Annotated in this window: 435 protein-coding genes, 1 tRNA gene, 1 other RNA gene, 5 pseudogenes and 2 riboswitches (1 of these 444 cut by a window edge); of the genes and pseudogenes, 189 read left to right on the forward strand and 253 right to left on the reverse strand. The window is 39.8% G+C overall.

Annotation, left to right across the window (positions count from 1 at the left end; all coding sequences use genetic code 11):
* Positions 1–266: 266 nt before the first annotated feature.
* The 8 genes from IGI64_RS05605 (at position 267) to IGI64_RS05640 (ending at position 5884) form a co-directional block, all read left to right on the forward strand.
* Positions 267–1616 (forward strand): AAA family ATPase, encoded by a 1350-nt coding sequence (locus IGI64_RS05605; protein WP_429939804.1) that lies wholly within the window; start codon positions 267–269, stop codon positions 1614–1616.
* Positions 1613–2485 carry a DUF4435 domain-containing protein gene (locus IGI64_RS05610; protein ID WP_429939805.1) on the forward strand — a complete coding sequence of 291 codons (873 nt, stop codon included), beginning with the start codon at positions 1613–1615 and terminating at the stop codon, positions 2483–2485. Before IGI64_RS05605 ends, IGI64_RS05610 begins: the two co-directional genes overlap by 4 nt.
* Before the next feature lie 202 nt (positions 2486–2687).
* Entirely contained in the window at positions 2688–2963 is a 276-nt protein-coding gene (locus IGI64_RS05615) for a hypothetical protein (protein ID WP_429939806.1), read from the forward strand.
* Positions 2956–3255, forward strand: a complete 300-nt coding sequence (locus IGI64_RS05620) for a hypothetical protein (RefSeq protein ID WP_034862984.1) — start codon at positions 2956–2958, stop codon at positions 3253–3255. Before IGI64_RS05615 ends, IGI64_RS05620 begins: the two co-directional genes overlap by 8 nt.
* Positions 3242–3646: a hypothetical protein gene (locus IGI64_RS05625; RefSeq protein WP_429939807.1), complete on the forward strand. Its 405-nt coding sequence runs from the start codon at positions 3242–3244 to the stop codon at positions 3644–3646. The genes IGI64_RS05620 and IGI64_RS05625 overlap by 14 nt, the downstream gene beginning before the upstream one ends.
* Before the next feature lie 507 nt (positions 3647–4153).
* A complete protein-coding gene (locus tag IGI64_RS05630) occupies positions 4154–4513 on the forward strand; it encodes a DUF1304 domain-containing protein (protein ID WP_429939808.1) in 360 nt (119 codons plus the stop codon).
* A 187-nt stretch (positions 4514–4700) separates the two neighbouring features.
* The gene (locus IGI64_RS05635) at positions 4701–5201 is read left to right on the forward strand and encodes a hypothetical protein (RefSeq protein ID WP_429939809.1); all 501 of its coding nucleotides are present in this window, start codon (positions 4701–4703) and stop codon (positions 5199–5201) included.
* A gap of 53 nt (positions 5202–5254) precedes the next feature.
* Positions 5255–5884 carry an SdpI family protein gene (locus IGI64_RS05640; RefSeq protein ID WP_034862979.1) on the forward strand — a complete coding sequence of 210 codons (630 nt, stop codon included), beginning with the start codon at positions 5255–5257 and terminating at the stop codon, positions 5882–5884.
* A 60-nt stretch (positions 5885–5944) separates the two neighbouring features.
* On the opposite strand, the gene IGI64_RS05645 is transcribed toward IGI64_RS05640, so the two are convergent.
* On the reverse strand, positions 5945–6550 hold the full coding sequence (locus IGI64_RS05645) for a LysM peptidoglycan-binding domain-containing protein (protein ID WP_429939810.1): 606 nt from the start codon (positions 6548–6550) through the stop codon (positions 5945–5947).
* Positions 6551–6922: 372 nt separating this feature from the next.
* Here IGI64_RS05645 and IGI64_RS05650 point away from each other — a divergent pair, with 372 nt between their 5' ends.
* From IGI64_RS05650 to IGI64_RS05660, 3 genes are all read left to right on the forward strand, one after another.
* The gene (locus tag IGI64_RS05650; protein WP_429939811.1) at positions 6923–7354 is read left to right on the forward strand and encodes a universal stress protein; all 432 of its coding nucleotides are present in this window, start codon (positions 6923–6925) and stop codon (positions 7352–7354) included.
* Positions 7355–7366: 12 nt separating this feature from the next.
* Positions 7367–7663 (forward strand): hypothetical protein, encoded by a 297-nt coding sequence (locus tag IGI64_RS05655; RefSeq protein ID WP_429939812.1) that lies wholly within the window; start codon positions 7367–7369, stop codon positions 7661–7663.
* Between the two features lie 241 nt (positions 7664–7904).
* On the forward strand, positions 7905–8114 hold the full coding sequence (locus tag IGI64_RS05660) for a hypothetical protein (RefSeq protein ID WP_429939813.1): 210 nt from the start codon (positions 7905–7907) through the stop codon (positions 8112–8114).
* Positions 8115–8124: 10 nt separating this feature from the next.
* On the opposite strand, the gene IGI64_RS05665 is transcribed toward IGI64_RS05660, so the two are convergent.
* The gene (locus IGI64_RS05665) at positions 8125–8382 is read right to left on the reverse strand and encodes a glucose uptake protein (protein ID WP_429939814.1); all 258 of its coding nucleotides are present in this window, start codon (positions 8380–8382) and stop codon (positions 8125–8127) included.
* 162 nt (positions 8383–8544) lie between these two features.
* On the opposite strand from IGI64_RS05665, the gene IGI64_RS05670 reads away from it, so the two are divergent.
* Both IGI64_RS05670 and IGI64_RS05675 read left to right on the forward strand, forming a co-directional pair.
* Positions 8545–8808, forward strand: a complete 264-nt coding sequence (locus IGI64_RS05670) for a hypothetical protein (protein WP_034862971.1) — start codon at positions 8545–8547, stop codon at positions 8806–8808.
* A 50-nt stretch (positions 8809–8858) separates the two neighbouring features.
* A complete protein-coding gene (locus IGI64_RS05675) occupies positions 8859–9047 on the forward strand; it encodes a hypothetical protein (protein ID WP_016625260.1) in 189 nt (62 codons plus the stop codon).
* Between the two features lie 65 nt (positions 9048–9112).
* On the opposite strand, the gene IGI64_RS05680 is transcribed toward IGI64_RS05675, so the two are convergent.
* The gene (locus tag IGI64_RS05680; protein ID WP_429939815.1) at positions 9113–9298 is read right to left on the reverse strand and encodes a hypothetical protein; all 186 of its coding nucleotides are present in this window, start codon (positions 9296–9298) and stop codon (positions 9113–9115) included.
* Positions 9299–9493: 195 nt separating this feature from the next.
* Between IGI64_RS05680 and IGI64_RS05685 the strand changes: the two genes are divergently transcribed.
* Positions 9494–9865, forward strand: coding sequence for a YxeA family protein (locus IGI64_RS05685; RefSeq protein WP_016625258.1), 372 nt, complete (start codon positions 9494–9496; stop codon positions 9863–9865).
* 163 nt (positions 9866–10028) lie between these two features.
* Here the strand turns inward: IGI64_RS05685 and IGI64_RS05690 are convergent, their stop codons facing one another.
* Both IGI64_RS05690 and IGI64_RS05695 read right to left on the reverse strand, forming a co-directional pair.
* Positions 10029–10430 carry a hypothetical protein gene (locus tag IGI64_RS05690; protein WP_429939816.1) on the reverse strand — a complete coding sequence of 134 codons (402 nt, stop codon included), beginning with the start codon at positions 10428–10430 and terminating at the stop codon, positions 10029–10031.
* Between the two features lie 69 nt (positions 10431–10499).
* Entirely contained in the window at positions 10500–11258 is a 759-nt protein-coding gene (locus tag IGI64_RS05695; RefSeq protein WP_429939817.1) for a C39 family peptidase, read from the reverse strand.
* Between the two features lie 454 nt (positions 11259–11712).
* Between IGI64_RS05695 and IGI64_RS05700 the strand changes: the two genes are divergently transcribed.
* The gene (locus tag IGI64_RS05700) at positions 11713–11910 is read left to right on the forward strand and encodes a hypothetical protein (protein WP_016625254.1); all 198 of its coding nucleotides are present in this window, start codon (positions 11713–11715) and stop codon (positions 11908–11910) included.
* A gap of 157 nt (positions 11911–12067) precedes the next feature.
* A complete protein-coding gene (locus IGI64_RS05705; protein ID WP_034863126.1) occupies positions 12068–12550 on the forward strand; it encodes a hypothetical protein in 483 nt (160 codons plus the stop codon).
* An 82-nt stretch (positions 12551–12632) separates the two neighbouring features.
* On the opposite strand, the gene IGI64_RS05710 is transcribed toward IGI64_RS05705, so the two are convergent.
* A complete protein-coding gene (locus IGI64_RS05710; protein WP_034862963.1) occupies positions 12633–13229 on the reverse strand; it encodes a nitroreductase family protein in 597 nt (198 codons plus the stop codon).
* Between the two features lie 346 nt (positions 13230–13575).
* On the opposite strand from IGI64_RS05710, the gene IGI64_RS05715 reads away from it, so the two are divergent.
* The 6 genes from IGI64_RS05715 to pheT all read left to right on the forward strand — a co-directional run bounded on the left by IGI64_RS05715 (position 13576) and on the right by pheT (position 26661).
* On the forward strand, positions 13576–15042 hold the full coding sequence (locus tag IGI64_RS05715; RefSeq protein WP_016625251.1) for a peptide MFS transporter: 1467 nt from the start codon (positions 13576–13578) through the stop codon (positions 15040–15042).
* 197 nt (positions 15043–15239) lie between these two features.
* The gene (locus IGI64_RS05720; protein WP_429939818.1) at positions 15240–18770 is read left to right on the forward strand and encodes a PD-(D/E)XK nuclease family protein; all 3531 of its coding nucleotides are present in this window, start codon (positions 15240–15242) and stop codon (positions 18768–18770) included.
* Positions 18767–22486, forward strand: coding sequence for a helicase-exonuclease AddAB subunit AddA (gene addA, locus IGI64_RS05725; RefSeq protein ID WP_429939819.1), 3720 nt, complete (start codon positions 18767–18769; stop codon positions 22484–22486). Before IGI64_RS05720 ends, addA begins: the two co-directional genes overlap by 4 nt.
* Positions 22487–22551: 65 nt before the next feature.
* A complete protein-coding gene (locus IGI64_RS05730; RefSeq protein ID WP_016625248.1) occupies positions 22552–22893 on the forward strand; it encodes a winged helix-turn-helix transcriptional regulator in 342 nt (113 codons plus the stop codon).
* 302 nt (positions 22894–23195) lie between these two features.
* The gene (gene pheS / locus IGI64_RS05735; protein ID WP_429939820.1) at positions 23196–24239 is read left to right on the forward strand and encodes a phenylalanine--tRNA ligase subunit alpha; all 1044 of its coding nucleotides are present in this window, start codon (positions 23196–23198) and stop codon (positions 24237–24239) included.
* Positions 24240–24243: 4 nt separating this feature from the next.
* Positions 24244–26661: a phenylalanine--tRNA ligase subunit beta gene (gene pheT / locus IGI64_RS05740; RefSeq protein WP_429939821.1), complete on the forward strand. Its 2418-nt coding sequence runs from the start codon at positions 24244–24246 to the stop codon at positions 26659–26661.
* 136 nt (positions 26662–26797) lie between these two features.
* Here the strand turns inward: pheT and trpS are convergent, their stop codons facing one another.
* On the reverse strand, positions 26798–27808 hold the full coding sequence (gene trpS / locus IGI64_RS05745; protein WP_429939822.1) for a tryptophan--tRNA ligase: 1011 nt from the start codon (positions 27806–27808) through the stop codon (positions 26798–26800).
* Positions 27809–28067: 259 nt separating this feature from the next.
* On the opposite strand from trpS, the gene IGI64_RS05750 reads away from it, so the two are divergent.
* From IGI64_RS05750 to IGI64_RS05765, 4 genes are read left to right on the forward strand one after another with little or no spacing between them, the layout of a single operon-like run.
* A complete protein-coding gene (locus IGI64_RS05750; protein WP_429939823.1) occupies positions 28068–28805 on the forward strand; it encodes an amino acid ABC transporter ATP-binding protein in 738 nt (245 codons plus the stop codon).
* Positions 28806–28815: 10 nt separating this feature from the next.
* The gene (locus tag IGI64_RS05755) at positions 28816–29631 is read left to right on the forward strand and encodes a transporter substrate-binding domain-containing protein (protein ID WP_429939824.1); all 816 of its coding nucleotides are present in this window, start codon (positions 28816–28818) and stop codon (positions 29629–29631) included.
* A 12-nt stretch (positions 29632–29643) separates the two neighbouring features.
* On the forward strand, positions 29644–30291 hold the full coding sequence (locus tag IGI64_RS05760) for an amino acid ABC transporter permease (RefSeq protein ID WP_016625242.1): 648 nt from the start codon (positions 29644–29646) through the stop codon (positions 30289–30291).
* Between the two features lie 15 nt (positions 30292–30306).
* A complete protein-coding gene (locus IGI64_RS05765; protein ID WP_016625241.1) occupies positions 30307–30963 on the forward strand; it encodes an amino acid ABC transporter permease in 657 nt (218 codons plus the stop codon).
* A 71-nt stretch (positions 30964–31034) separates the two neighbouring features.
* On the opposite strand, the gene IGI64_RS05770 is transcribed toward IGI64_RS05765, so the two are convergent.
* Positions 31035–31256 carry a hypothetical protein gene (locus IGI64_RS05770; protein ID WP_034862954.1) on the reverse strand — a complete coding sequence of 74 codons (222 nt, stop codon included), beginning with the start codon at positions 31254–31256 and terminating at the stop codon, positions 31035–31037.
* Between the two features lie 151 nt (positions 31257–31407).
* On the opposite strand from IGI64_RS05770, the gene racE reads away from it, so the two are divergent.
* From racE to cbpB, 4 genes are all read left to right on the forward strand, one after another.
* Positions 31408–32232: a glutamate racemase gene (gene racE, locus IGI64_RS05775; protein ID WP_429939825.1), complete on the forward strand. Its 825-nt coding sequence runs from the start codon at positions 31408–31410 to the stop codon at positions 32230–32232.
* On the forward strand, positions 32232–33590 hold the full coding sequence (gene rph, locus IGI64_RS05780; protein WP_429940757.1) for a ribonuclease PH: 1359 nt from the start codon (positions 32232–32234) through the stop codon (positions 33588–33590). Before racE ends, rph begins: the two co-directional genes overlap by 1 nt.
* Positions 33587–34105 carry a metallophosphoesterase gene (locus IGI64_RS05785; RefSeq protein ID WP_429939826.1) on the forward strand — a complete coding sequence of 173 codons (519 nt, stop codon included), beginning with the start codon at positions 33587–33589 and terminating at the stop codon, positions 34103–34105. Before rph ends, IGI64_RS05785 begins: the two co-directional genes overlap by 4 nt.
* Positions 34106–34209: 104 nt before the next feature.
* Complete coding sequence (gene cbpB, locus IGI64_RS05790; protein WP_429939827.1) at positions 34210–34713, forward strand: cyclic-di-AMP-binding protein CbpB; 504 nt, start codon at positions 34210–34212, stop codon at positions 34711–34713.
* 50 nt (positions 34714–34763) lie between these two features.
* Here cbpB and IGI64_RS05795 read toward each other — a convergent pair whose 3' ends face one another.
* Positions 34764–35681, reverse strand: coding sequence for a mechanosensitive ion channel family protein (locus IGI64_RS05795; protein WP_429939828.1), 918 nt, complete (start codon positions 35679–35681; stop codon positions 34764–34766).
* A gap of 179 nt (positions 35682–35860) precedes the next feature.
* On the opposite strand from IGI64_RS05795, the gene IGI64_RS05800 reads away from it, so the two are divergent.
* A complete protein-coding gene (locus tag IGI64_RS05800) occupies positions 35861–36871 on the forward strand; it encodes a branched-chain amino acid aminotransferase (protein WP_016625234.1) in 1011 nt (336 codons plus the stop codon).
* A gap of 63 nt (positions 36872–36934) precedes the next feature.
* Here the strand turns inward: IGI64_RS05800 and fabI are convergent, their stop codons facing one another.
* Positions 36935–37690, reverse strand: a complete 756-nt coding sequence (gene fabI / locus IGI64_RS05805) for an enoyl-ACP reductase FabI (RefSeq protein ID WP_016625233.1) — start codon at positions 37688–37690, stop codon at positions 36935–36937.
* A 226-nt stretch (positions 37691–37916) separates the two neighbouring features.
* On the opposite strand from fabI, the gene fabZ reads away from it, so the two are divergent.
* The gene (gene fabZ / locus IGI64_RS05810) at positions 37917–38357 is read left to right on the forward strand and encodes a 3-hydroxyacyl-ACP dehydratase FabZ (protein ID WP_016625232.1); all 441 of its coding nucleotides are present in this window, start codon (positions 37917–37919) and stop codon (positions 38355–38357) included.
* 137 nt (positions 38358–38494) lie between these two features.
* Here the strand turns inward: fabZ and IGI64_RS05815 are convergent, their stop codons facing one another.
* Positions 38495–39238, reverse strand: coding sequence for a peptidylprolyl isomerase (locus tag IGI64_RS05815; RefSeq protein ID WP_429939829.1), 744 nt, complete (start codon positions 39236–39238; stop codon positions 38495–38497).
* A gap of 304 nt (positions 39239–39542) precedes the next feature.
* Between IGI64_RS05815 and IGI64_RS05820 the strand changes: the two genes are divergently transcribed.
* The 3 genes from IGI64_RS05820 (at position 39543) to IGI64_RS05830 (ending at position 42370) form a co-directional block, all read left to right on the forward strand.
* Positions 39543–40640 (forward strand): DUF871 domain-containing protein, encoded by a 1098-nt coding sequence (locus IGI64_RS05820; protein WP_429939830.1) that lies wholly within the window; start codon positions 39543–39545, stop codon positions 40638–40640.
* 95 nt (positions 40641–40735) lie between these two features.
* Positions 40736–41359 carry an NUDIX hydrolase gene (locus IGI64_RS05825; RefSeq protein WP_429939831.1) on the forward strand — a complete coding sequence of 208 codons (624 nt, stop codon included), beginning with the start codon at positions 40736–40738 and terminating at the stop codon, positions 41357–41359.
* A gap of 72 nt (positions 41360–41431) precedes the next feature.
* Positions 41432–42370: an alpha/beta hydrolase gene (locus IGI64_RS05830; RefSeq protein WP_429939832.1), complete on the forward strand. Its 939-nt coding sequence runs from the start codon at positions 41432–41434 to the stop codon at positions 42368–42370.
* 163 nt (positions 42371–42533) lie between these two features.
* On the opposite strand, the gene gap is transcribed toward IGI64_RS05830, so the two are convergent.
* Positions 42534–43544 (reverse strand): type I glyceraldehyde-3-phosphate dehydrogenase, encoded by a 1011-nt coding sequence (gene gap / locus IGI64_RS05835; RefSeq protein WP_429939833.1) that lies wholly within the window; start codon positions 43542–43544, stop codon positions 42534–42536.
* A 279-nt stretch (positions 43545–43823) separates the two neighbouring features.
* On the opposite strand from gap, the gene obgE reads away from it, so the two are divergent.
* The 7 genes from obgE to IGI64_RS05870 all read left to right on the forward strand — a co-directional run bounded on the left by obgE (position 43824) and on the right by IGI64_RS05870 (position 51161).
* A complete protein-coding gene (gene obgE / locus IGI64_RS05840) occupies positions 43824–45137 on the forward strand; it encodes a GTPase ObgE (RefSeq protein WP_429939834.1) in 1314 nt (437 codons plus the stop codon).
* A gap of 88 nt (positions 45138–45225) precedes the next feature.
* Entirely contained in the window at positions 45226–45774 is a 549-nt protein-coding gene (locus IGI64_RS05845; RefSeq protein ID WP_429939835.1) for a DUF1269 domain-containing protein, read from the forward strand.
* Between the two features lie 177 nt (positions 45775–45951).
* Positions 45952–46896 (forward strand): ribonuclease Z, encoded by a 945-nt coding sequence (rnz, locus tag IGI64_RS05850; RefSeq protein WP_429939836.1) that lies wholly within the window; start codon positions 45952–45954, stop codon positions 46894–46896.
* Positions 46893–47681 (forward strand): SDR family NAD(P)-dependent oxidoreductase, encoded by a 789-nt coding sequence (locus IGI64_RS05855; RefSeq protein WP_429939837.1) that lies wholly within the window; start codon positions 46893–46895, stop codon positions 47679–47681. The genes rnz and IGI64_RS05855 overlap by 4 nt, the downstream gene beginning before the upstream one ends.
* Positions 47682–47692: 11 nt before the next feature.
* Entirely contained in the window at positions 47693–48121 is a 429-nt protein-coding gene (locus tag IGI64_RS05860) for a LapA family protein (protein ID WP_016625221.1), read from the forward strand.
* 217 nt (positions 48122–48338) lie between these two features.
* Positions 48339–50636, forward strand: coding sequence for a single-stranded-DNA-specific exonuclease RecJ (gene recJ, locus IGI64_RS05865; RefSeq protein WP_429939838.1), 2298 nt, complete (start codon positions 48339–48341; stop codon positions 50634–50636).
* Positions 50637–50648: 12 nt separating this feature from the next.
* The gene (locus IGI64_RS05870; protein WP_016625218.1) at positions 50649–51161 is read left to right on the forward strand and encodes an adenine phosphoribosyltransferase; all 513 of its coding nucleotides are present in this window, start codon (positions 50649–50651) and stop codon (positions 51159–51161) included.
* Positions 51162–51439: 278 nt separating this feature from the next.
* Here the strand turns inward: IGI64_RS05870 and IGI64_RS05875 are convergent, their stop codons facing one another.
* Both IGI64_RS05875 and lexA read right to left on the reverse strand, forming a co-directional pair.
* The gene (locus IGI64_RS05875) at positions 51440–51658 is read right to left on the reverse strand and encodes a hypothetical protein (RefSeq protein ID WP_429939839.1); all 219 of its coding nucleotides are present in this window, start codon (positions 51656–51658) and stop codon (positions 51440–51442) included.
* Between the two features lie 146 nt (positions 51659–51804).
* Entirely contained in the window at positions 51805–52428 is a 624-nt protein-coding gene (gene lexA, locus IGI64_RS05880) for a transcriptional repressor LexA (protein ID WP_034862937.1), read from the reverse strand.
* Positions 52429–52574: 146 nt separating this feature from the next.
* Here lexA and IGI64_RS05885 point away from each other — a divergent pair, with 146 nt between their 5' ends.
* The 8 genes from IGI64_RS05885 (at position 52575) to nth (ending at position 61334) form a co-directional block, all read left to right on the forward strand.
* Positions 52575–52814, forward strand: coding sequence for a DUF896 family protein (locus IGI64_RS05885; protein ID WP_016625213.1), 240 nt, complete (start codon positions 52575–52577; stop codon positions 52812–52814).
* 109 nt (positions 52815–52923) lie between these two features.
* The gene (tkt, locus tag IGI64_RS05890) at positions 52924–54915 is read left to right on the forward strand and encodes a transketolase (RefSeq protein ID WP_016625212.1); all 1992 of its coding nucleotides are present in this window, start codon (positions 52924–52926) and stop codon (positions 54913–54915) included.
* Positions 54916–55281: 366 nt separating this feature from the next.
* Positions 55282–56169 carry a glucosaminidase domain-containing protein gene (locus IGI64_RS05895; protein ID WP_016625211.1) on the forward strand — a complete coding sequence of 296 codons (888 nt, stop codon included), beginning with the start codon at positions 55282–55284 and terminating at the stop codon, positions 56167–56169.
* Positions 56170–56333: 164 nt separating this feature from the next.
* Positions 56334–57269, forward strand: coding sequence for a cysteine synthase A (gene cysK, locus IGI64_RS05900; protein ID WP_429939841.1), 936 nt, complete (start codon positions 56334–56336; stop codon positions 57267–57269).
* Positions 57270–57517: 248 nt separating this feature from the next.
* Positions 57518–57961: a Fur family transcriptional regulator gene (locus IGI64_RS05905; protein ID WP_016625208.1), complete on the forward strand. Its 444-nt coding sequence runs from the start codon at positions 57518–57520 to the stop codon at positions 57959–57961.
* 527 nt (positions 57962–58488) lie between these two features.
* A complete protein-coding gene (locus tag IGI64_RS05910) occupies positions 58489–59841 on the forward strand; it encodes an NADH oxidase (protein WP_429939842.1) in 1353 nt (450 codons plus the stop codon).
* A 123-nt stretch (positions 59842–59964) separates the two neighbouring features.
* Entirely contained in the window at positions 59965–60663 is a 699-nt protein-coding gene (locus IGI64_RS05915; RefSeq protein WP_034862935.1) for a DnaD domain protein, read from the forward strand.
* A 14-nt stretch (positions 60664–60677) separates the two neighbouring features.
* Positions 60678–61334, forward strand: coding sequence for an endonuclease III (gene nth, locus IGI64_RS05920; RefSeq protein ID WP_429939843.1), 657 nt, complete (start codon positions 60678–60680; stop codon positions 61332–61334).
* A gap of 98 nt (positions 61335–61432) precedes the next feature.
* Here nth and IGI64_RS05925 read toward each other — a convergent pair whose 3' ends face one another.
* Positions 61433–63811: a PBP1A family penicillin-binding protein gene (locus tag IGI64_RS05925; protein WP_429939844.1), complete on the reverse strand. Its 2379-nt coding sequence runs from the start codon at positions 63809–63811 to the stop codon at positions 61433–61435.
* The gene (gene recU, locus IGI64_RS05930; RefSeq protein WP_429939845.1) at positions 63801–64439 is read right to left on the reverse strand and encodes a Holliday junction resolvase RecU; all 639 of its coding nucleotides are present in this window, start codon (positions 64437–64439) and stop codon (positions 63801–63803) included. Before recU ends, IGI64_RS05925 begins: the two co-directional genes overlap by 11 nt.
* A gap of 63 nt (positions 64440–64502) precedes the next feature.
* Here recU and IGI64_RS05935 point away from each other — a divergent pair, with 63 nt between their 5' ends.
* The 6 genes from IGI64_RS05935 to IGI64_RS05960 all read left to right on the forward strand — a co-directional run bounded on the left by IGI64_RS05935 (position 64503) and on the right by IGI64_RS05960 (position 69439).
* Positions 64503–65042, forward strand: coding sequence for a DUF1273 domain-containing protein (locus IGI64_RS05935; RefSeq protein WP_429939846.1), 540 nt, complete (start codon positions 64503–64505; stop codon positions 65040–65042).
* 85 nt (positions 65043–65127) lie between these two features.
* Positions 65128–65544, forward strand: a complete 417-nt coding sequence (gpsB, locus tag IGI64_RS05940; RefSeq protein WP_429939847.1) for a cell division regulator GpsB — start codon at positions 65128–65130, stop codon at positions 65542–65544.
* Between the two features lie 20 nt (positions 65545–65564).
* Positions 65565–65937, forward strand: an RNA gene (rnpB, locus tag IGI64_RS05945) — RNase P RNA component class B.
* A 69-nt stretch (positions 65938–66006) separates the two neighbouring features.
* The gene (locus IGI64_RS05950) at positions 66007–67170 is read left to right on the forward strand and encodes a THUMP domain-containing class I SAM-dependent RNA methyltransferase (protein ID WP_429939848.1); all 1164 of its coding nucleotides are present in this window, start codon (positions 66007–66009) and stop codon (positions 67168–67170) included.
* Positions 67171–67197: 27 nt separating this feature from the next.
* Positions 67198–68697, forward strand: a complete 1500-nt coding sequence (locus IGI64_RS05955) for a carboxypeptidase M32 (protein ID WP_429939849.1) — start codon at positions 67198–67200, stop codon at positions 68695–68697.
* 103 nt (positions 68698–68800) lie between these two features.
* A complete protein-coding gene (locus IGI64_RS05960; protein WP_429939850.1) occupies positions 68801–69439 on the forward strand; it encodes an HD domain-containing protein in 639 nt (212 codons plus the stop codon).
* 123 nt (positions 69440–69562) lie between these two features.
* On the opposite strand, the gene IGI64_RS05965 is transcribed toward IGI64_RS05960, so the two are convergent.
* Positions 69563–69883, reverse strand: coding sequence for a hypothetical protein (locus IGI64_RS05965; protein WP_429939851.1), 321 nt, complete (start codon positions 69881–69883; stop codon positions 69563–69565).
* Positions 69884–70012: 129 nt separating this feature from the next.
* Between IGI64_RS05965 and IGI64_RS05970 the strand changes: the two genes are divergently transcribed.
* Both IGI64_RS05970 and IGI64_RS05975 read left to right on the forward strand, forming a co-directional pair.
* Positions 70013–71155: a VanZ family protein gene (locus IGI64_RS05970; protein ID WP_429939852.1), complete on the forward strand. Its 1143-nt coding sequence runs from the start codon at positions 70013–70015 to the stop codon at positions 71153–71155.
* A gap of 74 nt (positions 71156–71229) precedes the next feature.
* A complete protein-coding gene (locus tag IGI64_RS05975) occupies positions 71230–72579 on the forward strand; it encodes a DEAD/DEAH box helicase (protein WP_016625195.1) in 1350 nt (449 codons plus the stop codon).
* 70 nt (positions 72580–72649) lie between these two features.
* Here the strand turns inward: IGI64_RS05975 and IGI64_RS05980 are convergent, their stop codons facing one another.
* Positions 72650–73078 carry a GNAT family N-acetyltransferase gene (locus tag IGI64_RS05980; RefSeq protein WP_429939853.1) on the reverse strand — a complete coding sequence of 143 codons (429 nt, stop codon included), beginning with the start codon at positions 73076–73078 and terminating at the stop codon, positions 72650–72652.
* A gap of 367 nt (positions 73079–73445) precedes the next feature.
* On the opposite strand from IGI64_RS05980, the gene alaS reads away from it, so the two are divergent.
* From alaS to IGI64_RS05995, 3 genes are all read left to right on the forward strand, one after another.
* Entirely contained in the window at positions 73446–76091 is a 2646-nt protein-coding gene (gene alaS, locus IGI64_RS05985; protein ID WP_016625188.1) for an alanine--tRNA ligase, read from the forward strand.
* 146 nt (positions 76092–76237) lie between these two features.
* Positions 76238–76834, forward strand: a complete 597-nt coding sequence (locus tag IGI64_RS05990) for an ECF transporter S component (protein WP_016625187.1) — start codon at positions 76238–76240, stop codon at positions 76832–76834.
* 82 nt (positions 76835–76916) lie between these two features.
* Positions 76917–78044 (forward strand): cation diffusion facilitator family transporter, encoded by a 1128-nt coding sequence (locus IGI64_RS05995; protein WP_429939854.1) that lies wholly within the window; start codon positions 76917–76919, stop codon positions 78042–78044.
* 23 nt (positions 78045–78067) lie between these two features.
* On the opposite strand, the gene IGI64_RS06000 is transcribed toward IGI64_RS05995, so the two are convergent.
* Complete coding sequence (locus tag IGI64_RS06000) at positions 78068–78475, reverse strand: ribonuclease HI family protein (protein ID WP_429939855.1); 408 nt, start codon at positions 78473–78475, stop codon at positions 78068–78070.
* A gap of 65 nt (positions 78476–78540) precedes the next feature.
* Here IGI64_RS06000 and IGI64_RS06005 point away from each other — a divergent pair, with 65 nt between their 5' ends.
* Positions 78541–78972, forward strand: a complete 432-nt coding sequence (locus IGI64_RS06005) for an EbsA family protein (RefSeq protein ID WP_016625184.1) — start codon at positions 78541–78543, stop codon at positions 78970–78972.
* A gap of 52 nt (positions 78973–79024) precedes the next feature.
* Here the strand turns inward: IGI64_RS06005 and IGI64_RS06010 are convergent, their stop codons facing one another.
* Entirely contained in the window at positions 79025–79225 is a 201-nt protein-coding gene (locus IGI64_RS06010) for a cold shock domain-containing protein (RefSeq protein WP_154213315.1), read from the reverse strand.
* Between the two features lie 181 nt (positions 79226–79406).
* On the opposite strand from IGI64_RS06010, the gene IGI64_RS06015 reads away from it, so the two are divergent.
* The 20 genes from IGI64_RS06015 to IGI64_RS06110 all read left to right on the forward strand — a co-directional run bounded on the left by IGI64_RS06015 (position 79407) and on the right by IGI64_RS06110 (position 99766).
* Positions 79407–81077 carry a formate--tetrahydrofolate ligase gene (locus IGI64_RS06015; RefSeq protein ID WP_429939856.1) on the forward strand — a complete coding sequence of 557 codons (1671 nt, stop codon included), beginning with the start codon at positions 79407–79409 and terminating at the stop codon, positions 81075–81077.
* Positions 81078–81268: 191 nt separating this feature from the next.
* Complete coding sequence (locus tag IGI64_RS06020; protein ID WP_430596481.1) at positions 81269–82021, forward strand: Cof-type HAD-IIB family hydrolase; 753 nt, start codon at positions 81269–81271, stop codon at positions 82019–82021.
* A 106-nt stretch (positions 82022–82127) separates the two neighbouring features.
* On the forward strand, positions 82128–82874 hold the full coding sequence (locus IGI64_RS06025; RefSeq protein ID WP_429939858.1) for a class I SAM-dependent methyltransferase: 747 nt from the start codon (positions 82128–82130) through the stop codon (positions 82872–82874).
* 166 nt (positions 82875–83040) lie between these two features.
* Complete coding sequence (locus tag IGI64_RS06030) at positions 83041–83421, forward strand: hypothetical protein (RefSeq protein ID WP_429939859.1); 381 nt, start codon at positions 83041–83043, stop codon at positions 83419–83421.
* A complete protein-coding gene (locus IGI64_RS06035; RefSeq protein WP_429939860.1) occupies positions 83408–84094 on the forward strand; it encodes a CBS domain-containing protein in 687 nt (228 codons plus the stop codon). Before IGI64_RS06030 ends, IGI64_RS06035 begins: the two co-directional genes overlap by 14 nt.
* A gap of 20 nt (positions 84095–84114) precedes the next feature.
* The gene (lspA, locus tag IGI64_RS06040) at positions 84115–84576 is read left to right on the forward strand and encodes a signal peptidase II (protein ID WP_429939861.1); all 462 of its coding nucleotides are present in this window, start codon (positions 84115–84117) and stop codon (positions 84574–84576) included.
* Positions 84573–85478 (forward strand): RluA family pseudouridine synthase, encoded by a 906-nt coding sequence (locus IGI64_RS06045; protein WP_429939862.1) that lies wholly within the window; start codon positions 84573–84575, stop codon positions 85476–85478. The genes lspA and IGI64_RS06045 overlap by 4 nt, the downstream gene beginning before the upstream one ends.
* A 242-nt stretch (positions 85479–85720) precedes the next feature.
* Positions 85721–86257, forward strand: coding sequence for a bifunctional pyr operon transcriptional regulator/uracil phosphoribosyltransferase PyrR (gene pyrR, locus IGI64_RS06050; protein ID WP_016625174.1), 537 nt, complete (start codon positions 85721–85723; stop codon positions 86255–86257).
* A 13-nt stretch (positions 86258–86270) separates the two neighbouring features.
* Entirely contained in the window at positions 86271–87551 is a 1281-nt protein-coding gene (locus IGI64_RS06055) for a solute carrier family 23 protein (protein WP_034862911.1), read from the forward strand.
* Positions 87552–87564: 13 nt separating this feature from the next.
* Positions 87565–88491, forward strand: a complete 927-nt coding sequence (locus IGI64_RS06060; protein ID WP_016625172.1) for an aspartate carbamoyltransferase catalytic subunit — start codon at positions 87565–87567, stop codon at positions 88489–88491.
* Between the two features lie 12 nt (positions 88492–88503).
* A complete protein-coding gene (locus IGI64_RS06065) occupies positions 88504–89790 on the forward strand; it encodes a dihydroorotase (RefSeq protein ID WP_429939863.1) in 1287 nt (428 codons plus the stop codon).
* A gap of 1 nt (position 89791) precedes the next feature.
* Positions 89792–90871: a carbamoyl phosphate synthase small subunit gene (locus tag IGI64_RS06070; protein ID WP_016625170.1), complete on the forward strand. Its 1080-nt coding sequence runs from the start codon at positions 89792–89794 to the stop codon at positions 90869–90871.
* Positions 90872–94057, forward strand: a complete 3186-nt coding sequence (gene carB, locus IGI64_RS06075; RefSeq protein WP_430596482.1) for a carbamoyl-phosphate synthase large subunit — start codon at positions 90872–90874, stop codon at positions 94055–94057.
* Between the two features lie 154 nt (positions 94058–94211).
* Complete coding sequence (locus tag IGI64_RS06080; RefSeq protein ID WP_429939865.1) at positions 94212–94988, forward strand: dihydroorotate dehydrogenase electron transfer subunit; 777 nt, start codon at positions 94212–94214, stop codon at positions 94986–94988.
* The gene (locus IGI64_RS06085) at positions 94985–95914 is read left to right on the forward strand and encodes a dihydroorotate dehydrogenase (protein WP_429939866.1); all 930 of its coding nucleotides are present in this window, start codon (positions 94985–94987) and stop codon (positions 95912–95914) included. Before IGI64_RS06080 ends, IGI64_RS06085 begins: the two co-directional genes overlap by 4 nt.
* Entirely contained in the window at positions 95911–96621 is a 711-nt protein-coding gene (gene pyrF, locus IGI64_RS06090) for an orotidine-5'-phosphate decarboxylase (RefSeq protein ID WP_016625166.1), read from the forward strand. Before IGI64_RS06085 ends, pyrF begins: the two co-directional genes overlap by 4 nt.
* A gap of 1 nt (position 96622) precedes the next feature.
* Entirely contained in the window at positions 96623–97255 is a 633-nt protein-coding gene (gene pyrE, locus IGI64_RS06095) for an orotate phosphoribosyltransferase (protein ID WP_429939867.1), read from the forward strand.
* 165 nt (positions 97256–97420) lie between these two features.
* On the forward strand, positions 97421–98062 hold the full coding sequence (locus IGI64_RS06100) for a YfbR-like 5'-deoxynucleotidase (protein ID WP_034862909.1): 642 nt from the start codon (positions 97421–97423) through the stop codon (positions 98060–98062).
* 97 nt (positions 98063–98159) lie between these two features.
* Positions 98160–98873, forward strand: a complete 714-nt coding sequence (locus IGI64_RS06105) for a carbonic anhydrase family protein (protein ID WP_429939868.1) — start codon at positions 98160–98162, stop codon at positions 98871–98873.
* A complete protein-coding gene (locus IGI64_RS06110) occupies positions 98870–99766 on the forward strand; it encodes a LysR family transcriptional regulator (RefSeq protein ID WP_429939869.1) in 897 nt (298 codons plus the stop codon). The genes IGI64_RS06105 and IGI64_RS06110 overlap by 4 nt, the downstream gene beginning before the upstream one ends.
* A 43-nt stretch (positions 99767–99809) precedes the next feature.
* Here IGI64_RS06110 and efbA read toward each other — a convergent pair whose 3' ends face one another.
* Both efbA and IGI64_RS06120 read right to left on the reverse strand, forming a co-directional pair.
* Entirely contained in the window at positions 99810–101519 is a 1710-nt protein-coding gene (efbA, locus tag IGI64_RS06115) for a fibronectin-binding protein EfbA (protein ID WP_429939870.1), read from the reverse strand.
* Between the two features lie 74 nt (positions 101520–101593).
* Positions 101594–101956: a DUF1622 domain-containing protein gene (locus IGI64_RS06120; protein WP_052526660.1), complete on the reverse strand. Its 363-nt coding sequence runs from the start codon at positions 101954–101956 to the stop codon at positions 101594–101596.
* A gap of 168 nt (positions 101957–102124) precedes the next feature.
* On the opposite strand from IGI64_RS06120, the gene IGI64_RS06125 reads away from it, so the two are divergent.
* The 5 genes from IGI64_RS06125 to IGI64_RS06145 all read left to right on the forward strand — a co-directional run bounded on the left by IGI64_RS06125 (position 102125) and on the right by IGI64_RS06145 (position 106343).
* On the forward strand, positions 102125–102757 hold the full coding sequence (locus tag IGI64_RS06125; RefSeq protein WP_429939871.1) for a hypothetical protein: 633 nt from the start codon (positions 102125–102127) through the stop codon (positions 102755–102757).
* Positions 102758–103069: 312 nt separating this feature from the next.
* The gene (gene trpX / locus IGI64_RS06130) at positions 103070–104080 is read left to right on the forward strand and encodes a tryptophan ABC transporter substrate-binding protein (protein ID WP_034862906.1); all 1011 of its coding nucleotides are present in this window, start codon (positions 103070–103072) and stop codon (positions 104078–104080) included.
* The gene (locus tag IGI64_RS06135; RefSeq protein ID WP_016625157.1) at positions 104077–104964 is read left to right on the forward strand and encodes an ABC transporter permease; all 888 of its coding nucleotides are present in this window, start codon (positions 104077–104079) and stop codon (positions 104962–104964) included. The genes trpX and IGI64_RS06135 overlap by 4 nt, the downstream gene beginning before the upstream one ends.
* Positions 104961–105728, forward strand: a complete 768-nt coding sequence (locus tag IGI64_RS06140) for an ABC transporter ATP-binding protein (protein ID WP_429939872.1) — start codon at positions 104961–104963, stop codon at positions 105726–105728. Before IGI64_RS06135 ends, IGI64_RS06140 begins: the two co-directional genes overlap by 4 nt.
* A gap of 279 nt (positions 105729–106007) precedes the next feature.
* Positions 106008–106343 carry an arsenic metallochaperone ArsD family protein gene (locus tag IGI64_RS06145; RefSeq protein ID WP_429939873.1) on the forward strand — a complete coding sequence of 112 codons (336 nt, stop codon included), beginning with the start codon at positions 106008–106010 and terminating at the stop codon, positions 106341–106343.
* 343 nt (positions 106344–106686) lie between these two features.
* Here the strand turns inward: IGI64_RS06145 and IGI64_RS06150 are convergent, their stop codons facing one another.
* Entirely contained in the window at positions 106687–107439 is a 753-nt protein-coding gene (locus tag IGI64_RS06150; protein ID WP_429939874.1) for a CPBP family intramembrane glutamic endopeptidase, read from the reverse strand.
* A gap of 390 nt (positions 107440–107829) precedes the next feature.
* On the reverse strand, positions 107830–108192 hold the full coding sequence (locus IGI64_RS06155; protein WP_429939875.1) for a PaaI family thioesterase: 363 nt from the start codon (positions 108190–108192) through the stop codon (positions 107830–107832).
* A 125-nt stretch (positions 108193–108317) separates the two neighbouring features.
* On the opposite strand from IGI64_RS06155, the gene menB reads away from it, so the two are divergent.
* From menB to IGI64_RS06220, 13 genes are all read left to right on the forward strand, one after another.
* On the forward strand, positions 108318–109133 hold the full coding sequence (menB, locus tag IGI64_RS06160; protein ID WP_034862901.1) for a 1,4-dihydroxy-2-naphthoyl-CoA synthase: 816 nt from the start codon (positions 108318–108320) through the stop codon (positions 109131–109133).
* On the forward strand, positions 109078–110598 hold the full coding sequence (menE, locus tag IGI64_RS06165; RefSeq protein ID WP_429939876.1) for an o-succinylbenzoate--CoA ligase: 1521 nt from the start codon (positions 109078–109080) through the stop codon (positions 110596–110598). Before menB ends, menE begins: the two co-directional genes overlap by 56 nt.
* Positions 110579–111922, forward strand: a complete 1344-nt coding sequence (locus IGI64_RS06170; RefSeq protein WP_429939877.1) for an isochorismate synthase — start codon at positions 110579–110581, stop codon at positions 111920–111922. The genes menE and IGI64_RS06170 overlap by 20 nt, the downstream gene beginning before the upstream one ends.
* Positions 111923–111936: 14 nt before the next feature.
* Complete coding sequence (menD, locus tag IGI64_RS06175) at positions 111937–113634, forward strand: 2-succinyl-5-enolpyruvyl-6-hydroxy-3-cyclohexene-1-carboxylic-acid synthase (RefSeq protein WP_430596486.1); 1698 nt, start codon at positions 111937–111939, stop codon at positions 113632–113634.
* Entirely contained in the window at positions 113627–114445 is an 819-nt protein-coding gene (gene menH, locus IGI64_RS06180) for a 2-succinyl-6-hydroxy-2,4-cyclohexadiene-1-carboxylate synthase (protein ID WP_429939879.1), read from the forward strand. The genes menD and menH overlap by 8 nt, the downstream gene beginning before the upstream one ends.
* The gene (gene menC, locus IGI64_RS06185; protein ID WP_429939880.1) at positions 114442–115581 is read left to right on the forward strand and encodes an o-succinylbenzoate synthase; all 1140 of its coding nucleotides are present in this window, start codon (positions 114442–114444) and stop codon (positions 115579–115581) included. Before menH ends, menC begins: the two co-directional genes overlap by 4 nt.
* A gap of 210 nt (positions 115582–115791) precedes the next feature.
* Positions 115792–116964 (forward strand): class I SAM-dependent methyltransferase, encoded by a 1173-nt coding sequence (locus tag IGI64_RS06190; protein WP_429939881.1) that lies wholly within the window; start codon positions 115792–115794, stop codon positions 116962–116964.
* Between the two features lie 150 nt (positions 116965–117114).
* Complete coding sequence (locus tag IGI64_RS06195; RefSeq protein ID WP_429939882.1) at positions 117115–117786, forward strand: PepSY domain-containing protein; 672 nt, start codon at positions 117115–117117, stop codon at positions 117784–117786.
* A 74-nt stretch (positions 117787–117860) separates the two neighbouring features.
* Complete coding sequence (locus IGI64_RS06200) at positions 117861–118799, forward strand: dihydroorotate oxidase (RefSeq protein ID WP_429939883.1); 939 nt, start codon at positions 117861–117863, stop codon at positions 118797–118799.
* 163 nt (positions 118800–118962) lie between these two features.
* The gene (locus IGI64_RS06205; RefSeq protein WP_429939884.1) at positions 118963–119649 is read left to right on the forward strand and encodes a hypothetical protein; all 687 of its coding nucleotides are present in this window, start codon (positions 118963–118965) and stop codon (positions 119647–119649) included.
* A 5-nt stretch (positions 119650–119654) separates the two neighbouring features.
* The gene (locus IGI64_RS06210; protein ID WP_429939885.1) at positions 119655–120611 is read left to right on the forward strand and encodes a sce7725 family protein; all 957 of its coding nucleotides are present in this window, start codon (positions 119655–119657) and stop codon (positions 120609–120611) included.
* Between the two features lie 318 nt (positions 120612–120929).
* A complete protein-coding gene (locus tag IGI64_RS06215; protein ID WP_429939886.1) occupies positions 120930–122816 on the forward strand; it encodes an endonuclease MutS2 in 1887 nt (628 codons plus the stop codon).
* Between the two features lie 32 nt (positions 122817–122848).
* Positions 122849–123358, forward strand: a complete 510-nt coding sequence (locus IGI64_RS06220) for a GNAT family N-acetyltransferase (protein ID WP_429940758.1) — start codon at positions 122849–122851, stop codon at positions 123356–123358.
* Positions 123359–123412: 54 nt separating this feature from the next.
* On the opposite strand, the gene IGI64_RS06225 is transcribed toward IGI64_RS06220, so the two are convergent.
* Both IGI64_RS06225 and IGI64_RS06230 read right to left on the reverse strand, forming a co-directional pair.
* Positions 123413–123967 (reverse strand): guanylate kinase, encoded by a 555-nt coding sequence (locus tag IGI64_RS06225; protein WP_429939887.1) that lies wholly within the window; start codon positions 123965–123967, stop codon positions 123413–123415.
* Positions 123968–124171: 204 nt separating this feature from the next.
* Positions 124172–125353 (reverse strand): NupC/NupG family nucleoside CNT transporter, encoded by a 1182-nt coding sequence (locus tag IGI64_RS06230; RefSeq protein WP_429939888.1) that lies wholly within the window; start codon positions 125351–125353, stop codon positions 124172–124174.
* A 208-nt stretch (positions 125354–125561) separates the two neighbouring features.
* Here IGI64_RS06230 and IGI64_RS06235 point away from each other — a divergent pair, with 208 nt between their 5' ends.
* From IGI64_RS06235 to IGI64_RS06290, 12 genes are all read left to right on the forward strand, one after another.
* Positions 125562–125753, forward strand: a complete 192-nt coding sequence (locus tag IGI64_RS06235) for a hypothetical protein (protein ID WP_016624895.1) — start codon at positions 125562–125564, stop codon at positions 125751–125753.
* A 218-nt stretch (positions 125754–125971) separates the two neighbouring features.
* Positions 125972–126925, forward strand: a complete 954-nt coding sequence (locus IGI64_RS06240) for a hypothetical protein (RefSeq protein WP_016624893.1) — start codon at positions 125972–125974, stop codon at positions 126923–126925.
* The gene (locus IGI64_RS06245) at positions 126861–127913 is read left to right on the forward strand and encodes a hypothetical protein (protein ID WP_429940759.1); all 1053 of its coding nucleotides are present in this window, start codon (positions 126861–126863) and stop codon (positions 127911–127913) included. Before IGI64_RS06240 ends, IGI64_RS06245 begins: the two co-directional genes overlap by 65 nt.
* Before the next feature lie 261 nt (positions 127914–128174).
* A complete protein-coding gene (locus IGI64_RS06250; RefSeq protein ID WP_429939889.1) occupies positions 128175–128678 on the forward strand; it encodes a hypothetical protein in 504 nt (167 codons plus the stop codon).
* Between the two features lie 137 nt (positions 128679–128815).
* Entirely contained in the window at positions 128816–129751 is a 936-nt protein-coding gene (locus IGI64_RS06255; RefSeq protein ID WP_429939890.1) for a cation diffusion facilitator family transporter, read from the forward strand.
* A 189-nt stretch (positions 129752–129940) separates the two neighbouring features.
* Positions 129941–130714: an AzlC family ABC transporter permease gene (locus IGI64_RS06260; RefSeq protein ID WP_034862648.1), complete on the forward strand. Its 774-nt coding sequence runs from the start codon at positions 129941–129943 to the stop codon at positions 130712–130714.
* A complete protein-coding gene (locus IGI64_RS06265; RefSeq protein WP_016624888.1) occupies positions 130707–131024 on the forward strand; it encodes an AzlD domain-containing protein in 318 nt (105 codons plus the stop codon). Before IGI64_RS06260 ends, IGI64_RS06265 begins: the two co-directional genes overlap by 8 nt.
* 502 nt (positions 131025–131526) lie before the next feature.
* Positions 131527–133146: a putative polysaccharide biosynthesis protein gene (locus tag IGI64_RS06270; protein ID WP_429939891.1), complete on the forward strand. Its 1620-nt coding sequence runs from the start codon at positions 131527–131529 to the stop codon at positions 133144–133146.
* A gap of 386 nt (positions 133147–133532) precedes the next feature.
* Entirely contained in the window at positions 133533–134381 is an 849-nt protein-coding gene (locus IGI64_RS06275) for a DegV family protein (protein ID WP_016624885.1), read from the forward strand.
* 298 nt (positions 134382–134679) lie between these two features.
* The gene (locus IGI64_RS06280; protein WP_016624884.1) at positions 134680–135159 is read left to right on the forward strand and encodes a DUF6530 family protein; all 480 of its coding nucleotides are present in this window, start codon (positions 134680–134682) and stop codon (positions 135157–135159) included.
* A gap of 17 nt (positions 135160–135176) precedes the next feature.
* Complete coding sequence (locus IGI64_RS06285; protein ID WP_429939892.1) at positions 135177–137417, forward strand: AAA family ATPase; 2241 nt, start codon at positions 135177–135179, stop codon at positions 137415–137417.
* 90 nt (positions 137418–137507) lie between these two features.
* Positions 137508–138014 carry a type 1 glutamine amidotransferase domain-containing protein gene (locus IGI64_RS06290; protein ID WP_429939893.1) on the forward strand — a complete coding sequence of 169 codons (507 nt, stop codon included), beginning with the start codon at positions 137508–137510 and terminating at the stop codon, positions 138012–138014.
* 140 nt (positions 138015–138154) lie between these two features.
* Here the strand turns inward: IGI64_RS06290 and IGI64_RS06295 are convergent, their stop codons facing one another.
* From IGI64_RS06295 to IGI64_RS06315, 5 genes are all read right to left on the reverse strand, one after another.
* Positions 138155–138706, reverse strand: coding sequence for a TIGR01440 family protein (locus IGI64_RS06295; RefSeq protein WP_429939894.1), 552 nt, complete (start codon positions 138704–138706; stop codon positions 138155–138157).
* 14 nt (positions 138707–138720) lie between these two features.
* Positions 138721–139206, reverse strand: a complete 486-nt coding sequence (locus IGI64_RS06300) for an ECF transporter S component (protein ID WP_429939895.1) — start codon at positions 139204–139206, stop codon at positions 138721–138723.
* Positions 139199–140002 carry a bifunctional hydroxymethylpyrimidine kinase/phosphomethylpyrimidine kinase gene (locus IGI64_RS06305; RefSeq protein WP_429939896.1) on the reverse strand — a complete coding sequence of 268 codons (804 nt, stop codon included), beginning with the start codon at positions 140000–140002 and terminating at the stop codon, positions 139199–139201. Before IGI64_RS06305 ends, IGI64_RS06300 begins: the two co-directional genes overlap by 8 nt.
* A gap of 222 nt (positions 140003–140224) precedes the next feature.
* Positions 140225–141772, reverse strand: coding sequence for a class I adenylate-forming enzyme family protein (locus IGI64_RS06310; RefSeq protein WP_429939897.1), 1548 nt, complete (start codon positions 141770–141772; stop codon positions 140225–140227).
* Positions 141773–141935: 163 nt separating this feature from the next.
* Positions 141936–142943 (reverse strand): tyrosine-type recombinase/integrase, encoded by a 1008-nt coding sequence (locus IGI64_RS06315; RefSeq protein WP_429939898.1) that lies wholly within the window; start codon positions 142941–142943, stop codon positions 141936–141938.
* A gap of 361 nt (positions 142944–143304) precedes the next feature.
* Between IGI64_RS06315 and IGI64_RS06320 the strand changes: the two genes are divergently transcribed.
* The 11 genes from IGI64_RS06320 to IGI64_RS06370 all read left to right on the forward strand — a co-directional run bounded on the left by IGI64_RS06320 (position 143305) and on the right by IGI64_RS06370 (position 154295).
* Positions 143305–144063, forward strand: a complete 759-nt coding sequence (locus IGI64_RS06320; RefSeq protein WP_430596483.1) for a DNA/RNA non-specific endonuclease — start codon at positions 143305–143307, stop codon at positions 144061–144063.
* A 180-nt stretch (positions 144064–144243) separates the two neighbouring features.
* Positions 144244–145704, forward strand: a complete 1461-nt coding sequence (locus IGI64_RS06325) for an amidase (protein ID WP_429939899.1) — start codon at positions 144244–144246, stop codon at positions 145702–145704.
* 15 nt (positions 145705–145719) lie between these two features.
* Positions 145720–146556, forward strand: a complete 837-nt coding sequence (locus IGI64_RS06330; RefSeq protein WP_016624872.1) for a transporter substrate-binding domain-containing protein — start codon at positions 145720–145722, stop codon at positions 146554–146556.
* Positions 146556–147227, forward strand: coding sequence for an amino acid ABC transporter permease (locus IGI64_RS06335; RefSeq protein WP_429939900.1), 672 nt, complete (start codon positions 146556–146558; stop codon positions 147225–147227). The genes IGI64_RS06330 and IGI64_RS06335 overlap by 1 nt, the downstream gene beginning before the upstream one ends.
* 647 nt (positions 147228–147874) lie before the next feature.
* Positions 147875–148492, forward strand: a complete 618-nt coding sequence (locus IGI64_RS06340; protein ID WP_034862642.1) for a DUF1541 domain-containing protein — start codon at positions 147875–147877, stop codon at positions 148490–148492.
* Positions 148493–148635: 143 nt separating this feature from the next.
* Positions 148636–149262: a response regulator gene (locus IGI64_RS06345; protein ID WP_429939901.1), complete on the forward strand. Its 627-nt coding sequence runs from the start codon at positions 148636–148638 to the stop codon at positions 149260–149262.
* Positions 149263–150408 carry a sensor histidine kinase gene (locus tag IGI64_RS06350; RefSeq protein ID WP_429939902.1) on the forward strand — a complete coding sequence of 382 codons (1146 nt, stop codon included), beginning with the start codon at positions 149263–149265 and terminating at the stop codon, positions 150406–150408. It begins immediately after the preceding gene.
* A gap of 71 nt (positions 150409–150479) precedes the next feature.
* Positions 150480–151421 (forward strand): ABC transporter ATP-binding protein, encoded by a 942-nt coding sequence (locus IGI64_RS06355; RefSeq protein WP_016624865.1) that lies wholly within the window; start codon positions 150480–150482, stop codon positions 151419–151421.
* A 9-nt stretch (positions 151422–151430) separates the two neighbouring features.
* Entirely contained in the window at positions 151431–152516 is a 1086-nt protein-coding gene (locus IGI64_RS06360) for an ABC transporter permease (RefSeq protein ID WP_429939903.1), read from the forward strand.
* A gap of 1 nt (position 152517) precedes the next feature.
* Positions 152518–153660, forward strand: a complete 1143-nt coding sequence (locus IGI64_RS06365; RefSeq protein WP_429939904.1) for an ABC transporter permease — start codon at positions 152518–152520, stop codon at positions 153658–153660.
* A 152-nt stretch (positions 153661–153812) separates the two neighbouring features.
* Entirely contained in the window at positions 153813–154295 is a 483-nt protein-coding gene (locus IGI64_RS06370; RefSeq protein ID WP_429939905.1) for a YbaK/EbsC family protein, read from the forward strand.
* A 121-nt stretch (positions 154296–154416) separates the two neighbouring features.
* On the opposite strand, the gene IGI64_RS06375 is transcribed toward IGI64_RS06370, so the two are convergent.
* Positions 154417–155235 (reverse strand): LysR substrate-binding domain-containing protein, encoded by an 819-nt coding sequence (locus IGI64_RS06375; protein ID WP_429939906.1) that lies wholly within the window; start codon positions 155233–155235, stop codon positions 154417–154419.
* A 39-nt stretch (positions 155236–155274) separates the two neighbouring features.
* On the reverse strand, positions 155275–156114 hold the full coding sequence (locus IGI64_RS06380) for a YitT family protein (RefSeq protein WP_429939907.1): 840 nt from the start codon (positions 156112–156114) through the stop codon (positions 155275–155277).
* Positions 156115–156627: 513 nt separating this feature from the next.
* On the opposite strand from IGI64_RS06380, the gene aroE reads away from it, so the two are divergent.
* From aroE to IGI64_RS06425, 9 genes and pseudogenes are all read left to right on the forward strand, one after another.
* Positions 156628–157524: a shikimate dehydrogenase gene (gene aroE, locus IGI64_RS06385; protein WP_429939908.1), complete on the forward strand. Its 897-nt coding sequence runs from the start codon at positions 156628–156630 to the stop codon at positions 157522–157524.
* Complete coding sequence (gene aroF, locus IGI64_RS06390) at positions 157496–158521, forward strand: 3-deoxy-7-phosphoheptulonate synthase (protein ID WP_429939909.1); 1026 nt, start codon at positions 157496–157498, stop codon at positions 158519–158521. Before aroE ends, aroF begins: the two co-directional genes overlap by 29 nt.
* A gap of 8 nt (positions 158522–158529) precedes the next feature.
* Positions 158530–159600, forward strand: a complete 1071-nt coding sequence (gene aroB / locus IGI64_RS06395) for a 3-dehydroquinate synthase (RefSeq protein ID WP_429939910.1) — start codon at positions 158530–158532, stop codon at positions 159598–159600.
* 4 nt (positions 159601–159604) lie between these two features.
* Positions 159605–160771, forward strand: coding sequence for a chorismate synthase (gene aroC / locus IGI64_RS06400; RefSeq protein ID WP_429939911.1), 1167 nt, complete (start codon positions 159605–159607; stop codon positions 160769–160771).
* Between the two features lie 24 nt (positions 160772–160795).
* Positions 160796–162091 carry a 3-phosphoshikimate 1-carboxyvinyltransferase gene (gene aroA, locus IGI64_RS06405; RefSeq protein WP_429939912.1) on the forward strand — a complete coding sequence of 432 codons (1296 nt, stop codon included), beginning with the start codon at positions 160796–160798 and terminating at the stop codon, positions 162089–162091.
* A complete protein-coding gene (locus tag IGI64_RS06410; RefSeq protein WP_429939913.1) occupies positions 162088–162612 on the forward strand; it encodes a shikimate kinase in 525 nt (174 codons plus the stop codon). Before aroA ends, IGI64_RS06410 begins: the two co-directional genes overlap by 4 nt.
* 346 nt (positions 162613–162958) lie before the next feature.
* A pseudogene (locus IGI64_RS06415) lies at positions 162959–163876 on the forward strand (LCP family protein); the annotation flags it as partial.
* Positions 163877–164005: 129 nt separating this feature from the next.
* On the forward strand, positions 164006–166180 hold the full coding sequence (locus tag IGI64_RS06420; RefSeq protein ID WP_429939914.1) for a DNA topoisomerase 3: 2175 nt from the start codon (positions 164006–164008) through the stop codon (positions 166178–166180).
* A 175-nt stretch (positions 166181–166355) separates the two neighbouring features.
* The gene (locus tag IGI64_RS06425; RefSeq protein WP_016624843.1) at positions 166356–166676 is read left to right on the forward strand and encodes a hypothetical protein; all 321 of its coding nucleotides are present in this window, start codon (positions 166356–166358) and stop codon (positions 166674–166676) included.
* A 423-nt stretch (positions 166677–167099) separates the two neighbouring features.
* On the opposite strand, the gene IGI64_RS06430 is transcribed toward IGI64_RS06425, so the two are convergent.
* From IGI64_RS06430 to IGI64_RS06440, 3 genes are all read right to left on the reverse strand, one after another.
* Complete coding sequence (locus IGI64_RS06430; RefSeq protein ID WP_429939915.1) at positions 167100–167783, reverse strand: hypothetical protein; 684 nt, start codon at positions 167781–167783, stop codon at positions 167100–167102.
* 137 nt (positions 167784–167920) lie between these two features.
* Complete coding sequence (locus IGI64_RS06435) at positions 167921–169576, reverse strand: FAD-dependent oxidoreductase (protein WP_429939916.1); 1656 nt, start codon at positions 169574–169576, stop codon at positions 167921–167923.
* A 1-nt stretch (position 169577) separates the two neighbouring features.
* Positions 169578–169898: a rhodanese-like domain-containing protein gene (locus tag IGI64_RS06440; RefSeq protein ID WP_429939917.1), complete on the reverse strand. Its 321-nt coding sequence runs from the start codon at positions 169896–169898 to the stop codon at positions 169578–169580.
* A gap of 135 nt (positions 169899–170033) precedes the next feature.
* Between IGI64_RS06440 and IGI64_RS06445 the strand changes: the two genes are divergently transcribed.
* The gene (locus tag IGI64_RS06445; RefSeq protein ID WP_429939918.1) at positions 170034–170291 is read left to right on the forward strand and encodes a metal-sensitive transcriptional regulator; all 258 of its coding nucleotides are present in this window, start codon (positions 170034–170036) and stop codon (positions 170289–170291) included.
* Between the two features lie 315 nt (positions 170292–170606).
* Here IGI64_RS06445 and IGI64_RS06450 read toward each other — a convergent pair whose 3' ends face one another.
* From IGI64_RS06450 to IGI64_RS06460, 3 genes are all read right to left on the reverse strand, one after another.
* Positions 170607–170894 carry a hypothetical protein gene (locus IGI64_RS06450; RefSeq protein WP_429939919.1) on the reverse strand — a complete coding sequence of 96 codons (288 nt, stop codon included), beginning with the start codon at positions 170892–170894 and terminating at the stop codon, positions 170607–170609.
* A gap of 313 nt (positions 170895–171207) precedes the next feature.
* Positions 171208–171489, reverse strand: coding sequence for a hypothetical protein (locus IGI64_RS06455; protein WP_016624835.1), 282 nt, complete (start codon positions 171487–171489; stop codon positions 171208–171210).
* 103 nt (positions 171490–171592) lie between these two features.
* Positions 171593–172612, reverse strand: a complete 1020-nt coding sequence (locus IGI64_RS06460) for a Gfo/Idh/MocA family oxidoreductase (protein WP_429939920.1) — start codon at positions 172610–172612, stop codon at positions 171593–171595.
* Positions 172613–172790: 178 nt separating this feature from the next.
* Here IGI64_RS06460 and IGI64_RS06465 point away from each other — a divergent pair, with 178 nt between their 5' ends.
* The 3 genes from IGI64_RS06465 to IGI64_RS06475 are packed head-to-tail and all read left to right on the forward strand — an operon-like array spanning position 172791 to position 175719.
* A complete protein-coding gene (locus IGI64_RS06465) occupies positions 172791–173678 on the forward strand; it encodes a MurR/RpiR family transcriptional regulator (RefSeq protein WP_429939921.1) in 888 nt (295 codons plus the stop codon).
* A gap of 48 nt (positions 173679–173726) precedes the next feature.
* Complete coding sequence (locus IGI64_RS06470) at positions 173727–174413, forward strand: response regulator transcription factor (RefSeq protein ID WP_016624832.1); 687 nt, start codon at positions 173727–173729, stop codon at positions 174411–174413.
* Positions 174406–175719 (forward strand): sensor histidine kinase, encoded by a 1314-nt coding sequence (locus IGI64_RS06475; RefSeq protein ID WP_429939922.1) that lies wholly within the window; start codon positions 174406–174408, stop codon positions 175717–175719. The genes IGI64_RS06470 and IGI64_RS06475 overlap by 8 nt, the downstream gene beginning before the upstream one ends.
* Before the next feature lie 58 nt (positions 175720–175777).
* Here IGI64_RS06475 and IGI64_RS06480 read toward each other — a convergent pair whose 3' ends face one another.
* The 5 genes from IGI64_RS06480 to IGI64_RS06500 all read right to left on the reverse strand — a co-directional run bounded on the left by IGI64_RS06480 (position 175778) and on the right by IGI64_RS06500 (position 182713).
* Positions 175778–176407, reverse strand: coding sequence for a YitT family protein (locus tag IGI64_RS06480; protein WP_429939923.1), 630 nt, complete (start codon positions 176405–176407; stop codon positions 175778–175780).
* A gap of 233 nt (positions 176408–176640) precedes the next feature.
* A complete protein-coding gene (mgtE, locus tag IGI64_RS06485) occupies positions 176641–177999 on the reverse strand; it encodes a magnesium transporter (protein ID WP_016624829.1) in 1359 nt (452 codons plus the stop codon).
* 64 nt (positions 178000–178063) lie between these two features.
* A complete protein-coding gene (locus IGI64_RS06490) occupies positions 178064–179557 on the reverse strand; it encodes a helix-turn-helix domain-containing protein (RefSeq protein ID WP_429939924.1) in 1494 nt (497 codons plus the stop codon).
* Positions 179558–179727: 170 nt separating this feature from the next.
* Positions 179728–181785: an LTA synthase family protein gene (locus tag IGI64_RS06495; protein WP_429939925.1), complete on the reverse strand. Its 2058-nt coding sequence runs from the start codon at positions 181783–181785 to the stop codon at positions 179728–179730.
* A gap of 325 nt (positions 181786–182110) precedes the next feature.
* Positions 182111–182713: a YczE/YyaS/YitT family protein gene (locus IGI64_RS06500; protein ID WP_430596440.1), complete on the reverse strand. Its 603-nt coding sequence runs from the start codon at positions 182711–182713 to the stop codon at positions 182111–182113.
* A 427-nt stretch (positions 182714–183140) separates the two neighbouring features.
* Here IGI64_RS06500 and IGI64_RS06505 point away from each other — a divergent pair, with 427 nt between their 5' ends.
* A complete protein-coding gene (locus tag IGI64_RS06505) occupies positions 183141–184487 on the forward strand; it encodes an amino acid permease (RefSeq protein WP_034862626.1) in 1347 nt (448 codons plus the stop codon).
* Between the two features lie 58 nt (positions 184488–184545).
* On the opposite strand, the gene ald is transcribed toward IGI64_RS06505, so the two are convergent.
* Positions 184546–185655, reverse strand: a complete 1110-nt coding sequence (gene ald / locus IGI64_RS06510; protein WP_429939927.1) for an alanine dehydrogenase — start codon at positions 185653–185655, stop codon at positions 184546–184548.
* Between the two features lie 447 nt (positions 185656–186102).
* Between ald and IGI64_RS06515 the strand changes: the two genes are divergently transcribed.
* The 4 genes from IGI64_RS06515 to IGI64_RS06530 all read left to right on the forward strand — a co-directional run bounded on the left by IGI64_RS06515 (position 186103) and on the right by IGI64_RS06530 (position 189284).
* The gene (locus tag IGI64_RS06515; protein WP_429939928.1) at positions 186103–187107 is read left to right on the forward strand and encodes a hypothetical protein; all 1005 of its coding nucleotides are present in this window, start codon (positions 186103–186105) and stop codon (positions 187105–187107) included.
* 64 nt (positions 187108–187171) lie between these two features.
* Positions 187172–187873 (forward strand): hypothetical protein, encoded by a 702-nt coding sequence (locus tag IGI64_RS06520; protein WP_429939929.1) that lies wholly within the window; start codon positions 187172–187174, stop codon positions 187871–187873.
* Between the two features lie 141 nt (positions 187874–188014).
* Positions 188015–188284, forward strand: a complete 270-nt coding sequence (locus IGI64_RS06525; RefSeq protein WP_429939930.1) for a hypothetical protein — start codon at positions 188015–188017, stop codon at positions 188282–188284.
* A gap of 265 nt (positions 188285–188549) precedes the next feature.
* The gene (locus IGI64_RS06530) at positions 188550–189284 is read left to right on the forward strand and encodes a hypothetical protein (RefSeq protein WP_429939931.1); all 735 of its coding nucleotides are present in this window, start codon (positions 188550–188552) and stop codon (positions 189282–189284) included.
* Positions 189285–189389: 105 nt separating this feature from the next.
* Here the strand turns inward: IGI64_RS06530 and IGI64_RS06535 are convergent, their stop codons facing one another.
* Positions 189390–190211, reverse strand: coding sequence for a glycerophosphodiester phosphodiesterase family protein (locus IGI64_RS06535; protein WP_429939932.1), 822 nt, complete (start codon positions 190209–190211; stop codon positions 189390–189392).
* A 2115-nt stretch (positions 190212–192326) separates the two neighbouring features.
* On the opposite strand from IGI64_RS06535, the gene IGI64_RS06540 reads away from it, so the two are divergent.
* Entirely contained in the window at positions 192327–192512 is a 186-nt protein-coding gene (locus IGI64_RS06540; RefSeq protein WP_429939934.1) for a hypothetical protein, read from the forward strand.
* A 24-nt stretch (positions 192513–192536) separates the two neighbouring features.
* On the opposite strand, the gene IGI64_RS06545 is transcribed toward IGI64_RS06540, so the two are convergent.
* From IGI64_RS06545 to IGI64_RS06570, 6 genes are all read right to left on the reverse strand, one after another.
* Positions 192537–193355, reverse strand: a complete 819-nt coding sequence (locus tag IGI64_RS06545) for a DUF3037 domain-containing protein (RefSeq protein ID WP_429939935.1) — start codon at positions 193353–193355, stop codon at positions 192537–192539.
* 2 nt (positions 193356–193357) lie between these two features.
* Positions 193358–194155, reverse strand: coding sequence for a HipA family kinase (locus tag IGI64_RS06550; protein ID WP_429939936.1), 798 nt, complete (start codon positions 194153–194155; stop codon positions 193358–193360).
* Positions 194156–194237: 82 nt separating this feature from the next.
* Positions 194238–194311 (reverse strand) — tRNA-Ile (locus IGI64_RS06555).
* A gap of 160 nt (positions 194312–194471) precedes the next feature.
* Positions 194472–195035: a DUF1351 domain-containing protein gene (locus IGI64_RS06560; RefSeq protein WP_429939937.1), complete on the reverse strand. Its 564-nt coding sequence runs from the start codon at positions 195033–195035 to the stop codon at positions 194472–194474.
* A gap of 68 nt (positions 195036–195103) precedes the next feature.
* Positions 195104–195361: a hypothetical protein gene (locus IGI64_RS06565; RefSeq protein ID WP_429939938.1), complete on the reverse strand. Its 258-nt coding sequence runs from the start codon at positions 195359–195361 to the stop codon at positions 195104–195106.
* Complete coding sequence (locus IGI64_RS06570; RefSeq protein ID WP_429939939.1) at positions 195358–195612, reverse strand: helix-turn-helix domain-containing protein; 255 nt, start codon at positions 195610–195612, stop codon at positions 195358–195360. Before IGI64_RS06570 ends, IGI64_RS06565 begins: the two co-directional genes overlap by 4 nt.
* A 139-nt stretch (positions 195613–195751) precedes the next feature.
* Here IGI64_RS06570 and IGI64_RS06575 point away from each other — a divergent pair, with 139 nt between their 5' ends.
* The 6 genes from IGI64_RS06575 (at position 195752) to IGI64_RS06600 (ending at position 200846) form a co-directional block, all read left to right on the forward strand.
* Positions 195752–196135: a helix-turn-helix domain-containing protein gene (locus IGI64_RS06575; RefSeq protein WP_429939940.1), complete on the forward strand. Its 384-nt coding sequence runs from the start codon at positions 195752–195754 to the stop codon at positions 196133–196135.
* Positions 196136–196141: 6 nt separating this feature from the next.
* Complete coding sequence (locus IGI64_RS06580; RefSeq protein WP_429939941.1) at positions 196142–196570, forward strand: ImmA/IrrE family metallo-endopeptidase; 429 nt, start codon at positions 196142–196144, stop codon at positions 196568–196570.
* Between the two features lie 16 nt (positions 196571–196586).
* Entirely contained in the window at positions 196587–197546 is a 960-nt protein-coding gene (locus IGI64_RS06585) for a TerB N-terminal domain-containing protein (RefSeq protein ID WP_429939942.1), read from the forward strand.
* Positions 197547–197617: 71 nt separating this feature from the next.
* The gene (locus IGI64_RS06590; protein WP_429939943.1) at positions 197618–198295 is read left to right on the forward strand and encodes a hypothetical protein; all 678 of its coding nucleotides are present in this window, start codon (positions 197618–197620) and stop codon (positions 198293–198295) included.
* A gap of 111 nt (positions 198296–198406) precedes the next feature.
* On the forward strand, positions 198407–199330 hold the full coding sequence (locus tag IGI64_RS06595) for a DUF6414 family protein (RefSeq protein ID WP_429939944.1): 924 nt from the start codon (positions 198407–198409) through the stop codon (positions 199328–199330).
* Between the two features lie 379 nt (positions 199331–199709).
* Positions 199710–200846 carry a tyrosine-type recombinase/integrase gene (locus IGI64_RS06600; protein ID WP_429939945.1) on the forward strand — a complete coding sequence of 379 codons (1137 nt, stop codon included), beginning with the start codon at positions 199710–199712 and terminating at the stop codon, positions 200844–200846.
* Between the two features lie 93 nt (positions 200847–200939).
* Here IGI64_RS06600 and lepA read toward each other — a convergent pair whose 3' ends face one another.
* Positions 200940–202775: a translation elongation factor 4 gene (lepA, locus tag IGI64_RS06605; RefSeq protein ID WP_429939946.1), complete on the reverse strand. Its 1836-nt coding sequence runs from the start codon at positions 202773–202775 to the stop codon at positions 200940–200942.
* Between the two features lie 173 nt (positions 202776–202948).
* Here lepA and IGI64_RS06610 point away from each other — a divergent pair, with 173 nt between their 5' ends.
* Together IGI64_RS06610 and IGI64_RS06615 are read left to right on the forward strand one after the other, a co-directional pair.
* Positions 202949–203440 carry a nucleoside 2-deoxyribosyltransferase gene (locus tag IGI64_RS06610; RefSeq protein WP_429939947.1) on the forward strand — a complete coding sequence of 164 codons (492 nt, stop codon included), beginning with the start codon at positions 202949–202951 and terminating at the stop codon, positions 203438–203440.
* Positions 203433–204122, forward strand: coding sequence for a hypothetical protein (locus IGI64_RS06615; protein WP_429939948.1), 690 nt, complete (start codon positions 203433–203435; stop codon positions 204120–204122). The genes IGI64_RS06610 and IGI64_RS06615 overlap by 8 nt, the downstream gene beginning before the upstream one ends.
* 150 nt (positions 204123–204272) lie before the next feature.
* Here the strand turns inward: IGI64_RS06615 and clpB are convergent, their stop codons facing one another.
* The 41 genes from clpB to pcrA all read right to left on the reverse strand — a co-directional run bounded on the left by clpB (position 204273) and on the right by pcrA (position 247050).
* A complete protein-coding gene (clpB, locus tag IGI64_RS06620; protein WP_429939949.1) occupies positions 204273–206882 on the reverse strand; it encodes an ATP-dependent chaperone ClpB in 2610 nt (869 codons plus the stop codon).
* Positions 206883–207073: 191 nt separating this feature from the next.
* Positions 207074–208108, reverse strand: coding sequence for a lysylphosphatidylglycerol synthase transmembrane domain-containing protein (locus tag IGI64_RS06625; protein ID WP_429939950.1), 1035 nt, complete (start codon positions 208106–208108; stop codon positions 207074–207076).
* Between the two features lie 10 nt (positions 208109–208118).
* Positions 208119–208391, reverse strand: a complete 273-nt coding sequence (locus tag IGI64_RS06630) for a DUF1294 domain-containing protein (RefSeq protein WP_429939951.1) — start codon at positions 208389–208391, stop codon at positions 208119–208121.
* A 76-nt stretch (positions 208392–208467) separates the two neighbouring features.
* A complete protein-coding gene (locus IGI64_RS06635; protein ID WP_429939952.1) occupies positions 208468–209355 on the reverse strand; it encodes a diacylglycerol/lipid kinase family protein in 888 nt (295 codons plus the stop codon).
* A gap of 71 nt (positions 209356–209426) precedes the next feature.
* Positions 209427–210662: a peptidase T gene (gene pepT, locus IGI64_RS06640; protein WP_429939953.1), complete on the reverse strand. Its 1236-nt coding sequence runs from the start codon at positions 210660–210662 to the stop codon at positions 209427–209429.
* Between the two features lie 14 nt (positions 210663–210676).
* The gene (locus IGI64_RS06645; protein WP_429939954.1) at positions 210677–211798 is read right to left on the reverse strand and encodes a Nif3-like dinuclear metal center hexameric protein; all 1122 of its coding nucleotides are present in this window, start codon (positions 211796–211798) and stop codon (positions 210677–210679) included.
* Positions 211782–212495, reverse strand: coding sequence for a tRNA (adenine(22)-N(1))-methyltransferase (locus IGI64_RS06650; protein ID WP_429939955.1), 714 nt, complete (start codon positions 212493–212495; stop codon positions 211782–211784). The genes IGI64_RS06645 and IGI64_RS06650 overlap by 17 nt, the downstream gene beginning before the upstream one ends.
* 180 nt (positions 212496–212675) lie before the next feature.
* Complete coding sequence (locus IGI64_RS06655) at positions 212676–213446, reverse strand: ABC transporter permease (protein ID WP_016624794.1); 771 nt, start codon at positions 213444–213446, stop codon at positions 212676–212678.
* Positions 213439–214374 carry an ABC transporter ATP-binding protein gene (locus IGI64_RS06660; protein ID WP_429939956.1) on the reverse strand — a complete coding sequence of 312 codons (936 nt, stop codon included), beginning with the start codon at positions 214372–214374 and terminating at the stop codon, positions 213439–213441. Before IGI64_RS06660 ends, IGI64_RS06655 begins: the two co-directional genes overlap by 8 nt.
* Positions 214375–214505: 131 nt before the next feature.
* Entirely contained in the window at positions 214506–214946 is a 441-nt protein-coding gene (locus IGI64_RS06665) for a hypothetical protein (RefSeq protein ID WP_429939957.1), read from the reverse strand.
* A gap of 52 nt (positions 214947–214998) precedes the next feature.
* The gene (locus IGI64_RS06670) at positions 214999–215421 is read right to left on the reverse strand and encodes a hypothetical protein (protein ID WP_429939958.1); all 423 of its coding nucleotides are present in this window, start codon (positions 215419–215421) and stop codon (positions 214999–215001) included.
* 55 nt (positions 215422–215476) lie between these two features.
* A complete protein-coding gene (locus tag IGI64_RS06675; RefSeq protein WP_429939959.1) occupies positions 215477–215881 on the reverse strand; it encodes a hypothetical protein in 405 nt (134 codons plus the stop codon).
* Positions 215882–215925: 44 nt separating this feature from the next.
* Positions 215926–216315, reverse strand: coding sequence for a hypothetical protein (locus IGI64_RS06680; RefSeq protein WP_429939960.1), 390 nt, complete (start codon positions 216313–216315; stop codon positions 215926–215928).
* Positions 216316–216337: 22 nt separating this feature from the next.
* On the reverse strand, positions 216338–217267 hold the full coding sequence (gene dnaI / locus IGI64_RS06685) for a primosomal protein DnaI (protein ID WP_429939961.1): 930 nt from the start codon (positions 217265–217267) through the stop codon (positions 216338–216340).
* Positions 217267–218613: a replication initiation and membrane attachment family protein gene (locus IGI64_RS06690; protein ID WP_429939962.1), complete on the reverse strand. Its 1347-nt coding sequence runs from the start codon at positions 218611–218613 to the stop codon at positions 217267–217269. Before IGI64_RS06690 ends, dnaI begins: the two co-directional genes overlap by 1 nt.
* Positions 218614–218625: 12 nt before the next feature.
* Positions 218626–219123 carry a transcriptional regulator NrdR gene (gene nrdR / locus IGI64_RS06695; RefSeq protein ID WP_016624787.1) on the reverse strand — a complete coding sequence of 166 codons (498 nt, stop codon included), beginning with the start codon at positions 219121–219123 and terminating at the stop codon, positions 218626–218628.
* Between the two features lie 235 nt (positions 219124–219358).
* On the reverse strand, positions 219359–219691 hold the full coding sequence (locus tag IGI64_RS06700) for a hypothetical protein (RefSeq protein ID WP_016624786.1): 333 nt from the start codon (positions 219689–219691) through the stop codon (positions 219359–219361).
* Positions 219692–219764: 73 nt separating this feature from the next.
* Positions 219765–220394 carry a dephospho-CoA kinase gene (coaE, locus tag IGI64_RS06705; RefSeq protein WP_429939963.1) on the reverse strand — a complete coding sequence of 210 codons (630 nt, stop codon included), beginning with the start codon at positions 220392–220394 and terminating at the stop codon, positions 219765–219767.
* Positions 220364–221194 (reverse strand): DNA-formamidopyrimidine glycosylase, encoded by an 831-nt coding sequence (gene mutM, locus IGI64_RS06710; protein WP_429939964.1) that lies wholly within the window; start codon positions 221192–221194, stop codon positions 220364–220366. Before mutM ends, coaE begins: the two co-directional genes overlap by 31 nt.
* A 31-nt stretch (positions 221195–221225) precedes the next feature.
* The gene (gene polA / locus IGI64_RS06715) at positions 221226–223871 is read right to left on the reverse strand and encodes a DNA polymerase I (RefSeq protein ID WP_429939965.1); all 2646 of its coding nucleotides are present in this window, start codon (positions 223869–223871) and stop codon (positions 221226–221228) included.
* 159 nt (positions 223872–224030) lie between these two features.
* Positions 224031–224711, reverse strand: a complete 681-nt coding sequence (locus tag IGI64_RS06720; protein ID WP_429939966.1) for a Bax inhibitor-1/YccA family protein — start codon at positions 224709–224711, stop codon at positions 224031–224033.
* On the reverse strand, positions 224704–225174 hold the full coding sequence (locus tag IGI64_RS06725; protein WP_034862608.1) for a MaoC/PaaZ C-terminal domain-containing protein: 471 nt from the start codon (positions 225172–225174) through the stop codon (positions 224704–224706). The genes IGI64_RS06720 and IGI64_RS06725 overlap by 8 nt, the downstream gene beginning before the upstream one ends.
* Positions 225175–225376: 202 nt before the next feature.
* Positions 225377–226711: a UDP-N-acetylmuramate--L-alanine ligase gene (gene murC / locus IGI64_RS06730; RefSeq protein WP_016624780.1), complete on the reverse strand. Its 1335-nt coding sequence runs from the start codon at positions 226709–226711 to the stop codon at positions 225377–225379.
* 362 nt (positions 226712–227073) lie between these two features.
* A complete protein-coding gene (locus IGI64_RS06735) occupies positions 227074–227529 on the reverse strand; it encodes a SprT family protein (RefSeq protein WP_429939967.1) in 456 nt (151 codons plus the stop codon).
* A 1-nt stretch (position 227530) separates the two neighbouring features.
* Entirely contained in the window at positions 227531–229717 is a 2187-nt protein-coding gene (locus IGI64_RS06740) for a Tex family protein (RefSeq protein WP_429939968.1), read from the reverse strand.
* A gap of 57 nt (positions 229718–229774) precedes the next feature.
* Entirely contained in the window at positions 229775–230509 is a 735-nt protein-coding gene (locus tag IGI64_RS06745) for a metallophosphoesterase family protein (RefSeq protein ID WP_429939969.1), read from the reverse strand.
* Positions 230510–230626: 117 nt separating this feature from the next.
* Positions 230627–231577, reverse strand: coding sequence for a rhodanese-related sulfurtransferase (locus IGI64_RS06750; protein ID WP_429939970.1), 951 nt, complete (start codon positions 231575–231577; stop codon positions 230627–230629).
* A gap of 203 nt (positions 231578–231780) precedes the next feature.
* Positions 231781–232152 carry a VOC family protein gene (locus IGI64_RS06755; RefSeq protein WP_016624774.1) on the reverse strand — a complete coding sequence of 124 codons (372 nt, stop codon included), beginning with the start codon at positions 232150–232152 and terminating at the stop codon, positions 231781–231783.
* A gap of 104 nt (positions 232153–232256) precedes the next feature.
* Positions 232257–233648, reverse strand: coding sequence for an L-cystine transporter (locus IGI64_RS06760; protein WP_016624773.1), 1392 nt, complete (start codon positions 233646–233648; stop codon positions 232257–232259).
* Between the two features lie 214 nt (positions 233649–233862).
* A complete protein-coding gene (locus IGI64_RS06765; RefSeq protein ID WP_016624772.1) occupies positions 233863–234246 on the reverse strand; it encodes a DUF1149 family protein in 384 nt (127 codons plus the stop codon).
* Between the two features lie 106 nt (positions 234247–234352).
* A complete protein-coding gene (locus tag IGI64_RS06770; RefSeq protein ID WP_429939971.1) occupies positions 234353–234979 on the reverse strand; it encodes an HAD-IA family hydrolase in 627 nt (208 codons plus the stop codon).
* Between the two features lies 1 nt (position 234980).
* Positions 234981–235430 carry a hypothetical protein gene (locus IGI64_RS06775; RefSeq protein ID WP_429939972.1) on the reverse strand — a complete coding sequence of 150 codons (450 nt, stop codon included), beginning with the start codon at positions 235428–235430 and terminating at the stop codon, positions 234981–234983.
* Positions 235431–235442: 12 nt separating this feature from the next.
* Positions 235443–236114: a hypothetical protein gene (locus tag IGI64_RS06780; protein ID WP_429939973.1), complete on the reverse strand. Its 672-nt coding sequence runs from the start codon at positions 236112–236114 to the stop codon at positions 235443–235445.
* Positions 236115–236425: 311 nt separating this feature from the next.
* Positions 236426–236554: a hypothetical protein gene (locus tag IGI64_RS06785; RefSeq protein WP_034862600.1), complete on the reverse strand. Its 129-nt coding sequence runs from the start codon at positions 236552–236554 to the stop codon at positions 236426–236428.
* 178 nt (positions 236555–236732) lie between these two features.
* A complete protein-coding gene (gene rlmD / locus IGI64_RS06790) occupies positions 236733–238094 on the reverse strand; it encodes a 23S rRNA (uracil(1939)-C(5))-methyltransferase RlmD (protein WP_429939974.1) in 1362 nt (453 codons plus the stop codon).
* 269 nt (positions 238095–238363) lie between these two features.
* Positions 238364–239404: a diacylglycerol kinase gene (locus IGI64_RS06795; protein ID WP_016624758.1), complete on the reverse strand. Its 1041-nt coding sequence runs from the start codon at positions 239402–239404 to the stop codon at positions 238364–238366.
* Positions 239405–239417: 13 nt separating this feature from the next.
* Positions 239418–240848 carry an Asp-tRNA(Asn)/Glu-tRNA(Gln) amidotransferase subunit GatB gene (gatB, locus tag IGI64_RS06800; RefSeq protein WP_016624757.1) on the reverse strand — a complete coding sequence of 477 codons (1431 nt, stop codon included), beginning with the start codon at positions 240846–240848 and terminating at the stop codon, positions 239418–239420.
* The gene (gene gatA, locus IGI64_RS06805; RefSeq protein WP_429939975.1) at positions 240848–242317 is read right to left on the reverse strand and encodes an Asp-tRNA(Asn)/Glu-tRNA(Gln) amidotransferase subunit GatA; all 1470 of its coding nucleotides are present in this window, start codon (positions 242315–242317) and stop codon (positions 240848–240850) included. Before gatA ends, gatB begins: the two co-directional genes overlap by 1 nt.
* On the reverse strand, positions 242317–242622 hold the full coding sequence (gene gatC, locus IGI64_RS06810) for an Asp-tRNA(Asn)/Glu-tRNA(Gln) amidotransferase subunit GatC (protein ID WP_429939976.1): 306 nt from the start codon (positions 242620–242622) through the stop codon (positions 242317–242319). Before gatC ends, gatA begins: the two co-directional genes overlap by 1 nt.
* 123 nt (positions 242623–242745) lie before the next feature.
* Entirely contained in the window at positions 242746–244785 is a 2040-nt protein-coding gene (gene ligA, locus IGI64_RS06815; RefSeq protein ID WP_429939977.1) for an NAD-dependent DNA ligase LigA, read from the reverse strand.
* Between the two features lie 18 nt (positions 244786–244803).
* A complete protein-coding gene (pcrA, locus tag IGI64_RS06820) occupies positions 244804–247050 on the reverse strand; it encodes a DNA helicase PcrA (RefSeq protein ID WP_429939978.1) in 2247 nt (748 codons plus the stop codon).
* 149 nt (positions 247051–247199) lie between these two features.
* Between pcrA and IGI64_RS06825 the strand changes: the two genes are divergently transcribed.
* The 4 genes from IGI64_RS06825 (at position 247200) to IGI64_RS06840 (ending at position 252513) form a co-directional block, all read left to right on the forward strand.
* Positions 247200–248768 carry a ClC family H(+)/Cl(-) exchange transporter gene (locus tag IGI64_RS06825; RefSeq protein WP_429939979.1) on the forward strand — a complete coding sequence of 523 codons (1569 nt, stop codon included), beginning with the start codon at positions 247200–247202 and terminating at the stop codon, positions 248766–248768.
* Positions 248769–248927: 159 nt separating this feature from the next.
* A complete protein-coding gene (locus IGI64_RS06830) occupies positions 248928–249677 on the forward strand; it encodes a DeoR/GlpR family DNA-binding transcription regulator (protein ID WP_034862594.1) in 750 nt (249 codons plus the stop codon).
* Positions 249678–250592, forward strand: a complete 915-nt coding sequence (gene pfkB, locus IGI64_RS06835; RefSeq protein ID WP_016624750.1) for a 1-phosphofructokinase — start codon at positions 249678–249680, stop codon at positions 250590–250592. It abuts the gene before it with no gap.
* Between the two features lie 19 nt (positions 250593–250611).
* The gene (locus IGI64_RS06840) at positions 250612–252513 is read left to right on the forward strand and encodes a PTS fructose transporter subunit IIABC (protein ID WP_429939980.1); all 1902 of its coding nucleotides are present in this window, start codon (positions 250612–250614) and stop codon (positions 252511–252513) included.
* Positions 252514–252575: 62 nt separating this feature from the next.
* Here the strand turns inward: IGI64_RS06840 and IGI64_RS06845 are convergent, their stop codons facing one another.
* Together IGI64_RS06845 and IGI64_RS06850 are read right to left on the reverse strand one after the other, a co-directional pair.
* Positions 252576–252779, reverse strand: a complete 204-nt coding sequence (locus tag IGI64_RS06845; protein WP_429939981.1) for a hypothetical protein — start codon at positions 252777–252779, stop codon at positions 252576–252578.
* A 10-nt stretch (positions 252780–252789) separates the two neighbouring features.
* Complete coding sequence (locus IGI64_RS06850; protein ID WP_429939982.1) at positions 252790–254115, reverse strand: hypothetical protein; 1326 nt, start codon at positions 254113–254115, stop codon at positions 252790–252792.
* Between the two features lie 133 nt (positions 254116–254248).
* On the opposite strand from IGI64_RS06850, the gene IGI64_RS06855 reads away from it, so the two are divergent.
* Positions 254249–254401, forward strand: a complete 153-nt coding sequence (locus tag IGI64_RS06855) for an SPJ_0845 family protein (protein ID WP_016624746.1) — start codon at positions 254249–254251, stop codon at positions 254399–254401.
* A 142-nt stretch (positions 254402–254543) separates the two neighbouring features.
* Here the strand turns inward: IGI64_RS06855 and yihA are convergent, their stop codons facing one another.
* From yihA to IGI64_RS06890, 7 genes are all read right to left on the reverse strand, one after another.
* Entirely contained in the window at positions 254544–255131 is a 588-nt protein-coding gene (gene yihA, locus IGI64_RS06860; RefSeq protein WP_034862588.1) for a ribosome biogenesis GTP-binding protein YihA/YsxC, read from the reverse strand.
* A 106-nt stretch (positions 255132–255237) separates the two neighbouring features.
* Positions 255238–256488: an ATP-dependent Clp protease ATP-binding subunit ClpX gene (clpX, locus tag IGI64_RS06865; RefSeq protein ID WP_016624744.1), complete on the reverse strand. Its 1251-nt coding sequence runs from the start codon at positions 256486–256488 to the stop codon at positions 255238–255240.
* 207 nt (positions 256489–256695) lie between these two features.
* Positions 256696–257979 carry a trigger factor gene (gene tig / locus IGI64_RS06870; protein WP_429939983.1) on the reverse strand — a complete coding sequence of 428 codons (1284 nt, stop codon included), beginning with the start codon at positions 257977–257979 and terminating at the stop codon, positions 256696–256698.
* Positions 257980–258123: 144 nt separating this feature from the next.
* Positions 258124–259056: a hypothetical protein gene (locus tag IGI64_RS06875; RefSeq protein ID WP_429939984.1), complete on the reverse strand. Its 933-nt coding sequence runs from the start codon at positions 259054–259056 to the stop codon at positions 258124–258126.
* Positions 259057–259170: 114 nt separating this feature from the next.
* Positions 259171–259821 (reverse strand): RDD family protein, encoded by a 651-nt coding sequence (locus IGI64_RS06880; protein ID WP_016624740.1) that lies wholly within the window; start codon positions 259819–259821, stop codon positions 259171–259173.
* A 2-nt stretch (positions 259822–259823) separates the two neighbouring features.
* Positions 259824–260855, reverse strand: coding sequence for a signal peptide peptidase SppA (gene sppA / locus IGI64_RS06885; RefSeq protein WP_016624739.1), 1032 nt, complete (start codon positions 260853–260855; stop codon positions 259824–259826).
* A 12-nt stretch (positions 260856–260867) separates the two neighbouring features.
* Positions 260868–261158: a hypothetical protein gene (locus tag IGI64_RS06890; protein WP_429939985.1), complete on the reverse strand. Its 291-nt coding sequence runs from the start codon at positions 261156–261158 to the stop codon at positions 260868–260870.
* A 521-nt stretch (positions 261159–261679) separates the two neighbouring features.
* Here IGI64_RS06890 and glmS point away from each other — a divergent pair.
* Positions 261680–263485 (forward strand): glutamine--fructose-6-phosphate transaminase (isomerizing), encoded by a 1806-nt coding sequence (gene glmS / locus IGI64_RS06895; RefSeq protein ID WP_429939986.1) that lies wholly within the window; start codon positions 261680–261682, stop codon positions 263483–263485.
* A gap of 110 nt (positions 263486–263595) precedes the next feature.
* On the opposite strand, the gene glmM is transcribed toward glmS, so the two are convergent.
* The 4 genes from glmM to nifJ form a co-directional block, all read right to left on the reverse strand.
* The gene (glmM, locus tag IGI64_RS06900) at positions 263596–264951 is read right to left on the reverse strand and encodes a phosphoglucosamine mutase (RefSeq protein ID WP_429939987.1); all 1356 of its coding nucleotides are present in this window, start codon (positions 264949–264951) and stop codon (positions 263596–263598) included.
* Positions 264952–264976: 25 nt separating this feature from the next.
* Positions 264977–266134 carry a CdaR family protein gene (locus tag IGI64_RS06905; RefSeq protein WP_429939988.1) on the reverse strand — a complete coding sequence of 386 codons (1158 nt, stop codon included), beginning with the start codon at positions 266132–266134 and terminating at the stop codon, positions 264977–264979.
* Complete coding sequence (cdaA, locus tag IGI64_RS06910) at positions 266131–267018, reverse strand: diadenylate cyclase CdaA (protein WP_016624733.1); 888 nt, start codon at positions 267016–267018, stop codon at positions 266131–266133. Before cdaA ends, IGI64_RS06905 begins: the two co-directional genes overlap by 4 nt.
* Positions 267019–267163: 145 nt before the next feature.
* Positions 267164–270844 carry a pyruvate:ferredoxin (flavodoxin) oxidoreductase gene (gene nifJ / locus IGI64_RS06915; protein ID WP_429939989.1) on the reverse strand — a complete coding sequence of 1227 codons (3681 nt, stop codon included), beginning with the start codon at positions 270842–270844 and terminating at the stop codon, positions 267164–267166.
* A gap of 208 nt (positions 270845–271052) precedes the next feature.
* On the opposite strand from nifJ, the gene IGI64_RS06920 reads away from it, so the two are divergent.
* Complete coding sequence (locus tag IGI64_RS06920) at positions 271053–271574, forward strand: thioredoxin domain-containing protein (protein ID WP_429939990.1); 522 nt, start codon at positions 271053–271055, stop codon at positions 271572–271574.
* A gap of 87 nt (positions 271575–271661) precedes the next feature.
* Here the strand turns inward: IGI64_RS06920 and IGI64_RS06925 are convergent, their stop codons facing one another.
* The 8 genes from IGI64_RS06925 to uvrB all read right to left on the reverse strand — a co-directional run bounded on the left by IGI64_RS06925 (position 271662) and on the right by uvrB (position 284209).
* The gene (locus IGI64_RS06925; RefSeq protein ID WP_429939991.1) at positions 271662–273893 is read right to left on the reverse strand and encodes an ATP-binding cassette domain-containing protein; all 2232 of its coding nucleotides are present in this window, start codon (positions 273891–273893) and stop codon (positions 271662–271664) included.
* Between the two features lie 233 nt (positions 273894–274126).
* Positions 274127–275065, reverse strand: coding sequence for a DNA-binding protein WhiA (gene whiA / locus IGI64_RS06930; protein WP_429939992.1), 939 nt, complete (start codon positions 275063–275065; stop codon positions 274127–274129).
* 24 nt (positions 275066–275089) lie between these two features.
* The gene (locus IGI64_RS06935) at positions 275090–276088 is read right to left on the reverse strand and encodes a gluconeogenesis factor YvcK family protein (RefSeq protein WP_429939993.1); all 999 of its coding nucleotides are present in this window, start codon (positions 276086–276088) and stop codon (positions 275090–275092) included.
* Entirely contained in the window at positions 276085–276969 is an 885-nt protein-coding gene (rapZ, locus tag IGI64_RS06940; protein WP_429939994.1) for an RNase adapter RapZ, read from the reverse strand. Before rapZ ends, IGI64_RS06935 begins: the two co-directional genes overlap by 4 nt.
* A 169-nt stretch (positions 276970–277138) precedes the next feature.
* On the reverse strand, positions 277139–277852 hold the full coding sequence (locus tag IGI64_RS06945; protein WP_429939995.1) for an amino acid racemase: 714 nt from the start codon (positions 277850–277852) through the stop codon (positions 277139–277141).
* 3 nt (positions 277853–277855) lie between these two features.
* On the reverse strand, positions 277856–279115 hold the full coding sequence (locus tag IGI64_RS06950; RefSeq protein ID WP_429939996.1) for a D-aspartate ligase: 1260 nt from the start codon (positions 279113–279115) through the stop codon (positions 277856–277858).
* A 269-nt stretch (positions 279116–279384) separates the two neighbouring features.
* Positions 279385–282204, reverse strand: a complete 2820-nt coding sequence (gene uvrA / locus IGI64_RS06955; RefSeq protein ID WP_429939997.1) for an excinuclease ABC subunit UvrA — start codon at positions 282202–282204, stop codon at positions 279385–279387.
* A gap of 10 nt (positions 282205–282214) precedes the next feature.
* Positions 282215–284209, reverse strand: a complete 1995-nt coding sequence (gene uvrB, locus IGI64_RS06960; RefSeq protein ID WP_016624723.1) for an excinuclease ABC subunit UvrB — start codon at positions 284207–284209, stop codon at positions 282215–282217.
* A gap of 367 nt (positions 284210–284576) precedes the next feature.
* Here uvrB and IGI64_RS06965 point away from each other — a divergent pair, with 367 nt between their 5' ends.
* Complete coding sequence (locus IGI64_RS06965) at positions 284577–286076, forward strand: amino acid ABC transporter substrate-binding protein/permease (protein WP_429939998.1); 1500 nt, start codon at positions 284577–284579, stop codon at positions 286074–286076.
* 1 nt (position 286077) lies between these two features.
* Entirely contained in the window at positions 286078–286815 is a 738-nt protein-coding gene (locus IGI64_RS06970) for an amino acid ABC transporter ATP-binding protein (protein ID WP_016624720.1), read from the forward strand.
* A 54-nt stretch (positions 286816–286869) separates the two neighbouring features.
* Here IGI64_RS06970 and dnaJ read toward each other — a convergent pair whose 3' ends face one another.
* From dnaJ to IGI64_RS07040, 14 genes and pseudogenes are all read right to left on the reverse strand, one after another.
* Entirely contained in the window at positions 286870–288036 is a 1167-nt protein-coding gene (gene dnaJ / locus IGI64_RS06975) for a molecular chaperone DnaJ (RefSeq protein ID WP_429939999.1), read from the reverse strand.
* A 341-nt stretch (positions 288037–288377) separates the two neighbouring features.
* The gene (gene dnaK / locus IGI64_RS06980) at positions 288378–290207 is read right to left on the reverse strand and encodes a molecular chaperone DnaK (protein WP_034862581.1); all 1830 of its coding nucleotides are present in this window, start codon (positions 290205–290207) and stop codon (positions 288378–288380) included.
* Positions 290208–290262: 55 nt separating this feature from the next.
* Positions 290263–290814, reverse strand: coding sequence for a nucleotide exchange factor GrpE (gene grpE, locus IGI64_RS06985; protein WP_429940000.1), 552 nt, complete (start codon positions 290812–290814; stop codon positions 290263–290265).
* A 78-nt stretch (positions 290815–290892) separates the two neighbouring features.
* Positions 290893–291936, reverse strand: a complete 1044-nt coding sequence (gene hrcA, locus IGI64_RS06990) for a heat-inducible transcriptional repressor HrcA (RefSeq protein ID WP_034862576.1) — start codon at positions 291934–291936, stop codon at positions 290893–290895.
* Between the two features lie 168 nt (positions 291937–292104).
* Positions 292105–293268, reverse strand: coding sequence for a radical SAM family heme chaperone HemW (hemW, locus tag IGI64_RS06995; RefSeq protein WP_429940001.1), 1164 nt, complete (start codon positions 293266–293268; stop codon positions 292105–292107).
* An 89-nt stretch (positions 293269–293357) separates the two neighbouring features.
* On the reverse strand, positions 293358–293786 hold the full coding sequence (locus tag IGI64_RS07000) for a tyrosine-type recombinase/integrase (protein WP_429940002.1): 429 nt from the start codon (positions 293784–293786) through the stop codon (positions 293358–293360).
* Positions 293787–293802: 16 nt separating this feature from the next.
* A complete protein-coding gene (locus IGI64_RS07005; RefSeq protein ID WP_429940003.1) occupies positions 293803–294087 on the reverse strand; it encodes a hypothetical protein in 285 nt (94 codons plus the stop codon).
* The gene (locus IGI64_RS07010) at positions 294068–294982 is read right to left on the reverse strand and encodes an ATP-binding protein (RefSeq protein ID WP_429940004.1); all 915 of its coding nucleotides are present in this window, start codon (positions 294980–294982) and stop codon (positions 294068–294070) included. Before IGI64_RS07010 ends, IGI64_RS07005 begins: the two co-directional genes overlap by 20 nt.
* A pseudogene (locus IGI64_RS07015) lies at positions 294904–295518 on the reverse strand (3-hydroxyacyl-CoA dehydrogenase NAD-binding domain-containing protein); the annotation flags it as partial. The pseudogene IGI64_RS07015 and the gene IGI64_RS07010, both read right to left, overlap by 79 nt.
* A gap of 13 nt (positions 295519–295531) precedes the next feature.
* Positions 295532–295969: a PTS sugar transporter subunit IIA gene (locus IGI64_RS07020; protein ID WP_034863299.1), complete on the reverse strand. Its 438-nt coding sequence runs from the start codon at positions 295967–295969 to the stop codon at positions 295532–295534.
* A gap of 5 nt (positions 295970–295974) precedes the next feature.
* Positions 295975–297756, reverse strand: a complete 1782-nt coding sequence (locus IGI64_RS07025; protein ID WP_429940005.1) for a PTS mannitol transporter subunit IICBA — start codon at positions 297754–297756, stop codon at positions 295975–295977.
* 174 nt (positions 297757–297930) lie between these two features.
* Entirely contained in the window at positions 297931–299952 is a 2022-nt protein-coding gene (locus IGI64_RS07030) for a BglG family transcription antiterminator (RefSeq protein WP_430596441.1), read from the reverse strand.
* A gap of 12 nt (positions 299953–299964) precedes the next feature.
* A complete protein-coding gene (locus IGI64_RS07035) occupies positions 299965–300246 on the reverse strand; it encodes a hypothetical protein (protein ID WP_429940007.1) in 282 nt (93 codons plus the stop codon).
* 124 nt (positions 300247–300370) lie between these two features.
* Positions 300371–301276 carry a diacylglycerol/lipid kinase family protein gene (locus tag IGI64_RS07040; protein ID WP_429940008.1) on the reverse strand — a complete coding sequence of 302 codons (906 nt, stop codon included), beginning with the start codon at positions 301274–301276 and terminating at the stop codon, positions 300371–300373.
* A gap of 155 nt (positions 301277–301431) precedes the next feature.
* Between IGI64_RS07040 and IGI64_RS07045 the strand changes: the two genes are divergently transcribed.
* Positions 301432–302562: a 5-methyltetrahydropteroyltriglutamate--homocysteine S-methyltransferase gene (locus IGI64_RS07045; RefSeq protein ID WP_429940009.1), complete on the forward strand. Its 1131-nt coding sequence runs from the start codon at positions 301432–301434 to the stop codon at positions 302560–302562.
* Positions 302563–302651: 89 nt separating this feature from the next.
* Here IGI64_RS07045 and IGI64_RS07050 read toward each other — a convergent pair whose 3' ends face one another.
* From IGI64_RS07050 to IGI64_RS07105, 12 genes are all read right to left on the reverse strand, one after another.
* Positions 302652–305876: a right-handed parallel beta-helix repeat-containing protein gene (locus tag IGI64_RS07050; RefSeq protein WP_429940010.1), complete on the reverse strand. Its 3225-nt coding sequence runs from the start codon at positions 305874–305876 to the stop codon at positions 302652–302654.
* A 166-nt stretch (positions 305877–306042) separates the two neighbouring features.
* Positions 306043–306681 (reverse strand): V-type ATP synthase subunit D, encoded by a 639-nt coding sequence (locus IGI64_RS07055; RefSeq protein WP_429940011.1) that lies wholly within the window; start codon positions 306679–306681, stop codon positions 306043–306045.
* On the reverse strand, positions 306669–308066 hold the full coding sequence (locus IGI64_RS07060; protein ID WP_016625652.1) for a V-type ATP synthase subunit B: 1398 nt from the start codon (positions 308064–308066) through the stop codon (positions 306669–306671). Before IGI64_RS07060 ends, IGI64_RS07055 begins: the two co-directional genes overlap by 13 nt.
* Positions 308066–309841 carry a V-type ATP synthase subunit A gene (locus tag IGI64_RS07065; protein WP_034863295.1) on the reverse strand — a complete coding sequence of 592 codons (1776 nt, stop codon included), beginning with the start codon at positions 309839–309841 and terminating at the stop codon, positions 308066–308068. The genes IGI64_RS07060 and IGI64_RS07065 overlap by 1 nt, the downstream gene beginning before the upstream one ends.
* A gap of 33 nt (positions 309842–309874) precedes the next feature.
* Complete coding sequence (locus IGI64_RS07070) at positions 309875–310189, reverse strand: V-type ATP synthase subunit F (RefSeq protein ID WP_429940012.1); 315 nt, start codon at positions 310187–310189, stop codon at positions 309875–309877.
* Entirely contained in the window at positions 310182–311183 is a 1002-nt protein-coding gene (locus IGI64_RS07075; protein WP_429940013.1) for a V-type ATP synthase subunit C, read from the reverse strand. The genes IGI64_RS07070 and IGI64_RS07075 overlap by 8 nt, the downstream gene beginning before the upstream one ends.
* Positions 311184–311194: 11 nt before the next feature.
* On the reverse strand, positions 311195–311791 hold the full coding sequence (locus tag IGI64_RS07080) for a V-type ATP synthase subunit E (RefSeq protein WP_429940014.1): 597 nt from the start codon (positions 311789–311791) through the stop codon (positions 311195–311197).
* Positions 311792–311801: 10 nt separating this feature from the next.
* Positions 311802–312275 carry a V-type ATP synthase subunit K gene (locus IGI64_RS07085; protein WP_016625647.1) on the reverse strand — a complete coding sequence of 158 codons (474 nt, stop codon included), beginning with the start codon at positions 312273–312275 and terminating at the stop codon, positions 311802–311804.
* Positions 312276–314252, reverse strand: a complete 1977-nt coding sequence (locus tag IGI64_RS07090; RefSeq protein WP_429940015.1) for a V-type ATP synthase subunit I — start codon at positions 314250–314252, stop codon at positions 312276–312278.
* A 1-nt stretch (position 314253) separates the two neighbouring features.
* On the reverse strand, positions 314254–314565 hold the full coding sequence (locus tag IGI64_RS07095) for a hypothetical protein (RefSeq protein ID WP_429940016.1): 312 nt from the start codon (positions 314563–314565) through the stop codon (positions 314254–314256).
* A gap of 93 nt (positions 314566–314658) precedes the next feature.
* Positions 314659–315084, reverse strand: coding sequence for an RrF2 family transcriptional regulator (locus IGI64_RS07100; RefSeq protein WP_034863292.1), 426 nt, complete (start codon positions 315082–315084; stop codon positions 314659–314661).
* Between the two features lie 225 nt (positions 315085–315309).
* Positions 315310–315594 (reverse strand): hypothetical protein, encoded by a 285-nt coding sequence (locus IGI64_RS07105; protein ID WP_034863288.1) that lies wholly within the window; start codon positions 315592–315594, stop codon positions 315310–315312.
* Between the two features lie 132 nt (positions 315595–315726).
* On the opposite strand from IGI64_RS07105, the gene IGI64_RS07110 reads away from it, so the two are divergent.
* Positions 315727–316404: a YitT family protein gene (locus IGI64_RS07110; protein WP_016625641.1), complete on the forward strand. Its 678-nt coding sequence runs from the start codon at positions 315727–315729 to the stop codon at positions 316402–316404.
* A 111-nt stretch (positions 316405–316515) separates the two neighbouring features.
* Here the strand turns inward: IGI64_RS07110 and IGI64_RS07115 are convergent, their stop codons facing one another.
* The 4 genes from IGI64_RS07115 to IGI64_RS07130 form a co-directional block, all read right to left on the reverse strand.
* Positions 316516–317544: a zinc-binding alcohol dehydrogenase family protein gene (locus IGI64_RS07115; protein WP_429940017.1), complete on the reverse strand. Its 1029-nt coding sequence runs from the start codon at positions 317542–317544 to the stop codon at positions 316516–316518.
* A gap of 45 nt (positions 317545–317589) precedes the next feature.
* Complete coding sequence (locus IGI64_RS07120) at positions 317590–318255, reverse strand: hypothetical protein (RefSeq protein WP_429940018.1); 666 nt, start codon at positions 318253–318255, stop codon at positions 317590–317592.
* Between the two features lie 96 nt (positions 318256–318351).
* Positions 318352–319107, reverse strand: a complete 756-nt coding sequence (locus IGI64_RS07125) for an alpha/beta fold hydrolase (protein ID WP_016625638.1) — start codon at positions 319105–319107, stop codon at positions 318352–318354.
* Position 319108: 1 nt separating this feature from the next.
* A complete protein-coding gene (locus tag IGI64_RS07130; protein WP_034863286.1) occupies positions 319109–319498 on the reverse strand; it encodes a hypothetical protein in 390 nt (129 codons plus the stop codon).
* A 136-nt stretch (positions 319499–319634) separates the two neighbouring features.
* On the opposite strand from IGI64_RS07130, the gene IGI64_RS07135 reads away from it, so the two are divergent.
* Positions 319635–320180, forward strand: coding sequence for a DUF2179 domain-containing protein (locus IGI64_RS07135; RefSeq protein WP_016625636.1), 546 nt, complete (start codon positions 319635–319637; stop codon positions 320178–320180).
* Positions 320181–320348: 168 nt separating this feature from the next.
* Positions 320349–320954 carry a hypothetical protein gene (locus IGI64_RS07140; protein WP_016625635.1) on the forward strand — a complete coding sequence of 202 codons (606 nt, stop codon included), beginning with the start codon at positions 320349–320351 and terminating at the stop codon, positions 320952–320954.
* 105 nt (positions 320955–321059) lie between these two features.
* Here the strand turns inward: IGI64_RS07140 and IGI64_RS07145 are convergent, their stop codons facing one another.
* From IGI64_RS07145 to IGI64_RS07180, 8 genes are all read right to left on the reverse strand, one after another.
* On the reverse strand, positions 321060–321500 hold the full coding sequence (locus IGI64_RS07145; protein ID WP_016625634.1) for a hypothetical protein: 441 nt from the start codon (positions 321498–321500) through the stop codon (positions 321060–321062).
* A gap of 140 nt (positions 321501–321640) precedes the next feature.
* On the reverse strand, positions 321641–322501 hold the full coding sequence (locus tag IGI64_RS07150) for a DUF1803 domain-containing protein (protein ID WP_429940019.1): 861 nt from the start codon (positions 322499–322501) through the stop codon (positions 321641–321643).
* Positions 322502–322668: 167 nt separating this feature from the next.
* Positions 322669–323595, reverse strand: a complete 927-nt coding sequence (locus IGI64_RS07155; RefSeq protein ID WP_429940020.1) for a manganese-dependent inorganic pyrophosphatase — start codon at positions 323593–323595, stop codon at positions 322669–322671.
* An 84-nt stretch (positions 323596–323679) separates the two neighbouring features.
* Positions 323680–324441, reverse strand: coding sequence for a pyruvate formate-lyase-activating protein (pflA, locus tag IGI64_RS07160; RefSeq protein ID WP_016625631.1), 762 nt, complete (start codon positions 324439–324441; stop codon positions 323680–323682).
* 204 nt (positions 324442–324645) lie between these two features.
* Positions 324646–326877 (reverse strand): formate C-acetyltransferase, encoded by a 2232-nt coding sequence (gene pflB / locus IGI64_RS07165; RefSeq protein WP_429940021.1) that lies wholly within the window; start codon positions 326875–326877, stop codon positions 324646–324648.
* Between the two features lie 268 nt (positions 326878–327145).
* Positions 327146–329596 (reverse strand): DNA topoisomerase IV subunit A, encoded by a 2451-nt coding sequence (parC, locus tag IGI64_RS07170; protein ID WP_429940022.1) that lies wholly within the window; start codon positions 329594–329596, stop codon positions 327146–327148.
* Between the two features lie 11 nt (positions 329597–329607).
* On the reverse strand, positions 329608–331617 hold the full coding sequence (parE, locus tag IGI64_RS07175; RefSeq protein ID WP_429940023.1) for a DNA topoisomerase IV subunit B: 2010 nt from the start codon (positions 331615–331617) through the stop codon (positions 329608–329610).
* A 136-nt stretch (positions 331618–331753) separates the two neighbouring features.
* On the reverse strand, positions 331754–332185 hold the full coding sequence (locus IGI64_RS07180; RefSeq protein WP_016625627.1) for a CoA-binding protein: 432 nt from the start codon (positions 332183–332185) through the stop codon (positions 331754–331756).
* A 96-nt stretch (positions 332186–332281) separates the two neighbouring features.
* Here IGI64_RS07180 and plsY point away from each other — a divergent pair, with 96 nt between their 5' ends.
* Positions 332282–332917 carry a glycerol-3-phosphate 1-O-acyltransferase PlsY gene (plsY, locus tag IGI64_RS07185; RefSeq protein WP_016625626.1) on the forward strand — a complete coding sequence of 212 codons (636 nt, stop codon included), beginning with the start codon at positions 332282–332284 and terminating at the stop codon, positions 332915–332917.
* Positions 332918–332987: 70 nt separating this feature from the next.
* On the opposite strand, the gene IGI64_RS07190 is transcribed toward plsY, so the two are convergent.
* The 21 genes from IGI64_RS07190 to IGI64_RS07290 all read right to left on the reverse strand — a co-directional run bounded on the left by IGI64_RS07190 (position 332988) and on the right by IGI64_RS07290 (position 355290).
* On the reverse strand, positions 332988–333863 hold the full coding sequence (locus IGI64_RS07190; RefSeq protein WP_016625625.1) for an aldose 1-epimerase family protein: 876 nt from the start codon (positions 333861–333863) through the stop codon (positions 332988–332990).
* A gap of 19 nt (positions 333864–333882) precedes the next feature.
* Positions 333883–334674 (reverse strand): GTP-sensing pleiotropic transcriptional regulator CodY, encoded by a 792-nt coding sequence (codY, locus tag IGI64_RS07195; RefSeq protein WP_016625624.1) that lies wholly within the window; start codon positions 334672–334674, stop codon positions 333883–333885.
* 15 nt (positions 334675–334689) lie between these two features.
* Positions 334690–336090 (reverse strand): ATP-dependent protease ATPase subunit HslU, encoded by a 1401-nt coding sequence (hslU, locus tag IGI64_RS07200; RefSeq protein WP_016625623.1) that lies wholly within the window; start codon positions 336088–336090, stop codon positions 334690–334692.
* 13 nt (positions 336091–336103) lie between these two features.
* Positions 336104–336649, reverse strand: coding sequence for an ATP-dependent protease subunit HslV (gene hslV, locus IGI64_RS07205; protein WP_034863273.1), 546 nt, complete (start codon positions 336647–336649; stop codon positions 336104–336106).
* 42 nt (positions 336650–336691) lie between these two features.
* Complete coding sequence (gene xerC, locus IGI64_RS07210; RefSeq protein WP_016625621.1) at positions 336692–337591, reverse strand: tyrosine recombinase XerC; 900 nt, start codon at positions 337589–337591, stop codon at positions 336692–336694.
* 343 nt (positions 337592–337934) lie between these two features.
* The gene (gene trmFO / locus IGI64_RS07215; RefSeq protein ID WP_429940024.1) at positions 337935–339305 is read right to left on the reverse strand and encodes an FADH(2)-oxidizing methylenetetrahydrofolate--tRNA-(uracil(54)-C(5))-methyltransferase TrmFO; all 1371 of its coding nucleotides are present in this window, start codon (positions 339303–339305) and stop codon (positions 337935–337937) included.
* Positions 339274–341352 (reverse strand): type I DNA topoisomerase, encoded by a 2079-nt coding sequence (topA, locus tag IGI64_RS07220; RefSeq protein ID WP_016625619.1) that lies wholly within the window; start codon positions 341350–341352, stop codon positions 339274–339276. Before topA ends, trmFO begins: the two co-directional genes overlap by 32 nt.
* Before the next feature lie 117 nt (positions 341353–341469).
* A complete protein-coding gene (gene dprA, locus IGI64_RS07225; protein ID WP_429940025.1) occupies positions 341470–342336 on the reverse strand; it encodes a DNA-processing protein DprA in 867 nt (288 codons plus the stop codon).
* 60 nt (positions 342337–342396) lie between these two features.
* Positions 342397–343161, reverse strand: a complete 765-nt coding sequence (locus IGI64_RS07230; protein ID WP_429940026.1) for a ribonuclease HII — start codon at positions 343159–343161, stop codon at positions 342397–342399.
* Positions 343158–344012: a ribosome biogenesis GTPase YlqF gene (gene ylqF, locus IGI64_RS07235; protein ID WP_429940027.1), complete on the reverse strand. Its 855-nt coding sequence runs from the start codon at positions 344010–344012 to the stop codon at positions 343158–343160. The genes IGI64_RS07230 and ylqF overlap by 4 nt, the downstream gene beginning before the upstream one ends.
* Before the next feature lie 162 nt (positions 344013–344174).
* On the reverse strand, positions 344175–345176 hold the full coding sequence (locus tag IGI64_RS07240) for an alpha/beta hydrolase (RefSeq protein WP_429940028.1): 1002 nt from the start codon (positions 345174–345176) through the stop codon (positions 344175–344177).
* Entirely contained in the window at positions 345173–347179 is a 2007-nt protein-coding gene (locus tag IGI64_RS07245) for an alpha/beta fold hydrolase (protein ID WP_429940029.1), read from the reverse strand. Before IGI64_RS07245 ends, IGI64_RS07240 begins: the two co-directional genes overlap by 4 nt.
* Positions 347180–347379: 200 nt before the next feature.
* Positions 347380–348066 (reverse strand): DUF1003 domain-containing protein, encoded by a 687-nt coding sequence (locus IGI64_RS07250; RefSeq protein WP_429940030.1) that lies wholly within the window; start codon positions 348064–348066, stop codon positions 347380–347382.
* Positions 348067–348206: 140 nt separating this feature from the next.
* Complete coding sequence (locus IGI64_RS07255; RefSeq protein WP_429940031.1) at positions 348207–349301, reverse strand: NADH-dependent flavin oxidoreductase; 1095 nt, start codon at positions 349299–349301, stop codon at positions 348207–348209.
* 404 nt (positions 349302–349705) lie between these two features.
* Positions 349706–351004, reverse strand: coding sequence for a GHKL domain-containing protein (locus IGI64_RS07260; RefSeq protein ID WP_429940033.1), 1299 nt, complete (start codon positions 351002–351004; stop codon positions 349706–349708).
* Between the two features lie 271 nt (positions 351005–351275).
* Positions 351276–351827 carry a signal peptidase I gene (lepB, locus tag IGI64_RS07265; protein WP_016625607.1) on the reverse strand — a complete coding sequence of 184 codons (552 nt, stop codon included), beginning with the start codon at positions 351825–351827 and terminating at the stop codon, positions 351276–351278.
* A gap of 99 nt (positions 351828–351926) precedes the next feature.
* On the reverse strand, positions 351927–352145 hold the full coding sequence (locus IGI64_RS07270) for a YozE family protein (RefSeq protein WP_034863262.1): 219 nt from the start codon (positions 352143–352145) through the stop codon (positions 351927–351929).
* On the reverse strand, positions 352142–352660 hold the full coding sequence (msrA, locus tag IGI64_RS07275) for a peptide-methionine (S)-S-oxide reductase MsrA (protein WP_429940034.1): 519 nt from the start codon (positions 352658–352660) through the stop codon (positions 352142–352144). The genes IGI64_RS07270 and msrA overlap by 4 nt, the downstream gene beginning before the upstream one ends.
* 15 nt (positions 352661–352675) lie before the next feature.
* The gene (locus IGI64_RS07280) at positions 352676–353302 is read right to left on the reverse strand and encodes a YpmS family protein (protein WP_429940761.1); all 627 of its coding nucleotides are present in this window, start codon (positions 353300–353302) and stop codon (positions 352676–352678) included.
* 74 nt (positions 353303–353376) lie between these two features.
* Positions 353377–354273, reverse strand: a complete 897-nt coding sequence (locus IGI64_RS07285) for an SGNH/GDSL hydrolase family protein (RefSeq protein ID WP_429940035.1) — start codon at positions 354271–354273, stop codon at positions 353377–353379.
* Between the two features lie 174 nt (positions 354274–354447).
* Positions 354448–355290, reverse strand: coding sequence for a DegV family protein (locus IGI64_RS07290; RefSeq protein ID WP_429940037.1), 843 nt, complete (start codon positions 355288–355290; stop codon positions 354448–354450).
* 129 nt (positions 355291–355419) lie between these two features.
* Here IGI64_RS07290 and trhA point away from each other — a divergent pair, with 129 nt between their 5' ends.
* On the forward strand, positions 355420–356073 hold the full coding sequence (trhA, locus tag IGI64_RS07295; RefSeq protein WP_016625596.1) for a PAQR family membrane homeostasis protein TrhA: 654 nt from the start codon (positions 355420–355422) through the stop codon (positions 356071–356073).
* A 79-nt stretch (positions 356074–356152) separates the two neighbouring features.
* On the opposite strand, the gene IGI64_RS07300 is transcribed toward trhA, so the two are convergent.
* From IGI64_RS07300 to IGI64_RS07350, 11 genes are all read right to left on the reverse strand, one after another.
* Positions 356153–356653, reverse strand: a complete 501-nt coding sequence (locus tag IGI64_RS07300) for a dihydrofolate reductase (RefSeq protein WP_016625595.1) — start codon at positions 356651–356653, stop codon at positions 356153–356155.
* Positions 356654–356674: 21 nt separating this feature from the next.
* Entirely contained in the window at positions 356675–357622 is a 948-nt protein-coding gene (locus tag IGI64_RS07305) for a thymidylate synthase (RefSeq protein ID WP_429940038.1), read from the reverse strand.
* A gap of 12 nt (positions 357623–357634) precedes the next feature.
* Positions 357635–359518: an ABC-F family ATP-binding cassette domain-containing protein gene (locus tag IGI64_RS07310; protein ID WP_429940039.1), complete on the reverse strand. Its 1884-nt coding sequence runs from the start codon at positions 359516–359518 to the stop codon at positions 357635–357637.
* 159 nt (positions 359519–359677) lie between these two features.
* Positions 359678–361765 (reverse strand): cation:proton antiporter, encoded by a 2088-nt coding sequence (locus IGI64_RS07315; RefSeq protein ID WP_016625591.1) that lies wholly within the window; start codon positions 361763–361765, stop codon positions 359678–359680.
* Positions 361766–361778: 13 nt separating this feature from the next.
* Positions 361779–362054 (reverse strand): hypothetical protein, encoded by a 276-nt coding sequence (locus tag IGI64_RS07320; protein ID WP_016625590.1) that lies wholly within the window; start codon positions 362052–362054, stop codon positions 361779–361781.
* Between the two features lie 239 nt (positions 362055–362293).
* Positions 362294–362749 (reverse strand): hypothetical protein, encoded by a 456-nt coding sequence (locus IGI64_RS07325; RefSeq protein WP_016625589.1) that lies wholly within the window; start codon positions 362747–362749, stop codon positions 362294–362296.
* A 135-nt stretch (positions 362750–362884) separates the two neighbouring features.
* Complete coding sequence (locus IGI64_RS07330; protein WP_429940041.1) at positions 362885–363739, reverse strand: hypothetical protein; 855 nt, start codon at positions 363737–363739, stop codon at positions 362885–362887.
* Positions 363736–364788, reverse strand: a complete 1053-nt coding sequence (locus IGI64_RS07335) for an oxidoreductase (protein WP_429940042.1) — start codon at positions 364786–364788, stop codon at positions 363736–363738. The genes IGI64_RS07330 and IGI64_RS07335 overlap by 4 nt, the downstream gene beginning before the upstream one ends.
* 36 nt (positions 364789–364824) lie before the next feature.
* Positions 364825–365142: a PTS sugar transporter subunit IIB gene (locus tag IGI64_RS07340; protein ID WP_429940043.1), complete on the reverse strand. Its 318-nt coding sequence runs from the start codon at positions 365140–365142 to the stop codon at positions 364825–364827.
* A 61-nt stretch (positions 365143–365203) separates the two neighbouring features.
* Positions 365204–366640: a PTS sugar transporter subunit IIC gene (locus IGI64_RS07345; RefSeq protein ID WP_429940045.1), complete on the reverse strand. Its 1437-nt coding sequence runs from the start codon at positions 366638–366640 to the stop codon at positions 365204–365206.
* A 4-nt stretch (positions 366641–366644) separates the two neighbouring features.
* Positions 366645–366977 (reverse strand): PTS lactose/cellobiose transporter subunit IIA, encoded by a 333-nt coding sequence (locus IGI64_RS07350; protein WP_429940046.1) that lies wholly within the window; start codon positions 366975–366977, stop codon positions 366645–366647.
* 200 nt (positions 366978–367177) lie between these two features.
* Here IGI64_RS07350 and IGI64_RS07355 point away from each other — a divergent pair, with 200 nt between their 5' ends.
* A complete protein-coding gene (locus IGI64_RS07355; protein ID WP_016625583.1) occupies positions 367178–367888 on the forward strand; it encodes a GntR family transcriptional regulator in 711 nt (236 codons plus the stop codon).
* A 56-nt stretch (positions 367889–367944) separates the two neighbouring features.
* On the opposite strand, the gene IGI64_RS07360 is transcribed toward IGI64_RS07355, so the two are convergent.
* From IGI64_RS07360 to IGI64_RS07415, 12 genes are all read right to left on the reverse strand, one after another.
* A complete protein-coding gene (locus tag IGI64_RS07360; protein WP_429940047.1) occupies positions 367945–369156 on the reverse strand; it encodes a CCA tRNA nucleotidyltransferase in 1212 nt (403 codons plus the stop codon).
* Between the two features lie 70 nt (positions 369157–369226).
* Complete coding sequence (locus IGI64_RS07365) at positions 369227–369568, reverse strand: nucleotide pyrophosphohydrolase (RefSeq protein ID WP_016625581.1); 342 nt, start codon at positions 369566–369568, stop codon at positions 369227–369229.
* A 370-nt stretch (positions 369569–369938) separates the two neighbouring features.
* Complete coding sequence (locus IGI64_RS07370) at positions 369939–370505, reverse strand: YpiB family protein (RefSeq protein WP_034863247.1); 567 nt, start codon at positions 370503–370505, stop codon at positions 369939–369941.
* Positions 370506–370510: 5 nt separating this feature from the next.
* Positions 370511–371770 carry a tetratricopeptide repeat protein gene (locus tag IGI64_RS07375; protein ID WP_429940048.1) on the reverse strand — a complete coding sequence of 420 codons (1260 nt, stop codon included), beginning with the start codon at positions 371768–371770 and terminating at the stop codon, positions 370511–370513.
* Positions 371757–372818, reverse strand: coding sequence for a hypothetical protein (locus IGI64_RS07380; RefSeq protein ID WP_429940049.1), 1062 nt, complete (start codon positions 372816–372818; stop codon positions 371757–371759). Before IGI64_RS07380 ends, IGI64_RS07375 begins: the two co-directional genes overlap by 14 nt.
* Before the next feature lie 209 nt (positions 372819–373027).
* Positions 373028–373303, reverse strand: coding sequence for an HU family DNA-binding protein (locus IGI64_RS07385; RefSeq protein WP_002290178.1), 276 nt, complete (start codon positions 373301–373303; stop codon positions 373028–373030).
* Positions 373304–373546: 243 nt separating this feature from the next.
* Positions 373547–374857, reverse strand: a complete 1311-nt coding sequence (gene der, locus IGI64_RS07390; RefSeq protein ID WP_016625576.1) for a ribosome biogenesis GTPase Der — start codon at positions 374855–374857, stop codon at positions 373547–373549.
* A 298-nt stretch (positions 374858–375155) separates the two neighbouring features.
* Complete coding sequence (rpsA, locus tag IGI64_RS07395) at positions 375156–376388, reverse strand: 30S ribosomal protein S1 (protein WP_429940050.1); 1233 nt, start codon at positions 376386–376388, stop codon at positions 375156–375158.
* 157 nt (positions 376389–376545) lie between these two features.
* Positions 376546–377223, reverse strand: a complete 678-nt coding sequence (cmk, locus tag IGI64_RS07400) for a (d)CMP kinase (protein ID WP_429940051.1) — start codon at positions 377221–377223, stop codon at positions 376546–376548.
* Between the two features lie 256 nt (positions 377224–377479).
* Positions 377480–378154, reverse strand: coding sequence for an SAG1386/EF1546 family surface-associated protein (locus IGI64_RS07405; protein WP_429940052.1), 675 nt, complete (start codon positions 378152–378154; stop codon positions 377480–377482).
* 65 nt (positions 378155–378219) lie between these two features.
* Entirely contained in the window at positions 378220–379626 is a 1407-nt protein-coding gene (locus tag IGI64_RS07410) for a RecQ family ATP-dependent DNA helicase (RefSeq protein WP_429940053.1), read from the reverse strand.
* Entirely contained in the window at positions 379614–380630 is a 1017-nt protein-coding gene (locus IGI64_RS07415; RefSeq protein ID WP_429940054.1) for a helix-turn-helix domain-containing protein, read from the reverse strand. Before IGI64_RS07415 ends, IGI64_RS07410 begins: the two co-directional genes overlap by 13 nt.
* A gap of 30 nt (positions 380631–380660) precedes the next feature.
* Here IGI64_RS07415 and IGI64_RS07420 point away from each other — a divergent pair, with 30 nt between their 5' ends.
* A complete protein-coding gene (locus IGI64_RS07420; protein WP_034863232.1) occupies positions 380661–380882 on the forward strand; it encodes a ferredoxin in 222 nt (73 codons plus the stop codon).
* Positions 380883–380968: 86 nt separating this feature from the next.
* Here IGI64_RS07420 and IGI64_RS07425 read toward each other — a convergent pair whose 3' ends face one another.
* The 18 genes from IGI64_RS07425 to IGI64_RS07510 all read right to left on the reverse strand — a co-directional run bounded on the left by IGI64_RS07425 (position 380969) and on the right by IGI64_RS07510 (position 402613).
* Positions 380969–382312: a M20 family metallopeptidase gene (locus IGI64_RS07425; protein WP_429940055.1), complete on the reverse strand. Its 1344-nt coding sequence runs from the start codon at positions 382310–382312 to the stop codon at positions 380969–380971.
* A gap of 190 nt (positions 382313–382502) precedes the next feature.
* Positions 382503–384023, reverse strand: coding sequence for a YfcC family protein (locus IGI64_RS07430; protein ID WP_016625566.1), 1521 nt, complete (start codon positions 384021–384023; stop codon positions 382503–382505).
* A 462-nt stretch (positions 384024–384485) separates the two neighbouring features.
* Positions 384486–385097 (reverse strand): ECF transporter S component, encoded by a 612-nt coding sequence (locus IGI64_RS07435; protein WP_016625565.1) that lies wholly within the window; start codon positions 385095–385097, stop codon positions 384486–384488.
* 129 nt (positions 385098–385226) lie between these two features.
* Positions 385227–385351, reverse strand: a riboswitch (FMN riboswitch).
* A gap of 81 nt (positions 385352–385432) precedes the next feature.
* A complete protein-coding gene (locus IGI64_RS07440) occupies positions 385433–386149 on the reverse strand; it encodes a pseudouridine synthase (protein WP_429940056.1) in 717 nt (238 codons plus the stop codon).
* Positions 386149–386721: an SMC-Scp complex subunit ScpB gene (gene scpB, locus IGI64_RS07445; RefSeq protein ID WP_429940057.1), complete on the reverse strand. Its 573-nt coding sequence runs from the start codon at positions 386719–386721 to the stop codon at positions 386149–386151. The genes IGI64_RS07440 and scpB overlap by 1 nt, the downstream gene beginning before the upstream one ends.
* Positions 386714–387475, reverse strand: a complete 762-nt coding sequence (locus IGI64_RS07450) for a segregation/condensation protein A (RefSeq protein ID WP_429940058.1) — start codon at positions 387473–387475, stop codon at positions 386714–386716. The genes scpB and IGI64_RS07450 overlap by 8 nt, the downstream gene beginning before the upstream one ends.
* The gene (locus IGI64_RS07455; protein WP_429940059.1) at positions 387472–387837 is read right to left on the reverse strand and encodes a GNAT family N-acetyltransferase; all 366 of its coding nucleotides are present in this window, start codon (positions 387835–387837) and stop codon (positions 387472–387474) included. Before IGI64_RS07455 ends, IGI64_RS07450 begins: the two co-directional genes overlap by 4 nt.
* 19 nt (positions 387838–387856) lie before the next feature.
* Positions 387857–388744 (reverse strand): site-specific tyrosine recombinase XerD, encoded by an 888-nt coding sequence (gene xerD / locus IGI64_RS07460; protein WP_016625560.1) that lies wholly within the window; start codon positions 388742–388744, stop codon positions 387857–387859.
* A gap of 529 nt (positions 388745–389273) precedes the next feature.
* Entirely contained in the window at positions 389274–389732 is a 459-nt protein-coding gene (locus IGI64_RS07465; RefSeq protein WP_034863226.1) for a Fur family transcriptional regulator, read from the reverse strand.
* A 110-nt stretch (positions 389733–389842) separates the two neighbouring features.
* Positions 389843–390706, reverse strand: coding sequence for a CvfB family protein (locus tag IGI64_RS07470; protein WP_429940061.1), 864 nt, complete (start codon positions 390704–390706; stop codon positions 389843–389845).
* A gap of 210 nt (positions 390707–390916) precedes the next feature.
* Entirely contained in the window at positions 390917–393049 is a 2133-nt protein-coding gene (locus IGI64_RS07475; protein WP_429940063.1) for a cell division site-positioning protein MapZ family protein, read from the reverse strand.
* Between the two features lie 204 nt (positions 393050–393253).
* Entirely contained in the window at positions 393254–394363 is a 1110-nt protein-coding gene (gene rpoD / locus IGI64_RS07480) for an RNA polymerase sigma factor RpoD (protein ID WP_016625555.1), read from the reverse strand.
* A 22-nt stretch (positions 394364–394385) separates the two neighbouring features.
* Positions 394386–396218: a DNA primase gene (gene dnaG, locus IGI64_RS07485; RefSeq protein WP_429940065.1), complete on the reverse strand. Its 1833-nt coding sequence runs from the start codon at positions 396216–396218 to the stop codon at positions 394386–394388.
* A gap of 177 nt (positions 396219–396395) precedes the next feature.
* The gene (locus IGI64_RS07490; RefSeq protein ID WP_429940067.1) at positions 396396–398726 is read right to left on the reverse strand and encodes a cation-translocating P-type ATPase; all 2331 of its coding nucleotides are present in this window, start codon (positions 398724–398726) and stop codon (positions 396396–396398) included.
* Positions 398727–398837: 111 nt separating this feature from the next.
* Positions 398838–399683: a DUF368 domain-containing protein gene (locus IGI64_RS07495; RefSeq protein ID WP_429940069.1), complete on the reverse strand. Its 846-nt coding sequence runs from the start codon at positions 399681–399683 to the stop codon at positions 398838–398840.
* A gap of 44 nt (positions 399684–399727) precedes the next feature.
* Positions 399728–400357: a lysozyme family protein gene (locus IGI64_RS07500; protein WP_429940070.1), complete on the reverse strand. Its 630-nt coding sequence runs from the start codon at positions 400355–400357 to the stop codon at positions 399728–399730.
* A gap of 397 nt (positions 400358–400754) precedes the next feature.
* Entirely contained in the window at positions 400755–401942 is a 1188-nt protein-coding gene (gene tuf, locus IGI64_RS07505) for an elongation factor Tu (RefSeq protein WP_016625549.1), read from the reverse strand.
* Between the two features lie 176 nt (positions 401943–402118).
* A complete protein-coding gene (locus tag IGI64_RS07510; RefSeq protein ID WP_429940072.1) occupies positions 402119–402613 on the reverse strand; it encodes a hypothetical protein in 495 nt (164 codons plus the stop codon).
* Positions 402614–402772: 159 nt separating this feature from the next.
* On the opposite strand from IGI64_RS07510, the gene IGI64_RS07515 reads away from it, so the two are divergent.
* Entirely contained in the window at positions 402773–403126 is a 354-nt protein-coding gene (locus IGI64_RS07515; protein ID WP_429940073.1) for a YxeA family protein, read from the forward strand.
* A 496-nt stretch (positions 403127–403622) separates the two neighbouring features.
* On the opposite strand, the gene IGI64_RS07520 is transcribed toward IGI64_RS07515, so the two are convergent.
* The gene (locus tag IGI64_RS07520; protein WP_034863214.1) at positions 403623–404627 is read right to left on the reverse strand and encodes a nucleoid-associated protein; all 1005 of its coding nucleotides are present in this window, start codon (positions 404625–404627) and stop codon (positions 403623–403625) included.
* 166 nt (positions 404628–404793) lie between these two features.
* Here IGI64_RS07520 and IGI64_RS07525 point away from each other — a divergent pair, with 166 nt between their 5' ends.
* Positions 404794–405645, forward strand: coding sequence for an aldo/keto reductase (locus IGI64_RS07525; protein WP_429940074.1), 852 nt, complete (start codon positions 404794–404796; stop codon positions 405643–405645).
* Positions 405646–405693: 48 nt separating this feature from the next.
* Positions 405694–405951: a hypothetical protein gene (locus IGI64_RS07530; RefSeq protein WP_429940075.1), complete on the forward strand. Its 258-nt coding sequence runs from the start codon at positions 405694–405696 to the stop codon at positions 405949–405951.
* A 96-nt stretch (positions 405952–406047) separates the two neighbouring features.
* Here IGI64_RS07530 and IGI64_RS07535 read toward each other — a convergent pair whose 3' ends face one another.
* From IGI64_RS07535 to IGI64_RS07545, 3 genes are all read right to left on the reverse strand, one after another.
* The gene (locus IGI64_RS07535) at positions 406048–406404 is read right to left on the reverse strand and encodes a type II toxin-antitoxin system HicB family antitoxin (protein ID WP_429940762.1); all 357 of its coding nucleotides are present in this window, start codon (positions 406402–406404) and stop codon (positions 406048–406050) included.
* 308 nt (positions 406405–406712) lie between these two features.
* The gene (locus IGI64_RS07540) at positions 406713–407441 is read right to left on the reverse strand and encodes a hypothetical protein (RefSeq protein WP_429940076.1); all 729 of its coding nucleotides are present in this window, start codon (positions 407439–407441) and stop codon (positions 406713–406715) included.
* Between the two features lie 200 nt (positions 407442–407641).
* Complete coding sequence (locus IGI64_RS07545; protein ID WP_429940077.1) at positions 407642–410077, reverse strand: hydroxymethylglutaryl-CoA reductase, degradative; 2436 nt, start codon at positions 410075–410077, stop codon at positions 407642–407644.
* 154 nt (positions 410078–410231) lie between these two features.
* On the opposite strand from IGI64_RS07545, the gene IGI64_RS07550 reads away from it, so the two are divergent.
* Both IGI64_RS07550 and mazE read left to right on the forward strand, forming a co-directional pair.
* On the forward strand, positions 410232–411392 hold the full coding sequence (locus IGI64_RS07550; protein ID WP_429940078.1) for a hydroxymethylglutaryl-CoA synthase: 1161 nt from the start codon (positions 410232–410234) through the stop codon (positions 411390–411392).
* A 103-nt stretch (positions 411393–411495) separates the two neighbouring features.
* On the forward strand, positions 411496–411699 hold the full coding sequence (gene mazE / locus IGI64_RS07555; protein WP_429940079.1) for a type II toxin-antitoxin system PemI/MazE family antitoxin: 204 nt from the start codon (positions 411496–411498) through the stop codon (positions 411697–411699).
* An 18-nt stretch (positions 411700–411717) separates the two neighbouring features.
* On the opposite strand, the gene IGI64_RS07560 is transcribed toward mazE, so the two are convergent.
* Positions 411718–412515, reverse strand: a complete 798-nt coding sequence (locus IGI64_RS07560) for a class I SAM-dependent methyltransferase (RefSeq protein WP_429940080.1) — start codon at positions 412513–412515, stop codon at positions 411718–411720.
* A 70-nt stretch (positions 412516–412585) separates the two neighbouring features.
* The gene (locus IGI64_RS07565; RefSeq protein WP_016625536.1) at positions 412586–415264 is read right to left on the reverse strand and encodes a cation-translocating P-type ATPase; all 2679 of its coding nucleotides are present in this window, start codon (positions 415262–415264) and stop codon (positions 412586–412588) included.
* 339 nt (positions 415265–415603) lie between these two features.
* Between IGI64_RS07565 and cls the strand changes: the two genes are divergently transcribed.
* Positions 415604–417055 carry a cardiolipin synthase gene (cls, locus tag IGI64_RS07570; protein ID WP_429940081.1) on the forward strand — a complete coding sequence of 484 codons (1452 nt, stop codon included), beginning with the start codon at positions 415604–415606 and terminating at the stop codon, positions 417053–417055.
* Between the two features lie 142 nt (positions 417056–417197).
* Positions 417198–417596, forward strand: coding sequence for a VOC family protein (locus IGI64_RS07575; protein ID WP_034863204.1), 399 nt, complete (start codon positions 417198–417200; stop codon positions 417594–417596).
* Between the two features lie 66 nt (positions 417597–417662).
* Here the strand turns inward: IGI64_RS07575 and IGI64_RS07580 are convergent, their stop codons facing one another.
* Together IGI64_RS07580 and IGI64_RS07585 are read right to left on the reverse strand one after the other, a co-directional pair.
* Positions 417663–418100: a universal stress protein gene (locus IGI64_RS07580; RefSeq protein WP_429940082.1), complete on the reverse strand. Its 438-nt coding sequence runs from the start codon at positions 418098–418100 to the stop codon at positions 417663–417665.
* A gap of 97 nt (positions 418101–418197) precedes the next feature.
* The gene (locus tag IGI64_RS07585; protein WP_429940084.1) at positions 418198–419595 is read right to left on the reverse strand and encodes a glycoside hydrolase family 1 protein; all 1398 of its coding nucleotides are present in this window, start codon (positions 419593–419595) and stop codon (positions 418198–418200) included.
* A 151-nt stretch (positions 419596–419746) separates the two neighbouring features.
* Here IGI64_RS07585 and celB point away from each other — a divergent pair, with 151 nt between their 5' ends.
* Positions 419747–421027, forward strand: coding sequence for a PTS cellobiose transporter subunit IIC (gene celB, locus IGI64_RS07590; protein WP_429940085.1), 1281 nt, complete (start codon positions 419747–419749; stop codon positions 421025–421027).
* A gap of 169 nt (positions 421028–421196) precedes the next feature.
* The gene (locus IGI64_RS07595; protein WP_429940086.1) at positions 421197–421916 is read left to right on the forward strand and encodes a GntR family transcriptional regulator; all 720 of its coding nucleotides are present in this window, start codon (positions 421197–421199) and stop codon (positions 421914–421916) included.
* An 80-nt stretch (positions 421917–421996) separates the two neighbouring features.
* Here IGI64_RS07595 and IGI64_RS07600 read toward each other — a convergent pair whose 3' ends face one another.
* The gene (locus IGI64_RS07600) at positions 421997–422521 is read right to left on the reverse strand and encodes a DUF1697 domain-containing protein (protein ID WP_429940087.1); all 525 of its coding nucleotides are present in this window, start codon (positions 422519–422521) and stop codon (positions 421997–421999) included.
* Between the two features lie 166 nt (positions 422522–422687).
* Positions 422688–422732: riboswitch (PreQ1 riboswitch) on the forward strand.
* A gap of 84 nt (positions 422733–422816) precedes the next feature.
* Between IGI64_RS07600 and IGI64_RS07605 the strand changes: the two genes are divergently transcribed.
* Both IGI64_RS07605 and IGI64_RS07610 read left to right on the forward strand, forming a co-directional pair.
* Complete coding sequence (locus tag IGI64_RS07605) at positions 422817–423791, forward strand: nucleoside hydrolase (RefSeq protein WP_429940088.1); 975 nt, start codon at positions 422817–422819, stop codon at positions 423789–423791.
* A gap of 5 nt (positions 423792–423796) precedes the next feature.
* Complete coding sequence (locus IGI64_RS07610; protein ID WP_195742421.1) at positions 423797–424351, forward strand: ECF transporter S component; 555 nt, start codon at positions 423797–423799, stop codon at positions 424349–424351.
* An 89-nt stretch (positions 424352–424440) separates the two neighbouring features.
* Here the strand turns inward: IGI64_RS07610 and IGI64_RS07615 are convergent, their stop codons facing one another.
* Positions 424441–424737, reverse strand: a complete 297-nt coding sequence (locus IGI64_RS07615) for a bacteriocin immunity protein (protein WP_429940089.1) — start codon at positions 424735–424737, stop codon at positions 424441–424443.
* A 155-nt stretch (positions 424738–424892) separates the two neighbouring features.
* Between IGI64_RS07615 and IGI64_RS07620 the strand changes: the two genes are divergently transcribed.
* The gene (locus IGI64_RS07620) at positions 424893–425765 is read left to right on the forward strand and encodes a CPBP family intramembrane glutamic endopeptidase (RefSeq protein WP_429940090.1); all 873 of its coding nucleotides are present in this window, start codon (positions 424893–424895) and stop codon (positions 425763–425765) included.
* Between the two features lie 113 nt (positions 425766–425878).
* On the opposite strand, the gene IGI64_RS07625 is transcribed toward IGI64_RS07620, so the two are convergent.
* The 3 genes from IGI64_RS07625 to IGI64_RS07635 are packed head-to-tail and all read right to left on the reverse strand — an operon-like array spanning position 425879 to position 428458.
* Positions 425879–426250, reverse strand: coding sequence for a DUF4180 domain-containing protein (locus IGI64_RS07625; RefSeq protein ID WP_429940091.1), 372 nt, complete (start codon positions 426248–426250; stop codon positions 425879–425881).
* A 52-nt stretch (positions 426251–426302) separates the two neighbouring features.
* The gene (locus IGI64_RS07630; protein ID WP_429940092.1) at positions 426303–427688 is read right to left on the reverse strand and encodes a M24 family metallopeptidase; all 1386 of its coding nucleotides are present in this window, start codon (positions 427686–427688) and stop codon (positions 426303–426305) included.
* A complete protein-coding gene (locus IGI64_RS07635) occupies positions 427685–428458 on the reverse strand; it encodes a DeoR/GlpR family DNA-binding transcription regulator (RefSeq protein ID WP_429940093.1) in 774 nt (257 codons plus the stop codon). Before IGI64_RS07635 ends, IGI64_RS07630 begins: the two co-directional genes overlap by 4 nt.
* A gap of 237 nt (positions 428459–428695) precedes the next feature.
* On the opposite strand from IGI64_RS07635, the gene IGI64_RS07640 reads away from it, so the two are divergent.
* A complete protein-coding gene (locus IGI64_RS07640) occupies positions 428696–429442 on the forward strand; it encodes a LytR/AlgR family response regulator transcription factor (protein WP_429940094.1) in 747 nt (248 codons plus the stop codon).
* A 67-nt stretch (positions 429443–429509) separates the two neighbouring features.
* On the opposite strand, the gene IGI64_RS07645 is transcribed toward IGI64_RS07640, so the two are convergent.
* The 9 genes from IGI64_RS07645 to IGI64_RS07685 form a co-directional block, all read right to left on the reverse strand.
* Entirely contained in the window at positions 429510–430784 is a 1275-nt protein-coding gene (locus IGI64_RS07645; RefSeq protein WP_429940095.1) for a GHKL domain-containing protein, read from the reverse strand.
* Between the two features lie 242 nt (positions 430785–431026).
* Complete coding sequence (locus tag IGI64_RS07650; protein WP_429940096.1) at positions 431027–431308, reverse strand: LPXTG cell wall anchor domain-containing protein; 282 nt, start codon at positions 431306–431308, stop codon at positions 431027–431029.
* On the reverse strand, positions 431295–433406 hold the full coding sequence (locus IGI64_RS07655; protein ID WP_429940097.1) for an InlB B-repeat-containing protein: 2112 nt from the start codon (positions 433404–433406) through the stop codon (positions 431295–431297). The genes IGI64_RS07650 and IGI64_RS07655 overlap by 14 nt, the downstream gene beginning before the upstream one ends.
* A gap of 281 nt (positions 433407–433687) precedes the next feature.
* Entirely contained in the window at positions 433688–434413 is a 726-nt protein-coding gene (locus IGI64_RS07660) for a WxL domain-containing protein (protein ID WP_429940098.1), read from the reverse strand.
* Between the two features lie 16 nt (positions 434414–434429).
* On the reverse strand, positions 434430–435437 hold the full coding sequence (locus IGI64_RS07665; RefSeq protein WP_429940099.1) for a DUF916 and DUF3324 domain-containing protein: 1008 nt from the start codon (positions 435435–435437) through the stop codon (positions 434430–434432).
* A 186-nt stretch (positions 435438–435623) separates the two neighbouring features.
* Complete coding sequence (locus IGI64_RS07670; RefSeq protein WP_429940100.1) at positions 435624–436679, reverse strand: hypothetical protein; 1056 nt, start codon at positions 436677–436679, stop codon at positions 435624–435626.
* A 216-nt stretch (positions 436680–436895) separates the two neighbouring features.
* Complete coding sequence (locus tag IGI64_RS07675) at positions 436896–439061, reverse strand: L-type lectin-domain containing protein (protein ID WP_429940101.1); 2166 nt, start codon at positions 439059–439061, stop codon at positions 436896–436898.
* Positions 439054–440103: a DUF916 and DUF3324 domain-containing protein gene (locus tag IGI64_RS07680; protein ID WP_429940102.1), complete on the reverse strand. Its 1050-nt coding sequence runs from the start codon at positions 440101–440103 to the stop codon at positions 439054–439056. Before IGI64_RS07680 ends, IGI64_RS07675 begins: the two co-directional genes overlap by 8 nt.
* 90 nt (positions 440104–440193) lie before the next feature.
* Positions 440194–440766, reverse strand: coding sequence for a WxL domain-containing protein (locus tag IGI64_RS07685; RefSeq protein ID WP_429940103.1), 573 nt, complete (start codon positions 440764–440766; stop codon positions 440194–440196).
* A 463-nt stretch (positions 440767–441229) separates the two neighbouring features.
* On the opposite strand from IGI64_RS07685, the gene IGI64_RS07690 reads away from it, so the two are divergent.
* Both IGI64_RS07690 and IGI64_RS07695 read left to right on the forward strand, forming a co-directional pair.
* A complete protein-coding gene (locus IGI64_RS07690; protein ID WP_429940104.1) occupies positions 441230–442093 on the forward strand; it encodes a helix-turn-helix domain-containing protein in 864 nt (287 codons plus the stop codon).
* A gap of 286 nt (positions 442094–442379) precedes the next feature.
* Positions 442380–443036, forward strand: coding sequence for a CPBP family intramembrane glutamic endopeptidase (locus IGI64_RS07695; RefSeq protein ID WP_429940105.1), 657 nt, complete (start codon positions 442380–442382; stop codon positions 443034–443036).
* Between the two features lie 182 nt (positions 443037–443218).
* Here the strand turns inward: IGI64_RS07695 and rplS are convergent, their stop codons facing one another.
* The 6 genes from rplS to rpsP form a co-directional block, all read right to left on the reverse strand.
* A complete protein-coding gene (gene rplS, locus IGI64_RS07700; protein ID WP_002286913.1) occupies positions 443219–443566 on the reverse strand; it encodes a 50S ribosomal protein L19 in 348 nt (115 codons plus the stop codon).
* 178 nt (positions 443567–443744) lie between these two features.
* Entirely contained in the window at positions 443745–444479 is a 735-nt protein-coding gene (gene trmD, locus IGI64_RS07705) for a tRNA (guanosine(37)-N1)-methyltransferase TrmD (protein WP_429940763.1), read from the reverse strand.
* Entirely contained in the window at positions 444469–444993 is a 525-nt protein-coding gene (gene rimM, locus IGI64_RS07710) for a ribosome maturation factor RimM (protein ID WP_429940106.1), read from the reverse strand. Before rimM ends, trmD begins: the two co-directional genes overlap by 11 nt.
* An 81-nt stretch (positions 444994–445074) precedes the next feature.
* Positions 445075–445869, reverse strand: a complete 795-nt coding sequence (locus IGI64_RS07715) for a hypothetical protein (RefSeq protein ID WP_429940107.1) — start codon at positions 445867–445869, stop codon at positions 445075–445077.
* A gap of 95 nt (positions 445870–445964) precedes the next feature.
* Positions 445965–446213: a KH domain-containing protein gene (locus tag IGI64_RS07720; protein WP_429940108.1), complete on the reverse strand. Its 249-nt coding sequence runs from the start codon at positions 446211–446213 to the stop codon at positions 445965–445967.
* An 11-nt stretch (positions 446214–446224) separates the two neighbouring features.
* Positions 446225–446500: a 30S ribosomal protein S16 gene (gene rpsP / locus IGI64_RS07725; protein WP_016625503.1), complete on the reverse strand. Its 276-nt coding sequence runs from the start codon at positions 446498–446500 to the stop codon at positions 446225–446227.
* A 174-nt stretch (positions 446501–446674) separates the two neighbouring features.
* Here rpsP and IGI64_RS07730 point away from each other — a divergent pair, with 174 nt between their 5' ends.
* Positions 446675–447229 (forward strand): NADPH-dependent FMN reductase, encoded by a 555-nt coding sequence (locus IGI64_RS07730; RefSeq protein ID WP_429940109.1) that lies wholly within the window; start codon positions 446675–446677, stop codon positions 447227–447229.
* A 48-nt stretch (positions 447230–447277) separates the two neighbouring features.
* Here the strand turns inward: IGI64_RS07730 and IGI64_RS07735 are convergent, their stop codons facing one another.
* From IGI64_RS07735 to IGI64_RS07755, 5 genes and pseudogenes are all read right to left on the reverse strand, one after another.
* Positions 447278–447814: a dihydrofolate reductase family protein gene (locus IGI64_RS07735; RefSeq protein ID WP_429940110.1), complete on the reverse strand. Its 537-nt coding sequence runs from the start codon at positions 447812–447814 to the stop codon at positions 447278–447280.
* Entirely contained in the window at positions 447807–448382 is a 576-nt protein-coding gene (locus tag IGI64_RS07740) for a DNA-3-methyladenine glycosylase I (protein ID WP_429940111.1), read from the reverse strand. Before IGI64_RS07740 ends, IGI64_RS07735 begins: the two co-directional genes overlap by 8 nt.
* 376 nt (positions 448383–448758) lie before the next feature.
* Positions 448759–450177 carry a signal recognition particle protein gene (gene ffh / locus IGI64_RS07745; RefSeq protein WP_016625498.1) on the reverse strand — a complete coding sequence of 473 codons (1419 nt, stop codon included), beginning with the start codon at positions 450175–450177 and terminating at the stop codon, positions 448759–448761.
* Positions 450178–450197: 20 nt separating this feature from the next.
* Entirely contained in the window at positions 450198–450536 is a 339-nt protein-coding gene (locus tag IGI64_RS07750) for a putative DNA-binding protein (protein WP_429940112.1), read from the reverse strand.
* Positions 450508–451000 (reverse strand): annotated as a pseudogene (locus tag IGI64_RS07755) (DUF523 domain-containing protein); the annotation flags it as partial. The gene IGI64_RS07750 and the pseudogene IGI64_RS07755, both read right to left, overlap by 29 nt.
* A gap of 127 nt (positions 451001–451127) precedes the next feature.
* Between IGI64_RS07755 and IGI64_RS07760 the strand changes: the two are divergent.
* Complete coding sequence (locus IGI64_RS07760) at positions 451128–451829, forward strand: response regulator transcription factor (protein ID WP_016625495.1); 702 nt, start codon at positions 451128–451130, stop codon at positions 451827–451829.
* The gene (locus IGI64_RS07765; RefSeq protein WP_429940113.1) at positions 451826–453571 is read left to right on the forward strand and encodes an ATP-binding protein; all 1746 of its coding nucleotides are present in this window, start codon (positions 451826–451828) and stop codon (positions 453569–453571) included. The genes IGI64_RS07760 and IGI64_RS07765 overlap by 4 nt, the downstream gene beginning before the upstream one ends.
* 71 nt (positions 453572–453642) lie before the next feature.
* Here IGI64_RS07765 and IGI64_RS07770 read toward each other — a convergent pair whose 3' ends face one another.
* Positions 453643–454530, reverse strand: a complete 888-nt coding sequence (locus IGI64_RS07770; protein WP_016625493.1) for a phosphate ABC transporter substrate-binding protein PstS family protein — start codon at positions 454528–454530, stop codon at positions 453643–453645.
* Positions 454531–454789: 259 nt separating this feature from the next.
* Here IGI64_RS07770 and ahpC point away from each other — a divergent pair, with 259 nt between their 5' ends.
* Together ahpC and ahpF are read left to right on the forward strand one after the other, a co-directional pair.
* A complete protein-coding gene (ahpC, locus tag IGI64_RS07775; RefSeq protein ID WP_016625492.1) occupies positions 454790–455353 on the forward strand; it encodes an alkyl hydroperoxide reductase subunit C in 564 nt (187 codons plus the stop codon).
* Positions 455354–455365: 12 nt separating this feature from the next.
* Positions 455366–456898 carry an alkyl hydroperoxide reductase subunit F gene (gene ahpF / locus IGI64_RS07780; RefSeq protein WP_429940114.1) on the forward strand — a complete coding sequence of 511 codons (1533 nt, stop codon included), beginning with the start codon at positions 455366–455368 and terminating at the stop codon, positions 456896–456898.
* Positions 456899–456950: 52 nt separating this feature from the next.
* Here the strand turns inward: ahpF and IGI64_RS07785 are convergent, their stop codons facing one another.
* From IGI64_RS07785 to IGI64_RS07800, 4 genes and pseudogenes are all read right to left on the reverse strand, one after another.
* Positions 456951–457430: a hypothetical protein gene (locus IGI64_RS07785; protein WP_429940115.1), complete on the reverse strand. Its 480-nt coding sequence runs from the start codon at positions 457428–457430 to the stop codon at positions 456951–456953.
* Between the two features lie 278 nt (positions 457431–457708).
* A pseudogene (locus IGI64_RS07790) lies at positions 457709–457990 on the reverse strand (type II toxin-antitoxin system Phd/YefM family antitoxin); the annotation flags it as partial.
* Positions 457991–458112: 122 nt separating this feature from the next.
* Positions 458113–458302, reverse strand: a pseudogene (locus tag IGI64_RS07795) (type II toxin-antitoxin system Phd/YefM family antitoxin); the annotation flags it as partial.
* A gap of 62 nt (positions 458303–458364) precedes the next feature.
* Complete coding sequence (locus tag IGI64_RS07800; protein WP_429940116.1) at positions 458365–459669, reverse strand: hypothetical protein; 1305 nt, start codon at positions 459667–459669, stop codon at positions 458365–458367.
* A 296-nt stretch (positions 459670–459965) separates the two neighbouring features.
* On the opposite strand from IGI64_RS07800, the gene IGI64_RS07805 reads away from it, so the two are divergent.
* Both IGI64_RS07805 and IGI64_RS07810 read left to right on the forward strand, forming a co-directional pair.
* Positions 459966–460913, forward strand: a complete 948-nt coding sequence (locus tag IGI64_RS07805; RefSeq protein WP_429940117.1) for an AAA family ATPase — start codon at positions 459966–459968, stop codon at positions 460911–460913.
* Positions 460914–460922: 9 nt separating this feature from the next.
* Positions 460923–461373, forward strand: the start of a protein-coding gene (locus IGI64_RS07810) for a DUF58 domain-containing protein (RefSeq protein ID WP_429940118.1). Its footprint extends 593 nt past the window's final position; 451 of the gene's 1044 nt are visible here — the first part of the coding sequence; it begins with the start codon at positions 460923–460925; the stop codon falls past the right edge of the window.

Here is a 461373-nt window from a genome sequence, read left to right on the forward strand (position 1 = left end):
TCAGAAAGAATTTTTATATTTTCTTGAAAGTATGATGTCTAAAATATGCAGTAGCAGGGGCTTAATGAACTGAGTGATGGGTGTTCGAGAAGTTATTTTACTAGATTTTTATTAAGCTATGGATATTATTTCATAATGATTTGTTTATAAAATTCATTGTTCAAAAAAATGAAATAAAAATAATTGTTTCAATATTAGTTTAAAATAACTATATAAAAGTTGTATACTTAAACTTAAGAAAAAACTAATAAAATAGAGGTGTATAAATGAAGATTAGAAGAATCACTATAGAAAATTTATATGGGTATGCATATGATATAAAGTTCAATAAAAATCTTACTATTCTTTATGGAGTAAATGGTAGCGGAAAAACTACAATTTTAGATATAATTTGTTCTATAACTTCTGGAAACATATCCTCAATTTTCAGATACAAATTTGATTCAATGAATATTGAATTTAGCAATTCTATTTTAAATATTATTTCAAAAAGCGACTGCTATGAAATTTTTTTTAATAATAGAAGTAGTAACAAAAAGATAATAATAGAAAAAATGGATAATGATATTATTATAAATAAGAATGAGTATATAAATATTCATTTTGAAAATGAGATAAAGTATGTAAATAATTTTGAACGTTTATCTTATTCAAAGGAATTAAAAGTTATAAATGAAAAAATTAGTCAGGAATTTGAATTAACTTATATTCCACTTAACAGAGAATTTAGAGGTTATAGTGAAAGTAACATAACGCAAAGTAATAAAATTCGTAAAAGAAAAGCTATGAAGTCTAAGTTTGATAATCAGATTAATTCTTTTTGGGGTGTACTAAATCAGGCAAACATTTATTACGAAGAATATGAACGAAGAATTCTAAGACAAGAACGACAAGTGAGAACACTTCTTGAACGACAAATAATTGAAAAAATGGCTGAGCCCATAGAAGATATTAATCTCTTAAATAATGTACGTGCATATGGAAATATTGATATTGAACAAATAGGTGAGGGATTAATAAATAACGTAGATGGAAGGGTTAAAGATAACATTCAAAAGCTTTTAAATATCTATTTAGAAAGTAAAGAGAATATTGTTAAATATAAAAAAGGAGAAAAAGTCGATAAATACATTAATGAAATTGTTAAACAGCAAGTCTCATATTTTCAAATAAAAAAAGTATATGAAGTTTTAGAATCGATTAATCCACATAGAAAAAGTATTGAGAAGAAAAAAGAAAATTTAAAAAGAACGCGAGATAATATAAATAAATTATTAAAAGACACAGGAAAAAAAGTCTTGTATGATGATGTAAAAGGATTATATGTTAAAAACTTCAAGACTGGAGAAAATTTAAGTTTGAATAGTTTGTCTTCTGGTGAAATACAATTAATAATTTTCATGGTTTTTTCTCTTGTAAAAAATCAAGAGCCTGGCGAAAATAAATTGATAATGATAGATGAACCAGAGTTATCTATGCATATTACGTGGCAAGAACAGTTGCTACCCTTAATGACTGAACATATAGCAGACAATAGTCAAATGATAATTGCAACACATTCTCCGGATGTAATAGGAGAGATGTATGATAAGTGTGTAGAGGTGAAACCAAATTGAACAGTTTGCCAATAAGAAATGATAAAAGTATTTTTGCAGATGCAACACTCAGAGGCTCTGCAGAACCGAGTGCCTTTTTTTTGTTTATTGAAGATGAAAATACGCCGTTTATTTATCAGAAAATTGTAAATAAAGTCGCACCAGAAATAAAATTAGATAAAATATATTCCTTAAAATCCAAAAAAAATGTTTTAGCACATTTTAATGAATGGAAAACAAAAGAAAATAATATTAAAAACTGTTTGTTTATAATCGATAAAGATTTTGATTATTGGAAAGAAGAAACAATACTAGAGGATATACACCTCTTAGAATTACCTTGTTATACGCTAGAAAATCTATTTTTCAATATAAATGCTGCTCAAATTATTATGAGCATCTATAACAATGGAGTTGATTTGAAAAATTATAACGACGATTACTGGAAAAATTGGATAGACCAAACATTTGAAGAATTAGAAAAACTATTTTTATTATTTGCGCTAGTTATAAAAAATGATCTACAACTACCAAATTGTAATACTAAACCACAATATTTCGTAGATTTTAAAGACGGAAACCCTAAACTGAAAATTGATGTTTTTTTGAGTTATAAAGAAAATATTAAGGGAAAATTGTTAGAAAAAAGTATTTCCATGGAAAATGAAATAAGAGCAATTAGGGATTTTTACGATGACGGAGGTAGAATAGATTACCACTCCTTGATAAAAGGAAAACATCTAATGTATGCTTTGATTGCTAACATTCGTATTTTACTTGATAAATCTATTCCTAATCCGGTAGATAACTCTCTTTTAACAACGTTAGTTCATGAACTCCCATCGGCAAATTTTAGTTGTTTTGAGGATAGGTTAAAGCAAATTATTTAACTTAAATATTCTAATAATTAATTATTAGTTATACATGAGTGAATAACTATCTCTAAAAGGAAAGCTTTCAAAATTAGTTTCTAAGGTTTACATAAATAGACCATCCCATCATTAGTTGATGGGTTGGTCTATTTTTTTTGCATAAATAACAGAAGACCTGCTTTCCAAAAATTGATATACTATAAAAAAGGAGGCGGAAGCCATGTTAAAAAAAGTTCTGAAATGGTCTGTGAAAAGAAAAGAAGAGAGAAAAAATGCATTGAGAAAAAAGAATTGGAAATTAAGACAAGAAGGTAAAGATCCCCACAAAGGATGGAACCCAATGATCAATACGGGATTGGGAGGCCTAAATAAAGTAAGCAGAGGCGAACGAGGAGAAATAGATAATAGAGCTTATTTCTTAGAAGAACAAAAACACGCCAGAAAAGATAAAGAAAAAAAAATCATCTATAAACATGAGGAGAACTGGTATGAATAACGGGTTAGAAATTGTGTTGATCATAGGCGTCATTGCGTTTCAAACGTTAGCTGGATATATTGGGAACAAGTATTTAGGCGCGATTTTGCCAATCATTTTCAGCGGAATCATTGTCTATCTAGCAGCAGTTGGACAATTGGATTTTTCGTTTAGAAGTATTTCAATCTCTCTTCTAGGGCTCAGCGCTTTGATTGGTGTCTATGAAGGCGGGAAGGAATCAAAGAAAAAAAGAGCAGCAAAAGCAGCAGGAATAGATCTTGTTGAGGAGAAAGTTGAAAATGGAAAAAGTTGAAAATTTCTTATACAAACTGCATGCAATCATGATTAATATATTTATGGTGCTATTTTTCTTGTTTTCGGTTTACGCAGTTATTGGACCGTTACATAATAAGTCGTGGAAACTTTTAATGATAACGTTCTTTATGTTTCTATTAGGCATTACAGGCATTTTGTTTTCTTATCATACATACTTACAAGCATTTAAAGGAAGAAAAAGTGTTCGGATCATAAAACTATTCGATATTTCTGCGATTGTTACGTTTGCATACATGACGGCTTTGGCGTCTTATTTGCATTTTATCGAACATTATCCTGATTCGTTTAAAATGATCATTTACGGTGGTGCAGCAACAGCTTTAGTGAGTTACCGTTTTTTGATACATCAAAAGAAAGAGCAAACTTAGCAACTATGCTTTTATGTGTAGTCGATTTTTTAGGGATATGATATACTTAAATAGAAAAGAGGAGTTGCGCTAACAACTCCTCTTGGGATAGCACCGTTTAAGTCGGCGGCACAGTTTCATATAGTTGCAAAAATAACCGTAAAACCGGCTAAAGTTTAGAATACGGTTATTTTTTGTCGTTTTTATTGCTGATTGAAAGTATCAATGTTGCGAAAGCTACCGCAAACATCAATGCTTCATATACAGACAAGCTTATTCCTTTCTAGGGATCAAGCCGAAAAACAACATAGGCATCACCCCATTTCTCTTGGGATTAGCCACCGCATAAACTTTACTATCTGTTGCTAGTGTACCATAATAGGCAGTCTGAATCCTTGACTTTCAAGTATTTGGACTGTTTTTTTATTCTTTTCATTTTGCTGCTTATTTTAATGCAATAAGGTTGGTCGGGATTTTAAAAGTGGAGTAAACTATAGTTGGAATTTCTATTAAAAAGGAGGAAAACAAATGTCCATGATTTCAACGATTTTGCTTATTTTTACTGCACTAGAATTCTTTTATATCATGTATCTGGAAACTTTTGCTACGACATCAGATACAACTGGACGGGTTTTCAATATGACCAAAGAAGAACGGAACAGACAATCAGTAAAAGTGTTATTCAAAAATCAAGGAATATACAATGGTTTGATTGGTATCGGCTTACTTTACAGTGTTTTTTTTGCCGCAGCATCTCTTGAGATTGCTCGTTTGCTGCTAATCTATATCATTTTAGTAGCACTTTATGGAAGCATCACCAGCGACAAAAAAATTATTTTGACCCAAGGAGGCTTAGCAATCCTCGCGTTAGTTTCAACATTTTTTTAAAGAGGCCTGTGTCATCTTTTTATCAATAAAGGCTTACGGAAAACGAAACGCTTAAGTCAACGAGAAAAAGATTATGTAAATATAAAAATTCTTTTCAAGGAATTTGTAAGAAAAAGATAAAACTTTCACTCTTCTATCCTCTAAGCTATAATTATTTTGTTAGTTCTATATTAAAGGAGGAAAAGAGATGAAAAAAGCAGTATTCAGCATGATTTTTGCCGCAGTCCTTTTAAGCGGTTGCGGAAGTACGGATCAATCAAGCAGCAATTCCAGCGAAAAGGCGACAGAAGCTTCTTCTACAACAGCTTCGTCGGTGGCGATCCTCGATAAATTTGAAAATCAAGAAGAGATTGGTGAAGGTATCTTGAACCTGACGAACGGCTCAGAAGATACAGCACATGGGGAAGAAGTAACGATCGAGTATGATCCAGCAAATGTACCGACGACTATCACGATTAACACAGAAGACATTGATGAAGACCATCTTTCTTATCTTTATGCAGATGGACAGCTTTTGACTTCAGATGAGTTGGGCCACACGCAATTGAACGTGGAATTGCAAGGTGTTCCTTCTTCAGTCGTCGAAGGGAAGCATGTGCTGCAGCTTGTTCAATATGATAATGACAAAGAAGACGGCAACATCATTACTTTTAAACAACAGCCTTATACAGTCAACGAGAAGAGTTAGAAACCGCAGAAAAGTATTGCAAAAAAATTTCTTAAAAGAAAGAAGTCTTTTTAATGAAATATAAAGTATCGATCATCTTGTCAAGTTTGCTCTTACTATTGCCAATGGCGGTAGGGATATTTTTGTGGGATAAGCTGCCGGAAAATATCCCTACTCACTTTGATGCCAACTTTTCGGCAAATGGTTGGAGTTCAAAGCCATTTGCTGTTTTTGGACTGCCTTTAGTATTGCTTGGGATCCATTTAATGGTTCTTTTTTTGATGTTGAATGATCCGAAAAACAAAGATAATCGTTTCATTATGAAAGGATTGCTGTTTTTGATGCCGATGCTCTCTATCTTTATGTACAGTTTTACTTTTGTGTATGTATTTGATATAGATTTAGGCGGATGGGAGAAAACGATTCCGAATCTTTTCATCGGATTTGTTTTTATTTTTTGCGGCGTGATCCTGAGAGTTGTCAAACAAAATTATACAGTTGGGATTCGTCTGCCTTGGACATTAAGCAGTCCCAAAAATTGGGAGTTAACACATCGCTTAGGCGCAAAAACATTTATCTGGGGCGGTGTACTGCTGTTAGTGACGAGTGCTATAAGGTGGAACGATCTTATTCTAGTCATTGTTTTGTTTGTCGTTGGTATCCCATCGATTTATTCTTTTTGGTTGTATAGAAAAGGGATATAGATAATTAAAAAAAACCTCGATATCCGCGGATACCGAGGTTTTATGTTTTATTTTAAAGGCTTAGTACCAGCCGTTTGCCATCCAGAAAGCTTGCGCTGCTTCCCAAGAGCCGTAACGAGAAGCTACATATTGTTCAGCAACACGTTCTTGGTTCGCTGCAGAGTAGTCGCCATTTAGGTAAGAAGAATCTAATTGGTAACGTCCAATGTAACGTCCGTTAGTTGCTGTGTAAGAACCGCTTGATTCTTTTTGTGCGATCCATTCTTTTGCTGCATTTGTGCTGCTTGGAGTAGATGCAGTTTCTGTTGCAGTTGTTTGTGTTTGTGCTGGTTGAGCCGCTTGTTCCGTTTGAACTGTTTCAGTTTGTTGTACAGGTGCTGCTTGTTGTGTTTGCGCTTGAGCTTGAGCAGGAGCTGCTTGAGCTGTGTCACCTGTAGGAATTGTCAATTGTTGACCTGCATAGATCACATTGATATCTTGAATTGAATTTTTATCTGCGATTTGTTGGATCAATTCGTTGCTTCCAGCAAATTTAGTTGAGATTTTAGATAATGTATCGCCTGATTGTACTGTATAAGTTGTATCAGCGAATGCAGAAGTTCCTAACATAAATGCCGCACCAGCAGCCAAAGTTGTTCCTAATAGTAAAGTTTTAAGTGATTTCATGAACGATCTCCTTTTAATCTTTTTGATTCGTTTGTTGTTTCTTACAACGATGACTACTTTACCATGTGAAAATATTTCATAGGTGAATGTCAGATGACACTTAATGACAAAAAACTATTTATTTGTAATAATTTTGTTGCAAAAGAACATGAATTTTTCTGAAAACAAAATAAAACCTATAATAACAACGTTTTTTGAAGAGATAAATTTTTCAAAAGCCAAGATAAATAACGATCTATTTTTGTCAAAAAAGGTAGATTTTTTTTAAATAAATTATTTTTCTGGAAAAAAACACGAAAATGACAGGAAACAGCGTATTTTTTTTTAAAATGTAACAGAAATGATACAATAGAAGAAAAGGAGGCGGGTCGAATGAGCAGATATCAAAATATCCTTGTCGCAGTGGACGGTTCAAAACAATCAGAGAAAGCTTTTGCTGAAGCGGTGGACCTTGCAAAAGATAATCAAGCGAATCTATTCATCGTTTCAATCATCAATAAAGTAGAATTGACACATAGTGCATTTGCTTTTTCAAAACTTTATGCAGAAGAAAAAGAAAAAATCGAAATAGAAATGCTGAAAAAAATCAACGATGCAAAAGAAGCAGGGGTGGAAACGATTCGAGCAATCGTAGAGACTGGTGAACCAAGAGAGTGGATCTCATCACTTATTCCGCAGCAAGAAACGATTGATTTGATTGTTATGGGAGCTACAGGAAAAGGAGCCATGCAGCAGGCATTTGTTGGTTCGACTGCGTCTTATGTCGTTAACCATGCGCCTTGCGCTGTGCTAGTCGTCAAATAAGGAGGGAATAAAGTGAAACCTCAAGATGTACGTGCACCTAAGGAAAAACTTGAAGTTCTCGCGATTATCGAAGATGGAACAAAAACGAAAAAAGGCTATTCAACAGCATTTGTCACATGGAATGGCAAGAAAGCTGTCGCGATTCGCTGGGATGGAGAACAAGAAACAGACAAAGGATTTCCAGTAACTGCAAACGGCTACCACGCTTCTTGGTTTATTTTGCCAAATGATTTATCAGAAGCATACAGCAAAGATTATTTAGAGAAAGAAAGCAGTCTGTCAAAATTAGAAAAATTTTTAAAAGACTAAATACAAAATGAGCTCTCATGCGATACTTTCGCCGAGAGCTCATTTTGATTAGGAGTGAAAAAATGAAAAGTTGTTTGGGATGTATATAGAATAGAGCGGGGAGCTTAAATGAAGCTTAAAAGTAAAAAAAAATGTTATTTATTCCGAAAAGCGAAAAGCTGTTTTTTACTTTTAAAAAACCAAAACAAGTTTTTAGCAAGTTCTTCTTATTTTTATTATGATAGAAAAAAGGAGTGATTCGATGGATGCTGGAATGGTTTTGAGAAAAGTGAAAGAATTATGTAAAGAAAAAGAGTATGAAGAAGCAAAACAATTGATTGAAAAGAATAAAGAAACACTTGAAGATAAATATACAGTTGCTTCTGAATATATCGATTTAAAACAAAGTTCGCTGGTAAAGAGATTAAAACACTTTATTGATTTTCAATCGAAAAAAGACGATCAGATTTAATGGATCAAAATTACTTTTGTTTTCGATAGAGAAAATAGAGCCAGAAAATCAAAAGTGTTATGGAAATCATGAGTCCCGTAATATGCTTCATTAATACAGAAGCGGGTTCCCAATGACGGAAGGTAAAAATACGAAAAGTAAAATAAGCCACTGGGAATGTTAAAAATAACACCGATACTTTTGCTTTTGTCCATTTGATAAAATAAAAAAGTATAGAAAGCATAATGAAAAACGGGATATAGAAAACAAGTTCACCAAATAAAATCACATAGATACCTCCTGTAAAATAAACTTCCGACCTACAAAGTAACATAGAGTGGAAAGAGAAGCAAGCGGTTTTTTGTGATTTTTAGACAGATAAATAAAAATGTATTTTGAATGTTTTTTTTGTAACTGTTATACTATTTTAGAAAAGAAAGGTGGTGTAATGATGGATCACATGATATTAGAAGTGGACTTGCATCTAGTCAATAATATCCGAGTCATCTATTATGTTGTCAGCAATAGTGTAGAAAGAAGGGTATTGATAAATAAAATCAATGGTCTGCTGGCGAAAAAAGATGTCCATCGTTTTAATGATGGAAAAGGCAGCTATTACAGCATACCGATTGAAAAAATCATTTATACGACAGTAAACATCCGTGAAGATCTCGATACCAAAACATTACATGAACCGATTTTTACGACATATTGACCGGTCGTTTAGAAAAGAAATAGTTCTGCCGGTTGAAGGGAAGTTGAAAAATGAATCCTTATGTGGAAACGATCCAAGAGTTAGTCGATGGAAAAATCGATCAAATCGAAGTAAAGAGAGAAAATGTGATCTTGTTCCGCGAAGCCTGGCTCCAACGCGAAGATCGAAAATTTGTGGTTGGAGAAGCACAATTAGGCGGTCATGTCATCTATCGATACGATCCGACTCGATTGTATTAGAAGTATTTCTCAAACAAAAAGCTCGAGACGATTTTCGTCTCGAGCTTTTTGTTCTACGCGAGTGTTTATTTGAAGAAATTTTTGAACTTATCTGTGATACCATTCAAATCAACGTTTTTTATTGCTTCTGTTGCTTTATCAAAATAACCGCCGAGTTCATCCTTGTGATCATTAGCAAACTGTTTTGCTTCGTCGACTTTTCCATTTTTCAGCAATTCTTTTACTTTTTCCATCAGTTCTTTTTGATCCATTTTTATCCCAGCTTTCTTTTGCTTTATTAATATGAAGTAATTGTAACAGGTGAGGAAAAAACACGCACGGATAACGCTGTGATACCTAACTGTGGACGGAGAATAAAATCCTGCTGCAGTCCGATTTCTTTTGTTTTGTGTCACGATATGATGGATATAAGAAGAACACAATAAAAAACAGGAGGAACAAATGATATGAAATTTTTAAAAGGGTTGTTAGCCATCGTAGTTGTAGGAGGTATCGCTCTGTTTGGCTTGAAGATGTACACAGAGTCGCAATCAGGAGAATTGGCTGCTACGATCGATCAAGTGAATCCGTTGGTACCAAAAGGAGAACGCTATGTGAAAACGAAAAAACCGGACGAAGTAAATGATTATGGAACAGCAACATATATCCAACAAGCAGCAGATGAAAATGGAAATGCCAGAGAAATCCGGTTTAATGGTATCTCTGTTTTGAAAGAAGAACGCTACCTGAAACTATATACTAAGGGTGGACATGTCGAAACGTACGAAGAAGTCGACAAAAGCGAAGTTCCTGAAAAAGCATTAGCAATTATTGGATAAAAAATTTAAAAAAATTTATTCGTATTCGCTGAATCTGCATAAAAAACAGCCAAGAACAAGTCAATAAAATAGGAACAAAAAACCTCAAACAGAATTTTTCTGTTTGAGGTTTTTTTGCAGCTGAGCCATTAGCAAGTCGTTGCATATAAAGACAAAAATCTTATTATAATCTGCTTTTTCGTTGTTCAAGTTTTTTGATCAGCGCCTGAGGAAGACCGACAAGTTCGGCGACAGCCAAAGCAGACTGAATGAGTTGCAGCTCTTTTTTTAAATCACCTTGGAAGTGGTAAAGATTTGCTAAACGTTCGATGTATTCATAACGTGTGTATTCTGTATGGATAATCAAAAAGTGCAGCAGATCAATCGCTTTTCCATAGTCTTTTTCTGCATAATAGGCAAGAGCTTGGCGATATAATTTGATCTCAAGTTCATTTAATGAGGCAGGGCGATAGCGTTTGTTCCATTCGTTGACAGAAACTTTTTTCTCTACATTGCCTTCGGAGTCGCGGACAATGATGATTGGCATTTCATTCGGATGAGGTTTCTTTTGAATAAATTTTTTCATCACGCTTCCCCCTTGGACCATCGAGTTTGTAACTAGAGTATAAAATATTCTAATAAATAAAGCTAGACATTATTCTAAAGTCAACATTTGACCACCCATCGCAGTAAAAATCGTTTCAAAGTCTTTGATTGGGACTGCACGATTTTTGGTACCATAAGGATCATTGACGTAAATCGTGTTTTTGTCATAGCCTGTGACGATGCAAGCGTGATTAAGCGGCGTCACTTTTACTTGACCATTTTGAGTCGTCCAAATCATAAAGTCGCTGTCATCGGGAACTTCAAATTGGATCGTTACGGATGCCCAAACAGGTTGTCCTTTATCTAATGCTTTTTTGACGTCTTTGAGAGAAGCGTCTTTTTTTGAGTTTACCTGATGATCGTCCTGCACGATTTTCTCTGCAAGTTCTGCGACAACAGGAACATAAGCACCCATTGCCCATTCGCCGTCGCTGATTTCACCAACAAAACCATCGTTAGGATCGCCATGTGTCCCGTCAGGATTTAGGACAGGCACATAAGTCAATTGCTCAGCCAGCTGATTTTTCGTTGTTTGATAACCATAAAAATTAAGCAGCATGGAAAGAGAAGTGACTTCACAGCCATTTCCTAATGCAGGTTCATCAAATTGGTTTTCTAATGGAACATCAAGGAGGACTTTTTTGTTTTCTTTTGTATCTTTTTCTGATTTTGTTTCTTCAGTGGAAGCAGGAGAAACGTGCGTTGGAGCTGATTTTTTTGTTTCGCGGGTAAAAGCAAGGATACCCAGAATAAGTAACAAACAGGTGGTGACAATGATGAAAAGCCTTTTTTTGGAATGCAGCTTCATAATATGTAAATCTCCATTTCATTTATAAATATTTGTTTATTATACATAAACCTAACGTAAAATGTAAGGGAATTACTCTGGGGCATTTTTAATGAAGCCCTCTTTTTTCTCATTTTAATGAGTATTTTAAAGTGTTCCAACTGTTAAAAAAGAACAAAATGTTTAGAAAAAATAGACATAAACAGCACTATTTTTAAATAATCACGAATTATTTTAAGGAATCTGACTATTTTGATTGTGTAACCGAAATCAGTACGATATAATGCCTATAAGGTTCTATTGATAGGGTTGTCGGTATAAAGAACAACGATCCTGATTTCGCAATGAAGCTTACATCGAAGCGTTTGATTTTCACAAACGAATTTTATGTTCCCCGTCAAAACAGAACAAGAGACGCTTTTTATCGGGTAAGTATTCATCAGAACAGGATTAGCAGTAGGCAGGAGGATTTCAGATGACGGAAGAAATGATTGTATTAGGAGAAAGATACTTATGTAAGCCAATTGGTTTTACAAAAAAAGTAACCGGTGAAGTAGTTTCTAAAATGACGAATTGCGCCGTGATCAAAGTTTCCCAATGTGCTGCGGAAGATCAAGAACTCTTAGAAGAAAAGGCGAGTATGGTCGTTGCAAAATATGAAACATTCGAATAATCGTCAATAATAAGTGGGCTCGCAGCAGGACCAATGTTGCGGGTCCATTTGGTGTCATCTCCAAGAAGCGTTGGAGACGAGAAAAAACGCGCCAGGAACTTTCCCTTTATAATAGGAAGTTTCTGACATGGCCGCGGAAAGGTTGGTTTTAGTTAAAATGGTCGATACATTTACACTTTTGTTGTTTTTATTTGTAGTTATTATGTTTTTGTTTCTCTGGATCGTGCGCAGAGAAATCATTTATAAAGCTGTCCGTAAGAAAGGGATCTATCTGATTGTTCCGCTGCTGGCGGTCTTTGCGGTAGGGTTCACTTTGATGAATCAGCCGACATTAGACGAGCTGCTTAAAGGGATTTTAGCTGCGATGATTTTTTTGAGTTTTTTACTAGATTCGCGTGGAATAACAGAGAACGGATTGGTATTGAACAGTTTTGATAAGAAAGGTGTTCCTTTTTCTGAGATAGAAAAAGTCGTGCTTTACCAGCCGGAAGGATCGACAGAAGTGAAAATGAATTTTTTCAGAAACGGCTGGAGAGGACCATTGCTTAAATTTGCTGTTCCTTTAGAAGAATTGGTCGCTTTTTTGTCTACGCATATGAGAGATGATGCAGAAATAGATATCATGGTCGACTCTGAATAAAAGACCTGTTCTTTTGTCCAAAAAATAAAAAAGAGCTGTTGAGGTTCCCCTCAACAGCTCTTTTGGTTTTTCTCATTTTTTCTTAGCGGAAAACTTTGAAACGATCTGCATCGTTCATGTATTCTTTTTCGCCAGCAGGAGCTTCAGTTGAACCGAAAACTAATTGTGAACGTAGTTTCCAGTTTGCTGGGATGTTGAATTCTTTTGCAACAGCTTCGTCGATTACTGGGTTGTAATGTTGCAAGTTAGCACCTAGACCTTGATCTTCTAAAGCAACCCATGTGTTTGCTGTAGCGATTCCGTTAGATTGTTCTGACCAATCTGGGAAGTTATCAGCATACAATTCAAATTGTTCTTGCAAGTTTTTGATGATGTCTGTGTCTTTGAAGAATAAAACAGTACCAAAACCGTTTTTGAATCCTGCTAATTTAGCTTGTGTATTTGGGAAAGCTTCAGCTGGTGTCAATGGTTTCAAAGCTTCTTCAGTCATTCCCCATAATTTTTCGTGAGCGTCACCGAAAAGGATAACGGCACGTGTTGATTGAGCGTTAAAAGCTGTTGGGCTTTCTTTTACAGCTGTTTTGATCAATTCTTCGATTTCTTGTTCGCTCATAGAAACGTTACGTCCTAAAGCGTAGATTGAGCGGCGGTTTTTCAATGTATCTGTAAATGTAGTCATAATGTAATTCTCCTTTAAAATGGTTGATTAGATTGTGTATCAGTTGTTGATTACAAAATGAAGTATAGCGCCTTACAAAAAGTAAGTAAACTATTTTGCTTCGCAATTTGTAAAAAAATCTAAAAAGGTGTTTTTTTCTGGTTATTTAGAGCTGTTTGCTGGGTTTTTATCGAAAATCAGAGTATATTGATTAGATATATGTATATTTATTCTTATCATTTTGTCATTATTTTTTTGGGATTTTTATAGAAAATAAGTTTATATTTCTTAAATAAGTTTTTTAGTTAAATTTTTCGGTAAATATGTGTATTATTTTCTGAAAATTTAAAGAATTGGGGTAAGGATTATGGAAAAACAACAAGACAAAGGATTTTTCGGACAGCCGCGAGGGCTATCCACGTTGTTCTTTACAGAAATGTGGGAACGATTCAGCTATTATGGTATGCGTGCGCTGCTTCTTTATTACATGTACGATGCAGTAACATCTGGCGGATTGGGACTTCCAAAACAAACCGCATTGTCGATCATGTCGCTATATGGTGCTTTAGTATATATGACAAGTATCATTGGAGGATGGGTCTCTGACCGAGTATTGGGTGCAAAACGTACAGTGTTTATTGGTGGAGTCTTCATCATGTTTGGGCACATCGTTTTAGCAACGCCGTTTGGAGTAGGTGCTCTATTTACTTCGATGGCATTGATCATCACAGGTACAGCGTTCTTGAAACCAAATGTATCTGGTATGGTTGGTCATTTATATTCTAAAGATGACTTGCGCCGTGATGCTGGCTTCTCGATCTTCTACATGGGCGTGAACTTGGGTGCGTTGTTGGCACCGCTGATCGTTGGTACATTAGGTCAAGAATACAACTATCATTTAGGTTTCTCTCTTGCTGCATTTGGTATGTTTTTCGGTTTGCTACAATATGTGATCCAAGGCCGCAAAACGTTAGACGGTATCGGTATGACACCGCCAAATCCATTAGAATCTGAAGAACGTAAAAAATTGATTCGCAATTTAGTGATTGCTGTCGTGATCATCGCGGCAATTTTCGGTATCGCTCAAGTTACTGGTTACTTGACTTTTGAATTCTTCTTGAATGTTACAACAGTATTGGGTATCGTATTACCGATTTTCTACTTTATCAAAATGCTGACTTCAAAAGATGTTGCACCAGAAGAAAAACCAAAAGTAATTGCTTATATCCCATTGTTCTTGGCTGCAAGTGTTTTCTGGTCTTTACAAGAACAAGGTTCATCCATTCTTGCATTGTTTGCAGATGAAAGAACAAACAATACATTGTTCGGTATGACGATCCAACCAAGCTGGTACCAATCATTGAATCCAATCTTTATTTTCATGTTGACACCGATTTTCGTTACAATGTGGACAAAACTTGGTAAAAGACAACCATCAACTGTTGTTAAATTCTCTCTAGGTTTATTGTTCGCAGGCTTGTCATTCTTATTATTGATGATGCCAGGTGTCTTGTTTGGAACAGATGGAAAAGTAAGCCCATTATGGTTATTAGGAAGCTTCTTCATCGTTGTTATCGCAGAGTTGTGCTTGTCTCCAGTTGGTTTATCTGTAACGACAAGACTTGCACCGCGCGCTTTTGAATCACAAACAGTAGCAATCTGGTTCTTAGCTGATGCATCATCACAAGTTATCAACGCGCAAATCGCTCGTTTTTACACACCAGCAACAGAATCTGCTTATTTCGGAATCGTAGGTATCGTAGCTATCATCGGCGGTGTCTTACTATTCTTGCTGAAAGAACCAATCAAAAAAATGATGGGTAACGTAAATTAAGCATAAGCTTTCGATAAAAAATAGTGATTGAACGTTAAGAAAAAACAAAAAGAAACTGGCTATTGGTCCAGTTTCTTTTTTTGTCGTTTTACCCGTAAATTTACAGATAAAGAACAAATGTTCCAGTTGTTTTGTTATAATAGGAAGAAAGAAATTTGATATAACTGTTGAACACAACAAATAAAGGAGGAGGAAAAATGTCTTTACAATTTATTTTAGGAACCGGAAGAAAAGACCATCAGACAGCTTTAGTTGATGAAACACTTGCTTGGATGGATGAAGACCCAAAGCATGAGGTATTTTTCCTTGTCCCTAACTACAGCAAATTTGAACAGGAGCAGGAATTTTTAGCTGCAGTTCGAGCAAAGGAACAAAAAAAGACATTAAGTACAACCAAGATCCAAGTATTCAGTTTCTATCGTTTGGCTTGGTATTTTTTGCAGCAAACAACACTTTTAAGCGGCAGTGAATTATCCGAAGCAGGTTCTGCGATGCTTTTGCGTCAAGTATTGGCAAAGAGACAAGAGGAACTGACTGTTTTTCGCGGCGAAATCAATAAAAAAGGATTTATCAAACAGCTGCAGGATCTTTACAATGAACTGCAAACAGGAAATATCACACCAGATGATCTGATTGTTCAAGGAATCGAAACACCAAAACAAGAAGATCAGCGCCTGAAAATGCAAGATCTGCAGCTGATTTTCAATACATTTGAAGAAGAGATGTTGATTCATGGCGTCCAATCAGAAAATCAAATGACCTTGTTGGCAAACTACTTGAGTCAGCAAGATCTTTCTCATATCAAATTTATCGTCAGCGGTTTTTCACAATTGAACGCACAAGAGTATCAACTGCTGCGTGTGCTGATGGAAAGAGGGCATTTGACGATCGATCTATTGCTGGATAAAGCTTATCCGGCAACGCCGCCGGAACCACTAGATCTTTTTTATTCGACGGGACAGATTTATTTTCGCTTAAAACAAGCAGCTGCAGAAGCAAGGATACCTGTTTATTTAGACAAACACGCACCAGATAAACCACTTGCACAAGCGATAACGAGTCTTCAAGAAGTCTGGGAAGAAACATCTAGTCAAAAAAGAAGACAGGAACATTCTTTAGGCAAACAACAGGATCTTCGTTTGTGGGAAGCAGAAACGCCTACCGAAGAAATCCGTCAAGCAGCAGTTGAAATTCGCCGTTTAGTCAGTGAAGAAGGCTATCGCTATAGAGATATCCAGATCTTGACCAAAAGTATGGACTTATACAGCGATTTGATCCAGCCTATTTTTGAAGAGATGGCGATTCCTTATTACGTCGATGAGGATCAGCTGATGGAAAGCCATCCGCTGGTAGAATTCATCAATAGTTTGTTTGCGATGGACCGTTCGTATTATCGTTTGCGAGATATCATGCGTTTTTTCAAAACAGAACTGTTTTTGCCGCCAGCAGAAAATCCGCAGTCTTTGGAAGAATGGCTGGAACAGCGGGACCTTTTCCGTCAGCGGCTGGATTTAGCAGAAAATGCCGCGCTTGCTTATAACTACCAAGGAAATCAGTGGCTGCAAGACAAAGAATGGCGTTTTATTGCGTATGATTTTGAAGAAGACAAACTAGAAGATGTTCGCATGCTTGAACAGCAAGCGAATTTGATTCGCCGTCAATTTCAAGAGACAGTTCCTGCTTTTTTTGAAAAAATCAAAAAGAGCAAAACAGGTCAAGAAGCAGCGAGTGTGTTTTATCGATTTTTAGTGACAAGCGGTGTACAAGAACAGCTGATTTTTTGGCGCAACCAAGAAATCGAACGCGGTGATCTTGCGGCGGCTAGAAACCACGAGCAAACATGGGGCGCATTGATCGACCTGTTGGATGAATATGCTGTCATCTATGAAGAAGAACCGTTTGACTGGGCATCTTTCCAGGAAATCATTACCAGTGGTCTTGAAAATCTCAGCTACGGGAAAATCCCTACAGCAATTGACCAGGTGCGTATCAACCGTTTGGAACTTGTCCGCGCAAATCAAGCAAAAGTAACGATTGCTGTTGGTTTAAATGACCAAGTTTTTCCTGACAGGACTGAGACGAAAGGCCTGCTTTCCAGTGAAGAAAGACAACTGTTGAATGATACATTGGAAGAAGGAAAATATCTGTTTGATCCTGCGAAAGAGACGATGAGTATGGAACCTTTCCGTGCCTATCTTGTCTTCAATTCTGCTTCTCAGCATTTGTATTTGAGTTATGCGCAAAGTTACGACACAGATCGTTCATTAAAAATGTCGCCGTATTTGCGCAGGATCAGTGAGTATTTATCTGTTCCGGTAGAGAAAAAAGAACATCTGACATTGAAAAGCAAACCAGAAGCACATGTAGGGACATATAAGAATCTGATTGACGAATTGAATCGTGTTTACCGCATAGCGGCAGACGAAAAGCAAGCTATCCCAACCGTTTGGCAGCAGCTGAAAGATCTGGTACTGCATTCCCAATGGCGAGAATTTGCTTTGAGGATTTTTGAGAGCCAGACACATTTAAATGTTCCGGTTGCTTTGCCGACGGAGCTTGCCGAAGAATTATATGGAAAAGATATCTATACATCGATTTCACGTATGGAAAGTTTTTATCACTGTGAATACAAATATTTTGTTCAATTTGGTTTGAAATTAAAAGAACGTTCAATTTATGGGCTGACACCAGCAGCAACGGGGGACTTTTATCATGAATCGCTGGATCGGTTCTTCAAGCTTCTTTTCTCAAATCAAGTCTCATTAGTGGAAATGACGGATAAACAGCGGGAAGCTTTCACCGAAAAAGTACTAGAAGATGTCTTTGGCGAATTGAAATTTGAGATCCTAGCCAGCTCTGCCCGTATGAACTATATCCGCTACCAATTAGGTCAAACGATCCAAAAAGTCGTCTGGGCATTGCAAAGACAAAGCAAGAATACTGGTCTGCATCCGTTGCAAACGGAAATCTTATTTGGACAAATCGCAGGTGCAAAAGGGATCACTGGCTTAGAATTGCCATTGTCAAATGGCGGGAAACTCCATGTGCGAGGGAAAATCGACCGGGTAGATGTCGCCAATGACCAAGACGAAACATGGTTAAGTGTCGTCGACTACAAGTCAAGCGGCCGTTCATTTGATGTCACAGAAGCTTATTATGGTATGGCGATGCAGCTGCTGACATATTTAGATGTTGCTTTGATGGATGCTGTACATCTGACAGGGCAAGCAGCGGTCAAGCCTGCGGGATCTTATTATCTTCATGTCCATAATCCTGTGCTGAGCGAAGCAGAGAATGTCGATAAAGAAACATTGAAAAAATTCAGTTATGACGGCTTGTTCGTTGATGATCCAGGCTTATTGGAAGTACTTGACCATTCACTTGAAGCAAAAGAAAATTCGCTGATTTATCCAGTGAAGAAAAATGCAAAAGAACAATACCAAAAAGGCAGCTACAGCAAAGAAAAATTCTTTACAGAAGAAGAATTGCAGATGTTTATGGCGCACAACCGCAAAAAAATGCGCTTAGCCGGTGATGCAATCACTTCTGGAGAAATCAAACTGAATCCGTCTTATAAAGACAAACAGCGAATCGCGTGTCAAACATGCCCATTTAGAAGTGTCTGCACATTCGATGTGATGTTGAAAGAAAATAATTATCAACGGCTGGAAAAGCTGAATAAAGAAGAAGCTTTGCGAAGAATGATGGAAGGAAGTGACGAGGAATGAGCAACATTCCTTTAAAACCTCAAAATGAGCGTTTTACAGATGATCAATGGCAAGCGATTTTCGATCAAGGGGATAATCTGCTTGTCTCAGCTTCTGCTGGTTCCGGGAAAACAACTGTTTTGGTTCGCAGAGTGATCGAAAAATTGAAAATGGGTGAAAATATTGACGAATTGCTGATCGTAACTTTTACAGAAGCTGCGGCACGAGAAATGAAGGAGCGTATTCAGGAAGCTCTGCAAGAAGCGGTGAACAGTGAAAGCGATCCAGATAAACTGCAGCATTTCACTAAGCAGCTTTTATTATTGCCGACAGCGAATATCTCTACACTCCATGCGTTTTGTTTAACGGTGATCCGCCGTTTTTATTACCTGATCGATATTGATCCGGTTTTTCGTATGCTGACAGATGAAACAGAAACGATTTTGATGAAAGAAGACGTTTGGGAAGAGCTGCGGGAAACACTTTATGAAAAAAATGATCCACTGTTTTTCCAGCTGACCAGCAATTTTTCAAATGACCGTTCCGATGAAGGGCTGACAAACTTGATTTTTGCACTCTATGAATTTGCACGAGCAAATCCTTCACCAGAAGCGTGGCTGGAACGTTTGGACCAATCCTATCAATTAACAGGAGATCTTGGCAGCTCACCACTTTATCAAGAACAGATCCGACCATTGCTTTTAGCAGATTTACAACAGTGTGTCGCACTTTATGAAGAAATGATCCGCTATGCCCAGCAAGACGAAGGGTTAGTGAAAATATATGATCAAGTTTCTGAAGAATCAGCAATCGTCAATAATGTTTACGGCTTTTTTGTTCAAGATCAGCTGGAGGAAGCTTATGATGCGTTAGGGCAGCTTCGTTTCTCTACATTTAAGAGCAGTCGCAAAGCAGAGTTGAAAGAACTTTCGAACGCCATCAAAGCATTACGAGATCAGGCAAAGAAAATCATCCAAGGCTTGAGTAAGACGTATTTTCCGCTTTCGCCAGATAAAATGAAAGAGATCATGGCAAAAGCTGCTCCATTAGTTACTGAAATGATCCAAGTGGCTAAAGGATTCATGGAAGGTTTTACTGAAAAGAAACGGGAAAAAGGAGTCTTGGATTTCAATGACTTGGAGCATCTGACATTAAAAATACTGACGGATCAATCAGAGGAAGAATGGCAGCCGACTGAAGCTTCTCTTTACTATCGGAAAAAATTCAAAGAAGTAATGGTAGATGAATACCAAGATATCAATCAGCTGCAAGAAGCCATTCTTTATTGGGTAAGAGAACCTGATCCTAAAAAAGGAAACATGTTCATGGTTGGAGACGTGAAACAATCGATTTATTCTTTCCGTTTGGCAGATCCAAGTTTGTTCATTAAAAAATATCAGGATTTTGCGGAAAAAGACGGCGGACGCCGAATTGTTTTGGCCGAAAATTTCCGTTCCAGAGAAGAAGTTCTTTCCTTTACAAATCTGATTTTTGAACAAATCATGGACCCGGCTGTCGGGCAAATCGAGTATGATGAAGCCGCGAAACTGATTACTGGATTCCCAGAATTTCCAGAAAAGGAAGGCTTTGCACCAGAAATCTTGATCTATGAAAAAGAGCAGGAAACGCCAGAAGCGGAATTGCCGGAAGATCTTTGGGTAGAAGATAAAACAGAAGGCGAACTCTTTATGACTGGGTTGAAAATCAGACAATTAGTAGATGAAAAATTCTTGATTTATGATAAGAAAGAAAAACAAGAACGACCTGTTGAATTTCGCGATATCGTTTTATTGACACCTACCAAGAAAAACAACTTGTCGATCTTGGATGTCTTCAAGACGATGGACATCCCATTAGAAATGAACGATGCCCAAAATTATTTTCAAGCAACTGAGATCCGGACAATGATTTCTTTGCTTCAATTGATCGACAATCCGTATCAAGATATTCCATTAGCCGCTGTGTTGCGATCACCGATTGCCGGGTTCAAAGAAGTAGAGATGGCGAAAATACGATTAGCAGATAAAAGCCATACATTCTATGAAGCGTTCTTGACTTATAAAGCAGCAAAAAAAGATGCACTGAGCGAACGGATGGAATCCTTCCATCAATTACTAGACCGCTGGCGGGAAATGGCTCGCAGAAAATCGATCACAGAATTGTTATGGGACATCTACGAAACGACAGGTTATCTGAAATATGTGGCCGGTTTACCCGCAGGACAGCAAAGACAAGCAAATCTCTATGCTTTAGCAGACCGAGCAAAATCTTATGAAAAAAGTTCATTCAGAGGGCTGTATCAATTCGTCCGCTTCATTGAAAAAATGCAGGAAAAAGACAAAGACTTGGCGGAACCAGTGATCGCAACAGCAGATAATGCTGTTCGCGTCATGACGATCCACGCCAGCAAGGGATTGGAATTCCCAGTGGTCTTTTTACTGGATATGACAAAAGAATTCAATTTGCAAGATTTGAGAAGCCGGTATATTTTCGAAGAACGATTAGGAGCCGGTATCCGCTATCTTGACCCCGAAACACGAGTGTTATATGATACATTACCCTACCAAGCAATCAAAACAGCAAAACAAAACAAGCTGTTATCCGAAGAGATGCGGAAGCTTTATGTCGGACTGACTCGAGCAGAGCAAAAATTGTTTATCGTTGGGTCTTATAAAAGCCGTGAACAAACACTGGATACGTGGTCAGAGGCAGGAAACCAAACAAATCTTGTTTTAGACCCAATGCTTCGTTTGAAAAGCCGCAGCAGTTTGATGAATTGGATCGGCTACAGTCTATTCCGCCATCAAAAAATGAAAGAATATTTGACCGAACATGAATCTGCCGCTTTAGAAAGAACCAAGGGGGATTTTTCCATCACTTGGATGAACCAGCAAGAGTTATTAGAAAAACGGCAAGCTTTGGCAACGCAAGAAATCGTGGAAGAAGAAGTTTCAGACGGTACTTCTTTATCGAAAGAATTGAAAAGCAGACTAGAATATGTGTATCCTTACCAAGCGGCGTCGCAAACGACCAGCTATCAATCTGTCTCGGAAATCAAACGGTTATTTGAAGATCCGGATGAAACGCAGACGACAAAACTTGTTTGGGAAAGCAGCCAGAAAAAAGCAATCAACCAAAGATTCCGTTATACACAGGACAAATTAGCTGAACCAAGATTTTTGAATAAAGGCAAACAAGTATCTGCCGCAGCAGTGGGGACAGCAACGCATTATCTCTTACAGCTGCTGCCTTTGGAAACACCAACAGAAGAGTCGATCAAAGAACTGATTGCTGAACTAGTGAAAAAACGATTGATTGATGCCTCCGCAGCGAAAAAAATCCCGATTGCTTCTATAATATGGTTCTTTGGAACAGAGCTCGGACAGCAATTGATCGACCATAAACTTTCCGTAAAAAGAGAACAACCTTTTTCAACATTGGTGTCAGCTGCTTCTGTTTTTGCTGATTATCCAGCAGAAGAAGATGATCTTTTGATCCATGGAATCATTGACGGATATCTTGAATTAGAAAACGAAGTCTGGTTCTATGATTTCAAGACAGATTTCATTTTGCATCCAGAAAATCCAGAAGAAGTAGAGCAGACAGTTGATAAATATCTTGGCCAATTACGTCTTTACCGCCAAGCATTGGCAGATTCCTTAGATAAACCAGTGGCAAAAGGCTATCTTGTTTTATTGAGTGCAAGAAAAATCATCGATATTACTAAGAAATTATAAACAAAAACAAAGTCTCTTACATTTTGTAAGCAACGTGGTATACTTAGAAAAAAAGAGGTGAGAGAATGGAACAAGTAACGACGGAGTTTGCTCTTTGTCCTAAATTTGAAAAGACGTTCTCGATTTTAGGCAAAAAGTGGAACGGATTGATTATCGACGTATTGTTGGAAAATGGTCCGCAGCGCTTTGTTGATCTAGCTGCGAAAATCCCGATGGTCAGTGATCGCGTATTGGCAGAACGTTTGAAAGAATTGGAAAAAGAAAAAATCGTCACAAGAAATATTGCTTGCGGCGAATCCAATCGTTCAGAATATCTATTGACAGAAAAAGGAGCCGATTTGCAAAGTTCGATGCGTCAGCTGCAGATTTGGGGCGAGAAATGGGTCAGAGATGAAGAATGCAGTTGATTTCATCAAAGAAATCTTGTAAACTAAAAGGCAATTGGATATATGAAAGAACGATGACGAAAAAGAGTAGTTTGGTTGAACCTGTCCAGGGAGATCTGCCGGTGACTGAAAGCAGATCCTGTGTTCGAAAAATGAAGTTCACTTTCCGAGTTCGCCTGGGATTTCATCAGGCCGGCAGATAGCCGTTATGTAAGTAAGAGTGCGGGCCCGCAATAGGTTCGCAAATTAGGATGGTACCGCGAAGACCTCGTTCCTTTACAGGAAACGAGGTCTTTTTTTATTCGAAAAGGAGGAAATCAGCAATGTCGTTACAGACACAATTAGAAAACTTAAAAGATGAAACGATCGTAAAAATCTCTGCTGCACAAGATCTGCAGACGCTGAATCAGATTCGTGTAGAAACATTAGGGAAAAAAGGACCAATTACAGAAGTTCTTCGAGGAATGAAAGATTTATCTCCAGAAGAACGTCCAAAAGTGGGTAGTTTCGCTAATGAGATCCGTGATCTTTTATCGCAAGAAATCGACCGAAAAAAACAACTGCTGGAAGAAGCAGCTTTGAATGAAGCGTTAGAAAAAGAAACAATTGATGTGACTTTACCAGGACAAGAAGTACGTCAAGGCACACGTCATATCTTGACTCAAATCATGGAAGAAATCGAGGATATCTTTATTGGAATGGGGTATCAAGTCGTTGAAGGCTATGAAGTCGAATCTGATCATTACAACTTTGAACGAATGAATTTGCCAAAAGATCACCCTGCAAGAGATATGCAAGATACTTTTTATATTTCTGACGATATTTTGATCCGAACACATACATCTCCTGTTCAAGCACGCACAATGGAAAAACATGATTTTTCTAAAGGTGCGCTTCGTATGATTTCTCCAGGAAAAGTGTTCCGCCGCGATACTGATGATGCCACACATAGCCACCAATTCCATCAAATCGAAGGATTAGTCGTTGATAAAAATATCACGATGGGCGATTTGAAAGGGACATTAGAAGTCGTTATGAAAAAAATGTTTGGGGAAGACCGCAGCATTCGTTTGCGTCCAAGCTATTTCCCATTTACTGAACCTTCTGTAGAAGTAGATGTCAGCTGCTTCAAATGCGGCGGCAAAGGCTGTAATGTCTGCAAATACACTGGTTGGATCGAGATTTTAGGAGCCGGCATGGTTCATCCTCACGTCTTAGAAATGTCTGGGATCGATCCAAAAGAATACTCAGGTTTTGCTTTCGGGATCGGACCTGACCGCGTAGCTATGCTGCGTTATGGTGTCAATGATATTCGTCATTTCTATCAAAATGATCTACGTTTCTTAAGTCAATTCAAAGGGGAGTAAAAAAATGTTAGTTTCATACAAATGGTTGAATCAGTATGTTGATTTATCAGGAATCACCGCAAAAGAACTTGCGGATAAAATGTCTGTTACTGGGATAGAAGTAGAAGGGATCACTGTTCCAGAAGAAGGATTGAAAAAGATCGTTGTCGGCGAAGTCAAAGAATGTATTCCGCATCCTGACTCTGATCATCTATCGATCTGCCAAGTAGACATCGGCGAAGACGAACTGTCACAAATCGTTTGCGGTGCACCAAATGTCAAAGCAGGCATCAAAGTAATCGTAGCATTGCCAAACTCTCGCATCGCCGGCAATGTCAAAATCAAAAAAGGGAAAATGCGCGGCCAAGTTTCTAACGGTATGATCTGTGCGTTGCAAGAAATCGGTTATCCTGACAGCGTTGTGCCGAAAGAATATGCAGAAGGCATTTACTACATGCCGCAAGATGCAGTAAACGGCGAACCAGTCTTTTCATATTTAGACATGGATGACAGTATTATTGAACTTTCTATCACACCAAACCGAGCAGATGCACTATCTATGCGCGGCGTTGCCTATGAAGTAGGAGCAATTTATCGTAAAAAACCTGTTTTCAACGATGAACCGCTTGTTGAAACAGATCGTCCTGCTGCTGAAAAAATCAAAGTTACAGTAGAAGATAAAACGGCAGCACCTGCTTATCAAATCCGAATCATTGAAAATGTCAAGATCGCACCAAGTCCGCAGTGGATCCAAAATATTTTAATGAATGCAGGTATCCGTCCAATCAACAATGTGGTTGACGTAACCAATTATATTTTATTACTATTTGGACAACCGCTTCATGCATTCGATTATGACAAACTTCAATCAGAAGAAATCGTTGTACGTTATGCAAAAGAACAAGAAACATTAACTACACTGGATGGCGAAGAACGAAACTTAACAGAAGAAAATCTAGTGATCACCAACGGAAAAGAACCGGTAGCACTTGCTGGGGTAATGGGCGGTTTGGATTCTGAGATAACAGAAACAACAGTCACTGTTGCGCTAGAAGCTGCATTGTTCGATCCGCTATCGATTCGCAAAACATCAAAACAATTCAATTTGAGAAGTGAATCTTCTTCTCGCTTTGAAAAAGGGATCAATCAAGGGACAGTAGATGAAGCAGCGGAAGTTGCAGCAGCAATGATTGCTTCATTAGCAGGCGGAGAAGTGCTGAAAGGTGCAGTCAAAGGAACAGAAGTCGCAGTAGAAAACGCGGAAGTATCCATTACATTAGACCGCATCAACCGTTATTTGGGAACAGAACTGTCCTCAGAAGAAGTAGAAGAAATCTTTGATACATTAGGGTTTGCCAGCCGTAAAGAAAACGATATTTATACAGTCAGTGTACCGTCAAGACGTTGGGATATCCATATCGAAGCGGATATTATCGAAGAAGTTGCTCGAATCTACGGCTATGACCGTTTGCCGTCAACACTTCCAAAAGGCGAAACAGTCGCTGGAAGCTTGACAACAGAACAAGCAGCAACACGTAAAATCCGTACAGTTTTAGAAGGCAGCGGCTTAACTGAAACAATCAATTATGCATTGATTACAGAAGAAAAATCTCGTCAGTTCACGACAAAAGACAGCAATATCACACGTTTGAGCTGGCCGATGAGCGAGGATCGTTCTGTATTGCGCATGAACTTGATCAGCGGACTTCTTGATAGTGTAGCTTACAATACAGCACGCAAGAACAACCAAGTAGCGTTATATGAGATTGGTCGTGTTTTCTACCAAGAAAATGATCCATTGACACATTTGCCGCAAGAAATGAAGCATTTGGGACTAGCTGTTTCTGGTATCTGGCAAGAAAAAGATTGGCAAACAAAAGGCGAAACAGTCGACTTTTTCACTGTTAAAGGTCTTTTAGAAAACTTGTTTGCACAATTCTCTCTAACAGAAAAAATCAGCTATCAAGCAGTATCGATGCCGGAAATGCATCCAGGACGTACAGCGGAGATCTATGTTGGTGAGAAAAAACTTGGATTCGTAGGACAGATTCATCCAACCATTGCGAAAGAATATGAAATCCCAGAAACATATGCAGCTGAAATCGATCTTCAGGTATTGTTCGAAGAAGCACAAGAAGGGATCCATTATCAAGCAGTGACAAAATTCCCAACTGTCAGCCGCGACATGGCGATGTTAGTTTCTGAGTCTGTAACAAATCAGCAAATTGCAGATGTCATCAAAACTTCTGCTGGTAAATTCTTTACAGGAAGCCGCTTATTCGATGTTTATCAAGGTGAAAATATCGAAACAGGGAAGAAATCAATGGCTTACAGCCTAACATTCATGAACCCTGAAGCAACATTGACGGATGAAGAAATCAACAAAGCAATCGAAAAAACAACTGCTGCCTTGTCTGAACATCTCGGCGCAGTAATCCGATAATCAGTGAACTATTGTCAGAAAATCAAGACAGAAGTGTTTGCGGAGACAAGTTTTGACACAAACATATCTGATGTAAAACAAAAAAACCGTACTTGTTCGATCGAAATCGAGCAAGTACGGTTTTGATTTGTGTTGATTAGCTGAAGTAGCTGATACCCATTGCTTTTTTCACTTCGGCTAATGTAGCCGCCGCAGTTTTTTGCGCTTCTTGGCTGCCTTTTTGCAACATTTCCATGACAGCTCCTGGATCTTTTGCCAATTCTTCGCGACGTGCACGGATCGGACCAAATTCTGCTTCCAGTACATCGATCAAATAACGTTTGATCTTGACATCACCAAGTCCGCCGCGGCGATAGTGATCTTTCATCTCTTCAATTGCTTCTTTGTCTGTGCCGAAGACATCTAAGTAAGTGAAAACCATATTTCCTTCCACTTGTCCTGGGTCAGCAACATGGATGTGATTCGGGTCTGTATACATGCTCATGACTTTCTTCTGTAAGACATCAGCAGGATCTGAGATGTAAATGCCGTTATTTAATGATTTGCTCATCTTGCCGTTTCCGTCGATACCAGGAAGACGACCCATACCTTTTGGAGGGAAAACGCCTTTTGGTTCAACTAACACATCGCCGTAAGTATGATTGAAACTTTGGACGATCTCTTGTGTTTGTTCCAGCATTGGTTTTTGATCTTCGCCAACTGGGACAAGGTTTGCTTTAAAGGCTGTAATATCGGCTGCTTGCGAAACAGGGTAGATGAAGAAGCCTGCTGGGACACTTTCGCCGAATTTCTTTTGTTCGATCTCTGTTTTGACTGTTGGGTTTCTTCTAACGCGGCCTACGCTGACCAAGTTCAGATAATACATCGTCAATTCTGCTAGTTCAGGGATTTGCGATTGGATGAACAAAGTAGATTTCGCAGGATCTAATCCTACAGAAAGATAGTCCAAAGCTACTTCTAATACATTAGAAGAAACTTTTTCGGGATTTTTTGCGTTGTCTGTTAACGCCTGCATGTCAGCTATCATTACGAACAAACGATTCGTTTCGTCTGCTTGCATTTCTACACGTTTTTTTAGTGATCCGACATAGTGGCCCAAGTGAAGTTTGCCAGTTGGGCGATCGCCGGTCAAGATAATATTTTTCAAAAAAACACCTCTTTGGTTACAATTTTTCAATTCTTGGCATCTACCATCTTACCGTTTTTTTTTTAAAGAAACAACTGTTCAAACAGAAAACTGCGTCTTTATTTGAAAATACTGAAAAATGTCCCAGAAATAAAAAATGTTATGTTATAACTTTTTTTAAACTTTACAACTGATAACTTTTTCCTATATAATGTGTTTCATTACAAATTTATAAACAGATTAAAGATGTTCTTACTAAATAATAATGGGAGTGTAATATATGGCAATGATAGAATTCAAGAACGTAGAAAAGTACTATGGCAAATTTCACGCGTTGAAAAATATCAACCTTGAATTTGAAAAGGGGGAAGTTGTCGTTGTCATCGGACCATCCGGCTCAGGTAAAAGTACGATGCTTCGCTGTATCAATGGTTTAGAAACAACCTCTTCTGGAGAATTGCTAATCAACGGCAAGAATCTTCATGATAAAAATACCAAATTGACAGAGATCCGAAAAAATATTGGGATGGTATTCCAGCATTTCAATCTTTATCCAAATAAAACTGTTTTAGAAAATATCACATTAGCACCAATCAAAGTCTTGAAACAAGACCAAGGAAGTGCAGTGAAGAACGCTGAGAAATTCTTGAAGACAGTAAATATGTACGATAAAAAAGATTCATATCCATCTATGCTTTCAGGCGGACAGCAGCAACGGGTAGCAATCGCACGCGGTTTAGCGATGAATCCGGAGATGCTGTTATTTGATGAGCCGACTTCTGCATTGGACCCAGAAATGATCGGGGATGTATTAGATGTTATGAAAAAATTAGCACATGACGGTATGTCGATGATCGTCGTGACCCACGAAATGGGCTTTGCAAAAGAAGTAGCAGACCGTGTCATCTTTATGGCGGATGGTGAAGTTCTAGAAGACAGCCGTAATGTGAAAGAATTCTTTGAACAGCCAAAAGAGGAACGAGCAAAACAATTCATCAGCAAAGTAATCAACCACTAGGAGGAACAGAATGAAAACACTTAAAAACTTTCGTCTTTTTTTTCTTTTGGGCATCGTGTTGGCAGCTTTAGCAGGATGTGGAGCAAAAAGCGCTGCGAACCAAGATGTATTGGAGCAGGCGAAAAAGAATGATGTCATCACTTGGGGTGTAAAATACGATACCCGTCTATTTGGAATGATGGATATCAAATCAAGAGAAGTCAAAGGTTTTGATATCGATATTGCGAAAGCGGTAACTGAAAAAATCCTTGGCAGAGATGGCCATGCTGAATTTGTCGAAGTAACGTCTAAGACAAGAATTCCTTTATTAAAAAACGGAAATATCGATGCTATCATCGCGACAATGACGATTACCGACGAACGAAAGAAACAAGTCGATTTTTCAGACGTCTATTTTGATGCAGGACAGTCGCTGCTTGTGAAAAAAGGCAGCCCAATCAAAAGTGTAGAAGATCTAGATTCTTCTACCACAGTATTAGCGGTCAAAGGCTCAACTTCTGCTGCAAACATCCGCGAACATGCACCAGATGCAAGAATCCTTGAACTTGAGAACTATGCTGAAGCGTTCACGGCATTGCAGTCTGGCCAAGGACAAGCAATGACGACCGACAATGCGATCCTTTTAGGAATGGCAGATGAAAATCCTGACTACACATTAGTTGGCGGAACATTTACCAATGAACCTTATGGCATCGCGATCAATAAGGGGCAAGAGCCGTTTCTGAAAGCTGTCAACAAAGCGCTTGAAGAAATGCTGACAGACGGGACATACGATAAAATCTATCAAAAATGGTTCCCAGAAACAGAAGACGGCAAGGTCGAGTAGGGAGGAAATAGGATGAGCGGATTAATACAAACATACGGATCGGCCTTTTTGGAAGGTTTTAAGTATACGATTTTATCTAGTCTTTTAGCGCTTTTTTTCAGTTTGGTCATCGGAACATTGATGGCGATTTTCCAACTGTCAACAAACAAAGTGATCAAAGGATTAGCAAAAGCGTATGTTGAATTTTTCAGAAACATACCGCTTTTGATCATCGTTATGTTTTTCTATGTAGTCGTACCGATTTATTGGATCAGTTTTGACGGCTTCCAAGCAGGGACGATCGGCTTGACGATCTACACTTCTGCGTTTATTGCAGAAACAGTGCGTTCTGGTATCCAAACAGTGCCAAAAGGGCAGATGGAAGCAGGGCTTTCAGCAGGATTTACGTATTCTGAGACAATGCGTTATATCATTTTGCCGCAAGCATTTAAAATCGTGATCCCGCCGCTAGGAAACCAATTCATCAACTTGATCAAGAATTCATCGATCTTGGCGATGGTAGCGGGTTTGGATCTGATGTATCAAGGAGACTTGATCGCAAGCGAAACATTCAATACATTTGATACGTATATCGTTGTTGGATTATTTTATTTGATACTGACATTGCCATTATCTTATTTGATGGTCTATCTTGAAAAAAAATGGGCAGTACGTTCTTAGAAAGGAGGAAAATAGATGGATTTTGCTGGTGCTTTTTCATGGATGAATATCCGCTTTTTACTAGACGGGTTAAGAGTAACTGTTGAAGTTTCTGCTATTTCAATGATTTTGAGTCTCTTTTTTGGCGGTCTGACAGGGGTGCTTCGTTTTGCGGATATCCCAGTGCTTTCTAAGGTAATTGGGGTCATTATTGATATTATTCGGAATCTTCCGCTGCTGCTGATTATTTTCTTCACTTATTTCGCTTTACCGCAAATCGGGATAAAATTAGATATTTTCTGGTCAGCAATTGCAGCTTTGGCGATTTTTGAATCTGCAATGCTTTCAGAGATTTTCCGTGCAGGATTGAATGCCGTACCAAAAGGGCAGATGGAGGCCGGACTTTCAACAGGATTGTCTTATGTAGACACGATGAGGATCATCATTTTTCCTCAAGCTTTCAAGTCGATGATCCCAGCGATCGTCAGCCAATTGATCTCATTGATCAAAGATACGTCATTGGCAGTCATTATTTCTTTACCGGAATTGACCCATCATGCGCGAATCGTTTATGGACAAAATACGAATTATGTTTTGCCGATGTTCGTAGCAATGACATTGATGTACTTTGTGATTTGTTATATCTTGTCTGTCTTTTCACGCTTTTTGGAAAAAAGAAATTACAGCTATTAATAATAATCTTGCAGAAGAAAAAGGAGTCTGGCTTTGTCCAGCTCCTTTTTTGTTTTTGATCAGCTGCTTTTTTAAACAGAATGGTTGCGGTCGCTTGGAAATCTTGGCGGCAGATCTTTTGTCAGGTCGTCTAGTTTTTTTTCGATATCGGTTACTGTGTTCTCAGGCCCGTCAGAATCCTCTTTTTTCGGCATGTCTAGCCCTTCTTTTTCTGCTAATTCATCGATTTTTTTGAAGTCTTCTCCTAAATCTTTTTCCTTTGCTAATTTGTCTAAAAAGTCATCTTTTGGCATATCGGCACCTCCTTTGTGTATAATAGATAATCCAAGCATAACGAAACAAATGTAAATAATAAAATAAAACGCTTTCCGAAACGGTAGAAACGCTTGAAAAAATCGGCTAAAAAGTACACAATAAGGGAAGCGAAAACTATTAGAAAAAAGGATGATCACATTGTCAGATAATCGGCCAATTGGCTTTATCGATTCGGGCGTCGGCGGTTTGACTGTCGTAAAAGAAGCATTAAAACAACTACCGAACGAAAATATTTTATACCTCGGAGACACAGCGCGCTGCCCATACGGTCCAAGACCTGCAGAACAAGTGATCCAATACACATGGGAAATGACGAATTTTTTGATTGAAAAAGGAATCAAGATGCTGGTGATCGCATGTAATACGGCCACCTCTGTTGCCTTAGAAGAAATCAAAAAAAATGTCAATATCCCTGTAGTCGGCGTAATCATGCCGGGTACAAGAGCAGCTGTGAAAGCAACCAAAAATAATCGAGTGGGCGTGATCGGCACAGCAGGAACAGTCAAAAGCGGAGCATACGAAAACTTCTTAAAAGAAAAAGCACCAGAATTAGTTGTAGACAGCCTTGCTTGTCCAAAATTTGCGCCTCTTGTAGAAAGCAATCAGGCCCATTCATCGGTAGCGAAAAAAGTCGTTGCTGAAACGCTTGCGCCTTTATTGAAACAAAACTTGGATACATTGATTTTGGGCTGTACCCATTATCCATTGCTGCGGCCAATTATCAAAAATGTGATGGGAGAAAATGTCACATTGATTGATTCTGGCGCAGAAACAGTGGGGGAAGTATCGATGCTGCTGGATTATTTTGAAATTGCCAATACACCAAAAAATTCGACAAAATCACGTATGTTTTATACGACTGGTTCCCCAAAAATGTTCCAAGAAATTGCAGAAGAATGGCTGGAGTTGAATGAGATGGATGTCCAGCATATCGAATTAGGAGGAAAAAATTGATGCGCCATGATGGAAGAGCACCGCAAGATCTGCGGGCAATCGAGATTCGTACGAATGTATTCAAATATCCGGAAGGTTCGGTTGTGATCCGATTCGGCGATACAGAAGTCATCTGTTCTGCCACGGTGGAAGAATCGGTTCCGCCTTTTTTACGCGACTCTGGTACAGGATGGGTCACAGCAGAATATAGCATGCTGCCTAGAGCAACAGCTTCAAGAAACCGCCGAGAAAGCAGCAAAGGGAAACTTACTGGCAGAACGATGGAAATCCAGCGGCTGATCGGGCGTTCTTTGCGAGCAGTCATTGATTTGGAAAAACTAGGCGAACGCAGCATCATCGTCGATTGCGATGTTGTGCAAGCAGATGGGGGCACAAGAACAGCAAGTATTACGGGTGCATTTATTGCTTTGAGACTTGCTGTGGAAAAATTGCTGCGGGAACAACAATTATCAGAAGATCCGATCAAAGAACATCTAGCAGCTGTCAGCGTTGGTATCTTGCCTGATAATACCTGTGTGACGGATTTGGATTATGCAGAAGATTCTGCTGCATTAGTAGATATGAACCTCGTTATGACGGAGTCTGGAAAGTTTGTGGAGATCCAAGGAACTGGAGAAGAAGCTACTTTTGACGGTGAACAATTAAATGAACTGCTGATGTACGGAAAAAACGGAATCGAAGCCTTGATTGCTGAACAAAAAACAGCGCTGCTTGCTGAATACACAGAAGGATCAACAGTTATTCCTGAGAACAAAACAGTGGTCATCGCGACTCGCAATCCAGGAAAAGCACGTGAATTTGCAGAAATATTTGGCAAGAATGGTTACCAAGTCAAAACATTGTTAGATTATCCTGAATTGCCAGATGTAGAAGAAACGGGTACGACTTTTGAAGAAAATGCGCGTTTGAAAGCAGAAACGATTGCAGGGATCTTGAAACAGCCTGTCTTAGCAGATGACTCAGGATTGAAAGTAGATGCGTTAGGCGGCATGCCAGGAGTCTATTCTGCACGTTTTGCCGGCGAGCATAAAAGTGATGCTGCAAACAATGCGAAGCTTCTGCATGAATTGACTGGGGTCCCAGACGAAAAACGAACAGCACAATTCCACTGTACACTTGTGTTTGCTGAACCAGGAAAAGACAGTTTGGTCGTAGAAGCGGAATGGCCTGGAAAAATCGCCAGAATACCGCAAGGAGAAAACGGCTTTGGATATGATCCGCTCTTTATCCCTGAAAACAGCAGCCAGTCCGCAGCAGAACTTTCAAATGAGGAAAAAAATGAGCAAAGCCACCGCGGCCAAGCATTGAAAAAATTAGCCGAAGTTTGGGAAACATGGCTGGAAGGAGAAGGAAAATGAGATATCTAGTCGTAAGCGATAACCACGGAGACCGTCAGATTTTAGAGGATCTTTCCGAAAAGTATAAAGAACAGGTCGATTACTTTTTTCATTGCGGCGATTCTGAATTAGAAGCGACAGATGAATTATGGTCTGTGTTCCAAGTCGTTAAAGGCAATTGCGATTTTGGTCCGGGATTTGAAAAAAATCGGTTGATCGATACAGGCCAAGATAAAATCTATCTTTCTCACGGACATCTTTCCAACGTCCGCTTTGGTTTGACACAGTTGTCCCTAGAAGCAGAAGAAAAAGGCGCCAATATGATTTTCTTTGGTCACACGCATCAAATCAGTTGCGAGATGGAACAAAATCGGCTATTCTTGAACCCGGGAAGTATCTCTCAGCCAAGAGGACCGATCCGTATCCCATCCTATGCGCTGATTGACAGCGGAGAAGAAGAAATCCATGTCCAATATTATAATCGGGCACATCAGCCTGTAGAAGAGCTGGAATTTACTTTTTCACGCAACAAGTAAAAAAAGAATCTAAATTTTGCTAAAAGCAATAATTTTTTTCTGTAAACTTCTTTGTATTTCGGTACAATAGAACCAGCGAACAAAACAGAAATGGAGGCAATCAAATGATTGGACCTGCAATTAGTGAATTATTACTGGAGAATCAGGAAACATTCCTGGTACCAGCGGAAAACGTGGCGAATGTCATGCACCAGCATCCTTTGTCCCACGGCTTGCTTGTCTTGTCGAAAGTCGGCTATACAAAGATCCCAGTCTTGGATAAACAAGATCATTTTGTTGGTCTGGTGGGTTTATCAGGAATCGTCAATAAAATGATGGATCTAAATGAGATCAGCATGGAACCTCTTGAAGGATTGACTGTAGCTGATGTGATGGAAACAGAAGTACCAACCATCAACGAGAGCTGGGAATTAGAAGATGTGCTTCATTTGCTGGTCGATGCATCGTTCTTGCCAGTAGTAGATGATAATCAAGTTTTTAAAGGGATCATCACAAGAAAAGAATTGCTGAAAGCAGTGAATTTCATGGTCCATGAATTGGAACGGCGCAACATATTGACACCGCGCAACGTCGAAGAAATGAAAAGTAAAGTCGAATTATTAGGCTGATTTGAATAAAAGAGAAGGCAGGATTCCTGCCTTCTCTTTTGTATTTTATATCAGACGCGTGCAATCGGTGTATTTGGAATAGAAAAACCAGCTTTCGTCAATTCTTTGACATATCTGCTTAAAAATTCTTCCTTTAATGCGTATTGTTTGCCATTCAGTGCATAACACACCGTACGGATCGCAAAATTGCTGTTCCCTAAATCTACGATACCGAAAATAGACGGCTCTGTTTGTAATTCTTCTTGGTATTTTTCGCCAAGCTCTTGATTGACTGAATCGATGATTTGATAAATTTGGTCGTATCCTTCTTCAGGGATGATTCGAATATCAAGTAAGATTTGCATATTTGCTCGGGAAAGATTACTGATCGTTGTGATATTTCTGTTAGGTATAAAATGGATCGTTCCGTCGGTTGCTTTCAGCTGCAGCGTGCGAATCCCGACAGAAACTACTGTGCCTTCGATCGATAGCGCCGTTAATTTGACATAGTCGCCTACATCCATCTGTTGTTCCATGATAATGAAAAAGCCAGTGATCACATCGCTCATGAATCCTTGTGCCCCTAAACCAATGGCTACCCCAGCAATTCCAGCTCCGGCCAGCAGAGAGCCGATTGGTACACCGATCACAGAAAGAATGGAATAAATGAAGAAAAAGCCTAATGTATAATTGAAGATGGTATTCAATAAGCTGTGCAAGGTTTTTGATCGTGTACCGTGCAGTGCTGATTTTTTTGAATATTGCTTAAAGGATTTTTCCATCAGATATTTTCCTACACGATTCAAAATACTGAACAGGAGGATCAGGAATACAAGATAAAGTGCTTTTTCAATAGCAGAAGCAAGCAGATCATCCCAGTTGATGTTATTCCAAAAACGTTGGAACGCGTTGACTTTGTGAACCGCTTGATCAGTTAATGATTCATCTGTAGAAGTCGTTGTTTGTGCCGTTAAAATCATAAAAAACATATAATTCCCTTCTTTAAAAAAATGATAGTCCTATTGTAACAAGAACTGGCAAAAAATGAAAATAGAGAAATGAATGAAGAATTGGTATATTTTCTAGATAAATACGAAAATTGTCATGACAAATATTTTTCGAAGTGATAAAATATGCAGAAAGTACTTAATGAAGAGGGAGTAACGTTATGCAAATCGATTGGAATAATCTTGGTTTTTCATATATCAAAACACCTTTCCGCTATATTGCACGCTGGAAAGATGGACAATGGGAAGAAGGACAGTTGACAGAAGACAACTATTTGACGATCCACGAAGGCTCTCCAGCCCTTCATTACGGACAGCAATGTTTTGAAGGCTTGAAAGCTTACCGAAGAAAAGACGGAGAAATCAATTTGTTCCGTCCAGATCAAAACAGCCGCCGTTTGAATCAAAGTGCGCGCAGACTATTGATGCCGATGGTCCCAGAGCCAATGTTTATCGATGCAGTCAAACAAGTTGTAAAAGCAAATGAAGCGTTTGTACCGCCTTATGGAACTGGGGCAACATTGTATTTAAGACCTCTATTGATCGGGGTAGGAGAAAACATCGGGGTGCATCCAGCCTCTGAATATTTATTTGTTGTCTTTTGTACGCCAGTTGGTGCATATTTCAAAGGCGGTTTGAAACCAACGAACTTTATCGTTTCGGATTACGATCGTGCTGCGCCAAAAGGGACAGGAGCTGCGAAAGTCGGCGGAAACTACGCTGCAAGTTTGATGCCCGGAAATGAAGCAAAAGAACTTGATTATTCTGATTGTGTTTATCTTGACCCGGCAACACATACAAAAATCGAAGAAGTGGGCGCAGCGAACTTTTTCGGAATCACCAAAGATGGAAAATTCATTACACCGCAGTCGCCATCGATCTTGCCAAGTATCACAAAATATTCTTTACTGCAATTAGCAGAAGAACGTTTAGGATTGGAAACTATCGAAGGGGATATCTATATCGATAAAATGGATGAATTCGCTGAAGCAGGCGCATGTGGTACGGCAGCTGTTATTTCTCCAATCGGCGGCATCTATTATAAAAATGATCTTCATGTCTTTTACAGCGAAACAGAAGTGGGACCAATGACAAAACGTTTGTATGACGAATTGACAGGTATCCAGTTCGGTGATGTAGAAGCGCCAGAAGGTTGGATCGAAGTCGTTTAAAAGTTTTTTAAGATACTAAAAAGGACCTCAGCGATTCGCTGCGGTCCTTTTTGTTTTTTCTGATTAAGAAAGATGAACACCTTTATCAACATAGATGATATCCCCGATGATCCCGCTTGAAAGAGGGCTCACTAAGAAAGCACAAGTATTGCCGACTTCTTCGATCGTTACACCTTGGTGATCTGGTGTACGGTCTTCAGATAATTGGATCAATTTTTGATAATCTTTAACGCCAGTTACAGCAAGTGTTTTGATTGCTCCAGCAGAAATACCATTGACACGGATTCCTTTTGGTGAAAATTCAGCAGCCAAGTAGCGGATTGCTGCTTCAAGCGCTGCTTTAGCGATTCCCATCATGTTGTAGTTAGGGATCGCACGTTCAGAACCAAGGTAAGACATGCTGACGATCCCGCTGTTTGGTGCCATGATTTCTTGGGCATATTTTGCAACAGCGATCAATGAGTAGCTGCTGATATCTTGTGCTAATTGGTAGCCGTCTCTTGAGATATCAGACACGTTGCCAGATAATTCTTCTTTGTTGGCATAAGCGATCGCATGGACCAAACCATGGATTTCTCCTGCATATTCTTTGATTGCTGAAAAAGCTTTTTCGATACTTTCATCGCTGGCTACATCACATTCTACAGTGAATGCATCTTCGCCGACTAATCTCGTTAATGACTTTTTCATGCGTTCGTTTTGATAAGTGTAGATGATTTCAGCGCCTTGTTTTTGCATCGCTTCCGCACATCCCCAGGCAATGCTCTTTTTATTGGCAACACCCATGATGACGATTTTTTTTCCGTCTAAAAATGACATATTGACACTCCTTTAGTCCTAAAAGTAACTTTATTGAATTGGAAAACTAATAAATAATTGCTTAAAGAAAATACTTCTTTGACTTCATATTATTAGCTAAAATTGTTTGATTGTCAAACTATTTTTTTCGGTATAAAAAAAAGATTGCCAAATAAAAAAGAATATGATACTTTGATAATCAAACAATAAATGAATGATGGCAATTGCCTGAAAGAAGGAGCAAATTATGTCGTACGTCTTATCAGCAACAGAAGTAATGGAATTGATCCCTAATCGCTATCCGATTTGTTATATTGATTATGTAGATTCTTTAGAGCCAGGGAAAAAAATCATCGCTACAAAAAATGTAACGATCAATGAAGATTTTTTCCAAGGCCATTTTCCCGATAACCCAGTAATGCCAGGCGCGTTGATTTTAGAAACATTGGCACAAGCGGGTTCGATCTTGATTTTGAAATCAGAAGAATTTTTAGGAAAACGCGCATACATCGGCGGCATCAACAAAGCAAAATTCCGTCGAAAAGTCGTACCAGGCGACGTGATGAAATGTCACTTTGAAATCACAAAAATGAAGGGTGCGGTAGGAACTGCGCTTTCTGAAGCATACGTAGGAGACGAAAAAGTCTGCGAATGCGAATTTACGTTTATCGTCAACCAAGACGCATAGAAGAAACGCTTTGGAAGAAGCAGAGAGATAGCGGCTGCTTTTTCTAAAAAACTATTTTTTCCTGGTTTGGAAAAAGATTATAACAGCATGTCAAAAAACCTTCCGCAGCTGCGGAAGGTTTTTTGCTTAAGGAAATCTTATTTTTTTGCTTCTTGAAGGACAGTTATTTTTTCGATCTTCACATCTTCTTTTGGTTTGTCATTGTCGTCTGTTTCAACATCAGCGATTTTATCCACGACATCCATTCCTTCGACAACTTGGCCAAATACAGTATAGTCGCCATCTAAGCTTGGATAGCCGCCGTCTTTGTAAGCGTCGATTATCTTTTGCGGATAAACAGTGTTCAAAAGTCCATCGTGCATATCATCGCTGTTTTGGACGATAAAGAATTGGCTGCCGTTGCTGTTTGGATCTTGAGCACGCGCCATCGAAAGCGCACCGCGGATGTTGTAAAGCTGATTGGAAGCTTCTGTTTCGAAACCTTCGCCCCAAATGCTTTCGCCACCAGTTCCGTCACCATTTGGATCGCCGCCCTGGATCATAAAGTCTTTGATCACTCGGTGGAAAGTCAAGCCGTTATAATAGCCGTCTTTTGCATGCGTCATAAAATTTTCGACAGCTTTCGGAGCGATTTCAGGGAAAAGTTTTATTTTGATTGCGCCTTTATCGGTCGTCATTTCTACCAGCGCTTCGTTATCTGCCACTTCTTTGTCCAACTGGGGAAGTTCTAAAGCATTCAAATCGACAGAATCAGAAGTTGCTGTCTCTGCTGTTGCAGAATCGGAAGTAGAAGATGACGTTTGGTCAGATGCGGAACAGCCTGCCGCGAATAATAACGCAGACGCAAGCCCTAAACTTAAAATCAATTTATTTTTTTTCATAGTTGTTTCCTTTCTTTTTAAATGGGATTTTCTTTTCTTCAAGGCAGAATGTTTTTTTTTATACCTCTAGTAAATGGTAGTTGCAACCTCTGCTAAACGGTGTCCACTCAGCTTAATACTCAAGTCAAAACGCTAAGTTCACAACCTCTATTTTATCATAGCAAATCTTAAACTAAATACCTATAGAAACTTTGGAATTCACATGTTATTTTTTAGAAAGAACGAAAAGGTGTAGACCACTTTTTCTCTTTTTGTTATAATGTAAGTGGATACAAAATGTAGGAATGTAGGAGGAATTTGGATCATGGGAAAATTAGGCATATCGATTTATCCAGAACGTTCAACGTTTGAGAAGGACAAAGAGTATCTTGATTTGGCACATAAATACGGCTTTAAAAGAGTGTTTACCAGCTTGCTTCAAATCAATGATGATAAAGAAAAAGTATTAGCTGAATTCAAACAAGTCGTTGATTATGCGAACAGTTTGGGCATGGAAGTAATGGTAGATATCAATCCAGCGTTATTTGAACAACTTGAGATCTCTTACGATGACTTGTCGTTCTTTGACAAAATGGGTGCTTACGGTATTCGTTTGGATATCGGATTTACTGGAGCAGAAGAAGCGAAAATGACACGAAACCCTTACGGCATCAAAATCGAGATCAACATGAGCTCAGGCACGAATTATGTCGACAACATCATGAGTTATTCACCAAATACCAACAATCTGCTTGGTTCACACAATTTTTATCCACACCGTTATTCTGGACTAAGCTATGATCATTTTATCTATTGTTCTGAAAAGTTCAGAAAATATAACTTGAATACGATGGCTTTTGTCAATTCGCAAACCGCTGACTTTGGTCCATGGCCAACACAAGACGGCTTATGTACTTTGGAAGATCATCGGACATTAGAGATTGCCACACAAGTCAAACATTTTATGCTGACAGGCTTGATTGATGATATCTCTATTGGAAACGCTTATGCCAGCGAAGAAGAATTGAAAGCAATGGCTGAAGCTTTCAATGCGGACTTCCCAACGTTGAAAGTGGATGTAGAGCCGGATATCACGGAGGATGAGCGCATTTGTCTGTTTGACAAACTGCACAGCTACCGAGGCGATCGTTCAGAGTATATTTTACGTTCAACAATGACCCGCATTTATTATAAAGACAAAGAATTTCCTCCGCATAATACACGTGATATGACACATGGAGATGTTTTGATCGATAATGCCGGATATGGCCAATACAAAGGCGAAACACAGATTGCATTGAAAGAAATGAAAAATGACGGCCGAGTAAACGTGGTAGGAAGAATCAGTGATGACGAACTTTTCTTGCTGGACTTCATCAAGCCTTGGTCAAATTTCAAATTGATTGAAAACAAATCTAAATAAACCTCAATAGACGAATCATTTGTTTGTCTGTTGTTTGTAAAAGAGGCTGGAGGTTCTAATCCCAGCCTCTCAGTTTTTTTAAAAGGAGAGATTTCATGGAAAAGGAATTAATGGAACAGATTGCACGAATCCAAGGAATTGCTCAAACGGGTTTGACGTATGGAAAAGATGTTTATGATAAGGAAAGATATCAAGAACTTCAAGAAATCGCAAAGGATCTTTTAAAAATAACAACGAATCTGCCTGATGAAAAGATAAAAATCCTGACCGAAAAAGATGAAGGATATGCGACACCGAAAGTCGATATCCGTGCAGTGGTTTTTGATGAACAAGATCGATTGCTTCTTGTTCAGGAGAAAAAAGACCATTTATGGAGTCTTCCAGGCGGTTGGGCTGATATTGGTTTTTCACCGTTTGAGATTGCGGAAAAAGAAACGGAAGAAGAGGCAGGGATCGTTGTCAAAGCAGCTCGCTTATTGGCGGTCAAAGATAAGTCGAAGCATCCTTATCCGCCAAGCGCAGTCTATGTGTATAAATTTTTTATCGCCTGTCGATGGTTAGAAGGGGAACTTCAATCGGGGGTCGAAACAGAGACAGCTGCTTTTTTCACGCAAAAAGAGATCAATGAATTAAAGCTTTCTTTACCAAGAAATACAAAAGAAGACATCCAAATGATCTTTGATGATCACAAAAATCCGCAAGCTGTTTGGTGTGATTGAGATTCGCCTTGTTGCGAAACTGCTGTATTTTTATTATACTGCTAGTTAAATCAAGAAAAACAGGTGAAATATGTGAAAATTTGGATGAAAATTGTTATTGGTTTAGTCATTATTCTAAGTATAGGGCTGATTTGGGCAGGGAATTATTTTTATAATTATGCCGTCGTTCCTTCCAAAAAAGACTTTCTCGAAAACGATACACCAGGCACACATCAAGAGGCAAATTCCTCTGAAGAAAAGCAATGGTTTACCAATGAAAAAAATCGGAGTTACTGGACGCAGACTTCCGATGATCAATTAAAACTTTCTGCTATTTATCTTCCTGCAGAAAAAGAGACACATCAAACAGCAATCGTCGCTCATGGTTATATGGGAAATGCTGAGACGATGAGTTCATATGCCAAGATGTTCCATGACATGGGTTACAATGTTTTAGTACCGGATGCACGGGGACATGGGAAAAGCGAAGGAGACTATATTGGCTTCGGCTGGCATGAACGAAAAGATTATGTTCGCTGGATCGATCAAGTATTGGCAAAAAACGGCTCCTCAGAAAAAATCGTGTTATATGGTGTCAGCATGGGAGCTGCAACAGTGATGATGACCAGCGGCGAAAAATTGCCGACAAATGTGAAAGCCATCATTGAAGATTGCGGCTACAGCTCTGTCACAGATGAACTGACGTATCAATTAGGAGATATGTTCAATCTACCTGCCTTTCCATTGATTCCTATGACAAGTCTGATTACCAAACTCAAAGCTGGTTATTTCTTTGGTGAAGCAGATGCGGTGAAACAATTACACAAAAATAAAACGCCAATGCTTTTTATCCATGGTGATGCAGATACTTTTGTTCCTTTTTCGATGCTGGAAAAAGTCTATAATGCGACAGATGCACCTAAAGAGAAATATGTCGTACATGGCGCAGAACATGCAAAAGCCTTTCGTGCGGATGAAAAAAAATACAAGGAAACCGTCCAAAACTTCTTGGAAAAATATGTCAAAAATTAGTGAAACAAGCACGCCGCAGTTTAAATCTGCGGCGTTTTTTGCGTACTTATCATAGAAACTTCCACGCAAAAAACGCGCATCAGCAAACGAATGCTCGCTGCTGATGCGCGTCAAACCAGATATCCAAGAGTGAATCGTTATGGAATCAAGTTTAAGTGTTTTTTTATAAGTTAGCAAATTTTTCCAACAAACGAATCATTTGGCAAGTGAAGCCATATTCGTTGTCGTACCAAGCGACAGTTTTTACTAATTGATAGTCGCCGGCAGAAGTGATTTCTGTTTGAGTAGGGTCAAAAATCGAGCCTTGTGTTGTACCGATCACATCGCTAGAAACGATTTCGCGATCATCATAACCGAATGATGGGTTATCCACTGTATATTTTTTGATTGCTTCGTTGACTTGTTCTGCGGTTACTTTTGTTTTCAAGATAGAAACAAGCTCTGTCAATGAACCATCAACAACTGGTACACGTTGCGCATGGCCTTGAAGTTTTCCGTTCAATTCAGGGATAACTAAACCAATTGCTTTTGCAGCCCCTGTTGAGTGAGGGATCGTATTGTCCGCAGCAGAACGCGCAGCACGAAGATTTCCGCCTCTAACTGGACCATCTAATAACATTTGTGTTGAAGTGTACGCATGGATCGTTGTCATTGTTCCAACTTCGATACCAAATTCTTTATTCAAGAAGTAAGCCATTGGTGCTAAACAGTTGGTTGTACAAGAACCAGCGGAGATGATTTGGTCATTTGAATCTAAAGTATCATCATTTACATTGTAAACGATTGTTTTCATAGCGCCGGCTGGAGCAGAGATAACGACACGTTTTACACCAGCATCCAAATGAGCTTTCGCTTTTTCTTCGGAAGTGTAAAAACCTGTACATTCTAAGACGATATCTACGCCATTTTCTTTAGCCCAGGGGATTTTGCTTGCGTCTGGTTCGGCGTAAACACGTGTTTCTTCGCCATCTACAACAATTGAGTTTTCAGTTGCAGTGACGTTTCCTGGATACGTACCGTGTGTGGAGTCGAATTGCAATAATTGTGCCAGCATTGTTGGACTTGTCAAATCATTGATTGCTACCACTTCGATATCGTCTGAAACTTCTTTGATGCGTCGGAATGCTAAACGTCCGATACGTCCAAAACCATTAATACCTACTTTAACTGTCATAATGAAAAATCCTCCTTTTATTAGCTGTAAAACAACTTGGATCCAGCATCACGCTGTATTGTCATTTTGCAACGGTAAGCGTTTTTTGTCAAAGCATAAACATCGTAATTGATTTGTCGCTAAAATTTTTATAAAAGGTAAAAAAAGAAGAATTCCTGTGTTCTTTTCCGTCAAAAGATAGACAAAATGCTCTTTCATAGATAAAATAGGGAGGACTTTTGTTTATTGTGGAAATTCATGTAGTCAAGAGATAAAAGAGAAAAAGAGGAGGACGATAGAATGTCCATGTTTTTAGATCAAGTAACGATCGACGTTAAAGCTGGAAAAGGCGGAGACGGAATGGTTGCTTTTCGAAGAGAGAAATATGTACCAGACGGCGGTCCTGCTGGTGGAGACGGCGGTCACGGCGGAGATGTGATCCTAGTAGTAGATGAAGGACTCCGTACATTGATGGATTTCCGTTTTAATCGTCATTTCAAAGCGCAGCCTGGAGAAAACGGTATGAGCAAAGGAATGCACGGACGCGGTTCTGAAAACACCTATATAAAAGTACCGCAGGGAACGACTGTTCGCGATGCAGATACAGGCGCTTTGCTTGGGGATTTGGTTGAACAAGGCCAAACACTTGTGATTGCAAAAGGCGGACGCGGCGGACGCGGGAATACCCGTTTTGCTTCACCAAGAAATCCAGCACCAGAAATTGCTGAAAACGGTGAACCAGGACAAGAAAGAAAAATCGAGTTGGAATTGAAAGTGTTAGCAGATGTTGGACTTGTCGGTTTTCCTTCTGTTGGGAAATCAACATTGTTATCCGTGATTTCTTCTGCTCGTCCTAAAATCGGTGCTTACCACTTTACGACATTGGTTCCTAACTTGGGTATGGTTACTACAAGTGATGGCCGCAGTTTTGCTGCAGCCGATCTGCCTGGATTGATTGAAGGAGCTTCCCAAGGTGTTGGTCTTGGGACTCAATTCTTGCGCCACATCGAACGTACACGTGTTATTTTGCATGTGATCGATATGAGCGGGATGGAAGGGCGAGATCCTTATGAAGACTATCAAGCAATCAATAAAGAGTTAGCTTCTCATAATCTTCGTTTGTTAGAACGTCCGCAAATCATTGTAGCCAATAAAATGGATATGCCGGAAGCGGAAGAAAATCTAGTCAAATTCAAAGAACAATTGAAAAAAGACAAAGAAGATGAATTTGCTGATGATATCCCTGTCTTCCCAATTTCAGGTGTTACACGTCAAGGACTTGATCCTTTATTGAATGCAACAGCTGATTTATTGGAAGTGACACCAGAATTCCCATTATATGATGAGGAAATCGAAGAAGAAACAGTACGTTACGGCTTCAAATCTGTAGGACCAGAATTCAAGATCGATCGTGAACCAGATGCTACATGGGTCTTGTCAGGCGAGAAGATCGAGAAATTATTCCAAATGACGAACTTCGATCATGATGAAACAGTGATGCGTTTTGCGCGTCAACTTCGAGGCATGGGTGTCGATGAAGCGCTTCGTGCAAGAGGAGCAAAAGACGGCGATCTTGTCCGCATCGGCGAATTCGAATTTGAATTTGTAGAATAAATCCACGAAAACAGCGAAACTATCGTATTCCTTTACCATTTATATGTTTCAGCGGTACAATAACAATAAAAGAGAGGGAGTGGATAGATTGAGCAAACGAGTGATTATTTTGACTTTTGATATCGAAAGCCAAGCGTATCAAGCATTTTCTGAAATCAAAAAGATGCACGCAACACGCCAGATCAAAGGAGAACAAATGGCGGTGGTCACGCATCTAAACGACAGCACGCAGTTCAAGATCGAAGACTTTTTGGATTTCACAGGAAATAACAAGACGTCGACTGGCGGGATCATCGGCATGCTTGTTGGTTTGCTAGGCGGTCCTTTAGGTGTTCTTCTAGGCTGGTTTGCCGGCGGAGTGATCGGCGCGTCACAAGATGCCAAAGAAATCCGAACAGCGCAGACGGTTTTTGACCATGTAGCAAGCAAAATCGGTGAAGGTGATACTGGTTTGATCTTGATTGCAGAGGAAGAAGACAACCGTCCATTGAATCAACTCGTAATGAATGAACTTGGCGGGGAAATCACCCGTTTAGATTATGAAGATGTTGAAAATGATCTTGCCACAGCAAAAGAAGTGGAAGAGCAGACAAAAGAATCCGCACAGAAAAATTGGGAAGAACGAAACAAATCTTGATTTGTCCAACTCGATGCTGATGCGGTTAGACAAAGGAACCGCGGCTGAGGTCGTGGTTCCTTTTTGCTTTTCCAGCAAATAAAGGATATTTTTCCTGAAAATTTCCTTACTTTTATTTGCTAAACGCTTCTTTTTCACATAAAATTAGAACTGAAGTTAAAGAAAGTCAGGTAGATTATGGAATTACAATTTTTAGGTACAGGAGCAGGCGTTCCTGCAAAACATCGAAACGTTACAAGCATCGCGTTAAAGCTGCTTGATGAAAGAAATGCAGTTTGGCTGTTCGACTGCGGAGAAGGCACACAGATGCAGATCCTTCACACGAATATCCGCCCTAGAAAAATCGAAAAAATATTCATTACTCATTTACACGGCGACCACATTTTCGGCCTGCCAGGACTGATCAGCAGCCGTTCCTTCCAAGGCGGCGAAACGCCTTTAGAGATTTATGGACCAAAAGGGATCGAACAATTCGTGAAGACTTCTTTGACCATTTCTCAAACAAGATTGAGTTATCCGTTGAGATTTATCGAAGTGACAGAAAGCGAACAGCCGATTTTTAAAGACCAGCAATTCTCTGTTTATGCGAGATTATTGGATCATGGTATTGCCAGCTATGGATTCCGAGTAGTCGAACATGACCACAAAGGCGAGCTGCAAGTTGAAAAATTGAAAGAACTTGGCATTCCTTCTGGTCCGGTTTATGGACGTTTGAAGCGAGGAGAGTCCGTCCAATTGGAAGACGGAACGATCATTGATGGAAAAAAATTCGTCGGCCCCGATAAAAAAGGGCGGATCGTAACGATTTTAGGCGATACGAGAAAAACAAAGAATTCCATCGAACTAGCGAAGAACAGCGATGTGCTTGTCCACGAAAGTACATTTAATAAAACAGAAGCAAAAATGGCGCATACGTACCATCATTCCACGACACAGCAAGCTGCGGAAGTAGCAAAAGCAGCAGGGACGAAACAATTGCTGCTGACGCATATCAGTGCCCGTTACTTAGGAAAAGCAGCTCAGGAGCTGGAAGCAGAAGCAAAAGAAGTTTTCCCAGCAACGAAGCTCATGAAAGATTTTGATACAGTAGAGATTTTATTTGAAGAGGAGGCAGAAGAGTGAATATAAAAAACAAAGTCGTTTTAGTTACCGGCGGATCTGGCGGACTAGGCGAACAAATCTGCTACGAAGCTGCAAAACAAGGCGCTATCGTCGTCACTTGTGCACGCCGGCTGCCAGAAATCGAAAAAGTCAAAGAAGAATGTCAGCGTCTCAGCAAAAGAGCTGCCTATGCATTTTCATTGGATGTCAGTGATCCTGACAGCGTGGAACAGCTTTATGAAAAAGTCATCGCTGAAGTTGGAAAAGTCGATATCTTGGTCAACAATGCAGGATTTGGCATCTTTGAAGATTTCTTAGATTTCGATATGAAAAAAGCCTATCAAATGTTTGAAGTCAATGTATTAGGGATGATGGTGCTGACACAGAAATTTGCTATCGATATGGCAGAAAGAAAAAGCGGCCATATCATCAATATTGCATCAATGGCTGGAAAAATGGCCACAGCCAAATCTACTGTTTATTCTGCGACGAAATTTGCTGTTTTAGGGTTCTCAAATGCACTGCGTTTAGAATTAAAACCTTTTGGCATTCCTGTCACAACTGTAAATCCTGGACCAATCAAAACCGATTTCTTCGGCAAAGCAGATCCTAGCGGCGACTATTTAGAAAAAGTCGATTTTATTGTTCTTGATGCAGAGCGTCTGGCCCGTACGATCGTTCGAGCAATGCGCTTTCCTAAACGCGAAATCAATCAGCCGATGATCTTGGAAGCTGCAGCAAGATTTTATGTGCTGTTTCCAAGAATCGGCGACTATTTAGCCAGCGGGGTATTTAATAAAAAATAGGTGGAATCGACATGAAAAATCAAGGCAGAGTAATTATAGGGTTTATTTTAGTATTGATCATTGTTCTATTTGCTGTTATGAACAATAAAAGTGTTCCTGTCAGCTTAGGATTTACTTCTTTTTCAGCACCTTTGATCTTGGTGATCATTGGTTCAGCTTTGTTAGGCGCGCTGATCATCTTTTTGACCGCTTCAGCAAGTTTATGGCAGCAGAAAAAAGAAATCAAAGAACTGACGAAAGAACTTGGGGAATATAAAGAGAATCTTGATAAAAAAGTCAGCGAAGCAAAAGAAGCACAACAACGGGAATTCCGCAATCAGCGGGCGGAACTGGAAGCTGCTTACCAAGCAGAACTGCAAGAAAAAAACAAACAAATCAAAGAATTAGAAAAACCAGAACCAGGAACACCGCAAAAACAGCAGTTTGATTATTTTGATTAAAAATCAGCGATTTTCTGCATGAATCACATTAGTTTTGAAAGACTGAGGCGAGTGTCTCAGTCTTTTTTTGCAGAAAAAGAAGGATGTATTTGCTGCATGAAACAAAAATTTTTATTTAAAAATAAAGAATGGAGCCGATATTTGCTGTTTTTTAAAGGGAGCGCTTCTTTTTTTTAACGAAAACCTCTGATATAATAAATGAGTTGGGGGTGAAAAAGTGAAACAAGCAAACTTTGATTGGAAAGTAGTGGAAGAAAGTCCAGATGATGCTTTCTTTCAATTAGCACAAGAACAAAACCTTTCCCCGCTGATAGCGAAACTTTTATGGCAAAGAGGCTATCAGACACAAGAATCAATTCAAGGATTTTTACATCCAAGTGCGGAACAGTTCCATGATCCTTACTTGATGCACGATATGGAAAAAGGTGTTAAACGTATCCAGCAAGCAGTGATCAATGGCGAGAGAATCTTGATCTATGGTGATTACGATGCAGATGGAATCACCAGTACGACAGTCATGAAAGAAACGCTGGAACTGTTAGGCGCAGAAGTGGAGACTTTTTTACCAAATCGATTTGAACATGGATACGGACCGAATCCAGCTGTTTATCAGGAGAAAATCAACGAAGGTATCCAGCTGATCCTTACAGTAGATAACGGTGTTTCTGGTCATGAGGCTGTCACACTTGCACAAACGTCAGGTGTAGATGTCATCATCACCGACCACCACGAGCTGCCGGCAGAACTTCCGAATGCATATGCCGTGATCCATCCGCGGCATCCAGAAGGAAACTATCCTTTTGGCGATTTGGCAGGCGTTGGTGTCGCATTTAAAGTAGCAACAGCACTTCTAGAAGAACCGCCAGCTGAGTTTTTAGATTTAGCGGCAATCGGTACGATCGCAGATTTGGTTTCATTGACCGGTGAAAACAGAGCACTCGTTTCTTTAGGATTAAAAGCAATCCAGCAATCAGAAAGACTTGGGCTGCAAATGCTGTTTGAAGCGAGCGGCAGCAAAATGAAAGATGCGGATGAGACAATGATCGGTTTTTCCATCGCTCCGCGGCTGAACGCCATTGGACGAATGGGTGATCCGAATCCAGCGGTGGACCTACTGGCGACTTTTGACGAGGAAGAAGCATCTTCGCTTGCTGAAAAATTGAATACGATCAATGAACAAAGAAAAGGGATCGTTGAATCGATCACAAATGAAGCATTGCAGATGATTGACCCAGAAAATGAGATCCATTTGCTCGCAAACGAAGATTGGCACGAAGGCGTATTAGGGATCGTAGCAGGGAAAATCTTGCAAGAGACGGGTAAACCTGCGATTGTTTTGAGTAAAAAGCCAGATGGTTCAGCAAAAGGGTCTGGCCGGAGTGTCGAAGCATTGAATATTTATGAGATGCTTGATGGGATGCGGGATCTGTTTACTCACTTTGGCGGTCATCATGCAGCGGTGGGCTTAACGATGCCTCAAGAAAATCTATCGGTTCTGCAAGAGCAGATGAACAGTTATGTTCTTTCGCAGCAGATCGATTTGTCTAAAGGACCCCAGATCACTATTGATGAGAAACTGAAGCCGAAAGATGTCTCTGTTCCTTTTATTGAAGAACTGCGGGTCATGGCGCCATTTGGAACGGACAATCCGCTGCCTAACTTTCTATTTGAAGATGTAGGCACGAGCAATGTCAAACAAATCGGCGCAAACCAAAAACATTTGAAGTTGTCGCTGACCGATGGTGAAGATCAGCTGGATGCTGTGGCATTTGGTTTTGGCAACCAGCTTTCTGAGCTTTCCAGTGATACTGTGAGTGTGGTCGGTCAACTTTCGATCAACGAATGGAATGGCCGAAAAAAACCGCAGTTAATGGTAACGGATTATGCAGTTGCAGGAATCCAATTATTTGATTGGCGGCCAAAGCGATTCTGGAAACAAAAAAAACTGGCAGAAACTGCTTTGTATTTGGTGTTTGATTCTCGCAGCAAAAAACAACTAGATGAAACTGTCCAACAGCAGAGCATTCTTTTTGAGAATTTAGAACAGATCAAACAGCAAATCGATGAGCAGCAGCCGGAATCATTAGTTGTAGCGGATTGTCCAGCTGATTTGGCAGATCTAAAAGAGGTTGCTGATTACGGTGATTTCAGCCGTATCTATTTTTTAGGTATTACTGAAGATGAAGCCTATTTGAACGGAGTCGGCTCTAGAGAACAATACGCACGTTTATTCAAATTTATCCAAGCTCAGGACAAAGTCGATGTTCGACATAAAACAGGTGCGGTCGCACAATATTTGAAAATACCGCAAAAATTATTAGTTTTTATGATCCAAGTATTTGCTGAACTTGGGTTTGTCACGATTCAAGACGGCATCATGCAAAAAGTTGCTGACCCGGTAAACCATCCGTTGACGGACAGTGAGAACTATCAGCAACGTTTGAAAAAAATAAAAATAGAGGAATTTCTGCTTTTAAGCGATGTTCCAGCCATTAAAGAATGGCTGACAAAATAGGAGGAACCAACTGTGGATTTAAAAAATTATATTGCAAGTATTCCTGATTACCCATCAGAAGGCATCACATTCCGAGACATCTCGCCTTTGATGGCTGATGGAGAAGCGTATCGTGAAGCAACCAAGCAAATCGTCAATTATGCCCAAGAAAAACGTATCGACATGGTAGTAGGGCCGGAAGCACGCGGATTTATCGTCGGCTGCCCTGTAGCGTATGAACTAGGGGTCGGCTTTGCTCCAGTACGTAAAAAAGGAAAATTGCCTCGCGAAACCATTGAAGTGACGTATGATCTGGAATATGGTACAGATACATTGACTCTTCATAAAGATGCAATCACGCCTGGTCAACGCGTTTTGATCTGCGATGATTTATTGGCAACAGGCGGTACGATCAAAGCAACTATCGAATTGATCGAAAAATTAGGCGGTATCGTCGTAGGTTGTGCTTTCTTGATTGAATTAAATGATTTACACGGTCGCGATAAAATCGACGGTTATGACATCATCGCATTGATGGATTACTAGAAATCAGAAGATAGTGTTTAGAAGATAGAAAAAGAACCTGGAACATTATTACGTTTCAGGTTCTTTTTGTGATGAACAGATTCTTTCATCACAGGTAAAAGATCAGCGTTGCTCATTAGGGGGGAACAAGCTGGATCTTGGTACAAAAAATCAATAGGCGGGAAACATCCACATGGTTGAAATGAGAACAGTATCATCCGTTGCTTCTTTCTGGGGAGTTGGTATCCAGCAAAGAAGAGGACAGCAGATCTCCCTGATGAAAAAACTATGCTTTTTTATCAGGATTGCCTGGATCTGTAGTAAGGTTCGTTGTAAAAAGATTCTTCATTGTTCTTTCGCCGTTCGATTTGGCGATATTTCTTTTCATCCCATAACATAAACCATAAAGTGAACAAAGGCGCGAAAACTAAAAGTGCTGTTTGAATACCAAAATTACCAATCAAAATACCTAAGAATAAAACCAACAATATAAATCCAAAACGTCTCATTGCTTTCATCGATAATCACCTCATTCATTTATACGAACAAACGTTTGTATAAACAGTATACGAATGTTTGTTCGGTTTGTAAAGAGGAAATACGAAAAAAGATTTGAACAATCATCGATCGTCCAAATCTCTCAAGGGTTTCACCGTATTTTTTTTTAAAAAATATGACTTCTATATAAACCTACAACAAGCCCCAAAATAGACACTTCATCTAAAATAATAGGGTCCAGCAAATCATTTTCGGGTTGTAAACGGAAGTGATCTTCTTCTTTGTAGAATCTCTTACATGTTGCTTCGTCTTCTGCTGTCATAGCAATCACGATGTCGCCATTATTGGCACTTTCTTGTTTGCGGACGATCACATGGTCCCCATCCAAAATACCGGCATTGATCATACTTTCCCCGCGGATCGTCAACATGAATAATGTACCATCTTCAGAAGAAAGATTCGGCGGGATAGGGAAGAAGTCTGACGCTTCTTCAACGGCTAAGATCGGTTCGCCAGCAGTAACGACTCCTAACATAGGGATCGTTGTTGGTTGGATACCGATTTTGTCAAGACCAGCAGTGGTCAATTCGATTGCTCTTGGTTTCGTTGGGTCGCGTTGGATCAACCCTTTTTTTTCTAATCTGGCCAAATGACCATGGACGGTCGAAGTAGAAGAAAGGTGAACTGCCTCACCAATTTCTCTGACTGTAGGCGGATACCCTTTTTGTGCTACCTGTTCGTGGATATATTTCAGCACTTCGATTTGTCTTGTTTCTGTTTGTCGGGCCACATGGTACACCTTCTTTCGCTTGATATCCCAAGTTTACCATAGAAAAGTAGCAGTTTCAAACAAATGTTCGCATTTTATTGAACAGAACTAGTTGTTTTTTTTGTCATTTTTATATAATATGTAGAGGAACAAAAGGAGGGGTTGTAATGTTATCACCCGAAAAATTAGCACGTATCAGCGTACTTGGCCGCAAAAAGAAAGCTGGCAAGCTGACAAGTGAAGAAGAAGAAGAGCAAAAAGAATTACGAGAAGAATACCTTAAGGCTTTTCGTGCAGGGATGCGTCATCATATCGAAGGAATAAAAGTTGTTGATCCTGAAGGTACAGATGTCACACCAGAAAAATTGAAGCAAATCCAAAAAGAAAAAGGGCTGCATGGCAGATAGTTTCTTTTTAGGTAAAAAATACTAAAAAAGATTGATTTCCATTCCTATATCCGTTAGAATAAGAATGAGGTTAATAAAAGTAAAAAAAACCTAAAATGGAGGGGTTATTTTGTTCGACAAGATTGATCAACTAGGTGTGAACACGCTTCGTACATTGAGTATCGAGGCAGTACAAAAAGCAAACTCTGGACATCCAGGATTGCCAATGGGCGCAGCTCCGATGGCTTATGCTTTATGGACGAAACATCTAAAAGTAAATCCAAAAACTTCAAGAAACTGGGCTGACCGCGATCGTTTCGTATTATCTGCCGGCCATGGATCAGCATTGCTTTACAGCTTGCTGCATTTGTCAGGCTACCAAGTAGGGATCGAAGACTTGAAGCAGTTCCGTCAATGGGGATCTAAAACGCCAGGACATCCTGAAGTCCATCATACAGACGGTGTTGAAGCAACGACTGGACCATTAGGACAAGGAATCGCGATGGCTGTTGGTATGGCGATGGCAGAAGCACACTTGAGCGCAACTTATAATAAAGAAAACTTCGATATCGTCGATCATCACACTTACGCTTTATGCGGAGACGGCGACTTGATGGAAGGTGTTTCTCAAGAGGCAGCTTCAATGGCTGGACACATGAAATTAGGCAAATTGGTCGTATTATACGATTCAAATGATATTTCATTAGACGGTCCAACTTCAAAAGCTTTCACTGAAAATGTCGGTGCACGTTTTGAAGCATACGGATGGCAACATATCTTAGTCAAAGACGGCAACGATCTTGAAGCCATTTCAAAAGCAATCGAAGAAGCTAAAGCTGAAACAGAAAAACCAACATTGATCGAAGTGAAAACAGTCATCGGATACGGTGCACCAAAAGAAGGAACTTCTTCTGTCCATGGCGCACCAATCGGCGAAGACGGTATCCGTTCAGCAAAAGAAGTTTACGGTTGGGAATATCCTGATTTTACCGTTCCTGAAGAAGTAGCAGAACGTTTCCGTCAAACAATGATCGAAGACGGTGAAAAAGCAGAAACAGCATGGCAGGAAAAATTCGAAAATTACCGCAATGCGCATCCTGAATTAGCACAGCAATTCGAAGATGCATTTGCAGGAAAACTGCCTGAAAACTGGGATGCTGAATTACCATCGTATGAAATCGGCAGCAGTCAAGCAAGCCGTGTTTCAAGCAAAGAAATGATCCAAGCAATCTCAAAAGCAGTACCAAGCTTCTGGGGCGGTTCAGCCGATCTTTCTGCTTCTAACAACACGATGGTAGCCGCAGAAAACGATTTTGAGCCAGGACAATACGAAGGACGCAATATTTGGTTTGGCGTACGCGAGTTTGCCATGGCAGCTGCGATGAACGGTATCCAATTGCATGGCGGTACACGGATCTATGGCGGTACATTCTTTGTGTTTACTGACTACTTGCGTCCTGCTGTTCGTTTAGCAGCGATTCAAAAAGCACCAGTAACTTATGTGTTGACACATGATTCTGTAGCTGTAGGCGAAGATGGTCCAACGCATGAGCCAATCGAACAATTAGCTTCTGTTCGCTGCATCCCAGGTGTCCAAGTGATTCGTCCCGCTGACGGAAATGAAACTCGTGCAGCATGGAAAATCGCAATGAACTCAACAGACACACCAACATTGCTTGTATTAAGTCGACAAAACCTTCCAGTATTGCCGAAAACAGCAGAAGAAGCAGATGAAAAAGTTGCACGAGGCGGATACGTGATTTCCCCTGCAAAAGGAGAAGCAGAAGGTATCTTGATCGCAACTGGTTCAGAAGTACACTTAGCTGTTGAAGCGCAAAAAGCATTAGCGGATCAAGGAAAAGACGTTTCAGTTGTTTCATTACCAAGTTTTGAGATTTTTGAGAAACAATCTGCTGAATACAAAGAAACTGTACTTCCAAAAGCAGTAACAAAACGTGTGGCGATCGAAGCAGCTTCACCATTTGGCTGGGAACGTTACGTAGGAACAGAAGGAACAACAATTACAATCGATCATTTCGGTGCTTCTGCTCCAGGAAACAAAATCTTAGAAGAGTTTGGTTTCACAGTAGAAAACGTAGTAAATACATTTAATCAACTGTAAGAATCCTTAATTACTCCTCTTGCTTCATGAAATAACAATACGCAAGACCTGCGCAAAACAACTTTTTTATGGGTTGCGCAGGTTTTGTCTGTTTTTACCAAAGCAATCTTTATTTGAAAGAAAAGCAGACGTTTTCATAGGTTGCTTACAGTTTATAAACGTTGCTGCTGCAATCTTTTAACCAAAGTGTTTTTTTATTTCAGATAGAATAACCAAGAATCACAATATTACATTACGGTTACAAAAGACAAAAATAGTTAAAATAGATTTGAGATTTTGGACGATTAAACGTATAATTTAATTAATTAATTTTGTTTTAAGAACTAAATGTTTATTTAAGTTTTTTTATTTTGAGGAGGAATTTGAATGCAAGAGCTGAAGACCCGAAGCGCCCGTCATTATCGGCCAAAGAAGAAGCTGGTAATGAATAAAAAAGCGATTGCTCCTTTAGTAGGGACAAGCCTTTTAGTAGGGCCTATGGTGATAACAGCAGCGCCTGGGAATATCTATGCAGATGAACAAAGTCAAACAACTGCGGATCCTCAAGCCTTTATCAATGAGATCGGCTGGTCTGCGTCAGAAGTTGCTGCCAGCAATGACTTGTATGCGTCTGTGATGATTGCTCAAGCTTTACTAGAAAGCGGCTATGGAACATCTGGTTTAGCTAGTGCGCCGAATTATAATCTTTTCGGTGTCAAAGGTTCTTATAATGGCCAAGTCGTTTATATGGATACAAAAGAATATGTCAATGGACAATGGGTCACGATGAATGAACCTTTCCGTAAATATTCTTCTTATTGGGAATCTTTCCAAGACCATGCAAATGTCTTGCGTTCTACAAGCTTTGCTACCGGCGATTACCATTACTCAGGTGTATGGAAAAGCAATACAACAAGTTATTACGAAGCAACAGCTTATTTAACAGGACGTTATGCGACGGATCCTGGCTATGCAGGGAAATTGAATTATTTGATCAGCCTGTATGATTTAACTCGTTTTGATACACCTTCTACTAATTCATCAGCAAGTGCATCAACGAGTACGACAGTTACAACTACGACCACAACTTCTACAACGACTTCTTCTTCATCAACAAGCAGAAGCAGCAGTACAAGCGGTCAAACATACACAGTCGCTTCAGGGGATACGCTATGGGATATCGCACAGCGTTTCGGTACAGATATCGACGATTTGATGGCGAAAAATGGTTTATCTGATTATTCTTTATTAGTTGGACAGGAATTATCTGTTTAGCACTTATTTGTAAAGTGAATAAAATCATAAAAGACGAGGTCGCGGGCAAATGTCCGGCCTCTTTTTTATTTCTGCTATTAAATGGTTTTATAAAAGTGAAATTTCTCGCCAAATCCTCTTGTTTTGTATTATCATAAGTATAGACAAAACTAGGAGGCGTTCATATGACAGAGATTTATCATTCTATCAGCGAATTGATCGGAAAAACACCAATCGTCAAATTAAATAAACTTGTACCTGAAGACGCAGCAGAAGTATATGTGAAACTTGAATTTTTTAATCCAGGCGGAAGTGTCAAAGACAGAATTGCGTTGAGTATGATTGAGAAAGCCGAACGAGAAGGCAAATTATCTCCTGGGGATACGATCATCGAGCCGACTTCTGGGAATACTGGGATCGGATTAGCGATGGTTGGTGCTGTCAAAGGCTATCGTGTCATCATCGTCATGCCTGAAACTATGAGTATCGAACGCCGAAAATTGATGCAAGCATATGGTGCTGAGTTGATTCTTACGCCAGGATCAGATGGTATCAAGGGCGCCATCACAAAAGCAAGTCAATTAGTTGAAGAAAAAGGATATTTCATGCCGCTGCAATTCGAAAATCCAGCAAACCCTGAAGTCCACAAGAAAACAACAGGTCCTGAGATCCAAGCAGCATTTGGTGTGAACGGACTAGATGCCTTTGTTTCAGGAATCGGAACAGGCGGAACGATTACCGGGGCTGGTCACGAATTAAAGCGTGTCTATCCTAAAATAAAGATTTACGGTGTAGAACCAGCAGAATCTGCCGTTTTAGAAGGCAAAGAACCTGGACCACACAAAATCCAAGGAATTGGGACGGGCTTTATCCCCGATACGCTGGATACTGCAGTCTACGATAAAGTCATTGCAATCACAGGAGATAAAGCAATGGAGACAGCACGTTTGATGGGGCAAAAAGAAGGCATCTTAGTAGGGATTTCTTCAGGAGCTGCCATCGCTGCTGCGTTAGAAGTTGCGAAAGAATTAGGCAAAGGAAAGAAAGTACTTGCTGTTGTTCCAGATAACGGAGAGCGTTATTTGTCTACAGAATTGTATACATTTGGAGATAAAAACTAAATAATTAGAAAACGGCGGCGAACGTTCCGTTCTGACAATAAACACTGAATATATCTTAATTTTTTTCACAGATCGTCATGGCTGACAAATGACGGTTTTGGCGCAAAAAAAAGAGAAAATCGTTGAAAGTGTTATTTTATCTGAATGGTACTTGCCGCAGTTTTTTTGGGTTAATTTTAAAAGAAAAGTAGATTTTGAATAGCAAAAATAGTATGATAAAACAAGAATAACCATTGAGAGGGAAGTATATGAAAAAAAAGGTAGTCGAAGAAGCAATTGAAAAATTGAAAGAAGAAAACATACGTATCACGCCGCAACGTTATGCAATTTTAGAATATTTGATCGAGCATCGTTCACATCCGACTGCTGACGAAATCTACAGAGACTTAGAGCATCGCTTTCCTAATATGAGTGTTGCGACTGTGTATAACAATCTTCGTCTTTTTACATCCATTGGTTTTGTTCAAGAAATGAGCTATGGGGATGCCTCAAGCCGTTTTGATTTCAGTTCGAAACGCCACTATCATGTGATTTGCCAAAAATGTAAAAAAATCGTGGACTTTCACTATCCTGATTTAGAAGATGTAGAAATGGCTGCCAAACAATTGACAGGCTTTGAAATCGATGATCATCGCTTAGAACTTTATGGCGTATGTCCAGACTGTCAAACATTAGAAAAAGCAGCAGACTAACTGTACATAACAGTCAGCCTGATCAACCAAAAAAACTGTTTTATCTGCTGCTGTTTATCACTAAAGAAAAAATATTTATGAAATACTGCACATTTAAAAAAATAAATGATCTGCAGCTTTCGATTACCAACTGGAATAAAGCTCGTTTGCACGCTTGAAAAAGCAATGCGGACGGGCTTTTTGCGTTGATACGTATTTCAAGAGGGGAAATAGTTGAGACAGTCTGCTTTTCTTTAGAATCGTCGATATTGTGAAAAATCTGCTCACAAGTGTTCTTTATATTTTTGTCATAAAAAAAGAAAATAATCCTTATTAATTGAGAATTAGAATAAAAGTATTGGTATTAAAGGGTTTTCTATTAGAGCTTTAGAAAAAATTTTCTGTATTGCCAACGAAATCATGTGCAGTTTTTCATTAAAAATCATACTTTGTGAATTCACAAGCATTAGACTGTTGTATCCGTTTTATTTTTGCTATAGTAGAATTGTCGAAAGACGTATTGCACACATAGAAAGAGGGATTTATGTATGAAAGTCGTAGTAATCGGATGTACACATGCTGGAACCTCAGCTGTCAAAAGTATTTTAAAAAATCACCCAGATGCAGAAGTAACTGTTTATGAACGAAATGACAATGTTTCATTTCTATCTTGCGGGATTGCTTTGTATGTCGGCGGTGTTGTGAAAGATCCAGCTGGTTTATTCTATTCAAATCCTGAAGAATTAGCTTCTCTAGGTGCCACAGTCAAAATGGAACATGATGTAGAAAACGTAGATACAGAGAATAAACAAGTTTCTGCGAAAAACTTGAAAACAGGTGAAGTAGAAACTGTTTCTTATGATAAATTAGTTATGACAACTGGTTCTTGGCCAATTATTCCGCCAATCAAAGGAATCGAGTCAAAAAATATCTTGCTATGCAAAAACTATAACCAAGCAAACGAAATCATTCGCCAAGCAAAAGATGCAAAACGTGTGGTGATCGTCGGCGGCGGTTATATTGGGATCGAATTAGTTGAAGCATTTGCTGAATCAGGCAAAGAAGTAACATTGATCGACGGATTAGATCGTATTTTGAACAAATATTTGGATAAACCATTTACAGACATTTTGGAACAAGAATTAAGAGATCAAGGTGTAACGCTTGAATTAGGCGAAAATGTATCGGAATTTGTCGCTGATGAATCTGGTGCGGTAGCAAAAGTTGTCACACCAAGCAATTCATTTGATGCAGACATGGTCATCTTATGCGTAGGTTTCCGTCCAAATACAACACTTGTCAAAGATAAAGTGGAAACTTTACCAAATGGCGCAATCAAAGTAAATGAATACATGCAAACCTCTGACCCAGATATTTTTGCAGCTGGAGACTCTGCAGTCGTTCATTACAACCCAAGCGAAACATTGAATTATATCCCATTAGCAACAAATGCTGTACGTCAAGGCTTGCTTATCGGTTATAACTTAACAGAACCAACAATGAAATACCGAGGCACACAAGGAACTTCTGGTTTGTATCTTTTCGGTTGGTCGATTGGATCAACAGGCGTTACTTCTGAAAGTGCACCATTAAATAATCTAGAGGTCCAAGCCACTGTTTTCGAAGACAACTATCGTCCAGAATTCATGCCGACAACAGAAAAAGTATTGATGCAATTAGTGTATGAAAAAGGAACAAACCGAATCGTTGGTGCGCAATTGATGTCGAAATACGACGTAACACAATCAGCGAACACGATGTCCTTAGCGATCCAAAACAAAATGACTGTGGAAGACCTTGCATTGTCTGATTTCTTCTTCCAACCACATTTTGATCGTCCTTGGAACTACTTGAACCTGTTAGCACAAGCAGCGCTAGCAGATTTAGACAACGCTAAATAAGCCAGATACAAACAAACATTTCTAATGTTTGAAAGATATACGACGCAAAAAAATCTATCGTCGACTTTGACCGATAGATTTTTTTTGCGTATACTTGGTTTGTCGAAATAGGAGGAACCAAGTATGTTATCTTTAGAAAGTTATCTGGCATCAGGGCAAACAGTCATCTCAAATCTTTTTTTGAAACATTACCGCCATATCGGGTTAGATTCAGACAGCTGCTTATTTATTTTACAGCTGAATATGGCACAGCAGCAAGGAGACGATTTCCCTGATTTGCAAATGATCGCAATGAATATGGGCTTACGTGCAGATCAAATCTATCAATTGCTGAACCAATTAGTCTCTAACGGCTTTTTGTTTATTGAAACAACAACAGTCTCAGGAAAAAAGGCTGACAAATACGATTTGTCGCCTATCTATGAACGTTTAGCGCAATACTTGAAGAACCAGACACAAAAAATAGAAGAACAATCCCAAGAGCAGGCAATCCAATCTGTCTATCAATTATTTGAGCAGGAATTCGGCCGTCCGTTATCCGCTATCGAATTTCAACGAATCGGGCAATGGCTGGAAGAAGATCACTATCATCCTGATCTATTGAAATTGGCTTTAAGAGAAGCTGTATTGAATCAAGCGTATAGTTTCAACTATGTCGATCGGATCTTGTTATCCTGGGAACGTAAAAACATTACGACGAAACAGCAAGTAGAAGAAGAACAAAAACGAAGAAAGAACCAATTACTCCAAAAAGAAGCAGAAACAGCTGCTGAACCAGAACTGCCTAATATCTCATTGAAAAATTGGCTGGAAGACCAGTAAAAACAGGAGAAGATATGTTAAGCAAAGAAAAAACGATGTATGCAATGGAAAAGATGTATGAAATGTTCCCAGAAGCTCACGGAGAACTTGTCCATAAAAAACCGTTTGAACTTCTGATCGCTGTGATCCTCAGTGCACAAGCAACAGATGTATCCGTCAATAAAGCAACCCCTGAATTGTTTCGAGCTTTCCCAACGCCGGAAGCATTGGCAGAAGCACCAATCGAAGAAATCATTGCCAAAATAAAAACGATTGGGTTATACCGGAATAAAGCAAAAAATATCAAAGCTTGTGCACAGCAGCTCTTGCTCCAGTTCCATGGAGAAGTACCAAAAACAAGAGAAGAACTGATATCGCTGCCTGGCGTAGGACGTAAAACTGCGAATGTCGTTTTAGGTGATGCGTTTGATATTCCGGCAATTGCTGTGGATACACACGTGGAAAGAGTATCTAAGCGTCTGCGTATTTGCAAATTGAGCGCTAATGTCTTGGAAGTAGAAGAGACGCTGATGCGAAAGGTGCCCGAATCACTTTGGGTAAAAACCCATCATACGCTGATTTTTTTCGGCAGGTATCACTGCACCGCACGGAATCCAAAATGTGAAGTTTGTCCGCTGCTGGATATTTGCCAAGAAGGTAAAACGAGGATGAAAAACAAACTGAAGGCATAGTTTTTAACAGAAAAGCGTATGGACAAGTAATCGAGAAATAAACAAAAAGCCTGGATAGGAAGCGGAAAACATTGTTTTCCTTCCTATCCAGGCTTTTTTCAGCGGCTGCTGCTGGAGCTGGTATTGGTATTTCCAGCTGCGGCAGCCTCATCATTTGCAGGTTGTTCCGCATTGCCGGTATTCGTCGTGTTTCCTGTATTCTGATTATTCTCAGAAGTATTGTTTTCTGAGGATTCAGGCGGATCTGAACTAGCAGGAGGCTCGCTTGATTCAGTTGTGCTGGATTCACTTGACGCTTCAGTTGTGCTTTGTGTAGTTGTCGTTGTTTCAGTTGTTGATTGTGTAGTCGTCGTACTCGTCGAACTTTGAGTTGTTGAAGATTGTTCGTTCGTGCTTGGCGTTATCGGTACAGTGGAGCGCGTTGTTGAAGTAGCCGGAACACTGTATTGATCTCTATAATAGAGCTCATTACCTACTCGCAGCAAATCACTTGGCATGGTCCAATCTTCATTGGTCACATTTTGAGAAACGTACTGCATCAATTCGCGGTAGACAGATGAGGCGATTTGATTGCTTGCGGTAGTGATTGGCGTCATCTTATCGTTGTATCCCGTCCAAACAGATAAAGAATAGTTTGGTGTATAACCAACAAATAAAATATCAGGATAAACGCCTGTTGATGTTCCTAATTTAGCATATTCATCATCTGTATAGTTTGATGTCCCGGTCTTTCCGGCTTGGAACAGACCAGGAATCGATGCGTTTGTCCCTGTTCCAGATGAGATCGTATCTTTCAAGATATCCGTTACCATATAAGCTGTTTCTTCGCTCATCGCTTTCGAGCCTTCTGACTCAAAGGTTTGTTCTGTTCCGTCTTGGAAAACGATGCGATTGACATATTGCGGTTTATAATACGTACCTCCGTTGGCAAAAGCCGCATAAGCCGCAGCCATCTTCAAGGAAGAAGCCCCATATTTCGTACCATCTTGTGTTTCTGTATTACTTGAGATCGCATTGGCTTGGTGGATTGTTTCATAATTGATTCCTAATCCAGATAAGAATTCCGCTGCTTTGTCGGAGCCTACTTCATTAAATAATTTAACTGCTGGAACATTTCTTGAAAGGGCAAGGGCTTTTCTCAGCGTCATCGTTCCCATATATTGATTGTCCCAGTTTGTAACAGGCGTAGATGTTCCTTCATAATTATAAGGTTGATCCACGATTTGTTTCCCAGTTGAATATTTTAGATTTTCGAAAGCTGGACCATACACAGTGACTGGTTTCATCGTTGAACCAAAATCACGTGAGGTATTGACAGCTAAGTTGTTTCCTAAAGCAACATCAGAAGGGATCTTTCGTCCGCCAATCTGCGCTTTTACTTCTCCGGTATTGACATCGATCAATGTAGAGGCCACTTGGAAATCATCGTCTGGATAAGCGATATATTGATCGGTATTCACGATGTCGTAAAGTTTCTTTTGGGCATCTAAGTCAAGATTTGTATAGATTTCCAAACCATCAGTGAAGACATTTTTGTTTGTTTTTTCTTGGACTTCATTGATAACTTCTTTGACATAGTTATCAACGATTTTTGTATTGTCATCTTTTGTCGTCAATTCTTGCAGACCATCTGTTACTGGTGTAGCAACGGCTTGGTCGTATTCTGATTGCGTGATTTTGTCATTTTGCAGCATCGTATACAGAACGGTGTCGCGGCGTTTCTTCGCTTGGTCTGGGTTGACATAAGGATCATAAGTCGACGGTGCTTGCGGCATACCAGCAATCAAAGCTGTTTGCGGAAGCGAAAGCTCAGACAGGGTTTTTCCGAAGTAAACTTCAGAAGCTGTTTCCATACCGTATAAGCCATTGGACATATACACTTTGTTGATATAGTAAGTCAAGATCTCTTGTTTTGATTTCTTCTGTTCCAAACGCACAGCCATCCAAGCTTCCTGTGCTTTTCGGCGTAATGTTTGGTCTTCAGCTTTGGTCGAGAAGAAGGAAAGTTTGATCAATTGCTGCGTCAGTGTACTTCCTCCTTGCAGACCGCCAGAAGTGATGTTCGAGAAAAAGGAACCAGCTATCCGTACCGGGTCAACGCCGACATGTTTGTAAAAACGACGGTCTTCTACAGATACGACTGCATCTACCAGCTGTTGCGGCAGCTCGTTTGGTGCGATTTTCTCACGTGTTTCAGCGCCCAAATCTTCAAATAATTCGCCGTCTGCGGTAAATAATTTGGAAGAGACAGTTGCATCTAATCTGCTTTCATCAAGAGCAGGGGCGTCTTTTGCGTAAAACCAGAACAATCCTACACCTGCTAAAAATAAAACACAGGCTAGGAAGATCAAGCCAAGAAAAATCTTCAATAGAAGAGATTTTGTTTTTCCTGGTGCTTTTTTAGGGGAACTTTTCTTTGGTGTCTTTTTAGTCGACTGATAATTGCGACGAGAGACCCGCGATTGTTCATTTGCCATGTTTGTTTTCTCCTTCAATAGATAATAAATAGCGATCGACAGCCTCTAAATAAGGAATACGCGGGGAGATTCCCGGTTTTATCTCGATCCCTAATTCTTCGATCTGCGAAAGAGGAAGGGATTTTCTGCTGTCTTTTTGCTGATACCAATAGTGGATCAAATCCTCACTGCTCAAAAAAAAGCAGCGTTTCAAATTGGAAAACCATAATAACACAAAACAAATACCGTTTTGCTCTAAACAGGCTTCCATGTGCTGGATCTGGTGTTCATGAAAATTTTTGAACGGGAAAGATGTTTTGTTTTTGGTCTCTTTTGCTTCAAAATCCAAATAATATCCTCGATAGACACCGTTGTAATCTGTCGTAGAAGCTTGCGAGAAATAAGCTTCCTTGATAACTGCGGCACTTCTTCGAGGATAATCGACTTTTACGATCTGGACAGGCGTCGGTTTCTTATGGACGACGGCATGTTTTCGAGCAAGGTAATATTGGTTGCTCTCATTGATTGCTTCTTCAAAACGCATACCGCGGTTCCCAAACTCGACAACTGGTTTGGTTTTTCCTTGAATTTTTTTAGCAGAAGAGGCATTATTTGTATAAGGCTGGCCATTGGGATAGCGCAGTACCATTTTAATCACACTCCTAGGCCACATTATAACAAAAAAGCATATAGAAAGAAAAGGAAACTCAGTATGGAGACATTGAAAGTCGTGTATGTTTCAGGGTACCGCAGTTCCGAGTTGGGAATCTTCAAAGAAAAGGACCCTAAAATAAAAGTTATTAAAAATGTTTTAAAAAATGAACTTCGTCTGCTGGCAGAGGCAGGACTGGAATGGGTGCTGGTCAGCGGGAATCTGGGAACAGAGTTATGGGCAGCAGAAGTGGCGGCAGAATTGAAGGTCGATTACCCAGAATTGCGGTTAGGAATCGTTTATCCTTTTCTGGAATTCGGCAGTAATTGGAATGAAGCAAACCAAACGAAAAAAATGCTCGCGGAACAAACGGCGGATTACGTTGAAGCTGTGAGCCACCAGCCGTATCGTTCACCTGCTCAGCTGAAAAGCCATACCCAGTTTTTATTGGCGCATACAGATGGATGTTTACTGATTTATGACAAAGAATTCCCTGGGAAAACCAGCTACTTTTTGCAAGATGCAGAACGGTATGCGGAGAATAATCCCTATGATATCCGTTTGATCACGATGGACGATCTGCAAAATTCTATCCAATAAAGCAGAATGTGTTTGATTTATCAAGTGGTTTCCGATACAATAAGAAAAGTAGAAAGTATTGTAAATGAGAACTAGAGGTGTAGATATGGCGAATTTGATTTATAGTCCAAAAGACATTTTGCAACAAGAATTTAAAACCAAGATGCGTGGTTATGATCCTGTAGAAGTCGACGAGTTTTTAGATAACATTATCAAAGACTACGAAACTTACAGCAAAGAACTTCTTGCGTTACAAGAAGAAAACGACAAATTAAGTGCGAAAATCGCACAATTGTCAAAAACGCAAGGAACGCAAACACGTGTCCAACCACAAGCTGAAGCACCAAAAAGCGCAGCTGTTACAAACTTTGACATTTTGAAACGTTTGTCAAACTTGGAAAGAGGAGTTTTTGGGAAAAAATTGGATCAGCAAGCATCTAATCCAATCCCTCCAGCACAACCAAACAGAAGCAATTACACAAATGTCGACAGTGACGACAACGAAGCAACACGTCAATTTTAATTAAAAATGAAATAATTGCGGTTTTCGGGTGATCGCGGTCTGACTTGATCAGGCTGAGGAAAGTCCATGCTCGCACAGACTGTGATGTCTGTAGTGTTCGTGCTTAGCGAAACAATAAGCTAAGGTACTTCATTTATGGAGTAACGGCAGGAAAACAAGCTAAGGCTTCGGCTATGCTTCAGTATCCTTGAAAGTGCCACAGTGACGAAGCGTATCGAGAAATCTATACGGTGGAACGCGGTAAACCCCTCGAGCGAGCAACCCAAACAATGGTAGGGGCGCTTTTTGTTCGGAACTAGAACGAGACAAAGAGGCAGTTTCGGCTGCAGATAGATGGTTACCGCTTGGCTTTTTCTCCCTGGAAAAGTCGAGTACAAAACATGGCTTACAGAAAATCGCAAGTATTCAGGGAATCCTTCCAACAATGTTGTGAAGGTTTTTTTTATAAATAAGGAGAATAAGATGGATAATACACAAACCTTTAATTTAGTAGCAACAGCTGCCAGCGGACTAGAGGCGCTGGTTGGGAAAGAATTAAGAGATCTAGGTATCGAATGTCAAGTAGAAAACGGCCGCGCGCGTTTTAAAGGAACGATGGAGACGATTGCGACCGCAAACTTGTGGCTGCGAACAGCTGACCGAATAAAGATCGTTGTCGGCGAATTTGATGCCTTTACCTTTGATGAATTATTTGAAAAAGTCAAAGCATTGCCTTGGGAAGATTTTCTTCCGTTAGATGCAGAATTTCCAGTAGCTGGAAAATCGATCAAATCAAAACTTTACAGCGTTCCCGACTGCCAAGCAATCACCAAAAAAGCAATCGTTGAACGTTTGAGAAACTACTATCATCGACCAGCATCCGTGCCGTTGACAGAAACAGGCGCTTTATTCAAATTAGAAGTCGCTTTACTTAAAGATCACGTAATGGTCACTTTGGATACAACGGGACCAAGTTTGTTCAAACGCGGCTATCGGTTGGAAAAAGGCGGCGCACCGCTGAAAGAAAATATGGCTGCGGCTCTTGTAATGTTGACGAATTGGCGCAAAGATCGTCCTTTTTATGATCCAGTTTGCGGTTCAGGGACGTTATGTATCGAAGCTGCACTGATCGGCCACAATATCGCACCAGGGTTCAACAGAGAATTCGCCTTTGAAAATTGGGATTGGTTTGATCCGGCCATCACTGAAAAAGTTCGGACAGAAGCAGATGAAAAAGCCGACTATGACATTGAATTAGATATTTCAGGTTCAGATATCAATGGACAAATGATCGAGATCGCCAGAAAGAATGCAGAAGAAATCGGTCTTGGCGATTCTATCGACTTCAAACAGCGAGCCGTCAAAGACTTCAAGACAGACAAAGAATATGGTGTGATTGTTGCAAATCCGCCATATGGTGAGCGTTTAGGTGAAGAAGAAAGCGTTCGTCGATTGTATCGTGAAATGGGGAATGTTTTCCGTCCATTGAAAACGTGGAGCAAGTATATTTTAACAAGTGATTTGACATTTGAAGAAAGCTACGGCGCAAAAGCCACGAAAAAAAGAAAACTGTACAATGGTGCATTGCGTACAGATCTTTTCCAATACTGGGGAACTCGCCCGCCAAGAGTCAAAAAAGAAGACTAAATCAAAATTTTCTGGAGGACAGCCACGATGAAAGAAAAAGATTTTTTACAGGAATTGAAAGAAATCAATCTTTTGCAGCAAGCAATGGGAATCCTTGAATGGGACACACAAACAGGAATGCCGGAAAAAGCTGCTGAGTACAAGAGTGTTGTAGATAGTTATTTGTATGGCCTTTATTTTGAGAAAAAAGTTGGACCTAAGATCAAAGAAGCAATCGATTATTTTTCAGAACACCCAGAAGAACTTTCAGAAGTTGGCCAAAAAGCCTTAGAAAAAGTAAAAGAAGATTATGAGTTGGAGCACAAGGTCCCCAAAGAATTGATGACGGAATACAGTGAAACTGTTTCTTTGGCACATGGACAATGGCAGCACGCCAGAAAAACCAAAGATTTTGCTGATTTCAAAGAAGCTTTGGCAAAAAACATCGCATTGACGAAACAGCTGATCCCATATTGGCGAAAAGACGAAAAAACACCTTATGATGTTTTGCTTAATCTTTATGAACCAACAATGACAGTCGAAATCTTAGATGCAGTTTTTGATCAGCTGAAAACTGGGATCATGGAAATCAGAAAAACATTGCAGGAAAAAGGGCAGGAGCCTAGAACAGATTTCTTGCAGCGAAAAGTGACAAAAGAACAGCAGAAACATTTTGTCGTTGAAGTAATCAAGCAGCTGGGCTTTGATTTCTCAAGAGGACGTTTAGATGATACGATCCATCCATTTATGACGGGCATCAATCCAGATGACACACGAATCACGACAAGATGGGATGAAAATAATTTTCAAACAGCTGTTTTCGGGATCATCCACGAAGCCGGTCACGGAATGTATGAACAAGATATCGATAAACGCTATGCGTATACACCTGTTTATCAAGGCGTATCGATGGGAATCCATGAATCACAATCTTTATTTAATGAGATCATTATCGGCGGCAGCCGCAGTTTTTGGGAGAGACAGTATCCGTTTTTCCAAGAATGTACAGCAGGAACCTTTGATGATATCTCATTTGAAGACTTTTACCGTTCGTTGAATCATACGAAATCAACTCTTATCCGCATTGATGCAGACAGTTTGACGTATCCTTTACACATCATCATTCGGTATGAGATCGAGAAAATGATTTTTAATGAAGATTTAGCTGTGGAAGACCTGCCTGCTGTTTGGAACCAAAAATATGAAGAATATTTAGGGATCAAACCACAGGATGACTTGGAGGGGATTTTGCAAGATATCCATTGGTCAGGCGCAGATTTTGGGTATTTTCCTTCTTACGCGCTAGGATTTATGTATGCGGCACAGCTTAAACATGCGATGGAAAAAGAGTTCTCTCTTGATGAAGTGTTATTATCTGCTGATTATTCACCGATTAAAGATTGGTTGAAGGAGCACATCCATCACTTCGGCGCATCAAAGAAACCAGCGGAACTAATCAAAGAAGCAACAGGAGAAGCCTTGAATCCTGAATATTTGATCGAACACATGAAAAATGTGTACTATCAAGTATATGAAGTAACTGAATAAAAATGGAAATAACCACTATGCCGTCTTTCAAGAAAACTCTTTAAGATTTTCTTGAAAAGCGGCTTGCTGGTTTCTATCGGATGTTTTGATAAAAGGAGAAATGATGAAAGAACAATTAACTGAAATCAAAAATTATGGTTTATCTGCATTAGCTTCAGATCAGACAGGACATGGCGCAGACCATATCCAACGAGTCGCTGCGATAGCAGAAGAAATTTTGAAAACCGAGCCCAAAGCGGATTCGTTTATTGCACTTTCGGCAGCCTATCTGCATGATACGATCGATGACAAAGTAACAGCAGATCCGCAAGCAGCAGCAGACCAGTTGGCAACTTTTTTGACGGAGCTGGATGTTCCGCAAGAAAAGATCCAAGCAATTTTTGCAATCATTGACAACATGTCTTATTCCAAAGAGCTGAGCGGAAAGATGGAGCTTTCATTGGAAGGTAAAATCGTGCAAGATGCAGATCGGATCGATGCGTTAGGCGCAATCGGGATCTTGCGGACCTCTTATTTTGGCGGAGGACACGGACATCCGATCCATGATCCGAATATGTTGCCTAAAACATTCAAGGATAAAGAAGATTATCGAAAAGGAACAACTGTTATCAACCATTTTTATGAAAAACTGTTCTTGCTTTCTGAAACAATGAACACAGAGTATGGAAAAAAAGAAGCAAAACGTCGTGAAGCCTTCATGAAAGAATTTTTAGATGAGTTTTACCGTGAGTGGGGAGAGTAGTACGTGCAGATGAGTTTTCGATAACTTTATTATGTAAACTCGACCCTATCTTTCCCCTGAAAAACAAAAAAGAGACTGTGACAGATAAATGTCAGCAACCTCTCTAAACAAGCAGTGCATCAGTTATTTTTTTCTCATGGCAAGTACCCTTCGGACGCCACGGTAAAGATTAAGCAGCACCAGACAAGCAGCAATCAAAATCGGCACCCAAATCAAATAAATCGGATAACCAACTTGCTGCGAGACTTCTTGGGCAGTTAAATGATCCATTTCGGTCACGGCTTGCTGCCAAGTTTGCAAGTTGAAAACCAGCATGAATCCAGCAATGATCAATAGAATAAATCCTAAATAGTGGATATTTTTTTTCTTGCGCAGATAAGCAAAAAACAGGTAGAGTATCAGCAAAAAAATCGGGACACCAAAAACAAAATAGATATTGAGCAATTTTGCCACCTCCTTATTCTTCATGATACTTCAAGAAACCTGAAATGAAAAATAAAAGCGTTGGATTTTTTATAACGTGGACATTCTAAGTGCCGAAACGACAATATAGATTAGAAAGAGTGAGGATGTATGGCAAGTTATATCGAACCGATCCGATTTGCTTTGATGGTTTTTCCATTTTTAGCACTCGCGATCTCTGCAATCTTTTTTATTTACCAATACCGGAAGTACGGAACATTTATTTTAAGCCGCGGTATTATTTTATATTCATTTATCTTTTATTTATTATGTACTTATTTTTTAGTGATTCTACCGCTGCCGTCAAAAGAAGCTGTTGCGCAAATGACCGGACCAAAGATGGAACTTGGGTTATTTGCTTCATGGCACCATTTTCTTGATCAGACAGTCCTGGATATCACTAATCCCCATACCTATGTATCAGCAATGAAGCAAAGTGTTTTTCTGGAACCAGCATTCAACATTTTACTGACTATTCCATTTGGGATCTACTTGCGTTATTATTTCCGTTTTTCATTTTTTAAGACGATTGCAGCAAGTTTTTGCTTATCGCTGTTTTTCGAATTGACACAATTGAGCGGCTTATACTTTATTTATCCAAGACCCTATCGTTTATTTGATGTAAACGATCTGCTCCATAATACGCTGGGAGGGATTATTGGTTTTGCTGTAGCACCAATCTTTACCTTTATGCTGCCGACCCGTACGCAACTTGACGAACGTTCCTATGAGAAAGGCAAGACTGTCTCTTTGACCAGACGTTTAGCAGCATGGGCGATCGATTGGACGTTTTTATGGTTCGTACGAGTAATCATAGCGGTTTTGGCAAATCTTTCTTTCCATTGGCAAAGTTTGACTTCACAGCCTTGGTGGACGTTATTGGAAGTTGCTGTTTACTTCATGCTGGTTCCATATTTGACGAATGGCAGAACACTTGGAAAAAAAGCCGTACGTATCCAGCTAGTAGAAGATGGACGTCAAAAAATCTCGCTGCGTGCGTTGATCGTACGTTACAGTTATCTTTACTTCCTTTTTTATGGGTTGAGCTGGCTTACACAGTTCATGCAGCAAATCGCCGATCATACCAGCGGATTCTTGCAAGCAAGTGCGAATTTCATTTTCTTGGGTCTTTTTCTTGCACTGCTGATTTTTATTCTGAATATCGGAATCTCATTTATTTTAAGAAAAAGAGTCTTGTTTTATGAAAAGGCAAGTCATACCCATACGATCAGTACAGTAAAAAAACAATCATGATGCGTCAAGCAAAATGAACCAGACTATGGTATAATGCCAAAGTCATAAGAAACTTGAAGAGAAGAGGTGCTTGAATGCATACATTTGAACAATTCAACTTTAAATCATTTATCAATGAAGCAATTGCTGATAAAGGATTCAAACAACCAACAGAAGTCCAAGAACGACTGATACCCTTAGTTGCAAAAGGAAAAAATATCATCGGGCAGTCACAAACAGGTTCAGGAAAAACACATACATTCTTACTTCCGTTATTTGATAAAATCAATGCAGAAAAAGAAGAAGTACAAGTAGTGATTACTGCACCAAGTAGAGAGCTTGCTGCTCAAATCTACCAAGCGGCAATCCAAATCGCAAAATTTTCCGACCCTGAGATCCGTGTAACGAATTTTGTTGGAGGCACAGACAAGAAACGCCAACTTGACCGTCTAGCACATCAGCAGCCCCATGTAGTCATTGGAACACCAGGGCGTATCTTGGATATGATGAACGAACAAGCATTGAAGATCCATACAGCATTTGCTTTTGTCGTGGATGAAGCAGATATGACGTTAGATATGGGATTCTTGAGTGAAGTAGACCAAATCGCTGCCAGATTACCAGAAAAAGTCCAATTTCTTGTGTTCTCAGCAACGATCCCAGAAAAATTGCGTCCATTTATGCGTAAATATCTGGAAAATCCAATCATGGAAGAAATCAAACCAAAAGCAGTGATTTCAGAAGATATCGAAAATTGGCTGATTTCTACTAAAGGAAAAGATAAGAACAAGCTGATCCATCAATTGCTGACTGTTGGACATCCTTACTTAGCAATCGTTTTTGCCAACACAAAACAACGAGTGGATGAAATTGCTGAATATTTAAAAAAACAAGGCTTGAAAGTTGCTAAGATCCATGGCGACATCACACCGCGTGAAAGAAAGAGAGTCATGCGCCAAGTCCAAAACCTTGAATATCAATATGTCGTTGCGACAGATTTAGCTGCACGCGGAATCGATATCGAAGGCGTATCACACGTAATCAATGCAGAGATCCCAGAAGACTTGGATTTCTTTGTCCACCGTGTCGGAAGAACTGGACGTAACGGATTGAAAGGAACAGCGATCACTTTATACGAACCAAAAGATGAGCAGGCAATCGATGCGATCGAAAAAATGGGCGTGACTTTTGAACCAAAAGAAATCAAAAAAGAAGAAATCGTTGATACGTACGACCGAAATCGCCGTGCAAAACGTGAGAAATCCAAAGATGTGTTAGATCCTACATTGATTGGGTTAGTGAAGAAGAAAAAGAAAAAAATCAAACCAGGCTACAAAAAGAAAATCGACCGTGCCATTGCAGATACCAACAAGCAAAAGCGTAAAGTCGAACGCAGACAGCAAACAAGAACAGCACGGAAAAACAAAAAGAATTCAAATTCTTAAAATACCGAGTTATCAAAAAAAGCGGGGACGATGGATGTCCCTGCTTTTTTTGTTGATGTTAAGGTGGCTTTTACAATCTTTTTTCCATACTGACACACCAAATACTGTCTTCTAAATAAGGTTCTGAAATCACTTGGTAGCCGTTTTTTTCATAAAAGACTTGTGCGCTAACTTCTGCAATGACAAAGGAACGGCTGTGGTCATCTTTTAAACCTTGTTTTTCTGCTGCAGCTAGCAATCGGCTTCCAACACCTTTTTTGCGGTAGGTTTTTGAGACACAAAAGCGGTCAGGTTGGATGCTGACTTCATCTTTATGCAGATAACGCATTGCAGCAATAGGTTGATTTTTTTCCATCAAAACAAAGTAAGGGACATCTGATTCATCTAAATCGTCAAACTCCAACGAGGGAGCTATTTTTTGTTCAAGAACGAAGACCTCATAACGGAGATAAAAACACGCGCCTTTAATCAACGGTGTATGACCAAATAATAAGTCCATTCCAACCATCCTGCTTTCATTTATTTTGGCTATTCTTACTCAGCCTACCACATCTTCCAAAAATGAGAAACAACTTCAGAACAGATATTGACACCGGAAACCAGAATGCGTATACTAATGAAGTACAAAAGGCCATGGTTTGATCCCCATGTTTTACAGAAAGTTCTTTCGAGGCTGAAAAAAGAACACTCATCGGTCAAATCGCTCCCTATTTGTTTTTTGGTAGAAATGCCAACGCATCTCAGCGTTATCGAGTTGAAGAGGTAATGATCGAACATCATTGCAACCAAGGTGGTACCGCGAGTTTTCGTCCTTGGCTGCAAGGGTGTTTTTTTTATTTTAGAAGGAAAAGAAAGAGGGTAAACAAATGAAAGAATTATCAAGTGCACAAGTCCGCCAGATGTTTCTAGATTTTTTCAAATCAAAAGGACATTCTGTGGAACCCAGTGCTTCATTAGTACCTGTAAATGACCCAACATTGTTATGGATCAATTCAGGTGTGGCAACATTGAAAAAATATTTTGACGGATCAGTTGTTCCAGAAAATCCGCGTATCACAAACGCCCAAAAATCGATCCGTACAAACGATATTGAAAATGTCGGCAAAACAGCACGACACCATACAATGTTTGAAATGCTTGGAAACTTCTCAATCGGTGATTACTTCAAAAAAGAAGCAATCCACTGGGCATGGGAATTTTTGACATCTCCAGAATGGATGGCTTTTGACCCAGAAAAATTATATGTGACAGTTTATCCAAAAGATACTGAAGCAAAACGTATCTGGCGTGAGGAAGTTGGACTGCCAGAAGACCATATCGTCGAAATCGAAGACAACTTTTGGGATATTGGTGCTGGACCAAGCGGACCGGATACAGAGATTTTTTACGACCGCGGCGAAGCGTATAATGATTTAGCAGAGGATGATCCTGAAAATTATCCTGGTGGTGAAAATGAACGTTATCTAGAAATCTGGAACCTTGTTTTCTCTGAATTCAACCACAAACCAGATGATACATTTGAACCATTACCGCATAAAAACATTGATACGGGCATGGGCTTAGAACGAATGGTTTCTATCGTCCAAGATGCACCAACAAACTTCGAGACAGACTTATTCTTACCAATTATTCGCGAAGTAGAAAAAATGAGCGGACAAGTCAAATATGGCGAAACACCATTGACAGATATCTCTTATAAGGTAATTGCCGATCATATTCGCGCATTGGCATTTGCTATCGGAGACGACGCATTACCTTCAAATGAAGGACGCGGCTATGTCTTGCGCCGTTTGCTTCGTCGTGCAGTAATGCATGGTAAAAAGTTAGGCATCAATCAAGCATTCTTATACAAATTAGTACCAGTAGTCGGCAACATCATGGTCAGCTACTATCCAGAAGTCTTGCAACAAAAAGAATTTATCGAAAAAGTCGTACGTACAGAAGAAGAGCGTTTCCATGAAACAATCAACGAAGGTCTTGATATCTTGACACAAGTGATTGCAGACGTGAAAGAAAAAAATGAAACCACACTTGCTGGAAAAGACATTTTCAAACTTTATGATACGTACGGATTCCCAGTTGAATTGACAGAAGAAGTCGCTGAAGATGAAGGATTGACAGTGGACCACGAAGGATTCGAAAAAGAAATGGAAGCACAACGAACACGTGCCCGTTCCGCTCGAAGCACGGAGAAATCTATGGGTGTCCAATCTGCTTTACTTACAGATATCAAAGTTGAAAGCACATTTGTCGGCTATGAAAAAGAAGAATGTGACAGCGAATTACTTGTAATCGTCCAAAACGATAACGTATTGAGCGAGGTAACAGAAGGACAAGCACAACTATTCTTCAAAGAAACACCTTTCTATGCAGAAATGGGTGGGCAAGTAGCTGATCAAGGATGGATTCTGGACGAAAACCAAGAAATCATTGCAGAAATCAACAATGTCCAAAAAGCACCAAATGGACAATTCATGCATTTTGCTGAAATTCGTCAAGAAATGAAAGAAGGCGCAGTATACCATCTTGTGATCGACAAACGTATGCGTAATCGAATCATCAAAAACCATACAGCGACTCACTTGCTGCACAAAGCACTGAAAGAAGTACTAGGCGAACATGCAAACCAAGCGGGATCATTAGTTGCTCCTGGACACTTGCGTTTCGACTTCACTCATTTTGGTCAAATCACAGCAGATGAATTGGCACAAATGGAACGTATTGTGAATGAAAAAATCTGGGAAGCTATCCCAGTCGTAACAGTTGAAACAGACATCGACACAGCGAAAAACATGGGTGCGATGGCATTGTTCGGTGAAAAATACGGCAAAGAAGTCCGTGTGGTAAACATTGGCGACTGGTCAATCGAACTTTGCGGTGGGACACATGTTGCAAATACAGAAAACATCGGTATCTTCAAAATCGTTTCTGAATCAGGAATCGGTGCTGGTGTAAGACGTATCGAAGCTGTAACAAGCAAAGAAGCTTACGAATTACTGGAACAAGAAGAAAAACAATTAAAAGAAGTAGCTGCAATCGTGAAATCACCTCAATTGAAAGAAGTTGCAGCCAAAACAGAACAAGTGCAGCAGCAATTAAGAGAAGCACTGAAAGAAAATGAACGCTTGGCAAGCAAATTAGCGAACCAGCAAGCGGGCGATATCTTCAAAGATCCTGAAACAATCAACGGAAAAACAATCGTTGCTGCCCAAGTACGCGTAAAAGATATGAATCAATTACGTCAACTAGCAGATCAATGGAAACAAAAAGCTGTTTCGGATATTCTTGTTCTTGCAAATGAACAAGAAGGTAAAGTAAGCTTGTTAGCAGCTATGACAGCATCCGCGAACGAAGCAGGATTAAAAGCGGGCGACTTGATCAAAGCAATCGCACCAAAAGTAGGCGGAGGCGGAGGCGGACGTCCAGATATGGCGCAAGCCGGGGGTAAAAACCCAGCTGGAATCCCAGACGCATTAGCTGAAGCGAAAAAATGGGTCGAAGCAAACAGCTAACCCACGCTTATTCGTAAAATAAGATAAAAGGTAGAGAAGGCTGGTCATCTCATGCACCAGCCTCTTTCCTATCTATTTGCGATAAAAACGAATCAATTGACAAATTTTTTCAATTATTATCTGATAAGGATAGGAGGTGGAGGAAAATGAACAGCAGAAACAAAACATTTCGTTTAGTTCTTCGAGCAGTCTTATTGGCAATCATCATCGTTCAGACAATGGTCCCTTGGCTAGGATTTATTCCTCTTGGTTTTATTAGTTTGACGATCATCCATATCACAGTTATTGTAGCTGCAGTTGTTTTGGGTGTAAAAGATGGGATGCTGATTGGGTTGTTTTGGGGGATCGCTACCATGATCCGCGCGTACGCTATGCCGACGACACCGTTTGATACATTGGTTTTTACCAATCCAATCATTTCGGTCGTTCCTCGAGTACTGGTTGGCTTAGTAGCTGGTGCGGTTTTTTATTGGCTTTATAAAAAAAATCATTCAATCGTTATTAGTTCAGTTGTGGCAGCAGTTTTAGGTTCCTTAACAAATACGATTCTTGTTTTAGGTTTTATGGGGATTTTTTATACGAATGCAACTGCCGCAGCTTATGGTGTAGATGCTTCTCTGTTAATGAAAACATTAGCAGGTATCGCAGCAATCAACGGTATTCCAGAAGCAATCGGCGCAGCAATCATTACTCCTTTGTTGGCAAAAGCACTGTTTGCGGCGACACCATTGAAACCAGAATGAAAAGATTTTTAAAAGACTGCTGGTGCTGCAGGCAACTGTACGCCAGCAGGTTTTCCATGAAAAATAAACACAGAGGTGAAGCATGCAGCACGAGAAAAAAGATTCACGAGATCGGGCAAAGAAGGGGATTTTAGCTGGGATTTTAGGATTGATCTCAAATGCGGTCTTATTTGCGGCAAAACTGATGATTGGTCTGCTTTCAGGAAGTGTCTCCATCATGGCTGATGCTATCAATAGTTTGTCAGATACGGCTTCTTCAGCTTTGACATTAGTTGGATTCAAGATTGCGGCAAAACCAGCAGATCAGGAGCATCCGTATGGTCATGAACGTTTTGAATATATCAGCGGCCTGTTTGTTTCAATCATTATTTCGTATGTCGGTTTTCAATTTTTAGAAAAATCTTTTTTAAAAATCTTGAATCCAGAAAATATCCGTCTCTCACCAGTGGTATTTTTTGTTTTGGTCTTTTCGATCGTTTTAAAAGCTTTTCAAGGAAGAATGTATCAAAGGATCGCCAAATCGATTGGTTCTGAAACGTTGAAAGCAACGGCACAAGATAGTTATAATGATGTGTTTACAACGCTGACTGTTTTGATTTCAGCTGGGATCGAACGTTTATGGGGCTGGCGGATCGATGGTTATATCGGTTTTGTCTTGGCGATTTATATTTTATACAGCGGTTTGATGATGCTGAAGGATTTTGTTTATGAATTATTAGGAAGCCGACCAACTGTGCAAGAGATTAAAGCAATGGAGCACCATTTAGATGTTTCTAAGGATATCTTAGGGTATCATGATCTGCTGGTACACAATTATGGGCCTAGTAAGACATTTGCTTCTGTGCACATCGAAGTCGATGATCGTTTGGATTTGAATCACGCACACAAAATCATTGACCAAATAGAGAAAGACTTTTTAAAGTCTTTGGATGTCGACTTGGTTTGCCATATCGATCCAGTAGCAGTAAACAATGAAGAGTATCGAAAGGTGTACAGCAAGCTTAAAGAAATCGTTGCAGCGACAGCAGAAGGACTGACGATTCATGATCTTAGAATCATTCACCATGATTTGCTGCAATTCGATGTCGTTGTTCCAGAAAAATGTGCCTTCAACGATCAAGAATTATTGCGGATTTTGCGGGCGCAAATCGAGGCTAAAATCGGAGCATATCAGTTAGATGTCACATTCGACCATAATTACTTGCTTTAAAAAGCGATTATGGCCGAATGTCTTTATTTTTTCTCTGCTTGGCGTTTGGCTAATGCTTGGCGAGCGAGATTGTCTGCACCTTTGTTCTTGCTTTCTGGTATCCACTGCAAAATCAGCATCGAAAAATCAGGGAGTAAAGCAGTGATTTTTTCGAAATAAGGCAAAAAGAGTTCATTTGCTGTGTAGTTTTTATCAATCGCAGACACTAAGACTTTACTGTCTGAGTAGCAGAGAATCGTTTCTTTTTCTAACTTTTTTTCTTTTAATAATTCTAAAGTTTTTAAAAAGACTTCGAACTCGGCTTGATGGTTGCTTCCGTCAGAAAGAGGGATGGCAATCTGTTCGTGCCGATCCTGACCTAAAAGAACGATTCCGCCGCCGCTAGGTCCAGGGTTGCCTTTTGTGGAAGCATCAATGTATACTCGTATCATAAGTTCTCCTTTTTCAATAGTTGTGCTATGATTATATCATTAGAATTCAATATGAGGTTAAATGGATGAAAAAAACGATTCGCTGGCAGCCAGAACCGGCGCAACTTATTATTTATTGGTCTTTTACATTTATCATCTTGTTCGCTAGTTTGATTATGGCGTTAGAAAATACCAGACCTTATTGGGGAAGCAATTTGGTATTGGGGGCGTTCTTTTTTCTATTTTTGATTGGGTCGAGAAGAGGCGGGCGTTTTACAGCAGAAGGATTGAAAATCTACCGGCTCTTTTTTTGGAAAGACCGCTTTTTTCCTTTTGAAACAATTGAAAAACTTGTATTCAGCAACAAACAGCTGAAGATCTTTGTTGCAGGTGAAACGACACCCCAAGTCTATGTCCCAATCTGGCGAAAGAAAACAAAAGAAAAAATGATTGGTGAACTGCGAGCATCTGCATATGCGGACAAAATCAAATGTCTTTCTGAAAAAACAGATGCTTAAGGGCAAAACAAAAACAGATTGAAAAGGAGGGTCTCCTTCGCAATCTGTTTTTTTATAGTTTTTTTACATGAGCCGCTTGTGTTCCACGATTTCCCTCGATGACGTCGAATTCAACGGATTGGTTTTCTTCCAATGTTTTAAAGCCTTCTTCTTCTATTGCAGTAAAGTGAACGAAGATTTCTTCTGTGTCGTCATAATTGATGAAACCATATCCTTTTTTATTATCGAACCATTTCACTGTTCCTTGCGCCAAAACACTCACGACCTTTCTAAAGTCTGATGATAGCCTTTATTATAAAGAGTATTGTTCCCAACGTCAAATAAATAAAAAACAAGTAAATTCTTCTTTTCTTCATCGGAAAAAAATGTATAATGGATATATCTTAACAAAAAACGAAATAGATCTTAAAAAGTTCGTATAAAGGGGCGTTTTGATGAAAAGCGATCTGCAAATCTCACAAGAAACAAAATTAAAACCGATTATTGATATCGCAGAAAAAATCGGGCTAAAAGAAGAAGACTTAGAGCTTTACGGAAAGTATAAAGCAAAAATCAATTTTTCTGCAATCAAAGAACTTGAAAACCATCCGAGAGGCAAACTGATTTTAGTAACATCGATCAATCCAACACCCGCAGGAGAAGGCAAATCCACTGTAACAGTTGGTTTAGGAGATGCTTTAAATAAATTGTCTAAAAAAGCCAGTATCGCTTTAAGAGAACCTTCGATGGGACCTGTAATGGGGATCAAAGGCGGAGCAGCTGGCGGAGGTTATGCGCAAGTACTGCCGATGGAAGACATCAACTTGCATTTTACAGGTGATATGCACGCTATCACAACGGCAAATAATGCATTATCGGCTTTTTTAGATAACCATATCCATCAAGGAAACGAGCTTGGGATCGACAGCCGCAGAGTGATTTGGAAACGTGTGGTTGACTTGAATGACCGTGAATTGCGCCAAGTGATCGTGGGTCTAGGCGGACCAATCCAAGGTGTACCGCGTGAAGACGGCTTCGATATCACAGTAGCAAGCGAAATTATGGCGATTTTATGTCTGGCTTCTGATATCGATGATTTGAAGCAGCGTTTGGCAAGAATCGTCATAGGATATACGTACGATAGAGAACCTGTGACAGCAGGAGATCTGAAAGTCGAAGGTGCCTTGGCAATGTTGTTGAAAGATGCACTTAAGCCAAACTTGGTCCAAACGATCTTCGAAACACCAGCGTTTATCCACGGCGGTCCTTTTGCAAATATCGCTCATGGCTGCAACAGTATCTTAGCGACGAAAACAGCACTGAAATTAAGTGAATATGTCGTCACGGAAGCAGGATTTGGCGCTGACTTAGGCGGAGAAAAATTCTTAGACATCAAAGTGCCTAATTTGGAACAAGCACCCGATGCTATCGTCATCGTTGCGACGATCCGTGCATTAAAAATGCACGGCGGTTTAGACAAGACACAACTAGATACTGAAAATGTCAAAGCGTTGGAAGACGGCTTTGTGAACTTGAAAAAACACATTGAAAATATGCAAAGATATCAAATTCCTGTAGCTGTGGCAATCAATGAATTCGTGACGGACACAGAAAATGAAATGATGCTTCTTGAAGAGCTTTGTGATGCTTTAGGTGTTCCTGCAAGAAGAACAAGTGTCTGGCAAAATGGACCAGAAGGCGGGATTGATCTGGCAAAAGCAGTGATCGACTTGGTAGACAACCAAACAGCTGATTATCAGCCGCTTTATTCATCGGAACAAACAATCAAAGAAAAAGCTGCAGCAATCGTTCAAACGATCTATGGGGGAAAAGAAGTGATTTTCAGCAAAAAAGCAGAGACACAAATCCGCCAATTCGAGAAATACGGCTGGGACAAATTGCCGATTTGTATGGCGAAAACCCAATATTCATTTTCAGATGATCCTTCATTATTAGGCGCTCCAAGCGGTTTTTCTGTAACGATTCGTGAGTTTGTGCCAAAACTTGGTGCTGGCTTCCTTGTTGCACTGACAGGTGATGTGATGACAATGCCTGGTTTGCCGAAAAAACCGGCTGCATTGAACATGGATGTAACAAATGATGGAGAAGTATCCGGTTTGTTCTAAAAAATAACTGCTCTTTCTATAATCTCGGCAAGAAGACATGCGCAGCTGTCTTTTTGCCGGGATTTTTTTGTTCTTCATCTGGAAAAATTATTGATTTAAAAAAATACTGTTTAATTTGTATATACATGTTATACTGAATTGGAAAGCGTTTTCTGATGTGTTTTAAATAATAATGAACTGGAGTGTCTAACATGGAGAAAAACCCGTATAACATCAAGCTAGTAGCAGTAGATATGGATGGCACATTTGCACGAACGGATTACACGTATGACCGTCCAAGATTTAAGGTAGCTTTATCTCGAATGAATGAGGCAGGCTGTCGATTTGTTGTAGCTAGTGGGAATCAATATTATCAACTGCGTTCGCTTTTCCCTGGCTATCATCATGAATTGAGTTTTGTGGCAGAGAATGGGGCCTTGGTAAAAGACAAAGAAGACGTTCTTTTTTCAGCAGATATTTCTCAAGAGGCAATCACAGCAACGCTTGAGCTTCTGAAAGAACATCCTGAAGTGAAAAATGTCATGTGCGGATTAGAAAGTGCCTATTGCGAACGAGGAACGGTAAGCGATGCGTTTTTCGAATTGACGAACAAATATTATCATAAATTGAAATGGGTTGATGATTTTTCGCAGGTAGAAGATAAGATTTTAAAGTTTGCGCCAACTGTTCCAGTAGAAAAAACAGAAATGTATTGCGATTTATTTCGTGAAAAACTAAATGGTTTCCTTGTACCAACAGGAAGCGGTCATGGTTCAGTCGATTTGATCGTTCCAAATTGTCATAAAGCATCTGGATTAGAACGATTAGTCCAGCGTTGGGGAATCACGCCTGAACAGTGTGTGTCTTTTGGTGACGGCGGAAATGACCTTGAGATGTTAGCTTATTGCGGCAGAGGTTATGCAATGGAGAATGCGCCAGATAATGTAAAAGAAGCAGCAGATTAAGTTTGTCCATCAAATGATGAAGATGGCGTACTAGTTACGCTGGATCAGCTGTTTCCAATAAATTGACAAAAAATCAATAGAAACAAAAGAAAGCAGGGAAGCAAGGATGAATATGGATTATATCATCGATTTTCATATAGAGGCAGATCGTCAAAGTCCGGGGAGTAATCAAGAGACATTGAACGCATTAAAAAGCGTCCCTAATTGGCGTGAAAAGAAAAGTATACTTGATGTTGGCAGCGGAACGGGTGCTCAAACGCTGGTATTGGCTGAAAATACTGCAGCAAAAGTTACAGCAGTTGATTTGCTGCAGCCATTTTTAGATAAGCTGCTCTCTCGGGCTGCGGATGCAGGAGTAGGAGAACGTGTATCAGTACGTAATTTGTCAATGGATGCCTTGGATTTTCCGCCTGAAAGTTTTGATCTTATTTGGTCAGAAGGAAGTATCTATACGATTGGTTTTGAAAAAGGGCTGAAGTATTGGAAACATTTTTTATCAGAAGAGGGGCATTTAGTTGTTTCAGATCTTTGTTGGCTGACAGAGGCGCGCCCAAAAGAGATCGAACATTATTGGAAGGAAAATTATCCTGACATAACAACGATCAACCAGCGTTTGGAAACCAGCGAATTAGGCGGTTATAAGGTTTTAGATCATTTCATCATGTCCGAATCTTCTTGGAAAGAGAACTACTATGATGAGATTCGAAAACGCTCACTTTTATTTGCACAAAAATACCCAGATAATCTCGAAGTCCAGGAAATGTTGAAAATGGGCATTGCTGAAGCAGATACTTACGACACGTACGGTTCGTACTATAGTTATGTTTTCTTTATCCTTGAACCAATCCATTGATGGAAACGTCTTTCTGAAACCAGTGAATACCATATGATATGATCCCAGCAAGAAGTCTGCTTTTGCGGCCTGTCTTTTTGTCGGGATTTTTTCAGCTGCTTTGGTTAGAATCTCTTTTTATTGGTTGTGTTTTATTCTATACTAAAGGATAATAGGAGGGGCAAATATGAAGATTCGATTTACGAGACAAACGGGTTTTTATGGGATGGGAAGTCCGATTCAACTGCTGATCAATGGCAAACCAGCTTTTTGGTTGAATAATGACCAGTCGAAAGAAGTTGAGGTAGAGGCGCATTTTACCGTCCAAGCAAAATTTTATCTTTTAAAAAGTCCGGTTTATCACATAGAAGAACCAAAAACAGCGTATCTAATAACGATGAACCCAAAAGTGCTCCGAATCTATCTGCTGTTTTTTCTGATGTTTTTGCCTATATTTATAAGAAATATTGTGATAAGTTTGCTTTTGCTGATCCTTTTTTTCTTTTTTCTGTTTCGCGGACTCAAACAAGCTTATTTGATCAAGGAGGACCCCAATGAAAAATTCTGAGATTTTTTTAAGCAGCTTCAATCGTATCGAAAAATGGATGCGGGAAGAAATGGGCAACACCCGCAATATGGGCTTTACAGAACTTGTTCGGCGATTAGCAAGAAAAAAACAGCTGATGGTCGCACAAAATGAAGAAGACTTGCTGCAGATGGCTCAGCTCCGCAATGCAATCGTCCACGAAAGGATCTCAGAAGATTTTGTGATTGCTGAACCAAATGATTGGGCAGTCCAGCGTATCCAGCAAATCGAAACAGACTTGATCCGACCAGAGAAAGTGCTGCCGCGTTTTGCGAAACATGTCACAGGATTTGAGAAAAATATACCATTGCTGACTTTCTTGGATATCGTGGCGGATAAACGCTATTCGCAATTTCCTTTATATGACAAAGGCAGATTTGAAGCGCTGATCACGTTGCGCGCCATTGGTTTTTGGCTGGCGAAAGAAAGCCAAAAAGGAAAAATCAGTTTAGAAAATCGGACAGCAAAAGAATTGATCATCAAGGACGGCAAAGAAACGAATTATCATTTTGTATCGGCAAGTACATATGTATTTGAAGTCGAAAGAATGTTCCATGAGCAAGCAACATTGGAGGCAGTCCTGATCACAGATGACGGCAATCCAAACGGCAACCTGAGAGGAATCATTCGTCCAAGAGATATCTATACTAAATAAAGAAAAGAGATGAAGAGAGTTTGTTGATTTATTTGATAATAAGTGCAGTGATCGTTGGTCTTGACCAATGGGTGAAATGGGAGATCGTTGAACAGTTCGCACTAGGTGAAACAAAAGAAGTCATCCCGAATATCCTGTCGCTGACCCATATTCGAAATACGGGTGCAGCTTGGAGTATTTTAGAAGGCAAGATGTGGTTTTTTATCCCTATCACGATTATTGCAGCAGCAGTCATTTTGTATATGATGTATAAATACCGCAAAGATGGAAGCAAATGGCTGATGGTTGGTCTTAGTTTGATTTTAGCAGGCGCCATCGGGAATTTTATCGACCGAGTACGTTTTGGCCATGTCGTGGATATGTTTCAGACGGACTTTATCAACTTTCCTATTTTCAATGTCGCTGATACTTCTTTGGTGATCGGTGTCATTTGTGCCATGATTTATATTATTTTAGATGAAAAGGAATCAAAGAAAAAATGAATGAATTAACTACAGTGATCCAAGAAGAAACAGGACGGATCGACAAAGTCTTGACGGAGATTTTTTCTGAACACAGCCGCTCTCAAATCCAGCAATGGATCAAAGAAGAAGCCGTTTTTGTTAATGGAAATGTTGTGAAATCAAACTATAAAGTCAAAAAGGGCGACCAAATAAGAATCGAGATCCCTGAAGCAGAAACGCTAGACGTAGTTGCAGAAGATCTGCCATTAGAAATCGTCTATGAAGATCAAGATGTCGCTGTTATCAACAAGCCCCAAGGTATGGTCGTTCATCCTTCTGCTGGGCATGCCCACGGTACACTTGTCAATGCATTGATGTACCATATCAAAGATCTTTCTACGATCAATGGGGTGATTCGACCAGGAATCGTTCATCGTATCGATAAAGACACATCAGGACTTTTGATGGTTGCGAAAAATGATCATGCCCATGAAGCATTAGCCAAACAGTTGAAAGACAAAACTTCTTTAAGACGATATGTTGCATTAGTCCATGGCGAGATTTCACACGAAAAAGGTGAGATCAATGCACCAATCGGCCGTTCAAAAGTCAATCGTAAAATGCAGTCTGTCAGAGAAGATGGGAAACCCGCCGTGACACATTTTACTGTTTTAGAACGATTTGAAGGCTTTACATTGGTGGAATTACAGCTGGAAACAGGAAGAACCCATCAAATCAGAGTCCATATGCAGTATATTGGTTATCCGCTGGCGTGCGATCCTGTCTACGGTCCAAAGAAAACATTGAAGGGGCATGGACAATTCCTGCATGCAAAAATGTTAGGTTTTACCCATCCAACCACGCAACAGCAAATGGTCTTTGAAGCACCGCTGCCAGAGATCTTCGAAAAAACTTTGGATAAATTGCGAAAAAGTCATTGATTTTTAAAACAGAGAGCGGTATAGTTATATCAATGAAAACTTAATATGTTCCTTTAAGTTTAGTCCCGTGAGGCTAAGAAGGTCGCGAGTAAGTAGTTGTATGGTGCGCTGTACAAAGATTTACTCTTCAGAAGCATAGCTGTAAGCATAAGTATAAGCACAGCTATATCCAATTACTGAATCCAACCTCTTGTCCTCGATAGGGCAAGAGGTTTTTTTGTGTAGAAAATGGAGGGAAAACAATGAGTACAAAAGAAGTGGTGGATCAAATGACAATGAAACGAGCATTGACACGTATCACCTATGAAATCATCGAAAGAAACCATGGAATCAAAGATATCGTTTTAGTAGGGATCAAACGCAGAGGGATCTATATCGCTGCTCGAATCGCTGAACGTTTGAAACAATTAGAAGATGTTGAAGTACCGGTTGGCGAGTTAGACATCACACTTTACCGAGACGACATGAAAAAAAATAATGAAGAACCAGAGCTTCACTCTTCTGATATTCCAACAGATTTAGAAGGAAAAGAAGTTATTTTGATCGACGACGTTCTCTTCACGGGACGAACGATCCGCGCCGCAATGGACGCAGTGATGGACTTTGGCCGACCAAGAAAAATCTCGCTGGCTGTACTCGTCGACAGAGGACACAGAGAACTGCCGATCCGTGCTGATTATGTCGGAAAGAACATTCCTACAGCGAAAGCAGAAGAAATCATCGTAGAAGTCGAAGAATTAGACGGACAAGATCGTATTTTGATCAAAAATGAAGGATAGAGGAAGAGAAGATATGTCAGAGAAAAAATTTCGCAATAACGATGTCGTATTAGACATTCATGACCGCCCGTCTGTAGGGCAATGGATTGGATTAAGCATCCAGCATTTGTTTACCATGTTTGGTGCAACAGTTCTTGTACCGATCTTAGTAGGAATCAACCCAGGAATCGCATTAGTCAGTTCAGGATTAGGAACATTAGTTTACCTGATGACGACAAAAGGAAAAATCCCTGCTTATCTGGGAAGCAGTTTTGCTTTCATCGCAGCCATGCAGCTTTTGATGAAAACAGACGGTTACCCGGCAATCGCGCAAGGAGCCATGACAACAGGACTTGTCTACTTGATCGTTGCCTTGATAATCAAAAAAATCGGATCTGCTTGGCTCGATAAAATCTTGCCGCCAATCGTTGTTGGACCAGTTATCATGGTTATCGGATTGGGCTTAGCAGCAAACGCCGCTTCAAACGCAATGTATAACAATAATGTTTATGATTTCAAATATATCGCAGTTGCACTTATTACGTTAGGATTAACGATTTTCTTCAACATGTGGCTTAAAGGATTTTTAGGACTGCTTCCGATTTTGCTGGGAATCATCTGCGGGTACATTGTCGCATTACTGTTCGGCATTGTCGACACACAGCCGATTGCTGACGCCGCTTGGTTTGCAGTACCAAATTTCGAAGTACCTTTCATCCAATATCAGCCAAAACTTTACATCGGAGCAATCGCAACGATGGCACCGATCGCATTCGTAACAATGACAGAACACATCGGCCATCTAATGGTCTTGAACAAATTGACAAAACGCAACTTTTTCGAAGATCCTGGTTTGCATAAAACATTGACAGGTGACGGACTGGCTCAAATCGTTGCTGGTTTTGTCGGCGGCCCTCCAGTAACAAGTTATGGAGAAAACATTGGTGTTTTGGCTATCACGAGAGTCCACAGCGTCTTCGTTATCGGCGGTGCAGCAGTTTTCGCAGTCGTCCTAGGCTTTGTCGGTAAATTGAGCGCATTGATCTTAAGTATCCCTGGACCAGTTATCTCAGGTATCAGCTTTATCTTGTTCGGTGTGATTGCAGCAAGCGGGATGAAGATCTTGATCGAGAACAAAGTCGACTTCGACAAAAAGAAAAATCTGCTGATTGCTTCAGTGATCTTAGTCATCGGTATCGGCGGACTTGTATTTGAAGTAGGAACATTCACATTATCAGCAATGGCATTAGCCACAGTTTTAGGAATCATTTTGAATCTCATCTTACCAGAAACTTCAAGAAGCGAAGAAAACTAGGAGGAACCGAATTATGATCATCCAATCAGAACGCATTAGTTTAAAACACTTATTAACAGTTGAAGCATTGACGGACCAAGAAGTAATGGGGCTGATCCGCCGCGGACAAGAATTCAAAAACGGTGCAAAATGGACGCCGCAAAAAAGCCAATACTTCGCAACAAACTTGTTCTTTGAAAACAGTACACGAACACATAAAAGTTTCGATGTTGCTGAGAAAAAATTAGGCTTAGACGTTATTGAGTTTGAAGCAAGCACAAGTTCTGTCCAAAAAGGCGAAACGTTATATGACACAGTGTTGACGATGTCCGCTTTAGGGGTTGATGTGGCAGTGATCCGTCATGGAGACGAAAATTATTATGACGAATTGATCCAAAGCAAAACGATCCAATGCTCTATCATCAACGGCGGAGACGGAAGCGGCCAGCATCCAACGCAATGTTTGCTGGATCTGATGACGATCTATGAAGAATTCGGTTATTTTGAAGGCTTGAAAGTAGCCATCGTTGGAGATATCACACACTCCCGCGTAGCAAAATCAAATATGCAGATGCTGAAACGTTTAGGCGCTAAAGTATTCTTTTCTGGTCCAAGCGAATGGTATGACAAAGAATTTGAAGTTTATGGACACTATCAACCGCTTGATGAATTAGTGGATCAAGTGGATGTAATGATGATGCTTCGTGTACAGCACGAAAGACATGACGGAAAAGAAAGTTTTTCAAAAGAAAGCTATCACCAAGAACACGGATTGACGGTCGAACGTGCGAAAAAATTACAAAAACATGCCATCATCATGCACCCAGCACCAGTCAACAGAGATGTTGAATTAGCAGATTCGCTGGTTGAAAGTCTTCAATCACGTATCGTACAGCAAATGACAAACGGCGTATATGTAAGAATGGCTATTTTAGAAGCCGTATTAAGCGGAAAAGCGTAGGAGGGAACAGCAATGAAAACACTCATTAAAAACGGTCGTATAGTAACAAAAGGAAACGAAACAACACAAGCGGAGATTTGGATCGAAAACGGGAAAATCAAAGCAATCGGAACAGGATTTACATCAGCTGATTTTGATGAAGTGTTTGATGCAAAAGGACAACTGATTACACCAGGACTTGTAGATGTCCATGTCCATCTGCGCGAACCAGGCTTCACCTACAAAGAAACGATCAAAGATGGAACGAATGCAGCAGCACACGGAGGATTCACTACTGTGTGTGCCATGCCAAACTTAGACCCAGTTCCTGATACACCAGAAAAACTGCGTCAAGTTTATGACATTATCGAAAAAGATGCGGTAGTAAAAGTACTGCAATATGCACCAATCACCGAAAAATTACGCAGTGAAGTATTAGTGGATCAAGAAGGATTGATCGAAGCTGGCGCATTTGCTTTCACAAATGACGGTGTCGGCGTCCAAACAGCAGGAACAATGTATCTGGCAATGAAAGAAGCAGCAAAAAACAACAAAGCACTCGTTGCTCATACAGAAGACGAATCACTGCTTTTCGGCGGAGTGATGCACGCAGGGGAGCAAGCAGAAAAATTAGGCTTGCCTGGTATCTTAAGTGCGACAGAATCTTCCCAAATTGCTAGAGACTTGATCTTAGCCGAAGAAACTGGAGTCCATTACCATGTTTGTCATGTTTCAACAAAAGAAAGTGTCCGAGTGATCAGAGAAGCGAAAAAAGCAGGTGTTCATGTTACTGCAGAAGTTTCACCGCACCATTTGATTCTAGCAGACACAGATATTCCTGAAGACTTCGGTTTTTGGAAAATGAACCCGCCATTAAGAGGAGAAGATGATCGAGCAGCGTTGATCGAAGGCTTGTTAGACGGAACGATCGACTGCATCGCCACAGACCATGCCCCTCATGGATTAGAAGAAAAAAGCCAAAGTTTCTTAAAAGCACCATTTGGGATCGTCGGCAGCGAAACAGCCTTCCAACTTGTTTACACACACTTTGTTGAAAAAGGGATCTTTACTTTAGAACAAGTGATTCAATGGCTTGCAGTAAAACCAGCGGAAATCTTCCAATTAAATGCTGGAACATTAACGATCGGAGCACCAGCAGATATTGCTGTGTTCGATGTGGAAAACAGTTATGAAATAGACAAAAAAGATTTCTTGTCAAAAGGCGAAAACACACCATTTGTCGGCTGGAAAGTCAAAGGAGAAACACTGCTTACTTTTGTCGATGGCAAAGTTGTCTGGCAGAAGGAGGAAGAGAAATAAGATGGATCGACTGCTGATTTTAGAAGATGGCACTGTTTTTGAAGGAAAAGCGTTTGGCGCAGAAATCAATGTTTTCGGAGAATTGGTTTTTACAACAAGTATGACTGGCTATCAAGAAACCATTACAGACCAAAGTTTTAACGGACAAATCATCACCTTTACTTATCCAATGGTTGGAAACTACGGCGTCAATCGTGACGATTATGAATCGATTACGCCGACCTGCAAAGGTGTCGTCGTCAGAGAACATGCACGAGTGGCCTCAAACTGGCGGAACCAAATGACATTAGATACATTTTTGAAACAAAAAGGGATTCCTGGTATTTCAGGGATCGACACACGAGCATTAACCAGAAAAATCCGTGAATTCGGAACAATGAAAGCAAGTATCGTCGACGCTGGCGACAGTTTTGAACATGCGTATGATCAATTGAAAGCAACAGTGCTGGCAACAAATCAGGTACAGCAAGTTTCGACAAACAAACCATATCCAAGTCCAGGAACAGGAAGAAATGTAGCAGTGATCGACTTTGGATTGAAACATAGTATTTTGCGGGAACTGTCAAAACGGAATTGCAATCTAACCGTTTTGCCTTACGATACAGATGCTGAAACGATCCTTGCATTATCACCAGATGGCGTCATGTTGACGAATGGACCTGGCGATCCGAAAGATGTGCCGGAAGCAATCGAAATGATCAAAAAAATCCAAGGAAAAGTGCCAATCTTTGGTATTTGTTTGGGACATCAGCTGTTTGCTCTTGCGAACGATGCAAATACGTACAAAATGAAATTCGGACATCGAGGATTGAATCATCCAGTCAGAGAAATCGCTACTGGAAGAATCGATTTTACTTCCCAAAACCACGGCTATGCAGTGGATGAGGACAGTATCGATCCTGAAAAATTATTCGTGACACATAAGGAGGTCAATGACGGCACAGTTGAAGGTATCCGTCATCGCGACTATCCTGCTTTTAGTGTGCAATTCCATCCGGACGCAGCACCTGGTCCGCACGATGCACTGCACTTATTTGATGAATTTATGGAAATGATGGATGCATGGAAGGAGCAGCAGTAAATGCCAAAACGCACAGATATCAAAAAAATCATGGTGATCGGTTCTGGACCGATCATTATCGGGCAAGCAGCCGAATTCGATTACGCAGGTACACAAGCATGCCTTGCTTTGAAAGAAGAAGGCTATGAGGTCGTGCTTGTCAACTCGAATCCAGCAACGATCATGACTGACAAAGAAATTGCAGATAAAGTTTATATCGAACCAATCACACTGGAATTCGTCTCACGTATTTTGCGCAAAGAACGTCCAGATGCACTGCTTCCAACATTAGGCGGACAAACAGGATTGAATATGGCAATGGAATTAGCTGATTCTGGCATCTTAGACGAACTTGGTATCGAGCTCCTTGGAACAAAACTATCAGCAATCGACCAAGCAGAAGACCGCGACTTATTCAAAAAATTGATGGAAGAATTAGACCAGCCGATTCCAGAATCAGAAATCGTAACAACGGTTGAAGAAGCGGTGGCATTTGCGAATACGATCGGCTACCCAGTCATCGTTCGTCCAGCCTTCACATTAGGCGGAACCGGCGGCGGTATGTGCGACACTGAAGAAGAATTGCGAGCAATCGCTGAGAATGGTCTGAGTTTATCTCCAGTTACGCAATGTCTGATTGAAAGAAGTATTGCTGGCTTCAAAGAAATCGAATATGAAGTGATGCGGGATTCCGCAGATAACGCAATCGTTGTCTGCAACATGGAAAACTTTGACCCAGTCGGCATCCATACTGGTGATTCCATCGTCTTTGCCCCAAGCCAAACATTAGCGGACCATGAATATCAAACATTAAGAGATGCGTCATTATCGATCATCCGTGCATTGAAAATCGAGGGCGGCTGCAACGTTCAATTAGCTCTTGATCCCCACAGTTTCAACTATTATGTAATCGAAGTAAATCCTCGTGTTTCCCGTTCCTCTGCTTTAGCAAGTAAAGCAACAGGTTATCCAATTGCTAAACTAGCGGCCAAAATCGCACTTGGACTAACACTGGATGAAATGAAAAATCCCGTGACTGGAACGACTTACGCTGAATTTGAGCCGGCATTAGACTATGTCGTTGCAAAAATCCCGCGCTGGCCCTTTGATAAATTTGAAGATGGCGAACGCTTGCTAGGTACGCAAATGAAAGCAACCGGTGAAGTCATGGCGATTGGTCGAACAATCGAAGAATCGCTTTTGAAAGCAGTTCGTTCATTAGAAATCGGTACCCATCATTTAGAAATCCAAGAACTGACAACCGTTGACGATGAAGAATTGATGAACAAAGTTGTCCATGCCCAAGATGACCGTTTATTCTATCTCGCAGAAGCAATCCGAAGAGGCTACACGATCCAAGAATTAGCAGAACGAACAAAAATCGACTTGTTTTTCTTAGATAAATTACTTCATATCATCGAATTAGAAGAAGCATTGAAAAAAGAACCTGGAAATCTTCGTTTGCTGAAAGAAGCCAAACAAAATGGTTTTACGGATAAGAAAATCGCCCAGTTATGGCAAATGTCACAAAACGAACTAAGAACTTTGCGCAAAGAAAACAATATCGTTCCTGTCTACAAAATGGTTGATACCTGTGCCGCAGAGTTCGAATCAAACACACCTTACTTCTATAGTTCTTATGAATGGGAAAATGAAAGTCAGCCTTCAGAAAAACCTTCCGTTCTGGTTTTAGGCTCTGGTCCGATCCGCATCGGTCAAGGGGTGGAATTTGATTATGCAACGGTCCATTCGGTAAAAGCAATCCAGCAAGCCGGCTATGAAGCCATTATCATGAACAGCAATCCGGAAACAGTCTCAACAGACTTTTCAATCTCGGATAAATTGTACTTTGAACCGCTGACATTAGAAGATGTGCTGAATGTCGTAGAGCTGGAAAAACCAATTGGCGTCATCGTGCAATTTGGTGGACAAACTGCTATCAATCTAGCAGAACCATTAACTAAAGCAGGCGTAAAAATCTTAGGAACAACAATCGAAGACTTGGATCGTGCAGAAAATCGAGATCTTTTCGAGCAAGCATTAAAAGAACTAAACATTCCTCAGCCACTAGGAAGTACAGCAACAAGCAAAGAAGAAGCAGTGGTCATCGCTGAAAAAATCGGTTATCCCGTTCTTGTCAGACCAAGTTATGTATTAGGCGGCCGCGCAATGGAAATCGTCGAAAATCAAAACAATCTGGAAGATTACATGCAACATGCTGTCAAAGCTTCACCAGAACACCCAGTACTGATCGACCGCTATTTAATCGGAAGCGAATGTGAAGTGGATGCGATTTGCGATGGTGAGACAGTATTGATTCCTGGTATCATGGAACATATCGAACGTGCCGGTGTCCATTCTGGCGATTCGATGGCCGTTTATCCGCCGCAAGCTTTGTCAGAAGAAATCAAGACGACGATTGCTGATTACACCCAACGCTTAGCAATTGGGTTGAACTGTATTGGCATGATGAATATCCAATTCGTTATCCATGAAGAAAAAGTTTATGTCATTGAAGTAAACCCAAGAGCCAGCCGGACAGTACCATTTTTGAGTAAAGTTACCGGTATCCCAATGGCGCAAATCGCAACCAAAGCGATCTTGGGCGAAAAATTGAAAGATTTAGGCTATGAATCAGGGCTTTACCCAGAAAGTGAGCAAGTCCATGTCAAAGCGCCCGTCTTTTCTTTCACAAAACTGCAAAAAGTCGATACGTATTTGAGTCCGGAAATGAAATCGACAGGTGAAGTAATGGGCTCTGACCAGAACTTGGAAAAAGCGTTATACAAAGCGTTTGAAGCAGCTGGCTTACGTTTGCCTGAGTATGGAGCGGTACTCTTTACTATCGCAGATGAAACTAAACAAGAAGCGTTAGAGCTGGCAAAACGATTCTCAGAAATCGGCTACAGTTTATTAGGAACAAAAAATACAGCTGAATTCTTCCGTCAAAATGGGTTAGTGGCAGAAACAGTTGCCAAAATCTCTGAAACGACAGACCAAAAAAATGTCGTAGAGTTGATTCGTGAAGGAAAAGCACAAGTAGTTGTAAACACTATCGACAAAGATCGCGGCAGAGCATCAAAAGATGGATTCATCATCCGCCGCGAAGCCGTGGAACATGGCACACCGCTGTTTACCTCTCTAGACACAGCAGAGGCAATCATAAGAGTGATGGAATCACGTGCCTTTTCAACACAAGCGATTTAGGGACAAAGAAATCTGAGTTTGTCCGCTGCGCCGCTGTCTCCAATCTTTTAAGAGAACGAGTCAGCGGCGTTCTTTAAAAAAAACGACGATTGAATCGTTTGCAGCAAATCGAAAGCTGCTTGTCAGCTGCAGCAATGACTAAGGAGGAACCCGTGTGAAACAAGAAGTAATGGAAATCAAACAGCAAATCCAGTTAGCACCGCGGATTTTCGAGATGACGCTCAAAGGGGAATTGGTACAGGAAATGAAAAAGCCTGGACAGTTTATCCATATCCGAGTACCAAGACAAGATTTGCTTTTGCGCAGACCAATCAGCTTGAATCATATTGATCACCAAGCAGGAACGTGCCGGATCATCTACCGAGTAGAAGGAGACGGGACAAAAATGTTCGCCTCTTTAAAAGCTGGAGACACATTGGATGTATTAGGTCCGTTGGGAAATGGCTTTGATCTTACTGGCTTGAAAGCAGGGGATGAAGTATTTGTCGTCGGCGGAGGAATCGGTATCCCGCCTCTTTATGAATTGTCAAAGCAGCTGAATAAAAAAGGAATCAAAGTGATCCATTTTCTAGGATTTGCGACACAAGAAGTCATGTATTACACAGAAAAATTCCAAGAACTGGGCGAAACACGTATTGCAACAGATGATGGTACATACGGTGTCTATGGAAATGTTGGGAATCTTCTTTTAGGAACAGAAGAAAAACCGAAAGCCGTTTTTGCCTGCGGAGCCAATGGAATGCTGCGGATGGTAGAACAGCTTTATCCAGAACACGCGAACGTCCAATTATCCCTAGAATCAAGAATGGCTTGCGGAATTGGTGCTTGTTATGCGTGTGTTTGCCACAAAGCAGACGATGAAACAGGAACAAAAAGTGTGAAAGTTTGTGATGAAGGACCGATTTTCAAAGCAGGAGAGGTGGTTTTATGAGTAATCCATTAAGAGTCCAGTTACCAGGGTTAGATTTGAAAAATCCAATCATGCCGGCAAGCGGCTGCTTCGGTTTTGGAAAAGAATATGGCGCCTATTACGATTTGAACAAATTAGGTTCGATCATGGTCAAAGCAACGACGCCCAAAGCTCGGTTCGGTAATCCGACTCCTCGCGTTGCTGAAACACCTTCTGGCATGCTAAATGCCATCGGTCTGCAAAACCCAGGATTAGACGTTGTCATGGGCGAATTGCTGCCTGAATTAGAGCAATACCCAGACCTGCCGATCATTGCAAATGTGGCCGGCGCTTGCGAAGAAGACTACGTAGAAGTTTGCGGGAAAATCGGTTCGGCACCAAATGTCAAAGCTATCGAGTTAAATATTTCTTGTCCAAATGTCAAGCACGGCGGTATTGCTTTTGGTACCGATCCTGATGTTGCTTATCAACTGACAAAAGCGGTCAAAGAAGTCTCAGAAGTACCGGTCTATGTAAAATTATCCCCCAATGTCACCGATATCGTTCCGATTGCCAAAGCCATTGAAGCAGGCGGAGCAGATGGATTTACGATGATCAATACATTATTGGGCATGCGGATCGACTTGAAAACCCGGCGTCCGATTTTAGCAAACCAAACAGGCGGTCTTTCTGGTCCAGCAATCAAACCAGTAGCGATTCGATTGATCCATCAAGTGGCTTCGGTCTCAAATCTGCCAATCATTGGAATGGGCGGTGTCCAGACCGTTGATGATGTATTGGAGATGTTTATGGCAGGAGCAAGTGCTGTGGCGGTAGGGACAGCGAATTTTACAGATCCATATATTTGTCCCAAACTGATTGACGAGCTGCCGGTACGTATGAAAGAATTAAATATCAGCTCTTTGGAACAATTGATCAAAGAGGTAAGAGAGGAACGGATAAAATGAATGAACGCCCGATTATTGCCTTAGACTTTTCTAGTCGGCAGGAAGTAGAAGAATTTTTACAGCTTTTCCCAGAAGAAAAATTATTTGTCAAAATTGGTATGGAATTATTTTATCAAGAAGGCCCATCGATCGTCCATTGGCTGAAAGAATCTGGTCATGACGTGTTTTTAGATTTGAAACTACACGATATCCCCAATACAGTTGAAAAAGCCATGCGTGGTTTGGCACGATTAGGTGTAGACTTGACTTGTGTCCATGCAGCGGGCGGTGTACGTATGATGAAAGCAGCAATCAGAGGGCTGGAAGAAGGCACCCCAGAAGGCAAAAAGCGTCCACGTTTATTAGCCATTACTCAACTTACTTCAACAAGTGAAGAAGAGATGCACCGAGATCAATTGATTGAAGTGCCACTAGATGAAAGTGTTATCCACTATGCCAGCTGTGCCAAAGAAGCTGGGCTAGACGGCGTCGTTTCCTCCGCATGGGAAGTAGCAGCAATCAAAGAAAAAGCAGGCGAAGGATTTGTATGCTTAACACCAGGTATTCGTCCAGAAGGTACTGCAGCAGGAGACCAGACAAGAGTCGTGACACCAAAACGGGCACGAGAAATCGGTTCGGGTTTTATCGTTGTTGGACGCCCAATCACACAAGCAGAAGATCCTTACCAAGCGTATCAAACAATCAAAGCAGAATGGAGCGGGAAATAGTATGACACTTGAACAAAACATTGCAAAAGACTTATTAGAAATCAAAGCGGTATTTTTGAGTCCAAATGATCCGTTTACATGGGCAAGCGGCATCAAAAGTCCGATTTATTGTGATAACCGAATCACAATGAGCTATCCGAACGTACGCAGAGAAATCGCAAAAGGTCTCGCTGAAAAAATCAAAGGAGCATACCCAGAAGTCGAAGTAATCGCCGGAACAGCAACGGCTGGGATCCCCCATGCTGCTTGGGTCGCTGAAATCTTAGACTTGCCAATGGTTTATATCCGCAGCAAAGCCAAAGACCACGGCAAAGGAAACCAAATCGAAGGAAGAATCACTGAGGGGCAAAAAATGGTCGTGATCGAAGATTTGATCTCAACAGGCGGCAGCGTTTTGGAAGCAGCAGAAGCGGCAAAAAGAGAAGGTGCAGATGTTTTAGGTGTAGCAGCTATCTTTACCTATGAACTGCCAAAAGGAAAACAAAATTTTGAACAAGCACAACTGCCTTTGCTGACATTGACCAACTATTCAACATTGATCGAAACAGCTTTGGAAGCAGAATATATCGATGAAAAAGAGCTGGATTTGCTGAAAGAATGGAAAAAAGACCCAGAAAACTGGTCTGCCAGCTAAAAATACCAATGATTGGAAGAGGGGCTGGCGGTTTTAAGCCGCAGCCTCTTTTTTCAGTTTTTATGCAGCTTTTTTTCTGTATTTTTTATTTTGGGGTAAAATAATTGCACTTTATGAATATTCAATGCTATGATTACTAGAAAAATATCTTGGAGGCGAAATGGAATGGGATTGAATGAGTACATTCTTGGATTAAACAATTTGGAAAAAATCACACGAGCACCTGGCTTCTTTAAATTCACAGAACATACAGTGGCTGCTCATTCCTATCGTGTTGCATCTATTGCACAAGTATTAGGGGATATCGAAGAACTAAATGGGCAGACGATCGATTGGAAAGTCCTTTACGAAAAAGCGTTGAACCATGATTATACAGAGCGTTTTATCGGGGATATCAAAACACCTGTCAAATATGCCAGCAAAGAACTGCGCGGCATGCTGCAGACAGTGGAAGAAAAAATGACAGATGAATTCATCCATCAAGAAATCCCTGCTGAATTTCAAGAAGTATATCGTCGGAGACTCTTTGAAGGAAAAGATGATACGGTAGAAGGTGAGCTCTTGGCGATTTCGGACAAAGTCGATTTGCTTTATGAGTCTTTTGAAGAGATAATCAAAAACAATCCAGAAAAAGTCTATCGGGAAATGTTTATTGAAGCAGTTATGACGATCAAGAGTTTTGAACATCGTCCTTCTGTCCAATATTTCTTTGACAATATTTTCCCGGAATTGCTGAATCAGGAATTTTATGGAAAAACGGACTTTTTAGATATCATTGAAGAAATCATCAAAGAACACACAAAATAAAATCATGGTTTAAAAAATCAGAGATAAAATTGGAAAACAGAGTTGAAAAAGACGAAAATAGCGATCGTCCAGCTGCTTTATTGGGAGGAAATTAGTTGTGAAGAAGAACATGGATGTAAAATGGGGATACACAGGAGAAACAGGACCGGAACATTGGGCAGACTTATGCGATTGGTTCAAAAAAGGAGCTGAATTTCCGCTGCAGTCGCCAATCCCACTGACCACTGCGACTGCTGATTCTCCGCTGACAGAGGGAAAAGAAGCACCAATTACTTTCCATTATCAGCGCCAGCGTTTTACAGACAAGGAATTTAAAAATACGATCCATTTAGTGCCTTATGATCAATTGAGCTATCTTGTTTATCAAGGCGAGCGGTTTTATTTGAATGATATCCATTTCCACATGCCGTCTGAACATATCATCGACGGCGAACATGAAGATATCGAATTCCACTTCGTTCACATGAGCAAAAAAGGGGAGAACTTGGTTGTTGGTGTCCTGGCGCATTTTGAACAAGGCGGCTGGTGTTTTGACCGGAAAAACAATGAGAACTGGAACTTAGCTTCTCATGAACACTGGTTTGATCCAATTATTTTCTTGCCAGAAGTCAAAAGCCATTTCCATTATGTCGGTTCACTGACGACACCACCAACAAGCGGCCCTATCCAATGGTTTGTGATGGATCGTATCGGGAAAGTTGACGCACGTTTCTTAGAACCTTTCAAAGGACAATATGCGCAGCCAAATAATCGTCCGCTGCAGCCATTGAAAGAACGTTCGATCGAGCATTTTAAAGGAGTCGATGAATGAATATCCAACAAATGAAATATGTGGTAGCTGTGGCAAATAACGGCAGTTTTCGCGAAGCAGCCAAAAAATTATTTATCACTCAGCCCAGCTTATCAAACGGGATCAAAGAACTGGAAGCAGAATTAGGGATCATATTATTTAAACGAACGAACAGAGGCGCCTATTTGACAGAAGCAGGTCAAGAATTTTTACAGCGTGCTGAAAAGATTTTGATACAGCTTGACGCTCTTGAAACTCATTATCACACGCAGGAAAAAAGAGAGATTTTTTCGATTGCTTCGCAGCATTATGATTTTTTAGGACCATTGACCGCCAAGCTGATGGTCGAGTTCCAAAAAGAATTCAAACAGTTCCGAATTAATGAAACCACGACAGCGAAAGTGATCGAAGAGGTCAGAGAACAATACAGCGAAATCGGCATCTTGTATTTTAATGAAAGAAATCAAGCAGGGATCACACGTTATTTGCAGCAAGGAGACTTGACGTCAAAAGTGATTGGCAAGTTTAAAACACATATTTTTTTGCGGCAAGGACATCCATTAGCAGATAAAGACGAAATCACCAAAGAAGAACTTTCGGCTTTTCCGCAAGTCCGATTTACGCAAGATGGCAGTAATTTTCCTTATTTTTACGAAGATCTGATTGAGATACCTGAACAAGAGTCGGTCATTTACACGAGTGATCGCGGAACGCTGATGAATGTGGTTATTGAGACCGATGCATATGCTTCTGGATCAGGTATCGTCATTGGCGGCATCAGAGATCATCTGAAGCTGATTCCTTTAGCCGGCAGCGAAGAAAACAAATTATGTGTTATCTGTTCACAAAAACAACCATTAAGTCCAATTGCAAAGGCATTTATCAATAAACTGCACTTATTATTCAACAAATAGAAAAAACGAGGGTACGCAGCAACTAGCGTATCCTCGTTTTTTGTTATTCTTCTTTTTTCATTGCGGCGATTCGTTCTTCTTCTGGTGTGACATATACCGTTTTTTGGTTCTCGTAGATAACAAAGCCTGGTTTTGCTCCATTTGGTTTGCGGATATGTCTCACTTGCACGATATCCACGGGGACCTGAGCAGATTGCCGATATTTAGAGAAATAGGCGGCTAATTCTGCGGCTTGCGTAATGGTTTCATCGGAAGGATCATCACTTTTGATGATAACATGCGAGCCTGGGATATTTTTCGCATGCAGCCAATAATCCGATTTTTTCGCAGTCTTCAACGTCAATTGATCATTTTGCAGATTGTTTCTGCCGACTAAGAGGATCGTTCCGTCAGCAGCGATATAACGATCCGGTTGAGATGGTTTTGCTTTTTTCTGTTTTTTGCCTGTTTTTCTTTTCAAATAACCTTCGGAAATCAATTCTTCTTTGATTGTTTCGATGTCCATTGGTCCGGCGATTTCCAATTGCGACAATACAGATTCCAAATAATCGATCTCATCTTTTGCTTCTTTGATTTGCTGATGGATCAGTTTCACTGCATTTTTCAGCTTTTGATATTTGTGGAAGTATTTCTGCGCATTTTGGTTTGGCGTCAAAGCAGGGTCAAGCTTGATGCGGATCGGTTCGTTTTCTTCATAATAGTTCTGAAGTGTAACTTCTTTTGCGCCTTTAGGAACTTGTGCCATGAAAGTAGTCAGTAATTCGCCATCGCGTCGATAATTTTCGGCACTTTCTGAGTCTTTCAATGTTTGTTCTCTTTTTTTCAATTTGGTTTGATTTCGTTTCAGCTCATTTTCGATTTTCCGGATCAATTCGCCGCCTTGCTGTTTGGCACGGTCTTTTTCTGCTTTATCATGATAAAAAGCATCTAAAAGCGCACTTAGATCCGGGAAACTCGTTTGTTCCTCTGCATGGTTCGCTAAATAATGATAGCTGATTGGTGTAAAGAAATCTTTTCCATTTACCTGATAAAAAGAAGGTACAAGTTGGTTTTCCAAAGCTTCAAAAAAATTTTTCCAGATGGTCATTTTTTCATTCGGCTGCTCATTGAATCGGTAAACTAATTCCTGAGCTGTGTCGAAACCAAGCCCTTGAAACTGCTGCTGCAAGTATTTTGCGGTCAGTTCCGGTGTTTGAGAAATCCGATGGAAAACTTTTTCGGTATCTGCTGTAAATGGATTGATCTGATCTTGAGCAGGAGGTGCAATATATTCTGCACCAGGAAGCAGAGAGCGGTAAGTATTTTGCGAACTGCCGATGTGTTTGATCGCATCTAAAATCTTGCCAGTTTCTTGGTTGACAAGGACGATCGTACTATGACGACCCATCAACTCTACGATCAAAATGATGTTTTGAAGATCACCTAATTCATTTCGTTTAATAAATTGAAAATGGATCACTCGATCATTGTCGATTTGTTCGATGGATTCTAAAATCGCACCTTCGAGATATTTTCGCAGCATCATAACGAAATTAGGCGGATTATCAGGATTTTTGTAATCGATTTGTGTAATTTGGACACGCGCATAACTTGGATGTGCAGATAGGAGCAGGCGATGATTTTTTCCGCGGGCACGGATCACCAGGATGATTTCATTTTCATAAGGCTGGTGGATTTTTGAGATACGCCCGGAAGTCAAAGTTTGTTGAAGTTCTTTGACCATAGTATGGGTAAAGACGCCATCAAAGGACATTGAGATCCCTCTTTTCTTTTCATAATATTTCCATTATAGCGAAAAACATCGGAAAGACCAATCGGCCGCTTGGATCATTTCTTCGCGTCTTCGATTTCTTGATGCAGAAAATAAGAAATCACTGTTCGGATAACGACGACTGCGGACAAACGCAAGATATCGACCCAGGTTGGATTGATGATCGATTCGATAATGTCGGCCGCAATCAGTACTTCTAAACTTAGCAGCACATAACTTCCTAGAAAATTTTTAATAAGGTTGTTCTGCGCCGCAAGTTCAATTCTGGAAAGATGAGCACGTTCGGTCGTTAAAAAGTCTTTGACCGCCAAAATAACGCCCCAGATCAAAATGATGATCGACAGTACATTCAAGATAAAAACGATTAAGTCAAAATAAGGAACAAATGATTCCGTAAGATTTTTTGAAAAATCAGCCACTGTTGAAACCTCCTTATCATTGCTTGCAGCTATCTGTATTCTACTAAATAACAACACGTTTGGAAAGAAAGACCTGTTTCTTGCTGAAATCAGAAATTCTTGGCATAAGTATCGTCATAAGCGAAAAGAACAGGTATAATAAAAAAGAAGAGAGTAGGAGGGTGAACGATGGATGGAAAAAAGCTGATGGATCCTATCCAAAAAAACTGGTCGATATTTCTTGATGACTTTTCTGAACGGCCAAAGAAATATTTTGTACGTCTTTTTTTGTTTTTGATCGTTGTACTGCTTTTTACAAGTACAATGTTTATTATCCCAGCGCGAATCAAAAACCAGCAATTGCACAGCTTGGTTTATTCCAGAATCGATTCCGAAAAACTCAATCCTATTGATTACGGAGCAGTGGACCGACAAATCAACGATCGAAAAGCGATTTCTGTGATGTTCAGCGTCCCTCATGGTGAGTTGTATCAAGAAGTCCAGCAGCTGCTGAGTGATCCAGAAAAGTCCAGAGAAATGAACCGTCAAATCTATTTTTATCCACTTGTTTATGATTCGGAAAATTTAGAAAGCAAATACAAGATTGCAAAAAATCAAGTAACCTTTCTCTTTTTTGATGACGGAAAAGAAAAAAATCGCGTAGAGATCTCTAAAGAAGATATCCCGAATCTTGAGAAAGAACTGATTCCTGAACTGAATCGGCTGCCGATGTGGAATTTGAGACAACTTGAGCAAGAATTGAATCAGCAAAACGAAACAGAAGAGAACGCAGCAGCTCAAGCGGAAACAACGCCCCAATAAAATGTTGTTGACGGATAAACGCTTTTCCGTTAAACTCATAAGTAATCACAGAACGAAAGGATGATCCACGATGAACAACTTATCACACTTACTAGCAGAGAAAACACAAGCATGGCGCAGCTGGCACAGATAAGTTGTATTGATGGATGATTTTTTCCATAGATACAGCTTTTTAGAGTATGATCTAAAAAATTGTGTCTATGCTGGCTAAACGAGACGATCGACCGCATAGATTAAGACTATGCGGTTTTTGTGTGAAGACAATTGCCGTTTCCGGCAGTTGTCTTTTTTTTGATGAAAAGGGGAGAAAAGATGAAAAATAAACGATTAATAGCAGTGATAGCAATAATTTTTCTTTACTTAGCAGGTACTTTTGTATTTGAGAAAAACAAAGATATACAAACAAATCCACGTCAAGAAGAAATAAAAACAGTCGGCGTGCTGCAATACGTCAGCCACCCCGCTCTTGATGAAATCTATCGCGGGATCAAAGATGGATTGAAAGAATCTGGCTTGCGCGAAGGAGAAAATTTGAAAATCGAGTTCCAAAATGGCCAAGCAGATCAAAGCAAGCTTTCAACGATGAGCCAGCAGCTCGTTCAAAAAGACCCAGATGTTTTGATCGGGATCGCGACACCGGCAGCTCAATCACTTGTAAATGCAACGACGACAATTCCTGTAGTCTTGGGCGCAGTGACTGATCCAGTGGGCGCTGGACTTGTCCAATCGATGGATAAACCAGGCGGAAATGTGACCGGTGTGTCTGACCAGCCGCCAATCGCCGCACAAATCAGTTTGTTGAAACAGCTGCTTCCAGAAGCAAAAACGGTCGGTATCTTGTATTCTTCCGCAGAAGACAATTCAAAATACCAAGTGGAACAAGCTGAAAAAGCAGCCCAAAAAGAAGGATTGACAGCTTCGAAATATGCAGTCCCTTCAACCAATGAGATTGCACAAACAGTTCAAGTGATGAGCCAAAGCGTAGATGCGATCTATATTCCTTTAGATAACACGATTGCGAATGCGATGCAGACGGTTGTCAAAGAAGCCGATAAAGCAGGTATCCCTGTGATTCCATCGGTTGATACGATGGTTGAACAAGGTGGTTTAGCGACAATCGGGATCAATCAGTATGAATTAGGGAAGCAAAGCGGAAAAATGGCCGCAGACATCGCTTTGAATCATAAAGACCCAGCAAAAACACCAGTCTACACATTTGACAAAGGCGATGTAGTGATCAATGAAAAGCAAGCAGAGAAATTAGGGATCACGATTCCTGAATCACTGAAAGAACAAGCGCAAAACAAGGAGGAAGGAAAATGATCGTATCAGCAATTGCACAAGGAATGTTATGGTCGATACTTGGTTTAGGTATTTTCATGACGTATCGAATCTTGAATTTCCCAGATATGACAGCGGAAGGTTCATTTCCACTAGGAGGAGCCGTCTGTGTTACAGCAATCACGCACGGAGTTTCACCAGTTATTGCTACACTCTTGGGGATTTTAGCTGGAATGGCAGCGGGACTTGTTACTGGTCTGCTTTATACAAAAGGGAAAATCCCAGTGATCTTAGCAGGTATTCTTGTAATGTCTGGGTTAAATTCTGTTATCTTGTTTGTTATGAAAACTCCAAACCTTTCCTTATTGAACCAGCCAGCGCTGCAACAAGTATTCCAGGGGTTAGGACTGCCAAATTACTTTGATATCGTTCTATTAGGGATTCTTACACTGGTATTGTTGATTGCCTTGCTTTTATTTTTCTTCAATACAGATCTTGGTCAAGGCTATATCGCGACAGGTGATAACGAGGTAATGGCTCGTTCGTTGGGTATCAAAACAGATCGAATGAAAATCTTAGGTTTGACATTGTCCAATGGTGTCATCGCATTATCCGGTGCGTTGATTGCACAAAACGATGGGTATGCAGATGTCAATAAAGGAATCGGTGTAATCGTGATTGGATTAGCTTCTATCATTATCGGAGAAGTCGTGTTCCATGAACTGACTTTAGCAGAACGGTTATTAGCTATCGTAGTGGGAAGTATCATCTATCAGCTGCTGATATTAGCCGTAATCAAGTTAGGTTTCGATACAACATACTTGAAATTATTCTCTGCAGTCATCTTAGCTGTTTGTCTAATGATTCCGCAAATCAAACAAGCACTGCGTTTAACGACTGGCTTTGAGAAAGGGGAAGACAAATGAAAGAGATCTTAACTATCAAAAATGGCCGAAAAGTTGTTAACAACGGTATCAATGAGCAAAAAGTCTTATTGGATACGATTGATTTAACAATCAATGAAGGAGACTTCATTACTGTATTAGGCGGAAATGGTGCTGGAAAAAGTACATTGTTCAACACGATTGCTGGTACGCTTCAGCTTACACAAGGAACTGTTTCTTTTAAAAATCAAAACATCACAAAAATGTCGGAAGAAAAACGTGCTTCTTTCCTTTCTCGTGTCTTCCAAGATCCAAAAATGGGAACAGCACCTAGAATGACCGTTGCTGAAAATCTTCTGCTGGCACAAAAAAGAGGTCAAAAACGTCCCTTGAGATTGCGTAACTTGAAAAATCAGCGTGATTTCTTTTACTCACTCTGCCAAGAAGTTGGAAACGGCCTCGAGCAGCATTTAGATACTCCTGCTGGTGAACTTTCTGGCGGGCAGCGGCAAGCATTAAGTCTGCTGATGGCCACGATTCAAGCACCAGAACTACTGCTTTTGGATGAGCATACCGCAGCTCTTGACCCTAAAACGGCAAAAATGCTGATGAAATTGACAAATCAGCGTATCCAAGAACAAAAATTGACTTGCTTGATGATTACCCATCGGATGGAAGATGCACTGACATACGGCAACCGATTGATTGTTTTGCAAAAAGGAAAAATCGTCCAAGACTTGGATCAAGAAGAAAAAGAAAAATTGACAATGGCAGATTTGCTGCTGTTTTTTGAAGAAGTGATTTAAAGGACATCTGATAAAACAAATCGTTTTGATTTGTTCTCTTTTTCTTATACTATCCATTTATCCGAGTGATGGATGACCAGTATTTGCGAGAAGAAGTAGAGGCAGAGGAACAAGAAGAAGAGGAAATCGATTTTGATACTTTCGATTTTGATAACTTATAATCAATTTTACGTTTACTGGAAAGAGACAATATTACAGTGTAAGATTAGTTATGCAAGTCTATAATACATTTGGTGTAGGAACAGTTTCTTGTAGTGCGGGAGGATTGACGATAGGAAGATGATAATTTCTTACTATGTTTTAAATAGAAATAATGATGAAAATCTTTTCGTTTTTCAATCATTACACGAGGATACGATGTTAAAGGAATTTTATAATCGAACAAAAAATAAACAGATAGAAACGAATTTATATTTTTTAAATGACTCTATCTTGCCTTTTATTAATAATCCTAAAATTCTTTATTTGTTGGAAACGAAAGATCTGGAAAGTTTACCGATTGTTGTCGTTGATGGTGAAATTGTAAAAACTGGTGCTTATTTGACCGTAGAAGAATTAGAAAAATTAACGGATATTGGAATGAGTGTTCAGAAGGATAATGGACAGGTAAATTAACCTTAAAATATTAGCAGCAATTGATATAACTCCCTCGATTCTGCATAAGAATGTAAGCAAAGATAAGCATTTAAGTTGGAGCGTTTATGCAGTTTCCTGATTTTTACTAACATATGAACCAGTCTAAATCCTTGATACTAAGGCATTTGGGCTGGTCTTCTGATTTCACTATTTTTTCTGAGAAATAGACATTGATCATTCACAGGAATAGTAATGTCTCTAAACCTCAAGTTTACGAACCCCCTAGAGCATATTCCTTCTCTAGGGGGGCGCGTAAATAAGTTGTTTTAAATGATTTTTTACGTTGAATAAATTTACATTTCATAAATCGGACAAATTTTGTCTATGCTGCAAGGAAAGCAACGGTGAAAACAATAAAATCATAAAGATAATGAGCAAAATAACTGACCCAAATATTTTTTGTTTTGACAAAAGTTAGTGTCAAAATGATACGACCAACAAAAGTAGCCTCAATGCCTGCTAGAACCCCTCCATAAGCCCAAGTATGAGCCATTCCAAAAAGAATCGAAGACAAGATAATAGCTAAGACAGTTACAAGTGTCTGATTCCATTTTAGGTATTTTCCTAAACTAATTAAGGCTAAAAAAGGAACGATTGCCAAAATCTCCTCACCCATGAGTTGGAAAATGCTTTCAAACTGATTTGTTACATATTCTAGAAGGGTGTGTGTATTTGTAGCGATAGGGTTGGCATGGCCTGAAGTACCAAAGATTTTTACTAAAATTTCTGCGAAAATAATCGAAAGAACTACGGCTGCAATTGAATAACCAATCGCCATCCAGACATTTTTCCAAGTCACTTTTCTAAATAAAAGTTTCCAATTATCTTTTGATGCCCATTCAAGACCCGCAATATTCAGCAATAAATAAATGATCCCAAAGAAAACAGTGAATTCTATCAGATATTTGTTGTATAAGTGAGGAAAAACACTATCCATAAAGTCCTTAGAAAACACAGTTAGGAAAAATAAAGCAAAAGTAGTAATAGAGAGTACCTTAAACCAAGCAAATATATCAAGAGAAGAGGTCTCGCCATACGTATATGGATAATGCAAATCATATTTTTTCTTAAACATGTGAATCACTCCAATTCGTTTTGTGAACGCTGCTAGCAAAACGTTAGATGAATCTTATATTGAATCCAAAATACTGTCAAGACATTACAACTTTTGTTTTTTTATAGACTATTTCAGATGGGAAATATTTTTTTGTACCTTGATGTCTAACTGTTTATTCGTGCAAAAAAACCTAGAGAGGACTAATTCTCTAGGTTTTTTCCTTAAATGTATGAGCTCTTCTTTTTTGCTGACCAATACTATTAGTTCATAAGAGGTGTTTTAACTTGAGTAGTCAGTTATGTTATCGTACTATTGTTTCTTGTTAAAAATAATGGAGAATAACAATAATTAGTAGATTCGTTTTCATTCGACAGATTGCGGTAGATAGTTTGCTTATATTCCAAACACCTAAATACTCACACTCAGCGTACAACGCCCGACAGCGATTTTTGTTTCGTCATTTAAATAAATCGACGCTTGCCATACTTGGATTCGTTTGCCGATACGGTCTGGTACAGCAATCACTTTTAAGAGACCGCTTTTCGCTGGGGCTAAATGGTTGACTTGCATATCGACACCGACAGCAAAATGAGGCGGTTCCAGCTGCATATTTGCGCCGATGCTGCAGGCTGTTTCAATCAGGACGCCATTCATTCCACCGTGAAGATAGCCATAGGGTTGTTTGTGTTCATCCTTGATCGTTAATTCTAGAATGACTTCATTTTTATCAGCGCGAGTTGTCTTGATATTGAGATATTTTAAAAGATCCATGTTATTTTCCTCCGATTTTTCTCTTTTTTAGTATAACAAAGCAAATTATTTTGGCAAATCGTCTAACCGCTTCTTTTGTTCTTGTGTATAATAAGGGAGTGTTAAAGTTAAAGGGGGAACTATCTATGAGAGAATGGCAAACGTTAAAAGAATATGACGAGATTTTATTTGAGCAAAACGGAAAGGTAGCAAAGATCACGATCAACCGTCCAGAAGTACATAACGCGTTCACACCTAAAACAGTGTTCGAAATGATGGATGCGTTTACGATTAGCCGAGAACGTCAAGATATAGGTGTTATTATATTAACAGGCGCTGGCGATAACGCATTCTGTTCCGGTGGTGACCAAAAAGTCCGCGGAAACGGCGGATATATCGGTGAAGATCAAGTGCCTCGTTTGAATGTCCTTGATTTGCAGCGATTAATTCGTGTGATTCCTAAACCAGTTATTGCGATGGTCAAAGGATGGTCGATCGGCGGGGGAAATGTCTTGCAGCTCGTTTGTGATATCACGATTGCCGCAGATAATGCAAAATTTGGACAAACAGGACCTAATGTGGGCAGTTTTGACGGCGGATATGGCGCTGGCTATTTAGCAAGAGTTGTCGGTCACAAGAAAGCAAAAGAAGTTTGGTTTATGACGAAACAATACACCGCAGAAGAAGCCTTAGCAATGAATTGGATCAATACCGTCGTTCCATTGGCAGAAGTAGAAGACGTGACGATGGAATGGGCAGAGGAAATGCTGAAAAAAAGTCCGCTTGCATTACGTATGATTAAAGCAGCACTCAATGCAGACACAGATGGTTTAGCAGGAATCCAGCAGCTGGCAGGAGATTCTACCTTACTTTATTATACGATGGATGAAGCAAAAGAAGGCCGTGATGCCTTTAAAGAAAAACGAGAACCAGACTTTGATCAATTCCCTAAATTCCCATAAAAAAGAAAAAAACAGTTGGCTTCAGCAGCAAGCAGCGCTTCATCCAGAACGTCCCGCTTTTTATTGGCAAAACCAATGCTGGACTTTCGCTGAACTGAACCAAACTGTTCAAAATTACGCCGTATATTACCAAAGAAGACTACCAGAAACCAAAAGAATCGCTATTTACAGTGGAAACAATGAACGGTTTTACTTTACGATTTTGGCGCTTTGGGAGTTAGGGATCGAGATCCAATTCTTGAATCGGCGTCTGAAAGAAAAGGAGATTCTCTTTCAATTATCTGATGCTGGAACTATGTGTTTAATCAAAGAAGAACCGGGAAAGTTAGCCGATCAAATTCAAACGCTTGTTTTTCCAAAGCTGCAAGAACTTGTACAAGTAAAAGAAGCTGATTTTTTTGATAAAGGATACAATGAAGAAAGTATTGCTTCAATCATGTATACTTCTGGAACGACTGGTGCGCCAAAGGGAGTGCCGCAATCGTTTGTTCATCATCGAGCAAGCAGTTTGGCGACCCAAAAAAATATGTCGATCTGTGTTAATGAAACTGTTGAGGAGACATGGCTTTGTTGTGTGCCGCTTTATCATATCAGCGGGTTATCGATTTTATTCCGTTCGTTGGTATTAGGAATCAGTGTTCGGCTTTATCCCTCATTTTTACCTGCTGTGATTCATCAAGATTTAATCGAAGGAAAAGGGACCTATCTTTCCGTTGTAACAAAAATGTTGAAAGATTTACTGCCTTTGCTTTCTGAGAAAGGCTATCCGGATAACTTCCGCTATGTATTATTAGGCGGCGGACCAATCGATAAAGAGACGCTGTATCTGTGCCAGCAAAAAAATCTAGCCGTGATCCAATCTTATGGTATGACGGAGACTTGTTCGCAAATCGTAGCACTTCCGCCAAGAAAAGCTGCACAAAAAGTCGGCTCATCTGGTCGTCCCTTATCTGGTATCCAGTTAAAGATCGAAACCGAAAACAAGAAGGTGATTGGCGAGATTTTGGTAAAGGGTCCTTCAATTATTTCTAATTACCTCAATGATCGAGGCAAGGATTCGTTTACCGCAGACGGCTGGTTTCGCACAGGAGATTTAGGTTATCTAGATACAGAGGGCTATTTATATGTCGTCAGCAGGTTAAGTGAACTGATTATTTCAGGCGGGGAGAATATCTACCCTGCAGAAGTTGAATCGGCTTTATTAAAATATGATGCTGTCGCTGAAGCAGCAGTCGTAGGAGAAAGAGATCAAAAATGGGGCGCCCGTCCTGTTGCTTATTTGAAATTAATAGAACCAATCAACGAAGAAAATCTGGAAAAAAGCTTGTCTGGTTTAGCGGATTATAAACGGCCAACAAAGTTATTTGCGGTAAAAGAAATCCCTAAGATTGCAAGCGGAAAACCGTTAAAAAGAGTATTTCTCACTGAAGAAAGAGGGAAGTATATTGATTATCGAATTAAATGAGTATGTAAGTAAAAATTGGACAGAAGAAACCAATTATTTATCTTTCAGCTATTCTGTCCCATCAAAAAAACTAATAACTATTTTTCAACAAAGCCAAAATTACAAAGGCACACGCTTTTTTTGGGAAATCCCTGACAGAAATCATGGATTTGTTGGTATCGGTCATGTCGAAAAATATAGAGCAAAAACAGCAGAAGAATTATCTAAAGTGAAGGAAAAGTTTTTTAAAAAACTTTTGGTTTGTCCCTCAGAAAAAAGCAATCCAATCCTTTTTGGTGGTCTTCCTTTCGATTTTTCAGGACCGAAAGAACCATTTTGGGGCGAAATGGAAGCTGGATTCTTTGTGCTGCCAGAGATTTTATTTACTATGGATGCCTCAAAATTACATGTAACACTTACTGTCAAAGCTTCAAAGAGAGAAGAAGCCATCCAAAAAATGATGAAACTGAAAGAAAAAGTGTCCATGATTCTTGAAGAAGAAATTCCACCTGTAAAAACTGCTGAAATTCGCATGGAAGAGCAAGACCTAGAGCATTTTCTGTCTTTAGTCGCAGAAACCACAGCCAAAATAAAAGCGGAGAAAGACTTAAAAAAAGTCGTATTAGCACGTCAAATGATGTTGGAAGCTTCATCTTTTGATCCAGCATCTATTCTTAGTCATTTGCTGAAGCAACAGCCAAATACGTATATTTTTGCTTTAGAATCAGAAAAACGAACCTTCATTGGAGCAACACCTGAAAGACTGCTGAAGGCATCAAGAGACGACTTTGAAACAGCAAGTATTGCCGGTTCAGCACCCCGGGGAAAAGACGAAGGAGAAGATAGAGAAATCGGTGAAAGTCTTTTAAAAGATTCTAAAAACAGCTATGAACACCAAGTGGTTGTAGAAAGAATCCAAAAACAACTTGCACCTTTTACGGAAGAAGTGCGTACAGATAGAAAAAGACTTTTAAAAAACCGAGATATTCAACATCTGTTTGTTCCTTTTAAAGGACAGCGCAAGACAGATACTTCTTTTCTGGAAGTAATCAATGCTTTGCATCCTACCCCAGCGTTAGGAGGCGAACCAAAAAAAGAAGCTTTAGCGTGGATTTCCCAAAAAGAAAAAAAGGGTCGTGGTCTTTATGGTGCGCCAATTGGCTGGGTCAGTTTGACAGAAGATATTGGCGAACTTGCTGTTGGGATTCGTTCGGGTATTTTTGGTAAAGAGAAAGCACTTCTTTACGCCGGTTGCGGAATCGTTGAAGAATCTACCCCAGAAGAAGAACGAAACGAAACACAATTGAAGTTTCAACCGATGATTAGAGGAGTGAGAGGAAAGTGACGTATCAAAAAGGAATGACGCATTATCTAGCTGCGTTTATCCATGGATTGAAAATGAGCGGAATCAAAAAAGTTGTGATCAGTCCAGGTTCAAGATCAACGCCACTTGCTTTATTGCTGCATCGAGAAAAGAACATTGATTGTTATATTGATGTGGATGAGCGCTCAGCAGGATTCTTTGCTTTAGGGCTGGCAAAAGAAACAAAACAACCAGTCGGATTACTGTGTACATCAGGTACTGCGGCGGCAAATTATTATCCTGCGGTCGCGGAGGCTAAAGCTTCAGAAGTTCCGTTAGTTGTTTTAACGGCAGATCGACCACCAGAACTGCAGGACGTAGGTGCACCTCAAACCATGGATCAGCACCAGATGTACCATACACAAGTAAAAAAATTCGTTGAACTAGCCGTACCTGAAGGAACAGAGCAAATGCTTCGCTATAGTTACTGGCAAGGGATGCGCATGACACTTGAAGCGCAAAAAGCACCTAAAGGACCTGTCCATATCAATATTCCATTGCGTGAACCTTTACTGCCAGACTTAGAAACATCCTTTGATTTTGCGTACTATACGCATCAAGGAACGAAACCATCTTTACCAGATATGACACCAGAATTGCACTTATTATTAAAGAAACACGGACTGTTGATCATTGGCGGTGAATGTACGATTGAAGAAGCCCAAATGCTCCTTCAACTTGCCGAAAAGCTGAATTGGCCGATTCTTGGTGATCCGTTGACGAATCTAGGGAGTTGCGGAAAAGAAAGCAAAAACCATCTAAAACAAGCAGATCTTATTTTCAGTAAACAATTACCAGAACAACCAGAAGTTATTATACGTTTCGGCAAACTTCCAGTCACGAAAACGATACTGTTATATCTCCAATACCTTCCCTTAACAGAAACAACAATAGTTTTAGTGGATAAAGGAGAGCAGTGGCAGGATCAGCTCTATTCGGCTAACCTTCTGCTTCCATGGTCGATCTGTTCTTTTTGCGAAGCTGTTCGAGGTATTGACTTTCAGCCTGTATCCGCTGACTGGCTAAATAAATGGCAGAAAAAGCAGCGTACTGCACAAAAAACGATCCAAAAATGCCTTGATTCAGAGCCGCTGAGCGAAAGCAAGGCAAGTGTTCTTTTAACACAAGAAATTAGAGAAAATGAAGTGTTATTTCTATCCAACAGCAATGCGATTCGTTTCATTGATCGTTTATCCTTGCCCGTGAAAACAACCTATGAAATTTATGGGAACAGGGGTGTCAACGGTATTGATGGGATTTTATCAACAGCAGCAGGGATTGCGGCAGCTTCTGAAAAACGTGTATATGTATTAATCGGAGATCTGGCATTTTTCCATGATATGAATGGACTGCAAATGATCCGGCAGTTGAACTTGCCTGTAACAATCATTTTATTGAATAACAACGGCGGCGGTATTTTTTCTTTCTTGTCTCAGCGACAGCTAGACGAAACTGACTTTGAGCCCTTATTTTCTACACCTTTAAATTTAGAAATGAAAAAAGCCGCAGCGCTGTATGATGGACAATATGCAAATCCAAAAACAGCAGCAGAATTCAAAAAATCGATTCAAGAAAGCCGGAAAACCCGCTCATGGACATTGATCGAAGTCAATGGTAAACAGGAAGAACCTGTCCGTTTGTGGCAAGAAATCTTAACAACCTATCATCAAAAACAAGGAGAAGGCAATGTTTAACACAATCAATGGGACAGTTTATTATTCAAAATGGCTCAATGGTTATGATAAAGAAAAAGAAACAGTTATCTGTTTACATGGTTTTACAGGAACTACTGGAAGTTTCGATTTTTTGGCTAATGCAAGAGCTTATAATTACTTAGCTGTCGATTTGATTGGACACGGAAAAACAGTCTGCTTTGTTCCCCCTTCTCGCTACCAGATGTCTTCTGTGGTGCAGGATTTGCGCCAGTTAGTCAAACAACTGGGGCTGTCAAACTTTTATATATTCGGCTACTCAATGGGCGCGAGGACCGCTTTGAGTCTTGCTTTACAGGAACCCGCAGGACTCAAAGGGCTGATACTGGAAAGTGGCACGCCAGGGATTGAGAACAAAAAAGCGCGGAGGGAAAGAGAGAAGGCAGATCAGCTTCTCGCTGGAAAAATCCTTAAAAATCCTTTGAAAGATTTTGTCGATTATTGGGAAAACTTGCCGTTATTTGCGACTCAAAAGAAGCTATCTACAGAAGTGAGAGAAAAAATCAGAAATGAACGTTTGAGTCAAAATAGCTTTGGCTTAGCGATGAGTCTTGCTTATATGGGGACCGGTGCGCAAAAAAATTACTGGCCGTATTTATCCAAATTGCCGCCCACATTGTATATAGCAGGAGAGTTGGATGGAAAATTTGCACAAATCGGTCAAAAAATGCAGACAGAAATGCCGCAGCTGGATTTGCAGATCGTCAAAGATGCTGGACACTGTGTCCATGCAGAAAAACCAGAAATAGTGGCAGCAATCATAGAAACCTGGCTGAAAGGAAGAAATACATGAAAATATCTGCCATTGACCATTATCAGATGAAACTTCCGCTAAAAACTCCTTTTAAGACAAGCTATGGCGAATTAACGGAAAAAGCATTCGATCTGCTCGTTTTGTATGACGAAAAAGGCAATTACGGCATTGGCGAGCTTGTATCCTTTGAAGCACCGGAATATATCGAAGAAACGCTTCAGAATTCCCGTGAAATCATCAATACGCATCTTTTGCCGCTTCTATTTGGAACAGAAATTGCGCACCCAAAGGAAATCAGAGAAATATTTCAAACAATCCAAGGCAATTTTATGGCAAAATCCGCTTTGGAAACAGCTGTCTGGGATCTTTTTGCCCGTCGTAATGGAAAAAGTCTAAGAGAGTATTTTTATCCTTCTGCTGAAGAGATAGCAGTAGGCGTCAGTGTAGGAATCCAGCCTTCGCATGAAAAACTGCTTTCTTTGGTTGCGGATTATCAAAGCCAAGGGTACCGCAGAATCAAACTAAAAATAAAACCAGGATATGATATCCAGCCGCTGCATTTGATTCGCAAAAAATTTCCAGAATTATTAGTGATGGCTGACGCGAACTCTGCTTATTCTGCAGCTGATATTCCTTTGTTCAAAAAAATCGATCAATTAGGGCTTGCAATGATCGAACAGCCTTTTAGCCAGAGAGACTTTGTTGAACATGCCAGACTGCAGGCACAGATAAAAACACCGATTTGTTTAGATGAAAATATCCGAACCTTGGATGATGTCAAAACGGCCTATGCATTAAAGAGCTGCTGTGCCGTCAATTTAAAGATCCCTCGTGTCGGGGGGATTTCAGAAGCGATGGACATTGCTTCATTTTGCCAAAAAAATGACTTGATTGTTTGGTTAGGGGGGATGTTTGAATCGGGTGTCGGGCGTGCATTGAATTTGCAGTTCGCAAGCCAGCCGATGTTTCATTTTCCGGGAGATATTTCTGGGGCAGATCGCTATTATCCAGAAGATATCGTCCAGCAGCCTGCTTTGATCCAGCAAGGAAAGATCAAGGTACCAACAGGAAAAGGGATCGGAGCAGAACTAGCAATGGATAAAATCGAGAAATACACCTATAAAAAAAGCAGAAGCAGTGCGAATGACTTTTTCGAAAAGCAAGGAAATACGTAATCACGTATTTCCTTTTTTGTTATTTTAATAAAAACAACTTTTTTATAAAGTTAAAAATTTATTTGTTTTACTAAATAAATGCAAGAAACCATCTTTTATTAAATAGCGTTTTCAACTTGCCTTTTTCTTATTACAGAACTATGCACATGATTTGCAAGAATCGAAAAATAGGTATAAGGTAAATGTGAATGTTATTTAAGGAGGCACATCATGTTAGAAAAAACGTTGTACAATCAATTATTCTCTCATTCTTTTTCACTTCCTGTCGAAGTCGAATATTGGGATGGCACGATTAAACAATACGGGGATACAAATAACCCTCCGCAAATAAAAATAACCATGCACGAAGAGATACCAATGAAAGATATCACGAACAATGCATCACTTGCTTTAGGCGAAGCCTATATGTCTAAAAAAATCGAGATCGACGGCAGCATCCAAGCATTGATCAATGATGCGTATCGTCAAACTGACAGTTTTTTACGAGGCAAAAACTATTTAAAATGGCTGCCAAAAAAAGAAAAGCATACGAAAAAAAGAAATAAAGAAGATATCCATTCCCATTACGATTTAGGAAATGACTTTTATGAAATGTGGCTGGATCCAACATTGACTTATTCTTGTGCTTATTTCAAAACACCAGAAGACACACTGGAACAAGCACAAATCAATAAAGTCCACCATATCTTGGATAAATTGTTTATCAAAGAAGGCGACAGCTTGCTTGATATAGGTTGCGGCTGGGGGACATTGATGTTTACAGCTATCAAAGAATATGGCGCAAAAGCAACAGGCATCACACTTAGTCAAGAACAGTTTGACTATATCAATCAAAAAATCAAAGAAGAACATTTGGAAGACCGCTGCAATGTACTTTTGATGGATTATCGTGAACTAAAAGGAGAAACCTTCGATCACATCACAAGTGTTGGGATGTTTGAACATGTAGGTTCCGAAAATCTGGAAGAATATTTTGGCGTTGTCCAAAAAGCACTGAAACCAAAAGGAACGGCTTTGATCCATGGTATCAGCCGTCAACAAGGGGGCGCGTCAAACGCTTGGATCGATAAATATATTTTTCCAGGCGGCTATATCCCTGGTGTGACAGAATTAGTCGGACATATCACAGAAAATCAGTTACAGCTGATCGATATGGAAAGTTTAAGAAGAGACTATCAAATGACATTAGAAAAATGGACAGAAAACTTTCACAAGGTAAAAGAGCAAGTCATCGACAGCAAAGGCGAAGAATTCTATCGGATGTGGGATCTTTACTTGCAAGCATGTGCTGCTTCTTTTGAATCAAGCAATATCGACGTTGTACAATATTTATTGGTCCAACCAGCAAATAACGATATTCCTATGCATCGCCCAGCTTTATAAAAAAAGAGGAAACCGTAGAATTAAGCAGATTCTGCGGTTTTTTGCTTTGTAGAATTCTTCGTCTCTTTAAATAACAATGTTTCAATACAAGTAAAGCGCTAGCAATGCGTTCTGTTGTTCGGTATACTTTTTATGAGAGGAGGAATAGAAATGAAAAAAATTATTTTTTATTCAAGTATGCTTGTCATGTTAGGGGTTGTTGCTGGCTGTCAAAACAATCAGCAAAATGAAGGCAGCGGAAACAACTCTGGTTCCGCGTCCAGCCAGACATCAGAAAAGCAAACAAGCGCTCAATCAAGCAGCCAGAGCGAAACACAAAATCAGAACAGTACATCAGAAACAACATCGTCTAATGCATCAAATGCGTTGCCAGATGGTATTTCTGTTTCTGCGGGTGAAGCAATCGATACGTTCAAACAAGCCCATCCAGACACAGAGATAACAAAATTAGAATTGGACAAAAAACTGAACGGCTACTTCTACCAAATCGAAGGTGTTGATGATCAGAAAGAGTATGAAGCAACCATCAATGCAAAAACAGGTGAGATGCAGAAAACAGGGTCAGAAACGTTGGATAATGATGAACAAAATGGTGTGAAAAAGAATGAAGACGGCATTGATACATCTGGTTTGATCTCAATTGAACGAGCGGGCGAAATCGCCGTTGAAGAAGCTGGATTCGGCAATGCAGAAGAGTGGGATTTGGACAGAGATCTTGGCATTACTTACTGGGAAGTAAAAGTAAGAGAAGGACAGCGGGAATTTCAGGTGAAAATCAATGCTGAGACAGGTAAAGTCCTCTCTTCAGAACAGGATGATTAAAAGACAAAAAAGGTTTTGCTTTTTATTGGCGGCATGATATACTAGTAAAAATACCTTTGCAAGGAGAGATAGTATTGAGTTTAGAAACTGTATTTTCAAATCACGTATTCCAAAATCCATTGATGAATGCTTCCGGCGTCCATTGTATGACCACAACAGAGCTGGATGAACTTGCGGCATCTGATGCTGGGACATTTATTACAAAAAGTGCTACACAAGCCGAAAGAGCAGGGAATCCAGAGCCAAGATATCAAGATGTTCCTCTTGGCAGTATCAATTCGATGGGACTGCCTAACCTAGGTATCCAATATTATCTGGATTATGCGATCCAATACGAAAAGAAAGATGCAGAGCGACCTCCTTTATTCTTCTCCATTGCAGGAATGAGCAGCGACGAAAATGTCAACATGCTGAAACAAATCCAAGAAAGCGAATTTCAAGGAATCACAGAATTGAACTTATCTTGCCCAAATGTTCCAGGAAAACCACAGATGGCTTATGATTTCGAAGCAACAGAAGCTATTTTGGAACGCGCCTTTGAGGTTTTCCAAAAACCGCTTGGGGTCAAGCTTCCGCCATATTTTGATTTGGCGCACTTTGACCAAATGGCAGAAATCTTGAACAAATTCCCATTGACATATGTCAACTCGATCAATAGTATCGGCAACGGTCTTTATATCGATGTGGAAAAAGAAGCGGTAGTCATCAAACCGAAAGAAGGATTTGGCGGAATCGGCGGCGAATATGTGAAACCGACAGCGTTAGCGAATGTTCGCGCATTCTATACACGATTGAATCCAGAAATCCAAATCATCGGAACAGGCGGAATCCGTAATGGTCAAGATGCTTTTGAACATCTGCTTTGCGGTGCTTCACTTTTACAGATCGGAACTGAATTGCACAAAGAAGGTCCAAGTATCTTTACGAGAGTGGCCAAAGAATTATCAGAGATCATGGAACAAAAAGGATACACATCCATTGACCAATTCAAAGGGAAATTGCATACGATGTGATTTTTAAAATAAATACTGTTTTAACGGCTGGTCATTCAACGACCAGCCGTTTTTTGTGTATCTGGAACTCAAGCTCCGTCGTCTTCCAGATACACCTCTTTTTTTCTGAACAGAAATATGATAAAGTAATATCGAAAATATGTTCGCATGTGAGGGAATAAAATTGAAAACACAATTAACGATTGAGATAGAAAACTCGTTATATCAGTACTGCATTGAACAAGGAGCTGTAGTAGTGGAAGAGGTGACGATGCCCGAAGAACAAGGAATCGTCGATACTTTAAGCTGTACAATGAAGCCAGATGGAACCCGTGAGTGGCGCTGCTATGAATTGAAAGTCACCAAAGCAGATTTTCGTTCGACAGCGAAACTCTCTTTTATCGGCCATTATAATTATTTTGTCCTGCCCCAAGATCTTTATGAAAATGTAAAGGATGAAATACTGCCAGAAATTGGTGTACTGGTTTACCGTCCCTATGCGGTAGAAGAGGAGGCACCGGTTTCTGGTACATTCACGATCATTAAAAAAGCAGCTAAAAAAGAATTAGCCGTGCCAGAAGAAGCATTGACGAATCGTTTTATGGCCTCTTTGTTCCGGGAAGTGCGGAAAGCAAAACGGATGGAACATGGGGTAAAATACTTTCCTACAGAACAACTGTACAAAGAATTGAAGCGCCGTTCAGAAGAGCAGCAGCCATTTTCTTCCGAACGCTTTTATGATCGATTTATGGAAGAAGCGGCGGATGAAACAATCACTGAACTACGCGAATCTCTAGAGATCTTGCAAAAAGAATATGATTATCTCAAAAAACAGCGGATTTATCGTCTGCCGACTGAGCCTTTGGAGTGAGTGCTATGTATTATCCTTATCTAAGAGGAAAACAATTTGATCTGCTTGCATTAAAAGAATCATTGAACCGAGGTCTGTTATCATCTTCGGTACATCCAGTGATCGAACCAGTACGGGATTCTGCAACTTTAAAAAACGTAGTAGAACTTTTTCAAAAAAAAGAACATTCTTTGTACATGATCGAGAATCCGCAAGTCGGTCAGTTCAAGCAATTCGAAGAACGTCTCCATCAGTGGGAAGTCCACGCAAACACCACATTATTAAATGCTTGGATCATCAAAGAAGAGAATTTGCCGCAGCTTTTCAGCGCTCCGCCTGCATTAGCAGTATTTGATGGTCAGTTTGTTCCGCGAGAAGCGATTTGGAAAGAATTGACGCAGAAGAAAATCAAGTTTTTAGTGCCTGACAGTTCCCGTTTTCGTCTCGCGTTCCCTCAAAATAAAATTATTTTGGACGAAGCGTTTGAAGCGCGGCGGCACGTGGAAGATTATGAAGAAAAAAACGATGATTTTTTTAGTGATGCGTATCTTTTCTATCAAAAAGAAGGCTATATCGGTTTTTCTGATTTTACGATCGAAAGCAGCCGTTATTTCGACAAAGGATTTCCTAGCCGTGCATTAGCGCTCCATATCACCTATATTGATGCGTATGGCAATTTGAGAGTGAAGCATTTTGTCTCAGATAATAACGAATCTGCCAAAGATCAAGCCGGGAAATTTTTTGAAGCGGCAGAAAAGCTGAAGCGTTGGGTCTTTCGAAACAAGGATCAGTTGATGATCACAGAAGGGTTGTTGGAACTATTGATGCTTTACGAAAATAAAAAGTTCCCAGGACTTGGTGTATTGAAGAAATGGACACTGATGCATCATCTTGAATTAGTTAGTATCTTATTGGATCATCCAACTGATTGGTTGAGAAATCATTCGAGAATTGACGCCCTTGAAACAATTTGTTATAGTTAAAATATAAAGTAACCAAAAACGACTAAAGCGAGGTATTTTTGTGAGTGTAGTGAGCAACTAATCCGTTAGTTGAATAGACCAGTAAATCTTAGGGTTTATTTGGTGTACACTCAGTGATACCTGTTGAACAGATAAATTTATTCCTTCGTAAACGGTGGGAAGGATCGCTCCAGCGCTTATTTTGTGCTGAAGATCCTTGTATTTATCAGACGTCAAAAGAAGGAAACAGGACTGAGACATGGAAGAATGTCGCAGTCCTTATTTTTTTGGTTGCTTTATTTTTGTGAACAGGTGTCCTATATAATTTAGGAGGAACCAATGAATACACAAACTTTTAAACAATTACAATTTGATGAAATCAGAGAACAAACAGCACGTTATGCTCGCAGCGATTATGCAAAACAAACATTACAAACGATTCAGCCCGCGACAGGTTTGGAAACAGTAAAAACTTGGCAGCAGGAAACAGCAGAAGCACGAGTGATTTTAGAAAGCCAGCAGCATGTACCTTTTATGGGGTTAGACCGTATCGAACGTTTGACGAGCCAAATCAGCAAAGGACAGATTCTCATGCCGAGCGAATTGATCGATTATGCTGATTTTTTACGAAGCAGCCGGCTGATCCGCCGCTTTTTTGAGAAAAATCAGTTTCAAACACCTTTGTTATACAAATATACACAAATCTTGCCATCACTTGATTCGATCGAAGACGCGATCTATGAAACGATCCAGCATCAAAAAGTAGCCGATACAGCTTCTCGTACGCTGAAAAAAGCACGCCGCAGCATTGCAGAAAAAGAAAAAGAGATCCAAGAAAAACTGCGGAAGTTCTTAAGACATCCGGAAAACAAAACAAAGATCCAAGAAAATATGGTCGTGAAAAAAGGCGAACATTACACCGTTCCTATTAAAGCTGCCTACAAAAACCAGATCAAAGGCACGATCATTGAACAATCTAGTCGAGGAACGACAGTGTTTGTCGAACCTGCTTCGGCGGCAAAATTAAATGAAGAAATCCTGTATTTACATCAGGAAGAGCTGGCAGAAGAATATCAGATCTTAGCCGAATTAACGGGAAGAATCGCTGAACAAGACACAGCAGTGAAACAAATGATCGATACGATCACTGCATTGGATTTGATTTTCGCAAGAGGAAAATACAGCCGCGAAATCGGCGGACATTCGCCAAACGTAAATAAAGAAGAGCGATTAGTGATTCGAAACGGCAAGCATCCTTTACTTGGTTCTGACGCTAAGCCGCTGAATTTAAGTATGGGCAGCACGTACCGAGGAATCATCATTACTGGAGCAAATGCTGGTGGGAAAACAGTTGTTTTGAAAACAGCTGGATTGTTTTGTTTGATGGTCATGTTCGGTCTTCAGATCCCAGCTGAACCGGACTCCGATATCCCGGTATTTGAACAGATTTTTGCAGACATCGGCGATCAGCAAAGTATGGCAAACTCGTTAAGTACATTTTCAGGACACGTCCACAACCTAGCAGGTATCTTGAATAAAACAAAACGGCACACGCTTGTTTTGTTAGATGAAATCGGCAGCGGGACGGAACCAAATGAAGGAGCAGCCTTGGCTATTGCAGTGATGGAAGAGCTCTATCAAAAAGGCGCGTTGATCATTGCTACAACCCACTATGGGGAAATCAAGCGCTTTGCCAAAGAGCATGAGGACTTTTCTCCTGCAGCGATGCGTTTCGACAAAGAAAAATTGCAGCCTTTATATCAGCTTTTGATTGGTGAAACTGGGGAAAGTCAAGCACTTTGGATTGCTCAAAAAATGAATATCGACAATCGAATCATCAAGAAAAGTCAAGAGTACTTGCAGCACAAGACCTTTTCAACCAAACGGAAAGAATTTGCCCAACAAGCAGCTGTTCAGGAGAAGGAAGCAGTCAAATTGCTGCATACAGGAGATCGTGTCTTATTGACGGATGACCAAAGTTACGGGATTCTTTACAGAGATGAGGGCAAAGATCAGGTCCTTGTATATCAAAATAACGAGATGAAAGAAGTCTTCAGAAAAAGAGTCCAATTAAGTGTGCCTTGGGAAGAGTTGTATCCGGCAGATTACGATTTAGAAAGCTTATTCGTCTCATTCGAGGAAAGAAAAAAAGCGCGCGATTTAAAACGTGGATCAAAAAAAGCACGTAAAATGCTTGATAAAGAAGCCAAAAAACGGCAAAATTGATTCATCGAAAAAAATGAGGTGAGCAAGTGGGAATCTATCTTCGCAGAACAAAAACAGAAGAACTAGACAAAGTTATGGCAATCATTGAAGATGCTAAAAAATATTTGGCACAGCAGCAGTCGCCCCAGTGGCAGAACGGCTATGGACCAACCAAAGAAATGATCATGGCTGATATTGAACGCAAAGAAAGCTACGTCTTGATACTTGATGATAGGATTGTTGGTACAGCAGCGCTAGTCAGCGGCACAGATCCTGTCTATGAAAATATCGATGGAGCATGGAAAGAATGTGAGACCAGATATCTTTCCATTCATCGTGTAGCATTGGATCAAACGATTCGAGGAAAAAAACTAGCCAAGCAATTACTTGAACATTTGCAAACAATTACCGCTTATCAAGGGATAAAAGATCTTCGAATCGATACCTTTCCAGAAAATAAACCGATGGAAGGGGCCATATTTACTGCGGGATTTGCTTATCAAGGAATGGTTCATTTTCCCATTCCTCACGGAGAAAGAAAAGCTTATCAAAAAATAGTGTGAGAACAAACAAAAAAGCCAGCACCGAGAAAATTCTCGGTGCTGGCTTTTTTCTTTTCACTTTTTCTTTTGCAGCGCTGCTTTAAATGCAGCGACGCTTTCTTCAAATTCTCCATTATTATCTAATAGGATAAGTTCGGGGATTTTCCGCAATTTTTCCAGCTGTTTTTGATCATTTTGAAAAAGTGCGACACGTTTGGTGATTGTCGCTGCCGTTTCACCGCGGGCTTCCAGGCGTTTTTCCAATGTTTCTTCTGAGATTTGGATGAATACTGGAACAATGGCTGCGCCGTATTGTTTACGGAAATGCCAAAAACCAGAAGCGGTCAAAGCAGCGTAGCAGTCATTTTCTGCTAGTTTTTCTGTCAATTCTGCCTTACTTGTACCGTAATAATTATCTGCATAACAATCCCACTCAACCAGTTGATCTTTCTGGATCATTTCTTGGAATGTTTCTTTCGAAACGAAAAAATAATCAATGCCTTCCTGCTCATTTTTTCGAGGAGAACGGCTAGTATGTGTGATGATTTTTTGTTCAGGCAGAAATGCTTTGGCAGCAATCGTCGTTTTTCCTGAACCAGATGGACCTATAAATACATAACAATTGTGCATAGGGCAGTCCTCCTTGATAAGTAGTGGTGAAGGTGAAGCAAGTCATGTTGTATTAACTCAAAATCCGCTAAAACATGAAAAGGTGTTTTAGCGGATTTTTTTATGGTTGAGGCTGATCAACTTTTCGCAAAAGTCTGAGAGCGACTTTCGAAAAATCTTCCTTACTGCTCAAAGCAGAGCGCTGAGTTCACAACCTCTTTTTTATTATACTAACAATCCGGTGATGATTGCACTTAAAAAACTTACCAGAGTAGCAGAAAGCAGGATTTTCAACCCATGTTTTGCCACTAAGTTTCCTTTTTCTTCATTCAATCCTTTCATTGCACCAGAAATGATCCCGATTGATGAGAAATTGGCAAAAGAAACAAGGAATACAGAGATGATTGCTGTTGTTCTTTCAGTGAAATGATAGCTTCCTTTAGCTAATTCTGTCATTGCAACGAATTCGTTGGTTACTAATTTGGTTGCCATCAAGCTGCCGGCATCAACTGCTTCTTTCCAAGGAATTCCTGTAATGAACGCAAACGGTGCAAAGATATAGCCTAAAATCTCTTGGAATGTCACACCGAAAATACCGTCAAAGATCGCATTGATCATGGCAATCAGCGCCACAAACCCGATCAGCATAGCGGCAACAGTAATTGCTACATGGAAACCGTCTAAGATATATTCACCCAGCATTTGGAAGAAAGTCTGTTCTTTTGCATCTTCAATAACTAATTCATCTTCTGTTTCTTCCAAAACATAAGGATTAATGATCGAAGCAATGATAAAGCCGCCGAAAAGATTCAAAACAAGCGCTGTAATAACATACGTTGAATTGATCAAAGCCATATAAGATCCGACGATGGACATTGAAACAGTCGACATCGCAGAAACGCTCATCGTAAACAGGCGTTTTTCTGATAAAAGCGGCAGTTCTTTTTTCACAGAGATAAATACTTCCGATTGTCCCAAGATAGCAGAAGCAATCCCATTATAAGATTCCAGTTTTCCCATGCCGTTGATTTTGCTCAAACCTAAACCAACCAGTTTCATGAATAATGGCAAGATTTTGATATAACGCAAGATTCCGATGATTGCAGAAATGAACACGATCGGCATTAAAACTGTTAAGAAAAATGGGGCAGTTCCTTCGTTTGCCACGCCGGAAAAGACAAAATCAACACCAGCGCCAGCAAAAGATAAAAGATGTTCAAACACTTTAGCCAGCATTTTGACAAGTGACGTTCCAAATGTCGTACGAAGCAAAATAAAACCAAGTACTAGCTGAAGTAAAAACATAATTATCAGCGGCTTCAACCGAACAGCTTTCCGATTGCTGCTCAATAAAAATGAGAGACCTAAAACAACAAATAAACCAATGATTCCTAAAATATAATTCAAATTATCACTCCTTACAAAATTCCGTTTTATTTTACATGTATTAGAAGAGAAATACAAAGGGAACAAACGAATTTTCATTGGTTTTTAAGAGTAAAACGCTATCAAATAAAAGAAGGCGTTTTCTATTATTTTCGGAAAAACTTCACAGAATTCACCTTGTGTCATCAGGGATTCATTGGTATCATAGTCTTGATAAGGAAGGTGTCCCATGAACAAAAGACAAAAAAAGAAAAATGCATATAAACAATATATCAAGGATATCTTTTCAGGATATGAAAAAATGTTAGAAGATCCTGAAGTAGGAGAATTGAGATTTTCTTATTTGCAAGAGGAAACAGTGTTGAATCGCGATGATCAGCAGCGTATCCATTTCACATCACGAGATTTGCCAAAAAAATAATTCGTCTGTACATGACGATCGACAGGGGTGAAGCTTTTAAGGAAGTCTCACTCCTGTTTCAGGTTACAGGACCATCTGTTTAAAGTAAAAAAGAGAACGGATGGTTAACTTTTTATTGAATTTTTGGACTGAATGGTCTATAAATGGTATTTCGATAACAAATTTCATTATAAAATGATACTATATATTTATAAGCAAAAGCAGGGAGGGGTATCACCATGGATGAATCGAAAACAAACGAAGAGCAGTATGATGAGACAACAGAAACTGCATCAGAAGAAATGACTGAAGAACAAACAGATGTCTTCTTATCCTCTGAAAATGAGAATGTTGATTCTTTTGATCATATCAAACAAAAAGCGAGTACGAATCTTTCTCAGCTTCTGGGAGATCTGCAAGCATTCGAAAAAGCAGTTCGCGATGAAAATATCCCAGAAATCTATCAATTATATAATGGTCATCTGAATGATGAATTAAAAAGAAGTTCCAATGAGAACCACGAGATTGATCAGCTTCTGATGCGCAAGATCCATGATCGCTTCTTGCAGGAGTTTCCATTTATGGAATTAGCCGAAGATGTCACACCGACAATGAATTATTACCAGATCGGCACGTATTATCATGAACGGCCCACAATCGGGATCGATGCAAGTTTACCGGAGATTTTTGTTTTACCTTCGATTGACGAAGAATGGCAGAAATATTCAGAAGAACAACCTAGAGATTACGACCACCAAATCAATGAATTAGAAGCAAAAGTCATCACTGCCCAAACAGAGATCGACCGAATCGATGCTGAAATTGAGGGATTATCTCAACAGATCACCGAATTAGCTGATAATCGCGGATTTCTCAATCGTAAAAAAATGGATGAAGAAATCGAAGCACTCGAAAAACAAAAACAAGTATTAGAAAATGAAAAACTCGGCTGGCAGCCTTATTTGGAAGAGCCGGAAAAAATCCAAGAACAAAAATCAGCACTGATGGCAGAAGCAAAAGCGGAACAGCTGCGTGCAGCAATCGTTGAAAAAGAAAAGCGGCAAATCAACCGTTATTTTGGCAGCATGGAAGGCTTCAGCCAATCGATCCATCGATTTTTGATGGATTATCTTGGAAATGAACAACCAGAATTTGTTGAAGAAGGAGGCACAGAAGATGAGTCGAATCGATGAGTTAGAAACTGCAGATGCACAAACTTCCGAAGACGTTTCAACGGATGAGACAAAAATCCATGAAAAAGAAGTGATCGTGCCTCAAAATACGGACACGCCGAAGCAGGAACAAAAGCAGGAGCTCTCTGAAAACAAAGTTTATCTGGAAACAAAAGAACAAGACCGTCAAGACGTTGTTAATCTGATCCAATCTGCGGAAGAAGAATTGGCAGATTTGAAATTACGAAAATACTTGATGGAATCAGACTTTCCGGCGTTGTTGGAATCGTACCAACAATATTTGCTCCATCAAGAACCGATTTCGACGATTGGACGTTCCAGCTTGATTGAATATTTTACGTATGAATTGTTGAAACCATTGAATCGAATCGGGTTAAGTTTATCGGACACAACCTACGATACTTGGAAAACAAGATATTTTGATGTGACTTATTTATTAGATGATCAAAATGATCTGTTCTTTTCTTTTATCGTACCAACGATCGATCAAAGGTATCAAACAACGCCGATGCCGCTGATCAAAGTTTCGCCACAAGAAATGAAGGTGGAAGTGCAAGATGACCAAGTATTAGCATTGATTCGTTATTGGTCGGTAGATAAACTTTTCTCTGCCAGTCAGCTGACGATCTTCAACCATGAGCTTAATCAATTGCTGCAACATGCACGCCAATTAGGTTTTTCAATGGACGAAACATTATTGGACAATACAAAACCAATTGATCTGCGTTTAGAAAGCGAATTTGAATTGGATGAATCTATTTTGGATGAGATCTTTATTGTCACGATGAATGAACGTGCTTACGATATGGAAAAATTAGGCGAAAACCGATTTGAGATCCTTCTAGATAAAGGGCAATCTTTGACAGTCTCTGAAAATGGTCAAGATCAAACTGTTTTGGAAATTTCTTCTGGCGAATACAATCGATCGGTCATCGATTTCTTTGTCAACTATGAGTTTTTAGTGCCATTGATGGTAAGGGAAGAATAGAGGTTGTGAACGAGCTGTTCAGCTCCAAGCGGTAAGAAACATTTTTCGTAAATTATTTCGAAAATCATATGGTAGAAACACGGAACAGAAATACCCAAAATTGATTTCTGCTCCAATACTCGAGCTTTGAAAACACAGTGAGAGGTTGTATCTGAAACTTTTTATTACAGCGAGAAAACTTCAGCTGATAGAAAAAGTCCAGTACAGCCTCCTTTAGCTGTGTATGTGTTATTAATTTGTAAAGGGAGCTTATAATTTATTATGTCGACAAGAAAAATTGCACGGTTAGGATTGCTGATTGCTGCATGTGTCATTGGTCGGATCTTGTTTCAGTTTATTCCTAATGTCCAGCCGATGACTGCAATTTTCCTCTTTACTGTTTATTATTTAGGAATCGCAGATGGACTGCTTGTCATGAGTTTATCTGTTCTTTTAAGCAATTTTTATTTTGGTATGGGGCCTTGGCTGTTCGGTCAGCTGATCAGTTATAGTTTGGTCCTGATTTTATTCAGCGTTTGCAGCCTAAAGCTGAAAGCAGGAAAGAACCAATGGCTGATGGCGGGTCTATTCTTTTTTGCAGGGATGTTTTATGGTGGTTTTACTGCTTGTTATGATACGGTCGTCTATCAGCTGCCGCACTTGTGGGTTTATTATTTGCAAGGGGTAAGTTTTGATTTGATGCACAGTGTAGGAAATGTGGCCTTTTTTATTGTTTTCGCGCCGGTGATTCATCGTATGTCAAAAGAATTTAGTGAAAAAGTATAGCGAGAGATACAGCTTTCTTTGACATAGAAATATCAGATGTTCGGTATGTTTAAGAAGTTGACTTGATAAAAAGAAAAAAGCCGATATAATAAGTTGTGCTTTAGTTGGAAGCAAACAATGAAGGGATTTGCATAAAAATGGAAAATCTAAAACAAAGCGGAATGTTTTCCGTTATCGCAGCTTTAGGCGCGAATATATTAGTTGCAATCAGTAAATTTGTCGGTTTTGCAATCAGCGGCAGTGCGGCGATGCTGAATGAAAGTATCCACAGTGTCGTTGACTGCAGCAACCAGATACTTTTATTATTTGGAAACAAAAGAGCCGCTAGAGGGCAAAGCGAACTTCATCAATTTGGTGAAGGCCGCGCGAAATACTTTTTCAGTACGATTGTTGCTATGATGCTGTTTTTCGGCGGGGGCGCACTAGGAGTGATGGAATCATTTGAAAAATTGACGCATCCGGCCCACGAAGTTGAAAATACAACGATCGTAATCTTGATTCTGATTTTTGGACTGTTAGTAGAAGGAAGCTCTTTACGCGTTGCATTTAAAGAAATCCATGAATTGAATACAGAAAAATTATCATTGATGAAATTTTTACGTGAAAGCCGTCATAGCGAAATCTTGATTATTTTTACAGAAGATTTTTGTGCTGTTATTGGTCTGTTATTGGCCTTAGCGGGAACGCTGTTGACGAAATTCACAGGAATCGCTGCTTTTGATGCGATCAGCGGACTGTTGATCGGGATTTTATTGATGGGTGCTGCGATTTTCTTAGCCAAAGAATTCTATAGTTTGATTATTGGAGAAAGTGTGACAACCAGTGATTTACTAAAAATCAAACAAGCCTTTGAACGACCAGATGTCGAACGATTGATCGATGTCAAAACAGTTCATTTAGGCCCGACAGAAATCTTAGTTGCTGCAAAAATCGATGTGCTGGATACGAAAGAAGACCTTGCGTACGACATTGTCAATGACATTGAGCGGACGATCCGCAAGTCGCTTTCAGATAAAAAAATCTATATCTACATCGAAACAGATAAATATGATCCAAACTATCAACGGCAATAACCGAATGAATTTGGGCAGATATCGTTTGTTCTTTCGTTTTTAAAAGTTTTCTCAAATGAGCGGTCTTTTATAGTAGAAAAGTGATTCTAAGAAAAAATAAATTGTTTTTTTATAAAACGTCTACAATTGAGAAAATTTATGTTACAATGGTTGCGCTGTTTATTTGTTGTAATCGAAGGAGACATTTTAATGAGTAAAAAGAAAAGTGCACCCTGGCTTCAAGCACTCCATGCAGCAATGCCGTTATGCTTGAGTTATATGCCTGTTGGACTAGCTTGTGGTGTATTATTGCAGAAGGTCGGCTTTGATCCAATATTGACTGGGCTTTTATCGATTTTGGTATTTTCCGGCGGCGCGCAGTTTTTGGTTGCCTCGATGCTAGCTACACAAGCGCCTTTTGCAACAACGATTTTGATGGTGTTTTTCTTGGAACTTCGCTACACACTGTTAGGATCAAGTTTGTCGATTTTTATGAAAAAAGAAAAACGGTCATTTTTAGCAGTATTTTCTCAATCGTTGAATGATGAGAATTATGCTGTCAATTACTTGAAGTACTCAACCGATCCATCTTGGAACAAAATCAAGGCGTTATATGTCAACTGGTTTTCAATGGCTGCATGGGCTGGCAGCAATATTGTCGGCAATCTATTTGGTTCAGTGATCCGGGTAGATGCAGATCTTGTCCACTTTGCTTTGACTGCGATGTTTATTTTTATGTTCATCATGCAGATGAAGAGCAAATTGCTGATTTTGACCGGATTGTTTTCAGGCGTTATGGCAGTTGCTTTCATGATGATCTTCCAAAATACTTTTGCATTGATCGTTGCGACAGTGTTAGCTTCTTTTGCTGGTTATTCTTTGGAAAAAGTATTCCAAAAAGATTCTCAAAGAAAATCCCGCAGCGAAGAAATCAACGAACCGCTATTCAATTTCCCGGAGCAGGAGGTTGAGAATAATGACTAAAGAATATTTGATTGTGTTAGTGTTCTGCTTATTTTTAGCAGCGTATCTTCCTAGACTAGTACCGATGCTTTACTTTACTCATCGAAAAGTCCCTCATTGGTTCAGCGAATGGATGAAATATGTGCCGGTAGCATTGTTTGCTGCGTTAGCTTTTAAAGATGTATTCATCACGCATGAGCATTTGGATCTTGGATGGAATATCAAGATCTTAGCGATGCTCTTGGTGGCTGGAGTGGCGTACAAGACACATTCGATGGCGTTGTCCGTTATTACTGGTTTAGCGTCCGTATTTTTATTATCAATGATTTGACAAAAAAGGTTGTGTTGAACTGCGTGAGTGGTCTGACCGGCCTTTTTTAAATAAGAGGTTGTTTTTCCAGTGCCCTGATTCGAGAATTAAGATTCTTTTCAAATGGAAAACAGCTTTTCATGTTTTTCATTTGAAAAGCTTAATTCCGAGAATCAACTGGGAAAACACCGTTTGATAAGAGGATGTAAAAGAACCGTTCAGCTCCGAGCATTAAAGAAGAATTTTGTAAAATAGCTTCTTATATTTTTGCAGAGATTGACTTAATACCGAAGTTTAGTTTTTTGAATACCGTTTTGATAAGAGGTCGTTTTCCCAGTGGCCTGATCCGAGCGGTAAGACTCTTTTTTATTGGGAAATAGCTTTCTATATTTTCCAGTAAAAAAGCTTACCGCCGCAAGAGCTAGCTCGAAAATACCATTTACAGAGCTCGCAAATAAGCTGTTCAGCTTAAAGAACACAATCTGAACGTAAGAAAATAAAGAATAGTCGAGGAAAAAGACGAATGAATAAAAAATTGATGCAGGGGACTTTTTGGCTGACTTTTGCCAATTTATTATGTAAAGTCCTTGGAGTAGTTTACCTGATTCCGTGGTTAAGCATGATGGGGAGTAATCAAGACGGGATGCTGGCGACTACATTATACAATGTCGGTTATCTGCCATATGGGTTGTTTTTGATGTTGGGAACAGTTGGTTTTCCAAATGCAATCGCCAAAAAAGTCGCAGTGGCTTCTAAGAACAATGACGCAGCGGCTTGCCGGTCGATTTTTAGAAGTACGATCAACATCATGTTTATGATCGGGATTTTCTCTGCGCTGTTTATGTATTTATTTGCGCCGTTTTTAGCAAGAATCAGTCCGATCGCAAATGTAGAGAATGGAATCGCTGCTATCCGCAGTTTATGTCCATCATTGATCGCGATTCCGGTATTAAGTGCGATGAGAGGGTATTTCCAAGGAAAGAATGATTTACGTCCTTACGGTACTTCTTTGATTTTGGAACAAGCAGTCCGCGTCTTAGTTATCTTGGGTGGTACGTATTATCTTCGGGTCTTGACCAACGGAACGATTGTAGAAGCTGTTTTAGTAAGTACGATTGCTTCATTTTTTGGTGGTTTAGCTGCGATTTTTCATATGTATGTTATTGGTTTACGTAAGGAATATTTTGGCGGAAAAGACTTTTTGATCTCTCCGCGGTATTTCGCGCGTGACAATCGTTCTGCTTCAGCTTCGATCATTCGAGAAACATTGCCATTTATCTTTGTGGGTTCAGTGATTACAATCGTTCAAATGATCGATCAAGTAACGATGAAACCTTTATTACATCTTTTTCATCCGGATATTGCCAACCAGCAGCTGGAATTTCTTTTCAGTCGTGCGTCCGTTAATCCAAATAAATTGACATTGATTTTGATCTCAATGGTCGGAACGGTTGCTATCAGCAGTTTGCCGTTGTTGAGTACATTGAAAAAATCAGAGCGAGGAAAAATCGAAAAAACAGTAGGGGATAGTTTCTCGATTGCTATCTTGATCCTGCTTCCTTCGTTGGCAGGAATGTCGATCTTGGCTTCGCCTTTATACACCTTGTTTTTCGGTTATGACCCAGAAAGCACGGGGTATTTCCAATTAGCCTTGTTAGCATCCTTGTTCTTTGCTTTATTCACGATTTTAGCGACAATGCTTCAATCTTTGAATCACCATCGTTTTGCTGTCCGTTTAACAGTGGAGAGTATTATTTTGAAGGTGATTTTCCAGGTGGTCTTTTTAGGATTATTTGGCGGATATGGAATGAGCTTGTCGAATGGTTTAGCGTTCGGTATCGTGTTCGTCCGCGGCTATTCTTATCTATGTAAAGAATATCGTATTGCTCCATTGGTTAAAATCGAGCATTTTGTCTTGAAAACCTTCCGTTCAACGATGATCATGCTTGTAGCATGTTTTGTGGTCTTTTTCGGATTGAATCAATTCTTGTCGCTTGCATCAAAAGGACATGCAGTCATTTATTGCGCCGTCATCGCGGCAGTAGGAGGCGTCGTTTTCTTAGCGGCACAATTCGGTCGCTCAGGTCTTGCGCAAGTAATGCAGATGAAAAATCGACTATTGAGAAGATCAAAGGAAGTTTAACTTGAAATATAAAAACAGGAACTTAGCGAATGTGCTAAGTTCCTGTTTTTTATTTTTTTCGAAAATTTTGGAGCAGGAATACGAATAAAAAGAAAAAAGCAGATTCCCATAAAGTCGTTGTCCAACTGAAAGTTCGAGTGACACCAAAAAATAGATTCCCCATATTTGAGACAAACAGATAAAGAATCGTTACGAAAAAAGAGGAGAGAAGACGTTTTTTCATTATATCACTTCCTGACAAAAAATATTTTTGTACTTATTGTACCACGTTCGGAAAGCGGATTCACTCGGATATTTTTTTCAAAAAAATGCTTTTGTTTCTGAAAGATACTTATGATATAGTAATATTGTCTGGAAAAATTCTTTGAAACGAGGAAATTAAGTAAATGAAACTTGCAGTAGTTACCGATAGTACGGCGTATCTGCCGGAACGAATCAAGAATCATCCTGACTTGTACGTGATTCCTATTCCGGTCATCCTGGATGGGAAAATTTATAATGAAGGCATCGATATCGAAGCAGATGAGTATTATGCACTTTTAAAAAACAGTAAAGAGTTCCCTACGACCTCACAGCCTGCTGTGGGAGAAGTGATCGCTTTATATGAAGAGTTGAAAGCAAAGGGCTATGATACGATTTTGAGTATCCATTTATCTTCAGGTATCTCCGGTTTTGTCAATACATTGTTTGCAATGAAGGACGATATCGAAGGTGTTCAAGTCATTCCTTATGATTCTAAAATTACAAGTATGCCAATGGGTCACATGGTCGAAGCCGCGTTGGATCTAAATGATCAGCAAGCTTCTTTAGAAGAGATTCTTTCACGTGTTGATCGCATCCGCGACAATACATATGCGTACTTGATCGTTGATGATTTGAACAATTTAGTCAGAGGCGGCCGGTTGACAAATGGCGCGGCGCTAATCGGCGGATTGTTGAAAATAAAACCGATTTTAACATTTGTTGAAGGTAAGATCGTTTTATTTGAGAAAATCCGTTCAAGTAAAAAAGCATTTGCTCGAGCAGAAAAAATAATTGGCCAGCGCAACCAAGAAATCGCACCGCCAGTAAAACTTTATGTGATCCATGCGAATAACCTGGAAGCTGCAGAAGAAGAGAAAGCAAAACTTCAAGCAAAATATCCGCAAGCAGAGATCGAAATCGGCAGTTTTGGTCCGGTCATCGGTACGCATCTAGGTGAAAAAGCGATCGGATTGGCGATATCGGCGCAGTAATGAACAGCCGTATTTGTTTGGCCAAAAAAGAAAGAGTAGAAGGTTTTCGCAAACCAGTTTCAACATGTTTGTAGTTTTTAATAAAAGCAATTATTCGGATACCGTTTATTCAATCTTTCGAAAGACGCATTGAGTTTCTCAACGCGTCTTTTTTTGTGGTTCAAAATGGGATATTCAAACAAAATAGTTGTTTCTAAAACATAATTGTACTATAATTTATCAAAATCAATCTTTAGTAAATTACTAAACTACTAAATTAGTACGCTACTAATTTACTAAAAATAAAGGAGTGTTTTGGATGGAAATCCCAACAAATTTAAAACATAAACCTGTATTAGTGGTAGAAGACTATGATAAAGTCGATGGACGAAGAGCACTAGATACAGATGCAAAAGGGCTTTCGTTAGGTTTAGCGCAATGGAACGACCGAGGAAAAGTCGATATTTCTGGAAAAGTATGGCGTCATACCGGCGAAAAATGGTCACGCCAATCAGAAGAATTACCAATCACACGTATTTTGGATTTAGCAATCCTTGTTGCACAAGGTAATCTTTACTTTCAAGATGCGTACCGCCATGAAAAATTTTACGATCCTGAAAATCCAGTGGTAGATATCATTGGTTTACAAGGAAACCGTATGACAGTGGAAGTCGATACCAATAATCCTAAAATAGATGAAGATATCTTGCTTTATTACGATACATTACAAAAAGATGGCGAATTGATAGGTGAACGATTCCGAATCTTGAAACGTTTGTTAGATGATTTAGGGTATTAAGAAAGAAGGCGTTAAATATGGAGAAATTTTCGTTGACTAGCGGACGGAACTTTTCCAAACTGGAGCAAGCGATGATTTGGAAAAAACCAACCAGTCATCAAACAAGTACAGAAGAACTAAGAATTGCTTCTGAAATCAAAAGCAACTGGACAGATCCAGAAATGAAGATCATGAACGTTCTGCTGGAAGGGGATGCGGGTTCAGGAAAGACACAATTAGCTAAAGCATTGTCCGCAGATTTGCAGTTGCCGTATACAAAAGTCACTTGTTTTGCCGATATGGACAAATCAGATGTGTTAGGTGCACTGCTGCCTGTGATAGCAACGGATGATGAAGATGATCAAGAATTGCTGGATGCCATCTATCAAACCGAGAGTTTAGAGGCTGTTTTGCAATTGATCCAAAGTCATTACAGTGTCGGGCCTGAAGCAGCAAAAGAACGCTTGGTGTCATTTATCCAGCGAATCGAAAAAAGAGAAACTGAACCAATCCAATACAAATATTATCCCTCTGAGATCGTGCGAGCCATGGAAAAAGGGTATCTGCTGGAAATACAGGAGCCAACTGTTATCCGAGATGCTTCTGTTTTGGTTGCGCTCAATTCAGCACTAGAGCCAAATGGTATGCTCAATTTGCCTGCTGGAATCGTTAGAAGACATCCAGATTGCGTCGTTGTCATTACAACGAACCGGAATTATCAAGGAAACCGTCCGCTGAATGAATCGTTGCGAGATCGTATGCAACATGCAGAAAAAATGGATCTGCCTTCACTTGAAGTAATGGTGGAGCGTGCAGTCGGGAAAACAGCCGTTCAAAATAAGGCGCTATTGATGAAAATGGCAAAAATCATCCGTTTATTAGACGAAACAGCAAAAGCAAATGCAATCAAAGGTGTCGCTGGGATGCGTTCTTATTTTTATTGGGTCAATACGTTCAAAAATGGTCAAGATCTCTTGCAATCAATTTATCCGAAAGTACTGTATAAATTGACCACTGACCCTGATGAACTGACTTTATTGACACAAGCGCTAGATGATTCAGGACTGCTTGTTCAGCTAAGAGAACTGTTAGTGAATGAAAAAGCAAATCGGCGCGCGCAAAAGGCACAGGCCAGACGCATCAGCAGCGATGAAGCAGCGCAACGGGGGATAGAAGATGAATCCGAACATTCGAACCTGATTGCTTCAGAATCTGAGCAAAAAGCAGAAGAAGAAACGATCGAAGAAGCGCAAGAGAAACAAGAAAAAACGGCTGAATCCGATACGATCGATACTTTAGAAACAGAACGAAGCAGTGACGTAGAAGGGCAAAGCAAACAAGAGCTAGCACAAGAAGAGCCGGCTGATGAAGAAAGCCAAGAAATGTCGGTTTCAGATATGGAAGCTTATGACCAAAAAATCAAAAGAGAACTGAATAAAGAAGCGCGGCAAGCCTTGAAAGAGACGATTCACCAAAAAGAAGGCTTGATCGTCCATCGTCCAAAAATCGTTTTGAATGATCCTGAATTAAAGGAAATCAAAGCGAAAGTCATGCCTGTCGTCGATACGTTGAGTCGGCAGATCTTAGATTTACTGGAAAATGAACGTTCAAGTGAATATTCTAAAGGCAAATATGAAGGTCAGAGATTTGATGCAAGCCGTGTCGCTTATGGCGATCTTCGGACATTTGATAAAAAGAATCCGCCTCACGAGCAGCCGTCACTAGCTTTGGCTGTGCGAATCGATGAATCAGGTTCAATGATTCGCGAGGGCAGGATCGATGCGGCAAAACAAGCCGTATTAGCGATCAAAGCTTTTGCAGAACGTGTATCGATCCCGTTGATGATTTATGGCGATACTGCCGATGCATCTGCACGAGAAAAAACGTCTCTTTATTCATATAAAGAATTCCAAGATTCTTTTGACTTTGTTGATGAAAAACTCATCACCATGAAACCGCGCCAAAACAATCGGGACGGCGCTGCGTTGAAAGTCATCGCCGAAAAATTGAGCCAGCAAACAGCAACAGCAAAATTATTGCTGAATATCAGTGATGGACAGCCCAAAGCTTTGCCGGACTATACAGGTGAAAAAGCAAAACAAGACATTCAAGAAGTCCTTCAGCAATATGAACGTCAAGGAGTGCTTGTTTTAGCAGCAGCTATTGGGCAGGACAAAGAAGAGATCAAAGAAATCTATGGAGATAGCCGTTTTATCGATATTACCGATCTGAATGAATTTCCACGGCAGATGATCCAGCTGATTGCCAGATATCTTTAATCAATTGTTACGGAGTGCGGATTAGTTGAAAAGTTATGTACTTTCTTTTAACCTGAAATAAGAGGATATATTAGAAAGGAATGTGAGAACATGGCAAAAATCGCAGCAATCGTAACAGATAACGTAGAAGATGTGGAACTTTCTTCACCCAAAGAAGCATTAGAAGCAGCGAGGCATGAAGTCGTTCTGATCGAAAAAGAAGCCGGAAAGACGATCAAAGGAAAAAAAGGAGCAGAATTCACGATCGACGAATCGATTGATGATGTTTCTCCTGAAGACTTTGATGCTTTATTGATTCCAGGCGGATTCTCACCGGATCAATTACGAGCAGATGAGCGCTTTGTCGCGTTTACTAAATACTTTTTAGAAAACGATCAGCCGCTGTTTGCTATTTGTCACGGTCCGCAATTGTTTATCCAAACGGGTTTGACAAAAGGACGTACATTGACTTCTTATGTGACTGTACAACCTGATTTGAGCTACGCTGGTGCAACTGTCAAAGATGAGCCAGTAGTGATCGACAAACAGTTGATTACGAGCCGAAACCCTGATGATTTGGAAGCATTTGACCAAGCAATCGTCGAGGCGCTGAAATAAACATTGAAAGATAACCGCGTTTATTTTTGATAAAAGAAAAGAGACCTGTTTGAAGAAGAAAGACCAAAAACTTTTTGATCTGACTTTTCTCAAACGGGTCTTTTTTTGTTTAAAAATTTTTCGCTGTTGTTTTGCGTATTTTATTCTGCGTAGGCAGCACGAGGACCGCCGATATATTTAGGGCGTGAGCGAAGCGCAGTGACATGAGCACCGCCTAATGTAGTAGAAGAAGGGCGTACAGGAACTTGAACAAACTTAACGTGCATCCCAATCGATGTATCGCCAATATCGATACCTGCTTGCGCGGTGATATGTTCCACTTCTACAGGTTGTTCGAATTGTTCGAAAGCTGCTACAGAGCAAGCGCCGCCAGCGTGTAATGCTGGAATGACGGAGACAATCTCCAAGTTTTGTTGTTTCGCCAATTTTTTCTCGACAACTAATGCACGGTTAATGTGTTCACAACCTTGGACCGCCAAATAAATATCTAAAGAATCTAAGACGTTCTTCATTGTCTGGATCACCCATCGACCAATCTCTGCACTGGAATTCTTGCCGATACGGCCGCCAGCGATTTCGCTGGTACTGCAACCTAGAACGAAGATATCTCCGGCTTCCAGATTGGCTTGTTCTAAAATTTCGTGCATCGTTTTTGTTAGTTCTGCTTTTAATTGTTCTTCTGTTATTTCCACAAAAAGACTTCCTTTCACTTTTGAAGCTTCGGTAATGCTCGTTTCAGCCCAGAGACAAGAGGGAGCGTTACGATGATACCAAATAGATTTTGAATCGTATTTCCTGGAACAGACGCGATACCAGCGGGCCAATCATAGAGGAGCCAGCCAGCAAGTGCGTAACCGATGATCATGATCAAGCTCCCAATGATCATCGCGGCAAATTTGTTCCAGTTTTTTTGAATCAGATAACCGACGATCCATCCTTGGATACCGTGGATAACCAAAGAGAAAATCGCCCACTGCGGATAGCCGGAAAGAAGATCGATCAGCAGACCGCTAAGACCGCCCACCGCCAAGCCGCCAATTGGACCAAACAAGAGGGCTGTGGTATAAATGCCGGCTTCACATAACGTGACAAACCCGTTAGTTGCAGGTACTGGAAAAATCACTAGTAAAGAAATTGCGACTGTCAAAGCAGTCAAAACTGCATAAATCGTTAAATGCCGGATATTAGCCAATCGTTTTTCCCTCCTTGTTCCCAAACCAAACGCTGCCGCTGCCATCTGACATCGGAACACCGTTAAGAATAGATTGATAGACATAATCCTTGCTGTTTTTAAGTGCTTCTTCTAATTCTTGCCCATTGACAAGATTTGACGCGATTGCAGAGGAGAAGGCACATCCTGCACCATTTACCGTCACAGCATCTAACTTTGCTTTCTGATAGTACGTTGTTTGACTGCCGTTATAAAAAAGTTCGATTGCTTCTTGACCAGGGAAACCGGCACCACCTTTGATGACCACTGATTCTGCTCCAAGCGCGTAGATTCGTTCAGCTGCTTGCTGCATTTGTTCTTGTGTATGGATCTCTAGACCGGATAACAAGGCAGCTTCTCTTAAATTAGGTGTAATGATTGTCGCATAAGGAAACACGTGCTGGATCATTGCCTCTATGTACTCCTGATTACCTGTAGATCGGGTTTCTTTAAACGCAAGTACTGGATCTAAAACGATGGGCATATTCATTTTGCTTTTTAGAAACTCACCGACGATTTTCACATTTTCGACAGAATGAAGCAGGCCGATTTTGATACCATCCAATGAAGACATCTGCTGGATCGATGCGAGTTGTCTTTCTAGTAATTCAGGTGCAACTCCTTGAAGAATGAACTCACCGGAAGCGTCTAAGATTCCGATACTGGTTAATGCGCTCAAGCCAAATAACTGATGATTTTCAAATGTTTTAAGATCTGTTTGGATTCCCCCTCCTGCAAAAGGATCAGAACCGCCAATTGTCAAAATTCTCTTAACCATGCCATCCCTCCAATGATAAAAGTATACAAAAGACCGTAAAAAATAAAAAGAGCCAATTGGATTATAAAAAAACCATCCAATTTTTGCAAAAATCCCGCCTGGAAAAGAAAGAACAATTGTCTGAAAACAACAAAAAAACTCGGAAAAGAAACTGTTGTCTTTTCCGAGTTGCGAGAGAAGAAGGCCAAAAACCGAGCCTTCTATATCTGATAATTGTAATTTTTAAACCAGTCCTGTTTCAGCAGTGTGTGCTAAAAATAATTCTTGCTCGATTTTCAATCGTTGGACTTTCATTGTCGCTGTGCGAGGAATTTCTTCAAATGGGCGAATGATTGGTTCATTCAATCGCGGAAGTTCATGAACTTGCTGCCACCAAGCTTCCCAATCCATTTCTTGGTCAGGAGCTAAAGCAATAATGGGTTGCGGTGCACCCTGAGGATCTCTGACGATCACGACTTCAGCTAAAAAGTGAAGAGAATCAAGCAGAAAATCTTCAATCGCTAGTGTACTGTTGATCGTTTCAATCAAATCGACTTGCCGATCTTTCAAAAAAAGATGCCCATCTTCGTCCATGCTGCCGTAATCTCCGCTGTCCCACCAGTCGCCATAGACATTCTCTTGGAAGCGTTGGTCTTCTTTGTAATAGGTAAGCGCGCGACCTTTTGACAAGAAATGGATATGGCCATCTGTATTTGGCGGTAAAGGTTCACCATTTTCATCCGCGATTCGTGCCCGTGTCAAGTCGCCTAAACCAACACCCATATCTCGCGCATCATTGGATTCTATACTTTCTTTCGTATGCGCTTTAAGAATCATCGGTCCGCATTCGCTTTGTCCATAAACTTGCAGGAAGATCGGCTGCTGTTTTTCAGACGCTTGTAAAAAAGTTGCCATTGTTTGATTGTTGATGGCATCAAACGTTGAGTGATAGTACTTGATGCTTGAGAAAGCTTCAGGCTGTTTTTTCGCCATAAAAGTCCATTGCACAAAATTGTTTGGATGAGTTTCCAAAGCAATCGGCTGATGTTTCGCCAGCATTTTTGCTACATGTTCACTTTGACCATTCGCTAGAGGCATCATAGGGAATCCCATAGCCATCAATGAAGAGACACCAATATTAAAACGAGAGTGAACAGGGGAGATATGGAAAGCTGCTAATTTGCGTTCAATGATTTTTGTAAAGACCGTTTTCTGCCATTTCGTCCGCCAGCCCATAGAATTCGCAGAGTGGCAAATCAATTTTGGGATACCCGTCGTACCGGAAGTATGTGTCATATAAGCGATTTCATCTTTAGGTAATTCATGCTGTTCGACAGGTTCAGCTGCTTGCTGCAGAAGATGTGCAACAGAAAGCTGTTTCTCTTTTGGTGTATTTGCAAGTTTCGCCACACGTTCAGCTGTCACTTCATCAAATAAAATGTAAGGATCTTCTAAACGACTGACGAAAACGTCGATCGTCGTTGCAGGTAAATGGTAAGAAGCCATGACTGGCACAGCACCAAGATAAGAAGCAGCAACAGCTAAAAGATACGTATCGAATGTTGAACTCTTGTAAAGAATGATTTTGTCCCCAGAAGAGACACCTAATCGTGCTAATTGATAGGCACGTGTCAAAATCGCTTGATAACTAGAAGAATAAGTGCTTTCATAACCAAGTTCTGGAAAAGCAGGAAGAACTTCATCATGAATGATTGCTACATCTGGGTAAGCCAAAGCAGCATCACGATAATTGTTAAAAAGATTCAGCGGGGTATACAATAATTCGTCCATAAGTCACACTCCAATAGGAAAGTTTACCATTTGTTCAAATACAAACAAATGCTGTTCCTATGTTAGCACAAAGTCGAAAAGAAGGGTATATGATTTTGTGAAAAAATATTCAATAATAACATTCTATTTATTCCGAAAAGTGAAAATATATTCCCCTATAAACTCAATCAAAAGAAGTATAGGAGAATTCTGTCATTTTAAGCGAAAGTTTGTGAAAATCATGCTTTTGTAAATACCGATTACCGCATAAATAGTCAACAGCATCTGCGTTATCTAAATATAAACCAACATAGTAGCGATACGTTTTTCGGCACAGCTCAGGTGAAAGACCTTTGTATACTTCGATTTTGCCTAAGATTTGGCGAATCGTACGCGGTGATATCTGCTGGTTATGTGAAGATTGGAAAAGCAGTTCTGATGGAGCACCTTTATAATCTGCAAGATATTCTTTTAAGTAAGGCAATGCTTCATTAGGAATCGGGACTTGATTCAAACGGCTGTTTTTTCTTTGCAAATGGAGTTGCTGTTTCTTCAAGTCAAGATCATTATAAGTCAGTTCCACTAATTCATGGACTTTGATTCCACAGTAGAAGAGCAGGGCTAAAATAGCCAGATTCCGCGGTCGGTTTTTTTGCTCAAAGCTTGATTCTCGTTCGTTTTTAAATCCTTGTTTTGGGATAAACCATTGTCGCATATCCGCGAAATATTCTGCAGAAAGGTATCTAGGAGCTGGTGCAGTAGTTTCCGGCAAGACATTTTTCCCAAGAAGAGAAAGTTCTTCTTTTGTATAACCATGTGCATGTAAAAAGCGTAAAAAATGGTTCAGTGCATATTGCTTTCTTGAAATCCCATAATAACTGTTGGAGAAGACTTGACTCGTGTCTTGTGCAGCTGTGGTCTGGAATGTCCGAGTATGCTGATGGACAGCTTGCAAAAAGTTCAGATAAACTTGTTTTTCCAGACTGATAATCAATGAATCGTTAATCATTTCTTTTTGATAATGTTTTTTTAGATAATCAGTAAATAAAACAAAATCTTTTGCGTATTCGTAACGACTGCTCAACGAAAGATGTTCCTGGTTTTCTTCTAAAAATCGTTGGAAAATATCTGGCAGCAGATGCATACGCTGCTTCAATTTTTCTTGCATTTGTTTTCTTGTTTTCGTATCCATCTGTTTCTCCTTTTCTTATTTCTTCCATTTGGCGGCAGAATGAGTCCTTTTCCGTATTTTAGCGCATTTTAGGGCATTCGAAAAGAGCAAGCCGCTCTAAGCTTTGTCGAAGGGGACCAGAAAGTGCGTTCCCCTGATTTATTTCCTGTAAAATTTCTTTCTTTTCTTCCAAAACATGGATATCCATATTATAATAACTTTCGTAATGTTGGGAGGGTCAGCAAAAAAAGAATTCACTGATCAGAAAATAGCGCAGCAAAAGCGACGTACTGATCTATTCCAGAAAAGAAAGAGAGAATCACAGCACATGCCAAGTATAAAAAAAATATCCGCTTCTATCGCTACGATAGCGGTCGTCCTCATGGGGGCTTATAAATTTATTACCACTGAAATTTTAGACAATCATTCTTCTTCCCCAGAAATAACTTCTACATTAAATGGACAAAGCCAGTTAACAGGCAATAAGATCGACCAAAGCGTGTATGATCAATTAGCAGCACTAGATTTCAAAAGTGGAGAGTTAGCTGTAATCGATGTGAACAATGGCAAGAGTACGCTAGACACTTCATTATGGAAAGAAAATAGGGTTTATTACGGCGATTTGGATGAACTGAATCGCACAACTTCTGTTACAGCTTATATCGACAAAAACAATTTAGGAAAATCAGAAGGAAGATCCAGTCAAGTTTGGCAGCCAACTGGTTGGAATCAAAAAAAAGTGGATGGAGAAATGATCTATAATCGCGGACACCTTTTGGCTTATACCTCTAGTTTCAATTTTGATGTAGACGGCAATTATAAAAAAGGTGAAGAAGGCAGTGAAGACAATCCTAAAAATTTAGCGACACAATCTGCTTATTCCAATCAGAGAATCCAAACCAAATATGAAGCTTTGGTAAGGGAAGCACAAAAAATCACAGGCAATAAAGTCGTTTACCAAATCGTTACAGTCTTTAGAGGGGATGAAAAAATGCCTCGCGGTTACTGGCTTCAAGCCAAAGATACAAAAGGCACATTGGACTTCAATGTCTATGAATACAATGTCCAACCAAATGTTAAATTTGACTATAAAACAGGCAAAGCAGTAATCGACCGCTCTGTAAAAATAGGAACAGAATAAAACAGCGACGAAGCATTTCAAATGCTTCGTCTTTTTTTGTTGTTATATAAAAGGTTGTTTTATTACAGAGAATCTTGTTATAACAACTGTTTTTCATGCAAATAAAACGAAGTCGGATAGGCATAAAAGTATAAATAGCTGTTTTTTTATGATATAAATAGTAAAAAGGAGTGGATAACGATGAAAGATGGTACATATTGGGCAGAAAAACTCAGAAAAAAAGAAATCAGTTTTCCTGAACTCTTGGCAGATATCCAAAAGCGTATCGAAGTGAAGAATCCTTCATTGAACAGTATCATCACAGTGGAAGAAGCTGCGGCTTTAGCGGACTACAAGCAACGAACACAACTAAATGAAAGCCCTTTTTGCGGATTGCCGATTCCATTGAAGATGCTGGGACAAGAAAAGGAAGGCTGGCTGTCAACTTCTGGTTCTCGTTTGCTGAAAGACCACCGTTCAAGTTACACAAGCAATTTTGTCAAAAAAGCAGAACAGGCGGGCTTGATTCCATTTGCGCAAACGAATTCGCCGGAGTTTGGCTTTAAGAATATTACCGATCCGCAGCTTTATGGGGAAACCAGCAATCCCTGGAATACCGCGCATACACCTGGCGGATCAAGCGGGGGTGCCGCAGCTGCTGTAGCGTCGGGTATCGTTCCGATTGCAGGAGCCAGTGATGGTGGAGGATCAATTCGCATTCCTGCTTCATTTTGCGGCCTAGTAGGACTGAAACCAAGTAGAGGCGCTATGCCTGATGGACCCGCTTATTGGCGTGGTTGGCAAGGAGCTGCTGTTCATTTCTTTCTGACTACTTCCATGAGAGATACAGAGGCCTTGTTTTACGCGATGCGCGGAATGGACCCTGCTGGACCGTATCAAGTTTCTAGAAATGAGTGGGCACACAATCAGGCAGCAACAAAAGAAAAACTAAAAATTGCTTTAGTAATGGATTCGCCTGTTGGGACACCTGTTTCTCCAGAAGCAGAACGAGCAGTCAAAGAAGCTGCTGCTTTTTTAGAAACATTAGGACATGAAGTAGAAGAATTGTCTTATCCATTAAACGGAGAGCAGCTGATCCAAAGTTATTATGATATGAATGGTGCCGAAACCGCAGCGATGTTTCATGGGATTGAGCAAGGAATTGGCAGAAAAGTCATGAAAAACGACATGGAACCTATGACTTGGGCGATTTATCGTTACGGCTTAGATATCAAAGCGAGTGATTATATCCAAACACTGGAACTTTGGGATCATGCAGCAAATAAAATGGAAAGAATCTTTGATACGTATGATTTGTTTTTGAGTCCTACAACGGCACAGACAGCACCTGAAAGAGCGGCTGATCTGCAAAGCCCGCTGATTAGAGAACAGCTTGCACACGCAGAAGATTTCTCACATGAGGAGCTTTCTGATTTGATCCAGCGCATGTTTGCGAAAAGTTTGGCTATCACACCGCATACGCAATTAGCAAACTTGACTGGATTGCCGGCAATCAGTTTACCAACAGCTGTTTCGGAAAAAGGTCTGCCATTAGGAATCCAATTTATGGCAGGAAAAGGCCGTGAAGATTTACTTTTACAAATAGGCAAGATATTTGAAGAACACCAAAAATTCGAATTACCTGAGTATTATCGTTCGTAGGAGGAAGAAGAAAAAATGAAAAAGTGGACAATGTTGTTGATGACAGTAATAACAGGAGGTTTGTTGACGGCTTGCGCAAGCGGAAGTGCGGCATCCGATAACAGCTGGGAAACTGTACAGGAAAAAGAGAAATTGACAGTAGCAACTTCTGGTACGCTTTTCCCTGCCTCATATTATAATGACGACAATGAATTGATTGGTTACGATGTCGACGTAATCAAAGAAGCAGCAAAACGATTAGGACTTTCTGTTGAATTCAAAGAATATAATGTAGATGGGCAAATCAGTTCTGTTACGCGTGGTGAATCAGATTTAGCTGCAAATGATTACACATTAACGAAAGCACGAGAAAAGAACTTTATTCTTTCAGAACCAATCAAATATTCTTTTGACAGTTTGATTGTCCGCAAAAAAGATGATTCCGGCATTTCTTCTTTAGAAGATCTGAAAGGAAAAAAAGCAGCAGGGGAGCCAAACACCAGTTATATGAAAATCGCCGAAAAATATGGTGCAAAACCTGTAACTTATGATAACGCAACAAATGATCAGTATTTGACAGATGTAGCGAATGGAAGAACAGACGTGATCCTAAATGACTACTATTTGCAGAAAATGTCTGTTGAAGCTCTTCCGGATATCCCAGTGAAAATTTTAGATGACGTGTATTTCAATGCCAATCATTCTGGATTTTTATTTAGCAAGAAAAATGAACAGCTGAAAGAAAAAGTTGATGAGAAACTGCAAGAAATGAAAGAAGACGGTACAATGAAAGAACTCGCCGAAAAATATTTTGGTGAAAATGTTTCTGTCAAACCCAAGCAAAAAGTAGAAGAAACGGTTTCTGCAGAATAATGTATATTCCGATTTTAGATTTTTCACTGATGCTGCAGTCGATCCCGTTTATTTTAAGCGGACTATCTTATACATTAGGAATCAGCATTCTTTCCTTTATGTTTGGTAATCTGATTGGTATTTTATTGACTATTTTAAGTTACTCATCTTTACGGATCATTAAACTGTTTGTTCGATTTTATATTTCCTTTTTGCGTGGGGTTCCCGCATTGGTTTTATTGTTTCTGCTCTATTTTGGATTACCTTATCAATTAAACGCACTTTCGGCTTCAATCATTTGTTTCAGTTTGACCAGCAGTGCATTTATCGGGGAAATCTATCGCGGATCAATCAGCGGCGTGGAATCAGGACAGTGGGACGCTGCATATGCTTTAGGACACGGCTTTTTTAAAACGATGCAATACATCATTTTGCCGCAAGCATTTCGGATCTCAATCCCTGCGTTAAGCAATGTAGCCATGGATTTAGTAAAAGGTTCTTCATTAGCCGCGATGATCACGATTCCGGATATTTTTCAAAAAGCCAAAATCGTGGGTGGAAGAACATTCGATTATATGTCGATGTATGTACTGGTAGCAATCATTTATTGGCTTTTGTGTATTTTCATCGGTTACCTTCAAAAGAAACTGGAACTTTATTTCCAAAAAAGATATTTGGTTCCTCAAAAATAAAACAAAAGCTGAGACGATCGTATCTGGTATTCCAGAAAACGCAAGCGTCTCAGCTTTTTACAATTATTTTTTTACTAAATGGATCAACGCACCTAGAAACAGCAAGATGGATATACTTAATCCGATAAGCTTCCATACAAAACTTTGCGGTGAGCTGTGAGGAGGATGGATAAATATCTGAAAGATGAAAAATAAACTTGGAAGTGAACAAAAAGCTAACAACACCTTTTCTCTCGTCCATTTCAAAAATACACAAAGGATGACCAGAAGAATACTAACTGGTATCCAAAATATCAAATTACTCAAAAGCAGCAAACTTCTCAATCCTTTCTCGTGCATTTTATTGTAGCACCAGCTGTACCAGACATTAGGCAAACAAAGATTAATTTTATTAATACAAGCGTTATTTAAATAATTTACTCATAGATTACTAATCCAATCTATTGGGATCATTGCATTTTTTATTGCAGAAAAAGCAGTAGAATAACAAAATGCTTTAGTAATAATCATTCTAATCAAAAACTGTTTTTTTCATTTGAATCTGTGAGCGTTTGGTTTTTAAATTACAAATAGTTTCGTTATGATGGAAATAAGGAAAGTGTTTTATCATTTGAGTATTTAATGAAAAGAACAGTTTAAGGAGGAGCATGATGAAAAAAAGTCTATTATTTGGTATTAGTATAGGAGCAGCTTTGCTTTTAAGTGCTTGCGGACAATCATCTGATAACCAAGAATCATCTTCAGAATCATCAGAAAAAACCGTTGTCACTTCAAATAACATGGAGAGCATGGAAGATGAAGCTGGCTCAAGCGATGTAATGGGTAGTATGGATATGGACGGCACATCTGACACAAGCGACATCAACAGAATGGTCGAAAACAAAGATCCGGAATTCCCGGTCGGTACAAAAGTCATCTTGAAAACCGATCATATGGAAGGGATGGATGGCGCAGAAGCCACTGTAACGGGAGCATTCGACACAACGCTGTATGAAGTATCCTACAAGCCAACGAATGGCGGCGAAGAGGTCAAAAACCACAAATGGGTCGTTCAGGAAGAATTGGATACAGACAAAACGGATTTGAAAAAAGGCGACAAAGTAACATTGAAAGCTGATCACATGGAAGGCATGGATGGAGCGGAAGCAACTATCGAAAAGGCTGTTCCAGGAACTGCTTATATGGTTGACTATCAACCAACTACGGGCGGCGAAGAAGTGAAAAATCATAAATGGCTGACAGATGATGAATTAGAAAAAGCGTAAGCTGTCTAGTAAATCGAACTTCTTCAACTAAAGCTGAGAGAATGGCATGCGCCTTTTTCTCGGCTTTTTGTCTTTCTGAAAAAACACATTGCTTCTGCCGCATCTGCAAGCTAGAATAAAGTATCAAGCGAAAGGAGCGCGATATGACAAAACTCGTGATCGTTGACGATAATGAATTGATTACAGAAGGTTTGAAAGTTATTTTGAACATGGAAGAATCCTTCGAAGAAATCCATTGTTTTTCCAACGCCCAAGACGGCATCACTTTTTGCAGAAATCATCCAATAGATCTTGTATTGATGGACGTACGGATGCCAGAAATGAATGGAGTAGAAGCAGCAAAAATCATCACAGATGAACAACTGGCTAAAGTTTTGATCCTGTCTACTTTTGATGAAGATGAATATATTGCCCAAGCAATCGAAAACGGAGCTAGCGGTTATTTGCTGAAAAATACGGAACCTAAGATACTGATCCATTCGATTCATTCTGTTTTAGCCGATCAGCAAGTTCTTTCGGGGGATGTTTGGGAAAAAGCAAAGCGGTCTTTCGTCCACACTGATGCGCCAAATCTAAGCGGATTGACACCTCGGGAAATGGAAATCACAGAATTAGTGGCAAAAGGGTTGACGAATAAGCAAATCGCCCAGCAGTTGTTTCTATCGGAAGGAACCGTCAACAATAATCTTTCCGTTATTTTGAATAAATTAGGTTTAGAACACCGCACACAATTAGCTATTTTTTACCTTACTGGGAAAGTAGGGATGTAGTTGAAAGATTTTCAGTTAAGTTACAGCGTAGTTTCAGCAGGTGGATTGATTGCCTTTTTTCTTTTAAATGATACAAACAAAGTACATACAAATCTCAGTATCCTGTGTTTGCTGCTATGGCTTTCTTGCCAGTTCATCTGGGTCTCGCTGCCGCATTTCAAATGGGGGAGCGCCGTTGGTATGCTTGCAGCGGTCATTTTTGGTCTGACACAGAGCGCTTTTTTCTTTTATCTAATTGTTTTGAGTTTACTGAATATATCTACGGTCTTTAACTATAAAAAACATTATTTAGTGATGGGGCTTATCTCTCTTCTTTTTTTGTCGGGAGCATTCGTGATTTTCCGCACGGCAACAGATAGTATTATTTTTAGTTTGTTTTCCATTTTGAGTCTGCTGAGTTATGGTTTTATGAATAACCTCCACTACGAAGCTGAAAAGTCGCGGAATGATTCGGATCAGTTTCGCAGTGAAAAAGATCGATTGAGCCAATCATATCATCAACGCTTTACGAACCAGCAAATTCGCGAAGAAGCATTGATTTTATCAGAGAAACAAAGGCTGACAAATTTGATCCACGATCACTTGGGCCACCAGCTGACAGGCGGATTGATCCAAATGGAAGCTGCCAAGACTCTATACACAAAAGATCCGGAGAAAGCAGAACAGCTTCTTCAAAAAGCCATCGACATCAACCGTCAGGGAATCGAAGAAATCCGAAATATGCTGCGAAGTGAAGCTGCACCAAAAGAAACCTTGAATATAAAAAAACTTCAAAAAGAATTGGCGGAGTTCAAAGAAAGTTATGGGATCGATACAATCTTTTTATATGGAGGTGATCTCCAACGTCTGGACCTGACGCATTGGCAAGTGATAGCAGGAAATCTGAAAGAGACGTTGACGAATACGCTGAAATACGCTGAAGCGACAAAAGTAGATATCGAGTTGAAGGTCTATCATAAAATCATTCGCTTTACTATCCATAACAATGGCAAAAGCGATCCATACTTCCATCCAGGATTGGGCATGCTGGGAATGGAAGAGCGTGTAGCCGAACTTGGCGGAAACGTCTTGTTTGACGGAACAGATGGTTTTAAAGTCACCACGATCCTGCCGTTGGATAAAAAACATGAGAAATCTCATGTGTAAGAAGTGAGAAAGTCCACTATTGGCCTTTCTCGCTTTTTTATATACTAGAAGCATGAAAGGAGTTGCGAACAATGAACAATATAGTTGAAATCACGAATGTATCGAAAAAATTCGATCAGAAATTCGTTGTGGATGATGTGGACTTTTCTGTAAAAGAAGGAGAGATTTTAGGCCTTTTAGGTCCAAATGGTGCTGGAAAATCAACATTGATCAATATGATCACAGGTTTATTGCGTATTTCTAAAGGGACAATCAAGGTTTTTGGGGAAACAGTTAGCGAACAAAACAGAAAAATGCGAAAACATATTGGGGTGGTCCCTCAAGAACTCGCGTTGTATTTTGATTTAACAGCTCGTGAAAATGTGGCTTTCTTCGGCGGATTATACGGTCTAAGAGGAAAGGAATTGAATCAAGCTGTTGACCGAGCGCTTGAAGCAGTTGGTTTGAAAGACCGTGAAAAAGATAAACCAGATACATTTTCTGGCGGGATGCAGCGGCGGTTGAATATCGCTATGGCCATCGTCCATTCTCCAGAGCTGGTTATCATGGATGAGCCAACTGTTGGTATTGATCCGCAATCTAGAAATTACATTTTGGAAACGATCGAACAAATGAGAGAAAACGGCACTACAGTCATTTATACAAGCCATTACATGGAAGAAGTCGAGCGTTTAGCTGATACCATCGTTATTATCGATCATGGAAAAGTGATTGCACAAGGGTCTGAAAATGAATTAGTCAGCTTGATTACTGATCAAAAAAATATCTTGATCCAACTTGTAAACCCTGATGCATTAAGGCCAGAACATCTTCGGACGATCATCGGCGTGAAACAAATCGTCCTAGACGAAAACCAGCTGATGATCACAGCCAACGTGGAAAACAACGTACTGAACCAAGTATTAGAAGTATTGTTAGCACAAAAAGTGATTGTCGAAAGTATCGAACAGCAGCAAATCAATCTGGAAACAGTATTCTTGAATCTGACTGGCCGCACGCTCAGAGATAAGTAGGTGGACATGATGAAAGTGATTATCTTACGTATATTGAAACAAAGTTTGCGGGAACGCTCGAATTATCTATATTTCTTGGCATTTCCTGTATTGATGATGATGATTTTAGGGACAATCTTACAAAACCAGGAGTCCTTTCAGACAGAAGCAGCCGACAAGATCGAACCGATCCATGCGTACTTTATGCATTCGGATTCTGATTTAGGGAAAAATTTTGCTGAGACTTTTGGCACGATAAAGGACGATTATATCCAATTTGAAGAAACAAAAGAAAAGAAAACAGAACTTGATGACAACAGTGTCATGATAGATATCGATAAAAAAGTCGATGTCACAGTGAACCAGCTGGATTCTATCCAAATGACGATCCTGCGCACCTATCTTGAAGCTTTTTCCGATCATTATCAGCTTTATCAAAGCGCTTTAACTCACGATGCGCTGCAACAATTGCAAGTACCTTTACCTGACTTGTCAGAAGAGCTAACGATCAGTACAGCACAAGTGCGCCAATTACCGACATCTTTCCAATATTTTGCCATCGCGATGATGGGGCTGTTTATTTTGTATGTTGGCGAGATAGGCTTAGATATGTTCGGGCGGAGCCGAAATGCGCGTACAGGTACAGTGGCAAGAGAACTGCAATCACCCATCAGCAGACAGATGCTGATCAACGGGACATTTTTAGGACATTTGATTGTTGGATTGGTAATCGTCACCGTATTGATGCTGATTACGGGCGTGTTATTCAATGCACCTTGGGGAAATGAACTGCCGTTTTCTTTCTTGATGCTGTCGTCATTGATGGCCTTGTTTTTGACACTTGGTTTCTTCTTTGACAGTGTAGGAAATGGAGCGCTGGGCTCTGGTTTGATGCAGATCTTGATTCAGATATTCGCATTTTTCGGAGGTGCCTATTTTCCAGTACCAAATTGGATGACCAATTTTTCGCCTCTTGGTTGGGTGATTACAGCTCTGCAAAATGCTTTATGGACGACAAACGAGCTGACGTGGTGGCCGATTGCAGCAAATCTTGCATTAGTTGTCATCTTGTTTTCTGCAGCTTCATTGATATTGAACAAAAGGGAGGTATTCTAAAATGAAAGACTTTTTTTGGATCATCAAACATCGATTTCGATTATGGATCAGTAAACCTATCCAAGTCTTGTTTCTTTTAGGTATTCCTTTCTTGAGTATTTTTCTGTACTTGTTTGCTTATAATGATGCAGGAACAGCAAACTCCTTGCGAATCGGGCTTCTGGATCAAGACGATTCAGCTTACAGCAAAGTGTTTACGGAATATTTAGGACATCGTGTCACGGTGGTTCCTTTAGAAACAGAAGAAGAGGTCTCAAGTTCTTTGGCAAACCAATCAATGAGCGGTGTGATTACGCTAGATAAAGGTTTTGGCGAAACAATCGAAGAACAAGCTTCAGAACATATCCAAGTCCAGTCGATTCAAGGAGAGGAGGTCAGTCAGCAACTTCTTCAACTGATCGAACAGTCTCTAGGGAACAGTATCCAAGTCCGACGAATCTATGGCGAGACATTTACAAAAGCAGACCATGAACAACTATCAGAAAATCGGATCGAAACGGAATATAAAACAAATAATCAAAAAGATGCTTCAAAAATGTTGACGGTCCAAATCGTCGGTTTCTTGATGATGATGCTGTTATATCAAGCGGGGAATTTTGGCTCGAAAAATCTGCAGCAAGAACGCAGCGATCGAATTTTCTATCGATTGATGAGCACCCCTCTTTCAAAAACAGCTTATTTCAGCGGTACAGCAACATTTGCGATGTTTGCGATGATTTTTGAGATTTTGCTGACTACAGCAGCTTTGACTTGGATCTTCAACATCGATACGGGTGTTTCGGCATTTGAACTGATAACTATCCTGTTTTTCTTCTCCTTAGTTGCGGTCATGTGGTCGATTGCTATCGGGGTTAGTGCCAGAAACAGAGGGGTTGCGTCAGCGCTTGAAGCGATTCTATTCACGGTGACCAGCCTTGTTTCAGGCGGATTTATCCCGCTAGCGATCATGCCTGATTTTATGCAGCAGATTGCCAAAGTGACGCCGCAATACTGGGCCATTGATGCTTTAGCCAAATTACAGAATAATCAAGGCTTTTCATCGATTGGTTTGAACATTGTTTTACTATTAGGGTTTGTCCTATTATTTTTCGGTATCTCAGCCTATGGATTCTCTAAGAACAAGCAATTGAATGTTTTTCAATAAAAAGCAGCCAGCACTATCAAAAATAGTGCTGGCTTTTTCTGTGTGCTTAAACTTCAAAAAAATGGTTGCTTAAAATCGTTCTGCTTTTCCCTTTCGTTATAGTTGAATTTGCCTAAAGGTTGCTATAAAGTGAAAATAAGGATGTGATGAAAATGGTCGATTTGGCTAAACTAGAACAAACATTAAAAGCAGCTGGAATCACTTATGAGCTTTATACGCATCGTGCGATTTTCACAAATGAAGACGCATTAGTTATCAAAGAAGAACAAGGTTTTTCAGGAACAGAAACAAAAAGCCTGTTTTTGAAAGGCAAAACAGGACAGTACTTTATTTTTGTGACATTTACAACTAAGCGGACCAACTTCAAACAAATCAGCAAATTAGTCGGACAGCGTGTTTCAGTCGTCGATACAGAAGAAATGAAAGACTTGACTGGGCAGGAAAAAGGGGCGGTTTCTCCCTTTGGTTATGAAAGAGAAATCCCGCTCGTTATCGATGAAGAATTATTCCAATCAGAAAAAATCGTTTTTGCTCCTGGCAGACCAGATCGTACAATGGTTCTTCAAGTCGAAGATCTGCCGCTTCTTTTTTCCGCGTTGAAAAATCCGGTCTATTTTTATACGGAAAAATTTTAAAAAAGTTGTTTTCTCAGTCGACTTTTGAGACAAAATAACGCCCATCAAATACAAGAGAAACTTGTTTTCGATGGGCGTTGTTTCGTCGTCTCAAAGTTCAACTCACTAAGAAAACAACCTTTTATTGATTTTGAAAAAAATGCTGAATAGCAGCTGCTATCTTTAGAAAAAGCGGATGTTCCAGATTTTTTCGCTGGAACAGGTAAAATTCGCGTTTATTTGGCTCGTCGATTTGGTGATAGGGGATGCCAGGCAATAATGAAAGTTTCGAGATGATCGTTTGTCCTACTTTTGCACTGAGCAATTGCGCAATCACATCATTGTTGTTGACAGAGATGATTCTGGGCGAGAGATCGTTCTTTTTCAGATAAAGCATATTAAAATAATGCAGGCCTGAATGTTCTTCCCGCAGCAACCAAAACTCCGATTCTGGATCACCAGCTAGTACTAGTTCGTCTTCTAATAAAAAGTTACGTTCCAACGCTGGATTCGTCTCGCGATTTTCAGTGATACCAATTTGTGCTTTATGTTGTTCCAATGATTGGATCACTTCATGAGAATTCATCATCTCCAAACGAAAATCGCATTGGGGGAATCGTGTCAAAAGCTCTTGCATGACTTGAGGCATCAAATGGGTTGCGCTTGTGTTGGAACAAGCAATCGTACATGTTTCTCTGAAATTTTCTTGATTGGCGATTTTATTGGCCGCATCCCGCCATTCTTCTTTGATATGCAGAAGTTTCGGGTAAAGATAATCCGCACTTTTTGTAGGAGATAGCGCATTATTCCCGCGACGGACGAATAACTGGCTGCCCAGCTCATGCTCCAATTTCTTGATCTGCATGGAAACAGTAGGCTGTGAGACAAACAGCAGCTCTGCAGATTTTGTAAAGCTTCGGGTCTCATAAACAGATAAAAAAGTCAGGATCCATTGAAACATTTATTTTCTTCCTTTCCCAATATTTTCGGTTTCATTGTATTATTCGATAGGGTGGTAAGTAAAGCCGCTTCCCATTACTTCTGCTACGTTGCTGACGACAACGAATGCTTCCGGATCGATTTCCTCAACAATAGCTTTGATTTTTAAAAATTCCTGATCCGTAGTAATGATCATCAGGACTTCTTTGGCTTTTTTATTGAAGCCGCCTTTTGCATCAAGCAATGTTAAGCCTCGGTCGATTTCTTGATTCAAGCGTTCGCGGATTTCTTCTAGATGATCCTCGCTCATCAGCATGATTGATTTTTTACGATTCATCCCTGTTTCGATATAGGTCATGACCATCGAAGTGATAACGATAGACAAGATTGCGTAAAGAAATTCTTCAAAACCAAAGATAAATAGGTTCAAAGAAACAACTACTGCATCGGTTGCTAAAAGCCTAATCGATGTATTCAGCCCAAAATACTTTTTGAAAATCAGCGGCGGAATCGTTGTACCTCCGCTAGAAGAGTTGTTTTTGTAAAGAATAGCGACACCTAGCGCAAAAATCGCACTGCCGAAAATAACCGAAAGCAGTCGATCGCTCGTGACCATTGTTTCAGGGACAACAGCAATCACCAGTGGAAAAATGATACTGCCAAAGAGAACTTTGAAAAACAGATTCTTCCCTAAAAAAAGAAGGGCAAGGACAAGCATAACAGCATTTAAAACGAAAATAACCAACGCTCGATTGAAACCTAAAGCAGATTCTAACAAAATCCCTAATCCGCTAACACCACCAGCGGCAATATGATGAGGCCCGAGGAACATATTGATACTCACACCTAATATAACTAAAGCAAATAATATTTTTGCATAACTCCAAACCAATTTCTTCATCTATCCACATCCCAAGTATAAGATTTATTATTAAAAAATAATGTTATTTTTATTATAACCTAATAATAGGAAATTTTCTAAAGCAATTTATACAAGCTAAAATCTTTGTCTAATACGAATGCAGAAAAAACAGCGTAGAAAGACGAATACCTATCTATAAATAGAATAGCGACTTTCAAAAAACAATCTGTGGCATTTTTTCTTTTTTCTTCATTCCGCTGCGTTATTTGTGAATCGTGAAAAGCATTGACAATTTCCGCTGATTCAGCCTATACTATGTACGATCGTCAAAATGCTGCCAAAGAAACAGAGGAATCATGAATGTTCTTCTTCTGCTTCATACAAGCAGAACTGGCAAGGAGCTGTCAGGCTATTGCAGCTGTACGTTTATTTATAACGATTGCGCCCGAAGCTCAACTTTTTGACTTGATGCCGAAGACGACTATCCAGAAAAGGGGTTATGACATCAACTTATGTCACAGCCCCTTTTTATCTTAGAGAGGAGAACGATCCTTGATTACAGGAAGTACGAAACTTGCTGGACTTTTTGCCTCGCCAGCAGCACATAGTTTATCGCCATTCATCCATAACAAAGCTTTTGAAGTAAATGAGATCAACGCAGTCTATCTTGCTTTCGATGTGGATAATCAAAGACTGCCGCAAGCTGTTGAAAGCATCCGAACATTTGATATGCTCGGCGCAAATCTTTCGATGCCCAATAAAAAAGCTGTTTTCCCTTTATTAGATGCCATCAGTGAAGAAGCGCAGCTGATTGGAGCGATCAACACGATCGTCCATAAAAACGGCAAACTGATTGGCTATAACACAGACGGACGCGGATTTTGGCAAAGTGCAGATGAAGCAGGTATCCAGTGGAAAAATGAAAAAGCCGTGATTTTAGGTGCTGGCGGAGCAGCAAAAGCGATTGCTGTCCAAGCGGCATTAGATGGTATTGGCGAAATCGCTATTTACAAGCGGAAAAACGCGACCTTTGCTCAGACAGTCTGCTTTTTTGAAGACATCGCAAAACAAACCAGTTGCCCGATCCGTGTTATTGATTTTTCGGATGAAAAACAGCTGGCAAAAGATTTAGCTGAAAGCCGCTTGCTAATCAACGCAACAGATATCGGTATGGGTTCAAAAAAAGATGAAACACCTTTAACACATCCTGAAATGTTTTCTGCCAAATTAGCTGTTGCGGATTTGATCTATGCACCTAGCGAAACACGTTTGCTGAAAGAAGCGAAACATGCGGGAGCTGTGACATTAAATGGATTAGGCATGCTGCTTCATCAAGGAGCAGCAGCATTTGAATTATGGACAGGTAAAAAAATGCCTATTGAAACAATTAGAAAAGAACTTGAACAAAAGGAGCAAAACAATGATCATCATAATGAAAACAGAAGCTGAAAAAGAACAAGTCGATCAAGTGATCGAACGCATCAAATCAGAGGGAATGGATGTCCAAATCAATCATGGAAATGACCAGCTTGTTTTAGGCGTTGTCGGCGATACGAGAAATGTCCAAGATGTAGCTTTCCAACGATACGAAGGTGTAGAAGAAGTCGTGCGAATCACCAATACATACAAATTGACTTCCCGGGAATTCCATCCGCAAGATACGATCGTTGATGTCAATGGTGTGAAAATAGGCGACGGCAGTTTTGTCACAATGGCTGGTCCTTGTTCCATCGAAGGATTAGACCAAATCAGAGAAACGGCACGAATGGCCAAAGCTGGCGGAGCCAAAATCTTGCGCGGCGGTGCCTTCAAACCTCGTACATCACCTTATGCTTTCCAAGGATTAGAAGAAGAAGGCTTGAAATATATCCGTCAAGCAGCAGACGAATTTGGGATGCAGGTCATTACAGAAGTCATGGATGAAGCACATATCGATATGGTGGCTCATTATAGTGATATTTTACAAATCGGTGCGCGAAATATGCAGAATTTCCGTTTATTAGAAGCCGTTGGTAAAACCCAGAAACCAATCGGACTGAAAAGAGGAATCTCTGGAACAATCAATGAATGGCTGAATGCTGCTGAGTACATCGCCGTCCAAAACAACAACAACATCATTTTTATCGAGCGCGGGATCCGCACGTATGAAACCGCAACAAGAAATACGTTCGATCTTAGTGCTGTTCCTTTGATCAAAAAATTGAGTCATTTCCCAATCATCGTTGATCCAAGTCACGGAACAGGCGTCTGGGATCTTGTGCCGCCAATGGCTAGAGCTGGAGTTGCTTCTGGCGCAGACGGAATGATCGTGGAAATCCACCCCGATCCTGCAAATGCTTGGTCTGACGGTCCGCAATCATTAAATGAAAAAACATATTTGAAGATGATGGAAGAAGTCCATATCTTAGAAAAAGCCATGCGGGAAATCAACGCGTTGCATAAGTAGGTGAAACAATGGAGTTAGACATTCAATTACCAAATCATTCGTACACGATCACGATCCAAAAAAACGGATTTTCGGAAGCAGGAAGCTGGGTAAGTAAGCTTTGGAACAAACAAAAAATCTGTCTAATCACTGATGAGACAGTTGATGCACTTTACGGAGACCAACTTGTGAATCAGTTAACCATTCACGGGTTTGAAGTAATCAAAGCTGTTCTTCCACCAGGCGAAGAAAGCAAATCACTGCGGCAAACAGAAAAACTTTATCAGCTGCTGATCCAACACAATTTCACCCGCAGTGACGGGATCATCGCTTTAGGCGGTGGCGTAATCGGAGATCTTGCGGGTTTTACAGCAGCAACATTTATGCGAGGCATCCACTATTTGCAGATTCCTACAACGCTTTTAGCGCAAGTAGACAGCAGTATTGGCGGAAAAACAGCAGTAAATATGAAAGAAGCTAAAAATATCATTGGAGCATTTTGGCAGCCGGAAGGGGTTTTGATCGATCCAAATACATTGCTGTCTTTAGAAAAAAGAAGAATCAGTGAAGGAATCGCAGAAATCATTAAATATGCGGCAATTGCAGACTGTAATCTTTGGGTTAAGTTAACGCTTTTGGAAAATCGGGAACAACTTATAGAAGATGCAGAAGCAATTATCCTTTCTTGCTTAAAAATCAAAAAATCGGTAGTCGAAACAGATGAATTTGATAACGGCCAGCGCCTGATACTCAACTTTGGACATACAATTGGACATGCGGTCGAAAAAACAGCCGGTTACGGAACGATCACTCATGGTGAAGCTGTAGCAATCGGTATGATCCAAATCAATCGAATTGCCGAGCAAAAGCATTTGTCGCCGATCGGAACTACAAATGAATTAATAAAAATGGTGGAAAAATTTCAGCTTCCAGCTACTACAGAACCTTGGGATGAAGAGTTGTTATACCAAGCGCTGATCCATGACAAAAAAGCGCGCGGAGAATCCATCAAGATTATTCTTTTGAAAGAAATCGGCGAAGCTTATATCCATACGATCCATTTAACGGAAATGAAAGAATTTTTACAGAGAGGAGAATAAAAATATGCGTTTTTTGACTGCAGGTGAATCTCATGGTCCCGAATTGACTGCTATTATCGAAGGATTACCAGCTGGATTACCTTTGAGACAAGAAGATATCAATAAAGAACTTGCGCGCCGTCAAGCTGGTTATGGCCGCGGCGGCCGAATGAAGATCGAAAAAGACCAGGTCCGTATTACTTCTGGTGTGCGCCATGGCTATACGCTGGGTTCTCCTGTGACAATGGTTGTTGCGAACAAAGACTGGAAAAATTGGCAAACGGTCATGTCAGTCGAACCGGTAGAAGAAAAAGACCGCACATTACGTCGTGTCAGCAAACCGAGACCGGGGCATGCGGATTTAGTCGGAGGAATGAAATACGGACATCATGATTTGCGTAATGTACTAGAGCGTTCATCTGCGAGAGAAACAACGATTCGAGTAGCAATTGGGGCTGTATGCAAACTGCTTTTAGCTGAATTAGACGTTGATATCGCAGGGCATGTCTTAAAAATCGGCGGACTTGAAGCGCAGCTAGCTGAAGGATTGACTGTGTCGGACATCAAAGAACGCTCTGAAGCTTCAGAAGTTCGTATGGTTGATCCATCTTTGGAAGAAAAAGCCAAGAAGCTGATCGATGAAACAAAAAAAGCTGGAGATACGATCGGCGGCATTGTCGAAGTACTTGTAGCCAATGTGCCGGCAGGGTTAGGCAGTTATGTTCAATGGGACAAAAAACTGGATGCAAAAATCGCCCAAGCCGTAACTAGCATCAATGCGTTCAAAGGTGTCCAATTTGGTCTCGGATTCAAGATGGCAGATTTGCCTGGTTCCAAAGTAATGGATGAGATACTTTGGGACAAAGACCGCGGATTCACCCGCCGCTCAAATAATCTCGGTGGTTTTGAAGGTGGAATCACCAACGGAGAAACGATTCTTGTCCAAGGTGTTATGAAGCCGATCCCTACACTGTATAAACCATTACAAAGTGTAGATATCGATACCAAAGAACCGTATAAAGCCAGTGTCGAACGTTCAGACAGCACGGCAGTTCCTGCAGCTAGTGTGATTTGTGAAAGTGTCGTTGCGGCAGAGATCGCAAAAGCGTTTTTAGATAAATTCCCTGCCGATACGTTAGAAGAATTACAGCAAGCGGTACAAGATTATCGTGCGCGCATTCTTAATTACTAAATGACAAACAAAGGAGACATTTCTATGAAATTGCTGACAAATCAAACGGCTTTGCACGGTTCTTTACGTGTGCCAGCAGATAAATCGATTTCGCATCGAAGTATTATGTTTGGTGCAATCAGTACGGGTCAGACAACGATCCATCATTTTCTTCGTTCAGAAGATTGTTTGTCTACGTTGCATCTGTTTAAAGAATTAGGTGTTTTGATTGATGAAGAGGAAGATGGCCGTATTGTTATCCATGGAAAAGGTTCCCAAGCATTAAAAGAGCCGATAAAACCGTTAAATGCCGGAAACTCTGGTACAACGATCCGGTTGGTTTCTGGGATTTTAGCGAACTGTCCATTTCCAACTACTTTGATCGGGGATGCTTCTTTAAGTAAACGTCCGATGAAACGTATTATTGATCCGTTAAGTCAGATGGGCGCAGTGATTCACGGAGAAGAGGCAAATGGGTATCCGCCATTACACATCCATCCTACAGAACAGCTGGCAGCAATCACCTATGAGATGCCGATTGCGAGTGCGCAAGTCAAATCTGCTATTTTATTTGCGGCATTATCTGCGAAAGGAACGACAACGATCATTGAGAAAGAACCTTCTCGGAATCACACAGAACAAATGATCCAGCAATTTGGCGGAAAAATAATAATTGATGGTAAGCAAATCACAGTTCCTGGTGAACAACAACTCTATGGTCAGGAAATCACAATTCCCGGCGATATCTCTTCTGCTGCCTTTTTCATTGCTGCAGCTCTGCTTTGCGAACAAAGCGAGATCCTATTAGAAAATGTCGGAATCAATCCAACACGGACAGGTATCTTAGATGTAATAGCTGCGATGGGCGGTAAAATCCAGCAATCTGCTGTCGACTCAGCAAATCAATCAGCTAATCTGCTGGTTTCATCAGCGAGACTGCAAGGAACAACGATTAGCGGGGCAATTATCCCGCGTTTGATTGATGAATTGCCGATCATCGCTTTATTGGCCACGCAAGCTGAAGGTCGAACCGTTATCAAAGATGCCGAAGAACTAAAAGTAAAAGAGACGAACCGGATCGACGCAGTAGCAGCAGAATTGACAAAATTAGGCGCGGATATCATGCCAACGGAAGATGGGATGATCATCAACGGTCCGACACCGCTTCACGGCGGAGTGGTTTCAAGTCATGGCGACCATCGGATAGGGATGATGCTGCAAATTGCTGCGTTGTTAGTTAAAGATGGAGAAGTATCACTGACTGGTGCTGAAGCAGTCAATATCTCTTATCCGAATTTTTTTGCTGATTTGAAACAATTGACGGGAGTTATAGATAGATGACGATTATTTTGATTGGTTTCATGGGTTCCGGGAAAACGACAATCGGCAGACGTTTAGCCAGAAAACTTGATTATACACATCGAGATCTTGATCGATTATTTGAACGTCAGCATCAAATGGCGATCCCAACTTTTTTCGAACGTTTCGGCGAGGAAGCCTTCCGTCAAAAAGAAACGGAATTATTGAAAAAGAATGTCTATAAAAAGAATCAAGTTTTATCAACTGGCGGTGGGATTATTTTAAATGCGAAAAATCGTGAAATCTTGCGGAAGATGCCTCATGTCTTTTTTCTGGAAGCCCCAGTAGAAGAAAGTTTTTATCGATTAAAGCACTCACATGAAGTCCGTCCGCTATTTTTAGGCAAAACCATCGATGAATTCACTGAACTTTACCGACAACGCTATCCATTTTACAAAGAATCAGCGAATCATATAATTTTAACCAAAGGAAAGTCTCCTCAAGCTGTTGCTGAAGAAATCGCAACTGTTTATCGCCAGAAGAAAGTCCACAAGAATTTTTAGTTATTTTATTAAATTACTGAAAAAAACGAGATTTTTCTTCTAAGATAACGTATGCTGAATTCGTTAAAGCAAACACAAGGAGGAGCAGAATATGAGTCGGATGGATCGTTACAAGGACATCCATAAGAAAGCGAAACCTCTAAAAGAGAATTCTGGCAGTATTTTTGCCAGACGCGCACGTAAACAAAAGAATACACAAAAGAATACATCTTCCTCCCAAGAAGATCATTGGGAAGAAGAGTACCAAAGCAATCAGCGGAATCACGTCAATCGAGAATATTCTCAGACGCCGTATCAAGAATACCAAGAACGGCCCACTGGTTCAGGCAAAAAATTTTCACCGTTAAAAGGAACGAAACCTCCTAAAAAGCGAAAAAAACGTTCTTGGAAGCGAATCTTGCTTACGATTCTGCTTGTACTGATCGTCTATTCCATCGGTGCTTTCTTTGCTGGAAAATTCATGGCTGAACATGATACGAGCTTGCCAAGTGCAGGGTCAGAAACATTTAATGGTGCTGCTTCAACGGATGGTTCCCGCAATATCTTGATTTTAGGAAGTGACACACGAGGGGAAGATTCAGGACGAGCAGACACGATCATGGTCCTTCAACTAGATGGTCCTAGTCATAAACCAAAACTTATTTCTTTCATGAGAGACAGTTTTGTGACGATTCCTGGTGTCGGACAAAACAAGATCAACTCCGCTTATGCCTATGGGGGTGCTGATTTGGTCCGTCAGACGCTGTTAGAGAACTTTGGGATCAATTGCCAGTATTATGCCAAAGTTGATTTCAAATCGTTTGAGAAAGTCGTTGATGCGCTATTTATGAATGGTGTGAAGATCGATGCTGAAAAAGATTTGAATCTAGATGGTGTCGATATCAAAAAAGGAGAACAAAGAATGGACGGACATGTACTTTTACAGTATGCGCGTTTCCGAATGGATGAAGAAGGAGACTTCGGTCGTGTCAGAAGGCAGCAGCAAGTCATGCATGCTGTTTTCAGCCAGTTGAAAAACCCATTGAATCTGATTCGAGCACCTTATGCAGCTGGGAAAGCTCTGGGTTACACTTCCACATCGATCACCAGTACGTTTATTCTTAAAAATCTCTTTTCTATCGCACGCGGCGCGGCAGGAATCGATTCTTTGAGCGTTCCTGTAGAAGGTTCTTGGAGTTACGGTCAAAGTGATTATGCAGGAAGCATCTTAGTTATTGACAACCAGATGAACCAAACAGCGATCAATGAGTTTTTAAGTAAATAATCATTTAGGAGACTGACGGAATAGACTGTCAGTCTTCTTTTTGTTTTTATATCCTTAGAAGGAAGAATACAAAAGCTCTTTATTGTTTTCAGCGGATTATTTTATATAATAGAAGGATGAGGTGAGAAAATGAAGACAGTGATTTTAGCTGAAAAGCCCTCACAGGCCAAAGCTTACGCAGAGACGTTCCGCCAAGCGAAAAAACAAAACGGTTATTATGAGATCCAAGATCCGTTATTCAATGGTCAAGTGACAATTACTTATGGATTTGGTCATTTAGTGGAGATGGCACCGCCCGGAGACTATGAAGAGCGGTGGGGGAAATGGTCTTTAGAAAACTTGCCGATCTTTCCAGAACAATTCCGCTATCAAGTACCAAAAGAGAAAAGAAAACAATTCAATATCGTCAAAAAAGAATTAAAAGACGCTGACACGATCATTATCGCTACCGACAGTGATCGAGAAGGCGAATTGATTGCGTGGTCGATCATTCGGCAGGCCAAAGCCTACACAAAAGAAAAGAATTACCAGCGTTTATGGATCAATTCACTGGAAAAAGAAGCTATTTATAATGGCTTCAAACAGCTGAAGTCAGGACAAGAATACTTTCCTAAATTCAAAGAAGCTCAAGCGCGTCAACACGCAGATTGGCTAATTGGCATGAACGGAAGTCCGTTATATAGTTTGCTGCTTCAAAAAAAGGGGATCAGAGGCAGTTTTTCCCTTGGAAGAGTGCAAACACCGACTTTATACATGATTTATCAGCTGCAAGAAGAGATTCGACTGTTTAAAAAAGAACCATACGCTGAAGCAGAAGCGATGATCAAAAATAAAAATGGGCAATTCAAAGGAAAAATGGTACCAAACAAGAAGTTCAAAACAACCGAAGAGCTGGATGCCCATATCAAAAAGCTCGGCGCAGTTATCGGAAAGCAAGAAGGGGTCATTACAAAAATAGAGACCAAAGAAAAACAACTAAAAAGTCCGTTACTGTTTTCTTTATCCAGTTTGCAGTCAAAAATGAATCAGTTGATGAAAGCAAGTGCCAAATCTACTTTGGAAGCTGTCCAAAAATTGTACGAAAGCAAACTGCTTAGCTATCCAAGAACCGACACTGTGCATATTACAGAAAATGAGCATACGTATCTGAGGGAACATTTAGAAGAATACAAACGATTTCTAGGCATTGAAGCTGTTCCAACACCAGAAACAAGACCGAAAAAACGCTATGTAGATGCTTCAAAGGTTCAAGAACATCACGCGATCATTCCGACAAAGTCCGTACCAACGAGTGCAAGATTCGCGAAATTGTCCAAATTGCAGCAAGCTGTCTATCTCCAGGTGATGAAGACCACCGTAGCAATGTTTGCCGAAAATTATAAATATGATGAGACGACTATCTATACAGCGGTTGAACAATTAAAACTAAAAAGTGTAGGAAAGACACCGAAACAACTTGGCTGGCAAGCTGTTTTGCAGATGAAAGAAAAGAGCAAGGACAAAGAACCTACCTTGCCGCAAGCAGAAAAAGGGGAGCAAGTACTAGTAGCGTTGAAAGCTGTCCAAAAAGAAACACAGCCGCCAAAACCTTATACAGAAGGTACGTTGATCACTGCTATGAAAACAGCTGGTAAAACAGTCGATGACGAGGAGGCGCAACGTATATTGAAAGAAGTAGAGGGGATAGGGACAGAAGCTACTAGAGCCTCTATCATCGAAACCCTGAAGCAAAAACAGTATATCGAAACGGTAAACCATGCGCTTTCAGTTACCCCTAAAGGCATTACTTTATGCAAAGCAGTAGCAGAAGAACCCTTATTATCTAGTGCAGAAATGACAGCACAATGGGAATCTTATTTGAAAAAAATCGGGAACAGCCAAGGAACGCCTGAAGTCTTTTTGCAAAATATCAAAAAATTCATTTTGCACCTTTTAGAAGACACACCGCAAAAAGTAGCAAAAACAGATTTAAGTGAAGAAATAGTTGCTAATAAAGAAATGACTGACAGCCGACATACCAGCAGCAAGCTTGGCAAGTGTCCCAAATGTAAAAAAGGCGACATCTATCTTTATCCAAAAGTCGCTGCTTGTTCGAACAAAGAATGCGACTTTAAATTATGGCCGACGATCGCCAAGAAAAAATTGACAAAAACAGCCATGAAAGAACTTTTAACGAAAGGAAAAACCACGAAAGTCGTTAAAGGATTTACGGGTAAAAAAGGAAAATTTGACGCTTTTCTTGTTATGAAAGACGATTTTGCGATTGGTTTTGACTTTCCGTGCGCAGACACCCAAAAAAAGTGAACATATATTCGAATTCTAATGAAAGTCTTCTTGTTCCCCGCAGCAGAACCAAGTATACTTTTAAGCAGAGAAATGATTGATTTTCTGGTATTTTCTTGATAACTATCAGCATTTTATTGGGATTCCTGGCACTTTATTGATCGTTTCTCAATTGATCGAACAGGAGTTTTACACAATGAAAAAGATCCACTCGCTACTTAATTATCTAATGGGCGCCTTCGTTTTGATTGCTGCTTACCAAGCATTCTTCAAATATCCTGAATATGGGACAAAATTATTATCATTAACTGGCAATCATCAGACTTCTTATTCACCAACTGTCATTTTGTCTACTTTGACAGCATTAACAAAAAGCGGTATGTATTTCTACCACAAGACTTTAAGCATGGTCAAACGTAAAAAACAGCGTAAACAACTGTTATTCGTTATTGCAGCAGCTTTAGTTATTTACTTTTTACCAGTAATCACACAAACATACCATCAATATTTCGGATAACTATAAAGAACCACTGTAAAATCAATCGTATGCGCGAAGATTCTTACAGTGGTTTCGTCATTCGCTAGATAAACACAATAGAATTGTGCGAAAGAAAAAACTTTTTTTTAAAAAATGCGTAAATACGCAGCAAATCAACAATATACTAGACAAAATCAGCAAAAGAGAGGTGCTGGATTAAAGAAGGGATAAAATTTTATATTTTAGTTTACATAATATATATTATACAAAGTAGATTCAAAGTAAGAATGAACCTCTCTTGATCCTAATTTATCCAAAATCACCATTTTTGACCTCATGCAAAATTATAAAAAAATTTTGCGTTGAAAATTTAGGTTTTTATTTTATTTTTTCGATTCATGCATCTGTATATATCAGAAATTAAAATGAACAGTCCATTTTTGAATGGTGATATTCTTTTTACTATCGGCATTTTTCTGCTGACGATATTTTGATATTTTTAAACATTTGAACGGTTTCCAGTTTTTTAAACGCTTCGTTATAAACAGCTGTTTCATTTATAACGATATCTTTAAAGCGTTTTTTCGTTTTAGGAGAATCCAATCCCTTGTTTTTTTGCTGAATATCTTTTGGCATCGTTTGTTCATTTTTAGTTATAGAACTTACAGGATTATCAATATACTGATTTATTTGTCTTTTTTCCAAACTCAATTGTTTATTTATCAAGTTTATATGTTGAGTTATAGATTCAGAAACGCCGCTCAAGTACTTGCTTATATTTTTCTTTTTAGTATCATTTAACGGCGAAAGCGAATTCCAGTTATTTAGTGTCTTGAATTCCCAATCCAAGCTTCTCAAGATATCTTGCTGAGTCGTTAATTTCTTTTGTTGTTTACTGGAAATATGAGTCTTCGTTTCGTTCCATTTATTCGAAAGAACATCGATTTTCTTATCTAAGATTTCTAATTGTAATTTTGTTGAATATCTAAACGTAGGGTCAGTCAAAAATTTTTTCGAATTGGTTGTTTCCAAAAGTTTGAATTTCTCCTTACACACTTCTTGTTGCTTCGCATAATAATAATGACTGGGATTCCATAGCTTCGTTAATTGGTTACTTATTTGTTTGAATGTAGTTCGAATTATCATTGCTTCATCCCCCTGAAAAATTTATAGTAAAAAAACAATCAATCTCTCCCCCTTTCTTTCTTTATATCTTACCAAAAAGAAAAGAGAAAAATTGATTGCTTTGAAACGCTTTTTCCATGAATATTAAATTTCAGACATTATTGATATAACAGCTTTTCTGGTAAAACGGTTTGGTAAAGCGCAAATGCGCCATCCAGATTTTTCACTTTGAATCCATTTTGTTTCAAGATTCTTTCCGCTATATAACTGCGTAATCCGCTGTAGCAGCTAACAATATATTCTTGTTGCGGATCTAGTTCGTTTAAACGCTCCCGCAAACTATTTAACGGGATATAGACGGCCTTTTCAAAACGGCCTTCTTTTAATTCTTCTTCCGTTCGTACATCCAGCACAACAGATCCTTGTGATAAAGCCTCTTCTACTTCATACCATTGCACATTTTCGCTAATGCCTTCCGCAAGATTGACTGCAGCATAACCAAGCATATTTACAGGGTCTTTCGCTGAACCAAACGGCGGTGCGTAGGTGAATTCTAACTCAGGCAAGTCGAAAATCGTTAAATCACCTTTGATTGCTGTTGCTAAGATGTCGATTCGTTTATCGACCCCTTTTCCACCGATTCCTTGTGCACCATAGATTTTTCCAGTCGTTGGATCAAAAACTAATTTTAAAAGGATTGAAGAAGCACCAGGATAGTAACTTGCGTGGCTCTTTCCAGAAACATGGACAACTTGGACATCCAATCCCTTTTGACGTATTTCTTTTTCGCTCAATCCTGTAGCAGCGGCAGCTAAATCAAAGACTCGAACGATAGCTGTTCCGATGCTTCCTTTGTTTTTGCGAGATAGCCCAGATAAAACATCAGCCACCTGTCTTCCTTGGCGATTGGCAGGCGAAGCTAAAGAAATCAACGCTTCTTCTCCTGTGATTTGCTGTTTGACCACTATGGCATCACCAACTGCATAGATATCTTCAAGATTTGTTTGGTAATTTTCATCCACCAAAATACCACCGCGAATCCCTGTCTTGATCCCTGCTTCTGCAGCTAATGTGTTTTCTGGCTGAATACCCACAGATAAAATCGTCAAGTCAGAAAGAAGTACGGTTCCGTCTTCTAAAACCACTTTCTGCCCTTCTTCTTCAAAAGTTGTGACAGCTTGTGATAAATGAACAGCTACTCCCTGTTTTTCTAATTCTTTTTCAACATAAGCAGCCATTTCTTTATCTAAAGTTGGCAATACATGGTCTGCTTTCTCGACAATCGTCACTTTTAACCCGCGTTTATGAAGGTTTTCAGCCATTTCTAGACCAATAAATCCTGCACCGACAACTACTGCATTTTTCGGATCAATCGTGTTTATTTTAGACAAGATTGCATCTACGTCAGGTACGTTTCGCAAGCTGTACACATTTTTAGCGGCTTCTAGCCCATGGATAGCTGGAACAAACGGTTTAGCTCCGGGCGCTAAAATCAACGAATCATAGGTCTCTTCTATTTCCTCGCCATTTGTTTTGATCACTACTTGTTTCTTTTCAGGAAAGATCTTGATAACTTCGTGATTTGGACGAACATCTAATTCAAAACGTGCGTGCAATGCTTCTGGTGTTTGTACCAACAGCTGTTCTCTTTCGGCAATCTCACCGGAAATAAAATAGGGTAGTCCGCAATTCGCAAACGAAACATACGGTCCTTTTTCTAAAACAATGATTTCTGCATCTTCCTGCAATCGGCGCAAACGTGTAGCTGCGGACATACCGGCCGCTACACCGCCGACAATAATGAATTTTGCCATACTATCTCCCCCTTTTGACTGATCCATTCCAGGCGTTCATTCCATCTTTTACATTTATTATATCATAACCTCTGCGCTGTAAAATTTTTGCACCTTGTTTGCTTCGCATGCCAGACTGGCAAATAACATATATTTTTTTATTTTCAGCAGGCTGATACTCTGTTAATTTATCCAATGGTACATTTTTTGCTTTTTTTATATGCCCCATGTAGTATTCTTCCGGACTTCTTACATCAATCAATAAATCTTGCTCTTTCATTACTACTGATAATTCCGCGGCTGAAACACTTGATAAATCAGATTTTTTAAATAAATTAAACATTCTATCCTTCTCCTTTTTATACCTATAGGGGTATCATACGATTCTTTTTGAAGTTTGTCAATTTATTATTAATCACGGGATATTTGAAAAAAATACCCTTATAGAGTATAATATCAAAAAAAGGAGCGTGGCGAGTTGGTAGAAAAGAAAAAAGTCATTAATCGGTTAAAGCGTGCAGAGGGTCAGCTTCGCGGCATCCAGGCCATGATCGACGATGAGAAAGAATGTATCGATATCGTGACACAATTAAGTGCAGTGCGTTCAAGTATTGACCGTGTCATGGGTATCATTGTTGCGGAAAACTTGAAACATTGTTTAGAACAACCGCAAAGCAACACGAAAGAACAACAAGAAAAAATTGAACAAGCCATCAATATGATCATAAAAAAATAAGAACCTGGTGTTAGGTTCTTATTTTTTTATGTTTAAAATCGAAAGACAGCTACCTGATAAACGAGCACACCGATATATCCTCCTAGAACAACCAAAATAATCAAAGCAATGATCAGCGGCGGGATACTCGCGCCCTTCCGCTTCTCAAAACTGTAGGTCTTCTTTGGTTTGTACCATATAGAAAAAATGATTAGAGAAAAGACAGCAAATCAAAGCAAGAAAGCAATGATGCCTGTTGCAGCAATTGTTTCGTTTACTACGCTAATACCCATATATCCCCCTTCTCCAAATAAATAGATCACCTAAATAACACGTTTATTTGTTTTTCAGATACATGTCTCTTTTGTTTGCTGTATTAGAGAACTCTTTATTTGAACTGGTTTGAGCTTGCGGCTTTTTCGGCAGCCCACTTTTTTGTTTATAACTGCCTTTTGAACGAATACGCCAATAACTGCCTAGTCGCCCTATACAGAAAAGCATAATATACAGGAAAAAAAAGAACCCAACTGCCGAGACTGCTGCTATTAATAAAGAAGTAAAAAAGAGTTCTAGATTTTGAAACTGTGTCAGTCCTTCATAGACACCTAAATAATAATCAACCATTTCCAACTAACCTGCCTTTTATTTTTTTGAAACACAGATGATAAGGTATTCCAATTCTTTTTAAGTATTTCTTCCCTCCTCTACCTGTAAAAAAACGTTCAGAACCGCTATATATGTCTTTTGAAAAAAAGCGCCAAACATATTACAACGTTAAACGCTGTCATTTTCTCCTTACTAAAATGATGGGTTCTATAGGTTATGATAGTATAGCTTTGTCTTATAAAAATAACAGTTTTTTCTTGATGTAGAAAAAATAGATATCCGAAAATAAAAAAAGCCTAGTGCTCTGTTTTATCAGAACACCAAGCTTCGCTTATTCTTTGTCTTTGTGGTGGAATTTCTCTTTGATTTCTTCCACAAACTCTTCTGCTTCTTCTTCAAGTTTGTTTTTATGCTTTTCTGGGGCATCTTCCTCTACGGCGTTTGAACCAGACAAAGCAGCTTCTTTTTCTTCACCAGAGTTTGTTCCAGCTAACGATTCTTCTTTTTCTTCTGTTTCGCCGGAATTTGTACCTGCTAAAGCCACATCCTTATCTGTTTTAGGTGCCATCGATCCTCTTAAACGTTCGTGCTTTTCACCGTCATAATTTGTCATAATGGTTCCTCCTATAAAGTTATCTTTACTTTATAGTAACGAATACAGACCAAACTATACAAGTAGAAAGCCTTGTTATATAAAAGTAAACGCTTTTTACTTTTTATTCTTTGATCTGGCTGATTCCTTTTTCTAAAATCTCGATTTGCAGAATTGTTTCTTCATCTTTGACGATTTTTTCTGCGCCGTTGATTAGTGTTTCATAGATTCCTTCATAGACACGGCTGTAATCTCCTACTTCAGAAATGACTTTTTCTTCATGATAAACGCCATCATTATCCATATAAGTCAGTAAACCGTATTGTTCGGGTGTATCGACGCCAAAATCTGCATGATCGGGCATATAGAACATTTTCAAGTGTTCTTCTTGGCGGTCTTTTGTCTGTTTTAGGAACATTCCTTTTTTGCCATAAACGACAAAGCTTGGTCGTTCCTTGATACGGAAATAACTCGATTTTACAGAGATTTTCATTGCGTCATAGAAAAAATCAAGATCAAAATAATCATTCATGCGTCCTTTACCCAAAAGCTGACGTACTTCGTAATGGATATCATCTGGTTTGCCAAAATAAGATAATACTTGGTCCACTGTATGACAAGCATGGCCATACAAATAACTATTCGGTACAGAAAATTCATGGGTGTTTTCTGGTACTTCAGGTCTAAAGTAATCAAAGTGCATCTCTACTTCCAGGATATCGCCCAAACGACCACTTTCGATGACCTTCTGAACCGTCAAGAAATCCGAGTCAAAGCGGCGGTTTTGATAACATTGGATGAATAGATTTTTTTCTTTTGCTAAAGCAAATAGTTCTTTGGCTTCTTCTGAGGTTTCGGCAAAAGGTTTTTCCATCAATACATTTTTCCCTTTTTCTAAAGCCATTTTTCCATATTGATAATGGAATTTAGGCGGCGTTGTAATAACAACCAATTGAATCTCGGGATCTTCCCATAAGTCTTCTAAACGAGTCGTATAATTGACTCCTTCGATTTTTTCCCAAGATGTGTCTTCTACTGGAGAAAAGATGGTTTTGATTCTGATTTTGTCCTTTAATTTACCAGAAAATGGCAAATGATAACGGTTCGTACTTTTTCCGTTTCCGAGATAAGCAATAGTTAACATATAAAAATTCCTCCTAAAATGTTGATAACCTAAGTATATCTGTGACAACGTCTTTTGTCTTATCTTTGCCAGTTATTGGTAAAAATGTTCATTTTTCTTATACAGCTCCCAGCTTTTTTGTTCATTATGTTCAATCAGTCTCTTTTTTTGTTATGATAGAGGACATGGAGATGATGCTATGTTGATTGGAGACCAGCTGAAACAGCAGGAGAATTTTACGCAGACAGAAAAACGGATTGCTGATTATTTGGAGAAAAATTTCCAGACAGCAGTAAATATGACGATTGAAGAACTCGCTAAAAAAACCTATACTTCGCATTCGGCAATTATTCGTATGTGCAAAAAACTAGGTTATTCTGGATTCAAGACATTTAGACATGAATTAAGTCGGGAAGTTTATCGTCTGCAGCAGCAGTTGAATGAGTCAATTGATCCTAATTTCCCTTTTTCGCAAGAAGATGACCCGAAAATCATTGCTGAAAAAATCGCAGAATTAACGACGCGAACGATCAAACGCACGCAAATCCAGATTGAAACGCAGGATCTAGGGTTATTTGCAGATTACTTATATAAAGCTGAACGGGTTTTTATTTTTGCGAAAGGCGATTCGCAAGTCACTGCTCGAAGCTTTCAAAGCAAGTTAGTCAAATTGAATAAATTCTTTATTTTAGCCGAAGAATACAGTAATTCTTCTTGGAATGCCGCACATCTGACACAAAGAGACTGTGCCTTATTTGTCAGTTACAGCGGACGTGTCCATCATTACGAAAAATTGATGGCTTATTTCAACCAAAAAGGGATTCCGGCTCTTCTTTTGACAGGTAATCCTAGTTCTACATTGGCCAAGCAAGCAAAACACAAAATCATTACAGCACAAGAGGAATATGATTTCGCAAAAGTGGCGACATTTTCTTCCCAAATCAGCTTTGATTACATACTGAACACGCTCTTTTCGATTTTGTATGCAAAAGATTTCCAAAAAAACATCCTGGATCTCAAAGAAAAACAAGAAGTCATGCAAAAAGGATTATTGACAGAATATCGTCCTGAATTGCCGCCTCTTTAAGGTTGGTTTATGCTTCTTATGTGATACTAAAAAAAGAGGTGGTAAAAAATGATTAAGTTATTGATAGTAGAAGACGATAAATTACTCTCCAGAAATATCAAAGAGATTTTAAATGATTTTGGCGAGATTACACAAGTTTACGACGGCAGTGAAGGATTATATGAGATTGAGACCGGTGTTTATGATCTTGTGATTTTGGACTTGATGATGCCGGAGATGAACGGCTACGAAGTTTTAGCAGAAATCCGGAAACAAAAAAATCGCGTACCTGTTCTTATTTTGACTGCGAAAGATGCGTTGGACGATAAGATCGAAGGATTTGAAAAAGGGGCCGACGATTATTTGACCAAACCCTTCTATCGTGAAGAATTAACAATGCGGGTAAAAGCGTTATTGAAGCGTTCCCTTGGTTTATTCAGCGAAAACCAGATTGAATACAAAGGTTTGGTTTGTGATTTAAATAAAAATGAAGTTCTTTACCAAGGAGAAATCTTACCCATCCAAGGCAAAGAATTCGAATTACTGACGTACTTTTTGCAAAACAGAGGAATCATTTTGACCAAAGAACAGATTTTTGACCGCATTTGGGGGTTCGACTCGGACACGACGATCACGGTAGTCGAAGTTTATATGAGCAATCTTAGAAAACATCTGCGCCAAACATCGATTGATAAAGAAATTAAGACGTTGCGAAATGTCGGCTATTTGATGCAAGGAGAAAAACAAGATGGATGAAATCACTCGTAAACAAAGAGGACGCTTTTTTGCTGCCAATGTCACAGCTTTTGCGATTATCTTTTTCTTGCTCAGTTTGATCATCCTACAACTGTTGGATCAAACAGCTTATCAGCAGACCGATCTTTCGTTAAACCGGATCAGTTCGGATTCTCGTACTGTCCAGCTGGAAATCAACCGTTACAAGCAAGGTGATCCTTTTTTACGCTTAGACCCTAATACAGAGAATAACCGTCCTTTAGCAGAACCGGAAAACGATCGTTTCAATACACAAGTGATTCTTTGGTCTTCTTCGGGCGAAATATTAAACAAAGAAGCGCTAGGCGGGCGTTTTGATCAGCTGGAAGAATTGACTTTAGACAAAGACAACTTAGATACTATCCAAATGATCAATTTGAACAGCCAAGAAGATACTACCCCGCTTTCCTTTCGTTCGATTACCGCTAAAGCACCTGAAAATGACCAAGAGATCGCTTATGTCCAAGTTGTTGCGAACGTTAATCAAGTAAAAGCGTCAATGGAGACCTTCCAATCGATTTTGATTGGCTGTATGATCGTGTTTTGGTTGATTTCGATTGGTATCAGTTATTATCTATCGAATTTAAATATGCGTCCTATAATCGTTTCTTGGCGCAAACAGAAAGAATTCGTAGAGAATGCTTCCCACGAGCTTCGAACGCCTCTGACGATCATTCAGAACAGTTTAGAGCATCTTTTTACTAAACCAGACCACACGATCATCGAAGAGTCCGAAAGTATCGCACAGGCGCTGACAGAGACACGAAGATTGACCGGACTCACTTCGGATCTGCTGACACTCGCTCGGGATTCTGCGCAGCAAGTATTAACAAAAACAGAGATCGAACCGCAGATTTTTATCAAACAGCTTGCTCGTCCCTTCCAAGAAATGGCAGAACTAGACGGCAAGACATTCATACTTTCATTAGAAGGAAACGCAAAAGTCGTTATTGATGAAAAAAGAATCCATCAAGTATTAGTCATCCTGCTCGATAATGCGTTGAAATATACCCAAACAGGTGACTCGATCCAACTCTCTTCTCATGTAACGCCAAAAGAATGGCAAATCAACGTAAGCAATTCAGGACCATCGATTTCAGATGAAGAAAAGCCAAAGATTTTTGACCGCTTTTATCGAGAAGATCAATCGAGATCAAAAGAGACTGGCGGCTATGGATTAGGGCTGGCCATCGCAAAACAACTCATTGAACAACATAAAGGACAAATCACAGTGAAGGATCACCTGCCAAAAGGGGTAGATTTCCAGATTCGTTTACCGCTTAAATAGAAAAAACGAGGCTTCCATAACAGGAGGAGCCTCGTTTTTTATTTGTTTATAGAGAAAATCAAACCGCTTTTTTGATGATTTTTTTCTCAACATTTTCTGGAATTTCTTTGTTTCTCCGCTGCGCATACATCACCATCACTTTCATAAACAATGAAATCAGACCGATCGATAACGCAGCGATAACTGCTTTTCTCATTCCTAACGCGACAAAATTCAGGACAATAATGATCAAATTCGTCACAAAGATCCCGATTGCTTTGTCCATTCGAAAATATTTTTCAAATAAGAGCGGCGGTACTGTCACTCCGCCATTCGATGCGCCTACGCGGTAAAGAGAATAAATACCAAAACTGAATAAACAGCTGCCGACAAGTAATGACAACGTATAGGAAGAAAGCAGCTGATATTCCGGCAGAAACCGCAAGTATACCGGAAAAAGCAGGCTTCCCAGCAACGTTTTGGCAAATGTTTGTCTTCCCAAAAAGAGAAAGGCTAACGCAAGCATCGTAAAGTTGACAACCGTCACGATCAAATGCCGGTCAACTGAGAAAATCATTTCTACTAGAAACCCAATTGCCCCTACGCCGCCTGAAGCAATATTATGCGGCAGCAAAAAGAAGTTCAGCGATAAGCTGATCCATAATAATCCAATCAAAACAGCAGGTACTTTTTTCACATATATCTCCACCTTCACTTAGCTTTTAGAACTGATAGGCGTTCTTTCTGTTTGAACAGTTAAAGAGAATTTTGATGATAAAACCCTTTATTTATTTTAAAAATAAAGCCATTTTTATCAGCTAAATTTAATCATACCGTATTTTTTCCGCTTTGGATACCCGATTCTTCAATAACTAATGTGATATAAAAAAACAAAGAAACAAAAAGCTGTTATGCCTTTGCCTCTTTGTTTTCGCACTCTTTTTATAATAAATGCCCCAGCAAGAGATTCACAGAAATAAAATAAATCAATAAACCTGCAATATCTTTAATAGATGTAATGATTGGAGCTGCCCCTGCTGCTTGGTCGATATTCAGTTTGATCAACAAAAATGGGATCAGAAAACCTAACGCTGCTGCTAATGTCATAGCAAAAACTAAAGAAATCGCAACAGCGACACCTAGCAAAGGAATTCCTTGCCATACCGCCGCTATGATCCCTGAACAAATCCCAACAATGATCCCTAGACTGAAACCAACCCCTGTTTCTTTCAAAAAGTACTTCATGAAGGAAGAAAGATCAATGTGGCCTAATGACATGCCTCGAACAAAAACAGTGGAAGATTGTGTTCCTATATTGCCGCCCATATCCATGATCAAAGGAATGAAAATCGCTACCGCTGCTACAGCTTCTAACGTTTGCTCAAACTCATCGATCACAGCTCCTGCAAACATCCCTGCAACTAGTGTGATCACTAGAAATGGCAAACGTACTTTCCATATTTCTTTAAAACTGCCGTTGATCAGCACATTGCTTCGGTCAGATTCAGTCGAGGCAACATCCACTAATCCAGCTTCGTTGAACATGTCTTCAGTCGTTTCCTGCTCCAAGATATCCAATGCATCATCGACTGTTACGATTCCTACCAGTCGATTTTCTTTATCAACGACTGGCAAAGCAATAAGATCAAGCTCTTTTAACAAATTAGCTGTTTCTTCTTGGTCAGTATCTGTTGACACACTGATTGCCCGCCGCAGCATGATGTCTTCAATACGCGCATCACCCTCCGCAATCAGCAGCTCTTTCAGAGAAAGAACACCCTGCAGGACTTTTTGCTGATCCGTCACGTAAAGAATATAAATCGTTTCTTTGAATTTTGCCTGGCGTCTGATTTTATCCAGCGCTTCTGATACGGTCATTTCTTTTTTTAGCGAAATAAATTCCGTTGTCATGATTCTTCCAGAAGTTTCAGATTCATAGCCCATCAGCAGATTGGTTGATTGCCTTTCTTCAGGGGATAAAGATTCTAAAAGTTTTTTTGCTACACCAGCAGGAAGCTCATCTAGCAAACGTACACGATCATCTGGTGCCAGCTCATTGACGAAATCTTTTGCCCGTTCATCTGTAAATGAACGCAGCAGATTGTATTGTGATGTCGTATCCAGCTGTTCAAAGATATTCAAGGCTTTTTCTTTGGAAAGCAAGCGGAAAAGAATCACTTGTTCATCCGGCGAAACCATACTCAGCAGCTGGATGATCTCTAAGTCTTCAGCAGCCAAAAGAAGAGCTTTCAGTTTGCTTGTCTGTTTCTCTCTCAAATAATGTAAAGCTTTTTCGTTCATCTTAGTGTACCTCCGTTCATTCCCCGCTAAAAGCGGTTGTTTGAAAAATTTCTGTTTTCATTTATTATTCAGGTCCTACACCAAAAGAGCGCCAGCTGCCTGCATCGATTTTTTCCAGCAGACTTTCCCAATCCGCGTGATTCGGTACGGATTTGATCAACAATGTATCGATATCTGTTTGCCATTCTGTGCGTTCATTTTGATGATTGGTCACGACAAGATCTAATTTATTTTTCTTTACGTAATCAGGAACAAATTCGTCAGAGGTCGGGAAAAACAATTGATGGAATTTACTTAAACGACGAATAGCAAATGACTGGATATACTGACAGATCTGATGATTCCCCTCCAAAATAAAACAGATATTTTTTGATTTTCTCCAATACAGTTCTTTGATCGTTTGGATAAAGATCGTCAAACTAGCACTTAAGTCAGTGAATAGATCCTGTTCTTTGTACTCTTTGAAAAAAGGCTGTTTTTGTAAAAAAGCAAGTGTTTTTTCAAAGTCTTTCGGAAAGTTGTTTTGGGCAAAATAATTGATGTCTTCAATGTTTTGATTGGCATTGATCGACAATAGTTCTTTTAACTTGACCGTTGTAAGAAAAGACGTTAAAAAAACTTTTTCCTTTTCTTTGGCTCCTTCTGTGTCGAAAAGAACCTCGGAGAAGTAATCATCTGCAAGCTGTTCGATCTCTGGCCAAAAAGTGTACGATTCGCAAAAAGCCGCTTCTTTTTCCCGGCTTTTGATATTTCTGTCCGTGATGATATTCAGATAGATATAAAGCAATTCGTCCTTGTTCAATGAAAGAGCAGCGTATTTTTCCACCAATCGATCAAATTGGCAAAACGCTAAAAAACCTTCATCTTTTTCAAACTTTTCCAAAATCGCTTTTTCCATTCGGATACCTTTATTTCGTGTATACCGTTCAATGGAAATATGTAAAATATAACTGAAATCTCCGAATGAAGTAAACTCGAATTTTTTGAGCTTGGCATCATTTGACAAGCCGCGAATCATCTCCTGTACTTGTACTGAAGGATGGACCGTGTGCGGAGTGATTTCTGATTCATAATAAAAATCATGGAAAAATTTGCGAATGTTGACTTCTTTCCCTATAAGATCCACTGGAGAAGACCCAAGTGTCAGATCATATCTTCCCAGTATACTATCTAATCGATTGAGAAAACGTCTTAAAGAAATGGCTGCGAGATATAATTTATCTGCCCACTCATTAAGCGTATACAATTCATTATGGAAAATAGCTTCCAAAATAATAAATACAGGCTCTTCTTTTACTAAAGCTGTTTTTGCCTCATGATATTTAACTGGGTCTAGTTCGATGAAATGATAACCGATATTAGAAATCGTCAAGTTGATGCTTTCACCAAAATGCTCACGAATATCTTGGATGTCATTCACGATCGTTCGTTTCGTACTGTCGACAGATGCTGCCAGGACACTCCCAGACAAAATCGGCTGGCGTTCAAATTCATTTAATATTTTCAACCATCGCGTCGTTTTTTTATCCGTAATGAACTCTAGCTGAAATCTTTTCATGTGTTTTCCTCCTCAATCATGTGACGTCCACTTATAAGCATAGCTTGTATTATTTAAAATGTAAAATGCATTTTTTCACAAAGTGCTAAAAACAGCAAAAAAACTGGTCTGCAATAAGAGGAGCATGCGTGACCAGTTTTTAATGATTTGAAGTTTTTGAGAATGTTCTGTTATTCTTTGCCAAACATATCTACAGTGGTTTGATTTTGATTCAAGGAGAATAAACTCGTAGATTCATCCCCTAGATATTCTTCGATCTGCTGCATTTTTTCCATAGCATTATTGTAATTGATCGAACTAGGATCAAGTGTCTCCAACTCGGGAATCGCTGCAAAACGGAGCAGATCGCCATGGTGGATCGCATCCGATAGTGTTAAAGCTGTATTTGCCCATTCCCTAGTTTCATCCATTTTCTCTGTCGGTTCTTCGATTACTTCGCCAGTTGCGGTATCAAATACTGTACCACTTGTTCCTGCATACGTTGGCGTAATGAAATTACCATTACGGAAAGTAACGATATTCGGATGGTCCTCTGAGAATAAGTCATGACCGATAAACGGCAGCTCCTCTATTGGTACACCCAACAAATTCAGCACAGTAGGCAAAATATCGATTTGCGCACCGTAAGTGGGTAAGATCTCCCCTTTTCCGCTGCCAGGAAGATGGATCATGAACGGCACCCGTTGAAGATTCATATTATCCAACGCACCCCAATCGCCGTCGTTGATTTCTAATAATTCTCCTAATACAGGATTTCTGGAATTAGAGATCCCATAATGATCCCCGTATAAAACGAACATCGTATTTTCATAAAGTCCTGCTTCTTTTAAATAATCAAAGAATTTCTCAATCGAGCGGTCGGCATAATTTGCTGTTTCGAAATAACCATTGATCGTATTGTCAGAAGTTTCTGCTTGAGGAAAACGGTCCATCTCTCCTTCTGGCAGCTGATTGTATGGAAAATGGTGCGTAACGGTAATAAATTTAGTATAGAAAGGCTGCTGCAGTCGTTCCAGATATTGAACCGATTGTTGGAAGAATGCTTCGTCATGCAAGCCGTATTGATAAGAATTTTCTCTAGTCAGATCGTAATACGAAGCATCAAAGAAATATTCATACCCCATACGTCTATATACTTCATTCCTATTCCAGAAATTCCCGGCATTTCCGTGAAAACTAGCTGTTGTGTACCCTAAATGATGTTGGACCAAGTGCGGAGCTGCTGCAAGTGTATTAGTACCGCCAAGCTGACTGAAAAACGACCCTTGATGCAAACCAAACATCGAAGTATCCAGCAACATCTCTGCATCGCTTGTTTTTCCGCCAGCAACTTGATGGAAGAAATTCTCAAAGCTGATCGTATCCTCATGATGGAATAATGCATTCAAGAACGGCAATACCTCGTGCGCCTCGCCGTCTGCATCAATCAACTCATAGTCGATCAAAAACTGCTGGATACTTTCTAAGTGGATATAAATGACATTTTTATCTTTTGCTAAACCAAAGTGCTCTTCACTTGGCGCGATTCGCCGCTCATCCAGCTTCTCATGCACGTAAGACCAATCATTTTCATCGGCTTGGGCTTGGATCTGATTCGCTTGATACGTTACTGCTCCGTCATATACAGTATAAGAAGCCAGACCTAAATACTTGACCAAGTAATTTCTGGAAAACGTACGTGTCAGAAGCTGCGGCCGATCGATCTGCGCCAAAGAAAGATTGATAAAGAATAAAAGTATGGAGAAAACAGTAACAGCAAATGCGAACTTTTTCTTCATTACCTGTTTATCTGGTCTTGCTGTCTTGATATAAAGCAAAACAAACAAAGGAAGATCCAGCGCATAAAATATATCCCCGATATCCATCAATTTCAATGAACTGTCCCCTAGCCCATTAAACACACTGCCGAAACCTAAAATCGAGTTGACCGTCAAAAAATCCGAAAATTCTCTATAATAAAGTACATTTGAATACGTCAGCAATAAAAGCGCAGTATAAATTGCCATCATCACTAAAACTGAAAGCTTTGTACGCTTGATATATAATCCCAATGACAGCAAAAACATCGTGCTTGCAAATGGATTAAGCAGTAATAAAAACACTTGGAATACACTATCGATCCCTAGTTGAAAATCTGTTGCATAGGCGAACATACTCTTCACCCAAATGGAAAGTGTCAATCCGAGAAAAAAGAAGATCCTGGGATTCCGTTTTATTTTATCTATCATAAATTGAGCCCTCATTTCTGTACTTACTTGCATCTTTGCTGCCTTCAAACATCTTTTTCAATGGTTGCTGAACAAATTGCATCGTTATAATTAATTATAAATACTCTGTTTCTAATCATAAAATACTAGCCGCTGCTTTTCGTATCTCTTTTTTCCTGTGCCTGTGAAATCACGCGCAAGCGCACAAACAAAAAACGGGCTGCAGGACATCCAATTTTGCTGGATCTCCCGTAGCCCGCTATCAAAACAAGATTTTTCGGCGATTCAAAAGTAGATTCGAGACCAGCAGTGCCTTTTTCTCAGATATCCCACTCTTAATATTTTTTTAATTAGTTTTCAGTTTTTTTAAAGTAAACTCAAAAATAGGACCGATACAGATAACACATAACAGTGTACCGATACCAATACTTGCCCCTAGTAAAAGTCCAACTAAGACAAACAATGCGTCTAAAGCGATCCGAATCATCTTCAGTTTAAAACCAGTTTTCTCATAAATCACACTCGTCAACGCTTCAAGCGCTGCGGCTCCTTGATCAGCTGCAACGTATACAGCCGCTCCGACCCCAAATAACAGTGGTGCTAAGATAAGAGCAAAAATATGATAAATATCGCTTCTGATTGAGATCTCTATAAATATCGGTTCTAAAAAGCCGATCATAAGTGCTAATCCAATTCCATTAATGATGCTGCCCATCCCTAGTATACTTTTATTGATCAAAAAGACAATAATCAGCACAATGACATTAAAACTAAGACTCGCTACCCAAAACGGTATCGGCCAAATATTTAAAATCCCTAGTAAAAATGTACTGATTGTATCGTATCCTTCATGTGCAGTTATTAACAAACTGATTGACAACGCAATCATAAATGTTCCTAAAATAACTTGAGCTAACTTCTTTGTGATCCCCAATCCAAATTCCTCCATACGAATAAAATCAACTACTGTTCCTTTTATGAAGAAACAGTTTGTCTCCTATTAATTATACTGGTTTATCGCTTTCTTTTTTAACTATTATTTCACCGCCCTAAGAAAAAATAACTCTTGAATTATTTCGGTTTTTCGGATTTTAAAATAACTTTTCTGGCAAATTTTAAATAACAAATGTCACCCCGATTGGAACAAACCTTCTTTTGCAACGTTGAGCATAAGCATAAAACGTAAAAAATCAAAAAACATATGCACTAACTTTTTTATCACACAGCGACGAAAATTCTGAAAAACATAACGATGTTTTAGCTGGTATAATTATAATATTTCCAACTCTAATTTCGGCGGTGTGGAAAATAGCCGCGTGCTATTTGCAGGAACTCGTTTTGGAAAGCAACTATACAAGGATAAAGGATGTGTGTTTATGGTCGAAAAGAAATTTGATTTGCTTACTACTATCTCAATGATCGTAGGGATCTGTATCGGATCTGGTATCTTCTTTAAAGCGGATAACGTACTAAGGGATGCACAAGGGAACGTGCTTATTGGTATCCTGCTTTTTTTCATCGGGGCGTTCAGTATCATCTTCGGAAGTTTGACACTTTCGCAGCTGTCGACACGTGCGAAAAAATCGGGTGGTCTTGTTGGGTATTTTGAAGAATTTTATTCAGGAAAAATGGGCACGGCTTTTGCTTGGTTCCAATTCTTTCTATATCTTCCAACGATCAATGTCATTGTATCTTGGGTAGCTGGCATCTATACTTTGCAGCTTTTAGGTTATGAAGGGACATTAGAGCTTCAAATCATTATTGCTATTTTTTATTTAACTTTTTTCCATGTCATGAATCACCTTTCAATGATCCTTGGTGCAAGATTTCAAAAATTCAGTACATTCGTAAAGCTGATCCCTCTTATTTTCGTTGCAGTCTTAGGAATCGTAACAATGAATGTTGATACTGAAGCAGTGGTACATACAACGCCGGAATTTGCGAATGTTGGGCGTTTCGGCTGGCTGGCCGCTTTAGGTTCTGTCGCTTTTTCTTACGATGGCTGGACAGTTATCTTGAATATCTCTTCAGATGTCGATAAGCCGAAGAAAAACATTCCGAAAGCGCTGATTATCGGTCCATTGATCGTCTTCTTCGTTTATATCCTTTACTTTATTGGCCTGACAGAATTTCTGGGCGTAAATGCCGTTCTTGAATATGGTCAAAATTCGATTTTCGCTATTGGAGAAAGAATCTTCGGGAATTTAGGCGGACAAATCATCTTGATCTTTGTTTTGATCTCTATCTTGGGCGTCTGCAACGGCATGACGATCGGTGCATTAAAAATGCCTGAAGTATTGAGAATGAAAAACATGCTCCCTAAAACAAAGAAACAAGCATCTAAAACAAGCAATGTTATGCTTTCTTACGGCATCTGCTTATTCTGGATGGCAATCCATTATCTTGCTGTGAGATTCGATTTCTTCCAGGGTGGAGATATCAGTGAACTTGCTATTACGTTCAGCTATGCTTGTTATGTATTGCTTTACGCTCGTGTGATCACTTTATATAAAAACAAAACGATTACGAGTAAATTCTATGGTTTGGTTTCACCGATTTTCGGGATGATGGGCAGCTCGATCATTCTTTTCGGTTCATTTATTACTTCACCATGGTTCAGTCTATTATTTTTCGCCTTCTGTCTTGGCGTCAGCTTACTAGGTTATTTCTTTTACAAGAAACCTGCTGTTGATAGTCAAATCAGTGATGAATTTTCTGCATAACAAAAAACCTGGAACGGCCGTAGCTGTTTCAGGTTTTTTGTTCGCTCTGGAAAAACAATCAGTTGATTTCTTCCAGTGTTTTGTATTCCATTTCCAAATCTTCTGCAGCTTCTTTCAACGTCAAATAACCCTTGTAAGTATTGACTCCTTTTGCCAATGCTTGGTTTTCTATCAAAGCCGATAATTGCTGGTCTGCCAGTTGTTTGATATATGGAAGAGTTGCATTGCTTAGCGCAACGGTTGCTGTTTGCGGAACAGCTCCCGGCATATTCGGTACTGCGTAGTGAAGGATTTCCTCTTCAACATAGACTGGATCATCGTGTGAGGTTGTCCGTTCTCCTGTTTCGAAGATCCCACCTTGATCGATAGCAATATCAATGATTACTCCTCCTGCCGGCATCGTTTGGACCATGTTGCGATCGACTAAACGAGGGGCTTTTTTCCCTGGCATCAATACAGCACCAATCAAAAGATCGGCATACTTGATCGTTTCCTGCAAATTGTATCGATTTGAAAATAACGTCTGTATTTTTCCATCAAATTGGTCTTCTAATTCTTGTAAACGCGGTATCGATACATCCAGTAATGTAACATTTGCTCCCAGGCCAAAAGCGGCTTTTGCAGCATTGGTTCCAGCAATTCCTCCTCCGATGATCACAACGTTCCCTTTTTTGACACCTGGAACACCTGACAATAAAATCCCTTTTCCGCCATTTATTTTTTCCAAGTAGTGCGCGCCAAGCTGTGCGGCCATTCTTCCAGCAATCTCACTCATTGGTGTTAACAATGGCAGCTTTCCATCGGCCAATTGAACATTTTCATAGGCGATTGCTGTCACTTTTTCCCTTGTCAAAGCTTCAGCTAACGGTTTATTGGCTGCAATATGCAGATAAGTGAACAAAATCAACCCTTCATAAAAGTAATGATATTCTTCTGGCAAGGGTTCTTTCACCTTGATTACCAGTTCACTTTGCCATACTTTCGCTGGATTTTCTGTAAGAGCGGCTCCTGCGTCTTCATAAGCTTTATCAGAAAACATTGCCCCAGCTCCGGCCCCTTTTTCAACCAACACTTCATGACCGTTTTTTATTAAATCAAGGACACCTGCAGGCGGTAACGCCACCCGATTTTCATTACTCTTGATTTCTTTTGGAATACCGATTTTCATAGCCATCTTCCTTCCTGTTTGAATAAAAACATCAACACAGCTCTTCAATCATTCCTTGCATATAAAAAACAGAAAGCATCTTCTTGCTACTTTAAGTATACTTTATAGATAGCGATTACAAAAGCTAAACCATAAACCATTTTTATTCTTTAAATTCTGGAGAAAAAATAATAAACAAATATTTTTCTAACAAACGTTATTTTTAATCTGGCGAAAAAAAACTATTCTATGTATACGCTTTATGCTAGAATATTCAACAGAATCACTAACACATAACAAAAATAATAAATCAATTAGTAATTTATTGAAACACTGTTTTTTATTTTAAAAAATCATGATTACTTGATTTTTGTATCCTTTTCTCTCCCTAACTCATAACTCCAAAAAACTGGCAACTATCACTACCTGCCATTAAGTGGGAGTAAATATTTTTTTGCGGAGGAAAAAATGAAAAAGATTTTAGGGTTAGGAGTTATTTTAGTTTCAGTTTTACTTTTCGCTGCTTGCGGCAATAAGGTCACACAGGACGACCTGAAAAAGAATTATTGGGATATCAAAATGGATGAAGACGGAATGAAAATGACGTTGAATACTCATTTTACAGATGATCAAATGCTTATGCAGCCTGAGATTGAAGAAACTGGAACAACAGCATCCGATGAGTGGGAACAATTGGGAGAAGAGCTTGGTAAACAATTTGTTGAGGCAATGACGTTTACAGCAGATTATACATTAAAAGACGACACGATCCACTTGAAAAGTGAAGATCTGGATTTAGATGATTCGTTTACAGTCAAAAAAGATGGTGATAATATCATTTTTGAGGCAAAAGATGATGCTAGCCATTCACTAACATTGACACCGGCTGAAGAACGTCCAAAACAAGCAGAGAGCAGCGAGGAAAGCAGCTCCTCTGTTCTAGCGGAAGATATCGACTCAAGTGAAGAAAGCAGCCTAGAAACAACAGAATCTTCAAGTGAAGAACTTACAATTGGCAAGCGATCAAATCCAGTACCACTAGGAACAACCGTTACTTTTGATACAGAATATTATGGTGATTCTGACACTATCCCAGCGAATGTTTCTATGACGATTTCTAATGTTATGCGTGGAGCAGATGCTTATAATTATCTGCTGAATGCGAATCAGTTCAATGAAGCTGCTCCAGAAGGAAAAGAATGGGTCGTATTCGATGTTACTTTAAAACTTAACAAAGGAAGCCAAGACGAACCTTATTATATAAGCAACAGCTTTACACCAATCAGTTCATCCGGTGAAGAAGTTTCCCAAGAGGATTACGGTACGTTAGGTGATGGCGAAGAATTTGGCTATAAAGACATCTATGAAGGCGGCGAACAAACAGGAAAAGTCGCTTTACTTGTGCCAACTGGTGATGATACGTTGGTTGAATTTACCGATTTGGACCCAGGTGTCTTCTTCAAACTTCAATAATATACACAATGAACCAAAGAGCGGGTACTCTTTGGTTCTGCTTATTTATAAAACGGAGGAAATTATGAAAAAGGCAGCAATTTTTTTAACACTTGGGATGATTATGCTCCTTTCTGCGTGTTCATCAAATCAGCAAACGGAGAATGATTCATCATCAAATAATAAAAATGTTATTCTCACAAAAATCAAAAAGCAAGTGGTTCCAACCTACACAGACATAAAAGAAAAAACAGCAGCGGCTGATACTGCATTAAGTCACGCAGAAGAAACACCTACTGAAGAAAACTATCTATCTGCTGAAAAAGCGTTGGATGTTGTTCCTTATAAAGTCATCGAGTTAACCAGCAGATTGAAGGCAATTCGGACGAAGTTAGACGACCTGAAAAATACACAAACGCAAGAAACGGCTGATTCTTCCACATCCTCTGCCGACCCTCAACCGGGTAACGCAGAAAACGAGCAAGCAGCTCAAGATCGTTATTGGGAAGCAATCAATAATGGCGCTAGTCAAGAAGCAGCTCTTGCTTATGCAGATGGCCGATCAGATTCTTATCAAGAGGCGTCATCTTCGGAAGAACAGACAGCTGAAACTTCAGAACCAGCAACGTTAACAGAATTCATCAATCAGTATGGGATGACACCTGTTGCTTATAAAATACAAATGGAAGGAATGTCCGCGGAAGAAGCACTACGCAGTACGCCCAGAGAGATGAAAACGTCTGGTGAATTACAAACGGGATATACAAAATATGGAATCAACGATTGATTTCTGAGAATTCTGCTGAAAATGGTTAACTATTTTCAGCAGTTTTTTGCGGTCTCCTCTTCTATCCAAATAAAAACTTTACAAACTGTTCGCTTTACAAAACCGAACATACATTCGTATAATGGTTATGAGGTGATGATCATGGAAAGAAAATATGGAACAGTCAGCAAGATCCGATTACTGCAGCTTGGCGTACGTCCTTTGCTTCGTTTTAGCTTAGATGGTATAAATTGTTTGATTGCTGGCCATAGTTTGAATTTTTTAGCAGAAGTCGACGAAGGTATGAAGATAACTGTTCTGGGCAACTATAATGACCGTAAACAATTTGTTGTCCGTGATTATCACGTGACAGGGAAGACAAAAATCATCGTAGAATTTGAAAAAAGTATGTATCCGAAAAAGAAAATATAGAGGAAACAGCTGGCGTAAAAACAAGTAACAACGGGTTTTTATGTCAGCTGTTTTGTGTTGATTTTCCATTTTTCATCAGTAATTGCCGTTTTATGGCTTTCACTTCCCTTTTCAATTGTAAAGAGGTAAAATTATTTTAAAAGAAAACTTAGTTATTTATACTCTTTTGTATTTGTTATTTGTTTTTCAATATGAATATTCACACAGTTTTTGTGGTAAGGTCCTTTAACTAAAAATAATATAAAAATGAAAAGAGGTCGATTTCATGAAAAAATTAATACTCCTTTTACTCCCTGTTGCATTTTTTATCGCTGGCTGCAATCAGGAAAATACTAGTCAATCAACAGCTGAATCAACGGTTGCTCAAAGCAGTTCTTCCAGTAAAAAAGCAACAGACAGCACGTCTACGAATAAATCAAGCGAAACTACCCAAAGCAGCAAAACAGAGGCGCAAACCACTTCCTCTTCTGCTGTTCAATCATCTGCACAGACAACAAGCAGTAGTGAGACTTCAGCTCCTACAAGCGAAACATCAAGTACACAATCAATGCAACCAGCAGATAGCTCAACGGATTTATTAAGTAATTATTCTGATCTGCAAATCGAATATGCGAGAGTTTGGTTAGCTGTAATGGGCACGCAATACAAACAATGGCTTACTGATCCAGATACTGGTTTCGAGCTCCATGTCACAAAATCTCCAGCGGGCACACCAGTTGATCCTTATGATGCAGGTAGTGCAGCTTTTCCTACTGAAACTGTGACACTTAGCGGAGCCATTAGTTTTCAAGGTTTAGTTGTCTACTCCAGCAATCATAACGGCACAATTACTCAATACAATGTCCCTTCACACTGGCAGCACGATGAAACATCTGATCATCCTGAACTCGTTCAAGAAAAGACTCAAAAAATAATCGACGAAGCTACGGTAATCAGTATCCCTACTGGAAATCCAGAAGATGTCAAGCAGCTCATCGATGTGATGAAAATCGATAATTGATTCTTAAACCAGCGTAAAGCTGGTTTTTTTAGTTGCTGAGGATGTCTCTTGCAATTAGGAGTGATTTTATTCCCCAAAAATAAAAAACCGCTGAGTCAGCGGTTTTTAAGGAGTGATTGTATCTGTTTCAATCATTTTTGCATGCCAAGATTTTAATTCATCATATCTGTCTTGGTTGTTGACAGAGTAGACTTGATAATAGACTTTGGATTTATTCAACTTTTCTATCACTTCTTTTGTCGCAAAATCATTCGAAACAGAAAGCATAGCGTGTTTATAAGCCTTTGCCTTTTCAATTTCTTTCTCAATCGTACTGCTTGAATCAAACAACCACGAAACACAGGCTTCTGGATATAGCTTATTGAAAAATTCGCGTTCTTTCTCATCACTTAATACAAAAAATGTTTGTTCAAACATATCATGCGACTTCACTGTATTAACGATATTATCCACAAATTCTTCATCTGTCCAGTCTCCTTTTGACCCGTCCACGTTCAAGATAAGATCACTTTTAGAAGTAACCTTCACTGCTTCGTCGAAAGTGGGAACTTTTACTGTTTTATTTGAAAACTTAGGATAATCTGTGGGTTCGATTTTAAGATTCTCGATTTGTTTCGATGGCATTTTCTCTAAGGGGCCTGTCCCATCAGTTGTTCGATCTACTGTATCATCATGCATAAGATAAATTTTTCCATCGCTGCTCATGCGCGGATCGATTTCGACAGCTCCATAATTCATATCAATCGCCGCTTCCATCGCCTCCAGTGTATTTTCAGGCGCTGCGGTATGGGCTCCTCGGTGTGCGGATAAAATAGTTTCTTCGTTTTTTAGCCAGTTGAATCCTTGAACTTGCTCTTGTTTGCCCGTGCAGGCGGAAAATAAAAAAACAATTGCCGTTAAACCAACTAACTCTACAATCTTCTTCACAAGCTTCCTCCATTCAATTTGCTAGTTAAATTATAACAAAGGGAAAAGAAACAAAAAAGATAAATTTGTCTTCCATAAGAAACTCAAAATGTATAGGGAGTTATCTTCGTTTCGTAAATAACGATTGTTTTAATATTTTTAGTCAAATTTTCGTTCTTAATTTTAAAAAATTACATGATTTTTTTCAGAAAAATTGGTAAAATAACCTCGAAAAAATAAACGAATAATTACTGTGGGGGATTTACGTGTTTATTCTCAGTTTGATTATTTTTTGGATTCCGGTTTTTGCAGGTACACTCTATTTTCTTTTACATACGAATTGGAACAAAGAGCGTTTGACGATTGCCGCAGCTTCTGTTCCTACGATTTTTTTCGCCGTCAAGACGTGTAATTATACATACACTAATCCACTTCACTTATTTGTTTTATATTTACTGGGACTTTTTATCTCGTTGATAATTTTGATTACCTGTTTGCGGTATTTTAGCCGTACAAAGAAGAAAAAAGATAAGTTTCCTTGAATAAGTGAGCTGGTTCTCATTTGTTTTGCTTCAAAATTCTCTTTGCTATGCATATATAACATGTTATCATTTTCACAAAAGAGGAATCAGGAGGTAATACGGTGATTACATTTAGCATTCTTTTATTTTGGATACCAGTGTGTTTTGGCATTCTTTCTTTTTTTTACTTTGTCAAACGTTCCAGAAAGACAATCATTTTATTCCTTTCTTTCTGTCCAACAGCATTTTTTATAGCAAAAATAATCGGACACACACTTTTTCAACCTCTATTGATGTTGGGCTACTATATTTTAGGCTTATTTTTATCGATTATCTTTTTCATTTTCGTTCTGCGGTATTTTTCTAAGAAATAACACTTCAAAAGATCAAAATCAATTCAATTTCTCTTAGCATTCTGATTTTCTCCTATGTTATAATAGAAATTACCTTGGCAGGGGCAAATCTATTTTGTCACGAACAGCAAGTCAGAGATGGCTTGCTGTTTTTTATTTAATCTATATTTGCATAGATACTACAAATTTTTTTATTTGCGTTATAATTATTGTATGTGTTAAGTATGCAAAAATTGCTTAGAATAACAATTGAAAGGAGCAATAATGTATGATCATCAAAAATATTACCTCTAGGACTTTTCTTTACCTGGGCGTAATTATTATTGTAGCAAATGCACTATTTTTTGATTTCAATTTCTTTTTAACTATTCTTGGGCTCTTATTTGTTTTATTCTCAACCACTATTTCAAATTTAGTAAATAAATATCTTAAGGATAAGTGATAAGTACTAGTTAGTACCTGTTTTTTTATTTTTAGTTATTTATTCCATAAGTATTTAAAAATGGATGTTTATATTCAAAAAAATAAAAAGTCCCTGTTAATATCTATCCAAAGACGTTAACAGAGACTTTTTATTTTTTTGTGGGAAAAATGTGGGAAAATAGTTTTATATTGGTCTAGTCCAAACTCTAGAACCCTTCCTATTTCTTAGGTTCATCCTCGTCCATTTTCAGAACGGCCATGAAGGCTTCTTGTATAATTTTGTTATTCACAAAGTCTTATGAGGTTTAATATGTATCTATAAATACTTTCATATAAATGTTTTCATACGATTGTTCTTTATTAATTGAAACTATCGGATGCTTAGAAAGACTTATTAATATTTTTTATTAAGGCGGAAATATGGCGAACGCAACATAAATATTTTAACTTTTTTTGATTTATTCTTAGCAAAAGCATTGACTTTTTATACTATGCATAGTATGATATAAATATAGTTAAGGAGGAGGTGAAATGTGTGAGACTTGATGAAATAGGAAAAGCCGTCGCTATCGTTTTAGGAATTCTTCAATCTGCTAAGATACTCAAAGAATTACTAAAAGATGATAACGACGACTGACGAGAGAGCCGAAAGGCTTCTCTCCCTTTCCATCAGTTTATCACGTCAATTATGAAAAGAAAAGCATATCTTATCGTTTTGATGCTAGTTGTTTTTATCGGGCTAGGATTGATGATATTCAACATTATCAACTGGCTGACCTACTTTATTATTCTGCTAGTCGTCGGTGCTTTGACACAAGTTGAAAAAAGGAGAAATCAAAATGTCCGAAAAAAATAAGCAAACTGAAGCCAACAAGAAATGGCAAGAAAAAAATAAGGAACATGCTAAATATCTTAGCAATCGTTCACGCTCTCGATCGTTCATTAGGAATCAGGCAACTATTGATGATTTAGAGGAGCTGGAACAATTGATTGCAGAACGTAAAAAAGACCTCGCCCAGGATTAATGAGCGAGGTTTTATTAAGACGACCTAAGTTAAACCTTCAAAAATCAATTTATTAGTATATTCGCCAATAGGAACGACTTCAATATTTGAGTTGAGTTGGTACAGTTTGTTTAAAACTGATTCCATAAATTTTTGATCATAAAACTCAGAGTTTCCCATCACTATCTTTAATTTTTTTGAATAAAAATATTCTTGATGATCTATCATATCAATTTGGAGCTTATTAATCTGATCAATAATATCTGTTTTCCTTTTATAGTCAAAACTCAGTATTTTAATTAAAGTATCATTATATTCAAAATCAGCTATTTCTCTTTCTGCTAAATCTTGAATTTCTGGCTTTTTAACATATTTTTTTAGCTTTAAATGTGTAAGTTCTTTACTTAACAACCTTTTAACTTCTGGTGTTGTAATCCTTTCTGCTTTAGGTCTATCATAATATAAATACGTACGAATCAAATCTTCGAGATCGTTTCTTAAATTTTCTCGCGAAGACATAAGTTCTCTTACTTCTGAAAATTTAAATTCATTAACATAGTATTTTGTTATCTCAGAAATAAAATTATCATTTTTAATATCGTCAAATCTATTAATATCATAGTCTTCTTCGTCTAACGAAGGATAGTTAAAATAATAAGAAAAAGTTTCGCTCATTAAATCCATATAATCTTTGTCATATTCATCGTCAAAAGACTTAATTCTATTAATATTTTTTGTTCTGTGAAACTGAGAATATTCTTCTGAAGGGCAGTGAACAACTATGCCAAAAATTACAGATTCTTGACGAATTACGCTCGGAACATAATTACATATGGAATAATTAATTTTTATTATATCGTTCATTTTTACCCTCCTTTTCTTTTTGAATAAGCGTTTTGAAGTTTAATAAAAATTCCTTCTGCTTGATTCAATTGTTCCCAAATTAATTCAAAAGAAGCCTTTATCTCCTCTTTTGTCATTTCCCAATCTTCAGGGATTTCTTGAAATATTTGTTGAACATCTTTTTTTGTTAATTGCCCAAGTCTTTCTTTTGTTACATTATAACAACTATGCCCCCTAAGATGTGAAGAAAATGCTCGGTAATTTCTTCCCAATAAATTTGCTACTACAATCGGACTCCGCCCTTTCAAATTTTCAAGTTCTTCTGTAGTCCAAATTTCTCCATTTATAAATATATGGGAATGATCGATTGCCAGAACTTTTCGTTCTTTTCTATCATAGAATAAATTCCCATCATTTTTAGCTCTGTCATTATTTAATATAATCTGATCAAAAAATAAAATTTTAGAAATATCTTGCCCGTTAACAGTATTACGGGCCATCATAGGAGAAATTTTCACAGAACCTACTTTGTATTCACTTAAAAAACATGTACCAGCGACAGCTTTCATGTCAACTAATTGAGGCACCTTAGATATTACCGACTCGGAAAGTTCTCCTAAACTGCAACTAGGCATCGGCACGTCAAGTAACTTGCCAAGTCGATATGCTATTAACTCATTATATAAAATTTTAGGACTACAAAAATTATGTATGAACTTCATTATATATATTTTTCCGTCATCGGCCTGTACCTTGACAGGTTGAGTTATCCCATTCGGAATTCTTCCCAAGTAATTCGCAACTTTTCGTATTTTACTCACCTGATTTCATTTTGTCAATAATATATAAAAAATTATAGTATTGTTTATATATATTAACAATACGGAACGTACATTCTGTTTATGTACCCTGTAGGACTCGAACCTACGACCGGACGGTTATGAGCCGTCTGCTCTGACCAACTGAGCTAAGGGTACGAATGACACCTAGCGGACTAGATGTCATAAAAATTATCTCATACTGTTTGAAACGTGTCTATAGCTTATCGCTTTGGAATTGTTAACGCTAAATCTTTGAAATGAAAATCTACTGCACCACCTGCTGTGTTTCCTGCTTTATCGTTCGTGCGACGGAACATTATTTTTTATCTACCTCAATGCGAGAAGGTTCAATATCATTTTCTGTTACTATTTTTTCGATAGCAGAAAGGACAATCTGTTCCCTTTCTTTTTTCTGATTAGTTTCAAATTCTTTAACTTGTACATCTATTTTTTGAGATACATCTTCAATGTCTTTTCGATATGCATTGATTGTAGATTCGAAGGCTTTCAGTGGTTCATTGTATTTAGCTTTCACATTTTTTCTTTTTCCATCGATCAGTTTGACAATATTATTGAGTTCTGCCCGAGCTTTTTTGGCATCTGCTAAATCTGATTCCTTAAATACAAGGTTGCCGTCTATTGACTTAAATAATCCGAAAAATTCATGAACTATTTGTAAGGTAAAATCCGAATCCCTAAAATAATCAGTTAGGGTTTGCGCATTTTCTAATGTGACGGGCATCGGTTTGCTTTCTGATGTCCAGTCACTCAAAGTCTGCTGTGATACGTGAATACTTTTCGCGATTTCTTTTTTTGTTTTTCCATACTTGCTAATAGTTCTTTTTAGTGTTTCGCGAATAACAATTGATTGTTTTAACACTTCTTATTGCTCCTTTTCTTATTCTGGTCAGTTTATATACGACTCAAAGCTGTATATAATAACTTTAGTTAGACAAATACTGGCGTTTCCAAAAATTCCCATTTTTCAGTAATATAGTTGAGGATATTTGAAGCGTCTGTATCATTTGCTAGAAAACGAATCATGATTTCTGATGTTCCACCTTTTTCTTTAGTGAAAAGATCGTCTTCGATCCCAATGGAAATATTGAATTTTCTCTGAATAGCTTTAGTTAAATGACTGAGATAAATTTTAAAAAATTCTGAATGAATCACTACTTTTATTGTCTGTGGTTTGTCCTTAATCATTCGGCTGTCTCCTTTTTGTTGCTTTTTGGCAATGTTTCACTAAAAATAAAAAGCTTATCAAAATCCTTTTCAGATAATTCAAAAGCTTTAAGTAATTTCGGGATAAGTTCACCACCGATTCCTCGGTCTCCATTTAAAATTCTGTATACTGTTGATGGAGCAACATTCATTCTTTTAGCAAGTGAATATGGATCATCCCCTTTTGCTTGCATTAAAGAGCTAAGCTCATTCTGTTTAAGCAATGTCTTCATAACCTTCACCTCCGTTGCCTTATGACAATAATATAATACATATTTTGTCTTTTGGCAACACTTTTTATTGCCTTTTTGCAATTTTTTTTGCAATTATTGCCAATAGGCTATAACATATAATTAAGAAAGGGGTTTTTGTATGGAATTTGGAGAAAAATTAAAGAAGCTAAGAACCTCTAAGGGGCTAGGTGTAAACCAATTAGCAATAAAATCAGGAGTAAGTGCTTCACAAATTTCAAGATTTGAAAAAGGAGAGCGCAAAGACCCTACTTTAGAAACTCTAAAAAAATTAGCGTCTGCGCTTGGTGTATCTATTTCTTATTTTGAAGAAAAAAAATCATCTACTATTCCAGAATGGGCAGATGAAGATGACTTAGTTGAACTCGATAAAATGTTAGAATCAAATGTTAATATGGCTTATGGTGGAGAAACATTAACAGATGAAGAAAAACAAAGAGTTAAAGATGTACTCACTGGTTTATTCTGGGAATTTAGAAAAGAAGATAGAAGTAAAGAGAAGTGATTTATTATGGAGATAGATACAATCATTCTAGTTGGGGAATTAAAGCGGAAATATAATTCCGCTGATCCTTTTGTCATTTGTGAAAAGATGGGCATACAAGTTAAGTACGTACCTTTTTTAGATAATCCGAAAGGACAGTTCCAAGAGTTGCTAGGTCGTTCAATTATTCTTTTAAACCACGACTTAAAGGATTCTGTTGAACGTTTTTATATATGTGCTCATGAGCTTGGCCATGCGATTTTTCATAAAGGCTTATCTAGTTATTATGTATCAACAAGAACGTCTCGCAGTAAATCAGAAAGCGAAGCAAACTGTTTTGCTGCAAACCTTATCATCTCTCTTTATAAAGAAGATACTAATCAACGTCCTAAACACATTGAAGAACTCAAAAATCTTTATGGACTTCCTGAAAGCACATATAGATTTTTAATTTAAATTTCAGGAGGTTAATATGGGAATTTTCGATATTTTCAAAAAGAAAAATACTACTACAGCATCAGAAAAAATAACGCAACGTACTCGAACATTGCCTGTAGAAATAAATGGAATTCCATCAGATATCATTGATTTATTATGGTTTTTTGATGGACCTTTAGAGAATATTTCTAGTGATTCAGATGAACCATCTGGTATCTCCTTCTCTTTACCTGTAAAAGAAGGAGCCGCCGATAAATTAAATTATTGGCCAAGCTACTCGCAAATGACTCCTGCTCAAAGATATAATTATTTAAATTGGCTCAAGGATATAACTCAACCAACAGATATGGGAAATGTTTTTACATTTTTTTACGGCTTGGAAAGATATCTTATGACTGACAAATATGATGAAGCTGTCAAAAAAATTATTATTTTACAGAAAGCTCACAAAAATAATTCGTTTAATTACTATTCAAATGCCGCTCTTATATATTTAGCTTTAACATTAAAAGATAGCAATTACCTCAAAATGATGGATTTAGATACAAAAAATGCTTCTCTATTTGTCCTTGCTAAAGCTTCGCTAGATAGAAAGCTCATGAGTCAAGATATCATAAAAATGTCTCGTAGCTTCCTATGGGACAATCAGCGGTATATTAAACAAGCATACTCAAAATTCAAAGATAATATGGAATATATCATGGAAATAAATTGGGAGACAAAATACTATAGAATTCCTGACAATTTAGGAAAAGTCCCTACAACCCAATTAATACTTTCAAATATTTCTCTAGATCCAGAAATAACCAAAGTAAACATTAATTCCGAACTTGCCATGTCAATAAAAATCAATATGCCTAAAAAAATATTGATACCAGATATTTCAGAATCAACTGTAGTTCGCTCTGAAATATATGCCCTTTTAAAAAATACACATGAAATGACAAAAAAACAATTAGCTGAAGAACGCAAGCAAAAGAGAGCTTTACAATAGTTTATCGGCGACTATCACTACCTGCCGTTAAGTGGGAGTAAATATTTTTTTGTTGGAGGAACATGTAGAAGATGTCAAATGTATTTTTGGTAGGAATTTTTGCTAGTCTCATATGTTTTCTGGTTGGCTTAGCTTGGTTTTTAATAAATTTATTCCAAAAGAAAAATAAAAAAACAAGCATTATGATTGTCATTATTTCCGTCATTATTTTCGTACTTAGCGTAATTGGATTTGAAAAAACTTATAATACTGGGACAGATGATTCTGAATCTAGTTATAAATCCACATATGATTCTACAAATAAAAATTATTCAGAAGATACATCTTTAGAAGCGAGTAGCACAGAGAATTCAGAGAATCCAGGTACTTCTGATTTTGAAGCATTTATAAACTCAAAACCAGATTTCTCAGCTTTTACAGATAAGTATTATACGTATGAGGCTGAAGGAAAAGCTAGTGAAGTAAGAGATTCTCTAACAGATGCTCAAGTAACTTGGACAGGAACAGTTATCGAACCAATGAGTACTCGAATCGCTATTATAGCTGACGATAAATATAATCAAACAACATGGTCAAACCTTTCAGATGATTTACGCCCTTATGTATTTTTCGCTAAAAATATTGATAAAAAACAAACTTCTCTATTTGAGATGGGTGATCGCGTTACAGTTTCTGGAAAAATTATTTCTGGTGGTTCAAAACTTGCTAATGCGCAATGGGACATTGATACAGAAAGCATTTCGAAATAATTGCAGAATGGATTTTAGTCTTTTCTTTTTGTTTTCAAAAAATTGTTTAATTTATGAAACAGAAGTTATTAACTAATTGCACTAAAAATTTTCGGAAAGGATACGAATATAATGATGAAGGAATATGTATATTTAGACATGGATTTGGTCAACTCTTACTTGGCTCAATTAGATGAAGGTGTTTTAACAAAAATGGTAACAGGACAAAATACAACCGATTCTAACCAGGAAGAAGGTGGAGAAACTATAACAAATGCCACAAAGGGATCTGGCGGTATTGGCTTTTTAAATGGTAGTCATGAATATTCAACAACAGAAATAGATAAGTATAATACTGTTTATTCTGTAGCTAATAGTGAGCTTGTTGAAACTGCCTTAGCAGATTATTCATTAGACATTTTGTTTGATAAATTAAAAGAAAAAGAAATGCTAAAAGAAGATACAGTTGATTGGAATGATGGAAACTTTATTTTTACGCAAGATAATTTCAATGTTTTCAACTTTGAACAATTAAAAAAAAGCGTTGATAAGAAAAATTTGGATAATGTACTCGAACCTGAAGAAGAATTAGATGAAGCTTTTGTAGAACTTGAAAAAATCACAAAAACACCTCAACTTAGAATAAAACATAAAGGAAGAATCAAGGAAATAAAAGAATGGTTAGAAAACAATGATCCTTATGCATCTTTCAGAGATATTCTTCGTTTCGCTAGTTATTCTGAAGTATTATTTCCAGAAACTATACTATTTAAAATTGGCAATACATTATCTATGTGTGCAAAAAATAATATTAGGATTAATACCCCAATTCTTACATTTTTATCTCAAACAAAAAGAAAAGTTAAACTTATTGGGATTGTAATTGCAAAAAGAAATAAAAAATTGGTGCCAGAACCAGGAGTACAGTTACCAACAGATATTATAGCTTCTCAAGCACCAGCTATTTTTACAGACATAATTTTAGATAGTTTCCATTTAATTGAGATGGGAGATTATTACATTCGCCCAATAGCTATTTATTTCGATCAGGACTAAAACGTTTCAATCTATCTTCTACTCTATTTGTCTGTTCCTCAACCTTTATTTTTGATTGTTGGAATTGATTTTTAAAATGAAGAGATTTAAGTTTATTTTTATTTTTTTTTATTTCAAAATTTCTTTTGTTTTTTATGTATTCATTTCTCATAGACAATTCAGTCACCTCAATTGAAGTATATCATATTGAACATAGAAAGTTTAAAACAAGTATTAATTTAAAAGGATGGCCTTCGGGCTTTTCTTTTCAGCAACAAAAGAACATGCGTTCGTATTTTTGCGTGATATATACGAAACCCTTCTCCTTCACAAGGTGTATATCATAAAAGTTTAAATATTTTCGTATTAATTACTTAGTAATAAGAAAGGTTGATGTAACATGCGTGGCGGAGTTAGAAAACGTGGAAAACGCTGGTATTATTATTTTGAAGATATCAATGAAGACGGCTCAAGAAAGAAAGTAGAAAAAGTTGGCGGAGACACTCGAGAAGAAGCTGAAACTGCTTTACGTAAAGTTTTATCTGATATTGATGAAACTGGACAATACTTTTTAGGTACAAATATTCGAGTAAAACAATATCTTGATTTTTGGATGGAAGAATATGTCAAATTAAACTTGAAATTCAACACATACGAAAATTATCGTTATACTATAAAAAATCATATCAATGGTTATTTAGGCAAGAAGAAACTAACTAGCCTCTCTCCTGCCCTACTTCAAAATTTTATTAATGATGAATTTAAAAAAGGATATTCAAAAAAGACAATGACTATTACTCACTCTGTCCTAAAAAATGCTTTGAATATGGCTGTTTATCCTTGGGGCTTGTTGAAACAAAATCCAATGTTATACGTTAAGATACCTAAGTATGAAGATATACCAACGACAAAAAAAGATTTAAAAATTATTACTATTGATGATTTCGAACGGATTCTCTCCATTACTCCTGAAGGCCATCCTTTTTATATTCCACTTAATATAGGATTTTACACCGGTATGCGTGTAGGAGAAGTTTGTGGATTGACTTGGGATAATGTAGACTTTTCGAACGGAACAATTACTGTAGAAAAGCAAATGGTTCAAAAAGAACAAGAATGGGTATATGGTACACCAAAAACGAAAAGTTCAAATAGAACGATCTTTATCGGACAGACTCTTCTATCAATTCTAAAGAAACATAAGAAGCAACAATTAGAAAATCGAATGAAATACGGGAAATTCTATACTGATTCAAATGCAGTGTGCACAAAGGAAAACGGGCAACTAGTTACACCAAATGTTGTAAAGTGGAATACAAGACGTGTCTCAAATGCCTTGTCCATCTCTTTCAATTTCCATTCTTTAAGACATACTCATGCTACCCTTCTTCTAGAAAATGGAGCAAAGATGAAAGAAATCTCTGATCGATTAGGACATAGTAGAATTTCCATTACGATGGATACTTATTCTCATGTCACAAATAAGATGAGAAATGAAACAGTCGATATCATGGAGAATCTGAGAAAGAATTCTTAAGTTTTGCCACCGAAAAAAACCACCGGTGGCAATCCGGTGGCAAATCCATGTAAACATGGTATATTTTTTTCAGTATTTTCAAACAAACCCTTGCTACTTCTTAGGTTCGTCCTCGTCCATTTTCAAGACTGCCATGAAGGCTTCTTGCGGTACTTCAACGCTTCCGATTTGTTTCATGCGCTTCTTACCTTCTTTTTGTTTTTCAAGAAGTTTGCGTTTACGGGAGACGTCTCCGCCGTAACATTTAGCCAATACGTTTTTACGCAATGCTTTGATGTCTGAACGTGCAACGATTTTTTGACCGATGGCTGCTTGGATCGGCACTTCAAATTGTTGTCTTGGGATTAGTTTTTTCAGTTTTTCAACGATGGCTTTCCCGCGTTCATACGCAAAGTCTCGGTGAACGATAAAACTTAGTGCATCGACTTTCTCTGCATTCAGCAAGATATCCATTTTCACTAGCTTGCTCTTTTGGTAATCAGACATTTCGTAGTCCAAAGAGGCATAGCCTTTTGTGCTGGATTTCAATTTATCGAAGAAGTCAAAGACAATTTCAGATAAAGGAATATTGTACACAACATTTACTCGGTATTCATCCAAATAATCCATGGTGATGAAGTCTCCGCGTTTTCTTTGGGCAAGTTCCATTACAGCACCGACAAAGTCATTTGGTACCATGATCTGTGCTTTTACATACGGTTCTTCCACGTCTTGGATCGTTACTGGTTCTGGGAAGTCTGCTGGGTTGTCCACAACGACCATTGTTCCATCTGTTTTATTCACATGATAAATAACGGACGGCGCTGTTGTGATCAATTCAAGATTGAATTCGCGTTCCAAGCGTTCTTGTACAACGTCCATGTGTAATAATCCTAAGAATCCGCATCGGAAACCAAATCCTAAAGCTTGGGATGTTTCTGGTTCAAATTGCAGTGCTGCATCATTCAGCTGCAGTTTTTCCAAGGCTTCACGCAAGTCATTATAACGAGAAGTATCAATTGGATAAAGACCGCAATAAACCATTGGATTCATTTTTCGGTAACCTGGCAAAGCTTCTTCTGCCGGATTGTTTGCAAGTGTTACTGTGTCCCCTACTTGCGTGTCTTGTACTGTTTTAATACTTGCTGTTATATAACCTACATCACCAACCATCAAGAAGTCTCTGGCAATCGCTTTTGGCGAAAAGACACCGACTTCTGTCACGTCAAATGTTTTTCCGTTACTCATCAGTTTGATCTTATCGCCAGGCTTCACGATGCCGTCTGTGATACGGACATTCAATACGACCCCACGATAGCTGTCATAGACAGAGTCAAAGATCAAGGCTTTCAATGGTGCATCAAGATCTCCTGTTGGGGCAGGTACATATTCAACGATTTGTTCTAAAATGTCCTCGATCCCGATACCAGATTTTGCACTAGCTAAAACGGCTTCCTCGGCATCGATCCCGATCACGTCTTCGATTTCTTGACGGACGCGTTCTGGATCAGCAGCAGGCAAATCGATTTTATTGATAACAGGTAAAATCTCAAGGTCGTTATCTAAAGCCAAATAAACATTGGCAAGTGTTTGTGCTTCGATTCCTTGGGCAGCATCCACGACAAGAACAGCACCTTCACAGGCAGCAAGACTTCTTGACACTTCATACGTAAAATCGACGTGCCCCGGTGTATCGATCAAATGGAAGATATAAGTTTCTCCATCTTTTGCAGTATAGTTCAATTCAACAGCATTCAACTTGATCGTAATGCCGCGTTCACGTTCTAAATCCATTGAGTCTAAAAGCTGATCTTGCATTTCACGAGACGTCACAGTGTGCGTCATTTCCAAAATACGATCGGCCAAAGTTGATTTTCCGTGGTCGATATGAGCGATGATCGAAAAATTTCGAATCTTCTCTTGGCGTTGTTTCATTTCATTTATATCCATAGCGTCTCCTCTTTTCAGTTAATCAGCACTTTCCATTATACCAACCAAAAGCATGAAATTAAAGCATTTTAAAGTATCCAGCAGAAGTTTTTTTAGGAAAGTTTTGTTATACTTGATTTGTCTCTCTATGTTTTTTATAGTTTCATAATCGATTTAGAAAAGGATGGTTGTAAATGAATATCTATTTTGCTGGTCCAATGTTTGCGAAAAGTGATCTTTTATATAATGAGATGCTTGTAAAAAAAATCAGAGAACTTTCACCAAAAATAACGGTTTATCTTCCACAAGAAAACGAATCGATCAACGATAAAACTGCCTATGCAGATAGTCAGATGATTGCTTTGGCAGATACGGAAAAAGTGCTGGAGAGCGATTTGATGATCGCCCTTTTGGATGGACCGACGATCGATGCTGGCGTCGCTTCGGAAATCGGGGTCGCTTATGCAAAAAATATCCCAGTTCTTGGTTTGTATACGGATACCCGTCAGCAAGGCGGTACGCATCCTAAAAAGCTTGCTGCGCTTCAAGATTTAGCAGAAAATCAGTTCCATTATTTAAATCTTTATACTGTCGGATTGATCAAATTAAACGGTAATATCTTTGACTCAGAAGAATCGTTGTTCGAAGAAATCAATCAACGTCTATTGGAGGAATCACATGTTTAAAGAAACAAAAAAAGTTCAGTTTGCTTTACTTCTTTTCGGTATTTTTGTTGTTGGTTATAATATTTTTGAATTTGTTACAGGTAAATATTCTACCACTCAAGGTGTAACATTTATTGTCGAATCACTTCTAGGAATCGTTTTGATTTTCTTGCCTCAGATCATCTGGCGTGTTTTTCGGATCGAGATTCCCAGCGCAATTATTTTATTTTATTGGTTTTTCTTATTTATCTCTGTTTTCTTGGGAACAGGACTTCATTTGATTAGCCTGATTTCCTTCTGGGACAAAATCTTGCACGCGGTTAGTCCAATGGTATTGACTGCACTAGGTTATGGTTTGATTGGCTATCTATTAAAGGATGCTGACCTAGAAAAAACAAGTCCTTGGTTATTCTTACTCTTCGGGTTTGCCTTTGCTGGTCTTTGCGGTGTTTTCTGGGAGTTCTGGGAATTCTTGTGCGACCAATTCTTAGGTATGAATCTACAACGTTTTGCAAGTTCATCTGGTGAGTTATTTGTTGGTCGTGCTGCCTTGATGGATACAATGGGCGATTTGCTGACAAATACGATCGGCGCATTGATTATGGGAATATTTGCTTGGTCGCAAAGTCGTAAAAAAGCTGTTTACTTTGAAAGCTATCGTTTGAAAAAAGGGAAAAAGAATCGTACGATCAAATACCAATAAAGAGTACCAAAAAATGGAGCCCGGCATGTAAAATATGCCAGGCTCTTTTAATTTTAACAATACAAAAACCTTTCCTTTGACATCACTTGGACACTCAAAGGAAAGGTTTATTTGATTATTTGAGTAAAATCGTCTTACGGTGAAATAAGCTTATTCTGGTTCTGTCCATTCGCTTGTTTCAAATTTTAATTGATTATCAAATAACTCAATTTTAACTTTGGATTTTGGCAAGATATGTCCTGCAACGATTTCTTTTGCTAAAGGCGTTTCTACTTCTTTAGTGATAAATCGTTTCAATGGTCGCGCACCATAAGCTGGTTCATACGCATTCTCTGCAATCCATGTTTCAGCTTCATCGCTGATTTCTAGCTGGATATCTTGATGTTCTAAACGTTTTGCCAATTGTTGTATCATTTTTTCGACGATACCTTTGACATTTTCCAGACTTAGTGGAGTAAATAGGATCGTATCATCGATTCGGTTCAAGAATTCTGGTTTGAAGTTGCCTCTCAAAATCGTCCGAACTTGTTCTTCCACTTCTTCTGGAATCGTTCCTTCTGCTGTGACACCTTCTAACAACAATTGAGAGCCAATATTGCTTGTCATGATCAAAACAGTATTTTTAAAATCAACTAGACGACCTTTTGAGTCTGTTAGACGTCCATCATCCAACACTTGTAATAAAATGTTAAAGACATCTGGATGGGCTTTTTCGATTTCATCGAGCAAAACGATTGTATAAGGATTGCGTCGGACAGCTTCTGTCAATTGGCCGCCTTCTTCATAACCGACATAGCCTGGAGGAGCTCCAACAAGACGTGATACGGCATGTTTTTCCATATACTCACTCATGTCGATACGGACCATGTGATCTTCAGAATCAAAGAGATTTTCTGCCAAAGCTTTTGCCAATTCTGTTTTCCCTACCCCTGTTGGACCAAGGAACAAGAAGGAACCGAGTGGGCGATTTGGATCTTGCAGTCCCGCACGGGAACGAATCACTGCATCGCTTACTGCATCCACTGCTTCATCTTGACCAATCACACGTTTATGCAATGTTTCGTTTAATTTAATCAGTTTTTCGCGTTCGCCTTCAACAAGTTTGGTTACTGGGATCCCTGTCAAACGACCGACGACTTGTGCGATTTCGTTTTCAGTAACTGATTCTTGAACCATTTTAACGTCGCTGTCTTTGGCTTTTGCTTCTAATTCTTGCAGTTCTTTTTCCAGTTTAGGGATTGTTCCATGACGCAGAACAGCTGCTCTTTCAAGATCATAGTTGTTTTCTGCGTCTTCTAATTCGTGTTTTGCTTTGTCGATCTCGCTCCGTTTTTCAGATACTGTGTTGACTTCTTCTTTTTCAGTTTCCCACTGCATCTTCATGGCATTTGCTTCTTCACGAAGTTCAGCTAGTTCGGATTGCAGGTTTTTCAGACGTTTTTTACTTGCGTCATCGGATTCTTTTTTCAGAGCCGCTTCTTCGATCTCTAACTGCATCAAACGACGTGTGACTTGGTCTAATTCTGTCGGCATCGAATTCATTTCGACACGAATCGTTGCACTGGCTTCATCGACAAGGTCAATTGCTTTATCTGGTAAAAAACGGTCCGTGATATAACGATCCGATAATGTCGCAGCTGCGACTAGCGCGTTATCATGGATATTTACGCCGTGATGGATCTCAAAGCGTTCTTTTAGTCCACGAAGAATACTAATGGTATCTTCAACTGTTGGTTCTTTGACTAATACTTTTTGGAATCGGCGTTCTAATGCTTTGTCTTTTTCCATATATTGACGGTATTCGTCTAATGTCGTTGCACCGATCAGATGCAATTCACCACGAGCAAGCATTGGTTTCAATAAGTTTCCGGCATCCATACTGCCTTCTGTTTTGCCAGCGCCTACGATGTTATGGATTTCATCAATAAATAAGATAATGCGGCCATCGCTTTTCTTGACTTCTTTTAAAACGGCTTTTAGGCGTTCTTCAAATTCGCCGCGGAATTTCGCGCCGGCAATCAACGCACCCATGTCTAAAGAGAAAATCGTTTTATCTTTCAAGTTTTCCGGTACATCTTTGCGAACGATCCGTTGTGCTAACCCTTCGATGATTGCTGTCTTCCCTACACCAGGTTCACCGATCAGCACAGGATTATTTTTTGTTTTACGTGAAAGAATACGGATCACGTCGCGGATTTCTTCATCTCTTCCGATAATCGGATCTTGTTTGCCGCTGCGGACTTGTTGAACAAGATCAACGCCGTATTTTTCTAATGCTTTGTATTGTTCTTCTTGGTTTTGTGATGTCACTTTTTCACCTCCGCGCATTGTTTCGATGGATTGACGGAGTTCTTTTTCGTTCAATCCTTGTTGGTTCAAATATTTTGTCAAACGATAATTTTTCAATTTCATCAAAGCCAGCAAAACAACTTCTGTTGAAAGAAATTCATCGCCAAAGCTTTGTCTGATTTGGTCTGCTTCATTTAATAAACTAAACAGATTTTGACTTAGATTCTGCCCATATTGCACATTGCTCCCAGCTACTGTTGGATATTCATCCAGCATGCGGTCAACTTCATGTTCAAAATCTTCGACATTTAATCCTGCATCAGTGTAAAAGTTGCGGCCAAAGTGGTTCGGCTGCAAAAAGATTTTCCAAAGATGAGCAATGTCGATTTCTTGGTGTTTTCGAGTCACGGCAATTTGCTGTGCTTCGGCAATCGCTTCTTGAAGCGTGGTTGTCATTTTTTCAATATTCATAGAAAGTCTCCTCCTGTAAAAAAGAGTCAAACAATAGTCAAGACGGGTTATTTCTCCTTGTACTATCGTTCCTTGATTCTTATTATACTCTTTTGGTCAGTAATGGTCAAAAAATATACACTGTTTCTTTCCTTTATTTTTCCAAAAAAAGAAGAACAAAACATCAGTCTTTCGTCTGATGTTTTGTTCTTTTAGGCTTTTTCTTTTTTTGCTTCGCTGATATTCAACTGGATTTCTTTTCGTTTTTCCCCTAATACGTAGAAAAAACCATAAATAAACGGTAAAACAAAGGTACTGAAACGATAAAGCAGTAAGGATGAAGCACTGTCTACTGTTCCCACGATTGGGCGAAATAACAGCATATAAACAAACTCGAACGATCCGATTCCTGAAGGTGTTGGCAGAACACCTGAAAGAACGACAGCAAAACTGATATAAGAAAATGTCAGCAAGAAATCGATATTCGGGTGGTTCTCAATCAACGTGATATAAGGAATGATATACCAGATTGCCAATTTCAATAAATTCCATAGATAGATCTGCCAAAAAGTCGTCTTGTTTTTGATAACAGCAGCCATAGCTTCCCGCAGCGAATAGATATGGAGATTCCAATTATCGATTTTTTCTCGAATAGCCGGCTGCTTGATGAATTTATCTGTTAGAAAAACAAACAGGACTTGCAGATTTAAACTCATGGATAACATCAGCAAAAAAGCGATGATGATCATCGTCAGAACAATCCCCGCCAAGATAAATAGAAACAGCTTGGACGGTCGGTCAGGAAATAAAAGAAATTGGAGAATTATTCCTACAACAGCGTAAGTAATTACCGCAATCTTGTAAATGATCATGTGCAGCGTCGTCACGCCGATCCCTTTTGAAAAAGGCATTCCTTTTTTATTATAAAAATAAATTTCTGAGATCAAGGTTCCTGTACCAAAAGAAACGATTCGGTAAAATGCGATATAGCATGAAGTCCAAAAACCATCTTTGACAGAAAAATCAGGCGTAAAAATCTCAGCAAGCGATTCGATGACCTTTCCTTCTGTGATCTGATAAACCGTTCCTAACACCACGACAGCAATCAGGACCCACCAGCTGGTTGAAAGAAGTTCGGCAAAAATCGCTCCTAAAGAATGTTCCACTAAATAAAAAATAACAAATAGAATAATAGCAGATAATAAAATATTCAAAAATAATTTTGTTTTTGTATTTTTGTTTTTCATCTCGATCCCCTCAATGAAAAAAATAAACGAGAACTGCGGCCACTGCGATTCCTGCTAGAAAGCCAACTGCGAATTTTTTCTTTTGGGTCTTATGTCTAAAAAACTGACGACCCGCCATTCCGCCTAGTCCTCCTCCGATAAGTCCGACAAAAAGCAGATTTTTTTCTGGGACTCTCCAGCCGCCTGTTTTGGCCCGATGTTTGTCGTACCCCATCAAAACGAATAGATACAAATTAACAATAATCAAATAGACCCACAATGGATGATGAATGAACACGTTCATTTTCTTCTGTTTCCCCCTCTAAAAAGCGTACCTTTCTAGAGTACCTTAAAATGTTATGAGATGCAAAGTGTATTTTCTATGGGACAAAAATCGTCAAACCTTTAGGAACCATCGTCATCTTGATAGGAAGATTACCTGTATCATCCCCGTCCGTTCGTGTGCCGACTTTTGATTCTTTTGATTCGATCTCTAATTCGCTGGATGTTAAATAATTGATTCCCGGAATCTCGTAAAATTTTCCGCGTACGATTTTGTGCAAGTAAAAAACATAACGTAAAAAATTTAATTTGGGAACGATCGTCACATGGAATTTTCCGTCATCTGGTTTTGCAGAATCATCAAAATTCGTGAATCCGCCGACAGAGTTAGACATCGTAACTGCTAAAAGCTGTGTTTTTCCTTCCCAGATCCCGTCCTCTGTTTTGATGCTGAGATGATATTTTTTCTGTTTAGACAGCAATTCGATAAAGCGGTGGATAAAGATCATTGGGCCAAATTTCTGTTTCTCCTGTTGGCTGATTTTTACTGCTGTATCCGCTAAAATCCCGACTGTCAACGTTGAAATGATGACTTCATCATTGACTTTACCGTAATCGATCAACCGTTTTTTTCCTTCTAGGATCGTATCAAATGCTTTTTCTTCTTCTAGAGGAATTTCTAAAACTTTTGCTAAATTGTTTACCGTACCGCCAGGGATCAATCCAATCGAATATTTCGTGATATTCTCTTCGAAGTCTTTAACTGTATGGTGGATCGTTCCATCTCCGCCAATAATAATCAGTGTGTCTACGTTTTCTTCTTTTGCTTTTTTCACGTAGTCTTTGCTGATGGAAGGTCCAGTTGGCTGAAGTTTGATCATCAATTCAGGTTTCTTGTCTTTTGCATAGTCAAGAAAATGTTGTGCGATCTTTTCGCCTTCGTCTTTTCCAGATGATTCATTGTATAACACTAGTACTCTTTTCACTACTTTCCACTCCATTCAAAAAACAGGCAATGCCATTTCTCGACTTTACCTGTTTTTTTCTTGTTTGTCGCTTATTTTGCTTTTGTATTCGATTCAGCGATTTTCACGATTACATCTGTTGCTTTTTCCATCACTTGTAACGAAACAAATTCAAAACGGCCATGCATGTTTTCGCCGCCTGCGAAAATGTTTGGTGTTGGGATACCCATGTAAGAGATTTTTGATCCATCGGTACCGCCGCGAACAGGTTCAATGATTGGATCGATCGATAAATCAAGCATCGCTTGTTTTGCTAATTCTACGATACTCATGTCTTTTTCGATGATTTCTTTCATGTTGTAATATTGATCGTACATCTCGACTTTGATTCTTTCTTGATCAAAACGTGCATTTAATTTTTCTTGGATCTCTGTGATTTTTGCTTTTCGAGCTTCAAATTTTTCACGATCATGATCGCGAATGATATAGCTCATTTCTGCCGCTTCCGGATTGCCGTCTAATGCCATCAAATGGAAGAAACCTTCGTAGCCATCTGTTTTTTCTGGTACTTCATCTGCTGGAAGTTCATTATGGAAATCAATAGCCAGCTGCAATGCGTTGATCATCGTATCTTTGGCCGTTCCGGGATGAACATTTTTCCCTTGGATCGTGATGTTTGCTTGTGCCGCACTAAATGTTTCATACTGCAATTCCCCTAATGGACCGCCGTCGATCGTATAGGCAAAGTCTACATCAAAGCCTTCTACATCAAATTTATCAGCGCCGACACCGATTTCTTCATCAGGACCAAAAGCAATTTTGATCGTACCATGAGGGATCTCAGGATTTTTGATTAGGATCTCCATCGCTGTCATGATCTCAGCAATCCCAGCTTTGTCGTCAGCACCCAATAAAGTTGAACCATCTGTAGTGATCAATGTATGGCCTGGATAGTTTTTCAAATTAGGAAAATCTTTGACATTTAGCGTATACGCGCCTTCTTTGTCTAAGATGATCGTTGATTCGCCGTCATAGTTTTCAATGATTTGAGGATTGACGCCTTCTGCATTGAAATCGGCTGTATCCATATGCGCAATGAAACCAATCGAACGTACTTCGTGGTCCTCGTTGCTAGGCAAAACAGCTGTGACGAAACCATTTGATTCATTGTAAGAAACGTCAGACATGCCAAGTTCTTCTAATTCTTTTTGCAAGACTTTTGCAAAAGCGATTTGACTAACCGTTGAAGGGGTCGTTTCGCTTTTCGGATTGGATCGTGTTTCTATTTTTACATAACGTAAAAAACGAGGTAAAAGATTTTCGTACATGTTGTTCGCTCCTTTTATTTAAATTGAAATGGGTTTGTATTTGTTTCAGAAGGCAAAAATTCGACTTCCCAACCCAGTTCCTGTTTCCAATTTTCAAATTTCTCGATAAATTTTGGTACACATAACGCTTCGATATGATGACCTGGATCAATCACTGTCAGTCCATTACTTTGCATATCATGCGCTGCGTGATAGTAGACATCTCCGGTGATATAAACATCTGCATCCTGTTTGATTGCATCTGGGTAGAATTTTTCACCGCTGCCGCCGCAAATAGCCACACGACGAATGGTTTCTAAAGGTTGTTGCGGTTGGACGATTCGAAGACCGTCTAATTGGAAGACTTCTTTGATTTTTTTGGCAAAAGCATCGACTGTCATGGGCTGTTTCAGATTGCCAACACGTCCAAGACCGTATTTTTTTGTGGGATGTTCGATGAAAAACAAGTCATACGCAGGCTCTTCATAAGGATGTGCAGCCTTCATTGCTGAAAGCACTTGGTTTTCCATCGTTTCAGGAAAAATCACTTCGACTTTTGCTTCTTGTACTTTTTCTGGCGTGCCGATCGAACCGATGGCTGGATTTGCACCGGCAGTCGGTGTAAAACGACCTTGACCAGTTGAAGTATAGCTTGCCGCTTGATAGTCACCTTGCTCCCCTGCTCCCGCATCTGCTAAAGCCTGCCGCATTTTGCCAGCTGCATCAATAGGAACATAAACCGCTAGTTTTTTATAGCGAATTTCGTGCGTTTCAGTCAAATAATTCTCTACTTCGATATCCAACAGCTCGCAAAACCAGTCATTCAAACCATCCCAGATAATATCCATATTCGTATGGGCAGCGTAGACCGCAATGTCATGCTTCAATAAATCAGCATACATCTTTTCTTGCGGTGTGTCAGTTGTCAGACGTTTGACTGGGCGAAAAATCGGCGGATGTTTGGCAATCAGCAGATCAACGTTTTTTTCGATCGCTTCGGCAACAACTTCTGGACGAACATCCAGCGTCATCATGACATTCTTGATTGGCTTATCTAATGTACCGATGTGAAGCCCTACCGGATCACCTTCTTCAGCGAGCCATTGAGGACAGTATTCTTCAAATCTTTGAATAAATTCTTTACCGGTGATTCTCATCGCTAAGCACCTCTTCGATTCGTGAGATTTCTTCTTTGATTTCTTGTAGTCGTTCATTTGGTTTTTTGCTTGCTTGTTCCATTTGAGCTACGACTGCTTTGCGCTGTTGAAGTTCACGCTGCCATTTTTGAGCAAATACGGATGATTTCTCTTTTAAAAGAATAGGTCCAAACATCAATTCTTCCTCCGTATAGTCAATCGGCACATCTGTTTTCTCTGCTGTAATGATTTCATAGATTTTTTTGTTTTCTTCCAAAATCACTTCATCAATGATTTGATAGCTGTTTTCTTGCAACCAGATTCGTAAGGTTCTTTCGCCGATATTCGGCTGCAAAATCAACCGTTCTTTTCCAGAAAGCCGGTCTTTTTTTCCTGCTTCTAAAATATCTTTGATCAACGAACCGCCCATTCCAGCAATCGTGACTGCATTGATTTGATCTTCGGGTTTGATTGCTGCCAAACCGTCTGCTAGACGAACGATGATTTTTTCTTCAAGTCCATTTTTCCGTACTTGTTTTTGTGCAGAATCAAATGGTCCTTGTACAACTTCTCCAGCCACAGCAAATGTTATTTTCCCTTTTAACATCAATGCAACAGGCAAGTAAGCATGGTCTGAGCCAATATCTGCTAAACGTGCTGCCTCGGGAACGAATTCGCCCACTTTTTCCAGCCGTTTAGATAATTCAAGATGGTTCATAACTTCACTCCTTCGACAATCATTATAGCATTTCCACAACGAAATAAGCGAGCGCAAAAGAGAAACTCTTTTAAAATCCTGTTAAAATCCCAGGTAATAAAAAAAGCATAGAAATCTGCTTAGTATAAGCAAAATTCTATGCTTCATGTTACAATAACTATCTTTTTTTAGTAAAAGAAATCAGCTTCTTAATCCGCGGCCTTTATTGATCAAATACCAGCATACGCTGTAAAGAACAACAATAAATAAAACCAAGATCGAAATCGATAAACCAATCGGCACATCTGTCGTCCCTAAGAACCCATAGCGGAACCCAGAAATCATGTAAACGATTGGATTGACTTTAGAAATTGCTTGCCAAATCGGAGGCAGCATAGAGATTGAATAAAATACTCCGCCTAGATAAGTCAATGGCTGTAAGACGAAAGTCGGCACGATGGACACATCATCATAAGATTGGGCAAAAATCCCGTTGATCAATCCGGCTAATGAGAACAAGATAGCTGTCATCAATAATGTGATTACTACGATAAACCAGGAAGAAACATGCAACGGCACAAAAAATAACGAAATGATCGTTACTAAAGAACCCACTAAAACACTTCTTCCAAGGCCGCCAAGTACAAAGCCCCAAATAATGACATGTGTCGGTACAGGTGCTACAAGCAATTCTTCAATGTTCTTCTGGAACTTTTGCGAGAAAAAGGACGAGGAGACGTTCGAGTAAGAGCTAGTGATGGCAGACATCATGATCAAACCGGGAACGATAAATTCCATATAAGAAAAACCACCCATTTCTCCGATTCGCCCGCCAATCATTTTCCCAAAAATAACAAAATATAACGATGTTGTGATAACTGGCGGCACCAGTGTTTGGACCCAAATACGCAAATAACGATTAGTTTCTTTGAATGCTAAACTTTTTAAAGCAGTTAGATACAGATTAAACATTTTTTTCCTCCAATTGATGACTGTCTTCGGTGATTTTCAGGAACAGCTCTTCCAAACGATTGTTTTTATTACGCATAGAAAGTACTTTTATTCCCTGATCCGTCAATTGTTCGAAAATCGCATTAACACCTTGATCTCGTGCGACTTCTACTGCTAGAGTCGTTTCGTCTTCAAGAATGCTTGTATATCCTGTGATCTCTGGTGCGTTTTCATAAGGTGCTAAGTCGAAGATGAACGTTTCAAATTGTAATTTTGAAAGAAGTTTTTTCATACTTGTATTGACGATCAATTCACCGGACTGGATGATTCCGATATTACGGCAAAGCATCTCTGCTTCTTCTAGGTAATGAGTTGTTAAAATAATCGTCGTCCCGCTTTCGTTCAATTCTCTTAGAAACGTCCACATCTCACGGCGCAACTCGATATCAACACCAGCAGTTGGTTCATCTAAAATCAACAATTTTGGTTCATGCATCAGTGCGCGGGCAATCATCAAGCGGCGTTTCATCCCGCCAGAAAGCATGCGAGCACGTACATGACGTTTTTCCCATAAATTGGATTGTTTCAAATATTTTTCGCTGCGTTTCAACGCTTCTTTGCGTGAAACACCATAATACCCCGCTTGATTTACGACGATTTGTTGGACTGTTTCAAAAGGATTGAAGTTGAATTCTTGCGGAACAAGCCCGATTTGCTGTTTAGCACGGACCAAATCTTTATCCAAATCATAACCAAACACTTTGACGCTTCCAGAGGTTTTGTTGACCAGTGAAGTGATGATCCCGATTGTGGTAGATTTCCCTGCGCCATTTGGTCCTAGAAGCGCGTAAAAATCACCTTCTTCTACGGTTAAATCAATACCGCGTAATGCCTCGACACCTGTTCCATATATTTTTTTCAACGCGTGTAATTCCAGTGCGTTTGTCATTTATTTCCCATCTCCTTATTGTTACGACGCTTTATTGTATCACTATTCAGACACATGAAAAAGAGCCGGTTAAAAGAAAGACCCGCTCTTTTGACTGATTCAATACAAAGTTGATTTAAATGTTCTTATTTTTAGTCCGCTATTTTGATCGCTAAAACAGAACTGCCAGGAATTTGCGGCGGAATCGAGAAAGTCATGACCGCATTTCCTGCCAAAGTAAATTCGATTTTCGTTCCTTTTTGGAGTGAATCTTGGATTTCGCTCACTTGAGTATCTTCCAAATTCAAAATCAAATCTTCTTGAAGTCCTGCTTCGTCTTCAGAAGAAACATCGGTTAAAGAAAGAGAAACTGTATCCTGCTCGACTCTCGCATCTTCTGCCAATACAGCAGTATAAGTGATATCTGACATCTCTGGTACTCCTTCCGGTTCTTGCTCTGAAGAACTCGTTCCTGTTTTAGCCACACTTTCTTGTGTTGGTTGCGTAGACGAATCCTCAGCATCCGCGCGGTTTCCACAGCCAGCGACAACTAAAAGCAAACTTGCAGCAACAGCAATAAATCCATATTTCATACAAAAATCCTCCATGATCGTGGGTTTATAGTAAAAGCTTCTTTAAACTTTGCTAATCTAAAATAGTGAATTCTTTGAGACTGTTCCCGACTAATTGAGGGGGAAAAGATCGTGTTGTTGGCGGAAGTAATCCCGTAACTAAGCGGATTTTTGTTCCTTCCTTCAAAGCGGTATGATCTCCATTAATTTGATGAAAATCTAGATTCGGTATAAAAAGAGCGCCTGGATCAAATTCACCTTGTAATTTGACCATGTCTTTCAGGATCACCCTGGCATAGTCTCTGCCTGATGATTCATTCTTTATTATCTCAGCATCTTCTGCAAGAACCGCAATTAAGATACTGACATTTTTGTCCATCTTGTCTTGCAAAATCGTATCCGATCCTGATAGGACCTTTTCTTCCGCTTTACTAGACGTTCCGCAACCAGCAGCAACAAACAGCAGACTTCCGACAACAACAAATCCATACTTCATCCAAAAATCCTCCATGATCGTGAGTTTATAGTAAGGTCTTTTATTTCAAACTTTGCTAATCCAAAATAGTGAATTCTCTGACGTTATCTTTGAATCTGGGATCGAACGATAGTAATTGAGGGGGTTCAGATCTTGTTGTAGGCGGTGATAACTCTGTAACCAAGCGGATTTTTGTTCCTTCCGTCAACTTTGGGAAATCACCCTCGATTTTTTCTATATTTAAAGCTGGTATTCGTAAGGTGCGCGGATTAAATTCTCCTTGCAGTTTCACCATATCTTTCAAGGTTATGTCTGCATACACTTCTCCTGATGATAGTCGCCATGTTATTATGGGATCTTCTACAAGAACAGCAGTTAAAATACTGACTTCTTCTGTTTTTTCTTCCGCTTCACTAGACGTTCCGCATCCGGCAGCAACAAACAGCAGACTTCCGACAACAGCAATAAATCCATATTTCATACAAAAATCCTCCATGATTGCTGGTTTATAGTAAGGTCTTTTTGCTAATCCAAAATAGTGAATTCTTTGACACTGTTGCCGCCCATTTGTCCAGGATAAGATCTTGTTGTTATCGGACGTAATTCTGTAACTAAGCGGATTTTTGTTCCTTCCGTCAACTCGGTGAAGTCACCATTGATTTGTTCTAGCTTTAAATTTGGTATACGTAAGACACGCGGATTAAATTCTCCTTTTAGTTTCACCGTATCTTTCAAGGTTATGTCTGCATACACTTCTCCTGATGATAGTCGCCATGTTATTACGGGATCTTCTGCAAGAACCGCAGTCAAAATACTGACTTCTTCTGTTTTTTCTTCTGCTTCACTAGACGTTCCGCAACCAGCAGCAACAAACACCAGACTTCCGACAACAGCAAACTTCCATAAGTGTTTCATCAAAAAATGTCCTCCGTTGGCATCAATTCGTATTGCGGCGGTTTTGTCCAGTCATTTTTATTTCTTTGGTCAAATAACGGATACGTTCCATGATCCGTTTTGCTTTCAACGGTTCTTCATCTCCGCGCTGCGTCACAGATAAATGCTGTTCCAATTCTTCCATAGTAAAATTTGAAGAAAAGAACGTCGGCAATTGTTCCTGCATTCGGTATTGAAGGATAACACCAAAAATCTCATCCCTGATCCAGCTGCTCATGGCATCTGCACCAATATCGTCCATCATCAAAATAGGCGAACGTTTGACTGCATCCAATTTTTCGGCTACTTGATCTTTTCCGATGGCTTGTTTCATCTCTACAGCAAATGTTGGGAAATGCACGAGCGTCGTTGTGTATCCTGCTACTGCTAAATCACGAGCAATTGCGCCAAGCAAGTAGGTTTTGCCGATACCAAAACTGCCGACAAGATATAATCCTTTGTGGTAGCCTTTTGGATCAGAAGCATATTCCTGCACAAAACTAAAGGATTCTAAAAATGCTTCGCTTCGTCCGCTAGTTTGTTCAAATTTCTCAAATGAAGCAGATTGGATATCTTTCGGCATATCGACTGCACGAATCCGACTGCGGATCTCTTCTTGTTTTTGTCTTGCAAGAAGGGCTTCAGTAGGAACGTAAGTCACATCTACATAATGGAAATTCAATGTCAGTTTCGGTTCATATCCAGGTGCGATCATTGTCGGATCATTTTTCTGATATTTTCTCTTTTCTTGAACGAATTCATAGAGTTTCGCATAGCTTTTTTCAATATCTTCCTGTGACAATTGCTCACGATGCGCAGCTAGGAAAGATTGGACATCGGTGTCTTCTAGGACAGCAGCAATCATTTCTGCGTATTTTTCCTGGTAATTTTTCCGGCTGATGATTTTTTTCAATTCTTTTCCTACGTCTTCCATTAGTTATCTCCCTCCTTTTTAGCAAGATATTCTTTGAATCGGCGATCGATTTCTGCTTGCTTTTCGCTGCTGATTTGTTTTTCTTCTTCTGGTTTATTCACCCAGTCAGGCAGCTTTTCGCGGCGTACGTTTCTTTTCGCCGTTCCATAGGTTGTTTTGGCTGTTTTCGGCTTGGGCTCACTCAGTTCCCGAACATGCTCAACGGCTTCTTCTGGGGTACGGATATTTGCCTGCTGCCATTCGTTGGCAATCGTATTGACATAGTTGCTTTTTAATGATGCTTGGTTTTTGATGACCAGCACATAATTGATCAAAACATTGATAACGCTGTTAGGCAACTTGGATTGTTTGACCAAGTCTTGCATCAGCCACTTTTCTTCTTTGGAGACAAACCCGCCTTTTGCATTCTTCACAGCTTCAAGATATTGCATTGGCGGATTGTTTTTGCTGTCAGCGATCAACGCACTGGCTGCATCATTTTTTGCTGGGAGCTGCTGTGCAGCAGCTGTTTCAGGTACTTCTTCTTTTTTTACTGTTTTTTGGCGGTAGATGATTTGCTTTTGCAGATCTTTCAATGACACCGTCTGCTGGGTAAAATCATACGCTGAAGCAATAAGTTCCCCAAGCGTCAATTCATCAAAGCCATACAATCGATGGTAGAGTTCAATTTGCTCTATCACTGGTTTTTCCAGTGAAGTGATATGTTTTTTCTGCAGCAAGTCGCTTAAAAACGGCCAATCGACCTGAATCGCATCGTCAATCAAAGTTGGTGTTTTTTCTTTTTCAAACGCGGATTGGCTTTGTTCGATTTTTTCCTTGTCTGCTTCAAAAGATGCTTCGTTGAAACGAAAAACATCTAAAAACTTTTTAGTAACTTTTTGGTAGCCTTCTGAAGAAAATCTTTTGAATTGAAATTTCTCATTCAGCTGGTTCCAACGGCGTTCGCCGGTTTTTTCCAACAGCATAAAACTTAAGACAGCATCTTTAAAAAACGCATCGGGCGCTAAAGGTTCAAGCAATTCATAGAGGAAACAAGGTCCTAAACTTGGATCTTCTTTGAAGTAGACATCCAGCAGACCGATTCCTTCTAATTTTTTTCTTGCTTCATAAAACTGCGGCAAACCGCAATCCAATCCACTTAGCAAATCTGCGTGCAGCGCTTCTGATCCGATGCCTGTTTCTTTCGAAATCTCTGACAAAAGCGTGAAATAGAGACTAAGTGCTTCTCCTCCGATCAGCGGCTGATAAAGATAAAGCAGCGCTTGCTGTCCTTCTTCTGTTAATGGAAATGTTTTTCTGCCTTGATAAATATTTTTAGGCTGAAGTTCTTTCCAAGCATTTTCCAACGAAATGCCTCCTTATTCCTTCTCTTCTGATTTGTCGTCTTCAGATTTGTTTTCTTTGGCTTTATCAACGATGTCTTGCAATTCTTTTAAGAAAACAGACATATCTTTGAATTGACGGTAGACACTGGCAAAACGGATATAAGCGATCTCATCTAAGTTGACAAGGTCTTCCATCACGTATTCACCAATCAAGTTTGTTGATACTTCATTCTCGCCTAAACTGCGGACACGATTCTCCACATGGTTGACGATTTGTTCCATTTGTTCCATTGCAACAGGACGTTTTTCCGCTGAACGGATCAATCCTCTTAATATCTTATCACGGTTGAATTCTTCGCGTTCGCCATTTTTCTTGATGACTAGCAGCGGCGCAGCTTCGATTCGTTCAAATGTTGTAAAACGAAAGCCGCAATTCTCACATTCACGGCGGCGGCGGATTGCGCGTCCGTCATCTGCTTGTCGGCTGTCTATAACACGCGAATTATTATGGTGGCATCTTGGGCATCGCATAACTATCACCTCTTCATTTCTGATTTATCAAATCATTGCTATGATTAGTTGTATTATAACATGAAACCTTGTAGAAGCGCGATGTTCCGGTACAAAAAATGCCGAAACACTCGCGTTTTTTAACATAATCTGCTGTTTTTTAAGAAAACAGCAGGCTCTTTTTGCTGTACTACTTTTTCAGTTGTGAGAAAAAACTGGAACCAATCGTTAGGATAGGCTCCAGTTTTTCTTTAAACTATAGTTTTTCTTCGATTCCTGTATAGTGCTTCATTCGTTCTTCTTCGATTCTCTGCTCGCCAGAAATATGTTCTTGTTCTGGCAATGGTTCTTTCCTGCGTTTTGGCTCCGCCGTTTTTCGTTCTTGTGTCAGATCTTGCTGACGTGCTTCTTTTTCCGCTTGCTGGTCTTCAAGCTCTTCAATACGTTCTTTGTACTTTGCATCATGTGCTTCTGCGATTTCTGTTTGGTCGCGTCCTTCTTGCTTTAAGTTTTCATTATCTAAAAGTTCGCCGATTTTTTCTTTTGCGTTTCCGACAATTTTATCTTTTTGGTTTTTGATCGTTCCCATAACATGTCCCTCGCTCTCTGCTTTCTACTTTCAGCATAGCAGAATCCTGCTGCTTAGACAAAGAAAGTACTTTCTAAGAAATAAACTTGTTTTCTTGGAGCCATGAGATGATTTGTTCTGCTAACTTGTCTTTTGTTTGCTGATTATCAAAAAGGATATCCGCTTTTCTTTTTTTCTCTTCGATAGGCATCTGACTTTCGACCCGCTGCATTGCTTCTTCTCTCGTAAAACCATCGCGTGCCATCAGACGTTGCAGCTGTTTTTCTTCCGGAAGATAAACAACAGCTGTCTGATCCATATATTTGTCATAGTGACCTTCATATAGCAAAGGAATATCTACAATAACTAATGGGCTGGCTTGTTTCGCTTTTTGGATATTGTCTTTGATGCTCGTTCTTATATAGCTATTCAATATGCGATTGAGCTGTTCGCGTTTCTCAGGATCGCTGAAGACGATTTTCCCTAATTTTTTTCGGTCGAGTGTGCCGTCTTCATTTAAGATATCTTTACCAAAATGCTGAACCACAGCTGCCAATCCCGGCGTTCCAGGTTCTACGACTTCTCGGGCGATTTTGTCGCCGTCAACGATAGGAAATCCATACTTTTCAAATACGTGGACGGCGGTTGTTTTTCCTGTTGCGATTCCGCCTGTCAGACCCAAAACAAAAGAACTCATCGTTTCAGCTGTTGACAATTTGGACAATAGTGCGTCCCCCTTTGCGCCACTTTTGTTTTAACAATGGGTGTCCCGCAACGTACACACGGATTGCCGGTTTGTCCATAAACATGGAGCATCAATTGAAAGGTTCCAGCTTCTCCTAAGGCGTTCAAATAACTGCGGATCGTTGTACCGCCAGCTTCCACCGCTTTTCCTAAAACAGCGATGATTGCTTCTCTAAGCCGTGCGATTTCTTTTGGTTTCAGTGTGTTGGCTGGCTGTTCTGGATGGATTTTTGCTTCCCATAACGCTTCATCTACATAGATGTTTCCTAGCCCTGTCACAAGTCGTTGATCTAGCAAGAGAGGTTTGATCGCTTTTTTCGAACGTTTGAGTCCTTGTTCAAACGCAGCCAATTCAAAGGTATCGTTTACCGGTTCAGGCCCCAGAAGCATGATTCCTTTATACTGGTTGCTGCTGCCCTTTTCAACCAATGTCATACGGCCAAATTTTCGTACGTCATTGTAACGAAGCTGGCTGCGATCATCAAAAGAAAAAATGACATGCGTATGCTTGCTTAGCGGCGCTTCCTCTGTAAAAAATTCATACTTCCCTTCCATGCGCAAATGAGAGATCAAATCAAAATGTGTCAAATGAAAAATCAAATATTTCCCTCTTCTACTGATGGATTCGATCGTTTCTCCTGCTAATTGCGCTTCAAAAATCGCTGATTCTGGCTGTTCGATGATTCGAGGCCACAAGACTTGGACATGGTGGATCGTTTTTCCTGAGACTAATTGCTCTAAACCTTTTCTGACTGTTTCTACTTCTGGTAATTCTGGCATTTTTTCACCTTCAAAACTGTGATTTATTTGGTTATTTTGCTTCGTACCACGTTTTGCCCCAACTGCTTTCGGTAATCAATGGTACGTGCAGCTGTACTGTTTGTTCCATGACTTCGCTAACAAGTTTGTCCAGACGTTCCAATTCTTTTTCAGGGACTTCAAAGACAAGTTCATCGTGTACTTGAAGCAGCATGGTTGCTTCTAAATCTTCCTCTTTCAAGCGTTGCGCCAACTCGATCATTGCGATTTTCAAGATGTCTGCGGCACTTCCTTGAATAGGTGTATTGATCGCTGTACGCTCTGCAAACGAACGCAGATTGTAATTTCTGGAGTTAATATCTGGTAAGTAACGGCGACGATGATATAACGTTTCAACATATCCAAGATCTTTTGCTTCGCGAACAATACGCTCCATGTATTCTTTTACTCCAGGATATTTTTCGAAATACGTATCGATATATTGTTGGGCTGCTTTTCGGCTGATCCCAAGATTTTGTGATAGTCCATAATCCGAGATACCATAGACGATCCCGAAATTGACTGCTTTTGCTTGGCGTCGCATATTTGGTGTCACATCTTCTGGTTTTTCGATACCGAAGACGCGCATTGCTGTACTAGCATGGATATCTTGACCTTCTAAGAATGCTTCTTTCAAATGTTCGTCATTCGAGATATGTGCAAGGACACGCAATTCGATTTGTGAATAGTCGGAAGAATAAATCAACCAATCTTTCGCTCTTGGTACAAAGGCTTGTCTGATTTTTCGGCCTTCTTCTAAACGAATCGGGATATTTTGCAAGTTCGGATCGACAGAACTTAATCTTCCTGTTTGCGTCAATGTTTGGACATAACGGGTATGGACTTTTCCGTCAGATTGGATGACTTTCAAGAGTCCTTCCACATAAGTTGATTGGATTTTTGCGATTTGGCGATAGGTCAAGATATCATCAACAATTGGTGCTTGTTCCCGTAACTGCTCCAAAACATCAACAGCTGTGGAATAGCCTGTTTTTGTTTTTTTTATGACTGGAAGCCCCATTTTTTCAAACAAGATAACGCCTAATTGTTTTGGAGAATTCAAGTTGAATTCCTCACCTGCTTCTTCATGGATCTTGTGCTCGATTTCTTGTAGACGTTTTGAGAATTCGCCTTTCATTTCTTGCAAACGAGACGCGTCGACTTTGATTCCAGTGATTTCCATTTCAGCAAGTATTTGAGACAGAGGCAATTCCATTTTGTAAAACAGATCTGCTTGGTTTTTTTCTTCTAATTCTTTATTTAAGATTGGTGTCAAAGCGTCAATCGCCGCTACTTTCCGTGCAAGATGCGCAAAGAAATCTTCTTCATCTGCCGGCAGACCTTTTTTAGCCCCTTTTCCGTAAACTGATTCATCGGAACGAATATCACTATAACCGTAATGGGCAGCAATTCCTTCAATATCACTGCTTTTCTCATTCGTATCAAGGAGATAGGCACCTAATAAAATATCAAAATCGATTCCCTGTGTTTTTCCAACATAACGATTCAATGCTGCATAGGTTCTTTTTGCGTCATAAACGAATTTCCGTTGCGTTTCATCTGTCAGCCAGTTTCGGAACGCGTCATTTTCAAAAAGAGCCAAATCATTGGTCACGTAGATTTTTTTATTTGTTCCCCAAGCTACGCCTACGATATCTTCTTGATGGTAATTGTCTCCCAGCATTTCGACATACAAAGCCATATTTGAGTCGAACATTGATTCGTCATATTCTGACACTACATCAAATAAGATATCTTCCATATCCGGGATTTCTTCTACAACATCTAATTTAGCAAGAAACTGTTTAAACTCCATTTCTTTGTAAAAAGGAATCAGTTTATCCAGATCTTTTCCGTCATATTTCAATGAATCAATGGAAACATCTACAGGAGCTGACGTATCGATAGTCGCTAGTCGTTTGGATAAGAAAGCTTGTTCTTTGTCATTGATCAAATTTTCTTTCATTTTGCTTTGTTTCATCTCATCGATATGGTCATAGATGCCTTCAACTGAACCATATTGTTTCAAGAGCTTGATAGCTGTTTTCTCACCGATTTTCGTTACACCAGGGATATTATCAGATGCATCTCCTGCCAAACCTTTCATATCGATGATTTGTTTTGGTGAAAGACCGTCATATTTTTCAGCTACATGCTCTGGTGTATACGATTCAATATCGCTGACACCTTTTACCGTGATATCGACTTTGATTTCTGGACTAGCCAACTGTGTTAAATCCCGATCTCCAGATAACACAACGACATCAAATTGTTCTTTATCCACATTTTCTGCTAATGTGCCGATGATGTCATCAGCTTCGTAATTTTCTAATTCATAATACTTTACACCAAGTCCAGTTAATAAATCGCGGATATAAGGCATTTGTTCTTTGAATTCGCCTGGCGTTTTTGATCTTCCCGCTTTGTAATCTTGGTACATCTCTGTACGGAACGTTGTTTTACCAGCATCAAAAGCAACCAATACATGTGTTGGTTCTTCTTTTTGCATCACATTTTCGAACATCGTATTAAAAGCGTAGATCGCATTTGTATGAAGTCCGCTACTTGTTTTAAAACGTTCTAACGAATTGTGGAGTGCGAAAAACGCACGGAATGCCACGCTATTTCCATCCACTAATAATAATTTATTTTTTGCCATTCTCATAACCCCTCACTGTAAAGTTCTTCTCTATTTTAACAAACAATCACAGGGAAAGCGAAAAGAAGTTCCTTTTTTAACAGCAAAACGAGTGAAAAATACTCGAAAGTTTTTTCACTCGTTTCTGGTTTTATTTAAAAAATATGCTTTGTTTTGAAATCAATCCCGTCCAAAGATACGTAAGAACGCTAAGAACAAGTTGATAAAGTCTAAATAAAGTTTCAATGCCATAAATACTGCGACACCGCTGTTGGCTGTGCCATTCGATTGGTTGTAGATTGTACGGATACTTTGGTTATCGTAAGCTGTGATTCCAGCAAAGATAATGACCATCAAAATCGAGATAAAGAAATCTACTGGTCCGCTATGCAAGATAAACATATTCAAAAACATTGCAATGATCACGCCGATCACTGCCGCTGTACTTGCACGACCGATACCGCTTAAGTCTTTTTTCGTCACCATTCCGACAACTGACATCCCAATAAACATTCCTGTAGCTGTTACGAATGCTTGAGTGATCGTTCCGATGTCATAAAAAGATAAAGTTATGGCAAGTGTCAATCCGTTAAGCAAGGAGTAAACGATGAAACCGCCGACTGCCAAGCTTGGATTCTTTTGTGCTTTGACACCTAAAACAACAACTAAGATCAATTCAATGATCCACAATCCCATGAATCCTAGCGGGAAGTTATTGATAAAAGCGCCCACTTGCACGGGAAATACTTCCAGTGTCAAATACGACACGATAGCACTTAGCGCTAATCCAAGACCCAAATATCCATATATTTTAGAATAAAAACGATTTAATCCTTGAGATACTGCTTGTTGATTATTCATTTAGAGCACCTTCGCTTTCTATCGCATGTTTAGGCGGTTGTACCATAACTACCGCATCTAATACGCGATTTTTTTCATTATTTTCTGCTTCCACAGAAATTGTTACCACATCTTTCATTTTATCAACTTTCATCACTTCAAACTGAAAAGTCAGTGTTTCATAATGAAAAACCGGTTCGATGAAATTAACTGAAAAGTTGACGACGTGTGAACCTGGACCAGGCAAGTGTTTTGAGATTGCGCTGGTGATGATCCCCATCAGCATAACAGATGGTACGATCGGTGCGTTATAGTCAGTTTGTTGTGCAAAATCGTGCTGGATATACAGCGGATTCGCATCATTTGTCAAACCAAGATACAGCAGCAGCTGATTGTCTTCGATCGATTCCGTTAAAGATAACGAGTCGCCTTCTTCTAGTTCGTTGATTGTTTTTCCTAATTTCCGCGGTTTACCTATGTTCAAGATAGAAACCCTCCAGTTATTCTTTATAAAAGTAATTTTACCAAAAAGGCGCAAAAAGGCAAGCGTACTTACTTTTTCTCTGTAAAACCTAAAAAATAAATAATAAATCCCCTTAAACACAGAAAGCTGTTTAAGGGGATTTGTTATAACTTCTGATTCTTCTTTAATGCTTAAGCCTGAACAGCTTTTTCACAACCTCTGATTACAAAACATTTTTTGTTGTGCTGCTCAACAATTTTTCATAGGCTTGTTCAAATTTTTGGACGTCTCCGGCTCCCATGAAGATCATTACAGCATCATGGTAATCCAATAGTGGCGAAACATTCGTCTCAGTAATCACTTCGCCGCCCTTTTTGATTTTATTGCCTAAGTCTTCGATTTTCACATTTCCTTGTTCTTCACGCGCAGAACCGAAAATATCACATAAGTAAACTTTATCTGCTAGATCCAAGGCTTCCGCAAACTCATCCATCAATGCGATTGTACGAGTGAATGTGTGTGGTTGGAACACAGCAATGATTTCTTTATCAGGATATTTTTGACGTGCGCCGTCGATTGTTGCTCTGATTTCTGCAGGGTGATGTGCGTAATCATCGACAACGGTCATATCGGCAACGATTTTTTCGCTGAAGCGGCGTTTTACACCAGGGAAAGTCAGCATTTCATCTGCTACTTCTTTCATGTCTAATTCTTCAAAGTAAGCCACAGCAATAACACCTAGCGCATTCATGATGTTATGTTTGCCGTATGCTGGTAAAACAAAACGGCCAATGAATTCTTCGCCATGATACACATCAAAAGCTGAACCTTCTGTTGTACGCTCGATATTTTTTGCTTGGATATCATCATCTTCTGAAATACCATAATAGTAAATCGGCACATCTGCTTCTAGTTTTCTTAGATATGGATCATCCCCGTACGCAAAAATCCCTTTTTTCACTTGGCTTGCCATTTTTTGGAAAGCAGTAAACACATCTTCAATACTTGTATAGTAATCTGGATGGTCAAAGTCGATATTTGTCATAATTGCATAATCAGGTGCATATGCTAAGAAATGTCTGCGGTACTCACAAGCTTCAAAAGCAAAAAATTCTGCTTGAGGATCGCCATGTCCAGTACCATCGCCAATCAAGTAACTTGTTGGGCGAACGCCAGAAAGTACGTGTGATAATAAACCAGTTGTACTTGTTTTTCCGTGAGAACCTGTTACAGCGATACTTGTATATGATTGAATGAACTGACCGATAAAATCATGGTAACGGATAATTTCTAGGCCTAATTCTTTCGCACGTTGGATCTCTTCGTGGGTGTCAGGGAAAGCATTCCCTTGGATAACGATCATTCCGGGTTTGATATTCTCCGAACTGAACGGTAAAATTGTTATTTTTTCTTTTTCTAAATCTCTTTGTGTAAAGAAATATTTTTCGATATCTGAACCTTGGACTTTAAAGCCTTTTTCATGCAGGACAAGCGCAAGAGAGCTCATACCTGAACCTTTGATACCGACAAAATGATATAATTTTTCTTGATTTTCCATTCGAATCCTCTTCTCTTATCTATCAACCACATCGGTTTTTATTCAACACGTTGACCATTATCTTATATATCAATAAAAATTTCAACTATTTTATAGAGAGGTTGTGAACTCAGCGTTTTGTTTTGAGCAGTAAGAAAGATTTTTCGGAAGTCGCTTCTCAGACTTTTGCAAAAATTTGACTTACTGCCGAAAAACAGCTGAGTGAGCACCGTTTACAGAGAGGTTGTGAGCGAGCTGTTTAGCTCCAAGTGCCAAGCAGGTACTATTCGACATCGAATCATTTGATTCTTCGTGTCTCACAGCAATAAGACTCTTTTCTACAAATAGAAAAATCCATCTATTATTGCAAACTTCTTTGCTCCCTACCCCGCTCTTCGCTGCGTTTCACGCCAAACGAGGGAACCCCGGCATTTTCCGCAGAAATATTTTTTAGTATTTAGTTTATTTCTTCGCTGGATGAGCGTCCCGCAATCTTGACATTGATAACACTCTATTTTTGTTGGACCTAAAGACGGTGCATAGCGGAGCCCGCCTGTTTTAGCCAATAACCTCTTGAAATCTTGGTCTTTGTGCCGGTAGCCTTTTCCAGCAAGGTGCAAATGATAATGGCAAAGCTCATGTTTAATAATACCAGCAACGGTTTCTCTGGACGATTCTGCAAACAAATGCGGATTAAAATCCAGATGATGGTCTTTCAAATGGTAGCGGCCGCCAGTGGTTTTTAAACGCTTATTGAATGCTGCTTGGTGCATGAAAGGCTGCCCAAAATAGCGCAAAGAAATTTCTTCGACTAATTCCTGCAACTGTTTCTGATCCATGTTATTTCTTATCCTCAAATGGTGATAGCATCGTTAAGCTGATTCGTCCTTTTTTCTCATCCGCATTTTCAATCCAAACGGTAACGACATCACCGACAGAAACAACATCTGTTGGATGCTTCACGAATTTTTTGCTTAATTTTGACAAATGGACTAATCCGTCTTGTTTTACACCGATATCAACAAACGCACCAAAATCGATTACATTTCGAACAGTACCTTTTAATTCCATTCCAGGTTTCAAGTCACCGATCGACAAGACATCTTGACGTAAAAGCGGTGCAGGCATCTCTTCACGCATGTCACGTCCAGGCTGTGTCAATCCTGCTAGGATATCTGTCAACGTTTCTTCCCCAACGTTCATCGTTTCAGCTAATTCTGCTGGTTTCAATGCTGTTAATTTCGCAGCGGTTTCCGGTGTTCCTAATGTTTTTTCAGAAATGCCGTTTGCAGCTAAGATTTCTTTTGCGTAAACATAGCTTTCTGGATGGATACCGGTATTATCCAAAACGTTTTTACCGTTTGGGATACGTAAAAAGCCAATTGCTTGTTCGTAGGCTTTGGGCCCTAAGCGTGGTACTTTTTTCAACTGCGCTCTTGAAGTAAATGCACCATTTTCATCTCTGTATGTCACGATATTTTGAGCAGTTGTTTTATTTAAACCAGAGATATGCTGCAAGAGTTGCGGACTTGCTGTGTTCACATCTACTCCCACTTGGTTCACAGCTGTTTCAACCACAAAGGCTAACTGTTCTGCTAGACGTTTTTGGGATACATCATGCTGATATTGCCCTACGCCTACAGCTTTTGGATCGATTTTCACTAATTCTGCCAAGGGATCTTGTAATCGGCGTGCGATAGAGACTGCACTTCTTTCTTCAACTTGCAGCTCAGGAAATTCTTTTCGCGCGATATCACTGGCGGAATAAACAGAAGCACCTGCTTCGTTGACGATTACGTAATATGCCTCATGATCTGCGTTTTTCAATTGTTCTGCTACAAAAACTTCTGATTCTCGGCTGGCTGTCCCGTTTCCGATAGCCACCATTTCCACTTGGTAACGATTAATCAACTCAGAAAAAGCCGGCCCAGCAGCTGCTCGTTTTGCTTGAGGTGCTGGTTTGTGGGGATAAATCACTTCGATAGCCAAAACTTTTCCCGTAGGATCAACGACAGCCAATTTGCAGCCTGTACGGTAAGCCGGGTCAAATCCAAGCACTACTTTGCCTTTCAAAGGCGGCTGCAGCAGCAAATTCCGCAGGTTTTCGCCAAAAATAGCAATGGCTTGTTCATCTGCTTTCTCTGTCAATTCATTACGGATTTCCCGTTCAATCGATGGACGAATAAACCGTTTGTAGCTGTCTTGGTAAGCTTCACGAATCATCGGCGCTGCGGGTGATTGCGGGTTTCGGACAAGCTGTCTTTCAAAGTAATCCATGATTTTAGAATCATCAGCTGTCAATTCAACTTTTAGAATCCCTTCTTTTTCCCCGCGGTTGGTTGCTAGCACACGGTGAGAAACGACTTTATGGATGGGTTCTGAAAAATCGTAATACATTTCATAAACGCCTTTTTCGTCTTTTTCTTTGTCTTTGGCTTCGCTAGTATAACTGCCTTTGTTATAGACAAAAGAACGGATCCAGGTTCTGAATTTAGCGTTGTCGCTGAATTGTTCTGCTAAAATCTCATGTGCACCGTCCAATGCAGCTTGGGCATCTGAAATTTCGTTTTCTTCACTGATATATTTGGCTGCTTCTGCAGTAATGTCAGTGTTAGGCAGTGTTAAAAGCAGTTCTGCAAGTGGTTCTAATCCTTTTTCTTTCGCAATCGTTGCTTTTGTTCTGCGTTTTTGTTTATAAGGGCGGTAAAGATCTTCTACCTGCTGCATTTTTGCTGCTTGTTTGATTTCAGCCGCTAATTCTGGGGTCAATTTTTCTTGTTCGTCGATCAGGCGAAGCACTTCTGTTTTGCGCTTTTCCAAATTTTCAAGATACGCGTATCTTTCTTCGATTTCTCTAATTTGGACTTCATCCAGACTGCCTGTCATTTCTTTTCGATAACGTGCGATAAAAGGAACAGTATTCCCTTCACCTAATAAAGTCAGTACGGTTTTCAATTGCTTTGGTGAGTAATCATTTGTTTCTTTTTGGATCAATTGGAGAATCTCTGAGTTTAATTTTTCCGACATGCAAAAGCCTCGTTTCTTAAAAAATAGTCTACCTATTCTACCATATTTTCTGATTGGTTAAAAATCAGGCTGCCAAGGTCCTTCGTTATTTTGATATTCGATATCTTGGACGATTCCTTTGTTATCGAAAATAACACCATGAAGCGAACCGCCGAAAACTGCGCCGCCGTCGATCCCTATTTTATGGTCGCTGATCCACAAATCTGTCGTTTGCATATCTCCATGAAGCATTGGCGTAATCGTATGACCAAAGACAATTGTTTTTCCTGTATGATTCTTTCCTTCATGAAAGGGCTCGCGGATCCAGATGAAATCTCTTGGTTCAGTATCATGCCAATCTTTTTTCTCTAAATCCACCCCAGCATGGACAAATAAATAGTCCTGCCATTCATAATAAAGCGGCCGCTGTGTCAAAAAGTCAACTAATTCCGGATAATGCGAACGGATCATCATTGCGATTTCCGTAGGCGAATATTCTTCTGTTGCCCCTGGATGAAGCAAACTGGCAAATGTTTCGCCTCCGCCATTGCGAACGTAGGGCTCATACCAGTCTTCTGGCGCTTGCAAAAATTGCAGCAGATATTCTTCGTGATTGCCCCGCAGATAGATGGCATCTGACTCTTTGGCCAATTTCATTCCCATCAGTAAACATTCTTTAGAACGCGTGCCGCGGTCATTTAAATCTCCCAACAAAACTAGTTGATGAAGCTGAGGATCATAATCGTTCAATAATTTTTGAAACAATTCGTATTTTCCGTGAACATCTCCGATAGCATAAACCATTGATTTCATCATCCACACTCCTTTTTATCCATTATATCGTAAGTAAGAAAACAGCTGAACCTGTATACTCACTACAATATAAAAAAAGATGTGCAAACCGTTTAACGGCAAACACATCCCTTTTCATTAATTATTGACTAATTCTAAAGCAGCTAGACGTTTTTGTACTTCTTCTTGAGAAATGCCATGTTCTTTTACATAACGATTTCTTGGGTGATGCGCACATTCGACGGAGCAAGCACCTAGATGTTTTTCTTCATTTTCGACAGAAGACAAGATTTGGCGATTGCATTCTGGATTGCTGCAATTGATGTAGCGTTCACAAGGTGTACCGTCAAACCAATCTTTCCCAATCACTTGTTTATCTACATGGTTGATTTCAACAGCAATACGTTCGTCAAAAACATACATTTTGCCATCCCATAGCTCGCCTTGCACCTCAGGATCTTTTCCATAAGTAGCGATTCCGCCATGCAACTGACCTACATCTTTAAATCCTTCTTTGACTAACCAGCCAGAGAATTTTTCACAGCGAATACCGCCTGTGCAATAAGTAACTACACGTTTATCCATAAATTCTTCTTTGTGGTCTTGGATCCATTGAGGCAATTCGCGGAAACTGCGGATTTCTGGACGAACGGCTCCTCTGAAATGACCTAGATCATATTCATAATCGTTTCTTGCGTCAATGACAACAGTGTTTTCGTCTAATAAAGCTTCTTTGAATTCTTTTGGTTCCAAATATTGTCCTGTCAATTCTGTAGGATCAATATCTTCTTCTAATTTCAACGAAACGATTTCTTCACGAGGTCGAACGAACATTTTTTTGAACGCATGTCCTTCGCTTGGATCGATTTTAAAAGTCGTATCAGCGAAACGAGGATCAGCTTTCATTGCTTCCATGTATTGTTCTGTTTCAGCAATCGTTCCAGAAAGTGTACCGTTGATTCCTTCTTTTGCAACTAAGATCCGTCCTTTAAGATTTAACGAGTTGCAAAATGCAAGGTGCTCTTTGGCAAACTCTTCCGGTTCATCGATTGGTGTGTAATTATAATAAAGTAATACTTGATAGTTCATCTTACTCTTCCTTTCCAGCATAGTGCTACTTAAGCATTATATGAAAAAAGAAGCAAAAAAGACGACTGTTCTGCTTGTGTTTTCCCGCACAAGTCTTTTCCTGCATTATTTTTTTGATTAATAAAAAAACACCAACTCAGCAAGAAAGCACCAATGATTTTTGGCACTCTATCTGTCAAGCAAGTGTTTTTTGATAAACGTATCTATTTTCCTGTCACTGCAAAATAATTTCCATCTGGGTCAGAGAAATTGAACACATATTCTTCTCCAAGCTGAACCATTTCACCAACAGTCACATTATTTTCTTTCATTGTTTTGTAAAGATCAAAAATCGCTTCACTATGGAACATCAATGATGGTGAATTTGACGCAACTTCTGGTGAATGCTGCTCAATAAATTCGCGATCATACAGCACCAATTTTGCTTGAGCGTTTTCTGAGGCGCCTATTTCGATGATCAGCGTTCCTTCCATCTCAACACGTTCAAGCTCTGTAAAACCGATAGATTGCCAAAAATTACTGTTTGCTTCGACATCATCGACATATAACATGATTTTTACTTCATTTGTAAACATACAACCACTCCTTTTTTGAAAGTGTAGCAGATTTTTCCCAAAACAGCTATAAAAAAAGAAAGCAGAACGTTCGAATCGTCCTGCTTTTCTTACTATAAATTAAATTACGCATTCACATCGATAACTTTTGAGTCATCAGAGATAGCTGATCGATCAAGCTCTTTGATTCTAGCGCTTGTTACAACACCAGCGACCATGCTTCCGCTAACGTTTGTTGCTGTACGTGCCATATCGATCAATGGTTCAACCGAGATAACTAAACCAACGATTGCTACAGGCAAGTTCATCGCACCTAGAACGATCAATGAAGCAAATGTAGCACCACCGCCGACTCCTGCGACACCAAACGAACTAATCGTTACGATGGCTACAAGCATCAAGATGAATTCTAAACTGAAAACATTGATTCCAGCAGCTGGGGCAACAATCGTAGCTAACATTGCTGGATAAACACCCGCACATCCGTTTTGACCAATCGATAATCCAAAGCTGGCAGAGAAGTTTGCTGTGGCTTCATCTACGCCCAATGCTTGTGTTTGCGTTTCAATGTTCAATGGCAAAGCGCCCGCACTTGAACGTGAAGTAAAGGCAAAACTTAGAACTGGAAATGCTTTTTTGAAGTATTGGATTGGGTTTACTTTCACTGAAATCAAGATCAATGAATGAACGACCAATACAAGCAATAACGCAACATAAGAAGCAATAACAAATTTTCCTAAGTTTACAATAGCAGCAAAATCACTTGTTGCCATAACGTTGATCATCAATGCAAACACGCCATATGGAGTCAAGCGCAACACAAGTGTCACGATTCGCATAACGATTTTATATAAACTGTCGATCAAGTTTGCAAAAAATTCTGCTTCTTTCGGTGCTTTACGTTTCACACCTAGATAAGCAACACCGACAAACGCTGCAAAAACGACAACGCCGATCGTACTTGTTGCACGTGAACCAGATAAATCAGCAAAGAAATTTGTTGGGATGAAAGACAAAATCTGTTGAGGAATCGATAAGTTCTCTACAGTCTCTTGACGTGTCGCTAATTCAGCGATACGTGCTGTTTCTGCGGCTCCTTCAGCAAATTTTGCACCTTGTAAACCAAACAACATTGTTGAACCAATACCAATAAGAGCTGCGATTGCGGTTGTTCCAAGCAAACTGGCTAGAACAGTCGAACTGATTTTTCCTAGTTTTTCGGAAACTTTCATTTTTGTAAAAGCGCCCACGATAGAAACAAAAACTAAAGGCATGATCAGCATTTGAAGGAACGATACATAACCTGAACCAACGATCCCGATCCATTCTAAAGATTGTGTCACTACCTTGCTGTCAAGACCGAAGATCAATTGGAGCAGTCCTCCAAAGATCACCCCGACACCTAGTGCACTAAATACGCGTGTTGAGAATTTTATATGGCGCTTTTGCAAACGATAAAATACATATAAGATGGCTGCAAAAACTAGAACCACTAAAACTGTGATGAGTGTTGTCATTTTTCTCCTCCTTAATTTTTATGACAAGTCCATCAAAGGAAGTAAAGGTTCCTGGCAGCTGCTCTTCAGCAGCTCCCCTGAAAAAGATCATTTTTTTCAGTGACTAGTTCATTTTAGCCTATTTGCTGATAATTTACATTAGTTTTGCTTACATTTAGTAATAAAAAAAAGCATTTGCGATAACTCCAGGCTATCACAAACGCTTACTATGGTTTTAAGGTTTCTCTGATTGGAAGTTCAATTTCACACCAGGTTCATCCAAAGCGATTTCGGTTACTTCATATGCTAAGCGCTGAACCAATTCAAACAATGGTGCAACAAGCTGATCGACTTCTTCTTGTGTCACATCATCTTTTCCCGCGATTTGGCGGTTCAGCACGTGATTGATTTGGCTGACTTTCCCAGATAAGATATATGTATCAAAAACCATTTGGAATTCTAGGCGTGCGCCAATGATGCTATGCTCTTTGGGATAGTTTTCATCATTTGCCTTCAAAGGGGCAAAGCCGACACTTAGTTCTGATTCGATTTTTTGATCTGCTGCTTTTTGATCATAATGGAAGGCTTCCACTACTTCTTTCTGTCTTCTGATCTCCATTTTATCACTCCTTTACCCCAAATTATACCATACACAAATTGAAAAAAAACACTAAATATTTCTCTCAATCAGCAAAAAAAGGTCTTCTCATACGTCATTTGAAATATTATTCAAAGCCTTGTATTGTCAAAATCTCACGAAGATCAGCCACTGTCCAGTCAGCACCTGCGGAACCTAAAAAATGATCTCTATCATATAGACAAGTTTTGATACCTGCTCTTTTTCCTGCCTCGATATCCAACGAACGATCACCAATCATGATTGTTTGTTCTTTTGTCATTTTATGTGCTTTGATCAAATAATTCAATGAAGCAGGATCAGGCTTACGCGGAAATGCTTTATCCAAACCCACTACTTCTTCAAACAAATCCGCCATCTGATAATGTGCAAGAAGATCCCACGTTGACTGAGTGAGACGATGAGTTAAAACATAGTGTTTCTTCCCTTCTTGTTTCAATTGTCCCAGTACAGTCTTTGCTTCTGGAAAAGGCTTCGCGATTTTCCCGATTTCTTTTTCATATTGATGGAACAGCGGTGTAAAAGCTTCATCGGACAAACCAAATTTTTCTCTTAGGCTTTTGGTCGATTCTTTTTTCATAATAAAGGTGATTTCTTTTAGCGATGGATAATACCCATGATCAGCCAGAGCTTTTTGAGCAGCTTCCACCATCCCTGGATAAGTATCGAATAATGTTCCATCGAAATCCCAAATATAGTTTGTTACGTTTTCCATGTTAGACACTCTTTTCAAACGTTTGCTTGCAGCTGTTGCAAGTTACACGTATTCTTCCTTTTCCTCGAGGTGCGCGCAATTTTTGACGACAATTAGGACAAGCAAAGTAAATATATGTTTGATTTTTTACTTTTTCTGCAGATTGCGGTTCTTTTTTCGAAAAACTTTTAAAAAATTTTTTAAAGTTCGCTGATTTTTGCAAATATTTTTGATTCTCGTTCAAGCGCGGATAGATTTTTTTAGAGAAAAAACGATAACCGAGAAGAACGATCAATACACCGCTGATGATTTCTCCTAAATGCCAAGGAATCCACGGTCCAAATAAATTGAACAGTAACGCTGCAATCAGAAAAAAACGGTTTAATTCATCGAATCGAGCATAGCGCCCGTTCATGATTTGTTGGTATTTTTTTTGCCATTTGATAACTCGTTCAAGCCAGATTTGTGCCATGTTTTTCTCCTTTTAGCCTAAGTTTCCAGAGGCGATTTGATGGATCGTATTTCTGTTTTTAGTAAAATCAACAACAATAACTTTCTTTTCATTTGGCCGTTCAACCACACGAAAAGTCTCTTCTAAAGGCAGCGCATATTTCTTTGAAGGCAATTGCCGTGTTTGAAAATAGCGACGGAACAAACGCGCCATTTGCGAAAACGGAATCGTTGTGCTGACTAAAGCTGGATATTTTTTCAAGATAGCTAGCAATTTCAAGAAATCTCTTTTTCTTTCAAAGTTTTTAAAAAAACTCTTTAAAGCTTTTTGCTGACGCTGAAAGACAGAGAAACCATTTGTATCATCTACTTGATAACGGGTATACTGCTGAAGTTCAGTTCCTGCTAGTTGAATCTGCCCTTCTGCTGTTTCAATCAGTAAACCTTGCGCAAATTCTTCATTGATGACTTTATGCCATTCTGCTAAAGAAAGTTCCACATAGCCATCCACTGCTAAATCGAGATCTCTTTCAAAGAAGTGTTCTAGCGAGGCCTTCCCTCCTGAACGATAGATCTCCCCCAGTGTCAGTCCTTCTAAATGGAACTCTGGTGAAAAATGCAGCAGTGTTTTAAAGTCAGTCAGCTGTAAATAGATAAACGTCGAACGTTCAAGAATCTCATCTTTTAAAACAATTAAATAATTCATTTTTCTCCTCCTATTCATCCCATTTTAAAATAACATATTTTGTAAGGGCTGTCTGGCACAAACAAAGATTTTGGTAAAAATTTTAATTTTGTGTACCAAAAAAGCGCTCATTTAATGAACGCTTTTTGACGTGCAAAACATTAGTGTTAAATAATTTTATTATGTAAACTTTATGGAATCACATAAAAAGAATGTTTTTGATTCAAAAATCTTTTCTTCAATAAACAATACGACAAAAACCCATTCAACACAGAAAAATCATTTCTGTGTTGAATGGGCTTTTGAGATTGCTCAATCATAGCAAGTTTCCATTATTTATTGAAGATTTTCGGACCTTTGCGCATGTTTTTACGGTCATTTTTTGGTGTAGCAAAGTCTTTTGCTTTGCCGCCGCTTTGTTTCTTTTTGATTAGTTCCAACATTTTTTCTTTTGAATCCATTTTTGCACCACCTTTTTTCTTGCACACTGCTCAACTATTATTCCAGTTTTAGAAACAAATTGCAAACAAACTCAGAGATTTCTCATCATTTATTAGCGAAGCCATATTTAAAAGCAGCTCTCCTCTGCAAGACCAGATGATTCCATCTGGTCTTGCAGGGGATTTATTTTGTTTGGTTTTAGCGTTTTGTCAATAAAGCCACTGTTTCGATATGGTTCGTTTGTGGGAATAGATCGACTGGTTGGATTTTTTCGACTTGGTATTGGTCAGAGAACAATTTCACATCTCGGGCAAAAGTCGCTGGATTGCATGAGATATAAATGATGCGTTCTGGTGCCATTTCTTTTGCTGACTCGATAAAGCTTTCGTCTAGGCCTTTTCTAGGCGGGTCAACTAAGATAACTGTTGGCTGGATGCCTTTTTTCTGCCATTTCTGCATCACTTTTTCTGCTTTGCCTACTTCATAAGTTGCATTTTCAATGTGATTATTGAAGGCATTTAATTTTGCATCTTCTACCGCTTGCGGGATGATTTCCATTCCATAAACGTGTTTTACTTTGTCTGCAAGGGATAAACCGATTGTTCCGATTCCAGAATAGGCATCGATCACGACGTCTTCTTCTGTTAGGTTAGCAAAGTCGATTGCTGTTTCATACAAACGCTCTGTCTGTTCTGTGTTTACTTGGTAGAAGGACTTCGCTGAGATTTGATATGTTTTTCCTAGCAATTGGTCTTTGATTGCTGAAGTGCCGTAAAGTACAACTTCTTTATCACCTAAAATAACATTTGTTTTCTCGTCATTGATGTTTTGGATCACGGAAACAACTTCTGGCAATGTTTCATGGATGACGCGCGCGATTTCTTTGCCTTTGAAGAATTTCTCTTTTCTTGTGACAAGCACGACCATCATCTCATGTGAATAATGTCCTCTGCGAATCACGATGTGTCTTATTTGGCCTTCGTGTTTTTCTTCGTTATATGCACGTACCTCAAAACGTTCCAAAATCTCTCTGACAGCCACGATTGCTTTGTCGATTGCAGGGTCTTGGATATAGAAGTCTTCGATTGGGATCAATTGGTGGCTGTTTTTGCGGTAAAAACCAGTCATCAATTTTCCGTCAACGCGGCGAACAGGAATCTGTGCTTTGTTCCGATAACCGACTGGATTTTCCATCCCGATTGTTGGAAGTACAGGCACTTCTGTTTCTTTTGCGATTTTAGTCATTACGTTTTCTACTTGTTTTTGTTTGAACGCTAATTGTTTTTCATAGCTTAAATGGGCAAGCGGTGCGATGCCTGTTCTGATCAATGAAAGATTGTCGACAGGTTTTCGGTCAGGTGATGCAGTCAGCAACGTTTCTACTTTCGCAAAACCGAATTTGTTGCCTGCTTTCACGACTAATACTTCTGCTTTTTCGCCTGGAAGGGCATTTTCGATGAATAACGGATAGCCGTCGATTTTCGCAACACCTAGTCCTTCATAACTCAAGTCGATGATATCGACGGTGTATCGTTCATTTTTCTTTACTGGTTCGTTCATAAATTGCTCCTCATAGATTAGTTTGTCTTAATGACTTTACTACATTTTTGCACGAAAATAAAGGAGCTGTGTTCCTTTCCTTCAGATTCGTCCAAATTTACAGATTCCTTTACCAATAAAAAAGCCGGAATATCACAAAAATTTGAAAAGCAAATTTCGGATATTCCGGCTTTTTATCAAAAACGCATGAGAAAATACTCGATTTCTCAAAACATTTTCACTAAAAGATCAGTTATCTGCTGAAACTGGGCAGATGCCGCAGTTCTTGTCTATTTTTTCTCTTCGTCGCCGATTTTACCATCGCCGTCGATGTCTTCATCTGTCAGTTTTTCAACTTCCTTGACGAATTCTTTGCTGACTTCTTCTAATTCTTCTGGACCGGTGATTGCATCATCGGGGATTTGATCCGTATTGGCAAAAAATTCGATATGCTGGTGCAGATTCTTGAAGTGCATTGGGGCATTGCCGCCATACTCTCCGTCTAAGTTGATCATGACTGGTCGATTGATATCATCGTCCGTCTCAACGTAAAGTTCGCTTGTCTTTGTATAGATCACTCGAGGATCTTCTGTATGCCGTCCACCGTTGATCATCAATGCAGCAATGTGCAGCAATTCAAAAATATTGGCTGTTTTAACGATGATCAAGGAGAATTTTCCGTCATCTAATTTTGCATCAGGAGCGATTTGTTCGAACCCGCCCACAGAATTAGTCAAACCTAAGAAAAACATCGAAGCATTGCCGACATATTCGCCTTCATCGTATTTCAGATGCATCTTGATCGGCTTCACACGCGGAAGCATTTCAGCTCCCTTAGCTAAATAAGCCAAGTAGCCGAAAATACTTTTCAATTCTGATGGTACTTCATAGGTCAGTTCGGTAAGGTAGCCGCCTGCAGCGATATTGATAAAATATTGGTCATCGGTTTGACCGATATCCATTTTCACTGTCTGATTTTTTTTGATGACTTCTGCAGCCTTCTTGATGTTGTCTCGAGGAATCTTTAACGCTCTAGCGTAATCGTTGGTGGTACCAGCAGGGATAATCGCCATTTTAGGACGTTTTTCCAATGGTGCGATCCCATTTACTACTTCGTTGATCGTTCCGTCTCCCCCAGCTGCTACCACCAGATCAAAACCTAGCTTACCTACTCGTTCTGCTTCGTTTCTAGCAGAGTTTTCCTCTGGAGTAGTAGCATAGGCGCTCGCCTCATACCCTGAATCTTCTAATACTTGTAGAATATCTGCCAAATTTTTCTTCAGCAATTCTTTTCCAGAAGTTGGATTATAAATGACACGTGCTTTTTTCATGATTGTATCCCTCTTAGCGTTTTGCCAATTCTTCTGTAAGCAGTTTATTCACGATTCCCGGATTTGCTTGTCCTTTGGTTGCTTTCATGATTTGTCCTACTAAGAAGCCGACAGCACGGTCTTTACCGTTTTTGAAATCATCGACAGATTGTTGATTGTTATCTAGAATCTCATTGATGATCGGCAATAATTTAGATGGATCAGATAATTGTACCCAGCCGTTTTCTTCAACAACTGTTTTTGCATCTCCGCCTTTTGTGATCAACTCACGGAAGACTTTTTTCGCAATTTTAGAACTGATTGTTCCGTCTGCGATCAAGGTCATCATACCAGCTAAGTTTTCAGGTGTTAATTTTGTTTCAGCTAATTCAAGTTTTTCACTATTCAAGTAAGCAGAAACTTCACCCATCAGCCAGTTCGATGCTTGTTTTGCATCCGCACCGTTTTTCAATGTTTCTTCAAAGAAATCAGACATTTCTTTTGTCAAAGTCAGAACCATTGCATCGTATTCAGGCAATCCTAATTCTTGGATATAACGCGCACGTCTTGAAGCTGGCATTTCAGGTAATGAAGCTTTGACTTTTTGGATCCACTCGTCGTCAATGACGAATTTTGGAATATCTGGTTCTGGGAAGTAACGGTAATCACTTGAACCTTCTTTGACACGCATCAAGACTGTTTTGTTTGTTGTTTCGTCAAATCTTCTTGTTTCTTGTTGGATTTCTCCACCTGAAAGCAAGACTTTTGCTTGACGTTTTTCTTCAAAAGCAAGTCCTTTTTTAACAAATGTCATTGAGTTCAAGTTTTTAAGTTCTGCTTTGGTACCAAATTCTTCTTGTCCGTATGGGCGTAAAGAAATATTCGCATCACAACGCATAGAACCTTCTTCCATCTTCACATCGCTGACTTCTGTAAATTGGATGATTGAACGTAATGCTTCAAGGTATGCGTAAGCTTCTTCAGGTGAACGCATATCTGCTTCTGAAACGATCTCGATCAAAGGTGTTCCTTGACGGTTCAAGTCAACATAAGAATAACCGCCGATACCGTGCATGTTTTTCCCAGCATCTTCTTCTAAGTGAACACGCTCGATACGGATTTTTTTCTTTTTGCCTTCTACTTCGATCTCGATCCAGCCGTCATGTCCGATTGGCTGGTCGAATTGAGAGATTTGGTATGCTTTTGGATTATCTGGGTAAAAATAGTTTTTACGGTCAAAATGTGTATCTTTTGAGATTTCACAGTTTAAAGCTAGTGCTGCTTTCATCCCAAATTCCAAAGCTGTTTTGTTCATTACTGGCAAAACACCTGGGTAACCCCAGTCAATAACGTTTGTATTGCTGTTTGGCTCCGCCCCGAAATGTGCAGGCGCTGGAGAGAAGATTTTTGAGTTGGTTTTTAATTCAACATGGACTTCAAGCCCAATGACAGTTTCAAAGTTCATTAGTCTTTCCCTCCTAAAATCACTGGTAATTGTTTATGGAACTCTGTCGCTTGTTCAAATGCATAAGCTGCTTGATACATTGTTTTTTCGTCGAAGTGTTTACCGATGATCTGCAATCCGATTGGTAGTCCTTCTGAGAATCCAGCTGGTACTGACATACCTGGAAGACCCGCTAAGTTCACTGGGATCGTCAAGATATCACTCATGTACATCGTGATTGGATCATTGATGTTTTCGCCAATACCAAATGCAACGGTTGGAGAAGAAGGACCAATGATCAAGTCGTATTCTGCAAAAACTTTATCGAAATCTTGTTTGATCAATGTACGAACTTGTCCAGCTTTCTTAAAGTGTGCGTCGTAATGTCCAGCGCTCAATGAGAATGTTCCCAACATGATTCGGCGTTTTACTTCATCACCAAATCCTTCTGAACGTGAGTTGACATAGACATCTTCTAAGTTGCTGACATTTTCAGAACGATGGCCGTAACGAATGCCGTCAAAACGCTGCAGATTTGAACTTGCTTCTGAAGACGCAATGATGTAGTACACAGCAACACCGTATTTTGAATATGGCAGGCTGACTTCTTCAACGACAGCACCTAAAGAACGGAAAGTTTCTGCTGCTTTAAGCACAGCTTCTTTGACATCTGGATTTACCCCTTCACCAAGATATTCTTTTGGCAAAGCGATTTTCATTCCTTTGATTTCTCCTGTTAGTCCTTCTGCAAAATCTGGCACAGAAACACCTGAAGAAGTACCATCTTTTTCGTCGTATCCGCTGATTGCTGTAAGAGCCAAAGCGTTATCTTTGACTGTACGTGTCATTGGTCCGATTTGGTCAAGTGAAGATGCAAAGGCGATTAAACCAAAACGTGAAACACGTCCGTATGTTGGTTTCATCCCTACGATTCCGTTGAATGATGCTGGTTGACGGATACTTCCACCTGTGTCGCTTCCTAGAGAAACTGGCACTTGTCCAGCTGCAACTGCTGCTGCAGAACCGCCAGAAGAACCGCCGGGAACTTTTGAATGATCCCAAGCATTTTTTGTTTTCTTGAAGTAAGAAGTTTCTGTACTTCCGCCCATCGCAAATTCATCCATGTTCAATTTGCCGACAGGGATCATATCTGCTTGATAGACTTTATCCATAACAGTTGCGTCATAGATTGGTGTAAAGTTTGAAAGGATTTTTGAAGCAGCTGTTGTCAAGATATCTTTTGTGACGATGTTGTCTTTGATACCGATTGGGATACCTGCTAAGACATTGCTTTCTGTGATTCCTTTCAAGTCGATTGCTTTTGCTTGTGCTAAAGCTTGTTCTTCACTGACTGTGATGAACGCTTCAACTTCTGGTTCTGTTTCTTTGATGCGGTCGATCGTCGCTCTTGTCAGATCTTGCGCTGTTATTTCTTTTGATACTAGCAGACTATGCAGTTCTTCTAGTGAACGGTTATATAACTCTGGCATTATGCACCAGCCTCCCCATTATCGATAATTGCCGGCACTTTGATAAATCCGTCTTCAGATTCTGGTACGTTTTTCATCAATTCGTCACGGTCCCATCCGGCTTGCGCACGGTCTTGACGCATCACATTGATTGTTTCTACGACATTCGATGTGAATGGTACTCCTTCTGTATCTACCTCTTCAAGCATCTCTACCATATCGATGATATTTCCAAGCTGCGCTGTAAAACTTGCGAGTTCCTGGTCATCGAATTTAAGTTTTGCTAATCTGGCAACGTGTTTTGCTTGCTCTTCGCTAATCGCCATAATACCCCTTCTTTCCTAACGAGCTAAAAACTTTGCTCCCTATTTTAACATAAGACTTCTTTGTCTGAAATTATTTTGTGAAATTATTTAGTGAAATTTCTCTGAAAAAGAATCAAGAAATGCTTACTCAGCAGGATGACTCTCTGCTAATGCTTCATTCATTTCTTCTTCCGTCCAAACATCGACACCTAAATCTTGTGCTTTTGTCAGCTTGCTGCCTGCTTCTTCACCAGCAACGACGATGTCTGTTTTTTTAGAGACACTGCCTGTGACTTTTCCGCCTAGATTTTCGATCATCGCTTTTGCTTCTTCTCTTGTATAACGAGTTAATTTTCCAGTCAAGACGACTGTTTTGTCTTTAAAGGGCGATTCAACTTTTTCCAACTGAGAAGCACGAATTCCTTTGTACTCGAAATTGACACCAGCTTTTTTCAGTTCTTCCATCAATTCATGGACTTCTTCATTATCAAAGTACGCAACCACACTGTCTGCAATCGTATCGCCGATGGTATCTAGTGACACGATTTCCTCAAAGCCGCCTTTGCTCAATGTGTCAAGATTACCGAAATGTTCTGCTAAGATTTTTGCAGCTTTTGCACCGACATGTCGGATGCCGAGGCCGAAAATCAACCGTTCGACTGAATTATCCTTGCTGTTATCAATAGCATTCAAGATATTTGAAGCAGATTTTTCTTTTATTTTCTCCAATGTCAATAACTCTTCTTCTTTGAGGAAGTAAAGGTCTGCGACATCTTTGACTAATTTTTTCTCATACATCTGTTCCAACACTCTTGGTCCTAATCCATCGATATTCATGGCATTCCGCGAAACAAAGTGATTCAAACCTTCTTTGATCTGTGCAGGACATTTCGGGTTGATACAGCGCAGCGCAACTTCTTCATCAAGATGGACAAGCTCACTGTCGCAAATCGGACAATGGGTTGGTATTTCGTAAGGTGAGCTATCTTTTGGACGCTCATCTAGGATGACCTGTGCTACTTCAGGGATAATGTCGCCTGCTTTATAAATACGAACCGTATCATTTAGTCGGATATCTTTCATTCGAATATAATCAGCATTATGCAGGCTTGCTCTGCTGACTGTTGAACCTGCGACTCTGACAGGAACCATTACAGCTGTGGGTGTAACGACTCCCGTACGACCGATCGTCCATTCGATATCTTGGATTTTCGTCTCTGCTTCTTCAGGCGGAAATTTGTAAGCTGTCGCCCATCTCGGTGCTTTGACGGTAAAGCCTAATTGGTCCTGGAGATCAAAGTCATTGACTTTGATGACGATTCCGTCGATTTCATAAGGCAAGTCGATTCTTTTCTCATGGAATTCTTCGATGTATGACCAAACTTCGTCGATCGAATGACAAAGCCGTTTTTCCGGATTGATCCTAAAGCCGATACGAGAAAGCTCATCTAAAGCTTCATCTTGTGTTTGAGCTGTCAAAGGACCAAAATCTGCTACAGTATATAAAAATGTATCCAGGTTACGTTTAGCCGTTATCTTTGGATTCAATTGTCTTAATGAACCTGCGGCCGCATTTCGCGGATTGGCAAAGATATCTTGTCCCGCAGTTTCTCGTTCTTCATTTAATTTAACAAAAGATTTTTTCGGCATATAGCATTCGCCGCGGACTTCGATTGAGATCGGTTCTTCTAAACGAAGCGGGATCGAGCGAACGGTTTTCAAGTTTTCAGTGATATTCTCACCAACTGTGCCGTCTCCTCGTGTTGCTCCGCGAACAAATAGCCCATTTTCATAACGTAATGAGATTGATAAACCGTCGATTTTCAATTCACAACAATAAGAGACGGTTTTCCCAACTGCTTTTTGCACTCTCTGGTCAAAAGCAATCAATTCTTCTTTACTGAAAATATCATTCAGACTATATAAAGGAATATCATGGGTTGCTTTTTCAAAACCAGAAAGGATCTCGCCCCCTACACGCTGCGTCGGAGAATCAGACATGATCAATTCTGGATAAGCTTCTTCGATTGCTGTTAATTCTGCATATAACTTGTCATAAACATAATCTTCGACTGTTGGCTGATCTTTTACATAATATTCGTAAGACCAGCGATTCAATTTTTCTCGTAATTCTTCGGCACGCTTCGCAGCGTCATCAATCGTCAATTCGTATTCTTTATCCATATTCAGTCACCTCGCATCTTATACTTTCTCAATTGGCGCAAATGCAGCTAGCAGACGCTTCACACCTTGATTTGGAAACGCGACGTCTAATTCTAGATCTTTCGCTGTCCCATTGACACGGACGACAGTACCAACGCCCCATTTTTTATGCTGCACTCGATCGCCGGCTTTCCAGCCTTCTTTTTCTCCGCCAGTCGCTGCTTTGGATGACACAGACGCATTCGCCGGCTGCTTGTATTGGTTATAAGAACCTGCTGAGCTTTGAGAAGAAAATGGATTTGCTTTCTTCGGTGTAGGACGCATACCTTGGATATCTAATAATTCTTGATCGATTTCTTCAAGAAAACGTGAAGGTCGATTGTATTGTGTTCTTCCGTATAGTGTGCGGGAAAACGCATTGGTCAAATAAAGACTTTCTTCTGCACGTGTGATTCCCACATAAGCTAAGCGTCGTTCTTCTTCTAGTTCTTTTTCTTCCATCAATGCACGAGAAAGCGGGAAAACCCCTTCTTCTAGCCCAATCAGGAAAACAACTGGAAACTCCAGCCCTTTTGCTGCATGGAGGGTCATCAATGTCACTTGAGAACCATCTTCTTCCAGATTATCGATATCTGAAACAAGTGCTAAATCATTTAGAAAGACCGTTAGTTTTTCTTCCGGTGCATCTTGTTCTTCTTCGTCTCGTTCAGCAAAACGCTTGTCGAATTCCTGTGTTACTGTCAAGAATTCTTCCAAGTTTTCTAATCGCGCTTGAGCTTCTAAGGTGTTCTGGTTTTTAAGATCTTCTTGATACCCGCTGCGGTCTAAAAGTTCTTTCGTCAATTCCGTAACTGTCAAATAAGGGATCATTTGAGTGATTTCATCAATCATTTGGCCAAACTTTTCTAATTCTCGGCCCGCTTTGCCGCCGATGTTAGCTAAATCGACATTTTGGGCTGCTTCAAGCAAGGACCATTCATGCATTGTCGCAAATTGACGAAGCTTATCGACAGAACCTGGACCGATTCCGCGTTTGGGCGAATTGACCACTCGCTCAAAGCTGATTGAATCTTGCGGATTAGCGATCACATTTAAATACGCAAGAATGTCTCTGATTTCTTTTCGATCGTAGAATTTATGTCCGCCGACCATTTTATATGGAATATTTGCTTTTAAGAGTGTTTCTTCCATGACACGTGATTGCGCATTTGTACGGTAAAGAACAGAAAAATCCCCATAATTGCGATGATTCATGCGGATCTCTTCTTGCATGCGGTCGACAATAAAACGCGTTTCATCACGTTCATTATCTGCACGGTAATAAGTGATTTTTTCTCCGTCGTTGTTTTCTGTCCATAGTTTTTTAGGTTTTCGATTCGAATTATTTTCAATCACTTGATTGGCTGCATCAAGAATCGTTTTCGTTGATCGATAGTTTTGTTCAAGTAAGATGACTTGTGCATCTGGATAATCTTTTTCGAAATCCAAGATATTCTGCATATCGGCACCGCGCCAGCCATAAATACTTTGGTCAGCATCTCCAACGACACAAAGATTGCGGAATCGTCCTGCCAGCAAGTTGACTAGTGTATATTGCGCATGGTTCGTATCTTGGTATTCATCAACATGGATGTATTGGAATTTATTTTGATAGTAAACTAAAGACTCTTCGTGCTCTTGGAACAATCGGATCGTATTCATGATCAAATCGTCAAAATCCATACATTGGTTGTAACGCAATTCTTTTTGATACGCGTCATAGCATTTTGCTGCGACTTCTTCAAAGTAACTGCCTTGCATCTTGCTGTAGTCTTCTGGTGTCAGCAAACTATTTTTTGCTTGAGAGATCGTTCCCAAGATTGAACGAGGATCATATTTTTTCGGATCGATATTTAATTCTTTCAAGATTCGTTTCATTAATGTTAATTGTTCTGAAGAATCAAGAATCGTGAAGTTGCGGTTATAACCGATAAAATCGACATCTCGCCGCAAGATACGGACACACATCGAGTGGAATGTAGAGACCCAAACATCGTCGCCTCCAGCACCTAGTATTCCGTTGACCCGTTCTTTCATTTCTCTTGCTGCTTTATTCGTAAAAGTGATTGCTAGGATATTCCAAGGATTCACTTCTTTTTCTTCTATTAAGTAGGCAATTCGATGCGTCAGTACACGCGTTTTTCCACTTCCGGCTCCAGCCATCAGCAATAACGGTCCGTCTGTATAAAGTACGGCTTCTTTCTGACGTGGATTCATCCCTTTTAGTAAATCTGCTTTGGATGGCATCAACAACATCCTTTCTATTATCAATCTTTTTAATTATAGCATTATCCTTCTTCTCATTAAACTAGCAAACTTAAAATCCTTCGATAATTTGAAAAAGACCCTTGCAAGCTCGCCAAATTAGCGCTACCCTATCATAGGAGTGTGAGAATGTGAATAAAAGTAGAAGAAAAAAATCGTACAAATATTTAGACGATACCCGGATCTATTTTATATTTAAAGGGATACTTGTAGGATTGATCGTTGGAGTTGTCGTCAGCTTGTTTCGGCTGGCCATCGAAAAAACAGGCGAAGGCATTCAATGGATGTATGCACAAAGCCATGCGCATCCGATTTTGCTTGTCTGGCTGCTTGCGTTGTCACTAGCTGCAACCTTTTTTGTCGGCTGGCTGATACACAATGAACCAGACATCAAAGGGAGCGGTATTCCGCAAGTGGAAGGCCAATTGAACGGCGAGCTGCATATGAACTGGTTTTCTGTACTTTGGAAAAAGTTTGCAGGCGGTATCGCTTCTGTTGGTTTAGGACTTTTTCTTGGCAGAGAAGGTCCCTCGATCCAGTTAGGGGCTGCGATTGGTCAAGGAACCAGCCACTATTTGAAAAGTCCGAAATCAGAAGAAAAAATCTTGATTTCCAGCGGCGCCAGTGCTGGTTTAGCCGCAGCATTCAATGCACCGATTGCTGGACTTCTTTTTGTTTTAGAAGAGATCCATCATTCGTTTTCTCCTTTAGTATGGCTGACTTCTTTTGCTTCAGCTATTACCGCTAATTTTATTTCATTAAACTTTTTTGGGTTGCGGCCCGTCCTTTATCTAGGTGAACTTCCTTCATTGCCGTTGAAATACTACGGCTCCTTACTTATTCTTGGTATTATTTTAGGTATTTTAGGTTATATTTATCAAATCGTGCTGCTTGCTTTGCCGAAATGGTACAGCAAATTGCCGATTCCCAGCCGTTTTTACGGATTCGTGCCCTTCATGTTGATTTTGCCAATTGGGTATTTTGCTCCTACGATTTTAGGCGGCGGCAACCAAATCGTAATTGCGCTAGGAAATACTTCGCCAGCACTTTCGTTATTGATTGGACTGTTTTTATTACGTTTTGTCTTTTCAATGGTCTCTTATGGCGCAAGTCTGCCTGGTGGTATCTTTTTACCGATTTTGACTTTAGGTGCACTGATCGGCAGTATTTATGGAAAGATCCTGGTTGTTTACTTTGGAATGGACCCTGTATTGGTAAAAGATTTTGTAATCATCTCGATGGCTGGTTATTTTACCGCAATCGGAAAAGCACCGCTCACTGCGATCATTCTTGTAACTGAAATGGTCGGCTCGCTGAATCACTTGATGCCCCTTGGTTTAGCTGCGCTAGTGGCTTATGTTGTGAATGATCTGCTTGGCGGAAATCCAATCTACGAATCCTTACTAGAACGTCTTGTCGGTACAAAAACATCCGATATCAGTGGTAAAAAAGTCGTTGTCGACTACCCTGTAACAGCTGAAAGTACACTGGATGGGGCAATGATCCGCGACTTTAATTGGCCAAAAAATATGCTTTTGATCTCGATTCGACGCGGAAACAAAGAAATCTTGACCCATGGCGACACCGTGATGAATGTTGGCGATATCCTTGTGATTCTGACAGATGAAAACAGTGTTTCCCATATCAAACGAGAAATCACTGATCGTTCTTCTGTAAATTCATTTAAGCAAGCCTTTTAATGAAAAAGCTGATCGGCAGCAATTGCTGTTAGATCAGCTTTTTTTGCTTTCATGAAAGTTTTTGACTGTTTACAAAAACGAAATCGAACGTTTTTGACTGTTTTTTATTGATTATCGTTTTTTCTTGTGTTATTATTACCAACGAAGGAGGTTGTGGAAATGCTTACAGAAGAACGCAGACAACAAATATTGCACTTATTGAATCAACAGAATATCGTCAAGTCCCAAGAATTAATGATACTTCTTCATGCTTCTGAATCCACTATACGACGTGATCTCCAAGAATTGGAGAACGAAGGATTTCTTGAACGTATCCATGGCGGAGCTAAAAAAGTCCAGCATTTAGGATTCGAACCGTCCATGAATGAAAAAACGCTCAAAAACATTCAAGAGAAACAAACAATCGCTCGTTTAGCTGTAGATGAAATCGATGATGATGATGTCATTTATCTGGATGCTGGTTCTACTACTTTAGAAATGATTCCGCTATTAAAAGGAAAACCAATCACTGTTGTTACTAATTCAGTGAAACATGCAGCTAATTTAGTGGAATTAGCCGTACCGACTATCATTCTTGGCGGTACAGTCAAACTGTCAACGAACGCAGTTTTAGGTTCCAGCAGTTTTGAACAGTTGGAAATGCTTCATTTCAATAAAGCATTTATGGGCATGAATGGTGTTCACTATGAACAAGGATTCACTACCCCAGATCCTGAAGAAGCAGCATTGAAACGTTTAGCGATGAAGAACACCGAAGAAGCATTCGTCTTGGCAGATCAGACAAAATTCAACAAGTTGACTTTTACCACTGTCGCTTCCATAAGCAGTGCCACAATCTTAACCGAGCGTTGCCCAGCTGAATATCTTGAACGATACCGCGAAGCAACGACCATCAAGGAGGCAATTTAGATGATTTACACAGTAACACTTAATCCGTCGATTGATTATATCGTCCGTGTTGATGGATTAAAAGTCGGTGATCTTAACCGAATGACCGAAGATTTGAAACTACCTGGCGGAAAAGGAATCAACGTTTCGCGAATTTTGGAACGCACAGGAACAACTTCGACAGCTTTAGGATTTTTAGGCGGCTTTACCGGTACGTTTATTTCTGACTGGTTAGAAAAAGAACAAATCAAGACCGCTTTTACTGAAATCGCTGAGGATACTCGAATCAATATCAAACTGAAATCAGATTCTGAAACAGAAATCAACGGCTTAGGCCCTGCCCTTTCAGATGCAGAAATCGAACAATTGAAACAATCATTAAGTACTGTCACAAAAGGCGATATCGTTGTTCTAGCTGGAAGTACACCTGCAAGTTTGCGTAAAGGCTTCTACCAAGAATTGATCGAGATCATTCGTGAAAAAGAAGCAGATTTCGTGATCGATACTACGGGCGAAGACCTAAAAAATGCTTTGCCAAAACAACCTTTGCTGATCAAACCAAATAATCATGAATTAGCAGAGCTTTACGATACTTCATTCAATTCTATTGAAGATATCTTGCCATATGGTAAAAAATTATTGGCAGAAGGCGCACAAAATGTATTGATCTCCATGGCTGGCGACGGCGCATTATTGTTTACCAAAGATGGCGCATATCAATCAAACGTTTTAAAAAGACCTTTAAAAAACTCTGTAGGAGCAGGCGATTCTATGATTGCTGGTTTCATTGGTTCTTTCAGCAAAAATCAAGATCCTGTAGAAGCCTTCAAATGGGGCGTCGCTTGCGGCAGTGCTACTGCCTTTTCAGATGACTTAGCATCAAAAGAATTGATCGACACACTGCTTCCAGAAGTAAAAATCACAAAATTAAATTAATTTATCAGGAGGATTCGTAATGAATATCAAAGACCTTATGATCAAAGATGCAATGATCATGGACCTTCAAGCGACAGATAAAGCGAGCGCAATTGATGAGATGGTCCAAAAAATGTACGATGCTGGAAGAATTTCAGACATCGACACTTATAAACAAGGAATTTTAGCTCGTGAAGCACAAACTTCAACTGGTTTAGGCGATGGTATCGCAATGCCTCACGCAAAAAATGCTGCGGTAAAAGAAGCAACAGTTCTTTTTGCAAAAAGTAAAAACGGTGTAGATTATGAAGCATTAGATGGACAACCAACTTACCTATTCTTCATGATTGCTGCTCCAGAAGGCGCAAATGATACACATTTACAAGCTTTAGCTGCTCTTTCACGCCTATTGATCGATCCTGATTTCGTAGGCAAATTAAAACAAGCAGAAACACCTGATGAAGTACAAGGACTTTTCCAAGCGGCTGAAGATGAAAAAGCCAAAGAAGAAGCCGCTGAAGAAACAGCAGCTCCCTCTTCTTCAAACCGTTTTGTCGTTGCTGTAACGGCTTGTCCAACTGGGATCGCTCATACGTATATGGCTGAGGATGCTTTGAAGAAAAAAGCCAAAGAAATGGGCGTTGATATCAAAGTCGAAACAAACGGTTCAGAAGGAATCAAAAACCGATTGACAGCCGAAGATATTGCCAGAGCAGACGGGATTATTGTCGCAGCAGACAAAAAAGTCGAAATGAATCGTTTTGACGGCAAACATTTAGTCAATCGTCCAGTCAGTGACGGTATCCGAAAATCAGAAGAATTGATCGACTTGGCTTTAAGCGGCAGCGCTCCTGTCTTCCATGGTGAAGGAAACACAGAAGATGCTTCTGATAACGATGCTTCAGGATCTGTTGGTCAAAAAATCTATAAAGATCTGATGAATGGTGTTTCTCATATGCTGCCATTTGTTATCGGCGGCGGTATTGCTATTGCGTTATCATTCATGATCGACCAATTTATGGGTGTTCCTCAAGATCAATTAGCAAATCTAGGGAATTATAACCAAGCTGCAAGCTGGTTCAACCAAATCGGACAAGCTGCTTTTGGTTTCATGCTTCCTGTTTTAGCTGGGTTTATCGCTTCAAGTATTGGTGATCGTCCTGGTTTGATCGTTGGTTTTGCTGCTGGTGCGTTAGCAAATACAGGCGGTGCTGGTTTCTTGGGCGCTTTAGTCGGCGGTTTCTTAGCTGGTTACGTTATCGTCTTTTTACGTAAGTTATTCAAAGGTTTACCAAAATCATTAGATGGAATCAAAACAATTCTCTTCTACCCTGTTTTTGGACTATTGATCACCGGATTCTTGATGCTGTTAGTAAACGTTCCAATGAAAGCTATCAATGATGCACTAAATAGCTTCTTAACTGGTATGAGCGGATCAAATGCTGCATTACTTGGCGCTCTTTTAGCAGGTATGATGGCTGCTGACTTAGGCGGACCAATCAACAAAGCAGCTTATGTATTCGGTACAGCAACTTTAGCTACAACAGTTGCAAGCGGCGGTAGTGTCGTGATGGCTTCTGTTATGGCTGGTGGTATGGTACCTCCTCTAGCAGTCTTTGTTGCAACTCGACTTTTCAAAAACAAATTCAGCAAAGCAGATCAAGATGCTGGTTTGACAAACATCGTTATGGGTCTTTCATTCGTTACAGAAGGTTCGATCCCATTTGCAGCTGCTGACCCAATTCGTACAATTCCTAGCTTTATCGTAGGTTCTGCGATTACTGGTGGTTTAGTTGGTGCATTCGGTATCAAACTTCTTGCTCCTCATGGCGGAATCTTCGTGGTCTTCTTATTGAGCCACCCAGTCTTATATCTTTTATTCATTGCTGTAGGTGCACTGATTTCTGGTGTGGTTTACGGACTATTGAAAAAACGTGTCTAATAATTAGGCAAAAAAGCTGCAGTTTCTCTTTTTGAGAACTGCAGCTTTTTTTATTCGTCTTCTTAATTTTTTTCTTGCTCATTTTTGATATACACAGGCTGTACAGCTATTTCTTGTTTTTTTGAAAGTCGATAGTATAAAAAGAAGCCAGAGAAAATCACGAGAAAACCAATAGGCACACCAACTGGAAATCGCGGAACCAACAAGAGGACAATAGCTAAAAGCGAAGCTGGGATCATGATACGATAATATAATTTTTTATCCATTTCTTTCACCTCATATTTTTTGACTTGTTAATTGCTCCAATTTTTTAAAGTCCATAAAGATGACCCTTAAATGATTCTCTCCTTTTTTCAGATCAACTCTAATGGTGTTGTTCTTCTTTTTCAAACGTTTGATCGTTATGTCTTTCCATCTTTCTTTCAGCTGTTCGATTGGAAATGTTTCAAACGCTTCTTCAGGTACATATATCCTTAGAATCGTTAAGTAATCTTGATAATGAGGATCTTCGACATTTATTTCCAGATATTCTCTTATATAATAATTATAGGCCTCCACACCATTATCTAAAGACGCTGTCGGATCGATTACTTTATAATTCATCATCTGGGAACGTGTTTCATCTACCCAAGGAAAATACGCTTGTGCATTCAATGTGCCTCGAATGCGCCGTTCATTCGAGCGTTCATTTTCTACATTGTAGCTTCTGGTAATAAAAAAAGAAGCATCTTTTTTCTGGATAGGCTGCATCTTCTCATTTTGATATTGGACCGATTGGATCGTATTTTCCGCATAGGCATATTCTACAAAAGGTTCTTTTAAAAGTCCGATTCCGTTGTCCCATGCAATATGGTCGAATCCTAATTGATCGCGATAATATTGCTGAAATAATACATTACTGCGTTCTTTCCAGTTAAAAGGATCACGATATAAGCGGACACGAATAACATGGTCATTGATTTGTTGGATTTCTTCCACTTGTTGCACTTCTAGAAATATCGGTTTGGGAATGATCCGGTAATATTCTGCGCTGTAATACATTTCCCAGCAAGACGTGAGACACAATCCACGATAATATAGATCATAGCCCGGGAATTGATTGCAATCTACCACGATCTCATCTTCCATACTTTTGATTTTCGGGTATTTTTCAATAGCTTCCGCAGATTCAAACAATTGGCGCTGTTCGATATGTTCCGTATTATTGAAAATATATTCGTCGTAGGCTCTCAAGTATGCAAAAACCCCGTTTTGAGACATTTTCAATTGAATATAGTCCTCGATCAGCTCTCTTTTCTTTTCAAACAAATCACGATCTAAGATATTTTTGATCACAAGCTGCTGATTAGCATAGCGAAAACTGAACTCACTCAGCGAATCACCTACTACATACCAGCTGTCTTCCTTTTTCAAAGAATCTGCTACTTGCTGCTTGAAAACAGAAAGATCAAACTGCTGCGGTTCCTGTTCAAAAGGTTGAAAAAAAGTTGGCTCTATCAGCAAACGAGCCAAAACCAGCCAATCTTGGATTTGAAGTTCTTGTTCCGTTTCGTTTAGTGGGCCAAGCTGCATCGACATCAATAATTTATCTTCGCCAATCATTTTCTCACCTCTTTTAAATCTTTTTATAATTTAATTATAACTAAAATAAAGAAAAAGCTAAAATTATATGACTTTCGTCGTTTCGACTAGTTTTTTTCAAAAATCATGATAAACTAAAATCGAGGTGATAATAATGGGCTTAAAATTCGAAAGAACAGATAATCTAGACAAACTATTTGAATCATTTGCAGTAGATCCTGAGAAAAAAGTAGCACCCAAAGAAGATATCGATCGCTTCTTGAATCCAAAACCAAAAGACAAGAAAAAACAGTCAGAAAAGAAATGATTTTCTGGCTGTTTTATTTTCACTCCCCTATTATTTTTTGATTTTTTAATTAAGTTTATATAGATTTTCACTTTTCGGAATAAATGGTAGTTTAAATAAAAAAGAGACTGGATGATTGGCCAATCTCTTCAAATGGCGCCGCTTAAGCTTGAATTGCTTTTTCGATGGCTTGCCATGCTTCTTCTTTACCTTGTTTTGTCACAGATGAAAATAAAATGAACTGATCATTTTTATCAAAGTCCAACGCTTTTTTGATTTCACTTTCATGTTTATTCCACTTTCCTCTTGGGATCTTGTCCGCTTTTGTTGCGACTACGATTGTTGGAATTTCGTAGTATTTCAAGAAATGATACATTTGGATATCCTCTTGTGATGGTTTGTGGCGCACATCGACAAGTGAAACGACTGCTTTCAGCTGTTCTCGAGTTGTCAGATACGTTTCGATCATTTGTCCCCACTTCGCACGTTCTGTCTTAGAGACTTTTGCATACCCATATCCAGGAACGTCCACGAAATGCAGTGCATTTTCAATCAGATAAAAATTCAATGTTTGGGTTTTCCCTGGTTTTCCAGAGGTACGTGCTAGATTTTTTCGGTTGATCAGTGTATTGATAAACGAAGATTTCCCCACGTTTGATCGGCCAGCTAAAGCAATCTCAGGGAGCGAAGTCTCTGGGTATTGTTTTGGTGCTACCGCGCTGATCACGATTTCCGCTTGATTGACTTTCATTGTTTCCTCCTTCATCAAAAAAAGTCTGGAACAGCCGTAAACTCGGACTGTCCCAGACCGTAAAATCGAATGTTCCTCGATACGATTTAGGGTCGTATCTTAAAGATTATCCGGCTTTCTTTTCTTTATCTTTATAGACAAGTTTTGGTTCGCCAGTTAATTCGGCTGCATCTTTTGTGATGATCACTTTTTCGATTGCTTCGTCTGATGGGATATCAAACATCACATCCATCATGATTTCTTCGATGATCGAACGCAATCCGCGAGCCCCTGTATTTCTTTCAATCGCTTTGTTGGCGATTGCTTCTAATGCGTCTGGTTCAAATTCCAACTCTGTATCATCTAGAGATAACAGTTTTTGGTATTGTTTCACTAACGCATTTTTTGGTTCTGTTAAAATACGTACCAAATCCGCAGTTGTCAATCGTTCCAACGCAGCCATCACAGGTAAACGTCCGATGAATTCAGGGATCAAACCAAATTTCAGCAGATCTTCCGGAATGATTTGTTGCATCACACTTTCATTCTCTGCTAATTTTTTGTTATTTGTGCCAAATCCGATCGTTTTTTCGCCCATACGGTTTTTAACGATTGTTTCGATGCCGTCAAAAGCACCGCCGACAATAAATAGGACATTTGTCGTATCGATTTGGATAAACTCTTGATGCGGATGTTTTCTTCCTCCTTGAGGCGGCACACTAGCTACTGTGCCTTCAAGGATCTTAAGCAATGCTTGTTGGACACCTTCACCAGAAACATCACGCGTGATTGAAACATTTTCGCTTTTACGAGCGATTTTGTCGATTTCGTCGATATAGATGATCCCTTTTTCTGCACGTTCTACATTGTAGTCAGCAGATTGAAGAAGTTTCAATAGGATATTCTCTACATCTTCACCGACATACCCTGCTTCAGTCAAACTTGTAGCATCAGCGATCGCAAATGGAACATTCAATGTTTTCGCTAATGTTTGTGCAAGGAATGTTTTACCGGAACCTGTAGGACCAATCAAGCAGATATTGCTTTTTTGTAATTCTACTTCGCCGTCATTTGCTTGTGTTTGCTGATTCACGCGTTTGTAGTGGTTATACACCGCTACTGCCAATGAGCGTTTCGCACGATCTTGGCCAATCACGTAATCATTTAATACATCAAGAATCTCTTGTGGTTTAGGTACCTCAGTAAATTCTCGTACAGCTTCTTCGTAAAATTCTTCGTCGATGATCTCTTTACATAGATCGATACATTCATTACAGATGTAGACTCCTGGACCTGCAACGATTTTTTTTACTTCTTCTTGTGTTTTTCCGCAAAAAGAACAACGTACAGTCTCGTTTCCTTCTGGATTATCATACATGGTCTTCACCCCTTGACTTGCATAAAAAAATCAGTGCAAGTAAATATCTTTGACTTTATAGTCTTCTACTATCATATCATATTTCAGCAAAAAGCAAAAGCATCATGAAATTTTTCCATCATTGCTTTACAAAACAAAAAACAAGGGTGGGACAACTGTTTGTCCCGCCCTCTTATTTTTTGTGAAAAGTTTTATCGAATCCGCTGATTAAGCTTCTTTCGCTGTACCAGTGATCAATTCGATTGCTTTTTTCATTGTTACATCATGTTGCAGCATGTCTTCTGTCAACACACGTTTGATTTGTTCGATAGGCATGTTGTATGATTCTGACAATTCGTTGATTTCAGCTTGGATTTCTTCTTCTGTCGCTGTCAAGTTTTCTTCTTTAGCGATTGCTTCGATAACAAGGTTTGTTCTTGTACGCAATTCTGCTTCGCCTTCGAATTGTTCATGCAAGTCTTCTTCTGTTGAACCAGTTAATTGATAGTACATTTCTGGTGAGATTCCTTGACGTTGCATGTTGTTCAAGAATTCTTCCATTGAACGGTGAACTTCTTCATGGACCATTGCATATGGCAAGTCAACGATTTCAGCGTTGTCTACAGCCATACGGATTGCAGCTTCGTCTTTTGCATCGTCAGCAGCTTTTGCTTTTGTTTCAGTTAATTCTTTACGGTATTTTTCTTTAAGTTCTGCTAATGTTTCAACTTCGTCATCCACGTCTTTTGCGAATTCGTCGTCTAATTCAGGAACTTCTTTTGCTTTTACTTCATGAACAGTTACTTTGAAGACTGCTTCTTTACCTGCTAGGTCTTCTGCTTGGTAGTCTTCTGGGAATGTTACAGTTACATCCAAGTTTTCGCCAGCTTTATGGCCAACTAGTTGTTCTTCAAATCCAGGGATGAATGAACCTGAACCTAATTCTAGTGAGTAGTTTTCGCCTTTGCCGCCTTCAAATGCTTCGTCACCAACGAAACCTTCGAAGTCGATAACTACTGTGTCGCCGTTTTCTGCTGCTGCATCTTCTTTGATCACTAATTCAGCTTGAGCGTCTTGTTCACGTTTCAAACGTGCTTCTACGTCTTCTTCTGTTACTTCGCGTTCTTGTTTTTCAACAACTAAGTCTTTGTATTGACCTAATTTCACTTCAGGTTTTACTGTTACTTCAGCAGTGATAACCCAATCTTGTCCTTTTTCCATGCTTTCAACATCGATTTTTGGTTGAGAAACTGGATCGATTCCTGCTTCTTTTACAGCTGCTTCGTAGTTTTCAGGTAAAACTGCGTTCAATGCATCTTCGTACAATGCTTCTTCGCCGTACATACGGTTGAAGACTTGACGAGAAACTTTTCCTTTACGGAATCCAGGAACGTTCAAAGTTCCTTTTACTTTATTAAATGCAGTTGTCAAACCTTTTTCGATTTGGTCTTGTGAGATTGTAAATGTTAATACACCATCATTGGTGCCTTTTTTTTCCCATGTTGCAGTCATTGATTTCCCTCCGAATTATCAAAAATAATTTTATACATCAAAAATGTTTTATGCATACCTTTAAATAGTACACTAACCCTAACGAATTGTAAACATTTTAAGAGCCTTAAACCCTTTATTTTCATGACTTTTTTATCTTTTATTCTAGAAAAAGCCTAGTGTTTGCCGAAGAAGTTCTTCTCTTTTTTTCGAGAAACCTTGATCTAGGCCTGCCGATTCTTTTCCTGCAATCAGTTCTTTATAATAACTAACCGTCTTTTGAAACCACCATTCAGGCTCTTCGATAAATCGATCGAAAAAAGGATAGACTAACGCGGATTGCATCGCAAACTCCTCTTTTAAACTCATAGCCAGCAAAGAATCTTCTTGTTCATAGTCTTCTGCAAGCCTGAGCAGTTCAAGATAACCTGGCTGATATTCAGGCAGGAGCAGATTTTTGGGTATCAGGGACACTTTCTCATTTTCTATTGTCAAAAAAGAAACAGGTTCATCTGTTTTCAACTGGACAAGCAATTCTAACAGCTTTGCGCGAACCATCGGATGGACAGAAGCAGTTGTCATGTATTGCCTCGCACGATGCAGCAGGTCTTCATAGGTCAGCTGCTGGATCACTTGAAGCAAACGCAGCTGTTCTGCTGGAGATTCTTCTGTAAAATGTTCCAGCTGCTGCTGAGCATCTGTGTGTTTTTGCCTTTCCATTTGTTCAGAAAAATATTCCATATGCTTGATTTTCTCCAACAATTCCTGCTCAAAAGTCTCAGGAAAATCATTCATTGCAATCAACTTTCGTGCATATAAATAGTTTTGGGTCTGCAGCAGCAAATCAAAATAGAAGGAAGCAAATGCTTCTTGCTGCAAATAATCGGATTCATAATCCATCGCCCGCTGCAAGGCTTCTTTTTTCTCATCAAGCTCAAACAAACAAAAGACCAGCAGACTGTTGCATTCAAAACCGGGAGACAATGTAAACGCCCGTTTGAAAAGCGTTTCTGCTTTTCGGTAGTCTTGTTCTGCTAATGCTTGCTGGGCAAGGCGCATGACATTTTCATATTTCTCTGGAAACTCGATTGGCCCCATCCTTTTACCTCACTTTATCGAAATAAAAAGAACCAACCGCGTCAAATCATGTTATAGGTGAAGTGACAGCTGGTTCTTTTTTGATTGATGTATTGATTTGTTACGTTATGATAATCAACGGTTGACTTCTTGATTGAAGGCTTTGATCAAATTGATCGTCACGACGCTGGTATTCGTGAAGAAATCACCGATATGCTGTTTTTTTCTGCTGAAAATCACAGGCAGATAACCGACCAGCAGCAGCGGGAATTTCAAGATAAAGCGACAAGCACCTTCACGAACAAGGACGGTCGGCCAGCTAAGTTCTTTTTCGTCAAAGCTGATCACTCGAATCCCGAAAATCATTTTACCAAGGGTTTGACCATGATTCAACTTTGTTAAGAAAATAAAATAGCTTAGGTAAATCAATAGACTGACTCCGCCGTAAATACTCCAATAAGCACTTGTACGCTCCATTCCAGCGATGTTGTAAACTGAGCCTATGGTGATATTGGTGATTGCGCTGATACAAACTAAGTCGATAACAAATGCGAATAAACGAATCCAAAAACCTGCATAAAAGTATTCCGGAAAGTCGTTTGCTCGAGGTTTTTTTTCCTCAAAAGGATCTGTGGTGTATTTTTTCCAGTCCGATTGCTTTGCTTTTATTTCTTCTTCCGTTAACGGCTGTTCTTGAAACCCGTGAAGAACTTTTTGAGCAAATTCTTTATTCGGTCCTACAGCCGGACGCTTTGCTTCTTGCGGCTGTTCTGGTGTTTCTTTCATCGCTATTCACCTCCGTAAAAGTACATCGCTTTTGGCGCTGAATCTGTACCGAAGTTTTCGAGGATCGACAGGATCTGATTTGTTTCCGAAGCTTTTCCGCCTGTGAAGCTGGCTAATTTCGACCCTAGCCATGTGCTGGCAAAACCAGTGCTGGCAGTCGAGTATTCAACAAGCTGTGCGTTTTCCAGCCCTTGTTCTTTTCTCATTGCAGCTAAAGCGTCTTTGGGAAATCCAATCGCATCGACAAGTCCGCTTTCTTTTGCCTGAACACCGTCGAAAATCCGCCCATCAGCGACTTTTTTGACTTCTTCTTTCGGCATGTTCCGTCCGTTGCTGACAACATCGACAAAGCGTCCATATGCACTATCGATATATGCTTGCAGCACTTCTTTATCTTGTTCTGTTTGCGGGCGCGAGCTTGAACCGATGTCTTTCAGCGCACCACTTTTGACTGTTGTGTCTTCTACACCGATTTTTTCCAGTAAGCCTGAATAGTTCAATCCTGACATGATGACACCGATAGAACCTGTCACTGTTTCATTCGTCGCAAAGATTTTGTCTGCTCCTGCCGAGATGTAGTATCCTCCGCTGGCTGCCATTCCTTTCATACTTACATACAGCGGGATATTTCTTTCTTCTTGGATTTTTTGAAGTTCATGTGCGATTTCTGCACTTTCATATACGCCGCCGCCTGGAGAATTCACTTCTAGAAAAAGTCCCTTGACTGTCGGATCTTCTTCTGCTGCTTTTAACTGCTCCATGAACCCTTCATGATCGTACCCTGAAGAAAACAAACCAGACGAACCACCGCTGATGATCGAGCCATCTACAGACAAACGAACGATTTTCTGGTCCGCATCTCCTTCTTCGATCACTTGAGGCGTCATTTCATCCTCTCCATACAAAAAGCGGTCAAAACTGCTCATTTGATCTTGGCTGTCTTCTCTCCCAATAGAAGACAATCCTGAAGATACAAGCGAAACCACTAATAACCCTGCTGCAATCGCAACAGCAACCCAACGTTTTTTATTCATTTATACGCTCCCTTAATATAGATTTTGCAGAATAATGACTGTTTCTTCTTCACCTGAAGCATTCATTTTTTCTGCTTTTTCACTTAAGCTGTAGCCTGAAAAAGTTTCGTTTGTCAAAACATCCTCAACTGTGAACGTTTGTGCTTTTTGGACACTCAGCGCATCTGGTGCGATTTCTTGGATACTATCCCAGCCGGTATCTAAGAATAATTTTGTCTCATCTGTCACATCTGTATTTTTTTCTAATTCAAGAATCTGTTTTTTCAATTCTCCTAAAGTCAAGATTTCAACTTTTGATTCCATTTTGTTCCCTCCTTACTTCCTCTTGCCCTCTATTGTACCGAAATCGCGAAAAAGAAGATAGTCAAAAATGGGATTCTATTTTGGAACCTGTTCTTTCATACACAGATCTTTGTAACTATAACCTAAGCAATGGATACACTGTTCAAAGCATGTCGTTTTAGTTACTTATGTTCCACTTTTGAAACACCACCCTACTTCCTTTTTTTAAATAAAAAACCGCCGTTACATATAGACCAATTTTATTTTCATTTGTTTTGTATTGACAAAAAACTACGAAAAAGGTTATCATTTTAATTGTTTCCAGGAAAAATAAAAAAAGGAGGATAGTTATACCATTGGATAGCGCCTGATCTGTGTTCAGCAGATGACGAGGAAAGAGCTCATCGAAATATTCGGCGGATGGCTCTAGGGACTGCACTCTACAAAGTATTTTAAAAACTATCTGCAAAGATAGAACAAAGAAATACTTGCGCAGCTGGAAGCACATTAAAACAAATCACGGAAGAAGGCAGGTTATTTTTATGTGCGGAATTGTAGGAATCATCGGAACGGAAAATGCGGTACCAGTATTGATCAGCGGCTTGGAGAAATTAGAATATCGAGGATACGATTCTGCAGGGATCTTTACGGCGGATCATCAAACAGACTATTTGATCAAAGCTTCTGGAAGAATCCAGAATTTAAAAGATAAATTGACACCAGAAATCAGGGGACACATCGGGATTGGCCATACACGTTGGGCGACTCACGGGAAGCCTTCAGAAACAAATGCACATCCCCATGTTTCTCAAAGCGGACGTTTTGTTCTTGTCCATAACGGCGTGATTGAAAACTTTGAGGAACTTCGCCAAATGTATCTAACAGGACATACGTTTGCAGGCGAAACAGATACAGAGATCATCGCTCATCTGATCGAAGTCTTTATGACGGAACAAGAAACCGTTGCGGATGCATTTGCTCAAACCCTTCAAGTCATCAAAGGCTCTTATGCATTTGGATTGATCGATAGACTAGATCCTGATACATTGTATGCTGCAAAAAACAAAAGCCCTCTACTGATTGGATTGGGTGATGGATTCAATGTCGTGACGAGCGATGCGATGGCTATGCTGAATCTGACGAAAGAATTCGTGGAAATCGAAGACCAAGAAATGGTTTGTTTGACAAAAGAAAATGTAGTCATCCAAAAATTAGACGGCAGTTTCGTCACACGCCCTTCTTATGAAGCACAGATCGATGCAGAAGATATCGAAAAAGGAACTTACCCTTATTACATGCTGAAAGAAATCGATGAACAACCTGCTGTCATGCGTCGAATCGCAGCACGCTATTTCAAAGAAGACGGCATCGATGTAGACCACAAACTGCTCGATCGCCTTGTGGAAAGCGACCGTTTGTATATCGTTGCTTGCGGTACGAGCTATCATGCTGGATTAGCAAGCAAAATCACCTTAGAACAATTAACGAATATCCCTGTCGAAGTACATTTGGCCAGCGAATTCGGCTATCATACACCACTGTTATCTGAGCGTCCATTCTTTATCTTTTTGAGCCAAAGCGGCGAAACAGCAGACAGTCGGCAAGTATTAGTCAAAACACGAGAGCTCGGCTATCCTTCTTTGACGATCACAAATGTTCCTGGATCTACTTTATCCAGAGAAGCAGACTTTACTTTGCTTCTTCATGCAGGACCGGAAATCGCCGTCGCTTCAACAAAAGCCTATACTGCACAATTAGCTGTTCTCGCTGTGTTGGCAAAAGCTGCAGGAGATGTAAAAATGAACCCGCAAGCAGCTGCCTTTGATCTTTCCCACGAACTGGGATTAGCTGCTGCTGCAATGGAAGCAGTTATTTCTCAAAAAGAAGAGCTGGAACAATTGGCTTCCGATTATTTCCAAGGCAGCCGCAATGCTTTCTTTATTGGACGCGGTAATGATTATTTTGTTTCGCTGGAAGCTGCCTTGAAATTGAAAGAAATCAGTTATATCCAAGCAGAAGGATTTGCTGCAGGCGAGCTGAAACATGGTACGATTGCATTAATTGAAGAAGGCGTTCCAGTGGTGGGTATCATCAGTGACCAGATTTCTGGTTCTCACACTAGAGGAAACCTTAAAGAAGTTGAAAGCCGCGGTGCAAAAACATTAGTGATTGCTACGGAGGAAATGGCAAAAGAAGGCGATCAGCTCATCTTACCTTCTGTCCATCCATTGCTCACTACATTGACGACTGTTGTTCCAACACAGTTATTCGCTTATTACGCAACACTTTCACGAGGATTTGATGTCGACAAGCCAAGAAATCTGGCAAAATCTGTCACAGTCGAATAGACACCAAATACCTTTTTATCAAAAACAGGAAGCCGCAAAACAATGTTGTTTTGCGGTCTTTTATTCAACAAAAAAACAGTCAGAGAAAATTCTCTGACTGTTTTTTTGTTTTAGTCGATTCCGATTTCTTCTTTGACTACTGCTGCGATCTTATCAACATAGTAGTTTACTTTTTCATCGGTTGGCGCTTCTGCCATGACACGAAGCAATGGTTCTGTTCCTGAAGGGCGAACCAAGATTCTTCCTTCACCGTTCATTTCGTGCTCTGTTTCTTCGATCACTTTTTTGATTGCAGGTACATCCATGGCACCATATTTATCTGATACACGGATATTCACTAATTTTTGCGGGTAGATTGTTACTTCTGAAGCAAGTTCAGACAATTTTTTTCCTGTTTGTTTCATTACGTTCAAGAGTTGGATACCTGAAAGCATACCGTCACCTGTTGTATTGAAGTCCAAGAAAATCATGTGCCCTGATTGTTCGCCGCCGAAATTATAATCATTTTTACGCATTTCTTCCACTACATAACGGTCACCAACTTGTGTGATCACGTCTTTCAAGCCAATGCCTTCTACAGCTTTACGGAAGCCAAGGTTACTCATGACTGTTGTAACGATCGTATCTTTTTTCAGACGATTTTTTTCTGCTAAGTATTTCGCGCAAATATACATGATTTTGTCACCGTCGATAATATTACCTAACTCATCAACAGCAATCACTCGGTCACCGTCGCCATCGAAAGCAAGACCTGCATCCGCCCCTTTTTCGACAACCATTTCAGCTAATTTTTCTGGATGAGTTGATCCCACACCATCATTGATGTTCAACCCGTTTGGACTTGTGCCCATTGTATAGAAATCTGTTTCCAGATCCGCGAACAAACGATTGACAGATGTCGCTGTTGCTCCGTTTGCTGCATCGACACAGACGGATAAACCAGATAAGTCGCCATTGATTGTTTGAACTAAAAATTGAGAATATTTCAAAAGACCTTCTGGAAATTCTTCAACCGTTCCTAATCCTTCTGCGGAAGGACGTGGCAGTTCATCTGTTTCTTTATCTAAAAGTGCTTCGATTTCTAATTCTTGGTCATCTACCAATTTAAAACCGTCTGCACCAAAGAATTTGATACCGTTGTCTTGTGCTGGATTATGAGAAGCAGAGATCATAACGCCTGCACTCGCTTTTTGCAATCGTGTCAAATAAGCAACACCTGGTGTAGAGATCACTCCTAGTTGGAAAACTTCGATCCCTACTGAAACTAATCCGGCAATCAATGCACTTTCCAGCATTTGACCGGAGATGCGTGTATCGCGCCCTACTAATACGCGAGGTCGTTTGCCTTCTTCTTCATGTTGGCTTAAAACATAACCGCCGTAACGGCCTAATTTGAATGCTAATTCTGGTGTTAATTCTTTATTTGCTTCTCCGCGGACGCCATCCGTCCCAAAATATTTACCCATAGTTATAAAATGACTCCTTTATCCATTAGTTTGTTGCAGAGGTTCCTTCGCTCGTTGTGTCTGTAGTATCTGTTGCATCCTCCGAGCTTGTTGTTTGGCTAGTTTCTTCTGTTGATCCTGTTTGATTACCAGAAGAAAGTTCGCTTGAAGCGGGCGTTTGCTCTGTTTGTGTAGTTGTGCCGTTCGTCGTCTGGTCGGTTGAACCAGAACGAGTAGTTGTCGTCCCGGAAGTCGTTTCCATGACTGGCGTGATTTCCACATCTACTTTTTGAGGTGAGACGCTCATTCCTTCCTCTACAGGTATTTCAATCGTTCGTGTCGTTGGCCGAGTGATACCTGAAATGTCTACCGGCACCGAAATACTTTCGAGATTTGCCAACTGTTCATTTGTTCCGGTAACAACCGCTTGGATATCCGAGAAACGGAAATCATAGCTTTTGACTCTGTTTCCTGGTGTTCCTTGCTGTACACCGTATAGACGAACTGTTTTAGACGGTCTCTCTACTTGCGCTTGAACATTCACTGTCACCGGATCAGCTACGATACTTAATGATTCGCCCGCGTCATTCAGTGCTTGAACGGGTACTTCTGTATTAAGATCATCATCTGTGATTGCCTTTGCTTCGACTTTCGCGACTACTTTGTCGATTTCACTCAACGTTTTGTCCCCCGTAGTGATTTCCACTTTTTTCGGTGAGACAGTCGGCGAAGTGATTTCGAATCCAGAAGGGGTTGTTTGTGAAGTAAGGATCGGTTCGACGTCAAAGACTTTTGTTACTTTCTTTTCGATCGTCACTGTGATCGTTGAAGGTTCGACCTTCGCAGTGACTGCACTGCTTAGATTTTGGACTTTCAACGCTACTTCATGTGTCCCTTCTGAAAGATCTTTCAAATCTGCCGTTACTCGAAACGTCCGTGTATCTGCATTTGCTTCTGCGTTCAATTGTACTCGGTTCGCACTTGTAAGTTTGACAGTCGCTGCATTTTCAAAGCCGTGGATATAGTATTTATCCGTATCATACAAAGGCTGGATCACTACGTTCGTCACTGTCTGCTCATAAGATTCAGAACCTGACAGTGTATTTCGGACTGTTTGTCCATTGGCATTGAAATAAAGAACTAAACTAAAAAGAAATGCGACAAATCCATAAAAAATGTTTGATTTCTTTTCTTTTGAGATCATTTTTGATCCCCTCCCTTGGTCATACCGTCCAGGAAGGATTGGAGCAGATTTTTTTTGCTTTTTGGTTTTTCTTCAACGATCAGTTCTCTTTTTAAGATCGTTAAATATTCTTCTTGGGATAATCCTGGTATCAAATCATTATTTAATGTGATACTTACATCTCCCGTTTCTTCAGAGACAACGATCGTGATCGCGTCACTGACTTCGCTGACACCCACAGCCGCACGATGACGTGTACCGAATTCTTTAGGGATCAGCATACTTTCAGATAAGGGCAAATATGCGCTAGCCACAGCGATTTTCCCATTTTTGACGATTACCGCTCCATCATGCAGCGGCGTATTGGGAATGAAAATATTGATCAGAAGCTCACCGGTGATATCTGCGTCTAACGCAATCCCAGTCTCAATATATTCATCTAAACCTGTAGTGCGTTCGATCGTGATCAATGCACCGATTTTCCGCTTAGACATATATTGAATGGCTTTATCAAAAGATAGGATCATTTTTTCATCTTCTCGGCGTTCATTTTTCGATTGTTTAAAGAATGAACTTCTGCCAAGATGCTCCAAGCCTCGACGGATCTCAGGTTGAAAAATAACAATCGCTGCGATTACTCCATACGTGATGACTTGGTTCATCAACCAAGACAACGTATGCAGACCAATCAGCTCAGCAGCGATTCGGATGACAATGAAAATCGCTACACCTCTCAACAGCTGGATCGCCTTTGTCCCTCTTAGCAGCTGGATCAGTTTGTAGACTAGATACCAGACGACTAAAATATCAAGTATGTTGACCAAAGAACTCAGAGAGAACAAGTCACCGGAAAACATTTGCTGCCAATAGTCTAAATTGAACAATTCTCCGATTTGAAATGACATAAAAAGCCTCTCTTTTCTTTTGAGATTTCTCTTTTAGTATATCATATGTTGAGAGTTTAAAGGTCTGCCAGACCACTTTTTATGAGAAAAAGTACGTAATTTTCAAGAAAATAACATTTATTTCCAACTCGAAGTTTTACTGGGTTTATTCTTCTGCTGCATTTTTCTCTTTTCGTTTTTTTGCTCTTTCTGCTCTACGGGCTGCTCTGCGGGCTTCTGCTTCAGGGTCCGCTGTTTTTTCTCTTGGTTTTCTTTCAGCTTTTGCCGCAGGAGCTGCTTCTGGTTCTAATTTTGCGCGAATCTTTTCTGCTTCTCCTGCAAGTGCTGCATAGTTATAAAAACGCGTTTTGGCGTCAGAGACTGTTTTCTCAAATAATTGTTTTGCTGCTTCTGGTTGGGTATTTTCCAAAGAAGAGAAACGAACTTGTTTTCTCATGAAATCTGCCATCTCTGAAAAAGCAGGTTTTTTAAAGTCCAGAGACATTGGGGTTTTCCCTTTTTCCCGCAACAATGGATTGTAGCGGTATAAGGACCAATAACCAGAAGATACTGCTTCTTGTGCTTCTTTGATCGATTCGCGCATCCCGCCAAATAATCCGTGTGTGATACATGGTGTATACGCAATGATCAATGATGGTCCAGGGAATTTTTCTGCTTCTTCAAACGCTTTGATCGTCTGCATTTGATTTGCTCCTGAAGCAATCTGGGCAACATAGACATTTCCGTACGTCATAGCCATCATCCCAAGATCTTTTTTCGACGCATATTTTCCGCTGGCAGAGAATTTTGCGATTGCTGATGCCGGGGTTGCTTTCGATGTCTGTCCGCCTGTATTTGAATAAACTTCATTATCCAGGACAAGGATATTCACATCTGCTCCGCTGGCAAGGACATGATCGATACCGCCAAATCCGATATCATATGCCCAGCCATCGCCGCCGATCATCCATTGACTGTTTTTCACAAAAATATCATTTTCTTGATAAATCAGCTGCAGCTCTGGTACATCTGCCATTTCTTGCGCAATCGCTGCTTTTAATTTTGCTGCACGCTGTTGTGTTCCTTCGCTGTCAAAAAGATGTTCTTGCCAATCTTCCATCAATGCACGCAACTCTAAAGAAACTTTTGGTAATACTTGCTGCATTTTTTCTGCTAAAGCTTCTCTTCTTGTTTGGGCAGCTAAAAGCATGCCATAACCGAATTCTGCATTATCTTCTAATAGTGAATTCGACCACGCAGGCCCTTGTCCGCATTCATTCGTCGTATACGGCGATGCCGGCGAAGCACCTCCCCAAATCGAAGAACACCCTGTAGCATTGGCAATCATCATTCGATCTCCAAACATTTGCGTCAATAATTTTACATAAGGCGTTTCGCCGCATCCGGAACAAGCACCAGAAAATTCTAATAGTGGTTGATTGAATTGGGTCGATAAAACAGTATTTTTGCCTTTTACCGGATTTTCTTTTTGTTTCAATGTCATAGCAAAAGCCCAGTTGACTGCTTGTTCTTTTTGTTCCTCGTATGGTTTCATGACCAATGCTTTACCTTTTGCCGGACAAGCTTCGACACATAAACCACAGCCAGTACAATCTTCAATGGAAACTTGGATACGATAGTCTAAACCATCCGCGCCACGCATTTTACGTACGATAAATCCTTCTGGCGCTTCTTCCATTTCTTCTTCATCTGCCAAGAACGGGCGAATAGCTGCATGCGGACAGACAAATGCACATTCATTACACATCGTACAGCGGTCGCTGATCCATTCAGGTACTTCTAAAGCAACCCCGCGTTTTTCAACAGATGCTGTTCCCAGGGGCATTTCACCCGTTGTCATATGGTTTGCTGCCAAAGTGCCAACTGTCAGCTGGTCCCCTTCTTGTGCGTTGATTGGTTCTAAGATCTCTTGGATATATTTATTTGAACGGCGATTGTTTTTCACCGGCATTTCCAATTCTTTCCAATGTTCTGGCACAGAAACTTTATGCAGCAATTCTACTGTTCGGTCGATTGCCTGGATATTTTTCTCTACGATTTTCATTGATTTATGCCCGTAACTTTTCAAGGCTTCTTCTTTTAGAATCGGCAATACTTCTTCAAATGGGATAATGCCTGCAAGTTTGAAAAAGGCCGTTTCCATCGCGGTATTGATCCGTCTTCCTAAACCAACTTCTTGCGCAAGTTTCATGGCGTTGATCGTGTAAAATTGGATATCATTTTCTGCTAAAAAGCGTTTTAACTTGATTGGAAGATGTGTTTCTAGCTGCTGATCGCTCCAAAGCGTATTAAGCAAAAACGTTCCGCCTGGCTTCAACCCTTTTGTCAAATCATAACTATGAAGATACGCCGGCGTATGACAAGCAATAAAATCAGCATGTTCCACCAAATACGGCGATTGAATCGGCGAATCCCCAAAACGCAAATGAGAAACAGTCAATCCGCCAGATTTTTTGGAATCATAATAGAAATAACCTTGTGCATACTTATTTGTATGGTCGCCAATGATTTTGATTGCTGATTTGTTGGCCCCTACTGTTCCATCTGAACCAAATCCCCAAAATTTCGCTTGGTACGTATCTGGATGTGTCAGATCCAACTTTCCTTTTGTTTCTAAAGAAGTATAGGTCACATCGTCAACGATCCCTAAAGTAAATCGTTTTTTCATTGCCGCTTTTTCTTTTCTCAATTCATCATAAACAGCGACGATTTGATCAGGTGTCAGATCTTTTGAGCCCAGCCCATAGCGTCCGCCAATGATCGTCGGACGAACCTCTGCATCATAGATTGCACTTTGCACATCTAATAATAAAGGTTCACCACCCGCTCCAGGTTCTTTGCTGCGATCCAATACCGCAATCGAGCGTACCGTTTGCGGCAATTTTTCCAGTAATGTTTCGATTGGGAATGGCCGATACAAATGAATATTCAAGAACCCCGTTTTTCGACCAGAACGATTGAGATGATCTACTGTCTGCTCGATCGTTTGGGCTGCTGAACCCATTGAGATAATGATTTCTTCTGCATCTTCTGCACCATGATAGGTTACTAAGTCATAATCTGTTCCTCGCAGCTGGTTGATTTCGTCCATATATTTTTTCACGATTTCTGGTACGTTTTGGTAATATGGATTGATTGTTTCTCTTTGCTGGAAATGGATATCTGGATTTTGATTTGTTCCGCTAACTGTCGGGTGGTTAGGATTCATCCCTCTGCGGCGGAATTTTGCTAGTTTTTCCTGATTGATCAATGGTGCTAATTCTGCGTATTCCAGCACTTCGATTTTTTGGATCTCATGACTAGTACGGAACCCGTCAAAAAAGTTCAAAAAAGGCAATTCTGCCTCAATGGATGCAAGATGTGCTACGGGAGCCAAATCCATTACTTCTTGAACACTGCTTTCTGCCAACATGACAAAGCCTGTTTGTCTGGCAGCCATCACGTCACCATGATCGCCAAAGATATTCAACGCATTTGTTGTTACAGCTCGGCTGGCTACATGAAAAACGCTTGGCAGCAGTTCTCCCGCGATTTTGTACATATTTGGAATCATCAAAAGCAGTCCTTGCGACGCTGTATAAGTTGTAGTCAATGCACCTGTTTTCAACGAACCGTGGACGACTCCTGCCGCTCCTGCTTCTGATTGCATCTCAACGACTTTGACAGGCTGGCCAAAAAGATTTTCTTTTCCGGCAGCTGACCATTGATCTACTAGTTCCGCCATCGTTGAACTGGGCGTAATTGGATAGATTGCTGCTAATTCTGTAAATGCGTAAGAGATATACGCTGCAGCAGTATTGCCATCCATTGTCTTCATTTTTCGCATTTTTCATCATCCTTGTTCAGATTTTCTCATTCATTATACCTTAAAAGAACCGTAATTAGTATGTTATTTTACATCAATAAATCCAAAGCAAATTCGATTATTCACTTGTCTTGTTCAAAGGGCAGACTTTATTTATTGCAAACAAAAAACTACCTTTTTCGTCAAAAAATGAGTACAATGAGTACCGAAGAACAAAGGAGGAAACAAAATGGATATTTCAATTATCGATGCTTCAAAAACCAATACAGAATTTGGGATCAAATACGGCGCAGAAGATGCACCGAAAAAAGTGATCGAATTCGTGAACTTGGCATGCCCTTATTCTCGCCAATGGTTTGAAGAATCTTATGAACTGCTTGAACAAGCTGTTGCAGAGGGAAAAGCCCAAAGAGTATTCAAACTCTTCGACAAAGAAAAAGAAAGCTTGCAGCGAGGGAACGTTATGCACCGTTATGTGACAAAAAACGACGGCGCACAAGCAATCAAAGACATCAAAAAAATCTACCAAACACAACCTGATTGGAAACAACTTAGCCTTGCTGAAGTTGCTGAATACGCAGAAAAAATCCTTGGTTTGAAAAAACAAGAACAGTCAGATGCTCAAGAAATCATCGACGAAGCTGCCGCTGCAACGATCCGCTTCGTGCCAACAGTGATTATCGGCGAATCGATTTTCGATGAGTCAATCACTTACGAAGAATTACATCAGCTTGTATTTGATGGCGAATAGCCAGAAATTTTATCTCTAAATAGAAAAAGCAGCAAATCAAGGATTGATCTGCTGCTTTTTTATTATACTTTTATCTGGATCTGACTCTTATATATAACGGCCTGTAATCGTTTCTGATTTTTTCAAACCTTCTGGCGTCCCTTCGAAAAGAATCTGACCGCCTCCTGAACCGCCTTCTGGTCCAAGGTCAACAATCCAGTCTGCGCTTCTGATGACATCTACATTGTGTTCAATCACTACTACAGTATTTCCTTTGTCTACCAGATTATTGATGATCCGGATCACATTTTCGACATCCGACATATGAAGACCCGTCGTCGGCTCATCCAAAATATAAAGATTGCCGTTAGTCTTCAGCTCATTTGCCAGTTTCAAACGTTGTGCTTCCCCACCTGATAAAGTATCCATTGGTTGACCAAGTGTTAAGTAATCAATACCAACCTCTTGCAGATTTCCTAATTTGCGCTGGATATCTTTTTCTTCAAAAAATGCCAGTGCTTCTTCGATCGTCATGTCCATGACTTCCACGATATTCTTGCCGCGGTACAGGTGATGCAGCACATTTGGGTCATATCGCTTACCATTACAGTTGGTGCAAACGACTTCTGACTTGTCCATAAACGAAAGGTTCAACTCGATTACACCAGATCCTCCGCATTCTGGACAGGCGCCTTTGGAATTGTAGCTGAAATACCCAGCATCCATATCATTAGCTTTGCCGAATGCTTTTCGAATACTGTTCATGATCCCAGTATAGGTTGCTGGATTCGATCGTTTATTGGTATGGATCGGATTTTGGTCGATTCGGATCGCTTCTGGAAAATCTTTTGCAAACACCTGATTGACCAAGGTGCTTTTACCGGAACCAGCAACACCGGAAATCACAGTGAACACACCTTTAGGAATTTCCAGAGAGACATTTTTCAGGTTATGCAAGGAACTTTTGCTGCTGCTGAAGGTTTCGTCAAAGGAACGTACTTCTTTTTTCACCGGCAGTTCATGTTTCAAATAATTTCCTGTCAGCGTACCTGAAGTCAATAACCCTTCATAATCACCAGTGTACATGATCTCGCCTCCGCGGCTCCCGGCATGCGGACCTACATCAACGATATAATTTGCTGCTTTGATAACATCTGGATCATGTTCCACCACCAAAACGGTATTTCCTTCATCACGGATTTTCCGCAGCAAATCATTCAGCAAATGGACATCTCTTGGGTGCAGACCAGTACTAGGCTCATCAAAGATATACATCAGATTGGTCAAACTGCTGGCTAACTGTTTGACCATCTTCACCCGCTGCGACTCTCCTCCAGATAAACTGCCTGTTTCCCGTGTCAAAGTCACATAACCTAATCCAATATCGATTAGATCCTGCACTCGTTTTTTGATATTTGCAATAATCGAGTGATTTGAAGGTTCGTCGATCTTTTCTAATACGTCGATCAACAGCGTTAGTTCCATAGCCGTCAAATCATAAATATTGTATCCTTCTATCCGTGAATCTAACACTTCTGCAGCGAACCGCTTCCCTTCACATTCTGGACAAACGCCCATCACTGTGAAATCTTCGAGGATTTTCGCTGATTTTTTCGTTGTTTCTTTTTCTGTGTGTACATGGGTCCGCATAAAGCGTGTCGCAATTCCTTCATACGTCACATTCATGTCACCAGTATCTGCAAGCGTGATTTTTTCTGCTTTCCCATAAACCAAACGCTGATATTCTTCGGGACTGTAATCTTTTATTTTTTTATCAGGGTCAAACATTCCTGTTTCTGCGTACATCTTCCAATACCAAGTACCTGTAGAGAAATTTGGTAGTAAAATAGCGCCTTCGTTCAATGAACGCTCTGCATCGATTGCTGCTTCAAGATTCAATGTCACTGTTTTCCCGATTCCTTGGCATGTTGGACACATTCCTTGCGGGTCGTTAAATGAATAGGCATTGGCATAGCCTAGACTTGGAGTAGCGAAACGAGAGAATAAAATCCGAAATAATGCTTGTATATCGGTAACTGTTCCTAATGTTGAACGTGCATTCCCGCCAAGTTTTTTCTGATTGATCATGATAGCAGTGGATAAATGATTGATTTCATCGATATCCGGTCTGCCGTATTTTGGTAAAAACATTCGGGCAAAACTGCTGAATGTTTCGTTCAACTGTCGTCCTGCTTCTTGTGCAATCGTGTCAAACACGATTGATGATTTTCCGGAACCAGAGACTCCTGTAAAAATCGTGATTTTGTTTTTGGGGATACGCAAATCAATGTTTTTCAGATTATTTTCCCTTGCATGGATCAATTCAATGTATTCTTTCATCGCTTTCTCCTTTTGAAATAGATTAGTAGAATCTTCGGCAAAAGACCCTTGCCGTTAGCAGCCGGAAATTATAGTTTGCCAAAACTCAAAAGAAAAAGCAAGCGTTTTTTCATAAGAACTAAAGTTATTTTATGTATGAAAAAAGGCTGAGGCAAAAGCTGCTCAGCCAATCACAACGCATTTCTGCATTTACGAGACACAGTGATTTTATGTTGAATAATTTTTACTTATTTTTACAACACTGCTTCTTCTCTCAATTTTTCAGCAAATTCATTGATTTTACGGATGCGATGATTGATTCCCGATTTTGAGATCGCACCAGATGGGATCATCTCACCTAATTCCTTCAAACTTACTTCTGGATGCTGCAAGCGCAATTCAGCGATTTCCTGTAATTTTTCAGGCAAGGATTGCAAACCGACTTTCGCTTCGATCAACTCGATATTCTCGATTTGTTTTGAGGCAGCATCAATTGTTTTATTCAAATTCGCCGTTTCGCAATTCACTAAACGATTTACCGAATTTCTCATATCTCTGACGATCCGCACATCTTCAAAACGCAGCATTGAGTTTGTTGCACCGATCAATGTCAGAAAATCAGCAATTTTTTCGGCACCTTTCAGATAAGAGATATATCCGTTCCGGCGCTCCAATGTCCGCGCATGCAGTCCGTAATAATTGAGCATGTCGCAGATATCTTGGTTATGCTGTTCATAGATGGAATAGATTTCTAAATGATAACGGCTGGTCTCTGGATTATTGACTGATCCGGAAGCCATGAACGCACCGCGAAGATAAGAACGCATTTTTTGGGCGTTCCCCATGATTTCTTTTGAAACATGACCATTGAACATCATTCCATCCATGATATCCAAATCAATAAGGACTTTTTTCGTTCCTTGTTTCAACCGAACGATATATACATTGTTCTTTTTCAATTTCATTTTTTTCCTGACGAGAAGCTCGCTTCTGACGTCATAATGATCTTTCAAAAGAGAATAGATACGTCTTGCGATTGCCGCATTTTCTGTTTGGACGTTCAAGATGAACTGCTGATTGACAATTCCTAACGAACCATTCATTCGTAATAAAGCCGCTAGTTCTGCTTTTGCGTGTTCACGATGAACTTCCAAACTTGTTAGTTCTTTTTTGACATCTGCCGCAAATGACATGGTCTATCCTCCCCCTTCCTGCTTTCAATATTTCGCGCCGAATACGAGTTGGAACAATTCAGCTACGACTTTTTCTCCATCGTGGAAAACACCGCCGTCTCTCAGCTGTAAAAAGTCTGTTGAGATGACACGGCAGCCTGCCTCGCGCAAACCAGCAAAATCATGGCCTACCTGAACAAGATATTCATCGTAGATCTCAGGGTCCATATATCCGTCTGGTACTTTTTCTGTATTGACTAGTACAGTATCGATAAAAGGTTTATTCAGATGTTCATTTAACACACGCACATGGTCTGCATCTGTAAAATGTTCTGTCTCGCCTTTTTGCGTCATGATATTGCAGATATAGACAACTTCTGCTTTTGTTTTAACTAATGCTTCACCTACTTCTCGGATAACAAGATTAGGTAAAATACTTGTAAATAGACTTCCTGGTCCTAAAACAACCATATCCGCATCCATGATAGCAGAAACTACTTTTCGGGCTGCTTTCGCTTCCCCTTGATCTGTCGTATTCCGCACGAATACATGGTCGATCGTTTTTCTATCTAAAGCGATTTTGGACTCGCCGATTGCTGTTGTGCCGTCTTTGAAAACAGCATGCAGTGTCAACGGTGTTTCAGAAGAAGGATAAACATGGCCGTCTACGTGCATCATTTTTGACAGCAGCTGGATCGCTTCATACGTACTGCCCCGCATTTCTGAAATGGCCGCAATGATCAGATTTCCGATCGAATGATTGGCAAGAAACTGGTCTTCTTTTTTAAAGCGATATTGAAAGATATCTTCATAAAATTGAGGCATATCTGACAAGGCTACCAAGACATTACGCAAATCTCCTGGTGGCGCCATTTGGATCGATTCACGGATCGTTCCGCTGCTGCCGCCGTCATCTGCAACGGTTACCACAGCTGTGATGTCCGCGCCTTGGTTACGCAGCCCTTTAAGAATGACTGGCAAACCAGTACCGCCGCCCACGACAACGATTTTAGGCTTGCGGATACGGTAAGTTTTCATTTTCACGAACGATTCACCGTCTCTTTCCGCTTATCTTTGTCGCGATGGGTAACATTTGTTTTATATTCTTCCCCAAGCGCTTTAGCTAAACGTTCAGAAAGTGCTACTGACCGGTGTTGTCCGCCCGTACAGCCGATTGCTACTGTCAAGCTGCTTTTTCCTTCTTTTACATACCCGGGAAGGATCGTTTTCAGCAAGTCCAGGAATTTGTCATAAAACAGTCCTGTTTCATCAAATGACATCACATAGTCATAAACGGGTTTATCTAAACCTGTTAATGGACGCAATTCAGGCACATAGTGGGGATTTGGTAAAAAGCGGACATCCATCACGATATCTGCATCGATCGGCAAACCATATTTGAATCCGAAAGAAACAAATTCGATCCGAAAACCTCTGTCTTCTTTTGTTTTGAATATATGATTGATCTTTTCTCTCAATTGGCGAGGAGTCAATTTCGTGGTATCGATCACGACAGAAGCACGCACTTTCAAATCATTTAAGATCGCACGTTCTTTACGGATCCCTTCTGTTACCAATCCATCCATTGCCATTGGGTGTGTACGGCGTGTTTCTTTGTAGCGGGCAACTAATTCTTCATCTGATGCATCGAGGAACAATACCGATGTGTCGATGAAGTCTGTATTTTCGATTTCCACCAGCATATTTTGGATTTCTTCAAAAAATGAACGTGAACGCAAGTCGACGCCTAACGCCATTTTGGTGATTTTTCCTGATTCTTTGATCAATTCCCAGAATTTAGGGATCAATGTAGGGGGCATGTTATCGATACAAAAATAGCCCATATCCTCAAAACTTTGGATGGCTACTGTTTTTCCAGCACCGCTCATCCCTGTGATAATTACTAATTGTAAATTTTCAGCCATTTTATCAAAACTCCTCTCTTGCTCATCACTATTATATCATCCCGGGCGTATCATTGCCAGACTTTTTAGCTCCTTAGCTCATCACTCTGCCCTTTAACGATAACGAAAGGAAAAGGGACTGCGACATATGTCAAACAGCCCCTTTGCTGAACCTTTTCGTTTGTTTTGTTTATTTCACTGCTTTGCGCATCGCTTCTGCCTTTTCAATCGTCCGATCAGCCAAAATCGATTGCGCATCGATGACTGGATAAGGATTTTCTCCAGCAAATTCTTGGATCAACGATAGTTCTGTACAGCCAAGAACGATTTTTTCGCAATCAAGCCGCTCCATTGCTTCTTCCAGGATCTCATAATATAACTCTTTGTTTAAATAGTCATTTTCTTTGATATCATGATAAATCAAATGGTTTACTTTATCTTGCAGAGCTCGATCAGGTTTCACGACTTCAAAATCAAGATTTTTGATCTCTTTTTCGTAAATACCTGCTTTCATGCTTCCTTCTGTTCCTAAAATCGCTACTTTTCCAGTCGTCTTTTGGTAAACCAACTCATTGGCAGCTTCTCTAGGCATATGCAGGATCGGGATCTCTGTTGCTGCTTGAAGCTCATCAAAAAAGTAATGCGCTGTATTGCAAGTCAACACGATGAATTCCGGCTGCAGCAAGTTTTGTTTTTCGATGTCATCCAATAAATAAGGCATTGGATTTTCTTTTTCTGGATCAAGGATATATGCTGTACGGTCAGGAACCGTCGCATGATTGAACAATACGTAGTTCAAATAATCCTGATCTTTCGAAGCCTCTACCCGATGATTGACCAATCGAATAAAACTTTCAGTAGCCATCGTTCCCATGCCGCCTAGGATACTAAAAAAATTCTCCATCTGCTATCCCTCTTTCGTAGAAAAGTATTTTTTAAAGCGAGGAATATAATTGTGGAACATATATTTCATCAATAACCAGCGTTTCATCGACTTGTCATTTTCATAGAAAACAGTTGTTCCAAAACGTCCTTCTTTGATCAAACGTTCCGCAGCTGCTTTGTCTTCGTTGTCACGAGCATATTTTAAAAAGACTTTTTTAGGCACACCCAGCCATAACTTAGCTTTGTCTGTTTGACCTTGACCATATTGCGTTTCTGTAAACGGCTTGCCAAATACACGGTCTTCCGTCACAAAGCGCGCCAAGTTCATCCCATTCAACGTAACGAAGAAACTGCTTCTTCCTTGACGAAGATTGATTTCAAATAATTTATATTCGCCGTCACGCGGATCGTATTTCATATCGAAGTTTGCAAAACCTGTATATTCGATTTTTTCTAAAAAGGCTTTGATTGTTTGATAGATTTTTTCATTATATTCAGGAATGATCACTACGTAGTTCCCGATCGAAGCAGGAGAAGGATCTTCCAATAATGGATGACCTAAGCACATCATTCGTACTTGATGATCCGCATCTACATAGGCATTAAGCACACGCATATTGCTGTCATCACCTGGGATAAAATCTTGCACGATCATTTCGCTTGTATACCCAGCTTCGTAGATTCGACCTAAAATCGTGTCAAACTCTTCTTGGTTGTCGATGATGAAGGCTTTTTTCCGTCCTTCAAAATGAATAGATAAATATTCTACACTGTTCGCTGGTTTCAACGCTACAGGAAAATCGAACGGCAATGCTTGGTCCAGTTTTCCTTCATTCAGCATTTCTTGTCTGACGATCAGTGTTTTTGGATAAGGGAGCCCATATTCTTCACAAATTTCATAAAAGCTTACTTTGTTGATCATTTTTTCGAATAACGTGTAGTCGATGTACGGACAGATAAAGTACTCAGACAGTTCCTCTTTATGCTGAGAAATCAATTCTGCATAGCCGTCTCCGCAAGCAATCAACAAATATTTCTTGCTTTTGTCTGAATATCGTTCTTTTGCCAGACGCAGCATTTCTTGGATAAATACAGGATCTTTGTCAAACCCTGGGATCACTTCTACATTAACGATCTTGCTGTAGCGTGTAGGTGCCAGCTGATCAGAAGCATAAGCTTGGGCTACTTTCCCATAAGCTTCGTTGAATGACCGAGCCATTCCATAAACATTCATATCGCTTCCTAATAAAATAGGAACAAATTCTTCATTACTATTCATCACAATCTCTCACTTATTCATAATCTTCTAGTTACTTAACTATACAAAGAACATCATACCATAAAGAAAAAAGCAATCAAAGGGGACTCCTCCGATTGCTCAATTCTTTTTTGAACGGATTGAACTTATAGGAAGTCTCTATCTATACCAAAGGAGTAAAAATAGAACTGCCATGTCCATATTCTAGAAGATACCTTTTAAAAAAACAAGCAAATTACGTCTCTTTAACTAATTTTAAACAAATAGCGACATTTATCTGCGTTCACGCAACATTACTTCATTATTTTCTTTAAGTATTTTCCTGTATAGCTTTCAGGGACTTTGATAATCTCTTCCGGCGTTCCTTCAGCAATGATCATGCCGCCGCCTTCTCCGCCTTCAGGACCTAAATCAATGATATGATCCGCTGTTTTGATAACATCCAAATTGTGTTCAATAACAAGGACAGTGTTCCCAGCATCGACTAAACGCTGCAAGACTTCCAACAAACGAGCAATATCATCTGTATGCAGACCAGTCGTTGGTTCATCTAAGATATAGAAGTTTTTCCCATTCGACAATTTATGCAGTTCGCTCGCTAATTTCATCCGCTGCGCTTCACCGCCGGATAAAGTCGTTGCCGGCTGCCCCATTGTGATATAGCCTAAACCAACATCAACGATCGTTTGCAATTTGCGGCGGATCTTAGGGATTGGTTCAAAGAATACCACAGCGTCTTCGACAGTCATTTCTAAAATGTCTGCGATGCTCTTTCCTTTATAATGGACTTCTAACGTTTCTGAATTATAGCGTTTGCCATGACAAACTTCACAAGGAACATAGACATCTGGAAGAAAATGCATCTCGATTTTGATGATTCCATCTCCGCGGCAAGCTTCACAGCGTCCGCCTTTGACGTTGAAACTGAAACGTCCTTTTTTGTATCCTCTCATCTTCGCTTCATTTGTTTGCGCAAAGAGGTCGCGAATATCATCGAACACACTTGTATAGGTAGCAGGGTTGCTTCGCGGTGTTCTTCCGATCGGACTTTGGTCGATGTCGATGATTTTTTCAATCGAATCATACCCCGATATTTTTTTGAATTTCCCTGGTTTTGCTGAATTGTGGTTCAGTTTTTGCGCCAAAGCTTTTTTCAAGATTTGGTTCACTAATGTACTTTTTCCTGAACCAGAAACGCCTGTGACTGCTACGAATTCACCCAAAGGAATCGAAACAGAAACATTTTTCAGGTTATTTTCGGCTGCACCAGTGATTTTGATTGCTTCCCCGTTTCCTTGACGGCGCGTTTCAGGTACTGGGATCACTTTTTTACCAGATAAATATTGTCCAGTCAATGAGTTTTCGTCTGCTGCTACTTCTTCTGGTGTACCAGCTGCAACGATTTGTCCCCCTTGATGACCTGCACCAGGACCCACATCGATCAAATAATCCGCTGCACGCATCGTATCTTCATCATGCTCTACAACAATCAACGTGTTGCCAAGGTCGCGCATTTTTTTCAACGAGCCAATCAAACGATCATTGTCACGCTGATGAAGGCCAATTGACGGTTCATCTAAGATATAAAGAACACCAGAAAGATTTGAACCGATTTGCGTAGCCAAACGAATCCGCTGTGCTTCACCACCAGACAATGTACCAGAAGCACGGCTCAATGTCAGATAGTCCAACCCAACGTTTTCTAAGAAGTTCAAACGATCGTTGACTTCTTTCAAAATCGGACGGGCAATCACTTTTTCTTGTTCGGATAATTCTACTTCAGAGAAGAAACGAACAGCTTTTTGGATCGGTAATTCGCTCACTTCGCCAATATTCGTGCCATTGATTTTCACAGAAAGTGCTTGCGGATTCAAACGGAACCCATGACACGTTTGACACGTCAATTCCGTCATATAAAGACGCATTTGGTCTCTGGTAAAATCACTGTTTGTTTCACGGTAGCGTCTTGCGATATTCGTCAAAACACCTTCAAAAGGCACTTCCACGTCACGGACACCGCCAAAATCATTTTCATAATGGAAATGGAAGCTTTCACCATTTGAGCCATTCAAAACGATTTCCTGATGTTCTTCTGGCAATGCATCAAAAGGTGTATCCATATCGATCCCGAAACTTTCGCAAGCTTGTGCAAGCATTTGCGGATAATATTGCGAGCTGATTGGATTCCAAGGAACGATTGCTCCCTCGCGTAATGTTTTTTCTTTGTCAGGAATTACTAAATCCGGATCGACTTCCAATTTCAAACCTAATCCATCACAATCTGGACAAGCTCCAAATGGCGCATTGAATGAAAAAAGCCGCGGTTCTAATTCACCGACTGTAAACCCGCAATAAGGGCATGCATAATGTTCGCTGAACAGCATTTCTTCTTCACCAATGACATCCACGATCGCATAGCCTTCAGCTAAACGCAACGCAGCTTCGAAAGAATCGAACAAACGTGAACGAACGCCATCTTTTACAATGATTCGGTCAACAACGATTGCAATATCATGTTTCTTATTTTTCTCTAATTCTGGCACTTCGCTTAAATCATAGACCTCGCCGTCAACACGAACCCGAACATATCCTTCACGTTGGATACGTTCGAATACTTTTTTGTGCTGCCCTTTTTTCTTTGAAACGATTGGTGCTAAAATTTGGATTTTTGTCCGCTCCGGCAATTCCAATACTTTATCGACCATTTGTTCCACAGACTGGCTTGTGATTTCGATATGATCATTTGGACAAATTGGATGTCCCACTCGTGCAAACAACAAGCGAAGGTAATCATTGATCTCTGTTACCGTACCGACTGTTGAACGGGGATTTTTGCTGGTCGTTTTTTGATCAATGGAAATCGCAGGGCTTAATCCGTCGATACTGTCGACATCTGGTTTATCCATTTGACCTAAAAATTGGCGTGCATACGCAGAAAGACTTTCGACATAACGTCTTTGTCCTTCTGCATATAGCGTATCAAATGCCAATGAACTTTTTCCTGAACCAGAAAGACCAGTGACGACCACAAACTGATCGCGGGGAATCGTCACGTCTACATTTTTCAAATTATGCGCGCGAGCGCCATGAATCGTAATTTTATCGTTAGCCATTCCTAACCTCCTATTTTGCTGCTTTTAATTCTAAAATGGTATCACGCAGCGTTGCCGCTGTTTCGAAATCCAATGCTTTGGCAGCTTCTCGCATTTCTTTTTCCATATTCATCAGCAGCAATTCTTTCTCTTCTTTAGACATATCTTCATAAGACTCTTGAAGAGAGGTATCTGTTTCTTTATCCGCCTCTTTGGTGATCGAGATCAAATCACGGATTTCTTTGATAATCGTTTTCGGAACGATTCCATGTTCTTCATTGTATTTTTCTTGGATGGCACGACGTCTTGAAGTTTCTTCCATCGCCAAGCGCATTGAATCAGTCATTCTGTCGGCATACATGATTACTTTACCTTCTGAATTTCGGGCAGCCCGGCCAATTGTTTGGACTAAGGAACGCTCACTTCGCAAAAATCCTTCTTTGTCGGCATCTAAAATCGCAACTAACGATACCTCAGGAACATCCAATCCTTCACGAAGCAAGTTGATCCCTACTAAAACGTCGAATTCTCCTAAACGCAGATCACGAATGATCTCTGTCCGTTCTAACGTTTTGATATCACTGTGGAGATATTTGACTTTGATTCCTAATTCTTTGAAGTAATCAGTCAAGTCTTCAGACATTTTTTTCGTCAAAGTCGTGACAAATACACGCTGATTTTTTTCGATACGGTCGTTGATTTCACCTACCAAGTCATCGATTTGTCCCATGATCGGACGTACCTCGATGATTGGATCTAACAATCCTGTTGGTCGAATGATTTGTTGGATCACTGTATCTGTTTGAGTGTTCTCATAATCACCCGGTGTCGCTGAGACATAAATGATTTGATTGACATGCTGTTCAAACTCTTCCAAACGCAGCGGACGGTTATCTAGTGCAGACGGCAAACGGAACCCGTAATCGACAAGCATTTGTTTTCGTGCGCGGTCGCCATTGTACATTCCGCGGATCTGCGGCATCGTCACATGGGATTCATCCACGACAAGCAGATAATCTTCCGGGAAGAAGTCCAGCAATGTATACGGCGGCTCTCCTTCTTTTCGACCATCCATATGACGAGAATAGTTTTCGATCCCAGAGGTATAACCCATTTCCAACATCATTTCTATATCATAATTGGTCCGTTGTTCTAAACGCTGTGCTTCCAATAATTTCTCTTCGCTGCGCAAAATCTTCAAACGCATCTCCAGCTCTGCTTTGATATTAGCTACAGCATGTTCCATGTTGTTCTCATCTGTAACAAAGTGAGTTGCCGGGAAAATCGCTACATGTTCTGTTTCACCTAACACTTCCCCTGTTAACGCATCTACTTCACGGATACGTTCCACTTCATCGCCAAAAAATTCAACACGCAACGCACGCTCATCGCGAGAAGCAGGGAAAATCTCCACCACATCTCCTCGTACACGGAAACGTCCTCGTTGGAAATCGATGTCATTTCGTTCAAATTGGATATTGACTAGATCGCGGATCAATTGGCTTCGATCAAGTTCTGCTCCTTTTCGAATGGAAACAACTTTCTTTTGATATTCCATCGGCGAGCCCAAACCAAAGATACACGAAACAGAGGCAACAACAATCACATCATTTCGTTCTAGTAATGAACTTGTAGCTGAATGTCGCAGTTTATCGATTTCATCATTGATACTTGAATCTTTTTCGATATACGTATCGCTAGAAGGCACATACGCTTCTGGCTGATAATAATCATAATAAGAAACAAAGTATTCGACGGCATTATTAGGAAAGAATTCTTTAAATTCTCCATATAATTGTCCTGCGAGTGTCTTATTATGAGCAATAATCAATGTCGGTTTATTTACTTCTTTGATAACATTTGAAATCGTGTACGTTTTCCCCGTACCGGTCGCACCTAACAAAATCTGCGCTTTCTTTTTCTCTTCGATGCCTTCGACCAATTGCGCAATGGCTTGCGGCTGATCGCCAGATGGCTGGTACTTCGAAACTAATTCAAATTGTCGGGAGGTATCTCTCTCGATCATCCTGCATCCTCCTTATCGTTTATCAAGCTTTGAGCAGACAAGTCTATGTCGCAAAGACCACGGACGAAAAAACGAAAAATGATCATTTCTTCCATCTTCCGTTCTTCTCCCCGCAAAAACTGCGCACTTTTCTACTATTATAGAAGCCAGCTGAACAAGTAGTTTTCAGTCATGGCATTTATATCAAATTATACCACACCGAACATACTTTCGCCAGTTCTTTGTACTCTTATATACTTATGTTATGTTTTGTGACATCAAATGTAACATTCTGAGAACTTTTTTCTTTTTTCGTTTAAAGAAACTTGTCTATTCAACAGAGTATCCCCTATAATAATAAAATATTGGAAATATTAGGAGGTTAATTATGAAAAGGAACCATTTGTTTTACTCATTGATTTTCATAATGACAGGACTTGTGACATTTGCTTTCAGCAGCCCGGCACAAGCGGAAAATACAACGGCAAGTTCAGCCGCAGGCGAGACGATGAAACAAATCGAGCCTAAAAAAGATAAATATGTCATCGCCAGCGACTCTGCTTTCGCACCTTTCGAATTTCAGAATGCGCAAGGCGAATATGTAGGAATCGATGTTGACTTGATGGAAGAAATCGCAAAACTCCAAGGATTCAATATCCAAATGGACTTCCGCGGTTTCTCAGCAGCGCTCCAAGCGTTAGAATCTGGTCAAGCAGACGGAATGATCGCCGGAATGACGGTCACTGACGAAAGAAAGAAAAGCTATGATTTCTCTGACCCTTACTTCGACAGCGGGATTCAAATCGGTGTCAAAAAAGACGATACTTCCGTTAAGTCTTATGAAGATCTCGATGGAAAAACAGTCGGTGCAAAAGTTGGTACAGAAAGTGCAGATTTCTTAACAGCAAATGCAGATAAATACGGCTTCAACGTCAAATTCTTCGATGCAGCTGATCAGCTTTACGATAGCTTGCGAGTGGGCGCTATCGACGCATTGATGGATGATTATCCCGTGATCGGTTACGCAATCAAACAAGGGCAAGAAATTGCTACCCCTATCGCAAAAGAATCTGGCGGACAATATGCGTTCGCTGTCAAAAAAGGTCAAAATCCTGAACTGCTTCAAATGTTCAATGAAGGTTTGAAAGAATTAAAACGCACAGGCGCTTATGATGAAATCATCAACCGCTACATCAGCACGGACGACAGCCCAGCTCAAAACGAAGATCAGCCAGATGAGTCGTCGATTATCGGCTTGATCAAAAATAACTATCGCGCGCTATTAAATGGTTTATGGCAAACAATCGTCCTTTCGATCGTTTCCTTTGCTTTAGCAATCGTGATCGGTGTGATTTTCGGTTTATTCAGCGTATCACCTGTCCGTGCATTGCGTACATTAGCTACTATTTACGTTGACGTGATTCGTGGTATCCCGATGATGGTACTTGCTTTCTTTATTTTCTTCGGATTGCCAGGAATCGTCGGTTTTACTATTCCAGACTTTACTGCCGGAATCATCACATTGACACTAAATGCCAGCGCCTATATCGCTGAAATCGTCCGAGGCGGTATCAAAGCCGTGCCAGTCGGACAAATGGAAGCTTCCAGAAGTTTAGGACTTTCTTATAATCGGACGATGCAAAAAATCATTTTACCGCAAGCAACAAAAATCATGCTTCCTTCATTTGTTAACCAATTCGTTATCTCATTGAAAGATACAACGATCATCTCAGCAATCGGTGTGGTCGAATTGCTTCAAGCAGGAAGAATCATCGTCGCAAGAACAACACAAAGTACGTATGTTTACTTGATCATCGCAGTGATGTATTTGATTTTGATCACAGCATTGACGAAATTAGCAAAAGTTTTAGAAAAGAAGGTGAAATAACATGGCTGAAAAAATCTTAGTCGAACATCTTGTAAAAAAATACGGAGAGAACACTGTATTAAACGACATCAATACTTCAATCAACGAAGGCGATGTTATTTGCGTCATCGGTCCTTCTGGTTCTGGAAAAAGTACCTTTTTACGCTGCTTGAACCGCTTGGAAGAACCTTCTTCCGGCGATATCATCATCGACGGCGCCCACTTGATGGACAAAAACACAGACATCAACTTAACAAGACAGCATATCGGAATGGTGTTCCAACACTTCAATCTCTTCCCTCACCTGTCTGTTTTAGAAAACATCATCTTAGCACCTATGGATCTTAAAAAGACACCACGTGCTGAAGCAGAACAAATGGCTGTCAAATTACTGGAAACAGTTGGCTTAGCCGATAAAAAAGACATGTATCCTGATAACTTGTCTGGGGGACAAAAACAGCGTGTCGCTATCGCTCGCGCACTTGCGATGAACCCTGATATCATGTTGTTCGATGAACCAACTTCTGCGCTTGATCCAGAAATGGTCGGCGACGTATTGAACGTTATGAAAAAGTTAGCAAAACAAGGAATGACGATGATCATCGTTACCCACGAAATGGGCTTCGCGAAAGAAGTTGCAAACCGTGTCATGTTTATCGATGGCGGAAACTTCCTTGAAGACGGAACACCTGAAGAAGTCTTCAACAATCCGCAAAACGATCGTACAAAAGACTTCTTAGATAAAGTATTAAATATCTGAGAGCTTACAAAAACCCAGCCATCCAATCTAAGTGATTGGATGGCTGGGTTTCTTTTATTTACGTTTTTTTCCGCCGCTGAAAGCATCTTTGACTTTATCAAAAAAACCTTCTTCTTGCTGTTCGCTGACTGTTTGTCCGCCAGCTTCTGCAAATTTACGCAACGCTTCTCTTTGTTCATCATTTAAGTTTTTCGGTGTGATCAATTTCACTTTGACATGCTGATCCCCTGTTGATCCGCCTCTTAAGCGTGGGGCACCTTTTCCGCGTAATCGGAAGTTCGTACCTGTTTGTGTACCAGCAGGAATCTTCAATTTCACATCACCATGCACAGTAGGCACTTGGACTTCATCGCCAAGAGCTGCTTGAACAAAGCTTAACGGCAATTCATAATAGATCTCTGAACCGTCTCTGTCGAAGATATCGCTATCTTCTACACGGAAGACAACATATAGATCGCCATAAGGTCCGCCGTTCGTGCCGGCTTCTCCTTGGTTTGCCAAACGCATTTGTTGGCCTTCTTCCACACCTGCAGGAACATTTACTTTCACTGTATGTGCTTTTTTCTCATGGCCAGAACCATGACAAGTTGGACAAGGGTCTTTGATTTCTTTCCCTGTTCCATGACAAACATCACATGTTTGACGACTCATCATACGACCAAGCGGTGTTTGTCTTTCAACATTTATTGATCCTGATCCATGACATTTATGACATGTCACTGGTTCTGTACCAGATTTCGCGCCGTTCCCGCCGCAAGTATGACAAACTTCTTCACGATTGTATTTGATTTCTTTTTCGACACCAAAAATCGCTTCTTCAAAGCTCAAATCGATTGTATACTGCAAGTCCGCACCTTGTCTTGGGGCATTTGGATCAACAGAACGACCGCCGCCGCCAAAGAAAGAATCGAAAATATCTTCGAAACCGCCAAAGCCGCCGCCAGAAAAACCGCCGTTGAAGCCGCCAAAACCGCCTGCTCCGCCGCCATAATTTGGATCTGTCCCTGCATGACCATATTGATCATACGCAGCACGCTTTTGCGCGTCACTTAAAATTTCATAAGCTTCTGATACTTCTTTGAACTTTTCTTCAGCATCAGGTTCTTGGTTGATATCAGGATGGTATTTTTTTGAAAGTTTGCGATAAGCTTTTTTTATCTCATCGTCTGAAGCCCCTTTTGAGATTCCTAAGACTTCATAATAATCACGTTTCGTTGCCATAGGCGTTCCTCCTATTGGTTCATGTGCGTTCGCCGCATCGTTTGTAATCATATCACATTTTCACAGCCGTGACAAAAACAGATTTACTAAAACAGCCGCACGTCTATTCGTTTTTAAGAAAAAATAAACCTCTTCTTTCTTTGCGGAAAATCTTCTTTGATTTACCACATCAATAAGAGCCATGAACCAGAAAACATAAGATGCTGTTTTCAGTTCATGGCTCTTACTGTTTAAAAACAGCAGAAAGAGATGCTTGCCGCATATGCGTCATCTGTTACTCATTTGAGAAGATTCGCGTGATACGCACATCTCTTTCACTGTTTTTCCATTAAAAGAATGGATTATTTATCGTCGCCATCGACTTCTTCGAAATCTGCATCTACGACATCATCCGCTCCGCCTTGAGCCGCTTCAGGATTTTCTTGTGCTTGTTGTTGTGCTGCTTGTTCGTACAATTTCACTGTAAGATTTTGTACGATTTCATTTAATTCATCGCGTTTTTGTTTCATTTCTTCGATGTTGTTTGCTTCGACAGCAGCTTTCAATTCGTCACGAGCAGCTTCTGCTTTTTTCACTTCTTCTGCGTCGACTTTGCCTTCTAATTCTTTCAATGTTTTGTCAACAGTGAATAGTAAAGCATCCACGTCATTACGCAAGTCTACTTCTTCTTTGCGTGCTTTATCTGCTTCAGCGTTTGCTTCTGCATCTTTCACCATACGTTCGATTTCGTCATCTGACAAACCTGAAGAAGATTTGATTGTGATTTTTTGTTCTTTTTGTGTACCTAGATCTTTGGCAGATACATTAACGATCCCGTTTTTATCGATATCGAAGGATACTTCGATTTGAGGGATTCCACGTGGTGCTGGCGGAATATCCGTTAATTGGAATCTTCCTAATGTTTTGTTGTCTGCAGCCATTGGACGTTCTCCTTGAAGAACATGGATGTCAACAGCTGGTTGGTTGTCCGCAGCAGTTGAAAAGACTTGTGATTTGCTTGTTGGGATCGTTGTGTTGCGGTCGATCAATTTAGTGAACACGCCGCCCATTGTTTCAATACCTAATGATAATGGTGTTACGTCAAGCAAGACAACATCTTTCACATCACCAGTGATAACGCCGCCTTGGATAGCAGCACCCATCGCTACAACTTCATCTGGGTTAACTGATTTATTTGGTTCTTTACCAGTTTCTTTACGTACTGCTTCAACAACAGCAGGAATACGTGTAGAACCGCCGACTAAGATCACTTCATCGATTTCAGATTGTGACAAGCCTGCATCTTTCAATGCTTGACGAACTGGGATTTTTGTACGTTCTACTAAATCAGCAGTCAATTCATCGAATTTCGCACGAGTCAATGTCATTTCCAAATGCAATGGTCCAGCTTCACCAGCAGTGATAAACGGCAAGCTGATTTGTGTGCTTGATACGCCTGATAGATCTTTTTTCGCTTTTTCAGCAGCATCTTTCAAACGTTGTAATGCCATTTTGTCTTGGCCAAGGTCAATGCCGTTTTCTTTTTTGAATTCAGCAACCATGTGATCAATGATTTTGTTGTCAAAGTCATCCCCACCTAGATGGTTATCTCCAGCTGTAGACAATACATCAAATACGCCGTCACCTAATTCAAGGATCGATACGTCAAAAGTACCTCCGCCCAAGTCAAAAACAAGGATTTTTTCGTCTTTGTCTGTTTTGTCTAAACCATAAGCTAACGCAGCTGCTGTTGGTTCGTTTACGATACGTTCAACTTCTAAGCCAGCGATTTTACCAGCATCTTTTGTTGCTTGGCGTTGTGCGTCGTTGAAGTAAGCAGGAACAGTAATAACTGCTTTTTCTACTTTTTCACCTAGATAATCTTCGGCAAAACCTTTGATGTATTGTAAGATCATTGCTGAGACTTCTTGTGGTGTATAGTTTTTGCCTTCTACTTCTACTTTGTAACCAGCTTCGCCGATATGGCGTTTGATAGATGAGATCGTGTTAGGATTTGTTACAGCTTGGCGTTTTGCCACTTCCCCAACTTGGATTTCGCCATTTTTGAATGATACAACAGAAGGTGTTGTACGGTTGCCTTCTGGATTTGCGATGATTTTTGCTTCGCCGCCTTCTAATACAGCAACAGCAGAGTTTGTTGTTCCTAAGTCAATACCAATAATTTTACTCATATGAACTATCTCCTTCACTTATCATTTGTTTCTATTATATTAAATATCTTAATGACTATTGTGCGACGATGACCATCGTCGGACGTAATACGCGATCGTGTAATTTATATCCTTCTTGCAATACTTCAACGATCGTTTCTGGTTGGATCTCGTCAGAAGCTGGGATCGTTTGGACTGCTTGGTGAAGATTTGGATCAAAGACTTCGCCTTTTGCAGCGATTTTCTCGATGCCTTCTTCTTTCAATGCTTGATTCAAACTTTCCAAGACCATTTCGACACCTTTTTTCAAGCTGCCGCCTTGTTCGTCTGAAACATCCGCTGCTAGTGCTCTTTCTAGATTATCGATCGCTGGCAGCAGTTTTTTCGCTAAATCTTGGGAACGGTATTTTTGAAGCTGTTCCCGTTCGTTTTTGCCGCGATTTGCCATATTAGCGATTTCCGCACGAGCGCGCAGGAATTTGTCTTCCATTTCATCTAATTCCATTTTCAACGTTTGGATCTCTGTCGCTTCTGCTTCAACTTCGGATACGCCAGAATCTTCTGCCGCTTCAGCATCGAAATCTGCTTCATCAACGATTTCTTTTTCTAATTCTTCTTTTTCCTTCACGATCTCGCCTTCCTTTCGTTTGTTTCAACCCGTCTTTAGTCAAATTTACTTGAACATACGGTTTTCATAGCTTCTCTCTTAAGAACCAGGCATGTCAAGCGAACGATAATATTCCTCCAGCTTGTTTGCTAGTTCTTTCCGATAAACATCAATCAGTCCAAACATTCGTGAATATGACATATTCGTCGGACCCAACAATGCAATTGTACCTCTTCCGTGGCCATCAATCTCGTAACTTGCTTGAATGATACTCATATCTTGCAAAAGATCATTTCCGATTTCCGAACCGATTTTGATATGGATATCGCTATCCATCGGTACGATGATCTGAGTCAATTCCGACCTGTCTTTCATGAAAGAATACATAGACTTGAATTGGTGCAGATCTTGGTAAGGCTCATAATCCAAAAGATTCATTTGCCCGCTCACATAGATTTTATCTTCAAATACCTGACCCAATATCGCATCAAATAATGAAGACATGCCATCTGTGGTTTGGAAATACTTATGCAGGATCATCGGGATCTCTGTCCTCAACTTATGGTACACGTTGACAAGCAGATCACCAACTAAACGATCATTGACGATACGAACGATTTTTTCTAAATCCTGACTGCCGAGAGCAGCAGGCAAAGTGTACACTTGGCTTTCTACATTTCCTCTGTCTGTAACGATCACCGCAATGATTTGTCGGTCATTTAAAGGAATGATGCGAAACCCTGTCAATCGCCGGTCTTTGATTTCCGGACCGGATGAAAAAGCAGTGTAACTTGTTAAATTTGATAAAATCTCTGCAGATTGTTTGATAATCTCATTGATTTCATGAAAATCTTTGCTTAAAGACTGTCGAATCGTTTGCAGATCATCTTTATTTACTCGAGCGGGCTCTAGTAAATTGTCCACATAGTAACGATAGCCTGCCGCAGAAGGAATCCTGCCTGAAGAAGAATGAGTTTTCAAAAGAAGCCCTTCTTCTTCCAGCGCCTTCATGTCATTCCGGATCGTTGCAGAACTTGCTTCGACTCCTTCAGCCATCAGCGCTTTAGAGCCAACAGGTACGCCGTTACTTGTATAGTTCTGGATGATCAGACGCAAGATATCTTTTTGTCGTTGCGTTAACATCTTCATCACCTCTCGTTAGCACTCCTGCCTTCTAAGTGCTAACCCATGTATAAATATAACAATACCTGTCATTATTGTCAAGAAAAAAACCACGCATTTTAGCACTCTATATAAAAGAGTGCTAATCCGTTTATTCTGCGTTTGATCCAAACTTATCCAAAGGTTCTTTTATAGTAAAAAACGCTCAAAAACATTGTTTCCTAAAAAGATTCCTTTTGGTGTCAGCAAGACATTTTCTTTGTCATTAATCAAAAGTTCTTCTTTTTCCAACTCTGCCAAAACATCGCCATATAATTCTTCTAACTCTGTCTGATATTTTTCGTAAAATCGCTGTTTTGAGACGCCTTCTTTTTTCCGCAGACCTAAAAACATTTCTTCTTCGATCTGATTTTTTCGAGATAATTCTTCAACTTCCAGTACAGGTAATTGGTTTTCCCGTAAAGGCTGCAAATAATGCTGGATCGGCCCCTTATTCCGGTATCTTCTATCTCCCAAATAACCGCTCGCTCCTGCACCAAATCCAAAATAATGTTCATTGTTCCAATACATCAGATTGTGTCTTGATTCATGGCCTTCTAAAGCAAAGTTGCTGATTTCATATTGATGGTGTCCGCTTTTTTCCATTGCTGCAATTGTTTCTTCAAACATCCTTGTTTCTGTTTCCTGGTCTGGAAGCTCCAAGCGTCCTTGTCTCACCCAGTTCATGAACATCGTCTTATTTTCAAGGATCAGCGAATACAGTGAATAATGAGGCAAATCAAGTTCAAGGGCTCTTGTTAACGTGTCCCGATAGCCTTCTAATGTTTGCCCTGGCAATGCATAGATCAAATCGATACTTACATTCGAAAAGTTTTCTGCTTCTAGAAAGGACATTGTTTGGTAGACATCTTCTGCAGTATGTTTCCGTCCAATTTTCTTTAACAACTTGTTGTCAAATGTCTGTACTCCCATCGACAAACGATTAACACCATAGTTTTTCATTACTTGCAATTTTTCTCTCGTCAAATCACCTGGGTTTGCTTCTACAGTAAATTCTTTTACCGCTGGATTAAAAGGCAAGCGTTCGCGAACCCCCGCTAACAATTTATCTAGTTGTGCCGCTGACAAAGAAGTTGGCGTACCGCCGCCCACATACAATGTTTCTAAAGCATCGACTGCCATATTTTCTTTTGATAATTCGATTTCCTTCAATAACATTTCGATATATTCATCTATCGGCTGACCTTCCAAAAATACTTTATTGAAGTCACAGTAATAGCAAATATGCTCACAAAACGGGATATGGATATACGCAGAAAGCTTGCTTCCTGTGTATTTGGTTGAATCTTTCATTTGTTTTCGTTCTCCTTACGTCGAAAAGTCGTACCGATTTTCGACCACTCTTATATACGCATACTAAACGTATTTGGCAAACAAATCCACTAAAAAATCCAAGAATCGACTTCTTGGATCACTTTTTCTTTTGTTGCACTGGACACCTGATTGTAAATTTCCAGGGTTGTTTTCATATTAGAATGGCCGACACGATCCATGATGGCTTTGATGGGGACGCCAGCTTCAGCCAGGAGAGAAATATGTGTGTAGCGAAAAGTATGCGTAGTAACATGCTTATTAAACGCAGGATATTTTTCTCTTAAGATATCTTTCACACATTTCACAGGTTTTTTATTGCTACCACGTCCATTCATAAACTCATTAAACGAATGATAAACGACTGGCGTACCATTTTGTGTTTGGAAAATCGTAGTTGAGAAAAGAAATTGTTCAGAAGCCCTCACTTTTTTGTGATAAGAAGTCTGGTTCTTTCGCTGATACGTCTTTATAAAAGTTCCTTTTTCTCTTTGTTTCATCTCTTTTTGTCTCGCTTCATTTATTGTTTAACTTAACTTTTTTCCATATAGAAGATGCATCTTCAAAAATACCGCTATCAAGCAGCCTATAATCAAGAATTATACCTTGATATTCATTCTCCATCAGGCGCTCCCAAAAAATATCTTGCGTTTTTTCATCTTTAAGTTGAAAAAACGAAATTTCAATATTATAAGATTCATTCTGCAAATTATCTACGTACTCTTCCAAATCAAAAAATGGTCCATACCGTGCATCAGATTCATCATCAATATATACGATATTAATTGTTTTTAAGTTCATCAATAATTCCCCCTAGTAAAGTAACTTCTATTTCAAAACCAGGATTCCCTACATCAGATACTATTTGTTTTTTTCCGTTTAAACTTTCTACAATAGAGCTTAGAATCCACATACCCATACCGGTGCCTTGATTTCCTCCCCCATATGATTTATAAGGTTCAAAAATATCTTTTTTATTCTTTATTTTTTCATCTAGTCCTATTCCGTTATCTTTATAAATAATTTTTATCTTATCAGCAGTTTCCAACGATAGGTTTACATCAATTTTACGTTTGTTAATTTTACCTTTTTCGAAACTTTTATGAGTATTGGAAAGAAGATTCAAAAATATGCAGTCTAATTGTTGTTCATCGCCATAAACAAAAAACTTATTTAGTTCTGGCGATAGCTTACTAAAGTCCGTTTCATTATTAATTACATACGTATATTCGTTGTAGTTGTCTCTTATAGAATTAGACCACCATTCAAATATTTGTATAATATAAGGAACAATTTGTATACTTTTCTTTTTGGCTTTCTTAGGTTTCTTAATGGCACTTTCAATAAAACTAAGCACACTATTGTTTTTTCTTTCAACAGATTCGGAAAAATCAAAAATATTCAAGTCACTTTTAATTTTATCAAAATCTACTCCAAAATCGTCCCTGTAGAAATTCCCCATTTTTTTCAATATTTTTGAAGAATTTCTAAAAAATAATCTATCGTTTTTTATTTGATGAGCGAAAGTAGACATAATAATTCCTTGTGTAGCAAGTATTCTTAACATATCTGTTTCACTTATTAAAGAATCATTTTTTTCTAAGGTGGTGTCAGACAATATGGTTCCAAATCTTTGACATATTTCACGCCATTCAACCGAATACTGGATTTTACCATTTCTTCTTGGATGACCCATTCGCAAAATGGTTCTACTTGGACAAATAATGGATCTTCATGTTTCTGCAAAGGAACGATTCGGTCAACTGCTGCGTCAGGAAAACCAATCATTGCTGATAAGTAATCAGGATAACGGCAGTATTTTTCTACTTCTTTTTTTAAGAATGTTGACCCGCCAATCATGTTCTCACAAGCAATCACATCTAGTTTCTGAGTATTGTTTGCTTCTTGGCGCTGATCGATTCCTTTGGCGATAAGTTCCGCAATATGCGGGAGGATGACTGGCCCAATCGCTGTTGTGACAAGGTCTGCTTCCTTGATTGCTTTAATCACTTTTTCGGGTTCTGATTGATTATTCACACCAGAAACATGCTGGATTTGAAGTTGTTTTTTGGTTTCATCTGCTCGTTCGATCATATAAGATTTTCGTTGTTTCAATGCATTGATTACTTTGGGATCGATATCGACAAAGAGAATCTCAAAGCCGTTTGCAGCTAAAATCTCCCCAATAAATCCTCTGCCAATATTTCCTGCGCCAAAATGGACTGCTTTCATGTTTTCTGCCTCCTTACGCCGCTGTTAGCGAGCGAGTGATTTCTTCTTTGCTCAACGCATCTGCTAATTCCACCACGTTATCGATATCGCTGCAAAAAAGAGCGATTTGTTGGACTAGCTGCAAATGTTCTTCCCCTAAGCCAGCGATCCCAAACAAAACAGTAACGATTTTTTCTTCGCCCTCTTTCCCGAAATCGATACCGTCTGGAACTTGAACCATACATATACCCGATTTTTTGACATATTTTTTTGCTTCTTCTGTCCCGTGAGGAATTGCGATGAAGTTTCCCATGTATACAGATAATGCATTGTCTCTTTCGATCATTGCTTCGATATATTCAGGTTCGACACAGCCAGCTTGAACTAACTTTTCTCCGCAATATCGGATAGCTTCTTCTTTATTGGTAAAATTTTTGTCCAATTCAATCATTTCTTTTGTCAATAATTCCATACTCATCAGCCTCTTTCCTTCGATTTTTTGATCATTGCCACGATTTTTTGATAATTTGATGTTCGCAGCAAATCGTCCATAGGCAGGTGTACTGCTTCTGGTGCTGCGGCTTGCACTTGTTCTGCCAGCTCTGTTTTCGTTACTACAAGTGTTGATGCATTTGCTTTCAGATCATCGATATGAATCTGCTTGAGCGGAAAAAACAACGATTCTTTTTTCAATAAATCTTGAAAGATTTTTTTGGCCATTGTGGTTGAACCTTTTCGATCATCATGTGTAAAAATGATTTCATTTACTGATTCAGCATACTGGTTGATGGTCTCATTTATTGGAATAACAGATTGTTTTTCTTGTGTTTTTGACTGGTTTTTCCCTGATAGCGAAGCAATGATCTCGTCATATTTTGGTGAATGCAGGAAATTTTCCACAGCAGCAAAGGTTGCATTTGGTGCTTTTTGTTTCGCTCGTTCTTGCAATTCTTCTTGTGTAACGATCAATGTATGCGGGACATCTTTTAAATTATTGATAGCAGAATTCGTGATGCTTTGAGGCAGATTAGCTGCTTTCAATTTTTTACGAAGGATTGCAGCTCCCATCGCACTTGATCCCATCCCAGCATCGCATGCAAAAATGATATGCTTGATGTCTTTTAGATTTGTTGTTGGCTGCAGAGATGCTTTTGCTTCTATTTTTGCTTGCTGCGTCTCTTTGACTTTTGCTTCAAAATCGTCTTCTATCGTGTCTTTCACATCGGCTTTTAAAATCAACGAAGCTGTGGCAAACGAAACTGCAGCGCCTACTGTGATCCCGGCAATAACAGAAAACACATCCATTGCGGAATTCATTGGTGTCATCGCTAAAATCGCAAGAATCGACCCTGGAGAAGCTGGTGCTCGAAGTCCGGCACCAAGCAGTTGAAAAATAAAACTTCCAGAAACACCACCTGCTATCACCGATAAAAACAGCAGCGGTTTCATCATGACATAGGGAAAATAAATTTCATGGATTCCCCCAATAAAATGGATGATCATGGCTCCAGGGGCAGAAGATTTTGCTGCGCCTTTACCAAATAACGTGAAAGCAAGCAGGACACCTAGACCGGGGCCCGGATTTGCTTCCAGCAAGTACAAAATCGATTTTCCGAATTCATTGACTTGTTCTGTCCCAAGCGGTGTCAAGATACCATGATTGATCGCATTGTTCAGAAACAGGATCTTTGCAGGTTCGATAAAGATATTTGCTAATGGAATCAAATGCGCGTTGATGATGGCCGCGACACCGGATGCCATGGCTTCTGTCAGCATATTCACTACTGGACCGATAGCTGCAAAACCTAATAACGCTAGAGCAAAGCCAATCAGTCCCGAAGAAAAGTTATTGACCAGCATCTCAAAACCGGGACGGATCTTTTCTTGAAAAAACTGATCGAATTTCTTGATGGCATATCCGCCTAATGGACCCATGATCATGGCCCCTAAAAGCATTGGAATGTCAGAACCCACGATCACACCCATGGTAGCAATTGCTCCTACGACAGCACCTCGCTGATCCGCAATCACTTTCCCTCCTGTATAACCAATCAACAGCGGAATCAGATAGGTCAGCATTGGTCCAACCATTTCTGCCAGTGCTTCATTTGGAAGATACCCGTCTGGAATAAACAATGCTGTCAATACGCCCCAAGCAATCAAAGCTCCGATATTCGGCATAACCATACTTGAAAGGGTGCTTCCTAACTTTTGGACTTTTGCTTTTAGTGTTTTTTTCTGTGTGATCTTTGCTTCCATTTTTACTCCCCCTTTGTTTTATCTGATTTCATTGTATGCGCTTTCTTTACATAAAAAAAGAAGAGCTTTGGCACGAAAGTTTGTGCCAAAGCTGATGTACTGTTTATTAAAATGATTATTCTCTCTTCTTTCGAATAAATAGCGATTCTTTAAAGTCAAACACTCTTTTAACTGTTACTTTTTCACTTCTTCAATCAGCAAAGAGGCTAACAATTGATAGAGGATTTGCTGGTTTCCTGAATTAAAAATCTCGGTATTCAAATCATTTATGATGATAGAACTGCTTATTTTTCCTAATATCCTGCTCGTATTTTCGTCGAGCGGTGCAGGTGCCAGCATCACTAGCAGACGTTTGACAGTTATCGGCCGTTTGTCCATCGCAAGCATTTCGAATGATTGCACTAAATCGAAAACGCGAAAAACAGGTCTCAAGATTTCTTTACTTGAGGCATGAAATAAAGCAAATTGTGTCTCCGGAATACCAATTGGTGCCTGGTAGGAGCGTTGCAGCAGCTTTTCGGCGACTATTTCTTTTTCACAGACGAGGTCATTTTCAAAAAAAGTCATTACCTGATGCAAAGTCTCAGACAAATCAGGCGGATTTTGGATTGTTTGAACACTCAGCAACGCTAAAAGCTGATTGATTTCCTCAAGAAATTCAAGCGTTTCACCATAATTTGCCGCTGCTGCTTCTTTTTTCTGGATCGTGCGTTTTTTCTGACTGATGTTTTTGAAACTTTCTTTTAATTCTCTGATTTCGTCCGTCAGAAGCATTGGAGATACTAATTTGTATTTTCCTGTATAGCCAGGTAATAAGGCAGTCGAAACCACTAAGTCATAGTTTTCTTCAATGTTCAACCGATGGATATCTCCTACGCGGAAGAAATTGATTTCATTGATAAAAGGAAAATGTTTTCTCAGCTGGATCTCGAGCAAATGAAGAGAAGCCAGACCACTTGGCGAAATTCCAGCAATATTGATTTCCATTACTTTTGGATGCTTCTCCAAGGAATTGGCAAAATGCAAGACCATGTATGCCACTTCTTCTTGAGAAAATGTTTGTTCTGGAAAAACTTTCGGCAAGGTTCGCTGGATCGAAGAAGCAATTTCTGTATATTGTTCCATGATTTTTTCAAGGATCGGATTTCTTAAAACTGTTTCTTCAAAAACAGCACGGGCAAGCACCCCGGAGATATGAGTTAATAAGAGCTTATACAGTTTTGCATCTTCGTAAAAAGCAACTTCAGCTTCTTCGCTCACCTCTTCGATCATTCGTTTGACACGGTACGCTAAGTCAGGATCAAAATTTTCTTCAAAAAAATCCCGATCAAACGAATTGGCTAAATTCCCCATCAAGACTGCAAAAAAGGTGATTTCTTTAATTGAGTACAGCTGTCTAGTCTCTTTACCGATCGCATAAAAAATCTTTTTAGAGACTTTTAAAAGTTCTTTATTAACGGCAAGAGGGTAAGTTTCTTCTTCCAAAGAAACACCAGCTTCGACACGATCCATTGCTAATGTGAGTATAGTAATGATAAATACCAATTTCCGATCACTTAAATCGGCAAACTCAGGTTCTGAACGTTCTTGGATCAGTTGTTGCGCAAAAAGAAAATGTTCATGATCAAGAAACCGAAAAAAGACTTGTTCCTGTTCGCTGTGTTTGTCGCGATGAAAAAAACGATATTCATTGACTTCAGAGACAAAAAGATTGGCGATCAGTAAGCGCCTGGCTTTTTCGGACCCTTCAATGATATATCCTCGATTGCGGACGATCGACAAAGATAACCGAGAAATTTTTTCTTCCAACTGTTTGAGATCCGAAAAAAATGTCGTCTGGCTTATTTGATAAGCAGCCATAAAATATTCAGCAGAGATTGGTCTCATCGCCAAAAGCATCTCGATAAGTATAGCATGCTGCCGTTCTTGGACAGCGAATTCTTTTGATAAATTTTGAGCAGCGAGTTTCTTCAACTTTTCTTGAACAGCTGTATCTGCTGAAAGCTTGAATTTTCCTCGTCCGCTTTTTACAATACTCGTATCAAAAGATTGTAACGAGGTCTCCAAGTTGGCTAACTCTCGATAAACGGTCCGCTTGCTGACTTTTAGAAGATCCATCATATGGACCAAGGAAACCGGCTCTGTGTGTTCCAGCAATTCATTTAATATAAGTGTTTCCCTCTGAGTTAAAAGCATAAGAACCTCCTGTTAGTTTTTCAGCTTTTCAACTAATCGGCGATATTCTTCTTTATCCAAAAAGTTTTTTAATAGATATTTCTCCATCTGCGGTACTTTTTTCTCTGCCCGCTCGTTCATTTCGTGTTGGATAACAAGTAATGTTTTGCTGCCCTCTTCCACTTGTTCAAGAGCTCGGTAATAAACAGGGAGATCCATGGATTCGGCGGCAAGCATCTGTTGGAGTAAACTGGCACCGATTGCGCTAGTCGCAATTCCTGAATCACAGGCGACGATAATCTCATTTATTTTCAAAATCCTCTCTCCTTTTAAAGCGATTTCTTTTTTATGATACCGAATTACACAGAAAAAACAAGAGACCGCAAAAAAACTGTACAGGATGAGCTGGCTCCTACGCTCACTCTGCACAGTTTTTGATCTATTCTTTTGTTGTTTCTGCTTTCCCATGATAAACCGTAATATGGCATGGCAAAATCTCTACGTCAATTGGCAGTGGATCGCCTTCGTCTCCATCAACATTTGTTGAAAGCTCTCCTTCTTCTAACTCGATTCTTCCTTTTCTAAACGTCAAATACTCTAAATTTTCTGTGGAAGCATCGATTCCTTTCAGCAAATCAGGGATTGCTTTGATCGAATCAAGCAGGGATTGATCTTTGAGATAAACAAAATGTAATTTTCCGTCTGCAGTTTCTGCTTCCGGGAATAGCGTCTCGAACCCGCCGATGGAATTCGTCAAACCAATCAATAGTGTACTGCTTTCGATTTTTCGTTCTTCTCCATCCAGCACGATGTTGAAATGATAGGTTTTTGCTTTGGCCAAATGCTTGATTCCAGAAACAAAATAAGCGAGTTTGCCTAATTTGGTTTTTTGTTCAGGATCAACGTTATTGATAGATTCAGGAATTGTTCCAACCGCTACGACGTTCATAAAATAATCCTGGTTTACTTTGCCGATATCAATCGCTTCTTTCTGATCAATATCTAGTTGTGCAATGGCTTCTTCTGGATCAAGAGGTAAATGCAGCGCTCGCGCTAAATCATTGACCGTCCCCAACGGAAAGAAGCCAAAATTCGGCTTGTGAGGCTGTTCGGCGATACCGCTGATTCCTTCGTTGACGGTACCATCGCCTCCCATGACAAAAACGCTGTCGTATTGTTGTTCTGCTGCTTCACGGGCAAACTTTTTAGCGTCTCCGCCTTTTTCAGTATGTTTTACTTCGACTTCATCAAACAATTCTGTTAATTTCGTTCTAGCATGTTCTTCGTATTCTTTTGCTTTTTCTCCGCCTGAACTTGGATTTACAACTAATAGTACTTTTTTCAATCATTCCCGCTCCTTTTTCTTCCTTTTCTTTCAGTATAGAGAAGTTCAAAATTTCTGGCTATTTTCATGCTTCTTTTCCCAGCTTCTTATACAGATTGATTTACTTTCTGCCACATTCGTCCTAGAATAAATGAAACAAGGAATGGAGGGTTTTGATGGAGAAAGAGAGAAAACCGTTTACGGTAGATCATGTAGGAAGTTTTTTGCGTCCAGAACGACTAAAGGAAGCGAGACAAAGATTTTCTGAAAACAGATTAACTGAAAATGAATTAAGAAGTATCGAAAACGAAGAAATCAAAAAATTAGTAGACAAACAGAAAGCTGCGGGGTTAAAAGGGATCACAGATGGCGAGTTCCGCCGCGGTTTCTGGCATATCGACTTTTTAGAAAATCTGCAAGGCGTGGAAGGCTATGTTCCTTCAACTGGTTATAATCAAAAATTCCATGGAAAAGCAGCGCCAGCTTACAATATCCGCGTAGTAGATAAACTATCTTTTAACGAAGAGCATCCTTTTTTTGAAGATTTTCTTTATTTGAAAGAGCTAGTCGAAACAGAACCTGCATACACAGCAAAAGCAACGATTCCTAGTCCAACGATGCTGCTTCGCCAAGAGTTGTTGGCAAACATCGGCGACTCCAATATCCATGAAATCTATCCTGATATCGAAGAATTTTTTGCTGACTTAGCGGATGTTTACCAGCAGACAGTGGCGAAGTTTTATGAACTAGGCTGCCGCTATCTTCAATTTGATGATACAAACTGGGCATTCTTGGCGGATGCGAACAAACAAGAAGAATTAAAAGAACGAGGAATTGATCCGAAAGCTGTTGCTGCTATCTGTACCTCGATCATCAATGGTGCATTAGAAAACAAACCCGATGATTTGACGGTCACGACACATATCTGTCGCGGCAACCATGCTTCTTCTTGGCTGTTTTCCGGTGGATACGAACCGATTGCAGAAGAATTGTTTGCCACAAATTATGATGGCTACTTTTTAGAATATGACTCTGATCGTGCAGGTGATTTTGCGCCTTTACGCTACTGGTCTGGAGATAAAAAAGTCGTTTTAGGTTTAGTAACTTCAAAATTCCCAGAGTTAGAAGATCCTGAAAGTGTGAAACAGCGAATTGCGGAGGCAGCAGAATACATTCCTCTTTCTCACTTATCTATTAGTCCGCAATGCGGTTTTGCTTCTACGGAAGAAGGAAATAAATTAACAGAAGAACAGCAATGGCAAAAAATCCAGCTTCTTCATGAAATCGCACAGGATGTTTGGGCTTAAAAATCATTTAAAATGTTAGAGAAATCCCCAGAAGCTTTCAACCGCAGATTATGGTCTGTGTTGAAACTGCTCCTGGGGATTCTTTTAGATTATTTTGTTTTTTTCTTGTAGATATACCCTGCGAAAAGCACCAAACAACCGATTCCTAAAACCGGCAGCATCGTACTTCTCACTGCATTTGTTTTGGGAAGTGCTGTACGATCGTTGTTCGTTGGCTTGGGCTCTTTTTCTGGATGTTCGTTGTTCTCTTGATTATTTGGATCATCAGCTGCATCATCTGGTGCTGGTTCAGGTGTTGGCGCTGATTCTTTGTTTTCTTCTTGAACCCGGATTTCTCGTTCTTGAAGAATCGTTTCTTCGGCGACTTGCCAATTTTGACCATCGTATACTTCCATTTTATAACTCACTTCAAGTGCATAGGCACCTGCTGTTGGCGCTTTGGTTTCCGCTGTTGGGGGTGTTGTATCAAATGTTCCTTTTTGATTTGTATTTTTGATTTGCCAATCCATGGGTGTATAGCGGGCATCTCCTGTTATCGCTTCGCCGTGTTCTGCATAAGGAGTAAAGACAGCTACACCAAAGCGCAGCGAGCCGTTTTCAACGATATTCTCTTCTGCTTGTTCTTCTTGGCCATTTGCTGCAATAATATGGATTGGATTATTTTCTTGTGTCGGGCGTGTCTGGACGGGTCCGCGTTCTTCCGCTAACTCAAATTCAGGATACTCAGAAGAAGGCGAAGTTTGCCCATCAAAATTTGCCCCTACTGTTCGATGGAGTGTCTGTTCATTGACTGTTTCGCTGCGGTATTCCTCTTTGACCTGCATCAATCCGTGTACATTGATACTACCATTTTCATAACGAGTGATAGGTTCACTTTCAGCTCTTGTCTTCTCCCCAGCAGATAACGAAACAAACCAGTCTTCTTTGAGTTGATAGCCTAAACTATTTTCAGAAATCTGGACATTTTCGTTCCAATAGTAATTTAAAGGTCCATAAATTTGTGTTTCGTCTTGGTTTATTGGTCGAATCTGCTCGCGTACGCCAAGATCTTCTGTCCGAAAAGATAGTACCCCTTCTGCGTTAAAATCAGTTTGAGGCGCAGATGACGTATAGAAAGCGACATTATAAGATTGATTATTGAAACTTGAACTGCTTTTAACAAAAATATTGGTCCCGCTGTTTGAGTCGATCCCTTTTGCAAGATTCTCAAAAGCCAAACTGTTGATAAGTTCATGGGCGCCCGGCATGGAAGAACCGCCCATTTTAAATCCATTTCCGTTCCCGGTACCTTCTTTTCCAGGAACCCAGCCGTTTCTGTATGCCACAGAATTTTTGATCACGACTTTTCCGATGGGTCCATTTTCGTTTCTGGCAAATAAGTCCCAGCCGTCATCAGCATTATGATAAGCGATACATCCGTCGAAAACATTTCCTTCGCCTACCGTCAATTTTGCTGCAAAACCGTCTGCATCTTCAAATCCAGGATCGGCATTCTCAAAGGAAGTACAGTTTTTTACCATATTGTTTGCTGGCCATTCCTCAAAAGGGTCTGCGGAGCGCCCGCTGATTTGGATACCAGTATTGCCGTTTCTGTATGCATGGATATCTTCTATCCAATTCTCACTGCCAGAAACTTGCAATCCTTGCCGCATCGGTGCAGTGTTGGTCACATCGAAGCCTCGCATGATCCAATGATTTCCCCAATGTGTCAATCCGCTGCCTCGTCCATTAAAGTCTAGTACCGGCCGTTTATTTTCTCTATTATCTGCAATCAATTTTATTGGATTTTCGTTTGTCCCATCCACACCGCTTGCAATCATCAACCCCTCATCCATCAAATACGTACCGCCAGCCAAAACAATAGTCTGTCCAGAAATAGCATAACGAAGTGCTTGTCTTAAAGACAGCGGATTTTGTCTGCTCCCCGTACCAGAATCCTGTCCTTCTGGTGTTACATAAACAGTCATATATCTAGGCGCTGCAAAGTGAACAGAATGTTTGATTTCACGGGTATCATAATCCGCCATGACCGTATAGTCTTCTGGCGGGAAATTCGGATCAGGGGTGAAAGCGAAGATAAAGTTGTTTTCGCCTGGTATCAAAGAGGTCTCAAACGAAACTTCCCGATTTGCTGTAACACTGATTGCTTCTGCGCCATCCAGCAAAGCGCCATCCGCTGTTTTGATGTTTAATAAACCGTCCGCATTTGCTCGAAAGCGAAGTTCGTGAGAAGAGCTGCCTGTTTGTTCTCTAGAAGTCACCGTATAGACAGGTTCGATCACTCTGTTTGGCCGTTCTTTGGCGGGAGGGTCAGTTGCTGGGTCTGTGTAAGTCAAATCGATATCTGTCACTTTGATCGTCATATTTCGTGCAGCTGCAAATCCTAGATAGACTTGATCACTTTCAGATTGATACAGTTTTTCCCAGTCGTACATAATCTCCGAAGCAAGCTCCTCACCTGTTTCAAGGTCATAATAATAGGCTTCAAGCCCAGTATTCGTTTTTTTCATTTCTAGGCGGAAAGTCGTAAGGTCATCTGTGGCTGGAAAAAGATTCCCGTTCCCATTTCCCATGATATTGTAAGAACCAGATTCTTTTCCTTTTTCGCCGGCAGAGGTCTCAAAAGTAGTAGTCGTCGTTGACACACTTCCAGTTGGCGGTGCTAATTCTGGCTGGCCTGTTGGTACGCCGGTGATGGTCCTTGATCCTAAACCAAGACGCATTGTATAATTTGTGCCATTTCCATTCGTTACTTCCTGATTTTCGGCATTCCAAGTATATTGTATCCTGCTGCCTAAAATAGAAAAGGAGTTAGAGAAAAAAGCGCGGCCAAAACTGTTTTCTGCTGGTACAGAATCACGAAGCATCACGGCGAATCCTTCTTGTCCGTTTGTATATGTCCAAGATTCGACATCGATTTGTGCGCTTAGCCGAAAATTCACATCTTTAGGTACTTGCTGATAATAATAAGTCAGTCCGTCTGAACCGCTTGCTTGGAATTTGCCGCCATTTTGTGTAGAAGACAATCGGACGCCATTCTCTAACGGTTCAACGCTGAATCGATTGGCATTTGTACTTTCACCAAATACCACACTTTGCCAAGAACCGACTTCCAGATTTTCTGATTTCATTTCAGGCTGATCTTCTTGTTTTTGAACTTCGGAGTCATTCTTTTCTTCCAAATTGTTCACGTGTGCATTTTCATTAAAAATCGTTGCTCCTCCTGTGATTGTTTCGGCAAAAGCGGCAGACGGGGTTCCTAAAAGTGACACAATAGATAGAATCGATAGGCTTTTTGCAATAACTTTACTCAAACTCGGTTCCTCCTGTGTATTTTTTGTTAACGCTTACAAAATAATTTTCCCATACATATTTCTTTGGGTCAATACAAAACTTTGTTATTAAAAGAGGTTGCAGCAAAAGTTTTCGTCCTTTTGCCGCAACCTCTATCTGTTTATTTTTGCTCATTCAGGTGTTTCTTTAACTTTCTTCTTCGATCAGATCAATAACTTTCATCAACCGCGTTAGATTCGAGCGTTCGCTTTCTCCCAAGGTTCGTTCGATATAAGCAATCGTATCTGTTAGTTTTGGGATCGTCATGTATTCTAAAGCGTTCACACGTCTTCTCGTCTTTTCGATTTCATCGGCCATCAGCTGACAGGTTTTTTCGATTTCAGCAAGCTGAAGCATCAATGGCAAAATGGTATCCAAATGTCTTAAAGAAAGATCGAGCTCGCTTGTGGTACTGGCAAATCCGTAAGAAAAGACATCTTCTGAGCGTTCTTCTTCATACACTTCATTCATGACAGGAACGTCCATATTCATGATGGTTTTATGCTGGATATCCAAAGAGATCTGATTCAAGGGAATGGCAAAAGCTTCTTGGAGCACATGGTCTGGTATACTGCTTGAAGCTAGCACATATTCCCTCATTCCCTCTTCCATCGCTTGTTCCATACGGATTCTGAATTCTTGATTTTGTTTGATCAGCCGAATAAATTGGCGGACAAGCTCGTCTTGTTTGTCTTTCAAAAGTTTATGACCTCTTGTTGCCGTCTCTAATCTCTTTTTGAGCCTGCTGAGTTCCATTCTTGTCGGATTGACATTCATGATTGCCATTCAGCCATCTCCTCTTCAGACGGAAGATACTCATCGATATACGATTCCTTGATTCGGCTCAATTCTTCTCTTGGCAATGTTGCCAAAAGCTTCCAGCCTAAATCTAATGTCTCTTCGATCGTCCGATTGGTATAGAATCCCTGATTGATATAATGTTTTTCAAAAAGATCAGCAAAGCGGGCGAACTTTTTATCTACATCAGATAAGGCAGATTCGCCCAAAACGATCGAAAGTTCTTTGGCTGCTTTTCCATCCGCATATGCTGCATAGATTTGATTCATCGTTGCAGCGTGGTCTTTTCTTGTTTTACCTTCACCTGTTCCTTTATCTTTCAGCCGCGACAGGCTTGGCAGGATATTGATGGGCGGATTGATATTCCGTTTGTCCAGCTCTCTTGAAAGGATGATCTGCCCTTCTGTTATGTAGCCGGTCAAATCAGGGATCGGATGCGTTTTGTCATCATCTGGCATCGTCAATATCGGGATCTGGGTAATTGATCCTTCTTTCCCCATCAATCTTCCGGCTCTTTCATATAAAGTCGCTAGGTTCGTGTAAAGATATCCTGGATACCCGCGCCGTCCCGGAATTTCTCGTCTGGCTGCTGAAATCTCACGCAGCGCTTCACAGTAGTTGGTCATGTCCGTCATGATCACCAATACATGCATGTCTTTTTCAAATGCTAAGTACTCTGCGGCTGTCAAGGCAACTCTTGGCGTAGCAATCCGTTCAATCGCTGGGTCATTTGCTAGGTTCAAGAATAAAATCGATCGGTCTAGTGCACCTGTTTTACGAAATTCTTCAATAAAAAATTCTGATTCTTCAAAAGGGATTCCGATTGCTGCAAAAACAATCGCAAAATTGCCTTCTTGTCCAGGCACTGTCGCTTGACGCGCGATTTGCGCAGCAATTTCTTTATGGGGAAGTCCAGAGGCAGAAAAAATCGGTAATTTTTGGCCGCGGACTAAAGTGTTCAAATGGTCGATTGCTGAAATTCCCGTTTGGATAAATTCATCAGGAAAATCCCGTGCCATTGGATTGATCGATTCTCCATTTACATCGAGTCTTTTTTCTGGGATGATTTTCGGTCCATCATCTTTCGGCTGGCCCAGTCCATCAAATACTCGACCTAACATATCCGGAGATACGCCTAATGTCAGCCCATTTCCTAAAAAACGAACGCGGCTTTCTTCTGCGCCTAGATTGCTGGTACCTTCAAAAATCTGGATCACCGCTTTGTCTTCAGAGATTTCTAACACTTGTCCTCTTCTCAGTTCGCCATTTTCTGAACGAATCTCTACCAACTCATCGTATTTGACTCCTTCAACATTTTCGACCATCATCAAGGGACCGACAATGTCTGATACGGAACGATATTCTTTTAACATTAACTCATTCCTCCTTTTTCGATGATGCTGTGGATCGTTTCTTTGATTTCTCGGCTGATTGCGTCAAATGTACCGATATCATCTTCAGGGATATATTTGCTACGGGCAATTCTTTCGCGCAGTTTAACTGTCCCTTTGACGATTTCATCTAGATATGTACCTAAACGAATCGCTTTTTGCATTTCTTGATTCAAAGACAGAATATTCGTCAGCATCTTGAACTGTTTGATGCGGGAAGTATACGTATCCACATCATCAAAAGCATTTTGCTGCAAATAATCTTGTCTTAGCGAACGGGCTGTCAGCATGGTGATCCGATCTTTTTGTGATAATGAATCAATACCTACCAGCTGGACGATTTCTTCCAAGCGATTTTCTTCCTGCAAGATCGACATTGCTTCTGTGACTTGTTTTGACCACTCGCTGCCCAATACTTCATCTAAGTAAGCATTCATCTCATCTTCATATAACGAATATGACGTCAGCCAATCAATGGCCGGAAAATGCCGTTTTTGTGCCAACAAACTATCCAACGCCCAAAAGACTTTGACGATCCTTAACGTGTTTTGAGTCACTGGTTCTGAAATATCGCCTCCAGCCGGTGAAACAGCGCCGATTGCTGTAATACTGCCTTCTCTTGGTTCGCTTCCCAATGAACGGAAACGTCCTGCTCGTTCGTAATATTCTGCGATTCGACTGCCTAAATAAGCAGGGTAACCTTCATCCCCCGGAATCTCTTGCAGACGTCCGCTCATTTCTCTTAAAGCTTCTGCCCAGCGTGAAGTAGAATCAGCCATGATTGCTACACTGTAGCCCATATCACGGTAGTATTCGGCAATCGTGATCCCTGTATAGATCGAAGCTTCCCGTGCTGCTACCGGCATATTCGATGTATTCGCAATCAATACAGTTCGTTCCATGATCGATTCACCGGTTTGCGGATCGATTAATTCAGGAAATTCATTGATGACATCTTTCATCTCGTTTCCTCGTTCGCCGCAGCCGACATAGACAACGATATCTACATCTGCCCATTTTGCGATTTGATGCTGAACGACCGTTTTCCCAGCACCGAAAGGACCAGGAACAGCGGCTGAACCGCCTTTTGCAACAGGGAAAAAGGTATCGATGACACGCTGTCCAGTGACTAAGGGTTCACCAGGCTTCAATTTGGTTTGGAACGGTCTCGGCACACGCACCGGCCATCGTTGAAGCATAGGGATCTTTTTTTCGCCTTCTTTTGTCTCTAAAATACACACAGGTTCAGTAATTGTATAATTGCCGGCATAGATTTCCTTGATGGTTCCTGAAACGTTTGCTGGGATCATTACTCGATGTTCAATTGCTTTTGTTTCTTGGACCACGCCGATCACATCACCGGCCTCAACGACTTCACCCGCTGTTTTTTTCGGTACGAATGTCCATTTTTTTTGCCAATCTAATGGATCGATCGTGACCCCGCGTTCTAAAAAGTCGCTTTCTGTCTGAGCCATAAATTTATCTAATGGGCGCTGGATACCGTCAAACATCTGAGAAAGCAAGCCTGGTGCTAAATCAACAGATAACGGACGCCCAGTTGTTTCTACGATTTCGCCAGGACCGATACCTGCTGTTTCTTCATACACCTGGATCGATGCTGTTCCTTTTTTCAATTCGATGATCTCACCAATCAGCCCTTTTTCGCTGACTTTGCAGATTTCATGTATTTTCGCACCTTGAAGTCCGCGCGCAGTAACTAATGGTCCAGAAACTTTTGTGATTGTTCCTATTGCCAAAAAATCTCCTCCTACCAACTGCAATCTTTTTATTTAATCGTTTAAAATATTCATTCCTACTGCTTTTTCGACATTCTTTTGGATACGTTCCATGCCGATGCCTAAGCTGCCTGTACTGCTGGGTATGGGAATGATGGCAGGCGTTTGTCTTCCGTCATATTGTGCAATCGTTTCTTCCAGCTGTTCTGTCAGCCGTTCTGTGATGAAAAGCACACCGTAATCATCTGCGATTTCTTCTAGCAAAAGCTGTGCTTCCTCCAAATCAGTGATAGGAAAAACATCGATTCCTAATCCTTTGAAAGGAAGAATGGAATTTTTGCCGCCTAGCATACCGATTTTTTTATACATAACTATCACGCACCCGTTTTCGTAAAATTTCTTCTGGGATCTTGTTTATTTTCCCAATCAAAAGAATCCGCAGATTTTTGATTTCCATCTCTTTGGCATTGATATAGCCAAGAACAGCAGCTGGCCCAAATGGAACGATTTTCTGTTCTTTGAATCGCGCCATCAAAAAGTTGTCTTTCAGTAAATCAAAATCATTCAGCGTTTTCTTCGTTGTGATTTCTTCGTAACTCTTATTGATAAGATTTTGATAACGTGTTTGCCTAAGATACTCAACGAATTCGTCTAAAGAAGCGGTGATTGCAGAAAGGATCTCTTCTGATGGAAGATTTCCGCCATCAGCCAAAACCGCACTGATAAACCCTTTTTTTCGTCCCATCAAATGGCTTCTAAGTGCTGTGGAAATGTTGAAGATATCGATATTCCGCTGAATCAATTGCTGGATTTCTTGACGGTTTTCTTTTTTGGCAGCGGCTGATTGTTGTTCCCAATAATAATTGTCAAAAATGATATCGATGGACTGGCTTTCGTGGTAATCTTCGATGTATTGGAAAACTTCTTCGATACATGCATTCATTTGCTCTGATGCTTCCTCACTATGACGGACATTGACAAGTTCTTTCAATGTTTTCAAAGGCAAAGAACCAATCGGCACAAGCAAGTCTGAAAGATCCTTTTTCGTGTAGGCAGCTTTCACCAGCACTTTCAGATTCTGGTAATCATACTTCACCGTGAACAAATCGATAATGCTGCGGTCTGGTGTGATTTCATATAAAGTGTCATAGGTCCGCTTCAGTTCTGCAATCAGTACTTCTTCAAAATCATGGACTTTTGTTGTTTCATCAATGAAATCGCCATAAGCTGTTTCTTGCAAGATCTGGTAAATCTCTTCGGCTTCTTTTGCAGCGAACATCCGCTCATAAAACTGTTTGCTGAGCAGCCGGCCTTCATATGTTCTGATTCGGGTATTGACGGCGTTGAACTGGATATCCTTCATTCTGACACCTCTTATCCTTTTTCAAATATCAGTTGAAGCAGCTGATTGCTCAACTCTTCTTCTGAGGCATTGAGTAAAGATTCAAAAATAAAATTGAATTCGATATCTCCTTGCCTTAACAAAAATCCGCTGCGTCTTGGGATCGATTGTTTCGCCACTGTTAAATCCGCTTGCGGCTGGATAGATTTCCGCCATTTTTGGATCGCTTCTTCTGTTGCATACACAAGGCTGTTTTCACCTAATACCATTTCAACTGGTCCGGTCAGTTGCGCTTTTTGAAGATTTTTAAGAACGAATGCTTCAAATTTTTCTGCTGGAAGCTCCTGCAGTTGTTGACGAGCTTCTGAAAAAAGTTCATCTAATACTGCTTGTTTTGCAGCCAAAACTTTGTTGCGGGATGTGACATGCAGATCTGAAACTTTCAGACTCAATTCTGTTTGCAGTTCTTTTTCATACCGTTTTATATTTTCTTGGCTTTGTTCTGCCAATCGATTTTTATCTAATTCTTCTTTTTGCTGGATCTCTTTTTTGCTTTCTTTCAGCAGTTGTTCTTTCTTTTTTTGTGCATCTTGAATGATTTTATTCGTCAACTGTGTGATATCAGACATAATTTTCCTCCTAATTCATAACCAGCAGGAAGGAGATAACAAATCCTAAGATCCCGTAAGTTTCCATCATGGCTACATAAATGATCCCTTTTGTTACATGTTCAGGTTTCTTCGCCAAAATCTGCATTGCCGCACAAGCTGCTCTTCCCTGCCATTTTCCGCAGACGATCGCTGTGAATGCAATGGGTAATGAAGCAATAAATAGGAACAAACCGCGTTGGAAAGAAATATCGCCGGTGATTTGCAGAAAGATCATAAAGGAGATAACGAAACCATATAATCCTTGAGTAGCTGAAAGCAGTTCTAAGATCAATGCCTGACCAAATTTTTCCGGCTGTTCGGCTGTTAATCCAGCGGCTGCCTCACTGGTCATACCGACGCCAATCGTTGAGCCGATACCGCCGCAGATCGTAGCAGTGGCTACTCCTAATGCTGCAAAAAGTAATCCGCCGTTTTCATAAAAAAATGTAATCCAATTTTCCATTTAGTTTTCTTCCCCCTGTTGTTGTTTTTCTTCCGAAATAACTTCTACATACTGTTCTTTTGCTTTTAACGGATCAAATTTCCTTCCGCCTCCAGTAAAGAACTTTCCAAAAAATTCAAGATACTGCAATCGGATGCCATGAACATAAGCACTTAAGAAACTAAGGAAAATATTCAAGGAATGCAGCACTATAAATAATAAAATACCAAACGTAAAACGCGCATATACCGGTAAATAACTGATGATTAGATTGAATGCCGCAGCAATACTTCCGCCAGCGACGCCTAAAGCCATCAAACGGGTATAACTGATCAAGTCGCCAAGATAAGAAGTGACATCCATCAATGCATAAAGACCCGCTCCGATTTTTCCGACGATCGTTTGACCATCAAAACTACCGCCAACGACGATCAAGACGAGACTGGCAATCATGCCGATCAGACCAATTTGCTGTAAAGGACTATCCGGTAAAAGCATCATCCCAATGACTAAGACAAGTGCGCTTAACAAGAAGAAGATCCATGATCCCGCTTGGAAGAAAGCTTTCGATTTCTCTTTTTTCTTCCCCCATAAAATATAAAACTTCAACCCTAGCGCAAATAGGACTTGGAAATACCCAAAAATCACAGAAAGTATCAAAATCTGGGTGATGTCAGAACTGGTTGAGAGCAATTGGAACGAAAATTCAAATCCAAAAATGTTTCCGTAAATCAGTCCCCACATCATCGTCGGAATCGCGCAAATCTCAAAAAAGGTCAAATTTTGTTTCATACTTGGTTTGAAGTGGAAAATGCGTTTCGCAATAAAAATCGCGGCAAACAAAAGCAGACCGTAACCAAAATCCGCGACCATCATCCCAAAAGCAATGGCATAAAACGGTGCCATCAATGGCGTTGGATCAAGTTCGTCATATTGCGGAAGACTGTACATCCCCACAAGACCTTCAAACGGTGCTACTAATGGATGGTTTTTCAAAAGGATCGGGATTTCTTCGGTGTTTTCTTCAGTGATTTCTTTAAATTCCAGATAATATTCCTGGCCAACTGCTTTTTCGATTTGTTTGACTAAACGTTCAGCTTTTTCGATCGGCACCCAGCCTGATAAATTGATCGTGTAGTCCGATTCCAGCAGTTCCTTGTTGCGGCTGATACGTGCTAGTTTGCTTTCAAGGTACTCTGCTGCAATGCCAAGAGAGTGATAGTCTTCTCTCTTTTTTCTCAAAGATTCTTTGAGTGATGTTTCTTCATGGATAAGTTTTTCTGATTGCTGTTTGATTTCCTGCAGATCTTGTGACGGCTTTCCGTCGAATGGATATTGATATTCTTCAAAACCAGCCATACGCAATGTATTCGCTGCTTTTTTGCGACTGTCCTTGTGGAAAAGAACAAGAAGATAAGCGGTTGTAGTAGTTTGGTGGATCGTTTCGAGATAGGTATTCGGCAGTTCGCCGATTCTTTTGGACAAACTCGGCAATTCAGAATTTGGGATCGTCCCCAGCATTCCTCCTGCCTGTTCGAACGTTTCTAAAATCGAAGGCTGCTCGTCAAAATAACGCCAGATGTTTAACGCATTCTCTTGTTCAGAGAGTTCTCGGCGCTCTTGTTCTAAGATTCGAAGTCTTTTATCTGCTGCTCGAAGCTCTTGATAAACAGCCAGCCAATCGTATGTATCTGCATGTTCCGAAAGTTGACTTAATGTATAACGTTGTAATGGTTCTTTTAATCGTTTGATCATCCCTGAAGAAGAAAGATAGCGATCCAAAAAGCTTCTTGCCCATGTCAGCTGTGCGATCTGGTTTTCCAGTTCTTCCAAATTCGGATGTTCTTTCATTTTCTTAAAAGAATTAGGGGAGCCGGCAGCGAATTTTTCTGCCGAGAATAGTTCGACTTCTTGAAAATCTTGAAGTTTTTCCATGATGGTTTCTTGATAGCCGCGAAAGGTAATCAGGTTGAATTTTTGCATCTTTACGATCGCCATATCAGTTCACAACCTTGTCCATGATGATTTCAAGTGCTGTTTTGCGGGTTTCTGGAGAGATGGTACGTAGTTTTTCTGCTTCTTTTTGCATTTGTTGTGTCAAAGGTGCTTTGATTTCCTGGAATTCTGATTCATATTGCTGACGCAGCTTCTGCTGTTCGCTCTTTTCTTTTTCCAAGAGTTCTTTTTTGAATTGGCTGATTTTGATCTGACTTGCTTCTTTTTCTTTCAGCGTTTCATTTTCTGCTTCCTCGATCAGTTGTCTCGCTGTTTCTTCTGCTTCCATCAATTGTTGGATCGCTTTTACACTCATGCCTCACACTCCTTTAAATAGTAACTAAAACGTTGATTTTATGCTCTTTTTCCTTTTAAAGCGCTGACAAAAATATTTTACAAAAAATAACTGTCAATGCTTTTGGATGAACAGACGGCTTAGCGGATAACCTTTCAGCCGGTTTAAAAACTGCTGTTCACTTTCTCTTAACAAATGAGTTAAGTTTTCTTCTACTGTGTTGGATTCTTGCTCTGAGGAAAAGACACGTTTTGCAAGCTGTTTCAGCTGTACACAAGACTCTTCTCCTTCAATCGCATGGTAGACATCCAGCATATTGATCTGGTCAAGCGACCTTGCCAAACGAAAGCCGCCGCCTTTGCTGACTGAAGAAAGGACGATTCCGCTGACTACAAGTTTCCGTACGATTTTTTTCAGATAAGAATCAGAAACTCCAAGCTGTTCGCTTAGCAATGCGCTTTTCACTGGTGTACCTTCTGCTTCTGAGGCTAAAACCAAGATGATGCAAACTGCTTCTTCTAAGCTGCGTTTTAATTTCATTATCCCTTTCTCCTTTTGAGGACAAATAATATCTATAAATAAATCATAACGAACATTAAAAAACACGTCAAGGTTTCAAAAGAAATTTCTTTATTATTTCTCAAAAAAATACATCGTTTCTTCCCTTTTTTTCATATTTTAGAAAAAAATAAAAATACATCAGCCAATGGTCTAAACCATTGGCTGATGCAGTATTTGAATACAAAAAGAAACAGAGGCTGCAAATCAAATTTGCAAAACACCCTCTGTTTCCTTGATTCCATAGACGGGTTGTTTCTCATTTCCGTCGTAATAACAGATATTTTTTTCTCGGTTTTTCATGAGGAATACCATAACATCTCTCATGGAAATCGATGGTTTCTTTTCTTCAAATAAGAACACAAGCTGATCTTGGATCGTTTCGATTCCTGTTAAAGGAAGGAATCTGTCATTTTTTTTAAGACAAATTTTTTCATAAGACATTTTTTGCGGGCTCACTGTCATGATCGTGAGCAAATCTGCTGCTCTCATTTTATTCCCCCTTCGCTCCTCCATAAAATAGCATAAAATCAAAAAAAAATCTGCTTAATCTCTTGAACTCCTCTAATTAATAAGTATAATGATGTAGTTGCTGAAAATTTTCAAACAGGAAAGAGGTTAGAAATGAAAAAAATACGTTTATTTACAGATTTCGGTGGAATCATTCTAGGAGCAGGCATCTATGGCTTGGCGGTGACTGGAATCAATATCCCATCAAAACTAGCAGATGGCGGTGTCACTGGTATAGCACTGCTTTTGAAAAATTTATTCGGTTTTGCACCGTCTATTACTTCTCTGCTGTTCAATCTACCTTTATTACTTATCTCATTATTCATTTTCGGAAAACAAGCATTTCTACGGACGATCGTTGGTACATTTGCTCTGGTTTTCTTTTTGCGTTTTTGGGAAAGTTTTCATATAAATCTTGCTGTAGACAATTTGCTGATCAATAGTCTGATGACTGGTCTTCTTTCTGGTCTAGGATGCGGACTTGTCTTTCGTTTTGGCGGCAGCACTGGCGGAACTGATATCATTTATCAAGCGATTGAGAAATACTTCCATGTCAAAATAGGAAAAAGCTTACTGCTTGTGACTGCTGTTATTTTAGTAGTGTCCTTGCTTTACTTAGATTTGCGCCATTTCTTCTATACATTGATCAGTTCAGCGCTCCTTTCTTACGTCTTGAACAAAGTGAAATATTTCCGCGCGGATCAAGCAGCCGAAGTATTATCTGCTGTGCAGACAAGTGAAGAAACCGTGGAAATAGAGGTTGTGAACGAGCCGCTCAGCTCCGAGCAGTAAGAATGCTTTTTCAAAAGTTGCTTCTTAAATTGAACAATAAAAATAGGTTATATGCAGCCTAGACTCTCAATTATATAAACAAAAAAAGACTGATTCCTCAGTCTTTTTTTGTTATTTAAAACCTCCAGAAATGACGATTTTCCCTTGTTCATGTCCGGTTTCAACAGCTGCCGTTGCTTTTTTCAGCGATTGGGCATTGATGCCTGACGTATCTGCTTTGCTGATAGGACTGTGCAGTTTCCCTGCATCCGCTAGTTCAGCGATTTTCGTCAATATCTGCCCTTGTGTTTCGACGTTTCTGTCATAGTCTGTTTTTGCAAACATATACTCCCAATGAAAGCTGATGGAAAGATTTTTCCATTCTCCGATGGCTATGGGCTCGTTTGTGCCTACGATTGCTCCCACGTGTCCCAATGGTTTGATCAGCTTGGTAATTTGCGGAGCATAAGTTGTAAGATCATGTAAAACTGCGATATAGTCGACTTTTCCGCCTAAATTTTCCAGCTGTTCTGCTAAATCATGATGATAATCTAACGGATGATGGACACCATGTTCGGACAGCCAAGAAAAGTTTTTTGGACTAGCTGTTCCATAGACCGTCAAACCGCTCCAATTGGCCAACTGCGTCATCATTGTTCCTACACCGCCGCCGCTATTGATTACTAAAATCGATTGTCCAGCATTCGCACCTTCTTCAGGTACTAGTTGGAACTTTTCAAAAAGCAGTTCATATGCCGTCAATGAGACTAATGGAAAAGCAGCAGCTTCTTCATTTGTACACGTTTTGGGTGCCATCGCAGCAATCCGTTCATCAACGAGTTGGAATTCTTGATTACTTCCATCTCTTTTAGAGGAACCTGCATAGTAAACGCGATCTCCGACTTTAAAGTTTTCAACTTCTTCTCCAACTGCGACGACTTCTCCCACCGCATCAAAGCCCAAAACAGTGAATTTTTCGCTTTTTGGCGCAATTTGTCTGAACTTCGTATCGACTGGATTGACAGAAACAGCATGGACAGCTACTAAAAGATCTTTTCCTTTCGGTACTGGGATCGAACCGGTCTCATCCAAGAAACTATTTTCGTCCTTGATAGGAAGCCCTTCATAAAAACCTACTCTTTTCATTTGTTTTTCTGACATCTTTCTTGCCTCCTTGAAAACACACGTAAAGAATCGATCACTTGTTTATTTAAAGTATCCTGTATCTTCAAATTTATCATTTTGTTCTTCGATCATTCCTGCTAATGACCGTTCTAGTACACCCGCTTTTCGGGATTCTTCTTTTTCTTTGCGATTAAACGCTCGAACAGTCGGGTCCCCATCCTTCTTTTCTTGAAAGGGTGTTGGTTCTGTATCAAACAATAAATAAGAATCCGCTGATTTTTCCATTGAACGAAGTAATTCTTCTTCTGTGACCATACTTTTTTTCGGGTCAGGAATAATCGAAGCTGGGATATATTTCGGAACAAAATAAGAACGCCCAGGCTTTGCGGCCCTTTTTTCTTCTGTACGTTTTGCCGGACTTGAAGTTTTTTCAAATCTGCGGGTCTCTTCTGCTTTCTTGATTGGATTAGAACTGTACCCCGGAAGATTGGTTTTATGTTTCTCTAAGCCGGTTTTTGGCTGTGCAGAGCGTTTTGTGCTGCTTCTGCGATAGCTTTTTTCTTCTGTTCTGATTTTAGGTTTAGGCACTGCAGCCGTTCGTTTGTTGCGTTTTTGATAATCATCATTCTTTGTTAGAAAGTCTGCTTCGTCTTCAAATAAAACACGGTTTTGTGTTGAATTCAGTTTCACACCTGTTTCGTCATCATAGGCAGGGAAACGAAAATTTTTTCGGTTGACTTCTTTCATTTAGCTCACCCTTTTCAAAAAGATACTCTTCGTAATCATACCACAGATTGTTTTGTCTGTTCAATTTACTCTAATATGAGAACGGATCATTCCTTTTTATTTAGTCAAAGAACGCAGGAAGAATTCTGCTGTATCGACCATCGTTGGTACTTTCACCAAATGCCGATCTTCTGCAGAGGAAAGGAAAGAAATATTTTTTCCATTTTCTGTTCCGTGGTTCTCCCTCACAAAATCAAAAACATGGCGATACGGAATCTTTTCGTCCGCTTCGCCATGCCAGAAAAAGAGCGGGCGTTCTGCCAACTTTTCTGGTTGTAAAGATAAATCATAATTTTTCACCCAAGAAATCAAATCAAAATAATCTTCTGGCAAACTCATCTTGAATTCTCCTGATCGACGAACGACCTCTTCTCCGTATGCAAGAGGAGCTGGTGAGCCCATAATGCACGCTCCGCAGCGAATCTCTTCATGTTTGGTCAATAATGCACAAGTAGTCATACCGCCCATAGAAACGCCGCCTACACCCAAATCTGGATGGTACACTTCTCTTCTTTTTAGATTATCGATAATAGCTGAAAATTCAAAAAGATTCGCATGGATACTTTCCCAAAATGTAAAGGACGGGATTGGCGAAACAGGCGCTTTGCGTTCCCCATGATTCATGGCATCAGGCAAAATGACCCGAAATCCCTTTTGTGCAATCTTGCGTCCTTGTGTTAGTACTAGTTCTTTACTTGTCTGCCAGCCATGATAATAAATGACGACAGGTATTGCTTTTGTTTTATATTCTTCCAGAACGACCTCCAAAACAGGAATGTTTTTAATGGTACGTTTCAAAATAACTGGATTCATTTTATTCCTCCGCTTCAACAACCGACAAATGCCGATAAAGCAGCCAAATACTTAAAAAGATCTGAAGTAAACTATTTAATGAAGCAAGAATTTGGAAATTTGATGTTGGTACATCAAAAAACAGAAAGACACTTAATCCCATCAGTCCTAAAATAAGTGAAAAAACTGGAAAAAACTGAAAGGAGAAATAACTTGCGGCACTTCCAAAAATGCTGCCCATAAGTAAAAATAAGAATAGCAGTAAACTTAAAATAAAACTATCGATGATCGATAGCTGAAAGATCGAAGTATGCATCTCAATTGGCTGCTGAATCGAGTAACTGCCTAAATATATACTGAATCCTACACTAAAAAGATGGCTGATACAAATCACTTGGCTTACCATTTTCATTTTCATCACCTAATTTAATTTTATAATTTAATTATAATCTATTTTTAATTTTTATCAAATATTTAATTGCTTTAATTCTAATTTTTTTCACTTATCTGCTATGGTAGAAAGGAATATATCGTAAAGGGGTTTTATTATGTTGGATTTTCAAATGCTTTTAATGATTTTTGGTATCAATTTTGCTTATATCACTTTGAACACACTTCGCTTCATGCTCACTATGAAGGGTTATCGATTGGCTGCACCTCTTGTAAGTATGGTAGAGATCACGATTTACATCGTTGGATTGTCTCTGGTCTTGGATCGTTTGGATAATCCAATCAATCTTTTTGTATATGCATTAGGTTATGCTGTAGGTATCAGCGTTGGGATCATGATCGAGGACAAATTGGCTTTGGGTTACATCATGGTTACTGCGATCCTCCCTGCCCATACCCCAGAAGAAAAAAATATGCCTCGGATTTTGCGGGAAAATGGTTACGGCGTCACACAAACCTTTGCCATGGGCTTAGAAGGAGAACGAATGGTCCTTGAAATCCTTTCTCCGCGAAAAAGCGAGCGAGATCTTTATCGTTTGATCAAAGAAGTCGAGGAACGCGCCTTTATTATTTCTTATGAACCTAAATATATCTCAGGTGGTTTTTGGACGAAAAAAATCCGCAAACGCCGTTCCAAACTATAACAAACAGCCAAAGATTAACGTTTACTGAAAAATAGATGACCAATACAAAAAAAACGGTTTCAAAAAAATGAATAAAATCCTCTTCTTTTTTATAAAAACTATCGACTTCTCCTCATCGATTTGTTATTATAATATACGCGAATTATTACTTTATAAACTGGAGAGCTTATGGAAACCCAATTAAAATATACAAATCACCTTAAATCCGGACTCGTTTTCGGATTATTGACGATCCTTTTTTTCCTTTTCCACTTATTTGTGGAGATTCCGGCAAACAATGATCCGTCAATCCAATACTCCATCGACACAGGCGCGGTCGTACTAGAACAAAATGCCCTGTTCATCTTTCTGGCTGGTGTATGCAGTTTGTTTTTTGCGATTTCTTTCGCAAAATATTCTGTAACCAGATATCCAGGTGTTATGGGCGAAGCATCGGGCGTCTTTATCATCATGAAAGCTATCTCTTTGCTGCTGATCCTTTTCTACGCGGTCGATCATCAGTCGCTTTTCTATTTTATTTTGAATGGACTGGCGGTGCTTTCAGGGATCTTGACATTTTTCTTCTTCGCAATGGTTTTTGTGAAATTGAAATTGCCTGCATTTTTGCGCTTTTTCCCTATTTTCTGTCTGTTTTTCAGCACTGGCGTTTTCTTCCTGACTTCGATCATGCCGAACATGCAGATTGATTTGTGCCGGAATTTAAATGATCTTTTAAATATCGTCTTTGTCGGATTTCTGAGTTATTTCATGTGGCGCTGCAAAGCGAAAGCGTGAAAATAGAAACGGCTGAGAGGAATCGATACTGGTTTTTTCCAATTGTTTGGAAGCCAGTTTACGAATTCTTCTCAGCCGCTTTTTTTGATTTTTCAGTTCTCAATCTTAGATCCTCATTTCCATAATCTTTCCATCTGTATAAACTTTATATAATCCAGCTAACTTCTTTCCTGGAACAGAAGCTGCCATCAAGTAGTACTCGCCGTAAGTATCTTGATCGAGTTCTCCTACTTGCTGATAAGAGATGCCGCTGGTTTTGTATGGATTTTTTTCTTCGCTGATCAGCTGTTTTTTTCCAGCATTCATCCGTATATAATATTTCTCAAGGAACCAATCCAAAAGAAATGTAAGGACAGTTGGGCTGCCCGCTTGTTTCTTTCGCTGGAGTACGATAATCAGTTCCGTGTCTGAAAAATGTTCTGTCTGAAAGCCGGCTAAAACCAGTTGATCTCTTATCTTCTGGATCTCAGCTAGCGAAACAAATGGGATGATTTTTGCTGGACAAGTTGGCTGTGCGACAAGTTCGTCTTTTCTGATAGTCTCCATTTGAACACTCCATTCTTCGTTGATAAATAGACTTTATCATTTTTCTATCATTTAACCAAAAGAAAAGCTCATCATTTTTTAATTTTATATAAAAAAAGAAACTGCGACAGACGTCAAACAGTTTCTTTTTTATGTTGCAACTATACGATTTCTTTTATATAGCAAAATCCTTCTGGCAGCTGTTCCAATAAGCATCCATAGATTTGGCTTTTCATAAACGCTTGGTGATTGGACGAACCTGTCAGTTCTGGGAAATCAATTGAAACTTCCTGTTCTTGGATCAACGGATACATCAATGAATATACTTCTTCTTTCTGTTCTATGACCCCTGCTTCAATCAACGAATCATGAAAAATACTTGGACGCCGTTTTTTATATTTTCCGGCAAGGACTTTTTCTATGATGACTTCTGCTTGGTTGAAATAATACTCTTCATCCACGTCGCCAATCAGTTTTTCTAGTTTGCGGAAACGTTCTGGTAATGGCAGCTGTTCTCTCTGGTGTGCAAAATATACTGCAAGAGAAACCTTATCTTGCTGGTCATCAGAAATAAATCTGTATTTTTCATTGCCGGCTTCATATTTTTCAGCAGTATTTCCAGCTGTTTGCCCATAAAAATACTCATTTTCTGTAAAACGCCATGCCCAAATCGTTTCTGCAATCAACTGCTGCTGCATCATTGGCGAAACAGCCTCCAATTGCTCCAACAGTATTTCTGCCGCCCTATTGATTTCTTCTGCGTGTTCTTCTTGGTACGCCTTGCCAAAAACAGGAAATCCGAGTTCATATGCCCGCTCATGACGTATGATCAACCCATGTTCAATCAGCTGATCCAAAAAATGTTCAAATTTTTTCTGAGGGAATTGCTGCTTTAGTTCTCTCAAGATTACACGTTTCTCTTTGTTTTCTGCCAAATATTCAACGAGCGGAGAAAACAATTCGTTTTGGGTCAGCTTATAGAGCACGCGCGCCTTTTCTTTCGAATAATAATGATAGTTCAATCTTCCACATCCTTTGATAAAACGATGAACAAAGCATAATTTTCAAAAACAAAATCCGTAAAACAGCTTGTTTTACGGATTTTTGTCTGACACCGAAAAAACGGGATCAATTATACGTTTTTAAAAATCTGTTTTGTTCTCTTTTTGTTTCCTTAAACCGTTTGTTCTTAGTTGAACGCCGTTGTCAATTGAGGGACAACTTGTTTTTTACGAGAAACAACACCTTCTAAAAAGGCATGGTTGTTTTCTAATTTTGTTTGGAAAGCTTCTTCGACTTTTTCTTTTTTGTTCCCTACTGCTAAAAGTTCTGAATTGCTTTCTAAGATATTTGTTACAACTAATACGAATAGATCATAGTTGTTTTTTTCGATTTCTTCTTGCATCGCTTTCTCTAATTCTTCTTGGCGATCCATTACTTCTGCGAAATCAACTGTGTTGACTTGTGCAATACGTACAGTGCTATCGTTCATTGGGAAACTTTTCGCATCAAGATCGATCAAGACTGCTGCTGATTTGTCGCTTAGTTTTGTTCCGGCTTTCAACATTTCCAAGCCGTATCCTTCAAGATCTACACCAGCGATTTCTGCTAATTCTTTTGCTGCTTTCACATCTTCTTCAGTACATGTTGGTGATTTGAACAATAATGTATCAGAAATGATAGCTGATAACATGATACCAGCGATATTTTTTGGTACATCGATTTGGTTTTCTTTATATAATTTCAAAATGATCGTACTTGTGCATCCAACTGGTTCTGCACGGTAATACAATGGATTTGCTGTTTCGAAATTTGCGATACGGTGATGATCCACCACAGCTAAAACATTCAATTCTGAAATATCTGAGATACTTTGCTGAAATTCATTATGGTCTACTAACATAACATCTTCAGCTTCTCCAGCGGCTTTTTCTACTACGCGAGGAGCAGCAATTCCGAAATGATCCAATGCATATTGTGTCTCTTCGTTAGGCTCACCTAACGCAACTGCTTCCGTTTCTTTTCCTAATGAATTTTGAAGATTAGAAAACGCAATTGCTGCGCCGATTGCATCTGTATCTGGATTTTGGTGTCCAAAGACTAAAATTTTTGACATGAGATTCGCTCCTTTGTTCTCTTTCCTCTTTAATAATAGCAAAAAAACAGAAAGAAGCAATAGCTACTTTCTGCTTTTTGGCCATCATCTGGTTACATAACCGCGGTAATCCTCCGTATGCAGAAGCTTTTGGGCGTTTTCTACTCTGTCTTTTGTTGGCGGTTCGATTCCTTCTAAAGGATACTTCAATCCTAATGTATCCCATTTGTATCTTCCCATTTTATGGTAAGGAAGGATCTCTACTTTATCCACATTATTGAGTGTTTTGATAAATTGATCTAAACGAACCAAATATTCATCATAGTCGCTGCGTTCTGGTACAAGCACGTGGCGGATCCAAACAGGCTTGTTGATTTCTGAAAGGTATTGCGCCATCGCTAAGATATTCTCATTGCCCCATTTTGTCAGTTTCTTATGTTCTGCGCTATCGATATGTTTAATATCAAATAACAGCAAATCGGTATGTTTCATCAATTCTTGAAAACGAGAAAAGAAGGGTTCTTCATACGTGAAAGGCTGACCGCAAGTATCAAGTGTCGTATGTATCCCGCGTTTTTTTGCTTTTTCAAATAAATCGATCAAAAAGTCGATTTGCAGAAGAGGTTCTCCTCCGCTGACTGTGATCCCGCCTTTTTCTCCCCAATAGGAACGGAAACGCTCTGCCTGGTCTAAAAGTTCTTCTGCAGTATATTCTTTTCCGCCGCCCATATTCCATGTATCTGGATTGTGGCAGAATTCGCATCGCATACGACAGCCTTGCATGAATGTCACAAATCGCACACCTGGACCATCTACTGAGCCAAACGTTTCAATGGAATGAACATAACCAATCATTTTTTCTTCCACTAGAATTCACATCTTTTCTTTAATTTCTGTTAGGAGGCTGATAACACGTGGTCCAACCTTTAATGCTGTAAATCGAACAGAAGTGTCTGGCGAGTATTTCTCTCGCCAAACCATTTTGCCCGTTTTTGATAGTCAGAAGGACAGAGCTGACATGTAACAGTCCCTCTGTCCTTTGTCTTTTTTAGATCAAGTTGATTCTTGAAATTACATTCTGTCGTGAGATGTTCTCATCAAGACATCCAATTGTTGTTCTCTTGTCAAATCACGGAATTTAACGGCATAGCCGGATACACGGATCGTCAAGTTTGGATATTTCATTGGGTTTTCCATTGCGTCACGTAGTAAGTCATTACTGAATACGTTGACGTTCAAGTGGTATGCTCCTTTTGAGAAGTAGCCGTCTAGAACATTGCGCAAGTTGCCGATTCTTGTTTCTTCGTCTTTTCCAAGACCAGAAGGATTGATTGTTTGTGTATTTGAAATACCGTCACGTGCGTAAGCATAGTTGATTTTAGCTGTTGAGTTCAAACTTGCTAACAAGCCGTTTTGTTCAGCTTCATAACTTGGGTTTGCTCCTGGTGCAAGAGGTTTTCCAGCTTCACGTCCATCAGGTGTGTTCCCTGTGCTCTTTCCGTAAACAACGTTTGAAGTGATTGTAAGCAATGATGTTGTTGGCGTTGAATCACGGTATGTTTTATGACGTTTGATTTGTGTCATAAAGTATTCTAAGATCCATTCTGCCAATTCATCTGCACGGTCATCATCGTTTCCGTATTTAGGGAATTCGCCATCCACTTCGAAATCGACTGCTACGCCTTTTTCATCGCGAATTGGTTTCACTGTTGCATATTTGATGGCTGCTAAACTATCCGCAGCATGAGAGATCCCAGCGATCCCTGTTGCAAAAGTACGTTTCAAATCTGAATCCATCAAAGCAAGCTGTGCTGCTTCATAAGAGTATTTGTCATGCATGTAATGGATGATGTTCAATGTATTCACATACAGTTCTGCTAACCAATCCATCATATTCATAAATCTGTGTTTTACTTCTTCAAAGTCTAAGACCTCTGCTGTGATCGGACGATATTCAGGTGCAACTTGTGCGCCTGTTACTTCGTCTACCCCGCCATTGATCGCATATAGCAATGCTTTCGCCAAGTTGGCACGTGCGCCAAAGAACTGCATGTCTTTTCCGACAACGGTTCCTGATACACAACAAGCGATCGCACAATCATCTGATCCCCATTGTTCGCGAAGCAAGTTGTCGTTTTCGAATTGGATAGAAGAACTTTCGATAGCGATTTTGCTTGCATATGTTCTGAAACCTTCTGGAAGATGTTCAGAATATAAAACAGTCAAGTTAGGTTCTGGAGATGGTCCCATGTTTGTCAATGTATGCAATAGACGGAAGTCATTTTTCGTTACTAATGAACGTCCATCAAGTCCCATACCTGCAATCGACAATGTTGCCCAGATCGGGAATCCAGAGAACAATTGGTTGTAATCCGGAGTACGAGCAAATTTCACCATACGCAGTTTCATTACCAAGTGGTCGATCAATTCTTGTGCTTCTTGTTCAGTGATCACGCCATTGTCCAAGTCGCGTTGGATGTAGATGTCTAAGAATGCAGAAACACGTCCGATAGACATTGCTGCACCATTTTGTGATTTGATTGCTGCTAGGTAGCCGAAGTATAACCATTGAACAGCTTCTTTTGCGTTTCCAGCTGGTTTAGAGATATCATAGCCGTATTTTGCAGCCATTGCTTTCATTTGTGCAAGGGCACGGTATTGTTCTGTGATTTCTTCACGAAGACGGATCACTTCTTCACTCATTGTGTGGAAGCCGACCATGTCATGATCTTTTTTCTTTTGTTCCATCAAGTAATCGATACCGTATAAAGCAACACGGCGGTAATCGCCGATGATACGTCCGCGGCCGTAAGCGTCTGGCAGACCTGTGATGATTTTGTTTTTACGCGCTGCACGCATTTCAGCAGTATATGCGTCAAAAACGCCTTGATTATGTGTTTTTCTCCAGTCTGTGAAAATATGTGTTAATTCTTCGTTTGGTGTGTAGCCATTGCTTGTCAAGGCATTGTTTGCCATGTTGATCCCGCCAAATGGCATGAATGCTTGTTTCAAAGGCTCATCTGTTTGTAACCCAACGATTTGTTCTAAATCTTTGTCCAAGTACCCAGCATCGTGCGAAGTAATTGTTGAGACGATGTCTGTGTCCATGTTATAAACGCCGTTGCGTTCGAATTGTACATCATTTAACTTTTGTAGTTCTTCCCATAGTTTTTCAGTTGCTTCAGTTGGCTTTTCTAAAAAACTGTCATCTCCACGATATTCTGTGTAGTTGTTTTGGATAAAGTCGCGTGTATCAACGCCTTCTTTCCATTTTGTGCCTTTAAATCCATTCCATTGTTCCATTTCATGGACCTCCTTAAGTTTATGTAACAGCTTTTACGTGATTAGTATAACACAGCAAGACGTCTTTGCAAGGGTTTTCTTGTTTTTTATTTAACAAATTTTCGGTTATTTAAGAAACATGCGTTATTTATGCTTTCATATAAGGATTCTTTGTTTGTGAATTGTTTAATTTTCTGTAAATAATATAGTTTTTCATTTCTTTTCGCCACAAAAAAAGGCGTTCTGTATTAATACAGAACACCTTTTGTAGTTAAAAATATTATAACAGTTATTCATCCGAAGTAATGACATAGTCTTCGATCACTTCGATGACTTCTCCACCCTCTTTTTCATTCATGGCAAATGACCCGTTTGATGTACGATCGCCAATCGAAAAGTCGGTAGGATCAATGGCTGCTTGCTGTCCTTTTTGGTTGATCAATGTCAATTCTTTTGAAATACCTTCGCTCATGTAGATGACACGATGCGGCTGTTTTTTCAGTTCTCTCAAGACTAGGACGCCACGTTTCGCACGGCTTGTTTGGCTGATTTCTTGTGCAAGCATTCGTTTGACTGAGCCTCGCTGCGTGACGATAACGATTGGTGTATCCCCCTCTGCCAATACGAGCATACCATTGACGATATAATCTTCGTCTTTCAGATTCATTGATTTCACACCTGCGGCTTTCGCTCCTACGACAGGCACTTCTGTCAATGGATAACGCAATCCTAATCCTTGGTTCGTCACAAGGAAGACATCCAGATCTTCCTGGCCATTTGCCAAGTATACAGCAGCTAATTGGTCATCTTCGCCTTTAAGCTTCATTCCGCTTGTTGGACGACTCTTATATGTCCGCCAAGGTTCAAACTCTGTCATTCTGGTTTGTTTGATCATCCCGTTTCTGCTGATAAAGACAAATGTTTTTTCAGCGTCCATTTTATGGTATGGGAAAACTGCCAGAATCGATTCATCTATTGACAGACCCGAAATTGTTTGCGAGATATGTTCGCCGACTTCTTTCCAGCGCAGATCAGGCAATTCATGGACCGGACGATAGATGACATTGGCTTTGTTCGTGATCATGAGCAAATGATCCAACGTATTCAATTCGCCGGCATACATCAAGCGATCACCTTCCCGCATGCCGATTTCTTCCGGCTTGGAAGCACTGAAGGAACGCAGACTGCTTCGTTTGATATAGCCTTCTTTTGTGACACTGACAACGACATCTTCTTGTGCGACTAAGACTTCTGTATCGATCTTGATTTCTTCGATTTCGTCTTGGATCATTGTCATGCGTGAAGAAGCATACGATTTTTTGACTTCACGAAGTTCTTTTTTCATGACAGAAAACAGTTCTTTTTCATCAGATAAGATTTTCTTCAATTCTGTGATTTCAGCAATCAGTTTTTCTGATTCTTTACGCAATTCTGTGATATCTGTATTTGTTAAACGGTAAAGCTGCAAAGTAACGATTGCTTCTGCTTGTTCTTCTGTAAATTGGAAGACATCCACAAGATTTTTCTTTGCATCTTTTTTATCTTTACTTTCCCGGATCGTTGTAATTACTTCATCTAGGATCGATAAAGCTTTCATCAGGCCTTCGACGATGTGCTGTCTCTTCTGGGCTTTTTCCAGTTCGAAACGGCTTCGTTTTGTGATGACTTGTTTTCTGTGTTCGATATAGCTGCTCAAGATGTCTTTCAAGCCGACTTGATGCGGCGTCATGTGGTCAATGGCTACCATATTGAAATTATAATTGATCTGCAGTTCAGTATTCTTGAATAAATAGTTCAAGATCCCTTGTGCATTCGTATCTTTTTTCAATTCAACGACGATTTGCAGTCCAGTACGGTCACTTTCATCTCTGACTTCGGCAATACCGTCGATTTTTTTGTTCAAACGGATCTCATCCATTTTTTTGACAAGTGTTGCTTTGTTTACTTCATAAGGGATTTCCGAGATCACGATTTGCTGTTTGCCGCCTTTTAGATTCTCGATACTTGTTTTTGAACGAAGGATCACTTTGCCTCTGCCGGTTTTATAAGCTTTCTTGATTTCATCTTTTCCTTGCAGAATACCGCCTGTCGGAAAATCCGGTCCTGGGATAAAGTCCATCAATTTATCTAAGCTGACATTGGGATGGTCAATCATGTAGATCGTTCCGTCGATGACTTCGCCCAAATTGTGCGTAGGGATCTCTGTCGCATAACCTGCTGAGATACCTGTTGAACCATTCACGAGCAGATTTGGGTAGCGCGCAGGCAAAACAGTGGGTTCTTTTTCGGTATCATCAAAATTCCAAACAAAATCTACTGTCTCTTTTTCAATATCCGCCAGCATCTCACCGCTGAGTTTTGACAGTCGTGCTTCGGTATATCGCATTGCAGCAGGCGGGTCGCCATCCATACTTCCGTTGTTCCCATGCATTTCGATCAAGATTTCCCGCAATTTCCAATCTTGGCTCATGCGGACCATTGCATCGTAAATACTGCTGTCGCCATGGGGATGATAATTCCCCATGATATTTCCGACAGATTTTGCTGATTTTCTGAACCCTTTATCGTAGGTATTCCCATCTTTGTTCATCGCAAACAAGATACGGCGCTGAACGGGTTTCAACCCGTCCCGGATATCCGGCAGCGCACGTTCTTGGATAATATATTTTGAATAACGTCCAAATCGGTCACCCATGACTTCTTCTAAGGTTAATTCTTGGATTTCTTGACGCTCTTCCATTTGGTGACCTCCTATTCCATTTTGTTTTCTGCCTCTTGTTCAGTCATAAGCGGCTGGACAAGTTCATCTTCTTTTTTGTCTAAAATACTGCCTTCCTCTTCCAATGAAAATTGGACATGACTCTCGATCCATTTTCTTCGAGGTTCTACCTTATCGCCCATGAGCGTTGTCACGCGGCGTTCTGCTTGAGCAGCATCATCGATTCGAACACGGATCAGGGTCCGTGATTGAGGGTCCATCGTTGTTTCCCACAGTTGTTCTGCGTTCATTTCCCCGAGTCCTTTGTAGCGCTGCAGCATGTAGCCTTTTCCGACTTCTTTTATCTCGTCTGCCAATTCTTCATCCGTCCAAGCATAACGAACGACTTGCTTCTTGCCTTGTCCTTTAGAGACTTTATAAAGAGGCGGCAAAGCGATGTAGACTTTCCCAGCTTCGATCAATGGTTTCATATAGCGATAGAAAAAAGTCAGCAGCAAGACTTGGATATGGGCACCATCTGTATCCGCATCGGTCATGATGATGATTTTGTCATAATTGCAGTCTTCCAATGAAAATTCCGGTCCGACACCCGCACCGATCGTATAGATCATCGTGTTGATTTCTTCGTTTTTCAAGATATCCTGCATTTTGGCTTTTTCGGTATTGATTACTTTCCCCCGCAAAGGAAGGATTGCTTGGAATTTACGGTCGCGCCCTTGTTTGGCAGAACCGCCGGCAGAATCTCCTTCGACTAGATATAGTTCGTTTTTCTTAGGATTTCGTGATTGTGCTGGTGTCAATTTTCCAGAAAGAAGCGATTCGCCTTTTTTGCGTTTTTTTCCGTTTCGGCTTTCTTCACGCGCTTTGCGTGCTGCTTCACGAGCTTCTCGAGCTTTGATTGCTTTTCTGATCAGCATTTGGCTCATTTCGCTGTTTTCTTGCAGGAAAAAGCCCATTTGTTCACCAATTACGTTATCGACAGCAGTTCGAGCAATCGGTGTTCCTAGTTTTCCTTTTGTCTGCCCTTCAAATTGCAGTAAGTTTTCTGGTACGCGGATCGATAAGACCGCAGCCAGACCTTCACGAAAGTCGCTGCCTTCAAGGTTTTTGTCTCTTTCTTTCAGCAAACCGACTTTTCTTGCATATTCGTTGTAAGCTTTTGTCATTGCTGTCTTCATTCCGACTTCATGGGTCCCGCCGTCTTTTGTACGAACATTGTTGACAAAGGAAAGGACATTTTCAGAATAGCCGTCATTATATTGATAAGAGACTTCGACTTCGATGCCTTCTTTCGCTCCGGAAAAATAAACAACCGGTGTCAATGTATCTTTTTCTTCATTCAGATAGTCGACAAATTCTTTGATTCCTTCTTCATAATGGAAAACTTCAGCTTTTTCTTCTTCTCCGCGTAAATCGGTTAACGTGATTTTCACACCGCGAAGCAAAAAGGCAGATTCCCGTAAACGTTCAGAAAGGATCTCATAAGAAAATTTTGTTGTTGAAAAAATCGTATCATCTGGTAAAAAGTGAACAGCTGTCCCATTTGTTTTCTTTGTCTTGCCTACTTTTTTCAATGTTCCAGCTGGTTTCCCGCCATCTTTGAACTTTTGCTCATAAACCACGCCGTCGCGTACGATCGTCACTGTCAGCCATTTAGACAGCGCATTAACGACACTGGCACCGACACCATGCAGACCGCCAGATGTTTTATATCCGCCTTGTCCGAACTTGCCGCCCGCATGCAGAACAGTAAAAATCACTTCTACAGTCGGGATTCCTGATGCGTGCATCCCAACCGGCATTCCACGACCGCTGTCAGCAACAGTGATACTGTTATCTTCGTGGATCGTTACTTCGATTTCATTTCCGTATCCAGATAATGCTTCATCGACTGCATTATCAACGATTTCATAAACTAAATGATGCAAGCCTCGGCTATCAGTGGAACCGATATACATTCCTGGCCGTTTTCTAACCGCTTCTAAGCCTTCCAATACTTGGATCGAGGCGTCATTGTATTCATTCATTACTTTTTTTGCCAAGGCAAACGCTCCTTAAACCATACTTTTGCGGTAGTACCGCACCATCGATTATCATACTAAAAAACCGAAATAAAAAAAAGAGCTAGCGTACAATAAAACAAAAATGACCGCTAGCCGTTTTCTTGATTCTGTTTTGTTATGACTTGTCTTTCAATTTTCCAAGCTCGATTTTGATGCATCGATCCATAACGATATCATTTCTTCCAGCGGCTTTCAATAGTTCTGCAGCTTCTTCGTTTTCTAAGCCAAGTTGAGCCCAAAAAACTTTTGCATCTGTTTTTAAGAACTCTTCTGCCACTTCTGGTAAAAATTCGCTTCTTCTGAATACATCGACGATATCGATTGGTTCTGTGATATCTGTTAATTTTTCATAAACTTTTTCATTCAAGATTTCTTGACCTGCAAGGATTGGGTTGACTGGCAGGATGCGATACCCATTTTCTTGCAGTACTTCTGCTACTTTATAACTCGTACGATCCGTTTTATTGCTTAAACCAACTACTGCGATATTTTTTGCTGTTTTTAAATAATCAAAGATTTTTTCTTGTGATGGATTTTCAAAAGCCATTTTCAACACTCCTCTGTCTCTTTATTTTTAAGATTGTTCCTCTTGCACATTCATGCTAAAATATATATTAGTTTTTAATTTGAAAGAGGTAAAAAAATGAAATTGATTTTATTATTTGCTGCCGCATACTTGCTTGGTTCGATTCCTTCTGGTGTCTGGGTCGGCAAACTATTCTTCAATAAAGATATTCGACAATTCGGCAGCGGGAACACAGGAACAACGAATACTTTCCGGGTTTTGGGCAAAAATGCTGGGATCATTGTTTTATTGATGGATATCTTAAAAGGAACATTAGCTACCTGTCTGCCTTTGATTTTCCATGTGACAACGATCAATCCGCTTTGGTTCGGGGTTTGTGCGATCTTAGGCCACACCTTTCCGATTTTTGCTAGTTTCAAAGGAGGAAAAGCTGTTGCAACCAGCGCTGGGATGCTGCTAGGTTACAGCCCTGTATTCTTTATTTATTCCTCGCTGATTTTTGTCATTTGCTTATACATTACCAGCACAGTCAGCTTGACAAGTATGATCAGTGCAACGCTGATTACGCTGTCTACTATTATTTTACCATACATCGCACCGCAAATCCTGCCTTCTCATAACTGGCTGCTGACATTGATTGCTTTTGGTGTCACACTGTTCATTTTTTATCGTCATAAAGAAAACATCAAACGAATCAAAGAAGGAACAGAAAGCCGTATCCCATTCGGCTTAAAAAGCAGTAAAAAGAAATAACTCTTATTGATTGAAAAAGTTTGCTCAAGCTTAGATTTTCGCTTGAGCAAACTTTTTTGTTATCCCGTTGTTATTTCACGGTAATGGAGTATTTCGTTTGGAACAGCTCATGCGCACCAAGCTGATGGATACCGTCTTTTTCAATCAGCTGGCCATTGCTGTTGACTGTATCAGCGATTCCGCACCATGGTTCGATACATACAAATGGCGCTTCTTTTGGATAAGGAGACCAGATTCCGACATAAGGCATATCTTTGTAACTCAAAGTGATACTGTGTTTTGATTTTTCACTGCGGATCGAATAAGCATTCAATCCTTTTGTTTCAAAAACTAAAGCATCTTGATCGAATAATTCACGATTCAAGGCAAGGTTTGTATTTGTCTGGCCTAGTGTTTTTTGCTCCATATCGATAAATGGACCATTCAAAGGCAAGCGCAGGCGAGATTTTCTTGGTGAAAAAGCCAAATAAAAATCATCAAACGTCAAGCCTTTTTCTAGAGGAACGTTGAATGCTGGATGTCCGCCAATCGAAAAGAACATTTCTTCTTCTCCAGTGTTTTCTACTTGGTAGCGAACGGTCAGACCATCCCCGCCCAATTCATAAGAAATCACCAATTCAAAGTCAAAAGGATAGTTTTTCTTTGTTTCTTTGCTGCTGCGCAAAACAAAACTTGCTAACTCTTCGCCTTTTTCAATCAATTCAAAATCCATGTCGCGGGCAAATCCGTGCTGTCCCATCGAATATGTTTTGCCTTGATACGTATATTGGTCATCTTTCAGACGGCCGACAAAGGGGAAAAGAACCGGTGCGTGCCGGCCCCAGTATTCAGGGTCCCCTTGCCAGATATATTCAAGATCGTGTTCTTTTGATTTTAAGCTGATCAATTCTGCACCGTGTTCTGCGATTTCAGCAATCAGCTGGTTGTTTTGGATGATGACAGTCATCGTTTACGCCCCCCAGTTTTTAATAACTATGTTTTGCCAATTCATCTTTGAATCGCGCATTCAATACTTTTAGATAGGTGCCTTTCATTCCTAGCGAACGAGATTCGATAATCCCAGCAGATTCCAGTTTTCGCAAGGCATTGACGATAACGGAACGAGTGATCCCTATTTCATCCGCAATACTTGATGCTGTTAGACGTCCTTCATTTCCATCTAACGCACTGAAGATTGCTTGGACAGCTTTCAATTCACTATAAGACAGCGTATTGATTGCCATTTGGACAGCGGTCGTGCTGCGGACATCAGCTTCGATGCTGCGAGATTTTTGATAAAGGATCTGCATACCAACAACTGTTGCGCCATATTCTGCTAATACCAGGTCATCGACATTGAAAGCTTGTTCCATGCGAGATAAAATAATCGTTCCTAAACGTTCACCGGCACCAAAAATCGGCACGATCGTTGTTAGACCAAATGGATATTTTTCTCGCGACTCGACAGGAAAAGCTGTCATGTCGCTGGTAATAGGTACGTTTGCTTCTGTTTTCACTAATTGATCCACAGAATCTGTATAAGACAGAGGAAATTGTTTTTCAACGAACATCGATTTGATGCGTTCATTGTTGACATCATGGCGTTCATTGTAACCGAGCAACACACCGTCGCTTCCAATGATATACGTATTGCTGTCTAGTATTTCGCCTAAGGTCACGGCCATTTTGTCATAAGGCAAATCTGCTTTCATATCAAAGGTATTTTTTTGTTGTAAAAGCTTATTGATTTGTCGAGTCTTGCTTAGCAAATCTGTCATTTTCTTTCCTCCATTTTATAGAATATAACGGCTTAGATCTTCATTTTCAGCAATTGTTTCCAGTTTATCGTCAACATACGCTTCTGTGATTGTGATTTCTCCCATCTGCATGTCAGGAGCTTCGAACAATAGATCTTCTAATAATTTTTCCAAAATCGTGTGCAGACGGCGGGCACCGATATTGTCTGTATCGCGGTTCACATCAAAAGCGATTTGCGCGATTCGTTCGATGGCCTCTTTTGTGAATGTCACAGAAACATTTTCCGTACCGATCAGCGCAATATATTGCTTGATCAATGCATTGTCCGGTTCAGTCAAGATTTTCACGAAATCTTCTGCTGTTAAGTCTTCCAATTCTACACGTATTGGGAATCGACCTTGCAATTCTGGGATCAAATCGCTTGGTTTTGACAAGTGGAAAGCACCTGAAGCAACAAACAAGATATGATCAGTTTGGATCGCGCCATATTTTGTATTAACTTGTGATCCTTCAACGATCGGCAAGATATCACGTTGTACGCCTTCTCTTGATACTTCGCCGGATTGTTGTGATTTCGATGTGATTTTATCGATTTCGTCGATAAAAATGATTCCTTTGCTTTCAGCAAGTTTGATTGCTTCGCTGTGGATATCTGCATCTTTCACCAATTTGGCAGATTCTTCTTGGATCAATAATTCGATGGCTTCTTTGACTGTTACTGTGCGTTCGATTTTTTTCTTCGGTGTTAAAGCACCTAATGTTTCATTCAAATCGATCCCCATTTGTTCCAAGCCGTTGTTCATTGCAGGCATTGTTTTTTTCGGTTCTTCGATTTCAATCGTCACTTCACGGTTGTCAAGCAAGCCTTTTTGCAATTGTTCCAAAACGCCTTTACGATTTGTTCGGATTTCTTCTGTCACTTCTTCTTGCGGCTCTGTTTGCTGTTGCTGCGCAGCATTGAACATGTTCATCATTTGTTCAAATTGATTGCCGGATTGGCGCTGTTCTTTCTTGATTCCTGGAACAAGACGTTTGACTAAACGGTTTTCTGCTCGTTTTTTCGCTTGCGCATAGACTTTGCTGTATTGTTCTTTTTCAACGATTTGGATCGCATTTTCTACTAGATCTCGAACCATTGATTCCACGTCACGGCCGACATAACCGACTTCGGTAAATTTTGTGGCTTCGACTTTGACAAACGGCGCTTGGACGATTTTCGCTAAGCGGCGGGCAATCTCTGTTTTACCGACACCGGTTGGACCGATCATCAGCATATTTTTTGGTGTGATATCCTGCTGCATCTTTTCATCCAGCTGCAAACGGCGATAGCGATTGCGTAAAGCAACAGCTACTGATTTTTTTGCTGCTTGCTGTCCAATGATGTAGCGGTCTAATTCACTTACGATTTGTCTTGGTGTTTGCTTCAACTCATTCATTCGGAGCACCTCTCTATAATTCTTCTACAATAATGTTATGGTTCGTGAAGACACAAATGTCAGCTGCAATCGTCAATGCGTTTTGAGCGATTTCTTTTGCTGTCATCTCGCCTGAGTAGTTTTTCATCGCACGAGCGGCTGCCAAGGCATAGTTTCCACCTGAACCAATAGCTAAGATTCCGTCATCTGGTGTAATAACTTCGCCTGTACCTGAGACCAAGAGCATTTCTGTGCTGTTCATGACGATCAGCATTGCTTCTAATTTTTGCATCGATTGCTGTGTGCGCCATTCTTGTGCAAGTTCAACCGCTGCTCGTTGAAGGTTTCCATTGTATTCATTCAGTTTTCCTTCGAATTTTTCTTCTAATGTGAAGGCATCCGCAACACTGCCGGCAAAACCGACCACGACTTCTCCGTTATAGATACGACGGACTTTTCGTGCAGTACCTTTCATGACTACTTGTTCACCCATTGTTACTTGGCCGTCTCCAGCCATTGCAAATTTGCCGTCTTTTTCGACTGCACAAATCGTTGTTGAATGAAATTGTGATTCTGCCATTATTTTTTCCTCCTGTTTCTTAAACAAAAAATGATCTCGCGTTTATGCTCGCGGATGGAAGTTCCGGTAATTTTTTTGTAAACTTTCCTTTGTCACATGTGCATAGATTTGCGTTGTCGATAAGTTTGCGTGTCCCAGCAACTCCTGGACTGTACGCATATCGGCACCGTTATTCAGCAGATGTGTCGCAAACGTGTGGCGAAGCATATGGGGATGGATATCGCTGTCTAAACTGCTTTTCTTTATCAGCTGATTTAAGACGTATTCGATCCCTGTTGGTGTGATTGGTTCCCCATGATGATTAACAAAGACCAATTCGTGATTTTTATGGTATTTCTGCATCAAGACATTTCTGCCTTTTTCAAAATATTCGTGAAGCGCATCTTGCGCAAAAGAACCCAGAGGCGCATAACGTTCTTTGTTTCCTTTTCCGTGGATCAGCATGACCTCAGCTTCAAAGTCGATGTCAGACATCTTCAAACCGCTGCATTCGCTCAGTCGGATACCTGATCCGTACAAGACTTCCAGTAGTGCTTGATTTCTCAAATCTAGCGGTTTTTCGCCTTTTACACTGTCAAATAAAGCCTGCATCTCATCTTCGTAAAAAAAACGAGGCAGCCTTAAACTTTTCTTTTTCAAATGGGCGTAGGAAAAAGGATTTTCTTCCACAACGCCTTCTTTTAAAAGATACTGGTAAAAAGAGCGCAAACTGGCGATTTTTCGGCTGATCGTATTCCGACTGTATTCTTTTTCTGTCAAAAAGCCTAAGTAGATCCGCACATCGGAATGTGTGATACTTAAAAAATCTTCATCTCCAGATTCTTTTAAAAATTTGTTAAAATCGGTGATATCTTTTTGATACGCTGACTGCGTCTTTTCAGAGTACCCGCGTTCAACGATCAAATAACGCAAAAACTTCTCTTCCCAGCTGTTTGCTGTCATCGTTTCACCTTCTTTTTGATTCCAGAAATTAATTTAGCATAGCTATACAAAAAAGACAAATGAATTGTCAGAATTTAACCAATATTTTTAAGCTTGTTCACAATTGCAACAATTCACAGAAATGAAAGAAGGCTTGAGACTGGCGAAAACATCTCCAACAATGAACGATTTCTGCTTTTTGACGCTTCGTACCGGCTCAATCCCTGACCGATCAGTCAGGGATTGAGCCGGTACGGCACCTCGCTTTTCCAGCGAGGCGGCCGTAAAGTAGTTGCAAGTTCTTTGTTGGAATCTGACGTTTGCCGCAGTTCCAAACCTTTTTTTCATAGAGGCACGGCGAAAATTATGCTTTCGCCGCTTCTGATAGTTCTTCGATCACTTTTTCGTTTGCTGCTAATGCGCGTTCAGCAATGGCTGTGTAACGCTCTTTTTTATCTTTGATACGTTTTGGCAGTTCAGGGAACAGACCATAGTTTGCATTCATTGGTTGGAAATGTTTTCCTTCTGCATGCGTGATATAGTAAGCCATACTTCCAATTGCTGTTTCTTGCGGAAATTCAATCGGCTCTTCTTCTTTTGCCAATCTTGCAGCATTGATACCTGCTAACAAGCCGCTAGCTGCGCTTTCCACATAGCCTTCGACACCTGTCATTTGACCAGCAAAGAATAAGTCTTCACGTTTTGCAGATTGATAGGTTGGGCGAAGCAGTTCTGGTGAATTCATGAAACTGTTTCGATGCATCACACCGTAACGGACAAATTCAGCATTTTCCAAACCGGGGATCATTCGGAATACACGTTTTTGTTCGCCCCATTTCAAATGCGTTTGGAAGCCCACGATATTGTACAACGAAGCTGCCGCATTATCTTGACGCAGCTGGATAACTGCATATGGGCGTTTGCCTGTTTTAGGATCTTCTAAGCCGACTGGTTTCATCGGTCCGAATAACATTGTTTTGAATCCGCGCTGCGCCATTACTTCGATTGGCATGCAGCCTTCAAAATATTTTTCTTTTTCAAAAGATTTCAACTCGGCTACTTCTGCTTTCACAAGTTCTTCGTGGAAAGCTGTGAATTCTTCTTCTGTCATCGGGCAGTTCAGATAAGCTGCTTCCCCTTTGTCATAACGAGATTTCAAGTATACTTTATCCATATCGATGGTTGCTTTGTCCACGATTGGGGCAGCAGCATCGAAGAAATAAAATCCATCAGAGCCGTTGAATGCTTTGATTGCTTCTGCTAAAGGATGTGAAGTCAGCGGTCCCGTAGCGATCACTGTGATACCTTCTGGGATTTCTGTTACTTCTTCATTGACGACTGTCACCAATGGATGTTCTTTGACTTTTGCTGTGATCGTTTGAGAAAAAGAATCTCTGTCGACAGCCAATGCGCCGCCCGCAGGAACTGCCGTTTCGTCTGCCGAAGTGATTACTACTGAATTCAATCTGCGCATTTCTTCTTTCAGCAAACCAACCGCATTTGCTAAACTGTTGCCTCTTAAAGAATTTGAACAAACCAATTCTGCAAATTGATCAGTATGATGTGCTTCTGTTGATTTTACTGGACGCATTTCGTATAAACGGACAGGAACACCTGCTTGTGCGATTTGCCAAGCTGCTTCGCTTCCTGCAAGTCCTGCGCCGATAACATTAACTATTTTCAATGAATTGCCTCTTTTCTTTCTATTTTTGAACGTCTTCTTCGTAGTCTCCATTGACACAGACCACTTGTTTGCCGCCTTTGACTTTCTTCTCGACTAAGTACTTGCCGCATTTTGGACAATCTCTGCCGACTGGTTTATCCCAAGAAGTAAAGTCGCAGTCTGGGAAACGAGAACAACCGTAGAATAATCGGTTTTTCTTTGATTTCCGCTCGATGACTTGCCCTTCGTGACAGACAGGACAGACCACACCGATTTCTTTGACGATTGGTTTCGTGTTGCGGCAGTCTGGGAAATTGCTGCAGGCATAGAATTTGCCGTATTTCCCTAATTTGATGACCATTGGATTTCCGCATACATCACAGTCAAAGCCAGCTGGTTCATCTTTGATCTGGATTTTTTCGATATTTTCTTCCGCATTCGTCAATTCTTTTTCGAATGGTTTGTAGAAGCGGTCAACGACTTTGACCCATTCTTCTTTTCCTTCTTCGACCTTGTCTAAGTCGCCTTCCATCTCAGCTGTGAAATGGACATCAACGATCTGAGGGAAAAACTCAACAATCAATGAATTGACGATTTCTCCTAGTTCAGTCGGTTCAAATCGTTTTTGTGTCAGTTTCACGTAGTAGCGTCTTTGGATCGTATCCAATGTTGGCGCATAAGTAGAAGGTCTGCCCACGCCGTTTTCTTCCAGTGTCCGGATCAATGTTGCTTCACTGAAACGAGCTGGCGGCTGCGTGAAGTGCTGTTTCGGCTCGATATCGACAGATTGGACGATGTCGCCTTCTGCCAATTCAGGCAAGATGTTTTCTTTGTCTTCTTTGCCGTCGTCTCGTCCTTCAACATACACTTGCATAAACCCTTTGAATTTTACTTTGGAACCATTGGCAACGAAAATCACTCCGTTTTGATCCAATGTCACTTTCATCGTATCTAAAATAGCTGGTGTCATTTGGCTGGCAACAAAGCGTGACCAGATAAGCGTGTATAATTTCAGTTGATCTTTATCTAAATATTGTTTGATTTCGTCTGGTGTTCTTAAGACACTCGTCGGGCGGATCGCTTCATGGGCATCTTGCGCTCCTTGAGCATTTTTTACTTTGCGGCTGCCGTGAGCAGAAAATTCGTCTCCATAAGTTTTTTCGATAAATTCAGCTGCTTCACTTTTCGCTGTATCAGAAATCCGAGTCGAATCCGTACGCATATAAGTGATCAAACCCACTGTACCTTGTTTTCCTAAAGAGATTCCTTCATAAAGCTGTTGTGCGACCATCATGGTTTTTCTGGTACGGAAATTCAATTTCCGAGCAGATTCCTGTTGCAGGCTGCTGGTCGTAAATGGATTAGCAGGATTTCTTTTGCGTTCTTTTTTCTCGACTTTCTTGACTTCAAAATCTTCTCCGTCGATTCGGGTAGTGACTTCTTTTACATGTTCAGCATTTGAAAGTTTTTTCTTTTTGCCGTCAATTCCCCAAAAATTAGCTTTGAATTTTTTCCGTGCTTTCTTGAAGTTTCCGTCGATACTCCAATATTCTTCAGGAACAAATTCACGGATTTCTTTTTCACGATCGATGATCAGTTTTAATGCAATGGATTGAACACGCCCGGCACTCAATCCTTTTTTGACTTTGCGCCATAAAATAGGGCTGATCGAATACCCTACTAGACGATCCAGTGCGCGGCGGGCTTGCTGCGCATCCACAAGATCGACATCGATCACACGCGGTTCTTTAAAGGCTGCTTTTACCGCATCTTTCGTGATCTCATTGAAGACCACGCGATTTTTTTCTTTTAAATCTAAACCTAATAAATAAGCTAAATGCCAAGCAATCGCTTCTCCCTCTCTATCCGGGTCACTTGCGAGATAGACTTTTTGTGCTTTTTTTGCAGCAGATTTTAAACTTTTGATCACATCGCCTTTTCCTCGGATGGAAATATAGTGCGGTTCATAGTTGTTTTCTACATCGATTCCCATTTTACTCTTTGGCAAATCTCTGATATGGCCGACACTTGCCATAACCTTATAATTGCGGCCAAGATATTTTTCGATAGTCTTTGCTTTCGCAGGTGATTCAACGATCACTAAGTATTTATATGCCATTCTAGAATGGGCTCCTTTCACTTGTCGAGTTCCTACTATATAATTAGGCGAAATTCATACACAAATCGTAGCTAATCATATCTATTCAGAAAACGTTTGTCAAGAAAGGTTGTTTTTTTAAGGGAGTTCTGCCAGGATATCTTGGCCGGAAATCGTACATTTTGCACCATCTTGGATCAGCTGATGACACCCTTCTGAATGTTCCGCAAGAATATTTCCAGGTACCGCGAAAACTTCTCTTCCTAAGTCAAGTGCTTGCTGCGCAGTGATCAGCGAACCGCTTCTCTTCCTTGCTTCAATGACACAAGTCCCTTTAGATAACGCTGCGATGATTCGATTTCTCATAGGAAAACGATGACGCAAAGCACCGGCATTCGGTGGATATTCGCTAAGCAGTAAATGCTCTTTTCCAATTATTTCTTGAATTTTTTTATTTTCTTTGGGATAGATTTGATCAATTCCTGTTGCAATCACTGCAATCGTCTTCCCGCCAGTCTCCAGGGCTGCTTGATGCCCAAATGTATCAATCCCTCTTGCACAGCCGCTGACGATTACATAGCCGGCTTCAATGACAGGTCTCAATAAATAAAAAACGGTCTTCTTTCCTAAAAAAGAAGGTTCTCTCGCGCCAACGATACTCAGCATATTCGCTTCAAGCAGTTCCAGATTTCCTTTATAAAAAAGAACCGTTGGAGGGTACGCCAAGTGATGGAGCTGTCGGGGATATCGTGCGTCCAAACAGGTGATATACCGTTTATCTTTACTGATTGATTCCCAGTTTTCTTCAGTATTGAGCCAACTTTTGCGGAACAGTTCTCTGTAAGCAGTGATTTTTGCTAATTTGATGATTTTTTCGCTGTCAAATAATTCTTCAGTCTCTTCTTGAGAAGATTGCAAGAGATGCTGGAACACTCGCCATTTCCCTTGCGCACTGATTCCTTCTGCATAAGCTAAACGCAGAAGATACTCTTCTATTTTATACATAAAAAGCCACCTTTCGCTTCTCTTTTTTAATAAGATACGCAAAAGATGACACGTTTTTTTTTAAATGTATTGTTTGACAGGTGCAAAAGTTTTTCGATGGATCGGTGTGATGCCGTTTTCTTTCAATCCATTCAAATGTTCTTGGGTTCCATATCCTGCGTTTTTGGCAAATCCATAACCAGGATAAAGTGCTTCATATTCTTTCATCATACGGTCGCGATAGACTTTTGCAATAACACTAGCTGCCGCAATCGAAACAGAGCGGGCATCGCCTTTGATGATTTTTTCTTGTTGGATCGGTAAATCAAGAACCATGGCATCAATCAACAGATACGTTGGTTGGATGGCTAATTGTTCAACCGCTTGGATCATTGCCAGCTTGCTTGCTTCGTAAATATTGACTTGATCGATAATTGATTCTTCGATGACTCCAATGCCGACAGCTAAAGCATTCTCTGTGATTTTTTCATACAGTTCTTCTCGTTTTTTCTCAGAAAGCTGTTTTGAATCATTCAATCCGAGAAGTTCGTAGTTTTTTGGCAAAATAACTGCAGCAGCGACCACAGGCCCAGCTAATGGTCCTCTGCCCACTTCATCTATACCCGCGATAAATTGATGGCCGTTTGCATAGCCTTGATTCTCAAAAAGAAGCATTTCTTGATATTTTTCTTTGAGTGCCTGATCTTTCGCTAGTCGTTTTTCTAAACCAAGTAATGCTTGCTGAACTCCTTTTCTTTCATCCAATCTGATCATTTGGACGTAAGGATCGGCCAAATCTGTGCATTGCATCAGTTTGGTTTTGATTTGCTGGATCGACTCTTTCATTCGTCGGACTCCATTTCTTCTGCACGGTCTAATGTATAACGGCCTAATTTTCCTTGACGAATATCAAAAACAACTAGTTCGCTTCCACGATCATAATCGTCTCTCAATCCTCTTCTTTGAGTGATCGTCATCAAAAGTTCTGGCGCCAGCTGCTGTTCTTGATCGGCTTCCAGATTGTATCTTTCACTGATTTTGTTTGGGTAATAGCGGGCAAAAAAGTCTAAGCCGTAAATCGCCAAATCATCTAAATGGACCAATTGATCTTTGATTGCGCCAGTCAATGCTAGCTTTTTCCCGATTTCCGGATCTTCAAATTTAGGCCACAAGATCCCTGGTGTGTCCAGCAGTTCTAATTCGCTGCCTGAACGGAGCCACTGCTGACCTTTTGTCACGCCGGGTTTATTTCCGGTTTGCGCTACTTTTTTCCCTGCCAAGCGATTCATCAACGTGGATTTTCCGACATTGGGAATACCTAAGACCATGGCACGGATCGCACGCGGCTTCAAGCCGCGCGCGGCATCTCGCGCTCTTTTTTCTTTCAAGACTTCTTTTGAAGCAGCAAGGATCGATTTGATTCCTTTATTTTCTTGCGCATTGATTGCTAACGCAGCATGTCCTTCTTTTTCAAAATAAGCTTGCCATTTTTGTGTTTGCTGCGGGTCTGCGAGGTCTGCTTTGTTCAACAAAACAAGACGAGGTTTTTGCTGGATGATCTGATCTAGCATTGGGTTACGAGAAGATAACGGTAATCGAGCATCGACCAGCTCAAAAACGATATCGACGTATTTCATTTTTTCAGAAACTTCACGGCGGGCTTTCGCCATATGTCCTGGAAACCACTGTATGGTCATAAAATTCCTCCTTAGATGGTGCAACGTTCTTCGATTTCTTCAAATAATCTATTTAACGGATCGTTTGATCTTGAATTTCTCCGAAGTTATTGTAACACATTCTATGGCGTTTATTGTTCGATTGCCGATATTTTTTCATTTCCCCACTGCTGGCAGACAGAATCATTCTTTCAAAAAGGCTGTTAGTTTGTTGTAGGTTTCTTGTGTTTGCGGGATTTTAAAATCAAATTGGTATTCGTGTCCTAGTGTGGCAGTCTCTTTGTCATAAGAAACAGTAGTCACACGGCGTCCGGCCGCTGTCAATTTTTTTGAAACGTCCATCATTTGTTTTGTAAAAGTATTTTCGTTTCCGTCAGTAAAAAAGAAGCTTTGGTCAAAGTTTTTGACCTGTGAATGAAGCGAAAGCTGTGCAATTTCTTTTGACTCTGTAAACTGTTTATCATTGAAATAAGCCCAGCCGCATTGTTTGTAAAGAAAACTTGAGATCGAATCTGAAACTTCTGTGAATTTTTCTGGTTCCAGCAAACCTGACAGGGAAATGAATTTTTGGACTTGTTCTCCATAAATGACTGGTGTAATTTGATCCATTTTCTGAATTTGTTCGTCATAAAGCGCTGTTAGATATTCACTAGCGATTTGTGCTCCCGCTGAATCACCGCCGATCATCACCTTCGACCAATCGATTTTGTCTGTGTCATGTTCTTTCATAAATTTTATTGCTTCATTCAGCTGCTGCACTGGTGCAGGATGGGCAGTTTCTGGCGCAAGTGTATAGTTGATGTTGACGACGATAGTATTTGTGTCTGCACTAAGCAATTTCAAATAATCTTGACAATCTCTTTTATCTCCGCCAACATATCCTCCGCCGTGCATCCAAAACAAAACGGCACTTTTTTGTTTTAAATCTTTCGGTGTATAGATATCTAATACATTATTGTCATATTTTGAAGGATATTTTTGATTTTCACTTACGGATAACATATTTATTTTTTGATCAAAATCTTTAGGTCGTGGGTAGACTTGTTTTTTATCACTCGTATCAAATTGAGTTCTAACTAGGTAGCTGACTGGTTTTGGTGTAAGTTGATTGATTAGAAAAATGCCGAGAACCAGTATAACAATCAATGAGATCAAGGTCAGCAAGATCCGTTTTACCCATTTCATTTTTTCAGCCCCTTTCTTGCTTGAAAGAACCAGAACAACACGGCTGCTGCACTAATCACACCGCCTGTGATCATCAATACGGGATGCGTTGTGTCACCTGTTTTTGGCAAGTTGTTCGTGGATGATCCTTTAGTTGCAGTTACGGGCTTGTTCTCTTGTACTTTCACGTTTGTTTTTGAAATATTTTGTACGTTTGGTGTTTCATCTTTTACAGGTTCAGTTTTACTTGTATCATTTTTAGTTGTGTCATCTTTAGTACCAGAAGAATTGTCTTTATTAGTGGGATTTCCTGAATTATCATCCGGTTTTACTGCTTCCTTTTGATAGATATAAGTAATTGTCGGTACTTTTTCATTGAACGTTCCTTCCGTTGATCCATCAACTGAAAGAAGTTTGTATCCAGCAAAGTTTTTTTCTTCTGTTTTATAGGGCTCCCCGTAAGTACCTGACAAGACCAGGCAATCTTCTTTAAGCAAATTTTTCCCCTGCTCATCTTGATATCTTACTTGGACATGATCTTCAAAAACGACTTTCAAGAAATCAGTGACATGCTGATCATACGCTGCTGGATCGACTTCTTGTGCTTTCCCATGGTCTGCGCCTTCAACGATGAGCAGATCTTTATATCCGCTGGCAAGATCATACAAAGCGGACGCATTGGAAACTGGAACAACTGTATCTGCGCTGCCATGGATAATCAATTTAGGAATCGCAGAATTTGTCATTCCGATAACTGGAAGATCTTGTGTCAAATCGATTTTTACATAAGGATCATTGTAATATTGCTGAAGCATCGACATGTACATATCTTCGTGTGCTTGGTCAGCAGCTACATCTAACTTGTCAAAAAGATTCATAAGAGCCGGTGCTATTTTCGTTTGATAGGTGAAACGTAATTGTTCATTGATTGATTTGAATCCGCAATTTTCGATGATGCCTTTTACATTTGATGGTACATCTTTGGCCAAGGTCGACATCATGGTAGCCGCGCCCATTGATCCGCCGTATAATAAAATCTTTTGTTGCGGACGTTCTCTGCTTTCTCTATTGACCCAATAAAGCACATCATCTGATTCATAGGCCCCATAAGTGATATAATCGCCGCCGCTTGCACCGCTTGCTCGTGAGTCGACAAACAACAGATTATAACCGGCATCATAGAAATTCTTATATTCATCAGAAACGATTCCGTTCGTCCAATTTCCACGAACTCCTCCATGGATAATCACCGTTTTATCCGATTTCTGATCAACATAATAACTTTTTACTGTCATCATTTGTCCATCTTCATGGTTAAGTGTGGTTCCTTCCAATTGTTCCGTGTTCGGATAAAATCCTGTATTAGGCACTTCCGCCGTATCGGCTAATGCCAAAAGTGAAAACAGAACACTGTCTTTGGCAAAAGCGGCATCGTACATAAAATAAGCAGCTACAAGATGGTTAATGATCTCTGGTGCTACGTCAAATCTTTCTTTGATGTTTTCCGGTGCGATCAAATCATCGACCGCTCCTCTCAGTGCTATCGTTTTAAATACAAAAGAGGGCAGGCTGTTATTGTAAGCTTCATGAAGTTTGCGTTCCGTAAATTTTAAAAATAAGTCCGGATTGAATTTATCGCCTTTTCCTATCTTAGCAATTTCTGCTTTATCGGTGTCGTTATCATTTACTGCCGACTGACTGTTTTCCTGATCAGTATCAGCAGCTGCTGTCTGATCTGTCGTCTGTTCAGTACTTGGTTGTGTGCTTGAATCTGTCGTGGTACTTTGTTCTGTTGTTTCTGAGGTTGTTGTTTCTGACTGTTGGGTTTCAGTTTGCTGTGTTTCCGAACTTGATTTCTCTGTTATTGCGCTACTTATCTCGCTCGTTTTCTCTGCTGCATCAGCTTGCGAAGTCATTGTTGCATCCTCATTAGATACCGCATTGACAAGGCTTGGGTTCACTGTTCCCAGTAACATTCCTAATGCTGCTGCCGCATATACATACTTGTTCATTTTTTTACTCATTCTATATCCTCCTTATTGTTATATATGCATTTTATGAAAACGCAATCATTTAATATACAAGAAAAAAGAGGTTTATTACAAAAAAGGAGCAAAATGAAAAAAGTGATTAAAAAATTCTTGACTGTTCAATAATTTAATTGGAAAAAGACAAAAGACCGATAAAAATATACCGGTCTTTTACGTACTATTTTTATAAAAAATTAGTTTTTCGTCTCTTCTTGCGGTGTGATTTGTTCATGGAGCTGGGTCAATAATTCGATTTGCAGCTGCTGAAGTTCGACGATATGCTGCCATTGTTCGGACATCAAGTAATCGATTTTCTCGTGAAGCAAACTAATCTCCAGTTCCGCTTTTAAATTTGTTCGGTAGTCGTTGTCTGCTTCTTTTCGGTCACGAGCTGCTTGCCGGTTTTGGCTCATCATGATAATAGGGGCTTGGATCGCAGCAAGACAGGAGAGTGCAAGATTCAATAAAATAAACGGGTACTTATCAAAAGGTTGGAACCAATCTGTCATTGAATTCAAAAGGATCCAGATGATCAAAACACAAATGAATATAAAAATAAACGGCCAGCTTCCGCCAAATTTTGCGATCGCATCAGCCGCTTTTTGTCCTAGCGTCTTTTTCCCTTCAAACGAACTATTGAGATTTGTACTGATGATTTTATTCTCTTTGATTTTTTCAATCATTTCTTGATTGATTTTCTTCGTTTCATCTTGTTCCTGAAGAATCTGTTCCTGCAAGTATTCCAGACGATAGTTCAATAATTCAACAAATGAAATCGTGGAATCTTCATTCAATTCAGGATTTTTATCAAGCAAGTACTTGCGGATCTTCGGCTCTACTTCATTGAGATCAATACGATTTTCTTTTTGTCTGCCCTCCATCTGTGCTCCCCCTCTATGCTCATTTTTCTTAATTATACTTATTTTTTCTGAAAAAAAGTATTTTCAGCTATTGAGAAGAAAAACAGCACAAAAAAAACAGTAATCACGAAAATTTCGTAATTACTATTTTCTTTCCTATATTAACGTTTATCTCCGCGAACTGCATCGACATAATCCCAGATGCTTATACGAAAAAGTGCACGAATTTCTTCAGGCAACTCAGACACGCGTTTTACTGGCTGATCAGCTAAGATTTTTTTCGCCCAGTCTGGGTCAACAAGCATTGCTTGGCCAACAGCTGCTAAATCAGCGGATTGTAATGTTTTTTCGATATCGTCGGCTGTTTCGATACTTCCTACACCAATCAATGGCAAACGTCCGGCGATTTTTTCTTGCATATAAGCTAAAATCGTTTTTTCTTGGTATGCTTCTTCGACAGACACACGATCATACGTATTTAAAGAAACATGCAGATAGTCTAATTCTTTTTCAGCTAAATGATCGACAAGGTACAGTGTGTGCTCCATACGAATCCCAGGTGTTTCAAATTCTTCAGGAGAAAAACGATAGCCGATAATAAACGGTTCGCTGGTTGCTTGTTTGACACCTGCAATCACTTCATCTACCAAAACATCCACAAAATGATATCGGTTTTCTAAACTTCCGCCCCATTCATCTTCACGACGATTTGAGTGTGGTGAAAAGAATTGTTGGATCAAATAAGTATTGGCCCCATGGATCTCGATACCATCAAAGCCCGCTTTTACTGCGCGTATCGCTGCTTTTTTGAAATCTTCAATCACAGCAAGCACTTCTTCACCAGTTAGCGCGAGAGGTGTTGGTGCGTCAGGTCTTTCTGCTGGAACTGCACTAGCAGAAACAGGTTGTTGTCCGTCGATCACAGCTGTTGGTGTCATACGTCCGCCATGGAAAATCTGCAAGATCGCTTTAGCACCGCCTGCTTGGATGCTTTTAGCTAATTTTGTCAATCCAGGAATAAAGCGGTCATCATAAACACCTAATTCACCTTTCCAACCTTGTCCGATTGCTTGTACATTCGCTGCTCCTGTTATCACAGCGCCTAAATCATGTGAGCGATTTGCATAATAGCGGAGCTCATCTTGGGTCACGATCCCATTGTAAAAACTCATTTCCGTTGTCATTGGCGACAGCATCAAACGGTTGCGTAGTGTACTTCCGTTCTTGAATTGGAATGTTTCTTTAAAATTTGCCATTGCTCTTCCTCCTAAATTGGTACACGTCTTTGTTTCTTAGCGCTACGTATTCTATCCCAAAAAAAGAAAGCTTGTCAAATAAAAAATACTCTTTAAAAAAACAATATTTTCTTTTCCTACTCTGCCAAAAAAGGAACCTTTTAGTAACTATAGCACCAAAAAGTACGCATGGAAATATGAGTTTCTGCTCAGTGATCAAAGTTTTCGATTTTATACACAAAAAATAACGTTTTTTACTCTTTATGTTTAGCAAAAAACCAGAAAGAAGTTTTCGGCTTTTGCCTCAACTTTTTTCTGGGTTCCAATCAATATCCCCTTCGTTCGCATGTGTTTGAAGTGTACGGAAAATCCCGCCAATGACATAGATTTTTCTTTTTATCGCTTTTCACCTCTTAGTTATCTGTTTATTCATTTTTCCTCAATACGAATTGCGTCGTAAATTCCTTTTTTGCCTGTTTAAAGTAAAATTCTCCTTGACGATATTTCGAAACGATTCGATCAATACTAGTCAGTCCGATCCCTTGATGTCCAGGTTTTGTTGTAAATCCATTTTTGGCGCAGTCCATTTTTGCTTTTTTAGAAGTATGAAGAGAATTAACGATTTTACAGTCAATATAGCGGCTTTCTATATAAAGATCTACTTTTATAGTTGTCTTCTCTTGATTCGTACATTCTTCAACAGCATTATCAAAAAGGATAGACAGACATCTGACCGCGTCGATCATTAAAAAATCATCCAGTATCTGTTCCATTTCCTGCACTTGTAATTCAACAGAAATGTTTTGCTGACGGCATTTTTTCAAAGCAGAAACTAAATAATGTTTCAGCCAATGATTTTTCATTTGTTCGATCCTGTGGTAGTTGCGGACAGGGATTTCCTCATTGATATAATTTGAAATACTTGAGATATAAGCTAAAGCTTCTTCCTTGTCATTATGTTTGATCAACTCAGCTAATGTATATAAGATATTGTTGAAATCATGCGTCAATGTTTGGATATTCGCTAAAGAAAGCTCTGCTGCTGCTTGTTTCTCGATATGCAAACTCAATTGTTGTTTTTGTTTACTTAAAAGTATCCCTGCCAGCGAAACAAATAACAGGATCAAGAAAAATACAGCTGAACTAAATGTTAAGTAAAAACGCTGGAACGCAAAGATCGGACTCCCGAAAAACAGCTTCAGTCCCAAAAAGAAGGCAAAAAAGAGGATACTCAAAATAAAGGCATTTTTCTTTTTGAGAAACACGGTGATTTGAAGGATATGAGACTTATAAATAAACCAGTTATACAATCGATCTTGAAACAGGAATAAAAGCAGTCTGATCATTGTAAATACTGCCAGCCAGCGAACAACATTCCATGTTGGAAAGAAATCCATCTCATAAAACATGAACAAACTGTCAACAGCGATCCGCGAAAGTTGATCAATGGCAAAAGCAAACATCGTCAAAAACACACTTGTGATGAAAAGCTGACCAGAAATCGTCAGAAATAGAGCAACCAGCAGATAATTAGCCGGCATAAAAAGAAACAACGCTTCTTCCTGCATAAAAAAGACACCTGCTTCTTCCCCTAAAAACAAAAAACACAGGATCAAATAATTATACGTTGTCAGGAAATTCATTCGATAAAAATAAAAACCTGCGCCTAACAGACCGATGATACTGACAAAAAGCTGGACAGCATTGTAATTGCTTACTAACAAATAAATCCCTCCAATTCTTTGATACGATTTTTTTGCATAACACTCCCATATTGATTAATGTGAGCTTATCGTCTGAGATACTTCTATTTTGACGAAAAAGTCGATGTTCTTTTATTATTATCCTATGTTTTTTGCCCGCTCTTGCTCATGGAACTGATATTTTCATCGGTTTATCATTTTTTGATCCCCAAAAAACTATTTTCTATAACAAAAAAGACGGAACAATTATCTGTCCCGTCTGCTTCGAACCGAAATAATTATTTTTGACTGCTCAACGAATCCACTTCATATCACTGAATGGATAATAAACAAACCTCGCTTTGCCAAGGATCTCGTCTTTTGATACAGTACCGAATGAACGGCTGTCTTTAGACACACGGCGATTGTCCCCCATCACAAAATAACTGTCGTCGGCGAGCCGATCCTCTCCAATCAGTTCCTGCAACGTAAAGTCTGTCGTATAAGAAGCATCCTCATGGTCAAGTTGGATGTTTTTACGCAAAAAAGGCTCTTTTATTATTTTCCCGTTGATTGTAAGCTGGTCTTTTTGATAACTGATTTCTTCTCCTGGCAAACCAATCACTCGCTTGATGTAGATCGTTCCATCTGCTAATTGGAAAACGATGACGTCAAAACGCTTGATTTCAGTTATTTTTTCCATGGCGATCATATTTCCCTGGCTTAATGTCGTTTCCATAGAGTTTCCTTCAACAGGTACCGGTATCAGGAAAAACCCGCGTAAAATAAAAGCAATGAAAGCCGCACTCAGAAAATATTTGACTACTAGCCAGAAGCGATCGATATAGCGTTGTTTTTTCGTCAATTCTATCCCTCATTTTTTTCTCTTCTTTCATTATAAGGAATTTCGGTATGAAATGCGACTGCTAAGAATATTTTTTAATGAGAAAAGAACAGCCGCTTCTCAGCGGCTGTTCTCTTTGTATTTTTCCCATGCTTCATCAAAAATGTCCATGGAATCTAAGTAATCGACATTCATCTCTAAATAATCGGAAACTTCTTCATATTCTGTAGTGTGTTTGGGAAATTGGATATCTTTTCCTGCTTCGTTGGCAAATGTCGTCACTGCATCACGCTGCGGCCCTCGAAGTGTCATCAAATAATGGTAAAAACTGCGGCTCATGCTTGCTCCTCCCAATTATCAGCGATAAACGCAGCTCTTCTAGCGTGGTTTCGAGCAAAATTCTCCGGATGTTTTTTGTAGTATTCCTGATGCTCTTCTTCCGCCAAATAAAACGTTTGTGCTGGTTCGATCGAAGTAACGATTGGCTGATCAAAACGTCCACTCGCTTGCAGCTGCTGTTTGCTTTTTTCTGCTGCGCGCTTTTGTTCTTCTGAAAAATAAAAAATGACTGGGCGATAATTGTCTCCGCGGTCTTCGAATTGTCCAAAGGCATCTGTTGGATCTGTTTGCTGCCAATAGATTTCCAGTAAATCATCATAATTGATTTTTTCAGGATCATAGATGATCTCAATTGCTTCGGTGTGGCCTGTTTCATGATTTTTCACTTGCTCATAAGAAGGATTTTCCACATGTCCGCCTGTATAGCCAGACATCACTGAATGGATTCCTGTAAGTGTATCGAATGGCTGGATCATACACCAGAAACAGCCGCCGGCAAAAATCGCACGTTCCATCTTCGTTCCTTCTTTCTAATTGCTTTCTGTTGTTTCTGTGGTAGTTGTGTTGTCTGTATCATTTGTTTTAGGCAAGTATAAGCTGAATTGGATATCATCGTCTACTAGATTGATTCGTTCTGCTTTGATATACATGCCATTTTGCATACGGAACTGATCAAGCCGGATCATCACTGTTAAATCATCGGTATTGATCTCGATCCAATCAGGCAGTTTATAATTTCGTTTGATCATGTTCATGATATCTTTGATTGGCAAACTTAGCGTCCCAACTGAGAGGCTTTTTGCTTTCAATTGTACATTCCCATTTTCCATAACATATGGATCAAAATATAAATAAAAGTTTATCGGAAATCCTAAGATCTCAAATTCACCGTTTAACAGAGCTTCGTTTTCTAAATAAAATTTATATTTCACATCACTGTCTTTTTGGAAGTCTTCTAAAAAGAAGGTAATCAGCTGATTGACTTTTTCTTTTTTCGTATTGATCGTCAAAACAGGTTCTCCTTGACGCGCAGTGATTGCTGGGATTTCTTTATAGTCTGGTTCTCGATTCGCAAAGATCCTTGTTCCTAAAAAGATCCCTGTGCCAAGAATCAAACCAATCAATACTAAACATGCGATTTTCCAAGGATTTCGCATCGATTCGCGGAACGGTTTTTTTGAAGCTTGTTTTGGTGTTTTTTTGGAGACTCTTTTTTCTGGTTCTTTTTCCGTCATCTATTCTCCTCCTTCAGCAGCCACTTCTCTTGTGTTTTGATGAGCTGATCTCTGACCACATTTGCCATCAGCTGATACCCCAGATTGTTGGGATGGAAGTGGTCTTCTTCATACAACACATTATTTTTCAATTGGTTCAGATTATCGCCTGAGCCGCTGTCTTGTGTGCCGCTTTCTGCTGTGATACCGACTTGATTGTCCAGTCCTTGATAAAGGATATCATTGATTGGGATAAAATAAGTATTCGGTTCTTCTGACAGAGTCGTTTCTGTTCCCTTGTTCCAATTATCAACGATTGTCTGCATATCTGTTATCTCAGGAAAGTTCAAATAAAAAGGATTATAGATCCCTAAGACATAGATGGGTGCTGTTTTATTCAATGAACGCATTTCTTCAATTAAAGAAGCGACATTTTTTTGATAATTTTTTAAAGGTTTTTTAAACGAATCGACGCTTAGGCCGAAAAAGTTGTTCTGGATTACTTTCATCAAATCATTGCCGCCGACAGTAAGTGTAATAAAGTCAGCCGAAGCAATATTTTTTTGGATCTTTTCTTCTTTCTTCAATCGTTTTAAAATCTGATCGCTTCGTTCGCCGTTGACCCCGTAATTCTCGATTTCTACTGCTGTGAGCTGATAACGGTCCTTTAAATCATTTGCGACTAAAGGAACAAATCCGCCTTGCTGGGTCTGGTCTCCAACGCCTTCTGTCAAAGAATCGCCGATTGCTATGTAGTGGATTTTGTCTTTCTTGGACGAATCATCTTGCACTGCAGTTCCTGGCTTCAACAGAGGTTCAGCTTTTGGCAAAGAAAATGAGAGTCCTGCATATACCGCAATCGCGATAACTAATGGCAGGAGCAAAAGAAGAAGTCTTGGTTTCATTCGTTTCATTTTATTCACCTCTGATTGGTTTTTATCTTAACAAAAGTTTTGCTAAAAAGGTAGGGGAAATAATAAAAAGCAGGACCAGAAAATCTATTCTTTCCGATTCTCAGCATCCAATCGTTGAAACGTCGAGGTTTGCTGAAAATAAGGAAACGGAATAAATCAACTGTCCCAGCTTTTCTAATCTACGTAATACATGATTGCAAAGGCGCCTTTTCCTGTATGTGTTGCTATGATCGGGTTCGTGTGCAAGACCGGGATCGTCATGTCAGGAAACATTTTCTGCAATTCTTGTTTGAATTCCATCGTCAATTCTTGTGCATCTGCATGAGAAATACCGATTTGCCGAATATTTGGAATGGTGCTTAATTCTTTTTTCAATTCATCAAACCATTTGTCAAAGGTCTTCTTTCCGCGACCCTTGATTACTGGCACTAATTCGGAATGCGCAAAGTCCATCACGACGCGAATATTGAGGATACTTGAAAGCAGTCCTTTTGTCCGGCTGATTCTTCCGCCTTTCACCAAGTTGTCCAATGTAGAGATCCCAATATACAGCTTTGTATTTTCTCTGATTTTTTCGACTTCTGCAATGATTTCTTCTGCAGATTTCCCTTCTTTAGCCATTTCGGCTGCTCGGATCACTTGGAAAGAAAGTCCTTGGTCTGTCGTGTCGCTGTCGATAACTGTGACATCGCTTTGTGTCAGATTACTCGCTTGACGTGCAGCCTCGACAGTCCCGCTTAATCCTTTTGTCATATGGATAGAAATGATTTTCGTACCATCTTTTCCTAATTCATCATATAAAGAAATAAATTCTCCGATTGGCGGCTGGCTTGTTTTCGGCAAAGATTTTGCCGCTGCCATCATACTCATAAATTTTTCGCCGTCTAATGTATCATCATCCGGATATACGATTCCATCGATCATCACTGACAATGGCATCACATGGATATCCAGAGCATCTCGCACGGATTTTTCCATTGTGCAAGAAGAATCTGTTACAATCTTAACATTTGTCATTGTTTCCCCACTCTTTCTTTAACAGCTGCCTTCTTTCGTGGTAAACTACTCTTAAGGCTCATTCTATTTTTAGTATAACAGACAAAAATCAATTTTTCATCAAATTAAAACAATAAGGGAGACGGTTTCATGGAAAAAAGAGGTTTCAGCAGAACTTATCTGATTGTCAATGAAGTGTGTAATGCAGTCACTCACGGGATTGGTGCGGGTCTAAGTATTGCTGGTCTTGTGATTTTGCTTATCAAAGGAGTGCAGTTAGATTCTCCTTTGCATATTGTCAGCTATGCGATTTATGGTTCAATGATGATTTTGTTGTTCCTTACGTCCACATTATTCCATTCGCTGATTTTTACGAAAGCAAAAAAAGTTTTCCAAGTATTTGACCATAGCAGTATCTTTCTTTTGATTGCCGGCAGTTACACACCATTTTGTCTTTTGAGTGTAAAAGGCTGGTTAGGCTGGACACTGTTTGCATTGATCTGGTTATTTGCGATTGCAGGAATCGTTTATAAATCGCTGACGCTTCATAAAAAAGAAAAAGTTTCAAAAATCTCTACACTGATCTATATCATCATGGGCTGGCTTTGTTTGATCGCCGCTGTTCCTCTTTATCATTCACTAGGACCAGTTGGTGTTTCGCTCTTGGTCCTTGGCGGCGTTTCTTATACAGTAGGAGCCTTTTTCTACAGCTTGAATTCGATCCGCTTTATGCATGTTGTTTGGCATCTCTTTGTTATGTTAGGGGCAGGATTCATGTACTTTTCAGTATTGTTCTATACTTGATTCTGCTTTCTATGAAGAAAAAAACACATCGAACGCTTTTAAATAAGGTTTCGATGTGTTTTTTATTATGCGGATGTATTTATTCCACGTCGCTTTTTCTTTGGTAGGTTTCAAATTGATAAGGATAGCGGTTCTTTTCATCCACTTCCCCTGTACTTAAATTGATCAAAGACCATTCTTCCCAATCAACTGGCGGAAAATAAGTATCTCCTTCAAACCCATGATGGATCACTGTGCGATATAAAATCGCGCAGTAAGGCAAAAATTCTTGATAAACTGCTGCGCCGCCTGCGATGAATACGATGCCGTCATGTTCTTTCTCATATGCCAAGACTTCTTCCATTGCATGCATGACGATCACTCCGTCTGCTTGATACGTCAAGTCGCGTGTCAACACGATTGTTTGGCGGTTAGGCAGCGGACGGCCGCCCATTCCTTCAAACGTTTTACGCCCCATCACTAGAGTATTTAATTCTGTCATTTGTTTGAAAAACTTCAAATCATTTGGCAGATACCAAGGCAGTTGGTCGTCTTTTCCGATCAATCCTTTTTCATCTTGTGCCCAAATTGCTGCTAACATAGTTTCATCCTTTCTGGACCGCTATACAGCGATCGGTGCTTTGATGGTTGGATGAGGATCGTAGCCTTCTAGTGTGATATCCTCCATCTCAAAATCAAAAATCGATGTTTTTTCAGGGTTCAATATCAATTCAGGAAATGAATGTATTTCTCGATTCAACTGTTCCTGCATTTGCTCGACGTGGTTACTGTAAAGATGTGCATCACCTAATGTATGGATGAATTCGCCTACTTCAAGTCCAGTCTCATGTGCAATCAGATGTGTCAGAAGTGCATAACTGGCAATATTAAATGGGACACCAAGGAAAACATCGCCGCTTCTTTGGTAAAGCTGACAACTCAAGCGTCCGTCATTGACATAGAACTGGAACATTGTATGGCAAGGCGGCAAAGCCATGCTTGGAACATCTTCTGGATTCCAAGCGGAAACAATCAAACGTCTTGAGTCTGGTGTTTTTTTGATAGCTTCGATCACTTCTTTGATCTGATCGATGAATCCGCCGTCTTTTGTTTCCCAATGGCACCATTGATAGCCGTAGATATGACCAAGATCCCCATATTTTTCAGCAAAAGCTGGATCATTCAATATTTTTTCGCAAAACTGTTTTTTTTGTACTTTGTATTCTTCGTTGAACGCTGGGTCTGTCAAACTGCGATGTCCGAAATCTGTCATATCCGGCCCTGTATAATCAGCGCTTTTGATATAACGTTCAAATGCCCATTCATCCCAGATATGATTGTTGTTTTCTAAAAGATAACGAATATTCGTATCGCCTTTCAAAAACCAAAGCAGTTCGCTTTTGATTAGTCCAAAGGGGATTCTTTTTGTTGTCAAAAGCGGAAAGCCTTTTTGCAGGTCAAAACGCATTTGATAGCCGAAAATACTGTATGTACCTGTACCAGTACGGTCTTCTTTGCGGTGTCCTTTTTCTAACAAAGTTCGTCCTAAGTCAAGATATGCTTGCTCCATTGAATCATCCTCCTAGTTTTCTGCCCACTCGCTCAAGTATTCCCAACGCAGCATTTTTTCCTCGAGCTGTTCTTCTAATTTCGTCGTTTCTTTCTGCAATTCCTGCAGGCGGGTAAAGTCATTTCCTTGATGGTTCATTTCTTCTTGCAGCTGTGTGATCTGTTCTTCGATCACAGCGATATCGTCTTCAATCGTTTCCCACTCTTTTTGTTCCATATAAGTGAGTTTCTTTTTCTTTGTCTCCGTTTGCGCAGGCACTTTTTCTTTTACTTTTTCTGAAATCGATGGTTCTTCTTTCTGATTCATCAGATAACTAGACATGTTCCCATAATAAAGATCGATTTTGCCAGCACCTTGGAAAACCAGCAATTTATCTGCTACTTTGTCTAAGAAATAGCGATCATGGGAAACGGTGATGACCGCTCCCGGAAATTGTCTGAAATAATCTTCTAAAATCGTCAATGTGGCAATATCCAAATCATTGGTCGGTTCGTCCAGTAAAAGTACATTTGGCTGTTGGATCAGTAATTTCAGCAAATAAAGCCGTCTTTTTTCGCCGCCGGATAATTTGCCGATCAACGTTCCGTGCATGAAACGAGGGAATAAAAATCGTTCTAATAATTCCGCCACTCCGATATGCAGCCCGTCCGCGGTTTGGATCTCTTCTGCTGCTTCCTGCAGATAAGCAATCATCCGTTTGTTAGGATCCATCTCTTCATTTTCTTGTGTATAATAAGCCAATCGAACGGTCTCTCCGATGGTATAGATGCCGCTGTCTAACGGTATTCTTCCTGCTAGGATATTCAATAGTGTCGATTTTCCGGCACCATTTTTACCAGTGATTCCTAATCGTTCTCTTGATTGGATCAGCAGTTGGAAGTCCTTTAAGATCGGCATGCCGTTTATTGCATAGCTGCCGTCTTTGATCTCTAGTACTTTTTTTCCTAAACGCTGTGTTGCGATATTCAATTCCAAATCTTCCGTCTGATTGACTTGATACAAATTGTCTTTCAAATCTTCGAAACGATTGATCCTTGCTTGTTGTTTCGTGCCTCGTGCTTGAACACCTGCACGCATCCACGCCAATTCTTGCTTGTATAGTCGCTTGCGTTTTTCTTCTTGCTCTGCATCAACACGTTCTCTCTCTGCTTTTGCTAAGACATACGCCTCGTAGTTTCCTTTGTATTCATAAAGTTTGCCAAAAGAAAGCTCAAAGATCCGGTTAGTCACCCGATCAAGAAAATAGCGGTCGTGTGTTACCATCAATAACGCACCGCGGTAATGGTTCAAATAAGTTTCCAACCATTCAATCGCTGCATAATCCAGATGGTTCGTTGGTTCATCCAATAAAAGCAGATCTGGTTCATCGATCAAAACTTGTGCTAAACTAACACGCTTTTTCTGTCCACCAGATAATTCGCTTATTTTTTTATCCAATTCACTGATACCCAATTTTTGCAAAATGATTTTTGCATTTGTATCTGCTGCCCAAGCATCTTGTTTATTCATTTGTTCTTCCGCTCGGGTATATTTTTTTTGTGCAGCAGGATCTTCGCCATTTTCCGCCAAAGCCAATAACGCTTCTTCGTACTCGCGCACTGTTTGCATTAATGGGCTCGTCCCTTGGAAAACGGCTTGGAGTACGGTGTTCTCACCAGGAAAATCGGTATTTTGAGAAAGATAGCCGATTCGAAAATCGTTTGGATAAAAAACAGCTTCCTGATCGCCGTCGCCGCTATCGGTTCCTGCTAATATATTCAGCAGGCTGGTTTTCCCTGTACCATTTGTACCAATCAAACCGATCCGATCTTTCTCGTGGATCATAAAACTGATTGTTTCAAATAACGTTTTTTCACCATATGTTTTTTTGAGGCCAGTTACTTTTAATTCTTTCAACTTGTCTCCTCCTTATTCTCAAATATTGTAGCATAAAAAACAGAAAATTAATGTCTCTTTTTACGAAAAATATAGTCGTTTTGAAAAGGTGCACAAAAAAAGAGGATTGGGCTGATCGATGCCCCATCCTCTTGCATTCCTTGACCTTTCGAACGATTATCAAGGCATTTTTCGATTGATTTTTCCTTTTTTGAGTTTTTCTCGGAAAACGAACGGCAATGTCTGCCCGTTTGTCGGCTGGTTCATCGTATAAGATTCCAGCAAATTGATTCTTCTTCGATACGTATTCGCAGTAAACGTCGTGATTTGTTCCGATACTTCACACTCATCGATCGTTTTTCGTTCTAAGTAGTAGCCGCGAAGCATCTGTTTCGTAAAGATCGTTTCTTGCTGGATCATGAACATCGAGATAAAGGAACCCGACATCATACGCTGACACTGGGCTTTTCTTTGTTCAATGAAGAATTGGATCACCGTGTTATCATAAACATCCGTTAAGTTATCCAAACTTTCAATGATCAAATCAGTATTTTTTTGATAAACTTCTCTGACTTCATCGATATCTTTTTGAGTAATCACTGTCTGGCGATCCGACTGTCTTCGTTCCCAATATAATTTAGGATGCAAAACAATTCGGAAAATACGACGTACAAATAACAGCCAGAACCCCATAAAGGACAAGATTTGTCTTGTGATAGACTTTTCAAATTGTGACATAAACCGTGAATAAAAACGATAACTGTTGATACTTAGATCGCCTTCGCGGTAGCGTTTATCCAAACTGTCTCTTTCAATCGATAAAATCAACGCTTGGATTTCTTGTACTTCTTGTTTTTCATCTCCAGACAAATCTTCTAAGTAAAGTTCTCTGATCCGCTCTTGATAATTATCAATCACGGCTTCTGTCGCTAAATACTCTTTTGAATCTTTGTCCATATCAGCCATATCCTCTCTCATTTGAGAAACGACCGATTCTAAGATCATCAGTGCATTCATATCCGTTCCATCAGCTTCTTCGTCTTCTGTCAGCATCGGCAAGACTAGAATACCAACGATCAAAGTGGTCAAGATCACACCCGCTGTCAAAAACAGCAATAACGGTCTCTGATAAAACGTCAACTGATTGACCGAGATAGGCAAAATAAAAATCGTTGCCAAACTGACGGTTCCTTTTACGCCGCCAAACGTCAAGATCAGTACTTCATTGAGCTGTTCTTTAAATTTGCTTTTTCCGTCTTTAAAAAGATAAAAAAGACTGATGGAAACAAAACGAATCACAAATAAAACAGCAGAAATCAATAATATCGTGACTAAAAGAAGCCAGTTAGGATAAATATTATTTTCCCAAACTGGTGAGAAAACTTGGGTCAATTCGATCCCTAAAAAAATGAACACAAGTGCATTCAGTGTGAAAACGATCGTTGACCAAGTCGTGTCTGATAAAACAGATAATTCTGCATCGAAAACAGTGATTTTTCTAAAACCAGCTGCTTGCAAAACACCAGCCGCTACAGCCGCAATAATCCCTGAGACGCCAGCTACTTCTGCCAATACATAGGCTAAAAATGGTAATAATAACTCAATCAAAAGATAACCTGTCACATCTCGGGCGGACGCTTTTTCAATCATGCCGATCACGCGCCGTTTTCCCCAAACAAGCAAAATACCAACAACGGCACCGCCTATACTAGAGAAAATCAAGCTGATTCCAGCATTGACAGCTGAAAAAGTTCCCGTCATCAGCGCAGCAATCGCAAACTGGAAGGCTGTAACGCCAGATGCATCATTCAGCAATCCTTCTCCTTCCAAGATGTGCATCGCTTTATCTGGGATCGACACTCGGCCAGAAAGAGAACCAACAGCTACAGCATCTGTCGGACCTAATGCAGCGCCAAAAGCAAAACAAGCCGCAAGCGGAATACTTGGAAGCAGAAAAGAAAGTAGTGCGCCAACGCCTAACAGCGTGAGCAACACTCCGCCGAAAGCTAAAAATAAAATCGTGCCAAAATTCTTTAAAATAGAGGCGATATCTGCTTTTTCACCTTCGCGGAAAAGCAATGGTGCAATGATCATCACTAGGAACAGCTCCGGTTCGAAACCGACAGACTGTCCCCACTCAGTCAATCCTAAAATGATCCCAAAAAAGATCTGGATCAATGGTGTAGGAATCGCTGGGAAAATCCTGCTAGCTACATTGGACAATGTGATGGTCACAGCAAAAACAATCAGTAATTCGACGAACTCCATGGCCTCAGCTCCTTCATTCGCGGTTTCGGGCGAGCGCCTTTAAAAATTGTTCTTTCTTTTTCAAGATTTTTTTCTCAATAACTATGACTTGCTGTTCATTTCCAGCAAGTTCTAATTGTACTCGTTTTGATTCCAATCTTAGCAAATCATGTTTGACACGTTCCAGCTGACGATACAGCAAAACGTTTTTTCTTCTTAGATGACAAAGAATACGTCGGCGTTCTTCCATTGTACATACATCATATTGTTCATACAATAATCTTTTTCCTTCTTCGAAATCTGTTCTCATTTTTTTCAGGTCTCCTATACACAAACTGGACTCATTATAGCAGATTCATCAGGCAATGGAAAATGTTTTTATTCATTTTTTCTTTTCCCTTAAAACTTTATTTACTTTTCATTTCAAAGGGAATCTTGCTTCCTTTTCTAAGGAAAAAACAAAGACAAAAGCACCGATTCCGACGGTCTTTTGCCTCTGCTTCTATTTATTTGACTTTGACGGTCGAAACAAGACCTGCTGCCTGCTTCTTAGTCAAAATATTCTGCGTATACGTCTTCTACACGCTGATCAGGATTGATCACGATGTAGAGACTGCCAGTTTTTTCACTGATTTTTGTTGATTGATATTCATTATCCAAACCTTCTTCACCTTTGTCGCTGTAAGGGAAATAGATAAGATCTGGTTTACCATTGCGATATAAGATTTCCATACGTTCGATATCTTCATATTTCAATGCACGGCTGAACATGCCCATTTCCAATCCGCCTAAATTGATATCATGAGTGGCAACAGAGTCACCTTCTTGGAAAATCTCGATTTTGAATCCAGCACACGGGCGGATTTCGACGAATTCACTACCGTTGATTCTTCCGAAACTTGTTGTGATTTGTTTGATCCAAAGGTCTCCGATATGGCGGCGGTCGATCGTCCATGTTTCGCCATTACGAAAATAAAATTTTAACGCTGTCATTCCTTTTTCCATAAAAAACGCTCCTTGCTTTTTCTATTTACTCTTTAAGTGTAGCACAAATAGATGAAAGTGGTAACATTTTTGGCTTTCCATAACGTTTTTCACAAGGACTGCACCATAGCGCTGTTTTTCTTTCCTTTTTATTCTTTAACGTTTGGCAGACCGTGCCATTCTTACGAAAGTATGTCGCTGTCCCCGCAAGGCAATCGACGCATGATAGATAGCGGTCGGCGCTGGCATGCCGGAGATTCCTGCATCTCCTAATTCAAAGACATCTGCCCCCGCTCGTTTTGCTGCAAGCGCAATTTGCTGGATCGTTTCTTTATCTGTTCCTTCTTGTGATGTTCCAACAGTACAGGAAACCAAGGCACCTTTTTTTCTAATGGCTGAAATAATCTCAGAAAGTTTGTCTTCTGTGACACCAGCTACTGCACCCGGACTTGGCAATACCAGCATGTCCACACCAGCGGCCACATAACTCAGCAGCGCCTCAAGAGACAGATCCATCCCATGACTGACGACTGGATTGAGCATCAAAAAGCCATTATATGTTTCTCTGACTAATTTAATATCTGAAAGGATGCGTACCGGCGTTGCTTCTGGTTTGACATAAGCTGTTAATGAAAGAAAATCAGCACCTTTAGTCAAGACTTCTTGAACGGATTGCGGTGTTACTCGTTTATAGTCTGCTGTATCATCTGCGATTTCCAAGTTCACGCCAATACCTGTTCCAGTCAACTGACGAAGTTCAGAAAGATACTTGATGCTCCCTAAACCGTCAACAGCCATTTTCTGGACATCGATTCCTTTAAGCAGTAAAAGATCTGCGCCAAATGCAGCGGCCATCTCGCCGTTTGTTACTTCCGGATACAATGGGGCAGCTTCTGCAGCTAAATCAGTCAGCAATACTCGTCCTTCCGATGCTTTGATTGCTTCTTTTATTTCTGCTGGTGTGGTTTCTTGACCAAAATCAGAGGCTGTACATGCTAAAATTCGTTTCATGCTTGTTCCTCCATCTCATAGACACTTGGACTTGGTTCGTTGAAACCTGCTTCCAAAATCTGGATATTCGTCAATGCTTCTTCTTCACTGACTAATTTTTCTGCCCCGTTTTTCAACGTATTATAAACTGAATCATAGTATCTTCCGTAATCGCCAACAGGGGTCTTGATTTGTTTTTCGATCCAATCTCCGTTTGCATTCCGATATTTTGCGATACCGTAATACATCACTGAATCTTCGCCAAATCCAGGTGAGCCAGGCATGATGCCAGCTTTTAAATCATTTTCCTGCTGGTCTTCTCCATATTTGATGAAAGAACCATTACTGCCATGGACGATAAACCGTGGATAACTGCTTGCAACTACGTGATTTGTTTTGACTTTGACTTTTAATCGGTGATTGTAATGCAGGTCGACATCAAAATAATTATCAACTGCTGTTTCGATCTCATTGTTGCGGATATCGTAGGCCACTTTACTTGGACGGCCAAACAAAGCAATCATCCGATCCATCGTATGGATACCTAAACCGTAGAAAGAACCATTTTCTTTTTCGCCTTCTGCTGTGATACTTCCAGGGCGATAATAATCAATGTGCGTCTCGACTTCATTGATATCTCCGAGAAATCCTTGCTCAATGACTTGTTTGACTGCTAGGTAATCACCATCGAAACGTCGATTTTGGTAAGGCATCACCAGGACACCTTTTTCTTTTCCTAAAGTAAACAATTCTTTTGCATGCTCCACAGTATCGCAAAATGGTTTTTCTACAATGACTGATTTTCCAGCATTGATGACTCGTTTGGCTAATTCATAATGCGTATGTGCTGGTGTACAGATCGTAATCAGTTCGATATCGGCATCTGTTAAAATCTCTTCGATGTCTGTCGTGAAAACCACTCCTTTTTCTCTGTAAGGAGCTGCTGCTGTTTCATTGATTTTTAAATCAAAAATCTTTTTCACCTGAATCGTCTCTCTCGTATTGATGTACGGTAAGTGATAACGATTTGCGCTTTTTCCAAAGCCGATGAAGCCTATTGTTAGTGTCATTTTTTTCTTCCTCTCTTGCAACGTGAATTTATTCTTTTAGTTCTGGCGGTTTTGACGAATCATCATTAGTCCTTCTTTTAAAATTTTTGCAGCATTCAAACGGCCGAAATCTTCTGGATTGATGGCTTGGACAGGAATTCTTGTCCCCAAACGTTTTGCGATGGTGTCACGCATAAAAGCAATTTGCGGTCCTAATAATACGATATCTGCTGTTTGGCTTTCCGTGTCTACTTTTGGTTCTGAAACCGCCCAAATGTTCACTTTCAAACCGTTCTCGTTTGCTACTTGCTGCATTTTTTTGACCAAGAATGATGTTGACATCCCTTCATTGCAGCATAATAAAATATTTGTCATGTTTCTTCCTCCTCTAACTTGATTCAAATTTTCACCTAAAAATCTTCTTCAATATTCGTTACTACATGAAATCTGTAAAATCAGAAAATTCACCAGTTACTGCAGGTTTTGTTTCTTCTTTACTGTCGAAAGCAGCTGGTTCTGGAATCTCTGACAGTCCTGAAAAAGCGGTATCTTCTGTCGCTGGCAGTTCTGCAGCCATGCTGTTTTCGTATGCTCGCAAGAATGGGAAATAAATGGCAACCATCATGACGATCAGCAAGAATTGCAAGATCACATTTCTGAAATCTCCTCCGCTGGCTACCCAAGCATTCACAAGAGGCGGCATTGACCAAGGAACATAGACAACGATTCGAGAAACCAATCCAGCCCATGTCGCAAAGTAAGCAATCGCAAAAGCAAGCAGCGGTCCAAAAATAAATGGGATCATGATCATCGGGTTAAAAACAACTGGAAAACCATAGATAACTGGTTCATTGATGTTGAAAATACCTAATGGGCCAGACATACTAGCAAATTGTTTATTGACTTTTTTACGGCTGAAAATAAAAATCGCAATGATCAGGGCAATCGTCGAACCTGTTCCGCCGATATGACCATAAAGATCACGGAAAGGCAAAACGATGATATTTGGTATATCCTGATGATTGGCAAAAGCTTCCGTATTTTGATTCATGGCAACTAACAACGGCGGCTCTAAAATCGGATTGACGATACCGCTCGGATGGATACCTAGTGCAAACAGCAAATTTGTAAAGAAGCAAAGAACAAGAAATCCTGGCAAACTTGTTGTTAAATGGACAAGCGGTGCTTGGATAATCTTGTTGATCAATTCATGGATCTCCATACCTGTCAGTTGATGAATACCAAATGAAATAAGGCCAAATGTCAATAATGTCAACATAATTGCTGCCATCGCTTCAAAACTTTGAGCAACTGCTGGCGGGATACCATTGCCGTTCAATTTGAATTTCAATTTGTCGCTGCGGGAGATACGAATAAAAAGTTCTGTTGAAAAAATAGCAGCGAGAATAGCGACAAAGATCCCAGATGTTCCTAAATAAGAAAGAACAGCAACACCGCCAACTTCAACTGGCTGTTCAGCCCCCACTGGCACGACCGCATTTGTCAGCGGCAAGAAAATCATGATAACTGCAATCGTTACGAAAGAACTGAAAATGGGATTTTCTTCTCCTCGATTTTTTGCCAAACTATTGGCAATCAAAGCACCAATCATCAAGGAATAGCAATTCAATGTGCCGTTGATGATTTTATTTCCTAGTTCTTGCCATGTACCTAATGTATCTGCACTGACAAAACCAGCAATCCATCCTGTATCTGGCGCAATGATGATATTATTGACCAAGATCATCACACCCGCTAAAACGAGGAATGGGACCGTCGATACAAACCCGTCTCTCAATGCCCGAAAGTAAATCATCGATGCCATTTTCCGAGCAAAATCATTGATTCGCTGCAACACCTTGTCTTTCTTCATTTTGCTACACTCCTTTTTCCGCAAAAAGCGCATACATTTTTTGATACATCCCAATCATTTGTTCCGCTACATCATATAACATGCTTGTCGTCATCAATTGATCTTCTGCATGAACCAGTAAAAGCCCTAATTCCGTTTTTTCTCCGCTTGCTTCTTTTTGGATCAAATCAAAATGAACATGATGAGCTGCTGCAAATTTTTCCTTTGCTTGCTTCAATTGGTTTTCTGCTTCTTCATACTGCTGCTCTCCTGCTAAAGCGATTGCTGCCATGATAGCTGTTTTTGCTTCTCCGGCTGCTGCGATGATCTGAAATGAGATTTCTTCCATACCTTCCATTATTTTCTTCCTCTCTATCAAATTTTTAAGAAAGCGCATCCTTCGATAAAACTATATAGTTTTAAAAACAAAAAGTCAACAAAAATATTGATAAATAGTTTATTGTCAAGGAAATAAAAAACAAAATATAATAAAAACTATATAGTTTAAATAAAGAAGTTTAATGTTATAATAAAGTAAAGGAGTTGAGAAGAGAAGCGATGGGAACAAATATAAAATACACAGATATTTACAAAAAAATAAAAAAAGATATCGAATCCGGATATTATGCAATAAATGAAAAATTGCCTCAAGGGCGGATCTTAGCCGAAAAATACCAAGTCAGCGAATTAACGATCACTAAAGCACTGAATCTTCTGGTAAGAGAAGGCTATATCGTCAGACGAAGAGGTTCAGGCAGCTTTGTCAAAGATTTTCAAAATCGAACAATGACTAAATTCTCCCCTTTGACTGGAAGCTTCTCGAGACATGAAGGAAAAGTAGAATCAACTATTATCGGTTTCACCACTGAAGTTCCTGATCCGTCGATCGCTGAAAAACTCGGTATTGATGGAGATTCTCTTGTCTATAAGATCATTCGGATGCGAAAAATCAAAGGAATTCCTTCAATCATCGAATATACATGGATGCCTGTCTCGATCATTCCTGATTTGACGATGAAAGAATTAGAAACTTCAATTTATAAATACATTTCCGAGAAATTGAACTTGACGGTCAAAAGTGCCCATGTCAATATTTCCGGCATCCGCCCTTCTGCTTTAGAAAGAAAATATCTGAATTTAACAGAAATCGACTTTTTGATGCGTGTGGAACAAGTTGCTTATCTAGATGACGGCCGGATTTTCGAATTTTCGATTGCTAACCATATTCCTAGCGAATTCCATTTCGAAACAGTGTTGATTGCCGACTGATCCGTTTTTACAACAAAAAAACAGCTTTCCAGGAAATCTCCTGAAAAGCTGTTTTATTATTCATTTGGTAATGATTGTTTTACATAGTCGATCAGTTGTTCTTTTTGATTCTGGATTTCATTGTTTATCACAGCAGCTTCTGCTTGTTTCAAAGCTTCGCTGACCCATTTTCCTGGTTTGCGGTCAATGGCTGCTAATAACACTTTTCCATCAATGGCTAATTCACGAAGATCTTTGATTGGCAAAGCTTGGTAGCGTGTCATCACTGTTTCGGTTTCTGATTCTTCCCCAAAATAACGAATCAGCTCTTCCACTTGACACGCTTTTTTCTCCCCTAGAAGATAAAGCAGTTCAGCAGAAAGCGGACCGTTTTGTCTCGCTTTTAATCCATGATAAAGCGTCTGGACATCTTTGATCATTTGATTGGAACATTTCCAAGCTTTCAAAAATGGGCGGATTTCAGATTCATCCATAACCATTTGGCTAAGAAGCAGTGTCCATGCTTGCTCTTCTGTAGTTAACTGATCTTCCGGCAAGTCGCCAAAACGCAGCAGTGCTTCACCCGCATCTTTCAGCCCTGGACAATAGATATAACATTCTGTTTCTACAAATGTTTCCATTCCGCGCTTTCTATTTTTGCCTAACAATGTTTTGACAAATTCGATATTGATACGTTCAATGGATATTTTTTCCAGCAATGCGTGATTTTTTTGGATAGCTTCCGCTGTTTCTTCCGATAAATGAAACCCCAATTGACTCACAAAACGAATACCTCGCATCATGCGTAATGCATCTTCATGGAAACGTTCATTAGGATTCCCTACTGCTCGCAAGATCTGATTTTCTAAATCCTCTAGACCGTGGAACAAATCAACGATCTCTCCATCTTCTTTCAGAGCAAAAGCGTTGATGGTAAAATCTCTTCTTTTCAGATCTTCTTCCAATGAACGGACAAATTCGACATGATCCGGGCGTCGATAATCTTGATAGGCAGATTCTGTCCGGAATGTCGTGATCTCATATTGCTCCTCATCTTCTAAAACCAAAACGGTCCCGTGTTCGATGCCGATATCGATCGTTCGCGGAAACAGTTGTTTGATTTCTTCAGGAAACGCGCTGGTGGCGATATCCACATCATGGATCGGCTGTCCCAGCAAAGTATCCCGGACGCTTCCCCCAACAAAATAGGCTTCATAACCTGCTTCTTCGATTTTCCGCAAAACAGGAAGTGCTTTTTGGTATTCTATAGGCAACTGTTCTAATTTCATCTCTTTTTCCAATCCCTCAATAAATTCTGCCAAGTTTTACGAACAAACAAATCACACGGCAGTCAAAAAATCATTCTGTTTTTCCATCTTTTCGTTCAAAACGATAGCGGTCGCGCTGGTTGAATTTTTCCATATTTTTTTCAAAAACAGCGGTCAAATCGATGTCCATCGAGTTCGCCATGATCATCGTTACGAACAACACATCGCCCAACTCTTCAGCGACTGTATTTTCTTTCTCAGTTGGTTTTTTCTTTTTTTCTCCATAATGGTGATTGACTTCCCGTGCGAGTTCCCCCACTTCTTCGGTCAAACGAGCCATTTGTGCCAGCGGAGAAAAATAACCTGTTTTGAATTGCTGGATGTATGCATCTACTTCCAGCTGCATCTCTTTTAGTGTACGTTCTTTTTCCATTTTTCTCCCCCTTCTTCGTTATCTTAACAAAAATCAATGACTATTCCTAGACAAAGGGTCAAGAAATCGAGTGTGTGAGAGTCTGTTCAAAAGCTGACTTTCGGTATTAAGCTTCTTATCAGCAAAATATAGGTAACTATTTTGCTGATAAGAAGAGTCTTAATACTCAAGTTAAGACGCTTTTTTCACGACCTCTCTTAAACGGTGTTCAAAAACCAACTCCTTCGGCAATAATTCAAAAAAATACAAAATATGAAAAGCTATTTTCTATTTTTCTTCGTTATTGCTTGGAGCTGAGCGGTTTTTTCACGACCTCTTTACAAAAATAGACTGCCTTCTTCTCAAGAAAAGAAACAGTCCATTTTTGCTTTTAGCGACTTTTGTCAAATGACAATGTGTGCTCGAAGATTCGTTGATTCACTTCATTCGATAATTCTAAAAATGAATCTCGATCCCCCGATTCTAACGCTTGATCAATTTGTGCATAAAGAACATTCAGTTGCGATTCATATTCTTTTTCAAGAAAATACTGGTTTATTTTTTCTTTGTTTTCATCGCTGACGGTATCTTCCCAGCTGACAAAAGGATTTTCTTCTAAAATCGCCATATAATCGGCGTTTTGCCAAGCATTTTCAAATAAACACTCGACGTAGAGCGGTTCTTTCCAATTCAACCGGATCTCATGGAAAATTTGATCCGTATCTGTGAATTCTTTTCCTTGTAAAAATAATTTCAGCGGTTCGCCGCCGTTTGAAAGGTCCCGGATCTGCAATCCGCGTTTTGATTGATCCGCTTCTTCGATGAAATGGACATTATTCAAAATCGCTTCATGATTTGCTAAATAATTCAAAATCCAAAAGACTTCTCTGCGGCTAAACGACACGTGATTGACCATCCAGTTCAAGAAATGTTTTTTCTCTTCTACGTCAATAAACATCTTGATCACCTCTCTGTTAAGTCTTCAAGTACGGAGGCTGCCTCCATATCTCCTGGTTCATGATGCAGGTAATGGTGTAATAGAGTTCTTGCTTCTTCTAGTCTTCCTTCTTCTCTTAGGAAAAAGGCATATTCTTTCAAGAAATCTGGTTCGTGCTGTAATTCATGGGCCGCTTGTTCATAGTGGATAGCAGCATGAGTGAATTCTTCCAGCTCGTTGTATGCGTGAGCAAGATTCCATTCAGCATAAGGATTACCTTCTTCTTCCATTTGATTGATGACTGTAATCACTTCTTTATATTTTCCATCATTCAAGTACAAGTTACTTAATGTCAACAGTGTTTCATCTTGTTTTTCCCCTAATTCAAGTGCTTGAACTAATAACTGTTCTGAGCGCACCTTGTCATGCAGACGATAGGCATTTTCAGAAGCCAAATGATACAATTCGACTTGATAAGGATTTTCTTTGATTCCTTCTTCTAAGACAGCTTGTGCCTCTTCCAGCAGTTCTTCTTCTTGCAAAGCTTGTCCTAGGTATAGGTAAAGTGCTTGATATTGCGGATTGATCGTTCTCAATTCCTGCAAATAGTTGATTGCCGGTTCGTTGTTTTTTAATTGAAGATGTGTGAAAGCTAATTGGAATAGACGATCATCTGTACGTTCTTCTTCCAACGCATTCTCCAAAGGTTCGATTGCCGCTTCAAATTCACCTTGCATGCTCAAAGATGTTCCCAAGCGTTCTTGCATAGAAATATTTGAGATTTCTTTGATATTACTGTTTGATAATGTCTCGTAAATAACAGCAGCTTCATTAAAACGATCAACAGAAAAATAAAGTTCTGCTAATGCAAATTGGATCAACGGCTCATCAGGAAGCAAGCTTGCAGCTTCTTTTAGTTTCGCTTCACTTACTTCTGGAATACCAATGACTTGATAAAGGTCAGCAAGTGCTAATAATCCTTGTGGGTAATAGTCGCTTTCTTTGGTGATTTTTTCCAGATATTCGAAAGCTTGATCAATTTCATCATTTTCAATGGCGATTTCTGCTAATGGAATATATACGCTGTCGTTTTCTGGGTATTGAACGGCTAATTGTTCAAAAATCTGTTTTGCTTCCTCTAAAAAACCGAGTGCCAGCAGTTCTTCTCCTAACTCAGCTAAAACATCTCCTGAATCTTCCTTCAATGCTTTTGTCAGCATAAGCTGTGCTTGTGCTAAATCTTCTTCTTCCAATGCACGCAGCATTTTTTCACTATATGTTTCCATCATTTTTCCCTCTTATCTCGCGAACGATATTTTGATAGTTTGCCATCATCTGAAGCAGTTCGTTTTCAGTTGGCGTTTGGTATCCTTTGATTATACCAATTTTTTCTAAAACTAAAATTGTTTTGCTCCGTTCTGCTAAAAAAAGTACATTTTGCAGATATTCTGCTGAAGAAATCTGGTCTGTCCAGCCGATTGGGTAGCCCAATTTTCCCAGCCACCACAAAAAGTTCTTTTCTTTGAACGAAAAAGGTGCAGCTTCCATACTCCACAACAAATGGAAAACCATTCCTAAAAATTGTTTCATGTTATAGGAAAGTAAATGCCCATTCTCTGTCATATAAAATGCCTGCTCAAATAATTTACCATAATTATTCAAGTTTTCGTTACTTTCTTCGTAAAAACGGATCATTTTTTCTAACATGCCAGTCAAAGGCCGGGACATGATGTTCTCTTTTGCTGGATAATTTTTATAAAGCATTTGAAGAAATGAGTAGTCGCAGACGATACCGCAGCGGATAAACGTCAAAAAATCGACTGGTTTGCCGTCTCTCTGCTTTTCACTGATGGTTCCATCATAAAAGATCGTTTCTGGATAATGATTGGTTTGCATGATTGGCTGGTTCATCTGGAGGATCGTTCGTTTCTCTGTCAGACTTCTTCCCATTGAGCGGATCGAAACGGGTATCAGCCACAGCTTGGAAGTCAACGGACTGTTCTTTTGAAAAAAAGCAGCTAGGTCCATGATTCCTTCATTGCCGAAACCAACGATCAGATACTCTTCTTTTTCAGGGAATTTTTTTGTAAAGCCTAATAAGTTTTCTAGTTCCGACAACTGGTTGCATTGAGGGCTGTTCGTACAAATATGCCAGTCGACTTTTGTCTGGTCTGGAAACAGCTGATTTATTTTCGCGGCAAATAAATCATAATAACGCTGATTTGTGACGAACAATATGTGGGTGTCATTTTCGGTTTCTTTTAGCTGACTGCTTAATGTCTTTCCGTAAAAAATGTTCGTTTTCTGGTTTGCCGAACGATAAATCATTTTCATCTGCTTCCCTCCTTTCTCTTATTTTACCATTAGTCCAGTGTTTCAAAAAGAAAAGCGCGCCGCTCAAACAAATGCGTCACTTAAATAACAGCGGAGTCAGTGTTAGGGTTATGTATGAATGGCTTTACTCCTTTTTTCGGTCCCTGCAGGCTTCTGCAAACAAAAAAACACCCTTGCAGCTTAGAGCCACAAGGGATTAAAACGCAAGATTATTTAACTGCGTCTTTCAATGCTTTACCTGGTTTGAATGCAGGTACTTTGCTAGCTGGGATTTCGATTTCTTCACCTGTTTGCGGGTTGCGTCCTTTACGAGCCGCACGTTCGCGAACTTCAAAGTTACCAAAACCGATTAATTGAACTTTTTCACCGTTAGCTAAAGCATCTTGGATAGTTGAGAATACAGCGTCTACAGCTGCAGTTGCATCTTTTTTAGTTAAATCAGTAGCTGAAGCAACTTTTTCGATTAATTCTGCTTTGTTTGCCATGGGATAGATTCACCTCCTCCAAAAGAGATATGATGTAAAACATCGATTTTATAAACATTTTGAGTGGTCCAAAATGTTTATCTAAAATATTGATCAAATTCAATATTCTGTTATCACGATAGCATATGAATCGCTTAATAGCAAGGTTTTTGCCGATTTTTAGCTGCTTTTTTTAGTCATAAAAACGTAACACATAAAAAACGTGATTTTTTTTGTCAAAAACCCATAGTTATGGTAAAATGCTCATTTTCTGCGTCTTGGAATGATGCGGATCGGTGTACCTTCAAACTCGAAGGCTTTTCTGATTTGGTTCTCTAAGAAACGTTCATAAGAGAAGTGCATCAATTCTTCTTCATTCACGAAAATAACAAAGGTCGGCGGTTTGATCGCCACTTGTGTCGCATAAAAAATCTTCAGACGTTTTCCTTTATCTGTCGGCGTCGGATTGATTGCCACAGCATCCATGATCACATCGTTCAGAACAGCAGAAGAAACACGCATCGTTTGGTTTTGACTAACTTGCTCGATCAATTCAGGCAAACGGTTCAGACGCTGTTTTGTCACTGCTGATACAAAGATGATTGGTGCGTAATCCAAATATTGGAATTCCTCTCTGATTTCTTGTTCAAAATCGCGCATCGTATTTGTTTCTTTTTCTACTAAGTCCCATTTATTGACCACGATGATGATTCCGCGGCCTGCTTCGTGGGCATAGCCAGCTACACGTTTGTCTTGTTCTCTGATACCTTCCTCACCATTGATGACCATCAAGACGATATCTGAGCGGTCGATTGCGCGCATTGCACGCATCACGCTGTATTTTTCAGTATTTTCATAAACTTTTCCGCGTTTGCGCATCCCTGCTGTATCGATCATCAAGAATTTTTGACCAGATTCAGAAACAAAATGCGTATCGATCGCATCGCGTGTCGTACCTTCTATATCTGAGACAATCACCCGGTCTTCACCTAAAATCGCATTGATCAAAGAGGATTTCCCAACGTTTGGACGTCCGATCAAACTGAATTTGATCGTATCTTCATCTTCTTCATCTGCTTCTTCAGCAAAATGTTTGATTGCTTCATCTAGAATATCACCGATTCCCAGACCATGGCTTCCTGAAACTGGATATGGATCGCCTAGTCCAAGTGAATAAAATTCATAGATGTCATTTCTCATTTCAGGATTATCGACTTTATTGACAGCCAAAATCACTGGTTTGTTACTGCGGTATAAGATCTTTGCTACCATCTCATCCGCGTCTGTTACGCCTTCACGCCCACTTACAACACAAACAATTACATCTGCTTCTTCGATCGCGATTTCTGCTTGATGCTTGATTTGATCCATAAATGGCTCGTCACCTAAATCGATCCCGCCCGTATCAATAATGCTGAATTCTCGACCCAGCCATTCGCCTTTAGCGTAGATGCGATCTCGTGTTACTCCCGGAGTATCCTCAACGATCGAGATACGTTCTCCGGCAATACGGTTAAAGATCGTGGACTTGCCGACATTCGGACGTCCAACGATTGCTATAGTTGGATTTGCCATATTTTTTCCTCCTAGTCATGTCTTCAATCTTACTTAGTTTACCGAATGGCTTGGAAAGTTTCAAGCTTGTATTTCTTTTTCTAATGAAAACTGCAGCAGATCAGACAAAAAACTTAATCAAAAAAACAAATGATCCTGAAAATCTGATAAGCAGCTTTCGGATCATCTGTTTTTTCAAATTCTATACTTAAAAACTTCAGACAAACGAGTCTTTCTTTTCTCTGCCTATTCACAGAAGAAAAAGATATCCTAAAAAGTGCCTCATCCGTTTCTTTCAATGAAACGGATGATTCAAGCTTTATTTTTCAGAATCTTCGTCGTTTACTTCTGCATCTTTCAAAGCGTCCCCTAAGATGTCGCCCATTGTAAAGCCAGTGTTTTCTTCTGGCATTTCATACGTTTCTTCTGCAGGTTCTTCTTCTTTTTCAGATGCAGGTTTTTCTTCTAATGCTTTGATGCTAAGCGCAATACGTTGTTCTTCTGGATGTACTTCCAAGACTTTGACTTGTACTTGGTCGCCTTCATGAAGAACTTCATGCGGTGTCGCGATGTGTTTGTGAGAGATTTGAGAAATATGCACAAGTCCCTCTACACCAGGAAATACTTCAACAAATGCGCCGAAGCTTGTCAAACGTTTGACTGTTCCTTCTAAAACAGAGCCGACTGGTGCTTTTGATTCAACATTTGTCCATGGTCCAGGCAATGTATCTTTGATAGATAAAGAAACACGTTCTTGGTCTGGATTGATCGATAGAACTTTCACTTTGACTTCATCGCCGACTGAAAGTGCATCACTTGGTTTTGCAACATGGCTGTGAGAGATCTCTGATACATGGACCAATCCGTCGATACCGCCTAGATCGATAAATGCACCAAAGTTTGTCAAGCGTGCCACGCGTCCTTCGATTTCATCGCCTTCATGGATATTTGCCAATACTTCTTTCTTCTGTTCTTCTTTTTCGCCTTCCACGACTGCTTTGTGTGAAAGGATCAAACGATTTTCAGAAGGTTCGATTTCGATGATTTTGAATGTAAGAGTCTTGCCTTTGTATTCTGAGAAATCAGAAACAAAGTGATCTTCTACCATTGAAGCAGGAACAAATCCGCGTACACCCACGTCAACGACTAAACCGCCTTTGACAACATTTGTAACAGGGGCTTCGATGATTTTTCCTTCTTGGAAGTCTTTTTCGATATCTTCCCATACTTTTTTCGCATCCAAACGGCGTTTAGATAATAGATAGCTGCCGTTTTCTTTGTCTTTACCAATTGTGCTGATAACGACTAAGTCAAGAACATCGCCGACTTTTACAAGTTCGTGGATATCTTCAACTGGCAAAGTAGAAAGTTCTTTTGCTGGAACGACGCCTTCTACGCCTGCTCCTTCGATACCGACAACCACTTGTTTATCTTCAAGCGCTAGGACTTCTCCCTTAACGATATCGCCTACACTTACTTCTTGGACGCTTTTCATTGCGTCTTCCATTGACTGGTTATTATTTTCTGCTTGCGTTTGATCAAATTCTGTCATGACACTTGTCCTCCTAACCAACATTCTTCATAAAAATACAGTAATACAGTACTCATTTGATTTTAATTGATTTCTACTAAAAAATAAAGCGATTTCGTCCGCTTTTTTCTAAAAAACCGCTGTTTTATTTGATTTTTGCGTGTTTAACGAAACTTGCTTACTTCAAATAGCCTTTTTCTGCAATCACATTTTTGATTTCTTGGACGACTTCCGTGATTGATTTCCCTGTAGTATCTACTCTTACCGCGTCTTCGGCTTGTTTTAATGGTGAAACTTCTCGGGTTGAATCAAAATGATCACGTTCTTGGATTTCTTTTGTCAGCACTTCTAACTCGGTTGGGATGCCTTTTTCCAGATTTTCTTTGTAACGGCGTTCTGCACGTTCTTTCACGCTGGCAACCAAAAAGATCTTCACTTCTGCGTTCGGCAAAACAGCTGTCCCGATGTCTCTTCCATCCATGACGACGCCGCCTTTTGCACCGATGCTCTTTTGGATCGCGACCATTTCTGCTCTCACTTTGCCATGTGCTGCAACTTCAGAAACAGCATTTGTTACTTCTGGTTGCCTGATTGCATCCGTTATGTCTTCTTGGTCTGCATACACTCGCTGGCCGTCTTCCTGCTGTCGGAATGAGATCTCATGTTCTTTCGTCAGCTGTACGATACCTGCTTCATCGTTCAAAGCAACATCATGCTGAAGCGCCAAATAGGTCACAGCGCGATACATCGCACCTGTATCTGTATAAACATAATTAAATTCTTTTGCTAAAATTTTTGCAACTGTGCTTTTCCCAGAAGATGCTGGTCCGTCTATTGCGATACTGATTGTTTCCATCAAAAAACCCCTTCGTTAAAAAAAGAGGGCGGAAGCCAACTTCAACAAATGCTGAAATGCGGTTTTCTTCCTGCCTTCTTTCTATTTCTTGCTAAAATCATAAAAATGGTGAAACCATTTCATTACGCGGCAAAGGCAATTTTTTTGCCCGCTGCCGAAAATACTTCTGTACAAGAAGCGAGACTGGACTTTTACCGGCCAGTCTCTTCTAATCAGAATAATGCTGTCTTTTATTTTTTCTAAAAAACGCGCTCGATTATTTGATTTTTAATTCTTGTCCTGGATATAACATATAGTTATCCATAGTCATACCATTCAATTGTAATAATTCCTCAATTGAGATCCCAGCTCTTGCTGCTACTTGTTTTGGACCTTCGCCAGCTTGTACAGCGATTGTTGAACCGGCTGCAGCAGTTGTTTCGCCTGTTTGGCCAGCTGCGTCTGTTGTTGCTGCACCTTCTGCAACTGTATTATCAGTTGTTCCGCCCGCAATTGTTTGATCTTCTGATGTTGGTGTTGTTTGAGCAGCGTTTGTATCTGCTGTTTCCACACTTGTATCTGCTGCTTCGTTTGTCGCAGCTGTCTCTGTTTCCGCAACTGTATCACTTGTTGTTTCTTCTGTTGATTCAACAGTTGATGATTCTTTCGTTGATGATTCTTTTGATTCTACAACGGAAGAAGTCAGTTCTGTTGAACTTGCTGCTTCATTGGAAGAAGAACCGTTTCTGATCCAGAAGTATGCTCCTGCTGGAATCGCGATACATAAAACAAGTAAAACAAGGAAGAGTGAAAGGAAAAGTGTATTTCCTTTTTTCTGTTTTCTTTGAGAACTTCTTGAAGTCTCATCATCCTCTGTTTCGTAGATTGGTTGTTCCCATGGTTCTTGTGTTTCGTTATTTTCTGGTGAATGATGTCTGTCTTTTCTGCTCACTTTTTTACCTCCTAATTGCTATCGACTGTATTATACCATAGTCAAATCTGTCTTGTACTAAAAAATCAATTCGGATTCTTTTTTTTAAATAAATTTATCAAAATAACTTCCCAGTCTTCTGTTTCTTTCTTTTTCTCTGCTTCCTGTCTCTCTGTGCTGCGTTTTGCTCCATCCAAATCACAGCATTGTTCTGGTTTTTCTTGAAGTGTTTCGCCAAAATAATCCATGATAAAAGTTCTGCGGCAGTTGGTTTCTTCAATATATCGGATCATCTGTTCTAGCCGCTGTTGGTTTTCTTTTTCATTCGCACGTAATTTATCTAACCAGCTGGACGTGTCTGTCTGCTGAGTGATAGCCCACCATTTTTTCTGAAGCTCGTCAAAAGGGGCATCTTCTCCTTTTAGATGTTCCAGATAAAATTCGAAACTTTGGCGCTGCTCTCTTGACAGCTGATTGAAAAACCAATGAATACGCTCATCGCCTTCTTGGTAAAGCAAAATTGCTGAACTCGGCTGCTGATCTCTGCCAGCACGACCGATTTCCTGCACATAATTTTCTAAGCTGTCAGGCAGATCGTAATGGACGACCAAGCGGATATCCGGTTTATTGATCCCCATCCCAAATGCATTCGTAGCTACTAATACTTGCAGCTGATTCGAGTTGAATTGCTGCTGCAGCTGCCTCCGCTGGCTGGCATCCAAACCACCATGATAGTAGCCGGCAGCAAAATAAGGCCGAAGTTGTTCATACACGGCTTCTACTGTTTTCTTAGTCGCACAATAAACGATTGCTGCTCCTTTTGTTTGTGAAAGGATCGTTCGCAATTCCGTTTCTTTTTGGTTCGTTTCCTGAACAAATAACGCGATGTTTTCGCGATTGACAGAATGTTTGACGACTTTTGGCTTTTCTGAGAACAGTACGGTTTCGATATCTTTTTGGACTCTCGGAGTTGCTGTAGCTGTCAAAGCTAGTGTTGTCGGCTGTCCTAATAAAGCAATCGATTCACCTAACCGCTGATATTCTGGGCGGAAATCAACCCCCCATTGCGAGACACAGTGCGCTTCATCTACGACAAACAAAGCGATTTTTTGTTGTTTCAATGCCCGGAGAATATCGGATTGCAGAAGCATCTCAGGACTAAGAAACAAAAATTTATAGGCGGAAAGGTGCTTTTGGACATAACGCTTCTCGCTAGTTGACAATAAACTATTATAGGCAACCACGTGTTTCTCTCCTTGTTTTTGCAGCTGCAATACCTGATCTTCCATCAAAGAAAGCAGAGGTGAAACGATGACAACAATTCCCTCTTTCAAATAACCCGATAGCTGATAACACAAACTTTTCCCCATACCTGTGGGCAAGATCGCCGAGACATCTTGGTCATTTATCAAGGAATCAATGATTTCTTCTTGTCCCGGCCGAAAAGAATCATAGCCGAAATAATGATGCAAGGCTTGCTTCAGTCGTTCCATTTTCTTTCTCCTTTCAGGTGCTGGATTTGATAAAGTCTGAATTCGCCATAATCCAATTGTCCAGATGGCGAAACTTCTTGATAGCGCCAGTCTTTGATAGGCGTTTTTAATTTTTCCAATACCAGTATCGTTTGTTCTGAAATAAATTTTTCATAGGGAAAATCAGAGAAAAAAAGCGCCCATTCAATCAAGTGATCCGCCAACGTCCCTGCTTTCAGCTGACGTTTCTTCAAAATCATTTCTTTCGTCTCTCCTGCCAAGACCATCTGTCGCGTGACCAGCATGCTTTGATTGAGATTCTGACGAAGCACATCCTTCACAAGATCATAAAGAACGAAATCTGTTTTTGTTTCCAGCGCCGCTAACAAAGCATGCACAGCTTCTGCTTGGATGAGACTTACTTCAAAAGTATCTTTATCTGCCGCCGTCAATTGATAAGGAAGCTGGCCTATCTGGTCTCTTCCTGTCAGCTGATTGGCCAAAAAATCTGCTTGTTCTTTCGGCAATTGTTGAAATAGCTCATGCCATTCTTCATAAAAACGCTCTGCTAACGTATCTCTATCTTCCGTTGCCAGCCAGCTTTTGATCTTCATTGTATAAAAAGGACTGGTTTCGATCGGTACATATTCTTTCTGTTGGATAGAAAGATTTGAGATCACTTGCACAGAAAATTTCAATAATCGCCAAGAAGTTTCTGCTGTGCGGCCGTATCGTCCAAAATCGACTTGATAGATTTTGCGCTTTTGCAAATAATTCTGCCCTTTTTCGGTAATAACTGCTTCGTTCTCTGTTCGTTTGATTAGCTGCTGCTCCGCTAATTGCTGGATCATTTTTTCAAAATCTGTTTTCTTGAGTTTTGGTATGCTTTGGTGGGCGGGTAAAAGCTGTTCAAAAAAACTATACAAAAGAACAGAACTTGTTCGTTTTCCTGTCAGCACTTGATAAAGCGTACTGATTCTTCGCTTGTCACCTGATGAAAATAACGTTAGAATGTAATCAAACATCATGATTCTCCTTAAGTTAGGATGGTTGAAATGGCATTATTATGTAAAATCGTTCCTGAGCGGTGCATTGCTTGCGGCTTATGCCAGCTGGCTGCGCCAAAGATTTTTGATTATGACGAGGAAGGTATCGTCTTATTTGCTCAAGAACCCGAAGCCCATCAGCAATTTGTAAAGCAAGCTGATGAAGCGGATGTAAAAAAAGCTTATCAGAAATGTCCGGTTCGTGCAATTCTTCTGGAAGAACAATCTTGACTTCATTTATAGATACGCAAAAACACCTGCAGAGTTGAAAAGCTCAACTTTGCAGGTGTTTTTTTGTTTTGATCAACTACGGTTGCTTATTCTTTGCCGCACAGTCTATAAATAGCTTCAGCATAAATCGCCATTGCTTTATACATGCTGCTTAATTCCCAGCGTTCATTTGCTTGGTGCATAAAGTCTGGTGTATCAGGGAACATTGCGCCAAACGCCACGCACTGGTTCATTGTCCGGGCAAATGTTGCGCCGCCGGAAACAAAAGGCTCTGTCATGTCGCCTGTGATGTCGCGGTACGTACCTAATAAAGCTGTGACTAATTCACTGTCTCTTGGTACATACAATGAATCTAAGAAATCGAATTCGCTGTAAGTAAGGTCATATTTTTGTACAGCTTCTGCTAATTTCTCAACGATTGCTTCTTTTTCAATTGTTACAGGAATACGCATATCTACGCCGATTTTTGTTTGTTCTGGTGTGATTTCTAAGCTGGCAAAGTTCATTGTCAATTCTCCAGAAGGTTCGTCTTCTGTTTTTCCAACAACGTTTTCGCCTGTTGCATTTTCTTGAACTAATTTTCCTAAGAAATCGATTGGTCCAAATTCAAATACTTCAGACAATGCTATCGCTAAACGCGTGATAGCATTTGTTCCTTGTGGAGCATCTTTTGCATGGATGCTTTTTCCAAGAACAACGATTGAATCCCCTTTGTCTTCGAAATCAAACCCATGAGCAGATAATTTTTCTTTGACTTCTTCTAATTTATTTCCTGAATATGGTGCAGAATCAGGTACAACATTCAATGCACCCCCTGCTTTGACAGAAAATTCATCTGTTCCTGGTCCAGTCAAGTAAGCTTGCAATAGACCTTTTTCAGCGTAAATCAATGGGAATTCTGCATCTGGTGCAAAACCGCGTGTGATTCCTTCTTCTTTTTCATTGTATTTTTCTAAACAGCGCCATAGATTTTCTTCGTCTGTTCCGAAAATAAAACGAATACGTGTGTTGAATGTCACACCTGCGTCCATTAATGCTTTCACAGCATACATCGCTGCGATAGAAGGACCTTTATCATCTTGTGAACCGCGGCCGACCAACCAGCCGTCTTTGACAGTTGGTTCAAATGGTTTGCTGTCCCAATTGTTTTCGTCTCCCGCAGGCACTACGTCCATATGGCATAAGATACCGAAAAGTTCGTCACCTTCACCGATTTCAGAATAGCCATAGTAGCCTTCTGGATCCTTGAATGTCTTGAACCCTAATTTTTCGCTGATTTCTAAAACTTTGTCCAGCGCTTCGATTACTTTTGAGCCAAACGGATGTCCTTCACCTGAATCTGCTTCATCTAACACAGATGGGATACGGATCAGTTCGCTCAATGCAGAAAGCGCCTCTTCATGATGTTGTTCAGTTACAAATTGTTTCATTTTTTCTACCTCCTATTTAAATAAAAGGGGTCGGGGGCCGTCAAACTTAGCATTAGCGCATCTATTTCACGGCCTCAGCCTCTTGTTGAAAACAATTACTTTTTAATGCTTTAAGAAGCCATTTCGAAAAGCAGGTGCTTTTGACAAAATGACTTCTTTTTTCAAGCTGGATTTACTGTGATCTTTAAGATTAAAGTACCGCAGCAATACCTAAGATGATACAGATTGCTACAAACAAGATCGCAATCAGTTTACCTGTAAATTTCCACCAAACAGAAACGTCGAAACGAGCGATTGCAACAGCACCCATTACGATAGCTGATGTTGGTGTGATCAAGTTAACAAGACCTGAAGCAGATTGGTAAGCTGTGATAACTAAGTCTTTACCAACGCCTGCAAATTCACCCATTGGTCCCATGATTCCCATTGTAGCCGCCGCTAAACCAGAAGTTGATGGGATCAAGAATGACATTGGGATATAGAAGATGAATGTTAGGATCAAGAATACGCTTGATGACAAGCTGCTCAATCCTTGTTCGCCCCAATGCAAGATAGTATCAGTGATCAGACCATTGTTCATGATTACTTGGATACCACGGGCAACAGCTACGACGATCGCAACACCGATCAAGTCTGAAGCGCCAGCTAAGAATTCAGAAACAAATTCAGATTCTTTTAGTCCATATGTGAAGGCTACAACGATTGACATCACTAAGAATAACATAGTGATTTCTGGGAAGTACCAATCACCTAGAGGAAGCAAATCTTTACCAATTACTGTACCTAATACAGGCAAGTTTGATAACCAGCTTGCAAAAGATTCAAAGATCGTGAAGTTTTCATTCAATGTTGTCCAAGGAATCAAACTAATGATCATGATACCAAAAGTGATAAAGAATAATACATTGACATATTTTTGTTTTTTCGTGATTGTTTCTTGGCGTTCGATTGAATCGATATCAAAATGTTTGATATCTTCTTCACGCTGATTGTAAACAAGTGATTTGGTTGGATCTTTCTCGATTTTTGAAGCATAACGGTAAACGTAAATGATGGAGATGCCTAACAAGACAACGAACATCAAGAAACGCAAACCAATACCTTCACCCATAGAAATACCGACCGCTTGTGAAGCCACACCTGTCGCAAATGGGTTTACCGTAGAAGCCAGACAGCCGACCTGTGAACCAACTAATACAATGGCTACAGCGACAACAGTATCAAAACCAACAGCCATCATAACAGGGATCAGCAACGCGTAAAATGGAATTGTTTCTTCTGCCATCCCATAAGTTGAGCCGCCTAGTGCGAACAAGAACATCAATACAGGGATCAGCATTTTTTCTTTGCCTTTGAATTTCTTCACGACTGATCCAATACCTGCATCTAGTGCGCCTGTTTTGTTGACGATTCCCAAGAAGCCCCCAACAACTAAAATAAAGAATGAAATCGGAATAGCCGCTGGTGTTTCTTTTGTTAATTCTCCAGCTGGTACCCCAAGCATCCCATTGATTGGAGCCATAAAGATGTCCCACAGACCTTGTGGATTTTGTTCTACTCGTTCATAAGACCCAGCAATGATGTTGCCTGCATCATCAATACTGTAATGTCCAGCTGGAATGAACCAAGTAAGTACAGCGATTACTGCGATAATAATGAATAAGACCGTATACGCTGATGGCATTTGGAATTTTTTCTTTGTTTGTTCCATTTTATTCTCCCTTTCTTTTTCTCATTTTAGACCAAATTCGGCCTTACTGTTATTTTATCAAAAAGTACGGCATAACAAAACAAAAAACTCATAATAAAACTATTTTTTGTATGAAATTTTTACACCGCTGACTTTCCTGCTCCTCCTCCTTCTTCATAAAATTCTTTTATTCAAAACAATTGTAGCGTTTTCTGTTTCATGCTAAACAAAAATATTTATCTTTTATAAAGAGAGCAATTTCACATTTATAAACAGAAAATTTATTTTTATTCATTTTAGCAAAATATACGCATATCCGATTAATAATACGCTTTCATTATGATGGTTATTGTATGTTCTTTCATTAAAAAAATTTAATAAAAAAGTCATATTTACTTTTTTACCACATAAAAAAACTCTCTCGGCTGTTTTTATACACGAGAGAGTTTCACTGATAGTATCCAATTTTGGGGCACTCTGCTTTTATTTAGGCATCGTGCGTGCTTGTTCCAATTGATTTTGTTTTCTTGCTAACCATGGAAGCAATTTTGCATGCAGCACAAGGAAAGCGGCACTAACGATAAATCCTTTGATCAAGTTGAATGGAAGAATACCGATCAGGATGTAGTTTGCTAAAGGCATTCCTAGCATTTGTTGCGCATTCAAGCCGAAGAACATCAAGTATAATGGTGTGATAACAAAGTAATTTGCCACACTCATGAATGCTGTCATTGCCAATGTTCCAGAGATAACGCCCCAGAATTTATTGCGGCCGACAGAATGTTTTTTGCTTCGGAAGAAATAGAAAATCGGTAACGTATAGATCATTGATGCCAAAAAGCTGGCTGTATCTCCTACTAAATTGTCAGGTGAGAACCCAGTTGTCATCAAATGCAGCACGGAGCGTAAAAATGCTGTGACGATTCCGGCTAAAGGTCCAAATAAAAACATACTGATCAATACGGGGATATCACTGAAATCGATTTTCAAGAAACTAAATGCTGGCATGATCGGGAACGCAATGTATTGCAAAACCAATCCAATGGCTGCGAATAATGCAACTGCAACCATTTTTTGTACTCGGGTGTTCTTCATATTAAAATCCTCCTGTTAGGACTCTTCTTCAGCGAACTATCTGATTTCCTTTTGAACAAAAAACAAAAAACTCTATTTTCTCAGGGAAAATAGAGTTAGAGTTATCTGATCAAAAGCGAATCAAATAAGCCCTATCTTCTTTATCCAGACTTTACTGTCGGTATCGGAATTTCACCGATTCAGCCATTTCCGAAGAAACGGGTCGTGGACTATTACCACCGGTCGGGAATTTCACCCTGCCCCTGAAGACGAACCATATATTATTTTTCTTACAATGATTATTATACATGTTTTTAAAAGAAACGCAATTATTTTTACTTACAAAAAGGAAGTGACTATTTTGCTTGATTCAACAAACTGCTGATTTCTTTTTTGTTTAGTTCGCGATATTCGCCTGGACGCAAGCCTTGGAGCGTCAAGTTCCCATAACGTTCGCGCTTTAATTTCTGTACCGGAAGTCCCACTGCTTGAAGCATATTCTTGACTTGATGGTTTCTTCCTTCATGGATCGTTAATTCAACGATACTATGATTGGTTTTTGGATCAACAGATAAAATCTGGAAATTTGCTGGCGCTGTTTTGTAACGATCGATGCGGATTCCTTTTGTTAAAGGCAGCAACATCGATTTTGTCGCGATTCCTTTGACTTTTGCCACGTAAACTTTGTCGACTTCGTGTTTTGGATGCGTCAATCGCTGCGCAAAGTCACCGTCATTTGTCAGCAGCAGTAACCCAGAAGTATCATAATCCAAACGTCCAACAGGATAAATCCGCTCTTTGACTGAAGGAAGCAGATCTGTAACAACTTTTCTTCCTTTGTCATCCGCAACAGCTGAAATAACGCCTTTTGGTTTATAAAGCAGATAATACCCGTATTCTTCTTGATAGATCGGCACTTCATCGACTTCGATCTGGTCATGTTTCCCAACTTTGATCCCTAATTCTCTGATTGTTTGTCCGTTTACTTTTACTCTGCCTGCTAAAATCAATTCTTCCGCTTTTCTTCGGGAAGTGATTCCGGCGTGGGCGATCACTTTTTGAACTCGTTCCATCACTCTTCTCCTTCATTAAATCGGTCATAAAAGAGATCCAGCGGTGCATCTTCTTCCATAGCGATTTCCATTTTTTCAATATCCGGCAATTCTTTCAATGATTTCAAACCGAAATAATCAAGGAAATAATCGGTCGTCCCATATAAAATCGGGCGCCCTGGTCCTTCGACTCTGCCTTTTTCTTCAATCAATTTGCTGACGACCAATCGTTGGATAGGTCCAGAAACTTGGACACCTCTGATTTGTTCGACTTCCACTCTCGTGATTGGCTGCTTATACGCAATGATTGCTAATGTTTCTACTGCCGCTTGCGAAAGTGTACTTGATGAAGCTTGCGCATACTTTTTCAGCAAGGGTGCTAATTCCTTTTTCGTTGTCAAAACGAAATGGCTGCCTGCTTCTAGTATATGCAGCGCTGAATGCTCATCTTCTTGATATTTTTTTGCTAATGATTGGATCAGCGTCAAAATAGTCTCTTCATTTGTATCAAGCAAATAGCTGAGACCTTGCGCATCGATTCCTTCTTCGCCGACGATAAACAAAACGGCTTCTAATTCAGTCAATTTATCCATTATTTGTATCTCCTACTGCTGGGTAAAGCATGATTGATTCATAATTATTTTCTTGTTCTGCAATGATTTGTCCATTTTTCATCAATTCCAAGACAGCCATGAAGGTCGTAATCACTTCTTTTTTTGAAGGAACAGAAAAAAAGGACTCAAAAGAACAGCCGCCTTGACTGACTTTCAATTTGGTTTCAATAAAAGCCATTCGTTCTTCGATCGTTGTATCATCTGGTGCGATCGTACTTTCGACTGTTTGCGAAAACTTGTTTTTTTCCAAAATCGATTGGATTGCTCGAAATAGATCGACTTTTTTTACTTGTCCTCTTTTCAGCGGTGCTTCTGTATCAGCAAGATCATCGATTTCCATCGGTTCTTTAGTAAAGTACAAGCTTCTTTCTTCTGCTTTTTCGGATAGCTGAGTTGCAGCATATTTATATTTTCGGTATTCCAACAACTGAGCAACCAGTTCTTCACGGGGATCTTCTTCCCAAAATTCCTCTTCTTCTTGTGAAAAATCTTGGACAGGAAGCAGCGTCTTGCTCTTGATTGCCATCAAGGTAGCGGCCATCACCAGATATTCGCCGGCAACTGCTAATTCCAAGTGCTTCATTGTATGGATATAATCCATGTACTGCTCTGTGATCGCAGTGATCGGGATATCATAAATGTCGATCTCCATTTGCTGGATCAAGTGCAGCAGCAAATCTAACGGACCTTCGAAGATATCCAATTTGATATTGATCTCAGTCAAACTATTCACTCTTTCTTATTGGTTTGCCATTTTGTCAAAAACAGCTTTGTTGCTTCTGTATGATCGAATTGTACATTTGGATATTTTTCTTGTAATTCATCAAGCATCTGATATCCGATCTTTTCTCCTCGATATGAAGGATTCAGCGAAATATCATGCACGATCAAATGTTCTTTGTCTAACCATTCAACACCAATGACTCCTTGAATATTCGTTGAGTCTTCAGGAGTATAGAAAAATAGTTCAAACGCAGGATCTGTTTCATAAGTATCGATCTCTTTCAGTAAAGAAAACTGCTCACTCATCTTCTTGTGAAAACTCAAAAGTCCCATAGCGATTTTTCGATTTTCTTTGCGATAGTACGTTAACATTAGGCTCACCTTCCTTTGATCAAGCTCTTGGGAAATGCTGTTTATAAACGTCTGTCATTCTTTTCTTCGTAATGTGTGTATAAATCTGAGTAGTTGAGATATCTGCATGACCCAGCAATTCTTGGACCGTCCGCAAATCTGCTCCATTTTCCAAAAGATGGGTAGCAAAACTATGGCGCAGCGTATGCGGTGTAACTGTTTTATAAACGCCTGCTTCCCGCACGATTTGTTTCAAATTTTTCCATATTCCTTGGCGCGACAATCCTGTGCCATGGTTATTGACGAACAGATGTGTTTCAGAATCATTTTTAACTAGCAGCGGACGCACTTCATCCAAATACCGTTCCAACCAGCGGATTGCATGATCTCCCAACGGTATGATCCGCTCCTTGTCGCCTTTACCAATCGTTTGGACAAGCCCAAGCGAAAGATGGAGATCGCCTAGTTTCAAGCCGACTAATTCACTTACCCGCATCCCAGTCGCGTACATCACTTCAAGGATCGCTCGGTCACGAATGCCCAGCAGCTTTGATGTGTCAGGTGCTTCGATGATTTTTTCTACTTCGGCTAACGTCAAAGTACTTGGCAGCTTTTGTGCTTTCTTTGGTGTATCGATATGCTGCATTGGATCATGATCAGTCACTCGTTCTTGTCGAAGAAACTGATGGAATCTTCGCAAGGCCGAAATCGTCCGTGTGATCGTTGCTGCTGCTTTTTTTTGTTTGTTCATTTCTTCTAAATAGCTGATGACCAAGTAACGATCGACTTGCTGCCAGCTCGTGATATCCTGTTCCTTCAAAAAGGCAAGGTATTGTTCCAAATCGCGTTCGTAACTCTTGCGTGTGTTTGCAGACAATCCTCGCTCGATATTCAAGTAGTGCAGATATTCGGTAATTTGTTCATTCATGATAATCCACCTCGCGCCATTCTATCATAACAGATACCGGTGTATTTCGGTAGTCTGTAATTTAGAGGTTGTGAACGAGCTGATCAGCTTCAAGCGGTAAGACTCTTTTTTTCTGGGAAATAGCTTTCTATATTTTCCAGAAAAAAAGCTTATCGCCGCAGGAGTTAGCTCGTGAACACCGTTTATTAGAGGTTGTGAAAATGACGTTCTGCTTCAAGAATTAAGAATGAGCAATTAGAAATAGCTCTTCATATTTTTAATTGCTCAGACTTAATTCCGTAGAAGCAGTCATTTGAACACCGTTTATAGAGGTCGTGAAAGAACCGTTCAGCTCCGAGCATTAAAGAGGAATTTCGTAAAATAGCTCCTCATATTTTGCGGAATTTCGATTTAATGCCGAGAAAGCTGGTTCGTTGAAACCTTTTCATTTCCACCGAAAGAAGAAACCCGCAAAACAATTGGACTTGTTTTGCGGATCACTGAATTTGAGTTGTCAGAAGTGTTTCTTTTTGAAACGGCTTCGCTCCTATTATTTTGATTCAAGTTTTTCTTGGCATTCCTTACATACACCATGAAAAGTCAACCGATGATCTTTAACTAAAAAATGATAACGTTCTTCAACGATTTTTTCCACATCGCCCAAAAGATCTTCTTCTACTTCTTCGATATTCCCGCATTCAAGACATAACAAATGATGGTGGAAATGTTTTGCGCCTTCTTTACGGAGATCATACCGAGCAAGCCCGTCATCAAAACTGATTTTATCGACGATTTTCAATTCCGTCAAAATTTCTAGTGTTCGATAAACTGTTGCCAGCCCGATTTCTGGACTTTTTTTCTTAACTAGAAAGAAAATCTCTTCAGCAGAAAGATGTTCTTTCTCATTCTCTAATAAAACCAGCAGCGTAGATTCTCTCTGGGGTGTCAGCTTGAACCCTGATTCGTGCAGCTGTTGTTTTGTTTTTTTCATTGCAGCAAGAGCATTCATAGGTGATTCCTCAATTCTCACAGATTATAATTATTATAAACAAAAAGATAGAACTCGCATTTCAAATTATAATAATTATAAGATAGCTGCAAGAAACATGCAAGTCATTCTCAATTCGATTTTTTACTTAATTTTGTCACACCATCTTCTTGGATGATCAATCTTTGCTTCATCAAGTTTCCTAACGCGCGTTTAAAGGCTCCTTTGCTGATACCAAACGCTTGCATGATTTCTTCAGGATCGGATTTATCTGTTAAACCGATTTGCTGATCTTTTGAACGTTCTAAAATAGTCAAGATCATTTGTGCATCGTCGCTGATTGCTTCATGGGCTCTTGGTTTCAATGACAGATTCAATACGCCATCTGGACGAGCACCGATGATTCGCCCTTGAACGACTTCACCTAAACGCGGTTCGCGGAAACGTTCAGAAGGATGGATAAAGCCGACATAAAAATCTTCTGTCAAGACATAAGTGCCTGCTAATTTCAAACGGTAAACCGTCCCTGTAACGTCTTTATTCTTCATTTCTTCTGTACCGAATTTGCTTAATGATTTAAAGATCTTCTCATCTGCGATCGTTCCCCAGATACGATCTTTGCTATCGACACGCAGCGCAATCATCAAGCGATCACCTTTTTTAGGCCACAATTCGTGCATCGTTGGCAATTCATCTAGAGACACTGCCATTTCTTTGTCTGGAAGGCCGATGTCGACAAAGACACCAAGATCTCTTCTAGAAGCTGTAACTGTCCCAAATGCATAATGGCCGATCCGGCTTTTTGGTACGTTTGTCGTGAAGCGTTTTTCTTGTTTTTGGTTCTCATAACCAAAGCCTTCGACTGCTTCGCCTAGCTGATGCTCGCCTTCTGTTTTATCTAATTTGAATGTCTGACCGTTTTTTTGGACAAAATAACTTTGTTCGTTTTCGTCAGTGATCATCCCTGTGAAAATCGTTGCTAATAAATTATTCATTGTTTCTCCTTTTAAAAAAATCTCTTTGATCCGTCGATTCATCATAGCATAATAATTTGATGTTTGATAGTAACCTGAATAGAAAAAGCGCGAGTTTCCTTATAAAACTGCGGAAAAATGAGTTATCTTCTTCAGTTTTCGAAAAAAGGAAAATCCCGAAAAATCAGCAAATGATTTTTCGAGATCTTTATTCATTTTATACGTTTCGTTTTAGTTGCTGCCGTTTCCGCCAAACCAACCTGTTTTACAGTTGATCGTCACGATATAAAATGGCAAAGCACTTTTGGCGATCCCTTTCATCAACGCAGAATCTGTCGAAGTGGCAAAAAGATTGTAATACCCTTCGCCGTTTTCGATTCTGACTTTTTCCAGCGTATAACCGCCTTCAACGATATACCCTCTTTGGATTGCTGTAGCAATTACGCTTTCTTTGACACCAGGCGCCCAATTCCATGCTGAATTTGATGAATCAGCGATGTCGCTTTGTCTTGTAGCCATGATTGGCTGGTTAGCTGAATTGCTTTGTGAAGCCGATGCTGAAGAACTTTGTGACGCTTTTTGTGCTTGTTCTTTTGCTTGTGCTTCAGCCGCAGCTCGTGCAGCTGCTTGAGCTGCCGCTGCTTCCTGCGCTTTTTTCTCTGCTTCTTGTTTTTCTTTTTCAGCTTTTTCTTGCTTTTCTTTCTCTGCCTTTTCTTTGGCAGTCAATGTATCTGATACTTTCTTAAGCTGTGTTTTCAAGTCTTCTGCTAAGTCAGGATTCTTGATTTTATCGACAGCTTCTTTTGCTTTGTTGTATTGGTCTCGGTTCGCTGATTCAAGCACATCGTCTTTATAAACAACTGCTGTTTGTTTTTTCGCTTCCTGCAATTGTTCATATTGCGTTTTTGCTTCCGTCTGCGCTTTGCTGATCAATTGCTCAAATCCATTCTCTGCGTTCGCTGATTCTTCAGAAATTTCAACGGCTTGATCAGCTTTCAGCAATGGATTCTCTGCCATTTGATCATTTTCGATGACAGGTTTGGTAAACAACTCATTCGTTTGTTGGATCGTTTTGATTTTTTCTTCGATATCTTGATAGGTCTTTTCCATGTCAGGATATTCTTTTTCATCTTTGAATGTATCCAGCTCTTGTTTTAATTTCGTTAAATCTTGTCCCAGCATATCTGTCTTGATATATTCATGGGCATCATCGTAATAAAAAGCAAGCAGCTGATTTTCCATTTGATCCATTTCACGCTGTCTTTGCTCGATGGCAGCAGCTTTTTCTGCTTGGACTTTCTGCTGATTATCGTAAAAAGCCCATCCGCCGGCACTCAAAATAATGATTGCAGCGGCTAGCCCGTACCACTTCTTGCGATTGCTTTTACGTGGTGCAGATTTCATTTCTGTCTGTTTTAACGGCGTTTTTTGCTCCGATTCAGTTTCAGCTGCTTTCGTTTCAAGAACTTCTTTTTTTGATAGCTCTTGCTTGCTGGTTTTAGATTCTGAAACTTTTTCTTCTGGTATACTTGGTTCTTCTTCGGTCGTTGGTGCTTCTTCTTCGACAACAGAAGTTTCCGCAACTGGTTCTGAAATAGGTTCAGGAGCAACTTCTTCAACAGATTCAACGTTTGCGGGTTCTTGTTCTTTGTTGTTTTCTTCTATCGGTTCTGCCAGTTCTTCAGCTATTGGCTCTTCCGCCTCGATTTCAGCTTGAGCTGGCTCTTCTTTTTCGGCTGGTACTTCCGGTTCTTCAACAGGAATGGTTTCCGAACTTTCTGGTTTCTCTGTTGTTTCTGCGGATTGTTCTGTCTCAGTTGGTGCTTCTTCTGTCATTTCCGCAGCTGGTTCTTCATTGTCTTGAGAAATCTCTGTATCCACGCTGCTTTCCTCACCTGCTGTGTTTTCGGTTTGGACTTTTTCATGGATCTGTTTCAACAATTCTTCTGCATGTTCTCTATCGGTATCTTCGCGATGAGCCCGTATGTACGCAGCTAAAATCGAATCGTCTTCTAAATCATCTTCTGTCTCTTTTGGGTCATCATTCTTTGATTGCTTTTGTTTTTTCTTCAAAAATTTGATATCAGCTTCTGTTAATTTATCGTTTTCATTTGCTGTCGCGTCTCCAGCAGTCTCTGATTGATGGAATAACTCCATGACTGATTCTACTGGGAGGTCTTTCAACTCTGACCATTCGATAGGATCATTCAACTCAGTGTCTGGAAAGTTTGTTTGCTCAACGTTATTTTTTGGATCAGCAGTTTCTGTTTCTTTGTTTTTTACTGTTTCTGCTTTTCCGCAATCCGGACAAGTTTCTTGATCTTTTGGCAAGTCAGTTTCGCAATTCGGACATTTCTTTACCACTTAGCGATCGGCTCCTTTGATTCAGTTTTACACTAACATTTAATCTACCATATTCTTAGAGATCCGCCAATAGCATATTCTAACGATTTTAGAGAAACAAAGGAAAATTTATTTTTTGAGACAGAAAAAAAGCTTGCGGTCGGCTGACTGCAAGCTTCTTTCGTTCTATTTTTTCTTTCTTGAAGAAAGAAAAAAACAGAGATTTTATTCTAAAAAGTCTTTTAATTGTTTTGAACGGGAAGGATGGCGTAATTTTCTCAAAGCTTTTGCTTCGATTTGTCGGATACGTTCACGCGTTACACCGAATACTTTACCAACTTCTTCCAACGTTCTTGTTCTTCCGTCATCTAAACCAAAACGAAGTCTCAAGACGTTTTCTTCACGGTCTGTCAATGTATCAAGCACATCTTCCAGTTGTTCTTTCAACAATTCATAAGCTGCATGTTCTGCAGGACTCGTCGCTTCTTGATCTTCGATGAAATCGCCTAGATGAGAATCATCCTCTTCACCAATCGGCGTTTCTAGAGAAACTGGTTCTTGTGCAATCTTCAAGATTTCACGAACTTTCTCTGTTGGGAGATCCATTTCAGCACCGATTTCTTCCGGCGTTGGTTCTCTTCCTAAATCTTGCAGTAATTGACGTTGGATACGAATCAATTTATTGATCGTTTCCACCATATGCACAGGGATACGGATCGTACGTGCTTGGTCAGCAATCGCACGAGTGATTGCTTGACGGATCCACCAAGTTGCATAAGTTGAGAACTTGAATCCTTTGCGGTAATCGAATTTTTCAACAGCTTTCATCAAGCCCATATTTCCTTCTTGGATCAAGTCTAAGAATTGCATACCCCGACCAACATAACGTTTCGCAATACTTACGACCAAGCGAAGGTTCGCTTCAGCTAATCTTTGTTTTGCTTCTTGATCGCCTTCTTCGATTTTCAGCGCAAGCGCAACTTCTTCTTCAGCAGTCAGCAGCGAAACACGGCCGATTTCTTTCAAATACATACGCACTGGGTCATTGATTTTTACTCCAGTAGGCGCTGAAAGATCTTCTTCTTTTGCTTCCTCTGCTTTTTTCTCATTGCTTTTCAAGCTGTGTACAGAAGGTTCACCGTTTTCATCAACGACACTGATACCTGCATCTTCTACTCGTTGGATCAGCTTATCCATCGCATCCGCATCAAGCGTGAATGGTGTTGCTAATTTATTTGATAGATCATCGTAAACAACCTGTCTTTTGGGTTTGTTTTCTTTGATAAAAGCTGCTACTGCTGCTTCATACTTTTTCTTGTCTATTTCGTTTGCCATAAAGAAGGCCCCCTTCAAGTAGCTATTTGGCTTGTTTTAACTGTTTCGTCAAATCAATGATCTCGATTGCCAATTCCAATTCCCACTGTTTGTTGCCTGTTCGTCTGGCTTCTTGCTGCTGTTGTTTTTTTATATTTATTTCTTCAGCTAGTCCAGATTTATCGATAACATCCAGCAGATCTTGGATTTCGCGAGGCGAACTTTCACTCGCAACGCGCAAGTAAGCAACTTCCACCACTAATTGCCGCAACTTTTCATCTTGCAGGAAATCTAGGAATTCTGCAAAGTTGAACCCATTGTTTTCTTGTGACAAATACGCATCAAGCAAAAAATAAACCTCTGCATATTCATCGTGAACAAATTGAAACTCTTGTTCTTTCAAAAGTCCTCTTACCGCAGTCTCATTGAAAATACGATAAAGCAAAATCTGCTCTGCCTTTTCGACACGAGTAAGCGGACGATTTTTCTGTTTGGACGGTTGTGCTGCCGGAGAAGTTTGCGGTACAGGCATTGCTTCTTGCTGTACTTCTCGTTTGAATTCCCTCACTTGTTTCTGCAAGGTTTCCCTGCTGAGCTGGAATTCTGCAGCGATTTGTGAAAGATACATGTCTTGTTCGATCGGCGACACTACTTTGCTGAGTTCGAACAAGATTTTCTCTAGATAATCTAGTTTTTCTTTTTCATTTTCCAGATTCTTTCCCATTTTTAAAAACCGGGATTTAAATGTGAAAATCGTTTCTCTGGCATGGCGCACTAATTCTTGGAAAGCTTCTTCTCCATATTTGCGGAAATATTCATCTGGATCGAGTTTTTCTGGAACAACCACCACCGATAATCTCAAACGACTGCTTTCGCGCAGCAATTCGATCCCGCGGTTGGCTGCTTCGATCCCTGCGCGGTCACCATCATAACAAATCACCAAATCTTTGGTCAGCCGTTCGATGGTTTGGATTTGCTGGCTCGTCAAGCTTGTTCCCATTGATGCGATCCCATTTTTTGTTCCCGCTTGCCAAGCAGCGATCACATCCATAAATCCTTCAAATAAAAAAATTTCGCCTTTTTTTCGAATCTCGCTTCTCGCTTTATCCAGATTGAACAATACTTGACGCTTATTGAATAATTCGGTCTCAGGACTGTTCAAATATTTTGGCTGTTCTTTTTCGCGGCCTTTTTCCGGTGCTAGCCAGCGGCCGGAAAAACCAATGATCTGTCCTTGGGCATTGTTGATCGGGAACATGATCCGCTGATAAAACCGATCAGATAGATTCCCATCATCATGTTGGACAAATAAGCCAGAACCTGTTAAAGCTGCTTCAGAAAAAGATTCGTTTTTGAACACTTGCTTCAAAAACGAGCGTTCATTCGGTGCGAATCCGATTTGAAAAGTTTCGATCAATTCTTCCGTCAACCCGCGATCCAGCAAATAAGCTAAAGCAGGTTCCCCAGCTTTAGTATGCAGAAGCATGTGATGATAGACTTCCGCTGCTTTAGCGTGTGCCGCAAGCATTTGTCCAACTGGTGAATCAGCAGGCTGAGCAGCCGTCTGTTTTCGCCATTGATCTGAAACTTCGAGCTGTTCCATATCCGCTACCTTTACGACAGCTTCCGGAAAAGACAGCCCTTCAAGCTCTTGTAAAAAGGTAAAGACATTCCCACCTTTGCCGCAGCCAAAACAATGAAAAATCTGTTTATCTTCTGCTACGGAAAACGAGGGTGTTTTTTCCTCATGAAACGGACATAGTCCCAAATAATTTTTACCAGACTTCTTTAATTGGACATACTGCCCGATTACATCAACGATATTCGTCTGATGGCGGACATTTTCGATAACCTCTTGAGGAATACGTTGTGCCATTATACTTACCCCCGTTCTGTGCATTATCTCGCTTGTTCATACACGAGGAGAATAATCGGTAAAAAATCGCACTAATCCGAAATCAGCGCGATTCAAAAGACACAATTATACATGTTTGATTGTATCATATTTCTGTTCTTTTTCAAGTAGAACCTCTTGACAGTTTTGAGAGAATCCTTAAGCAAATCTCTTTAACAAGCTTGTTTGGAAATCCAACCGCCAATAAAGGAGCCGCAAGACAATATTTATGAGCATAAATACGAGGAAGAACGGCCATGTGCTGCCTAAGCCCAGATTGACTTCAAGCAAGTGGTGGAACAATAATGCCGCGACGTAAATACCGCCAATCGTTGTTACAGCCAAAAAGATTCTTAATGGATTGAATGGATAACAAGCACGGATCACCGCTAAACAGCTGATACCGATCAATAGGTAATACATCAGCGTGGTTGTTTCCATCGATGACCATGAAAGATTTCTTCCCAAAAAGTAAACAGCCACCGTGTTGATCACTACCAGCAGTGCATTTGGAAGCGCGCTGATCAAGGCCGTTGGAAGATAACGATAATTTACTTTGCGCTTATCTTGTTCAAATGACAAGAAGAAGGAAGGATACCCTTCGATAGCTAAATCAATCAATGTGATCTGGATCGGGATAAAAGGAAATCCGACAGCAGTAATTGCACAAAGGATCGAAAGAATAAAGGAATAGATTGTTTTGATAAAGAAAATACCTGATACTTTTGTTACGTTATTTACTACTCGGCGACCTTCAAACAAGACTTCTGGCAATGTAGTAAAATCTGAATCCAGTAAGACCAAATCCGAAATCTGACGTGTTGCACCGTCACCTTCTGCCATTGCAATACTGCAGTCTGCTTCTCTTAATGCCAATACGTCATTCACACCGTCACCAGTCATAGCTACTGTGCGTCCGTTCGCTTTCAGCTCATTCACCAGCAGTTTCTTTTGCTGCGGACTTACTCGGCCAAAGACTGTATATTCATGGACAGCATTTCTTACTTCTTCCTCTTCTTTTAAATCAGAAAGGTCGATATAAGATTGATAATTCGGTAATCCAGCTCTTCTGGCAATGTTTGAGACCGTATGCGGGTTATCTCCAGAGATTACTTTCAGGTCGATTCCTTCAGCATGCAGATAAGCAAGTGTGTCTTCTGCATTTTTACGTATAGGATCATCGATTTCAAATAAAGCAATTCCTTCGACAAACTGAGGAAGAGCTTCATCTGATAATTTCTGGTGCGGTGCAATCCCCAGCATCAGAACGCGGTAGCCGTTTTCTTGTGCTTGATAAAGTCTTTCAGGAAGCATATCTTCTTCGACTAAACGTTCTGGTGCCCCCAGATAAACGACACCTAGTTCAGGAAATTCCATTGCACTCCACTTTCGATCAGATGAAAAGGCGATTTTATTCGTCACTTCATAACGGTTTGAGATTTCAAAATGGTTACGCAACGCTTGCATCGTGATATTATTGTCTTCACTTTCTGCTAGATACGTCCCAATAATAGCAGGAATCTCTTTTTCATAAAAAGGATGTAAAGATTCAACATGCTGGACCGTCATTTTTCCTTCAGTAATCGTTCCTGTTTTGTCCAAACATAACGTGTCGACATGTGCCAATGTTTCAATTGCATACATGTCTTGGACCAAGATCCGTTTTTTAGCCAGCTTCGTCACACCTGTCGTCAAAGCAATACTGATCAGCAATACCAATCCTTTTGGCAGCATCCCCAGTAAAGCAGCCGCTGAAGCTACAACGGATAATTTCATCGAAGCATCCCGTAAAAAGAAAGCTTCTAAGAACAAAATGATCCCCAGCGGAATGATGACATAACTGGTGAATTTTGACACTTTTCGAATCGAATCCACTAATTCTGAATGGATTGGTTTGTGTGTTTTCGCTTCGTTTGTCAATTTCACAGCATAATTGTCTGCACCGACACGAATCACTTCCGCAAAAACAGCACCGCTTGTCAAATAACTTCCGGAAAGCATTTCTGAGCCTTCTTCTTTGACGATCAAATCAGATTCGCCTGTCAATAAAGCTTCGTTTGCTTCCGCTGAGCCCTCGATGACGCGCATATCAGCAGGAATCTGCTCTCCTGCGCCGATTTTAACGATATCGCCTAAAACTAATTCTGTTGTTGCAATCATTTTTTCGCTGCCGTCACGAAGCACTTGGACTTCTGATTGGGAGACGATCGATAATTTTCTGACCATATTTCGTGCATGGATTTCTTGATAGATCCCAATGACGATGTTTACAAGAATGATCGCTAAGTAGACCATGTTCGAGTATGCGCCTACCAACAGCAAACAGATCCCGATTCCGAAATTCAAAAAATTGAATAATGTCAAAATATTATCACTGAATATCTGTTTTGTTGATTTCGATGCATCTTCTTGGTAGTCATTTTGCTGACCAGCAGCTTTTCTTTCCGCTACTTCCTGCGTCGTCAACCCACGCAATTTCTTCATTTCCATTTTCCGCCAACTTTCATAAATAATCACGCTATTAAGTCTAGCGTTTTCCGCAAAAGAAAACAACTTGTTTTTTTATTAAAAAAACAGTTGTTTCCAAAGTAAAAAGATTCTCTATTTGTATTTTTCCTCTAAACGGCTCATCCACCAGCCTAATGCTGCCCCTGCGCCGCATAAAACGAAACAAGCACCTATTCCCAGTACACCAAGACCAGAATAATCAGTCGGGATGATCATGATCGTTGAAGCAAAAACAACACCTAAAATAAAATGGAACAAACTGCTGTAAGCTTTTGAAAAAATAAAATCCATCAATTTTGATAATGTCAGTACGCACACGATCCCGCCGATCGCAATCGGGAAAATCACACTAAGATCTGCTGTTTTGAAGCCATCTGCCATTGCTTTATAGATACCCATGTAAACCAAAAAGTTCGATGGGCTAAGACCTGGAACGATCATTCCCAAACCAATCAAACCACCAGCGATCAACCATGTCACGAAGTTTTCTTCAACGTGGCTGTCAAACAATCTTGAACCATAGATCAAAAAGATCAAAGCTGCAATAAATGTTACTGCCAAAATAACCAAATCAGCAGATTTTCTTCCTTTTTTCCCAGCTTCATTCCATAATGCCGGCACAGTTCCTAGGATACAACCGACAAAAAACCATAAAATCGGTGTCTCATACGCGCCTAAAAGAAAACTGACCAAGAAGGACAGAAGAAAAACGCCTGTGATCCCACCAAGTCCAACTGGTAAGAAAAAGAAAAAGTTCTCTTTGAAATTTCTTGTGATATGAGCTAAAAATGAAATGATCCGCTCATAGATCCCGAAGACCGCTGCTAAAGCGCCCCCGCTGACTCCTGGCAGGATAAATCCTGATCCAATAAACATTCCTTTGACAAAACGCAAGGTCCAATCTTTTGAGTTCCCGACTTCTGCTTGTTTTCTTTCCATTGCTTTCCACGCACTCCTTCTTTCATCTTGTTTGTTTCTTTTCTTTAGGAAATCCAAGTCGTTCTTTGGATGATCCATTGATTCATTTTTACGATATCTGCGTAAAACATATTGCCTCCGTTATGATACAGATATCCTCCATTATAAAATAATGACTGCAGCTTCCAGTATCGGACTTGGGACTGATTTTCGTTTCCTAGTAACGGACTCAACACTTCTCTCGAATAAGTCTCAGCTAATTCGACACTGTTGGTTCCTCCGTTATTTTTTACATATTGGATATAATCAACCCCAAAATTATACGCTTGAACAGCTGTCCAGAAATTGCATCCTTGTTTTTCTGTTTCTTGAATCACTTTTTTCAGGTAGCTGACACCTTGATCAATACTTTTCGCTGGCGTATCGATAACGTTCGGCTCACCATAGGCACTCTCAGAACTTTGCATCAAATCAGTACCTTCACCTTTTGATTCTGTTAAAATAACAGCTTTTACCAGATCTTCGTATTCTTCCATGTCATATTTTTCGACCGCTTCTGTGATTTCTGCTTGGTAGGTATTGATTTTTTTGACCGCTTGATAGGTGCGGGTCAGCCAAACCAAAGCAGCTGTGATCACAGCAAATGCGATGAGCCATGCGACAAGGCGAAAGATCAAGAAGATTACTTTTTTCATATATAAATCACCTAATTTCAGACATCTTTCTTTAGCTTACTATTTCTTGCTCACCTTGGCTATTTCTTCCGCTAGTTTCTGTATGTTCCTTAATAAAAATTGAAATTTTGGAAGAGTTTTTCAAACAAATCGTTCTCTTTGAGTTTGAAACAGATGATTTTTTCTATTTCCAGCATTTTGAAAATATCCATTCATTGAAAAAATTTTTCCGTTATAAAAACACCGATGTTTGCAGTCCGCTTTCACAACGCCTCTTTTTATTTTAGCATTTTTTATGGAATTGTCTTGCGAAAGCTACCTGTTTTGAACAAAAAAAAGAGGCTGTGACATTTGTCATCAAGCCTCTTTTAAAAAATATTCAGTTGGTACTCGATTGTTGCGAGTATGCAGCTGATTTTTATGCTTCGATTTCTGTAACGATTCCTGAACCAACTGTTCGTCCGCCTTCACGGATAGAGAAAGTTGTTCCATTTTCAACAGCGATTGGATGGATCAATTCAACTTCGATCGTCACGTTATCACCAGGCATAACCATTTCTGTTCCTTCTGGTAAAACGATTGTTCCAGTCACGTCTGTTGTACGGAAGTAGAATTGTGGACGATAGTTGTTGAAGAATGGTGTATGACGTCCGCCTTCTTCTTTTGTCAATACATAAACTTCTGCTTTGAATTTTGTATGTGGAGTGATTGAACCTGGTTTTGCTAATACTTGACCACGTTCAATCTCGTCTCTTGTGATACCACGCAACAAGACACCTACGTTATCTCCTGCTTCTCCATAATCCAGTGTTTTACGGAACATTTCTACTCCGGTTACCACTGCTTTTTGAGTTTCAGGTTTGATTCCGACGATTTCTACTTCATCACCAACACGTACAGCACCGCGGTCGATACGACCAGATGCAACAGTTCCGCGTCCAGTAATTGAAAAGACATCTTCGACTGGTAATAACAATGGTTTGTCTGTATCACGTTCTGGAGTTGGGATATATTCATCAACAGTATCCATCAATTCCATGATTGCAGCTTCGGCATCAGGATCACCTTGAAGTGCTTTTAATGCTGAACCTTTGATAACAGGTGTGTCATCACCTGGGAAGCCATATTCGCTCAATAATTCGCGAACTTCCATCTCAACTAGATCGATCAATTCTTCATCATCGACTAAGTCTGTTTTATTCAAGAAAACAATCAGATATTTTACACCAACTTGACGTGAAAGCAAGATATGTTCACGTGTTTGAGGCATTGGTCCATCTGTTGCTGAAACAACCAAGATTGCTCCGTCCATTTGGGCAGCACCAGTGATCATGTTTTTCACATAGTCCGCGTGTCCTGGAGCATCGATATGCGCGTAATGGCGTTTTTCTGTTTCATATTCTACGTGGGCTGTATTGATTGTGATCCCGCGTTCTCTTTCTTCAGGGGCTGCGTCGATACTTGCGTAATCTTGAGGATTTGCAAGGCCTTTTTTCCCTAATACTGTAGTGATCGCAGCTGTTAATGTTGTTTTACCATGGTCAACGTGGCCGATAGTCCCGATGTTAACGTGTGGTTTACTTCTGTCGTAATGTTCTTTTGCCATAATTACAAACCTCCTAAATAGTTTGGGTCACTGAATAGATTCAGTTCTCACGAATACATTATAGTCTCTTTTTCCAAAAAGCAAAAAGGATATGTATCACTTACTTTATGTAAGAATCAAATCTGACTTTATTATACGTCAAAGTTGGTCAAAGTCAAGAAAGACGCTCGTCGTTTTCAGCCCATGAAAAAGGACTCATCATCGTTGATCCTCTGAGGGTTTGGATCGTTTACGACAAGTGTTTGATCATCCATCCATTCCAAATTTAGTTCTGTATACGTCAAGATTGCATCAAAATTTTCCAGTTCGTCGTATACTTCGTGCAACGCTCGGCTTCGTCCATTTTCTTCTTGGAATTCCGTGATAAGCCGCTCTTTGACCTTTTTTAGATACTGGTTGCCAAAAGTCACAATGAATTCGTCGAATAGTGATTTACTAGGAACTTCTAATACAAAATTGGTTTTTGTACTATAAGTATTCTTGAAATTCTCCCCTGTTTCGGAAAATCGTTTTTCCTGCACCAAATATTCATAACGGATCCCTTCTAATTCATAGGCAAAATCGATCCCTGCTGATGGAACCACATAGCTTAATACTTCTGTAATGAACTCAATGATCGAACCAACGCCCCATTTGAAACGGAAACTGGTCTCAAAATATTCTTCTGCCAAAAACAACACCTCTTTTTTGAAAACGTTAACATAATTGTAGCATAACTTTTTTGTTTCGCAAAAAGTAACTCATACATTATCTTATAGAAAGTTTAATTTCAGCCTTTTTTGATAGACGAAATCGTTTTTTTAAGGAATAATAATAACGAGGTGAGAAAGATGAAAAAAATCATCGGTTTACTGATCGTTCTTGCGATTTTTATCGGCGGGAGCTGGGGTGCCTATAATTATTTTTATGGCGGTTCAACCTACTATACAAAAATCGTGACGAATGGCGAAAAAGAAACAGGTCACACAGATAAAGGTGAAGGATATAATGTCTATATCTATGACCAAAAAGCATATAATGAAAAAGGCGAATCCAAGGATATTACTTTGCGGGAAGAACGTGATCGGCCCCTGAAAATGAATGCTTACTTGAAACTCAGCGTGAACCCCCGTAAAGGTGTCATGGGCTGGGAAGAAGTAAAACAAAGCGATGTCCCAGATGCAGCATTGGATAAATTAGAATAAACGAAAAGAGCCGAGTGGAAAACTCGGCTCTTTTTATTTGCTTTCCTGTGATTATCGACGCAATAAACATACTGAATAGGTTAAAAAAGCTGTCCCTCGGTATTAAGCTTTCAGACTGAAAAATATGAAGGACTATTTTCCAGTCTGAAAGAGTCTTAATGCTGTGAAACACGAAGAATGAAATGATTCGATGTCGAACAGTACCTACTTGGTGCTCGGAGCAGAACGACCCTCTCTCGACCTTTTTTAAACGGTGTTCGAGAGCTAACTCCTTAGCGATAAGCTTTTCTCAGAAAAATGTGAAAAGCCATTTTCCATGAGAAAAGAATCTTATCGCGTTGGAGCTGGACAGCTCTCTCACAACCTCTTCTTAAACGGTGTTTTCTCAGTTGCCCCTCGGTATTAAGCTTTCAGACTGAAAAATATGAAGAACTATTTTCCAGTCTGAAAGAGTCTTAATGCTCGGGACAGAACACTGAGAAAACAACCTCTTTCACTAAATCCGATTCATCACTTCTTCCACATTCTTGATCATCACAGAAATCGTCCCATCTGGATTGTTGACGAACTCGATTAAATCTGGGTTTCGATAGACATCGACTGGAACGACCAGCTCGATTCCATTTGAAAGTTTGAATTTCTGTTTGCCGAATTTTTTCTCTGAGATTTCTTGGACTTCTCTAACAGGTTCCGCTTCTGGCACAAATCCTTTTTCTTGGACTTCTTCTTTGAAAGCAAGTTTCGCTGTTACGTTATCTTTGAAGACTTTTTCAGCAATCATTTCATGATCCAGGCGCCCTTTTTCTTCAATCGTGTCATAAACTGCTTCTTTCAAATCAGCAATCAGATCAAATTCTTCTGTCTCGAATTTTTTTCCTAATGATTTTGCTACTTTTTGGATGACTTTGACATTTTCTTCAAGAGAAGGTGCTGGAACACTTTCAATCACTCTTTCCGAAAAATAATTTTGTTTTTTTCCAGAAAACTCATATTTTTTCTCAATCAATTCATAAGAAAGACCATTTAGATCAACAGCAAGTGCTTCATCGGCTTTTTGTGATTTCGAGCCTAAGATCGCACGATTTAAAATCAATTTGTTGTCGATCCCTTCTTCATCGGCTTCGATAAAATGAGTATAAGCTTCCCGATAATTGTTTTTCAGCAAAGCAAGGTGCATAACTGTGTCCACTTCATAAAGCACCAAAAAGACATCCGCACTAGGCGCTTCTTCGCTTTCTTGGTAAACTTCAAACCAGCGTTGGACTAATTGCTCACTTGCTGGAACAAAGTCTTCTTGACAAGCTTGGATCAATTTTGTAAAGCCGTTTTCGGCGGCAAGTGTCCCTGTTTTTGTTTGTGCTGATGAGATCTTTTGGATTTTTTTCTGTAAGTAATCGCGAACGAATTCTTTCGTCAAATCTAGTTCTTTTTGTGAAAAGACCGGTGAACCTGTTTCCCGATCAATAATATGCATGATTGCTTTTTTTAAATAAATATCCACGTTCTTCATTCCCTTCTGTTTTAGTTTAGCGAAAAAAAATATTTTTGCTAGTTATAAAATGAATTTTTTGACGATTTCTATTTAAATAACAAGCAAAATTCATCCATTTTTCAAAAAAGTAGGCTACACTAGTAGATGTATTAAATTAACGAAGGAGCTGAACAGAATGGATTCATTAAAAAGCACCTATAAATTAGCAAACGGTTACGAGATTCCTGTCATTGGATTCGGAACATGGCAAACACCTGACGGAGACGTTGCAGTGGCCTCTGTCAAAAAAGCACTAGAAGCTGGTTATCGTCACATCGATACAGCGCAAGGCTACAAAAATGAAGAAAGCGTGGGTCAAGCTATCAAAGAAAGCGGCGTCCCTCGTGAAGAAATCTTCTTAACAACAAAATTATGGAATGCAAACCATAGTTATGATCTAGTGATGTCTTCTTTTGAAGAGTCATTGGAAAAATTGCAAACAGACTACTTGGATCTTTTCTTGATCCACTGGCCAAATCCTGTAGCGTTCCGCGAAAACTGGCAGCAAGCCAACGCTGAGACATGGAGAGCTTTTGAAGAATTGTATGAAGCTGGAAAAATCAAATCAATCGGTGTCAGCAACTTTTTACCGCATCATTTAGATGAATTAGCAAAAACAGCGAAAATCATGCCGATGGTCAACCAAATCTTCTTAGCACCAGGCGAATTGCAGCCAGCTGTTGTCGATTACGGCAAACAACACGACATGGTGATTGAAGCATACAGCCCATTAGGAACAGGGAAAATTTTCGACGTACCAGAAATGAAACAAATCGCTGAAGCACATGGCAAATCAATTGCTCAAGTAGCATTGCGCTGGTCGTTGCAACATGGATTCTTACCATTACCTAAATCTGTTACACCAAGCCGGATCGAAGAAAATGCGCAAGTATTCGATTTCGAACTTTCAGAAGAAGAAATGAAACAAATCGACCAATTAGACGGCGTAGTTGGTAAAGCAAAAGATCCAGATACAACTTCTTTCTAATCAAAACAGCAACGCACTCGTTTGATGCAAGAAAGGATTGTTTCATCAATGGTCGATTATTCGAAACGCTTGGATCAATTACCAGAAACAGTTATCCAAACTTTTCATCCCGACTTTTTGTTCCTGATCTATCCAGATAAAATCCAGCATTTCCCGGCTCGAGGCTGGACAGAAGAACAAAAAATGGCAGCTTTCAGGGAAAGACTTGGGGAAAATCTGAAAACGACCAATTGGCATGGTCATCAAATCGTTTATACAGAGGAAAGTGTCTGTTTCGGGTTGATTCCGCGAGAAAATCATAAATAGAAAAACAGTAGGATTCCCAGGCATTTTTTACACATGTTCTTGGGTATCCTACTGTTTTTATTTTTCGTAATGCAGCGAGTTGTTGAGTTAACTATTTTAACCGTATTTTTTAAACAAAGCATCCGTTAGTATTTGAGAAAAATTCGCCTTGTCTTTTTCTCCTTTAGCCGCTAGCCATTCAGGAATCGTTACATTTTTCCGAACGGTCTTTTTTTTGATAAAAGGAGACGGATCTCCTTGGATAAGAGAAATGATCGTTTCATCCGCTTCTGCTTGCAGCTGCTTGATATCTGTTGGTTCAGGGATCTTTAAATTTTCGTCGATCGAATAGGCTAAAATACTATCCAGAAATTCTTTGGCATTGGACATAGCTTCTTCTAGGTCATCCCCTTGTGTGGCGCCCGCGAAATCAGGAAACACCACCGAAAATCCGTCATCTTCTTTCGTAAAAATCGCTGGATAACTTTTTTTTCATTTTCCATCATTCCTTTCTTCTACGGACGCTGAAGGCTAGGACTTTTTAAGTCCTAGATCCTTCAGCAGTTTTTGCTCTGTTCCTTTTTTTAAGTCCTTATTATGGACAGGTATCGGAACTGGCGGATATCCTTCTTTCATCATCATACGCATTATGCGCATCATTTCAAGTGTTGAAGTTTTTATGTTTTTTCTCTTTTCGGAATAAATGGTATTCATACAATTTATTTCGAACAAAAAAACCAGCAAAACCATTCTCATGTTTTGCTGGTTCCGAATATTTATTTTTAGCGTTCTGTTAAAGGTGTTGCTGCAAATTGCTCGATCAATGGAACAAAAGTCAATTTTACTTTGTATTTTCTTTCCAAAGCTTTTTCAATCGTAAAGTCATTTTCTTTTGTCATTGAGATCTCAGCCAATTTACGTGGTTCTTTTGCTGTTTCTTCGTAAACAACTACTGCTTCATCTGATTTCTCAAGATAGAATTTTGGATAGTCAGCTGTTGCTTTAGAAAAAGCATCGAAATCAAGAGAACCTTTTAATTTTGTTTCTGATTCGGTTTCTGCTGGTTTTGATTCAGCTTCTTCTTTTACTTCTTCTTTTGCTTTCGCTTCTTCTTTAACAGGTTCTTTTTCCGCTGGCTTCGCTGTTTCTGGTTTTTCTGAAACTTCTTGCTGCGGTTGGTTTTCCATTCTTTGATCATTCCAGTAAGAAACGATCTCGATCAATAGATTGTCGCGGAAACGTTCGAAGATCCCTTGTTCACCTGAACGGATTCGTTTCAACACAGTTGTAAAGTTGTCGTCGATCGGCACATTGACACGTGTTTTTTCGTTTGCTTTGCCAGCCAAACCAATCGTTAACATTTTTCGATTCGTTGGGTCTAATAAGACTTGCAAAGGCAAACCATAACGACGCAAACTTTCATCTTCTAAAGAATGAAATAATTGACTGCGGATCGCATCCAAAGATGGACGGAATTGATTCAATAATTTTTGTTTCTGTTTTTTCTTCATAAGAACTCTCCTTCACTCATACCTTTCGATTATAAAAAAAAAACAACGGATTGAAAAGGTATAAGTACAAAAAAACTTTAATTCTCTGTCAAATTGCGGGTGTTTTTAAGAAAAGTTCAAAAAAACAGCACTTTAGAAGAACGAAAAAGGAAGAAATGAACTTTTTCATTCTTCCTTTTGCAAATCAAAAATCATTGATTCTATTTTTTACGCAACTCTGCTAAAAGCTTTCTTGCTGTTTCTTGATTCATTTGTTTCGCTTTTTTCAGCTTTTCAGCTAATTCGTTGATTTCTGCCCCTTTTGCTCCCACAGTAATAGCAAGCGAACGCGCCTGTAAGGCCATATGTCCTTTTTGGATACCAGAAGTAACCAATGCACGAACAGCCGCCAAATTTTGAGCCAAACCTACAGAGACCATCACTTGAGCAAGTTCTTCTGCAGAGTCTACATCAAGCATCTCTAGCGCTGCTTTCGCTTTGGGTAAAACCTTCAACGCGCCGCCCACAGAAGCCACTGCTAGCGGAAGCGTCAATTCGCCCACTAACTTATCACCTTTGATCTGCCAATCTGTCAATCCTTCATATTGTCCATGACGTGCAGCATAGACATGGATTGCAGAAGCTGCGGCACGTGTATCATTGCCTGTTGCTAAGACGACTGCATCGATGCCATTCATGATGCCTTTATTATGTGTAGCTGCGCGGTAAGGATCTAATTTTGCATATTCTCCTGCTTGTTGGATTTTTTCAGCAGCTGCTTTACCTTCTTCTCTTGTTTTGCCTAAACGTTCAAAAGGAATCTCACAGCGTGCCGTTGCTAAGGATTCTGTCGCAAAATTACTTAAGATACTGAATAAAATCGTTTTTTCTGGAAACCAGCTGCGGATCTCTTCTGCTACGCCTTCTAGGATCGTATTGATGATGTTTGCGCCCATTGCATCTTTTACATCCACTAAAAAGTCGATCGACAAATAAGCACTGCTGCTGCCCATAAATTCTCGTGTCAAGATTTCGCGTACGCCGCCGCCGCGTTTGATAATCGAAGGATAACTTTTTGCAGCAGCTTCAAAAAGTTCTTCTTTCCGCTCTTCTACAGCTTGGATCACTTCCAAGTAAACGGCATCACCTGTCAAAACGATTTGGCCCCGCATCAGCCGGCGTGGTGTAGAAGCCGTGATATTTCCACAGATTTTTGCGCCGTTGCTAGCTGCTGCGATAACGGAAGGTTCTTCTGTCGCCATTGGGATTATTTTTGACTGGCCGTTTATCACAAAGTTTTGTGCCACACCTAACGGAATCTCGATTTCGCTGATTTGATTTTCGATCAAATGATTGGCGATTTCTTCTGTTAAAACTTGTTCTTTCAGTACAGTTTCTTGTTCTTTGGTGATTTTGCCTTCTTCCAACAATTGTTGGCGTCGTTCAGCGGGACTTAGCTGATAAAACTTTTTTTGGCTTAGGCCCTCTCTGCTTTGCCTGGGAGATTCCAGGAGCATTGCTAATCCCAGACCTCCACCGATACATAACGAAGCGATGCCGTATTTTTTGTCTTCGCGTTTCAATGCATAACCTAACGTTGTTAAAATTCTTGCACCGCTTGCGCCAATCGGATGACCTAGTGAGATCCCGCCGCCATAAATGTTGACTTTTTCTTCATCTAGACCTAAGTTGTGATTGACTGCAATCGAAGAAGCGGCAAATGCTTCATTGATCTCGAACAAATCGATTTCAGAAAGCGGCAGATCTGCTTTTTCGAGAAGTCGATTGATGGCTGTGATTGGTGCTACGCCCATGATTGAAGGATCAATCCCGATTTCCGCTGTTTCTTTGATTACTGCCAGATAGGAAAGACCATTTTTCTCTGCATATTCTTTTGAAGCTAGCAGCAACACAGAAGCACCATCGTTCAATGTCGAAGCGTTTCCTGCAGTAACAGTACCATTTTCAGAAAATACAGTCCGTAATGTACCGAGTTTTTCTAATGTACTGTTTCCGCGGATTCCTTCATCTTGGTCCACAAGGGTCTCGCCTGATTGGATAGGAAGGATTTCTTCTTTGAACATGCCTTTTTCTGTGGCACTTGCTGCTTTTAATTGCGATTGCAACGCAAATTCATCTTGTTGTTCTCTGGTCACAGAAAATGTTTGGGCCACTTTTTCTGCAGTTAATCCCATGTGTGTCTTTGAAAATGCATCGGTCAGACCATCATTGATCATGCTTGAGATAGGATCACCATAGCTGTCGGTCTCTTTCTCATACTTTTGGAGTAATGGTGCTTGAGACATGCTTTCTGTCCCTCCAGCCAGCACGACTTCTGCTTCTCCCAGCTGGATCAATTGTCTTGCTAAAATAACAGCTTTCATTCCTGATCCGCAAACTTCATTCACTGTCATTGCCGGTGTAGTCTCAGGTATACCGCTGTTGATCGAGATTTGGCGTGCCACGTTTTGTCCGCTGCCTGCCTGCAGAACATTTCCAAAGATCACTTGATCGATCTGATCTCCTGCTACATGGGTTTTATGTAAAATCTCTTTGGATACTTTTTCTCCTAATTCAGTTGCTGAAAAGCCACTTAGACTTCCTTTATATTTACCGATCGGTGTTCGGATTGCATCAATTATTACGACTTCTTTCAAGTAAGCCACCTCCAAAAAAAAATATAACACTCTTTCCTTCAAATACAAATAAATTTTAACAATACTTAAATATTCGTATTCTTCGCTGTCTTTTTGTTCATTTTGTGATACTTTATTATACGTGAGTTTTTATTTTGAGCAAAGAGGTGTTGAAATGAAAATTGGGATTGATCGACTTTCCTTTTTTATTCCTGATTTATATTTAGATATGACAGAGTTAGCAGAAGGTCGTGGGGACGATCCTGCAAAATATCATATTGGTATCGGACAAGATCAAATGGCTGTTAATCCAGTTTCAGAAGATATCATTACTTTTGGTGCAAATGCTGCCAGCCGCATCGTCACAGAAGATGACCGCGAAACGATCGATATGGTGATCGTAGGAACGGAATCTGGGATCGATCATTCAAAAGCGAGTGCAGTCATTATCCACCGTTTATTGAAAATACAGCCTTTTGCGCGCGCCTTTGAAGTCAAAGAAGCTTGCTATGGCGGAACTGCAGCATTGAATATGGCAAAAGAATATATCCAAAACCATCCAGATCGAAAAGTATTGGTCATCGCCAGCGACATTGCCCGCTACGGACTAAAAAGCGGCGGCGAAGTGACACAAGGTGCCGGTGCAGTTGCGATGATGGTGACAAAAGATCCAAGAATCCTTTCTTTTGAAAACGACAATGTTTTCCATACAGAAGATATCTATGATTTTTGGCGACCAGATTACAGCGAATTTCCAGTAGTCGATGGTCCTTTATCAAATGCAACCTATATCGAAGCTTTCCAAAAAGTGTGGTACCACCACGTGGAAACAAGCGGATTACAGTTAGCTGATTACGATGCGCTATGCTTCCATATCCCCTATACAAAAATGGGTAAAAAAGCATTACAAAGTGTGTTAGAAGATACCGACAGCGAAACACAAGAACGTTTGCTTGCCCGCTATGAAGAAGGCATCCGCTACAGCCGTCGAATCGGCAATCTTTATACCGGCTCTTTATATCTTGGTTTGATTTCTTTACTTGAAAACAGCCAAAACCTACAAGGCGGCGAACGAATCGGACTCTTCAGTTATGGTTCCGGCGCTGTTAGTGAATTCTTTACCGGCACACTGGAAAAAGGATTCCAAAACTACCTTTTCTCCGATGTCCATCAGCAAATGCTGGACACACGTAAAAAGCTTTCTTTACAAGAATATGAAGAAATCTTCAGCGAAAAAGCACCTGAACATGGTGAACAGGCAGTCTATTCAGATCCAATGACATTTTCAATCGAAAAAATCGAAAATGATATCCGCTACTACCGCGGAATGGCATAAGAAAAAGCAGGAGCGTGCATTACGCTCCTGCTTTTTTGTCTTCTTTTTCATCTAAAAAGTGAGTATAATTTAAATACATCATCATTACAAAGGAGGTCCTATCATGAAAACAAGACGCCAAGGAAATGCAATCGTTTTGACTGTTCCTTCAAAATTTGGCATTGAAGAAAATGTTGAATATCTTGCAATCAAAGGTACAAATGATTCTATCACTTTTATTAAAAAGAAAAAAAATATTTTTGAAGAAGCAGCCAAAAACGGAGAGAAGATTGATGCTAGTCCAGGATTCCCTGGAGAGTGTTTGTAGAAGCGTCCCCCTTTAGGCTCACTTTTCTTTATCCCCCGCTGGCCAATACAACAATCGATAAGTAATAGTCGTTGTGCTGCAGATAGTCGTTTTTCCTTTAAAAAGTCGTTCAAGCAATGACTGAAACAGCGGATGGTTCTGCTGTTCTTCATAGTATTCTTCCACCATTTCCCGAGTAATTTCTTCTTGGTACTGATACGTAAAATCTTTTTTATGAGATCCTAAGTTCTGTGCTGTCAAAAAACGTTCAAATGTATCCATCAGCGAACTGTCATCATTTGGGTCTGTTTCAGCAATTCCTAACAGTTGGTCTGCACGCGAAAAAAGATCATCATGGTTTTCGATCATTCGCAAGACAACGACCCATTTTTTACTTTTCCTCATCAATTGAAGCAACTGATTTTCTTCTGTCAACGCTGGGTTCATCGCAGAAAAGACAACATCATACTTCTGGTCATCAGCAAAAAAGTCTGCCATATTTTTTTGGATGAAATGAACATTTTCCAAGGCGTGCTTTTCTGCTTCTATTTTTGCAAACTTCAACATTTGATCCGAAAAATCGATCAAATCATATTGACCTGTTTGAGGAGCAAAATTTTTAAGATAGCGCCCCGTACCACCTGCTGCATCAGCAAATGTTTGTGTAGGGAAAATCCCTGCTTTGGCTAAAAATGCCGCCGCATCTTCTGCAATCGGCAGTCGAGATTCTTCTTGGATCTCATAATAGGTTTCCGCAAAGTCATCCCAAAACTCTTCTGTTTCGATCCTTCTCACCACTTTCTCGTTTGAAATCAACGGAAAAAAAGAAGCTATCACAGCCTGTTTTCCTGCATCGATTTAACAGGATCAGCAAACTGCTGAATAGCTGGACAACTTCTTTATTTTTTTATTCGCTTACTACTTTATTTTTTTGGACACGCAAGATGATTAGTTTTGTGATTTCCATCAAAATAATCGTTACGATCGCAATACCCATAGATACTAACACTTCTTGAATACCAAATGCAGCTGGAATCGAGAAGACTTCTTTCAATCCAGGGATCATTGTCAAACTGAACAAAGCGCCGCAGACTACGACAGCCAACAGTACAACTTTGTTTGAGAAGAATCCAGCTTGGAACGCTGTTTGGGTATTTGAACGTGCTGGGAAAGTTTGGAACGTACGGCACCAGATCAATGTAGAGAAGGACATCGCTACACCGAATTCTTGTGAATGCTGCATACCAAGCCATTGTGCAAAGATAACAGCGACACCGATCAAGATTCCGCGGTATGTTACAGAAATCAAGGTACGGCCAGTAAAGATACCTGAATTAGGATCTCTTGGCGGACGTTCCATTGTTGACGGCTCTGCTTTTTCAGTACCTAATGCAATCGCTGGTAAAGAGTCGTTTACTAAGTTGATAAACAACAATTGCAGCGCTGTGAATGGATTTGTCCAGTCAGCAAGTAAGGCAAAGATGATGGCGATGATCGCTCCTAAGTTTCCGGCAAACAAGTAAGAAACAGCTTTTTTGATATTGTCGAAAACGTTACGTCCTACTTCTACCGCATTTACGATCGAAGCAAAGTTATCATCTGTCAAGACCATTGCTGCTGCATCTTTCGCTACGTCTGTCCCTGTACCCATTGCAATACCGATATCTGCTTGTTTCAAGGCAGGCGCATCATTTACACCGTCACCAGTCATTGCAGAGATATGACCTTTTGTTTGCCATGCACGAACGATTCGGATTTTATTTTCTGGAGAAACACGTGCATAAACGGTTACTTTTTCTAAAACTTGTGTTAATTCTTCTTCAGACAATGCATCTAGTTCAGTACCAGTCAATGCTTGGTCGCCTTCAGAAAAAATACCGATTTCTTGCGCAATTGCTACAGCAGTTGTTTTGTGGTCACCAGTAATCATGATTGTCTTGATTCCCGCACTCTTCGCTTCTGCTACGGCACTTGTTACTTCTTTTCTTGGCGGATCGATCATCGCCATCAAACCAACAAGTACTAGCTCATCTTCGTCATCGAATGAAAGTTCCAATGAATCGATTGGGCGGTAAGCAAAGGCCAAGACACGCAATGCGCGTTTAGAAAATGCTTCATTTTGGTCTTGGAATTGTTTTCTGATTTCATCTGTCATTGGTACGACTTCGCCATTCATCAAAACATATTTGCTTCGTCCGAACACGATGTCTGGTCCGCCTTTTACCAATAGAACATTTTCTTCGTCGATCGAATGAGCGGTCGACATCAATTTACGATCAGAGTCAAAAGGCAATTCGCTTTGACGCGGATAGTTTTGACGGATCTCATGGTAAGGCTGGTTTAATTTCTCACTGAAGTCAACGAATGCTACTTCTGTTGGATCGCCTAGTTTGCTTCCATCTTCACTGATTGAGGCATCATTGGCCAACACACTGATTTCGATCAAGCGGCGTTCATCTGTTGTCCATTTTGACGGATCATTGGTAAAGTCGCCTGTATCGCCATTCGCCAAATAGTAATCAACGACCGTCATTTTGTTTTGTGTCAATGTTCCGGTTTTATCCGTACAAATGATACTTGTTGAACCAAGTGTTTCAACAGCAGGCAGTTTACGGATGATAGCATGGCGTTTTGCCATTTTGTTTGTTCCTAAAGATAAAACGATGGTCACGATCGACTGTAATGCTTCTGGGATTGCAGCAACAGCAACAGCGACAGCAAACATGATTGCGTCGATGATATCTTTTGAAAGATCGCCTGTGCCCTCACCAGTAAAGATACGTAATAATTGGATACCTAAAATCACAAGTGACAACGCAAGGATCGCTAAGCTTAGTTTTTTACTGAAACTGTCTAATCCTCTTTGAAGCGGTGTTGCTTGTTCTGTTGTGCTTTCTAATAATCCGGCAACTTGTCCGATTTCTGTGTTATTTCCTGTAGAAGTGACTAGTAATTTTCCACGTCCGTAAGTTACGATCGTTCCGCTGAAGACCATGTTTGTACGGTCGCCGATTGGTACAGTTTGTTCGATGTCTCCTACTGATTTCTCAGCAGCTTGAGATTCCCCTGTCAACATACCTTCGTCGATTTTCAACGAACCAGCCTCTAACAAACGGCCATCTGCCGGTACATAATCCCCTGCATCCAGCAAGACGATATCGCCTACGACTAATTCTTTTGCTAAAACAGTACGCTCTTTGCCATCTCTGATTACACGTGCATCAGGAGCGGACAAGTTTTTCAGCGCCTCTAGAGAACCTTCTGCTTTTTTTGCTTGTACAACACTAACTACTGAGTTCAGCAGCAATACAGCAAAAATAACGACAAACTCGATATAGTCACCCATTACCAGCTGGATAGCAGCAACGATCAGCAAAACGATGACCATTGCATCTTTGAATGTTTCTAAAAATAATTTCCAGACAGGTTTCTTTGGGGCTTCCTTCAGCTGATTGTAGCCGTCTCTTTCCAACCTTGTTTGTGCTTGTTCTGTACTCAACCCTGATTCAGAACTCTCTGTTTGAGTCATCAGCGATTGAACCGATTCTTTGTAGATTTCTTGCTGATGCTGTTCTTTGTTTTCCACTTGTCATCCCCCGTTTTTTTATTTTTCACCAATTTTTTCCTGTCCTGTCATAAAAAAAAGACCTAAGACAAATAGCAATTTGTCTTAGGTCTCACCATTTCATACAATACCAGAAAACCATTGGTTAACTTACTGTTGATATTATCGCAACACTGGGTTGCCGGTTACTCCCCTAAGGAGGTTATTCAACTGTAAGTTCATGTTACCTTACTTTTTTGCAAAACGCAACTATCGGAATTGTTTTTTTTGAAATAATATTGAAAGATTTTCAACACCTCAATTAGAATTTTTTACTGCAGCCATGCTATACTATACGAGATTGAAAAAGGAGGACACAAGTTGGTAGGAAGTATTATTTCTTTTATTTTTTTTATCAATGCACTTATTGCATTAATTACTATTTTGATGAAACCTAGAGATGTTGCAGCGATCTGGGCATGGCTGCTGGTGTTATTTGCTTTGCCTGGTTTCGGTTTTGTTTTATATCTCTTCTTCGGTCGAGGATTGACTGACAAGAAAAAATTCTATCTTCAACAAAGCGATTTGAAGGAATTAGATAACTTTCGTGATTTTAAAGACAATACAGATGAATTATACGATCAAGGAATGAAAAATCCCGATCATCAGCAGTTCGTCGACTTTTTTTCTGCGTTGAACAGAATGCCGCTGACACGAAATAATGCAGTTGATTTGTTTACAGATGGTCAAGAAAAATTGGATGCTCTTCTAAAAGATATCAAAAACGCCAAACACTCGATCCATATCGAATATTATGCATTCGTTACCGATAGCATTGGGCAGCAAGTTCTTCGTTTACTGGAAGAAAAAGCAGCTGAAGGTGTCGAAGTCCGTCTGCTTTATGATGCTTTTGGTTCAAAAGGTTCCAAGGCAAAAGACTTCAAAAAGCTGATCGAAAACGGCGGTCATGCGCAAACATTCATTACTTCGCAAAAAGCATTGATGCGTTTTCGTCTGAACTATCATGATCACCGCAAAATCGTTGTGATCGATGGCAAGTACAGTTACATCGGCGGTTTCAACATTGCGGATCAATATGTCAAAACAACGAAAAAATTCGGCTACTGGCGCGATACGCATCTTCGTATTTATGGTGCTGCGTCTTCGCTGCTGCAATTACGTTTTCTAATGGACTGGAATGCTTCTGTGCCTGCTGAACGAAAAGTCGGCTATCATTTGGATTATTTCTTCAAGAAAACAGACAGTCATACGGTCAAAGAAAACAAAACATCGATCCAAATCGTTTCCAGCGGTCCAAATAGTGAAAATGAACAAATCAAACTCGCTTTTATCAAGTTGATCACTTCCGCAAAAAAACGCCTTTGGATCCAAACACCTTACCTTGTTTTAGATGAAAGTGTGCTTGCTGCATTGAGAATTGCAGCCGCTTCTGGCGTAGAAGTAAAAATCATGATCCCAAATAAGCCAGATCATCCCTTCATCTATCGTGCGACACAGTATTATGCACGCCAGCTTATCAAGGATAAAATCGAGATTTTGATTTATGAAGGCGGCTTTATGCACGCTAAAACATTGATCATGGATGAAGAAATCTGTATGGTCGGTTCCGCTAACCAAGATATCCGCAGTTATCGCTTGAATTTTGAAAGCAGTGCTGTTTTGTACGACCCGGAATGTTTAGACAAACTAGCGGACAAGTTTATCCAAGATGAAGCAATCTCTACCATGATGACTGAAGAAACTGTAAGCCAGATGTCAAAATGGCTATTGTTCAAGCAACAAGTTTCTCGCCTGTTTTCACCTATTCTTTAATTATTCATTAAGCTCTAGTGGAAAAGTTCCTCTTATTAGACGAAAAAACGGTATCAGTTTATCTTGGATATAGAATATAAGATAGCGTTTTCAAAGAGATGCCCAGTGTATTTCTTTGATATTCAAATAGGAGGGAGAAAAAATGTCAACAATGGTATTTGTAAATTTTCCAGTTAAAGATGTCGCAAAGTCCACAGAATTTTATCAAAAACTCGGGTTTACGATGAATCCTGAATTCTCAACAGATGAAGCAACTGCAATGGTGTGGGATGAACATTTCATGGTCATGCTGCTGGATCATGGTTTTTATCGCAAGTTTATCGGTGATAAAACGATTGCTGATACAAAAACAACAAGCGGTGCTTTGATTGCTTTCAGCATGAACAGCGTTGAGGAAGTCAAAGCCTTTGGTGAAAAAGCAGAAGCAAATGGCGGAAATGTTTACCATGTCGATATGGGATTTCCCGAAGAGCAAATGTATAATTTGGAAGTGCAAGATTTAGATGGAAATATTTTAGAACCAAACTGGATGAATATGTAGAAAAGCTCCGGCAGACAAACATCTGCCGGAGCTTTTTGCTTTTCATTCTGTTTTTGCAAAATTTACTTATTTGACAACTAATACATTGCACGATGCATGATTTACGACATACGCAGTCGTTGATCCTACGATTGCGCGTTCTACTGCGTTCAGTCCGGTTGATCCTAAAACGATCAGATCAATTGGTTCTTTTGACTCATTGAAATTTGCGATCAATGTTTTCGGATAGCCATACATGATATAGGTCTCCACATCCGTTACTTCTTTCTCAATCGCCAGGTTACGGTGCGCATCCATTTGGTTTTTCGCTACTTCATCCAGCTCATCTTGAAGGTTCGCAGTTGTAAAAGCAAAATCACCAAAGAAATTCCCTGTTATTTCATTTACATACAAAATGTGAAGCTTCGCGTGATTTCTTTTCGCAATCTCGATTGCCTCTGCAAAAGCTTTTTCTGCTTGTTCCGACCCATCGATCGCGATTAGAATATTGTTATAAGAATCCATTGAAACCGCCTCCTTTACATCTATTTTAGCACTGTTTGAGAGAACGGACAAATAAATCAACGATCAAAAATATTTTTTGATCAAACAACAATAAACCTTATGCTTCAAAACCATTTTTTTCAGATACTTGTTTGAACCAATGACCAGATTTCTTGATTGTTCGTTTGCCGTCTTGGTCTAAATCGACAGCGATGAAGCCATAACGGTTTTTATAGGCATTTGTCCAAGACCAGTTATCCATACATGTCCACATATGATAACCCACACAATTTGTTCCTTCTTCAATCGCCTGATGTACATATTTCAAATGATCTTGTACGAATTCGATGCGGTAATCGTCTTCGATCACGCCTTCTTGATTGACGAAGCGTTCTTCCCCTTCAACACCCATTCCATTTTCAGAGATATAGCATTTGATATTGCCATAATTTTCTCGGGTATTCGTTAAAATATCATAGATTCCTTTTTCATAGATTTCCCATCCGCGGTAAGGATTCATTTTTTTGCCTGGCATGTCGTAATTATCAAAATAATCATCTGGCATTGGGCCGTTTTTGTGATCGACAGGTGTTTCTTTTGCTTTGATTCTTCGAGGCTGGTAGTAATTGATTCCCAAAAGATCCACTGTATTTTCTTTGATTAGTTCAAGGTCGCCTTCCTTGAATTCAGGGACCATATCTAATTCTTTAACGATCTCGATCAATTCTTCTGGGAATGTTCCTTTGACTGCTGGATCTAAAAATGAGCGGTTGAAAAACGCATCCGCAATCGCGGCTGCTTTCACATCAGCTGGATTATTTTCATCTCTTGGATAACTTGGCGTCAAGTTCAAGATGATCCCGATTTCTCCATCTTGTGCCATTTCGTGATAGATTTTGATTGCTTTAGCACTTGCTAATGTTTCATGGAAACCGACTTGGACTGCTTCTTTAAGATTCACATGGTTTGGATAATGGAATTGATACAGATAACCTGCTTCGACAGGTACGATTGGTTCATTATGGGTGAACCATTTTTTGACGATCCCGCCAAATAATTCAAAACAAGTTTTTGCATATTCTGCATACGCATCTACTGTTTCTCGATTGAGCCAGCCGCCTTTTTCCTGCAGCGCCATCGGCATATCGAAATGGTAAAGATTGACGAATGGCTCAATGCCGTTTTCTAAAAGTTCTGTGAAGTAATCATGGTAAAAAGATACTGCTGTTTGGTTGACTTCTCCAGCGCCATTTGGGAACAAACGGCTCCACTGGATAGATGTCCGAAAGGTATTATGACCTGTTTGTTTCATTAATTGAACGTCTTCACGATATTTTGTATAAACTTGAGATGTATTTTCAGGACCAACTTGATCAAAAAATTTCTCTGGTTCTTTTTCATACCAATAGTCCCAGATACTCTCCCCTTTGCCATCTCCTAAAATTCTGCCCTCTGTTTGTGGTCCGCTAGCTGCAGAGCCCCACCAAAAACCTTTTGGAAAGTTATATACTGTCATTTTCTATTCCTCGCTTTTTCATTTGATACCGTTATCATAACCAACTCAAAAAAATAAATCAATACTTTTATTGAAAAATGACTAGACATTTAAAAAATACCGTGATATATTTTTCATGTAATCGATTACAAATAAACTTGAGGTGAATATAATGAACGGATTTATGGATAAACTGTCAGAAAAAATCATGCCCCTCGCAAACTTGCTTGGGCAAAACCGCTATCTCACCGTGTTAAGAGATGCCTTCATGCTTTCTTTCCCTTTAACGATGTTCGGTTCGATCGTGGTGGTTATCAATAACTTGCCATTTTTCAACGATGCGACCAAAGGAACACTAACTGAGTTATTTGGAAATGGGCAAAACGCAACAATGAGTATCATGTCCGTCTTTGTTACATTTGGTATCGGCTATTATTTGTCAAAATCTTATGATGTTGAAGGTATTTTCGGAGGCGCTGTTTCCTTTGCTAGTTTCTTGATTCTTACACCGTTTGTCATGACCACTGTCGGCGGTGAAGAAGTCAGCGGCGTGCTTTCACTTGATCGTTTAGGCGCAAAAGGAATGTTCATCGGAATGATCGCGGCTTTCCTTGCTGCAGAAATCTATTGCCGAATCACAAAACGCGGCTGGCAGATCAAAATGCCTGACGGAGTTCCGCCAGCAGTGACAAAATCATTTGCTGCATTGATCCCAGCAGTATTAACACTAACTGTTTTCTTGATCATCAATGCAATCATGACTGGTGTCTTCCATGCCAATCTCCATGATGTCGTTTATGAAGTGATCCAACGTCCATTAACCGGTCTTGGCAGCAGTTTGCCTGCGACATTATTAGCATTATTCTTTGTTCAATTTTTATGGTTCTTCGGTCTTCATGGCCAAATCATCGTCAACTCTGTAATGGACCCGATTTGGAACACATTGATGCTTGATAACCTTGAAGCTTACCAACGTGGTGATGCACTGCCTCATATCATCACAAAACCATTTATGGAAACATTCACTGTAGGTCTTGGCGGTTCTGGGATGACGCTTGCTGTTGTTCTTTTGATGGCATTTGTCTTGAAGAAAAAACAATACCGTGACGTTGGTCGTTTGGCCCTAGCTCCTGGGATCTTTAATGTAAATGAACCAACGATCTTTGGTCTGCCAATCGTATTGAATGCAACGATTTTGATTCCTTGGGTAGTTGCTCCTTTAGTTGTAACAACATTCAACTATCTTGTTATGGCAGCTGGACTTGTTCCTGCACCAACTGGCGTCTCTGTTCCTTGGACTGTGCCGATTATTGCAAGCGGTGTCTTAGCAACCAACTCTTGGCTTGGCGGTCTCTTGCAAGTCATCGACTTTGTCATCGTCGGCTTGATCTGGTATCCGTTCTTAAGAGTTTTAGATAAACAGCCTGATGTCGATTTAGAAGCTATTTCATAATAATAAATCATCTAATTTACGCAAAAGTTGAACTTTTGCGTAAATTTGTTTTTTTCTTCTTTTTAAACAAAGAATACTTTCGCTTTTTAAATAAAAAAACAGAATTATCGAGACTATTCTTGTCGCATGTACCGACTTTCGTTATACTCAATCTATGGAGGTGGATCAGATGCCAAAATATGAAGAAATCGCAAATACTTTGCGGGAAAGAATTCGTTCAAAAGAATATCCTCCCGACAGTTATCTGCCGAATCAAGTAGAATTAGTCAAAGAATTCGGTGTCAGCCGTATGACGATCAAAAAAGCAGTGAACATCTTATTCATGGAAGGACTAGTGTATTCTCAAAGAGGGGCTGGAACAAAGATCCTCAATCACCCTTTCTTGCAAAAAGATACTTCCCCAGCAAATGAATACGAGGGGCTAAGCCAGCAAATGGCACGTCAGCATCGCTCATTAAAAAGCACCGTCATCGACTTTACTGTTGAATTTCCTAATGAGATGATCCAGGAACGCTTGATGATCGATGCCGAACAACCGGTCTATAATATCCATCGTTTACGGATTTTAGATGACAAACCTTATATTTTGGAACATACATATATGCCCGTTCACCTTGTTCCTGGATTGAAAAAAGAACACCTGCTTTCTTCTATCTATGCTTACTTGCACGAATCGTTGAACATTGCTTTTGCTGGCGCGTATCGTGCAATCTCTGCGGACAAAAGTACCGTTTATGATCAAAAATACTTGCATTGTGCAGAAAATGATCCTGTATTGGAAGTCCAGCAAGTCGTTTACCTAAAAGATGGAAAACCTATCGAGTATTCAACAAGCCGAAATCGATTTGACAGCCGAAGCTATTCGCTGCTGGATGTCAAATCAAATTGATCCAGTCAAACAAAAATAAGTGCTCTTCCGTGCGGCGGAAAGACTCCGCCATGTGGAAGAGCGCTTATTTTCTTGTAGATTCAGCTCAATTTTTTATGGATTTTTTCTATCGTCCGCATGTTTCTGGAGGTTAAGAATTGCTGGTATTTTTTCGAAGCAAGTATTTTGCCAAAATTTTTTGTTGTCATTCCCTTTTTAACCACCCATACCAAATCTTTTCCTTCGAATAACGTCAACTTTTCTTGTTCATCATGTTCCGATGCTTCAAACAGCTCACTCAATTCTTCATATAAAGATTGATCTGAAAAAAGAACCATTTGATTGTGTTCAGGAATCTCGGTCATATGCTGGACGATTTTCTCGACTTCTTCTTGTGTCCGAATCAAACCGTAAATCGGCCGCTGCCAATGCTCACTCAAACTAACCAGCGCTTTTTCCAATGTTTCATCCGCGGATAAATCCGTTTCGAGGATTACATTTCCCGTCGCCAATACAGTCGTGACTGTTTTGAATTCAGGCAGTTCAAGCGTTTTTTTCAGTTCTTCCATTTTGATCGTTAAGCCTCCGGTATTGATTCCTCGGAGAAAAATGACATATTTTTTCATTTGGTTCTTTCCTCGTTTTCCGTATTTTCTCTACTATACAACAAGATTTCAAAAAGGAGGAGAAATGTCTCAGCAAAAACTCTTTTAAATAAAATTCTTCTGACAACGTGTTCTTTTTCTTCACTTTAAGTTATGATTGATTTGTGCATTTAAAACAAGAAGATTTCTTGGACTGGTTCGTAAACTTCCCAGGATAAAAAACTAAGTATCTCTCATAGATCCAAAAAGTACTGTATCAATAAAACATTTGAAAAACAGTCTATTTTTGGATTCCAAAGAAAGGAGGTTGGAAATAATGCGAAAAGTAATTATTGACTGCGATCCGGGAATCGATGATACGCTGGCGTTGATGCTGGCTGTCCAATCGCCGGAATTAGAGGTGCTCGGTATTACTGTCGTCTGCGGAAATGTCCCTGTCGAATTAGGTGTAGAAAATACCTTTCGCTGTCTAGAAAGATGTCAACGTTTAGATATCCCGGTCTTTGCCGGAGCTTCTAAACCGCTTGTCCGCTCATTTGTCAGCGCACAAGATACCCATGGCATGGATGGATTGGGTGAAACCTATTTTCCCCGTACTTCTGAATACCAAGCACAAGAAAAAACAGCAGCTGATTTTTTAGCTGAGACCTTTTCTGTTCCTACAGATATCTCTGTTATTGCTTTAGGTCCTTTGACCAATATCGCACAGGCACTGAAAAAGAATCCCCATTTAGGACGCCACATGGCTCGCTTCGTTACAATGGGCGGCACTTATAAAAGTCATGGGAACTGTTCGCCAGTAGCTGAATACAACTATTGGTGTGATCCAGATGCCGCGGCTTATGTCTTCAAACATTTAGAAAAGATGATTGAAATGGTCGGACTGGATGTGACCAGAGAAATCGTGTTTACGCCTACGATTTTAGAGTATTGCTGCCAAACCAACAATGAGGAGGGGAATTATTTGAAAGCAATCACCCGCTTTTACTATGATTTCCATTGGCAGCAGGAACGAATCCTCGGCTGTGTGATCAATGATCCTTTAGCTGTGGCTTATTTTATCGATCCGGCGCTTTGCAGCGGGTTTGAAAGCTATACTGCTGTAGAAACTACTGGGATCAGTCTGGGCCAAACATTAGTCGATCGTTTTGACTTTTGGCAAAAACCTGCGAACAGCAAGATTTTGACAACTGTCGATGTTTCATCATTCTTCCTGAAATTTTTGACCGTCATTTTAGATGCACAACCCGAAGCCGTTGCTAGGGATCTAAAAATGCTGCAGTTAGGATGAAAAAAATGAAAAAATTCACGACACGTACAATCACGATCATTGCTTTCAGCGTCGCTTTGAACTATATTGGCGGTGCTATCGCCCTGTTTTTGCGGCTGCCGATTTATTTAGACAGTATTGGAACGATTTTTTCCGCCACATTGCTAGGACCAGGATTCGGCGCATTGACTGGAACAATCAGTGCGTTGCTTAGCGGGATCACAGCAGATCTTTTTTCTCTGTATTATGCGCCTGTTCAAATCATTACTGGTTTGTGTGCTGGTTTTCTCTTAAACGGAAAAATCCAAAAATCTCGTTTGCCGCTCCAAGCGCTGCTGATTTCATTTCCTGGAACAGTGGCTGCTTCTTTGATCACTGTCTTTTTGTTTGGCGGGATCACTTCTTCTGGTTCAAGTATTCTTGTTCAGGTTTTATCTGGATTGGGTCTTGACCAAACAGCGAGTATTATTCTAATCCAAGCAGGCACCGATTATCTTGATCGGCTGCTGGCTGTTGTATTAGTTGCAGCAGTCGTTTTATCGCTTGGTGAAAGAAGAGTTTTTCAACAAAATAAATCTTGATTCCCTAAAACCAAAAAAACCATACAAATCCTTAAAAAGATTTGTATGGTTTTTAAACTTTAGAATCATTTTATGCAAATAAAAAATAATTAATAACCCTGGCGAATGTTCGATATGGTGGTCAATTCTTTAATTTTTTTCGATTGATTTTCTTTTAAAAACACACCATCTTTTTTTATTGCATTAGCTATATCTAAATTCATGCGACTTAAAATCAAAGGTACGGCTGTTCCTTCATCTTTCAAATTTTCCAGATAAGATTTTAATACTTTTCGAAGTGATTCGTTTCCATGATCTGTTTTCAAATCCTCTAATAACTCAGCAATAATAGCTTCGGCTCTTTTCCTCCGTTCCATTCCACCAGAAAACCATTTTAAATTACTCATTTAGTATTCCTCCCTATTTTTTAGGCCATTGTATCATACTTGGTTAGGCTGATACTTTGAGTTCCATTGATACAGCTTATATAATTTATGTAATACATTATTTTCATGATGTTAAGATGCACGATACTTTAAAAGAAGGAAGGTTTTATTTTTATATGAAAAACAAATTATTTATGTTTCAAAAAGAACAAAAAAGAGCGACCAGCCCTATTATCGCAATACTTGTTATGGTTGGATTGTTTGCAATCGGTGCAGCAACACAAATAGCAGGTGCTTTTACTAGCGCCCTGCTAATAGGCTTTAAAAACATAGAATACGGCAGTATCAAACACGCTGGAGCATCTTTAATAGCCTCTGTTATTGGATTTGGAACGGTTGCTCTTCTTGTTATGCTATGGGTACAGAAATATGAAAAACGCTCATGGCGTTCCTTGGGGCTATATAGTGACAATATATTTTTTAAATTGATAAGAGGTTATCTTATTGGAGCAATTATTATTGGGATAAGTATTTTTATGTCATTAGCCTTTGGATGGACTGAACGAATTGCAGCTGCACCAAAATTTCCAATTGCTACTATCATTATCGTTCTATTGATCTCCTTTTTTACCTATTTGATTCAAGGAGGCGCAGAAGAGATTCAATGTCGGGGATTTTTGATGCAAACATTTGGCGCTAGGTTTGGTATCCTTGCCGGTGTATTTGCTCAAGCATTGATTTTTGTTGCAATACATGGATTAAGTGGGTTGAATTGGAGATATGCGATTTTTGTTTTCACAGCGGCCATTTTCTTTGCTTTATATGCGTTGTGGGAAGAAAGTTTATGGGGTGTTATTGGGTTGCACGGTGCATATAACTTAGGATTCTTTGTTGTTGGAGTAACCTACATGGGGATTCGTAATCCTGGCACATCTTTAGCGGAACGCAATGCTGAAAATCTAGATTTAGCTAGTATCCCTATCATGTTGGCGGCGATTATTGTCTTAGCAGTATTCCTAAAGAACAAACATAAATTAAAAGAAAACTAAAAAAGAAATACAAAAAAGCAGAACTCTCCATACGAGAATTTGCTTTTTTGTATTTCTAAGCTATCCTTTAGATAAAGATAAATCTACTATTTTTCTCTGCAATTTGAAACTTTTTACTTTCCGCTTTTCGTCAACAAGTCCAGCCCTTTTTCTGGCGTGTCAACAAAGAAGCAGACACCGCTCTGATTACTTTCATAAATAAATTCCTTTAGTGCTTTGCTTGTATAGCTGCTGTAATCCCCAGCAACAGCAAGTTCGATATGATAGTTCGTGCATTTTTGCAAGATGTCTCCCGCTATCTTTGTTCTCAACTCAAAAAAATCTTCTGTTATCACAGATTTCAAAAGGATGATTTTATTTGTTTGGTATTCATAAGCCAATGATAAAAGCAGATCTAATGCTGATTGGCTGTCCTTTATCAAAACTGTGTCAGCTTCAATGATAATGACTTTTTGGCCATTCTTGCTTTGTTCAGTTACTTTCATTTTTTCCTCCAATCAATTAGCTGCTTTTACTAAATCAAAAAAACAAAGCAGACTATCTTTTTACTTTCAAAGCTTTATTTTTCGCTAAATAAAACGGACGTAAATAACCAACCGTATTGGAAAGCGGCAGTACCTCATCTGGAAGCGCAAGGGATAATTCCTTGCTTAAATAAGCTCTTCTCGTGGTGATTCGTTCCCATAATTCTGGATATTCCGTTTGGATCTCTGTTCGCAGCTGTTCATCGGCAAGAGCGACACATTCTTCTGCGCTTACCCCTGCATAGCCAGGAACCGATGGGATAATATCCACTTGGAAGATCATTCCGCTCTGAAGCTGTTCCTCAGAATTTGGATAAATAGGCGAAGACATCCATTCTTCGTCTGCCGTTAGGTGTCCTGGATTCAAATGCCAGTGATAGTCTTTTTTAGGCAAAGCATCCTCAATCAGCTGATACATCTCTTCCCCCCGCAGACCGATTTTTATCTGCTCTAACCAAGTGACGACTGCCCCATAGTAAGGCTGGGCAACGCGTTCCAAATAATCTTTTTGTTCCTCGGGAAGCTGTTCTTGGTTCTCCACCACAAAACCCGTCCGACTTGATAGTCCGCCTTTAAAGCCCGTCGTCATCGACAGCGGGTCACCTTGCTTGATTTTTTTATACGTAGGATACATATTTGCATGTTCGAAACGCTGGCCCGTTGCAGCGATGGTCACGACCGAATGATACTGTCCTTCTCCTGACAACAGTTCCCCGATTTCTATTTCTCTTACGCCAGGAGCTATATGGTTCATTGCCTTCAGCATACTTCGAGAAGAAAGATTTGCCCCATATTCGTAATGTGCAAGTTCATTTGCGTTATTTGTTGTTCGAGCGCCATTTTCCCCAATCAATAAATACGCACTGTTGACTAGTTCGCCTTCAGAAAGAGTATTTTTTAATGCATCTACAATAAAATAAGGTACATCAAATAACTGAGAAGGTGCTTTCATTTTGGCAGTAAACATTTTCCAACCGATCAAACCAACTTTTTTCTTTTTATCTAGTTGAAGCTCTTTGAAGATTTCTTCTAATGCGCGCTCCTGTTCCATCGGTTGGTTTGGCAAAGAAAATAGCGGATAATGGAATAATTCAGCTGTTATTCTTGAATGTTTGCATAACTTCAAGTTTTCATTTCCTAAAATCAGTGCAGCCGTTCCCTCTTTATCCAAAACCAATAAACCTTCTTCAAAACGAGGAATGAACCCAGTCAGATATTCAAAATTACTGCCATGTTCCTTGTCTGCATAAATAACAACCGTATCGATTTGTTCTTCTTTCATTCGTTGAAGCAGTTTCCTTTTTCGTGCTTCCATCGTTTCATCTGTCAAAAAAACTGGTGGAACTTCTGTAAATACTGGCGGTTCTTTTACCTCTCCTAAAGAAATCGTTGGTTTCATTTGGTTTTCTCCTCTTCTGTTATCATGATTTCAACATTTGCTTCTGTTAGTTTTGCTAATAGTTCTTCTTCCGGCTTCCGATCTGTTATCAATAAATCAAGGTCGCTTAAATCACCTACTTTGAAAAATCCAGTAGTGCCTAATTTCGTGTGGTCCGCCGCAGCAATTACAAAATTGCCTTGCTGGATCATTTTCCGTTTGACCAAGCCTTCTTCTTCTGTATGGATAAACAAGCCCTCTTTGGATAAAGCAAAAATGCCTAACAAAGTGTAATCTGCGCGGAACTGGGAAAGTTTATCGATCGTATCTGCACCGTAAAGAAATAATTGTTCTTTATGTAGTGTTCCTGGCAGCATCGAAATCGTTGTTTTTTCAAAACTTGCTAGCAGCTGTGCATGTGTTAAAGAATTCGTGATCGCATGTATTTTCCGATCAGAAAGCTGTCGAATGACCGCTTCTACTGTCGTTGATGAATCAAAAATAATCGATGCACCATCCTGGATAACTTGTCGTACTTTTTTAGCAATCTTTTGCTTCACTGGATAATATTTTGCAGAACGCTGCACATAATCAAAGATTTCCGCCTCTTTATTGGCTAAAACAGCTCCGCCATGTGTTCGTTTCAAGACTTTCTTGTTTTCCAATTTGATCAAATCTCTTCTGACAGTGTCCTTTGAAATATGCAATTTTTCTGCCAATTCTTCGATAGATACACTTTTTTGCTCTTCCAAAATCTGTTTTATTTTTTCTAAACGTTGTGCGACCAGCATAAACTTCCCCTCCTTATTTCTAAGTTAACCTATTTTGCATTCTTTTGCAACATTTACTTAAAAAAGCAAATAAATGCAAACCTTTCTCCTTACAAATCCTTTATAACCGATTTTTTATTTGTTATACTTATAAATGATTATTTGATTGTTTTCATTTTTAGCTAAACTATACAGCTGTATCCAATTTTTTACACAATCATTTTCAGTTAGTTCATTATTGAAAAGAGGCGGTCAATCATGCAGAATATTTACGTTATTGAAGATAACTTTTTGCACCAAAGATTCATTGAAAATACGATTCATGAGTTCGCAAAAGATTACTCACTTATTGTTCGTACGACACCTATTACTTCTCCTCTGTCATTTGTAAAGCAGCTTCCAACACTGGAAATTGTTGATACGGATCTTTTTTTTATCGATATTGATTTAAATACGCAATATTCAGGTATTGATATTGCTGAAAGAATTCGAAAAACAAATGCTGTCTGCAAAGTTATTTTTATCACCAGTTTTGTTGACAAAGGAATTGATATCATTACGCGAAATATTACGCCATTTGATTATATACATAAAACCGGATTGGATATCACCCAAACAAAAGAACAGTTACGTTCAACCTTAAAAAAAGTATTTACTGACTTGCATACAAATCGTGATAAATTTTTGATTTTAAAAAATGAACAAGGGAGTCAGATTTTTTCTTTTGCCGATATCAATTACATACAGACAGTTAAAGGGAATCGTTTTTCTATCTATTTAGAGACCATTGATCAGGAATATCTGCTGAATGAAAGTTTTTCTAAATTAAAAGATCTTTCTTTCCCGCAATACTTTTTGTTTTTAAAATCTTACATTTTAAATTTAAAACAAATCAAATCGATCAATCGAAAACTTGGCATTATCACCTTTAAAAATGATTCAGAAATCTATGCTAGTATCAAAATATTAAGCAAAGTGAAACAAACGCTTGATTTACTGCCTTGAAGAAAATTCTCGGCAGCAAATCAAGCGTTATATATTATTGTTATAATTGGAGACTGTATACTATAATTTAAATTTTTTTCAGAGAAAGAACGACTTCAAAAAATTGCTCATTTCGAGAAATAGTGTACTGCACATTATTGTACATACTAGTGATTTTTTTTAAATTCTGAAGTCCTAGTCCTGAATGTCCTTGTTTACTGCTAGCGCCTTTGTTTTCAATGCTATGCAGCGGCAAACGCGTCGAATAGTTATTTTGGATAGTTATTTGCAGCTCTCCATTCTGTTCCCTGATTCTCACACTTATATATGGTTTCTTTGTTTCCAGACTTGCTTCGATTGCATTATTCAACAAAATCGTCAAACAGCGGATCAGATCAAACATATTCATCGAAACTTCAGAGACCTCTTGATCAAAACGAATATCTATCTTTATCCCTGCAGTTTTTGCTTTATTTATTTCTAGATACAAAATACTTTTCAATGGTAAACATTTAATCAGTTCTAATTCTTCGAGATAGCTTTTTGAATCAATCACTTCTTCAGAGTATTCCTTGATTTTATGCAGCTGGTCCAAAGCGGCTCTTGTATCGCCTTCTTCTAAGACAGTGGTCAAACTGAGTAAAATGCCTTCGTAATCATGTCGGAACGATTTCAAATCACTCATTTTTTCTAGCTTTTCATCATATAAAGCAACAGTATTATATAGATTTTCATAATAGATGCTCGCTTTGATAACCAAATATAATCCGCCAAATAACAGAATCGCCATCAAAAAAAGAATTGCTGTGACGAGCCAGTAATCACTTTTGGTAAAATCCACACAAATCCTTTGATAATAAGCAAAGACAGCAAAAATACTCAAACATATTGCCATCGCTCTTTTATTGGAATTTGACATTTTATAAAGAAAAACGTACACTTCAAACTTTTGATAAGCCCAATTCAATACCTTGATGCCAATGAAAAAAAGGATCGACATTCCTGCGAGTATCATAGAAAAAGTAAAAAGATCAATTTGAGTAAAGTGAACATCATTGATGGCAAAATAAACACTGCCGCTTCCAACCAGACCCATTTGGATAATAAAATACTCGCTTAGGATATAAACGATTGTAAACAAATAATTTCTCGTGGCAGCATAAAGAATCAAGAAGTTAAAAAAATAGACGCTGGGCAGCAGATAAAATTCAATTGCAGGAAAACTGACTACTAAAGAAAAAATACTCAGGATCATCAGCAAACAAGCTGCTTTATATTTGGTTGTTAGTACTCGAGCGCCTATGTATAAATTAAAATACGCATGTGTCAAAAACACTATTGCTAAAATAACATGATATCGCATTAAATTGCTACCATCCTCTTCTTACTTTTAAATTTCACGATTAAAGGTCTCTTTCCATATACACAATTATTTTCTTGATGTCAATAAGCATATGCAAATCAATTGAAATTTTCTTGAAAAAACTATTTTTTCATGCTGTTTCCCTAAAAATCCAACAACTTAAAAGAGGACTGCGACAAAAATTCGTCCGTCCTCTTAATCATAAAATAAACTTTTATTTTATGTTTTTTCTATTGTTTTTATCATCCTTTTTTGATTTTTCTACGTACAAGATAGCTGCATACAAGCAAGGCGCTACCTAATAGAAAGAAAAAAGGACGATTTTCAACGCCTGTTTTGGGCAGCTGTTGTTTGTTTTCTGATGAGTTATTTTCGTTTTCAGTTTCTTCACCTGACATTATCTTCTCTTCTGGTTCTTTAAATGTGATTACCGCTTTATTTGTTGTTGCTGCTTGGTATATAGTTGGCTGAAACCAAACGATACTGAAAAGCAAGAAAATGATTGTTAGTTTAAGACGCTTCATCTTGCCCTCCTATCTGCTCTGCTTCGGTCAATGTAGGATCACCTGTCAATTCCCATTCAATTGTTGTTTGATAGGTACTCGCATTGCTTATCGTGTTTCTCGGAATACTCATTTCGATCCCGGATAGTGTTTGATCTTTACTATCACCTATTTTCAGGATAGTTAATCCGGTCTCTTTTTCCCCGCCATGATCCACCATTCGCGCAACAGATCGCTGAACAGAAGAAAGCTCGATATTTCTTGCAGGGAGAAGGATATTTTCATGGACGGAGTCTACAACTTGGTTATTTTTTAGGCGAATGACTGCTCCGGATAATTCATTCTTTTGGGCATCTTTTAGGCCTTCTGGTTGCGAAACACGCAGTTCCCAAGAATTGGATTCACTGTAATCACTGATCGTAACCGATGGTGCACTTTCACCTTTTGCAGCAAGCGTTTGGGCATGACTGCTCTTTTTAATGGATCCGAAATCAAAATCCGCGTTTTTAAGTTCTTTAAGTTCTAAAATGGTTGGAATTGGTTCAAATATTGCAGTTACTGTTGCATTTTCTGTTCCCATCCTAAAGGTCGTTGTTGTATCGGTTGAATTTTCTACACTACTTCCTGATCCAACGATTTCCCAGCGTACAAAACGATGTCCTTCGTTTGGGGTTGCTGTTATGTTTGTTGTGCTCCCATAATTCATATTCATAACATCCGTTTTAACACTGCCGCTGTTTGATGGTTTAACATCTGTATTTAAGCTATAAGAATTTTCCGCAAATACTGCAGTTGCTGTTGCATTCCCTATTCCCATTGTAAAAGTCGTGGATGCACTGGTTTGATTTGCTACACTGCTTCCTGATCCAACGATTTCCCAGCGTACAAAGCGGTAGCCTGCATTCGGTGTTGCTGTTATATTCGTTGTACTTCCATAAACGATATTAGTGGCATTCACTCTCACAGTGCCGCCATTACCGGGCATGATACCTGTATTTAAGCTATACGTATTACGAGTAAAAGTTGCTGATAATTCGTTAGATCGACTGCCAAGCAAAGGCATAAGAGTAGTCATTGAATTATTGCTGTTTGCTATAGAAACAACGCCATTCCCTAATAAAGGTCTTGTTTCCCACCTACCAAAACTATACCCATTGTCCGGAACAGCACGAATCGTAGTTGATTCATTTCGATCGACCGTTTCATCTGCAGTTATAGACCCTCCTTCTACGTTCCTGATACTTAATGATTGATAAAAACCAAATTCAACAGCTCCTGAAATATTCGGTCTTAATAGGACTGAAGCCAGTTCATTCATAGCCCCGCCTACATAATGTGTACCTGGCCTTCCGCCACTGACAGCATTGACATAATTTATATACACCTTTCTGCTATTGTTATTTGCTTGTACTAAGCGAAAAAGCCCTGAAGTGCCTGGAGCAGAATTGCCATAAGTGATATAGTCTATACCATCTGTCCACCGATTGATTTTCCAAGGAACTCCCGCTGAATCGCTTGAGTCTGTTTGTATGTGGACTCTAAAAGTATCTCCGTAAGTGACATATCTGAGAGAAACCACTTCTATTGGTATTAACCGTACTCTTTTTCTGCTATTTGCTGATAATCTGACATCATGATTTCCTGTACGAAACGACACGTCAAAGCTCCCTGCTCCTAAATAATACCAGCGAGAGTACTCTACTTGTTTGCCATTTTCGTCTAGAACAGAAATATTTTTACTCTCTTGATTGGAAACTTCTTCTAGTGAACTATCTTCTGATCCTATTATTTCACTTGGTTCATCACCGATAGTATTCCCATCCGATTCTTGCATCTTTTCACTATGCATGTCCTCTAACTCTTCTTTCACTTGATGAGTATCCTTCATTTCCTCCGTTGTTTTTTCAGGAGTTTGAGCAGTGTCTGCTTCTTCACCTGTTTCCTGAACGATTTCTGAAGTTTCAGATGTGTCTGATAGCTCATTAGAATCTACTGTATTCAATATCTGCTCATTCCTATTTGGATTTGCTTTTACTATAGTGTCTGCAACTGTATTTGTCGGCAATTGTCCTAAAAAAAACATCAAAAGAACACTTACCAACATTAATTTGCGCATCATTATTTCTCACCACTCTCTTTTTTCTAAAATGCAACACCAGCTGCTGAAATCTGTCTAATTGTTAGAGACTTTCCTTGAGCAAGTTGTGTCTGTCTTTTAGTCAAACCAGTAAAACCGTTGTGCCATAAAAGACACAACGTATGTTTACTGATACGTGTATTTCGCTGCTTCTTTGGCATCATCTATGTTCAACTGATTGGAATACTGCTTTGGCAATAAAACAATCAGAAATTTTCTATTATAAGCAATAGATATGTTTTTTTATTAGTAATGATTCTGTTCTATGTTGTTGGTTCTGCGATCAATTCCCATACGATCGATGTTGAATAAGTTGTAACATTTTTGATTGTGTTTGCGGGAATATCCAAAACAACACCATCTGTTGTTCCTTTGTCTGTGGGATTTCCTAATGCTAATGACCAAGCACCTGCGCCTTGTGTTTCGTCCGCTTTTGCGATTGTCTGTTCCTCTGTATTTAAAACAATTTCTCCATTTGTTGGTACAGGTGCATTATTCGTATCGACATAACGAAGATTTTTTAAAGTCAATGTCGCTCCAGCTAACTCGTTCCCTTCATTATCATAAAATCCTTGCGGCTGGCTCACTCGCAACTCCCAGCCTGTACGATCAGTTCCTCGGCGATCTTCTGTAGCAATAAAGGGAATACGTCTTGTTTCTAAACCACTGGGACTAATAAGAGCATCTAAGTCAGCGTTGATTGTTAAACGATTGGATACATTAGCTTGTTTTCCGAAGTTGAATGCTGAGACATAATTGATTTTCAATTGCCCTGGATTGGGATTAACCGGTTCTTCCGGATCGATTGGTTCTTCTGGATTCTCTGGGTCTGGGATATTATTGTCTGAACTATCATCTTCTAAAATTTCTACTTTGCCATTTGTGATTACTTTTGTCGCACTTTCATACTCTGTTGCTGCCGCCGGGATTGCTCCTAAAAGCCCACTTGCTAAAATCATTGAGACTGTGAATAACTTTGCTTGCTTCATAAAATTGCCACCTTAATTAGTTTATTTTTGCCCTTTTATTTTTATATTTTTTTCTCATTGAACCAATAACAATGATGAAGAGTAAAGCAATGATTATCCCCCAATAAATCATTGTGTTCTCTTTTATTTCTAAATTTACAGCACTTTGATTTAATCTTTTTGACTCACTTGCTTTGATTTCAAATGATTTCTCAAATTCATATTTTTTTGAATCAGCCTCCACTTTCAGTTTCAGTTTATAATCTCCAGGTTGAAGCGGTACTTCCCCTGTAGGAATCCCGAAATCAAAATTGGAATTTGGCGCCATGCGCATTTCATTTGCTTCATACTGATAAACAGGTTTCTTATCATTTTTTTGATAGACTTCTGCCTTGATTTCCATAGCAGAAATAATTGCTGGCGCAGTATTTTGAATATTCGCTTCAATGTAATTCCGATGATTTCGCTGACCGACTTCAACTTTGTTCAGCTGTAAATTATTTTCCCGAACCACCCCATTTTCCATCGTCAGCAAGACACCAATCGTATAAGCGATTTGATGGGTAACTGATTGCGCAGTTTCTGCGTTGATTATTTCTGAAAAACGTATCCCTCCTAAAATTTGTCCTTCCCATATTTCTTTGGGATATTCGATATCTGCTGCTATTATTTGAGAACTGCCAGCTTCTAAATCAATTTCTTGTTTCTCGATTTGTACTAAGCTGTCTAATGGATATTTCAGCGTACTGTCAAGTTGTTCACTTTTTTGATAACTTGGTATTCCATTAGTGTTCGTGAAGGCTGGATTTACTTCGGCGGCTATTTTTATCGGCTGTTTGCTGCCATTTGTGATTTTTACTTTTACCTGTTCCTTTTCTCCCGGCTTCCCTTCGAACCGATAGAATCCTTGTGCATTTGATTCCCCATCTTTATTTAAGGCTTCCACAGAAAAGGAAACAGCGGAACTTGCGGCGACTTCTTTCGGCTTACTGGCAAGACCAAACCAGCAAATAAAAATAGACATTGCTAGAAAAAATTTTTGCATTCCCTTCTTCACCTCCTTATCGTTTTCAGCGGAAGAATTGATTGATGCTGCTTTATGTAGATAATTTTTGCATTTTTTTCTGACGCCAAAGTTACTTTTATGTCTAAAAAATATACTTTTGTGTAAAAGTTTAAAAAAAGAAACTGCGGCATCTGCCGAACAGTTTCTTTTCATTTATATGCTCTTTTACATTCTCATTTCTCGTCTTGGTTCTTTAACAAAATTTGCACCCCACGTACCAGATAGAGAAGTGATGATCAGTCCAATGATCATTGCTAAAAAGCCCATGATTGAAGCTTTTGCTGTTTTGTCTGCTGCTTCGTCTGCAGCTTTTCTGGCCTCTTCAATCGACGTTTCCAAATCCGATTTGGCTTTTTTTACATCTTCTTTGACTGTTTCGATTTGCTTTTGCGTTTCGTCAGCCGCAGTTTTTAATTGATTATAGATATTCTCTGTTGCTTGCTGCGCTTCTTCTTGTGAAAGTTCTGTATTTTTAGCTACAGCATTTGCGATGGCATTTTTATCCGCAGCATTGTCGATCTTTTCTACTCGTTTTTGTAGTGAATCAGCGGTTGAATCGATGATTGCATCCGCATTGTCAGGATTTTTCAAGATTTCTTTTCCAGCCTCTTTGATTGTGTCACCTGCTGCATTTAATTCATTATTCAAGTAATCTGGTTGTAATTCCGGGACATCAGTATCTTTTAGATATTTGTTCATGTTTGCTTGTAATTCTTGCGTGTCCACTGTCTCTAATTCTTCTGCTACTTTGTCGAAACCTGATGAGATTGCGTCTCCAGCAGTAGAAATCACTGTTTCTGTGCCGCTTCCAATACCAGAAGCTGCATTTCCTAACAATGATCCCATCGCTGAAAATGCACTGACTGTTGTATACGTGATTATCAAAGTCGCTACCAACATACTTGTCGCCCATGTCAAGAATCCGTGAAGCAATCCAATTCTTCTAGCTGCTGTCCCAGAAACAAATCCAGCGCCCATAAGTGAAAGAACTAGCGCAATGATCAGCCAGATATACAAACCTGTACCCACACCTTCCAGCGGATTATCTGAAGTTATTTTCAGTGTACTAAATCCGATTGCGGAACCAACAAATGCTAACGTCATAAACAAAGATAAAAAGGTGATCACCCCTGCAAAAACTGCTCCCCAGGAAACATTGACGCCCGCTTCTCCATCCATGAAATAACTCCTAAAACTTCTTCTCTTTTTCATTTTCATCATCCTCCAATAAACTAAAACTGTAATTTTTAGTATAAAGAAGCTGATGATACACCTCAAAGATTTCAGCGCAGATAATTATTCTATTTTTTATGCTGAAATCAAAATGAATCAAGAAAGCTTTTTCTGATAGGCATCCGCAGTTGCAAAAAAAGACTCTTTGCTGCACAAAGAGTCGGCCCAAAATCAGTATTTTTACTTCTTTGATATTCATACTTTTCAAGAATCGGTACTTGTCAGCGTCCAATTGACTGTTCCAGCATATGTCCCAGGGATAATCTTTAAAGGATTTGCTGTGAATGTAAAATAGATATCGTACTCATTGAAATTTTTATTCATATTTGCTTCTGTTGTTTCTTGAGTAAGTATTCTTTGCTTTTCGCTTGTCAGTTGGAAAACCAGATTTTTGGTCCCTTTTTCAAAAAAACGAAGAGAAAGGTTGTCTCCCCATGTATTTATCTGTTCCGCAATACTGTTCAACTGGCCATCCAAGACCCACCGATTTTCGCTTGTATTTGTTATGTCTAAATCAGCATTCGCTAAATTGGCTACTTTTACATAAAAAAATCCATCTTCTTGCTGAGAATTGACTAGGTCATTGACTGTCAAAATCTGACCATCGAAATTTCCTGGTACAGTATTCAGTTGGATGATTCCTCGAAAATCAACAGCTTTATAAACTATTTCTGACTGGTTTCCTTCTGTATCGACTGTATAGATTCCCACATAATAAAGATTTCCTGGCTGCAAGTTATCTGTTTCATATTCAATCGTCGTATTTAAAGGATCACTTACTTGTTCTCTTGAAAGGACTGCTTTTTCAGAAAATCCCGCTGTCGGCAATTCATCTTCTGTTACTAATGGTGTCATGAATAATGTCGCAGAAGTTGAATTTTCATCCTCTATTTCTATCGGAAAATAAGCCTTGCGATTTTGTCGGACGATCTGCGCATTGCTTTGTGCTTCTGCTGTTGTTGTATAGCTGTCTGCTACGGTCGGAGCCCAACTTCCTACGACGTTATAATAATGGGTGTCTGGACTACCTAATGAGATGGGCGAGGCAAACGCGTTCCCAGAAAACGAAGTCGTAGCAGGCACTTTTAAATCCAGATTTTTATCGATTTCCAGATAGTTATTTTTTACATTGAAAAAAACTTCGTACATGTTTCCTCTTTCTAAATCAGGCAGAGTCACTTTCAGAGTATCCCCATCTCTTGTAAAAGGAATTGATTCTCCTTCTGTCGGAATCACTACCGAAGACGAGTCTTCTACTTTTACAAATTTGACCGTATCCCCCACTAAATCAAGCGTCCTAGGTACCAACACACTGATAACAGTTCCTTCTTTTAAACTTGTCAAATCACTCGTATTAAGATAACTAAGGGCGGTAAGATACGTAAGTTCCTGCTCTTTATCAACTGTGTTGATCGTTGGATTTACTGCTCCCGTATCTAAAATCATCTGCATGTTTTCTGGTTGGAAAATCCCTGTTCTTAATTGCAGATCCACCAGTCCTTGGACATCGACGAAAGAAACTGCTTTTGCTTGAGCGTAACCGCCGTTTGCGCCAGTAAAACCAAAATAAACAGACTTTCCTGAATTTAAGCCTAAGTTATTTTTAAATGTATCATCAACAGGAATCGTTACATTGACATTATAGTCAGGTACTGTATAAGTAAATGTATTCGCACTTTTTTTGAATTCAACTGTGAACTGGTGCCATTGTCCATCTGTCAAGTCCGTGACACCTACTGTATCATTGTGATGAAGCACTTTATCAATAATCAAAAAACCATCTGTCGTATAGGAACTATTTGATCCCGGATAAGCCCAGGCAATGTGGTGACCTTTTGAGGCGACATCCCGATCCATCATGCCGTCATGAGCAATAATATTGCTGTTATTGTTATAAAAAGTATCAAATTCTATAGCAATACTATTGGGGATCGCTCCTTGGCTAAGCGGACTTGAATTTCCTGTATTTGCCCAAACACCGATTGTCGGTCCAGTCTCTGCAGCAATTGCAGTCGGACTTCTGCTTTGCATCACAAAAGTCAACCCGTCACTATCATTTGCGGTATTTTCAATAAAAAAAGCCATATCCATCTTAAAATCACTTGTAAATGACACAGGGTTATTGAACCACACTGCACCACTTGAGCTTGTTGTAGTGTCGTTGATTTGGACATAGCGGTGATTGGCTGATCCACTAGGCGCACCTGCTTTTCCCGCTGTAGTGATCATCGTACTGTCCACAGGCAATGTTTCAAAGGGCGGCTCGACCACTGCTGCCTTTATTTCTGAAGGTAAACATACCAACCAAGCAAGGAAAAGAAAAAACAGCCACCATCCACGACAAACAATTGACAATTTTTGTTTAGCCATTTCCAGTCCCACTTTCTTTGGATTTTTTTGATCGATAATAGCGCCAACTCAAATACAGAATGACCAGCAAAAGCAGAAGGATAAAGAAAATCAGCACATAAACCAGCATATTTTTATTTTCATATTTTTCTGCATAGACAGTTTTCTGATTGATCGTTTTTGCATTTGCTGCAGAAACAGTGAATGAATCATCAAAGATCCAATGACCTTTTGGGGAAGTCAGTTCGATATGCGTGGTATATTCGCCAGGCTCTAATTGTTCTGTATTTAATTCTGTCACTAAGGGAATCGTTGAATTTGGGGCAATCTGATAATTTTCGACTTCTTTTTCGCCAACGTTTTTCTTTGTTTCTTTTTCATGGATCGTTATTTCTGCTTTTACTTTGCCAAACGCAACTGGTTGATCATTTTTTACTGTGCTTTGAATAGCTGCATGGTCATTTTTTACGATTGGTTCTGTTTTTTCTAAAGTTAGATTCGGGGAAGGAAGATCGGTCAGTTCGGATCTTAAGCGAACGCCGACTTGTGTTTCGTAACGTGCTTGGAGCATTGCATCCTTTGATTCTTCCGTTTCTGAGGAAATTACTGCAAAAGAAAACGCACCTAAGATTTCACCTGTAATGGCTTGTTTTTTCATGTCTAAGGTAAAAGAAACTGCTTTTGCTTCATTGGGCATCAAACGTACCTGCTGCTGTTTTGGTTCAATCAGCTTTGTGAAGGAACGTCCTTTGTTTTTTTCAGCTGTTTCAGTTTTTTGATAGGCAATGATCCCCGTAGAAGTCGTATAGCTGTTCAAAGCAGCTGCTTCTATATCCAGTGATTGATTGGTCGTATTTTGAAGAATTATTGTCAACTCTTGCTTTGTTTCCTCTTTCACATGTAAATCGAAATATGTAGCTTCTGACACTTGGTTTTCGGGAAAACTTGGTATCACCGTAAAAGCTGTTGACTCTGCTTCGGCGGATAAATCACTGATAGTCAAACATAAGAAAAGAAGCCCTGAAAGAAAAGTTATCAAGAGCAGAACTTTGTTTTTTAACATCTCTCATCACCACACCATTCTTTAAGATAATCTTTTATAAAAAACTCACATGTAAAGCAATCTTTTCATTACATGTGAGCTGTTTTACCGTTACTCTGGTGTATAAGCGTTCGTCAATGTCCAAGTAACTGTCCCTGAATATTGACCGCTGTTGATGTTTTGCTTCGGAAATGTCAAAGTCGTTGCAGTGAAATCAAATTCATTTTTTGCTAAACCAGTTGTTCCATCAGCAGAAGCTACAAGCGTTGGATCCGTTGCACCTGCATCAAGCGCTGGAATCGTTCCAATTGTTGCATTCCCTGCAGCAGCAGTTGCAGCTAGATTCAATTTTACAGATTGCAGTCTGACAGAATTTTCATTTTCGATTTGAGAAAGCTTAGCTGTTAATGCCCATCCTGATTGATTCGGTCCTCTAAAATCAGAAACTGTCGTCGCCTCTGGTGTACTTGTCAAGGATTGATCTGCTTCCGCAATATCTTGAATCGATAATGTACCAAAGTTGAAATTAGAAACAGTGTCTAAGCTCAATACGCCAGGCTGCACAGTCAAAGAAGCTTCACTTTCTAATTCAGCTGTAGGGTTTGCTTCCACAGCAGAGATTCCCTGAGCGCCTCCAACTAAACCAACACCGCTGACCAACAACAATAAAGCAAACTTTTTCATAGTATCCCATCCTTTTCTTTTTTACTTTGAACAAACGCTCTACCAACATCTAAAAAAATCGTCCAACATTTTTCTAGTATCTTTCGTCAATATTTGTTATCACCCATTTCTCCTTTTATTTTCGCGCGTTTTTTATAACAAATATCTCATTGTATTTTCAGAATAACATATAGTATAAAAAACACAAAAAAACATGCATTATAAATTTCAAACGGTGATATATCGACTTAAAAATACCTAAATTTGTTACTAAGCACATATTTAACAAGGCATATCCCCTATTAAAACTCTATTCCACCAAATAAATAAAGATGTTTTTTATAACTAAATTCTAACTATTTTTACAGAATAACATAAAAAAGAAACACAAATAAAAAAACATGTACTATAAGTCATTTTTTTATTTGTTTGGATTTTCTTTACTCGTGCTATACTTAAAATAAACGAAGGGAGGAATTTATTGATGTATGGCCAAACGCTCAAAAAAATAAGAGAAGATAAAGGGTTAAAACAAAAAGATGTTTGCCAAAACATTGTTACTTTAAGTTACTACAGTCGTATCGAAAGAAATATCAGCTCCCCTACTATCGATGTATTTGAGAAACTCATCAAAAATCTGAATGTCGGTTTAGAAGAATTTATGTATATCCACAACGAGTACAAAAAACCTTTGAGCGATTGCACATGGTTTGAACTTTCTGAACTTTATCATAAAGGTGATATTCAAGGACTTGTTGACGCTAAAAATGCGATTTCAAAAGGAAATGGCGAACACAACGATCCTACTCTCACAGCTATCATTGATTTATTCATTGCTCGCTTAGGCGGCAACGCTACTAACACAAATATAGACCAGATTATTCAACGCTTGATGGAGCTGGAGAATTGGACCAGCCGCGAAGCAAGAGTATTTATCACTATCATGGATGAGCTGCCGATAGAGACATTGTTCGTTGTCGTCAATGTTCTTTTAAAGAAAAGAAATCTATATGCTGAATCTCACGGTTTTAACTCTCCTTACTGTAAAATATTGATGAACGCTGTATTGATGTGTATCGATACTGGTTATCTAAGAGAAGGTTATACATACCTCCAAACATTCAAAAATATGTTGGAAATTCGCGACTTGTTTGGGAAAACGATGGGACTTTATTTGGAAGGATTACTCGATTATGCTAAAGGGATGCAAACAGAAGGAGAAAAAAAGATAACAGATGCTTTTACTATCTTCCACTTGCTGGATATGGAGAATTTTGCGCATAAATACAAGGTGCATTTTGAAGATATCAAAGAAAAGTATGCAGGCGCAGAAGTGCGTTCTTTTTAACGTAAAAACATGGAAAGTTTTCTTCCCGTTGAAAAGAGTTTTAACGCTCAGGTCAAAACGCTTGGCTCACAACCTCTATCTAAACGGTGTTCACGAGCTAGCTTCTTCGGTGATAAGCTTTTTTACTGAGAAATATGAAAAGCTATTTCCCAGTAAAAAAGAGTCTTATCACTTGAAGCTGAGCAGCTCGTTCACAACCTCTATAGGCAAATATATTGAATCAGATTCCCATTATTGTTACCTTTTTAAAGGACGCTTGTCCAATACTAATTTTAGGAGGTACGTTTTGGGATTTATTCGTACGAACAAAAGGGAACTTTCCCTGCTCATTATTTATTTTTTATTTATCGGGTTGCAGTTAGGTCTTCTTCCGCTATATGCACTATCTGTAATGACTGGTACTGATTTAGTGAATTCAGACTTCTTGATATTAGCAACCAATTTATGTATACCGTCGATTATAGGAATTATTTTATTTTGGAAAGAAATCATACAAAGCTTTTCTTATTTTAAAAAGAATACTTGGTTGCGAATTGCTGGGATTTTCTTTTGGGTAGCACTTATTCTTTTCGTGGATATTCTTATGCAGAACTTGATAGGCGTACAAAATCAAGCAGAGAATCAAGAAGGTTTGCTGCAGTTAGGTGAACAAACGCCATTATTTTTGATATTGATCGTCTTTGCTTTCTTTGGACCGATCATAGAAGAACTTATTTTTCGACATCTTTTGATCAACTGGCTTTCTCGATACATTGGTCTAGTATTCGCTTCTCTACTTTCTATTTTTCTGTTTACATTCTTTCATGTACAGCAGCCAATCGATTTTTTGATCTACGCACCAGGAGCCATTTTGTTAACGGCTGCTTATTTGACGGCAAACCGTTCAATTGTTTTTGTCATGGCTATCCATATTTTAAATAATACGCTTGGCTTTTTGTTATAAATCTGAAGAAGATAGCTGAATAAATAAATAACTGTCCGCCTGTGAAAGCAGGTGGATTTTTTTAATGTCATTTATTGAATGTATACAAAACCAAACAATAGACTCTACATTTATAAAATAATCGAAAACAAAAAAAGAACCCTTGATGATCAAGGGTTCTTCCTTTGTCTGATAACAAATGATTAACGACGGATTTCTTTGATACGAGCTGCTTTTCCGTGTAATGCACGCAAGTAGTACAATTTTGCACGACGTACTTTACCGTAACGAACAACTTCGATTTTTGCAACACGTGGTGTGTGCAATGGGAATGTACGTTCAACGCCAACCCCGTTAGAAACTTTACGTACTGTGTAAGTTTCGCTGATACCAGCTCCGCGGCGTTTGATTACAACACCTTCAAATAACTGGATACGTTCGCGAGTACCTTCGACAACTTTCGCGTGAACACGTACTGTGTCACCAGGACGGAAAGCAGGGATGTCAGAACGTAATTGTTCTTTTGTTAATTCTTCGATTAATGGATTCATTTTATCTTTCTCCTTATTCCAAATATTCATATGACTGGTCACAGCGGAATATCGTAATAGTTGAGTGTTTTACACTCACCAAAAAATTCTAACATAAGTTACGAACACTGTAAAGCAGTTTCAAAAAAAGAATCGGACATTTTCAGAAAAAATGGTGCATTTATTTTTAAAATTTTCTTTATCCTTCTTTTTTGATTTCTTCCAGCATTTTTTTCATTTGATTGGTCAATTCGATTTTTTCCAGCATATCCGGACGTCTTTGATAGGTTCTGCGCAAGGATTCTTTCAGCTGCCATTCTTCAATCAGTTTATGGTTGCCGTTCATCAAGACTTCTGGTACTTTCAGGCCCTTGAATTCTGCTGGACGTGTATATTGCGGATGTTCCAGCAAACCAGTGGAATGAGAATCTGTTTGAGCAGACGTTTGATTACCTAAAACATCTGGTAATAAGCGCACGGTCGCATCGATCATGACCATTGCTCCTAGTTCTCCGCCTGTTAGGACGTAATCCCCTAATGAGACTTCATCAGTTACCAATGTACGGATACGTTCATCATACCCTTCATAATGGCCGCAGATGAACACAAGATGCTCTTCTTGCGAAAATTCTTCCGCCATTTTTTGATCGAATCGTTTTCCTGCTGGATCAAGCAGGATCACGCGTTTTTTCACGTCTGGAGCAGCTTCATTGATTGCTTGGATATTGTCATAGATGGGTTGGACTTTCAACAGCATGCCAGCACCGCCGCCATAAGGATAATCGTCCACCGTCTGATGCTTGTTGTCTGAGTATTCTCTAAAATTTGAGACATTGATATCCAAGAGTCCTTTATCTACTGCTTTACCAATGATCGACTCGTCCATCGGTCCTTCAAACATTCGCGGAAACAGAGTTAATACATCAATCTTCATCATCGATCAGCCCTTCTGGTATCTCAACAATGATTTTTCCATTTTCAGGATCAACTTCTTTGACGACAGAAGCAATGTAAGGTAATAAAAGATCTCTTTTCTTCGGACGTTGGACGACCCAAACATCATTTGCTCCTGGAGAAAGGATTTCTTTTACTTTCCCTAACAATTCTCCAGTCTCGTCAAATACATCTAAACCAATGATTTCATGGTAATAAAACTCATCCTCTGATAATTCGCTTAATTTTTCTTTTGATACTTTCAAGATGCCGTCGCGATATTTTTCTACATCATTGATGTTTGGATGGTTTTCAAAACTCAAGATAATAAAGTTCTTGTGTTTGCGTGAGCTTTTGATCGTTAATTCGATTGGCTGTTTGCCTTCTTGGAATAAAGTCAGTGTTTCGCCTGCTTTATACCGTTCTTCAGGAAAATCAGTCATGGAGATTACGCGTACTTCTCCTTTGATTCCTTGTGTATTGACGATTTTACCTACATTCAAATATTCAGTCACCGTTTTTCCTCATTTCTTTTTTCTCTGCTTTATTTTAGCATTTGTCTACCGGCAATTCTAGGTTTGTTTGGAAGTTTTGCGCTAACGGTTCATCGAAACAGCCATTTCCAGAGCAGTTAACGGATCATGATGAGTGATGGTATAAAGATCTGTCCCGTTTTGCCAGCTTACTTGTGCGGCTTTATTACTGGTATCCGCCAAATCTAAAGTGATCAGCCCTACGATTTCAGGAGCTGGCAAGGTATTTTCTTCTAGATAATTGACGATATCTTTTGCAGCTGGTACAGGATCTTGACCATCGATATTACTTGCACGAACACGAAGACGCCAGTTTCCTTCTGTCCATTCTAAATAGCTTGATCCGGCTGCGCCTTGCTGATAGCCTGTGATGTCATGTCCTAAATCAACTGGCTGTGCGTTGGTATCCACTGTGAATGGCTGCATAGCCGTCACCGCTTCGTTACTTGAAGCAAATGCATAGCGGTAAAGATAAGTTGCTTGTGGCGTTTCTTGATTCAACTGCTGATCATTCAACGGTAATTTTTGGCCCAGATCATAATAAAGCACCGAGAAACCTTGCTTCGTTTCGGCAGCTGCAATATTCAGGTTCTGAGCTACAGGTACTTTTGTCGGCAGCAGGACATTGGGATATTTTTGCTGTAGTTGCTCCATCGCATCGCCTGTTGGTTGTGTCTCGCTTTTGCCTGCTTCACTGGTTGTTTCCGTACTTTTAGAAGTGCTGCTTTGTGTAGTTTGCGTGCTTTCTGTGGTACTTGTTGCGGCACTTTCTGCTGTACTTTCTTGTTCATTACTGCCAGGATTGCTGCAGCCTGCCAACAGTAAGATAAAACTTCCCAATAACATGATTTTTTTCATCGTTTGACACTCCCCTCTTTATTCAAGAATACGCTGTCTTTTTTATTTTGACAAAAAAAACTGTTTCGAAGCAAGCTTCAAAACAGTTTTGATGATCATTTTTTCCCGTCAAGGATATTTAAACGTACTTTTTTCGAATCATTGGTACGGACACCATAAACGATTGTACGAATCGCTTTTGCGACACGCCCTTGTTTTCCGATGATACGTCCGATATCTTCCGGTGCTACCGTTAGATTGTATTCGTAAAAATCATCTGATTCAACGATTTCAATCTCGGCTTGATCTGGTTGGGTGACTAACGGACGAACGATTGTTAAGATCAACTCTCTTAAATCTTTCATATCCGTTCACCTTATTTCTTTGTAAATTTAGCTTCGTGGTGTTTTTTCATAACGCCTTCTTTTGAAAGGATGTTACGAACTGTATCAGAAGGTTGTGCACCTTTTGACAACCAGTCAAGAACTAAATCTTCTTTTAAAACAACTTCTGCAGGATCTTTCAAAGGATTGTAAGTTCCAACAGTTTCAATAAAACGTCCGTCACGAGGAGAACGTGAATCAGCTACAACGATACGGTAAAAAGGACTTTTCTTAGAACCCATGCGTTTTAAACGAATTTTAACTGCCATTATTTATTTCCACCTCCATTGATTTAATCACAAGTTGTAGTTTAACAGGTTTTTTTTACCCTGTAAAGCTTTTTTTCTTTACAGTTAACTTTTTTCTTGAAATGCATATTATTTGTCGTGTTTCCTTATCTTTTGTAAGCTTATTATAGTAGCAAAATGAAGGAGGAATTATTTATGACAAAAAAAATCGGTTTTTTTATTGGTAGTTTACGTGAAGAATCTTATAACAAGAAAACAGCTTTAGCTCTGGCTGATCTGCTTCCTGACGGCTATGAAAGTAAAATCATAACAATCAGTGATCTGCCTTTTTACAATGAAGATCTGGAAAGCCCAGAAAAAGCACCAGCAGAGTGGACGCGTTTCCGTAATGAAGTCAAAGAATTAGATGGTGTTGTCTTTGTTACACCGGAATACAACCGTTCTGTACCTGCTGTCTTGAAAAATGCTTTAGATGTCGGTTCTCGCCCTTATGGTCATAGTGCTTGGGATAAGAAACCAGGTTTGGTCGTTTCTGTTTCTCCTGGTGGAATCGGCGGGTTTGGTGCCAACCATCACTTGCGCCAATCACTTGTCTTCCTGAATGTTCCTACTTTGCAGCAGCCTGAAGCCTATATTGGGAATATCAATAACTTGATTGGTGAAAATGGCGAAATCATCGAAGGTACATTGAACTTCTTCCAAACAATCATGAATTCTTACATCGATTTCTTAGAAAAATTGACCGACTAACATAAAAATACAGCGCGGGATAACTTCCTGCGCTGTATTTTTGTTTTTTTATAAAGAAGAATCACTTCTTTTTCTATAACGCAATTCAGCAAATTGTCCAAATTGTTCCACACCTATATATTCAAGCCGTTCTTCGTAGTCTCCTGGCTCAAACAATCGGATTCCTTTTCCTAATAATACGGGTGCTATTTGGATTTGCCACTCGTCGATCATGTTCTCTTCAAGCAGCGGTTTTATCAGGGAACCTCCGCCGACGATCCAAATATTTCCTCCCTCTTTTTCCTTCAGCTGCTTTAAGAATGTCACAGGATCTTCGTGGATAACTGTTGCATCAGACATTTGCAATTCAGGGTTTCTTGAAAAGACAAAGTTTTTCTTTTCTGGATAAAGCGCTTCTGCTTCTAACAGTTTTTTTGCTTCTTCGTATGTTTTTCTTCCCATAACAGTTGTATCTATAGTTTCAAAAAACGCTTCATAAGTTGTTTGTTCTCCTGTTGGTGTATCCAACAGCCATTGAAGATCATGATTCGCTGCGGCGAGATAGCCGTCCAGACTGATTGCTCCATAAAAAACGATTTTACGCATGGATACGCTCCTTTACTTCTTGATGGCGGAAACAATCCGCTAAGTGATCATTGATGATACCGACTGCTTCTAAAAAAGCATAGACTGTCGTGCTTCCGACAAATTTAAAGCCTCTTTTTTTCAAATCTTTGGTCAACTTATCCGACAATTCGTTGGTCGTGGGGATCTTGCTTTGTTCTTCATAACGATTATTTAACGGCTGATGACCTGTGAAAGACCATAAATAATCAGAAAAACTGGTGTATTCGGCTTGGATCTTTTGTACCGCTTGTGCGTTGACGATTGCCGCTTCGATTTTTCGGCGGTTGCGGATGATTCCTGGATTTGTCAATAATTCTTCTACTTTGTTTTGGTCGTAAGCAGCGACTTTATCAATTGCAAATCCATCATAGGCTAAATCAAAGGCCGCTTCTTTATTCAAAATCGTCTGCCAGCTTAAACCTGCTTGATTGATGTCGAGCATCAGTTTTCTAAAAAGCTTTTGGTCATCGTATTCTGGGACGCCCCAAACATGATCATGGTACTGTTTCATTGATTCTGTGGATTCAGCCCATGGACAACGTTTCATTTTCTTCACCTCTGACTTATTTTATCAAAATGAAGTGATTTACACGAACGAAAGGAAACTTTACTTTTATCTCTATGCAAAAAAAACCGCAAAACAAACCCTGTTTTGCGGATTTCGGCCAGTTATTGGAGATGGCGGTCACAAAGTTAAGTTGCGGAAATAAGTTAAAAAAGCAAAATATGATAAGTTATTTCTGTCTTTTTTATCCTTATTTCTTAAAGCAGAACATTGTTTTCATCATCTCTATATAAACGGCGTTCAAAAGCTAGCCCCTGCGACGATAAGCTTTTTTCAGAAAAAATGTAAGAAGCTATTTTCTCTGAAAAAAGAGTCTTATCGCTTGGGGCTGGACAGTTTTTTTACAACCTCTTTATTTTTATTTCTTTTTCTTCTTTTTCTTCTTATTTTTCTTGATCATTCGGTTCATTGCCATTTTGCCTAGTTTTCCTTTGACCCCTGAACCAAACATTTGATCCATTCCTGGAATGTTCATATCGCCTTTCGACATTTGCTGCATCATTTTGCGTGATTCTTTGAACTGTTTGATCATGCGGTTGACTTCTACGACGCTGTTCCCAGAACCTGCTGCGATACGGCGGCGGCGGCTTGGATTCAACAGATCAGGATTTTCACGTTCTGCTGGTGTCATTGAGAAGACCATTGCTTTTTTGCGGGCAACGTCTTTCGGATCAACTTTGACATTTTCGATTCCTGGTACTTGGTTCATACCTGGGATCATTTTGATCAAATCTTCTAATGGACCCATGCCCATCACTTGGTCTAATTGTTCGATAAAGTCATTGAAATCAAAGCTGTTCTCACGCATTTTTTGCGCTAATTCTTCGGCTTTCTTTTCATCATATTCCTGCTGTGCTTTTTCAATCAGCGTCAGCATATCGCCCATACCAAGGATACGGCTGGACATACGATCTGGATGGAAAACTTCCAAATCCGTCAGTTTTTCACCAGAACCGATGAACTTGATTGGCGCTCCGGTAACAGAACGAATAGACAGCGCTGCACCACCACGTGTGTCACCATCTAATTTTGTGATGACGACCCCAGTGATCCCTAATTGCTGATTGAAACTATCCGCAACGTTTACGGCATCTTGTCCGGTCATAGCATCCACGACCAATAGGATTTCATTTGGCTGCGCCAATTCTTTGATTTGTTTCAATTCATCCATCAATGCTTCATCGATGTGCAAACGACCTGCTGTATCGATCAATACATAGTCATTTTTCTTTTCTCGAGCCAGTTCTAACCCTTGACGTACGATTTCCACTGGACTAACATCTGTTCCCATATCGAAAACTGGTACATCCAATTGCTGACCTAAAACTTTCAATTGATCGACAGCGGCTGGACGATACACGTCACCAGCAATCATCAAGGGACGTGCATTTTCCGTTTTCTTCAAATGGTTAGCTAATTTTCCAGCAAAAGTTGTTTTACCAGCCCCTTGCAAACCAGCCATCATGATAACTGTAGGGATTTTCGGTGATTTATTCAATTCGGCTGTTTCTGAACCTAATGTTGCCGTCAATTCTTCATCAACGATTTTAACGATTTGTTGGGCTGGAGATAGACTTTCTAAGACTTCAGCGCCGATTGCTCTTTCTCTGACACGTTTTGTGAAGTCTTTTACTACTTGCAAGTTAACATCGGCTTCGAGTAAAGCAAGGCGGATTTCCCGCATCATTTCTTTTACGTCAGCCTCTGATATTTTTCCTTTTCTTCTTAATTTGCTCATTGCCTGCTGCAGGCGTTCTGTCAAACTTTCAAATGCCATGTTTTTCTCATTCCTTTAGTTTATTCTTCAATTGCTTGGATCTGCATGATTAGATTTTCCAATAGTTCGTCTTCTGGATAATGCACTGCGATATGGGCAGTCATTTTTTCTAAGATTTCTTCTCTGACGATATAATTCGAGAATAGGTGCAGTTTTCTTTCATAATCTTCCAGAAGCTTCTCTGTTCTTTTGATATTATCATAAACCGCTTGCCGACTCACTTCATATTCTTCTGCTATCTCTCCAAGGGAAAAATCATCTGCATAATACAATTCCATATAATTCATCTGTTTTTCCGTCAATAGCGTCGAATAAAATTCGAATAGAGCATTCATTCGGTTTGTTTTTTCGATTTCCACTAGATTCACCTCTGCTGCTCCAGCCATTCTTCGTCAGATAGTACACTTAGTCCTTGTTGGAGAAAATAAGCTGACGCTACGCCGAAGCCATTTTTGTTTTTACCAGAAAAACTGCCGTCATAGATCATTCCATGACCGCATGAAGGACTTTTTGCTTTTAAGATGACCATCTCTACTTCAGCCTCTGTCAATTTTTGGAAAGCGGTGATTGCTCCTTTTTGGTAAGCTTCTGTCACATCTTCGCCGTTGCAAGTCATGACCCGCGCTCGTCCATCCCAAACATCGAATCCGTCGCCGCCAACGATCTCAGCAGGATCTCGAGGCGTTTCCAAACCGCCCAGTATCTCAGGACAAACCATGATCGCCTTACCTTCTTCTACCAGTTGTTTCAACTGAGGAACAGCTTTTTCTTTCCCATCGTAACGGCAAAGTACGCCGCCCAAACACGCGCTGATACCGATCATCTTGTCCTTCCTTTCTTTCCAACAAAAGTGCGTGTCCATTATATCATTTATTTTGCTGACAAAATAGTCCTTAACGCGCATTCTATGCTAAAATAGAGAAAGAATCCAACTATTCAAAGGAGAACTTATGAAAAAAATCCTAGTCGTTGATGATGAACCTTCGATCGTTACACTGCTGACTTTCAACCTTGAAAAAGAAGGGTATCAGGTAACGAGTGCGGCAGATGGTCAAGAAGGCCTTAGCCTCGCACTGGATCATCCATTTGATTTTATTATTTTAGATGTCATGCTCCCTGGTATAGACGGCATGGCGATCACCCAGCGCCTCCGACAAGAAAAAATCGACACACCGATTTTGATGCTCACAGCAAAAGACGATCAGATTGATCGGATTTTAGGTTTGGAAATCGGGGCAGATGACTATTTGACGAAACCTTTTAGTCCGCGAGAAGTATTGGCACGTATGAAAGCAATCTTCCGCCGAATCGAACCCCGAAAAGAGAAAGCAGAACCAGAACCCGAATATTTGACAGTCGGAAAAATCACTGCTGATTTAACGAATTACCAAGTCAGAGTCTCTGATCAGCTGATTGATTTGACCCCTAAAGAATTTGAACTTCTGGTTTATTTTATGAAACGAAAAGATCGTGTAATCGACCGAGACACATTGCTGGAACGGATTTGGAATTTTGATTTCGCTGGACAAAGCCGAATCGTTGATGTCCACGTCAGCCATTTGCGGGAAAAAATCGAACGTGACCCCAAACATCCAAAATACTTGGTGACCGTTAGAGGATTCGGTTATAAATTTCAGGAACCTGCCCTATGAGTTGGAAGAAATCTTCTGAAACGATCATCTTGCTCCTCCTTCTGGTGGGCCTGTTTTTTGGCTGCTGGCAAATCATTGCTAATTATTTCAAACAGCAGATCATCAGTCAGCAAGAAGAATATTTATCAAAAAAAGTCCAGTTGCTGAGTCAGCATCTGGATTTAGATCATTTGAACTCAAAAGAAGATCATGAACTATTAGAAAGCTTTATCAATGATTCTTCTGAACGGCTGACTTTACTTGACCCTGAAGGTAAGATCTTATTTGATACCAGCAATCCTTCTTTGAAAGGCACCCGCTACTCACGGCCAGAGATCCAAACTGTAATGAACGGCAGCAGACAAGGCAGCTCTCTTCGGGTCAGCGATACTTTGCATAAAGAACTGCTTTATGTCGCATTGCCTCTTAAACAAAAAGAGAAGCTAGTCGGTGTATTGCGTATCGCAGAAGCCACAAGCAACTTTTTGCCGCGAACGGACTCTTTCCGCCGTTGGATTTTCGGGATTTTTCTTTTTGTCTTCTTTTTCATGTTCTGCGTGATCTATTATCTTGTCCGCCAAAAAAACCAGCCGATCCGAACGATTCTGCCGGTCTTGAAAAAAATGGTTGCCAACCCTCAGCGAACAGAAGTTATCATGCAGACCTCTGATCAATGGGAAGAATTATATCAAACGATCAACGCATTAAGCGAACAAACAAGCGAGACCTATCGTGCCTATACCACGACCGAAGAGCAATTTTTCACTTTGCTGAATGAATTGATGATCGGTATCTTTCTGATCGACTACGAAGAGCACCTTCTTCTGCTGAATCCTAAAATGCAGCTTCACCTTGGTGTAGATCATTTCGTGCCCGGACAAAACTATACCGAAGTCATCCAAGAACCGAAAGTGATCCAATTGATCCACCAAGTAACGCCGGAAGCGCCGATCCAGCAGCAGGAAATCACCTTCAGCAATCAGCAAACGCTTGATTTAAGTCTTCGTTATTTCAAGCAGCCAGATGAAACAGGACAAATCATGGGAATCGCCTATGACCTCACAAAAGTCAGACAGCTGGAAAAACTGCAAAAAGACTTTGTTGGAAATGTCTCCCACGAATTAAAAACACCTGTCACTTCACTGATGGGCTTTACGGAAACCTTGCTGGATGGTGCAAAAGATGATCCTGAGACCTTGACTGCTTTCTTGAAAATCATGCAGAAAGACGCCGCTCGATTAAACGATCTTATTTTAGAAATCATCCAGTTATCTAGAAATGGCGAAACTTCATATGAACTACGCACCCTTTCACTAGAAGTATTGTTCCAGCAAATCATTCAAAGCTATCAACCAGCAATCGACGAAAAACATTTGGATATCCAGCTTTCTGGCACACCAAACAGTACTTTTACGATCCAGCTTGAACTGCTATATCCAATCATCAAAAACCTAGTAGAAAATGCGATCCAATATTCGAAAGAAAACAGCAAGATCATCATTCGTTATTTTGCAGGAGAAACATTACAGTTTTCTGTCCAAGATTTCGGTATGGGGATCGACCAAGAAGACCAAGAACGGATTTTCGAACGTTTTTATCGGGTAGACAAAGCGCGAAGCCGTCATTCTGGCGGAACAGGACTTGGTTTAGCCATTGTCAAAGAGTATGTCACTCGGCTGGGGGGCACGATCCAAGTGACCAGCCATCCGCAAGTGGGTTCAACTTTTGAAGTCACATTGCCTAAACAAGAACCAGCCAGCTGACGAAAGAAAAAACACAAAGAAACCGCGCCGAAATCCAACTTCGGCGCGGTTTTTGTATTTATTTTATAAAATTATTCTTTTGGCGTTACGTTTCCATTTACGTCACGCTCTACTGTCATATCTGTGATTGGGAGATAACCAAGTTCGACAACTGGTCCATTTTGCACTTCATCTTCCAACATGTAATCTAAGAATTTTTGGACTTCTGGATCTGGCGTTCCTTTTGTATACATATGCTCATACGCCCAGATTTTCCAACTGTTATCGATCACATTCTCTTTTTTAGGTTCCACGTCATCGATTGACAATGCTTGAATAGAATCATCTAAGTAAGAAAAGGCTAAGTAGCTGATAGCACCTGGTGTTTGGCTGACGATTTGGCGAACTGCACCGGAAGAATCCTGTTCTTGTGTCTGGATGGGTTCTTCGTCATTCAATGCCCATTTTTCAAACGTTGCTCGTGTACCGCTTCCGTTCGCACGGTTGATTACGTTGATTTCTTGGTCTGCGCCGCCTACTTCGTTCCAATTAGTGATTTTTCCTGTAAAGATATCGATCAATTGCTGATGTGTGATGTTTTCTACGCCAATATCTTTATTGATTACTGGTGCCATACCGACAACTGCAACACGATGATCCACGAGCGCGTCTGCATCGATTCCATCTCGGTCTTCCGCAAAGATATCTGAATTTCCGATCGTTACAGAGCCATCTGACACTTGGCTTAGTCCTGTACCGCTGCCTCCTCCTTGTACTGAAATAGTATAATTAGGATTATTTTGAACAAAACTTTCTTGCGCTGCATCAACGAGCGGCTGCAAGGCAGTTGAGCCTACTGCAACGATTTTTACTTCATCATTTGTTGAAGAACCTGAAGAAGATGATCCTCCTTGTCCACCGCACCCAGCAAGGGCAAGTAACGTTCCTACGACTCCTAAAGAAATTAACCACTTTTTCATTTTCCGTCTCCTTTCTTACTGACAAGTTCAGTGTACCAGTCCCCTGTAAACAGTCCGTATGAATGCTGTAAATATCTAGTTAATTTATGTAAATTTTTTGTAAAACCGCTTTAAAAAGAAATAAAAACTGCTGTTTTGTCAAAAAAACCGAAAAAAATAAGCTTAAATGACGAAAATCGTTGACTTTTTTTCTTAGAAACGAGAAAATTTTAGTAGTGATTTTTATTACGAAATAATTCTAATCTAGGAGGAAGAAAGAATGTCATTGATTGGTAAAGAAATTGGAGAATTTCGTGCAAACGCTTTTTATAAAGGTGAATTTACGGAAGTCTCTTCTGAAGATCTAAAGGGCCACTGGAGCATTGTCTGCTTTTACCCCGCGGATTTTTCTTTTGTCTGCCCCACTGAATTAGAAGATTTACAAGAACAATATCCTGAATTGCAAAAATTAGGCGTTGAAGTCTACTCTGTTTCAACAGATACTCATTACACGCATAAAGCTTGGCATGACCATTCAGACGCAATCAGCAAAATCGAATACATGATGATTGGCGATCCTAGTCAAAAAATCTCTCGTTTATTCGATGTCTTAGATGAAGAAGAAGGATTGTCGCAAAGAGGAACATTCATCATTGATCCAGATGGTATTGTCCAAAGTGCAGAAATCAACGCTGATGGTATCGGGCGAGACGCAAGTATTCTAGTCGACAAGATCAAAGCTGGCCAATATGTCCGCAGTCACCCAGGAGAAGTGTGCCCTGCAAAGTGGAAAGAAGGAAGCGAAACATTGAAACCAAGTCTTGATCTTGTAGGCAAAATTTAAGGAGCGGATACAATGTTAGATAAAGAAATCAAAGAACAGCTGAAACAATACCTCAACATGTTAGAAGCGCCTCTTACATTGACTGTCAGCACCGATCAAACAGAAAATGGTCAAAAACTGCAAGCCTTTATCGAAGAAGTCGGCAGTTTAACAGAACAGATCACTATTGAAGAAGCTCCCCTTGAAAGAACACCTAGTTTCTCAATAGCAAAAACAGGTGAAGAATCTCGGATCACTTTTGCCGGTATCCCCCTTGGCCATGAATTCACCTCGTTCGTTTTAGCTTTGCTGCAAGTGAGCGGCCGCCCGCCAAAAATCGAGGAAACGGTTCGCGAAAGAATTTCAGCTTTAGATAAATCCCATCATTTCGAAACATATGTCAGCTTATCTTGCCATAATTGTCCAGATATCGTTCAAGCACTGAATATCATGAGCGTCTTGAATCCAAAAATCTCTCATACGATGATCGATGGTGCTTTTTTCAAAGAAGAAGCGGAAGCAAAAGACATTTTAGCGGTGCCAGCTGTCTATCAAGATGGCGCGTTTTTCTCCAGCGGTCGTTCCTCTTTAGAAGAGATTTTGACACTTTTGGAAGACTCTCCTACTTCTGTTCCAACCCGCACTGAGGAAACAGAACCTTATGATGTCTTGATCATCGGCGGCGGTCCAGCTGGTGCAAGTGCTGCCGTTTATGCTGCGAGAAAAGGGATTCGAACAGGCGTTGTCGCAGAATCATTTGGCGGACAAATCACCGAGACTTTAGGGATCGAGAATATTATCGGTATCCCTAACACAGAAGGCCCGCGATTTGCTGCTGCCATCGAAGAACATGTCAAGAGATATTCCGTTGACCTTTTGAAATATCAGCGAGCAGCTTCGTTAACAAAAAATGAATTTGTTGAAATTACTCTTGAAAATGGGACGCTGCTGAAAAGTAAAACAGCGATTTTAGCAACTGGTGCACGCTGGCGAATGATTGGGGTTCCTGGTGAAGAAGAATTCAAAAATAAAGGAGTGGCTTACTGCCCGCATTGTGATGGACCTCTTTTCGAAGGGAAAGAAATCGCTGTGGTCGGCGGCGGAAATTCTGGAATTGAAGCAGCGATCGATCTGGCAGGGATCGTCAAACATGTCACTGTTTTAGAATTCATGCCTGAACTTAGCGCTGATACGATTTTGAAGGAGCGCTTGGCTTCTCTCCCAAACGTTACGGTATTGACCAATGTCCAAACCAAAGCAATCACCGGTGATTCTCGAGTCAAAGGATTGACCTATCTCGATCGGGAAACAAAAGCAGAACACGCTTTGACAGTTGAAGGCGTCTTTGTATTGATTGGTCTGGTTCCAAACACAGAATGGTTAGCTGACACAGTCGACAGGAATACAGCTGGCGAGATCATCGTCGACAAACATGGTGCCACTTCTCTTGACGGTGTCTTCGCTGCTGGCGATTGTACCGACAGCGCGTATAAACAGATCGTTATTTCTATGGGCTCAGGTGCTACTGCTGCATTAGGTGCATTTGACTACTTGATCCGCCATTGATTTCTTTTTACAACAGAAAAAGCAGACCGTGGAATGACCGATCTGCTTTTTTTTAATTTTTCGTTCCTTCTATTGAAAGATCCTGACATTTAACATTTGCTATAAAATACAGCACTACCGAGAAGAACGTCGCTAAAATCGCGAGATAAAACGGCGGTCGAATAGTGATAAGATACATAGAAAGATAATTTGAAGAATCTCTTAATCCGCTTTCGCTTAATCCTGTCGGTCCGATAATGATTCGGGGAAGCATTGCCAAAATCGATAAATAGATCAGCATACAAGAAAAACATAGCAGCTTCCAATTGTCCGTGCGGATAAAAGTGTTCGGAATAAGTAAACTAATACTAATGAATAAATAAAAAAATGATAACGTTGGAAAATTTTGTACCAGTAAAAGCCCATTTCCATGAATTGTTCCTAACACTTCAGCATCTTGCACCACTGCATTCACCCAAGTAAAAGGCAAGAGCAAGATAGGGATAAACCAAAAAAGCAAATAAGTACGGCTATTCACGAGTTTACTTCTCATTTTCTTCCCCTCCAAAACACATCCTAACAGATACTATACAATTTTCCTTCTGAAAAAATTAGGGATAAAATCTTTTTTTTCAAAAAAAACCCCATGAGATTTTATTCATTTCCAATCACTAAACTGGATTTTTTTCATAAATTATGATTTTTTTCTGTTAATTTGGTGAAAAACAACTGTTTTTTAAGAAATCAGCGCTGTACAAATCAAAAATACACTTGTACAACGCTGATTACTGTTTTTTTTTACAAATTGTTTGAAAACTGTTTCTTTTGCTTCTAGCGTGTATGCAGATACACTTTTTTAACGATCATCTTATCGAAAAGCTGTGATTGGCTTGCCTGTTCTCCGATTACTTCTGCAATAATCGTCTGCTGCTCCTGTTTCTTGCGCAGCTGATAATTGATTTTCCCTGTTTCAGTCAGCTCGTGAAGCATATCCGTCACGCCGCCAAAGCCTGTTTTCTTCGTAATAAAGCCTAGTGCGACCATTTTTTCATCTAATAATTTTGCAGAGATAGATGCACCAGTCACTAATGTATGCTGTAATGCTTGTGCCAGTCCGCTCAATGCTTCAGGTGCTGTTTCTTTTTGCTCAGCAGGTTCAGCAGAAGCAGCAGTCTGTTCTTTCGGCTGCGCTGCTTTCGCCGGAGCAGGTCTGCTTGATTTCTTCGCTTTTGATTTTCTAAGATCCTCTAATTCCTGCACCAATGTCTCGTACTGCTCTTGGGTCAGCATCACACCTGCGATTTTCTCGCGGTTGAAGATATATACGCCTGTTTCTGCTTCTCTTGCTTGAGCAAATACATCCATCGGCGATTTTTTCACTTCTGTTATAGAAGATGTAGGAACTTCTAATTTCTTCAAAGTCACCGGCTTGACTCCTCCTTTGTTAATCAGGAATATTATAGCATAGTCAAAGGATAAGTTGCTTGCTAAAAATGTTTATTCTCGCTTTTTCTGAGCCAGCGGTCAATGTCCGAAAGAAAATAATCGATCCCTAATTCCGCATGATAAAAGTAGGTTTTCTGTTCTTTTCTTTGGTGCAGCGGACTAAAGTGATCAGTAATGACTAAATGTGCATACAAAGGCGGTTTCATTCGTGTACATACATGGATCGATACGCGGTTTCTGGGACTGAGTGTTTTGTCCAGCAAAGCTGCTAAACGTCTTGCTTCTTCGAAATCAAAACGGAAGAAAAACACGATTTTCAGTTCTGGCGGCTGTACTTGCAAGTATCCTCTTTCTTGCAGCATTTTCAGCAGATGCCAACCCCAATCTGTATCCTGCGCCGATATTCCTTGCTGGAGCGCCAACTGGAACTGCAGCAATTTGTCTTTTGCATTAGGGTACGTTTCGATTTTTCTTTTATATGTTTCGATTTCTTCCTTCGACAATCGATCTTGGATACCGATCGCATAGCGCAGCCATTCTTGATAAAGGACGCGTGTCAATTTGGTTTTGTTCGAATGTTCATAATCACTTGTCAGCCAGAAAAAAGAATCCAGCTTTTCTGTCAAAATCAGCAAACGCTGATATTCTTTGGTTTTCTCCAGACGCTCCCATTTCTTTTCCGTGATGATATTGCAGCTTAACCGTAAGATGCACAGATAATTTTTCACTTGTTTCGGCAAAGTCAGTTCTTCTCGAAAAAGCAGTTCTGGAAAGGTCTCGTAAAACATCAAATTTCTGCTGCCTAGCACTTCTGCCGAGATGAGCTGGTTTCTCCGCTTCAATACGTCGATAAAAAGTTCTGAAAATGCCTGATCTTGTCCATCAACAAAGTAATGGGGGAAATCTTTCAAAAAACAAAACAGCAAATAACGCATTTTTCTGTCCGAACCAAAGATTTTCTTTTGTTTATAAGAAAAAGAAAGATGGTATTCTCCTAACCAGATCCGCAGACGCTCTTGGGTCGACCGACTGTAATTTTTTTGATAATTGTTCTTTAACACAATATCTGTTAATAAACGAAAAGCAGAAGATTTGGTCAAAAAGTCAAATAATAGATACGGCTCATTATAGCCCAGATCATAAAAAAGCCGAATTGTCTTTTTTCCTTGAATCACTTGGATCGGCAAATCACTTTGATTCAACCTTTTGAGATAGCGATCCACCGTCTTGACATCAACTGCCAGTTGATTCGCCAACTCTTTTTTCTTCCAAGTCAGATCTTTCATTTTATTGATCAGCAAAAAGAGATTTTGACTTTTTTTTGATAGTAGTTTTTGCCATTTCATAATCATTTCAATCCAAAAGTTCTTTATGCTTTTTTCAAAGACAAGAAAGTTTGCTGATTGTTTGGTACCTCCTTTTTATTTTTTAGGCCCCGTCATTATAAATTACGCAAAATTAGTCTTTCATTTGTGTGCATCATGGCTTTTTATCGAATTTTAATTTTAATACACTTTCATGTAAGAAAAAATAGAACAACTACGTAATTTTTGTAAAAATCCGCCTATTGTTCGTCTTTACTTGTTAGAATTTTCTCATTCATTTAAAATAAAATAAAGGACAAATGAAAAAGGAGAATAAAATGGAGAATAAAACGACGGCTGCAAAAGAAAAAACCGACCGTTTGATCCAAGAAATCGAAAAAGTGATTTTCGGAAAACAAGAAACGATCCGCCTAACTGTTACTGCTTTATTGGCTGGCGGCCATATTTTATTTGAAGATGTTCCTGGCGTCGGCAAAACCTTGCTTATCAAATCATTGGCGAAAGCTATCCAAGGTGATTTCAGCCGTATCCAGTGTACCCCAGACCTTCTGCCCAGTGATATCTTAGGTTTCTCGATTTATAACGAAAAAAGCAAACAATTCGAATTTCGCCCAGGTCCTGTTTTTACGACGATTTTGTTAGCAGATGAAATCAACCGGACAACGCCGCGGACGCAATCCGCGCTTTTGGAAGCAATGGAAGAAAAACATGCGACGATCGATAATCAAACATATCCGCTGGAAAACCATTTTTTTGTCTTAGCGACACAAAATCCAATCGAGTTTGAAGGTACCTACCCTTTGCCAGAAGCTCAATTAGACCGTTTTTTATTCCGTTTGCAGATCGGCTATCCCGCTTTTCAAGAAGAGTTATCTCTGCTGTTAGATTCCAGAGAACAGACTTTGGCACGTATCTCTGTTGTTTTGCAAGAACAGGAAATCAGTGAATTGAAACAATTGGTCGATGAAGTCTACCTTGCTCCGGCAGTAGCAGAATACGCCTTGCAGCTGATCACTGCTACACGGAATCATCCCGCTATCCAGCTAGGCATCAGTCCGCGAGGCAGCGAAGCATTTATCCGTGCCGCAAAAGCCTATGCTCTGACAGAAGGCGAAACTTTTGTTCATCCAGACCATTTAAAAACGCTCCTGCCTTATGTTTTTCTTCATCGCTTACTGTTCCAAGATGCCTACCTTTCAGAAGAGGAAAAGCAAACACTGCTTCAAACGATCGTCAACGAAGTCCCCATTCCTGTCCATCAATAAAGGAGTCTTATGAATATACTCAAAAACTATCTTATAAATGGTGCCCTGATCCTGCTTTACTTTGGTATCATCAGCTATGCCTTCTTGTTCAATAACGGATTGGGCTGGCTGCTGTTTTTATTTTCAAGTTGTTATCTCTTGATCAGCTTTATTACTTTGACAACGTCGCTTAAAGCACTTGAAATCACTTGCGAAATGCCATTTTATGTCTATAAAAATAGAAAAACAGCAATTGACTGTCAGCTTTCTGCTTCTGTTCTTTCGAGACTTCTGCCTCGTATCCGAGTGACCTTTTTAGAAGCCGTCTTTCCTGAAAAACAGGAACTTATGCTTTTTTCAAATAAACAGACCAGTTTTTCTGTTCAATGGATACCTGAGAAACGAGGAAAAAACAATCATCTGGATGTCCAGGTTACCGCTTATGATCTTTTAGGTTTTTTTCGAAAAAGCCGTAAGAAAA

The sequence above is a fragment of the Enterococcus sp. DIV0210g genome (assembly GCF_050559705.1).
GTDB classification, from domain to species: domain Bacteria; phylum Bacillota; class Bacilli; order Lactobacillales; family Enterococcaceae; genus Enterococcus_B; species Enterococcus_B faecalis_A.

What these genes read in the sequence shown, in the direction of transcription:
- IGI64_RS05605 (WP_429939804.1), top strand. Translation starts at nt 267, where the DNA reads ATGAAGATTAGAAGAATCACTATAGAAAATTTATATGGGTATGCATAT.
- IGI64_RS05615 (WP_429939806.1), top strand. Translation starts at nt 2,688, where the DNA reads ATGTTAAAAAAAGTTCTGAAATGGTCTGTGAAAAGAAAAGAAGAGAGA.
- IGI64_RS05620 (WP_034862984.1), top strand. Translation starts at nt 2,956, where the DNA reads ATGAATAACGGGTTAGAAATTGTGTTGATCATAGGCGTCATTGCGTTT.
- IGI64_RS05625 (WP_429939807.1), top strand. Translation starts at nt 3,242, where the DNA reads ATGGAAAAAGTTGAAAATTTCTTATACAAACTGCATGCAATCATGATT.
- IGI64_RS05630 (WP_429939808.1), top strand. Translation starts at nt 4,154, where the DNA reads ATGTCCATGATTTCAACGATTTTGCTTATTTTTACTGCACTAGAATTC.
- IGI64_RS05635 (WP_429939809.1), top strand. Translation starts at nt 4,701, where the DNA reads ATGAAAAAAGCAGTATTCAGCATGATTTTTGCCGCAGTCCTTTTAAGC.
- IGI64_RS05640 (WP_034862979.1), top strand. Translation starts at nt 5,255, where the DNA reads ATGAAATATAAAGTATCGATCATCTTGTCAAGTTTGCTCTTACTATTG.
- IGI64_RS05645 (WP_429939810.1), bottom strand. Translation starts at nt 6,550, where the DNA reads ATGAAATCACTTAAAACTTTACTATTAGGAACAACTTTGGCTGCTGGT.
- IGI64_RS05650 (WP_429939811.1), top strand. Translation starts at nt 6,923, where the DNA reads ATGAGCAGATATCAAAATATCCTTGTCGCAGTGGACGGTTCAAAACAA.
- IGI64_RS05660 (WP_429939813.1), top strand. Translation starts at nt 7,905, where the DNA reads ATGGATGCTGGAATGGTTTTGAGAAAAGTGAAAGAATTATGTAAAGAA.
- IGI64_RS05670 (WP_034862971.1), top strand. Translation starts at nt 8,545, where the DNA reads ATGGATCACATGATATTAGAAGTGGACTTGCATCTAGTCAATAATATC.
- IGI64_RS05675 (WP_016625260.1), top strand. Translation starts at nt 8,859, where the DNA reads ATGAATCCTTATGTGGAAACGATCCAAGAGTTAGTCGATGGAAAAATC.
- IGI64_RS05680 (WP_429939815.1), bottom strand. Translation starts at nt 9,298, where the DNA reads ATGGATCAAAAAGAACTGATGGAAAAAGTAAAAGAATTGCTGAAAAAT.
- IGI64_RS05685 (WP_016625258.1), top strand. Translation starts at nt 9,494, where the DNA reads ATGAAATTTTTAAAAGGGTTGTTAGCCATCGTAGTTGTAGGAGGTATC.
- IGI64_RS05690 (WP_429939816.1), bottom strand. Translation starts at nt 10,430, where the DNA reads ATGAAAAAATTTATTCAAAAGAAACCTCATCCGAATGAAATGCCAATC.
- IGI64_RS05695 (WP_429939817.1), bottom strand. Translation starts at nt 11,258, where the DNA reads ATGAAGCTGCATTCCAAAAAAAGGCTTTTCATCATTGTCACCACCTGT.
- IGI64_RS05700 (WP_016625254.1), top strand. Translation starts at nt 11,713, where the DNA reads ATGACGGAAGAAATGATTGTATTAGGAGAAAGATACTTATGTAAGCCA.
- IGI64_RS05705 (WP_034863126.1), top strand. Translation starts at nt 12,068, where the DNA reads ATGGTCGATACATTTACACTTTTGTTGTTTTTATTTGTAGTTATTATG.
- IGI64_RS05710 (WP_034862963.1), bottom strand. Translation starts at nt 13,229, where the DNA reads ATGACTACATTTACAGATACATTGAAAAACCGCCGCTCAATCTACGCT.
- IGI64_RS05715 (WP_016625251.1), top strand. Translation starts at nt 13,576, where the DNA reads ATGGAAAAACAACAAGACAAAGGATTTTTCGGACAGCCGCGAGGGCTA.
- IGI64_RS05720 (WP_429939818.1), top strand. Translation starts at nt 15,240, where the DNA reads ATGTCTTTACAATTTATTTTAGGAACCGGAAGAAAAGACCATCAGACA.
- addA (WP_429939819.1), top strand. Translation starts at nt 18,767, where the DNA reads ATGAGCAACATTCCTTTAAAACCTCAAAATGAGCGTTTTACAGATGAT.
- IGI64_RS05730 (WP_016625248.1), top strand. Translation starts at nt 22,552, where the DNA reads ATGGAACAAGTAACGACGGAGTTTGCTCTTTGTCCTAAATTTGAAAAG.
- pheS (WP_429939820.1), top strand. Translation starts at nt 23,196, where the DNA reads ATGTCGTTACAGACACAATTAGAAAACTTAAAAGATGAAACGATCGTA.
- pheT (WP_429939821.1), top strand. Translation starts at nt 24,244, where the DNA reads ATGTTAGTTTCATACAAATGGTTGAATCAGTATGTTGATTTATCAGGA.
- IGI64_RS05750 (WP_429939823.1), top strand. Translation starts at nt 28,068, where the DNA reads ATGGCAATGATAGAATTCAAGAACGTAGAAAAGTACTATGGCAAATTT.
- IGI64_RS05755 (WP_429939824.1), top strand. Translation starts at nt 28,816, where the DNA reads ATGAAAACACTTAAAAACTTTCGTCTTTTTTTTCTTTTGGGCATCGTG.
- IGI64_RS05760 (WP_016625242.1), top strand. Translation starts at nt 29,644, where the DNA reads ATGAGCGGATTAATACAAACATACGGATCGGCCTTTTTGGAAGGTTTT.
- IGI64_RS05765 (WP_016625241.1), top strand. Translation starts at nt 30,307, where the DNA reads ATGGATTTTGCTGGTGCTTTTTCATGGATGAATATCCGCTTTTTACTA.
- IGI64_RS05770 (WP_034862954.1), bottom strand. Translation starts at nt 31,256, where the DNA reads ATGCCAAAAGATGACTTTTTAGACAAATTAGCAAAGGAAAAAGATTTA.
- racE (WP_429939825.1), top strand. Translation starts at nt 31,408, where the DNA reads ATGATCACATTGTCAGATAATCGGCCAATTGGCTTTATCGATTCGGGC.
- rph (WP_429940757.1), top strand. Translation starts at nt 32,232, where the DNA reads ATGCGCCATGATGGAAGAGCACCGCAAGATCTGCGGGCAATCGAGATT.
- IGI64_RS05785 (WP_429939826.1), top strand. Translation starts at nt 33,587, where the DNA reads ATGAGATATCTAGTCGTAAGCGATAACCACGGAGACCGTCAGATTTTA.
- cbpB (WP_429939827.1), top strand. Translation starts at nt 34,210, where the DNA reads ATGATTGGACCTGCAATTAGTGAATTATTACTGGAGAATCAGGAAACA.
- IGI64_RS05795 (WP_429939828.1), bottom strand. Translation starts at nt 35,681, where the DNA reads ATGTTTTTTATGATTTTAACGGCACAAACAACGACTTCTACAGATGAA.
- IGI64_RS05800 (WP_016625234.1), top strand. Translation starts at nt 35,861, where the DNA reads ATGCAAATCGATTGGAATAATCTTGGTTTTTCATATATCAAAACACCT.
- fabI (WP_016625233.1), bottom strand. Translation starts at nt 37,690, where the DNA reads ATGTCATTTTTAGACGGAAAAAAAATCGTCATCATGGGTGTTGCCAAT.
- fabZ (WP_016625232.1), top strand. Translation starts at nt 37,917, where the DNA reads ATGTCGTACGTCTTATCAGCAACAGAAGTAATGGAATTGATCCCTAAT.
- IGI64_RS05815 (WP_429939829.1), bottom strand. Translation starts at nt 39,238, where the DNA reads ATGAAAAAAAATAAATTGATTTTAAGTTTAGGGCTTGCGTCTGCGTTA.
- IGI64_RS05820 (WP_429939830.1), top strand. Translation starts at nt 39,543, where the DNA reads ATGGGAAAATTAGGCATATCGATTTATCCAGAACGTTCAACGTTTGAG.
- IGI64_RS05825 (WP_429939831.1), top strand. Translation starts at nt 40,736, where the DNA reads ATGGAAAAGGAATTAATGGAACAGATTGCACGAATCCAAGGAATTGCT.
- gap (WP_429939833.1), bottom strand. Translation starts at nt 43,544, where the DNA reads ATGACAGTTAAAGTAGGTATTAATGGTTTTGGACGTATCGGACGTTTA.
- obgE (WP_429939834.1), top strand. Translation starts at nt 43,824, where the DNA reads ATGTCCATGTTTTTAGATCAAGTAACGATCGACGTTAAAGCTGGAAAA.
- rnz (WP_429939836.1), top strand. Translation starts at nt 45,952, where the DNA reads ATGGAATTACAATTTTTAGGTACAGGAGCAGGCGTTCCTGCAAAACAT.
- IGI64_RS05860 (WP_016625221.1), top strand. Translation starts at nt 47,693, where the DNA reads ATGAAAAATCAAGGCAGAGTAATTATAGGGTTTATTTTAGTATTGATC.
- IGI64_RS05875 (WP_429939839.1), bottom strand. Translation starts at nt 51,658, where the DNA reads ATGAAAGCAATGAGACGTTTTGGATTTATATTGTTGGTTTTATTCTTA.
- IGI64_RS05885 (WP_016625213.1), top strand. Translation starts at nt 52,575, where the DNA reads ATGTTATCACCCGAAAAATTAGCACGTATCAGCGTACTTGGCCGCAAA.
- IGI64_RS05895 (WP_016625211.1), top strand. Translation starts at nt 55,282, where the DNA reads ATGCAAGAGCTGAAGACCCGAAGCGCCCGTCATTATCGGCCAAAGAAG.
- cysK (WP_429939841.1), top strand. Translation starts at nt 56,334, where the DNA reads ATGACAGAGATTTATCATTCTATCAGCGAATTGATCGGAAAAACACCA.
- IGI64_RS05905 (WP_016625208.1), top strand. Translation starts at nt 57,518, where the DNA reads ATGAAAAAAAAGGTAGTCGAAGAAGCAATTGAAAAATTGAAAGAAGAA.
- IGI64_RS05910 (WP_429939842.1), top strand. Translation starts at nt 58,489, where the DNA reads ATGAAAGTCGTAGTAATCGGATGTACACATGCTGGAACCTCAGCTGTC.
- IGI64_RS05915 (WP_034862935.1), top strand. Translation starts at nt 59,965, where the DNA reads ATGTTATCTTTAGAAAGTTATCTGGCATCAGGGCAAACAGTCATCTCA.
- nth (WP_429939843.1), top strand. Translation starts at nt 60,678, where the DNA reads ATGTTAAGCAAAGAAAAAACGATGTATGCAATGGAAAAGATGTATGAA.
- IGI64_RS05925 (WP_429939844.1), bottom strand. Translation starts at nt 63,811, where the DNA reads ATGGCAAATGAACAATCGCGGGTCTCTCGTCGCAATTATCAGTCGACT.
- recU (WP_429939845.1), bottom strand. Translation starts at nt 64,439, where the DNA reads ATGGTACTGCGCTATCCCAATGGCCAGCCTTATACAAATAATGCCTCT.
- IGI64_RS05935 (WP_429939846.1), top strand. Translation starts at nt 64,503, where the DNA reads ATGGAGACATTGAAAGTCGTGTATGTTTCAGGGTACCGCAGTTCCGAG.
- gpsB (WP_429939847.1), top strand. Translation starts at nt 65,128, where the DNA reads ATGGCGAATTTGATTTATAGTCCAAAAGACATTTTGCAACAAGAATTT.
- IGI64_RS05950 (WP_429939848.1), top strand. Translation starts at nt 66,007, where the DNA reads ATGGATAATACACAAACCTTTAATTTAGTAGCAACAGCTGCCAGCGGA.
- IGI64_RS05955 (WP_429939849.1), top strand. Translation starts at nt 67,198, where the DNA reads ATGAAAGAAAAAGATTTTTTACAGGAATTGAAAGAAATCAATCTTTTG.
- IGI64_RS05960 (WP_429939850.1), top strand. Translation starts at nt 68,801, where the DNA reads ATGAAAGAACAATTAACTGAAATCAAAAATTATGGTTTATCTGCATTA.
- IGI64_RS05970 (WP_429939852.1), top strand. Translation starts at nt 70,013, where the DNA reads ATGGCAAGTTATATCGAACCGATCCGATTTGCTTTGATGGTTTTTCCA.
- IGI64_RS05975 (WP_016625195.1), top strand. Translation starts at nt 71,230, where the DNA reads ATGCATACATTTGAACAATTCAACTTTAAATCATTTATCAATGAAGCA.
- IGI64_RS05980 (WP_429939853.1), bottom strand. Translation starts at nt 73,078, where the DNA reads ATGGACTTATTATTTGGTCATACACCGTTGATTAAAGGCGCGTGTTTT.
- alaS (WP_016625188.1), top strand. Translation starts at nt 73,446, where the DNA reads ATGAAAGAATTATCAAGTGCACAAGTCCGCCAGATGTTTCTAGATTTT.
- IGI64_RS05990 (WP_016625187.1), top strand. Translation starts at nt 76,238, where the DNA reads ATGAACAGCAGAAACAAAACATTTCGTTTAGTTCTTCGAGCAGTCTTA.
- IGI64_RS05995 (WP_429939854.1), top strand. Translation starts at nt 76,917, where the DNA reads ATGCAGCACGAGAAAAAAGATTCACGAGATCGGGCAAAGAAGGGGATT.
- IGI64_RS06000 (WP_429939855.1), bottom strand. Translation starts at nt 78,475, where the DNA reads ATGATACGAGTATACATTGATGCTTCCACAAAAGGCAACCCTGGACCT.
- IGI64_RS06005 (WP_016625184.1), top strand. Translation starts at nt 78,541, where the DNA reads ATGAAAAAAACGATTCGCTGGCAGCCAGAACCGGCGCAACTTATTATT.
- IGI64_RS06015 (WP_429939856.1), top strand. Translation starts at nt 79,407, where the DNA reads ATGAAAAGCGATCTGCAAATCTCACAAGAAACAAAATTAAAACCGATT.
- IGI64_RS06020 (WP_430596481.1), top strand. Translation starts at nt 81,269, where the DNA reads ATGGAGAAAAACCCGTATAACATCAAGCTAGTAGCAGTAGATATGGAT.
- IGI64_RS06025 (WP_429939858.1), top strand. Translation starts at nt 82,128, where the DNA reads ATGAATATGGATTATATCATCGATTTTCATATAGAGGCAGATCGTCAA.
- IGI64_RS06030 (WP_429939859.1), top strand. Translation starts at nt 83,041, where the DNA reads ATGAAGATTCGATTTACGAGACAAACGGGTTTTTATGGGATGGGAAGT.
- IGI64_RS06035 (WP_429939860.1), top strand. Translation starts at nt 83,408, where the DNA reads ATGAAAAATTCTGAGATTTTTTTAAGCAGCTTCAATCGTATCGAAAAA.
- IGI64_RS06045 (WP_429939862.1), top strand. Translation starts at nt 84,573, where the DNA reads ATGAATGAATTAACTACAGTGATCCAAGAAGAAACAGGACGGATCGAC.
- pyrR (WP_016625174.1), top strand. Translation starts at nt 85,721, where the DNA reads ATGAGTACAAAAGAAGTGGTGGATCAAATGACAATGAAACGAGCATTG.
- IGI64_RS06055 (WP_034862911.1), top strand. Translation starts at nt 86,271, where the DNA reads ATGTCAGAGAAAAAATTTCGCAATAACGATGTCGTATTAGACATTCAT.
- IGI64_RS06060 (WP_016625172.1), top strand. Translation starts at nt 87,565, where the DNA reads ATGATCATCCAATCAGAACGCATTAGTTTAAAACACTTATTAACAGTT.
- IGI64_RS06065 (WP_429939863.1), top strand. Translation starts at nt 88,504, where the DNA reads ATGAAAACACTCATTAAAAACGGTCGTATAGTAACAAAAGGAAACGAA.
- IGI64_RS06070 (WP_016625170.1), top strand. Translation starts at nt 89,792, where the DNA reads ATGGATCGACTGCTGATTTTAGAAGATGGCACTGTTTTTGAAGGAAAA.
- carB (WP_430596482.1), top strand. Translation starts at nt 90,872, where the DNA reads ATGCCAAAACGCACAGATATCAAAAAAATCATGGTGATCGGTTCTGGA.
- IGI64_RS06085 (WP_429939866.1), top strand. Translation starts at nt 94,985, where the DNA reads ATGAGTAATCCATTAAGAGTCCAGTTACCAGGGTTAGATTTGAAAAAT.
- pyrF (WP_016625166.1), top strand. Translation starts at nt 95,911, where the DNA reads ATGAATGAACGCCCGATTATTGCCTTAGACTTTTCTAGTCGGCAGGAA.
- pyrE (WP_429939867.1), top strand. Translation starts at nt 96,623, where the DNA reads ATGACACTTGAACAAAACATTGCAAAAGACTTATTAGAAATCAAAGCG.
- IGI64_RS06100 (WP_034862909.1), top strand. Translation starts at nt 97,421, where the DNA reads ATGGGATTGAATGAGTACATTCTTGGATTAAACAATTTGGAAAAAATC.
- IGI64_RS06110 (WP_429939869.1), top strand. Translation starts at nt 98,870, where the DNA reads ATGAATATCCAACAAATGAAATATGTGGTAGCTGTGGCAAATAACGGC.
- efbA (WP_429939870.1), bottom strand. Translation starts at nt 101,519, where the DNA reads ATGTCCTTTGATGGCGTCTTTACCCATACTATGGTCAAAGAACTTCAA.
- IGI64_RS06125 (WP_429939871.1), top strand. Translation starts at nt 102,125, where the DNA reads ATGGATGGAAAAAAGCTGATGGATCCTATCCAAAAAAACTGGTCGATA.
- trpX (WP_034862906.1), top strand. Translation starts at nt 103,070, where the DNA reads ATGAAAAATAAACGATTAATAGCAGTGATAGCAATAATTTTTCTTTAC.
- IGI64_RS06135 (WP_016625157.1), top strand. Translation starts at nt 104,077, where the DNA reads ATGATCGTATCAGCAATTGCACAAGGAATGTTATGGTCGATACTTGGT.
- IGI64_RS06140 (WP_429939872.1), top strand. Translation starts at nt 104,961, where the DNA reads ATGAAAGAGATCTTAACTATCAAAAATGGCCGAAAAGTTGTTAACAAC.
- IGI64_RS06145 (WP_429939873.1), top strand. Translation starts at nt 106,008, where the DNA reads ATGATAATTTCTTACTATGTTTTAAATAGAAATAATGATGAAAATCTT.
- IGI64_RS06150 (WP_429939874.1), bottom strand. Translation starts at nt 107,439, where the DNA reads ATGTTTAAGAAAAAATATGATTTGCATTATCCATATACGTATGGCGAG.
- IGI64_RS06155 (WP_429939875.1), bottom strand. Translation starts at nt 108,192, where the DNA reads ATGGATCTTTTAAAATATCTCAATATCAAGACAACTCGCGCTGATAAA.
- menB (WP_034862901.1), top strand. Translation starts at nt 108,318, where the DNA reads ATGAGAGAATGGCAAACGTTAAAAGAATATGACGAGATTTTATTTGAG.
- menE (WP_429939876.1), top strand. Translation starts at nt 109,078, where the DNA reads ATGCCTTTAAAGAAAAACGAGAACCAGACTTTGATCAATTCCCTAAAT.
- menD (WP_430596486.1), top strand. Translation starts at nt 111,937, where the DNA reads ATGACGCATTATCTAGCTGCGTTTATCCATGGATTGAAAATGAGCGGA.
- menH (WP_429939879.1), top strand. Translation starts at nt 113,627, where the DNA reads ATGTTTAACACAATCAATGGGACAGTTTATTATTCAAAATGGCTCAAT.
- menC (WP_429939880.1), top strand. Translation starts at nt 114,442, where the DNA reads ATGAAAATATCTGCCATTGACCATTATCAGATGAAACTTCCGCTAAAA.
- IGI64_RS06190 (WP_429939881.1), top strand. Translation starts at nt 115,792, where the DNA reads ATGTTAGAAAAAACGTTGTACAATCAATTATTCTCTCATTCTTTTTCA.
- IGI64_RS06195 (WP_429939882.1), top strand. Translation starts at nt 117,115, where the DNA reads ATGAAAAAAATTATTTTTTATTCAAGTATGCTTGTCATGTTAGGGGTT.
- IGI64_RS06210 (WP_429939885.1), top strand. Translation starts at nt 119,655, where the DNA reads ATGTATTATCCTTATCTAAGAGGAAAACAATTTGATCTGCTTGCATTA.
- IGI64_RS06215 (WP_429939886.1), top strand. Translation starts at nt 120,930, where the DNA reads ATGAATACACAAACTTTTAAACAATTACAATTTGATGAAATCAGAGAA.
- IGI64_RS06225 (WP_429939887.1), bottom strand. Translation starts at nt 123,967, where the DNA reads ATGCACAATTGTTATGTATTTATAGGTCCATCTGGTTCAGGAAAAACG.
- IGI64_RS06235 (WP_016624895.1), top strand. Translation starts at nt 125,562, where the DNA reads ATGAACAAAAGACAAAAAAAGAAAAATGCATATAAACAATATATCAAG.
- IGI64_RS06240 (WP_016624893.1), top strand. Translation starts at nt 125,972, where the DNA reads ATGGATGAATCGAAAACAAACGAAGAGCAGTATGATGAGACAACAGAA.
- IGI64_RS06250 (WP_429939889.1), top strand. Translation starts at nt 128,175, where the DNA reads ATGTCGACAAGAAAAATTGCACGGTTAGGATTGCTGATTGCTGCATGT.
- IGI64_RS06255 (WP_429939890.1), top strand. Translation starts at nt 128,816, where the DNA reads ATGGAAAATCTAAAACAAAGCGGAATGTTTTCCGTTATCGCAGCTTTA.
- IGI64_RS06260 (WP_034862648.1), top strand. Translation starts at nt 129,941, where the DNA reads ATGAGTAAAAAGAAAAGTGCACCCTGGCTTCAAGCACTCCATGCAGCA.
- IGI64_RS06265 (WP_016624888.1), top strand. Translation starts at nt 130,707, where the DNA reads ATGACTAAAGAATATTTGATTGTGTTAGTGTTCTGCTTATTTTTAGCA.
- IGI64_RS06270 (WP_429939891.1), top strand. Translation starts at nt 131,527, where the DNA reads ATGAATAAAAAATTGATGCAGGGGACTTTTTGGCTGACTTTTGCCAAT.
- IGI64_RS06275 (WP_016624885.1), top strand. Translation starts at nt 133,533, where the DNA reads ATGAAACTTGCAGTAGTTACCGATAGTACGGCGTATCTGCCGGAACGA.
- IGI64_RS06280 (WP_016624884.1), top strand. Translation starts at nt 134,680, where the DNA reads ATGGAAATCCCAACAAATTTAAAACATAAACCTGTATTAGTGGTAGAA.
- IGI64_RS06285 (WP_429939892.1), top strand. Translation starts at nt 135,177, where the DNA reads ATGGAGAAATTTTCGTTGACTAGCGGACGGAACTTTTCCAAACTGGAG.
- IGI64_RS06290 (WP_429939893.1), top strand. Translation starts at nt 137,508, where the DNA reads ATGGCAAAAATCGCAGCAATCGTAACAGATAACGTAGAAGATGTGGAA.
- IGI64_RS06305 (WP_429939896.1), bottom strand. Translation starts at nt 140,002, where the DNA reads ATGGTTAAGAGAATTTTGACAATTGGCGGTTCTGATCCTTTTGCAGGA.
- IGI64_RS06310 (WP_429939897.1), bottom strand. Translation starts at nt 141,772, where the DNA reads ATGGACGAATTATTGTATACCCCGCTGAATCTTTTTAACAATTATCGT.
- IGI64_RS06315 (WP_429939898.1), bottom strand. Translation starts at nt 142,943, where the DNA reads ATGGATACGAAAACAAGAAAACAAATGCAAGAAAAATTGAAGCAGCGT.
- IGI64_RS06320 (WP_430596483.1), top strand. Translation starts at nt 143,305, where the DNA reads ATGGGGGCTTATAAATTTATTACCACTGAAATTTTAGACAATCATTCT.
- IGI64_RS06325 (WP_429939899.1), top strand. Translation starts at nt 144,244, where the DNA reads ATGAAAGATGGTACATATTGGGCAGAAAAACTCAGAAAAAAAGAAATC.
- IGI64_RS06330 (WP_016624872.1), top strand. Translation starts at nt 145,720, where the DNA reads ATGAAAAAGTGGACAATGTTGTTGATGACAGTAATAACAGGAGGTTTG.
- IGI64_RS06335 (WP_429939900.1), top strand. Translation starts at nt 146,556, where the DNA reads ATGTATATTCCGATTTTAGATTTTTCACTGATGCTGCAGTCGATCCCG.
- IGI64_RS06340 (WP_034862642.1), top strand. Translation starts at nt 147,875, where the DNA reads ATGATGAAAAAAAGTCTATTATTTGGTATTAGTATAGGAGCAGCTTTG.
- IGI64_RS06345 (WP_429939901.1), top strand. Translation starts at nt 148,636, where the DNA reads ATGACAAAACTCGTGATCGTTGACGATAATGAATTGATTACAGAAGGT.
- IGI64_RS06355 (WP_016624865.1), top strand. Translation starts at nt 150,480, where the DNA reads ATGAACAATATAGTTGAAATCACGAATGTATCGAAAAAATTCGATCAG.
- IGI64_RS06360 (WP_429939903.1), top strand. Translation starts at nt 151,431, where the DNA reads ATGAAAGTGATTATCTTACGTATATTGAAACAAAGTTTGCGGGAACGC.
- IGI64_RS06365 (WP_429939904.1), top strand. Translation starts at nt 152,518, where the DNA reads ATGAAAGACTTTTTTTGGATCATCAAACATCGATTTCGATTATGGATC.
- IGI64_RS06370 (WP_429939905.1), top strand. Translation starts at nt 153,813, where the DNA reads ATGGTCGATTTGGCTAAACTAGAACAAACATTAAAAGCAGCTGGAATC.
- IGI64_RS06375 (WP_429939906.1), bottom strand. Translation starts at nt 155,235, where the DNA reads ATGTTTCAATGGATCCTGACTTTTTTATCTGTTTATGAGACCCGAAGC.
- IGI64_RS06380 (WP_429939907.1), bottom strand. Translation starts at nt 156,114, where the DNA reads ATGAAGAAATTGGTTTGGAGTTATGCAAAAATATTATTTGCTTTAGTT.
- aroF (WP_429939909.1), top strand. Translation starts at nt 157,496, where the DNA reads ATGATCATCATAATGAAAACAGAAGCTGAAAAAGAACAAGTCGATCAA.
- aroB (WP_429939910.1), top strand. Translation starts at nt 158,530, where the DNA reads ATGGAGTTAGACATTCAATTACCAAATCATTCGTACACGATCACGATC.
- aroC (WP_429939911.1), top strand. Translation starts at nt 159,605, where the DNA reads ATGCGTTTTTTGACTGCAGGTGAATCTCATGGTCCCGAATTGACTGCT.
- aroA (WP_429939912.1), top strand. Translation starts at nt 160,796, where the DNA reads ATGAAATTGCTGACAAATCAAACGGCTTTGCACGGTTCTTTACGTGTG.
- IGI64_RS06410 (WP_429939913.1), top strand. Translation starts at nt 162,088, where the DNA reads ATGACGATTATTTTGATTGGTTTCATGGGTTCCGGGAAAACGACAATC.
- IGI64_RS06420 (WP_429939914.1), top strand. Translation starts at nt 164,006, where the DNA reads ATGAAGACAGTGATTTTAGCTGAAAAGCCCTCACAGGCCAAAGCTTAC.
- IGI64_RS06425 (WP_016624843.1), top strand. Translation starts at nt 166,356, where the DNA reads ATGAAAAAGATCCACTCGCTACTTAATTATCTAATGGGCGCCTTCGTT.
- IGI64_RS06430 (WP_429939915.1), bottom strand. Translation starts at nt 167,783, where the DNA reads ATGATAATTCGAACTACATTCAAACAAATAAGTAACCAATTAACGAAG.
- IGI64_RS06435 (WP_429939916.1), bottom strand. Translation starts at nt 169,576, where the DNA reads ATGGCAAAATTCATTATTGTCGGCGGTGTAGCGGCCGGTATGTCCGCA.
- IGI64_RS06440 (WP_429939917.1), bottom strand. Translation starts at nt 169,898, where the DNA reads ATGTTTAATTTATTTAAAAAATCTGATTTATCAAGTGTTTCAGCCGCG.
- IGI64_RS06450 (WP_429939919.1), bottom strand. Translation starts at nt 170,894, where the DNA reads ATGGTTGATTATTATTTAGGTGTCTATGAAGGACTGACACAGTTTCAA.
- IGI64_RS06455 (WP_016624835.1), bottom strand. Translation starts at nt 171,489, where the DNA reads ATGACAAATTATGACGGTGAAAAGCACGAACGTTTAAGAGGATCGATG.
- IGI64_RS06460 (WP_429939920.1), bottom strand. Translation starts at nt 172,612, where the DNA reads ATGTTAACTATTGCTTATCTCGGAAACGGAAAAAGTACGAACCGTTAT.
- IGI64_RS06465 (WP_429939921.1), top strand. Translation starts at nt 172,791, where the DNA reads ATGTTGATTGGAGACCAGCTGAAACAGCAGGAGAATTTTACGCAGACA.
- IGI64_RS06470 (WP_016624832.1), top strand. Translation starts at nt 173,727, where the DNA reads ATGATTAAGTTATTGATAGTAGAAGACGATAAATTACTCTCCAGAAAT.
- IGI64_RS06475 (WP_429939922.1), top strand. Translation starts at nt 174,406, where the DNA reads ATGGATGAAATCACTCGTAAACAAAGAGGACGCTTTTTTGCTGCCAAT.
- mgtE (WP_016624829.1), bottom strand. Translation starts at nt 177,999, where the DNA reads ATGAACGAAAAAGCTTTACATTATTTGAGAGAGAAACAGACAAGCAAA.
- IGI64_RS06490 (WP_429939924.1), bottom strand. Translation starts at nt 179,557, where the DNA reads ATGAAAAGATTTCAGCTAGAGTTCATTACGGATAAAAAAACGACGCGA.
- IGI64_RS06495 (WP_429939925.1), bottom strand. Translation starts at nt 181,785, where the DNA reads ATGATAGATAAAATAAAACGGAATCCCAGGATCTTCTTTTTTCTCGGA.
- IGI64_RS06500 (WP_430596440.1), bottom strand. Translation starts at nt 182,713, where the DNA reads ATGGAGGAATTTGGATTGGGGATCACAAAGAAGTTAGCTCAAGTTATT.
- IGI64_RS06505 (WP_034862626.1), top strand. Translation starts at nt 183,141, where the DNA reads ATGGTCGAAAAGAAATTTGATTTGCTTACTACTATCTCAATGATCGTA.
- ald (WP_429939927.1), bottom strand. Translation starts at nt 185,655, where the DNA reads ATGAAAATCGGTATTCCAAAAGAAATCAAGAGTAATGAAAATCGGGTG.
- IGI64_RS06515 (WP_429939928.1), top strand. Translation starts at nt 186,103, where the DNA reads ATGAAAAAGATTTTAGGGTTAGGAGTTATTTTAGTTTCAGTTTTACTT.
- IGI64_RS06520 (WP_429939929.1), top strand. Translation starts at nt 187,172, where the DNA reads ATGAAAAAGGCAGCAATTTTTTTAACACTTGGGATGATTATGCTCCTT.
- IGI64_RS06525 (WP_429939930.1), top strand. Translation starts at nt 188,015, where the DNA reads ATGGAAAGAAAATATGGAACAGTCAGCAAGATCCGATTACTGCAGCTT.
- IGI64_RS06530 (WP_429939931.1), top strand. Translation starts at nt 188,550, where the DNA reads ATGAAAAAATTAATACTCCTTTTACTCCCTGTTGCATTTTTTATCGCT.
- IGI64_RS06540 (WP_429939934.1), top strand. Translation starts at nt 192,327, where the DNA reads ATGTCCGAAAAAAATAAGCAAACTGAAGCCAACAAGAAATGGCAAGAA.
- IGI64_RS06545 (WP_429939935.1), bottom strand. Translation starts at nt 193,355, where the DNA reads ATGAACGATATAATAAAAATTAATTATTCCATATGTAATTATGTTCCG.
- IGI64_RS06565 (WP_429939938.1), bottom strand. Translation starts at nt 195,361, where the DNA reads ATGATTAAGGACAAACCACAGACAATAAAAGTAGTGATTCATTCAGAA.
- IGI64_RS06570 (WP_429939939.1), bottom strand. Translation starts at nt 195,612, where the DNA reads ATGAAGACATTGCTTAAACAGAATGAGCTTAGCTCTTTAATGCAAGCA.
- IGI64_RS06575 (WP_429939940.1), top strand. Translation starts at nt 195,752, where the DNA reads ATGGAATTTGGAGAAAAATTAAAGAAGCTAAGAACCTCTAAGGGGCTA.
- IGI64_RS06580 (WP_429939941.1), top strand. Translation starts at nt 196,142, where the DNA reads ATGGAGATAGATACAATCATTCTAGTTGGGGAATTAAAGCGGAAATAT.
- IGI64_RS06585 (WP_429939942.1), top strand. Translation starts at nt 196,587, where the DNA reads ATGGGAATTTTCGATATTTTCAAAAAGAAAAATACTACTACAGCATCA.
- IGI64_RS06590 (WP_429939943.1), top strand. Translation starts at nt 197,618, where the DNA reads ATGTCAAATGTATTTTTGGTAGGAATTTTTGCTAGTCTCATATGTTTT.
- IGI64_RS06595 (WP_429939944.1), top strand. Translation starts at nt 198,407, where the DNA reads ATGATGAAGGAATATGTATATTTAGACATGGATTTGGTCAACTCTTAC.
- IGI64_RS06600 (WP_429939945.1), top strand. Translation starts at nt 199,710, where the DNA reads ATGCGTGGCGGAGTTAGAAAACGTGGAAAACGCTGGTATTATTATTTT.
- lepA (WP_429939946.1), bottom strand. Translation starts at nt 202,775, where the DNA reads ATGGATATAAATGAAATGAAACAACGCCAAGAGAAGATTCGAAATTTT.
- IGI64_RS06610 (WP_429939947.1), top strand. Translation starts at nt 202,949, where the DNA reads ATGAATATCTATTTTGCTGGTCCAATGTTTGCGAAAAGTGATCTTTTA.
- IGI64_RS06615 (WP_429939948.1), top strand. Translation starts at nt 203,433, where the DNA reads ATGTTTAAAGAAACAAAAAAAGTTCAGTTTGCTTTACTTCTTTTCGGT.
- clpB (WP_429939949.1), bottom strand. Translation starts at nt 206,882, where the DNA reads ATGAATATTGAAAAAATGACAACCACGCTTCAAGAAGCGATTGCCGAA.
- IGI64_RS06625 (WP_429939950.1), bottom strand. Translation starts at nt 208,108, where the DNA reads ATGAAAAACAAAAATACAAAAACAAAATTATTTTTGAATATTTTATTA.
- IGI64_RS06630 (WP_429939951.1), bottom strand. Translation starts at nt 208,391, where the DNA reads ATGAACGTGTTCATTCATCATCCATTGTGGGTCTATTTGATTATTGTT.
- pepT (WP_429939953.1), bottom strand. Translation starts at nt 210,662, where the DNA reads ATGTACGAAAATCTTTTACCTCGTTTTTTACGTTATGTAAAAATAGAA.
- IGI64_RS06645 (WP_429939954.1), bottom strand. Translation starts at nt 211,798, where the DNA reads ATGAGAATCACCGGTAAAGAATTTATTCAAAGATTTGAAGAATACTGT.
- IGI64_RS06650 (WP_429939955.1), bottom strand. Translation starts at nt 212,495, where the DNA reads ATGAACCATCTTGAATTATCTAAACGGCTGGAAAAAGTGGGCGAATTC.
- IGI64_RS06655 (WP_016624794.1), bottom strand. Translation starts at nt 213,446, where the DNA reads ATGTTTAATCTGTATCTAACTGCTTTAAAAAGTTTAGCATTCAAAGAA.
- IGI64_RS06660 (WP_429939956.1), bottom strand. Translation starts at nt 214,374, where the DNA reads ATGACAAACGCACTGGAATTACACGCGTTGAAAAAAATATATGGAACA.
- IGI64_RS06665 (WP_429939957.1), bottom strand. Translation starts at nt 214,946, where the DNA reads ATGAAATATGGATTTATTGCTGTTGCTGCAAGTTTGCTTTTAGTTGTC.
- IGI64_RS06670 (WP_429939958.1), bottom strand. Translation starts at nt 215,421, where the DNA reads ATGAAGTATGGATTTGTTGTTGTCGGAAGTCTGCTGTTTGTTGCTGCT.
- IGI64_RS06675 (WP_429939959.1), bottom strand. Translation starts at nt 215,881, where the DNA reads ATGAAATATGGATTTATTGCTGTTGTCGGAAGTCTGCTGTTTGTTGCT.
- IGI64_RS06680 (WP_429939960.1), bottom strand. Translation starts at nt 216,315, where the DNA reads ATGAAACACTTATGGAAGTTTGCTGTTGTCGGAAGTCTGGTGTTTGTT.
- dnaI (WP_429939961.1), bottom strand. Translation starts at nt 217,267, where the DNA reads ATGGAAGACGTAGGAAAAGAATTGAAAAAAATCATCAGCCGGAAAAAT.
- nrdR (WP_016624787.1), bottom strand. Translation starts at nt 219,123, where the DNA reads ATGCGATGCCCAAGATGCCACCATAATAATTCGCGTGTTATAGACAGC.
- IGI64_RS06700 (WP_016624786.1), bottom strand. Translation starts at nt 219,691, where the DNA reads ATGGGAACGATCAAAAACCAAAAAGATAAAATTGTCGGAAACGCAAAA.
- mutM (WP_429939964.1), bottom strand. Translation starts at nt 221,194, where the DNA reads ATGCCAGAATTACCAGAAGTAGAAACAGTCAGAAAAGGTTTAGAGCAA.
- polA (WP_429939965.1), bottom strand. Translation starts at nt 223,871, where the DNA reads ATGGCAAAAAATAAATTATTATTAGTGGATGGAAATAGCGTGGCATTC.
- IGI64_RS06720 (WP_429939966.1), bottom strand. Translation starts at nt 224,711, where the DNA reads ATGAATAATCAACAAGCAGTATCTCAAGGATTAAATCGTTTTTATTCT.
- murC (WP_016624780.1), bottom strand. Translation starts at nt 226,711, where the DNA reads ATGGAAAATCAAGAAAAATTATATCATTTTGTCGGTATCAAAGGTTCA.
- IGI64_RS06735 (WP_429939967.1), bottom strand. Translation starts at nt 227,529, where the DNA reads ATGGATCAGAAACAGTTGCAGGAATTAGTCGAAGAAATTTCTTTGCGC.
- IGI64_RS06740 (WP_429939968.1), bottom strand. Translation starts at nt 229,717, where the DNA reads ATGTCGGAAAAATTAAACTCAGAGATTCTCCAATTGATCCAAAAAGAA.
- IGI64_RS06745 (WP_429939969.1), bottom strand. Translation starts at nt 230,509, where the DNA reads ATGAAATCAATGGTTTATGCTATCGGAGATGTTCACGGAAAATACGAA.
- IGI64_RS06750 (WP_429939970.1), bottom strand. Translation starts at nt 231,577, where the DNA reads ATGAACTATCAAGTATTACTTTATTATAATTACACACCAATCGATGAA.
- IGI64_RS06755 (WP_016624774.1), bottom strand. Translation starts at nt 232,152, where the DNA reads ATGTTTACAAATGAAGTAAAAATCATGTTATATGTCGATGATGTCGAA.
- IGI64_RS06760 (WP_016624773.1), bottom strand. Translation starts at nt 233,648, where the DNA reads ATGACAACACTCATCACAGTTTTAGTGGTTCTAGTTTTTGCAGCCATC.
- IGI64_RS06765 (WP_016624772.1), bottom strand. Translation starts at nt 234,246, where the DNA reads ATGGAGATCAGAAGACAGAAAGAAGTAGTGGAAGCCTTCCATTATGAT.
- IGI64_RS06770 (WP_429939971.1), bottom strand. Translation starts at nt 234,979, where the DNA reads ATGGAAAACGTAACAAACTATATTTGGGATTTCGATGGAACATTATTC.
- IGI64_RS06775 (WP_429939972.1), bottom strand. Translation starts at nt 235,430, where the DNA reads ATGGCACAAATCTGGCTTGAACGAGTTATCAAATGGCAAAAAAAATAC.
- IGI64_RS06780 (WP_429939973.1), bottom strand. Translation starts at nt 236,114, where the DNA reads ATGAATTATTTAATTGTTTTAAAAGATGAGATTCTTGAACGTTCGACG.
- IGI64_RS06785 (WP_034862600.1), bottom strand. Translation starts at nt 236,554, where the DNA reads ATGGATTCAAAAGAAAAAATGTTGGAACTAATCAAAAAGAAACAAAGC.
- rlmD (WP_429939974.1), bottom strand. Translation starts at nt 238,094, where the DNA reads ATGAACGAACCAGTAAAGAAAAATGAACGATACACCGTCGATATCATC.
- IGI64_RS06795 (WP_016624758.1), bottom strand. Translation starts at nt 239,404, where the DNA reads ATGAAAAAAGCACGTGTCATTTATAATCCAACTTCTGGAAAAGAATTG.
- gatB (WP_016624757.1), bottom strand. Translation starts at nt 240,848, where the DNA reads ATGAACTTTGAAACTGTCATTGGGCTTGAAGTCCATGTTGAATTAAAA.
- gatA (WP_429939975.1), bottom strand. Translation starts at nt 242,317, where the DNA reads ATGCCAGAGTTATATAACCGTTCACTAGAAGAACTGCATAGTCTGCTA.
- gatC (WP_429939976.1), bottom strand. Translation starts at nt 242,622, where the DNA reads ATGGCGATTAGCGAAGAGCAAGCAAAACACGTTGCCAGATTAGCAAAA.
- ligA (WP_429939977.1), bottom strand. Translation starts at nt 244,785, where the DNA reads ATGGATAAAGAATACGAATTGACGATTGATGACGCTGCGAAGCGTGCC.
- pcrA (WP_429939978.1), bottom strand. Translation starts at nt 247,050, where the DNA reads ATGCCATCCAAAGCAGATTTACTAAAAGGGATGAATCCACGTCAGAAA.
- IGI64_RS06830 (WP_034862594.1), top strand. Translation starts at nt 248,928, where the DNA reads ATGCTTACAGAAGAACGCAGACAACAAATATTGCACTTATTGAATCAA.
- pfkB (WP_016624750.1), top strand. Translation starts at nt 249,678, where the DNA reads ATGATTTACACAGTAACACTTAATCCGTCGATTGATTATATCGTCCGT.
- IGI64_RS06840 (WP_429939980.1), top strand. Translation starts at nt 250,612, where the DNA reads ATGAATATCAAAGACCTTATGATCAAAGATGCAATGATCATGGACCTT.
- IGI64_RS06845 (WP_429939981.1), bottom strand. Translation starts at nt 252,779, where the DNA reads ATGGATAAAAAATTATATTATCGTATCATGATCCCAGCTTCGCTTTTA.
- IGI64_RS06850 (WP_429939982.1), bottom strand. Translation starts at nt 254,115, where the DNA reads ATGATTGGCGAAGATAAATTATTGATGTCGATGCAGCTTGGCCCACTA.
- IGI64_RS06855 (WP_016624746.1), top strand. Translation starts at nt 254,249, where the DNA reads ATGGGCTTAAAATTCGAAAGAACAGATAATCTAGACAAACTATTTGAA.
- yihA (WP_034862588.1), bottom strand. Translation starts at nt 255,131, where the DNA reads ATGAAAGTCAATCAAGCGGAAATCGTGATCAGCGCGGTAGCACCAAAA.
- clpX (WP_016624744.1), bottom strand. Translation starts at nt 256,488, where the DNA reads ATGTATGATAATCCAGAAGGAAACGAGACTGTACGTTGTTCTTTTTGC.
- tig (WP_429939983.1), bottom strand. Translation starts at nt 257,979, where the DNA reads ATGACTGCAACATGGGAAAAAAAAGGCACCAATGATGGTGTATTAACA.
- IGI64_RS06875 (WP_429939984.1), bottom strand. Translation starts at nt 259,056, where the DNA reads ATGGGGCCAATCGAGTTTCCAGAGAAATATGAAAATGTCATGCGCCTT.
- IGI64_RS06880 (WP_016624740.1), bottom strand. Translation starts at nt 259,821, where the DNA reads ATGAAAGAAACACCAGAACAGCCGCAAGAAGCAAAGCGTCCGGCTGTA.
- sppA (WP_016624739.1), bottom strand. Translation starts at nt 260,855, where the DNA reads ATGAATAAAAAACGTTGGGTTGCTGTTGCGATTGCAGCAGGGTTATTA.
- IGI64_RS06890 (WP_429939985.1), bottom strand. Translation starts at nt 261,158, where the DNA reads ATGGAATCAAAAGTTGAAATCTTGACTTTAGGAGAATTGAAAAAACAG.
- glmS (WP_429939986.1), top strand. Translation starts at nt 261,680, where the DNA reads ATGTGCGGAATTGTAGGAATCATCGGAACGGAAAATGCGGTACCAGTA.
- glmM (WP_429939987.1), bottom strand. Translation starts at nt 264,951, where the DNA reads ATGGGTAAATATTTTGGGACGGATGGCGTCCGCGGAGAAGCAAATAAA.
- IGI64_RS06905 (WP_429939988.1), bottom strand. Translation starts at nt 266,134, where the DNA reads ATGATCTCAAAAGAAAAGAAATCAAACATTTTTTATGGATTTGTCGCA.
- cdaA (WP_016624733.1), bottom strand. Translation starts at nt 267,018, where the DNA reads ATGTCATTTCAAATCGGAGAATTGTTCAATTTAGACTATTGGCAGCAA.
- nifJ (WP_429939989.1), bottom strand. Translation starts at nt 270,844, where the DNA reads ATGCGAAAAATGAAGACAATGGATGGCAATACTGCTGCAGCGTATATC.
- IGI64_RS06920 (WP_429939990.1), top strand. Translation starts at nt 271,053, where the DNA reads ATGGATATTTCAATTATCGATGCTTCAAAAACCAATACAGAATTTGGG.
- IGI64_RS06925 (WP_429939991.1), bottom strand. Translation starts at nt 273,893, where the DNA reads ATGAAAGAATACATTGAATTGATCCATGCAAGGGAAAATAATCTGAAA.
- whiA (WP_429939992.1), bottom strand. Translation starts at nt 275,065, where the DNA reads ATGTCATTTGCGGCAGATGTCAAAAAAGAACTAACAAGTTTGGAAGTT.
- rapZ (WP_429939994.1), bottom strand. Translation starts at nt 276,969, where the DNA reads ATGGCTGAAAATTTACAATTAGTAATTATCACAGGGATGAGCGGTGCT.
- IGI64_RS06945 (WP_429939995.1), bottom strand. Translation starts at nt 277,852, where the DNA reads ATGGAGAATTTTTTTAGTATCCTAGGCGGCATGGGAACGATGGCTACT.
- uvrA (WP_429939997.1), bottom strand. Translation starts at nt 282,204, where the DNA reads ATGGCTAACGATAAAATTACGATTCATGGCGCTCGCGCGCATAATTTG.
- uvrB (WP_016624723.1), bottom strand. Translation starts at nt 284,209, where the DNA reads ATGATCGAGAGAGATACCTCCCGACAATTTGAATTAGTTTCGAAGTAC.
- IGI64_RS06965 (WP_429939998.1), top strand. Translation starts at nt 284,577, where the DNA reads ATGAAAAGGAACCATTTGTTTTACTCATTGATTTTCATAATGACAGGA.
- IGI64_RS06970 (WP_016624720.1), top strand. Translation starts at nt 286,078, where the DNA reads ATGGCTGAAAAAATCTTAGTCGAACATCTTGTAAAAAAATACGGAGAG.
- dnaJ (WP_429939999.1), bottom strand. Translation starts at nt 288,036, where the DNA reads ATGGCAACGAAACGTGATTATTATGAAGTCTTAGGAATCTCAAAAGGG.
- dnaK (WP_034862581.1), bottom strand. Translation starts at nt 290,207, where the DNA reads ATGAGTAAAATTATTGGTATTGACTTAGGAACAACAAACTCTGCTGTT.
- hrcA (WP_034862576.1), bottom strand. Translation starts at nt 291,936, where the DNA reads ATGTTAACGCAACGACAAAAAGATATCTTGCGTCTGATCATCCAGAAC.
- hemW (WP_429940001.1), bottom strand. Translation starts at nt 293,268, where the DNA reads ATGAAAGATTCAACCAAATACACAGGAAGCAAGCTTTCTGCGTATATC.
- IGI64_RS07000 (WP_429940002.1), bottom strand. Translation starts at nt 293,786, where the DNA reads ATGAAACAAAGAGAAAAAGGAACTTTTATAAAGACGTATCAGCGAAAG.
- IGI64_RS07005 (WP_429940003.1), bottom strand. Translation starts at nt 294,087, where the DNA reads ATGAACTTAAAAACAATTAATATCGTATATATTGATGATGAATCTGAT.
- IGI64_RS07010 (WP_429940004.1), bottom strand. Translation starts at nt 294,982, where the DNA reads ATGGGTCATCCAAGAAGAAATGGTAAAATCCAGTATTCGGTTGAATGG.
- IGI64_RS07020 (WP_034863299.1), bottom strand. Translation starts at nt 295,969, where the DNA reads ATGGAATTATTGACAAAAGAAATGATTGAATTGGACAAAAATTTTACC.
- IGI64_RS07025 (WP_429940005.1), bottom strand. Translation starts at nt 297,756, where the DNA reads ATGGAAGCAAAGATCACACAGAAAAAAACACTAAAAGCAAAAGTCCAA.
- IGI64_RS07030 (WP_430596441.1), bottom strand. Translation starts at nt 299,952, where the DNA reads ATGCTTTTAACTCAGAGGGAAACACTTATATTAAATGAATTGCTGGAA.
- IGI64_RS07045 (WP_429940009.1), top strand. Translation starts at nt 301,432, where the DNA reads ATGGAGAAAGAGAGAAAACCGTTTACGGTAGATCATGTAGGAAGTTTT.
- IGI64_RS07055 (WP_429940011.1), bottom strand. Translation starts at nt 306,681, where the DNA reads ATGGCAATCATGAATGTCAATCCGACAAGAATGGAACTCAGCAGGCTC.
- IGI64_RS07060 (WP_016625652.1), bottom strand. Translation starts at nt 308,066, where the DNA reads ATGTTAAAAGAATATCGTTCCGTATCAGACATTGTCGGTCCCTTGATG.
- IGI64_RS07070 (WP_429940012.1), bottom strand. Translation starts at nt 310,189, where the DNA reads ATGTATAAAAAAATCGGTATGCTAGGCGGCAAAAATTCCATTCTTCCT.
- IGI64_RS07075 (WP_429940013.1), bottom strand. Translation starts at nt 311,183, where the DNA reads ATGAAGGATATCCAGTTCAACGCCGTCAATACCCGAATCAGAACATAT.
- IGI64_RS07080 (WP_429940014.1), bottom strand. Translation starts at nt 311,791, where the DNA reads ATGTCTGATATCACACAGTTGACGAATAAAATCATTCAAGATGCACAA.
- IGI64_RS07085 (WP_016625647.1), bottom strand. Translation starts at nt 312,275, where the DNA reads ATGGAAAATTGGATTACATTTTTTTATGAAAACGGCGGATTACTTTTT.
- IGI64_RS07090 (WP_429940015.1), bottom strand. Translation starts at nt 314,252, where the DNA reads ATGGCGATCGTAAAGATGCAAAAATTCAACCTGATTACCTTTCGCGGC.
- IGI64_RS07095 (WP_429940016.1), bottom strand. Translation starts at nt 314,565, where the DNA reads ATGAGTGTAAAAGCGATCCAACAATTGATGGAAGCAGAAGAAACAGCG.
- IGI64_RS07100 (WP_034863292.1), bottom strand. Translation starts at nt 315,084, where the DNA reads ATGAAATTAAAACGCAGCTTAGAAGAAGCAGTTTGCATCATCTTGGTT.
- IGI64_RS07105 (WP_034863288.1), bottom strand. Translation starts at nt 315,594, where the DNA reads ATGAGAGCAGCAGATTTGCTCACGATCATGACAGTGAGCCCGCAAAAA.
- IGI64_RS07110 (WP_016625641.1), top strand. Translation starts at nt 315,727, where the DNA reads ATGAAAAAAATACGTTTATTTACAGATTTCGGTGGAATCATTCTAGGA.
- IGI64_RS07115 (WP_429940017.1), bottom strand. Translation starts at nt 317,544, where the DNA reads ATGTCAGAAAAACAAATGAAAAGAGTAGGTTTTTATGAAGGGCTTCCT.
- IGI64_RS07120 (WP_429940018.1), bottom strand. Translation starts at nt 318,255, where the DNA reads ATGAAAGAAGTCAACCGAAAAAATTTTCGTTTCCCTGCCTATGATGAC.
- IGI64_RS07125 (WP_016625638.1), bottom strand. Translation starts at nt 319,107, where the DNA reads ATGAATCCAGTTATTTTGAAACGTACCATTAAAAACATTCCTGTTTTG.
- IGI64_RS07130 (WP_034863286.1), bottom strand. Translation starts at nt 319,498, where the DNA reads ATGAAAATGGTAAGCCAAGTGATTTGTATCAGCCATCTTTTTAGTGTA.
- IGI64_RS07135 (WP_016625636.1), top strand. Translation starts at nt 319,635, where the DNA reads ATGTTGGATTTTCAAATGCTTTTAATGATTTTTGGTATCAATTTTGCT.
- IGI64_RS07140 (WP_016625635.1), top strand. Translation starts at nt 320,349, where the DNA reads ATGGAAACCCAATTAAAATATACAAATCACCTTAAATCCGGACTCGTT.
- IGI64_RS07145 (WP_016625634.1), bottom strand. Translation starts at nt 321,500, where the DNA reads ATGGAGACTATCAGAAAAGACGAACTTGTCGCACAGCCAACTTGTCCA.
- IGI64_RS07155 (WP_429940020.1), bottom strand. Translation starts at nt 323,595, where the DNA reads ATGTCAAAAATTTTAGTCTTTGGACACCAAAATCCAGATACAGATGCA.
- pflB (WP_429940021.1), bottom strand. Translation starts at nt 326,877, where the DNA reads ATGGAACAATGGAATGGATTTAAAGGCACAAAATGGAAAGAAGGCGTT.
- parC (WP_429940022.1), bottom strand. Translation starts at nt 329,596, where the DNA reads ATGGAAGAGCGTCAAGAAATCCAAGAATTAACCTTAGAAGAAGTCATG.
- IGI64_RS07180 (WP_016625627.1), bottom strand. Translation starts at nt 332,185, where the DNA reads ATGGCTTTTGAAAATCCATCACAAGAAAAAATCTTTGATTATTTAAAA.
- plsY (WP_016625626.1), top strand. Translation starts at nt 332,282, where the DNA reads ATGAAATTGATTTTATTATTTGCTGCCGCATACTTGCTTGGTTCGATT.
- IGI64_RS07190 (WP_016625625.1), bottom strand. Translation starts at nt 333,863, where the DNA reads ATGACTGTCATCATCCAAAACAACCAGCTGATTGCTGAAATCGCAGAA.
- codY (WP_016625624.1), bottom strand. Translation starts at nt 334,674, where the DNA reads ATGACAGATTTGCTAAGCAAGACTCGACAAATCAATAAGCTTTTACAA.
- hslU (WP_016625623.1), bottom strand. Translation starts at nt 336,090, where the DNA reads ATGAATGAGTTGAAGCAAACACCAAGACAAATCGTAAGTGAATTAGAC.
- hslV (WP_034863273.1), bottom strand. Translation starts at nt 336,649, where the DNA reads ATGGCAGAATCACAATTTCATTCAACAACGATTTGTGCAGTCGAAAAA.
- xerC (WP_016625621.1), bottom strand. Translation starts at nt 337,591, where the DNA reads ATGACAGCAAACAGCTGGGAAGAGAAGTTTTTGCGTTATTTGATCGTT.
- trmFO (WP_429940024.1), bottom strand. Translation starts at nt 339,305, where the DNA reads ATGGAGACTACGAAGAAGACGTTCAAAAATAGAAAGAAAAGAGGCAAT.
- topA (WP_016625619.1), bottom strand. Translation starts at nt 341,352, where the DNA reads ATGGCATATAAATACTTAGTGATCGTTGAATCACCTGCGAAAGCAAAG.
- dprA (WP_429940025.1), bottom strand. Translation starts at nt 342,336, where the DNA reads ATGTATAAAATAGAAGAGTATCTTCTGCGTTTAGCTTATGCAGAAGGA.
- IGI64_RS07230 (WP_429940026.1), bottom strand. Translation starts at nt 343,161, where the DNA reads ATGAAAGAGTCGATCCAGCAAATCAAAACCAAACTGATGCAATGCACA.
- ylqF (WP_429940027.1), bottom strand. Translation starts at nt 344,012, where the DNA reads ATGACCATACAGTGGTTTCCAGGACATATGGCGAAAGCCCGCCGTGAA.
- IGI64_RS07240 (WP_429940028.1), bottom strand. Translation starts at nt 345,176, where the DNA reads ATGAAATGGGTAAAACGGATCTTGCTGACCTTGATCTCATTGATTGTT.
- IGI64_RS07245 (WP_429940029.1), bottom strand. Translation starts at nt 347,179, where the DNA reads ATGAGTAAAAAAATGAACAAGTATGTATATGCGGCAGCAGCATTAGGA.
- IGI64_RS07250 (WP_429940030.1), bottom strand. Translation starts at nt 348,066, where the DNA reads ATGGAGGGCAGACAAAAAGAAAATCGTATTGATCTCAATGAAGTAGAG.
- IGI64_RS07255 (WP_429940031.1), bottom strand. Translation starts at nt 349,301, where the DNA reads ATGGCAAATTTTAAAGAAACATTCCAATTCAAGAACGGAAGTACACTA.
- IGI64_RS07270 (WP_034863262.1), bottom strand. Translation starts at nt 352,145, where the DNA reads ATGAGCCGCAGTTTTTACCATTATTTGATGACACTTCGAGGGCCGCAG.
- msrA (WP_429940034.1), bottom strand. Translation starts at nt 352,660, where the DNA reads ATGGAACGTGCGATTTTTGCCGGCGGCTGTTTCTGGTGTATGATCCAG.
- IGI64_RS07280 (WP_429940761.1), bottom strand. Translation starts at nt 353,302, where the DNA reads ATGCGAAATCCTTGGAAAATCGCATGTTTAGTATTGATTGGTTTGATT.
- IGI64_RS07285 (WP_429940035.1), bottom strand. Translation starts at nt 354,273, where the DNA reads ATGAAACGAATGAAACCAAGACTTCTTCTTTTGCTCCTGCCATTAGTT.
- IGI64_RS07290 (WP_429940037.1), bottom strand. Translation starts at nt 355,290, where the DNA reads ATGACAAATGTTAAGATTGTAACAGATTCTTCTTGCACAATGGAAAAA.
- trhA (WP_016625596.1), top strand. Translation starts at nt 355,420, where the DNA reads ATGGAAAAAAGAGGTTTCAGCAGAACTTATCTGATTGTCAATGAAGTG.
- IGI64_RS07300 (WP_016625595.1), bottom strand. Translation starts at nt 356,653, where the DNA reads ATGTTAGCAGCAATTTGGGCACAAGATGAAAAAGGATTGATCGGAAAA.
- IGI64_RS07305 (WP_429940038.1), bottom strand. Translation starts at nt 357,622, where the DNA reads ATGGAGCAAGCATATCTTGACTTAGGACGAACTTTGTTAGAAAAAGGA.
- IGI64_RS07315 (WP_016625591.1), bottom strand. Translation starts at nt 361,765, where the DNA reads ATGGAGTTCGTCGAATTACTGATTGTTTTTGCTGTGACCATCACATTG.
- IGI64_RS07320 (WP_016625590.1), bottom strand. Translation starts at nt 362,054, where the DNA reads ATGAGAACAGATTTCGAAGAAGGAAAAAGATTATTGTATGAACAATAT.
- IGI64_RS07325 (WP_016625589.1), bottom strand. Translation starts at nt 362,749, where the DNA reads ATGGAAAAAGGAATGACAGCGTTAAAATTTTATTTTCGTAATGGCGAA.
- IGI64_RS07330 (WP_429940041.1), bottom strand. Translation starts at nt 363,739, where the DNA reads ATGAAACGAATTTTAGCATGTACAGCCTCTGATTTTGGTCAAGAAACC.
- IGI64_RS07335 (WP_429940042.1), bottom strand. Translation starts at nt 364,788, where the DNA reads ATGACACTAACAATAGGCTTCATCGGCTTTGGAAAAAGCGCAAATCGT.
- IGI64_RS07340 (WP_429940043.1), bottom strand. Translation starts at nt 365,142, where the DNA reads ATGACAAATATTTTATTATGCTGCAATGAAGGGATGTCAACATCATTC.
- IGI64_RS07345 (WP_429940045.1), bottom strand. Translation starts at nt 366,640, where the DNA reads ATGAAGAAAGACAAGGTGTTGCAGCGAATCAATGATTTTGCTCGGAAA.
- IGI64_RS07350 (WP_429940046.1), bottom strand. Translation starts at nt 366,977, where the DNA reads ATGGAAGGTATGGAAGAAATCTCATTTCAGATCATCGCAGCAGCCGGA.
- IGI64_RS07355 (WP_016625583.1), top strand. Translation starts at nt 367,178, where the DNA reads ATGGGAACAAATATAAAATACACAGATATTTACAAAAAAATAAAAAAA.
- IGI64_RS07360 (WP_429940047.1), bottom strand. Translation starts at nt 369,156, where the DNA reads ATGAAATTAGAACAGTTGCCTATAGAATACCAAAAAGCACTTCCTGTT.
- IGI64_RS07365 (WP_016625581.1), bottom strand. Translation starts at nt 369,568, where the DNA reads ATGGAAAAAGAACGTACACTAAAAGAGATGCAGCTGGAAGTAGATGCA.
- IGI64_RS07370 (WP_034863247.1), bottom strand. Translation starts at nt 370,505, where the DNA reads ATGTTTATTGACGTAGAAGAGAAAAAACATTTCTTGAACTGGATGGTC.
- IGI64_RS07375 (WP_429940048.1), bottom strand. Translation starts at nt 371,770, where the DNA reads ATGGAAACATATAGTGAAAAAATGCTGCGTGCATTGGAAGAAGAAGAT.
- IGI64_RS07380 (WP_429940049.1), bottom strand. Translation starts at nt 372,818, where the DNA reads ATGAAAATGATTTATCGTTCGGCAAACCAGAAAACGAACATTTTTTAC.
- IGI64_RS07385 (WP_002290178.1), bottom strand. Translation starts at nt 373,303, where the DNA reads ATGGCAAACAAAGCAGAATTAATCGAAAAAGTTGCTTCAGCTACTGAT.
- der (WP_016625576.1), bottom strand. Translation starts at nt 374,857, where the DNA reads ATGGCAAATCCAACTATAGCAATCGTTGGACGTCCGAATGTCGGCAAG.
- rpsA (WP_429940050.1), bottom strand. Translation starts at nt 376,388, where the DNA reads ATGACAGAATTTGATCAAACGCAAGCAGAAAATAATAACCAGTCAATG.
- cmk (WP_429940051.1), bottom strand. Translation starts at nt 377,223, where the DNA reads ATGGAAACAATCAGTATCGCAATAGACGGACCAGCATCTTCTGGGAAA.
- IGI64_RS07410 (WP_429940053.1), bottom strand. Translation starts at nt 379,626, where the DNA reads ATGGAACGACTGAAGCAAGCCTTGCATCATTATTTCGGCTATGATTCT.
- IGI64_RS07415 (WP_429940054.1), bottom strand. Translation starts at nt 380,630, where the DNA reads ATGTTTGATTACATTCTAACGTTATTTTCATCAGGTGACAAGCGAAGA.
- IGI64_RS07420 (WP_034863232.1), top strand. Translation starts at nt 380,661, where the DNA reads ATGGCATTATTATGTAAAATCGTTCCTGAGCGGTGCATTGCTTGCGGC.
- IGI64_RS07425 (WP_429940055.1), bottom strand. Translation starts at nt 382,312, where the DNA reads ATGAAACAATTTGTAACTGAACAACATCATGAAGAGGCGCTTTCTGCA.
- IGI64_RS07430 (WP_016625566.1), bottom strand. Translation starts at nt 384,023, where the DNA reads ATGGAACAAACAAAGAAAAAATTCCAAATGCCATCAGCGTATACGGTC.
- IGI64_RS07435 (WP_016625565.1), bottom strand. Translation starts at nt 385,097, where the DNA reads ATGAAGAACACCCGAGTACAAAAAATGGTTGCAGTTGCATTATTCGCA.
- IGI64_RS07440 (WP_429940056.1), bottom strand. Translation starts at nt 386,149, where the DNA reads ATGGAACGAGTTCAAAAAGTGATCGCCCACGCCGGAATCACTTCCCGA.
- scpB (WP_429940057.1), bottom strand. Translation starts at nt 386,721, where the DNA reads ATGGATAAATTGACTGAATTAGAAGCCGTTTTGTTTATCGTCGGCGAA.
- IGI64_RS07455 (WP_429940059.1), bottom strand. Translation starts at nt 387,837, where the DNA reads ATGTTAACGTACTATCGCAAAGAAAATCGAAAAATCGCTATGGGACTT.
- xerD (WP_016625560.1), bottom strand. Translation starts at nt 388,744, where the DNA reads ATGAATGAACAAATTACCGAATATCTGCACTACTTGAATATCGAGCGA.
- IGI64_RS07465 (WP_034863226.1), bottom strand. Translation starts at nt 389,732, where the DNA reads ATGAATGCTCTTGCTGCAATGAAAAAAACAAAACAACAGCTGCACGAA.
- IGI64_RS07470 (WP_429940061.1), bottom strand. Translation starts at nt 390,706, where the DNA reads ATGAATAATTTATTAGCAACGATTTTCACAGGGATGATCACTGACGAA.
- rpoD (WP_016625555.1), bottom strand. Translation starts at nt 394,363, where the DNA reads ATGGCAAACGAAATAGACAAGAAAAAGTATGAAGCAGCAGTAGCAGCT.
- dnaG (WP_429940065.1), bottom strand. Translation starts at nt 396,218, where the DNA reads ATGGCACAACGTATTCCTCAAGAGGTTATCGAAAATGTCCGCCATCAG.
- IGI64_RS07490 (WP_429940067.1), bottom strand. Translation starts at nt 398,726, where the DNA reads ATGGAAATGAAGAAATTGCGTGGGTTGACGACGCAGGAAGTAGCGGAA.
- IGI64_RS07495 (WP_429940069.1), bottom strand. Translation starts at nt 399,683, where the DNA reads ATGGAAAGAAAACAAGCAGAAGTCGGGAACTCAAAAGATTGGACCTTG.
- IGI64_RS07500 (WP_429940070.1), bottom strand. Translation starts at nt 400,357, where the DNA reads ATGAAAAAAGTAATCTTCTTGATCTTTCGCCTTGTCGCATGGCTCATC.
- tuf (WP_016625549.1), bottom strand. Translation starts at nt 401,942, where the DNA reads ATGGCAAAAGAACATTACGACAGAAGTAAACCACACGTTAACATCGGG.
- IGI64_RS07515 (WP_429940073.1), top strand. Translation starts at nt 402,773, where the DNA reads ATGAAAAAAATCATCGGTTTACTGATCGTTCTTGCGATTTTTATCGGC.
- IGI64_RS07525 (WP_429940074.1), top strand. Translation starts at nt 404,794, where the DNA reads ATGGATTCATTAAAAAGCACCTATAAATTAGCAAACGGTTACGAGATT.
- IGI64_RS07530 (WP_429940075.1), top strand. Translation starts at nt 405,694, where the DNA reads ATGGTCGATTATTCGAAACGCTTGGATCAATTACCAGAAACAGTTATC.
- IGI64_RS07540 (WP_429940076.1), bottom strand. Translation starts at nt 407,441, where the DNA reads ATGAAGAAAAAACAGAAACAAAAATTATTGAATCAATTCCGTCCATCT.
- IGI64_RS07550 (WP_429940078.1), top strand. Translation starts at nt 410,232, where the DNA reads ATGAAAATTGGGATTGATCGACTTTCCTTTTTTATTCCTGATTTATAT.
- mazE (WP_429940079.1), top strand. Translation starts at nt 411,496, where the DNA reads ATGAAAACAAGACGCCAAGGAAATGCAATCGTTTTGACTGTTCCTTCA.
- IGI64_RS07575 (WP_034863204.1), top strand. Translation starts at nt 417,198, where the DNA reads ATGTCAACAATGGTATTTGTAAATTTTCCAGTTAAAGATGTCGCAAAG.
- IGI64_RS07580 (WP_429940082.1), bottom strand. Translation starts at nt 418,100, where the DNA reads ATGGATTCTTATAACAATATTCTAATCGCGATCGATGGGTCGGAACAA.
- IGI64_RS07585 (WP_429940084.1), bottom strand. Translation starts at nt 419,595, where the DNA reads ATGACAGTATATAACTTTCCAAAAGGTTTTTGGTGGGGCTCTGCAGCT.
- celB (WP_429940085.1), top strand. Translation starts at nt 419,747, where the DNA reads ATGAACGGATTTATGGATAAACTGTCAGAAAAAATCATGCCCCTCGCA.
- IGI64_RS07595 (WP_429940086.1), top strand. Translation starts at nt 421,197, where the DNA reads ATGCCAAAATATGAAGAAATCGCAAATACTTTGCGGGAAAGAATTCGT.
- IGI64_RS07600 (WP_429940087.1), bottom strand. Translation starts at nt 422,521, where the DNA reads ATGAAAAAATATGTCATTTTTCTCCGAGGAATCAATACCGGAGGCTTA.
- IGI64_RS07605 (WP_429940088.1), top strand. Translation starts at nt 422,817, where the DNA reads ATGCGAAAAGTAATTATTGACTGCGATCCGGGAATCGATGATACGCTG.
- IGI64_RS07610 (WP_195742421.1), top strand. Translation starts at nt 423,797, where the DNA reads ATGAAAAAATTCACGACACGTACAATCACGATCATTGCTTTCAGCGTC.
- IGI64_RS07615 (WP_429940089.1), bottom strand. Translation starts at nt 424,737, where the DNA reads ATGAGTAATTTAAAATGGTTTTCTGGTGGAATGGAACGGAGGAAAAGA.
- IGI64_RS07620 (WP_429940090.1), top strand. Translation starts at nt 424,893, where the DNA reads ATGAAAAACAAATTATTTATGTTTCAAAAAGAACAAAAAAGAGCGACC.
- IGI64_RS07625 (WP_429940091.1), bottom strand. Translation starts at nt 426,250, where the DNA reads ATGAAAGTAACTGAACAAAGCAAGAATGGCCAAAAAGTCATTATCATT.
- IGI64_RS07630 (WP_429940092.1), bottom strand. Translation starts at nt 427,688, where the DNA reads ATGAAACCAACGATTTCTTTAGGAGAGGTAAAAGAACCGCCAGTATTT.
- IGI64_RS07635 (WP_429940093.1), bottom strand. Translation starts at nt 428,458, where the DNA reads ATGCTGGTCGCACAACGTTTAGAAAAAATAAAACAGATTTTGGAAGAG.
- IGI64_RS07640 (WP_429940094.1), top strand. Translation starts at nt 428,696, where the DNA reads ATGCAGAATATTTACGTTATTGAAGATAACTTTTTGCACCAAAGATTC.
- IGI64_RS07645 (WP_429940095.1), bottom strand. Translation starts at nt 430,784, where the DNA reads ATGCGATATCATGTTATTTTAGCAATAGTGTTTTTGACACATGCGTAT.
- IGI64_RS07650 (WP_429940096.1), bottom strand. Translation starts at nt 431,308, where the DNA reads ATGAAGCGTCTTAAACTAACAATCATTTTCTTGCTTTTCAGTATCGTT.
- IGI64_RS07655 (WP_429940097.1), bottom strand. Translation starts at nt 433,406, where the DNA reads ATGATGCGCAAATTAATGTTGGTAAGTGTTCTTTTGATGTTTTTTTTA.
- IGI64_RS07660 (WP_429940098.1), bottom strand. Translation starts at nt 434,413, where the DNA reads ATGAAGCAAGCAAAGTTATTCACAGTCTCAATGATTTTAGCAAGTGGG.
- IGI64_RS07665 (WP_429940099.1), bottom strand. Translation starts at nt 435,437, where the DNA reads ATGCAAAAATTTTTTCTAGCAATGTCTATTTTTATTTGCTGGTTTGGT.
- IGI64_RS07670 (WP_429940100.1), bottom strand. Translation starts at nt 436,679, where the DNA reads ATGATGAAAATGAAAAAGAGAAGAAGTTTTAGGAGTTATTTCATGGAT.
- IGI64_RS07675 (WP_429940101.1), bottom strand. Translation starts at nt 439,061, where the DNA reads ATGGCTAAACAAAAATTGTCAATTGTTTGTCGTGGATGGTGGCTGTTT.
- IGI64_RS07680 (WP_429940102.1), bottom strand. Translation starts at nt 440,103, where the DNA reads ATGTTAAAAAACAAAGTTCTGCTCTTGATAACTTTTCTTTCAGGGCTT.
- IGI64_RS07685 (WP_429940103.1), bottom strand. Translation starts at nt 440,766, where the DNA reads ATGAAAAAGTTTGCTTTATTGTTGTTGGTCAGCGGTGTTGGTTTAGTT.
- IGI64_RS07690 (WP_429940104.1), top strand. Translation starts at nt 441,230, where the DNA reads ATGTATGGCCAAACGCTCAAAAAAATAAGAGAAGATAAAGGGTTAAAA.
- rplS (WP_002286913.1), bottom strand. Translation starts at nt 443,566, where the DNA reads ATGAATCCATTAATCGAAGAATTAACAAAAGAACAATTACGTTCTGAC.
- trmD (WP_429940763.1), bottom strand. Translation starts at nt 444,479, where the DNA reads ATGAAGATTGATGTATTAACTCTGTTTCCGCGAATGTTTGAAGGACCG.
- IGI64_RS07715 (WP_429940107.1), bottom strand. Translation starts at nt 445,869, where the DNA reads ATGAAAAAAATCATGTTATTGGGAAGTTTTATCTTACTGTTGGCAGGC.
- IGI64_RS07720 (WP_429940108.1), bottom strand. Translation starts at nt 446,213, where the DNA reads ATGAAAGATTTAAGAGAGTTGATCTTAACAATCGTTCGTCCGTTAGTC.
- rpsP (WP_016625503.1), bottom strand. Translation starts at nt 446,500, where the DNA reads ATGGCAGTTAAAATTCGTTTAAAACGCATGGGTTCTAAGAAAAGTCCT.
- IGI64_RS07730 (WP_429940109.1), top strand. Translation starts at nt 446,675, where the DNA reads ATGACAAAAAAAATCGGTTTTTTTATTGGTAGTTTACGTGAAGAATCT.
- IGI64_RS07735 (WP_429940110.1), bottom strand. Translation starts at nt 447,814, where the DNA reads ATGCGTAAAATCGTTTTTTATGGAGCAATCAGTCTGGACGGCTATCTC.
- IGI64_RS07740 (WP_429940111.1), bottom strand. Translation starts at nt 448,382, where the DNA reads ATGAAACGTTGTCCATGGGCTGAATCCACAGAATCAATGAAACAGTAC.
- ffh (WP_016625498.1), bottom strand. Translation starts at nt 450,177, where the DNA reads ATGGCATTTGAAAGTTTGACAGAACGCCTGCAGCAGGCAATGAGCAAA.
- IGI64_RS07760 (WP_016625495.1), top strand. Translation starts at nt 451,128, where the DNA reads ATGAAAAAAATCCTAGTCGTTGATGATGAACCTTCGATCGTTACACTG.
- IGI64_RS07765 (WP_429940113.1), top strand. Translation starts at nt 451,826, where the DNA reads ATGAGTTGGAAGAAATCTTCTGAAACGATCATCTTGCTCCTCCTTCTG.
- IGI64_RS07770 (WP_016625493.1), bottom strand. Translation starts at nt 454,530, where the DNA reads ATGAAAAAGTGGTTAATTTCTTTAGGAGTCGTAGGAACGTTACTTGCC.
- ahpC (WP_016625492.1), top strand. Translation starts at nt 454,790, where the DNA reads ATGTCATTGATTGGTAAAGAAATTGGAGAATTTCGTGCAAACGCTTTT.
- ahpF (WP_429940114.1), top strand. Translation starts at nt 455,366, where the DNA reads ATGTTAGATAAAGAAATCAAAGAACAGCTGAAACAATACCTCAACATG.
- IGI64_RS07785 (WP_429940115.1), bottom strand. Translation starts at nt 457,430, where the DNA reads ATGAGAAGTAAACTCGTGAATAGCCGTACTTATTTGCTTTTTTGGTTT.
- IGI64_RS07800 (WP_429940116.1), bottom strand. Translation starts at nt 459,669, where the DNA reads ATGAAATGGCAAAAACTACTATCAAAAAAAAGTCAAAATCTCTTTTTG.
- IGI64_RS07805 (WP_429940117.1), top strand. Translation starts at nt 459,966, where the DNA reads ATGGAGAATAAAACGACGGCTGCAAAAGAAAAAACCGACCGTTTGATC.